At 55.6% G+C, this 459,188-nt stretch carries 418 protein-coding genes, 7 tRNA genes, 5 pseudogenes, 1 riboswitch and 1 other annotated feature (2 of these 432 cut by a window edge); of the genes and pseudogenes, 230 read left to right on the top strand and 200 right to left on the bottom strand.

The window, feature by feature from the left end:
- The 3 genes from efp to ecnB all read left to right on the top strand — a co-directional run.
- Positions 1 to 322: the 3' portion of an elongation factor P gene (efp, locus tag AC0TNG_RS15480; RefSeq protein WP_010427766.1), read on the top strand. The gene continues 245 nt to the left of window position 1, outside the view; 322 of the gene's 567 nt are visible here — the last part of the coding sequence; its start codon lies off the left edge, out of view; it ends in the stop codon at positions 320 to 322.
- A gap of 57 nt (positions 323 to 379) precedes the next feature.
- Positions 380 to 511: an entericidin A/B family lipoprotein gene (locus AC0TNG_RS15475; RefSeq protein WP_048990206.1), complete on the top strand. Its 132-nt coding sequence runs from the start codon at positions 380 to 382 to the stop codon at positions 509 to 511.
- 108 nt (positions 512 to 619) lie between these two features.
- Complete coding sequence (gene ecnB, locus AC0TNG_RS15470; RefSeq protein ID WP_003025482.1) at positions 620 to 766, top strand: lipoprotein toxin entericidin B; 147 nt, start codon at positions 620 to 622, stop codon at positions 764 to 766.
- Positions 767 to 803: 37 nt separating this feature from the next.
- Here ecnB and AC0TNG_RS15465 read toward each other — a convergent pair whose 3' ends face one another.
- Complete coding sequence (locus AC0TNG_RS15465) at positions 804 to 1,403, bottom strand: helix-turn-helix transcriptional regulator (protein WP_024907351.1); 600 nt, start codon at positions 1,401 to 1,403, stop codon at positions 804 to 806.
- A 261-nt stretch (positions 1,404 to 1,664) separates the two neighbouring features.
- Here AC0TNG_RS15465 and sugE point away from each other — a divergent pair, with 261 nt between their 5' ends.
- Positions 1,665 to 1,982, top strand: a complete 318-nt coding sequence (gene sugE, locus AC0TNG_RS15460) for a quaternary ammonium compound efflux SMR transporter SugE (protein ID WP_008502938.1) — start codon at positions 1,665 to 1,667, stop codon at positions 1,980 to 1,982.
- On the opposite strand, the gene AC0TNG_RS15455 is transcribed toward sugE, so the two are convergent.
- Together AC0TNG_RS15455 and blaACT are read right to left on the bottom strand one after the other, a co-directional pair.
- Positions 1,979 to 2,509 carry a lipocalin family protein gene (locus AC0TNG_RS15455; RefSeq protein ID WP_024907350.1) on the bottom strand — a complete coding sequence of 177 codons (531 nt, stop codon included), beginning with the start codon at positions 2,507 to 2,509 and terminating at the stop codon, positions 1,979 to 1,981. The two genes, sugE and AC0TNG_RS15455, sit on opposite strands and share 4 nt — an antisense overlap.
- Before the next feature lie 121 nt (positions 2,510 to 2,630).
- Entirely contained in the window at positions 2,631 to 3,776 is a 1,146-nt protein-coding gene (blaACT, locus tag AC0TNG_RS15450) for an ACT family cephalosporin-hydrolyzing class C beta-lactamase (protein ID WP_024907349.1), read from the bottom strand.
- Between the two features lie 132 nt (positions 3,777 to 3,908).
- Between blaACT and ampR the strand changes: the two genes are divergently transcribed.
- Positions 3,909 to 4,784: a LysR family transcriptional regulator AmpR gene (gene ampR / locus AC0TNG_RS15445; RefSeq protein WP_024907348.1), complete on the top strand. Its 876-nt coding sequence runs from the start codon at positions 3,909 to 3,911 to the stop codon at positions 4,782 to 4,784.
- Positions 4,785 to 4,813: 29 nt separating this feature from the next.
- On the opposite strand, the gene frdD is transcribed toward ampR, so the two are convergent.
- Genes frdD through frdA form a run of 4 tightly spaced genes read right to left on the bottom strand, consistent with a single transcriptional unit; the run spans position 4,814 to position 8,107 of the window.
- Positions 4,814 to 5,173: a fumarate reductase subunit FrdD gene (gene frdD, locus AC0TNG_RS15440; protein ID WP_013095272.1), complete on the bottom strand. Its 360-nt coding sequence runs from the start codon at positions 5,171 to 5,173 to the stop codon at positions 4,814 to 4,816.
- A gap of 10 nt (positions 5,174 to 5,183) precedes the next feature.
- Positions 5,184 to 5,579 (bottom strand): fumarate reductase subunit FrdC, encoded by a 396-nt coding sequence (gene frdC / locus AC0TNG_RS15435; RefSeq protein ID WP_024907347.1) that lies wholly within the window; start codon positions 5,577 to 5,579, stop codon positions 5,184 to 5,186.
- Positions 5,580 to 5,589: 10 nt separating this feature from the next.
- Positions 5,590 to 6,324, bottom strand: a complete 735-nt coding sequence (locus AC0TNG_RS15430) for a succinate dehydrogenase/fumarate reductase iron-sulfur subunit (RefSeq protein ID WP_023310124.1) — start codon at positions 6,322 to 6,324, stop codon at positions 5,590 to 5,592.
- On the bottom strand, positions 6,317 to 8,107 hold the full coding sequence (frdA, locus tag AC0TNG_RS15425) for a fumarate reductase (quinol) flavoprotein subunit (RefSeq protein ID WP_045909546.1): 1,791 nt from the start codon (positions 8,105 to 8,107) through the stop codon (positions 6,317 to 6,319). Before frdA ends, AC0TNG_RS15430 begins: the two co-directional genes overlap by 8 nt.
- Before the next feature lie 310 nt (positions 8,108 to 8,417).
- Between frdA and epmA the strand changes: the two genes are divergently transcribed.
- Positions 8,418 to 9,395, top strand: a complete 978-nt coding sequence (epmA, locus tag AC0TNG_RS15420; protein ID WP_473712553.1) for an elongation factor P--(R)-beta-lysine ligase — start codon at positions 8,418 to 8,420, stop codon at positions 9,393 to 9,395.
- Between the two features lie 195 nt (positions 9,396 to 9,590).
- Positions 9,591 to 11,090: a glutamate/gamma-aminobutyrate family transporter YjeM gene (gene yjeM / locus AC0TNG_RS15415; RefSeq protein WP_024907344.1), complete on the top strand. Its 1,500-nt coding sequence runs from the start codon at positions 9,591 to 9,593 to the stop codon at positions 11,088 to 11,090.
- Positions 11,091 to 11,127: 37 nt separating this feature from the next.
- On the opposite strand, the gene mscM is transcribed toward yjeM, so the two are convergent.
- From mscM to rsgA, 3 genes are all read right to left on the bottom strand, one after another.
- The gene (gene mscM, locus AC0TNG_RS15410; protein WP_473712554.1) at positions 11,128 to 14,451 is read right to left on the bottom strand and encodes a miniconductance mechanosensitive channel MscM; all 3,324 of its coding nucleotides are present in this window, start codon (positions 14,449 to 14,451) and stop codon (positions 11,128 to 11,130) included.
- A gap of 19 nt (positions 14,452 to 14,470) precedes the next feature.
- On the bottom strand, positions 14,471 to 15,439 hold the full coding sequence (gene asd, locus AC0TNG_RS15405; protein ID WP_024907342.1) for an archaetidylserine decarboxylase: 969 nt from the start codon (positions 15,437 to 15,439) through the stop codon (positions 14,471 to 14,473).
- 97 nt (positions 15,440 to 15,536) lie between these two features.
- The gene (gene rsgA / locus AC0TNG_RS15400; RefSeq protein WP_008502927.1) at positions 15,537 to 16,589 is read right to left on the bottom strand and encodes a small ribosomal subunit biogenesis GTPase RsgA; all 1,053 of its coding nucleotides are present in this window, start codon (positions 16,587 to 16,589) and stop codon (positions 15,537 to 15,539) included.
- 107 nt (positions 16,590 to 16,696) lie between these two features.
- Between rsgA and orn the strand changes: the two genes are divergently transcribed.
- The 4 genes from orn (at position 16,697) to AC0TNG_RS15380 (ending at position 17,738) form a co-directional block, all read left to right on the top strand.
- Complete coding sequence (gene orn, locus AC0TNG_RS15395) at positions 16,697 to 17,242, top strand: oligoribonuclease (RefSeq protein WP_008502926.1); 546 nt, start codon at positions 16,697 to 16,699, stop codon at positions 17,240 to 17,242.
- A 196-nt stretch (positions 17,243 to 17,438) separates the two neighbouring features.
- Positions 17,439 to 17,514, top strand: a tRNA-Gly gene (locus tag AC0TNG_RS15390).
- Between the two features lie 36 nt (positions 17,515 to 17,550).
- Positions 17,551 to 17,626: transfer RNA gene (locus AC0TNG_RS15385), tRNA-Gly, on the top strand.
- A gap of 36 nt (positions 17,627 to 17,662) precedes the next feature.
- Positions 17,663 to 17,738: transfer RNA gene (locus AC0TNG_RS15380), tRNA-Gly, on the top strand.
- Between the two features lie 270 nt (positions 17,739 to 18,008).
- Here the strand turns inward: AC0TNG_RS15380 and queG are convergent.
- Positions 18,009 to 19,148, bottom strand: coding sequence for a tRNA epoxyqueuosine(34) reductase QueG (gene queG / locus AC0TNG_RS15375; protein WP_473712555.1), 1,140 nt, complete (start codon positions 19,146 to 19,148; stop codon positions 18,009 to 18,011).
- Between queG and nnr the strand changes: the two genes are divergently transcribed.
- The 14 genes from nnr to rlmB all read left to right on the top strand — a co-directional run bounded on the left by nnr (position 19,147) and on the right by rlmB (position 34,928).
- A complete protein-coding gene (nnr, locus tag AC0TNG_RS15370; protein WP_407859352.1) occupies positions 19,147 to 20,670 on the top strand; it encodes a bifunctional ADP-dependent NAD(P)H-hydrate dehydratase/NAD(P)H-hydrate epimerase in 1,524 nt (507 codons plus the stop codon). The two genes, queG and nnr, sit on opposite strands and share 2 nt — an antisense overlap.
- Positions 20,663 to 21,124 carry a tRNA (adenosine(37)-N6)-threonylcarbamoyltransferase complex ATPase subunit type 1 TsaE gene (gene tsaE, locus AC0TNG_RS15365; protein WP_013095283.1) on the top strand — a complete coding sequence of 154 codons (462 nt, stop codon included), beginning with the start codon at positions 20,663 to 20,665 and terminating at the stop codon, positions 21,122 to 21,124. Before nnr ends, tsaE begins: the two co-directional genes overlap by 8 nt.
- A 16-nt stretch (positions 21,125 to 21,140) precedes the next feature.
- Positions 21,141 to 22,481, top strand: coding sequence for an N-acetylmuramoyl-L-alanine amidase AmiB (gene amiB, locus AC0TNG_RS15360; RefSeq protein WP_157188502.1), 1,341 nt, complete (start codon positions 21,141 to 21,143; stop codon positions 22,479 to 22,481).
- 9 nt (positions 22,482 to 22,490) lie between these two features.
- Entirely contained in the window at positions 22,491 to 24,335 is a 1,845-nt protein-coding gene (gene mutL / locus AC0TNG_RS15355; protein WP_473712556.1) for a DNA mismatch repair endonuclease MutL, read from the top strand.
- Positions 24,328 to 25,278 (top strand): tRNA (adenosine(37)-N6)-dimethylallyltransferase MiaA, encoded by a 951-nt coding sequence (gene miaA / locus AC0TNG_RS15350; protein ID WP_417927953.1) that lies wholly within the window; start codon positions 24,328 to 24,330, stop codon positions 25,276 to 25,278. The genes mutL and miaA overlap by 8 nt, the downstream gene beginning before the upstream one ends.
- Positions 25,279 to 25,363: 85 nt before the next feature.
- Positions 25,364 to 25,675 carry an RNA chaperone Hfq gene (gene hfq, locus AC0TNG_RS15345; protein ID WP_023334248.1) on the top strand — a complete coding sequence of 104 codons (312 nt, stop codon included), beginning with the start codon at positions 25,364 to 25,366 and terminating at the stop codon, positions 25,673 to 25,675.
- 74 nt (positions 25,676 to 25,749) lie between these two features.
- Positions 25,750 to 27,030 carry a ribosome rescue GTPase HflX gene (gene hflX, locus AC0TNG_RS15340; protein ID WP_023310136.1) on the top strand — a complete coding sequence of 427 codons (1,281 nt, stop codon included), beginning with the start codon at positions 25,750 to 25,752 and terminating at the stop codon, positions 27,028 to 27,030.
- Between the two features lie 56 nt (positions 27,031 to 27,086).
- Positions 27,087 to 28,346, top strand: a complete 1,260-nt coding sequence (hflK, locus tag AC0TNG_RS15335) for an FtsH protease activity modulator HflK (RefSeq protein WP_024907334.1) — start codon at positions 27,087 to 27,089, stop codon at positions 28,344 to 28,346.
- Positions 28,347 to 28,348: 2 nt separating this feature from the next.
- Entirely contained in the window at positions 28,349 to 29,353 is a 1,005-nt protein-coding gene (hflC, locus tag AC0TNG_RS15330; RefSeq protein WP_024907333.1) for a protease modulator HflC, read from the top strand.
- Between the two features lie 71 nt (positions 29,354 to 29,424).
- On the top strand, positions 29,425 to 29,622 hold the full coding sequence (locus AC0TNG_RS15325) for a DUF2065 domain-containing protein (protein WP_003855996.1): 198 nt from the start codon (positions 29,425 to 29,427) through the stop codon (positions 29,620 to 29,622).
- A gap of 104 nt (positions 29,623 to 29,726) precedes the next feature.
- The gene (locus AC0TNG_RS15320) at positions 29,727 to 31,025 is read left to right on the top strand and encodes an adenylosuccinate synthase (RefSeq protein ID WP_006178975.1); all 1,299 of its coding nucleotides are present in this window, start codon (positions 29,727 to 29,729) and stop codon (positions 31,023 to 31,025) included.
- A gap of 193 nt (positions 31,026 to 31,218) precedes the next feature.
- Entirely contained in the window at positions 31,219 to 31,644 is a 426-nt protein-coding gene (gene nsrR / locus AC0TNG_RS15315) for a nitric oxide-sensing transcriptional repressor NsrR (RefSeq protein WP_463726495.1), read from the top strand.
- Positions 31,645 to 31,682: 38 nt separating this feature from the next.
- Positions 31,683 to 34,127, top strand: a complete 2,445-nt coding sequence (gene rnr, locus AC0TNG_RS15310; protein WP_090419393.1) for a ribonuclease R — start codon at positions 31,683 to 31,685, stop codon at positions 34,125 to 34,127.
- Positions 34,128 to 34,193: 66 nt separating this feature from the next.
- Positions 34,194 to 34,928, top strand: a complete 735-nt coding sequence (rlmB, locus tag AC0TNG_RS15305; protein WP_048989501.1) for a 23S rRNA (guanosine(2251)-2'-O)-methyltransferase RlmB — start codon at positions 34,194 to 34,196, stop codon at positions 34,926 to 34,928.
- A gap of 90 nt (positions 34,929 to 35,018) precedes the next feature.
- Here the strand turns inward: rlmB and AC0TNG_RS15300 are convergent, their stop codons facing one another.
- Positions 35,019 to 36,293, bottom strand: coding sequence for an MFS transporter (locus AC0TNG_RS15300; protein ID WP_148770161.1), 1,275 nt, complete (start codon positions 36,291 to 36,293; stop codon positions 35,019 to 35,021).
- A gap of 193 nt (positions 36,294 to 36,486) precedes the next feature.
- Between AC0TNG_RS15300 and AC0TNG_RS15295 the strand changes: the two genes are divergently transcribed.
- Positions 36,487 to 38,109, top strand: coding sequence for an isovaleryl-CoA dehydrogenase (locus AC0TNG_RS15295; RefSeq protein WP_290094338.1), 1,623 nt, complete (start codon positions 36,487 to 36,489; stop codon positions 38,107 to 38,109).
- Here AC0TNG_RS15295 and AC0TNG_RS15290 read toward each other — a convergent pair.
- The 3 genes from AC0TNG_RS15290 to bsmA all read right to left on the bottom strand — a co-directional run bounded on the left by AC0TNG_RS15290 (position 38,106) and on the right by bsmA (position 40,963).
- Positions 38,106 to 40,037 (bottom strand): methyl-accepting chemotaxis protein, encoded by a 1,932-nt coding sequence (locus AC0TNG_RS15290; RefSeq protein ID WP_024907327.1) that lies wholly within the window; start codon positions 40,035 to 40,037, stop codon positions 38,106 to 38,108. The two genes, AC0TNG_RS15295 and AC0TNG_RS15290, sit on opposite strands and share 4 nt — an antisense overlap.
- Positions 40,038 to 40,209: 172 nt before the next feature.
- Positions 40,210 to 40,497: a DUF1471 family protease activator YjfN gene (yjfN, locus tag AC0TNG_RS15285; protein WP_032645202.1), complete on the bottom strand. Its 288-nt coding sequence runs from the start codon at positions 40,495 to 40,497 to the stop codon at positions 40,210 to 40,212.
- A gap of 136 nt (positions 40,498 to 40,633) precedes the next feature.
- A complete protein-coding gene (bsmA, locus tag AC0TNG_RS15280; protein WP_024907326.1) occupies positions 40,634 to 40,963 on the bottom strand; it encodes a biofilm peroxide resistance protein BsmA in 330 nt (109 codons plus the stop codon).
- Positions 40,964 to 41,100: 137 nt separating this feature from the next.
- Here bsmA and yjfP point away from each other — a divergent pair, with 137 nt between their 5' ends.
- Complete coding sequence (gene yjfP, locus AC0TNG_RS15275) at positions 41,101 to 41,823, top strand: esterase (protein WP_473712557.1); 723 nt, start codon at positions 41,101 to 41,103, stop codon at positions 41,821 to 41,823.
- Here the strand turns inward: yjfP and ulaR are convergent.
- Together ulaR and ulaG are read right to left on the bottom strand one after the other, a co-directional pair.
- Positions 41,820 to 42,575 carry an HTH-type transcriptional regulator UlaR gene (ulaR, locus tag AC0TNG_RS15270; RefSeq protein WP_024907324.1) on the bottom strand — a complete coding sequence of 252 codons (756 nt, stop codon included), beginning with the start codon at positions 42,573 to 42,575 and terminating at the stop codon, positions 41,820 to 41,822. The two genes, yjfP and ulaR, sit on opposite strands and share 4 nt — an antisense overlap.
- A gap of 110 nt (positions 42,576 to 42,685) precedes the next feature.
- A complete protein-coding gene (ulaG, locus tag AC0TNG_RS15265; RefSeq protein ID WP_473712558.1) occupies positions 42,686 to 43,750 on the bottom strand; it encodes an L-ascorbate 6-phosphate lactonase in 1,065 nt (354 codons plus the stop codon).
- Between the two features lie 358 nt (positions 43,751 to 44,108).
- Between ulaG and ulaA the strand changes: the two genes are divergently transcribed.
- From ulaA to AC0TNG_RS15235, 6 genes are read left to right on the top strand one after another with little or no spacing between them, the layout of a single operon-like run.
- Positions 44,109 to 45,509: a PTS ascorbate transporter subunit IIC gene (gene ulaA, locus AC0TNG_RS15260; RefSeq protein WP_126545637.1), complete on the top strand. Its 1,401-nt coding sequence runs from the start codon at positions 44,109 to 44,111 to the stop codon at positions 45,507 to 45,509.
- Between the two features lie 12 nt (positions 45,510 to 45,521).
- Positions 45,522 to 45,827 (top strand): PTS ascorbate transporter subunit IIB, encoded by a 306-nt coding sequence (gene ulaB, locus AC0TNG_RS15255; protein WP_126545636.1) that lies wholly within the window; start codon positions 45,522 to 45,524, stop codon positions 45,825 to 45,827.
- A 9-nt stretch (positions 45,828 to 45,836) separates the two neighbouring features.
- The gene (gene ulaC, locus AC0TNG_RS15250; RefSeq protein WP_013095304.1) at positions 45,837 to 46,304 is read left to right on the top strand and encodes a PTS ascorbate transporter subunit IIA; all 468 of its coding nucleotides are present in this window, start codon (positions 45,837 to 45,839) and stop codon (positions 46,302 to 46,304) included.
- A gap of 12 nt (positions 46,305 to 46,316) precedes the next feature.
- Positions 46,317 to 46,967, top strand: coding sequence for a 3-keto-L-gulonate-6-phosphate decarboxylase UlaD (gene ulaD, locus AC0TNG_RS15245; RefSeq protein ID WP_008502901.1), 651 nt, complete (start codon positions 46,317 to 46,319; stop codon positions 46,965 to 46,967).
- A gap of 9 nt (positions 46,968 to 46,976) precedes the next feature.
- The gene (locus AC0TNG_RS15240; protein ID WP_473712559.1) at positions 46,977 to 47,837 is read left to right on the top strand and encodes an L-ribulose-5-phosphate 3-epimerase; all 861 of its coding nucleotides are present in this window, start codon (positions 46,977 to 46,979) and stop codon (positions 47,835 to 47,837) included.
- Positions 47,830 to 48,516 carry an L-ribulose-5-phosphate 4-epimerase gene (locus tag AC0TNG_RS15235; RefSeq protein WP_473712560.1) on the top strand — a complete coding sequence of 229 codons (687 nt, stop codon included), beginning with the start codon at positions 47,830 to 47,832 and terminating at the stop codon, positions 48,514 to 48,516. Before AC0TNG_RS15240 ends, AC0TNG_RS15235 begins: the two co-directional genes overlap by 8 nt.
- Positions 48,517 to 48,655: 139 nt before the next feature.
- On the opposite strand, the gene yjfY is transcribed toward AC0TNG_RS15235, so the two are convergent.
- Positions 48,656 to 48,931, bottom strand: a complete 276-nt coding sequence (gene yjfY / locus AC0TNG_RS15230; RefSeq protein ID WP_126545633.1) for a DUF1471 family protein YjfY — start codon at positions 48,929 to 48,931, stop codon at positions 48,656 to 48,658.
- A 342-nt stretch (positions 48,932 to 49,273) separates the two neighbouring features.
- Between yjfY and rpsF the strand changes: the two genes are divergently transcribed.
- The 4 genes from rpsF to rplI are packed head-to-tail and all read left to right on the top strand — an operon-like array spanning position 49,274 to position 50,713.
- Positions 49,274 to 49,669 carry a 30S ribosomal protein S6 gene (rpsF, locus tag AC0TNG_RS15225; protein ID WP_014068637.1) on the top strand — a complete coding sequence of 132 codons (396 nt, stop codon included), beginning with the start codon at positions 49,274 to 49,276 and terminating at the stop codon, positions 49,667 to 49,669.
- 6 nt (positions 49,670 to 49,675) lie between these two features.
- Positions 49,676 to 49,990 carry a primosomal replication protein N gene (gene priB / locus AC0TNG_RS15220; RefSeq protein WP_008502895.1) on the top strand — a complete coding sequence of 105 codons (315 nt, stop codon included), beginning with the start codon at positions 49,676 to 49,678 and terminating at the stop codon, positions 49,988 to 49,990.
- 4 nt (positions 49,991 to 49,994) lie between these two features.
- On the top strand, positions 49,995 to 50,222 hold the full coding sequence (gene rpsR, locus AC0TNG_RS15215) for a 30S ribosomal protein S18 (RefSeq protein WP_000135199.1): 228 nt from the start codon (positions 49,995 to 49,997) through the stop codon (positions 50,220 to 50,222).
- Positions 50,223 to 50,263: 41 nt separating this feature from the next.
- A complete protein-coding gene (gene rplI / locus AC0TNG_RS15210) occupies positions 50,264 to 50,713 on the top strand; it encodes a 50S ribosomal protein L9 (protein WP_003856039.1) in 450 nt (149 codons plus the stop codon).
- Between the two features lie 68 nt (positions 50,714 to 50,781).
- Here rplI and AC0TNG_RS15205 read toward each other — a convergent pair whose 3' ends face one another.
- Positions 50,782 to 51,426 carry an OapA family protein gene (locus tag AC0TNG_RS15205; RefSeq protein WP_048989485.1) on the bottom strand — a complete coding sequence of 215 codons (645 nt, stop codon included), beginning with the start codon at positions 51,424 to 51,426 and terminating at the stop codon, positions 50,782 to 50,784.
- Positions 51,427 to 51,659: 233 nt separating this feature from the next.
- On the opposite strand from AC0TNG_RS15205, the gene fklB reads away from it, so the two are divergent.
- A complete protein-coding gene (fklB, locus tag AC0TNG_RS15200; protein WP_008502892.1) occupies positions 51,660 to 52,280 on the top strand; it encodes an FKBP-type peptidyl-prolyl cis-trans isomerase in 621 nt (206 codons plus the stop codon).
- A 312-nt stretch (positions 52,281 to 52,592) separates the two neighbouring features.
- The gene (gene cycA / locus AC0TNG_RS15195; RefSeq protein WP_024907315.1) at positions 52,593 to 54,002 is read left to right on the top strand and encodes a D-serine/D-alanine/glycine transporter; all 1,410 of its coding nucleotides are present in this window, start codon (positions 52,593 to 52,595) and stop codon (positions 54,000 to 54,002) included.
- A gap of 96 nt (positions 54,003 to 54,098) precedes the next feature.
- On the opposite strand, the gene ytfE is transcribed toward cycA, so the two are convergent.
- Positions 54,099 to 54,761 carry an iron-sulfur cluster repair protein YtfE gene (ytfE, locus tag AC0TNG_RS15190; protein ID WP_148770179.1) on the bottom strand — a complete coding sequence of 221 codons (663 nt, stop codon included), beginning with the start codon at positions 54,759 to 54,761 and terminating at the stop codon, positions 54,099 to 54,101.
- Between the two features lie 244 nt (positions 54,762 to 55,005).
- Between ytfE and AC0TNG_RS15185 the strand changes: the two genes are divergently transcribed.
- Positions 55,006 to 56,655 (top strand): methyl-accepting chemotaxis protein, encoded by a 1,650-nt coding sequence (locus AC0TNG_RS15185; RefSeq protein WP_024907313.1) that lies wholly within the window; start codon positions 55,006 to 55,008, stop codon positions 56,653 to 56,655.
- A gap of 37 nt (positions 56,656 to 56,692) precedes the next feature.
- Here the strand turns inward: AC0TNG_RS15185 and AC0TNG_RS15180 are convergent, their stop codons facing one another.
- The 3 genes from AC0TNG_RS15180 to AC0TNG_RS15170 all read right to left on the bottom strand — a co-directional run bounded on the left by AC0TNG_RS15180 (position 56,693) and on the right by AC0TNG_RS15170 (position 59,650).
- Positions 56,693 to 57,658, bottom strand: a complete 966-nt coding sequence (locus AC0TNG_RS15180; protein ID WP_024907312.1) for a DMT family transporter — start codon at positions 57,656 to 57,658, stop codon at positions 56,693 to 56,695.
- Between the two features lie 75 nt (positions 57,659 to 57,733).
- Positions 57,734 to 58,558 carry an AraC family transcriptional regulator gene (locus AC0TNG_RS15175; RefSeq protein ID WP_024907311.1) on the bottom strand — a complete coding sequence of 275 codons (825 nt, stop codon included), beginning with the start codon at positions 58,556 to 58,558 and terminating at the stop codon, positions 57,734 to 57,736.
- Positions 58,559 to 58,606: 48 nt separating this feature from the next.
- Positions 58,607 to 59,650 carry a GlxA family transcriptional regulator gene (locus tag AC0TNG_RS15170; RefSeq protein WP_407859364.1) on the bottom strand — a complete coding sequence of 348 codons (1,044 nt, stop codon included), beginning with the start codon at positions 59,648 to 59,650 and terminating at the stop codon, positions 58,607 to 58,609.
- Between the two features lie 596 nt (positions 59,651 to 60,246).
- Here AC0TNG_RS15170 and AC0TNG_RS15165 point away from each other — a divergent pair.
- From AC0TNG_RS15165 to AC0TNG_RS15130, 8 genes are all read left to right on the top strand, one after another.
- On the top strand, positions 60,247 to 61,725 hold the full coding sequence (locus tag AC0TNG_RS15165) for a beta-ketoacyl synthase (protein WP_417927947.1): 1,479 nt from the start codon (positions 60,247 to 60,249) through the stop codon (positions 61,723 to 61,725).
- Positions 61,726 to 61,816: 91 nt separating this feature from the next.
- Positions 61,817 to 62,227 (top strand): membrane protein, encoded by a 411-nt coding sequence (locus tag AC0TNG_RS15160; protein ID WP_024907308.1) that lies wholly within the window; start codon positions 61,817 to 61,819, stop codon positions 62,225 to 62,227.
- 25 nt (positions 62,228 to 62,252) lie between these two features.
- Positions 62,253 to 63,080 carry a hypothetical protein gene (locus tag AC0TNG_RS15155; RefSeq protein WP_032651384.1) on the top strand — a complete coding sequence of 276 codons (828 nt, stop codon included), beginning with the start codon at positions 62,253 to 62,255 and terminating at the stop codon, positions 63,078 to 63,080.
- Between the two features lie 43 nt (positions 63,081 to 63,123).
- Positions 63,124 to 70,860, top strand: coding sequence for an aminotransferase class III-fold pyridoxal phosphate-dependent enzyme (locus AC0TNG_RS15150; protein WP_473712611.1), 7,737 nt, complete (start codon positions 63,124 to 63,126; stop codon positions 70,858 to 70,860).
- The gene (locus AC0TNG_RS15145) at positions 70,857 to 71,873 is read left to right on the top strand and encodes an arylesterase (RefSeq protein WP_417927946.1); all 1,017 of its coding nucleotides are present in this window, start codon (positions 70,857 to 70,859) and stop codon (positions 71,871 to 71,873) included. The genes AC0TNG_RS15150 and AC0TNG_RS15145 overlap by 4 nt, the downstream gene beginning before the upstream one ends.
- A gap of 1 nt (position 71,874) precedes the next feature.
- Positions 71,875 to 72,930, top strand: a complete 1,056-nt coding sequence (locus tag AC0TNG_RS15140) for a 2Fe-2S iron-sulfur cluster binding domain-containing protein (protein WP_417927945.1) — start codon at positions 71,875 to 71,877, stop codon at positions 72,928 to 72,930.
- Positions 72,924 to 74,093: an alkane 1-monooxygenase gene (locus AC0TNG_RS15135; RefSeq protein ID WP_417927944.1), complete on the top strand. Its 1,170-nt coding sequence runs from the start codon at positions 72,924 to 72,926 to the stop codon at positions 74,091 to 74,093. Before AC0TNG_RS15140 ends, AC0TNG_RS15135 begins: the two co-directional genes overlap by 7 nt.
- Positions 74,086 to 75,033 carry an alpha/beta fold hydrolase gene (locus tag AC0TNG_RS15130; protein ID WP_090419361.1) on the top strand — a complete coding sequence of 316 codons (948 nt, stop codon included), beginning with the start codon at positions 74,086 to 74,088 and terminating at the stop codon, positions 75,031 to 75,033. Before AC0TNG_RS15135 ends, AC0TNG_RS15130 begins: the two co-directional genes overlap by 8 nt.
- Here AC0TNG_RS15130 and AC0TNG_RS15125 read toward each other — a convergent pair.
- Together AC0TNG_RS15125 and AC0TNG_RS15120 are read right to left on the bottom strand one after the other, a co-directional pair.
- Positions 75,001 to 75,714 carry a 4'-phosphopantetheinyl transferase family protein gene (locus AC0TNG_RS15125; protein ID WP_473712562.1) on the bottom strand — a complete coding sequence of 238 codons (714 nt, stop codon included), beginning with the start codon at positions 75,712 to 75,714 and terminating at the stop codon, positions 75,001 to 75,003. The genes AC0TNG_RS15130 and AC0TNG_RS15125 overlap by 33 nt on opposite strands.
- Before the next feature lie 96 nt (positions 75,715 to 75,810).
- The gene (locus AC0TNG_RS15120) at positions 75,811 to 76,659 is read right to left on the bottom strand and encodes an SDR family oxidoreductase (RefSeq protein ID WP_157188517.1); all 849 of its coding nucleotides are present in this window, start codon (positions 76,657 to 76,659) and stop codon (positions 75,811 to 75,813) included.
- An 84-nt stretch (positions 76,660 to 76,743) separates the two neighbouring features.
- On the opposite strand from AC0TNG_RS15120, the gene AC0TNG_RS15115 reads away from it, so the two are divergent.
- Positions 76,744 to 77,130, top strand: a complete 387-nt coding sequence (locus tag AC0TNG_RS15115; RefSeq protein ID WP_023334278.1) for a winged helix-turn-helix transcriptional regulator — start codon at positions 76,744 to 76,746, stop codon at positions 77,128 to 77,130.
- Between the two features lie 98 nt (positions 77,131 to 77,228).
- On the opposite strand, the gene AC0TNG_RS15110 is transcribed toward AC0TNG_RS15115, so the two are convergent.
- A complete protein-coding gene (locus AC0TNG_RS15110; RefSeq protein WP_473712563.1) occupies positions 77,229 to 79,172 on the bottom strand; it encodes a bifunctional 2',3'-cyclic-nucleotide 2'-phosphodiesterase/3'-nucleotidase in 1,944 nt (647 codons plus the stop codon).
- Between the two features lie 190 nt (positions 79,173 to 79,362).
- On the opposite strand from AC0TNG_RS15110, the gene cysQ reads away from it, so the two are divergent.
- Positions 79,363 to 80,103 (top strand): 3'(2'),5'-bisphosphate nucleotidase CysQ, encoded by a 741-nt coding sequence (gene cysQ / locus AC0TNG_RS15105; protein WP_024907298.1) that lies wholly within the window; start codon positions 79,363 to 79,365, stop codon positions 80,101 to 80,103.
- Here the strand turns inward: cysQ and AC0TNG_RS15100 are convergent.
- Positions 80,097 to 80,654 carry a YtfJ family protein gene (locus AC0TNG_RS15100; protein WP_473712564.1) on the bottom strand — a complete coding sequence of 186 codons (558 nt, stop codon included), beginning with the start codon at positions 80,652 to 80,654 and terminating at the stop codon, positions 80,097 to 80,099. The genes cysQ and AC0TNG_RS15100 overlap by 7 nt on opposite strands.
- A gap of 324 nt (positions 80,655 to 80,978) precedes the next feature.
- Between AC0TNG_RS15100 and AC0TNG_RS15095 the strand changes: the two genes are divergently transcribed.
- Entirely contained in the window at positions 80,979 to 81,185 is a 207-nt protein-coding gene (locus AC0TNG_RS15095) for a DUF1107 domain-containing protein (protein ID WP_008501430.1), read from the top strand.
- 71 nt (positions 81,186 to 81,256) lie between these two features.
- Here the strand turns inward: AC0TNG_RS15095 and paeA are convergent, their stop codons facing one another.
- The 6 genes from paeA to AC0TNG_RS15065 all read right to left on the bottom strand — a co-directional run bounded on the left by paeA (position 81,257) and on the right by AC0TNG_RS15065 (position 88,867).
- Complete coding sequence (gene paeA / locus AC0TNG_RS15090; RefSeq protein ID WP_023310162.1) at positions 81,257 to 82,594, bottom strand: polyamine export protein PaeA; 1,338 nt, start codon at positions 82,592 to 82,594, stop codon at positions 81,257 to 81,259.
- A 194-nt stretch (positions 82,595 to 82,788) separates the two neighbouring features.
- Complete coding sequence (locus AC0TNG_RS15085; protein ID WP_473701952.1) at positions 82,789 to 84,336, bottom strand: MFS transporter; 1,548 nt, start codon at positions 84,334 to 84,336, stop codon at positions 82,789 to 82,791.
- A gap of 79 nt (positions 84,337 to 84,415) precedes the next feature.
- Positions 84,416 to 85,438 (bottom strand): Gfo/Idh/MocA family protein, encoded by a 1,023-nt coding sequence (locus tag AC0TNG_RS15080; protein WP_473712565.1) that lies wholly within the window; start codon positions 85,436 to 85,438, stop codon positions 84,416 to 84,418.
- Between the two features lie 12 nt (positions 85,439 to 85,450).
- Positions 85,451 to 86,518 carry a Gfo/Idh/MocA family protein gene (locus tag AC0TNG_RS15075; protein WP_248272840.1) on the bottom strand — a complete coding sequence of 356 codons (1,068 nt, stop codon included), beginning with the start codon at positions 86,516 to 86,518 and terminating at the stop codon, positions 85,451 to 85,453.
- Positions 86,519 to 86,529: 11 nt separating this feature from the next.
- Complete coding sequence (locus tag AC0TNG_RS15070; RefSeq protein WP_473712566.1) at positions 86,530 to 87,699, bottom strand: Gfo/Idh/MocA family protein; 1,170 nt, start codon at positions 87,697 to 87,699, stop codon at positions 86,530 to 86,532.
- 16 nt (positions 87,700 to 87,715) lie between these two features.
- Positions 87,716 to 88,867, bottom strand: coding sequence for a Gfo/Idh/MocA family protein (locus AC0TNG_RS15065; protein WP_473712567.1), 1,152 nt, complete (start codon positions 88,865 to 88,867; stop codon positions 87,716 to 87,718).
- Between the two features lie 192 nt (positions 88,868 to 89,059).
- Here AC0TNG_RS15065 and AC0TNG_RS15060 point away from each other — a divergent pair, with 192 nt between their 5' ends.
- Positions 89,060 to 90,118 (top strand): LacI family DNA-binding transcriptional regulator, encoded by a 1,059-nt coding sequence (locus AC0TNG_RS15060; protein WP_024907292.1) that lies wholly within the window; start codon positions 89,060 to 89,062, stop codon positions 90,116 to 90,118.
- On the opposite strand, the gene msrA is transcribed toward AC0TNG_RS15060, so the two are convergent.
- Entirely contained in the window at positions 90,119 to 90,760 is a 642-nt protein-coding gene (gene msrA / locus AC0TNG_RS15055) for a peptide-methionine (S)-S-oxide reductase MsrA (protein ID WP_048989437.1), read from the bottom strand.
- 224 nt (positions 90,761 to 90,984) lie between these two features.
- On the opposite strand from msrA, the gene tamA reads away from it, so the two are divergent.
- From tamA to AC0TNG_RS15040, 3 genes are read left to right on the top strand one after another with little or no spacing between them, the layout of a single operon-like run.
- Positions 90,985 to 92,718 carry an autotransporter assembly complex protein TamA gene (gene tamA, locus AC0TNG_RS15050; RefSeq protein WP_417927935.1) on the top strand — a complete coding sequence of 578 codons (1,734 nt, stop codon included), beginning with the start codon at positions 90,985 to 90,987 and terminating at the stop codon, positions 92,716 to 92,718.
- Positions 92,715 to 96,491, top strand: a complete 3,777-nt coding sequence (gene tamB / locus AC0TNG_RS15045) for an autotransporter assembly complex protein TamB (RefSeq protein WP_473712568.1) — start codon at positions 92,715 to 92,717, stop codon at positions 96,489 to 96,491. The genes tamA and tamB overlap by 4 nt, the downstream gene beginning before the upstream one ends.
- A 2-nt stretch (positions 96,492 to 96,493) precedes the next feature.
- The gene (locus AC0TNG_RS15040; protein ID WP_024907288.1) at positions 96,494 to 96,838 is read left to right on the top strand and encodes a gamma-glutamylcyclotransferase family protein; all 345 of its coding nucleotides are present in this window, start codon (positions 96,494 to 96,496) and stop codon (positions 96,836 to 96,838) included.
- 466 nt (positions 96,839 to 97,304) lie between these two features.
- Here AC0TNG_RS15040 and ppa read toward each other — a convergent pair whose 3' ends face one another.
- Entirely contained in the window at positions 97,305 to 97,835 is a 531-nt protein-coding gene (gene ppa, locus AC0TNG_RS15035) for an inorganic diphosphatase (RefSeq protein WP_010427397.1), read from the bottom strand.
- A 309-nt stretch (positions 97,836 to 98,144) separates the two neighbouring features.
- Here ppa and ytfQ point away from each other — a divergent pair, with 309 nt between their 5' ends.
- From ytfQ to AC0TNG_RS15010, 5 genes are all read left to right on the top strand, one after another.
- A complete protein-coding gene (gene ytfQ, locus AC0TNG_RS15030; RefSeq protein ID WP_473712569.1) occupies positions 98,145 to 99,101 on the top strand; it encodes a galactofuranose ABC transporter substrate-binding protein YtfQ in 957 nt (318 codons plus the stop codon).
- Positions 99,102 to 99,233: 132 nt separating this feature from the next.
- On the top strand, positions 99,234 to 100,736 hold the full coding sequence (ytfR, locus tag AC0TNG_RS15025) for a galactofuranose ABC transporter, ATP-binding protein YtfR (protein ID WP_473712570.1): 1,503 nt from the start codon (positions 99,234 to 99,236) through the stop codon (positions 100,734 to 100,736).
- 10 nt (positions 100,737 to 100,746) lie between these two features.
- Positions 100,747 to 101,772, top strand: coding sequence for a galactofuranose ABC transporter, ATP-binding protein YtfT (gene ytfT / locus AC0TNG_RS15020; RefSeq protein WP_024907286.1), 1,026 nt, complete (start codon positions 100,747 to 100,749; stop codon positions 101,770 to 101,772).
- Entirely contained in the window at positions 101,759 to 102,760 is a 1,002-nt protein-coding gene (gene yjfF, locus AC0TNG_RS15015; protein ID WP_023334296.1) for a galactofuranose ABC transporter, permease protein YjfF, read from the top strand. The genes ytfT and yjfF overlap by 14 nt, the downstream gene beginning before the upstream one ends.
- 84 nt (positions 102,761 to 102,844) lie before the next feature.
- A complete protein-coding gene (locus tag AC0TNG_RS15010; protein ID WP_473712571.1) occupies positions 102,845 to 104,416 on the top strand; it encodes a methyl-accepting chemotaxis protein in 1,572 nt (523 codons plus the stop codon).
- Here AC0TNG_RS15010 and AC0TNG_RS15005 read toward each other — a convergent pair.
- Positions 104,388 to 104,744, bottom strand: a complete 357-nt coding sequence (locus tag AC0TNG_RS15005) for a helix-turn-helix domain-containing protein (RefSeq protein ID WP_024907284.1) — start codon at positions 104,742 to 104,744, stop codon at positions 104,388 to 104,390. The genes AC0TNG_RS15010 and AC0TNG_RS15005 overlap by 29 nt on opposite strands.
- Before the next feature lie 150 nt (positions 104,745 to 104,894).
- Positions 104,895 to 105,893 carry a class 1 fructose-bisphosphatase gene (gene fbp / locus AC0TNG_RS15000; protein ID WP_024907283.1) on the bottom strand — a complete coding sequence of 333 codons (999 nt, stop codon included), beginning with the start codon at positions 105,891 to 105,893 and terminating at the stop codon, positions 104,895 to 104,897.
- Positions 105,894 to 106,090: 197 nt separating this feature from the next.
- Here fbp and mpl point away from each other — a divergent pair, with 197 nt between their 5' ends.
- Positions 106,091 to 107,470, top strand: a complete 1,380-nt coding sequence (mpl, locus tag AC0TNG_RS14995) for a UDP-N-acetylmuramate:L-alanyl-gamma-D-glutamyl-meso-diaminopimelate ligase (protein ID WP_024907282.1) — start codon at positions 106,091 to 106,093, stop codon at positions 107,468 to 107,470.
- Between the two features lie 84 nt (positions 107,471 to 107,554).
- Here the strand turns inward: mpl and yjgA are convergent, their stop codons facing one another.
- Entirely contained in the window at positions 107,555 to 108,106 is a 552-nt protein-coding gene (gene yjgA / locus AC0TNG_RS14990; RefSeq protein ID WP_008501414.1) for a ribosome biogenesis factor YjgA, read from the bottom strand.
- A gap of 95 nt (positions 108,107 to 108,201) precedes the next feature.
- Between yjgA and pmbA the strand changes: the two genes are divergently transcribed.
- Positions 108,202 to 109,554 carry a metalloprotease PmbA gene (gene pmbA, locus AC0TNG_RS14985; RefSeq protein ID WP_048992995.1) on the top strand — a complete coding sequence of 451 codons (1,353 nt, stop codon included), beginning with the start codon at positions 108,202 to 108,204 and terminating at the stop codon, positions 109,552 to 109,554.
- A 41-nt stretch (positions 109,555 to 109,595) separates the two neighbouring features.
- Positions 109,596 to 109,982: a cytochrome b562 gene (gene cybC / locus AC0TNG_RS14980; protein ID WP_023334302.1), complete on the top strand. Its 387-nt coding sequence runs from the start codon at positions 109,596 to 109,598 to the stop codon at positions 109,980 to 109,982.
- Positions 109,983 to 110,120: 138 nt separating this feature from the next.
- Here cybC and AC0TNG_RS14975 read toward each other — a convergent pair.
- Positions 110,121 to 110,174 (bottom strand): annotated as a pseudogene (locus tag AC0TNG_RS14975) (Hok/Gef family protein); the annotation flags it as partial.
- 449 nt (positions 110,175 to 110,623) lie between these two features.
- On the opposite strand from AC0TNG_RS14975, the gene AC0TNG_RS14970 reads away from it, so the two are divergent.
- The 10 genes from AC0TNG_RS14970 to AC0TNG_RS14925 are packed head-to-tail and all read left to right on the top strand — an operon-like array spanning position 110,624 to position 119,198.
- Entirely contained in the window at positions 110,624 to 110,962 is a 339-nt protein-coding gene (locus tag AC0TNG_RS14970; RefSeq protein ID WP_024907278.1) for a glycine dehydrogenase, read from the top strand.
- A 10-nt stretch (positions 110,963 to 110,972) separates the two neighbouring features.
- On the top strand, positions 110,973 to 111,335 hold the full coding sequence (locus AC0TNG_RS14965; RefSeq protein WP_010427372.1) for an SFCGS family glycine-rich protein: 363 nt from the start codon (positions 110,973 to 110,975) through the stop codon (positions 111,333 to 111,335).
- 2 nt (positions 111,336 to 111,337) lie between these two features.
- Positions 111,338 to 111,637, top strand: coding sequence for a DUF4312 family protein (locus tag AC0TNG_RS14960; protein WP_006810338.1), 300 nt, complete (start codon positions 111,338 to 111,340; stop codon positions 111,635 to 111,637).
- Positions 111,638 to 111,659: 22 nt separating this feature from the next.
- Positions 111,660 to 112,436, top strand: a complete 777-nt coding sequence (locus AC0TNG_RS14955) for a DUF4311 domain-containing protein (RefSeq protein ID WP_008501408.1) — start codon at positions 111,660 to 111,662, stop codon at positions 112,434 to 112,436.
- Positions 112,437 to 112,449: 13 nt separating this feature from the next.
- On the top strand, positions 112,450 to 113,091 hold the full coding sequence (locus tag AC0TNG_RS14950; protein WP_024907276.1) for a DUF4310 family protein: 642 nt from the start codon (positions 112,450 to 112,452) through the stop codon (positions 113,089 to 113,091).
- A gap of 42 nt (positions 113,092 to 113,133) precedes the next feature.
- Entirely contained in the window at positions 113,134 to 114,267 is a 1,134-nt protein-coding gene (locus AC0TNG_RS14945; protein ID WP_473712572.1) for an amidohydrolase/deacetylase family metallohydrolase, read from the top strand.
- Positions 114,251 to 115,369 carry a DgaE family pyridoxal phosphate-dependent ammonia lyase gene (locus AC0TNG_RS14940; protein WP_248165847.1) on the top strand — a complete coding sequence of 373 codons (1,119 nt, stop codon included), beginning with the start codon at positions 114,251 to 114,253 and terminating at the stop codon, positions 115,367 to 115,369. Before AC0TNG_RS14945 ends, AC0TNG_RS14940 begins: the two co-directional genes overlap by 17 nt.
- Positions 115,366 to 116,106 carry a 2-dehydro-3-deoxy-phosphogluconate aldolase gene (gene dagF / locus AC0TNG_RS14935; RefSeq protein WP_024907273.1) on the top strand — a complete coding sequence of 247 codons (741 nt, stop codon included), beginning with the start codon at positions 115,366 to 115,368 and terminating at the stop codon, positions 116,104 to 116,106. Before AC0TNG_RS14940 ends, dagF begins: the two co-directional genes overlap by 4 nt.
- Positions 116,107 to 116,131: 25 nt before the next feature.
- Positions 116,132 to 117,268, top strand: coding sequence for a lactonase family protein (locus AC0TNG_RS14930; RefSeq protein WP_473712573.1), 1,137 nt, complete (start codon positions 116,132 to 116,134; stop codon positions 117,266 to 117,268).
- 19 nt (positions 117,269 to 117,287) lie between these two features.
- Positions 117,288 to 119,198 carry a BglG family transcription antiterminator gene (locus AC0TNG_RS14925; RefSeq protein WP_048992991.1) on the top strand — a complete coding sequence of 637 codons (1,911 nt, stop codon included), beginning with the start codon at positions 117,288 to 117,290 and terminating at the stop codon, positions 119,196 to 119,198.
- Between the two features lie 32 nt (positions 119,199 to 119,230).
- Here the strand turns inward: AC0TNG_RS14925 and nrdG are convergent, their stop codons facing one another.
- The 5 genes from nrdG to treR all read right to left on the bottom strand — a co-directional run bounded on the left by nrdG (position 119,231) and on the right by treR (position 126,540).
- Entirely contained in the window at positions 119,231 to 119,695 is a 465-nt protein-coding gene (nrdG, locus tag AC0TNG_RS14920; protein WP_417927931.1) for an anaerobic ribonucleoside-triphosphate reductase-activating protein, read from the bottom strand.
- 141 nt (positions 119,696 to 119,836) lie between these two features.
- Entirely contained in the window at positions 119,837 to 121,975 is a 2,139-nt protein-coding gene (gene nrdD / locus AC0TNG_RS14915) for an anaerobic ribonucleoside-triphosphate reductase (protein WP_248165854.1), read from the bottom strand.
- Positions 121,976 to 122,349: 374 nt separating this feature from the next.
- Positions 122,350 to 123,993, bottom strand: a complete 1,644-nt coding sequence (gene treC, locus AC0TNG_RS14910; protein ID WP_473712574.1) for an alpha,alpha-phosphotrehalase — start codon at positions 123,991 to 123,993, stop codon at positions 122,350 to 122,352.
- 51 nt (positions 123,994 to 124,044) lie between these two features.
- Positions 124,045 to 125,463: a PTS trehalose transporter subunit IIBC gene (gene treB, locus AC0TNG_RS14905; RefSeq protein ID WP_023310193.1), complete on the bottom strand. Its 1,419-nt coding sequence runs from the start codon at positions 125,461 to 125,463 to the stop codon at positions 124,045 to 124,047.
- Positions 125,464 to 125,592: 129 nt separating this feature from the next.
- On the bottom strand, positions 125,593 to 126,540 hold the full coding sequence (treR, locus tag AC0TNG_RS14900) for a trehalose operon repressor TreR (protein WP_473712575.1): 948 nt from the start codon (positions 126,538 to 126,540) through the stop codon (positions 125,593 to 125,595).
- Between the two features lie 391 nt (positions 126,541 to 126,931).
- Here treR and mgtA point away from each other — a divergent pair, with 391 nt between their 5' ends.
- Positions 126,932 to 129,640 (top strand): magnesium-translocating P-type ATPase, encoded by a 2,709-nt coding sequence (gene mgtA, locus AC0TNG_RS14895; protein WP_063622673.1) that lies wholly within the window; start codon positions 126,932 to 126,934, stop codon positions 129,638 to 129,640.
- Between the two features lie 202 nt (positions 129,641 to 129,842).
- Positions 129,843 to 132,227: a beta-N-acetylhexosaminidase gene (locus AC0TNG_RS14890; RefSeq protein WP_473712576.1), complete on the top strand. Its 2,385-nt coding sequence runs from the start codon at positions 129,843 to 129,845 to the stop codon at positions 132,225 to 132,227.
- Between the two features lie 51 nt (positions 132,228 to 132,278).
- Here AC0TNG_RS14890 and ridA read toward each other — a convergent pair whose 3' ends face one another.
- From ridA to AC0TNG_RS14870, 4 genes are all read right to left on the bottom strand, one after another.
- Positions 132,279 to 132,665 carry a 2-iminobutanoate/2-iminopropanoate deaminase gene (gene ridA / locus AC0TNG_RS14885; protein ID WP_024907263.1) on the bottom strand — a complete coding sequence of 129 codons (387 nt, stop codon included), beginning with the start codon at positions 132,663 to 132,665 and terminating at the stop codon, positions 132,279 to 132,281.
- 73 nt (positions 132,666 to 132,738) lie between these two features.
- Positions 132,739 to 133,200, bottom strand: coding sequence for an aspartate carbamoyltransferase regulatory subunit (gene pyrI, locus AC0TNG_RS14880; protein ID WP_023310197.1), 462 nt, complete (start codon positions 133,198 to 133,200; stop codon positions 132,739 to 132,741).
- A 12-nt stretch (positions 133,201 to 133,212) separates the two neighbouring features.
- A complete protein-coding gene (pyrB, locus tag AC0TNG_RS14875; RefSeq protein ID WP_024907262.1) occupies positions 133,213 to 134,145 on the bottom strand; it encodes an aspartate carbamoyltransferase in 933 nt (310 codons plus the stop codon).
- A 34-nt stretch (positions 134,146 to 134,179) separates the two neighbouring features.
- Positions 134,180 to 134,284 carry a pyrBI operon leader peptide gene (locus AC0TNG_RS14870; RefSeq protein WP_022646880.1) on the bottom strand — a complete coding sequence of 35 codons (105 nt, stop codon included), beginning with the start codon at positions 134,282 to 134,284 and terminating at the stop codon, positions 134,180 to 134,182.
- On the opposite strand from AC0TNG_RS14870, the pseudogene AC0TNG_RS14865 reads away from it, so the two are divergent.
- A pseudogene (locus AC0TNG_RS14865) lies at positions 134,264 to 134,381 on the top strand (hypothetical protein). The gene AC0TNG_RS14870 and the pseudogene AC0TNG_RS14865 sit on opposite strands and share 21 nt — an antisense overlap.
- Positions 134,382 to 134,384: 3 nt before the next feature.
- Here AC0TNG_RS14865 and AC0TNG_RS14860 read toward each other — a convergent pair.
- The 5 genes from AC0TNG_RS14860 to arcA (AC0TNG_RS14840) form a co-directional block, all read right to left on the bottom strand.
- On the bottom strand, positions 134,385 to 134,864 hold the full coding sequence (locus tag AC0TNG_RS14860) for an arginine repressor (RefSeq protein ID WP_024907261.1): 480 nt from the start codon (positions 134,862 to 134,864) through the stop codon (positions 134,385 to 134,387).
- 80 nt (positions 134,865 to 134,944) lie between these two features.
- The gene (locus tag AC0TNG_RS14855) at positions 134,945 to 136,348 is read right to left on the bottom strand and encodes a YfcC family protein (protein WP_248165859.1); all 1,404 of its coding nucleotides are present in this window, start codon (positions 136,346 to 136,348) and stop codon (positions 134,945 to 134,947) included.
- Positions 136,349 to 136,395: 47 nt separating this feature from the next.
- Positions 136,396 to 137,400, bottom strand: coding sequence for an ornithine carbamoyltransferase (gene argF, locus AC0TNG_RS14850; protein ID WP_032651476.1), 1,005 nt, complete (start codon positions 137,398 to 137,400; stop codon positions 136,396 to 136,398).
- 26 nt (positions 137,401 to 137,426) lie between these two features.
- Positions 137,427 to 138,338 (bottom strand): carbamate kinase, encoded by a 912-nt coding sequence (arcC, locus tag AC0TNG_RS14845; RefSeq protein ID WP_032661347.1) that lies wholly within the window; start codon positions 138,336 to 138,338, stop codon positions 137,427 to 137,429.
- A 10-nt stretch (positions 138,339 to 138,348) separates the two neighbouring features.
- Positions 138,349 to 139,569 carry an arginine deiminase gene (gene arcA / locus AC0TNG_RS14840; RefSeq protein WP_473712577.1) on the bottom strand — a complete coding sequence of 407 codons (1,221 nt, stop codon included), beginning with the start codon at positions 139,567 to 139,569 and terminating at the stop codon, positions 138,349 to 138,351.
- A gap of 675 nt (positions 139,570 to 140,244) precedes the next feature.
- On the opposite strand from arcA (AC0TNG_RS14840), the gene AC0TNG_RS14835 reads away from it, so the two are divergent.
- The 5 genes from AC0TNG_RS14835 to AC0TNG_RS14815 all read left to right on the top strand — a co-directional run bounded on the left by AC0TNG_RS14835 (position 140,245) and on the right by AC0TNG_RS14815 (position 147,064).
- Entirely contained in the window at positions 140,245 to 140,697 is a 453-nt protein-coding gene (locus AC0TNG_RS14835; protein WP_473712578.1) for a YhcH/YjgK/YiaL family protein, read from the top strand.
- A 245-nt stretch (positions 140,698 to 140,942) separates the two neighbouring features.
- Complete coding sequence (yagE, locus tag AC0TNG_RS14830) at positions 140,943 to 141,851, top strand: 2-keto-3-deoxygluconate aldolase (RefSeq protein ID WP_473712579.1); 909 nt, start codon at positions 140,943 to 140,945, stop codon at positions 141,849 to 141,851.
- Between the two features lie 14 nt (positions 141,852 to 141,865).
- Positions 141,866 to 143,833 carry a xylonate dehydratase YagF gene (gene yagF / locus AC0TNG_RS14825; protein WP_473712580.1) on the top strand — a complete coding sequence of 656 codons (1,968 nt, stop codon included), beginning with the start codon at positions 141,866 to 141,868 and terminating at the stop codon, positions 143,831 to 143,833.
- Positions 143,834 to 144,059: 226 nt separating this feature from the next.
- Positions 144,060 to 145,442 (top strand): MFS transporter, encoded by a 1,383-nt coding sequence (locus AC0TNG_RS14820; protein ID WP_023293405.1) that lies wholly within the window; start codon positions 144,060 to 144,062, stop codon positions 145,440 to 145,442.
- Positions 145,443 to 145,453: 11 nt separating this feature from the next.
- Positions 145,454 to 147,064 (top strand): glycoside hydrolase family 43 protein, encoded by a 1,611-nt coding sequence (locus tag AC0TNG_RS14815; RefSeq protein ID WP_473712581.1) that lies wholly within the window; start codon positions 145,454 to 145,456, stop codon positions 147,062 to 147,064.
- Positions 147,065 to 147,068: 4 nt separating this feature from the next.
- Here the strand turns inward: AC0TNG_RS14815 and xynR are convergent, their stop codons facing one another.
- From xynR to argL, 5 genes are all read right to left on the bottom strand, one after another.
- A complete protein-coding gene (gene xynR, locus AC0TNG_RS14810) occupies positions 147,069 to 147,827 on the bottom strand; it encodes a DNA-binding transcriptional repressor XynR (protein WP_063158682.1) in 759 nt (252 codons plus the stop codon).
- A gap of 175 nt (positions 147,828 to 148,002) precedes the next feature.
- Entirely contained in the window at positions 148,003 to 148,437 is a 435-nt protein-coding gene (locus tag AC0TNG_RS14805) for a DUF3828 domain-containing protein (RefSeq protein WP_248165868.1), read from the bottom strand.
- A gap of 1 nt (position 148,438) precedes the next feature.
- Positions 148,439 to 148,801, bottom strand: a complete 363-nt coding sequence (locus AC0TNG_RS14800) for a CHAP domain-containing protein (RefSeq protein WP_473712582.1) — start codon at positions 148,799 to 148,801, stop codon at positions 148,439 to 148,441.
- 277 nt (positions 148,802 to 149,078) lie between these two features.
- A complete protein-coding gene (argF, locus tag AC0TNG_RS14795; RefSeq protein ID WP_417927923.1) occupies positions 149,079 to 150,083 on the bottom strand; it encodes an ornithine carbamoyltransferase in 1,005 nt (334 codons plus the stop codon).
- Complete coding sequence (gene argL / locus AC0TNG_RS14790; protein ID WP_213014347.1) at positions 150,053 to 150,148, bottom strand: putative translational regulatory protein ArgL; 96 nt, start codon at positions 150,146 to 150,148, stop codon at positions 150,053 to 150,055. The genes argF (AC0TNG_RS14795) and argL overlap by 31 nt, the downstream gene beginning before the upstream one ends.
- Positions 150,149 to 150,247: 99 nt before the next feature.
- Between argL and rraB the strand changes: the two genes are divergently transcribed.
- The 5 genes from rraB to AC0TNG_RS14765 all read left to right on the top strand — a co-directional run bounded on the left by rraB (position 150,248) and on the right by AC0TNG_RS14765 (position 153,887).
- On the top strand, positions 150,248 to 150,673 hold the full coding sequence (gene rraB / locus AC0TNG_RS14785; protein ID WP_008501374.1) for a ribonuclease E inhibitor RraB: 426 nt from the start codon (positions 150,248 to 150,250) through the stop codon (positions 150,671 to 150,673).
- 46 nt (positions 150,674 to 150,719) lie between these two features.
- A complete protein-coding gene (miaE, locus tag AC0TNG_RS14780; RefSeq protein WP_473712583.1) occupies positions 150,720 to 151,478 on the top strand; it encodes a tRNA isopentenyl-2-thiomethyl-A-37 hydroxylase MiaE in 759 nt (252 codons plus the stop codon).
- A 30-nt stretch (positions 151,479 to 151,508) separates the two neighbouring features.
- A complete protein-coding gene (locus tag AC0TNG_RS14775) occupies positions 151,509 to 152,231 on the top strand; it encodes a hypothetical protein (protein ID WP_060579855.1) in 723 nt (240 codons plus the stop codon).
- A gap of 106 nt (positions 152,232 to 152,337) precedes the next feature.
- Positions 152,338 to 152,422 (top strand) — tRNA-Leu (locus tag AC0TNG_RS14770).
- A gap of 199 nt (positions 152,423 to 152,621) precedes the next feature.
- Positions 152,622 to 153,887, top strand: coding sequence for a tyrosine-type recombinase/integrase (locus tag AC0TNG_RS14765; protein WP_473712584.1), 1,266 nt, complete (start codon positions 152,622 to 152,624; stop codon positions 153,885 to 153,887).
- A gap of 112 nt (positions 153,888 to 153,999) precedes the next feature.
- Here AC0TNG_RS14765 and AC0TNG_RS14760 read toward each other — a convergent pair whose 3' ends face one another.
- The 4 genes from AC0TNG_RS14760 to hsdR all read right to left on the bottom strand — a co-directional run bounded on the left by AC0TNG_RS14760 (position 154,000) and on the right by hsdR (position 160,853).
- Positions 154,000 to 155,100 carry a PDDEXK family nuclease gene (locus tag AC0TNG_RS14760; protein ID WP_023305342.1) on the bottom strand — a complete coding sequence of 367 codons (1,101 nt, stop codon included), beginning with the start codon at positions 155,098 to 155,100 and terminating at the stop codon, positions 154,000 to 154,002.
- Positions 155,101 to 155,110: 10 nt separating this feature from the next.
- Positions 155,111 to 156,868 carry a restriction endonuclease subunit S gene (locus tag AC0TNG_RS14755; protein ID WP_473712585.1) on the bottom strand — a complete coding sequence of 586 codons (1,758 nt, stop codon included), beginning with the start codon at positions 156,866 to 156,868 and terminating at the stop codon, positions 155,111 to 155,113.
- Positions 156,868 to 158,340 (bottom strand): N-6 DNA methylase, encoded by a 1,473-nt coding sequence (locus AC0TNG_RS14750; RefSeq protein ID WP_473712586.1) that lies wholly within the window; start codon positions 158,338 to 158,340, stop codon positions 156,868 to 156,870. The genes AC0TNG_RS14755 and AC0TNG_RS14750 overlap by 1 nt, the downstream gene beginning before the upstream one ends.
- Positions 158,341 to 158,414: 74 nt before the next feature.
- On the bottom strand, positions 158,415 to 160,853 hold the full coding sequence (gene hsdR / locus AC0TNG_RS14745; RefSeq protein WP_473712587.1) for an EcoAI/FtnUII family type I restriction enzme subunit R: 2,439 nt from the start codon (positions 160,851 to 160,853) through the stop codon (positions 158,415 to 158,417).
- A gap of 438 nt (positions 160,854 to 161,291) precedes the next feature.
- Between hsdR and AC0TNG_RS14740 the strand changes: the two genes are divergently transcribed.
- The 3 genes and pseudogenes from AC0TNG_RS14740 (at position 161,292) to AC0TNG_RS14730 (ending at position 163,599) form a co-directional block, all read left to right on the top strand.
- Entirely contained in the window at positions 161,292 to 162,239 is a 948-nt protein-coding gene (locus AC0TNG_RS14740) for a hypothetical protein (protein ID WP_023305346.1), read from the top strand.
- Positions 162,240 to 162,282: 43 nt separating this feature from the next.
- A pseudogene (locus tag AC0TNG_RS14735) lies at positions 162,283 to 162,769 on the top strand (tyrosine-type recombinase/integrase); the annotation flags it as partial.
- A gap of 224 nt (positions 162,770 to 162,993) precedes the next feature.
- Positions 162,994 to 163,599 (top strand): sce7726 family protein, encoded by a 606-nt coding sequence (locus AC0TNG_RS14730; RefSeq protein WP_023305348.1) that lies wholly within the window; start codon positions 162,994 to 162,996, stop codon positions 163,597 to 163,599.
- Here AC0TNG_RS14730 and AC0TNG_RS14725 read toward each other — a convergent pair.
- The 5 genes from AC0TNG_RS14725 to AC0TNG_RS14705 all read right to left on the bottom strand — a co-directional run bounded on the left by AC0TNG_RS14725 (position 163,596) and on the right by AC0TNG_RS14705 (position 168,385).
- Positions 163,596 to 164,681: a beta family protein gene (locus tag AC0TNG_RS14725; protein WP_126546632.1), complete on the bottom strand. Its 1,086-nt coding sequence runs from the start codon at positions 164,679 to 164,681 to the stop codon at positions 163,596 to 163,598. The genes AC0TNG_RS14730 and AC0TNG_RS14725 overlap by 4 nt on opposite strands.
- On the bottom strand, positions 164,671 to 165,216 hold the full coding sequence (locus AC0TNG_RS14720; protein WP_473712588.1) for an ImmA/IrrE family metallo-endopeptidase: 546 nt from the start codon (positions 165,214 to 165,216) through the stop codon (positions 164,671 to 164,673). The genes AC0TNG_RS14725 and AC0TNG_RS14720 overlap by 11 nt, the downstream gene beginning before the upstream one ends.
- Positions 165,203 to 165,916, bottom strand: a complete 714-nt coding sequence (locus AC0TNG_RS14715) for a hypothetical protein (protein ID WP_047359890.1) — start codon at positions 165,914 to 165,916, stop codon at positions 165,203 to 165,205. Before AC0TNG_RS14715 ends, AC0TNG_RS14720 begins: the two co-directional genes overlap by 14 nt.
- Before the next feature lie 541 nt (positions 165,917 to 166,457).
- A complete protein-coding gene (locus tag AC0TNG_RS14710; protein WP_162781829.1) occupies positions 166,458 to 167,156 on the bottom strand; it encodes a nucleotidyl transferase AbiEii/AbiGii toxin family protein in 699 nt (232 codons plus the stop codon).
- Positions 167,157 to 167,320: 164 nt separating this feature from the next.
- Entirely contained in the window at positions 167,321 to 168,385 is a 1,065-nt protein-coding gene (locus AC0TNG_RS14705) for a type IV toxin-antitoxin system AbiEi family antitoxin (RefSeq protein ID WP_023305354.1), read from the bottom strand.
- 515 nt (positions 168,386 to 168,900) lie between these two features.
- Between AC0TNG_RS14705 and AC0TNG_RS14700 the strand changes: the two genes are divergently transcribed.
- Positions 168,901 to 169,956 carry an IS110 family RNA-guided transposase gene (locus AC0TNG_RS14700; protein WP_023305355.1) on the top strand — a complete coding sequence of 352 codons (1,056 nt, stop codon included), beginning with the start codon at positions 168,901 to 168,903 and terminating at the stop codon, positions 169,954 to 169,956.
- A 7-nt stretch (positions 169,957 to 169,963) separates the two neighbouring features.
- Positions 169,964 to 170,113: pseudogene (locus AC0TNG_RS14695) on the top strand (IS3 family transposase); the annotation flags it as partial.
- 159 nt (positions 170,114 to 170,272) lie between these two features.
- Here the strand turns inward: AC0TNG_RS14695 and AC0TNG_RS14690 are convergent.
- The 5 genes from AC0TNG_RS14690 to AC0TNG_RS14670 form a co-directional block, all read right to left on the bottom strand.
- Positions 170,273 to 172,054, bottom strand: a complete 1,782-nt coding sequence (locus AC0TNG_RS14690) for an ATP-dependent helicase (protein WP_023305356.1) — start codon at positions 172,052 to 172,054, stop codon at positions 170,273 to 170,275.
- Complete coding sequence (locus AC0TNG_RS14685; RefSeq protein ID WP_126507017.1) at positions 172,047 to 173,831, bottom strand: ATP-dependent nuclease; 1,785 nt, start codon at positions 173,829 to 173,831, stop codon at positions 172,047 to 172,049. The genes AC0TNG_RS14690 and AC0TNG_RS14685 overlap by 8 nt, the downstream gene beginning before the upstream one ends.
- A 216-nt stretch (positions 173,832 to 174,047) precedes the next feature.
- Positions 174,048 to 174,440, bottom strand: a complete 393-nt coding sequence (locus AC0TNG_RS14680; protein WP_080346851.1) for a putative zinc ribbon protein — start codon at positions 174,438 to 174,440, stop codon at positions 174,048 to 174,050.
- Between the two features lie 101 nt (positions 174,441 to 174,541).
- Entirely contained in the window at positions 174,542 to 175,186 is a 645-nt protein-coding gene (locus tag AC0TNG_RS14675) for an inovirus Gp2 family protein (protein ID WP_023305359.1), read from the bottom strand.
- A gap of 357 nt (positions 175,187 to 175,543) precedes the next feature.
- On the bottom strand, positions 175,544 to 175,780 hold the full coding sequence (locus AC0TNG_RS14670) for a helix-turn-helix transcriptional regulator (RefSeq protein ID WP_473712589.1): 237 nt from the start codon (positions 175,778 to 175,780) through the stop codon (positions 175,544 to 175,546).
- A gap of 473 nt (positions 175,781 to 176,253) precedes the next feature.
- On the opposite strand from AC0TNG_RS14670, the gene AC0TNG_RS14665 reads away from it, so the two are divergent.
- From AC0TNG_RS14665 to AC0TNG_RS14630, 8 genes are all read left to right on the top strand, one after another.
- The gene (locus AC0TNG_RS14665) at positions 176,254 to 177,474 is read left to right on the top strand and encodes a hypothetical protein (RefSeq protein WP_473712590.1); all 1,221 of its coding nucleotides are present in this window, start codon (positions 176,254 to 176,256) and stop codon (positions 177,472 to 177,474) included.
- A 308-nt stretch (positions 177,475 to 177,782) separates the two neighbouring features.
- Positions 177,783 to 178,217: a hypothetical protein gene (locus AC0TNG_RS14660; protein ID WP_023305362.1), complete on the top strand. Its 435-nt coding sequence runs from the start codon at positions 177,783 to 177,785 to the stop codon at positions 178,215 to 178,217.
- 57 nt (positions 178,218 to 178,274) lie between these two features.
- The gene (locus AC0TNG_RS14655; protein ID WP_473712591.1) at positions 178,275 to 179,114 is read left to right on the top strand and encodes a hypothetical protein; all 840 of its coding nucleotides are present in this window, start codon (positions 178,275 to 178,277) and stop codon (positions 179,112 to 179,114) included.
- 689 nt (positions 179,115 to 179,803) lie between these two features.
- Positions 179,804 to 180,625, top strand: a complete 822-nt coding sequence (locus AC0TNG_RS14650) for a DUF932 domain-containing protein (RefSeq protein ID WP_023305365.1) — start codon at positions 179,804 to 179,806, stop codon at positions 180,623 to 180,625.
- 65 nt (positions 180,626 to 180,690) lie between these two features.
- Positions 180,691 to 181,161, top strand: coding sequence for a RadC family protein (gene radC / locus AC0TNG_RS14645; protein WP_063411607.1), 471 nt, complete (start codon positions 180,691 to 180,693; stop codon positions 181,159 to 181,161).
- Positions 181,158 to 181,478: a type IV toxin-antitoxin system YeeU family antitoxin gene (locus tag AC0TNG_RS14640; RefSeq protein ID WP_063411606.1), complete on the top strand. Its 321-nt coding sequence runs from the start codon at positions 181,158 to 181,160 to the stop codon at positions 181,476 to 181,478. Before radC ends, AC0TNG_RS14640 begins: the two co-directional genes overlap by 4 nt.
- A gap of 35 nt (positions 181,479 to 181,513) precedes the next feature.
- Positions 181,514 to 181,834 (top strand): TA system toxin CbtA family protein, encoded by a 321-nt coding sequence (locus AC0TNG_RS14635; protein ID WP_023305367.1) that lies wholly within the window; start codon positions 181,514 to 181,516, stop codon positions 181,832 to 181,834.
- A gap of 113 nt (positions 181,835 to 181,947) precedes the next feature.
- On the top strand, positions 181,948 to 182,784 hold the full coding sequence (locus tag AC0TNG_RS14630; RefSeq protein ID WP_023305368.1) for a DUF4942 domain-containing protein: 837 nt from the start codon (positions 181,948 to 181,950) through the stop codon (positions 182,782 to 182,784).
- A 1,544-nt stretch (positions 182,785 to 184,328) separates the two neighbouring features.
- Here the strand turns inward: AC0TNG_RS14630 and AC0TNG_RS14625 are convergent.
- From AC0TNG_RS14625 to AC0TNG_RS14600, 6 genes are all read right to left on the bottom strand, one after another.
- Complete coding sequence (locus AC0TNG_RS14625; protein ID WP_417927920.1) at positions 184,329 to 185,075, bottom strand: hypothetical protein; 747 nt, start codon at positions 185,073 to 185,075, stop codon at positions 184,329 to 184,331.
- Positions 185,076 to 185,093: 18 nt separating this feature from the next.
- Positions 185,094 to 186,155, bottom strand: coding sequence for a hypothetical protein (locus tag AC0TNG_RS14620; RefSeq protein WP_417927919.1), 1,062 nt, complete (start codon positions 186,153 to 186,155; stop codon positions 185,094 to 185,096).
- 10 nt (positions 186,156 to 186,165) lie between these two features.
- Entirely contained in the window at positions 186,166 to 188,454 is a 2,289-nt protein-coding gene (locus AC0TNG_RS14615; protein WP_417927918.1) for an ATP-binding protein, read from the bottom strand.
- 5 nt (positions 188,455 to 188,459) lie between these two features.
- Positions 188,460 to 190,139: an N-6 DNA methylase gene (locus AC0TNG_RS14610; RefSeq protein WP_473712592.1), complete on the bottom strand. Its 1,680-nt coding sequence runs from the start codon at positions 190,137 to 190,139 to the stop codon at positions 188,460 to 188,462.
- A gap of 78 nt (positions 190,140 to 190,217) precedes the next feature.
- Entirely contained in the window at positions 190,218 to 190,643 is a 426-nt protein-coding gene (locus AC0TNG_RS14605) for a hypothetical protein (RefSeq protein WP_473712593.1), read from the bottom strand.
- Entirely contained in the window at positions 190,644 to 191,030 is a 387-nt protein-coding gene (locus AC0TNG_RS14600; protein ID WP_417927915.1) for a hypothetical protein, read from the bottom strand.
- A gap of 716 nt (positions 191,031 to 191,746) precedes the next feature.
- On the opposite strand from AC0TNG_RS14600, the gene AC0TNG_RS14595 reads away from it, so the two are divergent.
- Together AC0TNG_RS14595 and AC0TNG_RS14590 are read left to right on the top strand one after the other, a co-directional pair.
- Complete coding sequence (locus AC0TNG_RS14595; RefSeq protein ID WP_417927914.1) at positions 191,747 to 192,448, top strand: hypothetical protein; 702 nt, start codon at positions 191,747 to 191,749, stop codon at positions 192,446 to 192,448.
- Positions 192,445 to 192,879 carry a hypothetical protein gene (locus AC0TNG_RS14590; protein ID WP_417927913.1) on the top strand — a complete coding sequence of 145 codons (435 nt, stop codon included), beginning with the start codon at positions 192,445 to 192,447 and terminating at the stop codon, positions 192,877 to 192,879. The genes AC0TNG_RS14595 and AC0TNG_RS14590 overlap by 4 nt, the downstream gene beginning before the upstream one ends.
- Before the next feature lie 37 nt (positions 192,880 to 192,916).
- Here AC0TNG_RS14590 and AC0TNG_RS14585 read toward each other — a convergent pair whose 3' ends face one another.
- Both AC0TNG_RS14585 and AC0TNG_RS14580 read right to left on the bottom strand, forming a co-directional pair.
- Complete coding sequence (locus AC0TNG_RS14585; RefSeq protein ID WP_417927912.1) at positions 192,917 to 193,501, bottom strand: class I SAM-dependent methyltransferase; 585 nt, start codon at positions 193,499 to 193,501, stop codon at positions 192,917 to 192,919.
- Entirely contained in the window at positions 193,501 to 194,514 is a 1,014-nt protein-coding gene (locus tag AC0TNG_RS14580) for an HNH endonuclease family protein (protein WP_417927911.1), read from the bottom strand. The genes AC0TNG_RS14585 and AC0TNG_RS14580 overlap by 1 nt, the downstream gene beginning before the upstream one ends.
- A 456-nt stretch (positions 194,515 to 194,970) precedes the next feature.
- On the opposite strand from AC0TNG_RS14580, the gene AC0TNG_RS14575 reads away from it, so the two are divergent.
- Positions 194,971 to 195,444: a SymE family type I addiction module toxin gene (locus AC0TNG_RS14575; RefSeq protein ID WP_072202945.1), complete on the top strand. Its 474-nt coding sequence runs from the start codon at positions 194,971 to 194,973 to the stop codon at positions 195,442 to 195,444.
- A 74-nt stretch (positions 195,445 to 195,518) separates the two neighbouring features.
- On the opposite strand, the gene AC0TNG_RS14570 is transcribed toward AC0TNG_RS14575, so the two are convergent.
- The 5 genes from AC0TNG_RS14570 to trpS form a co-directional block, all read right to left on the bottom strand.
- Positions 195,519 to 195,890, bottom strand: a complete 372-nt coding sequence (locus tag AC0TNG_RS14570; RefSeq protein WP_045348371.1) for a hypothetical protein — start codon at positions 195,888 to 195,890, stop codon at positions 195,519 to 195,521.
- 115 nt (positions 195,891 to 196,005) lie between these two features.
- Entirely contained in the window at positions 196,006 to 196,485 is a 480-nt protein-coding gene (locus AC0TNG_RS14565) for an Hcp family type VI secretion system effector (RefSeq protein WP_262790711.1), read from the bottom strand.
- 2 nt (positions 196,486 to 196,487) lie between these two features.
- Entirely contained in the window at positions 196,488 to 196,835 is a 348-nt protein-coding gene (locus AC0TNG_RS14560; RefSeq protein WP_473712594.1) for a hypothetical protein, read from the bottom strand.
- Positions 196,828 to 197,511: a hypothetical protein gene (locus AC0TNG_RS14555; protein ID WP_473712595.1), complete on the bottom strand. Its 684-nt coding sequence runs from the start codon at positions 197,509 to 197,511 to the stop codon at positions 196,828 to 196,830. Before AC0TNG_RS14555 ends, AC0TNG_RS14560 begins: the two co-directional genes overlap by 8 nt.
- A gap of 179 nt (positions 197,512 to 197,690) precedes the next feature.
- On the bottom strand, positions 197,691 to 198,692 hold the full coding sequence (trpS, locus tag AC0TNG_RS14550) for a tryptophan--tRNA ligase (protein WP_473712596.1): 1,002 nt from the start codon (positions 198,690 to 198,692) through the stop codon (positions 197,691 to 197,693).
- A 199-nt stretch (positions 198,693 to 198,891) separates the two neighbouring features.
- Between trpS and fosA the strand changes: the two genes are divergently transcribed.
- Entirely contained in the window at positions 198,892 to 199,317 is a 426-nt protein-coding gene (fosA, locus tag AC0TNG_RS14545; RefSeq protein ID WP_262810433.1) for a FosA/FosA2 family fosfomycin resistance glutathione transferase, read from the top strand.
- Here fosA and AC0TNG_RS14540 read toward each other — a convergent pair.
- Positions 199,303 to 200,310, bottom strand: a complete 1,008-nt coding sequence (locus AC0TNG_RS14540) for a LacI family DNA-binding transcriptional regulator (RefSeq protein WP_473712597.1) — start codon at positions 200,308 to 200,310, stop codon at positions 199,303 to 199,305. The genes fosA and AC0TNG_RS14540 overlap by 15 nt on opposite strands.
- Positions 200,311 to 200,495: 185 nt before the next feature.
- Between AC0TNG_RS14540 and AC0TNG_RS14535 the strand changes: the two genes are divergently transcribed.
- A complete protein-coding gene (locus tag AC0TNG_RS14535; protein ID WP_473701973.1) occupies positions 200,496 to 201,584 on the top strand; it encodes a cellulase family glycosylhydrolase in 1,089 nt (362 codons plus the stop codon).
- 50 nt (positions 201,585 to 201,634) lie between these two features.
- A complete protein-coding gene (locus AC0TNG_RS14530; protein ID WP_473712598.1) occupies positions 201,635 to 203,056 on the top strand; it encodes an MFS transporter in 1,422 nt (473 codons plus the stop codon).
- Here the strand turns inward: AC0TNG_RS14530 and AC0TNG_RS14525 are convergent.
- The 4 genes from AC0TNG_RS14525 to AC0TNG_RS14510 are packed head-to-tail and all read right to left on the bottom strand — an operon-like array spanning position 203,019 to position 207,765.
- Positions 203,019 to 203,840, bottom strand: a complete 822-nt coding sequence (locus AC0TNG_RS14525; protein WP_262805707.1) for an alpha/beta fold hydrolase — start codon at positions 203,838 to 203,840, stop codon at positions 203,019 to 203,021. The genes AC0TNG_RS14530 and AC0TNG_RS14525 overlap by 38 nt on opposite strands.
- Before the next feature lie 30 nt (positions 203,841 to 203,870).
- A complete protein-coding gene (locus AC0TNG_RS14520) occupies positions 203,871 to 205,490 on the bottom strand; it encodes an MFS transporter (protein ID WP_473712599.1) in 1,620 nt (539 codons plus the stop codon).
- Positions 205,487 to 205,894 (bottom strand): DoxX family protein, encoded by a 408-nt coding sequence (locus AC0TNG_RS14515; RefSeq protein WP_348958401.1) that lies wholly within the window; start codon positions 205,892 to 205,894, stop codon positions 205,487 to 205,489. Before AC0TNG_RS14515 ends, AC0TNG_RS14520 begins: the two co-directional genes overlap by 4 nt.
- Positions 205,894 to 207,765 (bottom strand): amidohydrolase, encoded by a 1,872-nt coding sequence (locus AC0TNG_RS14510; RefSeq protein ID WP_473712600.1) that lies wholly within the window; start codon positions 207,763 to 207,765, stop codon positions 205,894 to 205,896. Before AC0TNG_RS14510 ends, AC0TNG_RS14515 begins: the two co-directional genes overlap by 1 nt.
- Positions 207,766 to 207,984: 219 nt before the next feature.
- Here AC0TNG_RS14510 and AC0TNG_RS14505 point away from each other — a divergent pair, with 219 nt between their 5' ends.
- From AC0TNG_RS14505 to AC0TNG_RS14485, 5 genes are all read left to right on the top strand, one after another.
- The gene (locus AC0TNG_RS14505; protein ID WP_008501349.1) at positions 207,985 to 208,671 is read left to right on the top strand and encodes a hydrolase; all 687 of its coding nucleotides are present in this window, start codon (positions 207,985 to 207,987) and stop codon (positions 208,669 to 208,671) included.
- A gap of 61 nt (positions 208,672 to 208,732) precedes the next feature.
- Positions 208,733 to 208,954: a DUF1427 family protein gene (locus AC0TNG_RS14500; RefSeq protein ID WP_024909508.1), complete on the top strand. Its 222-nt coding sequence runs from the start codon at positions 208,733 to 208,735 to the stop codon at positions 208,952 to 208,954.
- Positions 208,951 to 209,214, top strand: a complete 264-nt coding sequence (locus tag AC0TNG_RS14495; protein ID WP_024909507.1) for a XapX domain-containing protein — start codon at positions 208,951 to 208,953, stop codon at positions 209,212 to 209,214. The genes AC0TNG_RS14500 and AC0TNG_RS14495 overlap by 4 nt, the downstream gene beginning before the upstream one ends.
- Before the next feature lie 20 nt (positions 209,215 to 209,234).
- Positions 209,235 to 209,615 (top strand): response regulator transcription factor, encoded by a 381-nt coding sequence (locus tag AC0TNG_RS14490; protein WP_008501346.1) that lies wholly within the window; start codon positions 209,235 to 209,237, stop codon positions 209,613 to 209,615.
- Between the two features lie 9 nt (positions 209,616 to 209,624).
- Positions 209,625 to 215,207, top strand: coding sequence for a trifunctional serine/threonine-protein kinase/ATP-binding protein/sensor histidine kinase (locus AC0TNG_RS14485; protein ID WP_473712601.1), 5,583 nt, complete (start codon positions 209,625 to 209,627; stop codon positions 215,205 to 215,207).
- A 3-nt stretch (positions 215,208 to 215,210) separates the two neighbouring features.
- Here the strand turns inward: AC0TNG_RS14485 and AC0TNG_RS14480 are convergent, their stop codons facing one another.
- A complete protein-coding gene (locus AC0TNG_RS14480) occupies positions 215,211 to 215,828 on the bottom strand; it encodes a response regulator transcription factor (RefSeq protein ID WP_032649964.1) in 618 nt (205 codons plus the stop codon).
- A gap of 284 nt (positions 215,829 to 216,112) precedes the next feature.
- Between AC0TNG_RS14480 and AC0TNG_RS14475 the strand changes: the two genes are divergently transcribed.
- Both AC0TNG_RS14475 and AC0TNG_RS14470 read left to right on the top strand, forming a co-directional pair.
- Positions 216,113 to 216,715 (top strand): ATP-dependent Clp protease proteolytic subunit, encoded by a 603-nt coding sequence (locus AC0TNG_RS14475; RefSeq protein WP_024909504.1) that lies wholly within the window; start codon positions 216,113 to 216,115, stop codon positions 216,713 to 216,715.
- Between the two features lie 135 nt (positions 216,716 to 216,850).
- Entirely contained in the window at positions 216,851 to 217,972 is a 1,122-nt protein-coding gene (locus AC0TNG_RS14470) for a ribosomal protein uL16 3-hydroxylase (RefSeq protein ID WP_473712602.1), read from the top strand.
- Between the two features lie 61 nt (positions 217,973 to 218,033).
- Here the strand turns inward: AC0TNG_RS14470 and AC0TNG_RS14465 are convergent, their stop codons facing one another.
- Complete coding sequence (locus AC0TNG_RS14465; RefSeq protein WP_024909502.1) at positions 218,034 to 219,452, bottom strand: aminotransferase-like domain-containing protein; 1,419 nt, start codon at positions 219,450 to 219,452, stop codon at positions 218,034 to 218,036.
- Between the two features lie 176 nt (positions 219,453 to 219,628).
- Here AC0TNG_RS14465 and AC0TNG_RS14460 point away from each other — a divergent pair, with 176 nt between their 5' ends.
- Positions 219,629 to 219,790, top strand: coding sequence for a DUF1127 domain-containing protein (locus tag AC0TNG_RS14460; protein ID WP_032645487.1), 162 nt, complete (start codon positions 219,629 to 219,631; stop codon positions 219,788 to 219,790).
- 40 nt (positions 219,791 to 219,830) lie between these two features.
- Here AC0TNG_RS14460 and pdxR read toward each other — a convergent pair whose 3' ends face one another.
- Positions 219,831 to 221,219, bottom strand: a complete 1,389-nt coding sequence (pdxR, locus tag AC0TNG_RS14455) for a MocR-like pyridoxine biosynthesis transcription factor PdxR (protein WP_473712603.1) — start codon at positions 221,217 to 221,219, stop codon at positions 219,831 to 219,833.
- A gap of 101 nt (positions 221,220 to 221,320) precedes the next feature.
- Here pdxR and AC0TNG_RS14450 point away from each other — a divergent pair, with 101 nt between their 5' ends.
- Positions 221,321 to 221,800 (top strand): carboxymuconolactone decarboxylase family protein, encoded by a 480-nt coding sequence (locus tag AC0TNG_RS14450; RefSeq protein ID WP_024909883.1) that lies wholly within the window; start codon positions 221,321 to 221,323, stop codon positions 221,798 to 221,800.
- On the opposite strand, the gene AC0TNG_RS14445 is transcribed toward AC0TNG_RS14450, so the two are convergent.
- A complete protein-coding gene (locus AC0TNG_RS14445) occupies positions 221,787 to 222,689 on the bottom strand; it encodes a LysR family transcriptional regulator (RefSeq protein ID WP_463726543.1) in 903 nt (300 codons plus the stop codon). The genes AC0TNG_RS14450 and AC0TNG_RS14445 overlap by 14 nt on opposite strands.
- Positions 222,690 to 222,789: 100 nt before the next feature.
- Here AC0TNG_RS14445 and AC0TNG_RS14440 point away from each other — a divergent pair, with 100 nt between their 5' ends.
- From AC0TNG_RS14440 to AC0TNG_RS14410, 7 genes are all read left to right on the top strand, one after another.
- Complete coding sequence (locus AC0TNG_RS14440) at positions 222,790 to 224,205, top strand: aldehyde dehydrogenase family protein (RefSeq protein WP_463726544.1); 1,416 nt, start codon at positions 222,790 to 222,792, stop codon at positions 224,203 to 224,205.
- A 75-nt stretch (positions 224,206 to 224,280) separates the two neighbouring features.
- The gene (locus AC0TNG_RS14435; protein ID WP_023618387.1) at positions 224,281 to 224,604 is read left to right on the top strand and encodes an antibiotic biosynthesis monooxygenase family protein; all 324 of its coding nucleotides are present in this window, start codon (positions 224,281 to 224,283) and stop codon (positions 224,602 to 224,604) included.
- Entirely contained in the window at positions 224,597 to 224,974 is a 378-nt protein-coding gene (locus tag AC0TNG_RS14430; protein ID WP_148768996.1) for an amino acid-binding protein, read from the top strand. Before AC0TNG_RS14435 ends, AC0TNG_RS14430 begins: the two co-directional genes overlap by 8 nt.
- Positions 224,967 to 225,662: an ArsR/SmtB family transcription factor gene (locus AC0TNG_RS14425; protein ID WP_267217458.1), complete on the top strand. Its 696-nt coding sequence runs from the start codon at positions 224,967 to 224,969 to the stop codon at positions 225,660 to 225,662. Before AC0TNG_RS14430 ends, AC0TNG_RS14425 begins: the two co-directional genes overlap by 8 nt.
- A gap of 149 nt (positions 225,663 to 225,811) precedes the next feature.
- The gene (locus AC0TNG_RS14420; RefSeq protein ID WP_157188566.1) at positions 225,812 to 226,282 is read left to right on the top strand and encodes a MarR family winged helix-turn-helix transcriptional regulator; all 471 of its coding nucleotides are present in this window, start codon (positions 225,812 to 225,814) and stop codon (positions 226,280 to 226,282) included.
- A complete protein-coding gene (locus AC0TNG_RS14415; RefSeq protein ID WP_463726594.1) occupies positions 226,279 to 227,346 on the top strand; it encodes an HlyD family secretion protein in 1,068 nt (355 codons plus the stop codon). The genes AC0TNG_RS14420 and AC0TNG_RS14415 overlap by 4 nt, the downstream gene beginning before the upstream one ends.
- 4 nt (positions 227,347 to 227,350) lie before the next feature.
- On the top strand, positions 227,351 to 228,415 hold the full coding sequence (locus tag AC0TNG_RS14410) for a DUF2955 domain-containing protein (RefSeq protein WP_463726545.1): 1,065 nt from the start codon (positions 227,351 to 227,353) through the stop codon (positions 228,413 to 228,415).
- Here AC0TNG_RS14410 and AC0TNG_RS14405 read toward each other — a convergent pair.
- Positions 228,406 to 228,786, bottom strand: a complete 381-nt coding sequence (locus AC0TNG_RS14405) for a tautomerase family protein (protein WP_148768522.1) — start codon at positions 228,784 to 228,786, stop codon at positions 228,406 to 228,408. The genes AC0TNG_RS14410 and AC0TNG_RS14405 overlap by 10 nt on opposite strands.
- A complete protein-coding gene (locus tag AC0TNG_RS14400; RefSeq protein ID WP_148768523.1) occupies positions 228,786 to 229,094 on the bottom strand; it encodes a carboxymuconolactone decarboxylase family protein in 309 nt (102 codons plus the stop codon). The genes AC0TNG_RS14405 and AC0TNG_RS14400 overlap by 1 nt, the downstream gene beginning before the upstream one ends.
- Positions 229,095 to 229,191: 97 nt before the next feature.
- Between AC0TNG_RS14400 and AC0TNG_RS14395 the strand changes: the two genes are divergently transcribed.
- The gene (locus AC0TNG_RS14395; RefSeq protein WP_148768524.1) at positions 229,192 to 230,055 is read left to right on the top strand and encodes a LysR substrate-binding domain-containing protein; all 864 of its coding nucleotides are present in this window, start codon (positions 229,192 to 229,194) and stop codon (positions 230,053 to 230,055) included.
- Here the strand turns inward: AC0TNG_RS14395 and AC0TNG_RS14390 are convergent.
- Positions 230,045 to 231,313 (bottom strand): DUF445 domain-containing protein, encoded by a 1,269-nt coding sequence (locus tag AC0TNG_RS14390; protein WP_473701982.1) that lies wholly within the window; start codon positions 231,311 to 231,313, stop codon positions 230,045 to 230,047. The genes AC0TNG_RS14395 and AC0TNG_RS14390 overlap by 11 nt on opposite strands.
- Before the next feature lie 242 nt (positions 231,314 to 231,555).
- On the opposite strand from AC0TNG_RS14390, the gene AC0TNG_RS14385 reads away from it, so the two are divergent.
- From AC0TNG_RS14385 to tssD, 3 genes are read left to right on the top strand one after another with little or no spacing between them, the layout of a single operon-like run.
- Entirely contained in the window at positions 231,556 to 231,918 is a 363-nt protein-coding gene (locus tag AC0TNG_RS14385) for a tlde1 domain-containing protein (protein WP_021240619.1), read from the top strand.
- Complete coding sequence (locus AC0TNG_RS14380) at positions 231,918 to 232,430, top strand: hypothetical protein (RefSeq protein WP_473701983.1); 513 nt, start codon at positions 231,918 to 231,920, stop codon at positions 232,428 to 232,430. Before AC0TNG_RS14385 ends, AC0TNG_RS14380 begins: the two co-directional genes overlap by 1 nt.
- On the top strand, positions 232,431 to 232,922 hold the full coding sequence (gene tssD / locus AC0TNG_RS14375) for a type VI secretion system tube protein TssD (RefSeq protein WP_248165921.1): 492 nt from the start codon (positions 232,431 to 232,433) through the stop codon (positions 232,920 to 232,922).
- A 21-nt stretch (positions 232,923 to 232,943) separates the two neighbouring features.
- Here tssD and AC0TNG_RS14370 read toward each other — a convergent pair whose 3' ends face one another.
- Positions 232,944 to 233,570, bottom strand: a complete 627-nt coding sequence (locus tag AC0TNG_RS14370; RefSeq protein WP_473701984.1) for a LysE family translocator — start codon at positions 233,568 to 233,570, stop codon at positions 232,944 to 232,946.
- A 47-nt stretch (positions 233,571 to 233,617) separates the two neighbouring features.
- Positions 233,618 to 234,361, bottom strand: a complete 744-nt coding sequence (locus AC0TNG_RS14365) for a helix-turn-helix transcriptional regulator (protein WP_024908302.1) — start codon at positions 234,359 to 234,361, stop codon at positions 233,618 to 233,620.
- Positions 234,362 to 234,512: 151 nt separating this feature from the next.
- On the opposite strand from AC0TNG_RS14365, the gene AC0TNG_RS14360 reads away from it, so the two are divergent.
- On the top strand, positions 234,513 to 235,883 hold the full coding sequence (locus AC0TNG_RS14360) for an NAD-dependent succinate-semialdehyde dehydrogenase (RefSeq protein ID WP_248165927.1): 1,371 nt from the start codon (positions 234,513 to 234,515) through the stop codon (positions 235,881 to 235,883).
- A 175-nt stretch (positions 235,884 to 236,058) separates the two neighbouring features.
- Here AC0TNG_RS14360 and AC0TNG_RS14355 read toward each other — a convergent pair whose 3' ends face one another.
- Complete coding sequence (locus tag AC0TNG_RS14355; protein WP_024908300.1) at positions 236,059 to 236,604, bottom strand: YfaZ family outer membrane protein; 546 nt, start codon at positions 236,602 to 236,604, stop codon at positions 236,059 to 236,061.
- 411 nt (positions 236,605 to 237,015) lie between these two features.
- On the opposite strand from AC0TNG_RS14355, the gene AC0TNG_RS14350 reads away from it, so the two are divergent.
- Complete coding sequence (locus tag AC0TNG_RS14350) at positions 237,016 to 238,374, top strand: esterase-like activity of phytase family protein (RefSeq protein ID WP_473712604.1); 1,359 nt, start codon at positions 237,016 to 237,018, stop codon at positions 238,372 to 238,374.
- Between the two features lie 68 nt (positions 238,375 to 238,442).
- On the opposite strand, the gene yjiA is transcribed toward AC0TNG_RS14350, so the two are convergent.
- The 14 genes from yjiA to hpaG form a co-directional block, all read right to left on the bottom strand.
- Positions 238,443 to 239,396: a GTPase gene (yjiA, locus tag AC0TNG_RS14345; RefSeq protein ID WP_473712605.1), complete on the bottom strand. Its 954-nt coding sequence runs from the start codon at positions 239,394 to 239,396 to the stop codon at positions 238,443 to 238,445.
- A gap of 10 nt (positions 239,397 to 239,406) precedes the next feature.
- Positions 239,407 to 239,610, bottom strand: a complete 204-nt coding sequence (locus AC0TNG_RS14340; protein ID WP_003856610.1) for a YbdD/YjiX family protein — start codon at positions 239,608 to 239,610, stop codon at positions 239,407 to 239,409.
- Positions 239,611 to 239,675: 65 nt separating this feature from the next.
- Positions 239,676 to 241,829: a carbon starvation CstA family protein gene (locus AC0TNG_RS14335; RefSeq protein ID WP_032649928.1), complete on the bottom strand. Its 2,154-nt coding sequence runs from the start codon at positions 241,827 to 241,829 to the stop codon at positions 239,676 to 239,678.
- A gap of 191 nt (positions 241,830 to 242,020) precedes the next feature.
- Positions 242,021 to 242,938, bottom strand: coding sequence for a helix-turn-helix transcriptional regulator (locus tag AC0TNG_RS14330; RefSeq protein ID WP_024908296.1), 918 nt, complete (start codon positions 242,936 to 242,938; stop codon positions 242,021 to 242,023).
- A gap of 178 nt (positions 242,939 to 243,116) precedes the next feature.
- Positions 243,117 to 243,629 (bottom strand): 4-hydroxyphenylacetate 3-monooxygenase reductase subunit, encoded by a 513-nt coding sequence (locus AC0TNG_RS14325; protein ID WP_024908295.1) that lies wholly within the window; start codon positions 243,627 to 243,629, stop codon positions 243,117 to 243,119.
- Between the two features lie 17 nt (positions 243,630 to 243,646).
- Complete coding sequence (hpaB, locus tag AC0TNG_RS14320) at positions 243,647 to 245,209, bottom strand: 4-hydroxyphenylacetate 3-monooxygenase, oxygenase component (RefSeq protein WP_008501307.1); 1,563 nt, start codon at positions 245,207 to 245,209, stop codon at positions 243,647 to 243,649.
- Positions 245,210 to 245,405: 196 nt separating this feature from the next.
- Positions 245,406 to 246,296, bottom strand: a complete 891-nt coding sequence (hpaA, locus tag AC0TNG_RS14315; RefSeq protein ID WP_024908293.1) for a 4-hydroxyphenylacetate catabolism regulatory protein HpaA — start codon at positions 246,294 to 246,296, stop codon at positions 245,406 to 245,408.
- Entirely contained in the window at positions 246,268 to 247,620 is a 1,353-nt protein-coding gene (gene hpaX / locus AC0TNG_RS14310; RefSeq protein ID WP_473712606.1) for a 4-hydroxyphenylacetate permease, read from the bottom strand. The genes hpaA and hpaX overlap by 29 nt, the downstream gene beginning before the upstream one ends.
- Before the next feature lie 21 nt (positions 247,621 to 247,641).
- Positions 247,642 to 248,439: a 4-hydroxy-2-oxoheptanedioate aldolase gene (hpaI, locus tag AC0TNG_RS14305; RefSeq protein WP_061716009.1), complete on the bottom strand. Its 798-nt coding sequence runs from the start codon at positions 248,437 to 248,439 to the stop codon at positions 247,642 to 247,644.
- A gap of 9 nt (positions 248,440 to 248,448) precedes the next feature.
- Positions 248,449 to 249,252: a 2-oxo-hept-4-ene-1,7-dioate hydratase gene (hpaH, locus tag AC0TNG_RS14300; protein ID WP_024908290.1), complete on the bottom strand. Its 804-nt coding sequence runs from the start codon at positions 249,250 to 249,252 to the stop codon at positions 248,449 to 248,451.
- A gap of 216 nt (positions 249,253 to 249,468) precedes the next feature.
- Positions 249,469 to 249,849: a 5-carboxymethyl-2-hydroxymuconate Delta-isomerase gene (locus tag AC0TNG_RS14295; protein ID WP_473712607.1), complete on the bottom strand. Its 381-nt coding sequence runs from the start codon at positions 249,847 to 249,849 to the stop codon at positions 249,469 to 249,471.
- A 9-nt stretch (positions 249,850 to 249,858) separates the two neighbouring features.
- Complete coding sequence (gene hpaD, locus AC0TNG_RS14290) at positions 249,859 to 250,710, bottom strand: 3,4-dihydroxyphenylacetate 2,3-dioxygenase (protein ID WP_041911312.1); 852 nt, start codon at positions 250,708 to 250,710, stop codon at positions 249,859 to 249,861.
- Between the two features lie 2 nt (positions 250,711 to 250,712).
- Positions 250,713 to 252,179 (bottom strand): 5-carboxymethyl-2-hydroxymuconate semialdehyde dehydrogenase, encoded by a 1,467-nt coding sequence (hpaE, locus tag AC0TNG_RS14285; protein ID WP_032649920.1) that lies wholly within the window; start codon positions 252,177 to 252,179, stop codon positions 250,713 to 250,715.
- A complete protein-coding gene (gene hpaG / locus AC0TNG_RS14280) occupies positions 252,176 to 253,453 on the bottom strand; it encodes a 4-hydroxyphenylacetate degradation bifunctional isomerase/decarboxylase (RefSeq protein ID WP_473712608.1) in 1,278 nt (425 codons plus the stop codon). The genes hpaE and hpaG overlap by 4 nt, the downstream gene beginning before the upstream one ends.
- A gap of 270 nt (positions 253,454 to 253,723) precedes the next feature.
- Between hpaG and hpaR the strand changes: the two genes are divergently transcribed.
- Together hpaR and tsr are read left to right on the top strand one after the other, a co-directional pair.
- A complete protein-coding gene (gene hpaR, locus AC0TNG_RS14275) occupies positions 253,724 to 254,164 on the top strand; it encodes a homoprotocatechuate degradation operon regulator HpaR (RefSeq protein WP_023334396.1) in 441 nt (146 codons plus the stop codon).
- A gap of 83 nt (positions 254,165 to 254,247) precedes the next feature.
- Positions 254,248 to 255,912, top strand: a complete 1,665-nt coding sequence (gene tsr, locus AC0TNG_RS14270) for a methyl-accepting chemotaxis protein (protein WP_024908285.1) — start codon at positions 254,248 to 254,250, stop codon at positions 255,910 to 255,912.
- 138 nt (positions 255,913 to 256,050) lie between these two features.
- On the opposite strand, the gene AC0TNG_RS14265 is transcribed toward tsr, so the two are convergent.
- From AC0TNG_RS14265 to AC0TNG_RS14220, 10 genes are all read right to left on the bottom strand, one after another.
- Positions 256,051 to 256,566 (bottom strand): GNAT family N-acetyltransferase, encoded by a 516-nt coding sequence (locus AC0TNG_RS14265; RefSeq protein WP_473712609.1) that lies wholly within the window; start codon positions 256,564 to 256,566, stop codon positions 256,051 to 256,053.
- The gene (gene opgB / locus AC0TNG_RS14260; RefSeq protein ID WP_473701988.1) at positions 256,566 to 258,857 is read right to left on the bottom strand and encodes a phosphatidylglycerol--membrane-oligosaccharide glycerophosphotransferase; all 2,292 of its coding nucleotides are present in this window, start codon (positions 258,855 to 258,857) and stop codon (positions 256,566 to 256,568) included. The genes AC0TNG_RS14265 and opgB overlap by 1 nt, the downstream gene beginning before the upstream one ends.
- 270 nt (positions 258,858 to 259,127) lie before the next feature.
- Positions 259,128 to 259,610, bottom strand: a complete 483-nt coding sequence (locus AC0TNG_RS14255; protein ID WP_061716004.1) for a YjjA family protein — start codon at positions 259,608 to 259,610, stop codon at positions 259,128 to 259,130.
- Between the two features lie 83 nt (positions 259,611 to 259,693).
- Positions 259,694 to 260,431: a DNA replication protein DnaC gene (dnaC, locus tag AC0TNG_RS14250; RefSeq protein ID WP_013095461.1), complete on the bottom strand. Its 738-nt coding sequence runs from the start codon at positions 260,429 to 260,431 to the stop codon at positions 259,694 to 259,696.
- Entirely contained in the window at positions 260,428 to 260,973 is a 546-nt protein-coding gene (dnaT, locus tag AC0TNG_RS14245) for a primosomal protein DnaT (RefSeq protein WP_024908281.1), read from the bottom strand. Before dnaT ends, dnaC begins: the two co-directional genes overlap by 4 nt.
- A gap of 135 nt (positions 260,974 to 261,108) precedes the next feature.
- Positions 261,109 to 261,537, bottom strand: a complete 429-nt coding sequence (locus AC0TNG_RS14240; RefSeq protein WP_008502092.1) for an organic hydroperoxide resistance protein — start codon at positions 261,535 to 261,537, stop codon at positions 261,109 to 261,111.
- A gap of 82 nt (positions 261,538 to 261,619) precedes the next feature.
- The gene (locus tag AC0TNG_RS14235; RefSeq protein WP_023293337.1) at positions 261,620 to 262,072 is read right to left on the bottom strand and encodes a MarR family winged helix-turn-helix transcriptional regulator; all 453 of its coding nucleotides are present in this window, start codon (positions 262,070 to 262,072) and stop codon (positions 261,620 to 261,622) included.
- Between the two features lie 41 nt (positions 262,073 to 262,113).
- A complete protein-coding gene (locus AC0TNG_RS14230) occupies positions 262,114 to 262,755 on the bottom strand; it encodes a TetR/AcrR family transcriptional regulator (RefSeq protein ID WP_008502090.1) in 642 nt (213 codons plus the stop codon).
- Positions 262,756 to 262,822: 67 nt separating this feature from the next.
- A complete protein-coding gene (locus AC0TNG_RS14225; RefSeq protein WP_024908279.1) occupies positions 262,823 to 263,296 on the bottom strand; it encodes a threonine/serine exporter in 474 nt (157 codons plus the stop codon).
- Entirely contained in the window at positions 263,287 to 264,063 is a 777-nt protein-coding gene (locus AC0TNG_RS14220) for a threonine/serine exporter family protein (RefSeq protein ID WP_024908278.1), read from the bottom strand. Before AC0TNG_RS14220 ends, AC0TNG_RS14225 begins: the two co-directional genes overlap by 10 nt.
- Before the next feature lie 411 nt (positions 264,064 to 264,474).
- On the opposite strand from AC0TNG_RS14220, the gene AC0TNG_RS14215 reads away from it, so the two are divergent.
- Both AC0TNG_RS14215 and bglJ read left to right on the top strand, forming a co-directional pair.
- Positions 264,475 to 265,212, top strand: a complete 738-nt coding sequence (locus tag AC0TNG_RS14215) for a helix-turn-helix transcriptional regulator (RefSeq protein ID WP_024908277.1) — start codon at positions 264,475 to 264,477, stop codon at positions 265,210 to 265,212.
- Positions 265,209 to 265,844: a DNA-binding transcriptional activator BglJ gene (gene bglJ, locus AC0TNG_RS14210; RefSeq protein ID WP_157189904.1), complete on the top strand. Its 636-nt coding sequence runs from the start codon at positions 265,209 to 265,211 to the stop codon at positions 265,842 to 265,844. Before AC0TNG_RS14215 ends, bglJ begins: the two co-directional genes overlap by 4 nt.
- A 38-nt stretch (positions 265,845 to 265,882) precedes the next feature.
- Here the strand turns inward: bglJ and AC0TNG_RS14205 are convergent, their stop codons facing one another.
- On the bottom strand, positions 265,883 to 266,341 hold the full coding sequence (locus AC0TNG_RS14205; protein WP_473712610.1) for a YbaK/EbsC family protein: 459 nt from the start codon (positions 266,339 to 266,341) through the stop codon (positions 265,883 to 265,885).
- A gap of 328 nt (positions 266,342 to 266,669) precedes the next feature.
- On the opposite strand from AC0TNG_RS14205, the gene AC0TNG_RS14200 reads away from it, so the two are divergent.
- Positions 266,670 to 268,016 (top strand): PTS sugar transporter subunit IIC, encoded by a 1,347-nt coding sequence (locus tag AC0TNG_RS14200; protein ID WP_024908275.1) that lies wholly within the window; start codon positions 266,670 to 266,672, stop codon positions 268,014 to 268,016.
- A gap of 536 nt (positions 268,017 to 268,552) precedes the next feature.
- Here AC0TNG_RS14200 and fhuF read toward each other — a convergent pair.
- Positions 268,553 to 269,341 (bottom strand): siderophore-iron reductase FhuF, encoded by a 789-nt coding sequence (gene fhuF / locus AC0TNG_RS14195; protein WP_267217471.1) that lies wholly within the window; start codon positions 269,339 to 269,341, stop codon positions 268,553 to 268,555.
- Positions 269,342 to 269,436: 95 nt separating this feature from the next.
- Positions 269,437 to 270,501, bottom strand: a complete 1,065-nt coding sequence (locus tag AC0TNG_RS14190; protein ID WP_032649902.1) for a GGDEF domain-containing protein — start codon at positions 270,499 to 270,501, stop codon at positions 269,437 to 269,439.
- Positions 270,502 to 270,716: 215 nt separating this feature from the next.
- Between AC0TNG_RS14190 and AC0TNG_RS14185 the strand changes: the two genes are divergently transcribed.
- The gene (locus AC0TNG_RS14185) at positions 270,717 to 270,986 is read left to right on the top strand and encodes a DUF1435 domain-containing protein (protein WP_194266140.1); all 270 of its coding nucleotides are present in this window, start codon (positions 270,717 to 270,719) and stop codon (positions 270,984 to 270,986) included.
- A 38-nt stretch (positions 270,987 to 271,024) separates the two neighbouring features.
- Here the strand turns inward: AC0TNG_RS14185 and AC0TNG_RS14180 are convergent.
- From AC0TNG_RS14180 to rsmC, 4 genes are all read right to left on the bottom strand, one after another.
- Positions 271,025 to 271,110, bottom strand: a tRNA-Leu gene (locus AC0TNG_RS14180).
- 47 nt (positions 271,111 to 271,157) lie between these two features.
- A tRNA-Leu gene (locus tag AC0TNG_RS14175) sits at positions 271,158 to 271,244 on the bottom strand.
- A 28-nt stretch (positions 271,245 to 271,272) separates the two neighbouring features.
- A tRNA-Leu gene (locus tag AC0TNG_RS14170) sits at positions 271,273 to 271,359 on the bottom strand.
- Positions 271,360 to 271,530: 171 nt separating this feature from the next.
- Entirely contained in the window at positions 271,531 to 272,559 is a 1,029-nt protein-coding gene (gene rsmC / locus AC0TNG_RS14165; RefSeq protein ID WP_024908271.1) for a 16S rRNA (guanine(1207)-N(2))-methyltransferase RsmC, read from the bottom strand.
- Between the two features lie 102 nt (positions 272,560 to 272,661).
- Here rsmC and AC0TNG_RS14160 point away from each other — a divergent pair, with 102 nt between their 5' ends.
- The 8 genes from AC0TNG_RS14160 (at position 272,662) to AC0TNG_RS14125 (ending at position 279,024) form a co-directional block, all read left to right on the top strand.
- Complete coding sequence (locus AC0TNG_RS14160) at positions 272,662 to 273,075, top strand: DNA polymerase III subunit psi (protein WP_024908270.1); 414 nt, start codon at positions 272,662 to 272,664, stop codon at positions 273,073 to 273,075.
- Complete coding sequence (gene rimI, locus AC0TNG_RS14155) at positions 273,044 to 273,487, top strand: ribosomal protein S18-alanine N-acetyltransferase (protein ID WP_023334424.1); 444 nt, start codon at positions 273,044 to 273,046, stop codon at positions 273,485 to 273,487. Before AC0TNG_RS14160 ends, rimI begins: the two co-directional genes overlap by 32 nt.
- Before the next feature lie 20 nt (positions 273,488 to 273,507).
- A complete protein-coding gene (gene yjjG / locus AC0TNG_RS14150) occupies positions 273,508 to 274,185 on the top strand; it encodes a pyrimidine 5'-nucleotidase (protein ID WP_008502077.1) in 678 nt (225 codons plus the stop codon).
- Between the two features lie 91 nt (positions 274,186 to 274,276).
- Complete coding sequence (gene prfC / locus AC0TNG_RS14145; protein ID WP_024908269.1) at positions 274,277 to 275,866, top strand: peptide chain release factor 3; 1,590 nt, start codon at positions 274,277 to 274,279, stop codon at positions 275,864 to 275,866.
- 299 nt (positions 275,867 to 276,165) lie between these two features.
- On the top strand, positions 276,166 to 276,783 hold the full coding sequence (gene osmY, locus AC0TNG_RS14140; RefSeq protein WP_008502075.1) for a molecular chaperone OsmY: 618 nt from the start codon (positions 276,166 to 276,168) through the stop codon (positions 276,781 to 276,783).
- 127 nt (positions 276,784 to 276,910) lie between these two features.
- The gene (locus tag AC0TNG_RS14135; protein WP_003856556.1) at positions 276,911 to 277,072 is read left to right on the top strand and encodes a DUF1328 domain-containing protein; all 162 of its coding nucleotides are present in this window, start codon (positions 276,911 to 276,913) and stop codon (positions 277,070 to 277,072) included.
- A gap of 120 nt (positions 277,073 to 277,192) precedes the next feature.
- Positions 277,193 to 278,245 (top strand): patatin-like phospholipase family protein, encoded by a 1,053-nt coding sequence (locus tag AC0TNG_RS14130; RefSeq protein ID WP_024908268.1) that lies wholly within the window; start codon positions 277,193 to 277,195, stop codon positions 278,243 to 278,245.
- Positions 278,242 to 279,024, top strand: a complete 783-nt coding sequence (locus AC0TNG_RS14125; protein ID WP_417927881.1) for a TatD family hydrolase — start codon at positions 278,242 to 278,244, stop codon at positions 279,022 to 279,024. Before AC0TNG_RS14130 ends, AC0TNG_RS14125 begins: the two co-directional genes overlap by 4 nt.
- Here the strand turns inward: AC0TNG_RS14125 and AC0TNG_RS14120 are convergent.
- Both AC0TNG_RS14120 and AC0TNG_RS14115 read right to left on the bottom strand, forming a co-directional pair.
- Positions 279,019 to 279,879, bottom strand: a complete 861-nt coding sequence (locus AC0TNG_RS14120; protein WP_417927880.1) for a YjjW family glycine radical enzyme activase — start codon at positions 279,877 to 279,879, stop codon at positions 279,019 to 279,021. The two genes, AC0TNG_RS14125 and AC0TNG_RS14120, sit on opposite strands and share 6 nt — an antisense overlap.
- Positions 279,854 to 281,401 (bottom strand): YjjI family glycine radical enzyme, encoded by a 1,548-nt coding sequence (locus AC0TNG_RS14115; protein ID WP_417927879.1) that lies wholly within the window; start codon positions 281,399 to 281,401, stop codon positions 279,854 to 279,856. The genes AC0TNG_RS14120 and AC0TNG_RS14115 overlap by 26 nt, the downstream gene beginning before the upstream one ends.
- 262 nt (positions 281,402 to 281,663) lie before the next feature.
- On the opposite strand from AC0TNG_RS14115, the gene deoC reads away from it, so the two are divergent.
- From deoC to deoD, 4 genes are all read left to right on the top strand, one after another.
- Entirely contained in the window at positions 281,664 to 282,443 is a 780-nt protein-coding gene (gene deoC, locus AC0TNG_RS14110) for a deoxyribose-phosphate aldolase (RefSeq protein WP_003856543.1), read from the top strand.
- A gap of 109 nt (positions 282,444 to 282,552) precedes the next feature.
- A complete protein-coding gene (gene deoA / locus AC0TNG_RS14105) occupies positions 282,553 to 283,875 on the top strand; it encodes a thymidine phosphorylase (RefSeq protein ID WP_024908263.1) in 1,323 nt (440 codons plus the stop codon).
- Positions 283,876 to 283,928: 53 nt separating this feature from the next.
- On the top strand, positions 283,929 to 285,152 hold the full coding sequence (deoB, locus tag AC0TNG_RS14100) for a phosphopentomutase (protein WP_024908262.1): 1,224 nt from the start codon (positions 283,929 to 283,931) through the stop codon (positions 285,150 to 285,152).
- Positions 285,153 to 285,241: 89 nt separating this feature from the next.
- Positions 285,242 to 285,964 carry a purine-nucleoside phosphorylase gene (gene deoD / locus AC0TNG_RS14095; RefSeq protein WP_024908261.1) on the top strand — a complete coding sequence of 241 codons (723 nt, stop codon included), beginning with the start codon at positions 285,242 to 285,244 and terminating at the stop codon, positions 285,962 to 285,964.
- A gap of 61 nt (positions 285,965 to 286,025) precedes the next feature.
- On the opposite strand, the gene lplA is transcribed toward deoD, so the two are convergent.
- Together lplA and AC0TNG_RS14085 are read right to left on the bottom strand one after the other, a co-directional pair.
- Entirely contained in the window at positions 286,026 to 287,042 is a 1,017-nt protein-coding gene (gene lplA / locus AC0TNG_RS14090) for a lipoate--protein ligase LplA (protein WP_061715994.1), read from the bottom strand.
- 39 nt (positions 287,043 to 287,081) lie between these two features.
- Positions 287,082 to 287,726 carry a YtjB family periplasmic protein gene (locus AC0TNG_RS14085; RefSeq protein ID WP_061715993.1) on the bottom strand — a complete coding sequence of 215 codons (645 nt, stop codon included), beginning with the start codon at positions 287,724 to 287,726 and terminating at the stop codon, positions 287,082 to 287,084.
- A 117-nt stretch (positions 287,727 to 287,843) separates the two neighbouring features.
- Between AC0TNG_RS14085 and serB the strand changes: the two genes are divergently transcribed.
- From serB to nadR, 3 genes are all read left to right on the top strand, one after another.
- Positions 287,844 to 288,812, top strand: coding sequence for a phosphoserine phosphatase (gene serB, locus AC0TNG_RS14080; RefSeq protein ID WP_025757501.1), 969 nt, complete (start codon positions 287,844 to 287,846; stop codon positions 288,810 to 288,812).
- 74 nt (positions 288,813 to 288,886) lie between these two features.
- Entirely contained in the window at positions 288,887 to 290,272 is a 1,386-nt protein-coding gene (gene radA / locus AC0TNG_RS14075; RefSeq protein ID WP_014068810.1) for a DNA repair protein RadA, read from the top strand.
- Positions 290,273 to 290,307: 35 nt separating this feature from the next.
- A complete protein-coding gene (nadR, locus tag AC0TNG_RS14070) occupies positions 290,308 to 291,540 on the top strand; it encodes a multifunctional transcriptional regulator/nicotinamide-nucleotide adenylyltransferase/ribosylnicotinamide kinase NadR (RefSeq protein ID WP_024907400.1) in 1,233 nt (410 codons plus the stop codon).
- 54 nt (positions 291,541 to 291,594) lie between these two features.
- Here the strand turns inward: nadR and AC0TNG_RS14065 are convergent, their stop codons facing one another.
- On the bottom strand, positions 291,595 to 292,596 hold the full coding sequence (locus AC0TNG_RS14065; RefSeq protein WP_090419142.1) for a zinc-binding alcohol dehydrogenase family protein: 1,002 nt from the start codon (positions 292,594 to 292,596) through the stop codon (positions 291,595 to 291,597).
- Between the two features lie 108 nt (positions 292,597 to 292,704).
- On the opposite strand from AC0TNG_RS14065, the gene AC0TNG_RS14060 reads away from it, so the two are divergent.
- Positions 292,705 to 293,604, top strand: coding sequence for a LysR family transcriptional regulator (locus tag AC0TNG_RS14060; RefSeq protein WP_090419139.1), 900 nt, complete (start codon positions 292,705 to 292,707; stop codon positions 293,602 to 293,604).
- A 91-nt stretch (positions 293,605 to 293,695) separates the two neighbouring features.
- Here AC0TNG_RS14060 and ettA read toward each other — a convergent pair whose 3' ends face one another.
- A complete protein-coding gene (gene ettA, locus AC0TNG_RS14055; RefSeq protein ID WP_003856515.1) occupies positions 293,696 to 295,363 on the bottom strand; it encodes an energy-dependent translational throttle protein EttA in 1,668 nt (555 codons plus the stop codon).
- Positions 295,364 to 295,590: 227 nt separating this feature from the next.
- On the opposite strand from ettA, the gene sltY reads away from it, so the two are divergent.
- Together sltY and trpR are read left to right on the top strand one after the other, a co-directional pair.
- The gene (gene sltY, locus AC0TNG_RS14050) at positions 295,591 to 297,528 is read left to right on the top strand and encodes a murein transglycosylase (RefSeq protein ID WP_473702158.1); all 1,938 of its coding nucleotides are present in this window, start codon (positions 295,591 to 295,593) and stop codon (positions 297,526 to 297,528) included.
- A gap of 55 nt (positions 297,529 to 297,583) precedes the next feature.
- Positions 297,584 to 297,913 (top strand): trp operon repressor, encoded by a 330-nt coding sequence (gene trpR, locus AC0TNG_RS14045; protein WP_024907404.1) that lies wholly within the window; start codon positions 297,584 to 297,586, stop codon positions 297,911 to 297,913.
- Here the strand turns inward: trpR and yjjX are convergent.
- Positions 297,904 to 298,419 carry an inosine/xanthosine triphosphatase gene (yjjX, locus tag AC0TNG_RS14040; RefSeq protein WP_023334447.1) on the bottom strand — a complete coding sequence of 172 codons (516 nt, stop codon included), beginning with the start codon at positions 298,417 to 298,419 and terminating at the stop codon, positions 297,904 to 297,906. The genes trpR and yjjX overlap by 10 nt on opposite strands.
- A gap of 50 nt (positions 298,420 to 298,469) precedes the next feature.
- Between yjjX and gpmB the strand changes: the two genes are divergently transcribed.
- The gene (gpmB, locus tag AC0TNG_RS14035) at positions 298,470 to 299,117 is read left to right on the top strand and encodes a 2,3-diphosphoglycerate-dependent phosphoglycerate mutase GpmB (RefSeq protein ID WP_008502057.1); all 648 of its coding nucleotides are present in this window, start codon (positions 298,470 to 298,472) and stop codon (positions 299,115 to 299,117) included.
- Here gpmB and robA read toward each other — a convergent pair.
- The gene (robA, locus tag AC0TNG_RS14030; RefSeq protein WP_024907406.1) at positions 299,114 to 299,983 is read right to left on the bottom strand and encodes an MDR efflux pump AcrAB transcriptional activator RobA; all 870 of its coding nucleotides are present in this window, start codon (positions 299,981 to 299,983) and stop codon (positions 299,114 to 299,116) included. The genes gpmB and robA overlap by 4 nt on opposite strands.
- Before the next feature lie 211 nt (positions 299,984 to 300,194).
- On the opposite strand from robA, the gene creA reads away from it, so the two are divergent.
- The 4 genes from creA to creD are packed head-to-tail and all read left to right on the top strand — an operon-like array spanning position 300,195 to position 304,202.
- Positions 300,195 to 300,665: a protein CreA gene (gene creA, locus AC0TNG_RS14025; RefSeq protein ID WP_024907407.1), complete on the top strand. Its 471-nt coding sequence runs from the start codon at positions 300,195 to 300,197 to the stop codon at positions 300,663 to 300,665.
- Between the two features lie 14 nt (positions 300,666 to 300,679).
- Positions 300,680 to 301,369, top strand: coding sequence for a two-component system response regulator CreB (gene creB, locus AC0TNG_RS14020; protein WP_024907408.1), 690 nt, complete (start codon positions 300,680 to 300,682; stop codon positions 301,367 to 301,369).
- Positions 301,369 to 302,793, top strand: a complete 1,425-nt coding sequence (gene creC / locus AC0TNG_RS14015) for a two-component system sensor histidine kinase CreC (RefSeq protein WP_473712550.1) — start codon at positions 301,369 to 301,371, stop codon at positions 302,791 to 302,793. Before creB ends, creC begins: the two co-directional genes overlap by 1 nt.
- A 56-nt stretch (positions 302,794 to 302,849) precedes the next feature.
- Positions 302,850 to 304,202, top strand: coding sequence for a cell envelope integrity protein CreD (creD, locus tag AC0TNG_RS14010; protein WP_032649874.1), 1,353 nt, complete (start codon positions 302,850 to 302,852; stop codon positions 304,200 to 304,202).
- Positions 304,203 to 304,247: 45 nt separating this feature from the next.
- On the opposite strand, the gene arcA (AC0TNG_RS14005) is transcribed toward creD, so the two are convergent.
- A complete protein-coding gene (gene arcA / locus AC0TNG_RS14005; RefSeq protein WP_003856501.1) occupies positions 304,248 to 304,964 on the bottom strand; it encodes a two-component system response regulator ArcA in 717 nt (238 codons plus the stop codon).
- 95 nt (positions 304,965 to 305,059) lie between these two features.
- Between arcA (AC0TNG_RS14005) and yjjY the strand changes: the two genes are divergently transcribed.
- The 7 genes from yjjY to AC0TNG_RS13970 all read left to right on the top strand — a co-directional run bounded on the left by yjjY (position 305,060) and on the right by AC0TNG_RS13970 (position 311,863).
- Positions 305,060 to 305,200, top strand: coding sequence for a YjjY family protein (gene yjjY / locus AC0TNG_RS14000; protein ID WP_085928893.1), 141 nt, complete (start codon positions 305,060 to 305,062; stop codon positions 305,198 to 305,200).
- A gap of 399 nt (positions 305,201 to 305,599) precedes the next feature.
- Complete coding sequence (locus AC0TNG_RS13995; protein ID WP_024907411.1) at positions 305,600 to 306,286, top strand: tRNA/rRNA methyltransferase; 687 nt, start codon at positions 305,600 to 305,602, stop codon at positions 306,284 to 306,286.
- 211 nt (positions 306,287 to 306,497) lie between these two features.
- Positions 306,498 to 306,566 (top strand): thr operon leader peptide, encoded by a 69-nt coding sequence (gene thrL, locus AC0TNG_RS13990; RefSeq protein WP_015572623.1) that lies wholly within the window; start codon positions 306,498 to 306,500, stop codon positions 306,564 to 306,566.
- Positions 306,505 to 306,622 (top strand) — a sequence feature (Thr leader region). Its footprint overlaps the gene before it by 62 nt.
- A 24-nt stretch (positions 306,623 to 306,646) precedes the next feature.
- Positions 306,647 to 309,109 (top strand): bifunctional aspartate kinase/homoserine dehydrogenase I, encoded by a 2,463-nt coding sequence (gene thrA / locus AC0TNG_RS13985; RefSeq protein WP_157188589.1) that lies wholly within the window; start codon positions 306,647 to 306,649, stop codon positions 309,107 to 309,109.
- Position 309,110: 1 nt separating this feature from the next.
- Positions 309,111 to 310,040 (top strand): homoserine kinase, encoded by a 930-nt coding sequence (gene thrB / locus AC0TNG_RS13980; RefSeq protein ID WP_024907413.1) that lies wholly within the window; start codon positions 309,111 to 309,113, stop codon positions 310,038 to 310,040.
- A 3-nt stretch (positions 310,041 to 310,043) separates the two neighbouring features.
- A complete protein-coding gene (thrC, locus tag AC0TNG_RS13975) occupies positions 310,044 to 311,330 on the top strand; it encodes a threonine synthase (protein ID WP_024907414.1) in 1,287 nt (428 codons plus the stop codon).
- Positions 311,331 to 311,575: 245 nt separating this feature from the next.
- Positions 311,576 to 311,863 (top strand): DUF2502 domain-containing protein, encoded by a 288-nt coding sequence (locus AC0TNG_RS13970; RefSeq protein WP_024907415.1) that lies wholly within the window; start codon positions 311,576 to 311,578, stop codon positions 311,861 to 311,863.
- Positions 311,864 to 311,893: 30 nt separating this feature from the next.
- Here the strand turns inward: AC0TNG_RS13970 and yaaA are convergent, their stop codons facing one another.
- Both yaaA and AC0TNG_RS13960 read right to left on the bottom strand, forming a co-directional pair.
- Positions 311,894 to 312,667, bottom strand: coding sequence for a peroxide stress protein YaaA (gene yaaA, locus AC0TNG_RS13965; RefSeq protein WP_061715988.1), 774 nt, complete (start codon positions 312,665 to 312,667; stop codon positions 311,894 to 311,896).
- 66 nt (positions 312,668 to 312,733) lie between these two features.
- Entirely contained in the window at positions 312,734 to 314,164 is a 1,431-nt protein-coding gene (locus AC0TNG_RS13960; RefSeq protein WP_473712549.1) for an alanine/glycine:cation symporter family protein, read from the bottom strand.
- A gap of 262 nt (positions 314,165 to 314,426) precedes the next feature.
- Here AC0TNG_RS13960 and tal point away from each other — a divergent pair, with 262 nt between their 5' ends.
- The 3 genes from tal (at position 314,427) to AC0TNG_RS13945 (ending at position 317,523) form a co-directional block, all read left to right on the top strand.
- Entirely contained in the window at positions 314,427 to 315,380 is a 954-nt protein-coding gene (gene tal / locus AC0TNG_RS13955) for a transaldolase (protein WP_023334458.1), read from the top strand.
- A gap of 110 nt (positions 315,381 to 315,490) precedes the next feature.
- Positions 315,491 to 316,078 (top strand): molybdopterin adenylyltransferase, encoded by a 588-nt coding sequence (gene mog, locus AC0TNG_RS13950; RefSeq protein WP_023310343.1) that lies wholly within the window; start codon positions 315,491 to 315,493, stop codon positions 316,076 to 316,078.
- A 122-nt stretch (positions 316,079 to 316,200) separates the two neighbouring features.
- On the top strand, positions 316,201 to 317,523 hold the full coding sequence (locus AC0TNG_RS13945) for an MFS transporter (RefSeq protein ID WP_473712548.1): 1,323 nt from the start codon (positions 316,201 to 316,203) through the stop codon (positions 317,521 to 317,523).
- On the opposite strand, the gene satP is transcribed toward AC0TNG_RS13945, so the two are convergent.
- The gene (gene satP / locus AC0TNG_RS13940; protein ID WP_008502042.1) at positions 317,500 to 318,066 is read right to left on the bottom strand and encodes an acetate uptake transporter; all 567 of its coding nucleotides are present in this window, start codon (positions 318,064 to 318,066) and stop codon (positions 317,500 to 317,502) included. The two genes, AC0TNG_RS13945 and satP, sit on opposite strands and share 24 nt — an antisense overlap.
- 296 nt (positions 318,067 to 318,362) lie before the next feature.
- Between satP and dnaK the strand changes: the two genes are divergently transcribed.
- From dnaK to nhaR, 4 genes are all read left to right on the top strand, one after another.
- Entirely contained in the window at positions 318,363 to 320,276 is a 1,914-nt protein-coding gene (dnaK, locus tag AC0TNG_RS13935) for a molecular chaperone DnaK (protein WP_024907421.1), read from the top strand.
- Positions 320,277 to 320,363: 87 nt separating this feature from the next.
- Entirely contained in the window at positions 320,364 to 321,509 is a 1,146-nt protein-coding gene (gene dnaJ, locus AC0TNG_RS13930; protein ID WP_023310347.1) for a molecular chaperone DnaJ, read from the top strand.
- A 172-nt stretch (positions 321,510 to 321,681) separates the two neighbouring features.
- On the top strand, positions 321,682 to 322,857 hold the full coding sequence (gene nhaA, locus AC0TNG_RS13925; protein ID WP_407820844.1) for a Na+/H+ antiporter NhaA: 1,176 nt from the start codon (positions 321,682 to 321,684) through the stop codon (positions 322,855 to 322,857).
- Positions 322,858 to 322,915: 58 nt separating this feature from the next.
- Positions 322,916 to 323,815 carry a transcriptional activator NhaR gene (nhaR, locus tag AC0TNG_RS13920; protein WP_003856462.1) on the top strand — a complete coding sequence of 300 codons (900 nt, stop codon included), beginning with the start codon at positions 322,916 to 322,918 and terminating at the stop codon, positions 323,813 to 323,815.
- Between the two features lie 57 nt (positions 323,816 to 323,872).
- On the opposite strand, the gene rpsT is transcribed toward nhaR, so the two are convergent.
- Entirely contained in the window at positions 323,873 to 324,136 is a 264-nt protein-coding gene (gene rpsT, locus AC0TNG_RS13915) for a 30S ribosomal protein S20 (protein ID WP_003856458.1), read from the bottom strand.
- Between the two features lie 101 nt (positions 324,137 to 324,237).
- Between rpsT and AC0TNG_RS13910 the strand changes: the two are divergent.
- The 13 genes and pseudogenes from AC0TNG_RS13910 to folA all read left to right on the top strand — a co-directional run bounded on the left by AC0TNG_RS13910 (position 324,238) and on the right by folA (position 339,579).
- Positions 324,238 to 324,456: pseudogene (locus tag AC0TNG_RS13910) on the top strand (DUF2575 domain-containing protein).
- Positions 324,457 to 324,463: 7 nt separating this feature from the next.
- A complete protein-coding gene (gene ribF / locus AC0TNG_RS13905) occupies positions 324,464 to 325,390 on the top strand; it encodes a bifunctional riboflavin kinase/FAD synthetase (protein ID WP_024907423.1) in 927 nt (308 codons plus the stop codon).
- Between the two features lie 45 nt (positions 325,391 to 325,435).
- Positions 325,436 to 328,252 (top strand): isoleucine--tRNA ligase, encoded by a 2,817-nt coding sequence (ileS, locus tag AC0TNG_RS13900; protein WP_473712547.1) that lies wholly within the window; start codon positions 325,436 to 325,438, stop codon positions 328,250 to 328,252.
- Positions 328,252 to 328,752: a signal peptidase II gene (gene lspA / locus AC0TNG_RS13895; protein WP_008502034.1), complete on the top strand. Its 501-nt coding sequence runs from the start codon at positions 328,252 to 328,254 to the stop codon at positions 328,750 to 328,752. Before ileS ends, lspA begins: the two co-directional genes overlap by 1 nt.
- Positions 328,753 to 328,845: 93 nt before the next feature.
- Positions 328,846 to 329,295: an FKBP-type peptidyl-prolyl cis-trans isomerase gene (fkpB, locus tag AC0TNG_RS13890; RefSeq protein ID WP_003856450.1), complete on the top strand. Its 450-nt coding sequence runs from the start codon at positions 328,846 to 328,848 to the stop codon at positions 329,293 to 329,295.
- A gap of 1 nt (position 329,296) precedes the next feature.
- Positions 329,297 to 330,247 carry a 4-hydroxy-3-methylbut-2-enyl diphosphate reductase gene (gene ispH, locus AC0TNG_RS13885; RefSeq protein WP_024907425.1) on the top strand — a complete coding sequence of 317 codons (951 nt, stop codon included), beginning with the start codon at positions 329,297 to 329,299 and terminating at the stop codon, positions 330,245 to 330,247.
- Positions 330,248 to 330,452: 205 nt separating this feature from the next.
- Entirely contained in the window at positions 330,453 to 331,274 is an 822-nt protein-coding gene (gene dapB / locus AC0TNG_RS13880; RefSeq protein ID WP_473712546.1) for a 4-hydroxy-tetrahydrodipicolinate reductase, read from the top strand.
- A gap of 454 nt (positions 331,275 to 331,728) precedes the next feature.
- A complete protein-coding gene (gene carA / locus AC0TNG_RS13875; RefSeq protein ID WP_473712545.1) occupies positions 331,729 to 332,877 on the top strand; it encodes a glutamine-hydrolyzing carbamoyl-phosphate synthase small subunit in 1,149 nt (382 codons plus the stop codon).
- An 18-nt stretch (positions 332,878 to 332,895) separates the two neighbouring features.
- Positions 332,896 to 336,120, top strand: a complete 3,225-nt coding sequence (gene carB / locus AC0TNG_RS13870; protein ID WP_024907428.1) for a carbamoyl-phosphate synthase large subunit — start codon at positions 332,896 to 332,898, stop codon at positions 336,118 to 336,120.
- A 139-nt stretch (positions 336,121 to 336,259) separates the two neighbouring features.
- A complete protein-coding gene (locus AC0TNG_RS13865) occupies positions 336,260 to 336,493 on the top strand; it encodes a YgdI/YgdR family lipoprotein (RefSeq protein ID WP_023310357.1) in 234 nt (77 codons plus the stop codon).
- 103 nt (positions 336,494 to 336,596) lie between these two features.
- Positions 336,597 to 337,127: a glutathione-regulated potassium-efflux system oxidoreductase KefF gene (gene kefF / locus AC0TNG_RS13860; RefSeq protein ID WP_048989668.1), complete on the top strand. Its 531-nt coding sequence runs from the start codon at positions 336,597 to 336,599 to the stop codon at positions 337,125 to 337,127.
- The gene (gene kefC, locus AC0TNG_RS13855; RefSeq protein ID WP_157188593.1) at positions 337,120 to 338,985 is read left to right on the top strand and encodes a glutathione-regulated potassium-efflux system protein KefC; all 1,866 of its coding nucleotides are present in this window, start codon (positions 337,120 to 337,122) and stop codon (positions 338,983 to 338,985) included. The genes kefF and kefC overlap by 8 nt, the downstream gene beginning before the upstream one ends.
- 114 nt (positions 338,986 to 339,099) lie before the next feature.
- The gene (folA, locus tag AC0TNG_RS13850) at positions 339,100 to 339,579 is read left to right on the top strand and encodes a type 3 dihydrofolate reductase (RefSeq protein ID WP_008502023.1); all 480 of its coding nucleotides are present in this window, start codon (positions 339,100 to 339,102) and stop codon (positions 339,577 to 339,579) included.
- A gap of 38 nt (positions 339,580 to 339,617) precedes the next feature.
- On the opposite strand, the gene apaH is transcribed toward folA, so the two are convergent.
- Genes apaH through lptD form a run of 6 tightly spaced genes read right to left on the bottom strand, consistent with a single transcriptional unit; the run spans position 339,618 to position 346,371 of the window.
- The gene (apaH, locus tag AC0TNG_RS13845) at positions 339,618 to 340,466 is read right to left on the bottom strand and encodes a bis(5'-nucleosyl)-tetraphosphatase (symmetrical) ApaH (RefSeq protein ID WP_023310360.1); all 849 of its coding nucleotides are present in this window, start codon (positions 340,464 to 340,466) and stop codon (positions 339,618 to 339,620) included.
- Positions 340,467 to 340,470: 4 nt separating this feature from the next.
- Positions 340,471 to 340,848 (bottom strand): Co2+/Mg2+ efflux protein ApaG, encoded by a 378-nt coding sequence (gene apaG / locus AC0TNG_RS13840; protein ID WP_024907431.1) that lies wholly within the window; start codon positions 340,846 to 340,848, stop codon positions 340,471 to 340,473.
- 3 nt (positions 340,849 to 340,851) lie between these two features.
- Positions 340,852 to 341,673, bottom strand: coding sequence for a 16S rRNA (adenine(1518)-N(6)/adenine(1519)-N(6))-dimethyltransferase RsmA (gene rsmA, locus AC0TNG_RS13835; protein ID WP_023310362.1), 822 nt, complete (start codon positions 341,671 to 341,673; stop codon positions 340,852 to 340,854).
- Positions 341,670 to 342,656, bottom strand: a complete 987-nt coding sequence (gene pdxA, locus AC0TNG_RS13830; RefSeq protein ID WP_024907432.1) for a 4-hydroxythreonine-4-phosphate dehydrogenase PdxA — start codon at positions 342,654 to 342,656, stop codon at positions 341,670 to 341,672. Before pdxA ends, rsmA begins: the two co-directional genes overlap by 4 nt.
- The gene (surA, locus tag AC0TNG_RS13825; protein ID WP_473712544.1) at positions 342,656 to 343,942 is read right to left on the bottom strand and encodes a peptidylprolyl isomerase SurA; all 1,287 of its coding nucleotides are present in this window, start codon (positions 343,940 to 343,942) and stop codon (positions 342,656 to 342,658) included. Before surA ends, pdxA begins: the two co-directional genes overlap by 1 nt.
- 53 nt (positions 343,943 to 343,995) lie before the next feature.
- Positions 343,996 to 346,371 carry an LPS assembly protein LptD gene (gene lptD, locus AC0TNG_RS13820; protein ID WP_463726563.1) on the bottom strand — a complete coding sequence of 792 codons (2,376 nt, stop codon included), beginning with the start codon at positions 346,369 to 346,371 and terminating at the stop codon, positions 343,996 to 343,998.
- A 239-nt stretch (positions 346,372 to 346,610) separates the two neighbouring features.
- Between lptD and djlA the strand changes: the two genes are divergently transcribed.
- Positions 346,611 to 347,426 (top strand): co-chaperone DjlA, encoded by an 816-nt coding sequence (djlA, locus tag AC0TNG_RS13815; RefSeq protein ID WP_008502016.1) that lies wholly within the window; start codon positions 346,611 to 346,613, stop codon positions 347,424 to 347,426.
- Positions 347,427 to 347,455: 29 nt separating this feature from the next.
- Here the strand turns inward: djlA and rluA are convergent, their stop codons facing one another.
- The 6 genes from rluA to araB all read right to left on the bottom strand — a co-directional run bounded on the left by rluA (position 347,456) and on the right by araB (position 357,641).
- Complete coding sequence (gene rluA / locus AC0TNG_RS13810) at positions 347,456 to 348,115, bottom strand: bifunctional tRNA pseudouridine(32) synthase/23S rRNA pseudouridine(746) synthase RluA (protein WP_463726564.1); 660 nt, start codon at positions 348,113 to 348,115, stop codon at positions 347,456 to 347,458.
- Between the two features lie 12 nt (positions 348,116 to 348,127).
- A complete protein-coding gene (gene rapA / locus AC0TNG_RS13805; protein WP_473712543.1) occupies positions 348,128 to 351,034 on the bottom strand; it encodes an RNA polymerase-associated protein RapA in 2,907 nt (968 codons plus the stop codon).
- A 128-nt stretch (positions 351,035 to 351,162) separates the two neighbouring features.
- Complete coding sequence (gene polB / locus AC0TNG_RS13800; RefSeq protein ID WP_024907437.1) at positions 351,163 to 353,520, bottom strand: DNA polymerase II; 2,358 nt, start codon at positions 353,518 to 353,520, stop codon at positions 351,163 to 351,165.
- A gap of 116 nt (positions 353,521 to 353,636) precedes the next feature.
- Positions 353,637 to 354,332, bottom strand: coding sequence for an L-ribulose-5-phosphate 4-epimerase (araD, locus tag AC0TNG_RS13795; RefSeq protein ID WP_473712542.1), 696 nt, complete (start codon positions 354,330 to 354,332; stop codon positions 353,637 to 353,639).
- An 86-nt stretch (positions 354,333 to 354,418) separates the two neighbouring features.
- The gene (araA, locus tag AC0TNG_RS13790; protein ID WP_473712551.1) at positions 354,419 to 355,921 is read right to left on the bottom strand and encodes an L-arabinose isomerase; all 1,503 of its coding nucleotides are present in this window, start codon (positions 355,919 to 355,921) and stop codon (positions 354,419 to 354,421) included.
- A gap of 10 nt (positions 355,922 to 355,931) precedes the next feature.
- On the bottom strand, positions 355,932 to 357,641 hold the full coding sequence (gene araB / locus AC0TNG_RS13785; RefSeq protein WP_473712541.1) for a ribulokinase: 1,710 nt from the start codon (positions 357,639 to 357,641) through the stop codon (positions 355,932 to 355,934).
- Between the two features lie 337 nt (positions 357,642 to 357,978).
- Between araB and araC the strand changes: the two genes are divergently transcribed.
- A complete protein-coding gene (gene araC / locus AC0TNG_RS13780) occupies positions 357,979 to 358,824 on the top strand; it encodes an arabinose operon transcriptional regulator AraC (RefSeq protein WP_023310373.1) in 846 nt (281 codons plus the stop codon).
- Positions 358,825 to 358,952: 128 nt separating this feature from the next.
- On the top strand, positions 358,953 to 359,720 hold the full coding sequence (locus AC0TNG_RS13775) for a DedA family protein (RefSeq protein ID WP_032660723.1): 768 nt from the start codon (positions 358,953 to 358,955) through the stop codon (positions 359,718 to 359,720).
- 32 nt (positions 359,721 to 359,752) lie between these two features.
- On the opposite strand, the gene thiQ is transcribed toward AC0TNG_RS13775, so the two are convergent.
- The 4 genes from thiQ to sgrR form a co-directional block, all read right to left on the bottom strand.
- Positions 359,753 to 360,454: a thiamine ABC transporter ATP-binding protein ThiQ gene (gene thiQ, locus AC0TNG_RS13770; protein ID WP_048989662.1), complete on the bottom strand. Its 702-nt coding sequence runs from the start codon at positions 360,452 to 360,454 to the stop codon at positions 359,753 to 359,755.
- Entirely contained in the window at positions 360,438 to 362,048 is a 1,611-nt protein-coding gene (thiP, locus tag AC0TNG_RS13765; RefSeq protein ID WP_473712540.1) for a thiamine/thiamine pyrophosphate ABC transporter permease ThiP, read from the bottom strand. Before thiP ends, thiQ begins: the two co-directional genes overlap by 17 nt.
- On the bottom strand, positions 362,024 to 363,007 hold the full coding sequence (thiB, locus tag AC0TNG_RS13760) for a thiamine ABC transporter substrate binding subunit (protein WP_473712539.1): 984 nt from the start codon (positions 363,005 to 363,007) through the stop codon (positions 362,024 to 362,026). Before thiB ends, thiP begins: the two co-directional genes overlap by 25 nt.
- Before the next feature lie 31 nt (positions 363,008 to 363,038).
- A riboswitch (TPP riboswitch) is annotated at positions 363,039 to 363,139 on the bottom strand.
- Positions 363,140 to 363,175: 36 nt separating this feature from the next.
- Positions 363,176 to 364,831, bottom strand: coding sequence for an HTH-type transcriptional regulator SgrR (sgrR, locus tag AC0TNG_RS13755; protein ID WP_473712538.1), 1,656 nt, complete (start codon positions 364,829 to 364,831; stop codon positions 363,176 to 363,178).
- An 88-nt stretch (positions 364,832 to 364,919) separates the two neighbouring features.
- Here sgrR and sgrT point away from each other — a divergent pair, with 88 nt between their 5' ends.
- Both sgrT and AC0TNG_RS13745 read left to right on the top strand, forming a co-directional pair.
- The gene (sgrT, locus tag AC0TNG_RS13750; RefSeq protein ID WP_032644049.1) at positions 364,920 to 365,072 is read left to right on the top strand and encodes a glucose uptake inhibitor SgrT; all 153 of its coding nucleotides are present in this window, start codon (positions 364,920 to 364,922) and stop codon (positions 365,070 to 365,072) included.
- A 120-nt stretch (positions 365,073 to 365,192) separates the two neighbouring features.
- Positions 365,193 to 366,371 carry a sugar efflux transporter gene (locus AC0TNG_RS13745; RefSeq protein ID WP_024907446.1) on the top strand — a complete coding sequence of 393 codons (1,179 nt, stop codon included), beginning with the start codon at positions 365,193 to 365,195 and terminating at the stop codon, positions 366,369 to 366,371.
- 48 nt (positions 366,372 to 366,419) lie between these two features.
- On the opposite strand, the gene AC0TNG_RS13740 is transcribed toward AC0TNG_RS13745, so the two are convergent.
- The 7 genes from AC0TNG_RS13740 to leuL all read right to left on the bottom strand — a co-directional run bounded on the left by AC0TNG_RS13740 (position 366,420) and on the right by leuL (position 373,021).
- On the bottom strand, positions 366,420 to 367,001 hold the full coding sequence (locus AC0TNG_RS13740) for a cytochrome b/b6 domain-containing protein (RefSeq protein WP_048989658.1): 582 nt from the start codon (positions 366,999 to 367,001) through the stop codon (positions 366,420 to 366,422).
- Positions 367,002 to 367,107: 106 nt separating this feature from the next.
- Positions 367,108 to 367,998: a cation diffusion facilitator family transporter gene (locus AC0TNG_RS13735; protein ID WP_473712537.1), complete on the bottom strand. Its 891-nt coding sequence runs from the start codon at positions 367,996 to 367,998 to the stop codon at positions 367,108 to 367,110.
- 163 nt (positions 367,999 to 368,161) lie between these two features.
- On the bottom strand, positions 368,162 to 368,767 hold the full coding sequence (leuD, locus tag AC0TNG_RS13730) for a 3-isopropylmalate dehydratase small subunit (protein WP_048989656.1): 606 nt from the start codon (positions 368,765 to 368,767) through the stop codon (positions 368,162 to 368,164).
- Positions 368,768 to 368,777: 10 nt separating this feature from the next.
- Positions 368,778 to 370,178: a 3-isopropylmalate dehydratase large subunit gene (leuC, locus tag AC0TNG_RS13725; protein ID WP_024907449.1), complete on the bottom strand. Its 1,401-nt coding sequence runs from the start codon at positions 370,176 to 370,178 to the stop codon at positions 368,778 to 368,780.
- Positions 370,179 to 370,180: 2 nt separating this feature from the next.
- Entirely contained in the window at positions 370,181 to 371,272 is a 1,092-nt protein-coding gene (leuB, locus tag AC0TNG_RS13720; protein WP_024907450.1) for a 3-isopropylmalate dehydrogenase, read from the bottom strand.
- Positions 371,272 to 372,843, bottom strand: a complete 1,572-nt coding sequence (gene leuA / locus AC0TNG_RS13715) for a 2-isopropylmalate synthase (RefSeq protein WP_024907451.1) — start codon at positions 372,841 to 372,843, stop codon at positions 371,272 to 371,274. Before leuA ends, leuB begins: the two co-directional genes overlap by 1 nt.
- Positions 372,844 to 372,934: 91 nt before the next feature.
- Positions 372,935 to 373,021: a leu operon leader peptide gene (gene leuL / locus AC0TNG_RS13710; RefSeq protein WP_071787438.1), complete on the bottom strand. Its 87-nt coding sequence runs from the start codon at positions 373,019 to 373,021 to the stop codon at positions 372,935 to 372,937.
- 606 nt (positions 373,022 to 373,627) lie between these two features.
- On the opposite strand from leuL, the gene leuO reads away from it, so the two are divergent.
- The 23 genes from leuO to mutT all read left to right on the top strand — a co-directional run bounded on the left by leuO (position 373,628) and on the right by mutT (position 400,805).
- Positions 373,628 to 374,572: a transcriptional regulator LeuO gene (gene leuO / locus AC0TNG_RS13705; RefSeq protein ID WP_050597746.1), complete on the top strand. Its 945-nt coding sequence runs from the start codon at positions 373,628 to 373,630 to the stop codon at positions 374,570 to 374,572.
- A 380-nt stretch (positions 374,573 to 374,952) separates the two neighbouring features.
- Positions 374,953 to 376,677 (top strand): acetolactate synthase 3 large subunit, encoded by a 1,725-nt coding sequence (gene ilvI, locus AC0TNG_RS13700; RefSeq protein WP_473712536.1) that lies wholly within the window; start codon positions 374,953 to 374,955, stop codon positions 376,675 to 376,677.
- Position 376,678: 1 nt separating this feature from the next.
- Positions 376,679 to 377,170 carry an acetolactate synthase small subunit gene (gene ilvN / locus AC0TNG_RS13695; RefSeq protein WP_008501994.1) on the top strand — a complete coding sequence of 164 codons (492 nt, stop codon included), beginning with the start codon at positions 376,679 to 376,681 and terminating at the stop codon, positions 377,168 to 377,170.
- Positions 377,171 to 377,349: 179 nt separating this feature from the next.
- Positions 377,350 to 378,357 carry a catabolite repressor/activator gene (gene cra / locus AC0TNG_RS13690; protein ID WP_008501993.1) on the top strand — a complete coding sequence of 336 codons (1,008 nt, stop codon included), beginning with the start codon at positions 377,350 to 377,352 and terminating at the stop codon, positions 378,355 to 378,357.
- 599 nt (positions 378,358 to 378,956) lie between these two features.
- Positions 378,957 to 379,415, top strand: a complete 459-nt coding sequence (gene mraZ, locus AC0TNG_RS13685; RefSeq protein ID WP_021240528.1) for a division/cell wall cluster transcriptional repressor MraZ — start codon at positions 378,957 to 378,959, stop codon at positions 379,413 to 379,415.
- A gap of 2 nt (positions 379,416 to 379,417) precedes the next feature.
- Positions 379,418 to 380,359, top strand: a complete 942-nt coding sequence (rsmH, locus tag AC0TNG_RS13680) for a 16S rRNA (cytosine(1402)-N(4))-methyltransferase RsmH (RefSeq protein ID WP_021240527.1) — start codon at positions 379,418 to 379,420, stop codon at positions 380,357 to 380,359.
- Positions 380,356 to 380,721, top strand: coding sequence for a cell division protein FtsL (gene ftsL, locus AC0TNG_RS13675; RefSeq protein WP_008501989.1), 366 nt, complete (start codon positions 380,356 to 380,358; stop codon positions 380,719 to 380,721). The genes rsmH and ftsL overlap by 4 nt, the downstream gene beginning before the upstream one ends.
- Positions 380,722 to 380,736: 15 nt before the next feature.
- Positions 380,737 to 382,503, top strand: a complete 1,767-nt coding sequence (locus AC0TNG_RS13670; protein ID WP_024907454.1) for a peptidoglycan glycosyltransferase FtsI — start codon at positions 380,737 to 380,739, stop codon at positions 382,501 to 382,503.
- The gene (gene murE, locus AC0TNG_RS13665) at positions 382,490 to 383,977 is read left to right on the top strand and encodes a UDP-N-acetylmuramoyl-L-alanyl-D-glutamate--2,6-diaminopimelate ligase (protein WP_473712535.1); all 1,488 of its coding nucleotides are present in this window, start codon (positions 382,490 to 382,492) and stop codon (positions 383,975 to 383,977) included. Before AC0TNG_RS13670 ends, murE begins: the two co-directional genes overlap by 14 nt.
- Positions 383,974 to 385,332, top strand: coding sequence for a UDP-N-acetylmuramoyl-tripeptide--D-alanyl-D-alanine ligase (gene murF / locus AC0TNG_RS13660; RefSeq protein WP_473712534.1), 1,359 nt, complete (start codon positions 383,974 to 383,976; stop codon positions 385,330 to 385,332). Before murE ends, murF begins: the two co-directional genes overlap by 4 nt.
- On the top strand, positions 385,326 to 386,408 hold the full coding sequence (gene mraY / locus AC0TNG_RS13655) for a phospho-N-acetylmuramoyl-pentapeptide-transferase (RefSeq protein WP_008501985.1): 1,083 nt from the start codon (positions 385,326 to 385,328) through the stop codon (positions 386,406 to 386,408). Before murF ends, mraY begins: the two co-directional genes overlap by 7 nt.
- A 2-nt stretch (positions 386,409 to 386,410) precedes the next feature.
- The gene (gene murD / locus AC0TNG_RS13650) at positions 386,411 to 387,727 is read left to right on the top strand and encodes a UDP-N-acetylmuramoyl-L-alanine--D-glutamate ligase (protein WP_024907457.1); all 1,317 of its coding nucleotides are present in this window, start codon (positions 386,411 to 386,413) and stop codon (positions 387,725 to 387,727) included.
- On the top strand, positions 387,727 to 388,971 hold the full coding sequence (gene ftsW / locus AC0TNG_RS13645; RefSeq protein WP_024907458.1) for a cell division protein FtsW: 1,245 nt from the start codon (positions 387,727 to 387,729) through the stop codon (positions 388,969 to 388,971). The genes murD and ftsW overlap by 1 nt, the downstream gene beginning before the upstream one ends.
- A complete protein-coding gene (gene murG, locus AC0TNG_RS13640; protein WP_248165995.1) occupies positions 388,968 to 390,032 on the top strand; it encodes an undecaprenyldiphospho-muramoylpentapeptide beta-N-acetylglucosaminyltransferase in 1,065 nt (354 codons plus the stop codon). Before ftsW ends, murG begins: the two co-directional genes overlap by 4 nt.
- A 56-nt stretch (positions 390,033 to 390,088) precedes the next feature.
- Positions 390,089 to 391,564 carry a UDP-N-acetylmuramate--L-alanine ligase gene (gene murC, locus AC0TNG_RS13635; protein WP_473712533.1) on the top strand — a complete coding sequence of 492 codons (1,476 nt, stop codon included), beginning with the start codon at positions 390,089 to 390,091 and terminating at the stop codon, positions 391,562 to 391,564.
- The gene (locus AC0TNG_RS13630) at positions 391,557 to 392,477 is read left to right on the top strand and encodes a D-alanine--D-alanine ligase (protein ID WP_473712532.1); all 921 of its coding nucleotides are present in this window, start codon (positions 391,557 to 391,559) and stop codon (positions 392,475 to 392,477) included. The genes murC and AC0TNG_RS13630 overlap by 8 nt, the downstream gene beginning before the upstream one ends.
- Before the next feature lies 1 nt (position 392,478).
- Positions 392,479 to 393,321, top strand: a complete 843-nt coding sequence (gene ftsQ, locus AC0TNG_RS13625; protein ID WP_023293285.1) for a cell division protein FtsQ — start codon at positions 392,479 to 392,481, stop codon at positions 393,319 to 393,321.
- A complete protein-coding gene (gene ftsA / locus AC0TNG_RS13620; protein WP_023334508.1) occupies positions 393,318 to 394,574 on the top strand; it encodes a cell division protein FtsA in 1,257 nt (418 codons plus the stop codon). The genes ftsQ and ftsA overlap by 4 nt, the downstream gene beginning before the upstream one ends.
- Before the next feature lie 63 nt (positions 394,575 to 394,637).
- Positions 394,638 to 395,789, top strand: a complete 1,152-nt coding sequence (gene ftsZ / locus AC0TNG_RS13615; protein ID WP_008501978.1) for a cell division protein FtsZ — start codon at positions 394,638 to 394,640, stop codon at positions 395,787 to 395,789.
- Positions 395,790 to 395,890: 101 nt separating this feature from the next.
- On the top strand, positions 395,891 to 396,808 hold the full coding sequence (gene lpxC, locus AC0TNG_RS13610; RefSeq protein WP_008501977.1) for a UDP-3-O-acyl-N-acetylglucosamine deacetylase: 918 nt from the start codon (positions 395,891 to 395,893) through the stop codon (positions 396,806 to 396,808).
- Between the two features lie 279 nt (positions 396,809 to 397,087).
- On the top strand, positions 397,088 to 397,591 hold the full coding sequence (gene secM, locus AC0TNG_RS13605) for a secA translation cis-regulator SecM (protein WP_073961640.1): 504 nt from the start codon (positions 397,088 to 397,090) through the stop codon (positions 397,589 to 397,591).
- Between the two features lie 58 nt (positions 397,592 to 397,649).
- Positions 397,650 to 400,355, top strand: a complete 2,706-nt coding sequence (secA, locus tag AC0TNG_RS13600) for a preprotein translocase subunit SecA (protein WP_024907463.1) — start codon at positions 397,650 to 397,652, stop codon at positions 400,353 to 400,355.
- A gap of 57 nt (positions 400,356 to 400,412) precedes the next feature.
- Positions 400,413 to 400,805: an 8-oxo-dGTP diphosphatase MutT gene (gene mutT / locus AC0TNG_RS13595; RefSeq protein ID WP_473712531.1), complete on the top strand. Its 393-nt coding sequence runs from the start codon at positions 400,413 to 400,415 to the stop codon at positions 400,803 to 400,805.
- Positions 400,806 to 400,839: 34 nt separating this feature from the next.
- Here mutT and yacG read toward each other — a convergent pair whose 3' ends face one another.
- From yacG to coaE, 3 genes are read right to left on the bottom strand one after another with little or no spacing between them, the layout of a single operon-like run.
- Complete coding sequence (gene yacG / locus AC0TNG_RS13590) at positions 400,840 to 401,034, bottom strand: DNA gyrase inhibitor YacG (protein ID WP_024907465.1); 195 nt, start codon at positions 401,032 to 401,034, stop codon at positions 400,840 to 400,842.
- Positions 401,035 to 401,043: 9 nt separating this feature from the next.
- Positions 401,044 to 401,787: a cell division protein ZapD gene (gene zapD / locus AC0TNG_RS13585; protein ID WP_248165997.1), complete on the bottom strand. Its 744-nt coding sequence runs from the start codon at positions 401,785 to 401,787 to the stop codon at positions 401,044 to 401,046.
- Positions 401,787 to 402,407, bottom strand: a complete 621-nt coding sequence (gene coaE / locus AC0TNG_RS13580) for a dephospho-CoA kinase (protein ID WP_473712530.1) — start codon at positions 402,405 to 402,407, stop codon at positions 401,787 to 401,789. Before coaE ends, zapD begins: the two co-directional genes overlap by 1 nt.
- A gap of 228 nt (positions 402,408 to 402,635) precedes the next feature.
- Between coaE and AC0TNG_RS13575 the strand changes: the two genes are divergently transcribed.
- Complete coding sequence (locus AC0TNG_RS13575) at positions 402,636 to 403,679, top strand: GMP reductase (protein ID WP_023310407.1); 1,044 nt, start codon at positions 402,636 to 402,638, stop codon at positions 403,677 to 403,679.
- Between the two features lie 43 nt (positions 403,680 to 403,722).
- Here AC0TNG_RS13575 and hofC read toward each other — a convergent pair whose 3' ends face one another.
- The 4 genes from hofC to nadC form a co-directional block, all read right to left on the bottom strand.
- The gene (hofC, locus tag AC0TNG_RS13570) at positions 403,723 to 404,907 is read right to left on the bottom strand and encodes a protein transport protein HofC (RefSeq protein WP_473712529.1); all 1,185 of its coding nucleotides are present in this window, start codon (positions 404,905 to 404,907) and stop codon (positions 403,723 to 403,725) included.
- Entirely contained in the window at positions 404,897 to 406,279 is a 1,383-nt protein-coding gene (gene gspE / locus AC0TNG_RS13565; protein WP_473712528.1) for a type II secretion system protein GspE, read from the bottom strand. The genes hofC and gspE overlap by 11 nt, the downstream gene beginning before the upstream one ends.
- A gap of 10 nt (positions 406,280 to 406,289) precedes the next feature.
- Complete coding sequence (gene ppdD / locus AC0TNG_RS13560) at positions 406,290 to 406,727, bottom strand: prepilin peptidase-dependent pilin (RefSeq protein WP_024907471.1); 438 nt, start codon at positions 406,725 to 406,727, stop codon at positions 406,290 to 406,292.
- 174 nt (positions 406,728 to 406,901) lie between these two features.
- A complete protein-coding gene (gene nadC, locus AC0TNG_RS13555; RefSeq protein ID WP_248166007.1) occupies positions 406,902 to 407,795 on the bottom strand; it encodes a carboxylating nicotinate-nucleotide diphosphorylase in 894 nt (297 codons plus the stop codon).
- An 87-nt stretch (positions 407,796 to 407,882) separates the two neighbouring features.
- Here nadC and ampD point away from each other — a divergent pair, with 87 nt between their 5' ends.
- Both ampD and ampE read left to right on the top strand, forming a co-directional pair.
- Entirely contained in the window at positions 407,883 to 408,434 is a 552-nt protein-coding gene (gene ampD, locus AC0TNG_RS13550; RefSeq protein WP_417927864.1) for a 1,6-anhydro-N-acetylmuramyl-L-alanine amidase AmpD, read from the top strand.
- 9 nt (positions 408,435 to 408,443) lie between these two features.
- Entirely contained in the window at positions 408,444 to 409,298 is an 855-nt protein-coding gene (gene ampE / locus AC0TNG_RS13545) for a beta-lactamase regulator AmpE (RefSeq protein WP_090419051.1), read from the top strand.
- Positions 409,299 to 409,316: 18 nt separating this feature from the next.
- On the opposite strand, the gene AC0TNG_RS13540 is transcribed toward ampE, so the two are convergent.
- The 3 genes from AC0TNG_RS13540 to aroP form a co-directional block, all read right to left on the bottom strand.
- Positions 409,317 to 410,267, bottom strand: a complete 951-nt coding sequence (locus AC0TNG_RS13540) for a glycoside hydrolase family 43 protein (RefSeq protein ID WP_473712527.1) — start codon at positions 410,265 to 410,267, stop codon at positions 409,317 to 409,319.
- A gap of 10 nt (positions 410,268 to 410,277) precedes the next feature.
- The gene (locus tag AC0TNG_RS13535) at positions 410,278 to 411,675 is read right to left on the bottom strand and encodes a glycoside-pentoside-hexuronide (GPH):cation symporter (RefSeq protein WP_090419044.1); all 1,398 of its coding nucleotides are present in this window, start codon (positions 411,673 to 411,675) and stop codon (positions 410,278 to 410,280) included.
- A gap of 164 nt (positions 411,676 to 411,839) precedes the next feature.
- Complete coding sequence (gene aroP / locus AC0TNG_RS13530) at positions 411,840 to 413,210, bottom strand: aromatic amino acid transporter AroP (RefSeq protein ID WP_024907477.1); 1,371 nt, start codon at positions 413,208 to 413,210, stop codon at positions 411,840 to 411,842.
- Between the two features lie 537 nt (positions 413,211 to 413,747).
- On the opposite strand from aroP, the gene pdhR reads away from it, so the two are divergent.
- From pdhR to lpdA, 4 genes are all read left to right on the top strand, one after another.
- Complete coding sequence (gene pdhR, locus AC0TNG_RS13525) at positions 413,748 to 414,512, top strand: pyruvate dehydrogenase complex transcriptional repressor PdhR (protein ID WP_014882565.1); 765 nt, start codon at positions 413,748 to 413,750, stop codon at positions 414,510 to 414,512.
- Positions 414,513 to 414,635: 123 nt separating this feature from the next.
- Positions 414,636 to 417,299, top strand: coding sequence for a pyruvate dehydrogenase (acetyl-transferring), homodimeric type (gene aceE, locus AC0TNG_RS13520; RefSeq protein WP_061715959.1), 2,664 nt, complete (start codon positions 414,636 to 414,638; stop codon positions 417,297 to 417,299).
- 14 nt (positions 417,300 to 417,313) lie between these two features.
- On the top strand, positions 417,314 to 419,209 hold the full coding sequence (aceF, locus tag AC0TNG_RS13515; protein WP_473712526.1) for a pyruvate dehydrogenase complex dihydrolipoyllysine-residue acetyltransferase: 1,896 nt from the start codon (positions 417,314 to 417,316) through the stop codon (positions 419,207 to 419,209).
- Positions 419,210 to 419,384: 175 nt separating this feature from the next.
- The gene (lpdA, locus tag AC0TNG_RS13510) at positions 419,385 to 420,809 is read left to right on the top strand and encodes a dihydrolipoyl dehydrogenase (RefSeq protein ID WP_003856313.1); all 1,425 of its coding nucleotides are present in this window, start codon (positions 419,385 to 419,387) and stop codon (positions 420,807 to 420,809) included.
- A 52-nt stretch (positions 420,810 to 420,861) separates the two neighbouring features.
- Here the strand turns inward: lpdA and AC0TNG_RS13505 are convergent, their stop codons facing one another.
- Positions 420,862 to 421,653, bottom strand: coding sequence for a DUF2950 family protein (locus AC0TNG_RS13505; RefSeq protein ID WP_417927862.1), 792 nt, complete (start codon positions 421,651 to 421,653; stop codon positions 420,862 to 420,864).
- A gap of 10 nt (positions 421,654 to 421,663) precedes the next feature.
- The gene (locus AC0TNG_RS13500; RefSeq protein WP_048992896.1) at positions 421,664 to 423,226 is read right to left on the bottom strand and encodes a DUF3300 domain-containing protein; all 1,563 of its coding nucleotides are present in this window, start codon (positions 423,224 to 423,226) and stop codon (positions 421,664 to 421,666) included.
- A 399-nt stretch (positions 423,227 to 423,625) separates the two neighbouring features.
- Here AC0TNG_RS13500 and acnB point away from each other — a divergent pair, with 399 nt between their 5' ends.
- Positions 423,626 to 426,223, top strand: a complete 2,598-nt coding sequence (gene acnB, locus AC0TNG_RS13495) for a bifunctional aconitate hydratase 2/2-methylisocitrate dehydratase (protein ID WP_032645211.1) — start codon at positions 423,626 to 423,628, stop codon at positions 426,221 to 426,223.
- Between the two features lie 190 nt (positions 426,224 to 426,413).
- Positions 426,414 to 426,776 carry a protein YacL gene (gene yacL / locus AC0TNG_RS13490; protein WP_032649783.1) on the top strand — a complete coding sequence of 121 codons (363 nt, stop codon included), beginning with the start codon at positions 426,414 to 426,416 and terminating at the stop codon, positions 426,774 to 426,776.
- A 31-nt stretch (positions 426,777 to 426,807) separates the two neighbouring features.
- Here the strand turns inward: yacL and speD are convergent, their stop codons facing one another.
- The 3 genes from speD to AC0TNG_RS13475 all read right to left on the bottom strand — a co-directional run bounded on the left by speD (position 426,808) and on the right by AC0TNG_RS13475 (position 428,934).
- A complete protein-coding gene (gene speD, locus AC0TNG_RS13485; RefSeq protein WP_032649781.1) occupies positions 426,808 to 427,602 on the bottom strand; it encodes an adenosylmethionine decarboxylase in 795 nt (264 codons plus the stop codon).
- Entirely contained in the window at positions 427,603 to 428,472 is an 870-nt protein-coding gene (gene speE, locus AC0TNG_RS13480) for a polyamine aminopropyltransferase (protein WP_023310424.1), read from the bottom strand.
- Between the two features lie 114 nt (positions 428,473 to 428,586).
- Complete coding sequence (locus AC0TNG_RS13475; RefSeq protein WP_014882582.1) at positions 428,587 to 428,934, bottom strand: YacC family pilotin-like protein; 348 nt, start codon at positions 428,932 to 428,934, stop codon at positions 428,587 to 428,589.
- Positions 428,935 to 429,079: 145 nt separating this feature from the next.
- On the opposite strand from AC0TNG_RS13475, the gene cueO reads away from it, so the two are divergent.
- Positions 429,080 to 430,648, top strand: a complete 1,569-nt coding sequence (gene cueO / locus AC0TNG_RS13470; RefSeq protein ID WP_473712525.1) for a multicopper oxidase CueO — start codon at positions 429,080 to 429,082, stop codon at positions 430,646 to 430,648.
- 90 nt (positions 430,649 to 430,738) lie between these two features.
- On the opposite strand, the gene AC0TNG_RS13465 is transcribed toward cueO, so the two are convergent.
- Positions 430,739 to 433,129 (bottom strand): glucose/quinate/shikimate family membrane-bound PQQ-dependent dehydrogenase, encoded by a 2,391-nt coding sequence (locus tag AC0TNG_RS13465; protein ID WP_473712524.1) that lies wholly within the window; start codon positions 433,127 to 433,129, stop codon positions 430,739 to 430,741.
- 208 nt (positions 433,130 to 433,337) lie between these two features.
- Here AC0TNG_RS13465 and hpt point away from each other — a divergent pair, with 208 nt between their 5' ends.
- Positions 433,338 to 433,874 (top strand): hypoxanthine phosphoribosyltransferase, encoded by a 537-nt coding sequence (hpt, locus tag AC0TNG_RS13460; protein ID WP_008501948.1) that lies wholly within the window; start codon positions 433,338 to 433,340, stop codon positions 433,872 to 433,874.
- 61 nt (positions 433,875 to 433,935) lie between these two features.
- Here the strand turns inward: hpt and can are convergent, their stop codons facing one another.
- A complete protein-coding gene (can, locus tag AC0TNG_RS13455; protein ID WP_008501947.1) occupies positions 433,936 to 434,598 on the bottom strand; it encodes a carbonate dehydratase in 663 nt (220 codons plus the stop codon).
- Positions 434,599 to 434,705: 107 nt separating this feature from the next.
- On the opposite strand from can, the gene AC0TNG_RS13450 reads away from it, so the two are divergent.
- From AC0TNG_RS13450 to AC0TNG_RS13435, 4 genes are all read left to right on the top strand, one after another.
- Positions 434,706 to 435,632 (top strand): ABC transporter ATP-binding protein, encoded by a 927-nt coding sequence (locus AC0TNG_RS13450; RefSeq protein ID WP_008501946.1) that lies wholly within the window; start codon positions 434,706 to 434,708, stop codon positions 435,630 to 435,632.
- The gene (locus tag AC0TNG_RS13445; RefSeq protein WP_023334536.1) at positions 435,629 to 436,399 is read left to right on the top strand and encodes an ABC transporter permease; all 771 of its coding nucleotides are present in this window, start codon (positions 435,629 to 435,631) and stop codon (positions 436,397 to 436,399) included. Before AC0TNG_RS13450 ends, AC0TNG_RS13445 begins: the two co-directional genes overlap by 4 nt.
- Positions 436,400 to 436,503: 104 nt before the next feature.
- Positions 436,504 to 436,944: a PTS sugar transporter subunit IIA gene (locus tag AC0TNG_RS13440; protein WP_473712523.1), complete on the top strand. Its 441-nt coding sequence runs from the start codon at positions 436,504 to 436,506 to the stop codon at positions 436,942 to 436,944.
- Between the two features lie 64 nt (positions 436,945 to 437,008).
- The gene (locus tag AC0TNG_RS13435; protein ID WP_024907488.1) at positions 437,009 to 438,256 is read left to right on the top strand and encodes a polysaccharide deacetylase family protein; all 1,248 of its coding nucleotides are present in this window, start codon (positions 437,009 to 437,011) and stop codon (positions 438,254 to 438,256) included.
- Position 438,257: 1 nt separating this feature from the next.
- Here AC0TNG_RS13435 and AC0TNG_RS13430 read toward each other — a convergent pair whose 3' ends face one another.
- The 16 genes from AC0TNG_RS13430 to thpR all read right to left on the bottom strand — a co-directional run bounded on the left by AC0TNG_RS13430 (position 438,258) and on the right by thpR (position 452,467).
- Positions 438,258 to 439,319 (bottom strand): fimbrial protein StkG, encoded by a 1,062-nt coding sequence (locus AC0TNG_RS13430; RefSeq protein WP_024907489.1) that lies wholly within the window; start codon positions 439,317 to 439,319, stop codon positions 438,258 to 438,260.
- A 12-nt stretch (positions 439,320 to 439,331) separates the two neighbouring features.
- Positions 439,332 to 439,934 (bottom strand): fimbrial-like protein, encoded by a 603-nt coding sequence (locus AC0TNG_RS13425; protein WP_024907490.1) that lies wholly within the window; start codon positions 439,932 to 439,934, stop codon positions 439,332 to 439,334.
- Positions 439,935 to 439,948: 14 nt separating this feature from the next.
- The gene (locus AC0TNG_RS13420; RefSeq protein ID WP_024907491.1) at positions 439,949 to 440,491 is read right to left on the bottom strand and encodes a fimbrial protein; all 543 of its coding nucleotides are present in this window, start codon (positions 440,489 to 440,491) and stop codon (positions 439,949 to 439,951) included.
- 25 nt (positions 440,492 to 440,516) lie between these two features.
- Positions 440,517 to 441,092, bottom strand: coding sequence for a fimbrial protein (locus AC0TNG_RS13415; protein ID WP_024907492.1), 576 nt, complete (start codon positions 441,090 to 441,092; stop codon positions 440,517 to 440,519).
- Between the two features lie 22 nt (positions 441,093 to 441,114).
- Positions 441,115 to 443,709: an outer membrane usher protein gene (locus tag AC0TNG_RS13410; protein ID WP_473712522.1), complete on the bottom strand. Its 2,595-nt coding sequence runs from the start codon at positions 443,707 to 443,709 to the stop codon at positions 441,115 to 441,117.
- Between the two features lie 79 nt (positions 443,710 to 443,788).
- Complete coding sequence (locus AC0TNG_RS13405) at positions 443,789 to 444,532, bottom strand: fimbrial chaperone (RefSeq protein WP_473712521.1); 744 nt, start codon at positions 444,530 to 444,532, stop codon at positions 443,789 to 443,791.
- A gap of 79 nt (positions 444,533 to 444,611) precedes the next feature.
- Complete coding sequence (locus AC0TNG_RS13400; RefSeq protein ID WP_024907495.1) at positions 444,612 to 445,214, bottom strand: fimbrial protein; 603 nt, start codon at positions 445,212 to 445,214, stop codon at positions 444,612 to 444,614.
- A 316-nt stretch (positions 445,215 to 445,530) separates the two neighbouring features.
- Positions 445,531 to 445,911: an aspartate 1-decarboxylase gene (panD, locus tag AC0TNG_RS13395; RefSeq protein WP_003856284.1), complete on the bottom strand. Its 381-nt coding sequence runs from the start codon at positions 445,909 to 445,911 to the stop codon at positions 445,531 to 445,533.
- 31 nt (positions 445,912 to 445,942) lie between these two features.
- Entirely contained in the window at positions 445,943 to 446,794 is an 852-nt protein-coding gene (gene panC, locus AC0TNG_RS13390) for a pantoate--beta-alanine ligase (RefSeq protein WP_024907496.1), read from the bottom strand.
- 11 nt (positions 446,795 to 446,805) lie between these two features.
- On the bottom strand, positions 446,806 to 447,597 hold the full coding sequence (gene panB / locus AC0TNG_RS13385; RefSeq protein WP_473712520.1) for a 3-methyl-2-oxobutanoate hydroxymethyltransferase: 792 nt from the start codon (positions 447,595 to 447,597) through the stop codon (positions 446,806 to 446,808).
- 123 nt (positions 447,598 to 447,720) lie between these two features.
- Positions 447,721 to 448,200: a 2-amino-4-hydroxy-6-hydroxymethyldihydropteridine diphosphokinase gene (gene folK / locus AC0TNG_RS13380; RefSeq protein WP_473712519.1), complete on the bottom strand. Its 480-nt coding sequence runs from the start codon at positions 448,198 to 448,200 to the stop codon at positions 447,721 to 447,723.
- Entirely contained in the window at positions 448,197 to 449,594 is a 1,398-nt protein-coding gene (pcnB, locus tag AC0TNG_RS13375; RefSeq protein ID WP_073961632.1) for a polynucleotide adenylyltransferase PcnB, read from the bottom strand. Before pcnB ends, folK begins: the two co-directional genes overlap by 4 nt.
- A 42-nt stretch (positions 449,595 to 449,636) precedes the next feature.
- Positions 449,637 to 450,527 (bottom strand): tRNA glutamyl-Q(34) synthetase GluQRS, encoded by an 891-nt coding sequence (gene gluQRS, locus AC0TNG_RS13370; RefSeq protein ID WP_024907499.1) that lies wholly within the window; start codon positions 450,525 to 450,527, stop codon positions 449,637 to 449,639.
- Positions 450,528 to 450,586: 59 nt separating this feature from the next.
- Positions 450,587 to 451,042, bottom strand: coding sequence for an RNA polymerase-binding protein DksA (gene dksA, locus AC0TNG_RS13365; protein ID WP_001155232.1), 456 nt, complete (start codon positions 451,040 to 451,042; stop codon positions 450,587 to 450,589).
- Positions 451,043 to 451,218: 176 nt separating this feature from the next.
- The gene (gene sfsA / locus AC0TNG_RS13360; protein WP_032649756.1) at positions 451,219 to 451,923 is read right to left on the bottom strand and encodes a DNA/RNA nuclease SfsA; all 705 of its coding nucleotides are present in this window, start codon (positions 451,921 to 451,923) and stop codon (positions 451,219 to 451,221) included.
- Positions 451,913 to 452,467, bottom strand: a complete 555-nt coding sequence (thpR, locus tag AC0TNG_RS13355) for an RNA 2',3'-cyclic phosphodiesterase (RefSeq protein WP_032649754.1) — start codon at positions 452,465 to 452,467, stop codon at positions 451,913 to 451,915. Before thpR ends, sfsA begins: the two co-directional genes overlap by 11 nt.
- A 73-nt stretch (positions 452,468 to 452,540) precedes the next feature.
- Between thpR and hrpB the strand changes: the two genes are divergently transcribed.
- From hrpB to AC0TNG_RS13335, 4 genes are all read left to right on the top strand, one after another.
- Complete coding sequence (hrpB, locus tag AC0TNG_RS13350) at positions 452,541 to 454,970, top strand: ATP-dependent helicase HrpB (protein WP_417927857.1); 2,430 nt, start codon at positions 452,541 to 452,543, stop codon at positions 454,968 to 454,970.
- A 144-nt stretch (positions 454,971 to 455,114) separates the two neighbouring features.
- Positions 455,115 to 457,640 (top strand): bifunctional glycosyl transferase/transpeptidase, encoded by a 2,526-nt coding sequence (gene mrcB, locus AC0TNG_RS13345; RefSeq protein ID WP_024907503.1) that lies wholly within the window; start codon positions 455,115 to 455,117, stop codon positions 457,638 to 457,640.
- A 346-nt stretch (positions 457,641 to 457,986) separates the two neighbouring features.
- The gene (locus AC0TNG_RS13340) at positions 457,987 to 458,559 is read left to right on the top strand and encodes a fimbrial protein (RefSeq protein ID WP_024907504.1); all 573 of its coding nucleotides are present in this window, start codon (positions 457,987 to 457,989) and stop codon (positions 458,557 to 458,559) included.
- A gap of 42 nt (positions 458,560 to 458,601) precedes the next feature.
- A protein-coding gene (locus AC0TNG_RS13335; RefSeq protein ID WP_417927856.1) for a fimbrial biogenesis chaperone crosses the window boundary here: on the top strand, positions 458,602 to 459,188 show its 5' portion. 127 nt of this gene lie beyond the right edge of the window; the window shows 587 of its 714 coding nt (coding positions 1-587); the start codon lies at positions 458,602 to 458,604; the stop codon falls past the right edge of the window.

The raw sequence follows: 459,188 nt of genomic DNA, 5'->3' as shown, positions 1-459,188 counted from the left end.
TCATTTCATGAACAACTCCACTTTCGAACAGCTGTCTGCTGATGAGAAAGCGGTAGGTGACAGCGCTAAATGGCTGCTGGATCAGGCTGAGTGCATCGTGACCCTGTGGAACGGCCAGCCTATCGCTGTGACCCCACCAAACTTCGTAGAACTGGAAATCGTTGAAACCGATCCAGGTCTGAAAGGTGATACCGCAGGTACCGGCGGTAAACCAGCCAAACTGTCTACCGGCGCCGTGGTTAAAGTGCCACTGTTCGTACAGACTGGCGAAGTGATCAAAGTGGATACCCGCTCCGGCGAATACGTATCCCGCGTGAAGTAATTTACGTATGATTGAAGGCGCAGCGCCCGCTGCGCCTGATTCTTGCAGGCAGGGATGATGAAACGTACCGTTAAAATTCTGCTTCTGTTAGCGCTTTCCTGCGCATTGCTTTCCGGCTGTAACACCACGCGTGGAATGGGACAAGACATCCAGGATCTCGGTCATATCATTTCTCACGCCGCCAGCTAAGTTCGTCTAATTTTCCTAAAAATGCGTCCTTTTCCGTCAACCGGCGGGATCTTGTCTATTCTTAAGTTGCTATACACAAAACAACTTTGGCTATAAAAGGAAGATATTATGGTTAAGAAGACAATTGCAGCGATCTTTTCAGTCCTGGTACTTTCTTCAGTGTTAACGGCCTGTAATACCACGCGTGGCGTCGGTCAGGATATTTCTGAAGGTGGTAGCGCAATCTCTGGTGCAGCAACAAAAGCTCAGCAGTAATGAATAAACGGTACGGGACCAGTCGGGTTTCGTACCGTCAGCTTTCCGATTCCTGCAGGGATAAAAACGGAGAAAAACGCGTATCCATATGCAATTTCATGCGGATATTGCGTTTATAGGTATAGACCGTTTTTCCGTTGATACTCAGGTGAGCGGCAATTTTTTGATTGCTCGCGCCGTCCATCCACAATGTCAGCACCTTCTCTTCCTGCCGGGTCAGCAAGGGGGCGGCGGCCGCTGGCCTTTCAGCACATGAGCGCGAGATCAATGCGTCGTTGATAACCGTTGCCACTTCTTCGAGACTGGCGTTTTTCAACAACGACGACCACACCGGGAACTGTCCGAGCCAGTCTGTCATGCCGCTGTCCTCTCCCGATTGCAGCAAAATAAACGGTAATCGTTCACTGGCGTTAAGCAGGGACGAGAGCTGCTGAAAATGGTGAATGTCCTGCCTGAAGCCGTACAGGTCAGCAATAACCAACGTAGGTTTCCATTGCAGAATGTGTTCTCTGGCAAGAAACAGATTATTCAGCCCGGTCACAACGTAGTGTCCCGGGAACAAACCGGAATGATTGAGCCATGCTTCAAACCCCGTGCGGGTGAAGTGACAACGGTCAATCAAAAGAATTTTGAACATATTTTATTCGCAGTCGGCTAGTGGTTTGGCTTCCTGCCATCAGAAAGCACATCATCATAGAGAAGTCGGATGAGTGCTAAAAGCCGGAACTCCGCGCCATACTGCGGCTATTTCTTGCCTTAACGTGTTCAGCAAAAAATGATTGAAAAAAAATAGCACGCTAACCACAATAGGTGGCGTAATCTCTGCCTTACGGGACGACCCGTAAGCGTTTCTTTCACCGGGGACGGCCCCAACTTGTATTAAGTTAAGGAGCCTGACATGTCCTGGATCATTCTTTTTATTGCTGGCCTGCTCGAAGTGGTATGGGCGATTGGTCTCAAGTACACCCACGGATTTACCCGCCTGACGCCCAGCGTCATTACCGTTACCGCCATGATAGTCAGTATCGTTCTGTTATCCTGGGCGATGCGCTCTCTGCCTGTGGGAACGGCTTATGCCGTCTGGACGGGTATTGGCGCGGTGGGTGCCGCTATCACCGGCATTTTGCTGCTGGGAGAGTCAGCGAGTCTGGCGCGTATCGCCAGCCTCGCCTTGATTGTGGCCGGGATCGTTGGGCTGAAGCTCAGCACCCATTAATGGGGTTGTTTCACCCAGATAAGTTTTGACACATCAAACCCTTGCCGGGTCGCGACGTCCAGCATCTGCTGCTTCATTTCTGGTGAAAGTGTTGGCGTGCGGGAAAGTATCCATAGATAGTCGCGATCCGGCCCGCAGACCAGCGCGTGACGGTACTCTCTGTCGAGCGCGATCACGTTATAGCCGCCATAAAACGGGCCAAAGAACGAGACTTTAAGCGCGGCCCGCCGCGGGTCGCCCGTGAAGTACGCTTTCCCAATCGACTGTTGCCACATCTCCCGGTCGGGGTTATAGCCCCGGTTGATCACCTGAATACCGCCATCATCCATCGGGCTGTAATTCGCAGTGACCTTCTCTAAGCCCTGCTCAAACCGGTGGTCGAGGCGCGCGATTTCATACCATGTTCCAAGGAAGCGTTGTGCATCAAAAGGCGTGACGACGGTAACGCCAGGCGGTGGGGTAGGGGAACTGCAGGCAACCACTAAAAACGCGGCTGTCACCGCGGCGATAACAGGCAAAATGCGCATAGGAGTTTCCTTACTGTTTTTTGTTAAGTGTAGATGACGGCAAGGAAAATGTGGTTTTTGTACGGCGTCACACCGTGGATTTTGTAGGCCGGGTAAGGCGAAGCCGCCACCCGGCAATGTTTTACTGCAGCGCGTCGAGGATGCGGTATGCCGCATCAACGCGTGCAGGGTTCGGATAGCTTTTATTTGCCAGCATCACAATGCCGAGCTGCTTTTCAGGTATAAAGGCCACGTAGCTGCCAAATCCGCCGGTAGAGCCTGTTTTATGAACCCAGGAGGCCTTAACCGGCGGTGCCGGAGGATTTACTTCTCTCGCAGGCAACGGTGCCAGCGCCACCTTATTGTCGCTACCTTCAACTACGGTTTTGGCATCGACCGTCCAGTTAAGCATTTCCCAGCCTAACCCCTGATACATGGCCCCTACGCGCCAGTAGCGAGACTGCGCCAGGGCAATGCCTTGCCTGAGTGAAGTATCCTGAAGGGAGTCAGGCTTCATGTTCACCATTACCCAGCTTGCCATATCCTTCACGTTAGTTTTTACGCCATAGGCTTCCGCGTCGAGCATGCCTGGCGAAACGTGGACCGCTTTACCGTCACGGTATCCCCAGGCGTAATGCGCCTCTTCCGCTTTCGGAACGTTAATCCACGTATGGTCCAGCTTGAGCGGCTTAAAGACCCGCGCCGTTATGGCCTGCTCATAGCTCATGCCGGAAGGTTTGACCGCAAGCGCGCCAAAAAGACCAATGCTGGTATTGGCATAAAGACGCGTGGTGCCCGGCTTCCACTGCGGCTGCCAGTTTTGATAAAAGCGCAGCAGGGAGGCGGTATCCGTGACCTCATCCGGCACCTGCAACGGCAGACCGCCTGCGGTATAGGTTGCCAGATCCAGCATGCGAATCCCCTGCCACTGCTTGCCCGTCAGCTCAGGCCAGTACTTTGTCACCGGATCGCCGAGCGATATTTCACCGCGAGCAATGGCATCGCCACCCAGTACGCCGGTGAAGGTTTTACTTATAGAGCCCAGTTCGAACAAGGTTTGTGGGGTGACAGGTTTGTTTGCCGCGACATCGGCTTTACCGAAGGCAAAGTAGTGCGGCTGACCCTGATAAATCACCGCCACCGCCATACCCGGGATGGCCTGCGCTTTCATCAGCGGCGTAACGGTACGTTCCACCACCTCAGCCAGCTGTTTTTCTGACATCGGTGCAGCCAATACCGAGCAGGAGGTGCTGAGCAGCAGGGCACAGCTTAGGGATTTTTTCATCATCAGTTATCTTCCGTAATAGCGGTTCAAGGGAGTGTCCGGGCCCGTCAGACCGCTGTAGTCTGTTGGATTTGACTATGGCTGACAAACGGTTAAATTTAGCATTAGCTGTTAATTTTTCTAACGGACGAGACTATGACGCGCAGCTATCTTCCTCTTAATTCCCTGCGGGCGTTTGAAGCTGCTGCCAGGCACCTCAGTTTTACGCATGCCGCTATCGAGCTGAACGTCACCCATTCCGCGATTAGCCAGCACGTAAAGGCGCTGGAGCAGCACCTTAATTGCCAGCTGTTTGTCCGCGTTTCGCGCGGGCTGATGTTGACCACCGAAGGCGAGAATTTGCTGCCGGTGCTGAATGACTCGTTCGATCGTATTGCCGGGATGCTGGATCGCTTTGCCAGCCAGCGCGCTCAGGAGAAGCTCAAAATAGGTGTGGTAGGGACCTTTGCCACGGGTGTTTTATTCTCAGAGCTCGCGGACTTTCGCCGCTGCTATCCGCATATTGATCTTCAGCTTTCCACCCATAACAATCGCGTCGATCCGGCGGCTGAAGGACTTGATTACACCATTCGCTACGGTGGCGGCGCGTGGCATGGAACCGATGCTGAATTTCTTTGCGCCGCGCCGCTGTCTGCGCTCTGTACACCCGATATTGCCTCTTGCCTGAAAAGCCCGGCAGATATCCTGAAGTTTACCCTGCTTCGCTCCTACCGACGCGACGAGTGGGCTGCGTGGATGCAGGCAGCGGGTGAACATCCTCCCTCGCCGACGCACCGGGTGATGGTGTTTGACTCGTCCGTGACCATGCTGGAAGCGGCTCAGGCAGGCGTCGGGATTGCCATTGCGCCTGTCGACATGTTTACCCATTTACTCAGCAGCGAGCGCATCGTGCAGCCGTTTGCAACGCAGATTGACCTCGGCAGCTACTGGCTGACAAGACTACAGTCACGGACAGAAACGCCCGCAATGCGCGAGTTTGCCCAGTGGCTGGTGGGAAAGATGCAGAAATAAAAGGCCCGCCGGATGGCGGGCCAGAAGCGTCAGATGGTGACCACGGCAATCAGCGTCACCACGGTCAGGATGGTCGCCAGACCGTAGAACACCCATTTACCGCTCGGGACATGGATTTTCAGGTCATGCATCGCATGGTGAATACGGTGCAGACCACACCACAGCGGCAGGACGATCATCAGAAAGATGAACACGCGACCGATAAAGCTGCCCGCGAATGCCAGTACGCGCTCGTAGCTCAGCGCATCGCCCGGGAACAGCCCCAGCGGCAGCATAATGCCGACCAGCAGGATAATGACGGGGGCGATGATGGCACTCCACATGCCGCCTGCGCCAAACAGGCCCCAGAAGACCGGCTCGTCAGAACGTTTTGGATTTGGATTGATCACAGGTGTCTCCTTACCAGAACAGTGCGACAAACAGAATGACCACAGTGACCAGAATCGTCACCGCCCAGAGCCCTTTAATCACCGGCTCTGGCCCCATTTTTTCGTCTTTAACGATGATGTTCGCCGCTTTTGGCGCCAGTTCAAACCACGTTTTGGTATGAAGCAGCGCGGCCGCGAGCACGATCAGGTTCAGCACAACGATGATCGGGTTTTGCAGAAAACCGACAAAGTTGGCCCAGGTTTCCGGACCGTGCTTGAGGGCAAAAACGCCGTACATCAGCTCAAGGCTGAACCAGACTGCCGGTACCGCCGTGCCTTCACGCAGCATATAGAAGCGATAAAACGGCAGGTTTTTCCACCAGGTGGACGGCATTGGCCGCACATAGGCTTTGCGTTTAGTCGTCATCATGCACTCCTTAGCGTGGTTTCAGGGTAGCGATAAGAAAGTCTTTCGAGCTTTCCACTTTACCCTGCTGAATAGCGGCGGCCGGGTCGACGTGCTTCGGACAGACTTCGGAGCAGTAGCCCACAAAGGTACAGCTCCAGACGCCGTTCTGGCTGTTAAGCTGCGCCATACGTTCTTTTTTGCCGTGGTCGCGGCTGTCCTCGTTATAGCGGTGCGCCAGGGTAATGGCGGCCGGGCCGATGAACTCCTTGTTCAGGCCAAACTGTGGACAGGCGGCGTAGCAAAGACCGCAGTTGATGCAGCCGGAGAACTGATGATATTTCGCCATCTGCGCCGGGGTCTGGGTGTTTGGCCCCTGATCCGGCGTGCGTGGGTTACCAATGATGTACGGCTTAATGGCTTCCAGGCTTTCGATAAAGTGGGTCATATCGACCACCAGATCGCGTTCAATCGGGAAGTTGCCCAGCGCTTCGACCTTAATACCTTTAGTGTACTCGCGCAGGAAGGTCTTACAGGCCAGCTTCGGCACCTTGTTGACCATCATGCCGCAGGAGCCGCAGATCGCCATGCGGCAGGACCAGCGGTAGCTCAGGTCTGGCGCCAGGTTGTCTTTGATATAGCCGAGCGCGTCCAGCAGGGAGGTTTGCTCGTCATAAGGCACTTCATAGAAAGCGCTGTGCGGTGCGGCGTCCACTTCCGGATTGTAGCGCACCACTTCAACTTTCATTTTTTGCATCTCAGCCATTCGCCTTCTCCTTCTTCTCGGCGGCTTCTGCTTCTGCACCGTACACGCGTTTTGCCGGCGGCAGCGTGGTGATTTTCACGTCGCTGTAGTCCAGACGTGTGGTGCCATCCGCATCGCGCCAGGCGAGAGTGTGTTTCAGGAAATTGACGTCGTCACGTTCGGTACAGCCTTCGTCCAGACGCTGGTGGGCCCCACGCGACTCTTTGCGCGCCAGCGCAGAGTGCGCCATACATTCCGCAACGTTCAGACCGTGGCCCAGCTCGATGGTGTAGAGCAGGTCGGTGTTGAATACGCTGGAGGTGTCGGTGATGCGCACGCGCTTGAAGCGCTCCTGCAGTTCCGCCAGCTTGTCGACGGTTTTTTGCATCAGCTCAGGGGTACGGTAGATACCGCAGCCTTCTTCCATCGACAGGCCCATCTCGTCGCGGATCTTAGACCAGTTCTCGTTACCCTCCTGGTTCACCAGATCTTTCAGGCGTTTTTCAACGTCTGCGACCTGCGCATCCAGCGCGGCACCGTTGGCTTCACCTGCGGTTGCCGCACGCTCCATTGCGCGCTCGCCCGCCATGCGGCCAAAGACAACCAGCTCTGCCAGCGAGTTAGACCCGAGACGGTTAGCGCCGTGCAGGCCAACGGAAGAACATTCGCCGACGGCGAACAGCCCTTTAATGCGGGTTTCGCACTGCTGATCGGTTTCGATACCGCCCATGGTGTAGTGCGCGGTTGGACGCACCGGGATCGGCTCTTTAACCGGATCCACGCCAACGTAGGCTTTCGCCAGCTCGCAGATGAACGGCAGACGTTCCAGCAGTTTCTTCTCGCCCAGATGACGCAGGTCGAGATAGACCACATCGCCACGCGGCGTGGAGATGGTGTTGCCTTTGCGCCACTCGTGCCAGAAAGCCTGAGAGACTTTGTCACGCGGGCCGAGCTCCATGTATTTGTTCTTCGGCTCGCCGAGCGGGGTTTCCGGGCCCATGCCGTAATCCTGCAGATAGCGGTAGCCGTTTTTATTGACCAGAATACCGCCTTCACCGCGGCAGCCTTCCGTCATCAGAATGCCGGAGCCCGGCAGGCCGGTTGGGTGATACTGCACGAACTCCATATCGCGCAGCGGCACGCCGTGGCTGAGCGCCATGCCCATACCGTCGCCGGTAACGATGCCGCCGTTGGTGTTATAACGATAAACGCGACCCGCACCGCCCGTCGCCATTACTACCGCGTTGGCGCGGATCTGGACGAGCGTGCCTTCCATCATGTTCATCGCCACCAGGCCGCGCGCGTGGCCATCATCCACCAGAATGTCGAGGACGAAATGTTCATCGAAGCGCTGGATTTGTGGGAACTGAAGGGAGGTCTGGAACAGGGTGTGCAGCATATGGAAGCCGGTCTTATCGGCGGCGAACCAGGTGCGTTCGATCTTCATGCCGCCGAAGCGGCGAACGTTGACGCTGCCGTCCGGACGGCGGCTCCATGGACATCCCCACTGTTCAAGCTGGGTCATCTCCGTTGGACAATGGTGCACAAAGTAGTCGACGACATCCTGTTCGCAAAGCCAGTCGCCCCCTGCAACCGTGTCGTGGAAATGGTATTCAAAGCTGTCATGATCCTGCGCAACGGCGGCGGACCCTCCTTCTGCTGCCACTGTGTGACTACGCATTGGATAGACTTTTGAAATCAATGCGATTTTAGCGTTGGGATTAGCTTGTGCTGCAGCAATCGCAGCACGTAATCCAGCCCCGCCAGCGCCTATTACGGCAAGATCGGCTTGAAAAGTTTGCACGACATTCCTCCAGATTTTTGTTATTTCGCAACGCGACAAACTAAAGGTAGTTCACCCGTCCAAAAGGACGATTGCGAAAGCGTTTCCACTGCTCCTTTATGGGTAAAACAGTATAACCGTGTAGATGTCAGGGAAATTTGACGTGTTCGATTTTTTTGCTGTTCTGTCAGGCGATTTATCATGAAGATTGATGAAATACGTCACGCAATTGTTCACCTAAATGAAATGCGCTTTTTTACTGCACAAAATTTGTCTCTGCCCCGGCTAACGAGTAGACTTCGTGCCCTTGTCTGAAATCGGAGAACAACTCATGAGCGAAACGGCCACCTGGCAGCCGAGCGCATCCATCCCTAATCTGTTAAAACGCGCTGCAATTATGGCGGAGATCCGCCGTTTCTTTGTCGACCGCGGCGTCCTGGAGGTGGAAACCCCGTGCATGAGTCAGGCAACGGTAACGGATATTCATCTGGTCCCGTTTGAAACCCGTTTTGTTGGCCCCGGCCACTCTCAGGGCATGAATTTGTATCTGATGACCAGCCCGGAATACCACATGAAACGCCTGCTGGCAGCGGGGTGTGGTCCGGTCTATCAGCTGTGCCGCAGTTTCCGTAATGAAGAGATGGGTCGTCACCACAACCCGGAATTCACCATGCTGGAGTGGTACCGCCCGCATTATGATATGTACCGCCTGATGAATGAGGTGGACGATCTGCTGCAGCAGGTCCTGGACTGCTCGGAAGCCGAAACCCTTTCCTATCAGCAGGCTTTCCAGCGCCATCTGGAAATCGATCCGCTGTCGGCGGACAAAACCCAGCTGCGCGAAGTGGCGGCAAAACTGGATCTGAGCAACGTGGCGGATACCGAAGAGGATCGTGACACGCTGCTGCAGCTGCTGTTCACTTTTGGCGTTGAACCGCAGATTGGCAAAGATCGTCCGACGTTTGTTTATCACTTCCCGGCAAGCCAGGCCTCACTGGCGCAGATCAGTACCGAAGATCATCGTGTCGCAGAGCGTTTTGAGGTCTATTACAAAGGCATCGAGCTGGCGAACGGCTTCCATGAACTGACCGACGCCCGCGAGCAGCAGCAGCGCTTCGAGCAGGATAACCGCAAGCGCGCCGCGCGCGGTCTGCCGCAGCAGCCTATTGATGTTAATCTGCTTGAAGCATTAAAAGCAGGTCTGCCGGATTGCTCCGGCGTGGCGCTGGGTGTTGACCGTCTGGTGATGCTGGCCCTGGGCGCAGAGCAGCTTGGCGATGTGATTGCCTTTACGGTCGATCGCGCCTAATAAAATGCCGGGTGGCGCTGCGCTTACCCGGCCTACCATTCCTGTCAATTAACCTTTCCATTTCAGCACGACAACATTAAAAACTGCCACATTCCCTATACACGGGTCTTTTTCTTAATTTGCCCCGCATAGCCACAATATCTGTCTGGTCTTCTGCTACCATCCGCGCAGTTTAATTCCTTTTCGGATGGTTCTATGTCCCAGTCACTCAAAAAGATGACCCTCACCGGGCTCATCCTGATGATATTTACCTCAGTCTTTGGCTTTGCCAACAGCCCGTCAGCGTTCTATCTGATGGGCTACAGCGCGACGCCGTTTTATATCGTTTCTGCTCTGTTCTTCTTTATCCCGTTTGCGCTGATGATGGCGGAGATGGGCTCGGCTTACCGGAAAGAAGAGGGCGGGATCTACTCATGGATGAATAACAGCGTCGGGCCGCGCTATGCGTTTATCGGCACGTTTATGTGGTTTTCATCCTACGTCGTCTGGATGGTGAGTACGGCGGCCAAAGTCTGGGTGCCGTTCTCGACGTTTCTTTTCGGTGCCGATAAAACGCAGGTCTGGTCTTTGGCCGGGCTGAGCTCCACGCAGGTCGTCGGGATTCTGGCGGTATGCTGGATGGTTGTCGTGACGCTGGTGGCGTCTAAAGGTATCAATAAAATTGCCCGGATTACCGCCGTGGGCGGGATCTCGGTGATGGGATTGAACCTGGTGCTGCTGCTGGCGAGCATCGCTATCCTGTGCCTGAACGGTGGTCATTTTGCACAGGATGTTAACTTTTCCTCCTCGCCGAATCCGGGCTACCAGTCCGGGCTCGCGATGCTCTCCTTCGTGGTGTTTGCCATCTTCGCTTACGGCGGTATTGAAGCCGTAGGCGGCCTGGTCGATAAGACGGAAAACCCGGAAAAGAACTTTGCGAAAGGCATTATTTTTGCCGCCATCGTGATTTCCATCGGCTATTCGCTGGCGATTTTTCTCTGGGGCGTCAGCACCAACTGGCAGCAGGTGCTGAGCAACAACACCACTAACCTTGGCAACATCACCTATGTGCTGATGAAAAGCCTGGGGATGACGCTGGGGCAGGCGATGAACCTGAGTCCCGAGGCGGCATCGGTAATGGGGGTCTGGTTCGCGCGTATTACCGGCCTGTCGATGTTCCTGGCCTATACCGGCGCATTCTTCACGCTGATCTATTCGCCGCTGAAAGCGATTATTCAGGGTACGCCAAAAGCGCTGTGGCCAGCACGTATGACCCAGCTGAACACCGCAGGCATGCCTGCCAACGCCATGTGGATGCAGTGTGTGCTGGTGTGCGTGTTCATTCTGCTGGTGTCATTTGGCGGCGATACGGCGTCTGCGTTTTACAACAAGCTGACCCTGATGGCGAACGTGTCGATGACGCTGCCGTACCTGTTCCTGACCCTGGCGTTCCCGTTCTTTAAGGCGAAGCAGGATCTTGAACGTCCGTTTGTGATTTTTAAAAGCCGCGCGGCAACGCTGCTGGCCACCACGGTGGTGGTGCTGGTGGTGGCGTTTGCCAACATCTTCACCATTATCCAGCCGGTAATTGAGGCGAACGACTGGAACAGCGCGCTGTGGATGGTGGGCGGCCCAATCTTCTTCTCGCTGCTGGCGATGGGGATTTATGAGAATTACCGTCGACGCGCGATGGCATACGTCGCAGAAGTGGCGTAGCGGGAATATTCCCCTCCCGAAAGGGAGGGGAGACGCGTTATAAACTGCCCGCCGGGCGCGTACGCGCCGCTGACGTCAGCGTTCTTCCTGTTTTACGTCCGTCCAGGCTTTCCAGACGCATCTGGAAAGGTGGGAACGGCATATCAATACCGTGCTCGCGGAAGCCCGCCAGAATCAACTGGTGGATCTCATGGCGCAGCGGCATACGGTGTCCCATTTCGGCGGCGTAGATACGCAGCTCGAAAATCTGGATCCCCTGCTGTAAATCCACAAGGAAGACTTCCGGCGCCGGGTTGTCGATCACCAGCGAGCAGCGCTTAGCGGCGGTGTAGAGGATCTGGGTGACCTCTTCGCTGTTAGCGTCCGACGGCGCCGGTACCGTCAGCACCACACGGGTAACGGAGTCTGACAGCGACCAGTTGATGAACTGCTCGGTAATAAACGCCTTGTTTGGCACGATGATCTCTTTCCGATCCCAGTCGCTGATCGTCGTCGCACGGGTGTTGATCTTCGTGATGCTGCCGGTCAGATCGCGGATCGTGACGGTATCGCCAATACGGATCGGTTTTTCGAACAGAATGATCAGGCCGGAGATGAAGTTGGCGAAGATCTCCTGTAAACCAAAACCTAACCCGACGCCGAGCGCTGCCACCAGCCACTGGAGCTTCGACCACTCAATACCGATCATCGAGAAGCCAACCAGCCCGCCAAACAGCATGATCAGATATTTGGTAATGGTCGTGATCGCATAGCCCGTACCCGGCGTCAAATCCAGATGCTGCAGCAGCGCCAGCTCCAGCAGCGCCGGGAAGTTACGCACCAGCTGGGTGGTGATGATCAGCACCAGAATGGCAATCAGCACCGCCCCCAGGGTAATCGGCTCCAGGCTTTCAACGCCCTGCACCGTGGAGGTCACGTCCCACAGCGAGATGTTCTCCAGGAAGCCAAACGCGGAGTGGATCTCCGACCACAGGAAGATGACCGACAGGAGGGCAATCAGCATCAGAATAGAGCGAACCAGACGCAGGGACTGGGTACTGATGGCATCCAGATCCAGCTCGACCTCATCCGCCTCCGTCGTGCCTTCCGTACTGTTGACGTGGTTTGGCTCTTCCTCACCCCGCGCGCGCTGGGCGAGGATCTCCGCCCGGCGATGCTTGGCACGATCAAACGCCAGACGGCGGCGCTGAATCAGCATCCAGCGGCGGATCACGTGATACACCACCAGCAGCAGGAACCAGATGGCCACCGAGGTTTCCAGACGTGCCAACAGCGCCTGCGACGTCGCCAGGTAACCCACCGCGGCTGCCAACATCGCAATCAACGGTGCGCTGAGCAGCAGGTTCCAGAGCAGCCGGTTAAACATGTTGTCGCCGCTGCCGGTTTTATCCAGATAGAGCGGAATACCCGCGCGTTTCAGGCTGAGCGTGACGATGGCCAGCGCCCCGCATATCAGCATAAAGCAGAGGCGGCCCAGCGAGCCTGAGAATTCCCGGTCGTTGAGATTATCGAACATGATCAGCGCCATAATCAGCGGCACAATCAACCCGATGCTCATCAGGTAGTAACGCATGGCGCGCGCAACGCGATTACGCGGCCAGCCAAAGTGGGTGATGAACAGGCCATTGGGGCGCGCGAAGGTGGCGCAAATCATGACTACCCACAGCAGCGGCACCGTGGCGGTGACGCCATCGCCAATCGCTACTGCGAGCGGATAGGGCCAGGCTTCCCGCAGGCCATACCCCAGCGTCATCCACAGCACCGGCAGCGGAGAGGCGACAAGAATCGACCAGAATACGGTGCGTAGCGTCAGCCAGAAGTGATCCTGGGTGACTTTCCCGACCCTGGAGCTGGAACGCTCGAGGAAACGGGTGAAATGTCTGCGCGAGTAAATGCTGAAGCCCACCAGAATCAACGCCCCCAGCAGCGGGAAAATGGTCTCTTTGCTGGTGAACATCATCACGCTGGCCTGTCCCAACTGGCTGAAGGTATCCAGCGAAATCAGGCGGCGCAGGTCCTGGACAATCTCAATCGGCCACGAGAAGGTCATCGGACGCACGTCGGACGTCCAGAAGAGATAACGGTGCGTCGCCTCGTTCACCTCTTTCAGCGCATCTTCCAGCTGGCTGTTAGAAACCTTCAGCTTGGTCAGCTCCAGAATCAGCGTATCCCCGCCCTGCAGCAGAGAGTTCAGCAATTCACGCTGGGTACGCAACTGGGCTTCCAGAATACGGTTTTGCTCGCTGGTCAGCGGCTGTCCATCAGCCTGACGGATCTGGCGGATTTGCGGCTGCTTATTGAGGAGATCTTCAAAGTGCAGGCGCTGAACGCGTAGCTGGGCCATCTCGGTATCCAGCTGCTGCGGCTTTGGCATTTCCGGCAGGCGCGCGACCTGGGCGCGCAGCGCTTCGCCCAGCAGGTTTGATGACCCGAGCCACTGGGACTGCTCGCGCAGGGTGTTTAACGCCTGACGAACCTGCAAGGTTTGATTGGTCGCCTGACGCTGCTGCGAGGCAACCAGATCCATACGCTGCGCCTGCTGATTCAGCGCGGCAGAAAGCTCACGGTTGACCTTAAACTGCTGGACGATGCCGGAAGGCAGGTTATCGCTGTTTTCTGCCAGCAGTTCGGTACTTTCCAGCGCACGCTCCGCTTCACGCTGGCGCTGACTGTTGAGCTGATTGCGCAGAGCCTGAAGGTAAGCGTCCAGCTGCTCGCTCTGCTTCTGAGCGAGTTCAGAGCGCATTCGCGACAGCTCCTGGCGGTTATTGGCGGAAAGCTGCGCCAGCTCCAGCTCATCGACAAGGGCCTTCAGGCGAGCCGATTCTGCCTGCAGGCCCAGATTTTGGGCCTGCGCCTGTGGCGTGTTGCCGTTTTGCGTACCCACGCGGCGCTCAACTTCATTAAGCTGGCGACGGGCGTCGGTTTGCTGCTGCGGAAGCTGGCTGAGGGAGTCGGCAATTTCACGCGCTCGCTCCTGCTCCTGCTGAGCAAGGCGGCTCTTTTCCAGAAGCTGGCTGCTGACCTGCAGGATCTCCTGGTTCAGCGCGTCGGAGGTCATGCCTGCCGGCACATCGCGCGGTTCGTCACGCAGATTATTGAGCTGCGCGCGCAGCGTCTGGGAGAGTTTGGGGAAGTTGTCGATAACCTGCTGATACTGCTGAGCGCGCTCAAGCGAGCCTTTCCGCTCCTCAAGCGCGTTCAGGGCAGCCTGGAGCGACTCGACGGTCTCTGGCTGAGCGGGTTTGGCCGCTTTTGCCTGCTCCAGTTCCTGGGTTATCTGTTTGGCGTCGGGGGCTGTCGCTGCGTACGCCCCCATGCTGAGGCACCAGGCCATCAGTAGAACGATAATCGGGCGCACGTCAGCGATCCTTCTGTTGTTAGCCTTCGTCTTTTTTGTCGTCAACCAGCGGGCTGGCGTCGTGCTCGGCCTGGATCTCTTCCTGTGACAGCGGCGCAGGTTCTGCCTCTGGCGTCACGAAGGTTTCTGTCGAGACCGCCAGCGGCTGGCCCAGTTTGGTGACCGACAGGCTTTCGAGTTGTTCAGCCAGCTTCACTTTGCCTGGCGCAAACAGGTTGATCACGGTGGAGCCCAGCTTGAAGCGACCCATCTCCTGACCTTTCAGCAGGGCCACAGAGCCTTCCGCTTCACCGGCAGGCCAGGTCCAGCGTTTGATCACGCCTTCGCGCGGTGGGGTGATGGTGCCTGCCCAGACGGTTTCAATGCTGCCTACGATGGTTGCACCCACCAGAATCTGTGCCATAGGGCCAAATTCAGTATCAAACAGGCAGATGACGCGCTCGTTACGGGCAAACAGGTTCGGCACGTTCTGCGCGGTCAGGTGGTTCACGGAGAACAGATCGCCCGGGACGTAAATCATCTCGCGCAGGATACCGTTACACGGCATGTGCACGCGGTGGTAGTCGCGCGGTGACAGATAGGTGGTGGCAAAGGTACCGTTGCGGAACAGATCCGCCATCAGGTAGTTACCCGCCAGCAGCGCTTCCAGGCTGTAGTTATGGCCCTTCGCCTGCAGGATTTTGTCGTCTTCGATGTTACCCAACTGGCTAATGACGCCGTCTGCCGGCATCACCAGGACGTTAGGGTCGGTGTTCAGCGGGCGCACGTCGTCACGCAGCGGGCGCACGAAGAATTCGTTGAAGGTGCGGTAGCTGGCGGTGTCCGGCTTCTGCGCCTCTTTCATATCGACCTTGTAATATTTTACGAAAAGGTCGATGACCAGTTTGGTCAGCCAGCCCGCGCGTTTGCTTGCGCCCCAGCCCGCCAGGCGAGTGAGCCACAGTTTTGGCAGAATGTATTGAAGCGAAAGTTTAAATGCGTTTAACAAGGTAGCCTCCAGGCCATTGTTTTGTCGTTCCTGATCCGGCGTTAAGCCGCCGGAACCTGAAAAAAGGGGACGATTTTAGCGATGCTTAGCTTAGTTGTCAGTTATCAGAATCAGAAAAGTTTTTACGCGTTTTTACCTGATCCATGCTCTCAAGAATACGGTGGTAATTCTCGAAGCGGGTCTCCGCAATTTCGCCTTTCTCAACCGCTTCACGGATAGCGCAGCCTGGGTCGTTATCGTGTTTACAGTCGCGGTACTTGCAAGCGCCTAAATAATCATGGAATTCGACAAATCCGTTAAAGATTTGTTCCGGCTCCAGGTGCCATAAACCGAACTCTCGCACGCCCGGGGAGTCGATGACATCGCCCCCGTGCGGGAAGTGATACAGGCGTGACGCGGTGGTGGTGTGCTGGCCCAGGCCCGAGACATCAGAGACATCGTTGGTGAGGATTTCCTGCTGGAGGCCAAGCAGGTTGTTCAGCAGGCTCGATTTGCCCACGCCGGACTGGCCCGCAAAGATGCTGATGCGATCGGTAAGCGCCTCTTCCAGCGGTTTCAGGCCATCTTTGGTATAGCTGGAGACCATCAGAACGCGGTAGCCAATCTTGCGATAGATATCCATCTGCTCATTGACGAAGGCCATGCCGTCGTCGTCCAGCAGATCGATTTTGTTCAGCACGATAATCGGTTCAACCTGCAGCGTTTCGCAGGCGACGAGATATCGGTCGATAATATTGAGCGACAGTTCGGGCAAAATCGCCGATACGATAACAATCTGGTTAATGTTGGCGGCAATCGGTTTGACCCCGTCGTAGAAATCGGGACGGGTTAATACGGACGTGCGCTCATGGACCGCTTCAACGATGCCTTTTACCGTCACGCCTTCCGCCGCCTCTTTACCCGGCCGCCAGACGACGCGGTCGCCGGTCACCAGAGAACGAATGGTCCGGCGGATGTTGCAGCGGTGAATCGCACCATCGGCGGATTCCACGTCAGCGTGCATACCGAAACGGCTGATGACTACGCCTTCCGTTGGGTCGCCAAACAGGTTGTCGTCGTAATCGACCTTCTCCGCAGTGGTTTTAAGACGGCGCTGGTGATTGGCATTCACGCGGCGCTGCTGCCCTTTGGAGAGTTTATTTTTACTCAATCGCACTGGCTCCTGGTCGCCCGTAGGGGGCAAAACCTCTATGATACACTCTAATTAATACTAGTTAACCTGCTACTGCCGGTTATGCGAGAAGGGTGGAAAATAACATGAGCGCGGATGAAAACAACCTGATTTGGATCGATCTCGAAATGACCGGGCTGGATCCCGAGCGCGATCGCATTATTGAAATTGCAACCCTGGTGACGGACGCCAACCTGAATATCCTGGCGGAAGGGCCAACGATAGCGGTGCATCAGTCCGATGACCAGCTGGCGTTGATGGATGAGTGGAACGTCCGTACCCACACCGGCAGCGGTCTGGTGGAGCGGGTGAAGGCGAGCACTATGGGTGACCGTGAGGCGGAGCTGGCGACGCTTGAGTTCCTGAAACAGTGGGTTCCGGCAGGCAAATCGCCAATCTGTGGGAATAGCATCGGCCAGGATCGTCGTTTCCTGTTTAAGTACATGCCGGAGCTGGAGTCTTACTTCCACTACCGCTATCTGGACGTCAGCACGTTGAAAGAGCTGGCGCGTCGCTGGAAGCCTGAAATCCTCGACGGCTTTAAAAAACAGGGCACGCATCAGGCGATGGATGATATCCGAGAGTCCGTGGCGGAGCTTTCCTACTACCGCGAAAACTTTATTAAGCTGTGATTTTGCGATCCGGCGCCTTGCGTGGCCGGGTTTTTGTCGTTAAATTGTTCAGCTTGCCGATTAAATAAGCATTTGAACTTAATTTCGAAAAAATCGCTTTAAGGGGGGTTGCAGCTAAAAGGATTTCTCGTATAATGCGCCTCCCGTAACGACAGAGAATTACACGTTACGACAGCAACAAAAGCAGTGCAGATTTGCGGGAATAGCTCAGTTGGTAGAGCACGACCTTGCCAAGGTCGGGGTCGCGAGTTCGAGTCTCGTTTCCCGCTCCAAAATTTGAAAGTGCTTCCACAGCACAGACTGCCCAAGCGGGAATAGCTCAGTTGGTAGAGCACGACCTTGCCAAGGTCGGGGTCGCGAGTTCGAGTCTCGTTTCCCGCTCCAAAATTTGAAAGTGCTTCCACAGCACGGACCACCCAAGCGGGAATAGCTCAGTTGGTAGAGCACGACCTTGCCAAGGTCGGGGTCGCGAGTTCGAGTCTCGTTTCCCGCTCCAAATTCTTCTTCATCTCTAAAATATCCACAGCGAAAAGCATCGCTGGGGACGTTTTCTGTTGTCTCTGAAATACTCTTGTGAACAGAGTTATCCACAGAAACTGCGCTTAACCGAAACAGGGTTAAAACTTAGCATGGTGAATAATATCTTCGTAACGCACTGTATTTACAGTATAAAATTTGATTTCAAAATGTTATTGAGATCACTTGACCTCTTCTCCAGCCCAGATGGCGCTTGAGTTTGTAATTTTATTCACAGGCTGTGAATAGTTCAGGCATCCCGCGGAAGCCCTTTTTCAATCACCCTCACCAGACGCTGTTTCTTCGGTAGCTGCACCTCGACCACGCAGGCATTACGTTTCTCAATTTGCTGCGCAATCGCCCATTCTATGTGCTCATCAAGAAGTGGGTGCTCACCTCTACGGCTTTCAAGCGCCTGCACGTTCGCTTCATCCCACGGGGCATTACCCAGCGCGACGGCCACATTTCGCAGCCAGCGCAGATGCCCGATACGGCGAATGGCCGAACCTTCCGTCACCTTCAGGAACCAGGCCTCGGTCCAGGCGAACAGCTCGATGAGCGGCGGCGCATGGAGTGCCTTACGTGGGCTGAAATCCTCTTCGTCCGTAAGCTGTGAATAGCGGTTCCACGGGCAGATGAGCTGGCAATCGTCGCAGCCGTAGATGCGGTTGCCGATAAGCGGTCGGAACTCCTCTGGAATGGCCCCTTCCAGTTCGATAGTGAGGTAGGAGATACAGCGACGGGCATCAACAGTGTAAGGCTCAACGATGGCGCCGGTGGGGCAGATGGTCATACAGGCCACGCAGCGGCCACAGTCTTCCTCTACCGGGCCGTCTACCGGCAGCGGTAAATCAATCAGCAGTTCACCCAGAAAGAAGAACGATCCGGCGTCGCGGCTGAGGATTAGTGAGTGCTTACCTGTCCAGCCAAGCCCGGCTTTTTCGGCAATCGGGCGCTCAAGAATAGGCGCAGAATCGACAAAGGGTCTAAAATTCAGCGAAACACAGTGCTGCTGAATAGTTTCCCCGAGTTTTTTTAAACGGTTACGCAAAAGCTTATGGTAATCACGTCCCAGGGCGTACCGGCTGACGTAACCCAAAGAGGGATTTTTTAGCGTGCGCGCAAAGGCCGCGTTGGCGGGCAGATAGTTCATGCGCACGCTGATGACGCGTAATGTCCCCGGCAAAAGCTCGTGTGGACGGGCGCGCATCATGCCATGGCGCGCCATCCACTCCATTTCGCCGTGGTATTGTTTGTCCAGCCAGGCCTGCAGTTTCGGCTCGCTGGCGGAAAGGTCGGTATCGGTAATGCCCACCTTCTGGAAGCCAAGCTCAGCACCCCACTGTTTTATTTTTTGCGATAATTCATTGAGATCGAGGGGCTGTGACATGACGGACCATACGGTGAAGAAAAACCCCGCAAGTATACCACATTCCATCTGGCATGCGGATGACCTCCGGCGCGCCGAAAAAGAGGCCGCAGACAGTCTCGGGATTACCCTGTATGAACTGATGCTGCGCGCGGGTGAGGCGGCGTTTAACGTTGCCCGCAGCGCGTACCCGCAGGCCGCCCACTGGCTGATTCTGTGCGGTCACGGCAACAACGGCGGCGATGGCTACGTCGTCGCCCGTTTGGCGGTTGCTGCGGGTATCCGCGTGACCTTGCTGGCTCTCGAAAGTGATAAACCGCTGCCGGAAGAGGCCGGCGCGGCCCGGGAGGCGTGGCTTAACGCAGGCGGTGTGATCCATGCGCCTGATATCGTCTGGCCGGAAGAGGTGGATCTGATTGTTGACGGGCTGCTGGGCACGGGGCTGCGCAGCGCGCCTCGTGAGAACATTGCCGCACTCATTGAACACGCTAACAGACATTCCGCGCCGGTAGTCGCCCTGGATATTCCCTCTGGCCTGATTGCACAAACCGGCGCGACGCCGGGGGCGGTGATTCAGGCTGCACATACGGTGACCTTCATCGCCCTCAAGCCGGGGTTACTGACCGGCAAAGCGCGGGATGTCGTCGGCGTGCTGCACCACAGCGCGCTGGGGCTGGAGAGCTGGCTCGCCGGGCAGGAAATGCGCATCGCGCGTTTTGATGCATCGCAGCTTGCAGCGTGGCTCCCGCCTCGCCGGCCGACGTCCCATAAGGGCGATCACGGCAGGCTGGTGATTATTGGCGGCGACCATGGTACGGCAGGTGCGATTCGCATGACCGGCGAAGCGGCTTTGCGCAGCGGCGCCGGATTAGTGCGAGTACTCACTCGCATCGAAAATATTGCGCCGATCGTTACAGCCCGACCGGAGCTGATGGTGCACGAGCTTACGCCCCAGTCGCTTGAAGAGAGCCTTGAATGGGCGGATGTGGTGGTGATTGGCCCGGGGCTTGGGCAACAGGCATGGGGTAAACAGGCCCTGCAAAAGGTCGAGAATTTTCGTAAACCGATGCTGTGGGATGCTGACGCGCTTAACCTTCTGGCAATAAACCCGGATAAGCGTCACAATCGCATTCTGACGCCACACCCCGGCGAAGCCGCGCGGCTGCTTAACTGCAGCGTGGCAGAAATTGAAAGCGATCGCTTACTTTCTGCTCAGCGTCTGGTAAAACGTTACGGAGGTGTTGCTGTTTTGAAAGGGGCAGGAACCGTTGTCGCCAGTGAGGAGACGCAGGGCATTATTGATGCTGGAAATGCGGGCATGGCGAGCGGCGGCATGGGCGATGTGCTTTCCGGCATCATCGGCGCATTGCTTGGACAGAAACTTCCCCTTTATGATGCAGCCTGCGCGGGCTGCGTGGCTCACGGCGTTGCGGCGGATAAACTGGCTGCGCGTTACGGTACACGCGGTATGCTGGCCACCGATCTTTTTTGCACGCTGCGGCGTGTTGTTAACCCGGATGTGATTGACGTAGAAAATGACTAATCGAGCGATTCCTTTACCTGATGAACAAGCCACTTTAGAACTCGGCAAGCGCGTGGCGCAGGCCTGTCAGGGGGCAACCGTCATTTATCTGTATGGTGATTTAGGTGCGGGTAAAACCACCTTTAGCCGGGGTTTTTTGCAGGCGTTAGGGCATAACGGGAATGTCAAAAGCCCAACCTACACGCTGGTAGAACCGTACACCCTTGAAAATCTCATGGTGTACCACTTCGATTTATACCGCCTTGCGGATCCTGAGGAGCTGGAATTTATGGGGATCCGTGATTATTTTGCCAACGACGCCATTTGCCTGGTGGAGTGGCCGCAACAAGGTGCGGGTGTGCTGCCTGACCCGGATGTCGAAATTCACTTAGATTACCAGGCACAAGGGCGTGAGGCACGCATCAGTGCTGTTTCCTCATCAGGCAGTTCCTTACTGGCGCGACTGGCCGGTTAAGCGTAGGGATGACGGGATGATAAATCGCGTTAAAGGTTGGTTGTTGGCTGCCACCGTGCTGCTGTGCGCGCAGGCCGGGGCGGCAAACCTCTCAGATATTCAGGTATCGAACGGCGAAAGCCAGGCCCGGATCACGTTCAGCTTTATGGGCGATCCTGAATATGCGTTTTCACAGCCAGACAGCCACAGCGTGGCGCTGGATATCAAACAGACAGGCGTGATCCAGGGGCTGCCGCTGCGGTTCAGCGGCAACAACCTGGTGAAAAGTATCCGTTCGGGAACACCGCAGGATAGCCAGTCGTTACGCCTGGTGGTCGATCTGACCGAAAAGGGCATAACGAAGGCGGTGAAGCAGCAAAACGGGGCGAACTATACGGTGGTCTTTACCATCAATGCCGACGCACCGCCACCGCCTCCACCGCCGCCGGTCGTAGCGAAGCGCGTGGAAGAACCGATATATACGCCGCGTCCTTCTGAACCTGCGCGTAATCCGTTTAAATCGCAGAACGATCGCATTACTGCTGCAACCAGCAGCAATACGGTGACGCGTCCGGCGGCCAGCGCGCGACGCGCGACGGCCAGCGGTGACAAAGTGATTATCGCCATTGATGCGGGTCACGGCGGGGAAGATCCGGGGGCGATTGGCCCTGGCGGCACGCGAGAAAAAAACGTGACGATCGCTATCGCGCGTAAACTGCGTTCGCTACTCAATGACGACCCTATGTTTAAAGGCGTGTTGACCCGCGACGGGGATTACTTTATCTCCGTAATGGGACGCTCGGATGTGGCGCGTAAGCAAAACGCGAATTTCCTGGTCTCCATTCATGCGGACGCCGCACCGAATCGTAGCGCCACCGGCGCCTCGGTTTGGGTGCTGTCAAACCGTCGCGCCAACAGCGAAATGGCCAACTGGCTGGAAGAGCATGAGAAGCAGTCTGAACTGTTAGGCGGCGCGGGCGACGTGCTGGCGAACAGCCAGTCCGATCCGTACCTCAGCCAGGCGGTGCTGGATTTACAGTTCGGTCATTCTCAGCGCGTCGGGTATGATGTCGCCACTAACGTATTGAACCAGCTGCAAAGCGTTGGCGTGCTGCATAAGCGTCGTCCGGAACATGCCAGCCTCGGCGTTCTGCGCTCGCCGGATATTCCGTCCATCCTTGTAGAGACGGGCTTTATCAGTAACAACGGTGAAGAGCGTCTGCTGGGAAGCGACAGCTACCAGCAGCAAATTGCCGAAGCGATTTATAACGGTCTGCGTAAATACTTTGATGCCCATCCGCTGCAGTCTGCGCCACAGAGTGGTGCTGGCCAGACGGCCAGCGCAGCGCTGCCGGGTGAGATGACCGCGACCAACTAAGGAGAATTCATGCCGATTCAGGTTCTACCGCCGCAGCTCGCGAACCAAATCGCCGCCGGTGAGGTGGTGGAACGCCCTGCGTCGGTGGTGAAGGAGCTGGTGGAAAACAGCCTCGATGCGGGCGCAACCCGCATCGATATTGATATCGAACGCGGTGGCGCGAAGCTTATTCGCATTCGCGACAACGGCTGTGGCATTAAAAAAGACGAGCTCGCGCTGGCGCTGGCCCGTCACGCCACCAGTAAAATTGCCTCTCTGGATGACCTGGAGGCGATTATTAGCCTCGGTTTTCGCGGTGAAGCGCTGGCCAGTATCAGCTCGGTTTCGCGCTTAACGCTGACCTCCCGTACCGCCGAACAGCAGGAAGCCTGGCAGGCTTACGCCGAAGGGCGCGATATGGATGTGACGGTGAAACCCGCAGCGCACCCTGTCGGCACGACGCTTGAAGTATTAGATCTCTTCTACAACACCCCCGCCCGACGCAAGTTTATGCGTACCGAGAAGACCGAGTTCGGCCATATCGACGAGATCATCCGGCGTATCGCACTGGCGCGATTCGATGTCACCATCAACCTCAGCCACAACGGCAAGGTGATGCGCCAGTATCGCGCTGTGGCAGAAGGTGGACAGAAAGAGCGTCGTTTGGGGGCGATCTGCGGTACGCCGTTCCTGGAACAGGCTCTGGCCATTGAGTGGCAGCACGGCGATCTGGCTTTACGAGGCTGGGTTGCCGATCCAAACGCGAGCAGTGCTGCGTTTGCGGAGATCCAGTATTGCTACGTCAACGGCCGCATGATGCGCGACCGTCTCATCAATCACGCGATTCGCCAGGCTTGCGAAGACAAACTGGGTGCCGATCAGCAGCCTGCTTTCGTCCTTTATCTGGACATCGACCCCCATCAGGTGGATGTGAATGTCCATCCCGCCAAGCATGAGGTGCGGTTCCACCAGTCACGTCTGGTTCACGACTTCATTTATCAGGGCGTGGCCACCGTGTTGCAGCAGCAGGCAGAGCCAACGCTGCCGCTGGAGAACGACGCTCCTGTACCGCGTCCGCTGCCCGAAAACCGTGTGGCGGCAGGGCGCAACCATTTTGCGGAGCCTGCCGTCGCGCGTGAACCGGAAGCCTCGCGTTACTCCCCGGCTGGTAGCGCGCCGCGTCCAACGGGCGCGAACTATCCGAATGCCCAGCCTGGCTATCAGAAGCAGCAGGGCGCGTTGTACCGCAAGCTGCTGGAAACGCCAGCCGTGGAACGTAAAGAGCACATTCCGGCCGCTCAGCCTTCTCTGGACGGCCATAGCCAGAGTTTTGGCCGGGTGCTGACGATTATCGCGCCGGATATGGCACTGCTTGAGCGTGACGGCAAATTGATGCTTCTGGCACTGCCGGTCGCCGAACGCTGGCTTAAGCAGGTGCAGCTCACGCCTGGCGAAAATGCCGCCTGCGCGCAGCCGTTGTTAATTCCGGTTCGCCTGAAAATATCCCCTGATGAAACAAGGGTATTGCAGCGCGCCGAGTCGCAGCTGGCGCAGATGGGTATTGAAACTGTGCTCGAACCACAACATGTGACAATTCGTGCAGTGCCTTTACCCTTACGCCAACAAAATTTACAAAACTTGATTCCTGAACTGATAGGCTACCTGGCGCAGCAAACAGCGTTTAATGCCGCCAACACCGCGCAGTGGATCGCCCGCCATCTGGCAAGCGAACACACGCCGTGGAGTATGGCGCAGGCCATTAGCGTGCTGGCGGAGGTGGAACGCCTCTGTCCGCATCTGGTGAAAACGCCGCCGGGTGGGTTATTACAACCTGTTGATTTACAAACGGCGATGAACGCCCTGAAACATGATTGACGCAAGTAAGGCGAGCCTGCCTAAGGCAATTTTTTTAATGGGCCCAACGGCCTCCGGCAAAACGGCGCTCGCCATTGAGTTGCGTAAAGTTTTGCCTGTAGAGTTGATTAGCGTCGACTCCGCCCTCATCTACCGGGGGATGGACATCGGCACGGCGAAGCCTGACGCAGAAGAGCTGCGTGCGGCACCGCACCGTTTGCTGGATATTCTCGACCCGGCTCAGGCGTACTCCGCAGCGGATTTCCGCCGGGATGCCTTAGCCGAGATGGCCGAGATAACGGCGGCGGGACGTATACCGCTGTTGGTTGGCGGAACCATGCTCTATTTCAAGGCGTTGCTGGAGGGGTTGTCACCCCTGCCATCCGCGGATCCGGAAATAAGAGCGAAAATTGAGCAGCAGGCGGCAGAGCAGGGTTGGGACGTTTTGCATCAGCAACTGGCGGAAATTGACCCGGTTGCCGCAGCACGGATCCATCCAAATGATCCGCAAAGGCTTTCCCGGGCACTGGAAGTTTTTTTCATTTCGGGTAAAACTTTAACGGAACTGACGCAAACGTCAGGAGACGCTCTGCCGTATCAGGTGCATCAGTTCGCCATCGCCCCGGCGAGCCGTGAACTGCTCCATCAGCGAATTGAGCAGCGTTTTCATCAGATGTTAGCTTCAGATTTTGAAGCAGAAGTGCGGGCGTTATTTGCCCGTGGAGATTTGCATACGGACATGCCTTCCATTCGTTGTGTGGGATACCGCCAGATGTGGTCGTATCTTGAAGGTGAGATTTCATACGATGAAATGGTTTATAGAGGTGTTTGCGCCACGAGACAGTTAGCGAAGCGCCAGATCACCTGGTTGCGCGGTTGGGACGGCGTTCACTGGCTAGACAGTGAAAAACCGCAACAGGCGTTAAACGACGTGATTGAGGTTGTTGGTGATATCGCTCACTGAATGTGTACAATTGAGACGTATCGTGCGCAATTTTTCAGAATCGCAAGGTTCTAAGTACAAAACAAGCATATAAGGAAAAGATAGAATGGCTAAGGGGCAATCTTTACAAGATCCGTTCCTGAACGCATTGCGTCGGGAACGTGTTCCAGTTTCTATTTATTTGGTGAATGGTATTAAGCTGCAAGGTCAGATTGAGTCTTTCGATCAGTTTGTGATTCTGTTGAAAAACACGGTCAGTCAGATGGTCTACAAGCACGCTATTTCTACTGTTGTTCCGTCCCGTCCGGTATCTCATCACAGCAATAACGCTGGCGGCGGCACTGGTAGTAACTACCATCATGGCAGCAGCGCGCAGGGCTCTTCAACGCCGGCGCAGGACAGCGACGAAACCGAATAAGGTTTCGCACTGTTATCCACACGGGGAGCCAGGGATCCTGCGTTCCCCGCTGATCTTTTTAGAGAGGTTTACGCTTGTTTGACCGTTATGATGCCGGTGAGCAGGCGGTGCTGGTACACATCTATTTTTCGCAAGACAAAGATATGGAAGACCTCCAGGAGTTTGAATCTCTGGTCTCTTCCGCCGGTGTCGAAGCAATGCAGGTGATTACCGGTAGCCGTAAAGCGCCGCACCCAAAGTATTTTGTTGGTGAAGGTAAAGCAGTCGAAATTGCGGATGCCGTAAAAGCAACCGGCGCGTCAGTCGTGTTGTTTGATCATGCGCTGTCTCCAGCCCAGGAGCGCAACCTGGAAGCCCTTTGCGAATGCCGTGTTATCGATCGCACGGGTTTGATTTTAGATATTTTTGCTCAGCGTGCACGTACCCACGAAGGGAAACTGCAGGTTGAGCTGGCGCAGCTGCGCCATCTGGCAACGCGTCTGGTGCGTGGCTGGACACACCTTGAAAGACAAAAAGGCGGGATTGGTTTGCGCGGCCCGGGTGAAACCCAGCTCGAAACCGACCGTCGTTTGCTGCGTGGCCGAATTACCCAGATCCTCTCACGTCTGGAACGTGTAGAGAAACAGCGTGAACAGGGACGTCGGGCGCGAACGAAAGCCGACATCCCGACGGTGTCGCTGGTGGGCTATACCAACGCCGGTAAATCCACCCTGTTTAACCAGATAACCGAGGCCCAGGTGTATGCCGCAGACCAGCTGTTTGCGACCCTGGACCCTACGCTGCGCCGTATTGACGTTGCAGACGTCGGTGAAACGGTGCTGGCGGATACCGTAGGGTTTATCCGCCATCTGCCGCATGACCTGGTGGCGGCGTTTAAAGCCACCCTGCAGGAGACGCGACAGGCGACTCTGCTGCTGCACGTGATTGATGCGGCAGACGTGCGCGTGCAGGAGAACATCGACGCGGTAAACGTGGTGCTCGAAGAGATCGACGCCCATGAGATCCCAACGCTGTTGGTCATGAATAAGATCGATATGCTGGACGATTTCGAACCGCGTATCGACAGAGATGAAGAGAACAAACCGATTCGGGTCTGGCTTTCTGCCCAGACCGGTATTGGTGTGCCACTGCTTTTCCAGGCTTTGACAGAACGTCTTTCCGGTGAGGTAGCTCAGCACACGCTGCGACTGCCGCCACAGGAAGGCAGGCTGCGCAGCCGGTTTTATCAGCTTCAGGCGATAGAAAAAGAGTGGATGGAGGATGACGGCAGCGTGGGGATGCAGGTGCGTATGCCGATCGTTGACTGGCGTCGCCTCTGTAAACAAGAACCTGCGCTGGTCGACTATATCGTCTGATCAGAAAGGGGATGCCTGAATAATTCGCCCTTGCATAACAAATATGGAGCATATACATGGCGTGGAATCAGCCCGGTAATAACGGACAAGACCGCGACCCGTGGGGAAGCAGCAAACCTGGCGGCAACTCTGAGGGAAATGGCAACAAAGGTGGTCGCGAGCAGGGGCCGCCGGATCTGGATGATATCTTCCGCAAGCTGAGCAAGAAGCTTGGTGGCCTTGGCGGAGGAAAAGGTTCTGGCTCGGGTGGCAATTCCACTCAGAGTTCGCGCCCGCCAATGGGTGGCCGCGTAGTGGGCATCGTGGCCGCTGCGGTGGTCATCATCTGGGCAGCCAGCGGATTCTACACCATTAAAGAAGCAGAGCGCGGCGTGGTCACCCGTTTCGGCAAGTTCAGCCATCTGGTTGAGCCGGGTCTGAACTGGAAGCCGACCTTCATTGACGACGTGACCGCGGTAAACGTGGAATCCGTCCGTGAACTGGCCGCCTCTGGCGTGATGCTGACCTCTGACGAAAACGTGGTGCGCGTTGAGATGAACGTGCAGTACCGCGTGACCGATCCTGAGCGTTATCTGTTTAGCGTGACCAGCGCCGATGACAGCCTGCGTCAGGCGACCGACAGCGCCCTGCGCGGTGTGATCGGTAAATACACCATGGACCGTATCCTGACCGAAGGTCGTACCGTTATTCGTAGCGATACCCAGCGCGAGCTGGAAGAGACCATTCGTCCGTACAACATGGGTATCACCCTGCTGGACGTCAACTTCCAGGCTGCGCGTCCGCCGGAAGAGGTGAAAGCCGCATTTGACGATGCGATTGCTGCCCGTGAAAACGAACAGCAGTACATCCGTGAAGCAGAAGCGTACACCAACGAAGTTCAGCCACGCGCTAACGGTCAGGCGCAGCGTATTCTGGAAGAAGCGCGCGCGTATAAGACCCAGACCATCCTGGAAGCTCAGGGTGAAGTGGCTCGCTTTGCGAAGATCCTGCCGGAATATAAAGCGGCGCCGGAAATTACCCGTGAGCGTCTCTATATCGAGACCATGGAAAAAGTGCTGAGCCACACCCGCAAAGTGTTGGTTAACGACAATAAAGGCGGAAACCTGATGGTTCTGCCGCTGGATCAGATGCTGAAAGGCAGTTCTGCGCCAGCAGCGAAAGGCGACACCAGCGGCGCGAACAACCTGCTGCGTCTGCCGCCAGCCTCAACAGGCAGCGCCAGCACGAACACAACGCCTTCTTCGAACGATGGTGACATTATGGACCAACGCCGTGCTAACGCGCAGCGTAACGACTACCAGCGTCAGGGGGAATAAGGATGCGTAAGTCAGTTATTGCGATCATCGTCATCGTACTGGTCGTGCTTTATACCTCGATCTTTGTGGTGAAAGAAGGCGAGCGTGGGATCAAGTTCCAGTTCAGCAGCGTCGTGCGTGATGGCGACAAACGCCCGGTAATTTACGAGCCGGGCCTGCACTTCAAGGTGCCGTTCATTCAGTCAGTGAAAACGCTTGATGCGCGTATCCAGACCATGGATAACCAGGCTGACCGTTTCGTGACCAAAGAGAAGAAAGACCTGATCGTTGATTCCTATATCAAATGGCGTATCAGCGATTTCAGCCGTTACTTCCTGGCAACGGGCGGCGGTGACGTTTCTCAGGCAGAAGTGCTGCTGAAGCGTAAGTTCTCTGACCGTCTGCGTTCCGAGATTGGTCGTTTGGATGTGAAAGACATCGTGACCGACTCCCGTGGTCGTCTGACCCTGGAAGTTCGCGATGCCCTGAACTCCGGTACCGCGGGCACGGAAGACGAAGTTTCAACCCCGGCAGCAGATGATGCGATTGCCAAAGCGGCTGAACGCGTTCAGGCGGAGACCAACGGTAAAGTGCCGGTGATCAACCCGAACAGTATGGCTGCGCTGGGTATCGAAGTGGTTGACGTGCGTATCAAGCAGATCAACTTGCCAGCAGAAGTGTCTGAGGCGATTTACAACCGTATGCGCGCCGAGCGTGAAGCGGTAGCCCGTCGTCACCGTTCACAGGGCCAGGAAGAGGCTGAGAAGCTGCGTGCAGCAGCGGATTACGAAGTCACCAAGACGCTGGCGGAATCAGAGCGCCAGGGCCGTATCCTGCGCGGTGAAGGTGATGCCGAAGCGGCGAAGCTGTTCGCTGATGCTTTCAGCCAGGATCCTGACTTCTACGCCTTTATCCGTAGCCTGCGTGCTTACGAGAATAGCTTCCAGAGCAACCAGGATGTGATGGTGCTCAGCCCGGACAGCGATTTCTTCCGTTATATGAAGACGCCGACTAACGCAACGCGATAAACTCAGGCTCGTTTGAGTATTCAAACCACCGCTCTTAACGGAGCGGTGGTTTTCTTTTATAAGGAATAAAAATGAATTCAACGATCTGGCTCGCACTGGCTTTGGTCCTGGTGCTGGAAGGCCTTGGACCGATGCTCTATCCACGCGCCTGGCGTCGAATGATCGCCACGATGAGCCAACTGCCGGATAATATTTTGCGTCGTTTTGGCGGTGGTCTTGTGGTTGCGGGCATCGTGATCTACTACATGTTGAGGAAAACGATTGGCTGATCAAAAAGTAGGCGCAATCGGCGTATTTTGAGGTCAAAAAGTGCTGTATATCTGAAAAAGCGATGGTAGAATCCATTTTTAAGCAAACGGTGATTTTGAAAAAAATGGGTAACAACGTCGTCGTACTGGGCACCCAATGGGGTGACGAAGGTAAAGGGAAGATTGTTGATCTTCTGACTGAACGGGCTAAATATGTTGTACGCTACCAGGGCGGTCACAACGCAGGCCATACTCTCGTAATCAACGGTGAAAAAACCGTCCTCCATCTTATTCCATCAGGCATTCTTCGCGAAAACGTCACCAGCATCATCGGTAACGGCGTTGTGCTGTCTCCTGCTGCGCTGATGAAAGAGATGAAAGGTCTGGAAGACCGTGGTATCCCTGTTCGTGAGCGTCTGCTGCTCTCCGAAGCCTGCCCGCTGATCCTGGATTATCACGTGGCGCTGGACGTCGCGCGTGAGAAAGCGCGCGGTGCGAAAGCGATCGGTACCACCGGTCGTGGCATCGGCCCGGCTTACGAAGATAAAGTTGCGCGCCGCGGTCTGCGCGTAGGCGACCTCTTCGACAAAGCAACCTTCGCTGAAAAACTGAAAGAAGTGATGGAATATCACAACTTCCAGCTGGTGAACTTCTACAAAGCTGACGCTGTTGACTACCAGAAAGTGCTGGATGACGTCATGGCGATTGCTGACATTCTGACCGGTATGGTTGTTGATGTGTCCGATCTGCTGGACCAGGCGCGCAAGCGTGGCGATTTCGTCATGTTCGAAGGCGCGCAGGGTACGCTGCTGGACATCGACCACGGTACCTATCCGTACGTTACCTCCTCTAACACCACTGCAGGTGGCGTGGCGACCGGCTCTGGCCTGGGTCCACGTTATGTGGATTACGTTCTGGGCATCATCAAAGCGTACTCCACTCGCGTGGGTGCGGGTCCATTCCCGACCGAGCTGTTTGATGAAACCGGCGAGTTCCTGTGCAAGCAGGGTAACGAGTTTGGCGCGACCACCGGTCGTCGTCGTCGTACCGGCTGGCTGGATGCGGTTGCCGTGCGTCGTGCAGTGCAGATCAACTCCCTCTCTGGCTTCTGCCTGACCAAGCTGGACGTACTGGACGGCCTGAAAGAAGTGAAAATCTGCGTAGGCTACCGTATGCCAGACGGCCGCGAAGTGACCACCACTCCGCTGGCAGCTGACGACTGGGAAGGCATTGAGCCAATCTACGAAACCATGCCGGGCTGGTCTGAGACCACTTTCGGTGTGAAAGAGCGTAGCGGCCTGCCGCAGGCGGCGCTGGATTACATCAAGCGTATTGAAGAACTGACCGAAGTGCCGATCGATATTATTTCTACCGGCCCGGATCGTACTGAAACGATGATCCTGCGCGACCCGTTCGACGCATAATCTTCGTGAATGCTGGCCTGCGGGGTGACCCGTAGGCCGGATAAGCGTAGCGCCATCCGGCGAACGCTCCTGGATCTCCGCTTTTTCGCCCCGTCTGTCAAATAAATTAGCCGCTAACTATCTGGCTGGTTTATCATCATTAATGAATATCTCTGCGGTTTGACCGCGTTTTCCCTTTTTTCCTGAGGTTGATGTGCAGTTAACAAGTTTCACCGATTACGGCTTACGTGCGCTGATTTACATGGCGTCGTTACCCGAGGGGAAGATGACCAGTATCTCTGAAGTTACAGAGGTCTACGGCGTATCCCGTAATCATATGGTCAAAATAATCAATCAACTTAGTCGTGCCGGATACGTTGCTGCCGTCCGCGGGAAGAATGGTGGGATCCGTCTCGGTAAACCGGCACAGAGTATTCGTGTGGGCGACGTGGTACGTGAACTGGAGCCGCTGTCTCTGGTGAACTGCAGCAGCGAGTTCTGCCACATCACGCCCGCTTGCCGCCTGAAAAAGGCGCTTTCAAAGGCCGTGCAAAGTTTTCTCAAGGAACTGGATAACTACACGCTGGCCGATTTGGTTGAAGAGAATCAACCGCTTTATAAATTATTGCTGGTGGAATGAAGAAAATTTCCACCGGAGCTGACAACGGAGGAACCGACATGTCACAAGATCCTTTCCAGGAACGCGAAGCCGAAAAATACGCGAATCCTATCCCCAGCCGCGAGTTCATCATTGAACACTTAACAAAACGCGAAAAACCCGCCAATCGTGAAGAACTTGCCGTTGAACTGAACATTGAAGGTGAAGAGCAAATTGAAGCCCTTCGCCGCCGCCTGCGCGCAATGGAGCGTGACGGGCAGCTGGTCTTTACCCGCCGCCAGTGCTACGCGCTGCCAGAACGTCTCGATCTGCTGAAAGGGACCGTCATTGGTCACCGCGATGGCTTCGGCTTCCTGCGCGTGGAAGGCCGTAAGGACGATCTGTACCTCTCATCTGAACAGATGAAAATGTGCATTCACGGCGACCAGATCCTGGCGCAGCCGCTGGGCGCTGACCGTAAAGGTCGCCGCGAAGCGCGCGTGGTACGCGTTCTGGTGCCAAAAACCAGCCAGATCGTTGGCCGCTACTTTACCGACGCGGGCGTGGGCTTCGTGGTGCCGGACGACAGCCGTCTGAGCTTCGACATTCTGATCCCACCTGAAGAGGTGATGGGCGCCCGCATGGGCTTTGTTGTGGTGGTGGAACTCACCCAGCGCCCAACCCGTCGCACTAAAGCGGTAGGTAAAATCGTCGAAGTGCTTGGCGACAACATGGGCACCACAATGGCCGTTGATATGGCGCTGCGTACCCATGAAATTCCGTACATCTGGCCGAAAGCGGTTGAAGAGCAGATCGAAAGCCTGCGCGAAGAAGTGCCGGAAGAGTCCAAAGCGGGCCGCGTAGATCTGCGCTCCCTGCCGCTGGTCACTATCGACGGTGAAGACGCCCGCGACTTCGATGACGCCGTCTACTGCGAGAAAAAACGAGGCGGCGGCTGGCGTCTGTGGGTCGCTATTGCAGACGTAAGCTACTATGTTCGTCCGCACACTCCGCTGGATAACGAAGCGCGCAGCCGCGGTACCTCGGTCTACTTCCCGTCCCAGGTCGTGCCGATGCTGCCGGAAGTGCTGTCTAACGGCCTGTGCTCCCTGAACCCGCAGGTTGACCGCCTCTGTATGGTTTGCGAGATGACCATCTCCACCAAAGGGCGCTTAACCGGCTACAAGTTCTACGAAGCAGTGATGAGCTCGCACGCGCGTCTGACCTATACCAAGGTCTGGCATATGCTGCAGGGCGACCAGGATCTGCGCGAACAGTACGCGCCGCTGGTTAAACACATCGAAGAGCTGCATAACCTCTACAAAACGCTGGATCAGGCGCGCGAAGAGCGCGGCGGGATCTCCTTTGAGAGTGAAGAAGCGAAATTCATTTTCAACGCGGAACGCCGCATTGAGCGTATCGAGCAGACCCAGCGTAACGATGCGCACAAGCTGATCGAAGAGTGTATGATTCTGGCGAACATCTCAGCGGCACGATTCGTCGAGAAAGCCAAAGAGCCTGCGCTGTTCCGTATTCACGATAAACCGTCGACGGAAGCCATCACCGCGTTCCGCTCCGTGCTGGCCGAACTGGGTCTGGAGCTGCCTGGCGGTAACAAGCCAGAGCCGCGCGATTACGCCGAGCTGCTGGAGTCCATTGGCGATCGTCCTGACGCAGAAATGCTGCAGACGATGCTGCTGCGCTCAATGAAGCAGGCGATTTACGATCCGGAAAACCGCGGTCACTTCGGCCTGGCGCTGCAGTCTTACGCCCACTTTACCTCGCCGATCCGTCGCTATCCTGACCTCTCTCTGCACCGTGCGATCAAGTATCTGCTGGCGCAGGAGCAGGGCCATAAAGGGAACACCACCGAAACCGGTGGCTACCACTATTCGATGGAAGAGATGCTGCAGCTGGGTCAGCACTGCTCCATGACCGAACGTCGTGCTGATGAAGCAACACGTGACGTGGCGGACTGGCTGAAGTGTGACTTTATGCTCGATCAGGTGGGTAACGTCTTTAAAGGCGTGATTGCCAGCGTGACCGGCTTTGGTTTCTTCGTTCGTCTGGACGAGCTGTTCATCGACGGTCTGGTGCACGTCTCCAGCCTGGATAACGACTACTACCGCTTCGACCAGGTCGGTCAGCGACTGATTGGCGAATCTGGCGGCCAGACCTATCGTCTGGGCGACCGTGTGGAAGTGAAGGTTGAAGCCGTGAATATGGATGACCGTAAGATCGACTTCAGCCTGATCTCCAGCGAGCGTGCGCCGCGTAACGTCGGGAAAACCGAGCGTGAAAGGGCGAAAAAAACCGGTAACGGTAAACCGGGCGGCGGTAAACGTCGTCAGGCGGGCAAGAAGGTAAACTTCGAGCCGGACAGCGCGTTCCGCGGCGAGAAGAAACAGAAGCCGAAGGCGGCGAAGAAAGAAGCCCGTTCAGCGAAAAAACCGTCCGCGAAAACGCAGAAAATAGCGGCTGCCACCAAAGCGAAGCGCGCGGCCAAGAAAAAGCAGGCGGAGTAAAGTCTCCCCGCACCCTGACCCTCTCCCTAACCGGGAGAGGGGAAATACTTTTTACGAGAACCATCAATGAGTGAAATGATTTACGGCATCCACGCGGTGCAGGCCCTTCTCGAGCGCGCACCGGAGCGTTTTCAGGAAGTGTTTATTCTGAAAGGGCGTGAAGATAAGCGTCTGATGCCGCTGATCCACGCCCTGGAAGCGCAGGGCGTGGTGATCCAGCTGGCGAACCGCCAGTTTCTGGATGAGAAAAGTGACGGTGCGGTTCACCAGGGCATTATTGCCCGCGTGAAGCCGGGCCGTCAGTATCAGGAAAACGATCTGCCGGATCTGATTGCCGAGCTGGATAATCCGTTCTTCCTGATCCTCGATGGCGTTACCGATCCGCACAACCTCGGCGCGTGCCTGCGTAGCGCCGATGCGGCGGGCGTGCACGCGGTGATCGTGCCGAAAGATCGCTCCGCGCAGCTGAACGCGACGGCGAAGAAAGTGGCCTGCGGCGCGGCGGAAAACGTTCCGCTGATCCGCGTGACCAACCTGGCGCGCACCATGCGTCTGCTGCAGGAAGAGAACATCTGGATCGTCGGTACCGCCGGTGAAGCGGATCATACTCTGTACCAGAGCAAAATGACCGGCCGTCTGGCGTTGGTGATGGGGGCAGAAGGCGAAGGCATGCGTCGTCTGACCCGCGAGCACTGTGACGAGCTGATCAGCATCCCAATGGCGGGCAGCGTGTCGTCCCTGAACGTTTCTGTTGCGACGGGTATCTGCCTGTTTGAAGCGGTGCGTCAGCGGGGAGAATAAACAGCAAGGCCGTCCACAGGACGGCCTTTTGTGTTTTCTCCCTCTCCCCGTGGGAGAGGGCCGGGGTGAGGGCACCAGACGGTGACAAACTCACTCCTCTAACGACCGCAAATGGTCATCCTTCCTTAGCGTCATCAGCGCGAAAATACTCACTACCGCCGTCGCCATCACGTAATACGCCGGAATATCCAGGTTGCCCGTCTGCTTAATCAGCCCGGTAATAATCAGCCCTGCGCATCCCGAGAAAATCGCGTTCGATAACGAGTAGGCCAGCCCCAGCCCCGTATAGCGCACGCGCGTCGGGAACATCTCAGATAGCATTGCCGGGCCTGGCCCTGCCAGCATGCCGACCAGACCGCCCGCAATCAACACCACAACAGCCTTCACCGCCAGCGTACTCGACTCTGCCTGAAGAATTTTCAGCAGCGGCAGGGCGAGGATCAGCAGCAGCGCGGTGGCGATAATCATCACCGTGCGGCGCCCGATCCGGTCGCTCAGGATCCCCGACGGAATGATGGTGAGTGCAAAACCAATATTCGAAATCACCGCTATAAGCAGCGCCTGGTTAAACCCGGTATGCAGCGCCGACTGCAGATAGGTCGGCATAATCACCAGGTAAGTGTACCCCGCCGCAGACCAGACCATTACGCGCCCAATCCCCATCGCGATGGCCCGGAGCGTGGCGGCAGTATCTGCCTGAGCGACAACCGGTTTATCCTGCTGCTGCACAAAGCTGGGTGTCTCTTCCATACTGACACGAAGCCACAGCGCAACGACGCCCATGGGCAGCGCCAGGAAGAAAGGAATGCGCCAGCCCCAGTCGTGCAGGGCTTCCGGCGTGAGGAGGGCAGAGAGCAGCGCCACGATGCCTGCACCCGCTAACAGCCCCAGCGCCACGGTAAACGACTGCCACGCGCCATAGAGCCCACGCTTGCCGCGCGGGGCAAACTCCGTCATCAGCGAGACCGCACCGCCGTACTCACCGCCCGCGAACAGTCCCTGCAGGATGCGCAGCAGCGTAATAATGAGCGGCGCGGCAATCCCGATGCTGGCATAGACCGGCACAATGCCGATGGCGGCGGTAGCGAGCGTCATCAGCACCAGCACAATAATGAGCGTCGGCTTACGGCCAATCCGGTCGCCGATGCGGCCAAACACCACCGCACCCAGCGGGCGGAAGAAGAAGGCGATGGCAAACGAGGCGTAGGTGAGGATCAGGCTGGTGAGCCCCGCCTCCCCTTCAAGCTGGAAGAAGTTCTTCGCAATGACGGTCGCCAGAAAACCGTAGACCGCAAACTCATACCACTCGATAAAGTTACCAATGGAGCCGGCAATTAATGCTCGCTTGTGCGCATCCGGTTGCATAACGATCCTCACTGAAAAGGGTAAGAATAAATTATTCAACAAAAGCGAAGTCATGAAATAGTTTATTCTTATGTTCTGTGAGCTATTTCACGAATGATATCAGCGGGATCGTGAACGTGTGACTCCCCTCCCATGCAGCGTGTGCGCGGTCTGTCCATACTTATCGTCATTGCCACTGAAGGAGGGAGACAGCATGCACTGGCAGACCCATACCGTTTTCAATCAACCTGCACCGCTTTCCAACAGTAACCTTTTCCTCTCGGACTGCGCCCTGCGCGATGCGGTCGCGCGTGAAGGGGCCGAGTGGGATATCGAACTCCTCGCCAGCATTGGTCAGCAGCTGGGTACGGCGGAATCGCTGGAGCTGGGCAGGCTGGCGAACGTGAATCCGCCGGAGCTACTCCGCTATGACGCCACCGGAGAGCGGCTGGATGACGTCCGCTTTCACCCGGCATGGCACCTGCTGATGCAGGGCCTGTGTGCCAACCGCGTGCATAACCTGGCGTGGGAAGAGGAGGCGCGTAAAGGGGCGTTTGTCGCGCGGGCCGCACGCTTTGTGCTTCATGCTCAGGTGGAGGCGGGCACGCTGTGCCCTGTCACCATGACGTTTGCCGCGACACCGCTCCTGCAGCAGGCGCTCCCCAAACCCTTTCACGACTGGCTGACGCCGCTGCTCAGCGATCGCTACGATCCTCATCTTGCGCCCGGCGCGCAAAAGCGCGGCCTGCTGATCGGTATGGGGATGACGGAAAAGCAGGGCGGCTCGGACGTGCTGAGCAACACCACCAGGGCGGAAAAATGCAGCGACGGCAGTTATAGGCTGGTGGGACATAAATGGTTTTTCTCCGTCCCGCAAAGCGATGCGCATCTCGTGCTGGCGCAGGCGAAGGGCGGACTATCCTGCTTTTTTGTGCCGCGCTTTTTACCTGACGGGCAGCGCAACGCCGTCCGGCTGGAGCGCCTTAAGGACAAGCTCGGGAACCGCTCCAACGCCAGCAGCGAGGTGGAATTCCTTGATGCCTCCGGCTGGCTGCTGGGGGAAGAAGGCGAAGGGGTACGGCAGATCCTCAAAATGGGCGGCCTGACGCGCTTTGACTGCGCGCTGGGCAGCCACGGACTGATGCGTCGGGCGCTCTCGGTGGCGCTGTATCATGCGCATCAGCGTCAGACCTTCGGCAAAAATCTTATCGATCAGCCGCTCATGCGCGAAGTGTTAAGCCGGATGGCGCTGGTGCTGGAGGGACAAACGGCGCTGCTGTTCCGCCTGGCGCGGGCGTGGGATAAACGCGCGGATCCGCAGGAGGCGGCATGGGCACGGCTGTTTACCCCGGCCGCCAAATTTAGCGTGTGTAAAGCGGGCATCCCGTTTGTCGCTGAAGCGATGGAGGTGCTGGGGGGAGTCGGGTACTGCGAGGAGAGCGAACTTCCCCGCCTGTATCGCGAGATGCCGGTGAACAGCATCTGGGAAGGGTCCGGCAACATCATGTGCCTGGACGTGCTGCGCGTGCTGGCGAAGCAGCCGGGTATACACGATCGGCTTGCCGATGAGTTTGCACAGGTCAAAGGGCAGGACAGACACTTCGACCGCAGCTGGCGACAGCTTCAGCAAAAACTGCGTAAACCGCAGGAGGCGCAGGGGCGGGAGATCGCGCAGCAGCTTTTCTTGCTGAGTGCCGGGAGCGAAATGCTGCGGCACGCATCGCCTCCGGTGGCGCAGGCGTGGTGCCGCATGATGCTGGATACCCGTGGCGGAACGGTGATGAGCGAGCAGGTGCAAAGTGACCTGCTGCTGCGTGCGACGGGCAGAGTCGGCTAGCCTTTTAGCTGGAACAGGCTCACCAACTGAGCCAGGTGTGAACCCTTCTCGCGCAGCGTTTGAGCCGTTTGTTCGCTGCGTGAGATGCGATCGGCATTGATATGCGACGCTTCGCCAATGTGGGTCATGGCGAGGTTCACCTGACCGATTCCGGCGGACTGCTCGCGTGAGGCATGGTTAATCTCGGTGACCAGCTGGCTGATGTTATCGATATGAATGATGATGTCATCCATCGCCAGGCGCGTCTGTTCAGACAGCGCATGACCCTCACTGACTTTTCTGAGCGTATCGCCAATCAGCTGTTCAATCTCCTTCACCGCGTTAGCGCTGCGTCCCGCCAGGGCGCGAACTTCCTGCGCGACGACCGCAAACCCTTTACCGTGCTCGCCCGCGCGAGCCGCTTCCACGGCCGCATTCAGCGCCAGGATATTGGTCTGAAAAGCAATGGACTCGATCACGCGCGTGATGTCTGCGATGCGTTTTGACGCTTCGCGAATGTCGTCCATGGTCGACACCGCGTGGGTGACCGTCTCACCGCCCTGATGAACCGCGAGCGAGGTTTCACCCACCAGCTGCTGCGTTTGCTCCATGTTGGCGGCATTTTGCTGTACGGTGGCGGCCAGCTGCTCCATGCTGGCGGAGGTCTCTTCCACGCTGCTGGCCTGCTTGTTGATCTGCTCTGAAATTTCGCCCGTATCGGCGGCTAGCGCGTTGGTGCCTGAATGGATCTCACCTGCGGCCTCGCGGACCTGCAGGACAATTTTTTGCAGGCCGCCACCGATGCCGTTGATGGCGTCGATCAGCTGGCCGACTTCGTCCTGACGCGTCACGGGCAGGCTGGAACGGAGATCCCCTGCGGCATATTGCCGGGCAAGATGGATCACATTGCGCAGTGGTCGGGTCAGCACGCGGCGAATCAGGACCACGAACAGGCCAGCAAACAGGATGGACAATGCCGTACCGGCGAGGAGGAAACCGTCGCGCATGGCGGTGACGCTTGAGAGCAGCACCGATTTATCCACTTCACCCACGATAGTCCAGTTCCAGCCTGGCAGCGGGGTATAAGCCATTTTCAGCGTGCGGCCGTCGTCGCTTACGCGCTCCAGCGTGCCGGGTTTATCACTCAGAAGCTGTTGCTGCGTCGTGCCGTCCCACTTCGGCAGTTTTCCCTCTTCGCTGGCGTGGAAAAGGTATTGCCCGCGCGTTTTGCCGTTGCTGCGATCCAGCACGAAGAAGTGACCGCTCTCGCCCAGGCGGCGGTTGAGGATTTTCTCACGCATGACGTTCCAGGAGTGGGTGATGTCCACCCCGACAAAGACGATCGCAATGACCTGTCCTTCGGCGTCTTTAACCGGCTGGTACTGGGTGATGTAGCGTTTGCCAAACAGCAGCGCCAGGCCGCGGTAGACTTCACCTTTGTTGACGGCGGCAAAGGCCGGGCTGGCGTTATCCAGAACGGTACCCATTGCCCGCTCGCCGTTCTCTTTACGCAGGGAAGTGGCTACGCGAACAAAGTCGTTACCGCTGCGTACAAACAGCGTCGAAATGGCTCCCGTACGGTTCAGGAACGCGTCCGAAAGCGTGTTGTTTTCATGCAGCCCGGTATCTCCGCCTTTCAGAAGCGGAACGCTGAGCCCGTTAATTGTCTGGGTTTGGGAAGCATCAATGTTCAGGGGCTGCGGTAAAAAGGTGGTGAACAGACGGGTATAGCTCTCAACCTCTTCACTCAGGCTGGTGTTAAACATCTGCACCATGTCGACCATACCGGTGGACTGATTATGCAGATCTTCTACCGCAAGGGCTTCAAGCTGCTGGCTGGCTTTTTGGCTGAGCAGAAAAGTGAAAAGCAGAAACAGCGTGGCGACACTGACGCCCGTAAGCAGCGACAGCTTCGCACCCAGGCCTGCGCGGCGAAAAATGTTGATCATAAATTGCTCATCATTGAAAAGGTATGGTTCTTCAACGGCAGAGCGGGGATTACGTTTACTGAATTAATGTAACAAAATGTTATTTTATTGTTCTTGTTTTGTTTTTTATAAGATAAAAAATTTGCAAAAACGAAAAGCCACTAAAAATAAGTGGCTTTTATCAGGAGGGAGATTACACGTAGAGAATGGCCTGTACCCGCCAGTGGTCGATATGGTTATCTTCTTGCATCTGGATGATGCGATACCATGAAGCACCCTGCTCATCGGCCTTTAATGCCACGACACGTTCAACGTCTTGCGGGCTCCCCGAGATATTATTCACGGAGATCTGGCCAATCTCATTCAGGCCAGTCACACAATCAGCACTGGCGAATTCTGCTGACTGCGCGGTGGTGCTCAGCAGGCCTGCTGAGAGCAACAGTGAGGTCAAAGCAAGAGTTCGTTTCATCGTCAGCTCCATTTCACATATATCCGGTATCCGCCGGGCAATCCTTCGCAAATAAACTCCCTTCCATTGACGCGGGCATGGAGTTTATTGTGGACAGGAAAATGTCTATGGACGCAAAGCAGTGTAAATCTCGTTCAAAGGTAAACCATTATTTCCGGTACAAAATGGCCTGGGAATACCACTGTCCCGTTATGATGGTTTCGTCGATCATAATGATGACGTAATAATCTGCTTTGGCGGCGACGGCCTGTGCTTTTATTGCCGCTTCTGCGTCATCCGGAGAGCCGCGAACCAGCGCGGAGATGGTGCCCATTCGTTGTAATCCTTCCGTCTGATTACGACGAATCTCCTGCGGATGATCGGCGACCGGTGGAGCGGGTTGCGGCGTTCCCTGCAGCGCGCTACAGCCACTGAGCAGAAACACCAGCAATAAAGCAGCAAACCTGCGCATAACCATATCTCGTTTCCTGATAGCCATAGTGTAGTTGTCTGTGAATTTAGTTTTGGGGGAATGTTCCCGAAGTGTTATCTGGGACGTATATTTCGAATGAAAATGACGTGAAAGCGTAACCCAGTTCTCAACATTATGAATCATACATTCGCACAGGGTCGACAATGATTGAAATTGAAATACGCCACCTCGGCGACCATGAAATTTTACACGCGATGCCAGCGGGTAAACGTGATAAACCGCTGCCTGTTGTGTTTTTTTATCATGGGTTTACCTCATCCAAGCTGGTTTACAGTTATTTTGCCGTCGCGCTGGCGCAGGCGGGGTTTCGGGTAGTGATGCCGGATGCACCCGACCACGGTGCACGCTTTTTGGGTAACGAACAGGCGCGTCTTGGGCAGTTCTGGCACATTCTGCACGGGAGTCTGACCGAGTTTGCCGGGCTGCGTGATGCGCTGTATGAGGCAGGGCAGGTGGCCGACAATCGTCTGGCCGTGGCTGGGGCGTCGATGGGCGGTATGACGGCGCTGGGGATTATGACGCATCATCCTGAAGTGAAGTCTGTCGCCTGTCTGATGGGCTCGGGCTATTTTACGTCGCTGGCGAAGACGCTTTTTCCTCCCCAGGATTTAACGGAAATCACCGCGACGCTCGAAGAGTGGGACGTGACCCGGGCATTGCCGCGCGTGGCAGATCGCCCGCTGCTGCTGTGGCACGGTGACGCGGATGATGTGGTCCCGCCCGAGGGAACCTTCCGCCTGCAGCAGGCGTTAATGAATGCAGGACTGGACGGTAATCTGACCTGTCTGTGGGAACCGGGCGTCCGCCACCGCATCACGCCAACGGCGCTGGATGCCACGGTAGCGTTTTTCCGCCAGCACCTTTAAACGCGCAGCACTTTTACGCCCTGATCTTCCAGCTTCTGGAGGATCTCAGGGTTGGCGCCTTTGCCGGTGATCACCATGTCGATCTGTTCGGCACGGCTGAATAACATCCCTGCGCGCTCGCCCACTTTGCTGCTGTCGACCAGCACAACGAGCTTGCCCACAACGTTAAGCATGTTTTGCTCCGCCATCGCGGTCAGCATATCGGTTTTATACAGGCCATCTGCCGTCAGGCCTTTGCCACTGGTAAACATCCAGTGCCCGGCATAGAGACTGTTTTCGCTGTCCTGAGGGCTAAGGGTGATGGACTGGCTTTTGTTGTACTGCCCGCCCATGATCACCACGCTCTCATGCTCCTGGTCGATGAGATAGTTGGCGAGCGGTAAGTAGTTGGTGATGATTTGCACCGGCTTGCCGCACATTTCACGGCCCAGCAGAAACGCCGTGGAGCCGCAGTTGATGACCACGCTCTCGCCGGGATTCACCAGCTGCGATGCGGCTCTGGCAATCCGCACTTTTTCATCATGATTCTGCGCCTGATGAATATTCATCGGAGACCAGCGAGGGCGCTGCTGGCTGATCGCTTCCGCGCCGTTGCGGACCTTTTTCAGCTTGCCGCTTTCATCCAGCTTGTTGATATCCCGCCGCGCCGTTGCCGGGGAGATGCCTAAACGTTCGATCACTTTCTCGACGGTGATAAACCCGGTTTGCGCCAGGAGTTCCAGGAGAATTTGATGCCGTTGCGCTTCCGTCATGAGCTATTCCGATAAGAATTGATTTGAAAAGATGATATTTGAAATAGCGTGAAATTACTAAAAGAAATATGACATCGCCAGACATCATGTCTGGCGATGCGGCTGCACAATCAGAGGAAGGACTTGAACGGCAGGTCTGGCTCAATGGTGAAGCAATCATCGAAACCACGTGGGTAGTGATATTCGAAATTATCTTTGTCCAGTGGCCAGGTGAACTTGCCGCCGACCTGCCAGATGAACGGCTTGAAGCTATACTTCAGGCGGTCTTTTTTCATTTCCCACAGCACGCGGATCTCCTGCGGATCGGCCTGGAAGTTTGACCAGATATCGTGGTGGAACGGAATCACCACTTTGGTATTCAGCGCTTCCGCCATGCGCAGCATGTCGGCGCTGGTCATTTTGTCGGTAATACCGCGCGGGTTCTCGCCGTAGGAGCCCAGCGCCACGTCAATCTGATGCTCGTTACCGTGCTTCGCGTAGTAGTTGGAGTAGTGAGAGTCGCCGCTGTGGTACAGGGAGCCGCCAGGGGTTTTAAACAGATAGTTAACCGCGCGCTCATCCATACCGTCCGGCAGTACACCCGCGGCTTTCTGATCGGCAGGCAGGGTGATCAGTGCTGTACGGTCAAAGGCGTCCAGCGCGTGAATTTCAATATCTTTAATTTTCACCACGTCCCCAGGCTTCATCACGATGCAGCGCTCTTTCGGCACGCCCCAGCCGATCCACAGATCCACGCAGGTCTGTGGCCCGATAAACGGCACATCGTCAGCACAGTTTTGCATCACCGCAGCCGCCACGTTCACGTCGATATGATCGTTGTGATCGTGAGTAGAAAGGACGGCGTCGATCTGGCGAATGGCAAACGGATCGAGCACAAACGGTGTGGTACGCAGGTTCGGCTGCAGTTTTTCTACGCCCGCCATGCGCTGCATCTGATGGCCTTTTTTCATCAGCGGGTTGCCGTGGCTCTGCTTGCCGGTGCCGCACCAGAAATCGACGCAGATGTTGGCACCACCTTCTGATTTCAGCCAGATACCGGTACAGCCCAGCCACCACATTGCAAACGTGCCAGGAGCAACCTGTTCCTGCTCGATCTCTTCATTCAGCCAGCTGCCCCATTCCGGGAAGGTGCTCAGAATCCATGACTCACGGGTGATGGTGTTCACTTTACTCATCGTTTTGACTCCTGGTTTAATCAAAAGTAATCACATGGTGATTTGTTGTGATTTATGCTGGCACCATTTGACGCGCTTTGCAATGGCAAAAATGCGGAATTTTATCTGCGCAACTTCACGTACTCTGAACTTATTCCTTGTTAGACTATCCAGTATTAAACATTAATTGCATGAATTATAAAGATTAATTTATTTATCATGTACGGTAGTGAAAATCATTACTAACACCATGGAAATAAATTGCGTGATACGTCACAAATAATCAAATGCAATCTTGTGGTGATTATTTGTGATTAATAGAGTGATGACACCAACCACACAGGGATTGCCCCTCGTGTTCTCATTTCTGGAGAGAGTTATGGAGATCCTCTACAACGTCTTTACCGTGTTCTTTAATCAGGTAATGACCAACGCCCCGCTGCTGCTGGGTATCGTGACGTGTCTGGGTTATATCCTGCTGCGCAAAAGCGTCAGCGTGATTATTAAAGGCACCATCAAAACCATTATCGGTTTCATGCTGTTGCAGGCGGGGTCAGGCATTCTGACCAGCACCTTTAAGCCGGTCGTCGCCAAAATGTCCGAAGTGTATGGCATCAACGGTGCCATCTCTGACACTTACGCCTCAATGATGGCGACCATTGAACGCATGGGTGATGCCTATAGCTGGGTGGGGTATGCGGTACTGCTCGCCCTGGCCCTGAACATCATCTATGTTCTGCTACGCCGTATTACCGGCATTCGCACCATCATGCTCACCGGCCACATCATGTTCCAGCAGGCGGGGCTGATCGCGGTTTCTCTCTATATCTTCGGCTACCCAATGTGGACCACGATTATCTGCACCGCGGTGCTGGTCTCGCTCTACTGGGGTATCACCTCCAACATGATGTACAAGCCGACTCAGGAAGTGACTGACGGCTGCGGCTTCTCCATCGGCCATCAGCAGCAGTTTGCCTCCTGGATTGCCTATAAAGTTGCGCCGTACCTGGGCAAAAAAGAAGAGAGCGTTGAAGACCTCAAGCTGCCTGGCTGGCTGAATATCTTCCACGACAACATCGTTTCTACCGCGATTGTGATGACCATCTTCTTCGGCGCCATTTTGCTTTCCTTCGGCATTGACGTCGTTCAGGCGATGGCGGGTAAAACCCACTGGACGGTCTATATCCTGCAGACCGGCTTCTCCTTCGCGGTGGCCATTTTCATCATCACTCAGGGCGTGCGTATGTTTGTCGCCGAACTGTCGGAAGCCTTCAACGGTATTTCCCAGCGCCTGATCCCAGGCGCGGTGCTGGCGATTGACTGTGCGGCCATCTACAGCTTCGCGCCAAACGCGGTGGTCTGGGGCTTTATGTGGGGCACCATCGGCCAGCTGATTGCGGTAGGCATCCTGGTCGGCTGCGGCTCCTCAATCCTGATTATTCCTGGCTTTATCCCGATGTTCTTCTCCAACGCCACCATCGGCGTCTTCGCTAACCACTTCGGCGGCTGGCGCGCGGCGCTCAAGATCTGCCTGGTCATGGGCATGGTGGAAATCTTTGGCTGCGTGTGGGCGGTGAAGCTCACCGGTATGAGCGCCTGGATGGGCATGGCGGACTGGTCAATTCTGGCACCGCCGATGATGCAGGGCTTTGCCTCCGTCGGACTGGTCTTTATGGCCGTCATCATCCTGATTGCTCTGGCTTATATGTTCTTCGCTGGCCGTTCTCTGCGAGCTGAAGAAGATGCGGAAAAACAAACAGCAGAAGTCTCTGCTCATTAAGGAGTTTCGATTATGACCGTACGTATCCTGGCTGTGTGTGGTAATGGGCAAGGCAGCTCCATGATCATGAAGATGAAAGTGGACCAGTTTTTAACCCAGTCCAACATCGACCACACGGTGAACAGCTGCGCAGTGGGTGAATACAAAAGTGAGCTGAACGGCGCCGACATTATCATCGCCTCTACTCATATCGCCGGCGAAATCAGCGTGTCGGGCAATAAATTCGTGGTGGGCGTGCGCAACATGCTGTCGCCTGCGGATTTCGGACCAAAACTGCTGGAAGTGATCAAAGAGCACTTCCCACAAGACGTGAAGTAAGGACGCGATATGAAACTACGTGATTCGCTGGCAGAGAATAACTCCATCCTTTTACAGGCTGAGGCCAGCACCTGGCAGGAGGCGGTGAAGCTGAGCGTGGATCTGCTGGTTAAGGCTGACGTTGTCGAGCCGCGTTACTACCAGGCCATTCTTGATGGCGTGGCGCAGCACGGCCCTTACTTTGTGATTGCGCCAGGCCTGGCCATGCCGCACGGCCGCCCTGAAGAGGGCGTGAAAAAAACCGGCTTTGCCCTTGTGACGCTGAAAACGCCGCTGGTGTTTAACCATGAAGATAACGACCCGGTCGACATCCTGATCACCATGGCCGCCGTGGATGCCAACACCCACCAGGAGGTGGGCATCATGCAGATCGTCAATCTGTTTGATGATGAAGCAAATTTTGACCGTTTACGCGCCTGCCGTACCGAGCAGGAAGTGCTGGATTTAATTGATAACGCCACTGCGGCGGCAGTCTAAGAGGAATTGAAAATGTCATTACCCATGTTGCAGGTTGCGCTGGATAACCAAACGTTGTCCCACGCTTACGAAACTACCCGTCTGATCGCGGAAGAAGTGGACATCATCGAAGTGGGCACTATTCTGTGCGTGGGTGAGGGCGTTCGCGCCGTTCGCGACCTGAAGGCCCTATATCCGCATAAAATCGTGCTGGCGGATGCCAAGATCGCCGATGCAGGCAAAATTCTTTCCCGCATGTGCTTCGAAGCGAATGCTGACTGGGTCACCGTGATCTGCTGTGCAGATATCAACACCGCGAAAGGCGCGCTGGACGTGGCAAAAGAGTTTAACGGCGACGTGCAGATTGAACTGACCGGCTTCTGGACCTGGGAGCAGGCGCAGGAGTGGCGTGACGCGGGCATTCAGCAGGTGGTTTACCACCGCAGCCGTGATGCGCAGGCTGCAGGCGTGGCGTGGGGTGAAGCGGATATCAGCGCGATCAAACGTCTGGCGGATATGGGCTTCAAAGTCACCGTCACCGGCGGTCTGGCGCTGGAAGATCTGCCGCTGTTCAAGGGCATTCCGATTCACGTCTTTATTGCCGGTCGCAGCATTCGTGATGCGGCGTCTCCGGTGGAAGCGGCGCGTCAGTTCAAACGCTCAATCGCTCAGCTTTGGGGCTAAGGAGCGGGTATGTTGTCCAAACAGGTCCCGCTTGGCATCTATGAAAAGGCACTCCCTGTGGGGGAGTGCTGGCTGGAGCGGTTACAGCTGGCAAAACAGCTGGGCTTCGATTTTGTCGAAATGTCCGTGGATGAGACGGACGAACGCCTCTCTCGTCTCGACTGGAGCCGTGAACAGCGGCTCGCACTGGTGAGCGCCATCGCCGAAACGGGGGTACGCGTGCCGTCGATGTGCCTGAGTGCCCACCGGCGGTTCCCTCTCGGCAGTGAAGACGATGCTGTGCGCGCTCAGGGGCTGGAGATCATGCGTAAAGCCATTCGCTTTGCGCAGGACGTGGGTATCCGCGTGATCCAGCTGGCGGGTTATGACGTTTATTACCAGGAAGCCAATGACGAAACGCGCCGTCGTTTCCGTGACGGGCTGAAGGAGAGCGTTGAGATGGCCAGCCGTGCGCAGGTCACGCTGGCGATGGAGATCATGGACTACCCGTTGATGAACTCCATCAGCAAGGCGCTGGGCTACGCGCACTATCTGAATAACCCGTGGTTCCAGCTTTATCCTGATATCGGCAACCTGTCGGCATGGGATAACGATGTACAGATGGAGCTGCAGGCGGGCGTCGGTCATATCGTGGCGGTGCACGTCAAAGATACCCGTCCAGGCGTATTCAAAAATGTTCCGTTCGGCACCGGGGTGGTGGATTTCGAACGGTGCTTTGAAACGCTCAAACAGACGGGTTATTGCGGGCCTTACCTGATTGAGATGTGGAGCGAAACGTCAGCCGACCCGGCTGCCGAAGTCGTGAAAGCGCGGGACTGGGTGCGCGAACGTATGGCGCGGGCGGGATTGCTGGAGGCTGAACATGCTTAAGCTTAAACAGCAGGTCTTTGAAGCCAACATGGATCTGCCGCGCTATGGTCTGGTCACGTTTACCTGGGGCAACGTGAGCGCTATCGATCGCGAGCAAGGTCTGGTCGTGATCAAGCCGAGCGGTGTGGCGTATGACACCATGAAAGCAGACGATATGGTGGTGGTGGATCTCGACGGAAACGTCGTGGAGGGAAAATGGCGTCCCTCTTCTGATACGGCCACGCATCTGGCGCTGTACCGGCGTTATCCGTCCCTTGGCGGCGTGGTGCATACCCACTCCACTCACGCGACGGCCTGGGCACAGGCGGGGCTGCCCATACCGGCACTTGGGACGACGCATGCGGACTACTTCTTTGGCGATATTCCCTGCACGCGCGCATTGACGCAGGCTGAAGTGGAAGGCGAGTACGAGCTCAACACCGGGAAGGTGATTATCGACACGCTGGGCGAAAGTGAACCGCTGCATACGCCGGGGATTGTGGTGTATCAGCATGGTCCATTCGCCTGGGGTAAAGATGCTCACGACGCGGTACATAATGCTGTGGTGATGGAAGAGGTGGCCAAAATGGCGTGGATTGCCCGCGGCATCAACCCACAGCTACAGGGCATTGATGATTACCTGATGAACAAGCATTTTATGCGCAAGCACGGCCCGAATGCCTACTACGGGCAGAAGTGAATAAGTGCTCTGGAATACCAAAAACAGTTGTAACCGGTGGTATTCCGGAGCCATTCACAAAAAAAGCCCCCGGGCAGGGGGCAAGTCAAACTATGGCTATGTTCTCTTTGTTGGCTTTCCTGGTGCTAGCGTTAAAGCGTTATCGGTAAATATCTGCACTGGCGTGCATGTTGCCGTTGCTGCCGGGCTCACGGGTTAACATCACGTGATAATAGGTTGCACCCTGGGCATCGGTTTCTTCATTGAGTGCCTGATCTGCTTCACTTTCCGTGGCGAAATTATGATTGATATAGATTACGCCTAAGCTTTGCACATCATCCATATTTCTGGCCTGTCGGCCGTCTATCTTGATGGCTGCCATTGCGTTTGCACTGAGCAAAAGCGCAGCCAGTACGGTAATTGCGATTTTTTTCATGATATGCGCTCCACGACTGCGTGCTGTGTGACGGTTTGTCCTTCTCCTTCAGTGTTGGATGGGCTCTGATTAAAGTGTAATCGCTTATCGCTGCGCGATGAGTGACCATTTCTGATGGTGTTGTTCAAAAAAACAACGCTTCTCGGTGTGATGAATTTTAAATCACCGACTTAGACCCGCTTCGCGCTTTGTGCGAATTATTTGTGCAATCAGCTTGAGTTTCCAGGGGCGCGCAAGTATTATGACGCGTCAATTTTTCAGCCGACCTTTAACACGTTCCTTGCCTCCCCGGGCCTCGGCTGACCCAGACAGGAGGCTGAATAATCCGTAAGGAGCAATTCGATGCGTCATTACGAAATCGTTTTTATGGTCCATCCTGACCAGAGCGAACAGGTTCCGGGTATGATCGAGCGTTACTCTGCTGCCATCACTGGTGCAGAAGGTACGATCCACCGTCTGGAAGACTGGGGCCGCCGTCAGCTGGCTTACCCGATCAACAAACTGCACAAAGCACACTACGTTCTGATGAACGTTGAAGCGCCGCAGGAAGTGATCGATGAGCTGGAAACTACCTTCCGCTTCAACGATGCCGTTATCCGCAGCATGGTTATGCGTACCAAAAACGCAGTTACCGAAGCATCTCCGATGGTTAAAGCGAAAGACGAGCGCCGTGAGCGTCGCGATGATTTCGCAAACGAAACCGCAGATGATTCTGATGCTGGGGATTCTGAAGAGTAATTTCTGATGACCAACCGTCTGGCGTTGTCCGGCATCGTATGCAGGGCTCCCCTTCGAAAGGTCAGTCCATCAGGAATTCCGCATTGCCAGTTCGTGCTTGAGCATCGTTCTGTGCAAGAGGAAGCCGGGTTTCACCGGCAGGCGTGGTGCCAAATGCCCGTTATTATTAGCGGACACGAAAACCAGGCCATTACTCACAGTTTAACGGTCGGTAGCGCAGTAATCGTTCAGGGGTTCATCTCTTGCCACAAGGCAAAGAACGGCCTGAGCAAAATGGTTCTGCATGCCGAGCAGATTGATTTGATAGATTCTGGAGACTAGCCATATGGCACGTTATTTCCGTCGTCGCAAGTTCTGCCGTTTCACCGCGGAAGGCGTTCAAGAGATCGACTATAAAGATATCGCAACGCTGAAAAACTACATCACCGAAAGCGGTAAGATTGTCCCAAGCCGTATCACCGGTACTCGTGCAAAATACCAGCGTCAGCTGGCTCGCGCTATCAAACGCGCTCGCTACCTGTCCCTGCTGCCGTACACTGATCGTCATCAGTAATCGGGCACGGTCCATTAATACGACTTTAAGAGGATAAGGTAATGCAAGTTATTCTGCTTGATAAAGTAGCAAACCTGGGCAGCCTGGGTGATCAGGTTAACGTTAAAGCGGGTTACGCACGTAACTTCCTGGTTCCACAGGGTAAAGCTGTTCCAGCTACTAAGAAAAACGTTGAGTTTTTCGAAGCACGTCGCGCTGAACTGGAAGCCAAACTGGCTGACGTTCTGGCGGCTGCTAACGCTCGCGCTGAAGCAATCAACGCACTGGGCACTGTTACCATCGCGTCTAAAGCTGGCGACGAAGGTAAACTGTTCGGTTCCATCGGTACCCGCGATATCGCTGATGCAGTAACTGCTGCAGGCGTTAAAGTGGCTAAGAGCGAAGTTCGTCTGCCGAACGGCGTTCTGCGTACCACTGGTGAGCACGAAGTTGACTTCCAGGTTCACAGCGAAGTGTTCGCTAAACTGGTTGTTAACGTAGTAGCTGAGTAATTTTTTACTCTGCTCACGTTGAAACGCCGGCCTTGTGCCGGCGTTTTGCGTTTTAGAGATCCGGGCTCTTAACGCGCCCTGATAAAACTGCCGTCTGGCTGGCGGGTAAACAGTACCTGTTGTCCACTTCCCGTATCAATCGTTAACCCTGTCACCACCCCGCTGGCATTCTGGCGAATCTGTACCATCTGACCATTCTGCAGGTTACTGAGCGGTTTACCCGCACCTTCCACCTTCGCCATGGCATACACGTCGGTTGGCGGCAGGTTGTGGTCGCGGAACAGCTGTGCCAGGGTTTTGCCCGGCTCTACGCGATAGGAGCGCCACTGTTGCTCAATGCCGGTGGGCTGCTGCGTCTGAGGCTGAGACGGGGCGGCGGCTTGATCCTGCGGCTGTTCATCCTGAATGGGCTCTGGCTCAACCGGCGCAACCTGACCCGGATCGTTAGACGGGGAGACGAGCTGCGTCTGCATCGGCTGTGCGTCAGGCTGCGGCCGCGTCTGCGACTGAATGTCCAGTTGGGCATTGCGGGTGACGGGTGCGGTATCGACATCATCGCCCCCGGAAGGAAGCAGGAAGCCCACGATCACCATCAGTGCGCCAATGATGATCCCTCTGCGATGCAGAGGAGGCAGCGGGTCCATGATGCGAAAATTGTCCGGCGCCTGCCAGATTTTCGCCAGGGTAGGTTTCAGTTCAAATCGCCCGGGCATGGCACTCCTCCTGCTCCGCGTATTTTTTATCCTGTGCCCCGAAGTATAGTTTGCTAACTGCCTGAACGGCGTAGTAAACCCGACATCCGTGACATCAGTTCGGGATTAATCCTGGTTATCTCTATTGTTTCTGTTTCGTCGCGGTTTGTCACCTTAACTTCAGACAAAGTTTTACCCATAAGGGCATGGCTGATATGCTGCCCGCTACTTTAAATGTGATGGAAGGAAAACCCATGACCACCCCGACTTTTGACACTATCGAAGCGCAGGCAAGTTACGGTATCGGCTTGCAGGTAGGACAGCAGCTGAGCGAATCCGGCCTGGAAGGTCTGTTACCAGAAGCGCTGGTGGCGGGTATCGCTGACGCGCTGGAAGGCAAACAGCCTGCCGTTCCGGTTGACGTCGTGCACCGTGCGCTGCGTGAAATCCACGAACGTGCTGACGCCGTGCGTCGTGCGCGCTTTGAAGAGATGGCCGCCGAAGGTGTGAAATATCTGGAAGAGAACCGCGAACGTGAAGGCGTGAACAGCACCGAATCCGGTCTGCAGTTCCGCGTGATCAATCAGGGCGACGGCGCAATCCCGGCGCGTACCGACCACGTTCGCGTGCACTACACCGGTAAGCTGATCGACGGTACCGTCTTCGACAGCTCCGTGGCGCGCGGCGAACCGGCTGAGTTCCCGGTAAATGGCGTTATCGCAGGCTGGATCGAAGCCCTGACCCTGATGCCAGTGGGTTCCAAATGGGAACTGACTATCCCGCATAACCTGGCCTACGGCGAGCGCGGCGCTGGCGCGTCCATCCCGCCATTCAGCACCCTGGTCTTTGAAGTCGAGCTGCTGGAAATTCTGTAATCGAATTTTCTTATTTCCTCTCCCCGTTTGGGGAGAGGAAAATAGTGTAAAAACCTATAGTTATGGTGCTATCAACATTTTATCTTGCAAACGAAACTGTTGCGTGTATTTTTGTGAGCTGTTTCGCGCTGTATGAGTGATATGACACTCACTTTCAACATATTATTAACATAATATCTAAATCATAGTATTCATCCCGCCGATTCTTACCTAATATCGATTAGCCCTTACAAGGGAACGTCATTTTTTTGACGTATTTAAAGGCCAGAAGAGCCTTAACAACACAGACAGGCATAAACAGGAAAATATCACATGGTAGACCAGGTCAAAGTCGTCGCCGACGAAGAGGCGTCGTCCGAACAGTCGCTACGGCGCAATCTCACAAACCGTCATATTCAGCTCATTGCGATTGGGGGTGCCATCGGTACCGGGCTGTTTATGGGGTCAGGCAAAACCATCAGTCTCGCCGGACCGTCAATCATATTCGTTTATATGATTATCGGTTTTATGCTGTTCTTCGTGATGCGTGCAATGGGTGAACTGCTGCTCTCGAACCTTGAATACAAATCCTTCAGCGACTTCGCTTCAGACCTGCTCGGTCCATGGGCGGGCTATTTTACCGGCTGGACCTACTGGTTCTGCTGGGTCGTCACCGGTATGGCGGACGTCGTGGCGATTACCGCCTATGCGCAGTTCTGGTTCCCGGGGCTGTCGGACTGGGTGGCCTCGCTGGCGGTTATTGTGCTGTTGCTGAGCCTGAACCTCGCCACCGTCAAAATGTTCGGTGAGATGGAGTTCTGGTTTGCGATGATCAAAATCGTGGCCATTGTTGGGCTCATCGTGGTGGGCCTGGTAATGGTGCTTACCCACTTCCAGTCACCAACCGGCGTTCAGGCGTCGTTTACCCATCTGTGGAATGACGGCGGCTGGTTCCCGAAAGGCATCAGCGGCTTCTTTGCTGGTTTCCAGATTGCGGTGTTCGCGTTTGTGGGGATTGAGCTTGTCGGAACGACCGCTGCGGAAACCAAAGATCCGGAGAAGTCCCTGCCGCGCGCCATCAACTCCATTCCGGTGCGTATCATCATGTTCTACGTCTTCGCGCTGGTCATCATTATGTCCGTGACGCCGTGGAGCTCCGTGGTACCTACCAAGAGCCCGTTCGTCGAGCTGTTCGTGCTGGTAGGCCTGCCTGCTGCCGCGAGCCTGATTAACTTCGTGGTGCTGACCTCTGCTGCCTCGTCTGCCAACAGCGGCGTATTCTCCACCAGCCGTATGCTGTTTGGTCTGGCGCAGGAAGGCGTGGCGCCGAGCGCGTTCGCCAAGCTCTCTAAGCGTGCGGTACCGGCAAAAGGGTTGACCTTCTCCTGCATGTGCCTGCTGGGCGGTGTGGTGATGCTTTACGTGAACCCAAGCGTGATTGGCGCGTTCACCATGATCACCACGGTCTCTGCGATCCTGTTTATGTTCGTCTGGACCATCATCCTCTGTTCATACCTGGTGTACCGCAAGCAGCGTCCACACCTGCATGAAAAATCGATCTACAAGATGCCGCTGGGCAAGCTAATGTGCTGGGTGTGCATGGCGTTCTTCGTCTTCGTGCTGGTTCTGCTGACGCTGGAAGATGATACCCGCCAGGCACTTATCGTCACGCCGCTGTGGTTTATCGCGCTGGGGCTGGGCTGGGTGTTTATCGGTAAGAAACGGATGGCAGGCGTAAGGTAAAAGCAAAACGGCAACGTCAGTTGCCGTTTTTAGTTTTTGCACCCTCTCCCTGTGGGAGAGGGTCGGGGTGAGGGCATCAGGCCGCAGCGGCCTTTTTTATTCCCCCGCTAAAGCCCGCGGGAACAAAACGTTGTTCTCAAGACTGATGTGTTCCATCAGGTCGTCGATCGTTTCGTTAATGCCGTTGTACATCGCTTTCCACGTTGTGCACGCTTCTGGCGGCGGCGTGACGTTGTGGGTGGTGTGTTTGATCACTTCCAGCAGTTCACCCGCGTCATCGTGCTCGCTTTCCATCACGCTGATGGGTCCCATCGCCTGGCTTCCCATTCCCTGTTTAATCATCGGGAAGAGGATCTGCTCTTCTTTCATCATGTGGCTGGAAAGCTCTTCGTGCAGCAGGGTCAGGTACTTTGCCAGACCGCGCGGTACGGAAGGTTTGTCGGCATGGACGCGCTCGACTTTGGTCGCCTGCAGGATCAGCTCCGGCAGCTGTTCACGGTGACGGTCATGGTATCGCACGATGATATGGTCGATGATTTCCGCGAGCGGAGCGGTTCGCCAGTCTTTGTCGACGGGCTGCTCGGCCAGCTGCGCCAGTTCTGCTTCAATCACCTCAACGTCCAGCTCTTTGCGTGAAGCCGCACGCGCCAGGGTTTGCTTACCGCCGCAGCAGTAATCCATATCGTATTTACGGAACAGCGCAGAAGCGCGAGGAATGGAGAGCGCCAGCTCGCCAAGGGGTTGGTCGCGAAAGGCCATAGCAGTTACCTCGTCATCAATAATATAAGATGCATATTAAATGCATCTTTAAGCCGGCGCTATAACCCTTTAGAGGGACGGGAAAAAGTGAGATGCAGATCACAAAAAAATATCCGATTTAACTCTCTGAATGGGCTCAGGAAAGTGGTTTCGAAACTTTTTAAAGGTGGAGAAACAGTAAACAACCCGCTGCGCCTGCCGATATATCCACGTCAGACAAACCTGCATATAACAAAGGCAACGCATGTTTAAACGTATAAAAGTCATTACCCTTTTGATTTCGGTGCTGCTCGTGCTCGGCATCATGCAAGTGATTTCCGCCGGTATCTTTATCAACGCCCTGAACAACGATAAAGACAACTTCACCGTGGCGCAGCTCTCCAGCAAGAACGTGGCGGAGTTTACCGATGCGTGGATCAGTCTGAACCAGGCGCGCGTCACCCTGAACCGCGGGATGCTGCGCCTGCAAAGCAGCATGGCCTCTCAAATTAACGGCGGTCAGTTGAATGAGCTGGTGACCACGGCGAAAAATCTGCTGACTGAAGCGCAGGTTCATTACGATAAATACTATGCCTTGCCGAATACGCCAGGCCTGGATGAGAACCTGACGAATCGCCTTGAGGAGCAGTACCGTAATTACTCTACAACGCTGACGCAAATGAACGTTCTGCTGAGCCAGGGCAATCTGGAAGATATGTTCAAGCAGAATGCCGAACAAAAACAAAACGCGATGCAGGCGGTTTATCGTGAATGGCGTGAAGCGCAGGCCGCGCTCACCGATAAAGGCATTCAGGATAACGAAAGTGATTACAAGCACATCCTGTGGATCCTCTCTGCGGTCATGCTGCTGGTGATTGTGGTGATTATCTCCAGCTGGATTGCTATGCGCCGCGTGCTGCTGCTGCCGCTGGAAGAGGTGATTAACCATATTCGCGCCATTGCGGCAGGGGATTTAACCCAGCCGATTCAGGCTGACGGTAAAAATGAGATGGCCATCCTGGCGCGCAACGTTCAGGAGATGCAAACCTCGCTGGCGAACACGGTGGGCGTGGTGCGTGAAGGCGCAGATACGATTTACACCGGTGCAGGCGAAATCTCTGCGGGCAGTAACGATCTCTCTTCCCGTACCGAGCAGCAGGCCGCTTCTCTTGAAGAAACGGCAGCCAGCATGGAACAGCTGACAGCAACCGTGAAGCAGAACGCCGATAACGCGCGTCAGGCGTCCCGTCTGGCGCTGGACGCCTCCTCAACGGCGAAGAAGGGCGGTAACGTGGTTGAAGGCGTCGTACGTACGATGGATGAGATCGCCACCAGTTCCAGCAAAATCGCGCAAATTACTAACGTGATCGACGGTATTGCCTTCCAGACGAACATTCTGGCGTTGAACGCGGCGGTAGAAGCGGCGCGCGCGGGCGAGCAGGGGCGCGGGTTTGCGGTGGTGGCCGGGGAAGTGCGTACCCTTGCCCAGCGCAGCGCTCAGGCGGCGAAAGAGATCAAAGCGCTTATTGATGATTCCGGTGAGCGCGTGAACGCGGGCTCGCAGCTGGTTAACGAAGCCGGCGCCACGATGGCCGAGATCGTCAATGCGGTTACCCGCGTCACCGACATCATGGGCGAAATTGCCTCGGCCTCTGACGAGCAGAGCCGCGGTATCGACCAGGTGGGCCAGGCGGTAGCCGAGATGGACCGCGTGACCCAGCAGAACGCCTCGCTGGTGGAGGAGTCTGCGGCCGCGGCGGCGGCGCTGGAAGATCAGGCTGCACGCCTGAACGAAGCGGTAGCGGTATTCAAAATCACCCGCAATCAGGCGGTTAAAGCGGCACCGGTGAAAACCTATGTGCCAAAATCGCAGCCTGTAGCCGCGGCGTCAGAAGGGAACTGGGAAACGTTTTAAGGGTTTGCTGGGTGGCGGCTACGCCACCCGGCAAAAATTACATCTCCGACGCCGGAATAACCCGCGGTTTTTCCGGCTTCGCTCTCACCGCCATCACCACCCCTATGACCAACAGCGCGATCCCGCAGGCCGTGAATAACGGCGGCACGCTCTGGCGCATCAGGAAGGTATAAAGCAGTCCGGCCAGGGTTTCGAAGACAATCAGCGGCCCTAAGATCACCGTCGGCAGCTTCTGGCTGGCAATGTTCCAGCACAGCGCGCCCACCCATGAACACAGCACCGCAATCGCCACCATCAGGCCGATAAACACCCACGGTCTTGGCCCGAAGGGCTGGGTGAAGTCCGGCTGCTGATGGCCCAGCCAGAGGCATGCGCCGAGATATCCCACGATGGATACGGGCAGCGTGACCAGCGCCTGCGCCGTTGCCCACATCATCGGATGCTTGTCCGGATTCTCACGCAGCCAGCGCGCATTGCGCAGGGCATACCATGCCCAGCACGCCACGGAAATGAACGCCAGCAGAATGCCAGAACCGTAACGCCACAGGTCAACATCCGCCTGCCCATGACGCAGCTCGGCAATATTGACGCATATCAGCCCCAGGGCGGTGCAGATCAGCGCCGGTGCCATTTTTGACCACGCCAGTTTGCCATCGCGGTGGCTGTAGAGCAGGTTAGCAAAGACGGGGATGACGACCGGCAGTGTGCCGATAATCATGGTCGATACCGGCGCACCGGTACGCTGAATGGCACTCGCGAGGCAAACGTAATAGATGAGATTGCCCATCATGGTCAGCGCCAGCGCGGTCCCCCAGTCCTGACGGCTGAGCTGACGCAAGCGCGCCCGTCCCAGCCACGCCAGGGGCAGGGCAATCAGCCCCAGCGCCAGATAACGGCCGGTCGACTGCAGTATTGCCGGATACTCGGGTACGATCAGCGGGCCGACAAAAATTAGCCCCCACATCATCCCGGCCAGCAGGGCATACAACACTCCACTAATCATTTTTCCATCCACAGGTATTTACGCTGTTCTCAGTGTAGGTGGGGCAAATGCGCGCGTATTGTATGAGGTTGCGCATTAGCGCCGGGTGACCTGCTTCTGGTAGCGCACGGGGGTAATGCCGTAGCGGTGGGTAAACGCGCGGGTGAGATGCGACTGATCGGTCAGCCCGGTTGCGGCGGCGACCTCTGCCGCGGGCATGCCGTGCGTGAGGAACGCTTTGGCGCGCCAGAGGCGAATGGCCATCAGCATCTGATGTGGCGTCACGTGAAAATGAGCTTTGAACTGGCGCTGGAAATGATACGGGCTGAGTGAAACGACGCTGGCGAGCTCGTCCAGCGTCAGAGCGCGCATATAGTTGTCATGCAGATACTCGCGTACCCGTTCAAAGCGGTGCGCACCTTCCTGAACCCGCGGCGCGTGATGAGCAAACGGCTGGAAGGTCTCAATCAGATCCAGCAGTAATCCTTTTTGCGCAAGCGGATCGTCCGTGTGCCACAGGCCGTAAATGAGCCTGCCGATTTGCTGCGAGCGCAGCGGGTCATGACGCGTTACGTCGCTAAACCACCAGTGCCGGAGGCCGGTCACCTCTTCCAGCAGGTCGGGTTCGATATAGACCATCCGGTAGCGCCAGCCGCCCTCGGTGGCGGATTCACCGGTATGGATCTCGTCCGGGTTCATGGTAACGACGGACTTTTCCGCCGCGAGATGCTGGGTACCGCGATAGCGAAAGCGTTCGGCACCGGTTTCAATCGTGCCGATCCCGAAGGCTTCATGGGTGTGAGGCTCAAAGGCGTAGTCAGAAATGTGCGCGTGGTACAGCTCCAGGCCCGGCAGCTGCGCCAGATGGCGAAAGCGCGCGCTGTCTCTTTCATCATTAAACTGTTCCGGTACGCCTTGCACGGTGAGCCTCCTCGCGGTCATCTTTTCATTATCAGAGATGACCGGAGTTTATGCACTAAACATCTTTGCCCGGACCGTCTTACGATAATCCCCCGGTGACACCGTGGTTTTATGCTTAAACTGGCGGTTAAAGTGCGCAATATCCTGATATCCAACCGCATTGGCGATCTCCTGAATGCTCAGATTGGTGGATTGCAGCATCGTCATGGCGGATTCAATTCTGGCGGTTAATAAATACTGCAGGGGGGACATGTCGGTGGCATTTTTAAAGCGACGGTTGAAGTTGCGCAAACTCATGCCAGCCATATCGGCAAGATTTTGCATGGATATATCCGAGGCGCAGTTGGCTTTTATCCAGATTTGAATTTGAACAATATCTTCATCCGGATGCGGTTTGTTTTCTTCACTGTAACACTGGCGATCGAACTGACTTCGAATTTCATGGAAAAAGGTCCGCTGGGTATGGGTGGCTACACGTTTCCCGTATATCGTTTCGATGAAATGGATGGTCAGATCTGAGAGGGCTTTGACGCTGGCGGCACAGTAAATATTATCGGCCTGCGTGAGAAAATGTTTGGTTTGTAATTTTACGTTGGGGTAGTCGCGCGAGAACTGTTTGAAGTAGTGCCAGTGGGTGGTGGCAGGTTTCCCGTTGAGCAATCCCGACTCCGCCAGGAAACAGCAACCCGTTCCTACGGCCGCGATGCGGGTTCCTCGCGCCGCCTGCTCGGTCAGCCATGCCAGGAGTTCAGGCTGTTGTCTGACCACCGCGCGAGGATTGCGCCACAGGGCGGGAAGATAGATAACGTCATAGTGCCTGTCTGCGGCAAGGGTAGTATCGGCGGTAATGCTGAAGCCACTGTGCGTCAGGATGGGCTCGTTATTTATGCCAATAGTATGAACTTTCAGTATATTCTCCGGACGACAGAGCCTGAATGAAGACGTCTCCGGTTTGTGCGTGTCTGCGTGGGATGTTGTTTTTTGCTCGGCTAAATAGCTACTGGCTGCGGCTTTCCACATTTCAATCGGAAGACTGAGACCGGAACTTAGCATGCGTTCACATAACACAAATCCTATTTGTGTATTTGTCATTTTTGATTAATACCTGTTTTGACTATTATTTTTGGTAGCTCATCGTTGTCCTGGCCAAAAAAGTCAGCATTTTGGCTGGATTTTCATATTAGCTTTTGTTGGTAATTTGTAAACTAATATCTGAAATTATCGCACTTACTTAACAAAATAAATCCACGACCACTACAGGATGAATTATGGCGAAATTACCCGTAATAACGGCTTTTGGCGGCTATGGTCCAGCTGGTCGTAGTTCTTCACATCATGCATTTCGTCGAATGATTATTGAGTCATTATCGGAAGAGGAAAGGCAAGCGACGTTATTATCGTTAGCCATTCTGATGGGCGTGCTTAAATATGATGAGGGCGGATATTGCGACATTTCCGGTAAAAGATTTACACCTGCTCAGGCTGCCGCGAAGATAAAAGACGAGGCGCTTGAGGGAACCCTTATCCGAAAAATTACGCGCGACTATTTTGATGTCGATGCTATCGTCAGCCATGCAAAATTGAATATGGTTTCAGGCGAAGAAGGATTCAGTTTTAATATATCTTCCAGACAATTACCTCAACCCTTACCGGCGGGATGGCACGTTGAAGAATTAGCGGATCAGCGTGTGCGTATTACCGTTAAGGGAGAGATGGACTGTAAAATTGAGGCATTGTTGCGCACGGAGGTTCAGGCTGCAGGTTTACTGCCGCAGGGATTCCGCCCGGGTGACCATTACAATTCGCAGTTCCATCCGCGGGCGCTACAAATGGCGATTGTCGGAGCGTCAGACGCCATCAACGCCCTGGGGATCCCGTGGCGAGAGATACAGGCCAACATCACGCCGGATCAGCTCGGGGTCTATTCGGGCAATATCATGGGACAGCTCGACGATTATGGCTTTGGCGGTATGCTCCAGTCGCGCCTGAAAGGCCATCGCGTCAGCGCCAAACAGTGTCCGCTGGGCCTGAACAGCATGTGCGCCGATTTCCTCAATGCGTATGTGCTGGGTAGCGTCGGTCATACCAGCGCCACGCTGGGGGCATGCGCCACGTTTCTGTATAACCTGAATGCGGCAGTTGAAGATATTAAAGCGGGGCGCATTCGCGTTGCCGTTGTGGGCAGCGCCGAAGCGCCGGTCACCTCAGAGGTGATTGAAGGATTCGATGCCATGGGCGCCCTGGCAACGGAGAGCAAGCTTAAGCATATTGATGAAACGGATACGGCCGACTGGCGCAACAGCAGCCGCCCGTTTGGCAACAGCTGCGGTTTTGTGATCGCAGAATCCAGCCAGTACGTCGTGTTAATGGACGACGAGCTGGCGCTGCAGCTTGGGGCAGAGATCCACGGTTCGGTGGGGAATGTCTTCATCAACGCTGACGGCTTTAAGCGTTCTATCGCGTCACCGGGGCCGGGGAACTACATCACCATGGCGAAAGCGGTAGCCTCAGCGGTATCGATGGCGGGGATAGAGACGGTGCAGAAGGGATCGTTTATTCAGGCGCACGGTTCAAGCACGCCTAAGAATTGCGTCTCCGAGGCGGATATTTTTGACCGCGTTGCGCAAGCCTTTTCGATTCGCGACTGGCCGGTGACGGCAGTGAAATCGTATCTTGGTCACTCCCTGGGGCCCGCCAGCGGCGACCAGCTCATCAGCTGCCTCGGCGTCTTCCGCTATGGCATTTTGCCGGGAATTAAAAGCGTGTCGCACATTGCGCCACAGGTGAACAACGCACGCTTAACCATACCTGTTCAGGACTGCAAATTAGAGGAAGGCCAGGGGCAGATTGCCTTTATAAATTCAAAAGGCTTTGGCGGTAATAATGCCACGGGGGTGGTTTACTCGCCAAAGCTTACCCATCAATGGTTGCGCAAACGCTATGGGGAAGCGGTGTTTGCGGAGTATCAGCAGCGTAACCGCCAGGTGCGACGTCAGGCTAACGCGTATGATGAGGCGGCTTCGCAGGGTGAACTCAATGTCATTTATCTGTTTGGCCAGCAAGGGATTAATGAGGAAGATATTAAGATTGATATGAATGGCATCACCATTCCTGGATTTGAAAAACCGATTACATACGCGACGGATAAAGAATACCCGGATTTTTAATCGTTATATTTGATTTTATTTTTAATAAATAAAGGTGCTTGTATTTTCTCAGGCGCCTTACCTTTGTGCACCACTAAACAGGAGAAAGAAAGTGGCTAATCTCAGTGCAATACTGATTGCCTTTGGCTGGAGCGGTATTGTCGTCGGCATAATGATGGGTGGGTTAATGGGGATGTACGCTTTTAAGGGACCGTTTCGCGCCCCCAAAGGACATGAAAACTATACCGATTTAAATCGCAGAATGTTAAGGCTGGCACATATTGCCTTTATTATGCTGCCGTTAATATCCATGCTCTATGGCATGTGTATTGATGACCTCGCCGTGTCTTATACCTATAAATATTATGCCGTTATTTGCATGATGATACTTTCGGTGGGTATTCCGGTTCTGCTGATTGCATCGTGTTTTTATCTGCCATTTAAATATGTGCAGGTTATACCGTTTAGCTGTGGAATGTATGCGTTAGTTGTAATGGCAATTGGCAGGGTTTCCGCCCTGTAAACTATCACCTACCTGAGAAATAAAAATGAAAACGTTACTGAATACCCGCCAGCTGGGTCGGGACGCTATTGTCGCGACCGTAGATAAGCACGTTTATACCGAAAACCGCGCCTTTGCCAACAGGCTTATTGACCGGATTGAATCCCATCCGCTGATGCGCAGCCCTATTTTGGCAAAAATGAACAGCGGCGAAGTTGATATTCAACAGATGCGCGTATTCCATCTGGAATTTTATCACGCGTTTGCGCAAGTCTTTACCGATGCCGTTATTGAAGCGTTAAGCGCGGCGAAACAGCTGGAAGCGCCGCTGGGTGCGCAGGCGAAAATGGCGGCCCGTTTTCTGCTGCAAATCAACCTGCTGGATGAGCTGGGCTTCCATCCGGGCGAAGACGCCGAGGGCAATTACAACGGCCAGCCCGCGCTGGCGCACTACGTGCAGTTCTTTACGACCATCCAGCAGCTGGGGATGACGGAACACGAGGTGAAATCCTGGCTGCCGATGTCCAGCTCTCTGGCCTGCCGCGCAACCTTCGAGAATGCCTATGGCGACTATACCCAGCTGGTGGGTTTGCTGGCCGTGGCCGAGACCGTCTTCCATGACTTCGCCACGCCGTGGGCAAAAGGTGTTGATAAAGCAACGGATATTGACGTCACGAAGGGCTATCACAGCATCCATGTAGAAAGCGAAACGGGAGAGTCCATTGAAGATGGTCACTCCGAAGATGCATGGATCCTGTTCTGCCAGGCGCTGACGGAAGACCGCTACGCCGAGATGGAACAGCGCGTCGATCTGTGGCTGAAGGTCTGGAACGACTTCTGTAACGATCTGCTGGCTGGCCGCGCCGGAAAATAATCTTTTCACCCTCATTACATTTGAAAATATAGAGCGAATTATGATGCCGTCTCATCAGTTGTTTAACAGGGGATATCATTCCTTCAACCAGCTTTTGCCCGAACTTGCTGTTCAACAGACTACTCAGACGGCATTTGAATTCGTCCGCAGCGCCAGTGAAATTCACAGCCAAAGCTATGACCAGCTACACCAGCGCGCCGCGTCGCTTGCAGAGGCTTTAATGCAGTACGGGCAGCGGGGCGACAGGGTCATATTGCTTTATCCGGATGGTGAAGATTTTATTGGCGCTTTTTTTGGCTGTCTTTACGCCGGCAGGGTGGCGGTTCCCGTCCCGATGCCCGCAAAATCGTCAGGAAGCGCGTGGGAGCGTTTTGCTGGCGTATTACGTAATGCGCAAACGGACTGTATTGTTACGACAGCCAGGGGGGCAGAAACGCTAGGCCAGCTATCACTTCCGTTATCCCCGCTTATTTTTACCTTCGACAAACCCGACACGTCCGCGCTTCCTGCGGGTTATCGTCTGCATCATCTTGAACGCACCTTCTCCGGGGCATTTCACCCCGTTCCGGTAGCAGACAACGATCTGGCTTTTTTACAGTACACCTCGGGTTCGACGGGCTCCCCGAAAGGCGTGATGGTGACCCATGGCAACCTGTGGGCTAACTCACATGCCATTCATCGCTTTTTCGGCCACCACAGCGAAAGCCGGGGCACGATCTGGCTGCCGCATTTTCATGATATGGGGCTTATTGGCGGGCTACTGCAGCCCGTGTTTGGCGCATTCCCCTGTCGGGTGATGTCGCCCATGATGTTAATGAAAAACCCCCTTAACTGGCTCAAACAGATTTCCGACTATCAGGCGACGACCTCCGGCGGCCCTAATTTCGCCTACGAGCTGTGCGTGCGTAAGATTGGCCAAGAGCAGGTTGAGGCACTGGATCTTTCGCGCTGGGATGTGGCCTTTTGCGGCGCAGAGCCGATTCGGCCCGCCACGCTCAAGCAGTTTAGCGAACACTTTGCGCCTGCAGGGTTCCGGCCCGGCGCGTTCCTGCCCTGCTACGGCATGGCGGAAACCACGCTCATTGTCACCGGAATGGACAAAGGGCAGGGGCTCCGCGTTTCCGACGAGGCCGGTGCGGTGAGCTGCGGGCAGGCTCTGCCGGATACCGAGGTGTGCATCGTCGATCCTGACCACCATCAGCCGCTCGCTGACGGTGAGAGCGGAGAAATATGGCTGCGTGGTCCGAGCGTTGCCGCCGGATACTGGGCCAATGATGCCGCCACGCGCGAAACCTTCCGGGCGTCTCTGGCAGGCGATCCGCACCCGTGGCTGCGCAGCGGCGATATGGGTTTTCTCCAGTCCGGCCATTTGTACGTCACCGGACGGCTCAAAGAGCTGCTGATTATCAACGGCCAGAACCACTACCCGACGGATATTGAAGAGACGATCCGCCAGTCCGCTCCCGCGCTGGCGGAAGCGACGGTCTGCGTGTTTGCCAGTGAAGACGAGCGCCCGGTAGCGCTGCTTGAGCTGATGACGCGCCATAAAAATGATCTCGATATGGCGACGCTGGCACCGTCCGTGACCGCGGCGGTGGCGGAGCGTCACGGCATTACGCTGGATGAACTGCTCCTTGTCGAACGAAGGGCAATCCCCCGCACCACCAGCGGGAAATTACAGCGCACCCGCGCGAAGATGATGTATCAGCAGGGGACCCTGGACGTGGCCTGGCGCAGCCGCCAGGACGCGTCAAAACCGGTTGAACACGCGGGGGAAACCCCTCCCGCGCTGGCGGCGCTGATTGCCGGGATAATCGGCAACACGCTGAACACGACGATCGGCGAATCCCGGTGGGATGACGCGTTTACCGGCTTTGGCTTGAGCTCTTTGCAGGCGGTGGGCGTCATTGGCGAGCTTGAACAGCGGCTGGGCCGCGAGCTCTCTCCCGCGCTGATTTACGACTATCCCACCATCAATCAGCTGGCGGTCGCGCTGGGAGAACCGGCTGCGGTCCGGCCGGTCAGCGCCGCCGTCGCGGAAAGCGCCATTGCGGTGATTGGTATCGGCGTGGAGCTGCCGGGGCATAGCGGCGTGGAGGCGCTGTGGTCGCTGCTGCAGCAGGGCCACAGCACGACCGGCGAGATCCCGGCGCAGCGCTGGCGTACCTCGTCCCTTGACGGTTTTAACCGTAAAGGCAGTTTCTTTGACGAGGTCGACGCCTTCGACGCAGGCTACTTCGGCATCTCTCCCCGCGAAGCCGTCTATATCGATCCGCAGCATCGTCTGCTGTTAGAAACCGTTCAACAGGCGCTCACCGATGCCGGCCTTAAGGCATCCTCCCTGCGCGGTAGCGATACGGCGGTTTATGTCGGGATCAGCGCCAGCGACTATGCCCTGGCCTGCGGCGATAACGTCTCGGCCTACAGCGGCTTAGGCAACGCGCACAGCATCGCGGCCAACCGAATTTCTTATCTTTATGATTTAAAAGGGCCAAGCGTCGCCGTCGACACGGCATGCTCTTCCTCGCTGGTGGCGATAGAGGGGGCAATGCAAAGCCTGCGGGCCGGACGGAGTTCTCTGGCCATTGCCGGAGGCGTTAATCTGGCGCTGACGCCGCATTTGCAAAAAGTCTTCACCGACGCCCAGATGCTGGCCCCCGACGGCCGGTGTAAAACCTTTGACGCCCGCGCCGATGGCTACGTTCGTGGCGAAGGGTGTGGCGTCGTGGTGCTTAAGCCGCTTTCGCAGGCGCTGGCGGATGGCGATCGGGTTTATGCCACGCTGGTGGCGAGCGCCGTGAACCAGGACGGTCGCAGCAACGGCATTACCGCGCCAAATGGCCCATCGCAGCAGGCGGTCATCCGGCAGGCAATGGCGGATGCCGGAGTGGACAGCGACAGCATTGACTATATCGAAGCGCACGGAACGGGAACGGCGCTGGGCGATCTGATCGAATATCAGGCGCTGGAAGCGGTATTTGCGGACCGGAAAAAAAACGCACCTGTCCAGGTGGGGTCGATTAAAACCAACATTGGCCACCTGGAGGCGGCGGCGGGCGTGCTGGGCGTGGTGAAAACGTCTCTGATGTTGCACTACCGACAATACGTGCCGCACCTCAATTTCCAGCATAAAAACCCGCATATTGCGGCGATTAGCCGTCATGTTGAGGTAAGCGGTGCGCAGCCTGCCTCATGGCATGCCGATGGTGACGCACGCTACGCGGGCGTAAGCAGCTTTGGCTTCGGCGGCACCAACGGTCACGTGATTTTGCGCAGCGCGCCAGCGGTGGAAAAACGCCAGGAGCCCGCTGCGCCCCACGGCCTGCTTCTGATCGGTTCACATGATGAAGGGGCGTTTACCCTTCAGCGGGAGGCGGTCAAAAAAGGGTTATCGACATGTCAGGAGAGCGATATCGCCACCTGGTGTCGGCTGGTGAACACCCGCTACGACGCGGCCCGCTATCGCGGCGTGGCGTATGGCGCGGACCGCGCCCAGCTGGCGGACAGCCTTGCGCAGCTCACGGCCTGCAAAGTAGGTAAAGCCCAGCCTCAGGTCTGGCTCTTCCCGGGGCAGGGCACCCAGCAAATCGGCATGGGGGCCGAGCTGTATCACCATCTGCCGCACTATCGCGCCCAGTTTGACGCGCTGGCGACGACCATCCGGCAGCGTTATCAGATTGATATCACGCAGGCGCTGTTTGCCCGTGACGATAGCTGGCAGCGCTGCGCCAGAACCTGTCAGCTCTCCTTATTTGCCTGTAGCTACGCGCTTGCTCAGAGCGTGATGCAGTTTGGACCCCGTCCGGCTGCCGTGATGGGGCACAGCCTGGGAGAGTACTGCGCGGCGGTCATCGCAGGCTATCTCTCGCTCGACGACGGGCTGGCTATGGTTCATCAGCGCGCGCTGTTGATGTCAGCCCTGACGCAGGAAGGGGCGATGGCGGTTGTCTTCAGCGGTGAAGCCGAGGTGTGCCAGCTGATTTCACCCTGGGCGGGTGACATTGATATTGCCGCATTCAACACGCCGACGCTGACCACCATCGCAGGCAGCCAGACGGCGATTGACGCCTGTCTCCAGGCCATTTCTGCTCAGGGCGGCCACGCCAGAAAAATTAAAACCGCCAGCGCATTTCACTCTTCGATGATGGAGCCGATCCTGGGTGCCTGGCGCGAGTGGCTGGTCAACAACGTCACCTTCACCCGCGGGACGATCCCGTTTTACAGCAACCTGAACGGCGAGGCGTGCGACCAAACCGACGCCGACTACTGGACCCGGCAAATTCGCCAGCCCGTGCGTTTCCTTCAGGGCGTGCAAAACGTGCTTGCGCAGGTTGAGTTCACCTTTATCGATCTGAGCGCGGACAGTTCGCTGGGCAAATTTGTGACCGCCACCGACCGCCGTCACCGGGTGCTGGCCGCAGGCGATCGGCGACATGAGTACAAATCACTGCTGACGCTGCTGGGAACGCTGTGGCAGCAAGGGCACGACATCAACTGGAGCGGGCTGTACCACGCGACCACGCGGGAGGCGTTAAACCTGCCTGCCATCCAGTTCTGCCGCAAACGTTACTGGCTGGCGGATGAGACGCCAGCGCAGACCCCATCTGCAAAAGAGGACGCTATGTCAAATCAACACCATTTAGCCGCTGAAATAAAAGCGATTATTGCCGGTTTTCTTGAGGCGGATCCCGCCACGCTTGACGACGAACTGCCCTTCCTGGAAATGGGGGCGGACTCGCTGGTGCTGCTGGATGCCATCAATACCATTAAAGACCGCTACGGCGTGGCCATCCCGGTACGGGCGCTGTTTGAAGAGCTCAATACGCTGGACGCGGTGATCGGTTATGTGGTGGAGCACGCGCAGCCAGCGGCGGCTGCGGCTCCGCTCAGCACCCCGGAAACCGCCGGGCAGGCGGCGCAGCCTGTCGTGGCTATGCCGGAAACCAGCAAGCCGGTGCCTGGCGCGGTTCAGGATCTGATTGCCCGCCAGCTGGAGCTTATGTCCCAGCAGCTCACGCTGCTCAACGGCACGGCGCAGACTCTCCCGATGCCCGTCGCGCCAACGATGCCGGACGTCATCGCGCCAGCGCCTGTCGCCACCCCGGCCGCACCGGTGAAGGCCAGCGCGCACAGCAGCTGGTTTAAAAAAGAGACGAAAAAGGTCTCCCTGGGCGCCGAGCGCGACCAGCATCTGGCGCAGCTCACCCAGCGGTTTGTCGATAAAACAGGCGGGTCGAAACGCAATGCCCAGCAGTACCGCGCCGTGCTGGCGGATAACCGGGCCTCTGCGGGCTTTCGTTTATCCACCAAGGAGATGCTTTATCCCTTAGTGGGGGAACGCTCTCAGGGCTCGCGCATCTGGGACGTTGATGGCAACGAGTATATTGACTTTACGATGGGGTTTGGCGCCAACCTGCTGGGGCATGCACCGGACTGCGTGCAGCAGGCCGTTGCCGACCAGCTGGCGCGGGGCATGCAGATCGGGCCGCAAAGCGCGCTGGCGGGCGAGGTGGCAACGCTTATCAGCGAGCTGACCGGCCAGCAGCGGGTGGCATTTTGTAACTCCGGCTCTGAAGCGGTAATGAGCGCCGTGCGCCTGGCGCGCGCCGTTACGGGGAAAAATAAAGTCGCGCTGTTTAGCGGCTCATATCACGGCGTGTTTGACGGCATTCTGGGGCGGCAGCAGGGCGGAGAAACCCCCGAGCGCGCCACGCCGATTGCCGCCGGTACGCCGCCATCGCTGGTGGACGACCTGCTGGTGCTCGATTACGGCAGCGAAGAGAGCCTGGCGCTTATCGCCCGCTATGCCGCCGAGCTGGCGGTGGTGATCGTCGAACCGGTGCAGAGCCGTTATCCCGATCATCAGCCGCGCGAATACCTGCATACCCTCCGCGAGCTGACGACAACCCACAACATTGCGCTGATGTTTGACGAGGTGATCACCGGTTTCCGTCTGGCGGCCGGCGGCGCGCAGGCCTATTACGGCGTTCAGGCGGATATCGCCTCCTACGGTAAGATTGTCGGCGGCGGTATGCCGATCGGCGTGATTGCAGGCTCCAGCCGCTTTATGGACAGTATCGACGGCGGATTCTGGCAGTATGGCGATGACTCCTGGCCGCAGGCTGAACTGATCTTCTTTGCCGGTACCTTCTCCAAGCATCCGCTGACCATGGCGGCAAGCAAAGCCGTGCTGGAGTACATCAAAGCCCATCCGGCGCTGTATGACGACATCAACCAAAAAACCGCGCGTCTGACGATGTCGCTAAATACCTGGTTCTCTGCAACCGGTACGCCGATTGAGATCGTCTCTGCCGGCAGCCTGTTCCGTTTCAAATTCAACGGCAACTACGACATCCTCTTCCACCACCTGATGCTGCGCGGCATTTTCATCTGGGAAGGGCGTAACTGCTTTGTCTCGGTCGCACACGCGGACGAGGATATCGACCGCTTTATTGCGGCAGTGAAAGAGAGCGTTAACGCCATGCGCGTGGACGGCTTCTTTGGGCAGGCCGGATTGCGCCCCGACACGCGCTATGCCGTTGCAGACAGCCAGCAGCGTTTTCTGCAGCTGGCCGCGCGGGATGAAAGCGGGCGGTTGGCCGGGACGATCGGCGGCGTCATTGAAACGCCGCGCAACGTAGACAGCGAGATCATGCTTGCCGCCTGGCAACTGCTGTGCGAGCGCCATGACGCGCTGCGTATGCAGTTCACTGACGCAGGCGAACTTCAGGTGGCCCTGGCGCCCACCGTCGATATCAGCGAGGAATACGCGGCGCCTGCCGCCTGTCTCGCTGAGTTTGCCGCGCGTACCTTTGACCTGACCGCCGCGCCGCTGGCCCGACTGCTGCTGGTCCGCCATGAGGGGAAAACCACGCTCGCCATCGCGGCACATCATTCGGTGGCGGACGGCTGGTCGTTCATGGTGATGCTGCGCGAGCTGCTGCATCTTTACGATGCCCTGGCGTCGGGTAAACGCCCTGACCTGGCGGCTGCGGCAAGCTATCTGCAGGCTATCCGTGCGCAGAACATCGTCAGCGAGGCAGCGCTACCTGCGCGTCTTGCGGCGCTTCCTGCCCGCCGGGCAACGCCAGACGTCCTTACCGTAATGGCACCTTCCCGGACGTATCAGGGGCAGCGGGTGGTACAGCGCTTGTCGTATCCGGGCCTGACCGCGCAGCTGCGCAAAGCCTCCGCCGAGCTGCGGGTGACCCGCTTCGCGATGCTGAATGCGCTCTTTACCCTGACGCTTGAGAAGGCGGTCGGTCATTCCCCGGTGCCGGTCGGCGTGCCGGATGCCGGGCGGGATTTCGGGCAGGGCGATGCGCTTGTCGGCCAGTGCGTCCGGCTGTTGCCGCTATGTATCGACAGCGCCGCCTGTGCGTCGTTATCTGATGTCGCCAGGGCAATCCATGACGGCATCCTCGCGCAGCGCGACGAGCCCGCCCTGCCGTCACGCTGCTTCCACGGTCAGGATGCGCCGCTTCCGCTGCTGGCGACCTTTAACGTCGAGCCGCATGCTCCGCTGGCAGAGCTGCGGCAGTGGGAGGCCAGCCTGTCGCTCCTCCCGATCGGCGCCGTCGAATTCCCGCTGATGGTTAACATTCTCGAGACGAAAGAGGGGCTGTCCGTCGAGCTGGACTACCAGATACGCTATTTCACCGAGGCGAGCGCCCGTGCGTTGCTGGAGCACTTCCTGAAGGCGATCGCTGTGCTGGCCGAGCAGGGCGGAGAGGCTGTTGATGCATTGTTCTCGTCATCAGAGGCGCTGGCCGCATCATGAAAAAGCTGACGATTTTTGTCCTCGCGGGCGCCGTGCTGGCGTTCGTGGTTAATCTGCTGATCGATGCCGGACTGTTTTATCAGGTGCAGGAGCGCGGCGGTGAACAGTGCCAAAAAATCACCGGCATTGAGGGCGCGGAAGATATCGCGCCCTTATCGGATGGTGGGGCAATAGCCAGCAGCCTCAACCGACACGGCAGCGCGCCCGGCGCGCTCTATTATCTCAACGGCAGCGACAGGCCGCGGCGGTTGGCAGGTGACTATCCGGATGCCTTTTTCCCGCACGGTATCGATGTCTGGCAGCAGGAGGGCGAGACGTGGATCTACGTGGTGAACCACCGTCCCCAGGAGGACAGCATTGACGTGTTTCGCTTTAATCGCGCGCAGATGCGTCTTGAGTATCAACCCGCCCTGTCGCGCGCGGTCGGAAACAACATCAATGATATCAGCGTCATTGATAAAACCCGCTGGCTGCTGACGCGGGACCACCGGTGGACGGGCTTCGCGGGACGCGTGGAGGACTATCTGCGACTGCCGCTGTCCAGCGTCCTGCTGGCAGACGAGGCGGGGCTGCATATCCTGATCGATGACCTGCATTTTGCGAACGGCATTTATTACAACCGACAATTGGGGCGTCTGTACGTGGCGGAAACCACCCGCGGCGCGGTGAGCAGCTGGGCGTGGCAGCCGAACGAGGCTGCGCCCGTCCTGCTGGGGCGCTTCAGCGGCCTGCATGGCGTCGACAATATCCTGCCGGACGGGCAGGGAATGCTGGTGGCGGCGCACCCGCAGCTTCTGAAGCTGGCCGCCTATCAGAAAGATGCCCAGGCGCGTTCACCGTCCATGGTGTGGAGGCTGACAACCGGCGCACAGGGTGAAATCAGTCAGGCCACTATTTTCTATCAAAGCCACGGTGCGTCGCTGGCGGGAGTCAGCGTTGCCGCGCCCATGGGCGGAAAAGTGATGATGGGCAGTGTCTTTGACGACGGGCTGCTGCTGTGCGGGGAGCAATAAGATGCTGAAGAGATGGTTTTCCCGACGTGGTCATTTTCAGGGGACGCTTGAGGGACATGAATTCCCCCTGCCGTCCGGCCATACGCTTCTCGAAAGCGCGCTCAACGCCGGCGTTTCCCTGCCGTATAACTGCCAGGTCGGCTCGTGTAAATCCTGTCTTTGCCGGGTAACGAGCGGCAAGGTGCGTTCGCTTGTCGACCTGAGCTATTTGCTCAGCCAGGAGGAGATTGCCGCCGGCCACGTGCTGGCATGCCAGTGCCTGCCAGAATCGGATTTAACGCTGGCCGCGGCATCCGCGTCCTGGACGCCTGCGCGAGTTAAGCGGGCTGTTGCGCTCTCATCCACGGTATGGCGCGTGACGCTGCTGGCGGAGCAGGCGTTGCCCTTTCAGCCAGGACAATACGTTCAGGTCGGTCTCGAAAAGGATAAGGATATCCGGAGCTTCTCCGTGAGCTGGCCGAGCCAGGGGCGAGAGATTGTTCTGGATATCACGCGCCGTGAAGAGGGGCGGCTATCCCCACTGCTGTGTGATGAACAGGCGACTGGACGGAAGGTGTGGCTCTCAGACTGCCTGGGGCAGTTCGGCCAGCGGGATGACGGTAACGGTCCTCTGCTGGCTATCGCCAGTGGATCGGGACTGGGAACGACGCTGGGTCTGGTCCGCGCCGCGCTGGCGCGTCATCCCCACCGCGAGGTCATGCTGATCCACGCGGTTCGCAGGCGGCAGGACACATTCGACCTGCAGGAACTGCATCGTCTGCGTCAGCACTATCCCGGTTTTCACTATCTGCACGCGTTATCCCGGGAGCGTGAGGTTCAGGCGATGGAGCTGGCAGGACGCATTACCTGCTGGCTGGACGACTGGCGCGCCCTCTATCCCCGCCGGACGGCGGTAGCCGAATGGCGCGTCGTGATTTGCGGCAATCCCGCGCTGGCGCAGGCGTGCCGGCAGAGGCTGCTTGCCGGAGGGGTGATGAGCCACCTGCTTGAAATGGACTGCTTCTCCCCGCCGGTCGGTGCAAAAAACAGTCATAACAATAAGGAGCCCGTATGTTGAGTTACCTGAGATTTGCCCTTGTCCCCTGCATTTTTTTTCCGCTGACCGCGCTCACAACCGTGCTCGGCGGCGTGTGGATCGTCGTTTCCATCCTCTGCGTGACGCTGAGCTATCTCCTTTTCGATAACGCAACCACGCACGACACCGCCGATCGCCACTACCGGCTGCCGGCGCTGCTGGAAATCATCCCGTATTTACAGCTCCCGGCCGCGCTGCTGGCGTTGTTCGCCCTGATCTGGCAGGCCGCGCCGGGCGATCTGCTCGGGTTTGGCGCATGGCTTTCCGCCCTGACGGGTCACAACATCATGGCGCTGCATCACCTTACCGAGCCTGAGCTGCTGCTTGCGGCGGTCTCCACCGGCTATACCATGAGCACCAACACCGTGGTGGCCCATGAGCTTATCCACAAAACCCACAGCCTGGCGGCGATGATGGTCGGGCGCTGGCTTCTGGCGCTGGTCGGCGATGCGCAGTTTTCGATTTCACACGTCTATTCGCATCATCCTAACGTGGCGACCCCGGCGGACGGCGCGACGGCGCGTCGTGGGGAGAGTGTGTATCGCTTCTTTATCCGTTCTTCTCTGTCGCAGTATGTTGAATCCTGGCAGGTGGAAGCGCAGCGGCTGTCGCTTCAGAACCGAGGCGGCGCCATGCTGGTGAACCGGGTGGTGAGCGGGGTGCTGATGAGCCTGCTGATCGTGGCGATCTGCTTTACGGCGGCGGGCGTCCGGGGCGCGCTGGCGTGCCTGGTGACCATGCTGGTCTCTAAGTTCCTGTTTGAAACGGTGAATTACATCCAGCACTACGGTCTGGTCCGCCTTCCCGGCACGCGGGTGGAGCCGCGACACAGCTGGGATTGCAATAACCGGGCCTCGTCGGCCGGTCTGTTGAACCTGACGCGCCACTCCGATCATCACACCCATCCGCGTCGTGAATACTGGAATTTGCAGGCGCACAGCTACGCGGTGGGAATCGAAAAAGGGTATGTCGCCCATATTTTTTACGCGCTGATCCCGCCGCTGTGGTTTAAGCGAATGGAGGCAAAACTCGCGTACTGGGACGAACACGTTGCCAGTGACGCAGAGCGTGCCCTGATCCGTCAGTCTGAATCATCCGCGGTTAAGTCCACTGTTCCCTGTGTTTCCGGAGAGTCCCATGAGTGAGCAATTTGATCGTCTGATTGAGCAAGCCTACCAGCAGTATCGTGGCCCCGCCTACCTGCGCTCACCGATGGTGTCATGCGTGAAGGCCGGTATCCGCCTGATGGATCGGGTTGTGCCGGGGGCGACCGCCGACTGGCTGGGCAATCGGTTTTTTACGCCGCGCCGGGTGCCGACGCGTGCAGGCGATAAAGAGATGACGGCGCTGGCGAGCCGCATTGAGTCTCTCCCTTTGAGTAATGGTAAACATGCGGTGGTGTACCGCTGGGGCAGCGAGGGACCTACCGTGCTGTTAGCCCACGGCTGGGAGTCGAGGGCTTCCCACTTTGGCAGGCTGATCAAGACGCTGGTCGAAAAGGGCTTTCAGGTCATCGGGTTTGACGCCCCCGCACATGGCAACGCGGCTGGACGTCAGAGCAGCATCGTCGAGTTCATTGAAATCATTGAACAGCTGGCGCAGCAGGAAGGGGGTTTTGACGCGATTGTGGCGCACTCGTTTGGCGGGTTATCCGTTATTAATGCGGTAAAAGCGGGATTGCGGACCCGCGCGCTGGTTATCGTGGGGGCGCCGACGCACTTTAGCGGGCTGGTCACCAAATATGCCGCGATCCTGAATCTCCCGGGTCGTCAGCAGCAAAGGCTACGACGGTATATTGAAGGGTACTTTGGTATTGGCGAGGCGGTCTGGCAGCGCTTTAACGCCTATGAGGGGCTGCAGCAGGTCGATCAGCCTGCTCTGGTTATTCACGACAGCAGCGATGACATCGTATTGCGGGTCGAAGCGGAATGCCTGGTCAACGCCTGGCCTGGCGCGAGGCTGGCAGAGACCCACGGTCAGGGGCATAATCCGCTGCGCCGTCCGGGGGAGGGCATCGACATGGTGATGGCGTATCTGGCTCCCTTGCTGGCGTCAGGCAATGAGCGTGATAACCCTGTCGCCTGAGAGCTGATAATAGCCCTGGATCCGGCTGCCCTTTACGCGTTGAGGTGACAGCGTCTGGGTCAGCTCCAGGGTGATCCTCTGCTCTTCAGGCGCGATGTGGCACATGCGGGCCGCGTCAAAATCGAGGGCGCGGCCAACCTCAGGATAGAGCGCTTTATAAAGGCTCTCTTTCGCGGAAAAGGTGATGAGTAGCGCGCTGGCCTCGTCGAACGGGCTGGCGGCAAGACATTCCCGCTCCTGCGGTGTGGTAAACAGGTGCGCTGTCCGCTGCATCATCCCGGGGGCAAAAAACTCAATGTCGACGCCCGGCGTCAGGCCAGACGCCTCTGGCGCGATGACCGCCAGCGCCCACTCATGAGAATGTGACAGGCTTCCCCGCCAGCCGGAAGGCCACACCGGAGAACGATCCGGCGCGCTGCCCGGCGTAGCGTCACAGCCGAAGGATCTCAGCACCCGCTGCGCGGCATAGCGTGCCGCAAGATACTCCGCCCGGCGTTTTACCACGGCGCTGTTGAGCGGAACGGGAAAAGGGATGCCCCATTTATCAAAGAGCCCGTCATGGTACTCGTGCACGGTGAATGAGACCAGGCAGTAGCGCAGTGCGGGGAAAGGGGCGACGTTGCCCATCTCAACGGAGTGAATAAAAGGGGGCGCGGAATCCGTGTTTATCGCAGTAAACATAGCAGGGTTTCGGTATCTGTCGGGAGGACAGAATGCCATAGAAGTGCGGGCCGGGTAAGGGGAATCACCCGGCCGCGGGAGAAAACGGTCAGGCCGTTACAGAATGGCTTTGATGCTCTGCGCCAGCGGCGTCGTTGCGCGCCCGATCAGTTTGCTCAGCGTATGGCTATCGTCAAAAAGTCCCCCTTTGGAGGCACCGACATCGGAGTCCGCCAGCATATCCGCCAGCCCGGCAGGCAGGCCGACGCTTTTCAGCGCGGCGGCAAAATCCGCTTCACTGAGATTCTGATAGGTGACCGGCTTCCCGCTCTGTTTGCTGAGTTCAGCCGCCAGTTCGCTCAGCGTCCAGCCGTGGTCGCCCGCCAGTTCATACACCTTGCCCGCGTGGCCCTCTTCAGCAATCACTTTGGCTGCCGCCGCGGCATAGTCTGCGCGGGTGGCAGAGGCAATTTTGCCTTCGCCTGCCGCACCAATAAACACGCCGTGTTCCAGCGCAGGCGGCGCGCTCGCCAGATAGTTTTCGGTATACCAGCCGTTGCGCAGCAGGGCATAAGGAATGCCGGACGCCGCCAGCGCGTTTTCAGTGGCAACGTGTTCAACGTGCAGACCGAGCGGTGAGTTGTCCGCGTGCAGCAGGCTGGTGTAGGCGATAAATTTCACTCCTGCCGTTTTGGCGGCGTTAATCACGTTCTGGTGCTGGGTTGCGCGCTGGCCGACTTCACTGGAAGAGATCAGCAGCAGTTTATCCACGCCGCTCAGCGCGGCGGCGAAGGCGGCTTCGTCCGTGTAGTCTGCCTGACGCACCACTATCCCCTGCTGGCTTAAGGCCTGCGCTTTCGCCGGGTTACGTACGATGGCCACAATCTGGCTGGCCGGTACGGTTTTCAACAGCTGTTCGATAACGAGATGGCCAAGCTGGCCTGTAGCGCCGGTAATCGCGATCATGGTGAATCTCCTTCGTGTTTGTCTGATGTTGTGGCACACTAGCACCATAGCTAACTTTTAGTAAGTACGTACAAAAAGGTAAGTATGAAAACAACGATACCGACGCTCAGCGAACAAATGCGCGATGGCAATCTTTTCGCGGAGCAGTGCCCTTCACGCGAGGTGCTCAAACACGTGACCAGCCGCTGGGGTGTCCTGATTCTGCTGGCCCTGCGCCAGGGAACACATCGCTTTAGCGATCTGCGCCGTAAAATGGGCGGGGTGAGCGAAAAGATGCTGTCCCAGTCGCTCCAGGCGCTGGAGCTGGACGGGTTTGTCGATCGCGTGTCGTATCCGGTGGTGCCGCCGCACGTAGAGTATAGCCTGACGCCGCTGGGCGTTGAGGTGAGCGAGAAGGTCGCCGCGCTGGCGGACTGGATTGAGGTTAATACGCCGAAGGTGATGGCGAACAGGGACGATCGCGCGGCGTAAAAGCCGGGTATGTGCGGCCTGATGCCCTCACCCTGGCCCTCTCCCACAGGGAGAGGGAACAAACACCAAAAACGGCAACGTGCGTTGCCGTTTTGCTTTTACTTGCTCAAGTCCACCTGATAAATCGCGAACCCGATATCATCCGTCGCGACCTGTTTCATCGGATACTGCGCCTTCTGCTTAATAAACGCGGCTGCCTTATCGGACGGTGACGTTTCAAAACGGATATCCAGCGGCGTATCGCTGTGGATCGGCGCGAGACGCCAGTTGTTATCCACTGCCGGATGAATTTCTCCCGCTTTTTTCGACTCCGCGCTGATCCACGCCGCCAGCACCGAGCGGTTCTCATCTGGAGAAGCAAAGGCGATGTGGCTATCGCCCGTACCGGCAAACTTACCGCCGTAGGCACGGTAGTTATTGGTCACCACCAGGAAAGTGGCATTCGGGTCGATCGCCTTGCCGTTGAAGGTAAGGTTTTTGATGCGCTCCGCCTGCGGGTTGATCGCCTGACACTCGCCGTCATATTTCGCCGGCTGGGTGACGTCAATCTGGTAGTTCACGCCGTCGATCACGTCGAAGTTGTAGGTACGGAAGCCGTCCCAGTTAATCAGCGACTGCGGCTTGCTGCTGTGCGGATCAATCTGGTTAAACTGTCCGGCAGAGCACTCCAGCCACTCTTTCACCTCTTTCCCGGTGGCTTTAACCACCACCAAAGTATTCGGATAGAGGTAGAGATCGGCGGCGTTACGGAAGGTCAACTGGCCCTTTTCGACCTCCACATAGCTTGCCGGGTCATTCTTACGTCCCCCCACTTTGAATGGCGCTGCGGCCGACAGGACAGGCAGTTTTGCCAGATCCGGATCGCCCTGCACAAAGTGTTCGGCATAGGCTTTCTGCGCCATATTGACGACCTGAACGGTCGGGTCATCCTGCACCAGCGCCAGGAAGCTGTACATGTTGTCGGCGGAGTTGCCGATCGGCTTGCTGACGAATTCGCGCGTGGCGTCGTGATCGTGCTTCAGCACGTCGACCAGTTTTTTATCTTCAGCCGCCAGCGATTTTTTAGCCGCAGCGTCGTAAATCGGGCGCGCTTCAGCTTTTGACTGCGTCACCTTCCAGCTGCCGCTGTCGTTATTCAGCACCAGGTCCACCACGCCCAGATGGTCGCCCCACATGCCCGGCATCACCGACGGCACGCCGTTGAGCGTGCCTTTCTCAATGTCCGCCCCTTTGATGCCGGCAAAATCTTTGCCCGGGAAGACCGCGTGGGCGTGGCCGAAGAGGATTGCGTCAACGCCCGGGACCTCACTGAGGTAGTAAACGGAGTTTTCTGCCATGGCCTGGTACGGATCGGCGGAGAGACCCGAGTGGGCGACAACGACCACCAGATCGGCGCCTTTTTTACGCATTTCCGGCACGTATTTGCGAGCGGTTTCGGTGATGTCGTTCACGGTCACTTTACCGTCGAGGTTGGCTTTATCCCACGTCATGATCTGCGGTGGGACAAAACCGATATAGCCGATTTTTAGCGTCTGTTTTTTACCGTCCTTGTCGACGACGCTTGTCTCTTTAATCAGGTAAGGGGTAAAGAGCGGCTTTTGGGTCTTAACGTCGATGATATTGGCATTAACGTACGGGAATTTCGCGCCGGCCAGGGCGTCATGGAGGTATTTCAGACCGTAGTTGAATTCATGGTTGCCAAGGTTGCCGACGGTATAATCCAGAGTGTTCATCGCTTTATAAACAGGATGGATCTCGCCTTTTTTCAGCCCCTTGGTCGCCATGTAATCTCCGAGCGGACTGCCCTGAATGAGATCGCCATTGTCGACCAGCACGCTGTTTTTCACTTCGCCACGCGCCGCATTGATCAAACTTGCCGTACGTACCAGTCCGAATTTTTCCGTCGGGGTATCTTTGTAGTAATCGAAGTCCATCATGTTGCTGTGCAGATCGGTCGTTTCCAAAATACGCAGATCTACCGTCGCCGCCTGAACGCTCGCTGCAATCAGCGTCGCCAGAAGCGTTGCACTAAACTTAATCATCAGAGGAGTCCTTTTTTCGATGCAGACCACAAAAGAGTATGTATCTATAGCTTGTTGCTTACAGAAATGTGAATCCTGACAGAAAAATGTAACCTGAAACCGGAATTGCTTCACAGATAGCGGAATTGTTCACATTACGATATAACTAAAACAAAGAGTTAACCTCACTGCGTTAACAAAGAGGTGGAAAATGCTAGATAAAATTTGTCAGCTCGCACGGGATGCGGGAGATGCCATCATGCAGGTGTATGACGGTAGTAAACCTATGGAGGTGGTCAGCAAAGCCGACGACTCTCCGGTCACGGCGGCAGATATTGCGGCGCATAAGGTGATCCTGAAAGGGTTACAGGCCTTAACGCCGGACATCCCCGTCCTGTCAGAAGAAGCGCCGCAAAGCTGGGAGGAGCGTCAGCACTGGCAGCGCTACTGGCTGGTCGATCCGCTGGACGGGACAAAAGAGTTCATCAAGCGCAACGGTGAATTCACCGTCAATATCGCCCTGATTGAAAAGGGAAAAGCGGTGCTGGGCGTGGTCTATGCGCCGGTCATGAAAGTGATGTACAGCGCCGCAGAAGGGAAGGCGTGGAAGGAAGAGTGCGGCGTGCGCAAGCAGATCCAGGTGCGCGATGCGCGTCCACCGCTGGTGGTGATTAGCCGCTCGCACAGCGACAGCGAGCTGCAGGAGTATCTGCAACAGCTGGGTGAACACCAGACCACCTCGATTGGCTCATCGCTGAAATTCTGCCTGGTGGCGGAAGGTCATGCGCAGCTCTACCCCCGCTTCGGGCCAACCAACGTCTGGGATACCGCCGCCGGGCATGCCGTTGCCGCGGCAGCCGGGGCGCACGTTCATGACTGGCAGGGCAAGCCGCTGGACTATACCCCGCGCGAATCCTTCCTCAACCCCGGCTTCCGCGTCTCGATTTATTGAGCCAGCAGCTTATGCAGCAGGTCAACAACCTGCTGCACCTCTTCCTGGGTTAACGCACCGTCTTTCACCCATTGAACGCGACCTTCTTTATCCAGCACGATAATGGCGGAGCTCTCTTCTTCCAGTTGCCAGGCCTTACGGGTGACGCCGTTGCTGTCGACGATAAACTGCGACCACGGGTAGAGCTTTTTATTGCTCTCAAGGCTTGAGCGCACAAACATCCCGGAGCCCGGAATGGCGTCATCGGTATTCACGATCGTGGTGGTCTGGTAGCGGTCGTGAGGGAATTTTGCGGCCTTGATCGCTTCCACCAGGCTGGCATTTTTCTCTTTTGCGGATGTACGACCGGCAATATGTTGTACAACTCTCACTTTGCCCGCGAGCTGCGCGCTATTCCAGGCTTTGTAGCTAAACTTATCATTGTCGAGAATCAATTCTCCCCGGTCAGCAATGCCGACTGGCGGTACACGTTGTCCTTTTTCAATGCTGTGAGCGGAAGCCCACAGGGGCAGCAGCAGGCAGGCTGCTGCAAGGATATTACGTAGGGTCATGGCGTTTCCTTATTGTTTGCAGGTGATCCGACCACTTGGTCTTGCGCTTTTAATGATAAGTGCGATCAATGTGGTTTTCCCGCAATCCCGATGCCAGTTTGCGGGTGAACGCACATATCCATGAAAAAACGACGGCTTATACTGCTCTCAGTCACGCTTTGCAAAGATTATTCTGAATAATTGTAATCAAACGGTAAATAAACTTATGCACACTGGGTAACACCGTAGTTCTGGTCTATAGTCATTGGGCATTAAAATTTGCGCTCAGGACAGTCGGGCCGATTGTGGCACCGCAAGAGCGTATGATTCGCAGGAGATACAAGAATGAAAATTTTCCAACGCTACAACCCGCTTCAGGTGGCGAAGTACGTGAAGATCCTGTTCCGTGGACGGTTGTATATCAAGGATGTTGGCGCTTTTGAGTTTGATAAGGGCAAGATCCTTGTCCCAAAAGTGAAGGACAAACAGCATCTGTCTGTGATGTCCGAAGTCAACCGTCAGGTTATGCGTCTGCAGACTGAGATGGCTTAACCAACGTGCTATGCAGTAGTTAAAAAGACGGCTCCCGATGGGAGCCGTTGATGTTTGTAGGGGCTGGAACGTTACGCCGACACCTTCTCTTCCGCGTCCGGCAGCTTCGGCACCAGTACGGTCGGTTTGTTGTCGATGCGCGTCACCAGCAGCTGGTCGATGCGGTAGTTATCAATATCCACCACCTCAAACTTGTAGCCGGAGAACTTCACCGAGTCGGTACGTTTCGGGATCTTACGCAGCATAAACATCATAAAGCCGCCGATGGTCTCGTAGTTGCCGGACTGCGGGAACTCGTCGATATCCAGCACGCGCATCACGTCTTCAATCGGCGTGCCGCCATCAATCAGCCATGAATTATCGTCACGCTGAACAATCTGCTCTTCCAGCCCCTGGCCAACCAGGTCGCCCATCAGCGTGGTCATCACGTCGTTCAGGGTGATAATACCCACCACCAGCGCGTATTCGTTCATGATAACCGCGAAGTCTTCCCCGGCGGTTTTGAAACTTTCCAGCGCTTCGGAGAGCGTCAGGGTGTCCGGCACAATCAGGGTATTGCGGATCTGCACGCCGCTGTTGAGCGCCAGGCTCTGGTTTGCCAGCACGCGGTTCAGCAGGTCTTTGGAGTCGACGTAACCGATGATGTGGTCGATATCTTCATTACAGACCAGAAACTTGGAGTGCGGGTGCTGCGCCACTTTGTTCTTCAGGCTCTGCTCATCTTCATGTAAATCGAACCAGATAATGCTTTCACGGCCCGTCATGGAAGACGGCACGGTACGGGATTCCAGTTCAAATACGTTCTCAATTAGCTCGTGCTCCTGCTTGCGCAGTACCCCGGCCAGCGCGCCGGCTTCTACGACCGCATAGATGTCGTCAGAGGTGATGTCGTCTTTACGCACCATCGGCAGCTTAAAGATGCGGAAAATCACGTTCGCCAGGCCGTTGAAGAACCACACCAGCGGACGAAACACGTACAGACAGAAGCGCATCGGGTTGATGATACGCAAAGCCACAGCTTCTGGCGCAATCATACCGATGCGTTTCGGGGTCAGGTCGGCAAAGAGGATAAACAGGCCGGTGACCAGCGAGAAGGAGAGGATAAAGCTCAGCTGTTCGGCCAGCTCAACGGACATGTACTTAACAAAGAGGCTATAAAACGCCGGGGAAAACGCCGCATCGCCCACGATACCGCCGAGAATGGCGACCGCGTTGAGGCCGATCTGCACCACGGTGAAGAACATGCCGGGGTTTTCCTGCATTTTCAGAATGCGGGTGGCATTGATGTTGCCTTCATCGGCAAGCAGCTTCAGTTTGATTTTACGGGACGCGGCCAGCGAGATCTCAGATATCGAGAAAAATGCACTGACGGCAATCAGACAAAGTATTACTAAAATACTGTTTAACATAGTTTATCCGGCTTCTCGCCAGATCCTCAGAAGGGGAGTTGATACCATTTGTGTGAAAACACATTGAACACCAGCTCGTAGCGTTGAGCCGATTATTTCAGCGGGTAGTATAGCGTAAAGAGATGTAAATCTGCCAGAGGTCACATTTTTGGCATAAAACAGACCGGACAGCGGGCGCTGTCCGGTACATCGCGTTATTTCACGGTAGACAGGCGGACATCGCCCACCGCCCGACGGGTGGCATCGCCTCCCCATACCTGATCGTATTCATAGCCCGTGAGCTGCTTAATCACCACGCGGGTCCCGGCGTCGCAGTCGCGGTAATCGCCACCCAGCTTACGGCGCGCAATCTCCTTCAGAAGCAGCTTGTGCGTCTCACGGGTGAGCTTGAACCTGTAGGTGGTGAAGAAGCTGACCGCCAGCAGGGCTGCCGTTGCGAAGATCATCAGGCCGATAATTGCCCCCAGCGCGCTTTCAGGCTGCGCGCCGCTGCCCTTCACAAAGCCGGACTCCTGCAGCACCAGGCCAATGATCATGATGGCAATCGCCACCGTGCTCTTGCGGGTCAGGACCATCACGCCGGCAAAAATGCCTTCGCGGCGCTGCTGGGTCACCATCTCGTCAATATCCGGAATGAAGCTGTATATATTCCACGGAATATAGTAGAGGCCAGAGCGGGCGGCACCGAGCAGAATAAAGACCGCGGAGAACAGCAGCGTCGGTACCTGCGTTTTAGTGAGGTAGACCGTAAACAGGAAGGCCAGCACCAGGAAGATACAGCCGTAAGCGAGCCGCAGGGCGGCAGACGGCGTGACGTTCAGCCGGTTCAGCAACAGCATAAATCCATAGGTGCCGGGTACCGAGGCGAAGGCCGCAATGCTCAGCCAGCCGGAAACCGCCGAGGCATCCTGGCTCAGGCAATACACGACGTAATAGGTAAAGACCGAACCGAACACGTCCATCGCCGTGAACGAAAAGATGTAAATAATGATATGCAGGCGAAACGCGCGAATACGGAAGGAGGAAAAGAGATCCAGCACCAGATATTTCAGGTGATTGAGTATCCCGCTGCTGCGCTGGTTGTCCACTTTAAAATCTGACTCTTGATGCACATCCTTTGCTTCCCAGGTGGTGTACCAGGTAATAAACACCGCAAGGCAGAACACGCAGGAAAATATCAGCCCGGTGAGGGTATAGGTAAACGGATTATCTTTACCCGTAAACTGCATAATCACGCCGGGAACCGAAACCGCAAGAAAACCGCCCAGTTGGGAGCAGATCATCCGCACGCCTGAGAGGCGGCTACGCTCTTCATACCGGTTCGTCATCTCAGCCGCCAGGGTCTCCCAGGGGACCAGCACCATCGCCGACAGCAGCTCAATAGAGAGGTAAGTGCCCAGGTAGTACCAGTAACCCATGTCCGTCATCCACAGCAGGGCATACAAAAACATGAGCGGTGAGCTGAGTAATAAAAAGAAGCGGCGACGGCCAAATTTACGCCCGAGCCAGGTATCCCCGAAGTTATCGGTGATATAGCCCATAATCGGGCTTAATAGCGCATCAATCACGCGGGCAATGGCGAATATAGATCCCGCTTCAATGACTGAGAGTCCGCAATAGGTGGTGTAAAAAAATAACAGCCAGGTGCCGATAATGGTAAACGCACCCCCGCCAAAAAGATCGGTTACGCCGTAGCCGAGCGCCACGCCATAACCCACTCTACGTTCAGTTGGTTTGACCATAATAATATCCAGTGTAGGGTAATGATTAACCCGTTTTCCGGGTCGTTTTTTTATTGAGTGCTGGAATACAAATTACGTTCTAGTTATTGATATCTATCCATTGTCTTAACTGAGATGAGCGGTAAATAGCCTCCACAAGGGTGAGTGATTTTCCGGCTTCATGGATGTCGGTGTAATCCGTGTTTCCGGGATGAGAAATAGCATGATAAAAACGGCGGATCGCCTGCTCGTGCCCCAATCCCCAGTAGCTTTTGATCTGGCCGTCAGGGGAGTTATCGCTGGCCAGCCTGAGTCGCTCGCCAGGGGTAATACGCCAGAGCGCGTTGTCACTGAGCAGCAGTGAGCCCCGTTCGCAGTGGATTTCAAGCCAGAGGGGGGAATCCGTGGTATTGCAGTTGCTGGCGTAAAACAGGCCGCGTGCGCCGTTGGCAAAGTGCAGTGTGGCCATCGCGCTGTCTTCCCCTTCGGTCACGTCCGCCAGCTCGCCGCTGTCCACCACGCCTTTCACGCGCGTTACGCCGCCTGCGAACCACTGCATCAGGTCGAGGGTATGAATGGCCTGGTTGATCAGCAGGCTGCCCCCTTCCGTTGCCAGCCGCCCGCGCCACGGGCTTTCGGTGTAGTACGCGCCCGAGCGTGACCACGTCAGCACGGCCTTAATGCTGAGCATTTTTCCCAGCTCGCCGTCCTCCAGCATCTGGCGAATGCGCAGGCTGGTGGGGTTGAGGCGGTTCTGGTAGCACACGCCGAGCAGACCCGACGCCTGTTCGGCGGCACGGGTGATGTCCACGAGTTCGCTGCTGTTCATGCCCACCGGTTTTTCGCAGAAAACATGCTTCCCGGCGGCGAGCGCCGCCAGGATCATGTTCTTATGCTCGAAATGCGGCGTGCAGATGTGGACCACGTCGATGGCATCATCCAGCAGCATTTCCCGGTAATCCTGATAGAAGCGGCACTGATAGCGCATTGCCAGCTCCAGCCCTTTGACGCTGTCGATGTCCACCAGCGCGCATAGCGCGACGTTGGGGAGCAGGCGCAACGCATTCACATGGCAGCCGTGAATCGCTCCGGCACCGATAACCGCCGTGTTCAGGATCGTCATTGTCGCCTCCCGTTATTCCGTCGCGTTGGCCAGCATCTGGGCCTTTACGCAGAGCTCCGCCGCTTTGAAGGCGTGCGCCTGCGTCATGGCGTTTTCTGTACGATGCAGACAGTCGAGGATCAGTTCGCCAAAGAACGGGAACCCGACCTGTCCGGCGACCGGATAGCGGAATTCCCCCTCTTTATTGACGAGATAAACCACGTCCTGCTCGCCGCGGGTGAGATCGACATATTTGCGGATCTCGATATACCCGTCGGTGCCGAGCAGCGTCAGACGGCCGTCGCCCCAGGTTGAGAGCCCGTCCGGGGTGAACCAGTCGCAGCGGAAATAGCCGCTGGCGCCGTTTTCGCCCCTGATTGTTGCGTCACCGAAATCTTCAAATGCCGGATGCTGCGGATGGTTGAAATTGCGTGCCTGGCTGGCGACCACGGTGGCGTTACGGTTGCCCGTGTAAAACAGAAATTGCTCAATCTGGTGGCTGCCGATGTCGCACAGAATGCCGCCAAAATAGCGACGATCGTAGAACCAGTCCGGGCGGCCGGTCCCTTCCCGGTGCGGGCCGGTTCCCAGGGTTTGCACCACGCGGCCAATGGCCCCCTGCTGCACCAGCTGTCCGGCAAACACCGCGCTCTCCACGTGGAGACGTTCGCTGTAGTACACGGCGTATTTCCGCCCGGTTTTCTCAACCATCGCTTTGGCATCCGCCAGCTGTTCAAGAGTGGTGAGCGGCGCTTTATCCGTGAAGTAGTCCTTGCCTGCGGCCATGGCTTTCAGCCCCAGCGCACAGCGCTCGGAGGGGATGGCCGCACCGGCCACCAGGCGCACCTCGTCGTCGTTGAGTATCACCTCCAGCGACTCCGCCACTTTTGCCTGCGGGTACTGCTGGATGAATTTATCCACTTTGGCCGGATCGGGATCGTATACCCACTTCAGCGTGGCCCCGGCTTCAATCAGGCCGTTACTCATCCCGTAGATATGGCCGTGGTCGAGCGCGGCAGCGGCAAAAACAAATTCCCCTTCGCGGACAACCGGCTGGGGTTTACCCACCGGGGCGTAGTTCATTCCGTCATTTTTGTTCATGGTGTCACTCCTTAATCCAGATCTTTGCCAAGGGGGATGGCACCCACTTCGCTGAAGTTGGCGACGCTTGCGGATTTTTCATAAAAACGGGGAGCGAGGGTGCTCGTCCCGCCGGTACGGTAAAACGGGTCATCGCGCTGAATCGGCAGCGAGACCACGGTGCGGGTAATGGCGGATTTGTAGATCGCGGTAATCAGCTCCAGCGAGCGTTTGCCCTGCAGGCCATCCACTAACGGCGGCGTGCCGTGCTCGATGGCGGAAAGCAGGTCGTTAATCTGCCCGGTGTGCAGCGTCCACTCGAGCTTCGGCGTCTCCTGAAAAACGGCGTTGAGCTGCGCTTCTCGCGTCAGATCGTGAGTCTCCTGCGGGAAGCCGTTATCGGCGCTGACGCTGGCAAAGGCCTGCCACGGCGCAGAGATACGTGCCTTGTCACCCTGAATAATGATTTTCTGGTCTTCCCCGTGGTGCACGACCGAGGCGGTAAGCTGGGTGAGCGCGCCGCTGGGGTATTTGAAGATCGCGGCGCTGAGGTCTTCGACTTCAGCGTTGTTGTGCGCCACGTTGGTCATCATCGCCACCACCTCGGACGGGAAGCCGAGCATCCACTGAATGGCGTCGATGTGGTGAACCGCGTGGTTAAGGGTGCAGCCGCCGCCCTCTTTTTCCCAGGTGCCGCGCCACCACAGGTCGTAGTAGCAGTGTCCGCGCCACCAGAAGGAGTCCACCTGCGCGTGGCAAACCTTGCCCGCAAGCTCCGAATCCAGCGCTGCTTTTAAGCGCCAGAAGGCATCGGTAAAGCGGTTTTGGGCAATGATGGAGAGCGTTTTGCCGCTGGCCTTTTGTGCGGCGATCATCGCGTCGCACTCCTCCAGCGAGGCGGCCATCGGTTTTTCGCACAGCACGTGGCAGCCCGCGTTCAGGGCATCAATGCCGATCTCTGCGTGGACGTAGGGCGGCGTGCAGACGTCGACGACATCGATATCCGGCTCTGACGCCAGCATCTGCTGGTGGCTGTCATACACCCGGGCGTCCGTCAGGCCGTAGCGCGTTTTTTTCTCGTGGGCTTTTTCCGGGTAGATATCCACCAGCGCGACGATCCGGCAGCGCTGACCAAACTGCAAATAGCCCTGAATATGGTTGTGCGAGATATTCCCTGTTCCCACGATAGCGACATTTAACATCGTTTCTTCTCCGGAGTTACCAGGTGCCGGAGGCATCCAGCGTGACGCTGGCTGTCTCTTTAGCCACTGAGGTGCTGATGCGCTGCTGAAGCAGGCGCAAATACTGTTTTTCGTTGAGTGGGAGTTCGACCCAGTCGTCGGTCCAGGTAGAGAGGTGCATGGCATTGGAGAGCGTCAACCCGCGGATCCCTTCCAGACCCGGCGCAATGAGCGGTTCGCCGCGCAGGATGGCGGCACAAAAGTTGGCGGTAATGACGTGGTGTTCGCTGCATTCCGGGGCCACGGGAAGCGTGACCTCCCAGCATTCAGGCTCGCCAAAACCGTTTTGCCAGCGGGCGTTGAAGGCGGTTTCAGATTCCCGCAGCCGCCAGTAGCGCAGCTTGCCCTCTTCAACGACCACCTTGCCGCGATCGCCGACGATTTCCAGCCGGTTGGTTCCCGGCGTTTCCGCCACGGTGGTGATGAACACGCCCGTCGCACCGTTGGCATACTCGGCGTAGGCGGTGACGTCGTCTTCCACTTCGATATCGCGATGCTTGCCGAACTGGCAGAACGCGCGCAGACGGACCGGCATACCGACCAGCCACTGCCAGAGATCGAGCTGGTGCGGGTCCTGGTTGAGCAGCACGCCGCCGCCTTCTCCTTTCCAGGTGGCGCGCCAGCCGCCGGAGTTGTAATAGCTCTGCGAGCGATACCAGTTGGTGATGATCCAGTTGGAGCGGCGGATCTCACCCAGCTCGCCGCTGTCGATCAGATCTTTCACCTTCTGATAGAGCGGGTTCGGGCGCTGGTTGTACATGATGCCGAACACCACATCGCACGCCTGGGCGCAGGCGTTCATCTCCTGTACCTGGGCGGTATACACGCCCGCCGGTTTTTCACACAGGGTGTGGATGCCGTTGCGCATCGCCAGCATCGACAGGCGCGGATGCTCGTAATGCGGCGTAGCGACAATCACCGCGTCGATAAGCCCGCTCTGGAGCATCTCCTGCGCGTCGCTGAACACGGGGAGGGTGCCGACCAGCTGGCGAATGGCCGGATGCTTTTCCGGCGCATTATCACAAACTGCGGCAAGGCAGGCGTCGCTGACCGTACCCGCCAGTAAATAACGCGCGTGGACCGTACCGATATTCCCTATTCCAATAATGCCAAAACGTACCTTCTCCATGTCACACCTTAATTTCAGTTGAAATGAGTGATGACCGGAAAATAGGAAAGGGGAGCCGCAGCGACAATGTGTTTTTGTGAGAATACTCGCAAGGTGATTAAGTAATCTCCAGGCTTTCTGAAATTTAGTTTTAAAATCAACGGACTGTTTCTGCAAATATTTGCAAAAACTGAATGAGAGCGAGGTCACACTATGCCGGGCAAGTTAAAAATGGAGGAAATTGCGGCCCTGACGGGATATTCCGTCAGCACGGTTTCGCGGGTATTAAGCGGCAAGTCTTACACCAGTGATAAAGCCAGGGAGGCGATCGTTCGCACCGCGCGAGAATTAGGCGTGCTGGAGTCCATGGCGAGCGGAAGACTACTAATTAACGGAATCGCTGTTTTTGCGCCGGAAAGAACCTTTCAGGGACGCGGGGATATTTTTTATCTGGAAGTGACGAAAGGAATTGCGGAAGCCTGCGCGCGGCATAATGTGTGGGTCACGTGCTGTGGTTTAGAAGAACAGCACGCCGATGTGAAAGTCTTTATGGAAAAGGCCAGTCATAAGAATATCAACGCGATAATTATTATTGGCACTGATGATTCCACCATATTTAAACTGGCCAGCACGCTGAATAAGCCCTGCGTGTTGATTAATTCCGTCGATCGGGATCGGGTGCTGGATGCCGTGTCGCCCGATCACCGGGCGATTGGCTTCACCGCCATGCAGTACCTTTTCGAGCAGGGTCATCGCCGCGTGTTAACGCTCACCTGCCTGCGTCGGGATACGCTGTACGCGCGTCTGGACGGCATCAAAGAGGCGTATCGCCATTTTCACGTCGCCTTTGACCCGCAGCGCGATTTGCTCGTGACGGAGTGGTTTACCGCTGAAGAGGCCGAGCAGGCGCTGGATGCGTGGTTAGTGAGTCATGACCGATCCCAGTGGCCGGAGGTGATTTTCCCGAACAGTACCCGCATGGTGGAAGGGGTGGTGAGGGTGTTAACGCGCCACGGGCTGCGCATTCCGGAAGACATTTCGCTGATTACGACCGATTTTGCATGGAATTTAGCGCACCGTCTGGAAAAACCGGTCACCGGCGTCACGGTGCCCTGCCGCGAGCTGGGGATTGAGGCCGTTCACCTGCTGCAAACGCGGCTCAACCGACCGCAGGCAGCGGTCTTTAACCTGCTGTTACAGGGCAAAGTGATGGATTACGGTTCAGTCAGCAACGCCACGCGCCACGCGGCTCGCGTGGCGCTGGATGAGTAATCAGGCTAGCTGTGGCGGCAGGCAGACGCCGATGCCCCCGATGCCGCAGTAGCCGTACGGGTTTTTATGCAGGTACTGCTGGTGATCGTCCTCGGCGTAGTAGAACGGTTTCGCCGTCGCGATTTCCGTGGTCACCTCGCGCGTATCGCCCGCTTCACGCATGGCCTGCTGGAAACGCTCCAGGCTGGCGCGCGCGGCGGCATCCTGCTCAGGCGTGAGCGGATAGATAGCCGAACGGTACTGGGTGCCGTGGTCGTTGCCCTGACGCATGCCCTGCGCCGGGTCATGGTTTTCCCAGAAGACCTGCAGAAGCTGTTCGTAGCTGATTACCGCAGGGTCGTAGACCACGCGTACCGCTTCCGCATGCCCGGTTTCGCCGGAACAGACTTCGCGATAGGTAGGATTTGGCGTGTAGCCGCCCGTGTAGCCAGCCGCCGTGCTGTAAACGCCGGGCAACTGCCAGAAGAGGCGCTCAACGCCCCAGAAGCAGCCCATGGCGAACAGGGCGATTTCCATTCCCTCCGGCACGTTGGTCATGGAATGGCCATTGACGGCGTGTAAGGTCGCCACAGGCATAGGGGTGTTGCGTCCCGGTAATGCATCGGTTTGTGAAACCAGATGCTTTTTGTCGAATAAACTCACGATGGGGCCTCCCGGGGTGCGATGTTTCAGTTAAGGTTGTCACGAAGCGTTTAATTGAACACAATAAATGCGCTGAATGAGTCTAGATTTAATCATAAGAAATATTTGGGTGTTACACCCATTTTCAACCCGCGATTCGGGTTTTTGGCCAACAGGCCGTATTTTGCCGCGGAGCGGCACTTCATTTGCTTCCAGGGTGGAAACAGGGATATTCAGGAGAAAACGTGACAAAAATCCGCCAGTTATGTTTAGTCAGTGTGTTGCTGACAAGCGGGATTGCCAGCGCGGCGAATGTCCGTTTGCAGGTTGAGGGGTTATCCGGGGCGCTGGAAAAAAACGTGCGTGCGCAGCTATCGACCATCCAGAGTGATGAGGTGACGCCGGACCGGCGTTTTCGCGCGCGCGTCGATGATGCGATCCGCGAGGGGCTGAAAGCGCTGGGGTATTACGAACCCACCATTGATTTTGATCTTCGCCCGCCGCCAAAGAAGGGGCGCCAGGTCCTCATTGCCCGCGTTTCGCCGGGTGAGCCGGTACTGATTGGCGGCACGAACGTCATCCTGCGCGGCGGAGCCCGTACCGATCGGGACTACCTGGACCTGCTCAGCACGCGGCCAAAAGTCGGTACCGTGCTTAACCACGGTGACTACGACCATTTCAAAAAAGAGCTGACGAGCGTTTCCCTGCGCAAGGGCTACTTCGACAGCCAGTTCAATAAAAGCCAGCTGGGCATTGCGCTGGATCGACGTCAGGCCTTCTGGGATATCGACTACGACAGCGGAGAACGCTACCGCTTTGGCGACGTGACGTTCGAAGGTTCGCAAATTCGTGAAGAGTACCTGCAAAACCTCGTGCCGTTCAAAAAAGGGGATTACTACCAGTCGAGTGACCTCGGAGAGCTGAACCGACGCCTCTCAGCTACCGGCTGGTTTAACTCCGTGGTTGTCGCGCCGGAATTTGATAAGTCTCGCAAAACCAAGGTGTTGCCGCTGCATGGCGTTGTTTCGCCGCGCACCGAGAACACCATTGAGACCGGTGTTGGCTACTCGACGGATGTGGGACCACGCGTGAAAACCTCGTGGAAAAAACCGTGGATGAACTCGTACGGTCACAGCCTGACCACCAGCCTGAGCCTCTCTGCGCCCGAGCAGCAGCTGGACTTCAGCTACAAAATGCCGCTGCTGAAAAATCCGCTTGAGCAATATTACCTTGTGCAGGGCGGTTTTAAGCGCACCGATTTAAACGACACAAAGCAGGACTCTACGACGCTTGCCGTCTCCCGCTTCTGGGATCTCTCCAGCGGCTGGCAGCGCGCCATTAACCTGCGCTGGAGCCTGGACCACTTTACCCAGGCCAACGTCACCAATACCACTATGCTGCTTTATCCGGGCGTGATGATCAGCCGTACCCGCTCGCGTGGGGGCCTGATGCCGACCTGGGGCGACTCACAGCGCTACTCCATCGATTATTCCAACTCCGCCTGGGGCTCCGACGTGGACTTCTCCGTCATGCAGGCGCAAAACGTCTGGATCCGTACGCTGTACGACAAACATCGCTTTGTGATGCGCGGCAATCTCGGCTGGATTGAAACGGGAGATTTCGAGCGCGTTCCGCCGGACCTGCGCTTCTTCGCCGGGGGCGACCGCAGCATTCGCGGGTATAAGTACAAATCGATCTCACCTGAGAACGAAAAGGGCCAGCTGACCGGTGCGTCAAAACTGGCGACGGGCTCGCTGGAGTACCAGTACAACGTCAGCGGAAAGTGGTGGGGCGCGATGTTTGTTGACGGCGGTGAAGCGGTAAACGATATCCGCCGCAGCGACTTTAAAACCGGCGCGGGCGTCGGCGTGCGCTGGCAGTCACCCGTCGGGCCCATCAAGCTCGATTTTGCCGTGCCTGTCGGCGACAAAGATGAACACGGATTACAGTTTTACATCGGTCTGGGGCCTGAATTATGAGTTTATGGAAGAAAATAAGCCTCGGAGTGCTGATCTTTATCGTGCTGCTGCTCGGGACGGTGGCGTTTCTGGTAGGAACGACGACCGGGCTGCATCTGCTGTTTAACGCCGCGAACCGCTGGGTGCCGGGGCTGGAGATTGGTCAGGTGACGGGCGGCTGGCGCGACCTGCGCCTGAAGAACATCCGCTATGAGCAGCCGGGCGTGGCGGTCAACGCCGGGGAGTTCCATCTCGCGGTGAAGCTGGGCTGTCTGCGGGACAGCAAGCTCTGCGTCAACGATCTGTCGCTAAAAGATGTCAACGTGGCGATAGACTCGAAGAAAATGCCGAAGTCTGCGCCGGTTGAAGAAGAAGACAGCGGCCCGCTGAATCTCTCCACGCCATACCCGATCGCGCTTTATCGGGTGGCGCTCGATAACGTCAATATCAAAATCGACGACACCACCGTGTCCGTGATGGATTTCACCTCCGGCCTGCGCTGGCAGGAGAAAAACCTCACCCTGACGCCAACGTCCCTGCAGGGCTTGCTGATCGCGCTGCCGAAAGTGGCCGACGTGGCGCAGGAAGAGATCGTCGAGCCGAAGATCCAGAACCCGCAGCCAGAAGAGAAGCCGCTGGGCGAAACGCTGAAAGACCTCTTCTCGAAGCCAGTGCTGCCGGAAATGACCGACGTACATCTGCCGCTGAACCTTAACATTGAGGAATTCAAAGGCGAACAGCTGCGCCTGACCGGCGATACCGACCTGACGGTCTACACCATGCTGCTGAAGGTCAGCAGCATTGACGGCAACATGAAGCTCGACGCGCTGGATATCGACACCAACCAGGGCTCGGTGAATGCGTCAGGTAATGCCCTGCTGCGCGACAGCTGGCCGGTGGATATCACGCTGAATAGCACCCTGAACATCGACCCGCTGAAAGGCGAGAAAGTGAAGGTCAAGGTGGGCGGGGCGCTGCGCGATAAGCTCGATGTTGGCGTGAATCTCTCCGGCCCGGTGGATATGGCCCTGCGTGCGCAAACCCAGCTGGCGGAAGCCGGGCTGCCGCTCAATCTTGAGGTTGTCAGCAAGCAGCTTGCCTGGCCGTTCACCGGTGAAAAGCAGTTCCAGGCCGATGACCTGAAGCTAAAGCTGAGCGGCAAGATGACCGACTACACGCTCTCTTTCCGCACCGCGGTGAAGGGGCAGGGCGTGCCGCCCGCGAACATCACCCTGGATGCGAAGGGCAACGAACAGCAGGTCAACCTCGACAAGCTGACCGTCGCGGCGCTGGAGGGCAAAACCGAGCTGACCGCGCTGCTCGACTGGCAGCAGGCGATCAGCTGGCGCGGCGAGCTGAAGCTGACGGGCATTAACACCGCCAAAGAGGTGCCGGACTGGCCGTCGAAGCTTGATGGCCTGATTAAAACGCGCGGCAGCCTGTACGGCGGCACGTGGCAGATGGACGTGCCGGAGATCAAGCTCACCGGGAACGTGAAGCAGAACAAGGTAAACGTTGAAGGCTCGGTGAAAGGCAACAGCTATCTGCAGTGGGTTATCCCGGGCCTGCACGTGGCCCTGGGTCGCAACACGGCGGATATCAAAGGCGAGCTGGGGGTGAAAGATCTCAATCTGGATGCCACCATCGACGCGCCGAATCTGGATAACGCCCTGCCGGGGCTTGGCGGTACGGCGAAGGGGCTCGTGAAGGTGCGCGGCACGGTAGACGCGCCGCAGCTGCTGGCGGATATCACCGCCAATAACCTGCGCTGGCAGGAGCTGAGCGTTGCCCGCGTTCGCGTGGAGGGGGATGTGAAATCCACCGACCAGATCGGCGGTAACCTGAACCTGCGCGTGGAGCGTATTTCTCAGCCGGACGTGAACATTAGCCTGGTCACCCTGGACGCTAAAGGCAACGAGAAGCAGCACGACCTGCAGCTACGCGTGCAGGGCGAGCCGGTCTCCGGCCAGCTGCACCTGACCGGCAGCTTCGACCGCAAAGAGGAGCGCTGGAAAGGGACGCTGGATAACACCCGTTTCAACACCCCTGTTGGGCCGCTGGCGCTGTCTCGCTCGATTGCGCTGGACTACCGCAACGCCGAGCAGAAGATCAGCATTGGGCCGCACTGCTGGACCAACCCGAATGCGGAACTGTGCGTGCCGCAGACCATCGATGCGGGCGCGGAAGGGCTCGCGCAGATCAACCTCAACCGCTTCGATCTGGCGATGCTAAAACCGTTTATGCCGGATACCACGCAGGCGAGCGGCGTCTTCAGCGGGAAAGCCGATGTCGCCTGGGACACCACCAAAGAGGGGCTGCCGCAGGGCAGCGTGACGCTCTCCGGGCGTAACGTGAAGGTGACGCAGGAGGTCAACGACGCGCCGCTGCCGGTGGCGTTCGACACCCTGAACCTGAGTGCCGATCTGCATAACAATCGCGCACAGCTGGGGTGGACAATCCGCCTGACCAATAACGGTCAGTTGGATGGTCAGGTCCAGATTACCGACCCGCAGGGACGGCGTAATCTGGGCGGCAACGTTAACATCCGAAACTTCAACCTGGCGATGGTGAACCCGATTTTCGCGCGTGGGGAAAAAGCCGAAGGCATGTTGAACGCTAACCTGCGCCTGGCCGGCAACGCGCAAAGCCCTCAGCTGTTTGGCCAGCTGCGCCTCAGCGGCGTGGATATTGACGGCAACTTCATGCCGTTTGACATGCAGCCCAGCCAGATCGCGATGAACTTCAACGGCATGAGCTCGACGCTGAGCGGCTCGGTATTAACGCAGCAAGGGCAAATCAACCTGAGCGGCGACGCGGACTGGAGCCAGCTCGACAACTGGCGCGCCCGTATTGCCGCGAAGGGCAGTAAGGTGCGCATCACCGTACCGCCGATGGTGCGCCTGGACGTCTCGCCTGATGTGGTCTTTGAAGCCACGCCAAGCCTCTTCACGCTTGACGGTCGAGTCGACGTGCCGTGGGCGCGCATCGTGGTTCACGACGTGCCGGAAAGTGCGGTCGGCGTCTCAAGTGATGAAGTTATGCTCAATGAAAATCTGAAACCTGTCGAACAGAAGAGCGCTGGCATACCGATTAATAGTAACCTTACCGTGCACGTAGGGAATAACGTGCGGTTGAATGCGTTTGGGCTGAAGGCGAGGCTCACGGGCGACCTGAAAGTGGCGCAGGATAAACAAGGGCTTGGCCTGAACGGGCAGATCAACATTCCTGAAGGGCGTTTCCATGCCTATGGTCAGGATCTGATTGTTCGTAAAGGCGAGCTGCTGTTCTCCGGCCCACCGGATCAGCCCCTGTTGAACATTGAAGCGATTCGTAACCCGGAAGCGACGGAAAACGACGTTATTGCTGGCGTTCGCGTCACCGGTTCCGCCGACGAACCGAAGGCGGAGATCTTCTCTGACCCGGCGATGTCCCAGCAGGAAGCCCTCTCTTATCTGCTGCGTGGACAAGGTCTGGACAGTGGACAAAGCGACAGTGCGGCGATGACCTCGATGTTAGTGGGTCTGGGGGTTGCACAAAGTGGGCAGGTTGTGGGTAAAATCGGCGAGACGTTCGGCGTAAGCAATCTGGCGCTGGACACCCAGGGCGTGGGTGACTCCTCGCAGGTGGTGGTCAGCGGCTATGTACTGCCGGGTCTGCAGGTAAAATATGGTGTGGGGATCTTTGACTCACTGGCAACACTCACGCTACGCTATCGCCTGATGCCTAAGCTATATCTGGAAGCAGTGTCCGGCGTAGACCAGGCACTTGATCTGCTCTATCAGTTTGAGTTTTAGCAATGCGAATATTTGTCTACGGCAGTTTAAGAACCAGGCAAGGCAACAGTCACTGGATGACCAATGCCCTGCTGCTGGGGAATTACAATATCGAGAACTACCAGTTGTACAGCCTGGGCCACTATCCAGGCGCGGTTCCGGGCGAAGGAACAGTACAGGGTGAAGTCTATCGTATTGATAACGCGACGCTTGCCGAACTTGATGCCTTGCGCACCAGGGGCGGTGAATACGCGCGCCAGTTGATCCAGACGCCGTACGGAAGTGCGTGGATGTATGTCTACCAGCGTCCGGTCGAAGGGTTAACGCGGATTGTAAGCGGTAACTGGTTAGACAGAGACCAGTACTGAAAAAAGACAACGCCACCGTGAGGTGGCGTTGTTTTTTTGTTCCTTCAACTCTCTTCCGTATCCCGGCGCCGGGTTAAAAACAGAGGAACGAACAGCATGATGTAGGGGGCTATAAGCCATAACAAACACAGGGCGCGTGAACGGCCATAGTAGTTTATGCACCGCGTATTGCTTGAAATGACGGGCAGGAAAAACAGTAAAAACAGCAGAATCGCATAATCGCTTCGATAAGGGATCCATAAGTAAAACAAAAACCAGGCAAGCTGGAATGTCATGATACAGAGATACTGCCATTTGCTGTCTTTGCCGTAACAGTCAAACGCCTTTATGTAGCCCATCTTGATGCTTTGAAGAAAGAAACTTAGCATGTATAACGCTCACGATCTTGATGGTCAGGAGTGTATGTCTTTTTCAAAGGCAACAAAAAGCCCCGACATGCGGGGCTTTCATCAATCAGCAGTAAGAATTACTTCTTAGCAGCGCGTTCGAAAGAGGCGATGATTTCCGCTTTCGCTGCTTCTGCGTTGTCCCAGCCGTCAACTTTAACCCACTTGCCTTTTTCGAGGTCTTTGTAGTGCTCGAAGAAGTGAGTGATCTGCGCTTTCAGTAGCTCTGGCAGGTCGTTCACATCTTTGATGTGATCGTATTCTTTGCTCAGCTTGGTGTGCGGTACCGCAACCAGCTTCGCATCTTCACCGGATTCGTCGGTCATTTTCAGCACGCCAACTGGACGGCAGCGAATGACGGAGCCTGGCTCCAGTGGGTATGGCGTTGGGACCAGCACGTCAACCGGGTCACCGTCCAGAGACAGGGTGTGGTTGATGTAACCGTAGTTGCACGGATAGAACATCGCGGTAGACATGAAACGGTCTACGAACAGGGCGCCGCTCTCTTTGTCCACTTCGTATTTGATCGGATCTGCGTTAGCCGGGATTTCGATAACTACGTAGATGTCTTCTGGCAGTTCTTTACCCGCTGGGACGTTGAGTAAGCTCATGTCGGTGTCCTTTAAAATGGATGGTAAACAAGTGGCAGGTATTATAGCCAACTCGCGCTGAATGTCTCCGCCTGTTTTCGCTTTATCTCCCCGCTTTCTCCACTTTTCAGACCGATTCCATGACAGGAAAATCCATAAACTCAGCCGCATTTTTCATGGCGAAATGAAAGCGATTACAAACTTGTGATTAACGTTTTATTCACTTTTCTGAAGTGTGATGTAACGCAATTCGTTACATATTTCATGGGCTATAGTCATTCCGCAGAACATCTTTTAACCAACAATAACTCACCCTACGAGGACGTTCATATGTGGAAGCGCTTACTCCTGGTCACAGCAGTTTCGGCAGCCATGTCGTCTATGGCGATGGCCGCTCCCTTAACCGTAGGTTTTTCGCAAGTCGGCTCTGAATCTGGCTGGCGAGCGGCTGAAACCAACGTGGCGAAAAGCGAGGCTCAGAAACGCGGCATTACCCTGAAAATCGCCGATGGTCAGCAAAAACAAGAGAATCAGATCAAAGCCGTGCGCTCCTTTATCGCCCAGGGCGTGGATGCCATCTTTATTGCACCCGTCGTGGCGACCGGCTGGGAACCCGTCCTGAAGGAAGCGAAAGACGCTGAGATCCCGGTCTTCCTGCTCGACCGTTCCATCGACGTCAAAGACAAATCCCTCTATATGACCACCGTCACCGCCAACAACGTGCTTGAAGGGCAATTGATTGGCGACTGGCTGGTGAAGCAGGTCGACGGCAAGCCGTGTAACGTCGCTGAGCTGCAGGGTACCGTCGGGGCGAGCGTGGCCATCGACCGTAAAAAAGGCTTTGCTGAAGCCATCGCGAAAGCGCCAAACATTAAGATTATCCGCTCTCAGTCCGGCGACTTTACCCGTAGTAAAGGTAAAGAGGTTATGGAGAGCTTCATTAAGGCTGAAAACAACGGCAAGAACATCTGCATGGTTTACGCCCACAACGATGACATGGTGATCGGTGCGATTCAGGCAATTAAAGAAGCGGGCCTGAAGCCTGGCAAAGATATCCTCACCGGCTCTATCGACGGCGTGCCGGACATCTACAAAGCGATGATCGACGGCGAAGCCAACGCCAGCGTGGAGCTGACGCCAAACATGGCGGGTCCGGCATTCGACGCGCTGGAGAAATTCAAGAAAGACGGCACGATGCCGGAGAAAGTGACGGTCACCAAGTCCACCCTCTACCTGCCTGATACGGCGAAAGAGGAGTTAGAGAAGAAGAAAAATATGGGCTATTAAGACCCGCGCCCCTCACCCCAGCCCTCTCCCCGGAGGGGAGAGGGAGAAAGGCAGGGCGGAGCTGGATATTAACAATTGGCACGATCAATCCCCTCTCCCCTCCGGGGAGAGGGTCAGGGTGAGGGGGAAACCATGACCACTGAACAACACCAGGAAATCCTCCGCACAGAGGGCTTGAGTAAATTCTTCCCCGGCGTAAAAGCGCTGGATAGCGTTGATTTCAGCCTGCGGCGCGGGGAGATCATGGCGCTGCTGGGCGAGAACGGCGCGGGAAAATCGACGCTGATTAAATCCCTGACCGGTGTTTATCACGCTGACCGCGGCACCATCTGGCTGGAAGGCAACGCCATTTCACCCAAAAACACCGCCCATGCCCAGCAGCTGGGGATCGGGACGGTCTATCAGGAAGTGAACCTGCTGCCGAATATGTCGGTGGCGGATAACCTGTTTATTGGCCGCGAACCACGCCGTTTTGGCCTGCTGCGCCGTAAAGAGATGGAGGCGCGGGCGACAACGCTGATGGAATCGTACGGCTTCTCCCTCGACGTCCGCGAGCCGCTGAACCGCTTTTCCGTGGCGATGCAGCAGATCGTCGCCATTTGTCGCGCGATCGATCTCTCCGCAAAGGTGCTGATCCTCGACGAACCCACCGCCAGCCTCGATACCCAGGAGGTGGAGATGCTCTTTACCCTGATGCGCCAGCTGCGCGATCAGGGCGTCAGCCTGATCTTCGTCACCCACTTCCTCGATCAGGTGTATGAGGTGAGCGATCGCATTACGGTGCTGCGCAACGGCAGCTTTGTCGGCTGCCGCGAAACCCGCGAGCTGCCGCAGATCGAGCTGGTAAAAATGATGCTGGGCCGCGAGCTGGAGACCAACGCCCTTCAGCGCGCGGGGCGCACGCTGCTGAGTGAGAAACCGGTCGCCGCGTTCAGCGATTACGGCAAAAAAGGGGTGATCTCGCCGTTTAACCTTGAGGTGCGGCCAGGCGAAATTGTCGGCCTGGCGGGCCTGCTGGGCTCCGGCCGGACCGAAACCGCCGAGGTGATCTTCGGGATCAAGCCTGCCGACAGCGGCAGCGCGCTGATCAAGGGCATACCGCAGACCCTGCGATCGCCGCATCAGGCATCGTGTCTGGGCGTCGGCTTCTGCCCGGAGGACCGGAAAACGGACGGCATTATTGCCGCGGCCTCGGTGCGGGAAAATATCATTCTGGCGCTACAGGCGCAGCGCGGCTGGCTACGGCCGATCCCTAAGCGCGAGCAAAACGCCATTGCCGAGCGCTTTATCCGCCAGCTCGGCATCCGCACCCCGAGCGCGGAACAGCCCATTGAATTTCTCTCCGGCGGTAACCAGCAGAAAGTGCTGCTCTCCCGCTGGCTGCTGACCAAACCCCAGTTCCTGATCTTGGACGAACCGACCCGCGGCATTGACGTGGGGGCGCACGCTGAAATTATCCGGCTTATCGAAACCCTGTGCGCGGACGGTCTGGCGCTGCTGGTCATTTCCTCCGAGCTGGAAGAGCTGGTGGGCTATGCCGATCGCGTCATCATCATGCGCGATCGCAAGCAGGTGGCAGAGATCCCGCTGGATAAGCTGTCCGTTCCGGCGATCATGAATGCCATCGCGGCATAAGGAGTGAATCGTGATGCCCCGTTCGCTTTCGCAAACCGGTGAGTCAAAGCGCCGCTTCAGCTGGCCAACCGGCACGCCGCAAATCGCGGCGCTGCTGGTGGTTCTGCTGGTGGATAGCCTGGTCGCGCCGCATTTCTTCCAGATCATCGTGCAGGATGGCCGCCTGTTTGGCAGCCCGATAGACATTTTAAACCGTGCCGCGCCCGTGGCGCTGCTGGCCATCGGGATGACGCTGGTGATTGCCACCGGCGGGATTGACCTCTCCGTCGGCGCGGTGATGGCTATCGCCGGGGCTACGGCCGCCTCCATGACCGTGGCCGGACATAGCCTGCCGGTGATCCTGCTGGCAGCCTTGGGCACCGGCGTGCTGGCAGGATTATGGAACGGTATTCTGGTGGCGGTACTGAAAATCCAGCCCTTCGTCGCCACGCTGATTTTAATGGTGGCCGGGCGCGGCGTCGCGCAGCTGATAACCTCCGGCCAGATTGTCACCTTCAACTCCCCGAGCCTGGCGTGGCTCGGTAGCGGCAACCTTCTGTTCTTCCCGACGCCGGTGATTATTGCCCTGGTCACGCTCGTTGTCTTCTGGCTCTTCACCCGCAAAACGGCGCTGGGCATGTTCATTGAGGCCGTCGGGATCAACATCCGCGCCGCGCGCAACGCCGGCGTCAACACCCGGCTGATGGTAATGCTGACCTACGTGCTGAGCGGCGTCTGCGCCGCCATTGCCGGGGTCATCGTCGCGGCGGATATTCGCGGGGCCGATGCCAACAACGCGGGACTCTGGCTGGAGCTGGACGCGATCCTCGCGGTGGTGATCGGCGGCGGGTCGCTAATGGGCGGGCGCTTTAACCTGCTGCTCTCGGTGATCGGCGCCCTGATCATTCAGGGCATGAACACCGGGATCCTGCTGTCGGGATTCCAGCCGGAGCTTAACCAGGTGGTGAAGGCGGTGGTCGTGCTCTGCGTGCTGATCGTCCAGTCGCCGCGCTTTGTCAGCATCATTAAGGGGATCCGTGGCCATGATAAAACGTAATTTACCGTTAATGATCACGCTGGGCGTATTTGTGCTGGGGTACCTCTACTGTCTGACGCAGTTCCCCGGTTTTGCCTCGACGCGCGTGATCTGCAATATCCTGACCGATAACGCCTTTTTAGGCATCATCGCCGTCGGGATGACCTTTGTGATCCTCTCCGGCGGGATCGATCTCTCCGTTGGGTCGGTGATCGCGTTTACGGGCGTGTTCCTCGCGAAGGCAATCGGCTTCTGGGGCATCTCTCCGCTGGTGGCGTTTCCGCTGGTGCTGGCGATGGGCTGTGCGTTTGGCGCCTTTATGGGGCTGCTGATCGACGCGCTGAAAATCCCGGCGTTTATCATTACCCTCGCGGGAATGTTCTTCCTGCGCGGTGTGAGCTATCTGGTGTCGGAAGAGTCGATTCCAATTAACCACCCCATCTACGACACGCTCTCCAGCCTGGCGTGGAAAATTCCCGGCGGCGGCCGCCTGAGCGCGATGGGGCTGCTGATGCTGGGCGTGGTAGTGATTGGCATCTTCCTCGCCCATCGTACCCGTTTTGGCAATCAGGTTTACGCCATTGGCGGTAACGCCACGTCGGCCAACCTGATGGGCATTTCAACCCGCAGCACGACTATTCGCATCTATATGCTCTCGACCGGCCTGGCGACGCTGGCGGGTATCGTCTTCTCGGTGTATACCCAGGCGGGCTATGCCCTTGCAGGCGTGGGCGTCGAGCTGGATGCGATTGCTTCCGTGGTCATTGGCGGCACGCTGCTCAGCGGCGGGGTGGGCACGGTGCTGGGGACGCTGTTCGGCGTGGCGATTCAGGGGCTGATACAAACCTATATCAACTTTGACGGCACGCTCAGCTCCTGGTGGACGAAGATCGCCATCGGCATTCTGCTGTTTATTTTTATTGCCCTGCAGCGCGGCCTGACGGTGCTCTGGGAGAACCGTCAAAGCTCGCCTGTTACCCGCGTGAACACATCGGTAACAGAGCGATAACATGCTGAAAGTCTAAACATTTTCCGGTAGCGGCCGATACTCTTTTTTTATGCCCAGAAATATCTCGCTACCGGAAATAATATCATGCTGAAAACGCTATCGATTCGTACCGGCTTGCTCTCTTTACTGGCCGTTATGACCCTTCTGCTGCTGATTGTCAGCGGCATTGGCATTTATGCCCTCACACAGAGTTCTTCTTCGCTGCAGCGCATTAATCATCTTCAGGGTGAGCAGATGGTGCAGCTTAATTCAGGCTATACGCTGATCCTGCGCGCGCGCAATGAAGCGGGTCAGGCCGTCCGCATGATGGAAATCGGCATGCTGGACGATGCGGCCAGCGCGGTAAAAAACATTAATCAGGAAGTCGCCCTGGCCCAGAAAACGCTGAAGGGCGTGATCGACGGCGGCGTGGCTGACGAGCAGGGGCAGCAGCTGCTCGATAAAGTGGCAGCCAGCCTGGCGGCGTATAATCAGCAGGGGATCAACCCGATGCTGAAAACCCTCAATGACCAGAGCGCGGACGGGTATTACGACCTGCTGGAGAAGACGCTGATCCCGCTGGCGTCAGCGTTTGATAACGACATGCAGGCGTTTCAGAAATGGAGCGAAGCGCGAGGTCAGGCGGAAGTGAGTGCCGTGCAGGCGAGCAAAACCCGCGTCCTGATCCTGATTATCGTGGCGGCGCTGCTGACGGCGGGCATTATCGTGCTGGCCTGGCTGGCGCTGCGCCATATGCTGCTCAAGCCGCTCTCGGCGTCGATTGCTCAGCTGGAGAACGTGGCGGCGGGCGATTTAACCCATACGCTGGCCGCGCCCGCGAGCCAGGAGTTTAACCGCCTTAACGCGGTCATTGAGGAGATGCGTCAGTCGCTGATGAACTCGGTTCTGCGGGTACGCGATGCCAGCGCGCAGATTGACACCGGCAGCCGCGAGCTGACGCTGGGGAACCGGGATCTTGCCGAGCGTACGGAATCCACCGCCACGTCGCTGGAGCAGACGGCGGCCAGTATGGAACAGATCACCGCCACGGTGAAACTCAACGCCGATAACGCCGAGCAGGCACACCAGCTGGCAAAATCGGTGTCCGACACGGCCGATCACGGCAGCGAGATGGTCTGCTACGTGATTGAAAAAATGCGCGATATCTCCGGCAGCTCGGCGCGCATCGCCGACATCCTGAGCGTGATCGACGGCATTGCCTTCCAGACCAATATCCTGGCGCTTAACGCCTCCGTGGAAGCGGCGCGCGCGGGCGAGCAGGGGCGCGGGTTTGCCGTCGTCGCAGGCGAGGTGCGAAACCTTGCCAGCCGCAGCGCCGACGCGGCGAAAGAGATCCGAACGCTAATCAGTGATTCGCAGACCCACGTTAACGAGGGGAGCGAGCTGGCCCAGCAGGCTGGCGAAACGATGGATGAGATCGCCACCGAAGTGCTGCGCATGACCAAACTGATGCGAGAGATTGCGACCGCGTCTCAGGAGCAGAGCCGGGGAATTGAGCAGGTGAATATTGCGGTGAACCAGATGGACGAAACCGCGCAGCAGAATGCGGCGCTGGTGCAGCAATCCTCCGCCGCGACCCGCTCCCTTGAGGAGCAGTCGCGTCAGCTGATGGAAGCCATGTCATCATTCAAAGTGACGACTCAGAACGCGGCATAATATTACCCAGCCCCGGTACGTTCTGTGCCGGGGTTTTATTCCTTCCGGAATTAAGCGCCCCGATATTATCGTGAATTTCGCCCATTAATATTTCCAGCGAGCTGGTTAAGGCTAACGCTTTTTCAGTCGGTTCAAGGTATAAACCTTTACGGAAAAATAACGGCTCATCAAAGAGTTGATTAAAGCGCTTTAATGCCAGACTCACCGCAGGACGGGACATCTCCAGACGCAAAGAGGCCTTTGCCATGCTGCCGCAGCGGACGATTTCAATAAATACAGGGATAAGATTTAAATCAATACCGGTATTAGCACGGGAATAATTTTTCATTGCGATTCTGCTCCACGAAATATCTGTCAAACTGTTATGGAAATAATGCAGGAGCAGTGGTGAATATTAAAGCATGTTTTTTATAAACACTTATACGGTAAAATATATAAATGACAAGGGGAGCCGGACAGGCTCCCCTGAAGAGAGGGATTACGCGTCCGGGTACTCACGGATAAAACGTTCAACGTCTTCAACCATGTGGTTGTTGCCGACGAAGAATGAACGGCGCTGGTGAAGGCTTTCCGGCACGATGTCCAGAATACGCTCTTTACCGTCGCTCGCCTTGCCGCCCGCCTGTTCAGCAAGGAACGCCATCGGGTTGCATTCGTACAGCAGACGCAGTTTCCCGTCCGGGTGGCTGGCGGTGCTTGGGTAGAGGTAGATACCGCCTTTCAGCAGGTTACGATGGAAATCCGCGACCAGAGAGCCAATATAGCGGGACGTGTACGGGCGCTGGGTCGCTTTATCTTCTTCCTGGCAGAATTTAATGTACTTCTTCACGCCGTTCGGGAATCGGATGTAGTTGCCTTCGTTGATGGAGTAGGTGTTGCCCTTCTGCGGGAAGCGCATGCGTTCCTGGCTCAGACAGAAAACGCCCAGTGACGGATCGTACGTAAAGGCGTGAACCCCGCACCCGGTGGTATACACCAGCATGGTGGAGGAGCCATAAACGACGTAACCGGCAGCAACCTGATTAATGCCCGGCTGCAGGAAATCTTCTTCGGTCACCGGCGTGCCAACAGGCGTGACGCGGCGGTAGATGGAGAAAATGGTACCGACAGAAACGTTAACGTCGATGTTTGAGGAGCCGTCGAGCGGATCCATCAGAACAACGTATTTAGCGTGTTCACACCCTTCGAAAACAACAATTTCATCTTCTTCTTCAGAGGCGATACCCGCAACGATGTCGCGCGCGCGCAGTGCAGCTTTCAATTTTTCATTTGCGAACAGATCGAGCTTCTGTTGAACCTCGCCCTGAACGTTCTCGGCACCGCTGGCACCCAGGATATCGACCAGACCGGCCTTGTTGATATCACGGTGGATGATCTTAGCGCCCAGCTTTATTGCCGACAGCAAAGCAGTGAGTTCACCGGTAGCATGAGAGAACTCGTGCTGCTTTTCGACAATAAATTCACCTAACGTTTTCATAACACTTTCCCTGCATCTTTGTGAGTAGAGCGATTGTATGTTCACTAAAACGACTAAAGCCCAACAATCTTAACAAACATTCAAATATTAGCGCAGAGGTGAATCGCGCCAGCAACATACGGATTTACCTGAAATGCGTTTCACACCCGCTAACATGTGAGTAAAATGTGCGCCACATTGAAGAAGGATAGTGACGTATGCGCATTCATATATTGGGGATTTGTGGCACTTTCATGGGCGGACTGGCAATGCTGGCGCGCTCGCTGGGCCATGAAGTGACAGGTTCGGACGCCAATGTGTATCCGCCGATGAGCACACTTCTGGAGAAACAGGGCATCGCTTTAATTCAGGGCTACGATGCCAGCCAGCTGGATCCCGAGCCGGACCTGGTGATCATTGGCAACGCCATGACCCGCGGCAATCCGTGCGTCGAGGCGGTACTGGAACGCAATATTCCGTTCATGTCCGGCCCGCAGTGGCTGCATGACTTCGTCCTGCGCGACCGCTGGGTGGTTGCCGTTGCCGGTACCCACGGCAAAACCACGACCGCGGGCATGGCTACCTGGATCCTCGAAGCCTGCGGCTACAAACCGGGCTTCGTGATCGGCGGCGTACCGGGTAATTTCGACGTCTCTGCACGTCTGGGGGACAGCCCGTTCTTTGTGATCGAAGCCGACGAATACGACTGCGCGTTCTTCGACAAGCGTTCTAAGTTCGTGCATTACTGCCCGCGCACGCTGATCCTCAACAACCTTGAGTTCGACCACGCGGATATCTTTGACGACCTGAAAGCGATCCAGAAACAGTTCCACCACCTGGTGCGTATTGTTCCGGGCCAGGGCCGCATCATCCTGCCGGAGAACGACATCAACCTGAAACAGACGATGGCGATGGGCTGCTGGAGCGAGCAGGAGCTGGTGGGCGAGCAGGGCCACTGGCAGGCGAAGAAACTCAACGCCGATGCCTCCGAGTGGGAAGTGCTGCTCGACGGTGAAAAAGTGGGTGAGGTGAAGTGGGGCCTGGTGGGCGAACACAACATGCACAACGGCCTGATGGCGATTGCTGCGGCGCGTCACGTGGGCGTGCTGCCTGCGGATGCAGCCAATGCGCTGGGCTCGTTTATCAATGCCCGCCGCCGTCTGGAGCTGCGCGGTGAAGCCCACGGCGTTACCGTGTATGACGATTTCGCGCACCACCCAACGGCCATTCTGGCCACGCTTGCTGCCCTGCGTGGCAAGGTCGGCGGTACCGCGCGCATTCTGGCGGTGCTGGAACCGCGCTCGAACACCATGAAGATGGGCATCTGTAAAGACGATCTCGCGCCGTCATTAGGACGTGCCGATGAAGTCTTCCTGCTGCAGCCGCAGCATATTCCGTGGCAGGTGGCGGAAGTGGCCGATGCCTGCATTCAGCCTGCACACTGGAGCGCAGATGTGGATGCGCTCGCGGATATGGTGGTGAAAGCCGCTCAGCCTGGCGACCACATTCTGGTGATGAGCAATGGCGGTTTTGGTGGGATCCATCAGAAGCTGCTGGACGGTCTTACGAAGAAAGCGGAAGCGGCCGCCGACGCGTAAAAAAAAGCCCGGTGGCGCTTGCGCTTACCGGGCCTACGTTCTTTTCTCCCTCGCCCCTCTAGGGAGAGGGCGTGGTGAGGGGGATTACTCTTCGTTCTCAGACAGCTCGCGCAGATACTGGAAAATCAGGCGCGCAGATTTCGGCGGCTTATTCCCTTCTTTCTCTTTCTTCGCGTTGCGGATCAAGGAACGCAGCTGCTGGCGGTCGGCATCCGGCCACAGGTTCAGCACTTCCGGTACGGCATCATCACCCTGTTCAATCAGGCGATCGCGGATCTGCTCCAGCTTGTGGAACAGCGCAACCTGCTGGTTGTGGCGGTTTTTCAGCTTGTCCAGCGCCTGGCGGATCGGATCGACGTCGCGCTGACGCAGCATTTTCCCGATAAGCTGAAGCTGGCGACGACGGCCTTCTTTTTTGATTTTCTGTGCCAGTTCAATGGCATCACGCAGATCCTGGTCGAGCGGGATCTTGTCCAGCGCGTTTTTACCCAGTTCTACCATTTCCGCGCCAAGCTGTTTTAACTCTTCGGCGTCACGTTTAATTTCACTTTTACTGACCCAGATGATCTCATCATCTTCGTCTTCGATGTCATCACCGGGAACGTCGTCGAGCCAGTCTTCGGGCTGCTTAGTCATGTCAGGCTCCTTAAAAAAAGAGGCTAATGTTACCAGTTAAGACGCGCACTGAAAAACGGTTCTCTGTTAGACTTCAGATAACTCTCTCTTACAGTATGGCATTTGCGATGAAAGTAACCTCACAAGTTGAAGCGCAGCGTAAGATTCTTGAAGAAGCCGTCTCCACCGCGCTGATGCTTGCTTCAGAAAAATCAGATGGCGCCGAAGTGGCGGTCAGCAAAACCACCGGCATCAGCGTGAGTACCCGCTATGGCGAAGTGGAGAATGTCGAATTCAACAGCGACGGCGCGCTGGGGATCACGGTGTATCACCAGAATCGCAAAGGCAGCGCGTCATCCACCGATCTCAGTCCGGATGCCATTGCTCGTACGGTGCAGGCGGCGCTGGATATCGCCCGTTATACCTCCCCGGATCCTTACGCAGGCGTGGCGGATAAAGAGCTGCTGGCGTTTGATGCGCCGGATCTCGATCTTTTCCACCCGGCGGAAGTGACCCCGGACGAAGCGATCGAACTGGCCGCGCGCGCCGAGCAGGCTTCCCTGCAGGCGGATAAACGCATCACCAATACCGAAGGCGGCAGCTTCAACAGCCACTACGGCATCAAAGTCTTCGGCAACAGCCACGGCATGCTGCAGGGCTACTGCTCCACCCGTCATTCGCTCTCCAGCTGCGTCATCGCCGAAGAGAACGGTGACATGGAGCGTGACTACGCCTACACCATTGGCCGCGCGCTGGGGGACTTGCAGTCTCCTGAGTGGGTGGGAAAAGAGTGTGCCGAACGCACGCTGTCTCGCCTGTCGCCGCGTAAACTCTCCACCATGAAGGCCCCGGTTATTTTTGCCAACGAAGTGGCGACCGGTCTGTTTGGTCATCTGGTGGGCGCTATCGCGGGCGGCTCGGTTTACCGTAAATCGACCTTCCTGCTCGATTCGCTGGGCAAGCAGATCCTGCCGGAATGGTTGACCATCGAAGAGCATCCGCATCTGCTGAAAGGGCTGGCCTCCACGCCGTTCGACAGCGAAGGCGTGCGTACCGAGCGTCGTGACATCGTCAAAGACGGCGTGCTGACCCAGTGGCTGCTGACCAATTACTCCGCGCGCAAGCTGGGGCTGAAAAGCACCGGACACGCTGGCGGCATCCACAACTGGCGCATTGCCGGGCAGGGCCTGAACTTTGAGCAGATGCTGAAAGAGATGGGCACCGGCCTGGTCGTCACGGAACTGATGGGCCAGGGCGTAAGCGGCATCACCGGCGACTACTCTCGCGGCGCGGCGGGCTTCTGGGTGGAAAACGGCGAAATCCAGTATCCGGTAAGCGAAATCACTATCGCCGGCAACCTGAAGGACATGTGGCGCAATATCGTTACGGTCGGTAACGATATTGAAACACGTAGCAATATACAGTGTGGTTCTGTACTTCTGCCGGAAATGAAAATCGCCGGCCAGTAATATCCGTAAAGGCGTTTTAATAATAAAAAAGGAAGTGAGCAATGCGTAAACATCTGTTAGCGATCGTCGCGGCTTCAACGCTGGTTCTTGGCTCTTCTGCGTTTGCTGCCGATCTTGAAGACGACATGGGCATCCTCGGTCAAAACCTGAAGGTGGTGCAGAAAACCGACAATGCGGCTGAAATGAAAGACGCGCTGACCAAAATGCGTGAAGCGGCGCTGGATGCACAGAAAGCGACGCCGCCGAAGCTGGAAAGCAAAGCGGCAGACAGTGCAGAGATGAAAGACTATCGCCACGGCTTTGACGTGCTGGTCGGCCAGATCGACGGCGCGCTGAAGCTGGCTAACGAAGGCAAAGTGAAGGAAGCCCAGGCGGCGGCCGAGCAGTTTGTGACCACGCGCAACACGTACCACCAAAAGTATCGTTAATTGGGTGCCTGAGCTGTACGTCCTTCCCCGTATGCGGAGGCGCATGACGCGCCCCCGCATCCTTGCTCCTGACTTTCCGGAGCGACAATCCATCCTCGCTGTCACTGCAAAAGAATCGTTTCGAAAACTGATCTCGCACAGTGTTTTCCGCGTCACCAGCGTTAAGATGATTATTGTCAAAGCAATAATCATCAAAACTCCAATGCCTGGGTTTTGGCGTTTCATGGATGCCTCCTTGCTTTAAAGCGGGCGAGGTAGCGAACTCCACGGTCCGACGTGTCGTTTCGAGCCCCCGCCCTGATTTTCTATCAGGCGGGGCTTTCCACTTTCCGTCCCATGCCTGAGACGGTCAGTCTCAAGCACCCGTTGCCACTCTAGCGGATCCCCATAAGAAAACCTTATCCACGTCACATTTCTACGAGCCCGCTCGTAATCTTTTCCGCTTTGCTTGCCCCGTTTTGGCCGCGCAATAGCGTGATATTCATCACGTAAATGCAGCGGTTTATCCAGATTCACCGCATTTATGTGGCACAGATCACTGTCGCGGCTCGCCTTTCCACTTCGAAGTGGAAAACAACTCGCTACAAACAATTCCCCCCCAACGTTAGTTTTATTCCAGAGCCATTAACGGGGTAAGACCAGTGATTAACGGAGCGGTAATGAACGACGTTGGGGAACATGCGGAGCAAACAGAACAGCTCGCGAACACCATGCTGCAGCAGGTTTATGCCCTGCTGGCCCGAAACAACATCATCCCCAATGCGGTACAGGAGCAGATGCTCACCTCCCACGTGCGCGCCATGGCGCACCGGTCCGTGACCGGCGAGCCGCTGCCGGAGGTTGAAGCAGAGCTGTTTGACGAAATTTCACCGGATTCAATGCGGCTCGCCCGTGAAGTGGTCGCGCAGTTTGGCAATCTTCCTGATGAAGAAGCCTGGCTGCTCTCCGTTCACTTTGAAGTCGCGAAAGACAACCTTTAAGGAGCAACACATGGAACAGATTACAGTCGTGATTGGCGATCGCCTGGGTAAAGGTCAGAAAGTGGCTGCCGGTGTGGAAAAAGCAGGTGGACGCGCGGTGGTTGTGCCGGGCATGGCGGCGGACATGAAGCTCGGCGACATGATGAAAGCGGAAAACGCCACCTTCGGCATCTCCTTCTGCGGCAGCGGCGGCGCGGGAGCCATCACTGCCCAAACCAAATATGGCTACAAGGCCAAATACGGCATGCGTTCCGTGGAAGAGGGCGTGACCGCCATCAACGAAGGCTGCAACGTGCTGGGCTTCGGCTTTATGGATAAAGAAGAGCTGGGCGAGCGTCTGGTGCAGGCGTGGCAGAAAAAATACGGCGCATAAGCATGAAAGAACAGTTCACAACCACGGTGAGAGTGAAGGGAAAAGGCGACGCCAAAGCGCGCGCCTTTGCCGACGCGCTCAACCACGTTCAGGCCGCGGTGATGAAAGCTTCACCGCATATCTTACTGCGTATTGAGCCACAGGATGTGCAGGTCGTTCAGGCGCAAGAAGCGGTGCGTAAAGAAGCGTTTCTGTTCTTCTTTCTGCGCCGGGAAAGACGCACCTACAGCGTGGAGCTGGATGTGACCGTCAACGTGACAGCCATCAATCTCGACCAGGTGGATTTCGTCACGCAACGCTGATTATTCATAAAAGGGCAGACTGATGTTCTTAATTATATTAATAAAATCGCTCATCATTGGCGGCCTGGTTGGCGTCGGTGTCGGAGCCGGGGCTGCACGCATGTTTCATGCGCCTACCACACAGGGTATGGGCGCGTTTCGTACGTTGGGGGAACTGAACTCCTGTGAAGGGGATCCGGCGTCCCACTTCTCCTTTGGGTTAGGTTTCTTCTTTAACGCCTGGGCCTCTTCCGTGGCCGCAGGGGCTTTCACACAGGACGTTGACCACCGCATCATCCCGAACTGGGGTGCTGCTGCACTGATGATCAAAAACCGTAACGTCGGCGAAACGCTGCACGACCCGCGCAAAATGGCGATTGCCTGCGGCGTAATCGGCATGATCGTCGTGACCTTCCTGAACCTGACCGCCTCCTCCGTACCGGCTGCGCTTCAGGTCACCGCCGTCAAGGTGCTGGTGCCGGCGGCGAACCTGCTGGTGAACACCGTGATGCCGGTGATCTTCTGGCTGGCGGCCATCGACGCGGGTAAAAAATCGGGCTTCTGGGCCACCATCTTCGGCGGCGCGGCGCAGCTGATCATGGGCAACGCCGTACCGGGCCTGGTGCTGGGGATCCTGATCGGTAAAGGCGTGGAAGAGAGCGGCTGGAACCACGTCACCAAAGTGATGATGGCGGCTATCGTCCTGCTCTTCGTGCTGAGCGGCTTCTTCCGCGGCTTCGACATGAAGATGATCGAATCCTTCCATCTGACCGTGCCGAACTGGCTCGACATGATCCACAACTCGCTCAGCGGTAAATAACAGGAGCCTCTAAATGGAACAGAATAAAGGTTTTTGGTATGCCGACTGGTCGTTTCCGATCTTTGTTGGCCTGCTCTCCTCCGGCGTCTTCGCCGGGACGCACATGTACTACCTCTACGGCATCGGCGCGTTTAACGAAGTGGCCTTCGTGGCGATGCTGAAGGCGGGCATTGATACCGGCGTCTACGGCGCGGTGGCGGCGTTCGGCGCGAGCTTCCTGTTCGCCCGTATTATCGAAGGGTCGCTGGTCGGTATTCTCGACATCGGCGGTGCGATCCAGACCGGCGTGGGCCTCGGGGTACCGGCGCTGCTGCTGGGCGCGGGCATCATGTTCCCGGTGACCAACTTCATTGCTTCGCTGATCACCGGCCTGGTGATTGGCCTGGCAATTGGCTACGTCATCATCCTGGCGCGTAAGTTCACCATCAACCAGAGCAACTCCACCTACGGCGCAGACGTGATGATGGGCGCGGGCAACGCCTCCGGCCGCTTCCTCGGGCCGTTGATTATCCTCAGCGCCATGACCGCCTCCATTCCTATCGGCGTCGGTTCCCTGCTGGGAGCGCTGGTGTTCTACATCTGGCAGAAGCCGATCACCGGTGGCGCGATCCTCGGCGCAATGCTGTTGGGCTGGCTGTTCCCGGTCGCCCTTTAATACCCGCGGGCGCTCCGGCGCCCGCCTTATCAGGAGATCCTCATGTTTGATTTACTCCTGCGCCGTGCGCGCCTTGCCGACGATACCCTGACCGATATCGCCATTCAGGACGGGAAGATCGCGGCGCTGGGCGACATTGACGCCCCCGCGCATAAAACGGTTGAGCTGAACGGCGACGTGTTCGTCAGCGCAGGCTGGATTGACTCCCACGTTCACTGCTACCCGAACTCCCCGATTTACCACGACGAACCCGACAGCGTGGGCGTTGCCACCGGCGTCACCACCGTGGTGGACGCGGGCAGCACCGGTGCCGACGACGTGGACGATTTCTATGGCATCACCCGCAGGGCCTCCACCGAGGTGTTTGCCCTGCTGAACATCTCCCGCGTGGGGCTGATTGCCCAGAACGAGCTGGCCAATATGGCCAACATCGACACCGACGCGGTGAAGCAGGCGGTGAAGCGCCACCCTGATTTTATCGTCGGCCTGAAGGCGCGCATGAGCAGCAGCGTGGTCGGTGAAAACGGCATTACGCCGCTGGAGCGCGCCAAAGCCATTCAGAAAGAGAACGGCGACCTGCCGCTGATGGTGCACATCGGCAACAACCCGCCGAACCTCGACGAAATTGCCGAACTGCTGAGCTCGGGCGACATCATTACCCACTGCTATAACGGCAAACCCAACCGCATTCTGACGTCCTCCGGCGAGCTGCGCGCCTCCATCACCTCCGCCCTGAAGCGCGGCGTGCGTCTGGACGTCGGCCACGGTACGGCGAGCTTCAGCTTTGAGGTGGCGAAACGCGCCATCGCGATGGGCATTCTGCCGCACACCATCAGCTCGGATATCTACTGCCGCAACCGCATCAACGGCCCGGTGGGCTCGCTGGCGAGCGTGATGTCGAAATTCCTCGCCATCGGCATGTCGCTGCCGCAGGTGATTGACTGCGTGACCGCGAACGCCGCCGACGGCCTGCGTCTGGCGCGCAAAGGCCGCATTCAGCCGGGTCTCGACGCCGACCTGACGCTGTTCACGATTAAACGTCAGCCGACGGTGCTGACGGATGCCGAAAACGACAGCCTGCAGGCTGAACACATTCTGGTGCCGCTTGCCGCGATCCGCGCGGGCAAGGGCTACATGACCGAACAAGGGAGCACGGAAAATGCCTTCGATTTATGAGAAGTACCGCTTAAAGCAGGTTATCAACACCTCTGGCCGCATGACGGCGCTGGGCGTCTCCACGCCGCGCCCGGAAGTGGTGCAGGCGGCGATGGACGGCATGAATCACTATTTCGAGATGAAGGATCTGGTCAATAAAACCGGGGAATACATCGCGAAGCTGCTGGACGTGGAAGGGGCGACGGTCGTCTCCTGCGCGTCGGCGGGCATTGCCCAGTCCGTGGCGGCAGTGCTGGTCAAAGACAGCGACTGGCTGCTGGAAAACCTGCACGTGACCCCGATTGAGAACAACGAAATCGTCCTGCCGAAAGGCCACAACGTGAACTTTGGCGCGCCGGTGGGCACCATGGTGGCGCTGGGCGGCGGTAAGCTGGTGGAGGCGGGCTACGCCAACGAATGTTCCGCCGATCAGCTGGCGGCGGCGATCACCCCGCGCACGGCGGCGATCCTCTATATCAAATCGCACCACTGCGTGCAGAAAAGCATGCTCAGCGTCGAGCAGGCGGCGGTGGTCGCACGTAAACACGATCTCCCGCTGATCGTCGATGCCGCGGCGGAAGAAGATCTGCACGTGTACTACCGCTCGGGCGCGGATCTGGTGATCTACAGCGGCGCGAAGGCGATCGAAGGGCCAACCAGCGGGCTGGTGATCGGCAAAACCCAGTACGTAGAGTGGGTAAAACGCCAGACGGCGGGCATTGGCCGCGCCATGAAGGTGGGTAAAGAGGGCATTCTTGGCCTGACCTGCGCCATCGAACATTACCTGACGGCGACCAAAGAGAGCGGTGCCGAGATGGTGGCGAAGATGACGCCGTTTATCGACGCGCTCAACACCCTGAACGGCGTCACCGCGCGCGTGGTCTGGGACAGCGCCGGTCGCGATATCGCCCGCACCGAGATTAAGTTCGACGAAGCCGCAACGGGCGTCGGCACGGGGGACCTGGTGGCGAAGCTCAAGCAGGGTGAATACGCCATATACTTCCGTGGCTACAAGGCCAACGAAGGGATTATCGAGGCGGACGTGCGCAGCGTGAACGCTGACCAGCTGAACATCGTCTACCGCCGCATTAGCGAAGTATTAGGACAGGAGAAAAAAGCATGAAACTGACCCCCAACTTTTACCGTGACCGCGTCTGTCTGAACGTGCTGGCAGGCTCCAAAGCCAACGCCAGCGCCATTTACGAGGCGGCGGAAGGTCACGTGCTGGTGGGCGTGCTCTCCAAAAATTACCCGGACGTGGCCAGCGCCGTCGCCGATATGCGCGAATACGCCGCCCTGATTGATAACGCGCTCTCCGTTGGCCTGGGCGCGGGCGACCCGAACCAGTCGGCAATGGTGAGTGAAATCTCCCGCCAGGTGCAGCCGCAGCATGTTAACCAGGTCTTTACCGGCGTGGCTACTAGCCGCGCGCTGCTGGGGCAGAATGAATCCGTGGTTAACGGTCTGGTCTCTCCGACCGGCACCGTCGGGATGGTGAAAATCTCTACCGGACCGCTAAGCAGCGCGGCCCCGGACGGCATCGTACCGGTTGAAACCGCGATTGCCCTGCTGAAAGATTTCGGCGGCAGCTCCATCAAATACTTCCCGATGGGCGGCCTCAAGTGCCGTGACGAGTACAAGGCGGTGGCGGAAGCCTGCGCCCGTCACGACTTCTGGCTGGAGCCAACCGGAGGTATCGATCTGGAAAACTATGAGGAGATCCTGCAGATCGCCCTCGACGCGGGCGTGAGCAAAATCATCCCGCATATCTACAGCTCAATTATCGACAAAGCCAGCGGCGATACGCGTCCGGAAGATGTGCGTACCCTGCTGGCGATGACGAAGAAGCTGGTGAAGTAGAACTCACACATATACAGGAGCCACCATGCACACCCGTACCCTGCTTGTCGCTTCACTTTCTTTACTGACCACTGCCGCGATCGCCCAGACGCAATACGCCTGGGTGGGCACCTACAACCCCAACGGCGAAGGGCTGTACCGCTTTACCGTTGATCCGCAAACCGGCGCGCTGGCGAATAAAACGCTGGTGAGCAAACTGCCGAATGCGGCGCAGTTGACCCTTTCACAGGACGGCAAAACGCTGTATCTGGCAAGCGAAGTGGAGCAGGGCGTGGTGCAGGCGCTGCGCGTCGGCGATAACGGTGCGCTGAGCGAGCTCAATCAGGTGGCCTCCGTCGGAGCGGGGCCGGTTTACCTGTCGCTGACGCCGAACGGTCGCCATCTGCTGGTGGCCAACTACGTCAGCGGGTCGATTGCCGTTTTGCCGATCAAGGCAGACGGCAGCCTGGGGGACGCCACGGACACACATCAGGACAAGGGCGAACCGGGCGCGGCGAAGCCCGAAGCCGCTGTGGAGGGTAGTTTCGCGATCAGCGATCATAACGGCCCCCATGCGCATATGATCGCCGCCGATCCGAGCGGGAAATACGTATTTTCCACCGATCTGGGGCTGGATCGCCTCTACCAGTACCGTTTTGACGATCGAACCGGGAAGCTGACGCCGAACGATCCACCGTTTATCAGCGCCTCCTCGAAAGGCGCCGGGCCGCGCCACTTTGTCTTTACGCCAAAAGGCGATGCCCTGTGGCTGATTAACGAAGAGGCGTCTACGCTCACCCATTATACCGTGAGCGCCAACGGCACCTTGAAAGAGGGCAAAACGCTTTCAGCCCTGCCGGAAGGCTACAAAGGCACCAGCTTTGCTGCCGGGCTGGCATTAAGCGCTGATGGCAAACAGCTGTATGTGGCTAACCGTTTGCATAACAGCATCGGGCACTTTACCGTAACAGCGGAGGGTACGCTGACGCATCAGGACGATGTGTGGACGCGTGGTGATTATCCCCGCACCCTGACGCTCGATAAACAGGGGCGCTGGCTGTACGTCATGAACCAGCGGAGCGACAACATTACCCGTTTCCGCGTCGGTCAGGACGGCAAGCTAAGCTTCGAGCCAGACTATACCCCGGTCGGCAGCCCATCCCAGATGGTCATTTCACCTTAAGCCGTAAGAGGACAAACCCGTGCGATTTCCGAACCAACGTTTAGCGCAACTTTTCGATCTGTTGCAAAACGAGACGCTGCCGCAGGACGAGCTGGCGCAGCGGCTGTCGGTCTCCACGCGAACCGTCCGTGCGGACATTACCGCCCTTAACGCGCTGCTGGCCAGCCACGGCGCGCAGTTTATCCTGAGCCGGGGCAACGGCTATCAGCTCAAAATTGAGGATGCCGGGCGCTATCAGCAGCTTCAGGCATCCCACCCGCGCGCGCTGCGTATTCCCCGGACCGGGCCGGAGCGCGTGCATTATCTGGTGGTGCGTTTTCTCACCTCGGCGTTTTCGCTTAAGCTGGAGGATCTGGCGGACGAGTGGTTCGTCAGCCGCGCCACGCTGCAAAGCGACATGGCGGAGGTGCGCGAGTGGTTTCATCGTTACAACCTGACGCTGGAAACCCGTCCGCGCCACGGCATGAAGCTGTTTGGCAGCGAGATGTCGACCCGCGCCTGCCTGACCGATCTGCTCTGGGAGCTGGCGCAGCAGGACAGCCTGAACCCGCTGGTGACCGACGTGGCGCTGAATGCGGGCGTGGCGGAGCAGATGGTGCCGGTGCTGCACGACGCCCTGACGCGTCACCACATTCGCCTGACCGATGAAGGCGAGCTGTTCCTGCGCCTGTACTGTGCGGTGTCGGTGCGGCGCATCAGCGAGGGCTATCCGCTGCCGGAATTCCACGCCGAAGATGTGGAAGAGAACGTGCGCGAGGCGGCGAAGGATATCGCGGTGACCATCCAGCAACTGGCGGGCAAAACGCTTTCGCCGTCGGAGGAGAGCTGGCTGTGCGTGCACATTGCGGCGCGACAGATTCAGGAGATTGCCCCGAGCGCAATTAACGCCGACGACGACGAAGCGCTGGTCAACTACATCCTGCGCTATATCAACACTCACTATAACTACAACCTGCTTAGCGACGCGCAGCTGCACGCGGATCTGCTGACGCATATTAAAACCATGATTACCCGCGTGCGGTATCAAATCATGATCCCCAATCCGCTGCTGGATAACATCAAGCAGCACTACCCGATGGCGTGGGACATGACCCTCGCGGCGGTGTCGAGCTGGGGCAAATACACGCCGTATGTGATCAGCGAAAACGAGATTGGTTTCCTGGTGCTGCATATTGGCGTCGGGCTGGAGCGTCACTACAACATTGGCTACCAGCGTCAGCCGCGCGTGCTGCTGGTATGCGACGCCGGTAACGCGATGGTGCGCATGATTGAGGCGGTGCTGCAGCGTAAATACCCGCAGATTGAGGTGACGCGCACGCTCACCCTGCGCGAGTACGAGCTGGCGGAAACGATTGGCGAAGACTTTGTGATCGCCACCGCCCGCGTCAGCGAAAAGTCAAAACCGGTGGTGACGATCGCCCCGTTCCCGACCGACTATCAGTTAGAACAGATTGGTAAACTGGTGCTGGTGGACCGCACCCGCCCGTGGATGCTGGATAAATACTTCGACGCGGCCCACTTCCGCATTATCGACAAGCCGATCGATCAGCAGACGCTGTTCCGCGAGCTGTGTGAACAGCTTGAGGCCGAGGGCTTTGTTGGCGCGGAGTTTCTGGATTCGGTTGTTGAGCGTGAAGCTATCGTCAGCACCATGCTCGGCGACGGCATCGCGCTGCCGCACTCCCTCGGCCTGCTGGCGCAGAAAACGGTGGTCTACACCGTGCTGGCTCCGCACGGCGTGCAGTGGGGCGACGAAACCGCGCACGTCATCTTCCTGCTTGCCATCAGCAAAAGCGAATACGAAGAGGCGATGGCGATTTACGATATCTTCGTCACCTTCCTGCGCGAGCGGGCGATGTCACGTCTCTGTAGCTGCGAGGATTTTGCCGGGTTTAAGGCGGTGGCGATGGAGAGTTTGAGTCGTTTTTGAGATAAGGGCGGATGGATAACATCCGCCTTTGATCAACGCAAATGATGCACAACCTGGTTGCTGCTGCCGCGCCAGATAAGCGCCGGGTCTTTTAAATCCTGCATGAACTTGCCGTCGACCAGCACGTTAATCAGATCCACGACTTCCATTTGCTGCGCGTTCAGCTCATCCAGCCTGTAGCCTGTCCAGACCCAGATATCTTTTCCCGAGCACTCGCGGCGAATGCGCTTCACCAGCTTCAAAATATCCGGCACGTTTTGCGGATGCAGCGGATCGCCGCCGGAGAGCGAAATTCCCTGGCGGTGAATGCGCGTGTCGTTCAGGTCGCTGATGATTTTATCTTCCATCTCTGCGGTGAACGGCTTGCCGGAATTCAGGCGCCAGGTGCTTTTGTTGTAGCAGCCGGGGCATTCGTGGACGCAGCCAGAGACGAACAGGGTGCAGCGGGTGCCGGGGCCGTTGACGATGTCGACGGGGTAGTACTGGTGATAGTTCATAGCGTTAACCTGATACCCTCACCCCGGCCCTCTCCCACAGGGAGAGGGAGAAAACCGGAGTCAGGATTAGCAATGTGCTCGATCGGTTCCCTCTCCCTTGAGGGAGAGGGGTAGGGTGAGGGGGAGTACCCTGCGCAGAACTTACCCGATCTGCCCATTCCCCAAATGCTTCACGCGACGCTTCACCTCTTCCTGCTTGCCCGCGTTAAACGGACGCGCGTCCGGGCTGCCGAGGTAGCCGCACACGCGACGGGTTACGGAGACGCGGGCCGCATCGTGGTTGCCGCATTTCGGGCAGGTAAAGCCTTTACTCGTACACTCGAACTCACCGGTAAAGCCGCACTCGTAGCACTCGTCGATAGGCGTGTTGGTCCCGTAATACGGCACGTGCTGATAGCTGTAATCCCACACGTCCTCCAGCGCCTTCAGGTTGTGCTGAATGTTCGGGTACTCGCCGTAGCAGATGAAGCCGCCGCTGGCGATCGGCGGATAGGCAGCTTCGAAGTCGATCTTGTCGTACGGATTCACCTTCTTCTCCACGTCGAGGTGGAAGCTGTTGGTGTAGTACCCTTTGTCGGTCACGCCTTCCACAATCCCGAATTCGGCGGTGTCCAGACGGCAGAAGCGGTCGCACAGGTTTTCGCTCGGCGTGCTGTAGAGGCTAAATCCGTAGCCGGTTTCCTCTTTCCACTGGTCAACCGCGTCGCGCAGGCGCTGAACGATGGCGATGCCTTTTTCGCGCAGGGCCTCACTGTCGTACATGTGCGTGTCGCCAAACAGCGCGTTGATGGTTTCGTGGATGCCGATATAGCCCAGCGAAATCGACGCGCGACCGTTTTTGAAGATCTCAGACACGTCATCGTCCGCCTTCAGGCGCACGCCGCAGGCTCCTTCCATATAGAGGATCGGCGCGACGCGGGCTTTGACTCCTTCCAGACGGGCGATACGGGTCATCAGCGCTTTCCGCGCCAGCTGCAGACGTTCATCCAGCAGTGTCCAGAATTCAGCTTCATTGCCTTTCGCCTCCAGCGCGATGCGCGGCAGATTGAGGCTGATGACGCCCAGGTTGTTGCGCCCGTCGTGGATCTGCTCGCCGTTTTCATCTTCGTACACGCCGAGGAAGCTGCGGCAGCCCATAGGCGTTTTAAACGAACCGGTCACTTTGACGACCTGATCGTAGTTCAGGATGTCCGGGTACATGCGCTTGCTCGCGCACTCCAGCGCCAGCTGTTTGATATCGTAGTTTGGATCGCCAAACTTGTGGTTCAGGCCGTCGCGAATCGCGAACACCAGTTTCGGGAACACCGCAGTTTTTCGGTTTTTGCCAAGGCCGGAAATACGGTTGCGCAGGATGGACTGCTGGATCAGGCGTGATTCCCAGCTGGTGCCCAGGCCAAAGCCGAAGGTCACAAACGGCGTCTGGCCGTTGGCGGTGTGTAGCGTGTTTACCTCATATTCCAGCGACTGGAACGCGTCGTAGCACTCTTTTTCGGTGCGGGAGTGCGCGTAGCCGTCAGCGTCCGGAATGTGCCACTCGTCAGCCGTTTTACGGTGCTTGTTGAAGCTTGCCGTGACGAACGGAGCCAGCACTTCATCAATACGGTTAATGGTGGTGCCGCCGTAAATATGGCTGGCGACCTGGGCGATAATCTGAGCCGTGACCGCGGTGGCCGTGGAAATTGACTTAGGCGGTTCAATCTCGGCGTTACCCATTTTAAAACCGTGAGTCAGCATGCCTTTCAGGTCGATCAGCATGCAGTTGAACATCGGGAAGAAAGGCGAATAGTCGAGATCGTGGTAGTGAATTTCGCCGCGCTCGTGCGCAGACACCACGTCGCGCGGCAGCAGATGCTGGCGGGCATAGTGTTTGGCGACGATACCGGCCAGCAGGTCGCGCTGGGTCGGGATCACTTTACTGTCTTTGTTGGCGTTTTCATTGAGCAGGGCGGAGTTGGTCTGCTCGACCAGGCCACGGATCTCCTGGTTCAGACGACCGCGCTTTTCGCGCTGCACGTCACGATCGTGACGGTACTCAATGTAGGCGCGCGCCAGCTGCTTGTAGGGCCCCGCCATCAGCTGGTTCTCAACCGCGGTCTGGATCTCGTTGATATCGACCTGGCTGCGTTCGTTCATCTGGCTGCTAACGACTTCTGCGACGGTGGCGCAGTAATCTGCGTCATCGACTCCCGCTGCTTTAGCTGCACGCAGAATGGCTTCCTGGATGCGCTCTGATTTAAACGGCACTTTACAGCCATCACGTTTCATCACATGCGGTGTCATGATCACTCCATTTTTGAAAACAGGTTATCCACAGAGGTGGAGAAGTATTCACCGGACGCATTTCCCGCCAGGCCAAAGACTTCCCGCGTTCCCGGCTCGTGTTATCCACAATTCCGGCCAGCGTAAGCGCCGTCTTGTTGTTGGAATAGTAGACGATAAATACAAGATATTGGGTCGGCGTGCATTTTAAGTGCTACATATAGTGATTTGCATCAAACATGTTTGCGATTTATTTGATTCAGAACAAAGTAAAAAGGCGAGAGTACAAACGGCGGGCGCTACAGCATTTGTAAAGGCGAGCGAGAAAAATCTGATTAATTATTCAACAAAAACAGTAAAGTAAGCCGGGTGCAGGGCTGCACCCGGCAGGACGGTTACTGTTGCAACCACCAGACGGCTTCAAACGGACGCAGCGACGTCGTTGGTGGTGTCGGGTAGTTACTCATCATTACCTGCAACTTACCGCTGAGAAGGTCTGCCTGCCATTCCTGTGGCGTATTACTCAGGTTCGCCGCAACGATCAGGGTCTGTCCCTGCCACTGGCGACGGTAGCACCAAAGAGAAGGGTGTTCCGGCAGGAGATCCTCATAATCCCCCCACGTCAGCACCGGCAGGGTTTTGCGCAGGCTAATCAGCGACTGATAGGTATAGAAGACGGAACCCGCATCGTCGAGCGCCGCGCGGGCGTTCACGGTTTCGTAGTTATCGCAGACGCCAATCCACGGTTCACCCTCGCTAAAGCCCGCATTGTGCGACGCGTCCCACTGCATTGGCGTGCGGCCATTATCCCGGGACTTACTCGCCAGGATTGCCAGTAATTCATCCGGATCGCGGCCGTTGGCGCGCAGTTCGGCGAACATGTTCAGGCTTTCCACGTCGCGGTAATCGGTGATGCGGCTGAAGTGCGGGTTCGTCATCCCCAGCTCTTCGCCCTGATAGATATACGGCGTGCCCTGCATACCGTGCAGCACCATGCCGAGCATTTTCGCGGCGTGAACCCGGTATTCTCCTTCGTCACCGAAGCGCGACACGATGCGCGGCTGGTCGTGGTTACACCAGAACAGCGCGTTCCAGGCTTTGTTATGCATCCCCTGCTGCCAGTGGCGGAAGAGGGTTTTCAGCGCCACGAAGTCTGGCTTCGCCTTCGTCCACTTTTCGCCGCCGGGATAGTCCACCTTCAGGTGGTGGAAGTTAAAGGTCATCGACAGCTCGCGGCCATCGAGAGAAGCATACTGCTGGCAGTTTTCCAGCGAAGTCGAGGACATCTCGCCTACCGTCATCAGGTTGCGCGGGGTAAAGACGTCGCGGCTCATCTCCTGCAGATATTCATGGATGCGCGGCCCGTCAGTGTAGAAGCGGCGACCGTCACCCGTCTCGTCATTCGGGAAATCCTGATCTTTCGAAATCAGGTTAATGACATCGAGGCGCAAGCCGTCGACGCCGCGGTCGGCCCAGAACTCGCACACCTTTTTCAGCTCGGCGCGCACCGCCGGATTTTCCCAGTTGAGGTCCGCCTGCTCCGGCGCGAACAGGTGCAGGTAATACTGCTCGCTCTCCGCGTGCCAGCGCCAGGCGTTGCCGCCAAACTTGGAGCGCCAGTTGTTGGGCAACTGCTCAGGCGTGCCGTCGCGCCAGATGTAGAACTGGCGGTACGGGCTCGCTTTGTTCAGCGATTCCCGGAACCAGGGGTGCTGGGTTGAGGTGTGGTTGAACACCATATCCAGCACGATGCGAATGCCGCGCTGGTGCGCCTCGGCGACCAGTTCGTCGAAATCATCCAGCGTGCCGTACGCCGGGTCGATGGCGGTGTAATTCGCCACGTCGTAGCCATTATCCACCTGCGGGGAGATATAAAACGGCGTCAGCCAGATGGCGTCGATGCCGAGGGTTTTCAGGTAGTCCAGACGCTGCGTCACGCCGCGTAAATCGCCGGTGCCGCTGCCGGTGGTGTCCTGGAAACTCTTGGGGTAAATCTGGTAGATAACGCCGTTTTGCCACCAGTGAGGAAGGGTATTCATAGTGTGTTCCTGCAAATGCGAAGGGGCGCAACTGCGCCCCGAAAGAGAAAGTTAAACAATCTGCAGCGAGCCCTGACGGAACTTACGCTGATAAACCACGGTAGTCAGCGCCATTGGGACGATAATCGCGATGGCCATTGCCAGGGCGAACACCTGCCAGTAAGCGGGCTGGATGGAGAGGATGCCCGGCAGGCCGCCGACGCCAATCCCGTTTGCCATTACGCCGTTCAGTCCGCACACCAGGCCCGCCAGACCGGAACCGATCATCGCGCAGAGCATCGGGAAGCGGTATTTCAGGTTGATACCGTACATCGCCGGTTCGGTGACGCCGAGGTAGGCGGAGATGGCCGCCGGAACGGAGATCTCGCGTTCGTTGTGCTTGCGGCTGACGATAATGATGCCGGTCACCGCGGACGCCTGAGCAATGTTAGACAGGGCGATAATCGGCCAGACCGGCGTGCCGCCGAGGCTCTGGATCATCTGCATATCAATGGCCAGCGTGGTCTGGTGCACGCCGGTGATCACCAGCGGGGCGTACAGGAAGCCAAACAGCGCGGCGCCAATCGGGGCGAAGCTGCCGGTCATCAGGTGACGCACCGCGAAGGCCACGCCGTCGCCAATCATGCGGCCAAACGGACCGATAAAGGCATGCGCCAGGAAGACCGCCAGAATTAGCGAGCACACCGGCACCACCACCAGATAGAGGTAATCCGGCACAATGCGCTTCAGGCGGGTTTCGATAAAGCCCAGCGCCAGCCCCGCCAGCAGGGCCGGAATGACCTGCGCCTGATAGCCCACTTTGGCGATGGTAAACAGGCCGAAGTTCCACACCTCAGGCACCTGCTGACCAAGTAAGTAAGCGTTCATTAACTGCGGAGAGACCAGCGTGACGCCGAGTACGATACCGAGGATCGGCGTACCACCCATCTTGCGCACGGCGGACCAGCAGATCCCGACCGGCAGATAGAAGAAGATCGCCTCGCCAATCAGCCACAGGAAGTCGTACACGGTTTTCAGCGCCGGATACATCTGCGCCAGGGTTTTGCCGTCGCTCATCGGCACGTCGCCGATGACGTTACGGAAGCCTAAGATCAAGCCTCCGCTGATCAGCGCCGGGAGGAGCGGGAAGAAGATCTCCGCAAAGTGGGAAATCAACTGCTCGTGCCACTTCATGTTCTGGCGCGCGGCCTTCTTCGCCTGCTCTTTATCGGCGGAGGAGTGCCCGGTCGTTGCCAGCAGAGCCTGATAGTAATCGCCCACTTCGGTACCAATCACGACCTGGAACTGACCGGCGTTGGTGAAGCAGCCTTTAACCATGGAGAGTTCTTCAATGGCCTTCGGGTTAGCTTTGGCCGGATCGTTCAGCACGAAGCGCAGGCGGGTAATGCAATGGCTGACGGTAGCGATGTTTTCGCGGCCGCCGACCAGGACGATCAACTGATCGATATCTGCTTGTTTGACTTTACTCATCATGAAACCTCATGACAGATGGTGAGGGGTTGTAATGACCTGAGCGCAAGCCTACTCCTTCAGCGTGACGGCGAAAATGGGAACGTTCCCGAAATCGGGCGAAGATCACAATAAACCGTTGAGCGGGGGTTAAGAAAGGTGGGCAGGAATAACGATCTGACGCGGCTCAGCGCGCCCGTTGATCTGCTCGATCAGCTGCGCGGCGGCCTGTCTGCCGGACTCGGCATAACCCGGGTCGACGGTAATAATTTCCGGGTGCAAAAACTTCATCAATGGCGTGCTGCCGACGCTCGCCACCTGGAGGTTATCGATACGCTGCTCCTGAAGATATTTACTCGCGCCCAGCGCCAGCGTATCCGTGGCGCACACCAGCGCGGTAGTTTGCGGCGTCAGGACGCTGGCGACCTGCTCGTAGCCCTGCTTCATCCCCAGCCCCGGCAGGGAGGCCACGGCGGAGAGGTTGTGCTTTTTGCAAAAGGTCAGATAGGCCTCATGGCGGCGCTTGCCGGTGGTGACGTCCGCGTGCGGTACGCCGAGGAAGCTGATGTGGCGATGGCCTTCGTCAAACAGGCGCTGCATCAGGGTGATAATCGCGCCCTCGTCGTCATAACAGACGGAGGCGAAACCGTGGGCATCGCGCGCCAGCAGCACCAGCGACGGCTGCCAGGGTTTTAGCATCTCGTCTTTGATGCCGGTAAAGCCGAACAGCACCACGCCGTCAATGTTGCGCCGCTGGAGCATACCCAGATGTTCTTCCACCAGCTGTGGCGAGAACTGGCTCTCCATCATGATCGGGTCATATCCCTGCTCATAGAAGGCGGGCAGCATGGTCTGTACGGCAAGGTTTTCAGACAGAGAATCCAGGCGCGAGACAATGATGGCGACCACTTTGTCACTCTGTCCGCGCATGGCGCGCGCGGAGCGGGAAGGGGAAAAACCGTGCTGATTCATGACCGCCTCAACGCGCTCGCGGGTGCGTTCGCTGACGCCGCTTTCGTTGTTCAGCACGCGTGAGACGGTTGATTTCCCCACGCCGCTTAAACGCGCGATGTCTTTAATCGTAAGGCGGTTCTGCATGCTGTATTCCCTGTAACAACGACAAAATGGTCAATTGAGCCTAATGCTATAGCGCGATTTCGCTATGGGCAAAGTCTGGTTTACGTTCGGTTTATTTGCAGGGGGGTATAATACCGCCCGAATCGTCACAAAGGGTACGCTTAAATCCTTATACTGCGCGGCGACACCCTACTTTTTACTTACCGGAGGCTTCATGGATCCCGATCCCACACCTCTCCTGAACGGGAGAATGCGTTCTTTCCGGTAAGCCAGCCTGTTGCTGACTCACCGGTGATGTGAGGCAGCAACGTCCCAAACGTTCCTGCTTGAAAAATTGAGTGCCTCTCAGGTACGGCTTTGCCACGCCTGAAGGAAAAGCTGCGTCCGCGTTTGCGGATGTGGAGGAATGACTATGTTTAAAAATATCACCCGGCAGCTGCAGGCCCTGCTGAGCCGCCACCTGCCACACCGTCTTGTTCAGCGCGACCCGCTGCCCAATGCCAAAAACATGGCGGGGGCGGCGATCCCCGCGTCCCTGACCGAACGCTGCCTGAACGTGGCGGCGATGGATGAAAACGAAGTCTGGCGCGCCTTTGGCGGGCACCCGGAAGGGCTGAACGCGGCAGAAGTGGAAAAAATCCGTGCCGTGCATGGCGATAACCTCATTCCGGCGCAAAAGCCGTCTCCGTGGTGGGTGCATCTGTGGCTCTGCTACCGCAACCCGTTTAACCTGCTGCTGACCGTGCTCGGCCTCATCTCCTATGCGACGGAAGATCTGTTTGCCGCAGGGGTGATTGCCCTGATGGTGGGCATCTCCACGCTGCTGAACTTTATTCAGGAGGCCCGCTCCACCAAAGCGGCGGACGCCCTGAAGGCAATGGTCAGCAACACCGCGACCGTCTCGCGCGTGATCAACGATCTCGGCGAAAACGCCTGGGTGGAATTGCCTATCGACCAGCTGGTGCCAGGGGATCTGGTGAAGCTGGCCGCGGGGGACATGATCCCGGCGGATTTACGCATCATCCAGGCACGCGATCTGTTTGTGGCGCAGGCTTCCCTGACCGGCGAATCCCTGCCCGTTGAAAAGGTGGCGCGCAGCCGCGACCCGCAGCAGATGAACCCGCTCGAATGCGACACCCTGTGCTTTATGGGCACCACGGTCGTCAGCGGCACCGCGCAGGCGATAGTTACCGCCACCGGGGGCAACACCTGGTTTGGTCAGCTTGCCGGGCGCGTCAGCGAGCAGGAGAGCGAGCCGAATGCTTTCCAGAAGGGAATTGGCCGCGTCAGCATGCTGCTGATCCGCTTTATGATGGTGATGACGCCGATCGTGCTGCTGATCAACGGCTACACCAAAGGCGACTGGTGGGAAGCGGCGCTGTTTGCGCTCTCCGTGGCCGTCGGCTTAACGCCGGAAATGCTGCCGATGATTGTCACCTCTACGCTGGCGCGCGGGGCGGTGAAGCTCTCTAAACAGAAGGTGATCGTCAAACACCTCGACGCCATTCAAAACTTTGGCGCGATGGACATTCTCTGCACCGATAAAACCGGCACCCTGACGCAGGACAAAATCGTGCTGGAGAACCACACTGATATATCCGGCAAAACCAGCGAGCGCGTGCTGCACAGCGCGTGGCTGAACAGCCATTATCAGACCGGGCTGAAAAACCTGCTCGACGTCGCGGTGCTGGAAGGGGTAGATGAAGAGTCAGCCCGCACGCTCTCCGGCCGCTGGCAGAAGGTGGATGAGATCCCGTTCGACTTCGAGCGCCGCCGTATGTCGGTGGTGGTGAGCGAGCAGACGGATGTGCATCAGCTGATCTGCAAAGGGGCGCTGCAGGAGATCCTCAACGTGTCCACACAGGTGCGCTATAACGGCGACATCGTGCCGCTGGACGACACCATGCTGCGCCGCATCAAGCGCGTCACCGACAACCTGAACCGTCAGGGGCTGCGCGTGGTGGCGGTGGCGAGCAAGTTCCTGCCGGCGCGCGAGGGGGACTATCAGCGTATCGACGAATCCGATCTGATCCTCGAGGGTTACATCGCCTTCCTCGATCCGCCGAAAGAGACCACCGCACCGGCGCTGAAGGCGCTGAAGGCGAGCGGCATTACCGTCAAAATCCTCACCGGCGACAGCGAGCTGGTGGCGGCCAAAGTGTGCCACGAGGTGGGGCTGGACGCGGGTGATGTGGTGGTGGGGAGCGAGATTGAACATCTCTCTGATGACGAACTGGCAAAGCTTGCCCAGCGCACCACGCTGTTTGCCCGCCTGACGCCGATGCACAAAGAGCGCATTGTCACCCTGCTTAAGCGCGAAGGGCACGTGGTGGGCTTTATGGGCGACGGCATCAACGATGCACCCGCTCTGCGTGCGGCGGATATCGGTATCTCCGTAGACGGAGCGGTCGATATTGCCCGTGAAGCGGCGGACATCATTCTGCTGGAAAAAAGCCTGATGGTGCTGGAGGAGGGCGTCATCGAAGGGCGCCGTACCTTTGCCAATATGCTCAAGTACATCAAGATGACCGCCAGCTCCAACTTCGGTAACGTCTTCAGCGTGCTGGTGGCGAGCGCGTTTCTGCCGTTCCTGCCGATGCTGCCGCTGCACCTGCTGATCCAGAACCTGATGTACGATGTCTCTCAGGTGGCGATTCCGTTTGATAACGTCGACGACGAGCAGATCCAGAAGCCGCAGCACTGGAACCCGGCAGATCTTGGGCGCTTTATGCTGTTCTTTGGCCCGATCAGCTCCATCTTCGACATTCTGACCTTCTGCCTGATGTGGTTTGTGTTCCACGCCAACACCCCGGAACACCAGACGCTGTTCCAGTCCGGCTGGTTCGTGGTCGGTCTGCTGTCGCAGACGCTGATTGTGCATATGATCCGCACGCGCCGCATTCCGTTCATCCAGAGCCGTGCCGCATGGCCGCTGATTGTGATGACGGGGATTGTGATGGCGCTCGGCATCGCGCTGCCGTTCTCGCCGCTGGCGAGCTACCTGCAGCTGCAGGCGCTGCCGCTGAGCTACTTCCCGTGGCTGGTGGCGATCCTCGCGGGGTATATGGTGCTGACGCAGATGGTGAAAGGGTTCTATGCGCGTCGGTATGGGTGGCAGTAAGTTATGTTTGCCGGGTGGCGGCTTCGCCTTACCCGGCCTACTCCCGAAACGTAGGCCCGGTAAGCGCAGCGCCACCGGGCAATAGCTTTCCTCCCAAATTCAACAACCTGTGATCTCCGTCGGCGCATTCGCTTGACGACAAATTGAGCGCATGTTAACAGAATGTTTTGCCTTTATTTGGCCCGTCAGATAAGGAACATTCATGTTACGGTACAGTCTCTTAACCGCCGGGCTGATGCTCGGCGCCTCTGCCTTTGCCGCCCCGGCAGGGGATCTCCCTTTAATGCCCTGGCCTGCGAAGGTCGAACGCCCCACGACGCAGGGCGCACTGGTGCTCAGCAACAACGTATCCATTAGCGTCAGCGGGGACGATCTCGGTGACGCCGTCAACCGCCTGCGCCAGCGCATCGCCCTGCAAACCGGCTGGACGCTGCAGCCTCAGGCTGAAAAGCCAGACAAACCGACCATCCGCATCGCGATTGCCAAAAAGGTGAAGCCGCAGCCTCTGCCGGACAGCGATGAAAGCTATAAGCTCACGGTGGATGCCAACGGCGTGAACATCTCTGCCAACACCCGTTTCGGTGCCTTGCGCGCCATGGAAACCCTGCTCCAGCTGATGCAGAACGGGGCGGAAAATACCTCGCTGCCGTGGGTTACCATTGAAGATTCGCCGCGTTTCCCGTGGCGCGGGCTGCTGCTCGATTCGGCACGTCACTTTATTCCGCTGCCGGATATCAAACGCCAGATCGACGGCATGGCTGCGGCGAAGCTCAACGTGCTGCACTGGCATTTGACCGACGACCAGGGCTGGCGCTTCAGCTCGAAGCGCTACCCTAAGCTGACGCAGCTTGCCAGCGACGGGCTGTTCTACACGCCTGAACAGATGCGTGAGGTGGTGCGTTACGCCGCCGAGCGCGGCATTCGCGTGGTGCCGGAGATCGACATGCCGGGCCACGCCTCGGCGATTGCCGTGGCCTACCCGGAGCTGATGAGCGCCCCGGGGCCGTACGCCATGGAACGCCACTGGGGCGTGCTGAAGCCGGTTCTCGATCCCACCAAAGAGGCGACTTACGCCTTTGCTGACGCGATGGTCAGCGAACTGGCGGCGATCTTCCCCGATCCGTATCTGCACATCGGCGGCGACGAAGTGGACGACAGCCAGTGGAAAGCGAATCCGGCTATCCAGCAGTTTATGCGCGACACCAGGCTGGCGGACAGCCACGCGCTGCAGGCTTACTTCAACCGCAAGCTGGAAACGATCCTCGAGAAGCATCACCGCCAGATGGTCGGCTGGGATGAGATCTACCATCCTGACCTGCCGAAAAGCATTCTGATCCAGTCCTGGCAGGGGCAGGACGCGCTGGGGCAGGTGGCGCAGAGCGGTTACAAGGGCATTCTGTCGACCGGCTTTTATCTCGACCAGCCCCAGTCCACCGCCTATCACTACCGCAACGAGATCGTCCCGCAGGGCTTAAACGGCGTGGACGTCATAGCGGACACCGACAGCGCCCAGAGCTGGGTCTTCTCCATGCCGCGCCTGAAGGGCAAGCCGGTGGAGGGGAGCTTCACCCTGGTGAAAGGGGATGCCGGCTGGCGCGGGTTTATTGATTTTGCCGGGAAATCCCGCCGCGCGGTGCAGGATATTGAATGGCGCGACGACAGCCAGGTCACGTTTACCGTCGACACCTGGATGGGCGAAACGCGCCCGGTGGTCTCCGTTGATAACGACAAGCTTTCCGGCTATTTCCTGGTGGGGAATACGCGCTACCCAATCAGCGGCACGCGTCTGGACGACGTGCCGAAAGGCGTTCCGCCGGTCGTGCCGGACGTGGCGAACCAGGCCAACCTGCTCGGCGGTGAAGCGGCGCTGTGGGCGGAAAACGTGGTGGCGCCGGTGCTGGATATCCGCCTGTGGCCGCGCACCTTTGCGGTGGCGGAGCGGCTGTGGTCGGCGCAGGACGTCAACGACGTCGACAACATGTACACCCGCCTGCAGGCGATGGACAGCTGGTCGACGGTGTCGGTCGGGCTACAGCAGCATACCCAGCAGCAGGTGCAGTTCACGCGCCTCGCCGGTAATGCCGACACCCTGCCGCTGCAGATCCTCGCGCAGGCGGTAGAGCCCGCGCAGTATTACACCCGTCAGCACCTGAAGTTCCAGGCCGGAAACTATCATCAGTTCGAGCCCCTCAACCGCTTCGCCGATGCGCTAAACGCCGAAAGTGCCACCGTGCGCCAGATGCACAAATGGGCGGACCGTCTGGTGAGCGATGCGGAAGACACGGAAAGCGCCGACGCCCTGCGCCACGTCTTTAACCGCTGGCAGAGCAACACCAGCGACGCGCTGGCCTTAAGCGAAAACAGCTATCAGCTGAAGGCGATGAAGCCGGTGATCCGGGAGGTGGATAAGCTGGCCTCAATTGGCCTGCGGCTGACGGATCTGGTGGCGCGCCAGGGCACGCTGGATGATAAAGAGATTGCCTCGATTCAGAGCGAGCTGGATAACGCGGCAAAGGTGCAGGATGAAGTGGTGATTGCGGCGGTCTATCCGCTGGAGACGCTGCTTCGCGCCACGCGGAATCAGTAGCGGGCCATAAAAAAAGGCAGCCCCAGGCTGCCTTATCATCGACAAAGCGAATTAGCGACGTACGGCAATCGCTTCGATTTCAATTTTCACGTCTTTTGGCAGACGCGCCACTTCCACGCAGGAGCGCGCCGGGAAGGTGGCGTTGTGCTCGGTGAAGAACGCTTCGTAGGTGGCGTTAACGGTCGCGAAGTCGTTCAGATCTTTCACGAAAACGGTGGTTTTGACGATGTCGCCCACTTTCAGGCCCGCAGATTCAACGATAGCCTGCACGTTTTCCAGCGACTGACGCGCCTGTGCTGCCACGTCGGTCGGCACTTCACCGGTTTTTGGGTTTACGGGGATCTGACCTGAAGTGATGATCATGCTGCCCAGATCAACGCCCTGAACGTAAGGGCCGATAGCGGCTGGTGCATTTTCCGTCGCGAGTACTTTGCTCATGTTTTCTCCAGAATTACAGCGTTAAGAATGTTCCCGGCCATTATAACAGCCGGGATTTCATTACCAACCTCAATTAGTTGGCCAGCACCACATAATGAGAAAACTCTTTTTCGCAGTATTTGCATTTGAGCGCGATGTCATCGGCGCGTTTTTTCACTGCAAAGCTGGAGGAAACCGGCTCGGCATGACTGATGCAGTTGCTGTTCGGGCAGACCAGCACGCTTTCAATGCGATCCGGCAGGCTCGGGCGGGATTTACCGACCACTTCATACTCGTCGATGCGGTTGACGGTGGCGTCCGGCGCGTACAGCGACAGCTGGTTAACCTGCTCGTCGGTCAGGAAGGTATTCTCGATTTTAATCAGGTCCTTGCGGCCCATCTCGCCCGACGGCAGGTTCAGGCCGATGGTGATGCGCTGGTCGGTTTCGGTCAGTTTGAACAGCGTCAGCAGCTTAAAGCCCACCTGCGCAGGGATGTGGTCAATCACGGTGCCACGCTTGATGGCTTCAACCTGGAGTTTGTTATCGTGTGTCATGGTCGTTTCCCCTTACAGTGCCAATTCGCGATTCAGAACCAGTGCCAGTAACGCCTGGCGGGCGAAGATGCCGTTTCCGGCCTGCTGGAAGTACCAGGCGTGCGGCGTTTTATCCACGTCTGTGGTGATCTCATCGATGCGCGGCAGCGGATGCAGCACCTTCATGTTGTCGCGCGCGCCCTCGAGGTCGCTGGCGCGCAGCACGAACTGTGCCTTCACGTTGGCGTATTCGGACGGATCCAGACGCTCTTTCTGCACGCGGGTCATGTACAGAATATCCACGTGGCTCATCACCTCTTCGATGCTGGCATGCAGGCTCCACTGAATGCCTTTCTCATCCAGCATGTCGAGAATGTACTGCGGCATCGCCAGCGCGTCAGGCGCGATGAAGTAGAAGCGGTTGCCGTTAAATTTCGCCAGCGCCTGGGTCAGGGAGTGGACGGTGCGGCCATATTTCAGGTCGCCGACCATGGCGATATTCAGGTTCTCGAGCTTGCCCTGGGTCTCCTGAATGGTGAACAGATCCAGCAGGGTCTGCGTCGGATGCTGGTTGGCACCGTCACCGGCGTTCAGCACCGGAATGCCGCCGGAGAACTCGGTCGCCAGACGCGCCGCGCCCTCCTGCGGATGACGCATCACAATCGCGTCGACGTAGGTGCTAATCACTGAAATGGTATCCGCCAGGGTCTCGCCTTTTTTACCCAGCGACGTGTTGCTGCTGTCCGAGAAGCCCACCACGCTCGCCCCCAGGCGGTGCATGGAGGTCTCAAAGGAGAGGCGGGTGCGGGTCGAGGCTTCAAAGAAGCAGCTCGCAATCACCTTGTGCTTCAGCAGCTCCGGTTGCGGATTGGCCTTCAGTTTTGCCGCGGTTTCCAGAACCAGTTCCAGCTCTTCGCGGCTGAGGTCGTTTATGGAAATGATGTGTTTTTGATAAAGCGGATTCATGTTTATCTCCTGACGCCGGGCAAAAAAAAGCCCCTCAAATGAGGGGCTCTGGGAATAGGTTTAGCAACGGGAAGAAAAACGGCAGGCCAGCGTCTGATTTCAGACGCGGTAAGACGTTATGTCGTACACGCTTGACCATGCTTCCTCCCGGCAAATTGTCGGGCATTATACGCAGCTCGCTTTTCGGATCAAGCGATTTAATGCACGCTTTACTCAATGCAAACGGTTCTTTATGAATATTAATTCGTTCTGAGTAAATAATTAATTTGCTTATGCACCAGCGCGGTGCGCTTCACGACCCGGGGTGCGACCCAGACGATACTGCTGCCAGCCACCACGCCTAAAATTTCCGGCAGCTGGTGATAATCCAGAATACGCGCCACCGCGCGGCCATATCCGGCGACGGTATGCACAAGGATAAACTCGCTATTATGCTCGACGCTGACCACCATTTCGGACACGGTACGCGCGGCGTCGGGGGCAGGGCGCAGCTGGGGATTCAGCGAATAAATCTTTAGCCCTTTGGCATTTCGAATTTTTATGACACCGAGCAATTTAAGCAGACGTGAAACGGTGGACTGGCTGATGGTCTCAAAACCACGCTCCTGCAAATCCCGGCGGATCTCCTCCTGGGAGAGATAGCTCTTTTCTGCTATCAGACGCTGGCAGACCGTCAGCTGTAGTTGTTCTTTGGGAGAGTACTCTTCGTAATCCATCATAGTTCCCATATCAGTTCCCGAAATAACCGGTGGCACCGCACCGATCCGTAGGCCGGATAAGCGCAGCGCCATCCGGCAAATCACAACAAGGCACCCAGGCTCAACGCCACCATGATCACTACCGTTAATATCCCCAGCAGCGGTGCCACCCATTTCAGATAGCGCACGTAGGGCACGCGGGCGATCGCCAGCCCGCCCATCACGACGGCTGAGGTGGGAGTGACCAGGTTAACGATGCCGGACGCCGACTGGTAGGCCGTGACCACCAGGTCGCGGTTGACGTTAGCGAAATCGGCAAGGGGCGCCATGATCGGCATCGTCAGAACGGCCAGGCCGGACGAAGAAGGCACAAGAAACGACAGCACCACTTCCAGCCAGTACATCACGTTGATGAACGCCACCGTCGATAACCCGGTAACCATCCCCTCGGCGCTGTGCAAAATGGTGTGGGTAATCATGCCCTTATCCATGATCACTACGATACCGCGCGCGATGCCGATAATCAGCGCGACGCCCAGCAAATCTCGCGCGCCGTTGATAAACGTCGAGGTCAGCTCCTCTTCGCTCATGCGGGCGATCAGGCCGACGATAATCGCGCTGGCGAGAAACACCGCCGATATCTCCGCCATCCACCAGCCCAGTACCGCCACGCCGTAAATCATCACCGCGAAGGCGAGGGCGAAAATCACCAGGATGATTTTGCGCACCGGGGTGAACTCCAGCGACTGTTCGCCCTTATTGCCGAGGAAATGAGCGCGGTTCTCTTCCTGTTTGTCTGCGACGATCGACAGCGACGGATCCTTGCGCACCTTGCGGGCGTAACGCATTACCCACGCCACGCAGATGATCCAGCCGATGACCAGCAGCGCCACGCGCAGGGCGATGCCGTTAGTGAAGGGGATCCCGGCGGCGTTGGCGGCGATGACCGTGGCAAACGGGTTGATGGTGGAACCCAGCGTGCCGATCCCCGCCCCGAGCAGCACGGTGGAGGCGGCGACAACCGGATCGAACCGGGCGGCCAGCATCACCGGCACCAGCAGGGTGTAGAACGGCAGCGACTCTTCGGCCATGCCGTAAATGGTGCCGCCCGCGGCAAACAGCGCCATCAGGATCGGGATCATCCACTCCTCGCGTCCGCGCAGCCGGGTGGTGACGCGCTCGATCCCGGCGTCAATCGCCCCGGTTTTGGTGACGATCCCGAGAAATCCCCCGATGATCAGAATAAACAGCGCCACGTCGATCGCCCCGGCCTGGCCGGAGACCGGATCGTACAGCCCGGCGATGGGCGCCATCAGGACGGAAACCAGCCCTTGCGGATGCGCCGCCACGTGCGCGTACGTTCCGGCAATCGGGACTTCTTTACCGAGGGTCTCGTTCATCGCCATCTGGTACTGACCGGCGGGAACGACCCAGCTCAGCGCCGCTACAACGGCAATCAGGAAAAAGAGAATGGTGTAAGCGGAGGGAAACTTAAACTTGCCCATGATGTGCTCCTTAAACCCGGCGCACCCCGCGGCGCGCCGGGCGGTGATTAGTCGCCGAGTGTCGCCACCATGACCGCTTTAATGGTGTGCATGCGGTTCTCTGCTTCGTCGAAGACGATGGAGTTCGGCGATTCGAAGACCTCTTCCGTCACCTCCAGCCCCTTCAGGCCGTACGCCATCTCGATCTCGCGGCCCACTTTGGTGTGTTCGTTGTGGAACGCCGGCAGGCAGTGCATGAATTTGACGTTCGGGTTGCCGGTGGCCTTCATCACCTGGGCGTTAATCTGATACGGCTTCATCAGGCTGACGCGCTCGGCCCAGGCTTCCTTCGGCTCGCCCATGGAGACCCACACGTCGGTGTAGAGGAAATCGGTCCCCCGCACGCCTTCTTCCACGTCGTCGGTGAGGGTGATGCGCGCGCCCGTCTCTTTCGCAATGGCGCGGCACTGCTCAACCAGCCCCGCTTCCGGCCAGAAGGATTTCGGCGCGACGAGGCGGATATCCATCCCCATCTTGGCCGCGCCCACCATCAGGGAGTTGCCCATGTTGTTGCGCGCGTCGCCCAGATAGGCAAAGCTCAGTTCCGGCAGGGTTTTGCCCGGCGCGTGCTCCAGCATGGTCATCAGGTCGGCGAGGATTTGCGTTGGGTGGAACTCGTCGGTCAGGCCGTTCCACACCGGCACGCCCGCGTACTCGCCCAGCTCTTCGACGATGGCCTGACCATAGCCGCGGTATTCGATGCCGTCATACATGCGGCCCAGCACGCGGGCGGTGTCTTTCATCGACTCTTTATGGCCGATCTGCGATCCGCTTGGGCCGAGGTAGGTGACCTGCGCGCCCTGGTCGAACGCGCCCACTTCGAAGGCGCAGCGGGTGCGGGTGGAGGTTTTTTCAAAGATCAGGGCGATGTTTTTCCCGACCAGGGTTTGTTTCTCGCGCCCGGCTTTTTTGGCGGCCTTCAGCTCAATGGCGAGGTCGATCAGGTACTGGATCTCCGCCGGGGTGTAGTCCAGCAGTTTCAGGAAGTTGCGGTTTTTCAGGTTGATGGTCATGGCTAAATCCTTTTTAAAATGAGTTTTCAGTTACGAATCAACGTGCCTTTCTCGCCCGCGAGGATCTCCGCGCCGTCGGCCAGCGCGCCGATCCCGGCAATGCCGTTGCAGGCTTCAACAAACTCGCGGCAGGCGGCCACTTTCGGCCCCATCGATCCGGCGTCGAACTGCATGCCTCTGAGCAGCTCCGGCGTCACCTGTGCCAGCGGGCGCTGGGTCGGCTTGCCCCAGTCGAGGTACACCGCGTCGGCGTCGGTGAGGATCAGCAGGGCGTCGGCCTCGATCTGCCTCGCCAGCAGGGCGGCGGAGAGGTCTTTGTCGATCACCGCCTCAATCCCGCGATAGCCGTTGGCGTGTTCCACCACCGGCACGCCGCCGCCGCCGTTGCAGATCACCAGGTGGTCGCGCTGGATCAGCGCCGTGATGGCGTCGCTCTCGACGATGCGCTTCGGCTGCGGCGACGGCACCACGCGGCGGACGTAGCTGCCGTCGGCCTTAAACACCCAGCCTTTCTCCGCGGCCAGCGTTTTTGCCTGGGCTTCGCTGTAGACCGGGCCGATGTACTTGGTCGGGTTGCTGAAGGCCGGGTCGGCGGCGTCCACTTCCACCTGCGTGAGCAGAACGCTCACCTCCCGCTGCGGCAGGCTGTTTTTCAGCGCCTGCTGCAGCATGTAGCCGATCATTCCCTGGCTTTCGGCGCCGAGAACGTCCAGCGGGTAGGGCGTGACTTTGTCGTAGGCGCTGTTTTGCAGCGCCAGCAGCCCGACCTGCGGCCCGTTGCCGTGCACCAGCACCACGCGCCACTGCGCCGTCAGCCCGGCGATGGTGCGGGCGGCCTGCTCGATGTTCTGGCGCTGGATCTCCGCTTCCAGCGGCTCGCCGCGCTTGAGCAGCGCGTTGCCGCCCAGGGCCACAACCAGAGTGGGTTTTCGTTCCATGATGGCTCCTTTAAATTCCGTCGCGTTCCAGCGGGCAGCTCATGCAGCGTGCGCCGCCGCGGCCGCGTCCGAGTTCGTCGCCCGGGATGGGCAGCACGGTGATACCCGCTTTGTCGTACTTCTCGTTGGTCCAGACGTTGCGCTCGTAGCCGATCACCACGCCGGGGCGGATGGTCAGGACGTTATTGGCGTCGTTCCACTGCTCACGTTCGGCCTCAAAGGCGTCGCCGCCGGTGGTGATCAGACGTACCTGGTTAATGCCGAGCGCTTTCTCGATGGCGTGCAGCAGGTCGGTTTCCTGGGTGCGCAGCAGGCCGCCGCGTCCGTCCGGGGTGAGCGTCCAGCACTGGGCGTCTTTGCGCACCACTTCCGGGTAGACGGAGAAGATATCCACGTCGATGTGGGTCATGACGGTGTCGAGGTGCATGCAGGAGCGGTGTTTTGGCAGCTCAACGGCGATCACGCGCTCGGCCTGACGGTGTTTGAACAGGCTGTTGGCGAGGAACTCCACGCCCTGCGGCGTCGTGCGTTCGGACATGCCGATCAATACCGCGCCGCGGCCAATCACTAATACGTCACCGCCTTCCAGGGTGGCATGGTCGTAATTAATATTCTCGTCGCCGAAATACTTAATAAAATCGCCGTCGGCGAACGCCGGGTGCCAGCGATATATTGCCCTCAGGTTATTGGTTTCACGCTGACGGGCCGGTTTGGCCATTGGGTTAATAGAGACGCCGTTATAGATCCAGCAGGAGGTATCGCGGGTAAATAAATGGTTTGGCAGCGGCTTCATAATAAAATCATTCGCCGTGTGGGTATCCACCACCATATTTTTAATGGCCGCCGGAATTTCGCCGTAGGTTAATCCGCCGCTTAATCTGCGCGCCAGTTCACGGTGTGGCATATCCGCCAGCCAGCCGCGAACGTCGCCGGCAAAGGTGGGGCCGAGGCGATAATCAGAGATTTGCGTCTCCAGCAGCCAGGCTTTCGCCTCTGCAATATCAAGGGTTTGTGTCAGAAGGTCGGTCAACAGCAGGACTTCCACACCCTGCTCGCGCAGCGTGTTTGCGAAGATGTCATGCTCCTCACCCGCCCGCTCAACCGAGAGCACGTCATCGAAAAGCAGCTCCTGACAGTTTGATGGCGTGAGACGCTTCAGACTTAAATTAGGGCGGTGCAGCATAACGCTACGCAATTGACCAATTTCAGAACCGACGTAATGCTTTTCCATAATTATTCCTTTAACTGTTTTTCAGAATAAAAAGGGCATGCGCCATGTGATGCATTTAATTTCATGGCGGCTAAGCTCAATTGATTTCGTAATTCATACTAGGCAGTTAAATAATCCGTATTGTGATATTGCTCACGCGAAAATGGATATTAAGCGGTTTGTTTTCATTTGCATGATTCGCATCAGATAATGATTAATTTCATATTAGTGAGGGATGAATAGCTAAGCAGGAACCGGTGGCATTATTTGGGTTTGTTATTATTTTGTAGATTTTAATCTTTTGACATATATTGTTATGTGGCTGATTTTAAACGATAAGAGTCATGGATGAGAATGGCTATGCAATTAACGTAATTAACTATTTTTGACTTAAGGAAAATCAATAAATAATTATGGTTTTTTAGAGCAAATTATCAAAACAGTAAAGTGTGAGGCGGCAACAGGTTTTGTTAATTAGATAGCATGATCAAGAGGTTAGAGCAGCCGTGCGATAAGCGCCGATCGAGGTTATGCATAACCCCTGCATAAATGCCCGGGCAGGATTAACAGTGAATTAACACCTTTCCCGATAAACATGCGCTCGCGCAAACCTCGTCCAAAAAGGGCTGGTATGGCAGCCGGGATTCTCGTATAAAAGATAAAAATGAAACATTGTTTTATATTGAGGATTGAAACATGATTATCGGCAACATCCACCATCTGCAGTCCTGGCTGCCTGACGATCTGCGCCAGGCGATTGAGCACGTTAAAGCCCACGTCACCGACGCCACGCCGCTCGGTAAGCACGACATCAACGGCAACAGCCTGTTTTATCTGGTCTCTGAAGATACAACCCAGCCGTTCGCCGAGCGTCGCGCCGAGTACCACGCGCGCTATCTGGATATTCAGATCGTGATGAAGGGTCTGGAAGGGATGACCTTCAGCACCCTGCCGCCCGGCACGCCGGACACCGACTGGCTGGCGGACAAAGACATCGCGTTCCTGCCGGAAGGTGAGCAGGAGAAAACCGTGGTGCTGAGCGAAGGGGATTTTGTGGTGTTCTGGCCGGGTGAGGTGCACAAGCCGCTGTGCGCGGTGGGTGCGCCTGCTAAGGTCAGGAAAGTTGTTGTTAAAATTCAGGTAGAGTAATCCTTACCCCTCACCCTAACCCTCTCCCCACAGGGGAGAGGGGACTGCTCCGAGCCATCTTTTCCCCCTCGCCCTATTGGGGAGAGGGCCGGGGTGAGGGGGGACAATATGTGATCCAGCTTAAATTTCCCGCACTCCCTCTCCATCTCTCATTTACCTGCGCTTTTCCTGCGTCATAGTATGATCCTTAAATTAATGAACGCTGTTCTATAATGTAGAACAAATTGATTCAGCAAGGAGATCCTATGCCGCAGTCCGCGTTGTTTACGGGAATCATTCCCCCTGTCTCCACCATCTTTACCGCCGACGGCCAGCTCGATAAGCAGGGCACCGCCGCGCTGATCGACGATCTGATCAAAGCAGGCGTTGATGGCCTGTTCTTCCTGGGCAGCGGCGGCGAGTTCTCCCAGCTCGGCGCCGAAGAGCGTAAAACCATTGCCCAGTTTGCGATCGATCATGTCGATCGTCGCGTGCCGGTGCTGATCGGCACCGGCGGCACCAACGCCCGGGAAACCATTGCGCTGAGCCAGCACGCGCAGCAGGCGGGGGCGGACGGCATCGTGGTGATTAACCCCTACTACTGGAAAGTGTCGGAAGCGAACCTGATCCGCTATTTCGAGCAGGTGGCCGACAGCGTCACGCTGCCGGTGATGCTCTATAACTTCCCGGCGCTGACCGGGCAGGATCTGACCCCGGCGCTGGTGAAAACCCTGGCCGACTCGCGCAGCAACATCGTCGGCATCAAAGACACTATCGACTCCGTCGCCCACCTGCGCAGCATGATCCATACCGTCAAAGCCGCTCACCCGCACTTCACCGTGCTCTGCGGCTACGACGATCATCTGTTTAATACCCTGCTGCTCGGCGGTGACGGGTCGATCTCGGCGAGCGGCAACTTTGCTCCGCAGGTGTCGGTGAATCTTCTGAAAGCCTGGCGGGATAAAGACGTGGCGAAAGCGGCTGAGTATCATCAGACCCTGCTGCAAATACCGCAGTTGTATCAGCTGGATACGCCGTTTGTGAACGTGATTAAAGAGGCGATTGTGCTCTGCGGCCGCCCGATCTCCACGCACGTGCTGCCGCCCGCGTCACCACTGGACGCGCCGCGCAAGGCGCAGCTGAAAACCCTGCTGCAACAGCTCAAGCTCTGCTGAGCCGGACGATAACCATGACCATCGAGAAGATTTTCACCCCACAGGACGATGCGTTTTATGCGGTGATCACCCACGCGGCGGGGCCGCAGGGCGCGCTGCCGCTGACCCCGCAGATGCTGATGGAATCCCCCAGCGGCAACCTGTTCGGCATGACGCAGAACGCCGGGATGGGCTGGGACGCCAACAAGCTGACCGGCAAAGAGGTGCTGATTATTGGCACCCAGGGCGGCATCCGCGCCGGGGACGGACGCCCGGTCGCGCTGGGCTACCACACCGGGCACTGGGAGATTGGCATGCAGATGCAGGCGGCGGCGAAGGAGATCACCCGCAACGGCGGGATCCCGTTTGCGGCCTTCGTCAGCGATCCCTGCGACGGCCGTTCTCAGGGCACGCACGGCATGTTCGACTCCCTGCCGTACCGCAACGACGCGGCAATCGTGTTTCGCCGCCTGATCCGTTCCCTCCCGACGCGTCGGGCGGTGATTGGCGTCGCGACCTGTGATAAAGGGCTGCCCGCCACTATGATTGCCCTGGCCTCGATGCACGACCTGCCGACCATTCTGGTGCCGGGCGGGGCGACGCTGCCGCCAACCGTGGGGGAAGACGCGGGCAAGGTACAGACCATTGGCGCGCGCTTTGCCAACCACGAACTCTCCCTGCAGGAGGCCGCTGAGCTGGGCTGCCGCGCCTGCGCCTCGCCGGGCGGCGGGTGTCAGTTCCTCGGCACGGCGGGCACCTCGCAGGTGGTCGCGGAGGCGCTGGGTCTGGCGCTGCCGCACTCCGCGCTGGCCCCGTCCGGGCAGGCGGTGTGGCTGGAGATCGCCCGCCAGTCGGCACGCGCGGTGAGCGAGCTGGATAACCGGGGCATCACCACGCGCGATATCCTCACCGACAAAGCCATCGAAAACGCCATGGTGATCCACGCGGCGTTCGGCGGCTCGACCAATTTACTGCTGCACATTCCGGCCATCGCCCACGCGGCGGGCTGCACAATCCCGGACGTAGAGCACTGGACGCGCGTCAACCGCAGGGTGCCGCGCCTGGTGAGCGTGCTGCCCAACGGCCCGGACTATCACCCGACCGTGCGCGCCTTCCTCGCGGGCGGCGTGCCGGAGGTGATGCTCCACCTGCGCGATCTTGGCCTGCTGCATCTGGACGCCATGACCGTGACCGGCCAGACGGTCGGCGAGAACCTCGACTGGTGGCAGGCGTCCGAGCGACGTAAGCGCTTCCGCCAGTGCCTGCGCGAGCAGGATGGCGTGGATCCGGATGACGTGATCCTGCCGCCGGAGAAGGCAAAAGCGAAAGGGCTGACCTCAACGGTTTGCTTCCCGACGGGCAACATCGCGCCGGAAGGATCGGTGATCAAGGCCACGGCGATCGACCCGTCGGTCGTCGGTGAAGATGGCGTTTACCGCCACACCGGCCGGGCTCGGGTGTTTGTCTCGGAAGCGCAGGCGATCAAGGCCATCAAGCGGGAAGAAATTGCGCAGGGGGATATCATGGTGGTGATCGGCGGCGGGCCGTCCGGCACAGGCATGGAAGAGACCTATCAGCTCACCTCCGCGCTGAAGCATATCTCGTGGGGCAAGACGGTGTCGTTAATCACCGATGCGCGCTTCTCGGGCGTGTCGACGGGCGCCTGCTTCGGCCACGTGTCGCCGGAGGCGCTGGCGGGCGGGCCGATTGGCAAGCTGCGCGATAACGACATCATCGAGATAGCCGTCGATCGGCTGACATTAACAGGTAGCGTGAACTTTATCGGCACCGCGGACAACCCGCTGACGCCGGAGGAGGGCGCGCGCGAGCTGGCTCGGCGGCAGACGCACCCGGACCTGCACGCCCACGACTTTTTGCCGGACGACACCCGCCTGTGGGCAGCATTACAGTCGGTCAGCGGCGGCACCTGGAAAGGCTGTATTTATGACACCGATAAAATTATCGAGGTAATTAACGCCGGTAAAAAAGCACTCGGACTTTAATTATTTTTCATGCGATTGTCGTCTACGGAATATATTCTGTGGACGGCTTTTGCTTGTCTTTGTTATATTAATTTAATCAATAAGTTGTGATATATCGTTGGCGTCACAAAAGCAAAATAACGTAATTCAGAAATAAGATATGACCATTGCTGGTTAATTGAACAGCTCATTACACTCCATTAACACGATGTTGTAATTCAGCACACTACATAAGGGTGTAATTCTGATGACGCAATTAACCATGAAAGACAAAATTGGCTACGGGCTGGGTGACACCGCCTGTGGCTTCGTCTGGCAGGCTACCATGTTCCTGCTGGCCTATTTCTACACCGACGTCTTCGGCCTGTCGGCGGGCATTATGGGGACGCTGTTTTTAATCTCCCGCGTGCTCGACGCCGTGACCGACCCGCTGATGGGGCTGCTGGTCGACCGCACCCGCACGCGGCACGGCCAGTTCCGCCCGTTCCTGCTGTGGGGCGCCATCCCGTTTGGCATCGTCTGCGTGCTGACCTTCTACACGCCGGACTTCTCCGCGCAGGGCAAAATCATCTACGCCTGCGTGACCTACATTCTTCTGACCCTGGTCTACACCTTCGTTAACGTGCCGTACTGCGCCATGCCCGGCGTTATCACCGCCGACCCGAAAGAGCGTCATGCCCTGCAGTCCTGGCGCTTCTTCCTGGCGGCGGCGGGATCGCTCGCTATCAGCGGCATTGCCCTGCCGCTGGTGAGCATCATCGGCAAGGGGGACGAGCAGGTGGGCTATTTCGGCGCCATGTGCGTGCTGGGCCTGACCGGCGTGGTGCTGCTCTACGTCTGCTTCTTTACCACCAAAGAGCGCTACACCTTTGAGGTGCAGCCGGGCTCGTCGGTGGCGAAAGATCTCAAGCTGCTGCTCGGCAACGGCCAGTGGCGGATCATGTGCGCGTTCAAGATGATGGCGACCTGTTCCAACGTGGTGCGCGGCGGGGCGACGCTCTACTTCGTCAAATACGTGATGGATCACCCGGAGATGGCGACCCAGTTTTTACTCTACGGCAGTCTCGCCACCATGTTTGGCTCACTCTGCTCCTCCCGCCTGCTGGGGCGCTTCGACCGCGTCACCGCCTTCAAGTGGATCATCGTCGCCTATTCGCTTATCAGCCTGCTGATTTTCGTCACCCCGGCGGAACATATCGCGCTGATCTTCGCCCTCAACATCCTGTTCCTGTTCGTCTTTAACACCACCACGCCGCTGCAGTGGCTGATGGCCTCTGACGTGGTGGATTACGAGGAGAGTCGCAGCGGGCGCCGCCTCGACGGGCTGGTGTTCTCCACCTACCTGTTCAGCCTGAAGATTGGCCTGGCGATTGGCGGGGCGGTGGTGGGCTGGATCCTGGCGTACGTGAACTACTCCGCCAGCAGCAGCGTGCAGCCGGTAGAGGTGCTGACCACCATCAAAATCCTGTTCTGCGTGGTGCCGGTGGTGCTCTACGCGGGCATGTTCATCATGCTGTCGTTCTACAAGCTCACTGACGCCCGCGTGGAGGCCATCAGCCAGCAGCTGATCAAGCACCGCGCGGCGCAGGGCGAGGCCGTTCCCGACGCTGCGACAGCCGCATCCCATTAACCGGAGGCACTATGCAAATCACTAACCCTATTCTGACCGGCTTCAATCCGGATCCTTCCCTGTGCCGTCAGGGCGAGGACTACTACATCGCCACCTCGACCTTCGAGTGGTTCCCCGGCGTGCGCATCTACCACTCCCGCGACCTGAAAAACTGGTCGCTGGTCAGCACCCCGCTGGACCGCGTGTCGATGCTGGACATGAAGGGCAACCCGGACTCCGGCGGCATCTGGGCGCCGTGCCTGAGCTACGCCGACGGCAGGTTCTGGTTGCTCTACACCGACGTAAAGATTGTCGACTCGCCGTGGAAAAACGGCCGCAACTTCCTCGTCACCGCGCCGTCCATTGAGGGACCGTGGAGCGAGCCGATCCCGATGGGCAACGGCGGGTTCGATCCGTCCCTGTTCCATGACGACGACGGCCGCAAGTACTACCTCTACCGCCCGTGGGGGCCGCGCCACCACAGCAACCCGCACAACACCATCGTGATGCAGGAGTTTGATCCGCAGACCGGCACGCTCTCGCCCGAGCGCAAAACCCTGTTTACCGGCACGCCGCTCTGCTACACCGAAGGGGCGCATCTTTATCGCCGCGCGGGATGGTACTACCTGATGGTCGCCGAGGGCGGCACCAGCTACGAGCACGCCGTCGTGGTGCTGCGTTCCAAAAATATCGACGGGCCGTACGAGCTGCACCCGGACGTGACGATGATGACCAGCTGGCACCTGCCGGAGAACCCACTGCAGAAGAGCGGCCACGGCTCGCTGCTGCAGACCCACACCGGGGAGTGGTACATGGCCTACCTCACCAGCCGCCCGCTGCGCCTGCCCGGCGTGCCGCTGCTGGCCTCCGGCGGGCGCGGCTACTGCCCGCTGGGCCGCGAGACCGGCATCGCCCGCATTGAATGGCGCGACGGCTGGCCGTACGTGGAAGGCGGCAAGCACGCGCAGCTGACCGTGAAAGGCCCGCAGGTGGCGGAGCAGCCTGCAGCCGTTCAGGGCAGCTGGCGGGAGGATTTCGACGCCAGTTCGCTCGACCCGGAGTTGCAGACCCTGCGCATTCCGTTCGACGACACCCTCGGCTCGCTCACCGCGCGCCCGGGCTACTTACGGCTCTACGGCAACGACTCGCTTAATTCCACCTTTACCCAGTCAACCGTGGCGCGCCGCTGGCAGCACTTTGTCTTCCGGGCGGAGACGCGGATGCAGTTCTCGCCGATCCACTTCCAGCAGAGCGCGGGGCTGACCTGCTACTACAACAGCAAAAACTGGAGCTACTGCTTTGTGGACTACGAGGAGGGGCAGGGCAGAACGATTAAGGTGATCCAGCTCGACCACAACGTGCCGTCGTGGCCGCTGCACGAGCAGCCGATTCCGGTGCCGGAGAGTGCGGAGAGCGTCTGGCTGCGCGTGGACGTGGATACGCTGGTCTACCGCTACAGCTACTCGTTTGACGGCGAGACGTGGCACGCCGTGCCGGTAACGTATGAGGCGTGGAAGCTGTCGGACGACTACATCGGCGGGCGCGGCTTCTTCACCGGCGCGTTTGTGGGGCTGCACTGCGAGGACATCAGCGGCGACGGCTGCCACGCGGACTTCGACTACTTCACCTACGAGCCGGCCTAACGGCTCAGGCCGGGTAGCCCAGCGCGCGTGAGAGCTGGAGCCCGGCCTGCTGGAGCTGCTCGCGGAAATCAGCCAGCTCTGCGTCGTCCACGCGGGAGGTCAGCGTCGACAGGCTCAGGGCGGCGATGACGCGGGATTCGTGGTTCCACACCGGCACCGCCACGCAGCGCACGCCCTGCTCGTTCTCTTCGCTATCCAGGGCATAGCCCTGTGCGCGGGTCTGCGTCAGGGCGCTCATTAAGGCTTCGCGAGAGGCGAGGGTGGAAGGGGTATAGGTGGTGTACTGATAGCCCTCCAGCAGGGCGTTCAGCTCGGCCTCGCCCAGCCAGGCAATCAACACCTTGCCGATGGCGGTGGCGTGAACCGGCAGGCGGCGGCCGATGCGTGAATAGGCGATGGCGGCCAGCTTGCCTTCAATCTTCTCGATATAAACCCCTTCACGCCCGTCCAGGATCCCCAGATGAGTGGTCTGCCCGGTCCGCTGGGACAGCTCCGTCAGCCAGCCTTTCGCCTTCTGACGAATATCGATGGAGCCCACGACAAAATGGCCGCGCTCGACCAGCTTCATGCCGAGGCGATATTTGCCGTTCTCCGGGTTCTGATCGATATAGCCGTGAAGCTGCAGGGTTTTCAGCAGCGAGTGGAGGGTACTCTTGCTCAGCCCCATCAGTTTGCTGATGTCGGTGATCTTAAGCTCGGTGGCCTGCTCGTTGAACAGGTCGAGGATCTGCAACGCACGTTCAACAGACTGAATAATCGGCATAATGCTGGTATGTCCACGCTGGAATTAAGGCGAAAACGTACCTTTTTCGGGGTGAAAAATCAATGAAATGGAGCCGGTGTTCTCCCTCTCCCTGTGGGAGAGGGCCGGGGTGAGGGCATCAGGCCGCAGCGCCACCCGGCAACAAAGGCGGCTACATTATTGTTAGCGGGAGGCATCAATTATTATCCCGAGCGGCGACAGACTGAATTTTCCAGATCCCATCTTCTTTAACCATGCAATCAATGACTGTGTGCTGGGTCTTTTTGCCAAACGTGATATTCACGTTTACACAGACCGGGTCTGAATCATACGAATCAATAGCCACATTCTCAGCCCAGTCCTCGCCGATATATTGCGATTTCATAAAAAAATCAGCCTCGTAAAATTCAGCGTCGGCATAACGGGGATCGACTGCATGACGTAATTTTTTCATGGTGCTGGCCGTAACGAACTTATCGATTTCATTTCCCTGTTGGATGGGATAACGATCATTGTTCACTTGTTTGACGTACCAGCGATTGAATTCAAGGGCGCGCTGCATCGGTATCTGAAAATCTTCGGCCCCCAATGCTGCTGTGCTGAATAATAAAATTAAGATGAGCTTATTCATATTAATAATGCCTGTATAAGGTGACGACTGGCTGGAGTTGGCGATACGTTGGCCCCGGGTACATTGTTCTCTGTTTAAAATCTGAATACCAGGTTCCAGCGCCATCGTAAATACAGACATGACCGTACTGATTCGGGCCGGGCAAGGCATCAATCACCGCGATATCCCCCTCTATGGGAGTGCCATAGACTTTTGAGAACCCTGCTTTTTCAAGAGAACGCCAGAAGTCCTTAGCGTTTGCCCCTTCGATTTTAAGCCCTCCGGCTCGAATGGCGGCGGCGATTGCGCGAGCGCTATAGTGTCCAGTATGGGTTAGTGCGTGGCTACGGGCGTATGACACAGCTTCATGTTTATTCCATGACATAAACAATCCTTATTAACGAAATGCAGTAATAAGGAAACATTACACCGAATATATACAATGTTTTGTAATTGATAATGGCCTGATATTAACCATTATCTACTCAGTAAATAATGGTTAATAAAAACATAAATTCTTGTTATGGTTAATGCCTATCTGAGAAAGCGGCAGTAAAATGAATTTTTCTGCCTGACGATAACGCTGTTGTCGTTTTTAGGGTTTTCTCCCTCTCCCTGTGGGAGAGGGCCGGGGTGAGGGCACCAGACCGCAGAGGACACAATCACTCCCCAAGCGTCGCCACCATCACCGCCTTAATCGTATGCATCCGGTTTTCTGCCTGGTCGAACACGATGCTCGCCGCCGACTCAAACACCTCGTCCGTTACTTCCATCCCGCCGTGCAGATCGAACTCCGTCGCCATCTGCTTGCCGAGCGTAGTCTGGTCGTCATGGAACGCGGGCAGACAGTGCAGGAACTTCACGTCCGGGTTGCCGGTCAGCGCCATCATCTGCGCGTTCACCTGATACCCACGCAGCAGCGCAATCCGCTCCGCCCACTTCTCTTTGGCTTCGCCCATCGACACCCACACGTCGGTATAGATAAAGTCTGCGCCCTTCACGCCCGCCGCCACTTCTTCCGTCAGGGTAATTTTCCCGCCGTGTTTCTCCGCCAGCGCGCTGCACTCCGCTACCAGGCTCTCTTCCGGCCAGCAGGCCTTCGGGGCCACCAGGCGCAGATCCAGCCCGGTCAGCGCCGCCGCTTCCAGCATCGAGTTGCCCATGTTGTTGCGCGCGTCGCCCGCGTAAACCAGCGTCATCTCGTTAAACGCCTTGCCCGGCAGGTGCTCCTGCATGGTCAGCAGGTCCGCCAGCAGTTGGGTTGGATGGAACTCGTTGGTCAGCCCGTTCCACACCGGCACGCCCGCATACTGCGCCAGCGTTTCGACGACTTCCTGGCCGTGGCCGCGATACTGAATGCCGTCGTACATCCGCCCGAGCACGCGCGCGGTGTCCTTAATTGATTCTTTATGCCCAATCTGGCTGCCGCTCGGCCCTAAATAGGTAACGCGCGCACCCTGGTCAAATGCGGCAACTTCGAAAGAGCAACGGGTACGGGTCGAGTCTTTTTCGAAGATGAGCGCGATGTTTTTACCGGTAAGTTTCTGTACTTCCTTGCCATTTTTCTTATCGGCTTTGAGCTGTGCGGCAAGGGTCAGCAGAGAAGTGAACTGTGCAGGGGTAAAGTCGAGCAATTTCAGAAAGTGTTTCTTGTACAGATCAGACATTTTATCCTCACATGGCGAACGCCACTTATTGAATTAAAATTCACTTTATATGTGTAATTATTCATTTGCAACCCCGTTTCACAAATCTTTCCAACAAAGGTGGAGGCAAACCCGTCCGTGTGTGAAAATAGAAGTATCTGCCGCACTTTAAAGAGGATTGAGCCATGGCAAACCCGGAATTACTGGAAGAGCAACGCGAAGAGACGCGTCTGATTATTGAAGAGCTGCTGGAAGACGGTAGCGATCCGGACGCGCTGTACACCATCGAGCACCATTTCTCTGCGGATGATTTCGACGCGCTGGAAAAAATGGCCGTGGAAGCCTTCAAGCTGGGTTACGAAGTGACCGAGCCGGAAGAGCTGGAAGTGGAAGAGGGCGACACCGTCATCTGCTGCGACATCCTGAGCGAAGGCGCGCTGAAGGCGGAGCTGATCGACGCGCAGGTCGAACAGCTGATGAACCTGGCCGAGAAGTTTGACGTGGAATACGACGGCTGGGGAACCTACTTCGAAGATCCGAACGGTGAAGACGGCGAAGAAGGCGACGACGAAGATTACGTCGACGAAGACGACGACGGCGTGCGTCACTAAGCGTTTCAGGCGGTGGCGCGCGCCGCCGCTTTTTCAAGGCAGAACCATGGATTACCCGCAGATACTCGCCCCCGTACTCAACTTCCTCCAGTGCCCGACCCCGCAAGCATGGATTGATAAAGCCCGCGACCCGTCGAACCTGCCGCTGCTGCTCACCGATCACATGGTGTGCGAGCTCAAGGCCGCCCAGACCGCGCTGCTGCTGGTGCGTAAATACGTCGCCGATGAAAGCGGTGCCGACGCGCTGCTCGACTGGCTCAAACCCTACGAACAGTTCACCTTCCGCGACGGCCCGGAGCCGGACTTTATCGCCCTGCACAGGCAGATTGGCAAAAGCGTGATGCCCAAAACCGACGACCCGTGGGGCCAGGCGCTCATCGACAGCATGGTGCTGCTGATTAAAGAGGAGCTGCACCACTTCTGGCAGGTGCGCGAGGCGATGCTGGCGCGCGACATTCCGTACGTCAAAATCAGCGCCAGCCGCTACGCCAAAGGGATGCTGAAGGAAGTGCGCACCCACGAACCGCTGACGCTGATCGACAAGCTCATCTGCGGCGCCTACATCGAAGCCCGCTCCTGCGAACGTTTCGCCGCGCTGGCCCCGTTCCTCGACGACGACCTGCAGAAGTTCTATCTCTCGCTGCTGCGCTCGGAAGCGCGCCACTATCAGGACTACCTGACGCTGGCCCGGCAGGTGAGCGACGACGATATCTCACCGCGTATAAAGCTTTTTGGCGAAATTGAAGCCACACTTATCTCGACACCGGACAACGAGTTTCGCTTCCACAGCGGCGTGCCGGTGTAAACCGGCATAGCGAAAGGATAAGGATGCGAGATGAATAAAACGTGGACCCGTATTGTGATTGTCGTCGTTGCGGCCGCCGCCGTGGCGTTCTGGGTATTCTTCGATAAGCAGCGTGCTCCGGAACACCAGATTGATACCACCCTCAACGCGATGCCCGCCTGGCAGGTGATTAAGGAGCAGGAGCCCGCGCTGCATCAGCGCATCCTCGACCAGATGGCCGCCCTGCAAAAAGCGGGCGAGCCAGAGCAGCAGATTATCGACACCATCCAGCCGCAGATCCTGCATCTGCAGATGTCGCGCCTGCAGAACGCCCCGGACGCCAACGTGGTGAACTACATGACCATCAACATGGAGCAGACCGCCGCCATCCAGAAGGTGAGCGACGACGCCTGCTTCCGCTTCCTCTACCCGATGGTGAAGGGCGGCGTGAACCCGATGCGCATGCTGGATAAAGACCTGATGACGCGGCGCATGCAGGCCGACGCCGATATGATGCGCGCGGCCTACGGCAAAAACCGCCACACCGTGACCCCGGCCGAACGCGAGGCGGCTGTCGAAGACGTGCGGCCGATTATGAAGCAACTAGCCGATAAGTACGGCGAGGACATCCAGCTGCTGCAGATGCCGGAAAAGGCGGCGGGCAAAGAGAAGCTCTCCTGCGATATGGTGCAGGAGATGTGGGCGAAGGTGCTGGCGCTGCCGGAGCAGAAGGCGGCGAGGGTGATTCGGCTGGCGGTGTCTGAGCTGGAGTGACAAAGGGCGCTGGTTTTTTGGGCACTTAGCGTGGGTTTCGCGCGTCGTCGCTTGCATGGCGGCGCGCGACAGGTATAATCCACAACGTTTCCGCATCCCCTTCAGTGCCGAAGTGGCGAAATCGGTAGACGCAGTTGATTCAAAATCAACCGTAGAAATACGTGCCGGTTCGAGTCCGGCCTTCGGCACCATCGGAACATCAATAGACGTCAATGGACGTCTTTTTTTGTGCCTGAAATCCGCGCCACGCAAGGCTTTCCACGATTTTCCCTTCAACAGAAGTCAATCTGAGTCAACCCACATCAAGTCGCTTGTGAGTATAGAACCGAGTATATATGCTGGTTCGATAATGCTTATATACTCACGGCAGCATATGGAAGGAATACCATCATGGCCCTGACTGATACCAAGGTGCGTTCGGCAAAACCTGAAGCAAAGGAATACTCGCTTGTAGATGGCGATGGCATGTTTTTGCTGATACACCCTAACGGCTCCAAATACTGGCGCTTCCGTTTCCGCTTCGGTGGTAAGCAACATCTGATGGCTTTTGGAGTGTATCCTGAAACGTCATTAGCTGATGCTCGTCAAAAGAGGGAAGAGGCCAGAAAGCTTGTTGCTGCAGGAATCGATCCTCGCGAGCATAAGCGTGCAGTAAAAGAAGAACAGGCTAAAGAGGTTATTACTTTCGAGTCTGTTGCCAGAGATTGGCACGCAAGCAATCAAAAGTGGTCTAAGTCGCACAGTGCTCGGGTTCTTAAAAGTCTGGAAGATAATCTGTTCGATGCGATTGGTAAGCGGAATATCGCTGAGTTAAAAACCAGAGATTTACTTATTCCCATCAAAGCAGTAGAGATGTCTGGACGTCTTGAGGTGGCAGCGCGTCTGCAACAACGAACAACATCAATTATGCGATTTGCTGTGCAAAGCGGTTTAATCGACTACAACCCCGCGCAAGAGCTCGCTGGAGCGATTGCCACCGCTAAACGACAGCATCGTGCTTCGCTGGATTTTGATCGTATTCCAGAACTACTTCATCGAATTGATTCTTACACAGGCAGACCACTAACACGTTTAGCTGTGGAGTTGACGTTGTTGGTCTTTATTCGGTCTAGTGAACTACGATTTGCTCGTTGGTCGGAAGTTGATTTTGAAACTGCGATGTGGACGATTCCAGGGGAACGTGAACCACTTGAAGGTGTTAAGCATTCACACCGAGGATCAAAGATGAGGACTCCTCATCTTGTTCCTTTATCTCATCAAGCACTCGCTATTCTGGGAAAGATCAAAAGATTGAGTGGAAACCGTGAACTTATCTTCGTTGGTGATCACGACTCGCGCAAGCCGATGAGTGAGAACACAGTGAATAAAGCACTTCGAGTGATGGGCTACGATACGAAGGTTGAAGTATGTGGGCACGGTTTTAGAGCCATGGCTTGCAGTACATTAGTTGAGTCGGGGTTGTGGTCGAGGGATGCGGTAGAGCGACAGATGAGTCATCAGGAGCGTAACTCTGTGCGTGCGGCTTATATTCATAAAGCCGAGCATCTGGGAGAGCGAAAACTGATGATTCAGTGGTGGGCGGATTATCTGGATGAGAATCGTAAAGCAGTCGTATCTCCATTCGAATACGCAAAAATCAACAATCCATTGAGGTAAGAATAATAGCACCAAGATACGCCGCAGCGGATACTGCGGCGGTTATTCATTCTAAGATGGCTTCTAACATAATGATTTCATTAATATCGTGAAAATCATTACCAGCTAATTACTATTCGGCATTCCAGTTTCCGAAATATCGCTTCAATTTCTCAATGGTATGACGCCACCTCGGTGCTGTTGGCCTGCACACCGTGTTTTGATTACCGAAGAAGCCAACTTCGCTCACTGCTTCTTGTTCGCTGCGGGTTTCAAGCCATTTTATTGAGACAAAATATTCTGATTTATCGGGATCATCGGCGTTGTCGCGATACCAATCGCCAAATTTGAGCGCGTCCATTGCGAGCTTTTCGCCATCGTCAGTGTTAACCATAAAGCTGCTGGCTGGCTCAACGGCACTTTGCACCAGACCCACGCCTACATAACCTGTTTTAGGTATGTTGACCCAGACGCGGTCACCGGGTTGCAGCTGCTTTAATGTTTGGCTGTACCAGCTTCCGCCACCTGCACTGATAAAACCGTAGCGACGAGCCTCTTCCCAAACGCGGCTGTGTGGGTCGCCAAACGAGACGTAAAACTCACCGTTCCAGGGCTCTTTAGTGCTGCCGTTGACGTTTGTAATTGCCTGTGCGGCATTAGTTTGCGTTTCGCTTGGATCGATAAGCCAGGCGCGGCTTAAGAATTGGTCGCCACCGTGCTGAAACACTTTGAAGAACAAGACGTTAATCGAGATGCCATTTTTGCTTAGATAGTCGACGATGCGCTCGGTGGAAGGATCCAGTTCAGCTGCCACAATGATGATTTGGTGTGACTGGTTGAGCGACTCTTCCTCCAGCTCAGTGTTGAAGCGTTGTCTGAACGCATCACCCAGATTACCGCCTTTGGAAAATTTCTCGTAAATCTGCGACAGACGATCGGCGGTTAAGTCATCGACCCAGGAGGCGTAATCCAGCGCCTGTGCGACCACTTCACGTGGCGTGCGGTCTCGCTTAAGCTCAATCAGGATCAGAGAGGCATCCGGCGCAATCGCCAGCAGGTCGATACGTCCTTTATCGAACGTATATTCCTGATGCCCGATGATCATCCACTGGTCAGAAAGGATAGTAGGGTCGTTTAAAATCATCTTCTCCAGCAGTTGCTCGCTGGCTAGTTTGCTGATAGTGAGCGGCTGAGGATGCTCCCCTATCCGCCAGATAGCATGATGAACCGGCATCGTCTGTTCCTTAGCTTAGGGCTGCATCTGTGAGAGCGTCTGCAAGATGGAGTTGCAACTGCTGGGCAGATTGCAGACGGGATTTGAGGGTGTCGCAAACATTCAGAAGTGATATGTACTGATCTAAAATTCTATTTGTCTCACTAATTGGAGGTAATGCAATAAAACATCCACGAAGCTGAGTTTTATTTATTGACGCCAAGTTTGTTGTTTGCTTGCTAGCGCCCGCGAAATAATCTCGTGATACAGACGAATTCATAAATGTCTCAAGCCATTTAACGTTCAACTCATTAACGAGTGGTCTAGCCTTAAAAACATGATTTTGGTTAGCTACATAAAATGTAGCATCAGTCCAAACAGCAGTTCTGCCAACGGTATCCCAATCACCGCCTTCTGTTATTAATAAGTCACCTTTTTGAACATGATATTTATCTTTTTCCTCAACGGGAATTTCAATGCTTTTAATATCTGATAGTTGAAGATAACCTCTTTGTACATTTGCTACGCGGAGATATGGGACTGATATAAGCGTTCGCCCTGCAAGATTTCTACCCTTGGTTATTCCACTTTGAATATCTACAACATCTTCAAATCGACACCACTCCCACCCAACCGGCAATGCAAAAGGTTTTTCTTCATCACTCACTGGCGGCAAAGGTTTTTGCTTTTTAATTTTGCCTTCTTTTACCAGTTGTACTTTTTCTTGCTCAATACGTTTAAGCAGCTCAGAAGCAGGCTCGTCGCTTGGATCTTGCGGCACCAGTTTTCCCATCACGGCCAGTTGCAGAATGGTTTGCTTAAGCGCATCAATACTCGCTTCGGTGGTAAATAGCGTATCGAAATGCTGGCTGATTCGCGCCCAGTTTTCGGCGAGTTCTTCGGCATTTTGGCTATCGGTCAGCATTGTCAGCAGGGTTTCCACCAGTTGCTGATGGGCATCCAGATTGCTTAGAGATCGCTGTTCCAGTTGGTCACAGAGGGACATGAGTTCATTAACTTTAGATACGATTCGTAACTGTTCCTCTGCTGGAGGAATAGCAATAACGCCAGTAAAAAACTGTTTATCATTGATCGCAGGGTAAGCAATTCCTGTCTGACAGCTTTCTACATAGCTAACAAATATAGGTGAACGAAGATAGTGATAGATAAATGTTGAAGATATTCCTTTCCAAGGATGGATTATAGCGAAAGCTGTACTGGCTATAGGTTCTGGATTATAATCTTCATCTACTACCGCGATATTCAATAAATAAGGTCGGACAGTGGAATATAACACAGTATTTCTACAAACAATTTTTCTTGCTCGAGAGGGGGCATCTTTAGGGTTTATCACCCCTGGTTCTGAAATAGTCCCTAATTCTTTATTAATAGACCCCACATCTATATATGTAAAATCATTTTCAGGAGTTTTTTGCCCCCAATCATGACCTACACGGTCCATTCTCATCCATTCCCACCCCTCTGGCAGCTCAAACGGTTTCTCATCCTCGCTAATCTCAGGTAGCGGCTTCTGCTTTTTAATTTTCCCCTGTTTTACCAGCTCCGCTTTCTCTGCGGCAATACGCTTTAACAACTCAGATGCTGGTTCATCATTTGGATCCTGTTGCACCAGTTTGCCGCGCACCGCCAGTTCCAGAATCAGCTCGCGCAGTTTCTTAATGCCATAGAGGTCGATTTTGCCATTGCTACCACGCCCGGCCGAAGAACGGGTTTGCAGCGCAGAAGACCAGATATCGATATGGTCGGTGATCAGCTTCTCAACGGTCATCAGTTCGCCCCCTTATTGCCTGCCAGCGCGGCACCAAGAATATCGCGCAACTGGTAACGCAGCTCGCTGATTTCCGTCTGCTGCGTCTGGTACTGCGTCAGCAGCTCATCCGGATCGTGGCTGATGGTTTCGCCTTGGTACGGGTTCTTGATATCAAGGTTGAAGTTGCGGGTGATGATGTCACTGATGTTGACTTTCCACGCCTGATTGTTCTCTTCACGGCTGGCAAAACCGTCGGCTTCGTTACCCCACCAGTCGATTTCAGCCTGGAACTCTTCAAACTTCATCGGCTTGGTTTTACTGTAGTTCTTCACGCCATCCGGGTACGGGTGCTCGTAGAACCAGACCTCTTTGCTTGGTTGACCTTTGGTAAAGAACAGAATGTTGGTTTTGATGCCGGTGTACGGGTTAAACACGCCGTTCGGTAACCGCACGATGGTGTGCAGGTTGCACTCTTCGGTGAGCAGCTTTTTGATTTTGGTTTTTACACCTTCACCAAACAGCGTACCGTCCGGTAACACCACCGCCGCGCGGCCTTTGTCTGCCAGCACTTCGATAATCAGTTGCAGGAACAGGTCGGCGGTTTCACGGGTCTGCATTTCTGCCGGGAAGTTCTTCTCGATCCCATCTTCTTCGGTGCCGCCAAACGGTGGGTTGGTGATAATCACGTCCAGCTGCTCGTCCCAGGAAGAGAGCGGCTTGTTGAGCGTGTTGTCGTGGCGGATTTGCACCGGTACTTCAATGCCGTGCAGCAGCATATTAGTGGTGCACAGCAGATGCGGAAGCTGTTTTTTCTCGACGCCGTGGATCTGCTGTTGCAGCGTTTTGTGGTCTTCGGTGGTTTTAACGTAATGCTCTTTCACATGGTCGAACGCGCAGGCGAGGAAGCCGCCGGTCCCGCAGGCCGGGTCCATAATCGATTCGCCTAATTTCGGATCGATGCGGTTGACCATAAAGCGCGTGACGGCACGCGGGGTATAGAACTCACCCGCATTACCGGCGCTTTGCAAGTCGCGCAGGATTTGTTCGTAGATATCGCCGAACAGGTGGCGTTCAGAGCTGCTGCTGAAGTCGATTTCGTTAAGCTTGTTGATTACCTGGCGCAGCAAGGTGCCGTTTTTCATGTAGTTATAGGCGTCGCTGAACGCCTGCTTGACCACAAAACCGCGCGGGTTTTTATCGATTGGCGCGGTGAGGTTTTTCAGCGTGGGGAACAGGTCGTCGTTCACAAATTCCAGCAACGCATCACCAGTGATGCCCTCGCTGTTCGCCGCCCAAGTACGCCATAAATAGCGCTGCGGGATTGGAGACTGATAGTCATCTTGCTCCAGTTCCAGCTCTTCTTCCTGGGTATCAAATATCTTCAGGAACAGTAGCCACGAAAGCTGCCCTAAGCGCTGGGCATCGCCGTCTACGCCTGCGTCTTTGCGCATGATGTCCTGTAGGGATTTAATGACTGAGCTAATCGACATGTTTTCTTTCCATTCTTAAAAAAGGATGCCACCGGGGGCCAAAGCGCCAGGTGGCAGAATAGGGGGTTTGGTTATCAGGCTGAGCGTGGTGGCAACTGGTAAATTTCGCTTTCCAGTTCGTTCACGGCATCTTCATAGGCCTGTTTGCTACCAAAGCTACTTTTGATGATTTCCAGCGGGCGACCGAGCGAATCGAACGGTTTAAGCTTCAACACCTGGATGTCCTCGATTTCCTGCACGCCTTCATCTGCGTACTTGTCCAGCAACGTATTTAATACGTTCTGTGCAGGCTCGGAGTATTTCGTGAAGTAGTTACGCTTACGAACGTTGTCTGCACGCTCTTTCCGCGTCAGCGGCGGCTGGCCGTAAACCACATGGCATAATAGATCGAACGGGTCGAGATCTTTGCCCACTTCTTCTGCCAGCACATCCCAAAGCACACCGAGCTGCTCCAGCTCATCAATGATGAGCTGTTTGCGGTTTGCAGAGTGCCACTTACGGATGAAGTCATCAAGCGATGCGTACTCTTTATCTCTAAGCAGCGTTTTGCGGGTGTAATCCTGGAAAGATTCAGTGACCAGTTTGCCGTCGGCATCGTAATACTGTACGCGTTTAGCCAATACTTTTACGCTGACACCGTTGACGTGAAACTTACGGACTTTGTTTTCATCGTCTTCTTCAAAAGCCCCGTTCCCTTTGCCCGAGGTTGGGTCATAGGTTGCAGGTGTCTCTGCGACCCCATTAACCAAATCAGATGGCTCCAGCTCTGGGGCTTCGTCTTCAAGTTGGTCGTCGAAATCAGAATCAGGATCGGTAATCTCTTGCGGCGTCGTGCGGATCACTTTCTCTGGTAAGCCATCAAAGCGAGGGTCGGCAAACAGTTCGGTGGCTTTTTTAAAGTCGAGAATGGTGAACCACAGCTTGCCGTATTTTTCGTTGATACGCGTGCCGCGCCCGATGATTTGCTTAAATTTGGTCATCGACTGAATGTTCTGGTCCAGCACCACCAGTTTGCAGGTCTGCGCATCCACACCGGTACTCATCAATTCCGAGGTGGTCGCTATTACCGGATAGGCTTTCTTCGGATTGATGAAGTTATCCAGCTGTCCTTTGCCGATGTCGTCGTCACCGGTGATTTTCATCACGTACTTTTCGTTCTTTTTTGCCTGCTCTGGGTTGAGGTTGACCAGCGCCCGGCGCATACGATCGGCGTGATCGATGTCGTTACAGAAAACGATGGTTTTATCCATCGGATTGGTGCGCTTGAGATAATCAGTAATGGTTTGTGCCACCAGCCAAGTGCGCTCATCAATGACCATCGTGCGATCAAAATCTTTCTGGTTATAAATACGGTCCTCGATCAGTTCACCGTGTTTATCAACCTGTCCTTTGGTTGGTCGCCAACCCTGTAAGTCAACATCGATATCCACCCGCACCACTTTATACGGTGCGAGGAAACCATCTTCAATGCCTTCTTTGAGTGAGTAAGTGTAAACCGGTTCACCAAAGTAGTCGGTGCTGGAGACTTCTTCGGTTTCTTTCGGCGTGGCTGTCAGACCAATTTGCGTGGCACTGCTGAAATATTCGAGGATTTCGCGCCAGGCGCTGTCTTCTGACGCGCTGCCGCGATGGCATTCGTCGATAACAATCAGGTCGAAGAAATCAGGGGCAACCTGTTTAAACGCTTTTTGATGTTCTTCCGGACCGGTGATGGCCTGGTAGAGTGCAAGTTGAATCTCATAAGCAGGATCAATCGTCCTGCCTGTCACTTTTGACATCGCGCTTCCAAAAGGCTGGAAGTCGTTTGTTTTGGTTTGATCAACCAGAATATTGCGGTCAGCGAGGAACAGGATGCGTTTCTTACTTTTTGCTTTCCATAAGCGCCAGATTATCTGGAAAGCGGTATAGGTTTTCCCGGTTCCGGTTGCCATCACCAGCAATACTCGGTTTTGCCCGGCAGAAACGGCTTCAACGGTTTTATTTATCGCCTGAAGTTGGTAATAACGCGGGGATTTACCTAAGCCATCATCGTAATAATCCTGGCTTATGACGGGCATCTGTTCGGCGGTAAACCCTTTCCAGATACAGTATCTATTCCACAGGTGCTCAGGAGTTGGGAAATCTTCCAGCTTGATCTCAGATTCAAGCTGAAGAGCGTTGCTGGTTTTATCGTGAAGGACAAAGCCATCGCCGTTGGAGGCAAACACAAAAGGCACGTCGAGCAGGCGAGCGTAATCCAGACCCTGCTGCATACCCTTGCCTACCTCATGCTTATTGGCTTTAGCCTCTATGACTGCAAGCGGTAATCCCGGTTTGTGGTAAAGCACAATATCCGCAGATTTCACTGTCAGGCGTGCAGCCAGCTTGCCGCGTACAACCACTTTACCATCGCGGAGTTTCACTTCCTGGCGGATCTGCGACATTACATCCCAGCCTGCGTCTTTAACCGCTGGCAGGATGTATTTTGTGATGATGTCTGTTTCAGTCAGATGAGTTTTGTTTACGCCAGCCATAGCAGAACACTCCACGATATTGGGTTAGCTCTGATTTTACACAAAATAGTGCATCAGGTAATGACCTGAAACGACGTTTTGGGAGGCTATTGGTAAAATCATTGTTCGGCAGGAAAAACTCCGCGGTTTCAGTTCATTTCTTGGATAGCATGATCTGATCCTATGATTAACATATTGTGATGTTGACAGTATTAGACCTGCTTCTAACCGTTGCTATGGTGAAAAGTTTGCAATGTCCTTTGTTGGCTCGAACTAGCCAGGCTTACGGTCCCTAAGAGACGCCATGAGAGAACTGCGTGAGTTCATAATGTTCTGTAAGTGTATGGAAGAATTATTGATGTTGTCTTATTTTAGTCAACATGATGCAGATGGCTAATGGCTTTAAGTAGATATCATTGAAACAAGTAATTTAATGACATATGTAAGCTAAGGGGTTAGATGAAAAAGGTTTCGATTACTCAGGAAGAAATTAATCAAGGCGAGGGTAATTTTCACGATTACATGAGCTACGTGAGAGATCGCTTGTCCGCCAAGTTTGTTGAACCAAGTTATTCACTTTTTGCTGCAGCACACCTTATTTCTGCAGATGGATACAAAATAGTTTTAGGGTCTAATCCGGATGATGCTGGGCTATCAGTGACAAATTGGTTGGCAAATTTTTATGGAGATAGGCAGCATATTTCCTATTGTTTTCCTCCTATTGCCTATCAAATCAATGGGATTTTATATTGTGTCAGAATGCCTATTGAAAGAATAAAAGAAATTCCTTTACTGGAGGCCGTGGTCGGTCTGACTGAAGAAGCTGTAATGAGAATTACCAGTAGTAAACTAGAAAAACTTCAGGCTGACTATAACGAATTTTATACGATGTTCTATGACATTAGCCGTTTTGATGTCACTACTATAATTCATTTAGAATCAGCTGCAGATCGGCTACTCGCAGGAGCTGCCCATTATGCGCTTTCCCGATGGGAAAGCCTTCACTTCATCGAACGTGCAATGAAAGAGGTTTTGGAACAGAAAGGTGTAAGGTTGTCGGGTAGTAACGGTCATGACATTAGTGGCGCACTTCATCGTGAGTGGATTAAGGCTGGATTTCCTGCTCTCCCTATTGAATTACTTCAGAAGGTTATGTGCACTCCCGCTATTCGGTATCAGAGAACTCCGTATCCCTTTATTGCTTCTGTTGCTGCTCACCATGCTTCGATTCGCTTGGCCGCGATTATAGCAAGGGAAATACCTCAAGAGCCTAAATTAAAAGATAAAATGATTATTAACAGCTCAGTCTTGTTTCGTGAGGGGGCATTGGCTATCGCTCGCTTATATAAATCGATGGATCCTACATCAGAAACATGGGAACCCGTAAGGCTAATATCTCCCTCTTGATTAAATCAAAACAAATCATCATGTTCAATGTGGTTAAGCTTAGGAACTGTGTTTTTCTCTCTGGTCGAATATTAATTTTGAAAAGTGGCTCTGGAAGATACTTGCTGAAGTGATGAAGATGAAACGACCAAGCATCGTTCCGATGTCGGATCAGGTTGTCGAGCATCTTGAGTCATTTAAGCCTATTACCTGGCCATACCCGCTGGTGTTCGTCGGACGGAATGATCGAACGAAGCCGATCTCAAAGGAAAGCGTTAATCAGGTGATTGAGTTGTTGGGATATAAAGGAAGACTGACAGTGCAAGTTTTCCGCCACACGATGAGCACCATCCTGTACGAAGAAGGCTTTACTCAGCGTGGGTTGAAACGCAGCTTGCGCATGTGGATAAGAACGCGATAAGTGGGACATATAACCATGCGCAGTATCTGGAGGGGGGAGAGAGATGATGCAGTGGTATGGTGATTATATCTATGAGCTAGCTAGGTGTAGTAGCGAAATATATGCAGCAGGTAATTACAAGATTGCATGAAATAACATAAATTAATTTCAATAAGGATTTCCTTTAAAAATAAAACTTAACAAGTAACCAAGAAGGTTTTTTAAAAGATAGTCGATCTAATATTGCTCAGCATTTCATATTAAAATTCAAAGTCAAAAGTATCATTTTGGTAATCTATTGATTTTCAATAGAAAACCTAAAATCGTTTACCTGTGTTTTTATACATGATAGACTTGCTAGAGAGGTGGGCACATATGAATGAACTTGATTTTAAAATACCTTTAACTACTTATTTTGGGGAAGATAAATCTGCAGCCCTAAATTTTGAATTTCCGTTTGATTTCAATAGACGTAGATGCGATCTACTTGTTTCGACATGCGATTCACTTATAGGAGTCGAAATAAAAAGTGATTTAGACAATCTTGATAGATTAGAGGATCAACTGAATTCGTATTATAAATGTTTCAATCAAATTTATGTTGCATGTGGTACGAAACATTATCAGAAAATTAGACAGATGAAAGGACGATTCGGAATTATACTCATCTCTGATGGTACATTAACAGTTAAGAGAAAAGCTAAAATAATAAAATCTTTAGCATTGATGCCCATTTTAGATATGTGTGATAAAATATCTTTAGAAAAGTTAAGCAATTTAAAATATCAGAATAAATCTGATTTAATCATGTCTATAATCAATAATTTTAGTAAGGAGGAGATTTATAGAATTTATCACTTATCTATTCACGAAAAGGTATCGCGAGTATATAATGCATTTCTTTCAGAAAAAGGAGATGTAATAACCAGCGAAGATATCACTCTCCTGAGCCTGAAATCAATGAATCTAGGTGCATTTTAATTATTTTTCACAAGTTTTGCCATCCTAGAAATATGGATGTTAGAACGAACAGAAATCCAATATGACGGATTGAGTCCACCTGCTTTTGTTAAACTGGCTTGTGTGATCTCATTTTTCCCCCAGCAAACTAAGGTGTCATTTTGAAAAGCATTCAATGTGACAATATTCCTCGCACATTGATCATATCCACCAACATCACGACGAACTTTTGAAAAAAAGATAGAATCTCTTGTTGGAAAATCTATTCTAGGAATCCAGTTATAAGCTTTAACATCATTCCTAAATGGGTGAATGCATGCATAATCGCCATATAAAACATTTGGTATAGCTATTTTAGTTAGTTCCAAGTTAATATTTTCATATAATGAAAGATTACCATAGTAAACTTTATTTTCATATTGATTCTGACTTTTATCAAGGTATTCAGTTATATTTCCGGGATAATGCTCAGAGCAAAATATATATTTCCCGGTGTAGAATCCATTTATTTTTTGGAAAAAATAAGAAATAAACGCAACAATGTATTCGAATGGTTTTTGTTCGATTTTTTCCTTAATATATGATGCATCAAAGATGATACTGTGAATGAGATATGGTTTCTGCTGAACCAATTGCAATAACGTATTAAATAAAGAACTTAATCCTTGTTCGAAGATTGGTATACGGATAACTACATGGCGAGTATGCTTACACAAATTTTCAGCCTGAACAATCAATTCATTAATATTGGAGTCAGGATAAGCAAGCAATACAGGCAAAACACCCGGCATTTTGCCTTTTACATACTCTATAAAAGAGCACCAGTTTTCAAAGTAATTACTATCATCATAAAAACTTTCAATTTGTTCATTAGAAAGAGAGTCAATTGTCGTTAGATCAAGAATCAATTCTTCCGATTTAATTACTTGACACAACTCGTCTATTTTCTTGTAGACGCTAGCATCCTGGTTGTTTTTGCCTTTCCTCGACTTTGTAAGCTCAATGATTGGTGTCATACTCTGCCAAGTATTTTGATCAAGATTCTTTAAAGCTCTAATTTCAGCAATAGTGGTTTTTATAATAGGATAATATTTAATATTCATATAACTTCCTCTGTAAAGTCTCCACTCTTATTTTTGCAGCAAGGACAGAGACATCAAAGTAACCAGAAATTATTTCTGCATTAGCCCCTTTCATTTTAATAAACTCTAAGAGTATCTTTTTAGGCATTAGCAAAGCTCCAGCAAAATTGTTAGCTTCGTATTCCATTGAGTCCATCTGCGAACTACGATATAAAGCCTTATCAATAAACTCTATGGCTCTATTTCTATGTAAAAAATAATGGCCAAGCTCATGAGCCAAAGTAAAACGTTGCCTTTTTTGATGATGTAAAGAATTAACTGATATAACCCATTTTCCATTGTCATTCTTTTGAAGTTGGCCAGAAATATCATCAGCCATCACAACACGTCTTAACTCAATTCCAATTTTATTTATAAAATCATCAAGATCAAATGGTGTTGGTTTAACATTAAGTGTAATGGCATAATCAAGTACGTCTTGTGGATTATTTAAATCCATCATATCCACAGGCAAAAAGGCAGAGGTACTGCTTACTTTTCTTTTAAGGATTGCCATCGTTAACATCCTCTTTCTCACTAGTTACTATCTGCCCTTTATCTTGCAAAGTATCTATCATATTCTTAAAATAGTCATCGGTATTAACCTCTGACTCATCATCAGGAGCTAGCTTATTTTTTAGCTTATAAAAATCCATCTTAAGTAATTTAATCTCATGCCTGAGCTGGATAACAGTATCATTATCTTCATTTTTAGTTATCCCTGATAATTGTTCTCCTTCTTCTGCAAAGATATCAGAAACTTTAGATTTTACATCGCTGTCAAAACCTTTATCATTTGCAAAAAAATATCTAACTTTTTCAGCTATAGTGATATCAAATTTGTCATCCGCATTGATTTTTATCACCAATACAGCAAAAAATGCAGAGAACGTGCAAAAAAATATTAATATTGTTATTGTGTATGAATAAAAACTACCAATTTGAGAAAGCAAATCATTGGTACTTAATATATAATTTTTACTCATCAAATGAGCTAATTCCTTAGTTTCCTTAGCAGTCATATCCGAAACAGAACTAGCTGAAACATACCAACTAAAGGTATTAACAAATTCTTTGACAGGACCTTTAAAGAAATAAAAAAACAGAAAAGAAACAAACCCAACAAGTAAAACAAATAAGCATAATTGCAGAAACAACTTCAATACAGGTCGGAAAAAACTATCATAAACTCCTTTTTTCTTTGTATCTTCGGACATAATCAATCCTAATCGGAACTAAGAATCCTGTGTTTAAGTACAGTGTATCTCAAGTTGATATAGAAAGTTAATGATTTTGTTAAGTTGTCGCCATCGTACCGATACGATAGAGGTACGACTTCAGTTTATCAACGCCAATGTATCAAAAAGTCTATTTTAGTGTCCCCGGTAGGGCATGTCATGGCAAAATGAGGCTCTCCATTACAAGACAACTCCTTCATGCGAACCCGTCCTCCACGCTTTGCTAGATGTCTAACTTGCAATTGTCAGACTGATTGTCAAAGAGCTAGGTTCGTCAGCCCTACTCCGCAAACTGAGACATCTAGCTATCATAAACAAACCGCGGGAGAATCCTTTCAGACCTTGTTTCTAAGATCTGAAGGGGTAGAATGACATGGCGAACAAGGAATCCAAGGATACCGAAGAGATCATGAGCGGTGTGGTTGATTTGTCGCACTCAAATCAATATATGCCACCCTCCTTGAATAATTGTGGGCCAGCTAAGAGAGATCAGCTAACCCAGTGAATATTGAATACCTTTTTATCTCATTCCGAGCGCACGTAACCAGATATCTACCTGACCAAACGCATCCTGTTGCCACTGTTCTGGCGTTCGCTCCCCAAGCAAGTTTGTCTCTTCAATAAATTTTCTGACAGAAGTTGGTCCATAACCGTCAACATTATTGAATTTTTGTTCTATATATCCATAACCAGCGGCCCCGCTGCTTTCGTCCAGTATCGGGAGGCAGGCCTTGGCTAGCGCCTCTGGTCCATCCTCATAATTACGCACACAGTAATAAATATCATACGAATCTTTTTGCTTATGCCTGCCATTGAGTGCATACCCTTTCATGGCCAGCAACGCCGGTATTGAACAAACGGCAATCTCTACTGTGTTATTTCCACCTTCAGGCATGTCACCTGTGATAGCTACCATTTCGTAGAATTTTAGGGCAAGCTCAGCCCCATCTGCACGCTGCACCGCGAAATTACTAATGATGGGTGGGGCATTTTTTACGAGCTCAGCATCTTTGGGCCTAAGAAAATCGATAATGACATCAATTGCTGGGCCACCATCAGAAGCGGGAATAGTACGCACCAATTGAAATGCGCGAGTTACACCTTCCCGTTGTTCATACCCGCAGCCCTGCAAGCTTTCAACAAGAGTAGCGTATTCACCATCACCTAATGCAGCTGAATCCAAATCTAAATCAACATCCAACGTTCCTACGTGGGGCATGTCATCATTATTCAGAAGTAACCACGGAACTGCGCCTCCAATAACAGTAAACTTTCCTCTAAAACTCCCGAGAATCTGCCCTATCTCAACTAGAACAGATTTAACTGCGGCGGTTGTCCGGTCTTCGTAATCAGCAGCTGACTGCGGTTCTCTTGTCGTCATATTTACCAAGTCATCCATTCATTGCGGAGGTGTTCAGCAGCTTCCTGCCCTCTTTCCCCTTGGATTGAAAGGTCCAGGTAAGTCTGCACAACACCAGTGGTTAAAATTCCAGGTGCCGGTTCCATGGTATCAAGAAATATTCCCTGATCATTGGGAACAGTAATAGTAACATTGGCTCCTTTTGAAGTTGTGCTCAGTTTGAGGCCAGATATTAGTTTCTCTATACCTTTCTCATCAGCATAGAAAAAATTCATCCCGGTACGTCCATAGGGAGATATCCACTGAGCAGCAGAAAATGAGGCCAGAATTGCCACTCCTTGAACTTCATCACAACACAGTATTTTGCGCAATTGAGACTCTAGACCATTTCCATGCAGAGGTGTATAGAACATTCTCTTTGTACCCGAGATTTGTCGGTAGTTATCCCGCCACTCGTTCAACAGTGCACCTGGATTCTCTAGGGTAAGTCCCTCATCGTTACTGACAGCCCACTCCCTATCCAACAAATTTTTGCGCACATTACTCGCGTGACCAATACTAACTTTCCCTTCTTCAGAGAGCTCGGTAACCTTCCAAGAGCGCAAGGGATCATTGAGCATCATGCGCAGTACTTGAGCTGATTTAGGGCTAAATATAGAACGTAATCCTCGCTTCTCAGGAGCGGGCTTACCGGGCACGCGGTGATCAATGTAAACCCCCCCAAACTTGAGTAGGGCATTACCTTCCATATCCAGGAATGAAATATTATTTTCACTACAGAGCTCACGAGAATCTTGGCCAAGGTACGGGGCGAGAAGTACGGGTGTCATAACACTTTCTCTACCATACATGTAAGCAAGAAGGCTTTTTATTGCAGAACGTACATATCTAGGTTGTCCATTATCCTTTATCTCACAGGCAAGAATGTAACTCTCCTTACTTGTACGCACTTGAATAAGGTAGTCGATACCGGCATCCATACTGCCCCCTCCGCCAACGATTGAAACCTGTTCAAGAATAGGGATTTTATTCAGTATTAACAGTAGGTTATCGATAAATAAGTCGCTGGGACTTTCACTCTTTTTCATTATAGATGCCTCTTTCACCACGCGTTGAAATCATGATTTATACTGAAATCAGTATCTATTGATTACTGATCTCAACCCAATTCAGGGTTGTATTCATTGAATATGGCACTTTCAACATTCGTTGAAACTAGCATTTATAGTGAAAATTGGCAATTTAGTGGTTAGATTGGCATAAATGAAGGATAGAAAAGGGAACCTCTGACTCATCAACTAGCAGGCAGCATTGAGAAACCATTAATCTCAATACGATAGGTACATCTTCTGTTCATGAGATGATGAAAACGACCTAACGAATAGGAGCAGGCACTCATTCTAATATACTTTCAAATACCGGATTGGACTGACTCGTGCTGGGATTGGCTCTGATGCCTTTGTGTTGACCTGTCGTCTGATTCTGGTATTTCCCGGGCATAACCGGGCCCAGCGTTTGTGACCTGATAGGAGCTTTGTACTGCATCCCGAGTGTCCTGTCCTGCAATGGGGATGGTTGTGCTACCAATATCTGGGGGCAAACCATGCAAAACGACCACAAATCTTCTGAAAGCGTGATCCTGGGGGTTGATACACACCTTGATATTCATGTCGGTGCTGTTATCAGTCAGGCAGGTAAACTGCTTGGCACTCACATTATTCAAACAAATCAAACTGGTTATCTGGAACTACTTGATTGGGCTCGTTCTTTTGGGTGTCTCGAACGAGCTGGCATTGAAGGAACCGGAACGTATGGTGCCGCATTAACACGTTATCTCATTAAGAATGGCATTTATGTGGTTGAAGTTAATCGGCCAGATCGCTCAAAACGTCGCCTTGAAGGGAAGTCAGATCCCCTGGATGCAGAAAATGCAGCCCGGTCAGTTCTTTCAGGGAGCAGCAAGGCCATACCCAAAATGCAGTCCGGCGCGTGTGAAGCTCTCCGGATTATCAGTGTTGCCCGACGCAGTGCAGTAAAAGCCCGCACGCAGGCGATTAATCAGCTTCGTGCGCTGCTGGTTAGTGCCCCGCAGGATGTCCGCGACAAACTCTGGAAATCGAAACCACACGAATGCGTTACCGCCTGCATTAACAGCGAGGTATCAGAGTATTCTCCATTGCGGATAGCCCTGTGCAACACTCTTCGAAGCCTTGCGAAACGATGGATGGCCCTGACTGAAGAGCTGAATGAACTGGACGAATCACTGGATAAACTGACCCGTAAATATGCCAGTCATCTTCGTAGCCAGTTTGGGGTAGGACCACAGACGGCCGTTGCAGGTGATAACCCCGAACGTTTAAAAAATGAAGCGGCTCTGGCATCGCTCTGTGGCGTAAATCCGTTGCCAGCATCATCGGGAAAAACTGTCAGGCACAGATTAAACCGCGGCGGCTCACGCGAAGCTAATAACGCCCTGTGGACAATAGCCCTTGTGCGTATGCGTAGTGATCCGCGCACAAGAATCTATGTCGACAGAAGAACTGGTGAAGGGCTGTCGACCAAAGAGATCCTGAGATGCCTGAAGCGCTACATCGTCCGTGAACTCTATCCATTGATTTTATCAGATCTCGCCTATGCCAATCGCCCGCTCTTGACATAGGAGCGTCAATGCGGTGGCTGAATCGTTCTTCAGTTCGCTGAAAAAAGAACGGATCAGAAAACGCATATATAAAACCAGGGATTTGGCCCGGGCGGATATCTTCGATTACATTGAAGTGTTATACAACCGGGCCCGGCGTCAGTCCGGAGGCCTTTGAACAGGCCTCGTCGTGAGGACAGAATTTGTCTACGGGCGTGGGGTCAGTCCAGTCCGCTGTAAGCGAGAAGCAGAAATTCATAATGTTTTACAGCCAGATGGCGGTTTCTCTAACTTCGCCTTTATCAATAAAGTGGGAGCAGGTCAGATGCATAAGGTTCTATGTCTGCTGGCTGCGATAATACAGTTCGGCAATCCAAGGTGAATGTTTACCCTTTTCATAAACCATGTGCAGCTCTTTTCGGGGACGAGTAACGCCTACATAAAAGAGGCGACGGGCCTCGCGAAGGGCATTATCTGAAGTTAGATCTCGCTTACTCGGGAAGTCATATTTATTTACCCCAAACATTATGGCTACATCAAATTCTCGGCCTTTTGCACTATGAAGAGTGCTAAGGGTGATGCGTCCAGTTCCTTCTACTTTCCCAGCGAATATATCCAGAGCCACATCCAGTCCCCTGAGGGGATCGGTTCGTTTCAGTAACTCAGAGATGACATCCCATTCCTGCTGAGTGTTCTGTGAGATAGCCATCCAGCCGGTGATGAGCTCATCATTTAAACGTCTCAGCCACTCGTGAGCACTTTCCGCTTTATCAATTCCGTTTCGTAAAAAAGTGATGAGCTGTACGGTCAGTAATTGTTCTTCAGCACGGCTTGCGCGGCGGCCATAAACAAGAAAGAGCGCCTGACCCAGTAAGAGGTTAAATAGTGGAGAGGCTTCTTTCCATCCCCCAGTTACCCACTGACTGCAGGCTTCGATGAAACGGGCAAGACGAGAATTGCGCTTAATGAGAGCATTACTGTCAGCACGTATTATGGCAATATTTCTGGCCTTGAACTCATCCGCAACTTTATCGCCAAGCCAGGCTGCCCGGTAAAGAACCCCGATGCGTTCAGGGTGAAACCCTCTTTCAAACAACGAAGGAATTAGATCATGAGCGATAAAATGCGCCTGTGCGTCATAATCGCCATTAATCCCATGGAATCCTAACTCCCCCTCTGGATTACCATCGGGGCCAACATAATCGCGGTCTTCTCCCAGCGCCCCTAGTGATGCCCTGATAATTTTCGCGCCAGATCGATAGTTGAAGCGAAGACGGAACGGTCTTACATCTGCTCGTGAAACAAGACTATCCAGTAGCCCTGGATTTGCACCATTAAATCCGTAAATGGACTGATCTGCATCACCGACCGCAAATAATCGTATTCCACCGTTAAAGCACAGCAGCAGAACCAGCTCATGAAGAGCGTGCCCAAGATCCTGATATTCATCTACAAACAAAACAGGATAGCGCGATCGGATAGCATTACGTACCCATTCATGCTCGCTAATAATACGAAAAGCGATGAGTGGCATATCATCAAAGTCAATCAGTCCTAAGCGCCGAAGTTCTGCCTCATAACCTTCAATAAAATCTGCCAGCTCCGGATTGTTATTCCGCCAAGCCGGTAGGAGTCGGTTCACATCCCGGCGTCGTTTCTCTTCTGCAAATTTCCACCGTGCATGAGGATCTCCGACGGATCCGAATCTAGCTTGGTAAGCCACTTCAACAGCCGCGCGACTCTCATCTCTGGTCGCCACACGAAAATCATCCGGCAGCAAACCCGGTATACATCGTGAGTAGGGGATTAAAACCTGATTTAATGCAAAGCTATGCACGGTGCCAATAAAGTTCCGCTCATCGCCACTGACGTTAAAGCATGCCAGACGTCCTTCAAGTTCAGAAACGCATTCATTGTTGTAGGTAATACAGGCCACGCCTCGGGGGTCAGCGACCTCTTCAATCAGGGCACGTGCCATGGCAGTCGTAAGTGTTTTGGTTTTCCCGCTGCCTGGCCCAGCAATAACTACGCAGTGGCCGGGGTATGTGGCCGCAGCGTACTGCTCTCTGTTCGGCAATAGCTCATTCAGAGCCTCTGAAAGTGCGCGGCGGTCAGACATTCGACACCACATATTGAATAGCTGAAGCAATATACTCCGGCGGCGCAAGCCCAGGTGCTTTTTGCTTCAGCTTGGCAGCCAACCGTCCTTTACCTATGTCAGATATCATCGCGAGAAGTTGCGTCGGGTCTGGAGCTATACCGGCACGCCATGAAGCAATCCTTGATGAACGTAACACACCAAATCCCTGTTCATCGAGGATATCAAGCAGCGCTTCTTTGAGGCCTGTGGTATTGGCTACAGCGACTTCAAATGTCTGATCGTTTAAAAAAATGCCAATCCTTTCAAATACAGGCTTACAGACTTCATAAGAACTGTTATTGAACCAATTAATATTTTCTGGGGTTAGTTTTCCCAGTTTTTCCGATACATCACTATATGCTTGCCAGATACCAATTGAACGGGTTTTACCCATCGGTTGTTTCGTACCATCCAGTGGGTCCCAGTCGGTTACGACGGAAAAAGGTAGTCCGAGGCTGGCTGCCAGCTTCACGTATGGTTCAAAATTAACTCCCGCTACGTTACATACCGTGATCCCTAGCTGGTCGAGATTGATCCCCATGGCCTGTGCTAAACCTGGAAGTAAAACCTCCTCAGCATCGCCTTCAACAAATATTACCCCGTTAGCAAAAAGCAGCTCCGATCTGGTTGCTGTTAAATATCGTTCAATGTCGTCGAGTTCTTCACTGGTTACTGGCAGATCGGCTAGAGAAAAAGCTCGAGATCGCCCTTCAGGATCCCTGCAAATGCGAACAACAGAACGAAGAGGAGCAATGGTTGCCAGCGTGGGAGAATGGCTCGTTACAATCAAAGACTGATCTTTGTCGGCATTATTGAAGAGTTTATCAAAAACAGCGCGCTGAAGCTGTGGGTGAAGGTGTGCTTCGGGTTCTTCAATACAAAGCAGGGAGAAATTACGTTCATTCTTTTCACGTCGCCATGCAAACTCTGCTAGCTTGAGTGATATCAGAGCCACGTTCGCAGAACCTAGGCTCGCTTCAATAATGCCTCTCTTTCCATCATCAATGAACATAGAGATAGAACGCATCAATCTGAGCGGGTCAGCAGGCGCAAAACGGAGGCGGACATCTAAATCGTGAGCAGTTCCAGCCAGGTCAAGAATGCCACCACGAAGAGAATCTTCGAGATCCTTAATTGATGGGAACTTCTCCATGGTTTCCGTTGCTGCCTGAAGCTCAGTTGCTACGCGATCCAAATCGGCTCGGCTCAGTGAAGAGAATGCATTTTCCAATAAGGGGCGTAGCGGAGAGTTTCGCCAAGAAGCAAGTTGTGCTTCTGCATCGCGTAACGCGTCCAGCATATCAATGGAGATCCGCCGCCTGACGCGTCCAGGAATGGCTCGCGATTCCTGACCTCCGCCAAAAACAATAAACTCACAGTCCTCACCCGAACGTGGAGCCCCATCGACTTCTTCCTTTTTACGAAAAATGTAGCTCAACCTTGCTACGGTAGGATCCTCTGCGATGCGAAAATCGGTCAACAGAGCTGAGAGGGAAGGGTCACTGTCGAAATCGGCGAATTCAAGGTGCACCTCAATTTGAGGGTTTGATTCAAGGTCGCAGCCATCCCAGAAATCTGACAGCTTAAGCTGCCTGGCTGAATCAGGCAGAGTGGGATCAATAACCAGTCGAATTGCGAAAAGCAGATTACTTTTACCGACACGATTTTCCCCCAATAACACAACATTACCTGCTAGGGGAATATCAGCCGCCTCAAAATTTCTAAAGTTGCGGATTCCGAGTTTTGATAAATACATAAAACTCCCTCTAAATGCATTACATAGGCTTTGGAAAGACGTTCTTCTGGCAAAAAGCTCATAAAATTTAATAGCGAAGGTTCTGAGCGATTTTACTTTATTCTTTTCTTATCATCGGCCGTTAATTGCAAGAGTTCAACACTTGGATTTAAGACTTACTGTAGTGAGGGCAGCTCACTACGTCTGCTTCTGGTACAAAGCAGTCGGCACAGCCTTTTACGCATCAGTTGCATAAATCCAGTCAGCACATTGAGGACATCTCTTCTCCCCATGCCAGCTGACATGACACCAGCAACATCTCCATTGCCGTATAGCCGTGTTAGCCGGTGGAAGGCGCTTTTGTGGCAGCGGTATGATTAGTGATGAGGTTTGCTCCTGCACTGTCTGGTGCTTGTTGAATCGACATTTTTTAAGTCGAGCGACATTGTTGATATGCCCCGGCAGATGCACAAACGTCTTTGTCGTTGTCAGAGGGTCAAATTGAACACCGATCTGCAGTTTGCAGTAAATGCAATGTAATGAAGCAAAATCAACCTGTTGAACATATTCTGGTGTAACCCATTCACCCTTTGCGGTAACGGCATGAGTGGCTAAAACGAAGTAATTCATCATGAACTCCAGAGAAAATGAAAAAGCCAGCATGGTTAGCTGGCTTTGTGTGTGATTGAGAGATGTGGCTGGCGGTAACACCCTGACCAGCCCCTGTTCGATCAAGACTGGCTACAGCCAAATGACCGTTCCTCACTGCTGTATACTTTCGTACGTTCCTTTGCCAGGTAGCTAAGGCGGTACATTAAACTGTTATACGACTCAGAGTAGGCTGGAGGATTATTGATATTCAGGTGATAACAGGGTTTATCAGGGAAGTGAATCAGCGTTAAATATTCAGTAGCTAAAGGTAGCTTTAAGGCGCTCAACCATGCAGCCTGAATCATAGAGGCCACGTTATAATCATTCCCCGTATAATCTCCGAGACCGAGAAAGGCATCCTTATTGAGGAATAACACCACATGCCAGTGTGGTTTATCACTTTTATCTTTATCAATTTCTTTAACCCAGGCGTAGCGTAAATGGCACGGATAGATTCTCATGCCATTTTTACTTTTGTTCTTCAGGAATATCTGTATACGGGCATCAAGTGCTTCAATAAAACGGGACATGAGTCCTTTATTCATATCGACAATACAAGAAATACTATCACCGGTGTCTTTATAATCGGGCACATGAAGGTCAATACGAATGACTGTTGTTCTTGGATGTTCACGCACAGCGTTATGAATGACATTCGATAATCGATGTAAGTAATGAGTATTGAAAGGTGCATGACTCATATTGAGTGGGTAGATATTATTCATTGTTTCTTTTCTCAGAATGAAGAGCATCATTGCTGATGCCATAATGTTTTAAAGGATGTGAGTAATATCACTTCAGATTGTTAGAGTGTAGATGCCATGTTTAACTGATAAACGTATCTGACATATATCACTGATGTGATATTAATGAAGTTTATGTGGTAGTTATAATTGCTTATTTGAGTGTAATACTTGGTGTTGATGGGTATATTACGCATGTATAGCAGATATGTACTGACGAGTATATATTACCATACCAACGCAACTGATGTATTAAATGACCGCTGAATTCCAAGAGATATTCACATTCTATATTTAGAATTCACTCCGAAGTTAGCTGGTTTTTCATAAGGAAAGGACTCACTTGTTTTTCTCATTAAAGATTACAACAGAACCAGAACGCGATAATTTAATCCTCTCCTCGAACCACTCTTTTACTTCACTTTCAATCCAGCGGGAGCTACGACCAAACTTCACCGGCTTTGGAAACTTACCTTCATGCGCCAGCTTATAAAACCATTTATCAGATAACCCTGTCAGTTCAGTAATGAACTGCATGCTAACGAATTTATCTTCGTGAATATTAATAGTGCTCATGACATGTCTCCGTAATGTATCAGGAGGACACCGGTCGGCATCCTTTCATGTCATTGGTCGCGTATGTACGATTTTACATTCCCAGTGATCTGGGAAGCATTTGAAAGCTGCAACCTTTTACTGCAGATGCTCAGAAGTCACCCTGTCGTCACACTATGATAAACTGGAAGCAGAAAGTCATGCTGAAATAACACCCATAAATATGGTAAAACCCCTTATGCTACGAGGCTTACAGGGCAATTGTGTACTACATTTTTTACTACATAAAAAACTACGTTTTTTGCTATGAAGATAACTAGTTTTTGCTCTTCTTTTTTGACTATTTTTATACCTGACCTTATGATGATTGAAATTTAATCGAAGCGTATTACAGGACGTAACTAGTGGAGAATTCACTGCACAGTGCAATAATAAATAACAGGAGAGCCCTTAGATTATTCTTGTGGTATCTATCTGATCAGGATTTGGCCATATTGACCAATGAACTGGCATCAACTAAAAATATTTACAATGCAGATGACATATTTGGCGGTAATATTGAAATCGCTGAAGGTGCAATTAATCAGGCTGTACGACTGATAAAAGATAATGAGGTTAAGAGAAACTTCACAATAGATTTTAATGAGTTTAAATCACTCCAGATACCCGCATCTGAATTTTCCTGGATAAAAAAATCACCTGATGCTTGCTACTTCACATGGCTGTTTATCAAAAGCCAGATACACGATTCATTCAAAGTGCTTGAGTTGGACGTTTTTATAGTTGGTAGAATAAGGAACCAACGCTATCCCAATATACATGATTACCTTTACAATAAACTGGGACTGGATGCTTACCCTGTCGATAATAAAGAGCGTCTTTCAGTTATAGAGGATTTTTTTGACCGTGCACCTGCGACCCTCAAAGCCAGGCTCGATCTGATGCGCCGGATTCGTAACAAGTGGGAGGAAATTTATCCTTCAAGTATAAATTTCCCTCTTTCACCAAAAAACAAGAAAAAATGCGACTGGGCATGGAAATACATTCAGAAAGACAGAAGTCGAATGAATACCCGGAGAAAAGACCGTGAGGGGCATTATACTGGAGAAACCAATCCTGCACCTTTTACTAACAGCAGTATGCTGTCCATGCTGAGGCCGTCAGGCTCCTTTGAAAAATACATGGCTGTTAAGTTTTATTTTTTGTTCATTTATTTGTTTTTAAAAGATGAACTATTTATGCAACGTTTTAAAAAGGCATGGCAGGTACATCAGTACAGAGCAACTTCTGATACAAGAGAAAGAAAAGCATCTTTGCGTACCCGGATAAAGAATAAAACATCAGCACCCAATCCCGTTTCTGAACCATTGACAGTCACAACACTTACCGAACTTGCTACTATCAGTAACATGTCCTTCATATCGGAAATACAGTCCTATAGCCAATATGCTCCGGTCAATGAAATAACGGAAAAGGAAGAAAAGGACTGTCAGATTCATAATACAACGGTGCTGCGCGCCCCTCCTACTGATAATTCCAGCGATGGCCAAGTTACGCATATTTCCATTGGGGAAGCTCTGAAACGTATGGGGAAATTACCTCGCAGTGATGAACACTCTGCACCGACGCCAGATAAAAATCCGGGCTCAACCTCAAAAAGAATCTGGACGAGGTTGCAAAAAGCGATGATGGAAGGTGATAAGGACGAACACTGAGCATCCCCGCGTTCTGACGCATCCCATTTTTTTTCAGACCTGTATTACCACGGTGAGATCATTCCGGACAGTTTCTGGAATGTCTCACCGCATTGATCTGCAACACCGATCGATACTTCAAACAATGATAGTTAATTTCTATTGATAATTAATTATTGATCGCCATTTCCATAGATGATAACGATCAATTCCTGGTAACTGATCTGTAATAACGATTATCCCGCCCCAGACAAAATGCATACGATCGAATGGCCTTTTGTTGTACAAAAGGCCATTTTTCGTTTGTAAAACAATAGTAAGGAATCTCTATGTTGAAGATCACGTCTGTACTTCTTTTCGGTGCAACATTGTTTAGCTGCGTTGTGCACGCCATGGGTCAGGAGCAGCAATGGGGCAACTGGTTTGGCACTGTCAATGCGATGGAGTTTGAACTTAACGCCGACAATAGCGCCGGAGAACGTATGACGCTCACCTGCCGGGACAGCCATTTGATAGTGAGCTACAGCGGGTCTGATAAGGAACCAATGGATATACCAGATAATGGGCAAGAAGCCATGGGAATCAATATCAACGCTGTTCATTACCCGCCAGATGAGGCGGCTTTTATAGCGCTCAAAAACACAGACAGCCATGGGCAAATTGAAATCACCCGGATGAATAAACCCGTATCTCACCCGTTCAATACCGCAGGGCTCAGGGACGCTCTAGAGGATCTCAACTGGGAAGACTGCATCAGCCATTAACCATCCCATCCGGTAGCTCATGCTCCCACATCATTAATCATTAGTGAGGATATTTTTATGGCGACGTTCATTTCACGCCTAGTCTTACTCTGCACCCTTTCGCTCCCGGCATTCAGCTCTGCCATCACCATTCAGGGCAACATTCATCCTGAGCGCTATACCTTCTTTCTGACAGAAAAAGGCGGTGAAATGCTGCGGGACATGAACAACGAGGCCGTGAACGTAAAACATAGCGGAAAGGCCAGTGCTTCGGTTGATGCACAAAATAAGGCTGCGGCTGCAAACATATCGTCCCTGCTGTACCCGGGTGCACCGCTGGAGCAAAACTTTATCCGCTACGACGGTAAGCCAGTGAAAGCTCTGACCTGCCTTATTACCACCCGCACCATGCCGGGCCAGAATAAAGACTATGCATGGGAGGAAACCTACTGCCTAGATGAAACTGGTGCAGCCTACATTGGCACTAAAGGCTGGCCGTCTCGTACTATTTTCAGTAAGAGCTGTGCAGTGGGCGCTGCTGACTGCCCTGTTTACCTGAGCATGAACAACGACCCGCCAACCATGCGGAACGACTCTGTTCAATATGTTCCTTACAGCCGCGAGCGCGTAAGTGGGCAGACAGGACGTAACCCTGAGCCAAAACTAACGACGACTGAAACCGTCGCTGAGCAGGACGGTTATGTAGTGAGTTTTGTTAAAGCCAGCAACTGTGCAGACAATAAACTGATTGTGAAAAATAAAAACTCAGGGAAAACTGCTGCAATTGCAGGATTAAATGGTTGCACTTTTGATCCGAAGAATAATGCAGTAATTATCTTCCCTCTAAATGAATACGTCGGCGTTTACAGTGGCCCCACAAACGCTTCTGAGGAAATAGCCTCCGTCGATCTCCCCTAATTACTCACCCGGTCCGGTATACGCTACCTGCGATACCGGACGTATTATGGACAGTCCTATGAAATACCCGAAATTCCCTAACGATATAGATACACAATCACTGGATCTGACCTGGCCCGTTGTTTTTAGCGTTACAGGGCTCACTCTGCTAAGAAGTAAGTCGGTCGTATGCCAAACATTGGGAGCCAGCCTGATGACCCTTAGCCTGATAAGGCTCATAAAAAAACTCGCCACTCTTGCCTGAAAAAGCCCCTATCAGGCAACACGGTTTGTGTGCCAGCTCCTAGACCACACGTACTATCGCCTTCCTACGTTCACCTGAAAGCTAATTCTCGACAAAAGCTAAAGCGCTCCTTTATCAAAGGGCTGGCTACAATAGCAGAGGACAGAATTAATGATGATGCCTTTGTTTTATCGGTGTGCAGCAAAGCGTATGAACGCTTGCCTCTGCTCATAAGGCGAGTCGTGAAGTACGAATGGTGTCTTCGATACTTCCAGTACAGTAAGCCCTTTATTCTGCGGCGATTACAACATTACCAGATCGACAAGCTAACTCCGCCGACATTACCTGACAGTGAACTGTCGCCACAGCAAGACCAGCCACCAGCTTCTCCCTGAATATTTTATCTTCCATCCGAAGCCACTCCACTGGAGTGGCTTTTTTATGCCCATTTTTAAAGGAATTAACTATGACACGTTTAGTCAGCCGTTTTGGTGCGGTCAACTTTGTACGTCGTGACCGCCCATTAACCCGCGACGAACTGGCCCATTATGTGCCAAGCGTCTTCAGCGAAGAAAAGCATGAATCCCGCAGTGACCGATACACTTACATCCCGACCATTACTTTGCTTGCTAACCTGCAACGCGAAGGCTTCCAGCCATTCTTCGCGTGCCAGACCAGAGTCCGCGACCAGAGCAAACGAGAACATACGAAACACATGCTGCGCCTGCGTCGTGCCGGGCAACTGACCGGACAACAGGTACCGGAAATCATTCTGCTTAACAGCCATGACGGCTCATCGAGCTACCAGATGCTGCCGGGGCTGTTTCGTGGCGTCTGTACAAACGGACTGGTCTGCGGCCAGTCATTTGGGGAAGTGCGGGTGCCGCATAAAGGTAATGTCGTTGAGAAGGTGATTGAAGGCGCTTACGAAGTGCTCGGTGTGTTTGACCGGGTGGAGGAGAAGCGTGATGCCATGCAGTCACTTTTGTTACCACCACCTGCTCAGCAGGCGATGGCGAAAGCAGCATTAACCTATCGCTTTGGTGAAGAGCATCAACCGGTGACGGAATTGCAGATACTTACGCCGCGCCGCTGGCAGGACGAGAGTAATGACCTGTGGACCACTTACCAGCGTATTCAGGAAAACCTTATTAAAGGTGGTCTTTCTGGACGCACGACCAGCGGCAAGCGTGCTCATACCCGTGCGGTAAACGGTATCGACGGCGATGTGAAGCTCAATCGTGCTCTGTGGGTGATGGCCGAGAATATGTTGCATCTCGCTTCATGAAACTTTTTATCATTCTTCAGGCCCTGCTAGTAAACCAGCGGGGCCTTTTGTTTTAAGGAACCATTATGTCTGTGTCCAACTTATCTACGGTATTTCCGGCCAACGAGCAACGTGTTATTCGACGGGCATTACGAATTGTTGAGAAATATCAGCGTAAGCCCGGTGAGGCATTTACCTCTACAAGTTTCACCAAAACCTGGCTTCAGCTATATATGGCTCATCAGGAGCGTGAAGTGTTTATTGTGATGTATCTCGATAATCAACACTGCCTGCTGGGACGAGAAACACTGTTTACCGGCACGCTCAGCCATACTGAGGTGCATCCCCGCGAAGTGGTGAAATCGGCCCTGAAGCATAATGCCGCTGCGGTCATTCTGGCGCACAACCACCCGTCTGGTACGACAGAAATCAGTCAGCAGGATAAACACATCACTCAGCGGGTGATGAAAGCGCTGGCACTGGTTGAGGTGCGTGTGCTGGATCATCTTGTTGTGGGTAGCGAAGTAGTTTCTTTTGCAGAGTGTGGCTTATTATGAAATCAACACTCCATGAATGGGGGCTCCAACCCGATATTTCACCACGATTTGGCGCCAGGCTGGTTCAGGAAGGCAACAGGTTGCATTATCTGGCCGACAGAGCCGCTTTTGCCGGAAGTTTCACACCCGAGCAGTTACAAAAACTCGAACAGGTTTTCCCTCTACTACTAGAACACCTGGAAAATATGCTGTGTTCCGGCGAGCTCAATCCTCGTTGGCAACATCAGGTGAAGGTTCACCTTGCCGGATTAACATGTGTCGCTGATACCCGTGCCAGTTGCGGCTACGTTTACATTTCAATTTATCCAGCTCAGTAACACCTCTCTCCTCTTCTTTTACCAGGACTTCACTCATGCAAATTTCAACTGTACCGGCTACGGTGCCGGTTTCGCCACGCCTGTCGCCCGTCCAGGTATGGCAGCAATTGCTATCGTATCTGCTGGAACACCATTACGGTCTCACGCTTAACGACACCCCCTTTCATTACGATGCAGCAATCCTGGAGCATATCGAGGCGGGAATAACGCTGGCTGATGCGGTAAATTTCCTGGTGGATCGCTATGAACTGGTACGCATCGACCGCAAAGGATTTAGCTGGCAGGAACAGACACCGTTTCTTACCGCTACTGATATTCTCAGGGCAAAACGTGCTACCGGATTAATGAATAATTAAATTCCTCGAGCCTCTTTCCAGATTTTTACCTCTGCACTTTCCACTCATTTTATTCATTGCATAATGCGCCTGCCATTCCCGGCAGGCGTGTTTGCTTTTATGGAAGATTAACGATGCAAACAGAACCCGATGTGTTGACGGAACATAACGAACTCATCCTTTCGACCAGTATTGAGCGTATTGTTACTGGTCGCGATTCAGCACTTATGAAGATTCAACAGATTATCGACCAGCTGGATGCCATTTCACGGTTAACCTCAGAAGTCGGTGGGGGTACCGCACAAGACTGGGCGATGAAATCTGGACACCGCTACGATAGTTGGCTGACAGAAAAGGTTGATAAAGCGATGCCGGCTATCACGCGTAATATCGACCGCAGTATCTGGCGCGATTTGATGTTGAAATCCGGCATGATGGCATTGATGGATGCACAGGCTCGCGACCAGTGGCATAAGAACCTGGAGGAGGGGGATCTTCCTGCTATCAGCGAGGCAAATATCCTCAGCACCTTTGAACAGTTGCATCTGCACAAAATGGATGTTTTTGAACGCGGCATTATCAACGTTTTCAAAGGGCTCTCATGGGATTACAAAACCAATAGCCCCTGCAGCTTTGGTAAGAAGATCATCATTAATAATCTGGTGACGTATAACAGATGGGGATTTAGTCTGAACTGGGGCTGGCGACGGGATCAGTTGGCTGACCTGGAGCGGATGCTGTTTTTACTCGATGGCAAACCAGTACCTGACAACCGTGGTGATATCTCTGTCAGATTGATGGAACATATTCGGGATAACCCGGCTAAGGATGCTTACGAGGATGAGTTCTTCAGTATTCGTTACTTTCAAAAGGGAACCGCGCATCTGACGTTCAAGCGTTTGGAGTTGATAGAAAGGATGAATGACATTATTGCCAAATACTACCCAGGGATGTTAGCTAAGCCCAGGTGAAGTGGCGAGTTTCAGCTGCTTCCTGTTGGTAAAAACAGCTTAAAAATGGGACTATATACGTTCACATAACTCATTGATTTTCAATGATTGCTAACTAAAGTTGATTGAGTATACAAGTGAGTAGACAAATCAATATTAACTTATTAAATATTCATTTAATTCAGATTGTTAGGTTTGATTTGCGAGTCCGGCCTTCGGCACCATAAGATGCAAATCAAAGTCGCTTAAGGGCGGCTTTTTTTGTGTCTGGAATCCAGTATATGTAAGCTTTTCCTGGATTTTTTACTCAACCAAAACCAACCTGATTCAATCTACATCTATTTCATGATGCGAGTGTAACAGTGGGTAAATTTCTATTGTATCCACCCAAAAACCTTGTATGAATACTCATCATGGTTTTGGGTGATGTGTGGGTTTGTTCTGCAAAGCCAGATGCAAATGCCTAAAAACATACCGACGGCGAAGGCTTGTTATTACTGGTTTATGCAGACGGTCCCAAAGACGATAAAGCTTTAAGTTTTCACAAGAGGCTGGCACGCCAGCAATCAAAAATTGTCTAAGCTTTATAAAATTTGTGTAATGAAACACCTTGAGAATACTGACTTTGTCGCTATTAATAAACAGCGCTGAAGCTGCAGGATCAACTTGTTCCTATCAAAAAGGTTGACTCATTCAGGCGACTCGAAATCGGGGCTTACAGCAACGCTCAATAGAAATTATGCCTTTTTCTTTCTAGTACCGCTTTAATGACAAAAACCCTGGCAAGTTAGCGCCGGTACGGTTGCTACTGTGAAAAACATCATCGAGCTGCATCTGAAATCAATCATATTTCCGAATTGCTTTACTATAATGCTCAGTTTTATAGGAAATCGTTAACTTGATTAGCTGTGGAACTCATTTTATTTCATTTGCTCGAACGATCTGCATTTTTTCCGTTAGTTTTATATGGGTTTCGAAACAGCCTCGTGGACTATTCATCGAGGGTGTTAACTGTTAGAGGGAGGGGGAAACATAGAAATCGTGGCTCGCATATAAAGATACCTTCTCTTATTCTCTTGTAGCGACAAGCTCTCGCATTTAGGGACAGAATAAAAATCATAAGTAGGCATTATGTGCTGATTTTTTATGGGAGACATAACCCACACGAGTCGATGATTCAAAATACAGTGTGCTCGAGATGGGCTATGACAGGAAATGAAAGTCTACGAGCATAGATTCAAGAAAATGTGAAGTATCGCGCATTGATTGATTCTGGATTTGGTTGAAAGATGCGGTGGGGCCGCAGATGATCCATCAGAAACCAGAAATGTAGTATTATCAAGCAGTCTTTGATCGATGAGGCAGAAAATTTTGAAGAGAGAAAGCTAAAATAACAAAGGTGAGCAGCATAATTGACATAATTGGATGTTAAGACAACTAAAATATAAATTCATTTATCTTCTAAGGTAAGGGTTAATAAATTTATCGTTATTTCAATAAAGTCAAAGTGCGTTAAAATATTTTACAAAGGTGCACTTTGACTTTATTTTATTAAAATGTAATATTTAGCTAAAAACATTGTGTGAACAAAGTCTTTCGTATAATGTCTGTTTTTTGTTACGGGTTTGCATAGAAGCGAAATATATATCATCCCAGATCTTGTCGTTTTCGAGGACAATACTTCTCCAGCGAGGATCTTGAAATACAGATGCTAATTCTGTCTTTATTTGGCTAAATATTAAATTTAGCGTTTGTATCAAGTCTAATGGTAATGTTGGGATTCGTGGCAGATCAATACTACTAATCAATTCATATTGATGTTTGGATTTTTGTTGTTCATTGATATTACCGCCATATTGAAGATGAAATACGGGCCGATCTCCATTAATTTGCTTTGCATCAATATCAAAATGGAAACGTCGAATGATATATGTTTTCCCGTTATCCATTTTACATAAATCATAACCATATTCTGAGGATAAATCACAAATTGGCTCAGCAATTAAACATACAGAAAGTGCTTGGAAAAAATCACCATTACTGTTGAATCTGACTTCTCCGCCAATAGATAAATATGCGGAAGGAATATGCTTACAGTTAATCAAATCAAATGCAGTTAATTCAAATGGGCCGAAAGAGATATCAAAATTTTTAACATTTGAACTTGATGCTAATTGTTTTGTACTAGCTCTTATTTGTGATATTATTTTTAGATCAATTGATGAATATAATCGAGGTGTGTTTGTTATAAATTCTAAACATTTTCTTAAGTTATCACGATAACGTATATAAAAGGGAGAGTTGTTACTCATGCTTGTATGATCGTCTTATTATACATCAAGATATAGTTGAGGCTCAAATCCGACAATATCGTCGCTAAACTCACCTGCAGTACAGCATGCCCAATGACAAGGATAATCTTGTTCGCTATCCTTATCCTTAGCAACGGTTTCAGGGAAATATTCGTTACACACTGGACAGACAGACCAATGTTTTTTTGGAACTGACATTTTTAAAGGAAAAATTTTGCAGGGTTCAGAATTACCCTCCCCCTCCAATAGATTAATTGCTTCATTATAACACTGCTGCGCCCACCATTTTTCGGGAAAACTATTATGAAATAGGCCAGTATATTTTTTTTCTATAAATAGATTTTTTAAAGGGGTTTGATTAACAAAACCTGTATCAAAGAATTCCTTCGATACTCCTAAAAGTGTTGCTAACTCTAAAGAATTAATAAGAGGGCCTCGTTTTATTAAAAAGGTTGTATTGAGCCATTTAGTAAATTTTATGAAAATAGATTCACTATCAGTAATATTTTGAGGTTTTTTTAATGCAAGTTCATTCCAAAATTCTGTGGGGCAAGCTATTTTAAAATTATCTATCTCTTCTTCGGGAATGTTTAATGAGGTTACGATTAATTGCGCGTTTTGGTAGGTCTCAATTTGTTTTTTTAAAGTACGATATGATTCACAATCGCTTGCTAGAATGTCTTTACCTTTTTGCCTCGTTAAAAAGCCGTGAGATAATTTCTTGTCATAATGTTCACTAACTGACATTCCATCATCTATCAATTGACTTATCAAGTAACAAGGTACATCAGCGAATCTTTCTTTACAATAACTGGTCATTGAATATCCAGTTCCATTGTACCTTTCGCTTTCAATATTACTCCCTGCACCTAATTTGTAATCAATAATGATAAGGTCGGGAGACATTTTTATTTGATCCTCCCCGCTTTGTTTAATAAAATCAACAGGATGGAATGAAATGATATTAAATCTATTATCCTTATTTAATTGGTTCACTAATTCGACACGGACGTTAGCTCGCGTTTCATCCGAAGAGTTCAATTCATCATCAATAAAAAAAATTTGAAACTTCTTGGTCATGGATAATTCCTTATGGCAACTGTACTTTAACTGTTGTAGCCCAATTATTCTCAGGTTCTATAAAGTTTATCTTACCTTTACTTTGAGATACCATGCTTTTCACAATATTCAAACCTAGTCCTGTACCTTTACCTAATACTGCTAAATCATCAACATTTGTTGTGCTTTCTAATTGACGATATATCTCACCTGTAGGGTCAGTAACTAAAGGTTTAAAAACATCTTCCCATAACGATTTATCAAGACCAACACCATTATCCGAAACTGATATGATAAGACCTGAGTTGCGTTCTGCTGTGATTTCTATAGTTCTTTTGCCACTATTTTTACTGGCTAAGACAGCTTTTATCGCATTAGATAAAAGATTAACTAAAATAGAATAAAATGATGCTTCTGGCATTAATTCCGTCTTAATGAATTGGCTTTCAACTTTTTTAATTACTTGGATGCCATATGCTTTAGTTATAAAAGAAAAACCATCACATACGGAGTTGATAGCATCTAATACTCTAATTTGTTTTTGTTCGATCTTATGTGTAGAGGAAAATATACCGATTAATTTTTCAAGAGAAACAAAATCCTCTCTCGTTTGTCTCATTGAATCTGCTATTTCTTTTAACCAAGCAAAATCTACATTAATTATCTTATTATTTTCAATCCATTGCTCAATACTGCCTGCATTAGTATCCAATTTCGATACTAATCCTCTAAATTCATGAGCAAAAACAAAAAACAATGGGCCTGAGGAGGCGATAGAGCGAAGTAAGGCTAATTCTTTTTCATTTACACTAAACTCTGTTGACAAGAGTTTAGTTGCTTTTTCGAGCGTTTCATCTTGTGGTAAATTTGCTTGCTTGTCAGATTTTCGATCATGATTAACAGCATTACGTATTATTTTAAATGCTTCTGAAACTCTAGCTTCACGATTTATATTTTTTTCTAATGGCTGAATATCTGCAAGGATTTTATCAAAATCATTTCTTATTTTTTCAGCTTCTTCATCTGCGTAAAGTAATTTAAAGGACGAGAATTGTATGGTCATCCATTCAATTGCCGCTCTGAGGGCTTCTTTAAGATCCTCGAATGCTTGGTTTTCGACAAAACCTTCTCTATTTAACTTTGTTAGAAATTTCGTGCTATGGTTAGCATCTATTTTTACACTGCCAATTAACATTTTATTAGGGAAAAGGTCTAGCATAGTTCGTTTAGGATCTAAGCCATAACTTTCAGCTATGTAGCTTAATTCATCGCTATCAATTTTAGCTTTACGTCTACCAACATCTTTATCAAGGCTTAACCAGTCATCTCCTGCTTGTCCATAGGGATATACTCGAAAGCCTTCACTATAAATTTTAATTCCAGCATGAACTTCTCTGATAGGTCTAATTACTTTAAGAGGAACTATATCGGGTCTCCTTAAATAACTAGTTCTATCTGGAAAATAAGAAATATCAAAAGTTATTTTGGCTAGATTAGGGTAGTTTTTTGTTAGTTGATAAGTTCTTTTTCCTAGTATTTTTGCGTCTAACATCAACTCAATTTCACCGTTATCAGTTACTGTAGCATTAAGCCGGCCCCATGATCCATTAAGAATTTCATCGTTTAAATGTAGGTTTTCTCCAGTCCCGAATTCATTAGATATAACTTTTATTTCGAAACCTGGATCCTCTTCAAAACCTTCTCTTTTTATTGGGGTTGTTAAAGATAACGATGCTAATTCTTTTAATAGTCCTTTGTAAGAAAATTGGCTCCATTTCTCCTTGAGATCCAATAAAGTTATTTTAGTGCCAGTTTGTAACTTTTGATCTGTTACTAGATAATGAGAAGCTTTGAAAGATACATTAATCAGATCACTTTCGGCTTTAAAATCCCTCCACTTTACTGTTATGGATGTTATTTCAAAAATGTTAGGGGCGATTAATTTTGTAGTTTCAACATTGATGGTATCGGATAATTTTTGACAAGCGAATCGTCCAATGCCTTTGCTTCCTGTTTTGTTCCTAGCATATTTTTCTGTTACAGGATGTCTTTCTTTATTGGATGTAGATATTCTCATCCAGTTATTTTTGAAATCATCCCATGACATTCCTTCGCCTTCATCTCGTATTATAATTTTACTTTTAGACGTTATGTCCTTGACGTTTTCAAGTATAATTTCTACAAATGCTGAGTCAGCATCATAACTGTTTTTGATAAGTTCTGAGAGTGCAAGATAGTTTTTAGTAACTAATTTTTCACCCAATTCAGATAAGAGGCGTCCATCTATAGAAAAGCTAAGGTCTTCTTCAATTTTATTCATGATAGTTAAGCCCGATAAATTTTATTTTTATTTAATCCTGAATATCTTTCTTCCCTCAGCTGTTCAACCGCTACAGAGAATAAATTCATAGTGTGATTAGGGATTTCTAATGTCTTACTTATCAATTCGTCAATGATTTTTTGAGCATCATCGAATAAGTTCTGTGAAATTAATTTTTCAATAACAGCTGCATTTTCTGTAAAAACCACTTCTAATTCTGGTGTAATCAATATTTGTATTTTTTTTGCGGCACTAGGTTCAAGTTTTAGAACACCTGAACCATAAGCTCGACCTTCCATCTCTGCTGATAATTGTGAGAATGAAGATAACATTGATATGGCTATTGCTTTGCGTTTGCGTAGAGTTATCCCGTTATTGAAAAAAACTCTGTGTATAGAGTTTGTACAGGTTATCTTTGCTAAATTTATTACTAACCGAGGCATTCTATGAATCATATATGTAAGGAAAGCATCTGGATAACGTCGGTCGTCAGGATAATACCATTCAGCTCTTTTATGAAAAGTCTTGTTATTCCGCCTGTCTTTTTTACTTACTCTAGAAAGGTATTTTCGAATGTTTGTATTTCTTAATATTATATTTTCAGGGCAAACTAGATATGCTTTTTGATTCTCATTTTGAGCTTTCTTATGTCTTGCTTCTGTATGTATTAATCCCTGTAACATAGAAAATCGACCAACTACAGGTTTTAAATCTTCATCTTTAATACCGTTTTTTTGAACAGTATTTTTATCAATAATAAATGTTTTATTATCACCGGTGACCATACCTATAACAACTTTAGATATGCTGCCTAAAGGTACGGAAGCATCTGTTGCTTTAATTCTGTTGAATGCTAAACTGGCATCTTCCGAAATTACTGTGGATTTATAGTTAGTGCTTATAATTGAGCTAAGAGTTAAATCTCGGCAAAGCTCTTCTAACTCTTTTAGACCATATATAGAAGTAAATCCTATAGCGGTGGGGGGCTTTCTTTCTTTAACAAATCCATCCGCGAATAGTATTACCGAGATCTCATCGGCTTCTTCTTCTTGAAAAAAACGCTCATTAAGCTTAACTACTTTAACTAAAGAAAAATGTTGGCTAAAAATATTCAATACCGCATTAGCATAGTCTGCATGTAACAGGCTGCTTGGAAGAACCCAAGCTGAGCGTCCACCTTTTTTGATAAAGGATAAACTATGTAAAAGAAAAAAAGCCCATAAACTAGCATTTCTTCCTATGGTGTCATCCGCGAAATTAGTGTTTTTTAAAAGTTCAAAACAATTCTTTTTCTGTTCTTCAGTCATATTGTGCATTGAAACATATGGTGGATTACCAAGCACAATATCAAATTTTATCGCTCTAAAATCATCTGGAGAGACTTTCAAAAAATCCTTGTAAAGGAAGTGATCATTAATCCCTTCATAACTCTTTATTTTTTTTGAAAGAAAATCAAATGCTGCAGGATCGATGTCAGCGCCGAAAAGCTGCAGCTCCGCTCCTTTACAGCCCAGCGCTAATAATCTTTCTATGCTTGCTTCTAAAAATCCGCAACCACCGAAACTGGGTTCCAATATTTTATCATTTGATGTCCTCAGAGCCCATTCGCAAAGCACCTTACTCAAATTAAGGGGGGTATAATACGCACCAAGCGCTTTTTTGTGAGTTCTGGAATGTTTATTCATGATTACGCTTATGTTTTTGAAACTAACTATTGAACTTGGGTTGCATATACAGTGAGGAAGCTCTAAAACTTCAATTGATTATTTTTGATGTAATAAGTGCTTAGTTAGTAAATGAATTATCTCACCAGATATGGATTTATTCCTAAATAATGACTTTGTATATAATATGCTGTTGTTCATTTTCCCAAAATAGAGTTTTCCAGTTTCTTTTGAAAAACTCTCTTCTTTTAAATGAACATTAATAAGACCATTGGATACGATGTTGTCTTTGTCTCTTGCCCATAGCGGCTTTATTATTCCCTTATCAATGTCATCGATAACGAAATACATCCTCATTGATGTGAAAACTAACCAGCATTGCTGGATTTCGCTTTTAAATACTAATAGCGTGTCAACTTTTCTTTGTAATTCTTCATTTTGAAAACGTTCGAAATTTTTGATTGAATTAACTATTTTTGATTCTGAACTAAACTCGTCACGTCCTAGAAGAAATCCTAATCTCATTTAATTAACCTCTGGAATGTCTATTTTTTCTTTAGAAAGTTCTTGATTAGATGAAGATAATAGTCTAGGGATAACAGTTGGCCATATTGCGCCGACAAAGATACATGATATTCTTTTTATCTCAAAAATTCCAACGCCAGCACCAATTAATGCACCAATACCAGCTCCTGCACCCCACATTAGAATAACTAAAATTGCATTAAATCCATTATAAGAAAGTTTAAGGAAGCTCGTTTTGTTGGTCGTTTTTGAAGTTAAAAAATCTAAAAATACAATTAAAAAACCATATAACGACGCAGCAAGGGAAAAAATTATAATTGAAAAATCCCCTTGGATCGATTCACTCTTTCCAAATGCAAAAAGTAATACCGATTCGATTAAGCCCATTAAATTATGTATCCTTTTGCATGTGTAGTTGAATTTAGAAAATATAATAAATTGAGATGGATGTTATAATTTTACGCAAGAGATACTTAAAAGATAATAATATCATCTATCAAGGACTGGCTATGTTTTAAGTTCCCATGCTACCGCCCATCTCCGTTACCGAGGAGCATAAGGCATAAGGCTAAGCGAGATAAGTTGCACAACAAAGGCATCATACCCGTTATAGAAGACTTTGTGTCAGAAACCATTAAATAATGGCTCTATCCTATTGAAATGTCCACATATTGATTATAAGAATGGGGGAAGCCTCCAGGCTCAAGCAACCAGTAACTTGTTACAATATATTCTCTCCTATCTACATAAATTATTGATATATAATGATTTTTGTTCTCTGGGATTTGCAGTCTACAGTGTCATGAATTTCTAGACCTCTGAATCAAAAGACTACATATCCATTTTTTCGCATTTGTAATCAAATACCTAAACATCCCAGAGGTTCTTATGGAGCGAGAACGACTATTTAAAGATGCTTCGTTTATGCAGCCTGGTTCACATTTTTCCTCTTTTAACATCTTTATGACTAAAACATCCTGGAGCTACTAGGTTCTTTATAAAGTGAGAGCCAGCAAGCTTATGTTGTGCTAGAGGCTACAGTCTGGACTGGCCGAGAAATCGCCTATAACATAGTCAGTTAGACTACATATGGAGATGTAAGCATGAGCACCAGAAGAGAGATAAAGGATGGGGCACTCTTTGATGTTCTCGACAGAGGGAGCGTCTACACCGAGGCGTTAGGCTGGCTTGATATGGGGCATGCCCGTGGCAATGACGTAGCAACGCTCAAACGTCAATTCGTTGAGGGAGAGCGTAGCGGTAAGCCATCTTATTCCGTCATGTATCGGCAAGATATGGGCGTCTTAAAATTCAAATCACGGCTCGGCGTCGGGAAGTTCTCTCATTGGGAAATTAAGCGTGGCCGGAGTACCGAAGACATTAACAGAATCATGCTGGCGATGATGATGAACACCGCATCCAGATTCGAAGGTCTGCAAAGTCTGCGATCATTCTCGTGGTATACGGACAGCGGCTTTAGCGGTGAGGATTTGGTGTCTGACCTGTTCGGGTTCTATCGCGCAATTATTCCTGGCCGGTACGGCTACCGTCTCAAGCCCGTGAGTTATGAATCAGCCGTTCGCCGCTGGGATTACTACGGCGCTATCGGTTCTCATAAAAACCATGGCTTTCGCCCGATTCTCTTTCCTGATCCTGAGGATCAGTGTGTGCGGCACCAGCCGTATACGGTCAATCTTCCGCATTTTATGACATGGCTTCGGCCGTGGGACGATTTCGCATCCGGAGTGGTGAAGGTCATTACAAATGATGGAACATCGCTCTCGTTCATGGGAGCTAAGCTATGACAATCCTTTTAAAAATCCTGAAGTGGTGCGCACTTGCGGTTGTTACCGTCTTTATCCTTGGATGGCTGTTTGTCTGGCTCGTGGCATCGGGTTCTGATGAAACGACGGTTTACACCCAAAATGACTTTTTCCACTACCACACGCTGACTGACAAGGATATTGAAAACGCCCCGCGTGTAACGGACGACTACTATTTCGAGGCGCATCCCGGCGATGGCTATGCCCCTTCAAATAGCATCTTTTTTAAAGGGGCTACTGGGGCTGCACCGTTGCGCGCGTATCTCGAAATGCTGGGATACACCAAGGAAAAGCGCCGCTTGGGGGAAAAGGAGATCTGGTCTAAACCCGATCAGGTCAAAGGGGACATTTTCTATCTGTACTTTAACGCCGCCACGGGTGAGGTTGAGCTGACCAAAGTGATGAATTACTGAACTCACTTACTCCATGTCGATTAGCACCGCCTGATAATCAAGCGGCGTTTTTTCGTAATATCCCATTCAGCCATGTCTCATCTCTGTCCGGTCGGTTATCCTGCGTCGCCCACAGCGAAGCGCTCTCCATCCCCGGAACCGCCTTCAGCAACTCCCGCAATCCCTCTTCATCCAGATCCGTAAAACGTCTTTCACCCTGCACGCGTTCACCGTTGCCATACTTAAAAGATACGTACCAAACGCCGCCAGGCTTAAGCGCATCCGCAAGCTTCTGCATCACCGCAGGCAGCTCAGAAGAGGGGACATGCAACAAAGAGGCACAGCACCAGATCCCATCGTACTGCGCTTTACCGTCGATTTCTGAAAATGTCATCAACTGCACGGGTAACCCGGTATGTTGCCTTGCCAGCTCCACCATAGCGGAAGAGGCATCAAAAGCATCCACCTGATACCCCATCTCATGAAATGCTTTTGCGTCCCGGCCAGAACCGCAGCCCGCATCCAGAACACGGCCACCGTTAGGCAGATGTTGGGTGAAGGCCTCGTAAAGCGGGGTCATATCGACATTAACCGTGCCATCGAAGAATTCCTGCGCGTGGTTCTGATAGTAGTGAAGTGTCATTAAAACGTTGCCTCGCCTTCCGCGTTGGGTTTCCAGGTATGGATAAGCTTGTCCAGCGCGGCATGCCAGTTACGCTGAAGAAAGCTTCTCCGTGCTTCAGGACGTTGCCCTGTCTGTAGAACAATCGTCTCATGTAACGGCAGTTTGCTCTGAATAAAATACTCATTGCGGGTATGTAACCGCTGCAGGAGCCTAAGCTCGGGAATGCGTGCAGATTTGCCTTCAACGCCACGGTTACAGCACCGGCAGGCCAGCACTAAGTTCCATACGCCGTTAATATTGCTCACTTCATGGCGGGCAGCCCAGGGAATAAAGTGGTCGACATCCGCCAGTTCTGCGTCGCCCGGTACCAGGCTGATGGGTTTAAAGCAGTAAAAGCATCGTCCTTTCTGGTAACCATTCAGGCTGTCGCGGCAACTGGTGATGTCTACGCGCCGCGCATTCACCCTCGTGAACAACAGCTGATTATCTTCGTCGAACTCCACGCCCACAAGGTTACGTGAAATCCCCATTGACCAGGCTTGTTCTACCAGGTTCCAGCGGGCATTGGTTTCAAAAGCGAGGTTTTTATACTGCAGGCGTTCGCCCAGTAAATAGAAGTTATCCGTCAGGCGGATCCCGTTGTGGGTTTTGCGCTCATCAAGGAAAAAACGTTTATCGATCTCGCCCTGGTTCACGTAGTGAAAGGCATCAATCACGTTGTTAAAGCCAAGGCGGACCGTCGCTTCAATGAGTTGGGCATGGGTGATTTCACCTCTGTTAAACTTCAGGCAGGTTTCCAGAAATTGACTGCTGCGGGAGGTGATCTGTTTTGGCGCATGCTTCAGGTGCTCGCAAAGATAGCGGCTGAACGGCACGGCAAGCTGGTCGAGCGTAATCAAATCGCTGCCCGTTTTATCCACTTCATACAACGCTGACGCCAGCGCAAATTTGTAAGATGCGACGTTCCTTCCAAAGAGGATCACTCCACGCCAGTAGTTCTCAAGCGTCGGATCGGCCTGATAAAATTCCATCGATGAAGTCCTGTTACGGTTGGCTGGGCAGGGCGTTACTTAAGCCTGTAACAGGATCACATAACAAAATCAGGGTGATGTAAATCGTTAATCTATAGCTTTGATGAATTTTTGAGAGGTTTGAGAAAGGTGTGGCGGCAACCGATGCGGCATTAGCGCCAGGTTTGCGAACGAACTGATATCTGGAAGAGTTGAGTTGAAGTGATTTTCAGTCCGACGCTATGCCGTTTCTCGAATTAAAAAATACCTACTGTTATTTCCTGAATCCCCCTCGCATTTTTAAAATTTTCCACACACCAAACCGCTGTGTTTATATTCAGCCCTGTATAATGAGCACCAGAAATTACGCCGAACGGCAAAGGAAGTAACGAAGAGTATTTAAAGAAGAATTCGCGATATGAAGGTGCTGCAACACCCCCATACCGCTAACCACTAACAACTAATCAGGAGTTGAAAATGGCTGCGACGAATTTTAAGCCAGAGTTTACTGTTTGCAAAACAGAATCAGACGCTTTCACCGGCATGATTGAAAACCGCGAGCTGGTACGCAAAAACAGCGCCCGCCGTTTACACGGCAACCAGCTCAACGCGGCCCCCGTCCATCCCCGCGCGGAGACGCCGCAGGACAGTGCCGCTTGCTGTGAACTTTATTCCCGCATAGATATGAAATACCTTCTTCTGGGCGGCGAGTGGTTAACCCGAGCGGGCTTTATCGACGGCATGCCGGTAAAAATCCGCGCCATGAAAGACTGCATTGTGATTACGCCACAGCATACAAGAGAATTATGGGGATGCCTGGAAGGTATGAGCGTGGTGAATATAAATAAAAAGAAAGTGGCGCAGTGGTTGAAGACCTTTCCGGGAGCGCTGAATGATACAGGCGATATACCGGCTGTTAAGCGTGGAACAGGGCAGGCGATGTCGGAGTAACTGTGCTTCCCATCTAATGTAACGCTTGAAGCAATAAAACGGGCATGTCATCTCATGCCCGTTTTAAGTAAAAATCAATCACGCTTAACCTGCTCTTTCACAGCCTTAACCAGCGCAGCGTGAAGTTTGCCGACGGTTAAATCACATATAACAGGTTCGGGTATGCCACGTATCCAGCGGATAAACCGACAGATGCCAAAAAAGTCTATGCCTTCACCCGTAAACAGATACTCATTCTCTGCGAGAGAGAACGTTTTCCTGTAGCCATCTTCTTCCGTGGCAAGCTGAACGCCAAACGCTTCTTCGCAGTCTTCCAGTAGGTCTTCGCCGTCGATACCGCAAATATGCAAATCGGCCTCAATCAACGTATTGCTATCGATAGGTTTACGATGCTCACCTGAGGAGTTTCGAACAACCTCAATGACTTGAGAGAGTGTGGGTTCCATAATGATGCTCTCCTTTAAGGCGGTAGAAATAATCGCCAGCGCTTCCCGGCGGCGCTCCGCTTGGTCGGACCGACAAGCACAACGTTACCTCGGCCCGAGAAATGTTAAAGTCGGTTCAGGCTATCGCCATATGATTCCAGGCATCTCTGTAAACGATATTCCCGTCACAGTGTTTCCAGGTGATTGCCTCATATCTTAGCTCGATCGTCTCTGTATGCGTTCCTGTTCCAGAACCCGGGAACAGATTTGGCGTGATACCCGTGATTTTTACATTCTCCAGGATAATGTTGAAATATTCTCTCTCGATTCCTGCATCATCAATTTGGTACATTTTTATCGTAGCCGATTTCAGTGTTTGGTTTTCACACAGTGCCCTGATGAGAACCGGTGTCGTTTTATCAAACTCTTTCTGAACGGCAATCGGTGTATGTACGCGGGTACCTGTTAGTCGGCCTGTATTTTCACTCACAGGAATGGTGAGGTGATGAGCGACTGCCTTTAATTCAATAGCACCAAACCGGCAGGACACCATGGAACCTCCTACGACGGGTGAGCCATTAGCATCGGTTAACCAAAGATACGCTGGATTTGACATAATTATTCCTCATCTATATTTACAAAAGAAGGTAGGTGCAACATCGCCACGACCCATATGAATAAGCCAATAATTTTCAGCGGCCATGGTTCAAGGACAGCTATACAAGCAAATGCACCGATGATCAGTAAGGGACCTGATAACACATCCAGGATCCCGCCAAAAATATGTATCTTTCCTGGCAGTAATTTATTCATTACTAATGAAATAATGTAAGCGCTTAGGGTAATGATGCAAAAGGCGATTGTTTTATCATGCCAGGTTTCGAATTCAACCCAGCTAAGGATATATAATAAGACTAAATATGAACAAAGAAGTAGATTTATAATGGGAATAATAAACTTACTCATACGAGCCTACCGTACGTTTGGCATTAAGTTTTTCATTAAGTTTGTTTATGATCTGATTAAATACAGGTTTTCCTTCTGAGTAACCTGCATGGATAGCATCTACGAAAGGTTGGACGGCATCAGCAAAGAGAAAGTAGAGTAGGTCGTAGTCTCGGGGTCTGAGAAGTTCGTATATCTCCGGTGCTTCTGCTTTAAGCCGGGCAGATGTTCTGATTGAGCGTTCTGCCATGCCTCCAAACAAAAGGAGTGTACTCAGTCCTGTTATTGGATTTAATTTTCCTTTTAAAACCACGAAAATAAAAGACGTTCTTTCAATAACACGTTTTGCAATGGTTGCTGCTATAATATTTGTCGATACTCTACCCAGTATTGAAGAAACTGCTGTTCTATAAACCTTATCTTGCTCAGCCTCGGTTAAATATCTGTTGAATAGTTTAAATATTTGCTTGGCTGCATTGATGATATTATCGTAATTCAAAATGTCTTTTATGATTGCGGTAGCTATTCTAATTCTCTCCGTTTCGCGTTCATACCTTGTTTCTGTGTCAAAGATACCATAGATCAGATATCCATAATCTAGCGGGACGGATAAGCCTCCATTTATAAATGCTGTGACTGTATCTGGAGAATCGATTATGTTGAATAATCTCAAGGATATATTATCTACATCTGCCATGTTAATCCTTTAAGCGTGTCATAAAGGATTTATCAATGTAATATTAAAGTAACTAAAGCAATTTAAATGTTCTAAAAGGAAAATTAAGTATTTTTATAACAAATGATATTTTAAATCGAGAGGCAAAGCGGCTATGTGTCAATCACACTCCGCCGCCCAACCTCAATCAACTCACCTCATCAAAACACCGGCACCCCCAGCCCCACCTTCACCTCCCTCAACGTCTCCTGCGTCACCCCCTGCGCCCGTTCGGTCCCGCGCTTCAGCATCGCCATCAGCTCCCCCTTGTCCCGCATATACATCGCCCTCCGCTCCCGCATCGGCGCAATCAGCTCCTGCAAACACCCCTCCAGTTCGTTCTTGCAAACCCGATCCCCAAGCCCGCCCGTCTGATAATGCGCCTTCATCGCCGCCACCTTGTCCTTGTCCGGATGAAACGCGTCGAGATACGTAAACACCACGTTCCCCTCAATCTGCCCCGGGTCGCTCACCTTCAGGTGGTTCGGGTCGGTGTACATGGCGCTGACCGCACGGTGAATAGTCTCTTCGCTGGCCGAAAGGTGCAGCGTGTTGCCCAGCGATTTCGACATCTTGGCGCTGCCGTCGATGCCGGGCAGGCGGCTGGTGTCGCTCAGCATCGCCTTGCAGTGGCGCAGCACCGGGGCGGGCAGCAGGCTGTTCATCTTGTGGACGATCTCGTTGGTCTGCTCAATCATCGGCAGCTGGTCGTCGCCGACGGGCACGCACTCGGCCTTAAACGCGGTGATGTCCGCCGCCTGGCTGATGGGGTAGGCCATAAACCCGACCGGCAGCGAGCGGGCGAAGCTCTTCTGTGCAATCTCGTTTTTCACCGTCGGGTTACGCTCCACGCGGGCAACGGTGACGATGTTCATATACAGCATCGTCAGCTCGGCGAGGGCGGGCAGGGCAGACTGCAGGCAGATCGTGGTCAGGTTCGGGTCGATGCCGGCGGCGAGGTAGTCGGCCAGCACTTCGGGGATGTTGTCGCGGATCTTCTGCGGGTTGCTGCCGTTGTCGGTCAGCCCCTGCAGGTCGGCAATCAGCACAAACTGGTTGTGCGTCTGCTGGAGCGCAACGCGCTGGCGCAGCGATCCGACGTAGTGGCCGAGGTGCAGCGGGCCGGTTGGGCGGTCGCCGGTGAGGATGGTTTGCGGGTTCATAAAGACTCCTTAACGTTGTAATGCCGAAAGGGGTCTTAGATGTGAGAAAGCCGCCTTTCGGCGGCTATCTGAAAATGGGGAAAACTACTCCGTGCCGCCTTTAAGAAGGCAGCCACCAGCGGTTTACGGTGAGCACGGCGTGGTTTATGTTCATGCTTTTACCGTATCACGTCCGGCGCGAAAAACAAAAGGGCACGTCATGCTGCAATCACTCAACCACCTGACCCTCGCGGTCAGCGACCTGCAAAAAAGCGTCACCTTCTGGCACGAGCTGCTGGGGCTGACCCTGCACGCCCGCTGGAATACCGGGGCTTATCTTACCTGCGGCGATCTGTGGGTCTGCCTGTCGTACGATGAGGCGCGCAGGAACGTGCCGCCGCAGGAGAGCGACTACACCCACTACGCGTTTACCGTCGTGGAGGCGGATTTTGAACCGTTCTCGCAAAGGCTTGAGCAGGCGGGCGTCACCGTCTGGAAGCAGAACAAAAGCGAGGGGGCGTCGTTCTATTTTCTCGACCCGGACGGGCACAAGCTGGAGCTGCACGTGGGCAGCCTCGCCGCGCGGCTGGCGGCGTGTCGCGAGAAGCCCTATGCGGGCATGGTGTTTACCTCAGACGAGGCTTGAGGCGCGCACCTTCAGCCTGCCCGCCAGCGTCACGTGCGTGGCGGCATCTTCCTGATTGCACAGGTACTCCACCGCCAGCCGTCCCAGCTCGCTGTAGGGCAGCTGGATACTGGTCAGCGGCGGGGTGAGCTGCTCGGAAATCTTCTGGTCGTCGTAGCCCGCCAGCAGCATGTCCTGCGGGATGCGCACGCCGTTCACCGCCAGCGCCTGATAGCAGCCAATCGCCAGCCAGTCGCTGGCGCAGAAGATGGCGTCCGGGCGCTCGGCCAGCTCCAGCAGAGAAGTTGTGGCGGTAAAGGACTCGCTGAACTGCCAGTTGGTCTGGCGCACCAGGTCGTCGTCGCACGCGAGTCCGGCTTGCTGCAGCGCGGCCTGGTAGCCCGCCAGACGCTGGCGCGAGGCCTCCATCCAGCTCTCGCCGGTGATGTGAGCGATGCGCGTCGCCCCGCAGGCGATGAGGTGTTTAGTCACCTGGAAAGCGTTGGCGTAGTCGTCCGGGATAAACGACGGCAGCAGCGGCGAGCCGGGGTCACGCTGGTTGAGCAGCACCAGCGGGATGCGGGTGCAGTCCTGGAAGGCGGTCATGTCCACCAGCGTGGTGATCGGGGAGGCGAGGATAATCCCGATGCAGTTGCGCTTCTCCAGCTGGCGGATGATGTTCAGCGCCAGCTCGATATCGTCGCCGTAGTCGTAGACGGTGAGCAGGGTCTCGTTGCGCCACGCCGCTTCCCGCGCCTGGCTGATGGCGTCGATAAACGGGTCAAAGCTCTGCATGGAGCTCACCAGCAGGGCGATCTCTTCCTGGTTGCGCGGGGCGTGAACGGCGGGGAGGCGGTCGTAGCCGAGCTCGGTAGCCACATTAATCACCCGCTGGCGGGTGTCGTCGCTGAGCTTGATGTTGCGGGACTGGTTAAGCACCAGCGATACCGTCGCCTGCGACACCCCTGCCGCCCGCGCAATATCGTTCATCGTTACCTTCGTTTTTCGCTTCATCCGTCCTCTCCCTTTCGCGACTTCGCATCATACCCTAACCGCACGCTTTAGCGCCGTCGATCACGTTTCTCATTCATCGAAGCGTGAACTTTGTGAGGGGCATCGCTTTTCTTCGTGCGGAAAATTGCGCATTTATCCCACAGCTAATATTTATTAGCTAAATATTATCAGTAAGAGGACGCGTAATGAAAGAGCAGTGGAGCAGGGAGCAGGCACAGGCGTGGTATCAGCAGAAGGGCTGGCTGTGCGGGTTTAACTATCTGCCGTCGACGGCGGTGAACTGGACCGATATCTGGCAGGCAGAGACCTTCGATGCCGCCACCATTGAGCGCGAGCTGGGCTGGGCGGCGGAGGCGGGCTACAACACTCTGCGCATCAACCTGCCGTTTATCGTCTGGGAGCACGACCGCGACGGGCTGATGGCGCGCATCGACCGCTTTTTGACGATTGCTGACGGCCACGGGTTCAGCACCATGCTGACCCTGATGGACGACTGCGGCTTCTCCGGCGACGAGCCGTACCTCGGCCCGCAAAAGCCGCCGGTGCCGGGCAAGCACAACAGCCAGGCGGCGGCGAGCCCGGGGCGCGACAAGGTGTGCGATCCTGACTGCTGGGCAGACATTGAGCGCTATATCCGCGACGTTGTGCGCCAGTTCCGCGAGGATAAGCGCGTGCTGTTGTGGGATCTCTACAACGAGCCGGGCAACCGCGGCATTTTCGCGACGGGCACGCAGGAGGTGCAGTACGACGCGAAGCTGGAGACCTGCGCCCACGAGTTGATGAAGCTGGCGTTCCAGTGGGTGCGTGAAGAAGACCCAACCCAGCCGCTCACCGTCTGCGCCTGGCGCCTGCCGCCTGAAGAGGAGGGCGAGACGTTCTTCCAGCACCCGCTGGACCAGACCGCGCTGGCGCTCTCGGACGTGGTGAGCTTCCACGCCTACACCCACACCGGGCGCATGACGGCGATTATCCAGCAGCTGCAACAGCTCGGACGACCGCTGTTCTGTACCGAATGGCTGGCGCGCCACGTGGGCAGCACCATCGAAGAGCAGCTTCCGCTGATGTACGCGGCGAAGGTCGCGCCGTACCAGTGGGGTCTGGTGCGCGGCAAAACCCAGACCTGGCTGCCGTGGCCGGTGGTGATGAAGGAGTCCACGGACTACTGCCGCCTCTGGTTCCACGACGTGTTTGAGGAGAACGGCATTCCGTTCTCGCGCCGTGAAATCGCCCTGATGCAGCAGCTGCGCAAGATCGCCCCACAGGCGCAGGACTAATAATATCGACCCGGCGGTCCACCGCCGGGCAACCAGGCAGGCATATAACAATGGCAACGACAATGAAAATACCGTCTCGCGAGCTGTGGTCTTATTTTGGTTATGGTTTAGGTCAGTGTTTTAGTTTTGGTTTAGTGGGTTCGTTTATTAACTATTTTTACACCGACGTGCTGGGGATCTCGGCGCTGGCGGCGAGCACCATCTTCCTGATTGCCCGCGCGTGGGACGCGGTTCACGATCCGCTGTTTGCCAGCATTATGGACACCATTAACAGCCGGTTCGGCAAGTTTCGCCACTTTTTGCTGATCGCCCCGCTGCTGATCACCGGCGTCACGCTGCTGTCGTTCTATAAAATCGAAGCGGACATGACCACCAAAATCCTCTACGCCGGGGTGACCTACATCCTGTGGGGGACGCTGTACGCCATCTCCGATATCCCGTTCTGGTCGATGTCGTCGGTGATGACCAACGACTCCGGGCAGCGCACCCGCGCGGTGACGGCGGCGATGCTCGGGGTGAACGCCGGGATTGCCTGCGCCAACATCTTCTTCCCGAAGCTGGCGGCCTATTTCGCCCAGTACAGCAATGACAAAGGCTACTTTATGGCGGCGCTGGTGATGATGCTGGTGGGCCTGCCGCTGATGCTCAACGGCTTTATGCAGATCAAAGAGCGCGTGCCGCCGAGCCCGGAAAAGGTGACCATCCGCGACACCTTCCACAACCTGCGCCAGAACAAGCCGCTGTTTATCGTCCTGCTGTCGTTCTTTTTCTGCGTGTTCCACAACGTGGCGGGCGGGCTCTATATCTACTTCTTTATCAACAACATGGGCGACGGCAGCCTGCAGATGGCGATTGGCGTGATGGGGATTGTCGCGGCGGTGCTGTGCCTCGTCGCCCCGATGCTGACGCGCCGGATGCAGAAGCGGAAGCTGTTTATGATCCTCTGCGGGCTGGACGTGGCGGTACGCGTGGTGATGTGGTTTGTGGGCTATCAGCAGGTGACGATGCTGTTTATTCTGCTCGGCCTGAGCACGCTGTTCGTGATGATGACCAACATCCTCACCTCGTCGATGATTGCCGACACCATCGAGTACGCGGAATACCACACCCACAAGCGCTGCGCGGCGATCACCTTCTCCGGGCAGACCTTCACCGGCAAGATGTCGGTGGCGGTGGGCGGCGGGCTAATCGGCGTGTTTCTGACGATGATTGGCTACGTGCCGCAGGCGCAAATTCAGAGCGAGAGCGTGCTGTCGGGGCTGTTCTTCGGGATTTGCCTGCTGCCGGCAATAGGCTCGCTGATCCGAATGGGCTTTATGTCGCGCTTTACCTTTACCGAGGAGAAGCATGCGGAGATTTGTCGGCTGCTGGCGGAGCGGAACGCGTCTGCGAAAGCGCCGGGTGGCGGCTGCGCCTTACCCGGCCTACAGAAAATTACAGCGACTTCACAAACGCCAGCAGATCTTCGTTGAGCTGATCCTGGTGGGTCAGCGCGAAGCCGTGCGGCGCGTTGTCGTACACCTTCAGCGTGGCGTTTTTGATCATCTCTGCCGCCAGCTTGCCGGTGCTTTCAAACGGCACGATCTGGTCGTTGCTGCCGTGGATCACCAGCGTCGGCACGTCGATTTTCGCCATATCCGGGCGGAAGTCGGTTTCGCCGAAGGCGGTCACGCAGTCGATGGTGCCCTTCAGGGACGCCAGCAGGGCGATGTTCAGCGTCTGGGTCAGGGCACCGGCGGAGACGGTCTGCCCGGCGTTGGTGCCGTAGAACGGGGTGGCGAAGTCGCTGATGAACTGGGCGCGATCTTTACGCAGTCCGTCGCGAATGCCGTCGAACACGCTCTGCTCCACACCCTGCGGGAAGGTCTCAGATTTACCAAAGATTGGCGTCACCGCGCCCAGCAGCGCCAGACCGGCCACGCGCGCGCTGCCGTAGTTGTTGATGTAGCGAGTCACGTCGCCGCCGCCCATGGAGAAGCCCACCAGCGTCACGTCCTGGAGGTCCAGGGTGGTGATCAGGTCGTTGATGTCGGACGCAAAGGTGTCGTAGTCGTAGCCGTTCCACGGCTGATCCGAGCGGCCGAAGCCGCGACGGTCAAAGGCGATGGCGCGGAAGCCGCGCTCGGCCAGGTAGTTCAGCTGGCTGTCCCACATGTCGCCGTCCAGCGGCCAGCCGTGGCTGAAGAGAACCGGTTTGCCCGCGCCGCCTTCTTTGTAGTAAATCTGCGTGCCGTCTTTTGCCTTAAACGTTGCCATAGTGTGTTCCTGTGCAGGTGATGGTTATGGTTATACCGGCGCGACCAGATAGCGAATGGCCGGTGATGTTGTGCCCTGATGAAAAGCCAGAACGCGGCTCTGCAGCAGGAGGTCATTCATGGTGTGGCGCTCCTGCTGGCGCAGATGCTCAATCCACGAGCCCATCAGGAAGGTCTCGATAAACAGGCCGGGGCGCTCAATATCTTCGTATACCGCCCAGCTCATCGCCCCGGCGCGGCGTCGCACCCGGCGCAGCTCGTGTACTGCCTCCAGGAAGGCCTTCGCGTTGTGTGGGTCGATGATGTACTCGTGTGAGACCAGCACCGGGCCACGCTCGTTCGGCAGGTCGATCTCCACGCCGTCCAGCGGCTGACCGCTCAGGTCGAGGTTTAATTCCGGGTCTTTCTCCAGCTTCCAGCGGAACACGGTGGCGCTTGCCAGCACCATCCCCAGCGTGGCGACAACCAGCGCGGTCGGGGTGCCGAACCGGGAGGCAATCTGCCCCCAGATGGCGCTGCCCGTGGTCATCGAGCCGAAGAATACCGTCAGGTAGACCGCCAGCGCGCGGGCCTTCACCCAGCGGGCGGCGCTGCGCTGGGCGCCCAGGTTCAGCGTCGAGAGCACCGCAATCCACGCGAAGCCGGTGAAGAACTCAAACAGATTCAGCAGCCAGAAGTGGCGTACGAACGCCAGCGCCAGCATGGTGAGGGCGAAGGTCAGGCTGGCGGCCACCATCAGGCGGTCGGCGTTCAGCCGCTGGCGCAGGCGCGGCAGCAGGATGGCCCCGGCAATCGCCCCCAGGCCAATGCACGCCAGCATCACGCCGTAGCCCGCCGGGCCTAAGCCCAGCTCGCGGCGCGCCACCAGCGGCAGCAGCGCCCAGCCTGCGCTGCCGAAAACGAAGAACGCCACGGTGCGCACCAGCACGTTGCGCAGCACCGGGGCGGCGTGCACGTAGCGGATGCCGGTGCGCACCGCAGAGAAGAAGTGTTCCGGCGGCAGCCGCTGAATGGACGGGGCCGGGCGCCAGCGCCACAGCACCCACGCCACGCCCACCACGGACAGCGCGTTCAGGGCAAACACCATCCACGGCCCGGCGAGCGACAGCAGGAAACCACCCAGCGCGGGGCCAATCGCCCGGCTGATGTTCACCCCGAGCGAGTTCAGCGCCACGGCGGCGCCCAGCTCCGGCTTGCTCACCAGATCGGGCACCACGGCCTGGAACGGCGGCGAGCTCATCGCCGCCCCCACGCTCAGCAGAAACGTCGCCACCAGCAGCACGGTGGGGGTGACGTGTCCGGTGAAGGAGAGCACCGTCAGCCCGGCGGCGGCGATGAACACCCACAGCTGGGAGAAGAGCAGGTATTTACGTCGGTCAACGATGTCCGCCATCACCCCGGACGGCAGGGCGAAGAGGAACATCGGCAGGCTGCTGGCCGCCTGCACCAGCGCGATATCCAGCGGGTCGGCGCTCAGGGTCAGCATGCTCCAGTTGATGCCGACGTCGCTCATCCATGAGCCGACGTTAGAGACCACCGTGGCGATCCACAGCATGCGGAACACCGGCTGGCTCAGCGGCTGCCAGGGTGAAACCGTCGGTGCGGGCGTCGTCTCGACGTGTGCGTCGCGAACGTCGTTAACCTGGGTCATGCGAACCTCTCCGTTGCCTTACGCTGCAGCCGCCACTGGCCCGGCCCGGTGAGGGCGAGAGTGGTGAAGATAATCAGCAGCAGCCAGCCAAACTGCCCTTCGGCAATCGACCAGTTCGGGTGGACCGCCAGCATCGCCACCAGCAGCACGGCGATAATCGGTAGGCACGCCAGGCGGGTGTAGACGCCCGCAACGATCAACAGCGGGCAGATCACCTCGGCGACAATCGCCGGGATCAGGCTGGCGTAAGGCCCGAAGCCGAACGGATCTTCAATGCGCGTCAGCTCTTCGCTGAAGTGCAGCACCTTCGGCAGGCCGTGCACATAGAGCAGCAGCAGGCTGCCGGTCAGGCGCAGGAAGAACAGCCCCAGGTCGATCCGGGGCGGCATGGTGGTGTTTTTCATCAGAATGCAAAGCAGCTGCAGCCCAGCGCCCCCCAGAAAGCGTTATCGTCGGACACCGGCATCGCTGACGTGCGGGCGAAATCGTGCTGGTGGCTGTGAACCCCGCACGGGCCGCTGCAGTGGTGAGCCACACTCATACCCACGCGTGCGGCCTGCGGCGGCGCGCTGCGGTAGTGGCCCGGCACCTTGACCACCGGTGACCACTCGGGCAGGACCGGGATGGCCGGCGGCGCGAGCGGGCCAAAGCTGCCCGTGGCGTAAACGATATCGCCGTTGACCACCGTGAGAACGGACTCGATGCCCTTGATCTCCTCTTCCGGCACGCGGAAGTAGTCTTTGCTCAGCACCGCCAGGTCGGCAAGCTGGCCGACTTTAATCTGCCCCTTCTGGTTCTGCTCGCTGGAGAACCACGCGCTGCCCTGGGTCCAGAGCATCAGGGCGGTATCGCGATCCAGACGGGCACTGTGGTCGTACATCTGCATTCCGCCGACGGTGCGGCCGGAGACCAGCCAGTAGAGCGCGGTCCACGGGTTGTAGCTCGCCACGCGGGTGGCGTCCGTCCCTAAGCCCACCGGCACGCCGGTCTCGAGCATTTTCGCCACCGGCGGCGTGTGGCGGGTGGCTTCGATGCCGTAACGCTCGGCGAAGTACTCGCCCTGGAAGGCCATGCGGTGCTGGACGGCAATGCCGCCGCCGAGGGCTTTGATGCGGTCGATGTTGGCCTGTGACACGGTTTCCGCATGGTCGAAGAACCAGTGCAGGCCGTTGAACGGAATGTCGCGGTTCACCTTCTCGAACACGTCCAGCATGCGGCTGATGGATTCGTTATAGGTGGCGTGCAGGCGGAACGGCCAGCGGTGCTCCACCAGATGGCGCACTACGCGCTCCAGCTCGTCCTCCATGCCCGGCGCGAGGTCCGGGCGCGGCTCGAGGAAGTCTTCAAAATCGGCGGCGGAGAAGACCAGCATCTCGCCCGCGCCGTTGTGGCGGAAGAAGTCGCTGCCCTGGCCCGGCGTGAGCATGTCGGTCCATTTTTCAAAGTCTTCCAGCTCGTGGCCCGGACGCTGGGTAAAGAGGTTGTAGGCGATGCGGATGGTCATCTGCTTTTTCTCGTGCAGCTCGGCGATCACCTCGTAATCTTCCGGGTAGTTCTGGAAGCCGCCGCCCGCGTCGATGGCGCTGGTCAGCCCCAGACGGTTCAGCTCGCGCATAAACTGGCGGGTGGAGTTAACCTGCTGCTCCAGCGGCAGCTTCGGCCCTTTGGCCAGCGTGGCGTAGAGGATCATGGCGTTCGGACGGGCAATCAGCATCCCGGTCGGGTTGCCGTTGGCGTCGCGCTGGATCTCCCCGCCCGGCGGGTTTGGCGTGTCTTTGGTGTAGCCGACCACCTTCAGCGCGGCGCGGTTGAGCAGGGCGCGGTCGTACAGGTGCAGGATGAAGACCGGGGTATCCGGCGCGGCGTCGTTAATTTCGTCCAGGGTTGGCATGCGGCGCTCGGCAAACTGGAACTCGGTCCAGCCGCCGACCACGCGCACCCACTGCGGCGACGGGGTGCGCAGCGCCTGCTCTTTCAGCATCCGCAGGGCGTCGGCCAGGGAGGGCACGCCTTCCCAGCGCAGTTCAAGGTTGTAATTCAGCCCGCCGCGGATCAGGTGCAGGTGTGAGTCGTTCAGGCCGGGGATGGCGGTGTGGCCTTTCAAATCCACTACTTTGGTGCCGTCGCCGTGGTGCTGCATCACCTCGGCGACGGTACCCACTTCCAGAAATTTTCCGTCGCGCACGGCAACGGCTTCCGCGACGGGGTTTTCGCGATCGACGGTGTGAAACTGGCCGTTAACCAGAATGAGATCGGCTTTACCTGGGGTAACCATAAACTGCTCCTGACTGAGAGGGGAATGGTCAGGATTATGGGAACCGGTTTCGGCAAAGATCCAGTTATACAATAGGATAGGTATACCAAAGTATAACTATACCTAAGGTTAACTATACGAAGAGATAATTACGCGCGGAGAAGGAAAACCGCAGGATGAGGGTGACTTTATCGCCGTGGCGCTCGCGGCGATTTCTACCCTTAACCACTGGAAAATGCTATGACCTCTTCAAAGCTCGAAGTGTTAACCCCTGCGAACTGTCAGATCATCTTTATCGATCACCAGCCACAGATGGCGTTTGGCGTGCAGTCGATTGACCGCCAGGTGCTGAAAAACAACACCGTGGCGCTGGCGAAAGCGGCTAAGGTGTTCAACATCCCGACCATCATCACCACCGTAGAGACCGAAAGCTTCTCCGGCAATACCTATCCTGAGCTGCTGGACGTGTTCCCGGGCCAGGACATTCTGGAGCGTACCTCCATGAACTCCTGGGACGACCAGAAGGTGCGCGACGCGCTGAAGGCCAACGGCAAGAAGAAGGTCGTGGTTGCCGGTCTGTGGACCGAAGTGTGCAACAACAGCTTCGCCCTGTGCGCGATGCTGGAAGGCGACTACGAAATTTATATGGTGGCGGACGCGTCCGGCGGTACCTCCAAAGAAGCCCACGACTACGCGATGCAGCGCATGATCCAGGCGGGCGTGATCCCGGTGACCTGGCAGCAGGTGATGCTGGAGTGGCAGCGCGACTGGGCGCGTAAAGAGACCTACACCGCGGTGATGGACATCGTGCGCGAGCACTCCGGCGCGTACGGCATGGGCGTGGATTACGCCTACACCATGGTGCATAAAGCGCCGTCTCGCCAGAAGAGCGAGCACCGCACCTTAGCGCCGGTTCCGGCTCGCTAAGTCCCGTCGGCGGGCTGGTCCCTCATCCGGCTCGCCGCTGCCTCTTTCTCTGGAGTTCACGATGAGTACTGGGCTGATATCCCTTGCGGCAGGCGTGTTGATTGGCCTGATGTATGCCGTGCTGAAGGTGCGCTCCCCCGCGCCGCCCGCGCTGGCGCTGATTGGCCTGCTGGGGATGCTGGCGGGTGAACAGGCGACGCGCCATCTCTTATCCCGCGACGGCGCGCCTCCTCCTCAGGTGACCGTTCCGCAGGCGGCATCGCAGACGGGAGCGTCATCATGAAAGCATGGATAATTTCGCTGGTGTGCGGCGTGGTTGCTGGGGTAATTTACGCTCTGCTCGACGTCCATTCCCCGGCACCGCCGGTTGTCGCCCTGCTTGGCCTGTTTGGCATGCTGGTGGGCGAACAGCTCATCCCGGTGGGACGACGTTTACTGAGTCGCGAACCGCTCACCCTCGCCTGGTTTCGTCACGAATGCGTACCGAAAATCAGCGGCACGGCGCCCCCTGCGCCCGCGAAGGACCCTCGCGACGTTAAATGACTGGTTAGAGGAATAACAGCATGACGCTGCCGTGGCGCATTGCCATCATTGATGACGAACGTTCCGTCCGCAGCGGGTTGAGTAATCTCCTGGAGTCGGAAGGCTATTCAACCGACACGTTTGATTCGGCAGAGGTATTTCTGAGCCATCCGCTTGCCCTGTCCGGCGCGGCGCTGGTGATCACCGATATCAAGCTTCGGGGCATGAGCGGCCTTGAGCTGTTTGACAAGCTGCGGCTGCTGGCCGTACCGCCTCCGCCCGTGCTCTTTATCTCCGGTCATGCTGATGAAAATATGCAGCGGTACGCTCTCGGTCTGGGCGCCGCTGCTTTTTTGCGTAAGCCGATTAACATCGATATTCTGCTGGATCATATTCAGCGGGAGCTGGCCCGCCGACAATAAGGATCGCGGATGAACGAACACGAGCAGCCTGCATTCTGGCCCGCCCAGGGGAATCTTCACCAGGGGCGGGTTTTTGTCCTTAAAGAGGATGTGATTTTTACCGTGCTGGCGCAGGAGGGCGGAATTGCCTGGATGCATGCGCGACATCCTCATTCCGGCGGCTCGTTCATTATCGCCACCGCGGTCAGTGATGAAGAGGAAGAGCGGGCCACCCGGCTGCTGAAAAACGAGTTTGCGCTGCGTGACGCGCTGCAGGACAGCTGGGCCATTCGCGCCGTCGCGTCCACCCAGTACCGGGGGCGCTTCGCGCTGGTGTACGCCCCGTTTTCGTTTGAGCTGCTGGCGCGGCGCGCGGGCAGGGCGATCTCGGGGATCGCGCGCTTTATCGAGCTGGCGATCCAGATCTGCGCTCCTCTGCGCCAGATGCATCTGCAAAACCTGATCCACGGCGATATCAAACCCGGCAATATTTTTGTTCATCACGATGCCACCTGCCGTCTGGGCAGCTTTGGCCTTTCATGCAGCCTCTCCGGCGCCTTCGCGCAGACCCGGCTTGCCGTTTCAGGCGGCACGCCGGCGTATATGTCCCCGGAGCACACCTCCCGCACCCAGCGCCCCGTCGATGGTCGCAGCGATCTCTACAGCCTCGGCGTGGTGCTGTATGAACTGCTGACCGGACGCCTGCCGTTTGAACTGGGGGAGGACGATCGGACCAACTGGGCGCATTACCATATTGCCTCGGCGCCGCTGGCCCCGGAAGCGATCCGCCCGGACGTGCCGGGAATGCTGTCGACCATCATCCTGAAGCTGCTGGAGAAGCACCCGGATAACCGCTACCAGACGGTTGACGGGCTGATTGCCGACCTCCGCCGCTGCCAGGCGACGTTGACCGGCGAGGGCGAGATCGTTGCCTTTACCCCCGGCCAGCAGGACCGCACCCCGGCGATTCTTCTGGCGGACTCGCTGTTCGCGACGCATCCGCAGGCGAATGACGTCATTGCCGCGTTTGAGCGGGTGGGGCAGAACCGCGTGCCGGAGCTGGTGACCATCGGCGGGCCGTCGGGGATCGGCAAATCCTCCATCATTGCGACGGCGTTAAAAACGCTCCAGCAGCGTACGGTGCTGCTGGCGGTGGGCAAAGTGGATCAGTTTTCACCGTCATTGCCCTACGGCGTATTAAGCTCCGCATTCCGCCCCCTGACCCTGCACCTGCTGGGCCTGCCGGCAGACGAGGTGGCGAAGTGGAAAATCCGTCTTTCTCGCGCCCTGGAAGGACACGAGGCGCTGGCCGTCAGCCTCGTGCCCGAGCTGGGCCTGCTGCTTGAGCGCAAGCCGCGCTTCCCGGCGGATACGTTTTCCATTGATGCCCGGGCGCGCTTCAGCCATATGGTGCTGGCGCTGGTGAAAACCTTTGCCTCGCAGGGCTGCCCGCTGGTGCTGGTGCTCGACGATCTCCAGTGGAGCGACGCCGCCAGCCTGCATACGCTCAACTATCTGCTGGTGAACTGCGGCGCGATCCCGCTGCTGGTGGTGATCGCTCACCGCGATATCGGTTCGCTGTCCGAACCCACGCTGCAACAGCAGCTGGCGAGCCTGCCGGAGGCGGCGCAGCACGCGAGCGAAATTGTCCCGCAGGCGCTGTCGGTCAAAGCCGTCTCCCGCTGGCTGGGGACGGTATTTCGTACCCGCAGCACGGCGACGACCGACCTCGCCACGCTGATCCATGAAAAGACCGGGGGCAACCCGCTCTTTGTACACGAATTTTTCCGCCGCATCGTCGATGACGGGCTGGTGGTGCACAACAAATATCAGGACAAGTGGCACTACGATCTGCAGGCGATCCGTGCCCGGCATTACACCGAAAACGTCGTCACCCTGGTGCTCGAGAAGCTGGAAGAGTTGCCCGACGAGACGCGTCGCCTGCTGGGCAGCCTTGCCTGCCTCGGCGGCACGGGCGAAATGGAGATGATCTGCCGCGTGGTCGGTATATCGATGGCGGAAATGCGCTACGCGCTGCATCCGGCGGTCATGGCGCAGCTGATCGTGCTGACGGAGAAAGCGTACTCCTTCACCCACGACCGGGTGCAGGAGGCCGCCTTTGCGCTGCTGGATCGGCATGAGAAAAGCCATCTTCATCTGACCACAGCCAGCCTGCTGGCCGACGCCGCGCGGCAGGCGGCGGGGAACGAGCTGCTGTTTCGCGCCGTACATCACGTCACGGCCGCGCTGGACAGCATCCAGCCCGCCCCGCAGCGCCAGATGTTCCGCGAGCTGAGCCTGCTGGCCGCGCGACGCGCGAAACGCTCGGGGGATTATCTCTCGGCGCTGAGCTATATCCAGACTGCCCGAGCGCTGGGCAACGCCGGGACGGTGTCAGACTTTATGCTCGATATCGAAGAGGCGGGCTGCGAGTTTGCGCTGGGGCACCTGGAGCGCACCCGCGAGCTGTGTGACGCCATTCTCGGCTGCCCCGGCGGGCTGACCGAAAAGGCGCTGGCGGCCAATCTGCTGGTGGAAGTGTACATTCGCCAGTCGGATAGCCGTCTGGCGCTGGAGGCGGCGCTCTGCTGGCTGGGGGTATTTGGTATTCAGATCGGCCGCTATCCGGAAGATGCCGACTGCGACGAGGCCTGGGAACACTTCTGTAACCGCGCGGGCGACGCGCCGCAAACCCTGTTTGCCCCGCTCTCGCGGATGGATAACCCGGAAACCGAAGCGGTGATGAACCTGCTCTACAGCGCCAGCATTTGCGCCAGCTTCATCTGTCCGCGCCTGCACTTTTTACTGCTTTGCCGCATGATGCACCTGACGCTCGACCACGGTATTACCGGCGCCTCCACCACGGCGATGGCCTGGTTTGGCGTGCTGATGGGCCACCGCTACGCCGAGTATCGCCTCGGCTTTCAATACGGCACGCTGGCCCGCGAGCTGGTCAATCGCCACGGCTACGACGCGTTCGAAGCCAAAACCCTGCTGCCGCTTGACCAGCTCAGCGTCTGGACCCAGCCTTTATCGTTTACCATCGAGTGCGCGAAGGCCTGCTTTACCTCGGCGGTGACCCACGGGGATATGACGATGGCCTGCTTTGCGGCCTGCCACCAGGTCATTAACTTCCTCTCCCGGGGCGATCATCTGGACGGGGTGCTGACCAGCATCGATCGCGGCCTGGCGTTCGTGCGTAAAACCCACTTCCAGGACGTGGAGACCATTTTGATGGTCCAGCGCGGCTACGTTGAGTTCCTGCGCACGCCGGTTATCGGCACCTGGACCGCATCGCAGGTGCTGCCGGAGGCATTGCTGCCCGCGTCGCCGGAGCAGGCGCCGGAGCAGACCTCCATCATGCTGTTCTGGTACTGGCTCTACCGCGGCATGGCGCACTTTACCTGCGGCGAGTATGCCGACGCGCAGGCGGATCTCGAGATGGCGGGGTGGTACGCGTGGTCTGCGCCGGGGCACATCCATCTGCTGGATTACCATCTTTACAGCGCCCTGGCGCTTTCCCGTCAGCTGACGCCGGAGACCTTCTCGGCGAACCACCGCCGCAGCATTCACGCCCACTATGACAAAATCGCCCTCTGGGCGCGCATTAATCCCGGCACCTTCGCGGATAAAGAGGCGCTGATCTACGCCGAAATCGTGCGTCTGGACGGGATGAACAGCATCGCGCTTGAGCAGTATGAGAAGGCGGTCCGGCTCTCCCGCGAGGGCGGGTTTAATTCGATTAATGCCCTGGCCCACGAGCTGGCGGGCCGCTTTGCGCTGGCCTGCGGCTATCCAACCGCCTCTGACGCACACTTCCGTGGCGCAATTGCCGCCTGGGGCCGGGCGGGCGCGCAGGCCAAGGTGCGCCAGCTGGAGCAGGATTTCCCGCACCTGCTGGCCTCCGGGCAGACCAGCGCCTATGACACGGTGGCGTTCGCCCAGAACGAGACCATCCGCGATCTGCAGAGCGTCATCAAAGCCTCCCGCGCGCTGTCGGAAGAGATCAACCTCGAGCGCTTAATCGAAAACCTGATGACGATCCTCCTCGAACGCGCCGGGGCGCAGCGAGGCCTGCTGCTTCGCGTGAGCGATAGCCTGATCCCGGAGATCGAGGCCAGCGCCTGGACCAGCACCGAAGGCGTGCGGGTGCGGATCCAGAAAGACGTGCCGACGGCGACCGACATGCCCCTGTCGGTGCTGGCGGCGGTGATCCGCACCGGACAGGAGATCCGCACCGGTAAGCCGGAGGAGTTTCACCCCTTCAGTCAGGATCCCTATCTGGTGACCTCGGGGGCGGCCGTCATGTGCGTCCCGATGTTCAAGCAGGCGCGGCTGGTGGGCGTGCTCTACCTGGAAAACCGCCTGATGCCGGAAGTCTTCACCGCCGAGCATTCTCGCGTGGTGAGCCTGCTGGGGGCGCAGGCCGCGGTGTCCCTGGAGACGGCGCGGCTGTACGCCGAGCTGCTGGGGGAGAACATCCAGCGCCGTCGGGTGGAAAAAGAGCTGCGCGCCAGCCAGACCTCGCTGATGCTGGGCGAGCAGATCAGCCACACCGGCAGCTGGCGCTGGGAGCTGGAGCAGGATCTGATGTTTGTCTCGGAGGAGTACGCCCGCATCCTCGGCCTGCCCGAGCAGCAAAAGATGATCTCCATGGCGGAGTTTTTGACCTTCGTTCATGAAGACGACTACGCCCGCATCAGCGCCATCGTCACGCAGAGCGTGCGCGAAGGGCTCTCCATGCGCGCGGAGTTTCGGGTCAAGCGTACCGACGGTTCAACGCGCTATATCCTCGGGATTGGCGATCCGGTGGGCGTGGGCAGCGAGGTGAACGAGTATTACGGCATCATCACCGATATCACCAGCCAGCGCGCCGCGGAGGATGCCATGCGGGTGGCGCAGGCGGATCTGGCGAGGGTGTCCCGCGCCACCACCGTCGGGCAGCTGACCTCCTCCATCGCCCACGAGATCAACCAGCCGCTGATGTCGATCGTCTCTAACGCCGGAGCGAGCCTGCGCTGGCTCAGCCGGGAGCCGGCCCGGCTGGATAAAGTGCGGGAAGGGCTGGAAGAGATCGCCGCGGAAGGCGCGCGGGCGGGGGAGATCATTCGCAGCATCCAGTCCCTGACCCGCAAGCAGGATCCCACCTTCTCGCGCATCGATCTGCACTATCTGATCCACCATATCATCGCGCTCTCCCGCAGCGAGCTGGAGCAGCGACACATTAGCGTTGATTACCTGTTGAAGGCGCAGGACAGCTTTATCACCGGCGATAGCGTGCAGATCCAGCAGGTGCTGCTTAACCTGGTGATGAACGCCGTTGAGGCGATGGCCGAGGTGAAGGATCGGGCCTGCACCATCACCCTCAGCACCAGCAACGCGGACGGGAAAGCGATCGTTGAGATCGCCGATACCGGGAGCGGCATTGAGCCCGAGCGGCTGGAGCAGATTTTTGACTCGTTCTACTCCACCAAGCCACAGGGAATGGGGATGGGGCTGACCATCAGCGCCAGCATCATTGAGCGCCACTGCGGGAAGCTGAGCGCGCGCCGCCGGGAGCCTTACGGCACGGTATTTGCCTTTGCGCTGCCGCTGGCGGTACAGGAAGGGTAAACGTTACTCCGCAGGCTGGCTTTTGGTCAGGCGCTCAACGGCCCTGACCAGCTCTGCCACGGAGCGCACCTGCATTTTCTCCATTACGCGGCGGCGGTGCACTTTCACCGTGATCTCGCTGACGCCCAGCTCGGCGGCAATCTGCTTGTTCAGCATGCCGCTTATCGCCAGCGTGAGCACCTCGTGTTCGCGCGGCGTGAGGGAGAGATGGCGCTGCTTCAGGGCGTAGTGCTCTTTATTGCGCTCGGCGTTGTTTTCCGCCAGCTGCAGCGCGGACTCAATGGCGTCGATAAGCGCGGTGGATTCGACAGGCTTGGTGAGAAATTCGTAAGCGCCGCCTTTAATGGCGCGCACCGACATCGGGATGGTGCCGTGGCCGGTGAGAAAAATAATCGGGATCTCGCGCCCGCTGTCCTTGAGGGCATCTGCTACATCAAAACCGGAGATGGTGGGCATCTGCATATCGAGGACCACGCACGAAGGGAGCTCTTCAAAGCGGTGCTGAAGAAACGCTTCTGCCGATGAAAAGCCGATGGCGTTTAAGTCTGCGGATTCCAGCAGCCCGATCACGGACTGTCTGACTGCGTCATCGTCATCAACCACATACACAATGTGTTCCATTCACCGCCCCGGTGCTGTTTTACATGTCGAGGATGCAAACAGCCCCCAGGAGTGACGTAAGGGACTGTTTATGCTGACTTTCATCTTAACACATTAAATATGATTATCATTTAACAATATGATAATCATATGAAGTATAGCGATCCGGGCGGGGGCGGTGAAGGAACGAAACGCGTGCAACATGGGCAATGTGCATGAGCTCCCTCGTGATTTGCCGGTGAGGACTTTGATCGGTAAAACAGGCTACACTCTGGTTTTGAGCGCTAAATGCTGAGGACATAACAATGCACTACACACTGAAAGAAAGCGACAAGGAAAAGGCGGAAGGGTCAAACGGCGCGGGCGCTCTGCAGCAAAAACTGCTGGAGTCTCGTTCGATTGTGATTTCCGGTGAGATCAACCAGGAGCTGGCGCAGAAAGTGATCACCCAGATGATCCTGCTGCAAAGCGTCAGCAACGATCCGATCAAGCTGTACATCAACAGCCAGGGCGGCCACGTGGAAGCGGGCGACACCATCCACGACTTCATCAAATTCATCCGCCCGGAAGTCCACGTTATCGGCACCGGCTGGGTCGCGAGTGCCGGGATCACCATCTTCCTGGCCGCGAAAAAAGAGCACCGCTACTCGCTGCCAAATACCCGCTTCATGATCCACCAGCCGCTGGGCGGCGTGCGCGGTCAGGCGACGGATATTGAGATCGAAGCGCGCGAGATCATCCGCATGCTGGATCGTGTGAACAAGCTGATCGCCGACGCCACCGGCCAGCCGCTGGAAAAAGTGAAAAAAGACACCGACCGCAACTTCTGGATGTCGCCGGCGGAAGCGCTGGACTACGGTATCGTGGGTAAACTGATTACCCATTATGACGAACTGAAGCTGGATTAAGTTTTCGCGGCGTGTTTGTGTCGGGTGGCGGCTTCGCCTTACCCGACCTACACGTGCGGGTTTGACCCATGACAAGTTCCCCCTCTGCCTTCTTGCCTATAATCGCGCCTGTTTCCCTTCTCACTGGTGCTACCCATGGCGTATCAACTGAACCTGAACTGGCCGGAATTTCTTGAGAAATACTGGCAAAAACAACCCGTCGTGCTGAAAAATGCCTTCCCGAACTTTGTCGACCCGATTACCCCGGACGAGCTGGCGGGGCTGGCGATGGAGCCGGAGGTCGATAGCCGTCTGGTGAGCCATTTCAACGGCAAATGGCAGGCCAGCAACGGCCCATTCGAGCACTTTGACGATCTGGGCGAAACCGGCTGGTCGCTGCTGGCGCAGGCGGTGAACCACTGGCATATGCCCGCGGCGGAGCTGGTGCGTCCGTTCCGCGTTCTGCCGGACTGGCGTCTGGATGACCTGATGATCTCCTTCTCCGTGCCGGGCGGCGGCGTGGGTCCGCATATCGATCAGTACGACGTGTTTATCATTCAGGGGATGGGCAGCCGCCGCTGGCGCGTGGGTGACAAGCTGCCGATGCGTCAGTTCTGCCCGCATCCGGCGCTGCTGCATGTGGATCCGTTCGAGCCGATCATCGACGAAGATCTGGCCCCGGGCGATATTCTCTACATTCCGCCTGGATTCCCGCACGACGGTTTTACCCATGAAACGGCGCTCAACTACTCCGTCGGCTTCCGCGGGCCGAACGGTCGCGATCTGATCAGCAGCTTCGCCGATTATGCGCTGGAAAACGATCTGGGCGGTGAGCACTACAGCGATCCGGATCTGACCTGTCGTGAACACCCGGGCCGCGTCGAGCAGTACGAGCTGGATCGCATTCGTCAGATGATGATCGACATGATTGGCAAGCCGGATGATTTCACAAAATGGTTCGGCAGCTTTGTCTCCACGCCGCGCCACGAGCTGGATATCGCCGCCGCCGAGCCGCCGTACGCGCCGGAAGAGGTGCTGGACGCGCTGCAGGGCGGCGAAACGCTGTCTCGCCTGAGCGGCCTGCGCGTGCTGAACATCAACGGCAGCTTCTTCATCAACAGCGAACAGCTGGAGACGGTTGACGCGAAGGCGGCGGATGCGCTGTGCCGCTACACCGAACTCGGTCAGGCCGAGCTGGGCGATGCGCTGAAAAACCCGGCGTTTGTCGAGGAGCTCACCGGGATGATTAACCAGGGGTACTGGTACTTCGACGAGTAGTGCTGCACGGTTTTCTCCCTCTCCCTGTGGGAGAGGGTCGGGGTGAGGGCATCAGGCCGCACTAGCCCTCCTCCATCGCAATCACAATCGCTTCGCCCAGCTTCTTCAGCGCCTCGCGATTTTTGTCCGTCGGCGGCAGCGCCACGTTGATCCGCAGGCAGTTGCGGTACTTCCCGGAGGCGGAAAACAACGACCCGGCCGCGGCCTGGATCTTCAGCCGACATAGCTGCTTGCTGACGCATACCATGTCGACCTTCTCCGGCAGCTCAATCCACAGCAGGAAGCTCCCCTGCGGGCGCGTGACGCAAATCTCTGCCGGAAAATACTGCCGCACCCAGCAGGTGTAGGTTTCCATATTCTGCTGATAAATCTGGCGCATACGGCGCACGTGGCGATGGTAATGCCCGTCGCGAATAAACGCCGCCACCGCCATCTGCGTGCCCGGCACGTTAAACCCGCCCGCGGCGTATTTCATGTGCATCACCCGGTCGTAGTAGCGTCCCGGCACAATCCAGCCGACGCGCAGGCCTGGCGCCACGGTTTTGGTAAACGAGCTGCAGAGGATCACGCGGCCGTCGATATCCATCGAATGAATGGTGCGCGGGCGCGGGTACTCCGCCGCCAGCTCGCCGTAAATATCATCCTCGACAATCACGATATCGTGCCGCTGGGCGAGGGCCAGCACCTGCTTTTTCCGCGCCTCCGGCATGATAAATCCGAGCGGGTTATTGCAGTTGGGCACCAGGATCACCGCCTTGATCGGCCACTGCTCCATTGCCAGCTCTAACGCTTCGATACTGATCCCGGTCTCGGGATCGGTAGGAATTTCAATTGCCTTGATGTCAAACCCGCGCAGCATCTGCATGGTGCCGTGAAACGACGGCGATTCCACCGCCACGATATCCCCCGGTTTACACACCGAGAGCAGGGCGATAGACAGCGCGCCGTGGCAGCCGTTGGTAATGACAATGTCGCTTGCCGAGACGGTGGAGCCGCCGTCGAGCATCAGGCGGGCGATCTGCTCACGCAGCTCCAGGCGCCCGTCGAGCACGTCATAGCTCAGCATCTCGCCGGGATTATGCTGCGCGATGCGGCTCATCTCGCGCCACAGGGGCTTCAGGCTCGGCTGGTTAATGTCCGGCGAACCGCCGCCAAAGGAGATCATCTCTTTGTCGGCGCGGGCGTCCAGCAGCATCATCACCTCATCCCACTGGGTAACGTCCACGGGGCGCTGCACCGGGCGCGTCATCGCCGGGACGGGCGGCTGGGCTTTTCGCGGTGAGACAAAATAGCCGGAGCGCGGCTGAGGCGTGATCAGCTGGAGGTTTTCGAGGATCTGGTAGGCCTGCTGTATGGTGCTGATGCTCACGCCGTGCTCCTGACTCAGCGTGCGCACCGACGGCAGACGTTCGCCGCTGCGATACAGCCCTTGCTCAATGCGTTCAGCCAGAAGATTGGCCAGATGTTGGTAGCGTGTCATGCTGTATCCTTTGTTTTCACCATACAGATTATAAAACCAGTACAGATTGCTGCGAAAATTGCCATGCAGATACTGTTTTAGCGGATCTGTATGTTAAACAAAAGGTGTTTTTGCATCTGTATTGCACGGGTGTATTTCCGGGATGATAACCCCACTGACACAGTGAGGAGAGCATCATGGAATTCTACGAGAATCGTTCAAAACGTCCGTTTATTGTGTTCGTCTGGATCGGGAAAACGATCTGCAACTGGTATCGCATCAACCGTACCCGCCGCATATTGAGCCAGATGAGCGACGAGCAGCTCAAGGACGTTGGGTTGTCCCGCAATGATATTTAAACCGTAGGCCGGGTAAGGCGAAGCCGCCACCCGGCGATGTTCAGCGCAACAGCGCAAACGTCTGCCGCTTCGGCCTTTCCAGCAGCGCCACCGCCTCTTCGTACGACCGCACGTTGTTATAGCCCATCACCAGCCCGTAGCGCTTCCCGGAACCGCGATACCACTCCGAAAGCGCATTGACCTGCAGCTGCTGTTCCTGCCAGCAGCGCGCCACTTCCCGGTCACGGCTTCCTTTGGTCAGGAACGCCACTATATGCATCCCGCCGTCGTTTTGCTCGGTGAAAAACAGATCGCCATACACCTCCTGCAGGGCGGCAATCATCCAGTCGCGGCGGGTCTGATACAGCGCGCGCATCTTTTTCAGATGACGGAAAAAATGCCCTTCGTTGAGAAACGCGGTGAGGATCTTTTGCGTCAGCACCGGCTGGCCGCTGGTGGTGATGTCCGCGCAGTCGGTAAAGGCTCCGACGGTGCTGGCGGGCATCACCACGTAGCCCATGCGCAGCGACGGCATGATGGTTTTACTGAAGGTACCCATAAAAATCACCCGGTCGTGATGGTCGAGGCTTTTCAGCGACGGCAGCACCTTGCGGGTGTAGTGAAACTCCCCGTCGTAATCGTCTTCGATAATCCACGCCTCGTTCTGGCTGGCCCAGTCGAGCAGCTGCTGTTTACGCGGCAGGGAGAGCGTGACCGCCAGCGGGCTCTGGTGCGACGGGGTGACGATGGCAAAACGGGCGTCGCGATGGTGACGCAGCAGGTAGTCCGTGTCGATGCCGCAGCGATCGACCGGCACGGTGTGCAGGCGCGGCACGATCCGCTTGAGCAGCTGCTGGCCCATAAAATAGCCCGGATCTTCAAACACCACCTTGTCGCTGCGGCTGGCGAGGGTGTCGAGGATCAGCCGCAGGCTACCGCTGTAGCCGCTGGTGATCAGCACCTGTTCGGCGCTGCAGGACAGCCCGCGCGAGATGTTGAGGTAGCTGGCAATGGCCTGGCGCAGCGGATACCAGCCCAGAACGGGCGGGTTGAGCATCTCCTCCTGACGCATGGCCCGCGTCGCCTGGCCCGCCAGCAGCAGCCACTTTTTATACGGGAAGCTGTCGAGGGCGGGGATGCCGGGGCGCAGAAACCCGGCCCGCTCGCGCTGGCTGATGAGCGAGGCCGGAAGCGCCCCGGTGGGCTGCTCCGCAGGGGCAGTCTTATCCGGCAGCAGTAAGTCCGGGTTAACCCGCGTGCCGCGCGCGCCCTGGCTCACCAGATACCCTTCACCCGTCAGAATGGCGTACGCCGTTTCGACGGTTTTACGCGCCACCTTCAGCTCTTCCGCCAGCACGCGGATAGCAGGCACCCTGTCCCCCGGCTTCAGCACGCCGCGCGTGATGTTGTCGCGATAGCGGGAATAAATCTCGTGATAGCCCGGCTTCATGTCCTACCTCATTTCACGCTTTTTGTATCTTTTTACTATGTCATGAACGGCGTAGATTTGCCCCATCGCATGACACATGCCGCACAAAAAGAGGAAAGACAATGAGCACTCGCGTTAACCACCATAAAGTTACACCTGCCCTCGCCAACGCGCTGTCTGCCCTGAGCATGGAGGTGGCAAAAACCTCCATCGACCCGGCGCTGAAGCACCTGATCGACATTCGGGTGTCGCAGCTGAACGGCTGCACCTTCTGCCTGGATATGCACTCGAAAGAGGCCAAAATCGCCGGCGAGCGCGAGCTGCGCCTGTACCATCTGGCGGCCTGGCGCGAGTCCCCGCTGTTCAGCGCCCGTGAAAAAGCCGCGCTAGCGTTCACCGAAGCGCTGACCCAGATTGGCGTTCACGGCGTGAGCGATGCGCTCTACCGCAGCGTGGCGGAGCACTTCTCGGACGTGGAGATTTCAGAGCTAAACTTCGCCATCGTGGCGATCAACGCCTGGAACCGTCTGGGGATCACCTCCCGCATGGAACCCGGCGCGCTGGACGCGGCTTACGGGCTGAATAAGGCTAACCTGGAATAATCCCGCGCTCGCGAACCATCGCCACCAGCGCCCGCAGTCCCGGCGGGACGTGGCGATGGCCGGGGTAGTACAGGCGCAGCCCGGCAAACGGCTGCGCCCAGTCGTTTAGGACGCTCATCAGTTCTCCACGTTCAAGCTCTTCACGGATATACAGTTCCGGTAAAAATCCCACCCCTAACCCCGCTTTCACGGCGCGGATCGAGGCAAAAAGATCGGACGTCGCAAAACGCGGCGGTACGGCAAGGGCGTACGTTTCACCCCGACGCGCCAGCTCCCAGCGGTAGATCCCGCCGTGGGCCATCCGCATGCCGATCCCCTGATGTGAAAGCAGATCGTCCGGCGTCTGCGGAATGCCGTGACGTGCAAAATAGTCCGGCGTGGCGGTGACCAGTTGGCGGATCTCCCCGGTCAGCGGCACGGCGATCATGTCCTGCGGCACAGACTCCTCAAGGCGGATCCCCGCGTCATAGCCTTCCGCGACGATGTCGATCATTCGCGCTTCGCTGACGGTCTCTACGCGCATCTTCGGGTAGCGGATCATAAAGTCGATCAGCAGCTGGTCCAGAAACAGGGTGCCGATATGGTTCGGCACGTTCAGACGCAGCGTGCCGGCGGGTTCTCCGGTGTCGCTGTGGATCTCTTCCCCGGCGAGACGGATCTCCTGCAGGGCCGGGCCGATACGCGCCACGTAGCGCTGCCCGGCGTCGGTGAGCGCCACGCTGCGGGTGGTGCGGTTGAAAAGCCGCGTCTCAAGGCGGCTCTCCAGTCCGGCGATGGTGTTGCTGACCGCCGTGGCGGACATCCCCAGCTCCTGCGCCGCGGCGCGAAAGCTGCCGCGCCGCACCACCGCCATTACCACTTCCAGCTCTGTCAGACCTGAACGATGCATAGATTATCCTGAAAATCGAAACAACCCTTGCAGCATAGCGTGGATTATCGCAACGGAGAAGCCGTGCCAGACTGTGCTCACACAGCCTGAGGAGGTTTATATGCACACCATCGAACAGATCTTTATTAACGGCGAATTTGTTACCCCGCACGGCACCGAGTGGTTTGATTTGTACAACCCGGCGACGGCGCGGGTCATCGGCCAGGTTCGTCTGGCGGATGAGGTCGACGCAGCGCGCGCCATTGCGGCGGCAAAAGCGGCGTTTCCGGCGTGGTCGCAGACCACAAAGCAGGAACGCATCGCGGCGCTGAAGCGCATGCACGCCGCCGTGGCCGCTCGCCACGACGATCTGCTGGAAGCGGTCATTGAAGAGTACGGCGCGCCCGCCTCGCGCTCGGCGTGGATGGCCAGCTATCCGGCGGAGGTGATTGCTCAGGCCATTGAGGCGCTGGAGGCGTTTGAGTTTGTCACCCCCGCAGGTGCCGCAACGGTGCAGATGACGCCGCTCGGCGTGGCCGGGCTGATTACGCCGTGGAACAGCGATGCCGGGTTTATCTGCGGCAAGCTGGCGGCCGCGCTCGCCGCGGGCTGCACGGCGGTGATCAAGCCGAGTGAAATGAGCGCCCTGCAAACGCGGATTGTCACTGAAGCGCTGCGCGATGCCGCGCTGCCGCCGGGCGTGTTTAACATCGTCACCGGGCGCGGCGAGACGGTAGGTGAAACCATTAGCCGCCATCCGGACGTGGCAAAAATCTCGTTTACCGGCTCCACGAATACCGGCAAGGCGATCCTGCGCAACGCAGCGGAAAGCTTTAAGCGCGTGACCCTGGAGTTGGGCGGTAAATCGCCGACGATCCTGCTGGATGATGTGGATCTCTCGCAGGCGATCCCGCTGGTGATTCAGGCCGGGTTTATGAACAGCGGGCAGGCCTGCGTGGCCGGGACGCGCATTCTGGTGCCTTACTCGCGCAAGGCGGAGATCGAAACCGGGCTGGCGCAGGCCGTGGCGGCGGTGAACTCCGGCGACCCGCGCAACAGTGCGACTGACGTCGGCCCGATGGTCAGCGAAAGGCAGTGGCAGCGGGTGCAGGGCTATATCCGTAAAGGTCTCGAAGAGGGGGCACGCCTGCTGGCGGGCGGTGAAGGGCGGCCGGAAGGCACGCAGGACGGCTGGTTTGTGCGCCCGACGCTGTTCGCCGACGTGAACAACCGGATGACGGTAGCCCGCGACGAGATCTTCGGCCCGGTGCTGTGCGTAATCCCTTATCAGGACGAGGCGGAGGCGATCGCCATTGCCAACGACACCGACTACGGCCTGAGCGCGATGGTGCTGGGCGGCGATGTTGACCGCGCGCGACGCGTGGCGCAGCAGATTGTTTCCGGTCGCGTGCTGGTGAACACCCTCGCCCATGAACCGAAAGCGCCGTTCGGCGGGTTTAAGCACTCCGGTTTGGGGCGCGAGATGGGCGAGTGGGGAATTCGGGCGTTTATGGAGCCGAGGTCGATTGTGGGATAAAACTTCGCTATTTACCGAAGCATTGTGCTTTTCCCTCCTGCATTCTCTCCCCAACATCACAACGGAGAGAAAACCATGATCGCAGTCCTTTTCGAAGCCAAAGCCGCGCCTGCCCATCAGGCGCGCTATCTTCAGCTTGCCGCAGAGCTTAAGCCGCTGCTGGCGGACATCGACGGCTTTATTGATATCGAACGGTTCCAGAGCCTGACGACCGACGGCAAAATCCTCTCCCTTTCCTGGTGGCGGGATGAAGAGGCCGTCCGCCGCTGGAAGCAGAACGTCTTCCATCAGGCGGCGCAGGCCGAAGGACGGGAGTCAATTTTTGCGTACTACCGCATTCGGGTGGCGCAGGTCGTGCGGGAATATACCTCTGAAACCGGAGGGCATGCCGATGTATGACGTTCATGTCATTTTTCGCGATATCCCGGGTGAACTGGCGCGCTTTGGGCAGCTGCTGGGCCGCAACGGCGTGGGGCTGGAGGGCGGTGGCGTATTTGGTACACATGCCCATTTCCTGGTGGAAGACGGGGAAAAAGCGCGACGCGTGCTGCTCGACGCCGGGTTTACCGTACAGGCGGTGCGACAGCCGGTGATCAGAAAGCTTAAGCAGGAACGCCCTGGCGAGCTGGGCGAGATCGCAGCGGCGCTGGCGGCACGCGGTGTGTCAATCCTGACTCAGTACAGCGACCATGCGAATCACCTTATTCTGCTGACGGATGATGATAAACTGGCCGCAGAGATCACCGAACCCTGGGCGGCCCATGCTTAAGACGAGTTTACCCCCTGACAACAGCGCGTTGCTGGAAAAGGCGATTGCCGCGGTGGCGGCAGCAATGGCCGATCCGTCGCGCGTGAAGATGCTCTGTGCGCTAATGGACGGGCGGGCGTGGACGGCCACTGAACTGAGCGCGGCGGCTGACGTTGCGCCGTCGACCGCCAGCGGGCATCTCTCCCGGCTGGTTGAAGGGCAACTGATTACCTGCCTGTCGCAAGGGCGGCATCGCTATTATCGTCTTGCCGGGCACGACGTGGCGGCGCTGGTGGAGCAGATGATGGGGCTCTCCTGGAGCCGCATTACCCCGCCGGAAACCAGCGCGCCGAAAGCCATGCGTGAAGCCCGGACCTGCTATGACCATCTCGCAGGCGCGGTGGCGGTGCAGATTTATGATTTCATGCAGGCGGAAGGCTGGCTGGAGGCTGACGGTTCAGCGTTGACACTCTATGGCCGGGAGCAGTTCCTGACGCTCGGCATTTCGTTAAGCGCGCATCCGCGCCGGAAGGCCTGCTGCGCCTGCCTGGACTGGAGCGAGCGGCGGTTTCACCTGGGCGGAGAAGCCGGCGCGTTGCTGCTCGATCATCTGGAAAATAAAGGCTGGATCCAGCGGGTGGCGGGGTATCGGGAGGTGGTGGTGACGGCATCGGGGAAAAGTGCCGTCAGGAAGCATTTTAGCCGCTAAACGCCGCTGCGGGCTGATGCCCTCACCCCGACCCTCTCCCACAGGGAGAGGGAGAACACCCTTTCGCAATTCCTGCGCTTTCGCCTCTCGTTTCTTGATAGTTACCCTGATAACTATTATCTTGACCGCGTGTGACGAGAGGTTTCCCCATGAGTGAAGAAGAATTGTTCTGCCGCAGGCCGATGGGCATGCGGATGGCGATGATCGTGCGCCAGTGGCGTGCCGTCATCGACGAGGCCATTCTCGATACCGGGTTAACCCAGTCGAGCTGGACGGTGATGATGCAGCTGCATCAGCTCGGGGATAACGTCTCAATGAGTGAGCTGGCGGAGGTGCAGGGCATTGAACTGCCGCCGCTGATGCGCACCCTGACACAGCTGGAAAAGCAGGGATACCTGCTGCGCGCCGTATCGCCTTATGACAAGCGCATCCGGCTTCTGACGCTGACGCCTGAGGGAAAAGCCCTGTTACAAAGGCTCACTCAGGTGATTGAGACGTATCAGGCGCGCGTATCGCAAAACATCGTGCCGGAACATCTCGACATTTTCAGCGCCACGTTGAATCAAATCGCCTGCAATTTGCGGACAATCCGCGAAGAAGATAACAAGACCGAAAAATAATGACCCCTGAACAAAAGTTTGCCCGCTGGGTAAGGGTGAGTATTGCCTCTTTCCTGCTGATGTTTGTCTACTTTATCGTCGCGGATATCTGGATCCCGCTGACGCCGGACTCCACCGTGATGCGCGTGGTGACGCCGGTGTCTCCGCGTGTCTCCGGTTACGTGGCGGCGGTACATGTCCACAACAACAGCCAGGTGAAGCGAGGCGATCTGCTGTTTGAGCTCGACGACACGCCGTTTCGCAATAAGGTGGAGGCGGCGCAAATCGCGCTCGAGCAGGCACGCCTGTCCAACGAACAGCTGGATGCGCAGATCGTTGCCGCGCAGGCCAGCCTGAAAACCGCCGTGCTGACCGCGCGTAACGACAAAGTAACCTTTGACCGCTACCAGAAGCTGAGCACCCTGCAGAACGTCTCGCAGGCGGATCTGGATAAGGTTCGCACCACCTGGCAGAGCAGCGAACAGTCCGTCAGCTCAATTCAGGCCAACATCCATAACCTGCGCATCCAGCGCGGCGAGCGGGACGAGCACCGCAACGTGACGCTGCAAAAATACCGTAACGCGCTGGATGAAGCGGAACTCAATCTTGGCTGGACGAAGGTTTACGCCCAGGCGGACGGCACGGTCAGTAACCTGCAGTTAAGCCCGGGTTTTTACGCCTCCTCGGGCTCAGCCGCGCTGGCGCTGGTGAACAACCAGACCGACATCGTGGCCGATTTCCGCGAGAAGAGCCTGCGCCACACCCGTCAGGGCACCGACGCCGCCGTGGTGTTCGACGCCTTCCCGGGGCACGTTTTCCGCGCCCACGTCACCAGCAGCGACGCGGGGATCCTTGCTGGTCAGGAGGCGGTTAACGGCCAGCTCTCCGAGCCGGAAACCTCCAACCGCTGGGTGCGCGACGCTCAGCGCATGCGCATTCACGTGACGCTGGACGAGGCGCTGCCGAAGCATCTGCCGACCGGCGCCCGCGCGACCGTGCAGCTCTACAACAGCGAAGGACCGTTTGCGCGCTTCTTCTCCGGGATGCAGATCCACCTGGTGAGCCTGCTTCACTATGTTTATTAGTTCGATGTCTATTACTACCCTGGCGCGGGTGTTTACCCCGCACGGCAACATCGTCTATACGGCAAACGACTTTCGCCAGACCCTGCGCATCGTCTTTGCCGGGATGATTGCGCTCAGCATCTCCAGCTTCTACAACACCAGCTATGGCGTATTTTTCGTGGTCTACCCGATCATGCTGCTGTCGCTGGTGCCGGTGTTTAACCGCCACGTGGCGAAGCAGTTCATCTTCAGCGCCGCGCTAAACTGCGTTGAAATGGTGATTATCATCGGCTATCTGTCGCAATGGCCGGTCATCATGACGCTGGTGGTGTTTGCCCTGTACGTGATGCGCTTTCGCTTTATGAGTAAAGGCCCGCTGTTTCTGTTCGGTTCGATGGGCGTGGTGTGCCAGAGCGTGATGCTCAACTTTATGAGCTACCCCACCACCAACTGGCACACGCTTTTGTTCTCCAACATCGAAGCGAGCGTGATGGCGGTATGCCTGAGCGCGCTGATGAACTATCTCCTGCCGGACGTGGAGCCCCGCAAGCCGCCGCCGCTGATTGAGAAAGACGACGCCCGCGTGCGCCACGAGTCGCTGCTCTCCGGCACCGTCGCGACGCTGATATTCGTCGTTTTTCAGATCAGCGACTTAAGCGATTCGCTTTCGGCGCTGATGGCGGGGATTTTAATCCTGTTCCCGATGCACTATCGCGGTTCGGTGATGAGCTCCATCTGGCGCGTGGTCGGCGTGGTGCTGGGCTGCCTCTATATTCTGGTGGTGCAGCTGATCCTCTACGATCACAGCAGCCATATGCTATTGATGATGCCGCTGATCGGCCTCGGGCTGGCGTTTGGGGCGCGACTCCACGTGATGGAGAAGGTGGGCGCAGGCGTAGGGTTCTCCAGCATCACCACCATCGGGATAATGTTCGGGCAGAACATGCACCCGGACACTGACCTGGTGTTCAGCGATCTGTACCGCATCACCTCCGTCACTTTTTCGCTGGTGGCGACGCTGACGATGGTCTTTCTGGTGCACCTGATCCTGAACCGCTTCGAGGCGACGCGCTACGTCATTCAGGGCTGATAGCGTATGCCGCCGCTGAAGCTCCAGTCTTCAGCGGCAGTAAACTGGATAACGACCATCACGTCCCCACCATTGATGCCCATCTTCTCATTCAGCTGCGCAGCCAACTGGCGGTAGAGCGCCGCTTTTTGTTCTTCGCTCCTCGGCTTACCGGCCACGATATTGAACAGTATCGCCCCCTCCGTTCTGCCCGGGCTGAGATAGTGCCGATCAACGTATCGATCCCCGGCAGCGAAGCATTCAAAAAAATGAAACCGGTCCTGCGCGGGAACGGCGAAGGTTTCCGTCAGCGCCTGGTGCAGAATGTCCGAAATCTGTTTTTTCTGCATCTCGCTATAGCGGCCACCCGTCATGATGCGAACAAACGGCATTATTGTTTCTCCTCTGCCAGGCAGGTCAGGGCGCTGACGGCTGCCGGCCAGCCTGCGTAAAACGCCAGATGAGTAAACGCTTCGGCAATCTCGTCGTCCGTCACGCCGTTTTTTCGGGCAAAGTCGATATGCCAGGGAAGCTGCGCGGTACGCCCCAGGGCGGCCAGGGCGGCAAGCGTGATCAGGCTGCGATCCCGCGGGGCCAGCTGCGGACGCTGCCAGATATCGCCAAACAGCACCTGCTGGCTGAGTTCCGCCAGCTTAGGGGAGACCTGCGCAAGCGTGTCGCGATTCAGTGTTGTGCTCATTTTTATTCCTCCTGTGGTCTGGAAATCACTCTCGCAGGCTGCCACCATAAATAAAATTGCAATGTTCAGGACCAAATGTCCTGAAAATGAGGATGATATGGATAAACGCTTTTCAGCATTAGACCTGGACGCGCTGCGCAGCTTTGTGGAGGGTATTCAATCCACCAGCTTTGCCGAGGCGGCGGACAGGCTGTGTCGGTCCACCTCTGCGGTCAGCGCCCAGCTAAAAAAGCTGGAGCAGCAGTGCGGCGTGGCGCTCACCGTGAAGCAGGGGCGTACGCTGGCTCTGACCCGGGAGGGTGAAATTCTGCTGAGCTACGCCCGACGCATGCTGGCATTAAATGATGAAGCGCTCCGGGCTATCAGGGGGGAGTTGCTTCAGGGCGAGGTGCGTCTGGGTATGCAGGAGGACTTTGGGGAGTCCGTGATGCCGCAGGTTATCGGCGATTTTCACAGACAACACCCTGAGCTTCGCATGATCGCGCGCGTCGATCGCAACCCGCCGCTGCTGCGGGGCGTGGCGGCAAACGAACTCGATCTGGCGCTGGTCTGGCAGGAAGGACGAGAAGGCGACTATGTGCGAAGCGAGCCGCTAAAGTGGATTTGCCGGTCCAGCGAGGACATTGAGGCACTTCTGCAGCGAGGTGAGCCGCTGCCGCTGGTAATGTTTGACGCCCCCTGCCTCTTGCGAAGCCGGGCTATCGCATCGCTGGATGCCGCAGGTATTCCCTGGCGTATAGCTTTTACCAGCTATAGCCTGAGCGGACTGTGGGCGGGCGTCAGCGCGGGGCTGGGTATCACGCTCCGCACGCGTATTGGCCTGCCCGAGACGTTACAGGTCGACAGCCGCCAGCTGCCAGATACAGGAGAGTTGGGAATAGCGCTGCATCAGGGAAGCGCCTCCGCCAATGCCGCTATTTCCAGCATGAAGGCGCTGATCCTCAGGACGCTCAATGGATAAGCGTCGGGATTTGCGAGAGTAAAAACAGAATCAGGCCAATCGTCCCGCCCACCAGGGTGCCGTTGACGCGGATAAACTGCAGATCCTTGCCAATGTTCAGCTCAATCTGGCGGGACATGTCTTTGGCATCCCAGCTTTTCACCGTGTCGCTGATATGGCGTGTCAGGAACGCGGCAAAATCCGGCGCGAGGCGGTGCGCGGCCTGCTCCAGATGCTCGTTCATTGAGGCTTGCAGGTTCGCATCGTTCGTCAGCGTTTCACCAAACCAAAGCCCGGCGTTGGCGATGCGCTGCTTCACGCGCGAGTCCTCACTCTGCATGTCCGCCTTCAGCCACTGGCGCAGGTCGGCCCACATCTCACCCAGATAGCGGTTAAACGCCTCATCGTTTTTCAGATAGTGCTTGATGTTGTCGGCTTTGGCCGCCATGTCCGGATCGTTTTTCAGGTTGTCAATAAGCTTCAGCGTGGCGCGGTCAAATGCCTGGCGGATCTGGTGCGTGCGGTCATGGCTGATATCGTCCAGCAGCGTGTTCACCGCGTTTGACACCATCTCCGCGCTTTGATCGCCCAGCCACTCGGTGGGCAGCACCATCGCCTTGCGCGGATGCTCGGTCTTGAGCCAGTGGACGATCTGGTCGGCGATAAAGTCCCGCGTGCTTTCCCGCTGAATGAGGGTAATCAGGCGATTGATGATGGCGTCCAGCAGCACCTGATGGCGGTTGTTTTTGGTCATGCTCTCCAGCATCACGGCGCTGGTTTCAGTGAAGTCGACCTTGTCGATGGCCTTATGCACCGCGCGTTTGAGCAGGCGTTGAATGCGCCCGTCGTCGGTCAGCTCGAGAAAACCGCTCATCACCTGCATCAGATGCAGCCCGACGCGCTGGGCGTTGTCGGGCTTGCTGAACCAGGCACCAATCATCTGCGCGGGCTCATAGCGGCGGATCAACGCCACCAGCGACTGGGTATCGAGAAATTTCTCCTGCACAAACTGGCCGAGATTGTCGCCGATCCGGTCTTTATTGCGCGGGATGATCGCCGTATGGCGGGAGATAAAGGGAATCGGCACCCGGCGGAACAGCGCGACGACCGCAAACCAGTCAGCCAGCGCGCCGACCATTGCCGCCTCGGCAATGGCCTTGACGCCGCGCACCCAGAAGGTCTGCGGCAGGAACAGGGTGGTGATAAACGCCGCGGCGGCAACCAGCAGCAGCGCCAGCGCCAGCAGCTTGGCGCGTTTGAGTTCAGCTATTTTTTCCATGGGTTAAGGATAGAGGCAAGTGAACCAAAAGTGCAAAACTGGTGTAAGGGGAGAGACGCATTCTCTGCCTGACACACGGCTTTTATATAAAAATTATATAAATCAAAATTATCTATTATTAATTTTTCTATATTTTTTGTGCTTATTTATTTTCGGACGTAATGTTTTGTGACCGTCGTAGTCATTTTAACGCTCCTGTTAGCCATACGATAAAGGACTATTTATGAAAGGAGACGGTATCGATGACATGGGAGTATAAAGTTTCGACGGGGGTATTGAGCCATAATGGTGTGTTTGTCGCTAACTGCTACAGCGGTGCGGGTGAATCGAAAGATAAGCCAGAGTGTGAAAGTCAACGAAACAGAGGCCCCATTCCCAGAGGTATTTATTTTATTGCCGGGTGGAATAATCATAAAAGTGCTGAGGCCATTATTCTTGAGCCTATAGCGGGGACCAATACCTTTGGTAGGGATCATTTTCAAATTCATGGTGATAAAAAAGGTCAGCCACCAGGCTCTGCATCAGCAGGTTGTATCATTATGAATGGTCAGGACAAGCGTCATATGATTTATGATTCGGGTGATACAATACTGGTGGTGCGATAATGAAGTATATTATGGTGCTATTCTTCTTGTGCTTACCGATGGGTTTATTTGCCAAAAACCACACTCCTGAACAGATCCTGCAAATGATAAACGGCAAAGGCGCCATGTCTGTTGTAGCGGAGCTGGATTCAAATGATACGGGTGAGTCGGAATGGTGGAATCATGTCATACCAGAGATAAGTAAAGGAACTCAGGCATGGTTAGCCGTGGCGAGTGCCCTTGAACCCGGAGTGGACGCCAGTACGGCTGAAGACTTAAAAGCAGCGCTTTCTGAAGCTATCCCTCATAATCCTGCAGGCGTTTTAGCCATTTTAAAAGACGATAAGCCCTTACTCACTATTCAACAAATCTGTGCTTTTGCCAGTTATCCAGAAACGGAAGCAGAGGGTAATAAGCTCTTTGTGGATTCAATCAGGGAGATGTTCAAAATAAAAAGCCCGCAGGGTAAAAGATGTCTCGCCGTTATGATCTCAACTGTTGAACACTCTGTTCCATTCGATAAGGATATGTAAATGGCCATTCCGGGATATATGTCATTAACTGACGATGCGGGTAATAACATAAAAGGCAGCGTGAAAGTTAAAGACCGTGAAAACCAGATTGAGGTTTTAGGGCTCTATCATAACGTAAGCTATAATTCTGACCTGCATAATGGCAGAGCATTGAGCAAACGCCAGCATCGTCCCTTTCTTATTGAGAAAGAAATAGATGCCTCCAGTGTTTTTCTCTATAAAGCACTCAGCACGGGCGGTACGTTCAGGAAAGCGACTATCGACCTGTACAGAATCAATGATGCCGGTCAGGAAGAAATCTATTTCACGATAACGCTGGAAGCGGTGAAGGTCGTCACGGTGTTTTCATTAATGCATGACGTGAAAGAGACTTACCATGAAAAACAGGGTCATCTTGAGCTTGTTTTGCTTCGTTATAAAAAGATTACCTGGCATTACCGTGACGGTAACGTTATTCACTCGGATGACTGGGATTATCGGTTAGGGGCATAGAAAACGGCTGATAAGATTCTTTCATATCACCCGCCACAGCACCCACCCGCCAAACCCCATCAGCACCACACCCGCCGTGCGCTCAATCCACCACAGCGCACGGCTGAGCTTCTGTTGCACCGACGATAGCCCCATCAGCGACACCAGCGCCAGATCCCACACCAGCACCACCATCACCATCCAGACGCCGCAGGTCGCCTGCTGAAGCAGCGTCACGTTCGGCCCCAGTAGCGACGTCATCAGCGCCAGATAGAAAAGCGCGTTCTTCGGATTAAGCAGCGCCGAGCCGAGCCCCAGCAGGATCTGCTTGCGCAGCGAAGGGCAGCGCTGACGGGTTTCATTCAGCCTCAGCGCCTGCGGTTGGCTGCGTACCAGATGCGAGCCGATCCACAGCAGGTACAGCGCGCCGCAAAGTTCTATCAGCGTAAACAGCCAGGCAAACTGGCGCAGCGCGCTCCAGCCAATAATCACCAGTAAGATATACAGCCCATTGCCCGCGGCGATGCCGACGCACAATCCGGCGCTGCCGCGCAGTCGGTAGCGCGCCGCGTAGCCCACCAGCAGGAAGAAGTCCGGACCCGGGCTTAACAGGGCGACAAAATGCGCCAGCGCCAGGGCAAGAAAAGCAGAAGGGAAGAACAGTTCCATAGTAACCTCGGTTAACAATCTGAGGTCAGACTACGGTGATGCCAACGTTATTTATTGTCGGATATTGATCGGCCCGTGGCGTACTGGCGCGGCGTGGCGGCGGTATAGCTGACGAAGGTCTTATGAAAATGGCTCTGGTCGGCAAAGCCGCTCTGGTAGCCCACGTCGGCGATGTCGTCCCCGGCACGTAGCCGCGCTTTGGCGAACTCCACGCGGGAGATGTTGAGGAAGCTGCCCGGCGTCAGGCCGGTGTCCTGCCTGAAGGTGCGGATCAGCGTCTCTTTGCGCAGCGAGAATAGTTGGGCAAGTTCGTCAAGCGAAGGCGGTGCGGCCAGGTCGGCAAGAAACGCCTGCCGCACGTGCTGACTGGTTGAGCGAAGCGCATCTGCGTTTTCCAGGCGGCGGGGCAGGGCTGAAAGCAGCGTGTCCACGGAGGCAGGCGACATCGTCTCAACAATCTCAAGGTAGCGCTTAAAGAGCGTACGGTCGCGAATCACCTGGAGCGCCAGAGGAAGATCGGTGTCGATATAGAGCATATGGTAGCTGCGCGGTTGCCCGGCGACGGGGTTGCAGCTGTGCGGCGCAGAGGCCGGGATCACAATGAGGTCCCCGGGGTTAAGGATGTATTCTCTGTCATGACACACGCAGCAGGTCTGGCCTTCCACAATCGCGCCGATGGAGAGCTGCGGGTGACAATGACGTTTATACGCCTGCGTGCTCTGCCACGTGCTGCGCAGCTCAAGGCCTGAGGCGCGGTGAAAAGTCTGCCGGATATGTCGGGTATCGGTCATATGAACTCCTTCTGGACGTTTTTTATACCACGTCAGCGAACCGTCTGGCAGCGCTTCATTAAGAACCTTCCGGATATACCCAACTTTACGTCCACAGCCAGTCATGTTGACTACCCTTAATACCCTAAGCGGTAAAACAAGGAGATTCGACATGGCTTATCAGACAGTAAATCCTGCCACTAACCAGCTCATCAAAGAATACCCCTCACATACCGACGCGGATATTGAAGCGGCCCTGAAGGCGGCCGATGCGCTTTACCATTCGGACTGGGCTAAAGGCGACATCAGCCAGCGCCTGCCGGTGCTGCATAAGCTTGCCGACCTGATCGACGAGCGCACCGAGGATCTGGCGAAAATCGCCAGCCAGGAGATGGGCAAGCTTATCGAACAGAGCCGCGGCGAGGTGAAGCTGTGCGCGCAGATCGCCCGCTATTATGCCGACAACGCGAAGCAGTTCCTGGCTCCGGTGAAGTATCAATCCGAACTCGGGGAAGCGTGGGTGGAGCATCATCCCATCGGCGTGCTGATGGCCGTTGAGCCGTGGAACTTCCCGTATTACCAGCTGATGCGCGTTCTGGCGCCAAACCTGGCGGCAGGCAACCCGGTGCTCGCCAAGCATGCCAGCATCGTGCCGCACTGCGCCGAGACCTTTGCCCATCTGGTCCGCGAGGCGGGCGCGCCGGAAGGTGCATGGACCAACCTGTTTATCTCGTCCGAGCAGGTGGCAAACATCATTGCCGACGATCGCGTGCAGGGTGCCGCATTAACCGGCTCCGAAAAAGCCGGCAGCGTGGTGGCCGCGCAGGCGGCGAAGCACATCAAGAAATCCACGCTGGAGCTGGGCGGTAACGACGTCTTCGTGGTGCTGGACGACGCGGACCTGGGCAAAGCCGTCAAGACTGGCGTGAATGCGCGCCTCAACAACGCCGGGCAGGTCTGCACCGCGGCGAAGCGCTTTATCCTGCATGAAAAGATCGCGGATGCCTTCCTGAGCAAATTCACCGAGGCGTTTAAGCAGGTGAAGATTGGCGATCCGCTCGACGAAAGCACCACGCTGGGGCCGCTGTCGTCGAAAGATGCGCTGGAAACGCTGACCAAACAGGTCAACGAGGCGGTGAAAAACGGCGCGACGCTGCACTATGGCGGCAAGCCGGTGCAGCGTGAGGGGAGCTTCTTCGAACCGACGATCCTGACGAATATCTCGCGCGACAACCCGGCGTACTTCGAAGAGTTCTTCGGCCCGGTGGCGCAGATGTACGTGGTAAAAAACGACGACGAGGCGGTCGCGCTGGCGAACGACTCCCACTACGGCCTGGGTGGAGCAGTATTCAGCCAGGATATCGAGCGCGCGAAGAAAATGGCGTCCCGGATCGAGACCGGGATGGTGTATATCAACTGGCTTACCGATACCGCGCCAGAGCTGCCGTTCGGCGGCGTGAAGCGCTCCGGTTACGGACGCGAGCTGTCGGATCTGGGGATCAAAGAGTTTGTGAACCAGAAGCTGGTGGTGGTGCGTCAGTAAGAGGTCATAAAAAAACCTGCCAGCCGGCAGGTTTACTATGAACACTGTCATCGCCTTTCTTGCCGGGTGGCGCTGCGCTTACCCGGCCTACAATGTGCAACAATTTTAATATATTGCCCCTTTGATTGTAGGCCCGCGCAAGCGTAGCGCCGCCGGGCGAAACGCACACACAGGCTTAGAAGGACACTCCACCGCCTACATATGCGCCGTCAATCAGCGTGTGGTTCGGACGACCGTCTTTACCATCAACGCTCACGTGGCGGTAGCCCACTTTCAGGGTCACCGGCGCGATCGGCGTCCAGCTTACGCCACCATTGGCTTCCACGTAGTTTTTCACGCTGTTGTTCAGCCCTTCTGGCGCCACGTAGCCTTCACCGTACACGTGGATGCTGTCGGTCAGGGCAACGTTTACGCCACCACCGATGGGGAACGCCACGCCGTTATCGCCTTTTTTCGGGCCGATGTAGATGGCTTTGGCACCCGCATTCAGCATTACCGGGCCCACTTCCAGGTTGTAGCCTGCGCCTACGCCGCCGGTCTGGGTACCGTCATCGGTGTTTTTAAGCCAGTTGCTTTCGGCATACAGGCCGGATGAGGATTTCCCCATTTCGAGGTTGAGGTTGGTAAAGTTTTTACCCTGCTCAATGCTGCCACCCATTGCCAGAGCGGAACCCGAGAGGGCGGTCAGAGCAGAAAGAAGAAGGATATTCAGTTTTTTCATGTTTTATGCCTCGTCATTAAATTCATCTGGGGGCACCTTAACAAGCGATGTTTATGACTGCAAATGTGATGAAGGTCGCTGTTTTATGCTGATATTGTTAACTTTTTTATTTGAAATGTTGCATCGATGTTTGATTGTCGAGGTGTCAACGCGTGATGTTCGGACGTTTAGGCACCGTTTAATTTTTTGACTAAACATAAACTGAACGAAGAAGGGATAGTGATTAGAGGTGAATTAATTGAGTTTCTAATAATTTCCAAAAGTATTTCAGTTGTCACACAATACAACACAACCTTACATTTCCGGGCATTGAATATACGTTCACTCGCCCATGCCGGTTGCCTTTCCATGTCATTTTTCTGACACGTTTATTCTTTACGTTGTTGGCTTCACTAACTGGATGCTAACAATATGAAAAGAAAAATTATTCCTGTGCTTATCGGTTGTGCGCTCTCTTTCTCTGGCCTGGCGGCACAGCCTACCGCTGAGCGCTATGTCGTCAGCTTCCCTGACGGCTCGCATGTGAAATACAGCGGAGCGTTTGCCGATGCGTTCCCGAACGGGCTCCCGGTAGGGATTGGCTCTGGCCTGCTGTTTACGGGCAAGCAGGGCGACGCCCTGACGTTTGCGACCGTGACCGATCGCGGTCCCAACGCCGATGCGCCAAAAATGGGTAAAAACGAAGCCAAAATATTTGTCACGCCAGATTTCGCGCCGCTGCTGATGACCATCCGCGTTCAGAACGGCAAAGCAGAGGCAACGGATGCCCGCCCGCTGCATGACGATAAAGGCGAGATTAACGGTCTGCCGCTGCAAAGCGGCGTGATTGGTTCCACCAATGAAGTGGCGTTCAGCGATACCTTAAAGACGCTCAAGGGTGACAACCGCGGACTGGATACGGAAGGCATCACGCCGGACGGCAAAGGCGGCTACTGGCTGTGCGACGAGTACGGCCCGTTCCTGATTAACGTCGACAGCAAAGGCAAGATCCTCGCGATCCACGGGCCGCAGGCCGCGGAAGGGGAAAAATCCATCGCGGGCGGTCTGCCAAACATCATCAAATGGCGCCAGCCCAACCGGGGCTTTGAAGGCCTGACCCGAATGCCGGACGGGCGGATTATCGCCGCCGTGCAAAGCACGCTGGACATCGACGGTAAAAGCAAAAAGCAGGCGCTGTTCACCCGACTGGTGAGCTTCGACCCGGCGACCGGCAAAACCGCGATGTACGGTTACCCCATCGACAGCGCGGCCTACGATAAAAACAGCGACGCCAAAATCGGCGACATCGTGGCGCTCGATAATCAGCACATCCTGCTGATTGAGCAGGGAAGCGATAAAAACGACGGGATGCGTAACCTGATTTACAAGGTGGATCTCAGCAAGGCGAGCGATCTTTCCGCCTTTGACAAGCCGGGCGAGTACCCGGAATTTGATGATGAGAAAACCCTGGCGCAGCGCGGGATTACCCTCGCGGCAAAAATGCAGGTGGTCGATCTCCGCGCGCTGGGCTGGCAGCAGGAGAAGGCTGAAGGGCTGGCGCTTATCGACAGCAAAACGCTTGCGGTGGCGAACGATAACGACTTTGGCGTGAAGGTGGCGATGCAAAACCCGGTCGAGGGCAAGAAGCTCAAGGATTATCGGGTGAACGCGGAAGGCAAGTTGACGCTGGATGATAAGCCGGTGGAAACCACGCTCAGCGTGAAGCCGCTGAAGAAGCCGGAGTCCGACAGCGAGCTGTGGATTGTGACGCTGCCGGAGGCGGTGAAATAAGTTTACCGCTCACCCCTCTCCCCACAGGGGAGAGGGGATTGTTCGGAGCGCATAGTTAAGCGGGGAGGCTATTTCTTCAGACCCGCAAACGCCGCACGAATCTCCTCTTCCGGCAGTTGGATGCCTATAAACACCATCACGCTGTGCGGCGGTTCATCGCCCCACGGTCGGTCCCAGTCGGCGCTGTACAGGCGCTGCACGCCCTGGAACAGCAGGCGGTTGGGCTCGCCGTCAATCCACAGCATCCCTTTGTAGCGCAGCAGCTTGTCGGCAAACGACAGCAGCAGGTTCTCCATTACGCGGGAGACTTCGCTGATATCCACCGGATAATCCAGCTCCACCACAATTGACGCCACGTCGTTTTGCTTGTCTCCCATAAAGTGGAAGCGCGGTTTTGCGGTGACATTCTCCTCCAGCATAAAGCCGTTGGTGTTGAACAGCTGGGACAGGTCGATATCGGCGTGCGTCACCGTGTAAATTGGCGCGCGGGAGTTGATGCGCGTCAGGCGCTCGCGAAGCTTAACGCTTTCGCCCGCCACGTCGGTTTTGGTCAGCAGGATGCGGTCGGCGTAGCCCACCTGAGACTGGGCGATGGTGAACTGATTCATCTGCTCATCGGCGTGGACCGCATCGACCAGGGCAATGACGCCGTCCAGCAGATAGCGCTGGCAAAGGATCTCATGAGAGAAAAAGGTCTGAATAATCGGGCCGGGGTCGGCCATGCCGGTGCACTCGATCACCAGGCGGTCAAAGTCGATTTCACCGCGATCGCGGCTGTCGAGCAGGTCCAGCAGGGCGTCTTCCAGCTCGTTAGAGCGGGTGCAGCAGATACAGCCGTTGGTCAGGGTTTTGATCTGCGTGGCGCGATCGCCAATCAGCTGGTCGTCTACGGAGACTTCGCCAAATTCGTTTTCGATGACGGCGATTTTAAAACCGTGCTGTTCATTCAGGATGTGGCGCAGCAGGGTGGTTTTACCGGTGCCGAGGAAACCGGTCAGCAGGGTAACGGCAATCGGGGTCATGGTCTCTCCTTTAGCAGCAGCGGACGCCGCCTTCTCCACTTCCGCCGTAGCGCGCTTCCTGACGCTCGCGGAAGAATTCGGTGTAGGTCATGTACGGCTTATCCGGATGGTTGGTCTTCATATGCTCAACGTAGTTGTCATAGTCCGGAATGCCAATCAGCATTTTCGCCGCCTGACCGAGGTATTTTTTTGCTTCGCCTAAGTTACCAAACATAACGGGTCCTGATAAGAAAAAGCCCGGTGGCGCGCAGCGATCCGGGCCTACAGTTACATGCTGGATTAATGGTGTGAAGAGGTCTTCACGCCGCCTTCCGGCACCGGCACGTACGGGGTTTCTTTGTCCGTACGGCCTTCAGCGTTACGCACTTTCAACCAGGTTTTGATGCCGTAGAAGATAATGCTGTACACCACCACCAGGAACAGAATGCTCAGACCCGCGTTGGTGTAGTTGTTCACCACGATATGGTTCATGTTGGCAATCTGCTGCGCGGTCAGATCCGCGCCGCCTGCGGCAATCTTCTCTTTGTACTGGTTAGCCATGAAGAAGAAGCCTTCCAGCTGCGGGTTGGCGCTGAACAGCTTCAGGCCAAGCGCCCAGGTGGTGCAGAGCAGCAGCCACAGCGCAGGAACAACCGTTACCCAGATGTATTTGGTGCGTTTCATCTTCACGAGGACCACGGTGCCGAGCACCAGCGCCACGGCAGCCAGCATCTGGTTAGAGATACCGAACAGCGGCCACAGGCTCTTCACGCCGCCCAGTGGGTCGACAACGCCCTGATACAGCAGGTAGCCCCACAGGCCGACGCAGCCCGCCGTACCCAGAATGCCCGCTACCAGAGAGTCGGTTTTCTTCAGGAACGGCACGAAGTTACCGAGCAAATCCTGCAGCATGAAGCGGCCCGCACGGGTACCGGCGTCCAGCGCGGTCAGGATGAACAGCGCTTCGAACAGAATACCGAAGTGGTACCAGAAGCCCATGTCCGCCCACGGCAGCACTTTGTGGAACACGTGTGCGATACCGACAGCCAGTGTAGGAGCGCCACCGGCGCGGTTCAGCACGGACGGTTCGCCGATGTCTTTCGCGGTCTGCATGATCTGCTCAGGCGAAATCACGAAGCCCCAGGAGCTGACGGTCGCCGCCGCGTGTGCGCTGGCGTCTTTCAGCTGCGCCATAATCAGCGCCGCGTTGTCACCGCCCATCTCGTGCAGGTTTGGCATGGTGATGCCGAGACCCGCCGGCGGGGTGTTCATCGCGAAGTACAGACCCGGTTCGATGATGGACGCTGCAACCAGCGCCATGATCGCCACGAAGGACTCCATCAGCATCGCGCCGTAGCCGATCAGACGCGCGTCTTTCTCGTTCGCCAGCAGCTTAGGCGTAGTACCGGAGGAGATCAGGGCGTGGAAGCCGGAGACCGCACCGCAGGCAATGGTGATGAACAGGAACGGGAACAGGGCGCCTTTCCACAGCGGGCCGGTACCGTCGATGTACTGCGTCACTGCCGGCATTTTCAGATCCGGGTTAATCACCAGGATACCGATCGCCAGACCGACGATAACGCCGATTTTCAGGAAGGTCGCCAGGTAGTCGCGCGGGGCCAGAATCAGCCAGACCGGCAGCAGCGCGGAGATAAACGCATAGCCAATCAGCGCGAAGGTAATGGTGGTGTCCTTGAAGGTCAGCGCCGGACCCCAGTACGGGTCGTGCGCAATCACGCCGCCGAAGTAGATGGAGGCCACCAGCAGCACGATACCGATCACTGACACCTCACCTACGCGTCCCGGTCTCAGGAAGCGCATGTAGATACCCATGAACAGCGCAATCGGCACGGTTGAGCAGACGGTGAAGACACCCCACGGGCTTTCAGCCAGCGCTTTCACCACGATCAGGGCCAGCACCGCGAGGATGATGATCATAATCAGGAAGCAGCCGAACAGGGCGATAGTCCCCGGCACGCGGCCCATCTCCTCTTTAACCATCTCACCCAGAGAGGCGCCGTTACGGCGAGAAGAGATAAACAGCACCATAAAGTCCTGCACCGCACCCGCCAGCACCACGCCAGCGAGCAGCCACAGGGTACCCGGCAGGTAGCCCATCTGCGCGGCCAGCACCGGGCCCACCAGCGGGCCTGCACCGGCGATAGCGGCAAAGTGGTGACCAAACAGCACGTAGCGGTTGGTTGGCACGTAGTTCAGGCCGTCATTGTTAATGACCGCTGGAGTGGCGCGCGTCGGGTCGAGCTTCATAACCTTCTGCGCGATGTACAAGCTGTAGTAGCGATAAGCAACAAGATAGACGGAAACGGACGCGACCACGATCCACAGGGCGCTTACGTGTTCGCCCCGGCGTAATGCGACAACCGCCAGACAAAAAGCGCCGAGGATCCCGAGTAAGGCCCAGGGCACGTGCTTCAGTAGTTTTTTAGTATCCATAGTAAGACCTGGTTTTTTATGTAAAGAAAAAAGGGTCAGGGTTCGTTGTGAGGAGGTATTGATTAATGCTGGAGCGATCGTGCCAGATCCTCGCGCGTGTAAAGGACGGTAAATGAATGAGTGGTTGAAAGTGCCAGGTGAGCGGTCAAAGGCGGCGACGAGCGGTTTCGGCTCGCCGCCAGGGGGCGAAATTATGTGATTGAGATCACTTGATTATTCGGGTTGCGCTCCACCGCCAGATAGTGCTCCAGCGTTCCGAGCAGTTTTTCCTTCAGCCAGTTCGGCTCCAGAATCTGAATATGAGGCAGCCAGTAGAACAGCAGCGGCAGGATCTGGTTCTCGTGGGCCGCCTGGCAGCGCAGCGTGACGCCGCCCTGTTGCTCCGCCAGCAGCTCTTGTTCTGGCAGAAGATCGCGACGCAGGAAGTAATGTGAAATATTATCTTTGATGAATATTTTCACCGCGAAAGTATTTTCAGAGACCCAGGGGTCGAGGCTTTTTTCCAGCAGCGCAAGGACATTTTCTTCCGGGGTGAAGGTCGTTTTCTGAATATCAAACCAGCTAATCTGACTCAATGAGAAGGATTTCAGGCGGCTATTTTCGGTGGCTTGTAAATACCATATATTTTTTTTGTTAATGAGTTTATAGGGATTAATCAGACGGGTTTTCCCCTTATAAACAATCTGACAAACATTATGGTTTTTAATCGATCTCTCGATTTTCGTTAAATGACGGCGAATATCACGTTGTACCGTGTGTTCGGCTTCATTCGCAAGAATAAGAATATGGTTTTCGTCAACGCGCGTTTCAAGATTCTGCCAGAATTCCGTATTTCTTTCAGGGAAAAAGCTATCAGCATTCAGGAAGTTAGCAAGAGTGTGATGTAAGCCCTGTCCGCCAGGCGATTGTGCCGAATGGATCAGTCGATATAGCCCGTTACCGGTATGTTCAACAATGGGAGAGAGGGCATTTAAATCCCGGTAGACGGTACGCTCGGTAATTTTGAATTTCTCCATTAGCGCACTGCGGTTTACCACACCGTTTAAATGTAGCTCAACCAGAATATCGACCAGACGTTCAGCCGAGCGGCTCCGCGTCGTTTTAGCCATAAGGTCATCCTGTATATTTAGGTATGCGCTGAATGATGCGGGTGCACTGACACAGAATGTCAGTATTCAGGCACAGAAAATTTCTCTTATGGTTATATAACGGCGTGATTTAGCGGAAACCTTAGGAGTTTTTGTAGAAAGCGGCGCTGGCCGGAAAAAAAGGCCAGCGCGAGGGGGATTACAAGGCGGCTTCCGCCTCCAGCATAACCGGGTGGAAACGGCGCCTGAAGTAGATCAGGCCGTGTCCTGCGTCACTCAGGATGATGTTTTTAATTTCAACAAGGTAGACAAGATGCGTGCCGATGGTTTGCACCTGGCTAATCTCGCCTTCAAGGCTGGCCAGCGCGCCCTTGAGTACCGGCTGCGCCAGCGGGCCTTTTTGCCAGCAGGAGAGGGCAAAGCGCTCCTCCATCGTTATTCCGGTCATCCCGGCGAAATGGCGAGCCATGATCTCCTGCTCGTGGTTCAGCACGTTAACGCACAGCCTGCCGTTACCCTGAAATACCGGATTCATGGCGCTGTTGGCGTTGATACACACCATCACTGACGGCGGCGTGTCCGTGACCGAGCAGACGGCGGTAGCGGTGATGCCGCAGCGTCCGGCCTCACCCTCGGTGGTGATCACATTGACCGCCGCCGACAGGCTACTCATTGCGTCGCGAAAACGCAGGCGTTGTTCATCTGAATGCATTGCAACCTCCCGCTGCGCTATTTCAGCAGCTTGTCGAGCATGTTGATATCGCTGTTGTTGTGCAGGTGCGGTACGGTCCAGCCGTGCTGATCGTATTCGGACATGCAGCGGTCGACCATCGCCATCATCTTGTCCATGTTGCCGGAGCTCTGCGCCTGGCGCAGACACTGCAGGCGAATCTCATCCTGGCTACCGGAGTAGTTAATTTCGTACAGCTCGTGACGACCGCCAAACTCGCTGCCGATGGCGTCCCACATCAGCTTCAAAATCTTGATGCGTTCGACGTGATCCATGCCGTTGGAGCCGCGCACATATTTCGCCAGATACTGGTCGATCTGCGGGTTGTTCAGATCCCGGGCGCTGGACGGCAGGTAGATCAGCCCGGAGGTGACGTTACGCTCGATGATGTTCTTGATCTTGGCGTAGGCCATCGGCGCCATCACGCGGTAGGTCTGCAGCGCGGCGTGATCCGGCAGGTAAGCGCCGTTGACCCACGGGGTGGCTTCAGAACACATGGAGTCGCTCAGCGCCCAGAACATGTTGCGCCAGGCCACCACTTCGCCGAGATCCGCCTGCACGCCGCGGAACTCCAGGGTACCGGTGCATTCCAGGGATTTTTTCAGCAGGGCGGTGATGAAGTCGAGCTTCACCGCCAGACGCACGCATGCCTGCAGCGGGTACATGCGGGCGAAACCGCCCTCCATCGTCCAGCGACGGCAGCGGTCGAAATCGCGGTAGATCAGCACGTTTTCCCACGGGATCAGCACGTGATCCATCACCAGGATGGCGTCGTTCTCGTCGAAGCGGCTGGAGAGCGGGTAGTCGTACGGGGATCCGGTTGCGCCTGCCACCATCTCGTAGGAGGCGCGGGAGATCAGCTTCACGCCCTCGGCATCCATCGGCGCGACGAACATCAGCGCGAAGTCCGGGTTTTCGCCCATCACCTGCGCGGAGCCGAAGCCGATCATGTTGTAGTGGGTCAGCGCCGAGTTGGTCGCCACCACTTTCGCACCGCTGACGATAATCCCGGCGTCGGTCTCCTTCTCCAGCTTGATGTAGACGTCTTTTACCTCGTCCGCTGGCTTGTGGCGGTCGATCGGCGGGTTAACGATGGCGTGGTTAAAGTACAGGCCGGTTTCCTGAATGCGGGTGTACCAGTTCCGGGCGTTCTGCTCGAACTGGCCGTAGAAGGCCGGGTTGGCGCCCAGCGCGCAGCCGAACGCGGCTTTGTAGTCCGGCGTGCGGCCCATCCAGCCGTAGCTCAGGCGCGACCACTCGGCGATGGCGTCGCGCTGCTGGCGCAGGTCGTCGGCGCTTTTCGCCACGCGGAAGAACTTGTGGGTATAGCCGCCGCTTCCGGTGTCGGTGCCCCAGCAGAGCGTGTCCTGCATGTCCGGCTTGTGCAGCGCGTCGTACATCTGTGCGATGGAGGCTGCCGCATTGCGAAACGCCGGATGGGTGGTGACGTCTTTGACGCGCTCGCCGTAGATATAAATCTCACGACCGTCCTGCAGGCTTTTTAAATACTCTTCGCCGGTTAACGGGCGTTTGGCATCAGCGCGGAACTCTTCAGGCTTCATAGGGGACCTCGTATCGGAATAGGGTTGTTAAATTTATGTTTTGTTTTTGTTGTTTAATTGAAGCCTGAGAGGGACGTAACGTGAAGGGACGATTGGGACAACGACGGGTACTTTTCGGGTGGGATGTGGTTTTGTGATCTGTGCGGCTTTTCGGCGGGTGGCGCTGCGCTTACCCGCCCTACGAACCGTGATGCGTTCAGGAAACCGGTACTTTCTGCGCCCGATACGCGCTCGGCGAGCACCCCACTAAGCGGTTAAAAAATCGGGCGAAATAGGCCGGATCTTTGAACCCCAGCTGCCAGGCAATCTCGCTGACGGTGCTGTCGGAGAAGAGCAGCAAGCGCCTGGCCTCCCGCAGCTGGCGGTCGAAGATCAGGCGTTTTGGCGGGCGGTTGGCGAAGCGGCGGCAGATATCGGTCAGGCGAGATTCGGTCAGGTGCAGCTCGCTGGCGTATTCCGGCACCGTCCAGTGCTGGTGGTAGTGGGTGTCGATCAGCTGGGTAAAGCGCTGGAACAGCTTCAGCTCGCCGCGCATGCCGCCTGAGGCGTGGTCGTCGAGCTTCGCGTTGCGCAGCAGCAGGGTAAACACCGCCTGCGCCAGCAGGACCAGGGTATGCTCGCGCCCGGGCAGCTGCTCCGTGGATTCCCGGGCAATCAGCTGCCAGTAGTGCTTCAGCGCCGCCAGCTCGTCCGGCCTGTCGGAAAGCGAAAGACAGATCCCCGGCAGGCCGAACGCCTCCCGCGTGCCGGGGTAAAGCACCTCCAGCAGCGGCCAGATCAGATCCTCACGCACCGTCAGCACGTGCCCGTCGCTGTCGGATTCGGTGATAAACGCGTGCGGCACCGACGGCGGCGTGAGGACGAACAGCGGGGCCTGCACCGAGTAGCGGTGATCGTCGAGCTGGAGCTCAATCTGCCCGGTATCGAGAAAGTGCATCTGAAAGTACTGGTCGTGACGATGCGCCTGCATGTCGCGGCCAAAAAAGGCCGCCATGCGGGCGAACGACTGGTAGTGCACATCGTCGGTGCCCAGACTTTCGTCGTACTCCTTGCTGATATCAATGTTGGCGATAGGGCTCTGGCACATGAGCGTTCCTCTGTTGATCCCGCTGCGTCATCGGAATGCGCGTCAGCACCAGCGCGCCGACCACCAGCAGCCCGGCCACGAACCACAGCCCCGAGCTGAAGCTGCCGGTCGCGTCGCGCAGGATCCCAATCAGCAATGGGCTGACGGCGGATCCGACGTTGCCGATGGCGTTGATCACCGCCAGCGCCACCGCGCGGGACTGCAGGCTAATAACCCGATCCGGCGTGGTCCAGAATATCGCCATGGCGGTAAACGATCCGGTTGAGGCCATGATGATGCCAAGCAGCTGGATCAGGCTGTGATCCGTCGCGGAGGCCAGCATCCATCCCGCCGCCGCGAACAGATACGGCAGGATGGTGTGCTTTTTTCGCTCTTTCAGCCTGTCGGAACGGCGGCTCCACCAGATCATCCCGAGGATGGTGCAGAACTGCGGGATCGCCGCCAGCAGGCCGATGACGATGTTGCTGCTTCCCGTGTTGAAGCTTTGCAGGATCTGCGGCGTCCAGATGTTGATCGCGCTCAGCGTGTTGGTCAGGCAGAAGTAGGCCAGCGTGTAGAGCAGCACCGCCGGGGTCAGCACTTCGCGCAGGGTAGAGCGTGCCGAGGCAGGCTGCGTTACGGCCAGCTCCTGCTCGCGGGCGATCATCGTTTTCAGCGCCTGTTTTTCGTCGTCATCCAGCCAGGTGGCCTGGTCCGGCGTGTCGTTGAGGTAAAACCAGGTCACCACGCCGAGCACCACCGACGGCAGCCCTTCCAGCAGGAACAGCCACTGCCATCCCTTGAGGTTCCACAGCCCGTCCATCGCCAGAATGTACCCGGAGAGGATCGAGCCGAGCATCATGGTGACCGGCATAGCAATCATAAACAGCGCGTTGGCGCGGGCGCGGTGATAGGCCGGGAACCACCAGGTGAGATAGACCAGGATCCCCGGCAGGAAGCCGGCTTCGGCAATGCCCACCAGCATGCGCAGGACATAGAGCGTTTCAGGGCTGGTGGCGAACATGGTGCAGGTGGAGGCGATGCCCCACACCACCATGATCCCGGCGATCCAGCGCCGCGCGCCGATCTTCGCCAGCATGATGTTGCTCGGGATGCCGCACAGCACGTAGGTGACGTAAAACAGCGTCGCGGCCAGGCCAAACATGGTTGACGTGAGGCCCAGATCTTTACCCATCGTCAGCCCGGCGAAGCCGATGTTGATGCGATCGAGGAACGAGAAGACAAACAGGATAAAGAGAAAGACGATCAGACGCCGGAACAGCTTGTGAATTACGCGGTGTTCAACAGCTTTATTATCATGGGCTTGCAGGGTAGAGGTCGTCATGGTGCGCTCCAGATCTTACGTTTAGTAGACGGATTTATTGTTATTAACTGACGTAACCGGTTGTTCGATAAAACGTGCCGCCAGCGCTTCCGCGCCGCGGGCGAGCAGGGTGGTGTCGACGCCGACGGCGACAAACCGCGCGCCGAGTTCAAGGTAGCGTTTAGCCAGCTGCTCGTTCGCCATCAGGATGCCGGGGGCTTTACCGGCGGCGCGTATCTGCGCGATCGCCTGCTCGATGGCGGCCTGCACCTCCGGGTGCTGCGGATTGCCGGCAAAGCCCATGTCGGCGCTCAGATCCGCCGGGCCGATAAACACGCCGTCAACGCCTTCCACGTCCAGGATCTGCGGCAGGTTTTTCAGCGCCTCGCGGGTTTCAATCTGCACCAGCACGCACATGGCTTCGTTGGCCTGCTGCAGGTAGTCCGGGATGCGGTTCCAGCGCGACGCCCGCGCCAGGGCGCTGCCGACGCCGCGAATGCCCGCAGGCGGGTAGCGGGTGGCACGTACTGCCAGCCGCGCTTCGTCGGCGTTTTGCACCATCGGTACCAGCAGGGTTTGCGCACCCACGTCCAGCAGCTGTTTGATTTGCACCGGGTCGTTCCACGACGGGCGGACCACCGGCTGGCTGGGATAAGGGGCGATAGCCTGCAGCTGGGTTAAGACGGTCTGCACGCTGTTCGGCGCGTGTTCGCCGTCGATCAGCAGCCAGTCGAAGCCTGCTCCGGCCAGCAGCTCGGCGCTGTAGCTGCTGGTCAGCCCCAGCCATAACCCAATTTGCGGACGGCCTGCTTTCAGCGCCGCTTTAAATGCGTTTTGCATCGTGCTCTCCTAGACAAAGCGGCAGCTGATGGAGCCCATGTTGCCGTAATCGACGTGGAAGGTGTCGCCTCTGCTGGCGGGCACCGGGCGGGTAAACGAGCCGCCGAGAATGATCTGGCCAGGCTCAAGCTGCACGTCGTACGGCGCAAGCTTGTTGGCCAGCCACGCCACGCCGTTGGCCGGGTGGTTCAGGACGCCTGCGGCCACGCCGGTCTCTTCGATGACGCCGTTGCGGTAGAGCAGGGCGGAGATCCAGCGCAGATCCAGCTCGTCGGGCTTAATCGGACGGCCGCCGAGGATCACCCCCGCGTTGGCGGCGTTATCGGAGATGGTGTCGAAGACCTTGCGCGGACGCTGGGTCTCCGGGTCGACGTTGTGGCAGCGGGCGTCGATCAGCTCCAGCGCGGGGATGACGTAATCCGTGGCGTTGTAGACGTCGAAGATCGTGCAGTTCGGGCCGCGCAGCGGTTTTGCCAGTACGAAGGCCAGCTCCACTTCAATGCGCGGGACGATGAAGCGATCGACGGGAATGTCGCTGCCGTCATGGAAGAACATGTCGTCCAGCAGCGCACCGTAGTCCGGCTCGCTGATTTGCGAGCTGGCCTGCATTGCTTTGGAGGTGAGGCCGATCTTGTGGCCCTTCAGCACGCGGCCTTCGGCGATCTTCAGGCTCACCCATTCGCGCTGGACGGCGTAGGCGTCTTCAATCGTAATCTCCGGATAGTCCAGCGAGATCGCGCGGATCTGCTCCCGGGACTGTTCCGCCTGATGCAGACGATGGGCGATCAGGGTATGGGTATGTTTGTCGAGCATGGCGATATCCTGTTGTATTGTTTTCTCCCTCTCCCCGTGGGAGAGGGTCGGGGTGAGGGCATCAGGCCGCAGCGATTTCCCCTCACCCTAACCCTCTCCCCATAGGGGCGAGGGGACTGGGCGTGCTGTTGTCGCCGGGTGGCGCTGCGCTTACCCGGCCTACGTTCGAGCCGTTGTAGGCCCGGTAAGCGCAGCGCCACCGGGCGGAAAAGATGTCTACTTAAACAACGCGTGCACGTTGTTCTGTTTGTAATTAAGCGTCGGGTGCAGTTCGTCGAGCTCAAACGACAGCGCCAGATAGCGGCTCGCCATCAGTTCCGCAAAGTGCGCTTTGATCAGCCCAAACAGCATCTCCCCCACGGCTTCCCGGCTCTCCAGACTGCGCCCCGCGCCAATCTTCAGCGTCATATGGACAAAGGCGTAATCGTGCTTGCCGTCGGCCATCTGCCAGGTGTCCAGCCAGTGGGCGCGGCTGCGGATACCGCCGAGCGGGAAGATGCTCGTGGCGGCGAGCGCCTCGTTCACTTTGGCGAACAGCGCCGGCAGGTCGGCCTGCTGGCGGATGTTGTCGGTACATTCAGCAATAAAGTGCGGCATGGTGGCTCCTTACGCGGGCAGAGGGAAAACGGCGTTGACCTGGCCGGTGCCGGAGCTGGCGAACAGCTCGGTGAGAAACTCCACCTTGCCGTCGTATTTGTCCCAGCCGAGCATGCCCAGCAGCATCACCGTGTCGTGCATGTTGCCCTCGCCGTAGCAGTAGTCGGCGTACTCCGGCAGCATGCTGCAAAACTCCTTAAACTGACCCTCGCGCCACAGCTTCACCACGCGCTCGTCCATCTGGCGGTCGAACTCGCGGGTATAGCTGTTCATCCCTTCTTCCGCGCGCTGGTCGTCGATAAAGCGATGCGACAGCGAGCCGCTGGCGAGCACCGCCACGGTGCCGTCGTATTTTTCTATAGCGCTGACGATGGCCTCGCCTAGCCTGCGGCTGTCGGCGAAGTCGTGAACCGTGCAGAACGCCGAGATGGAGATCACTTTGAAGTGCTTATCCGCGTTCATGTAGCGCATCGGCACCAGCGTGCCGTACTCGAGCTTCAGGCTCGGAATGTTGTGCGCTTTGGCGCGCACACCAAGCTTCACCGCCTCGTCGGCAATCAGCTGGCCGAGTTCCGGGTTGCCGTCGTAGTCGTAAGTCATGTCGCGGATAAAGTGCGGCAGCTCGTTGCTGGTGTAGACGCCCGAAAAATGGTCCGCACAGTTGATGTGGTAGGCGCTGTTCACCAGCCAGTGGGTGTCGAAGACGATAATGGTATCGACGCCCAGCTCCCGGCAGCGCTTGCTGATCTCTTTGTGTCCGTCGATGGCCGACTGGCGGCAGCCGTGGTTTTTGCCCGGCAGCTCGGAAAGGTACATCGACGGCACGTGGGTGATTTTCGCTGCTAACGCTAATTTACCCATTTTCAGATCCCCCACTTTGGAATCGGATGGTCGCCCATGGAGATGCAGACGTTCTTCATCTCCGCGAACACCTCGAAGCTGTACTCGCCCCCCTCGCGGCCGGTGCCGGAGGCCTTCACGCCGCCAAACGGCTGGCGAAGGTCGCGCACGTTCTGGGTGTTGACGAACACCATGCCTGCTTCGATATTGCGCGCCAGGCGCAGCACCTTGCTGACGTCCTGGGTCCAGATGTACGACGCCAGGCCGTACTCCACGTCGTTGGCCAGGCGCAGCCCTTCCGCTTCGTCCTTGAACGGCAGCAGGCAGGCCACCGGCCCGAAGATCTCCTCCTGCGCCACGCGCATGCGGTTATCAACATCCGCCAGCACGGTCGGGCGCAGGAAGTTGCCGCCTTTCAGGTATGCAGGCAGGTCGGTCGGTTTGTCCGGGCCGCCCGCCAGCAGGGTTGCGCCTTCCTCGATGCCGAGGCGGATATAGCCGGAGACTTTCTCCCAGTGCTGCTGGCTAATCAGCGCGCCAATCTGGGTATTTGGATCGGTCGGGTCGCCCACGCGCAGGCGGTTGGCTCGCTCGGCAAAGCGCTTCACGAATTCCGGGTAGATGCTCTGCTGGATAAAGATGCGGGAGCCCGCGGTGCAGCGCTCGCCGTTTATGGAGAAGATGGTGAACAGGGCGGCGTCCAGCGCGCGCTCGATATCCGCGTCTTCAAAAATCAGCACCGGGGATTTGCCGCCCAGCTCCATGGAGTATTTCTTCAGCCCGGCATTTTTCATGATGTTGCGCCCGGTGGCGGTGCCGCCGGTGAAGGAGACCGCGCGCACGTCGTGATGACGCACCAGCGCGTCGCCTGCCGTCGCGCCGTAGCCCTGCACCACGTTCAGCACGCCCGCCGGAATCCCCGCTTCGAGGGCCAGCTCGCCCAGACGGTCGGCGGTCAGCGGGGAGAGTTCGGACATCTTCAGCACGGCGGTATTACCTAAGGCCAGACAGGGCGCGACCTTCCAGGTGGCGGTCATAAACGGCACGTTCCACGGCGACACCAGCGCGCAGACGCCCACCGGCTGCACCAGGGTGTAGTTGAGCATCTTGTCGTCAACCGGGTAGGTCTTGCCGTTCATTTGCTGGCACACCTCGGCGAAGAACTCGAAGTTGTGCGAGGCGCGTGGAATGAGCACGTTTTTGGTCTGGTGGATCGGCAGGCCGGTGTCGGCGGTTTCCATGGCGGCGATCTCGGGCACGTTCTGGTCGATCAGATCGCCCAGACGACGCATCAGGCGCGCGCGCTCCTTCATCGGCAGGTTGGCCCACTTCGGGAACGCCTCTTTGGCGGCGGCAACGGCCTGGTGAATTTCAGCTTCACCGCCGGAGGCAACTTCTGCCAGGAGCTCGCCGGAGGCCGGGTTAGTAGTGTGGAAGTAGTCGCTGCCCGCGACGTTTTTACCGTTGATCCAATGGTTTATCTTTTTCATTTTGCCGTCTCCTCACTCACAATTCGGTTCACCAGGCGTCCAACGCCTTCCACTTCCACCACCACCTCATCGCCCGGCACCACGTCGGAGAGCCCCTTCGGCGTGCCGGTGGCAATCATGTCGCCCGGCTGCAGGGTCATAAAGTCGCTCAGGTACGCAATCAGGTACGGGATGCTGAAGATCAGATCCGCCGTGGTGCCTTCCTGACGCAGCTCGCCGTTAACGAAGGTGCGCAGGGCGAGGTTGTGCGGGTCGGGAATGGCTGCTTTTGGCACGATGTTTGGGGAAATGGGGGTCAGCCCGTCGCGGCTTTTCACCCGCAGGTTCGGGCGGTAGTAGTTTTCCAGGTAGTCGCGGATGGCGTAGTCGTTGCAGACCGTGTAGCCCGCAACATAGTCCATCGCATCGGCTTCACTGACCTTACGCGCGGTTTTACCGATGACCACCACCAGCTCCGCTTCGTAATGCATGTATTCGATATTGTTCGGACGCACCGACGTCTGGTTGTCACCGTTGAAGGTGTTTGGCGCTTTGATAAAGACCAGCGGCTCGGTGGGCGGCTTGAAGTCCAGCTCGCTGGCGTGGTCGGCATAGTTCAGACCGAGGGCAAACAGCGTGGCGTGCGGCGGCGTGCTGTGCGCAATAGTGACATTGCGCTCATCCACCACCGGGTTTTCCAGCGGCGGAAAGCCCTCCGCCAGAATACGCACGCGATCGCCCGGGCGGATCTCAACGCGGCTGTGAGGGGTACCGAGCAGGATCGCATCGCCGGGATTGAGGGTGGCGAACTCGCTCAGGGCGCTCAGCAGTTCGGCAGCGTTACGCTGAAGATCGGTGGTGTTCCAGTGGTCCGCTTCGCGGCCGTTGATCTCGGTGATGATGGTCAGGTTATCTACGTTATCAACGGCGACCATTTCGCCGAGCGGGCAGAATCCATCACGACATTTGGCCTTGATGGCCGGGCGATAGAAGCTCTCTTCCGGCAGGCTCACCTCGTTGGCGAGCGCGTATCCCGCAATATATTCCGCAGCGTCCTCCACGCGTACCTTGCTGGCGGTTTTACCCACGACCAGCGCCACCGTGGCGCCGCTGAGCACCTTTTCCCCCTGCGGGAACGGAATGGGTTCGCCCGCACGAATCACGGTGTTATGGGGTTTGATAAACCACACGGCTGTTTTCGGCGGCGTGTTGTAGGGGGCTTTTTCAAATGCCTCACGCCAGGCTTCACGCTGGCTTTGATGGTTGAGGGCGACGGCAAAAACGGTACCTTTCATTCACATACTCCTCAGGCCGGATGTCCTGTTTGGATTTCATTAATATGTTAATGATCTGGTTTTATGCTTTTGCTGCTCATTTCGCAATCAGAAGTGAAAAATTTGTGATATGAATAACAATAAATTTACATATTGAGTTTTATGTGCATTAAAATCAGTGAGTTAACAAAATCGATGGGTTTCTGTTAGACTTTTTGATGGAAAACGTGTTGTTTATAAAAACATCTTTTAGTGATTGTTTACTTGTTAATGATGAGAAGGGAAGAGGCTATGCATGATTCATTAACCATCGCGCTGCTGCAGGCGCGGGAAGCAGCGATGTCCTACTTCCGCCCGATCGTGAAGCGCCATAATCTGACCGAGCAGCAGTGGCGCATTGTGCGCGTGCTGGCTGAACATCCGTCGATGGATTTTCACGATCTGGCGTTTCGCACCTGCATCCTGCGCCCGAGCCTGACCGGTATTCTGACGCGCATGGAACGTGACGGCCTGGTGCTGCGCCTAAAGCCGGTGAACGACCAGCGCAAGCTGTACGTGTCGCTGACCAAAGAGGGGAATGCGCTGTATGAACACGCTCAGGCGCAGGTCGAAGAGGCGTATCAGCAGATTGAGGCGGAATATACGCCGGAGAAGATGAAACAGCTGACGGCGCTGCTGGAAGAGTTTATTGAACTCGGAAACCGGCATAACGCAGCGCGGGAAGAAGAGTAAAAACCCCAAATTCCAGGATGATTTTCGTAAAGTTTTCCCTTTCCAGGCCGAAAATTCTGTATCTGCCTGAGGAAAGAGAAAACATGTTAAACCGTATCAAGATTGTCACCAGCTTAATGCTGGTTTTAGCGATATTTGGCCTTTTACAACTCACATCCGGTGGTCTTTTCTTTAATGCTCTGAAGAATGACAAAGAGAATTTCACCGTCCTGCAAACCATTCGCCAGCAACAGTCCACGCTGAACGCCAGCTGGGTAGCGTTGCTGCAAACCCGTAATACCCTGAACCGCGCGGGTATCCGCTACATGATGGATCAGAGCAATATCGGCAGCGGCGCGACCGTTAACGATTTGATGCAAATCGCGTCTACGTCTCTGAAACAGGCGGAAAAAAACTGGGCTGCCTACGAAGCCCTGCCGCGCGATCCGCGTCAAAGTGATGCGGATGCCATGGAGATCAAGCGTAACTATGATATTTACCACGGTGCGCTGGCGGAGCTGATCCAGCTGCTTGGCGCGGGCAAAATTAACGCCTTCTTCGACCAGCCGACCCAGAGCTATCAGGACGGTTTTGAGAAGCAGTACGTGAGCTACCTGCAGCAGAACGACAAGCTGTACCAGATGGCGGTCGAAGACAGCAACAGCTCCTTCAGCCAGGCTATCTGGGTGCTGATTAGCGTCCTGATTGCCGTGCTGGTGGTGATCGTGGCCGTCTGGCTCAACATCAAGCAGACGCTGATCTCCCCGCTGAATCGTCTGATCGACAACATTCGCCATATCGCCAGCGGCGACCTGGTGAAGCGTATTGAGGTTCAGGGCACCAACGAAATGGGTGAACTGGCCGACTCGCTGCGTCATATGCAGGGTGAGCTGGTGCGTACCGTCGGCGACGTGCGTAACGGCGCGAACGCGATCTACAGCGGCGCGAGCGAAATTGCGATGGGCAATAACGACCTCTCCTCCCGTACTGAACAGCAGGCCGCTTCCCTGGAAGAGACCGCTGCCAGCATGGAGCAGCTGACGGCGACCGTTAAGCAGAACGCCGAGAACGCCCGTCAGGCGAGCCATCTTGCCCTGAGCGCCTCTGAAACCGCGCAGAAAGGCGGCAAAGTGGTGGATAACGTGGTGCAGACCATGCGCGATATCGCGGGCAGTTCGCAGAAAATTGCCGACATTATCAGCGTGATCGACGGCATTGCTTTCCAGACCAACATCCTGGCACTGAACGCGGCGGTAGAAGCGGCGCGTGCGGGCGAGCAGGGCCGTGGCTTTGCGGTGGTGGCCGGTGAAGTGCGTAACCTGGCCCAGCGCAGTGCCCAGGCGGCTCGTGAAATCAAGAGCCTGATTGAAGACTCCGTGGGTCGCGTGGAAGTGGGTTCAACCCTGGTAGAAAGCGCCGGTGAAACCATGGGTGAGATCGTGAACGCGGTGACCCGCGTAACGGACATCATGGGTGAAATCGCCTCTGCGTCTGACGAGCAGAGCCGCGGTATCGACCAGGTGGGTCTGGCGGTAGCTGAGATGGATCGCGTGACCCAGCAGAACGCCTCGCTGGTTGAAGAGTCTGCCGCGGCTGCGGCCGCACTGGAAGAGCAGGCGAGCCGCCTGACTCAGGCCGTGGCGGTGTTCCGCATTCAGCAGGAGCAGATGAAAGCGCGCGAATTCGCTGCGGCTAAAGCGGTTTCCACGCCGGTGATGGCGCGTAAAACCGCGACGGTCGATTCAGGCGATAACTGGGAAACGTTCTAACTCTGTGCGTTGTGCCGGGTGACGGCTGCGCCTTACCCGGCCTACGGAGCGTGGTTTTTGCCGGGTGGCGGCTACGCCTTACCCGGCCTACGGTTCAGGGTTTTGTAGGCCCGGTAAGCGCAGCGCCACCGGGCGATATTACAGAGGCAGGCGCATAGCGCAGCGCGTTTCATACGCGAAACCGTGCGCTGTCTCTTCTTCCCTTTTCTGACGCAGTTCAGGCGTCAGCGTCGTCATTTTTTCAAACCCCAGCCGCGCATAGAACGGCGCGTTCCACGGTACGTCCCGGAACGTCGTCAACGTCAGCGACGCCAGCCCCAGCGTGCGGGCATGGTCAGCCGCACAGGCGATAAGCTGCCGGCCAATCCCTTTTCCCTGCCAGTTCAGATCGACCGAAAGCTCCACGATAAACAGCGACGAAGAGTGCGCTTCGGTGAGGATAAACCCCACGGGGCGGTCGTTCACCCTCGCCAGCCAGCTTAGCCCACGTTCGACATACTCAAGGTGCTGCTCAGCAGAAATGACTTCACCGTCGGCAAGCCAGGCGAGCGCCGGGACTTCACGAAAGCGCTCGCCCGCCGCGCGTTCAATGGCGGGCAGGGCGGTAACGTCGCCGGGGCGCGTGGGTCGAAGGGTGATGTTAAGGTCGACCATTAGCCTGCTCGACTCACAATTTTAATTTCGACCATGCCAATTCCGAGCTCGCGCGGTGAATGGCCAAGAATATTCCCTTCATTGGTGGACTGCGGATCCGGCGGGACGATCACCAGGGTATTGCTGCGCGAAGGATTCTCAAAATGCAGCGTATGCGTGCTCACGTCGTTCCCGAGCGTCAGCGTCTGCTCCCGATCGCCCACGCGCACCGGTACGGGCTTGTTAGCGTTAGGGCCATACGCTCTGGCGGTGATCACCAGGTCGAACTGTTCCGGCAGCGGATGGGTGTACTCAATTTTCACCTCATTGCCCAGCTGCGCGTTTGACCAGCGTCCCCAGGACTCCGGCCGCGAGATGCCGCTAAACTGCTTCACTTCTTCCGGCGCGCCGGCCACGTTAAAGATAAAGCTGTCCGCTTTGTAGCGAATATCGTTGTCGCTGATTTTCAGCATGTCGATGTTGTGCTGATAGCGCGCCGTATCAATTACCGTATCTTTAAACGCGGTTTTGCCTTTCCACTGGGCTTTATCCACGTGCTGTACGGTTTGCTCCCCGCCAAGCTGACCCTGAGAGACGCACCAGTCGGTAGAGAGCGCCAGCGGCTGCGACCAGAGCTGGCCCATCTTGTAACATCTGTCGACCCAGACGAAATTATCGCGTGGCGCAAAATCGGCCAGCTGATAGCGCAGCGGCGCGGAATATTCGCTTTCCGGCAGGGGCTCAACGCGTCCCTCCGACACGCGCACCAGCAGCGGCAGACGGAAGTTGCTGCCCGAGAAGGCAATGGTGTTTTTATCCCGATCGACGGTGAAGTCCTTCATCTCTTTCGGGAAGTTCCACAGGCGGATGATGTCGGGCTTCCAGGCGAGGATTTTTTCCTTCATGTTGAGGAACACTTCCGACAGGGATTGCCCCGACAGCGTGCTGCGGCCCAGGCCAATAAAGTTGTCGCCGCCCAGGATGTCCAGCACGGTGGCGCCGTTATCCATGGAGTTGCGTTTGGTGGCAATCTCCTCCTGCTGCGGCTGGTCGCCGCGCAGGACGAAGAACAGATTGCTGCGATCCTGCTTGTTGAGCTGATCCCAGGCACTGTTTTTCATCGCCAGATGGTCAGACGAAACGACGATGACGGTGTTTTTAAACCAGGGTGAGGCTTTGATTTTCTCGACCAGCGCGGCAATGTGCTCCTGACTACAGGTGACGGCGCTGAAAGACTTGTTGTTTTTGCCATCAACGTTATAGCTTTTGCGTTTACAGCTGCGCGAGACGAACCCGTCAGGATGGTGAGTGTCCACCGTCAGCGCAAAGAGAGAGAAACGCTTGCCCGCGCGGGACAGCTCCTCGAATTTCTTCCAGGTTTCGTCGAGTACCGTATCGTCATAGAAGCCCCAGTCGTTGCGGTAGTTTGGGTCGGCAACCGTCGTTTTTAACTCTTCTGAGCCATACAGGTGATCAAAACCGTGGGATTTCAGGAACACATCTTTTCCGGCGAAGCGCAGGTTTGCCCCCTGCACAAAATAGTTTTCGTAACCGGAGTTTTTCAGGATATCGCCGAGGCAAATATTCTGTGGGAAGAAGGTCGACATGGAGGCTGAGGCGTTACCTTCAAAAGGCGCGAACAGCGGGATACCGCACTGGGAGGCAACCATCCCGGCAATCGTGTAATCCGTACCGGGCAGCTGCATGGTGTGGCTGAAATCGAGACCTTCATTTTTCAGCGCACCCAGATCTGGCGTCAGGTCCGGGAAGGCATCGTTATCAAAGTACGTGCGCTCCAGACTTTCTCCGTAGATATAGACCAGATTGAGCCTCGGGTTGGCGATCGTTTTCGACGGCTCTTTGTAGTACGCCGTGAAATCCGGATCGCCGTCGCGCGACTGGGATTTCACCAGTTCGGTGATCTGATGGAACGCCGGGCTGGCGTCGACGGAGGCCAGCGCCAGGAATAACGCCAGCAGGCTGTAGCCATGATGGTGTGGATGATGGCGACGTCGACGCAGCACCCAGGCCAGCGCGCCAAAAATGGTGACCAGCGCGACGACAAGGCCGAGCCCCGGAAGAATGTACTTGCTGACCCCCGCGCCCGTCAGGCTGTTTGTCAGCGTGTAGAGCACCGCATCGTTAATGCCGTCACCGGTAAAGTAATCGCTGGCGTATAAGGTAATGTTTAAAATAATAAAAATGCCGAGCACAACCAGCGTGGCGATAAACCACCAGGTGTGACGGCCGGCTTTGCAGGCGTAAACGCCGACAGAAGCCAGAAAAAGGATAAGAGACATGAATTCAGACAACAGCATATCCTCGTGACGCCAGATGCTTCGCTGGCTAACTGTTTATTTTTTGGGTCATACAATGTAATTGCGATGTCGTTAAGCTGCAATTTTAGTGTCACGAAAGTGTGCTGTTGTTAGGATTTGGTTTAGAAAATCGTTTTTATGAAGGTGTGCACATCCTGACAAACGGACGCTGAGACGGTGGCAGGTGGGAAAAACGCTCATTTAGCGCCGCGCTGCAAGACTATCGCATTAAACGCGGCGTGTTGTGGCAGAAAATGGGGTGGATCAGGAGATGAAATTAACGCCTTGTTTCAGCACCAGATCGCAGGCTTTGGTTTTCACCTGTTTGGCCAGAGAGGAGTTGCCGAGGGTGCTCAGGTTAAGCTGCTGACCGTTCTGCGCGTTAAGCAGGCCCTGAATGCCGTCCATATAGTTGGTGTCCGCTTTTTGCTCCTGGGTATCCAGACCCAGTTTACCCAGCACCTGGTTTTTCACGTTTTGCGCGTCGGTCACGGAGGCCAGTTTTTGCTTCGCGCAATATTCCAGAATCCCCGCCGCGTTGTTCATCGTGCCCGCGCTCAGGCTCTGACCGCTGTTGCCCAGCAGGCTGGTGAGGGAAGAGGCGGAGAGTCCGCCCTGCGTGCTGCTGCTCTCTTTGGTCAGCTCGTTTGCTGCGCTTGACAGGGACTCCTGCCAGGACGCCGCTTGCGCTGCGCCGGTCACCAGCAGCGCGCCTAAAAGGGTGCTGACAATCATCTGTTTTTTCATCATGGCTCTCTCAAAAAGGTCCGTTTTGGGCCGAAGGGGTTCCAGTATATACCTGCGACCTGTCGGCGATTCCTGGAACTGTCTTAATACTCTTTGCCGGTGACGCGGCTGCGGTAACTTTCCCAGTCGAAGATGACATACAGGCTGTTACCCAGCTTCATGCGGTCCATGACGCGTTCCCCCAGCAGGCGGGTCATCTCGTCAATATTGTGGTTCGTCAGCATGCCGGTGGGGCGCTTGGACGAGGAGCGGCGATCGACAATCTGGTTGATGATCACTTTTTCATAGCGCGATTCCGTCTGAACGCCAATCTCGTCGATGACCAGCAGGTCGACATTACTCAGATCGTTAAGCAGCTGTTCTTCGCTGGTTTCGCGGTTGCTGAAGGTGTCTTTCATCGCAGACATGATATCGGCCACGGTGATGATAAGAACCGATTTACCGCGCAGAAGCAGCTCGTTGCAGATGGCGGCAGCAAGGTGGTTTTTTCCGGTGCCCGGCTTGCCGCTAAAGATGAAGCTGGCGATATTGCCGTCGAATTCATCCACGTACTGCCGTGCGGCGGCCAGCGCGTTCATCTGCCCGTTGGTCTCGATTTTATAGTTATCGAACGAGCAGTTCTGGTGCAGGGGACGGATACCGGAACGGTTAAAGGTGCGCTGCATTTTCATCGCCCGGTTTTCGCGGGCGAGCGCGGCGGCGCGGATCTCACCTTGCTCTTTTTGCCATGCCAGCAGCTCTTCACCGGTGGTGAAAGCGGGCTTCACGTTGGCAGGCATCATTTTTTGCAGACGTTTCATCAGGTCGCCGACGTTCTTCATTTCGCACCTCGGAATCCGCTGGGGATCTGTTTATCCGGTTCTGAAAACGCATTGATATCACGTTTTGGCTGGCCGTTGTTGCCGGCGCGGGTAATCTGGAGATGACGCGCGAGCTTTTGCTGCCACTGAATGTGGGTGAACACTTTCCCTTCTGCCTGCCACCAGGCGGTAAACGCGGCGAGCTCTTCCGCGGTGGCGGGTTGGGTTAACGCAATGCCCCACAGCGCGGCCTGCCGCTGGAAATCCGCATCCGGTTGCCAGCCCGCATAGAGGGCAAATTTGCCCATCGGAACGGTCACGGGAACGTTAACCGGTTCATCAAAGAACTGGCTATCCAGCGTGACATCGCTCGCCGGGCGTGACACTTGTGCTTCGATCTCCAGAAGCTGTGCCAGACGTTCCGGTGTGATTGCGTAAAACGCCGGCGCGTTGTCGGCAAAAACCGCAACCGTGCCGCCTTCGGCGTGAGTCAACACACCGCGTGGGTCGCGCATAAAGGCATCAATGCCAGCAATGCTGGTGGTCAGAAGTCTGGAGGACATAACGCTTACTCTACTGATTACTACGGGCGTGATATGGACTTATGGTAGCACAGAGAGGGGAAAGGAAAGGAGGGGTAAAGTGCGGGCTGATGCCTCACCCTGACCCTCTCCCACAGGGAGAGGGAACAGAAGGGATTACGCGATGATGTTCAGCGTCACGTCAATGTTGCCGCGGGTCGCGTTAGAGTACGGGCAAACAATGTGCGCCGCATCGACCAGCTTTTTGGCTTCCGCAGGATCCATACCTTCAACGTGGATGTTCAGTTTTGCTTCAATACCAAAACCGGTTGGCAGGGGGCCAATACCCACTTCGCCTTCAATAAAAGCATCTTTAGGCAGGGTAAATTTGTCGCGTGCGGCCACGAATTTCATCGCGCCCAGGAAGCAGGCAGAGTAGCCGGCAGCAAACAGCTGCTCAGGGTTCGTCACGTCTCCCCCCATGCCGCCCATCTCTTTTGGCACACCCAGTTTGACGTCCAGAACCCCATCGGAAGAGGTGGCTCGGCCGTCACGGCCTCCGGTGGCTTTGGCTTTGGCGGTATAAACGACTTTTTCTAAAGACATGGCAGGTTCCTCATCTTGTCTAATGTTCGCTATTAAATAGCGTGCGATATATATGGGTAATAATCACGCGTAAAGTATAGCTTTACGCGCGGTGTAGCTGTTGTCGCAAAAGTTCGAGCTGCTGTTTGAGCGCTAGCAGGGTGTCGGTATCACACTGCGCTGCGCACCCCACCGCATGGGGGATACCCAATGCCTGCTGCTGGAGTTCACGTCCCGCTTCGCTCAGGGTGACGGCGACCTGGCGTTCGTCTTTGCGTGAACGGTGGCGGTTGATGAGCCCGGCGCTTTCCAGCCGCTTCAACAGCGGCGTCAGGGTCGCAGAGTCAAGAAACAGCCGTTCACCGATGTCCGACACCGTCATATCATCCTGCTCCCACAGCACCAGCATCACCAGATATTGCGGGTAGGTCAGGTTCAGCGGTGCCAGCAGCTGCCGGTACAGCTTATTTAGCGCCAGGTTTGCCGAATAGAGGGCAAAGCAGAGCTGGTTATCCAGCTTGAGCGCAGCGGTTGCGTCGTTCGTTTTCGCGTTCATGAAATGAATATAGATAGTGCACGATTTAATTGCAAGCAATTTTATGGGCAAGTATAGCGGAGCGCCACCTGAACGGCCATTTTGCGGTAGTGCTGACGCTGAGCCTGCTCGTCTGCGCCTTCTTCAAACAACAGCGTAAAGGTGTAGCTGTTGGCAACGTAGTGAAAGCTGAAGCTGCTTATCAGACGATGAAGATCGCGGGCGTCTACCGTCTCACTGAAGAGCTGTTTTTCTTTGCCCCGGCGCAGGATCTCCTCCAGCAGGTCGAGCGCGCTTCGGTTGACCTGGCGGAGATAGCTCGACTGCTGCATAAAGCGGCCGCGCTGCATGTTTTCCATGCAGATAATCCGGATGTAGTCAGGGTGGTCGGCATGGTAGTCAAAGGTGGCTTCAACCAGATTGACCAGCGCTTCGACCGGGGGCATTCCCGTCAGGCTTAGCGCTTTTTCACTGGCGCGAATCTGGGTGTAAACATGTTCCAGAACCAGGAGATAGAGGTTCTCTTTATTCTTGAAATGGTAAACCACCATGCGTTTGGTGGTGCCCGCTTTCTCTGCAATCTGCTCCATCCGTGCACCGTTCAATCCATACTCGGCAAAAAGCGCGATGGCGCTCTGAAAGATTTTCTCTTTCAGGCTGGATTCTTCACTGTGCTCGGGGTGTTCGCTGCCAGGGTTAGCCACATCCTTTCCTTATTTTCACCAAACGGACCAGAAGAATTATCTCCACGGCAGCGAAATAATACAAATATCAAACGCGTGGGCGTTTGCGGTACAGCCACAGTCCGGGGATCGACAGCCCGATAGAGAGCGCGCCGACGATGGATGACGCCTTAAGGAAGTTGCTCAGGAGGAGGATCATCTGAGGCTCGGTATAACCGAAATGACTGATTTTCACTGCGGAAATCATCGCCGTATACGCAGATATGCCTGGGAACATCGGGATCACCGCGGCAACAGTGAACACTTTGGGATGCGCCAGATACCAGCGCGACCACTGGATGCCGATACTGCCGACCAGCATGGAAGCGATGAACGTTGACCATTCGATGTTAAAACCCGCCGTCATCATCACCATTCGCGAGCCATGGCCAATCGCACCCAGCAGCGCGCACCACGGCAGCGCGCGTTGCGGTACGTTAAATACCATCGCGAAGCCGACGGCAGGGATGGCGGCCAGAAGCATGTCCTGTGCCAGCGCCAGCAGAAAATCTATCACGCCCATCCGCGTAACCCCCAGAGAGTCATGGCCATGACCACGCCGATGCAGGTCGCCAGCGTCAGCAGGCTGGCGATAGCCCAGCGTGCCAGACCGGTATTGATATGCCCTTTAAACATGTCGGCGACGGCGTTGATCAGCGGAAAGCCCGGGACCAGCAGAAGCACGCTGGCGGCCATGGCAACGGTTGGGGTGTTGGCAAACTGCGGCAGGCGCAGAAGCAGGCCGGAAACCGTGGTGGCGACAAACGCGGTAATGCAGAAGTTAATTTGCGGGTGCAGCTGCCGGTGCGTGAGCAGCTGGCGAACATACATGGCGATACTGCTGGCAAAAAAGGTGACGAGCGCGCCGTCCCAGCCGCCTTTATTGAGCTTACAAAAGCAGGCGCAAGAGAGCCCTACCATTAACACGACGAGCCAGCGCGGATAACGTAATGGCTTGATCTGGTTGAACCGTTTTTCAATTTCATGAAGATCGAGAAGCTTGTGTTCAGCAAGGATGACGATGTGCTGCACTTCGGTCACGACGTGCATGTTAATGCCGCGGTCATGGTTTTTGCGGGTGGAGGTCAGGCACTGACCGTCTTTGATCGTGGTCAGCACAATGGCGTTAGATGAGATCGCGCTTTCAACGCTATCCATACCCAGCGCCACTCCCAGCCGGGTGGAGAGCTCCTCAACCAGCGCGCTTTCCGCGCCGTGCTGGAGCAGAAAAAGACCGCACTTTATACATAGCCGCGTGATAGCACGCTGCGTTGACCGATCTGCCTGCATGTATTGTCCTGAAAAAGATGGATAGGTTGCCGGTTAGCCCGTAGTGAGTACTTTTAGCACAAAGTGCAGTCCCTCTTGCTGTGGGCCAGATCAAGGTTTATGCAAACAGTTTCAGCCCGTATCACGAAAGGGGAGTTGGATTAAATTATCAATGCGGTGAATTATAAATATAAAAATATAGAATATTTGTATTTAGTTATTCTAATTTTATATTGTCGTTATTTTAATGGCTCCGCAATTAAATTTATTTGCGCTTTATGAGATATTACCGTTGTTTTAGGCATTTCTTATACTAAGAACATATCTCATCTTCTGCTTGTATTAATCAGTTTTACACTCAGGGACGAAAATACTCATACATTGGTGCGTTTTAACGTTACTCATCAAATGAAGAATGGACACGGAGGGTCTATGTTGTCATTGCATGGTAAGTATGGCGTTGTCATTAGCCGGATGCCCGTGATGCAAAACGGGTTAGGGGGCGTGATGGCACGCCATTTCCCGGATTTTGAATTGACCTATTGTCGCTCATTGCAGGAGTTAACACTGCTCCAGCTTCGCCGCGCAGATGTCATTATTGCCGATATTTCAGGTGAATACAGAAATCCTCGGGGAACCCTCGAAGAGTATTACGGTTTATTGAACCAATACCGGGACATTCACTGGATCTTTTTAGTCTCGCGGCCGCTTTACCCTATTGCGGTTGAGTTGCTTATGCGCCCGGAAAGCACGTTGCTGTCTGATATGGAGCCCATTGAAGGCGTGGTTAACGCGATTCGGGCAGGTAGCGAGCGGGCAGAGCGGATAAGCCAGACGTTATTAACCCCGGAGCCTCAAAGTACGGAGGATGAAGACGAACACGTTATCGCACTCACGCACTCCGAACGCAAGGTACTGCGTCTGTTAGGTAAAGGATGGGGGATTAACCAAATCGCCACATTGCTGAAGAAGAGCAATAAAACCATCAGTGCGCAGAAAAACAGTGCGATGCGGCGGCTATCTTTACGTAGTAATGCCGATATGTACGCCTGGATCAACAGTACGCAGGGAATGAGAGAGCTGAATTTGATGTCAGCCTATGGAGAGTTTGAGGAATGGAAAAAACCGATTCAACACGACATATCGCCATCGTCGAAAATTGCACGATGAGTGCTGTTGGGCTACAGCATTTTTTTGCGATGCCCGGCCTGAATCACTATCAGCTGCATCTGTTTAGCGAATTTGACAGCTTCAAGAAAGCACTTCAGCACGTCAATTTTTTCTCGCTAATCTATTCACTTTCCGATGCACGAGAGGAGCGCCGTAACTGTCTGGCGCACCTGCGGGAGCTCGCGTTTACGCATGGTCATATCCAGCGCATTATCCTGGTCGCTGATGAGACGGAAGCACGGTTAGTTAGCCATCTTTCACCGTCACGCCTTCACGGTGTGGTCAGTAAATCGCTGACGCTTGAGCACCTGCAGCAGGAACTTATGGTGTTGTTGAGTGAAACGCTGCGCATCAATGACAATATGATGAATCACTGGTACCGGAGTCAAAACAGAATGTTAAGCCCAACGGAACGGGCAATACTGCGTTATATGTCTTGCGGCTATTCTATTCCTCAAATCGCGGCACAGCTTGAACGCAATATTAAGACCATCCGGGCGCATAAGTTTAATGCGATGGTGAAGCTGGGGGTGAGCTCTGACGTCGGGTTGCTCGATGCGGCGGATATTATTACTCACCTTCCGGCAAGAGAACCGCGAAGTTCGGCACTCAGCAAGCCGACCTTTTTATAGCCAGCCCGCTGCGCGCCAGACAGGCTCTGGCGCATCAATCAGATGCAAACGTCAACCCACCTTGCGGAAGTTAGCTCTACCATTCTGTCAGGTGAAATACGCACGGCACTATGAATTGCGCCTGCGGCGGGCAGGACTTCGGCGTACTGCTTTAATGAAATATCGCAGTAAACCGCGAGCGGATTTTCCAGCCCGAACGGGCACACGCCGCCAACGGGATGACCGGTGATGGTCACCACTTCATCACTGCTGAGCATGCGCGCTTTCGCACCAAACGTGTCTTTCAGCTTTTTGTTATCCAGGCGCGCATCGCCTTTCGCCACCACCAGAATCACCTCATTTTTCACCTTGAGTGACAAGGTCTTGGCGATTTGTCCCGGTTCAACACGATGGGCGGCAGCAGCCAACGCAACGGTAGCGGTACTCTGGCTAAGTTCAATTACGTCTATATCCGGCGCGTTGTCGGCAAAAAACTGCTGTACAGACTGCAAACTCATTGTTTCCTCCTGACAAATATCCTGCGTAATCTGTCATAAGAATTTATGCTCTGTAAATATCTCTTAAGTAACAAATATCCCGAACGGCTGATTTCTGGATCCTCTTCACATTCACAGAAACCGGTTACAGTAACCGGTTGCAGAGCGTGATGCGTCGATTAATACTGAGTACGTAACGTCCCCTGTATCCAATAATAAGAGCCAAATATGAAACCATTTCGTCTGAGCAGTACCACTGGTACACAAGCCAGCAAGGTTGTGAAGCTGATTTATGGAACAACGTGCGGCGCGAAAGTGCCCGTAACAAACGTCTGACAGGAGATCTGCCATGTCTGCCAACCATGCTGCGTTTAACCTGATATTCCGTTTCGTTGAAAATTACGTGAGCCCGATTGCCGGGCGGATCTCTTCCCAGCGTCATGTCATGGCTATTCGTGATGGGTTCATCTCCGCGATGCCATTTATGATTGTGGGTTCATTTTTGTTAGTGTTCGCTTACCCACCTTTTTCGCCTGATACCACGTGGGGTTTCGCCCGCGCCTGGCTGGATATGGCGAAGCAGTTTGAAGGCCAAATCCTGACGCCGTTTGATATGACGATGGGCATTATGTCCATTTATATCTGTGCGGCCATTGCCTATAACCTTGGCAAACACTATGTCAAATCGCACCAGTTAGACCCGTTCATGTGCGCCATGCTGTCGCTGATGGCGTTTCTGCTGGTCGCGGCACCGAAAACCAAAGGCACGCTTCCTGTCGACAGCCTGGGGGGAACGGGGATTTTTACCGCGATTCTGGTGGCGATCTACTGCGTTGAGATGATGCGTTTCCTCAAGGCGCATAACATCGGTATTCGCCTGCCAGACCAGGTTCCTCCGATGATCAAAAACTCTTTTGATCTGCTGATCCCGGTGCTGGTGGTGGTGTTAACGCTCTATCCTCTGAGCCTGGTCATTCAGTCTCAGTTTGGCATGCTGATCCCGCAGGCCATTATGTCGGTCTTTAAACCGCTGGTTTCCGCGGCGGATTCACTGCCTGCGATCCTGCTGGCGGTGTTGATTGGTCATCTGCTGTGGTTCGCCGGGATCCACGGCGCAGCCATCGTATCCGGAATGTTGCAGATGTTCTGGCTGACTAACCTGGGCGCTAACCAGACCGCACTGGCCGCCAGCCAGCCTCTGCCGCATATTTTTATGGAGGCGTTCTGGACGTTCTTTATCGTGATTGGCGGATCGGGCGCGACGATGGGGCTGGTGATTTGCTATCTGCGTAGCCGTTCAGCGCATTTACGCTCTATCGGGCGTTTGAGTGTGGTGCCCAGCTTCTTTAACATCAACGAACCTGTCATTTTCGGTACACCAATCGTGATGAACCCGGTGTTCTTTATTCCGTTCCTGCTGGCACCGATGGTTAACGCCGTGCTGGCGTGGGCGGCGATGACGTTTGATTTGATTGGGCGCGTCATCTCGGTCGTTCCCTGGACGGCACCGGCGCCGATAGGGGCAGCATGGGCTCTGGGCTGGGACTTCCGCGCGGCTATTCTGGTTGTGGTTCTGGCCTGCGTATCGGCGATCATCTACTTCCCGTTCTTCAAAGTGTATGAGAAGCAGCTGCTGGAGCAGGAAGCGGAAGAAGCGCAGCGTAATGCTGAAGAGGACAATCAGCAGGTGGCTTAGGTAAAAGCAAAACGGCAACGTAGGTTGCCGTTTTTTGTGTTTGTTCCCTCTCCCCGTGGGCTGAGGAATCCCCACAAAATAATGCCTGCACGGACGACCCCCTCTCCCTTGAGGGAGAGGGCTGGGGTGAGGGGGAACATACGGCTGTGGTGGTCATTCCGTTCACTTTATGTTTCTTGCTACTCTGTAAGGACATGACCGGTGAACGTGCCATGGCGGCTCAATCGCCGCCGCCCTGGCGACCCGGGCTCCCGGCGGTAAATCGCCGCTTCGCGGTACCCTCAGCTTATTCCTTCAGGCTATCGGGTCGGGCATGAGCCTGCATCCCTGCAGGCCACGCCCTCTCGGCGCATCCCTGCGCCTCGCCCCGGCCTTACGGAAACGCTTCGGCGATTTACAGCCGGACCAGGGCGTCGCTGTAAGTTATTAATTTTTTTGAAGCAACGTTCATCGCTTCAGGTAAAAAATTACTGGGGATTCCTCAGTCCTATGGGAGAGGGTCAGGGCGAGGGCATCAGGCCGGGCAATTCACTGCTCTACTTCAGCGTGCAATCCCCGCATTGCTTAACGTCCGGCAGGCGATAGCGCTGGCAGCAGGTGCGGCGAACCAGAAGCCCGTCACGGAGTACAACGGTGCGGAATAGCGGGTTGTCACGGCCATCGGAAAGCTGTTTTGCAAAGAAACAGGACTGACGCAGGGCGTCAACGTTCTCATCACCGAGAAGCGGCTTCATTTCCGTTAAATACCAGTGGATTAAATAGCCCGTATTGCTCCAGATAAGCTTCCCGTTAATCTCTCCCGTCGCTTCCAGCGCTTCCACCACCGGGATCAGGGCCTGAGTGATAAGCTGCTCAATACGCTCCTGAGCAGTCAGGCGTTCCGCGCTCTGGTCTTCATGTAGATCAATCCAGAAGCAGGCAGCACGTCCGGTTTCGTGAAACTCGACGTGGAAATTATCCGGCGAGAGTTCCAGCATGCTCTTCTGTGTTAAGAGCGCCAGCATGAGGGGAGGCACCATCAGCCCGATATACCACTGTGCCCAGAGTGAGAGCAGGGGTTTATTTTCCCGCGTAAGGGTGGGCTGATTGCGATAGATATGGTCGGAATAGGTGGCCAGCAGCGATTGCAGTTTTGCCGGTTGGCGCCACTCTGAGAGCGTCATGGCGTGGTTCGGGGGTGCTTCATCAAGCCGGATAAAGTCCAGCAGGTGGGCGCGCGTTTCTGCAATCTTGTCCCGTATGGCATCCGCAAGCGAAGCATTCCCGCTGGTGAGGGGCGCTCGCCAGAGGAGGGGTTCGACGATGTGTGCGGTATGCGTGGCCATAGTATAGATAGAAATCTAAATGATAATGATTGCCAATCCTAACTATTGCTCATACCAATGGCAAGACTTTTGTCCTGGTGACATCGCCGTGATGTTTACGCCGTCTGAATCTCTTCACTCAACAGAATGTTGTTGCGCCCCATATGCTTTGCTTCGTAGAGGGCTTTATCCGCTTTTTCCAGCGCGCCTTCCACGTCTTCATCCTCGAAAATGGCAATACCAATGCTGATGGTGACGTTTGTCGCGACGCTTTCGTTAAACAGATGCGGGATTTTCAAATCGTAAACTTTCTGACGGATCCGCTCGGCCGTCTGGCGGGCATGTTCGAGTGAAATGTTGGTCAGCAGCACCATAAACTCTTCCCCACCAAAACGCGCCACAATATCGCGAGAACGCACGGCATCGCGAATTGCCGCAGAGACGCGCTTCAGCGCCTGGTCGCCCATCATATGGCCGTAATGGTCGTTATAGGCTTTGAAGTGGTCGATATCCATCAGCAGGACAAAGTGCTCGCCATTCTCTACCGTGGGCAAATTCTCCAGACGGCTTTGCAGACCGCGACGATTATAGAGCCCGGTAAGCGGGTCCATCATGCTGAGATCGGTAAGGGTTTCCCGTTCCTCCAGAAGGCGAGAAAGGAGCTCCTGAGCAAAACGGTCATTGCGTCTTTGCAAAATGTTATGAATAGCAATTGCCACCACAGGAAGTGCGAAAGAATAGGTCATTCGCAGCCATATATCGTGATCGCTTAACCACAGGCAGACAATAAAGGTGGGCAGTGAATGCAGCGTAAAGGCTTTGATATTACTGGCGAACGCCAGCGTGCCGATAAAAAGCACCGTTAAAAGGGCGATTAACAAATACGTCGCATGATCGTGGGTAATTAAGGCGAATTTGGAGACAATTTGCCAGGCCCACAAAATACCGAAGATCCCTGAAACGACAGGAATATTTATCTTCCGCGCGCGCTTTCTCCAGTGCCAGACGAACAGGCCGGTACTGATGGAGAATATAGCAATCAGAGGGGCGGAAAACAGTCGTACAGAATTGAGCGGGTTTGTTACCGAGAACACTGCCGATGTTGCGTTCAGAAATAAAAATAAACGTAACGATAATTGATATTTTCTGTGAACCAAAGACCGCCAGGATTGTGATGTCATAGTCGTGTATTTTTATTAAAATTTAATTAAAACAAATAAATAGATGTCGTTTCGCAATTAAATATGCAAAAAGCTCAAAGAGTAATTATCAGAAAATCTTTAGACGTTGTTAACAGGTGCGCAATTTATCACCTTAGGCAATTCCTGTCATTACGGGAAAGGTAAAGGTCGATGGATTTTGATTCATTCAGCTGACAAATGATAATCTCTGTCATATGATATTGGTTATCATTATCGTTGAAAGAGGACAGATCATGTTGAACAGGGCGCTGGGCAGCGGTTGGGGGGTATTGCTACCGGGAGCCATTCTCGGCGGTTTGACGTTTGCCGATCTCTCTCTTGATACCTGGAAAGCCATCATTGTGTCAGGACTGTTAGTCACGTCAGGCATGATCTGGCATAAGCAACTACGTCACTTTGTTTTACTGCCATCGTGTGTCGCGCTGGTCAGCGGAATTCTGGTGATACTGATGAATTTGAAATAACAGGGAAAAGAAGATATTCAGAGGGGTTGTAAGATAATTGGTGCGAGGGGGGGGACTCGAACCCCCACATCCTAAGGACACTAACACCTGAAGCTAGCGCGTCTACCAATTCCGCCACCTTCGCACAGTCATCTTACTATTTACATCATTACTATGTTGATATCGCCTCGTTGGTGCGAGGGGGGGGACTCGAACCCCCACATCCGTAAGGACACTAACACCTGAAGCTAGCGCGTCTACCAATTCCGCCACCTTCGCCCAGTGCGAGCAATATCATCGTGATTTATGGTGCGAGGGGGGGGACTCGAACCCCCACATCCGTAAGGACACTAACACCTGAAGCTAGCGCGTCTACCAATTCCGCCACCTTCGCATACCATCGATACTGTAAAAGTATCGTAACCACGGAGGCGCATTCTAGATGTTTTCAGCTTTACGTCAACTGAAAAGTGCTCACCTTTTATTGATTGCTGCAAAAATGGCCGGAACTGAGACGCCTGCTTGCCGGATAGTGATTGCGCTTATCCGGCCTGCAGGATTGAGATTACTTTTTGGCCTGGCGCGTCATCACGGTACGATAGACCTTAAAGCGGCCGGTCTGGGCGATCACTTCGTGGAAGCCAAAGGTTTCGTCCAGCACTTTCGGGTACGCCAGGAAGGCGTTCGCAACGATACGCAGCTCGCCGCCGCTGTTAAGGTGACGGGTTGCGCCACGGATCAGCGTTTGTGCCGCTTCAAGGCTGGTTTCCATACCGTCGTGGAACGGCGGGTTGGAGATGATCATGTCGAAGCGACCGGTGACGTCAGAGAAGACGTTGCTGGCAATCACCTCGCCTTCAATGCCGTTTGCGGCAAGCGTTGCGCGGCTGGCTTCAACCGCCGGGGCGCTAACGTCACACAGGGTTAAGCGCACCTTTGGCGAATGGCTGGCGAGCACGGTAGAGAGCACGCCCGCGCCGCAGCCCACGTCCAGCACTTTGCCTTTGGTGTGCGGCGTCAGAGTGGAGAGCAGCAGCTTGCTGCCCGTATCCAGCGCGTCACGGCTGAACACGCCCGGCAGGGTTTTGATGGTCAGGCCGTCAAGCTGGTATTCATCCCAGTAAGCCTGCGCATCAAACGTTGTCTGTTTTTCCAGTCGTCCGTGGTACAGACCACAGCGGCGAGCGCTGTCGACTTTATTCAGCGGCGCGTAGTCTTCCAGCATCTGTTCAGCGCTACGCACGCCGCTGCGGTTCTCTCCTACCACGAAAATATCGCAGCCGACCGGAAGCAGGGAGAGCAGGTTCATCAGCTGGAACTGGGCTTCCGGTTTATTCTTCGGCCAGTAGTAAATCAGCGTATCGCAGTCGGCGATATCGCTCTGCTCCGCCACCAGGCTAAAGCGCGCGCGCTCGCCCATCTGACGGCTCAGCACCTGCCAGTGGTGGTAATATTGGGTGTGGGCACGGCTTTCAGCACAGTCGAAACGCGCGGGCAGGTCATCCTGCATATCTCCGGCAAACAGAATACGGCTTTCTTCGAAATCATCACTGTGACGCAGCAAGACTTCACTTGCCGGGGTAAATGCAGACATGAATTGTTCCTCAATAAACTCAGGCGGGGATTATAGTAGGTAGATGGCGCACTTTCGACACATTTGCTATATTTGCGCGCCTGAGAGACAGGAGTTTTCCCTATGACATCCCGACGAGACTGGCAGTTGCAGCAGCTGGGCATCACCCAGTGGGCTTTGCGTCGCCCGACGGCGTTGCAGGGCGAAATCGCTATCTCCATCCCGGCGCACGTTCGGCTGGTGATGGTGGCGGAAGAACTGCCTGCCCTGAATGAACCCCTGATCGATGATGTCCTTCGCAGCCTGAAGCTGACGGCCGACCAGGTTTTACCGCTGACGCCAGAGCGTGTCGCGATGCTGCCTCCTGATAGCCGCTGTAACAGCTGGCGTATCGGAGAGACAAACGAGATCCCCCTCCAGGGGAGCCAGATCTGCTCGCCAGCGCTGGACGAACTTAAAGCCAACCCAAAAGCGCGCAGCGCGCTATGGCAACAAATCTGCGAATATGAACACGATTTCTTCCCTCACGACGCCTGACTTGACCACAGCGTTTGCGATTGAAACACGCGCCCACGCGTTTCCGTGGAGCGAAAAAACCTTCGCCAGCAATCAGGGCGAACGGTATCTGAACTACCGCCTGGACGTTGACGGCACCATGGCCGCTTTCGCGATCACGCAGGTTGTTCTTGATGAGGCGACGCTGTTTAATATCGCGGTTGATCCCGCGTTTCAGCGTCGTGGGCTGGGAAGAGAACTGCTTGAGCACCTCATCCGTGAGCTCGAAACCCGTGACGTTTTCACCCTGTGGCTGGAGGTGCGCGCGTCGAATGTCGCCGCCATCGCGCTCTATGAAAGCTTAGGCTTTAACGAGGCGACAATCCGCCGTAACTACTACCCCACCGCAGAGGGACGTGAAGACGCCATCATAATGGCTCTGCCGATTGGATAATAAAAAATAAGGTTGTAACGATGAAATGGGACTGGATTTTCTTTGATGCCGACGAAACGCTATTTACGTTCGATTCGTTCGGCGGCCTGCAGCGGATGTTTCTCGACTATAGCGTGACCTTCACCGCTGAAGATTTTCAGGACTATCAGGCGGTCAACAAGCCGCTGTGGGTGGATTACCAGAACGGTGCCATCACCGCGTTACAGCTTCAGCACCAGCGCTTTGACGTCTGGGCGGAACGTTTAAAGGTCAGTCCGGGGACGCTGAACGAGGCGTTTCTGAACGCGATGGCGGATATCTGCGCGCCACTGCCGGGCGCGGTTTCCCTGCTGAACGCGTTGAAAGGCAAGGTGAAACTGGGGATCATCACCAACGGCTTTACCGCCCTGCAGCAGATCCGCCTCGAGCGCACCGGCCTGCGCGATCATTTCGACGCGCTGGTGATCTCGGAAGAGGTGGGTGTACCTAAACCGGATCCGCGAATTTTCGATTATGCGCTGGCGCAGGCCGGTAATCCTGACCGCGATCGCGTCCTGATGGTGGGGGATACGGCAGAGTCAGATATTCTGGGCGGCATGAAGGCCGGTCTGTCGACCGTCTGGCTTAACGCGCATGGCCGCGTGAAGCCTGAAGGCATCGAGCCGACCTGGACCGTGACGTCGTTGAACGAACTGGAGCAACTCCTGTGTAAACAATGATTGCCTGCCCCCCGTTGATGGGTAAAATAGCCGCAATTTTGTATTCCATGATGCGTGGCGTGCTGCCGCGCTTATAAAAGAAGATTTAATTATGACGTTGTCTCCTTATCTGCAAGAGGTGGCCAAGCGCCGCACTTTTGCCATTATCTCGCACCCGGATGCCGGTAAAACGACCATCACTGAGAAGGTGTTGCTGTTCGGACAGGCGATCCAGACTGCGGGTACCGTTAAAGGCCGTGGCTCCAGCCAGCATGCAAAATCTGACTGGATGGAGATGGAAAAGCAGCGTGGTATTTCGATTACCACCTCCGTGATGCAGTTCCCGTATCACGACTGCCTGGTGAACCTGCTGGACACCCCGGGTCACGAAGACTTCTCCGAAGATACCTACCGTACCCTGACGGCGGTGGACTGCTGTCTGATGGTGATCGACGCCGCGAAAGGTGTAGAAGACCGTACCCGTAAGCTGATGGAAGTCACCCGTCTGCGCGATACGCCGATCCTCACCTTTATGAACAAACTCGACCGTGACATCCGCGATCCGATGGAAGTGATGGATGAAGTGGAAAACGAGCTGAAGATCGCCTGTGCGCCAATCACCTGGCCAATCGGCTGCGGTAAGCTGTTCAAAGGGGTTTATCACCTCTATAAAGACGAAACTTACCTGTATCAGACCGGTAAAGGCCACACCATTCAGGAAGTGCGCATTGTTAAAGGTCTGGACAACCCGGATCTGGACGCGGCGGTTGGCGAAGAACTGGCCGCGCAGCTGCGCGACGAGCTGGAGCTGGTGAAGGGCGCGTCTCACGAGTTCGACAAAGAGCTGTTCCTGAGCGGTGAAATCACCCCGGTCTTCTTCGGTACCGCACTGGGTAACTTCGGCGTTGACCACATGCTGGACGGTCTGGTGGAGTGGGCGCCGCGTCCGATGCCGCGTAAAACCGATACCCGTGAAGTGGAAGCGCAGGAAGAGAAATTTACCGGCTTCGTGTTCAAAATTCAGGCCAACATGGACCCGAAACACCGCGACCGCGTGGCCTTTATGCGCGTGGTGTCCGGTAAGTATGAAAAGGGCATGAAGCTGCGCCAGGTGCGTACCGGGAAAGATGTGGTGATCTCCGACGCCCTGACCTTTATGGCGGGCGACCGTTCGCACGTTGAAGAAGCCTATCCGGGTGACATTATCGGTCTGCACAACCACGGCACTATTCAGATCGGCGATACCTTCACCCAGGGCGAAATGATGAAGTTCACCGGCATTCCGAACTTCGCACCAGAGCTGTTCCGTCGTATCCGTCTGCGCGATCCGCTGAAGCAGAAACAGCTGCTGAAAGGCCTGGTGCAGCTCTCCGAGGAGGGCGCCGTGCAGGTCTTCCGCCCAATCGCGAACAACGATCTGATCGTTGGCGCGGTCGGCGTGCTGCAGTTTGACGTGGTTGTCGCGCGTCTGAAGAGCGAATACAACGTGGAAGCGATTTACGAGTCGGTGAACGTCGCGACCGCGCGCTGGGTCGAGTGTTCTGACGTGAAGAAATTCGAAGAGTTTAAGCGTAAGAATGAAGTTCAGCTGGCGCTGGATGGTGGCGATAACCTGACCTATATCGCGCCAACCATGGTGAACCTGAACCTGACGCAGGAACGTTATCCCGACGTTCAGTTCCGTAAAACCCGCGAGCACTAATCCCCTCTCAGAGCACGGCTGCCGCCGTGCTCTTCTTTAATTCCTGTCTTATTAATCCCTTGCGGAATGTTCTTAATTCAACGCAATTTCACGCTATTCGCGCGTTTTTTACCCAATTCTGAAAGCGGCTCTGTGAGAGTGATCTATATTTAACTCAGTGTTTAACACCGGTTGTGGATAAATTAACTGTTCAATGCATGGCTTTAGGTTATCCATTTTGCCCGCGTGTTTATTCGCAATATATATCACTACTAAGGAAGTACGTAGCCCGAATAACGGGTCAACACAGGAATAGATCGATGAATATGACAAGACTGAAGATTTCTAAAACTCTGCTGGCTGTAACACTGGGTAGCGTTCTGGTGAGCGGCTCCGCCTTGGCGGAAAGCAGCACCATGGATAAAGCACAATCCACGGCTGACAGCGCAGGGCAAAAAATCGATAGCTCTATGAATAAAGTCGGCAATTTCATGGATGACAGCTCTATCACAGCAAAAGTGAAAGCCGCACTGGTGGATGATGAAGCCATCAAGAGCACCGATATTTCCGTTAAGACCGACAAAAAAGTGGTCACGCTGAGCGGCTTTGTTGAAAGCCAGGCTCAGGCAGAACAGGCGGTGAAAGTGGCGAAAGGCGTCGAAGGCGTTGCCTCCGTCAGCGATAAGCTGCACGTCCGTGACGGCAAAAACGCGTCGGTGAAAGGTTATGCCGGTGATGCAGCCACCACCAGCGAAATCAAAGCTAAACTTTTAGCAGATGACATCGTGCCGTCCCGTAAGGTGAAAGTGGAAACCACCGATGGTGTGGTTCAGCTTTCCGGTACGGTAGATTCGCAGGCGCAAAGTGAACGTGCCGAGTCCATTGCGAAAGCGATTGATGGTGTGAAAAGCGTTAAAAACGATCTGAAAACGAAGTAAATCTGGACCATTCGCCCGCCTGGCTAACACCTGCGGGCGATATAAGAACGACTCTGGAAAAACGCCGGTGAGTGACCTGAGCGCTCACGTTTAGCGGCCGACATTAACTATGGTAAAGGAGAAGCTTATGTTTCGTTGGGGCATTATATTTCTGGTTATCGCGTTAATTGCCGCCGCATTGGGCTTTGGTGGACTGGCAGGTACAGCGGCATGGGCAGCTAAAATTGTCTTCGTTGTGGGTATTATTCTGTTCCTGGTTAGCCTGTTTACGGGTCGTAGACGTCCGTAGCAAACGCAATATTCCTTCAACAAAAAAAAGCCAGTCGCTGTGACTGGCTTTTTCTTATTTGCGTAACAGGTCGGGTGCGTTACTGTGGTGTTATAAAATAATCAAAACAGGAAAGCAGAGGTGGGGCAACGAATTCCCGTTACGCTCGGCAATATTGCGCCGCTGACGTTAAAACCGTTTCGCGCAGGTCAACTCGCGCTGGTCTGCGAAGGTGGAGGACAGCGCGGCATTTTCACCGCCGGCGTGCTGGACGAATTTATGCGCGCGCAGTTCAACCCGTTTGACCTCTACTTCGGCACGTCTGCCGGGGCGCAGAACCTTTCTGCCTATGTCTGCAACCAGCCCGGCTACGCGCGAAAGGTCATCATGCGCTACACCACGGCGAAAGAGTTTTTTAATCCGGTGCGCTTTGTGCGCGGCGGTAACCTGATCGATCTCGACTGGCTGCTGGAGTCGACCTCCAGCCAGATGCCGCTGGCCATGGATACTGCGGCCCGTCTGTTTGATAGCGGCAAAGAATTCTGGATGTGCGCCAGCCGGGGGGATGACTATTCGCCGGGCTATTTTTCGCCTCAGAAAGAGAACTGGCTGGACATCATCCGTGCCTCCAGCGCGATCCCCGGTTTTTATCGTACCGGTGCGCTGCTGGACGGCATTAGCTATCTGGACGGGGGGATCAGTGACGCGGTACCGGTGCAGGAAGCCGCCCGTCGCGGGGCGAAAACCATTGTGGTGATCCGTACCGTACCGTCGCAAATGTATTACACGCCGCAGTGGTTTAAACGGATGGAGCGCTGGTTGGGCGACAGCAGCCTGCAGCCGCTGGTGAACATCGCGAAGCAGCATGAAACCACCTACGGCGCGATGCAGCGCTTCATTGAAAAACCGCCGGGTAAGCTGCGTATTTTTGAAATCTATCCGCCTAAGCCGCTGCTGAGCATGGCCCTGGGCAGCCGCGTCCCTGCGCTGCGCATGGATTACAAAACGGGGCGGCTGTGCGGGCGCTACTTCCTGGCAACGGTGGGGAAAATGCTGGCGGAGCAACCGCCGCTTCATCGCCATAAACGCATTATTACGCCGCCTGCGATTGTCGCCAACGATGCCCTGACGATGCCGCTGGTGGACATCCCGCAGGCGAATGACGCTTTACTGGATAACGAGGATCTGGCGTGACGCACCGCTTTGTCGATACCCACTGCCACTTTGATTTCCCGCCGTTTACGGGGGAGGAAGCGCAAAGCATTGCGAAAGCGGCTGACGCAGGCGTTCAGGCCATCATTGTGCCGTCAGTGGAAGCGGCGTACTTTTCCCGCGTGCTGGATCTTTCTGCGCGGCACCCCGCGCTCTATGCGGCGCTCGGCCTGCATCCGATCGTGATTGAGCGGCATCGTGATGAGCACATAGAGAGACTTGATGAGATAGTGCAGACCGCAGGCGACAAGCTTGTCGCCATCGGGGAGATCGGCCTCGATCTTTATCGCGAGAACCCGCAGTTTGAGCGCCAGCAGACGATCCTCGACGCGCAGCTCAGGCTGGCGAAGCGTCACGATCTGCCGGTGATCCTCCATTCAAGACGCACGCACGATAAGCTGGCGATGCACCTGAAGCGCATCGATCTGCCGCGCAGGGGCGTCGTGCACGGTTTCTCCGGCAGCCTGCAGCAGGCGCAGCGTTTTATTGAGCTGGGCTATAAAATCGGCGTCGGTGGCACCATCACCTATCCGCGCGCCAGTAAAACCCGGGACGTGATGGCACAGCTGCCGCTGTCGGCGCTGCTGCTGGAAACCGACGCGCCGGATATGCCGCTGAATGGTTTTCAGGGTCAGCCGAATCGCCCGGAACAGGCGGCGCGCGTGTTCACCACCCTGTGTGAACTGCGACAGGAGCCGGAAGAGGTGATTGCCGATGCGCTGCTGGAAAATACGCGTTCGGTATTTGGTATCACGCTATAGGTAAAGCGCCGGGCGGATCACCGTTATCTTCTGTTTTTCCAGCGCCCGCGCCAGCGGTTCAACGTCCTCGGGCGTGGCGCTGCGCCATGATCCCGCCTCACCGTACACGCCATGCGCTTGAAACGCGTTAATACGCACCGGAATATTCCCCAGCCCGTGGATAAACGTTGTCAGCGGTTTCAGATGTTCCAGATAATCACATTGCTCTGGGATCACCAGGAGCCTCAATTCAGTCAGCCGTTGATGCTGTGCCAGCCAGCGAATACTCTGTTTAATCTGCGGGTTTTCGCGCCCGGTCAGAAAACGGTGATGCTCATTGTCCCACGCCTTCAGATCCAGCATCGCGCCATCCAGTACCGGCAGCAGCTTTTGCCAGCCGGTTTCGCTTAACAGACCGTTGCTGTCGACCAGACAGGTGAGGTGGCGCAGGGCAGGATCGGCTTTGATCGCGGTGAACAGGGCGATCAAAAACGGTAATTGCGTTGTGGCTTCACCGCCGCTGACGGTGATCCCTTCGATAAACGGTGCGGATTTGCGGACCTGAGCGAGGATCTCTTCCACGCTGAAGCGGTGCGCCATAGGCGTTGCCTGATGCTGACACAAATGCAGACAGGTGTCGCACTGCTGGCAGTCGCTCTCCTGCCACCAGACGCGCCCGGCCTGAATGGTCAGCGCATCGTGCGGACAGTGGGGCACACAGTCCCCGCAGTCGTTGCAGCGGCCAATCGTCCACGAGTTGTGGCAGGTTTTACAGCGCAGGTTGCAGCCCTGCAGGAACAGGGCCAGGCGGCTGCCCGGCCCGTCCACGCAGGAAAAAGGAATGACCTGACTAACTAAAGCGCATCTGCTGTTCATGGCTAATTACGCGCGGCTGACGTTCCAGAATGCGGGTATTGCGTGCGGCTTCTTCCCCCAGCCACGTGGTGTTCGTTCTCGACCCTGCTTCCCGGTATTTCTCCAGATCCGATAGCCGCACCATATACCCGGTGACGCGCACCAGATCGTTACCCGCCACGTTGGCGGTAAACTCGCGCATACCCGCCCTGAACGCGCCCAGGCACAGCTGAACCACCGCCTGCGGGTTGCGTTTTACCGTCTCATCCAGCGTCAGGATATCGCTTATCCCGGAAGAGTAGTGCTTGTGATGGGGAGCTACCGCCAGCAGGTGGCTGATGGGATCCGGCTCGTCGCCGTAGGGCAGGCGCGCGCCCGGCGTGGTGCCGGAGTCGGAGCTGATCCCCGACTGCGCGTGAAGCATCGCGCGCTGCTTCCAGCCGTGCTTCACCGGCGTGTTTTCGACAAACGCCGCAAGCTGTTCGCTGATGCGATAGCCCAGCGCGTTGGCCTGCTCATCTTTGCCGTAACGTCCCGCGATGCCAGCTTTCTCACAGAGCACGTTTACCGCTTCCGCCAGTCCGTACATGCCAAACATCGGCACAAACCGATCGGCATCAATCAGCCCCTCTTTTACCAGGAAGCTATTCTCAAAGAAGCCAGATTGCTCGTACAGGAAACCACAGCGTGCATCGATGATGGCCATTTGCTGCTGGCAATAGTGCGGGAGCGTGCGGGTGAAGAAGTCTTCAATGGACGTGCTGCATTCAGCAATGGCTTTGAGGTTAAGGCGCACCAGGGTGCTGCCACCGCCAGCCAGAGGCAGGGAGTTGTAACAGCTCACCACGCCATAACGACCTTTTGTGAAAATTTTATCATTCACCGGGCCATTAGAAATGTGCGGTTTACTGCATTCACATATGTTTTTTGCCACCTCAAGCAGCAAATCGTCCGGGGTGATCTCTGGATCATAAATAAAGGTCAGGTTCGGCGCGACCTGCTGCAGCTCTGCGTCGGCACGCAGAATGGCACGGGTGATGGGCGTATCTTCCGGTCCGATATTGGCATGCATAAAGGCATCCGGCAGCGTACGGTCAAGATAGCGCCAGAAACGTTTTATTCGGCTATTGATTTCTTCTTGTGTTAGAATTCTAACATATGGTTGCAGCAGCGCATCAAGCTGGCCGAGATAGACCGGCATCGATGTGACGGACGGAACATGGTGGTAAAGGATGGTTAGCAGCGAGAGGGCATCGTCGAGATCTTTTGCCCCTTCCAGCTCCAGCCATTCTGAACCGTTAGCCAGAAATTTTGCGTAATCCGGCAGAACGTAACGGGGTTTGTAAGGCGCATGGCCTTCGAACATGTCGCAGATAAACCCCTCGTCCAGCGCGGCGCGCGCAGCTTCAGGAAGTGCCGGATACGGCAGGTTGTTTTCCGCTTCCAGCGCCAGAAAATGACGTTTTTGTTCCGGGGATAACACCGGGCTTGTCACAATCTGCTGGCAACGTTGCTGCAGGGCGTCGGGGCTGGAGTGGGGCATATTCGCTTCCTTGAATGTTCTGCGGATGATGAACGGATTGTAGAAAGCCTGCCTGTTGGCGCTTTTGATCCCACAGGGGGTATTGCTGCTTTAGTCGGCAATTTGCGCACTAAAGTTTGAAGAAGATCTCATTACAGTAATGCAAATTTGTACGCAGTTTTCATTAACTGTGATGAATGTCGAAGTGTGGATGCGGGTGGATGTTAGAATACTCACAGACCCGCAAGGTAAAATTTATACGGCACTGCCGTTGGAGATTGTTATGACCGATTTAACTGCAAGCAGCCTGCGCGCGTTGAAACTGATGGACCTGACTACCCTGAACGATGACGACACCAATGAGAAAGTCATCGCCCTGTGCCATCAGGCGAAAACGCCAGTGGGTAACACCGCAGCCGTTTGTATCTACCCGCGCTTTATCCCGATTGCCCGTAAGACGCTGAAAGAGCAGGGCACGCCGGACGTGCGCATTGCAACCGTGACTAACTTCCCGCACGGCAACGACGATATCGAGATTGCGCTGGCAGAAACCCGCGCGGCGATTGCTTACGGTGCAGACGAAGTTGACGTGGTGTTCCCATACCGCGCGCTGATCGCCGGCAACGAGCAGGTCGGTTTTGACCTGGTGAAGGCCTGTAAAGACGCGTGTGCGGCGGCAAACGTGCTGCTTAAAGTGATCATCGAAACCGGCGAGCTGAAAGAAGAGGCGCTGATTCGTAAGGCATCTGAAATCTCCATCAAAGCCGGTGCGGATTTCATTAAAACCTCTACCGGTAAAGTGCCGGTTAACGCCACCCCGGAAAGCGCGCGCATCATGATGGAAGTGATCCGCGACATGGGCGTGTCCAAAACCGTTGGTTTCAAACCTGCGGGCGGCGTGCGTACCGCCGAAGACGCGCAGCAGTTCCTGGCGATTGCTGACGAACTGTTCGGCGCCGACTGGGCCGATTCCCGTCACTACCGTTTCGGTGCGTCCAGCCTGCTGGCTAGCCTGCTGAAGGCGCTGGGTCACGGCGACGGTAAGAGCGCAAGCAGCTACTGATTGCCAGACAACGCCGGATGACGCTTCGCTTATCCGGCCTACAGGATCGTAGGGCGGGTAAGCGTAGCGCCACCCGCCACAACTCCCCCGATTCCGCATGGAGGTTACCGTGTTTCTCGCACAAGAAATTATTCGTAAAAAACGTGATGGTCATGCATTAAGCGACGAAGAGATCCGCTTCTTCATTAACGGCATTCGTGATAACACCGTCTCAGAAGGGCAGATTGCGGCTCTGGCGATGACCATTTTCTTCCACGATATGTCGATGCCTGAGCGCGTGTCGCTGACCATGGCGATGCGAGATTCAGGAACCGTTCTGGACTGGAAAAGCCTCAACCTTAACGGCCCGATTGTGGATAAACACTCCACCGGCGGCGTGGGCGACGTAACGTCTCTGATGCTCGGCCCAATGGTGGCAGCCTGTGGCGGTTACATCCCGATGATCTCCGGACGCGGCCTGGGCCACACTGGCGGTACGCTCGACAAACTGGAAGCCATTCCGGGCTTCGATATCTTCCCGGATGACAACCGCTTCCGCGACATTATTAAAGACGTTGGTGTGGCGATTATCGGCCAGACCAGCTCTCTTGCTCCGGCAGACAAGCGTTTCTACGCTACCCGCGACATCACCGCCACCGTTGACTCCATCCCGCTGATCACCGCCTCTATCCTGGCGAAGAAGCTGGCAGAAGGGCTGGACGCGCTGGTGATGGACGTGAAGGTGGGCAGCGGCGCGTTTATGCCAACCTATGAACTCTCTGAGGCGCTGGCCGAAGCGATCGTTGGCGTCTCCAACGGCGCGGGCGTGCGCACCACCGCACTGCTCACCGACATGAACCAGGTGCTGGCTTCCAGCGCCGGTAACGCCGTCGAAGTGCGTGAGGCGGTACAGTTCCTCACCGGCGAATACCGTAACCCGCGCCTGTTCGACGTCACCATGGCGCTGTGCGTTGAGATGTTAATCTCCGGCAAGCTCGCCAAAGACGACGCCGACGCCCGCGCGAAGCTGCAGGCGGTGCTGGACAACGGCAAAGCGGCGGAGATCTTCGGCCGCATGGTCGCGGCGCAGAAAGGCCCGACCGACTTCGTCGAAAACTACGCGAAATACCTGCCAACCGCGACGCTCAGCAAAGCGGTGTATGCCGATAGCGAAGGGTTTGTTTCTGCGATGGACACCCGTGCCCTCGGTATGGCGGTGGTCTCGATGGGCGGCGGCCGCCGTCAGGCGTCAGACACCATTGATTACAGCGTCGGCTTTACCGATATGGCCCGTCTGGGCGACAGCGTTGACGGCCAACGTCCGCTGGCGGTGATCCACGCCAAAGACGAAGCCAGCTGGCAGGAAGCGGCGAAAGCGGTGAAAGCGGCCATCACGCTTGACGATAAAGCACCGGAAACCACACCGACTGTCTATCGCCGTATCACCGAATAGCGGTATACTGATCTGATCGATAATTTTTGAAGCACTACGTACGGAGAACAATTATGAAACGTGCATTTATTATGGTGCTGGACTCATTCGGCATCGGCGCAACCGAAGATGCAGAACGTTTTGGTGACGTGGGTTCCGATACCATGGGTCACATCGCGGAAGCCTGTGCGAAAGGCGAAGCGGACAACGGTCGTAAAGGCCCTCTGACTCTACCCAACCTGACCCGCCTTGGTCTGGTAAAAGCGCATGAAGGCTCTACCGGTAAAATCGCAGCCGGTATGGACGGCAACGCGGAAGTCGTGGGTGCCTACGGCTGGGCGCACGAGCTCTCCTCCGGTAAAGACACTCCGTCAGGCCACTGGGAAATCGCCGGTGTGCCGGTGCTGTTCGACTGGGGCTACTTCTCCGATCACGAGAACAGCTTCCCGCAGGAGCTGCTCGATAAGCTGGTGAAGCGTGCCAACCTGCCGGGCTACCTCGGTAACTGCCACTCTTCCGGTACCGTGATTCTGGACCAGCTCGGCGAAGAGCATATGAAAACCGGCAAGCCGATTTTCTACACCTCTGCTGACTCCGTGTTCCAGATTGCCTGCCACGAAGAGACGTTTGGCCTGGATAAACTCTACGAGCTGTGCGAAATCGCCCGCGAAGAGCTGACCGAAGGCGGCTACAACATTGGCCGCGTGATCGCGCGTCCGTTTATCGGCGACAAAGCGGGTAACTTCCAGCGTACCGGTAACCGTCACGACCTGGCCGTTGAGCCGCCAGCGCCAACCGTGCTGCAGAAGCTGGTCGATGAGAAAGACGGTCACGTGGTGTCCGTGGGTAAAATCGCGGACATCTACGCCAACTGCGGCATCACCAAAAAAGTGAAAGCCACCGGTCTGGATGCGCTGTTCGATGCCACCATCAAAGAGATGAAAGAAGCGGGCGACAAGACCATTGTCTTCACCAACTTCGTGGACTTCGACTCCTCCTGGGGTCACCGTCGCGACGTCGCGGGTTATGCTGCGGGTCTTGAACTGTTCGACCGCCGTCTGCCGGAGCTGATGGAGCTGGTGGGTGAAGATGACATTCTGATCCTGACCGCGGACCACGGCTGTGACCCAACCTGGACCGGTACCGACCACACCCGTGAGCACATTCCGGTGCTGGTGTACGGCCCGAAAGTGAAGCCGGGCTCGCTCGGTCACCGTGAAACCTTTGCGGACATCGGCCAGACTATTGCGAAATACTTTGGTACGTCTGACATGGAATATGGCAAGGCCATGTTCTGAATCATGTAGGGTGCGGTCTGATGCCCTCACCCCGGCCCTCTCCCACAGGGAGAGGGTGAAAAGAATAAACAATGTAAAAGGAACTGAAGATGGCAACTCCTCACATTAATGCAGAAATGGGTGATTTCGCTGACGTCGTATTGATGCCGGGCGACCCGCTGCGCGCGAAGCACATTGCAGAAACTTTCCTGGAAGACGTGCGTGAAGTGAACAACGTTCGCGGCATGCTGGGCTTCACCGGTACCTATAAAGGCCGCAAAATCTCCGTCATGGGCCACGGTATGGGTATCCCATCCTGCTCTATCTACACCAAAGAGCTGATCACCGACTTCGGCGTGAAGAAAATCATCCGCGTGGGCTCCTGTGGCGCGGTGCGTATGGACGTTAAGCTGCGCGACGTGGTTATCGGCATGGGTGCCTGCACCGATTCCAAAGTAAACCGCATGCGTTTCAAAGACCATGACTTCGCGGCAATCGCTGACTTCGGCATGGTGCGTGACGCGGTTGACGCGGCAAAAGCGCTGGGCGTTGACGCGCGCGTGGGTAACCTCTTCTCTGCTGACCTGTTCTATGCACCGGACGGCGGTGAGATGTTCGACGTGATGGAAAAATACGGCATTCTGGGCGTGGAAATGGAAGCGGCGGGCATCTACGGCGTTGCGGCGGAGTTTGGTGCGAAAGCGCTCACCATCTGCACCGTATCCGACCATATCCGTACCCACGAGCAGACCACCGCTGCCGAGCGTCAGACGACCTTCAACGACATGATCAAAATCGCGCTGGAATCCGTTCTGCTGGGCGATAAAGAGTAATTCTGTCTCTTCCCTCCCTCTCCCTGTGGGAGAGGGCCGGGGTGAGGGCACCAAACCGCACTTAACGTACGGCCTGCGCAATCCATGCTGACAAATCCCTCAACTCTTTTTCCTGCTCCGGGAAATCCCCAATCAACGCGTCGCATTCTTGCTGCAGCATATCCGCCCGGTATAAACAGCCCTGCAAACGTGCCGCCAGCGCCTCTAACGGTGCCGGATTCAGGCTATCGGTAAACACCTGCGTGCGGGTGATATGGCCTTTCTCCACGTCAAAATGCAGCTCCACGCCGCCCCAGGTAAAACGCTCATCCAGCAGATGGGAAAACGCAGGAGCCTGGCCGAAGTTCCACTCCCAGCTGCTCTGGCGGGCGAAGGTTTCCGCAAAGTTGGGCAGGTCCGGGGTTTTGTCAGGAGAGATCACTTCGGCTTTCACGCGCTCGCCGTAATGTTCAAAGAACGCGTCACGGATCGCATCGCAAATCTGCTCGTGCGTAATCCCCGGCAGCAGCTCCACCAGATTCGCCACGCGCCCGCGCACGGAGGTAATCCCCTTAGCCTGGAGCTTTTTCTTGTCCGGATTCAGGTAGTTCGCCAGACGGCTCAGATCGGCATTCAGCAACAGGGTGCCGTGGTGGAACCCGCGATCCATCGTTTCGCGGTAGGCGGAGCCGGAGACCTTCCGGTCGCCCTCGGGGGTTTTGACCACCAGATCGTTACGTCCGGAAGCTTCAGCCTTCACGCCGAGTGAATTCAGCGCATTGAGGACAATGGAAGTAGAGATGGTTTTGTCGTACTCCGGTTTTCCTGCCATAAAGGTAAAGCAGGTATTGCCCAGATCGTGGAACACCGCGCCGCCGCCGCTGCTCCGGCGCGCCAGGCGGACGTTGTCCTCTTCCATACGCCGGGTGTTGCACTCTTTCCATGGGTTTTGCGCACGACCAATGACCACCGTATCGGCGTTACGCCAGAGAAACAGTACGCGCTGGGTGGCGGGCATCTGGCGGAAGATGCACTCTTCTACCGCGAGATTAAACCAGGGATCGTAAGAGTCAGAGATAAGCAGGCGTAACGTCGTCATGGCAAAGTTCCTTTTCCGAATCGTTCGCCTACTTTATCACTATTCTTTCTTCTCGCTCTCTTCGTCTTCAGGGACGGATTTGCTGGCGGTCAGCAGGAACGGGGATTGCTGCCAGCGCGAGCGCTTGCCCCGAAGCAGGGTGCGCGCCAGCACAACGCCGATGGCGAGTGAAAGCAGCAGCATCAGGCGCAGAATATTGGTGGTATTATCGACCTGTTTGGCTTCAGTGGGCAGGGTGTGGGTATCGAGAGTCAGGCGCAGATAGCCCAGCGGACCATTCTTTCCCTGAATAGGTTCGACGATCTGCTGGTTAAAATAGCCCCCGGCTTTTTTACCGTCCAGCGCCAGCCTGTCGCGCACGTCGACGTGCTCGCCCGCGCGGGCAATCAGGTTGCCTTGCTCATCATAGACGCCGGCATCAAGAATGCGGCTGTTCTCCGTGAGCTGGCGTAAAACCTGGCCTATCCGCTTATCGTCCGGCGTTTCAGTACGCATGGATGGCGCGACGTTGAGCGTCACCTGGCGTGCCAGCGTGCGGGCCAGCTCTTCAAACTGCGGGTTGCGTTGCCGTTGATGGTTCTGGCTAAACCAGGATGCCCCTTGCATCAGCACCACTAACAGTGCGAGACAGGAGAGGACAATCACGGCGCGATGGAGCCGGAATTTCAGTTTTGCGCGAGCCATATTCCACCTGCTGAAAATTTACGGCTTAATGTTGCCAGAAGTGATGGTTACAGGGTAGCCTCATGCGTTATTTTCCCTCTGCAACCTTCCGGCGCGAACGAAACTACAGGAGCTTTAATGCCGAACATTACCTGGTGTGACCTGCCAACGGATGTCTCTTTATGGCCAGGATTGCCGCTATCTTTAAGTGGCGATGAGGTGATGCCTCTGGATTACCACGCCGGTCGTAGCGGCTGGCTCCTCTACGGACGCGGTCTGGATAAGCAACGCCTGACCCAGTATCAAAGCAAGCTGGGGGCGGCGATGGTGATCGTCGCCGCCTGGTGCGTGGAAGACTACCAGGTTATACGCCTGGCGGGCTCTCTGACGCAGCGCGCAACGCGTCTGGCGCATGACGCCGGGCTGGACGTCGCGCCGCTGGGTAAAATTCCGCATCTGAAAACGCCGGGCCTGCTGGTGATGGACATGGACTCTACCGCCATTCAGATCGAGTGTATCGACGAAATTGCGAAGCTGGCGGGCAGCGGCGAGCTGGTGGCGGAAGTGACCGAGCGTGCGATGCGCGGCGAGCTGGACTTCACCGCCAGCCTGAGACAGCGAGTGGCGACCCTGAAAGGGGCCGATGCCAACATTCTGCGCCAGGTGCGCGACGTGCTGCCGCTGATGCCAGGGCTGACGCAGCTGGTGCTGAAGCTGCAGTCGCTGGGCTGGAAAGTGGCGATCGCCTCCGGTGGCTTCACCTTCTTCGCGGATTATCTGCGGGAAAAACTGCATCTGACCACCGTGGTGGCCAACGAGCTGGAGATCATGGACGGCAAGCTGACCGGCCAGGTGATCGGCGATATCGTGGATGCCCAGTACAAAGCCAATACGCTGACGCGTCTGGCGGAAAAATATGAAATTCCGGTTGTCCAGACCGTCGCGATCGGGGACGGCGCGAACGACCTGCCGATGATCAAAGCGGCCGGCCTGGGCATTGCCTACCATGCCAAGCCAAAAGTGAATGAAAAGACGGAAGTGACTATCCGTCACGCTGACCTGATGGGGGTGTTCTGCATTCTCTCCGGCAGCCTTAATCAGAAATAACGGCCTGCTTTGTAGGCCGGGTAAGCGTAAGCGCCACCCGGCTCGCAGGCCGCACAGAAATAACGAGGTAAACCGTGGCGAAAGCTCCAAAACGCGCATTTGTCTGTAATGAATGTGGTGCGGATTATCCGCGCTGGCAGGGGCAATGCAGCGCCTGCCATGCCTGGAACACCATCACCGAAGTGCGTGGTGTGGCGGCTTCGCCGAGCGTGGCGCGCAATGAACGCCTGAGCGGCTACGCGGGCAATGCGGGCGTAGCGAAAGTCCAGAAACTCTCGGACATCAGCCTCGAAGAGCTGCCGCGCTTCTCTACCGGGTTCAAAGAGTTTGACCGCGTGCTCGGCGGCGGCGTAGTGCCGGGCAGCGCGATTCTTATCGGCGGTAACCCGGGCGCGGGCAAGTCAACCCTGCTGCTGCAAACGCTCTGCAAGCTCGCCGAACAGATGAAAACCCTGTACGTCACGGGGGAAGAGTCCCTGCAGCAGGTGGCGATGCGCGCGCACCGTCTGGGCCTGCCGACCGGTAATCTGAACATGCTGTCGGAAACCAGCATCGAGCAGATCTGCATGATCGCCGAAGAAGAGCAGCCGAAGCTGATGGTGATCGACTCCATCCAGGTGATGCACATGGCGGACATCCAGTCCTCGCCGGGCAGCGTCGCGCAGGTGCGTGAAACCGCGGCCTACCTGACGCGCTTTGCCAAAACGCGCGGCGTGGCGATTGTGATGGTCGGCCACGTGACCAAAGACGGCTCGCTGGCCGGGCCGAAGGTGCTTGAACACTGTATCGACTGCTCCGTGATGCTCGACGGCGACGCGGACTCCCGCTTCCGTACCCTGCGCAGCCATAAAAACCGCTTTGGGGCGGTGAACGAACTGGGCGTGTTTGCCATGACCGAGCAGGGGCTGCGCGAAGTCAGCAACCCGTCGGCCATCTTCCTGAGCCGTGGCGATGAGATCACCTCCGGCAGCTCGGTGATGGTGCTATGGGAAGGGACGCGCCCGCTGCTTGTCGAAATTCAGGCGCTGGTGGACGTGTCGATGATGGGCAACCCGCGGCGCGTGGCGGTCGGTCTGGAACAGAACCGTCTGGCGATCCTGCTGGCGGTGCTGCACCGTCACGGCGGGCTGCAGATGGCGGATCAGGACGTCTTCGTGAACGTGGTCGGCGGCGTCAAAGTCACTGAGACCAGCGCAGACCTGGCGCTGCTGCTGGCGATGGTCTCCAGCCTGCGCGACAGACCGCTGCCGCAGGATCTGGTGGTGTTTGGTGAAGTGGGGCTGGCCGGGGAAATCCGCCCGGTGCCCAGCGGCCAGGAGCGTATCTCCGAGGCGGCAAAACACGGTTTCCGTCGCGCGATCGTTCCCGCCGCCAACGTGCCGAAAAAAATCCCGGAAGGGATGCAGGTTTTTGGCGTGAAGAAACTCGCAGATGCGTTAAATGTCTTTGACGACTTATAATTACGTATTCGATTTTGCAGGAGGCACCGTAATTTATGTCATCATTTGACTACATCAAGACCGCTATCCGCCAGAAGGGCTGCACGCTGCAGCAGGTGGCAGACGCCAGCGGCATGACCAAAGGCTACCTGAGCCAACTGCTGAACGCCAAAATCAAAAGCCCCAGCGCGCAGAAGCTCGAAGCGCTACACCGCTTTCTGGGGCTGGAATTCCCGCGTATGCAAAAGAACATCGGCGTGGTGTTCGGCAAGTTTTACCCGCTGCATACCGGGCATATCTATCTGATCCAGCGCGCCTGTAGTCAGGTAGACGAGCTGCACATCATCATGGGCTATGACGAAACCCGCGACCGTCAGCTGTTTGAAGAGAGCGCCATGTCGCAGCAGCCGACCGTGCCGGACCGCCTGCGCTGGCTGCTTCAGACCTTCAAGTATCAGAAAAATATTCGTATTCATGCCTTTAACGAAGAGGGTATGGAGCCGTACCCGCACGGCTGGGACGTGTGGAGCAACGGCATCAAAGCGTTTATGGAAGAGAAGGGCATTGCGCCGAACTGGATCTACACCTCTGAAGAGTCCGATGCGCCGCAGTTCCGCGAGCATTTGGGCATCGAGACGGTGCTGATCGATCCGAAGCGCACCTTCATGAACATCAGTGGGGCGCAGATCCGCGAAAACCCGTTCCGCTACTGGGATTACATTCCGACCGAGGTGAAGCCGTTCTTTGTGCGCACCGTCGCGATCCTGGGCGGCGAGTCGAGCGGGAAATCAACGCTGGTCAACAAGCTGGCGAACATCTTCAATACCACCAGCGCGTGGGAGTACGGACGCGACTATGTCTTCTCCCATCTGGGCGGTGATGAGATGGCGCTGCAGTATTCCGACTACGATAAAATCGCGCTCGGTCATGCCCAGTACATTGATTTCGCGGTGAAATACGCCAACAAGGTGGCGTTTATCGATACCGATTTCGTCACCACCCAGGCGTTCTGTAAAAAATACGAAGGGCGCGAGCACCCGTTCGTGCAGGCGCTGATTGACGAATACCGCTTTGACCTGGTGATCCTGCTGGAGAACAACACCCCGTGGGTCGCTGACGGCATGCGCAGCCTCGGCAGCTCCGTGGACCGGCGGGAGTTCCAGTCCATGCTGGTGGAGATGCTCAATGAAAACAACGTTGAGTTTGTGCACGTGGAAGAGTCGGACTACGACTCCCGTTTCCTGCGCTGCGTCGAGCTGGTGAAGGAGATGATGGGAGAGCAGGGGTAAGCGTTAACCTCCCTCTCCCTGTGGGAGAGGGCCGGGGTGAGGGCATCAGGCCACTCAATACTCAATCACCACTTTCCCGCGCATATGCCCGTCCAGCACCTTACGGTGCGCCTCGGTAATGCTTTCCACGCTCAGCCCGTGCAGCGTTTCACTCAGCGAGCTTTCCACCACGCCGTTATCCACCAGCTTCGCCACCTCATTGAGGATCTCACCCTGACGCGCCATATCAGTGGTCTGGTACATGCTGCGGGTGTACATAAATTCCCAGTGCAGCGCGGCGGATTTCGACTTCAGCTTGTCCTGGTTCAGCGGACGTTCATTCTCGACGATAGAACAGATATGCCCCTGAGGCGCAATCAGGTCGCTGACCGCATCCCAGTGCCCGTCGGTATCGTTGAGGATGAAAATATAATCCACAAAGGTCAGCCCGTGTTTCGCCAGTTCGCCTTTCAGATCGCGGTAGTTCACCACCACATCTGCACCGCGATCGCGGCACCACTGGGCTGAATCTTCGCGCGACGCGGTTGCGATGATTTTCACCTTGCTGTTGTGCTTCGCGAACGGGATCGCCAGCGATCCCACCCCGCCCGCACCGCCGATGATCAGCAGGGTTTTGTCCGTACCGGCATCCTGAGTGTTCAGCCGTTCAAACAGGCCTTCCCACGCGGTGAGTGCGGTCAACGGTAGCGCAGCGGCAGCCGCCCAGCCGAGGCTTGCCGGTTTATGCCCGACAATGCGCGCATCGATCAGCTGGTGTGTGGTGTTGCTGCCCGGACGGGTGATGTCGCCCGCGTACCACACTTCATCTCCCGGCTTGAATCCGGTCACGCCCGTCCCAACGGCTTTGACGATCCCGCTGGCATCCCACCCGAGAATGCGCGGCGCGTTCAGCCCGTTCCTGGCAATGCCCGCGTGGACTTTGGTATCGACCGGGTTAACGGAGACGGCCTTCACCTCCACCAGCAGATCGTGCTCGCCGGGCTGCGGCATCGGCGGGGTGATTTCAATGAAGGTAGAGGGATTTTCAGGGTTAACGGCAATGGCTTTCACTGACATGGTGTGCTCCTCAATGGCATGCGTTTTGTTGAGGCTAGTCTATTAAGTGGCCAGCTGCATGATAAGATGGACAATCAAGAACTCAGCGTTCGTACAGGATGAACAATCATGTTTAAGCAGCTGCAGGATATGGCGCTTTTCGCGCTGGTGGCGGAGATGGGCAGCTTTACCGCGGCGGCGCAGAAGGCGGAACTGCCGAAATCCAGCGTCAGCCAGCGAATTAGCCAGCTGGAGCAGCAGGTGGGTATCCGCCTGCTCAACCGCACCACGCGCAGGATCAGCCTCACGTTTGCGGGCGAGCACTATCTGGTGCACTGCCGCGAAATGCTGGCAGCCAGCGAGCGGGCGGAGTACGCCATTCAGCGCCTGCGCGAAAACCCGAGCGGGCGGCTGCGCATCACCTGTCCGGCTGGGATTGGGGCGACGCTGCTGGCACATATGAATGCCGAGTTCCAGCTTCGCTATCCTGAGGTTTCGCTGGACGTGTCGATCTCTGATGACGTGGTGGACCTGGTCGAGGCCGGGTTTGACGTGGCGCTGCGTACCGGCAAGCCGCAGGACTCCTCCCTGATTGGCCGCATGATCGGGCACTGCCCGCGCTACATGCTGGCTTCGCCGGACTATCTGGCGCGCCGGGCGCCGCTGACGCATCCCCGTCAGCTTGTGGAGCACCGCAGCATTACGCATCGGGCGTGGTCAGAGTGGCTTCTGCGAAGCGAGAGCGAGGATTACCGCTACCTGCCGGATAACGCGCACATGACCGATAACCTGGTATACGCCCGCGAATGTGCGATTGCCGGTACGGGGATTACGCTCCTTCCGGCTTTTTTGCTGGAAGATAAGGTCGAGAAAGGGGCGCTGGTGCAGGTACTGCCGGAGTGGAACGTTGAAGGAAACGACCTGTGGCTGGCCTATCCGAGCCGTAAGCTCAACTCACCCGCGCTGATGAGCTATATCGACTTTGCAATGCAGTTTGATGAGGTGAAGCGGTATTACGTGGGTGGGTGATTTTGTGCGGCCTGATGCCCTCACCCTGGCCCTCTCCCACGGGGAGAGGGTACAAACATAAAAAACGGCAACCGAAGTTGCCGTTTTGCTTTTATTTCGCAATACGCTTGTACTTAATACGCTTCGGCTCCAGCGCGTCGGCGCCCAGCGTGCGTTTCTTGTACTCTTCGTATTCGGTGAAGTTACCTTCGAAGAACTCCACTTTACCTTCGTCCTGGTAGTCCAGGATGTGGGTCGCGATACGGTCCAGGAACCAGCGGTCGTGCGAGATAACCATCGCGCAGCCCGGGAACTCCAGCAGGGCGTTTTCCAGCGCGCGCAGGGTTTCGATATCCAGGTCGTTGGTTGGTTCATCGAGCAGCAGAACGTTACCGCCCACCTGCAGCAGCTTCGCCAGGTGCAGACGACCGCGCTCACCGCCGGACAGCTCGCCCACGCGTTTGCCCTGATCGGTGCCTTTAAAGTTAAAGCGACCAACGTAGGCGCGGCTTGGCATCTCGGTGTTGCCGATACGCATGATATCCAGACCGCCGGAGACTTCTTCCCACACGGTTTTGCTGTTATCCATCGCGTCACGGAACTGGTCAACGGAGGCCAGCTTCACGGTTTCACCCAGGGTGATTGAGCCGCTATCAGGCTGTTCCTGACCGGACATCATGCGGAACAGGGTTGATTTACCCGCGCCGTTCGGACCGATGATGCCGACGATAGCGCCTTTCGGAACGGAGAAGGTCAGGTCGTCGATCAGCACACGGTCGCCGTAAGACTTACGCAGGTTGGTCACTTCAACCACTTTATCTCCCAGACGTGCTCCAGGTGGAATAAACAGTTCGTTGGTTTCGTTACGTTTCTGGTATTCGGTGTTGTTCAGCTCTTCGAAGCGCGCCAGACGGGCTTTGCCCTTAGACTGACGGCCTTTCGCGCCCTGACGCACCCACTCCAGCTCTTTCTCGATAGACTTACGACGGGCCGCTTCCTGAGACGCTTCCTGAGCCAGACGCTGATCTTTCTGCTCCAGCCAGGAGGAGTAGTTGCCTTCCCACGGAATACCTTCACCGCGGTCCAGCTCCAGGATCCAGCCGGCGACGTTGTCGAGGAAGTAACGGTCGTGGGTAATCGCCACAACGGTGCCTTCGAAGTCGTGCAGGAAGCGCTCCAGCCACGCCACGGATTCCGCATCCAGGTGGTTAGTTGGTTCGTCGAGCAGCAGCATGTCTGGTTTTTCCAGCAGCAGGCGGCACAGCGCCACGCGGCGGCGTTCACCACCGGAAAGGTTCGCGATTTTCGCATCCCAGTCCGGCAGACGCAGGGCATCAGCCGCGCGCTCCAGCTGCACGTTCAGGTTGTGACCGTCGTGCGCCTGGATAATCTCTTCATACTTGCCCTGCTGCGCGGCCAGCTTGTCGAAGTCCGCATCCGGTTCGGCGTATTTGGCATACACTTCATCCAGACCTTTCAGGGCGTTAACCACTTCGGAAACCGCTTCTTCAACGGACTCACGCACGGTGTGTTCCGGATTCAGCTGAGGTTCCTGCGGCAGGTAGCCGATCTTGATGCCAGGCTGCGGACGGGCTTCACCTTCGATGTCTGTATCAATGCCGGCCATGATGCGCAGCAGGGTGGACTTACCGGCACCGTTGAGACCCAGAACACCGATTTTTGCGCCCGGGAAGAAGCTCAGCGAGATATTTTTAAGAATATGACGTTTCGGCGGGACAACTTTGCCGACACGATGCATGGTATAAACGAATTGAGCCACGTTGGACTTCGCCTCTTTTATCGTAATGAGAAGGAATTTCAGCCTCGAAGTGTAGCCTTTTTCACGGCCTAATCCCAGCCAGGAACGTCGGGAGTGTTAAAACGCGCAAGAAAGGTAAAAAAGTGTCCATGACGTGGCGCGTTGAAGGATGCCTGGTTAGCATAAGTTAATTAGACTTTGACGTGGCAAGACGCTGCAATTGACGAAAAAACAATGAGGAAGAGCTTGTGGAAAAAGCCAAACGGGTGGTCTGGCGTCTGCTGGCTGCCAGCGTATGCGTAATGGCGGTAAGCCAGGCGGTGCATGCCGATTCACTGGATGAACAACGTAGTCGCTACGCCCAGATTAAACAGGCGTGGGACAACAAGCAGATGGATACCGTGCAGGCGCTGATGCCGACGCTAAAGGATTATCCGCTGTATCCGTATCTGGAGTATCGCCAGATTACTGACGATCTGATGAACCAGCCTACCGTCACCGTGAATAACTTCATTCAGGCGAACCCGACCCTGCCGCCAGCCCGAAATCTCCAGTCTCGTTTTGTGAATGAGCTGGCGCGTCGCGAAGACTGGCGTGGACTGCTGGCGTTTAGTCCTGAAAAGCCGAACGCCACCGAAGCCCAGTGTAACTACTACTACGCGAAATGGGCGACCGGCCAGCAGGAAGAGGCCTGGGCCGGGGCGAAAGAGCTCTGGCTGACCGGGAAAAACCAGCCGAACGCCTGTGATTCCCTGTTTGGCGCATGGCGCGCTTCCGGCAAGCAGGATCCGCTGTCCTACCTTGAGCGCATCCGTCTGGCGATGAAAGCCGGTAACACGCGTCTGGTGACCACGCTGGCGGGGCAGATGCCGTCCGATTACCAGACGATCTCCACCGCGGTTATCTCGCTGGCTAACGATCCGAACAGCGTGCTGACCTTTGCCCGCACTACGGGCGCGACCGATTTTACCCGCCAGATGGCAGCGGTGGCCTTTGCCAGCGTGGCGCGTGACGACGTGGAAAACGCGCGGCTGATGATCCCGCAGCTGGTGCAGGCGCAGCAGCTTAATGAGGAGCAAACCCAGGAGCTGCGCGACATCGTGGCGTGGCGACTGATGGGCACCGATGTGACCGATGAACAGGCGCGCTGGCGTGACGATGCCATTATGCGTTCGAACTCCACGTCGCTGGTGGAACGCCGCGTGCGGATGGCGCTGGGCACGGGCGATCACCGTGGGCTGAATACCTGGCTCGCGCGGTTGCCAATGGAGGCTAAAGAGAAAGACGAATGGCGCTACTGGCAGGCCGATCTGCTGTTGGAGCGCGGTCGTGATGATGAAGCTAAAGATATCCTCCATACGCTGATGCAGCAGCGCGGGTTCTACCCGATGGCGGCCGCGCAGCGCCTGGGCGAGGAGTACACCTTCCGCATTGATAAAGCGCCCGCTAACGCGAACCCGGCGCTGACGCAGGGGCCAGAAATGGCGCGCGTTCGCGAGCTGATGTACTGGAATATGGATAACACCGCGCGCAGCGAGTGGGCGAATCTGGTGACCAGCCGCACCACCGACGAAAAAGCCCAGCTTGCCCGCTATGCGTTTGATAATCACTGGTGGGATCTCAGCGTGCAGGCGACGATCGCCGGCAAGCTCTGGGATCATCTGGAAGAGCGTTTCCCGCTGGCGTACAAAGATCTCTTCGATCGCTATACCAGCGGCAAAGATATCCCGCAAAGCTACGCGATGGCGATTGCCCGTCAGGAGAGCGCATGGAACCCGAAAGTCCGTTCCCCGGTGGGCGCCAGCGGCCTGATGCAGATTATGCCGGGCACGGCGACGCACACGGTGAAGATGTTTAATATCCCTGGGTACAGCAGCCCGTCACAGCTTCTCGATCCGGATACCAACATCAACATCGGTACCAGCTACCTGCAGTATGTGTACCAGCAGTTCGGCAATAACCGCATCTTCTCGTCGGCGGCTTATAACGCGGGGCCTGGACGCGTGCGCACCTGGCTCGGCAACAGCGCCGGGCGCATCGACGCCGTGGCGTTTGTCGAGAGCATCCCGTTCTCGGAAACGCGCGGCTACGTGAAGAACGTGCTGGCCTATGACGCCTACTATCGCTACTTCATGGGGCAGAAAGATACCCTGATGAGCGATGCCGAGTGGCAGAGACGTTACTGATCGGCGTGGGTTGTGTTATGCTGTACTCGCTAATGAGTACAAGAGGCAGCATAACATGACCCAGCATTCCCCGTATTCCTCGGCAATGGCCGAACAACGTCATCAGGAGTGGCTTCGTTTTGTGGAGCTGCTTCGCCAGTCTTACGAACAGGATCTGCATTTACCCCTGATGCAGCTGATGCTCACGCCGGACGAGCGCGAGGCGCTGGGCACGCGCGTGCGGATCATTGAAGAGCTGCTGCGCGGCGAGATGAGCCAGCGCGAGCTGAAGAATGAGCTCGGCGCGGGCATTGCAACGATCACCCGCGGCTCGAACAGCCTGAAGTCGGCGCCGGTTGAGCTGCGCCAGTGGCTCGAGTCAGTCTTATTAAGCGATCAGCGATAAATCGCGTTATGGAACGGGCTTAACGCCAGGATCACCGCCTGGTGGTAAACGCCTGAACGCGTCAGCGCGCCTGCGGTGAAGACGCCAATCGCCCCTTCTTTACGACCAATCTCATCGATGCCGGTGTACTGCGACATCACCGGCCCGAGCGCTTCACCCGCACGGACTTTTTCCAGAATGATCTCCGGCAGCGGCAGGGTGGCCGAACGCGCTTCACCGCGCTGTTCACGGCTTTCGATCACCACCCAGCTAAAAGTTGCGCCTTCGTCGATACCGGCTTCAATCGCCACCCAAAAGTCTGCATTCGGTGCCGCGGCCTTAGCGTTTGCCACGCGATTTCGTGCGCCAGCGCGCGTTTCCTCGCTGCCAAACGGCTGTTCAGGCACGCCACTCTCGACGCCGATGGCCTCAATATGGCAGGATCCTGCGCCGAAGATCTCGTCAAATGCCCTTAGAATTGCCTGAATTTTGGCAGGATTAGTGGTAGCAGAGACAACATGGTGCATAATTAAGCTCGATTCAAAAAAAACTCATCGCAGTATAACGGAAAAAAAGCATGTTACAGGTATACCTTGTTCGCCACGGTGAAACGCAGTGGAACGCCGAGCGACGTATTCAAGGCCAGTCAGACAGTCCTCTCACTGAGAAGGGTGTGCAGCAAGCGTGGCAGGTGGCGGAACGCGCCAGAACGCTGGGCATAACCCACGTGATTACCAGCGATTTAGGTCGCACACAGCAGACGGCGCGCATCATCGCGGACGCTTGCGGCTGTGACGTCATGCTTGAGCCGCGCCTGCGCGAGCTGGATATGGGCGTGCTGGAAAAACGCCATATCGATACGCTGACGGAAACGGAAGAGGGCTGGCGCCGCACGCTGGTGAACGGTACCGAAGATGGCCGTATTCCTGAGGGCGAATCCATGCAGGAGCTCAGCGTACGTATGCATGCCGCACTGGCGGAATGCCTGAAGCTCCCGGCAGGAAGCCGTCCGCTGCTGGTGAGTCACGGGATTGCGTTGGGTTGCCTGGTGAGCACCATTCTGGGGTTACCGGCTTACGCCGAGCGCCGCCTGCGTCTGCGCAACTGCTCCATTTCCCGGATTGATTATCAGGAAAGCGCGTGGCTGGCGTCAGGTTGGGTAGTGGAGATGGCAGGGGACATTTCGCATCTCGATGCCCCTGCGCTTGACGAACTGCAGCGTTAACGGCGTATCGGAATCAAGAATTCCATACGCAGATTGATTGGGCCTTCTTCCGGTTTGGCATCCTGCGCCGGGTAGTAGCGCTCAATGTCCTGACCTTTACGGCGATTCAGATTCAGCATCGGCATGCAGGTTCCGTAAACGGTCAGGATGAACTCCTGAACTCCCGTTCCCAGCCCTTCATAGGCGAACATCACGTATTCACCGCCTTCCAGCACGACAGGCTTCGAACCCTGAATGTAGCCATTGGCCATATCCGGCGTCAGCGCGGTGGTGTAGAACACCTCCTGCTCGTCGTCTTTTTCCTGGCTCGGGTGCGTTTCGTTGAGACCATACAGAATTGGCGGGATCGCCGGCGCGTGGCTCAGGAAGTCGCGCCAGAACTGGACGCGCATCTGATGACGGAACTCGGAAATCTGCTCCAGTGAACAGGAGTAGCTCTGCGTTGTGCCGATCAGATGGGTTTCCGGCAGGGTAATAATTTCATATTTCGGCATCGCGAATTCGCCCAGACGCAGCGGCGGACGCATGCCAAACGAGCTCCAGTCAGGCGAGCGACGATAAAGCGCTGGCGTCAACGAGAACTGTTTTTTAAAGGCGCGGGTGAAGGTCTGCTGCGAATCGAAACGATATTGCAGGGCAATATCCAGAATCGGCCGCGCCGTCAGGCGCAGTGCCACAGCAGATTTTGATAAACGACGCGCGCGAATATAGGCCCCGATAGCATGACCGGTGACATCCTTGAACATCCTTTGCAGATGCCACTTGGAATAGCCTGCTTTAGCCGCCACATTATCCAGTGACAAAGGCTGGTCGAGATGACCTTCCAGCCAGGTGAGCAGGTCGCGAATAATTCCAGCCTGATCCATATACTATCCTCATCCTTAAAACAGCAGGTGCCTGATAACAGGTTAGCGGATAATAGCATTTTTTGATGTTTTAGCATTCAGTGTTTTTTTTGCGCATTCATGCTTTTTAGAGCACATTACAGGCAGATATATTCTAATCCTGTGATCTTGCTACATTTTTATCTAAAGTGTTGAATAATTGCTCAATGTAATTTTAAAGAATGGTAACAATATGAAATACAAGACTTTGATCTTCACCGCGTTGATGCTGATGGTCGGGCGCGCGGCGCAGGCTGAGCAGATTGGCTCCGTCGATACCGTGTTCAAAATGTTTGGCCCGGACCACAAAATCGTGGTGGAGGCGTTTGACGATCCGGACGTGAAAAACGTCACCTGCTACGTCAGCCGCGCGAAAACGGGCGGTATCAAAGGCGGGCTGGGACTGGCGGAAGACACCTCCGATGCGGCGATTTCGTGTCAGCAGGTGGGGCCGGTTGAGCTAAGCGATAAAATTAAAAACGGCAAAGCGCAGGGCGACGTGGTATTCCAGAAACGGACCTCGCTGGTGTTTAAAAAGCTGCAGGTGGTGCGTTTTTATGATGCCAAACGCAATACGCTGGCTTACCTCGCCTATTCCGATAAAGTGGTGGAAGGCTCACCGAAAAACGCGATCAGCGCGGTGCCAATTATGCCTTGGCAGTAATTCAGGGACGAATCATGCAACAACCTGTGGTCTGGCTGGTTGAAGACGAAACCAGTATCGCCGATACGCTGATCTACATGCTTCAGCAGGAAGGATTCGCGGTAAAGGCGTTTGAACGCGGTTTACCCGTGCTGGAGGAGGCTCGGCGGCAGGTTCCGGCGCTTGCCATTCTGGACGTCGGGCTGCCGGACATCAGTGGATTTGAGCTTTGTCGCCAGCTACTGGCGCAGCATCCCTCACTGCCCGTGCTGTTTCTGACGGCGCGCAGTGATGAGGTAGACAAGCTGCTTGGTCTGGAAATGGGCGCTGATGACTACGTTGCGAAACCTTTCTCCCCTCGTGAAGTCTGCGCCCGGGTGCGGACGATTTTGAGGCGCATGCAAAAATCCGCCGCACCGTCAGAAACGTTGCGTATCGGGCAGTTTGAACTGAACGAACCTGCCGCGCGGATCAGCTGGTGCGGGGAAGCACTGCCCCTGACCCGCTACGAATTCTTGCTGCTCAAAACCTTGTTACAGGCACCCGGGCGGGTCTTTTCGCGTCAGCAGCTCATGGACAAGGTATGGGGTGAAGACGGCGACAGCTTCGATCGTACCGTGGACACCCACATCAAAACCCTGCGCGCCAAGCTGCGTGCGGTGAACGAAGAACTATCACCCATCAGCACCCATCGCGGTATGGGCTACAGTCTGGGCCTTTACTGATGCGCATTGGGATGCGGCTATTGCTGGGATACTTCCTGATCGTGGCCATCGCCGCGTGGTTTGTGCTGTCGATCTTTGTTCAGGAAGTAAAGCCCGGCGTGCGTAGGGCAACCGAGGGCACGCTAATCGATACCGCGACCCTGTTGGCCGAAATCGGACGTGATGATTTGCTTTCGGGTCACGCGCAGCAGGGCAAGCTGGCACAGGCCTTTTCCCAGCTTCATCAGCGCCCTTTCCGCGCCAATATCGGCGGGATCCATAAAGTGCGTAACGAGTATCACGTCTACATGACCGATGCGCAGGGCCGCGTCGTGTTTGATTCCGCCGGTCTGGCCGTGGGGCAAGATTACTCGCGCTGGAACGATGTCTGGCTGACGCTTCGCGGCGAATACGGCGCGCGCAGTACCCAGAGCCATCCCGACGATCCGGAGAGCACGGTGATGTATGTTGCCGCGCCGGTTGTGGATCAGGGCAAGATTATCGGCGTGCTGTCGGTGGGGAAACCGAACAGCGCGATGGCGCCGGTGATTCACCGCAGCGAGCGAAGGATCCTGTGGGCTGGCGGGGCGCTGCTCGGCATTGCCCTGCTGATTGGCCTCGTTGTGGCATGGTGGATCAATCGATCTATCGGTACGTTATCGCGCTATGCCGACTCGGTGACCACGGATACGCCTCTCCCGCTGCCTAATCCTGGCAGCAGCGAACTGCACAAGCTGGCCCAGGCGCTGGAGAATATGCGCATTCGCCTTGAAGGGAAAAACTACATTGAACGCTATGTCCATGCGCTGACCCACGAGCTGAAAAGCCCCATCGCCGCCATACGCGGCGCGGCAGAAATTCTCTCCGAGCAGCCACCGCCGCAGGTGGCCGCGCGGTTTATCGATAATATTCTGGTGCAAAACGCGCGTATGCAGTCGCTGGTTGAAAAACTGCTCACTCAGGCGCGGCTTGAAAATCGGGTCGAGATTACACCTCAGACCGTCCGCGTCGATCTGCTGTTTACGCGGCTTGCCGATGCGCGCTCGGCGGTGCTGGCGGCAAAAGAGATTACGCTGACCCTCCAGCCCGCTTCGCTTCATGTTGAAGGCGATCCCGACCTGCTCGAGCAGGCGCTCGGCAATTTGCTGGATAACGCTATCGATTTTACCCCGCAGGGCGGTGCCATTGAACTGGCGGCCCGGGAGGAGCACGGGCAGATACAGCTTTTCGTCACCGACAGCGGAAGCGGGATCCCGGATTACGCGCTGGAGCGTATTTTTGAGCGTTTTTATTCCCTGCCGCGCGAGAACGGGTTGAAGAGCAGCGGGCTCGGTCTGGCGTTTGTTCAGGAGGTGGCGCGTCTGCATCAGGGAGAGATTACATTGCGTAATCGTGATGAAGGCGGCGTGATGGCCACGCTGACACTTCACCGTCCCTTCACATAACTTCAAACTGACCCCACACAGCCTGGTTACGCTCTCCTCATCACAAAGGAGACGTAATGATGAAATCCCCCCTGTTCTGGAAAGTCAGCACCCTGCTGGGGTGCATCCTGCTGCTGTTAGTCCCGCTTTTTATGGTCAGTAACCTGATATCAGAGCGGGAGAGCTACCGCAACGATGTCGAAAATACGCTTCGTCAGAGTACCAGCGGACCGCAAAAGCTGGTCGGTCCGATGATTGCGATTCCGATGACGGAGATCTTTTACAAGATAGAGGATGAGAAGAAGGTCGAGTACAAGAAAAGCTATATGCACTTCATTCTGCCGGAATCTCTGGTTGTGGAAGGGAACCAGCGCGTGGAGTCCCGCAATATTGGCATCTATGACGGGCAAATCTGGAACACTGACCTGAAGATCAAAGCGCAGTTTAATACCGACGAGCTGAAGCAGCTGAAAGGGGAAACGATCGCGACAGGGCAGCCGTTTATCGTGACGGGCGTTGGCGACGCGCGGGGCATTGGCACGGTCAGTATCTCTAAAATCAATGGTGAGACGCTAAGCGTGGAACCCGGTTCAGGCGTCTACGGGGCGCTTGCGGGGATCCACATCCCGCTGACCGACAAAGCGCTGGAAGCCAAAACGTTTACGCTTGAGATGTCCCTCAGTCTGGCGGGAACCGGCAGTTTTGCGGTGGTACCGGTAGGGCGTAATAGCGAAATGATGCTCACCAGCAACTGGCCGCATCCGGGTTTTATGGGCGATTATCTCCCTGTTAAGCATCAGATTGGCGAGTCTGGTTTCCAGGCGAACTGGCAGAGCAGCTGGTTTGCAAATAACCTTGAGAGCTGGTTCTACGACAAGGAGTCGCCGGAGTGGGAGGCGCTCCCGGCCTTTAGCGTCACGGTAGCCACGCCCGCCGATCAGTATCAGCTGACTGACCGTGCGATCAAGTACGCTATTTTGCTGATTGCGCTGACGTTTATGGCCTTCTTTGTCTTCGAAACCTTAACCGGATTACGCCTTCACCCGATGCAGTATCTGCTGGTGGGGCTGTCGCTGGTCCTGTTCTATCTGGTGCTGCTGGCGCTGTCTGAACACGTCGGGTTTACGCCAGCCTGGGTTGTTGCAAGCCTGGTTGGCGCAGCGATGAACGGAATGTACCTGCAGGCCGTGCTGAAAAGCTGGAAACGCAGCGGGCTGTTTGTACTGGCACTGCTCGGGCTGGATGTCGTGATGTGGTTCCTGCTGCGCTCGGAGGACAGCGCGCTGCTGTTGGGGTCAGCGGTTCTCGCGCTGGCGCTGTTCGCCGTGATGTACCTGACCCGGCATTTCGACTGGTACTCGCTCTCTCAGCCGAAGCGACCTGAGCCACCCGCAGAGCCTGATAACGACACGATGCGGATCTGGAAATAAAAAAAACGGCGCAAATGCGCCGTTTTTTAATGCGTTAACTGCGGATTACTCCTGCAGATCGCCGCAGAAACGGTACCCTTCGCCGTGGATCGTGGCGATGATTTCCGGCGTATCTGGCGTAGATTCGAAGTGCTTACGAATACGACGGATGGTCACGTCTACGGTACGGTCGTGCGGTTTCAGCTCACGGCCGGTCATTTTCTTCAGCAGCTCTGCACGGGACTGAATTTTGCCCGGGTTTTCGCAGAAGTGCAGCATCGCGCGGAATTCACTGCGCGGCAGTTTATACTGCTCACCGTTCGGGCTAATCAGCGAACGGCTATTGATATCAAGTTCCCAGCCGTTGAATTTGTAGCTATCGACGCTACGACGCTCTTCGCTGACCGTACCCAGGTTCATGGTGCGGGACAGCAGGTTGCGTGCACGAATGGTTAACTCGCGAGGATTGAACGGCTTGGTGATGTAGTCATCCGCACCGATTTCCAGGCCAAGAATTTTATCAACTTCGTTATCACGGCCCGTCAGGAACATTAACGCGACGTTCGCCTGCTCGCGCAGTTCGCGCGCCAGAAGAAGACCGTTTTTGCCCGGCAGGTTAATATCCATGATCACCAGGTTGATATCATTTTCAGAAAGGATCTGATGCATCTCTGCGCCATCGGTCGCTTCAAAGACATCGTAGCCTTCTGCTTCGAAAATGCTCTTTAACGTGTTGCGTGTTACCAACTCGTCTTCAACGATAAGAATGTGCGGGGTCTGCATGTTTGCTACCTAAATTGCCAACTAAATCGAAACAGGAAGTACAAAAGTCCCTGACCTGCCTGATGCATGTCGCAAATTAACATGATCGGCTTAACGTGACTAAAGTACGTAATTGCGTTCTTGATGCACTTTCCATCAACGTCAACAACATCATTAGCTTGGTCTTGGGTACTTTCCCTTTGGACCCGACAGTGTCAAAAACGGCTGTCATCCTAACCATTTTAACAGCAACATAACAGGCTAAGTGACACCAGACACCCAATAAAACTACGCTTCGTTGACATATATCAAGTTCAATTGTAGCACGTTAACAGTTTGATGAAATCATCGTAGCCGAATGCTAGCCTTTGTCACAATTTTTCAATAAACCAACTAGTTGCGGACATTGATTTATAAACGAAGCGAATCCAATCAGAATAGGGTATTCATGTTGCTATTATCATTATAAAACATAAGGATAATAGTGTTCTGTTAACATTCTAACTGATTGTTCAGACACAGAATAGTTTAGCGTTTTTAATTTGTTATGAAACGCTATTTCGGTGATTTGTGTTGCAATTTTGTAAATTCGCGCTGCGTAATATGTTGAAGTGCATCACATTTTTACCGGCTAACTGATTAAAAAGAGAGCATAAATGCATCTGTCGATTGTACTGGTTGCCCCAGCCAGAGCAGAAAATATAGGCGCAGCGGCGCGTGCTATGAAGACCATGGGTTTTACCGATTTGCGTATCGTGGACAGCACGGCGCACCTGGAGCCAGCCGCCCGTTGGGTGGCGCACGGATCGGGAGATATTCTCGATAATATAACCACTTACGCTACGCTTGCCGACGCGCTGCATGATATTTCGTTTACCGTCGCAACCACGGCGCGCAGCCGGGCGAAGTTTCACTACTATGCCACGCCAGCGGAGCTGGTGCCGATGCTGAGCGAGAAAAGCCAGTGGCTGGAGAAAGCGGCGCTGGTGTTTGGGCGTGAAGATTCTGGGCTGACCAATGAAGAACTGGAACTGGCGGATGTGCTGACAGGCGCGCCGATGGTTGCAGATTACCCTTCTCTCAATTTAGGCCAGGCGGTGATGGTCTATTGCTATCAATTAGCATCCTTAATACAAATTCCGCAGTCGCCTGTTACAGGTACCGATGAAAACCAGCTGGCTGCACTTCGCGCGCGCGTGGAAAACCTGCTCATGCAGCTGGGTGTGGCTGACGATCAAAAAATGGTCGACTGGTTACAGCAGCGTTTGGGCCGTCTTGAGCAACGCGACACGGCAATGCTGCACCGTTTGCTGCACGATATTGAAAAAAAATTGGCCGAATAAAGTGCTGTCATACATTTTTATTATGGTGTAATCATCTGATGCTAAGGGTTGCTTTTGGGGTATTCGGATGAAAATAAATCCGACGGCAGCGGGACGTGAGAGTCTCCCGAATTGTGATCAAATTAAAAATTCGTTGACTTAAGGTGCCCGATCCTTTAACCCTAAAAGAATACAGCACAGACAGATAATAATGACAGAGTACACAACATCCATGAAACGCATCAGCATCACCACCATTACCACAACCATCATCATTACCACAGGTAACGATGCGGGCTGACGCGTACAGGAAAAACAAAAAAAAGCCCGCACCTAGACAGTGCGGGCTTTTTTTTCGGCTAAAGGAAACGAGGTAGAACCATGCGAGTGTTGAAGTTCGGCGGTACATCAGTGGCAAATGCAGAGCGTTTTCTGCGTGTTGCCGATATCCTGGAAAGCAACGCCAGGCAGGGGCAGGTTGCGACCGTGCTCTCTGCCCCGGCAAAAATCACGAACCATCTGGTGGCGATGATTGAAAAAACCATCGGTGGCCAGGATGCACTCCCGAACATCAGCGACGCAGAGCGTATCTTCGCTGACCTGCTGCAAGGGCTGGCAGAGGCGCTGCCTGGCTTCCCGCACGCTCAGCTGAAGTCTTTCGTTGAGCAGGAATTTGCGCAAATCAAACACGTCCTGCACGGCATCAGCCTTCTCGGCCAGTGTCCGGACAGCATCAACGCGGCGCTGATCTGCCGGGGCGAAAAACTCTCTATCGCCATCATGGCCGGCGTGCTGGAAGCGCGCGGCCATAGCGTGACCGTGATCGATCCCGTTGAAAAACTGCTGGCGGTGGGCCACTACCTCGAATCCACCGTTGATATTGCCGAATCAACCCGCCGTATCGCCGCCAGCAAAATTCCCGCTGACCACATGATCCTGATGGCAGGCTTTACCGCCGGTAATGAGAAGGGCGAGCTGGTGGTGCTGGGCCGTAACGGCTCCGACTATTCCGCCGCCGTGCTGGCCGCCTGTTTACGCGCGGACTGTTGTGAGATCTGGACTGACGTCGACGGCGTTTATACCTGCGACCCGCGCCAGGTACCGGACGCCAGGCTGCTGAAGTCGATGTCGTACCAGGAAGCAATGGAGCTTTCCTACTTCGGCGCCAAAGTGCTTCACCCGCGTACCATCTCCCCGATTGCCCAGTTCCAGATCCCTTGCCTGATTAAAAATACCGGTAACCCGCAGGCGCCGGGTACGCTGATTGGCGCGAGCACCGATGAGGACGGTCTGCCGGTGAAAGGCATCTCCAACCTCAACAACATGGCGATGTTCAGCGTCTCCGGTCCGGGGATGAAAGGGATGGTCGGCATGGCGGCGCGCGTGTTTGCGGCCATGTCCCGCAACGGTATCTCTGTTGTGCTGATCACCCAGTCCTCTTCCGAATACAGCATCAGCTTCTGCGTGCCGCAGGCTGACTGCCTGCGCGCCCGCCGCGCGCTGGAGGAAGAGTTCTATCTGGAGCTTAAAGAAGAGCTGCTGGAGCCGCTCGCGATTCAGGAGCGTCTGGCGATCATCTCCGTGGTGGGCGACGGTATGCGTACCCTGCGCGGTATCTCCGCCAAGTTCTTTGCCGCACTGGCGCGCGCCAATATCAATATCGTGGCGATTGCCCAGGGCTCGTCTGAGCGTTCAATTTCTGTTGTCGTGGACAACGATGACGCGACCACCGGCGTACGCGTGGTTCACCAGATGCTGTTCAATACCGATCAGGTTATCGAGCTGTTCCTGATTGGCGTGGGCGGCGTCGGCGGCGCGCTGCTGGAGCAGGTTAAGCGTCAGCAGGAATGGCTGAAGAAGAAACACATCGACCTGCGCGTCTGCGGGATCGCGAATTCCAAAGCGCTGCTGACCAACGTCCACGGCCTGAACCTGGAAAACTGGCAGGCCGAGATGAAGGAGGCGAAAGAGCCGTTCAACCTGGGCCGCCTGATCCGTCTGGTAAAAGAGTATCACCTGCTTAATCCGGTTATCGTCGACTGCACCTCGAACCAGGCGGTGGCCGACCAGTACGCGGACTTCCTGCGCGAAGGTTTCCACGTGGTGACGCCGAACAAAAAGGCCAACACCTCGTCGATGGATTACTATCACCAGCTGCGTCTGGCGGCGAGCAAGTCGCGTCGCAAGTTCCTGTACGACACCAACGTTGGGGCAGGCCTGCCGGTTATCGAGAACCTGCAGAACCTGCTTAACGCGGGCGACGAACTGCAGCGTTTCTCCGGTATTCTCTCCGGCTCGCTGTCGTTTATCTTCGGCAAGCTGGATGAGGGGATGAGCCTCTCGGAAGCCACCCGCGCCGCGCGCGAGCTGGGCTATACCGAGCCGGATCCGCGTGATGACCTTTCCGGTATGGACGTGGCGCGCAAGCTGCTGATCCTCGCCCGCGAAACGGGCCGCGAGCTTGAGCTTTCGGATATCGTGATTGAGCCTGTCCTGCCGGCAGAATTTGACAGCAGCGGTGATGTCGCTGCCTTTATGGCCAGTTTGCCGCAGCTTGACGACGCGTTTGCCGCGCGCGTTGCAAAAGCCCGTGATGAAGGTAAGGTATTGCGCTATGTTGGCAACATTGAAGAAGATGGCGTGTGCCGGGTGAAGATTGCCGAAGTGGATGGCAACGACCCGCTGTACAAAGTCAAAAACGGCGAAAACGCCCTCGCGTTTTACAGCCACTATTATCAGCCACTGCCGCTGGTGCTTCGCGGCTATGGCGCAGGGAACGATGTTACGGCGGCGGGTGTGTTTGCCGATCTGCTGCGTACCCTGTCATGGAAGTTAGGAGTTTAACATGGTCAAAGTTTATGCCCCGGCTTCCAGCGCGAATATGAGCGTCGGATTTGACGTGCTGGGTGCGGCGGTGACGCCGGTGGATGGTTCGCTGCTGGGCGATACGGTTACGGTGGAAGCGGCAGACAGCTTCAGCCTGAACAACGTGGGCCGCAACGCCTGCAAACTGCCGTCTGAGCCGCGCGAAAATATCGTCTATCAGTGCTGGGAACGCTTCTGTCAGGAGATCGGCAAAAACGTGCCGGTCGCCATGACGCTGGAAAAAAGTATGCCGATCGGCTCGGGCCTGGGCTCCAGCGCCTGCTCGGTGGTCGCCGCGCTGGTGGCGATGAACGAGCACTGCGGCAAGCCGCTGAACAACAACCGCCTGCTGGGGCTGATGGGCGAGCTGGAAGGGCGCATCTCCGGCAGCATTCACTATGACAACGTGGCGCCGTGCTTCCTCGGCGGCATGCAGCTGATGATCGAAGAAAATGGCATCATCAGCCAGCAGGTGCCAGGGTTTGATGAGTGGCTGTGGGTGCTGGCCTATCCGGGTATCAAGGTTTCAACCGCGGAAGCGCGTGCGATCCTGCCCGCGCAGTATCGTCGTCAGGACTGTATTGCCCACGGGCGTCATCTGGCGGGCTTTATCCACGCCTGCTACACCCGCCAGCCGCAGCTGGCGGCCAAACTGATGAAGGACGTCATTGCCGAGCCGTACCGCACGAAGCTGCTGCCCGGCTTTAACGAGGCGCGACAGGCATCGATGGATATCGGCGCGCAGGCGTGCGGCATCTCCGGCTCCGGGCCGACGCTGTTCGCCCTGTGCGACAAGCCTGATACCGCGCAGCGCGTGGCGGACTGGCTCTCTAAACACTACCTGCAAAATCAGGAAGGCTTTGTTCATATTTGCCGTCTGGACACGGCTGGCGCACGAGTACTGGGATAATCAATGAAACTCTATAACCTTAAAGATCATAACGAGCAGGTCAGCTTCGCGCAGGCGGTCACTCAGGGGCTGGGCAAAAATCAGGGGCTGTTCTTCCCGCATGACCTGCCGGAATTCCACCTGACCGACATCGACGAACTGCTGAAGCAGGACTTTGTCACCCGCAGCACTAAAATTCTTTCGGCGTTTATCGGCGACGAAATCCCGCAGGAGCTGCTGGAAGAGCGCGTGCGTGCGGCGTTCGCTTTCCCGGCACCGGTGAAGCAGGTGGAGCCTGACGTTGGCTGCCTGGAGCTGTTCCACGGCCCGACCCTGGCGTTCAAAGACTTCGGCGGCCGCTTTATGGCGCAGATGCTGACCCACATCAGCGGCGACAAGCCGGTGACCATCCTGACCGCGACCTCCGGGGATACCGGTGCGGCGGTGGCGCACGCGTTCTACGGCCTGAAAAACGTCCGCGTGGTGATCCTCTATCCGAAAGGCAAAATCAGCCCGCTGCAGGAAAAACTGTTCTGTACGCTCGGCGGCAACATTGAAACCGTGGCAATTGACGGTGATTTCGATGCCTGTCAGGCGCTGGTCAAGCAGGCCTTCGACGACGAAGAGCTGAAGGTGGCCCTGGGTCTGAACTCTGCCAACTCTATCAACATCAGCCGTCTGCTGGCGCAGATCTGCTACTACTTCGAAGCGGTGGCGCAGCTGCCGCAGGAAGCGCGTAACCAGCTGGTGATCTCCGTGCCGAGCGGTAACTTTGGTGACCTGACGGCTGGCCTGCTGGCGAAATCCCTGGGTCTGCCGGTGAAACGCTTTATCGCCGCCACCAACGCTAACGACACCGTGCCGCGCTTCCTGAAAGACGGGAAGTGGGCGCCGAACGCCACGCAGGCGACGCTCTCTAACGCAATGGATGTATCACAGCCAAACAACTGGCCGCGCGTGGAAGAGCTGTTCCGCCGTAAGATCTGGCGTCTGGGCGATCTGGGCTACGCCGCGGTGACGGATGAAACCACCAAAGCGACCATGCGCGAGCTGAAGGCGGTGGGGTATACCTCTGAACCGCATGCGGCGATTGCTTACCGCGCGCTGCGCGACCAGCTTAACCCGGGTGAATATGGCCTGTTCCTGGGCACCGCGCATCCGGCGAAGTTTAAAGAGAGCGTGGAAGCGATCCTGGGCGAAACGCTGCCGCTGCCGAAAGAGCTGGCCGAGCGTGCCGATCTGCCGCTGCTGTCACATGAGCTGCCGGCAGACTTTGCCGCGCTGCGTAAGCTGATGATGACCCGAGCATAATTTTTGTCGGGTGCGGCTACGCCTTACCCGACCTACAACGGCTCATAAAGTAGGCCGGGTAAGGCGAAGCCGCCACCCGGCTTTTTTGTGAAGAAATTAAGGAGAAAAATAGCAGGGAAAAAGCAGAAATTCCCAATAAATGCGGTCACTTAGCGTTTAGGATTGCAGAGAATAACATCCCCCGTTCCCCTCGCGTACTCTCCTTACATCGGCCCACGTTGGGCAAAGATAATAAGGAGTCACCGATGTCTACACTGAAACCTGTGCTGATTGCGCTTTCACTGATGCTGGTCGCTCCCATGGCGGTACAGGCATCCGAAATCACCCTTGTGCCTGCGGTCAAACTGCAGATTGGCGACCAGGATAATAACGGGCACTACTGGGACGGCGGCCGCTGGCGCGACCACGACTGGTGGAAGGCGCATTATGACTGGCGCGATAACCACTGGCGTCCGCATGATGAGCATCGTAAACATGACGATCGCCATGATGACCACCGCGACGATCGCGGCCCTGACTGGAAACACCATTAATGCAAAACCCCGCCAGCTGGCGGGGTTTTTTTACTGCTCGTGGCGCTTAAACACCAGCTCGCCTTTCCCTGACGACGCCTCGTCAAAGAAATAGCCTTCGCTGTTGAAGGCGGTCAACTGCTCCGGCTTCGTCAGACGGTTCTGGATGATGTAGCGGCTCATCAGGCCACGCGCTTTCTTGGCGTAGAAGCTGATCACCTTGAACTTACCGTTCTTCTCGTCGAGGAACACCGGTTTGATAATCTCTGCATCCAGCTTTTTCGGTTTCACCGACTTGTAGTATTCATCGGATGCCAGGTTAATCACCACGTTATCGCCCTGAGCGCGCAGTGCCGCGTTCAGCTTATCGGTGATGATATCGCCCCAGAAATGGTACAGATCTTTGCCTTTGGCATTCTCCAGACGAATCCCCATCTCCAGACGATAGGGCTGCATCAGATCCAGCGGGCGCAGTACGCCGTACAGACCCGACAGCATGCGCAGATGCTGCTGGGCAAAATCGAAATCGGCTTCGCTAAAATCTTCCGCCTGCAGGCCGGTATAGACATCGCCTTTAAACGCCAGAATCGCCTGGCGAGCGTTAGAGGGGGTGAAATCCGGGTGCCACTCGTGAAAGCGGGTCGCGTTCAGATCGGCCAGCTTGTCGCTGATGCTCATCAGCGAGGCGATTTGCGGTGCAGAGAGCTTGCGCGCTTCGCGGATCAGCTGTTGCGAGTAGTCCAGCAGTTCAGGCTGAGTATAGCGCTCGGTGGCGAGTGGGCTCTGGTAGTCGAGCGTTTTTGCAGGTGAAATCAGAATCAGCATATCCAGTCCTTGCAGGAAATTTAGAGCGACTTTAGCAAAAAATCGCCCCGAATTGATCGATAGCTGTTATTGCCGCGGCAAATCATCCCACGTGCCGGGGGCAAGCTGCGCCTTAATATCGGGATAGCGGGCGGGATCAAATACCGGCGGAACACCCAGTTTGCGCTGACGAAGATAGTCTCTGGCAATCAGGGTCACCACGGGCGAGAGCAGCAGGATTGCCGTGAGGTTAGTGATCGCCATCAGCGCCATAATGATATCGGCCAGCTGCCAGACCAGCGGCATACTGAGCAGGGAGCCTGCTATCACCATCAGGACGACTCCGAGACGCAGGGTTCCGATTGCAGCGCGGGAGTCGAGCTTCAGGAAAATAAGGTTATTTTCGGCGTAGAGGTAATTCACCACTATTGAGCTGAAGGCAAACAAGATCAGGATGAGCGAGACAAACCCTGCACCCCAGCCGCCGGTCAGGTTCACCAGCGCCTGCTGGAGAAGCTGTATCCCGGCGGTTCCTGAGGAATGTGGGACGGGGCCTGCCAGCAGCAAAATCATGGCGCTGGCGGAACAGATGATAATGGTATCGGTAAAGACGCCAATCATCTGCACAATGCCTTGTGCGGCCGGGTGCGGCGGCCAGGAAGAGGCGGCGGCGGCCGCGTTGGGGGTTGACCCCATACCGGCTTCATTGGAGAACATGCCTCGCTGAAAGCCCGCCATCAGCGCCTGGCTGAAGGTGTAGCCCAGCGCCCCGGAGGCCACTTCGCGCCAGCCAAAGGCGCTTTTGACGATGGTCGCAATCACGCCCGGCACCTGGTCGAGATGCAGTGCGGCAACGAACAGGCTCGCGGCAACCCAGAGCAACGCCATAATGGGCACCAGCCACTGCATCAGGCGGGCGATGCCCTTAAGACCGGCAGAAATGGTGAGCAGAACGATGAGGGCTAAAGCAATACCGGCGACCCACTCCGGGCAGGAGAAGGCGTAGCTCAGGGCATTGGCGACAGAATTTGCCTGGACGGTATTAAAAATGAGGCCGTACGCGAGCAGCAAAAAAACCGAGAACAGGACGCCCATCCAGCGCATCCCCAGGCCACGCGCCATGTACCAGGCAGGACCACCGCGAAACTGGCCGTGTTTATCTTTCTCTTTATAGAGTTGTGCAAGCGAACTTTCGGCAAAGGAGGTGGCCATTCCGAGAAGCGCCGTCACCCACATCCAGAAGACCGCGCCTGGCCCACCGGCGCTGATGGCCAGCGCAACGCCCGCCAGATTGCCGCTGCCGAGACGCGCCGCCAGGCTGGTACAGAGCGCCTGGAACGACGTTAATCCACCCGGCTGCGGCGTAACGCTGTTTTTCAGACTTCTGCCAAACTTGCGAATATAGCGAAACTGGATAAACCCACTGCGTAGCGTAAACCAAATACCTGCTCCCAGAAGCAGGTAAATCATTATCGAACCCCAGAGGACTTCGTTAATAAAGAAAAAGAAATCAGGCATTAACGTCCCTCTTGTTGATGCCAATGTGAATATGTAAGCGCTACCACTGATTGGGCATGCTGTTGCTTAGCAGCCTGTTAATCTTCCGAGTTTACCATACTCTGCCTAAGCGCACTGTCTGCGGTTGCGCTACCCCTCCGTCGTGTTATCATCAGGGCAGACCGGTTACATCCCCCTAACAAGTAAACCTGTCATTTTTCCGCTGCAGGCATGCTGTCGGTAGCGTGAATTATCCAGGGCACGTTAAAAGAGAAACACTATCATGACGGATAAATTGACCTCCCTTCGTCAGTTCACCACTGTCGTAGCTGACACCGGAGATATCGCGGCAATGAAGCTGTACCAGCCGCAGGATGCCACAACCAACCCTTCTCTGATCCTTAACGCCGCACAGATCCCTGAGTATCGCAAACTGATTGACGACGCAGTGACCTGGGCGAAAGCGCAGAGCAACGACCGCGCGCAGCAGGTTGTGGATGCCACCGACAAACTGGCAGTGAACATCGGTCTGGAAATCCTGAAACTGGTTCCTGGCCGTATCTCTACCGAAGTGGATGCGCGTCTCTCCTACGACACTGAAGCGTCTATCGCCAAAGCGAAACGTCTGATCAAAATGTACAACGACGCGGGCATCAGCAACGACCGTATCCTGATCAAACTGGCTTCTACCTGGCAGGGTATTCGCGCGGCAGAGCAGCTGGAAAAAGACGGTATCAACTGTAACCTGACCCTGCTGTTCTCCTTCGCTCAGGCGCGTGCATGTGCAGAAGCAGGCGTATACCTGATTTCTCCGTTCGTGGGCCGTATTCTGGACTGGTACAAAGCCAACACCGATAAGAAAGAGTACGCACCGGCTGAAGATCCAGGCGTGGTTTCTGTTACTGAAATCTACGAATACTACAAACAGCACGGCTATGAGACCGTGGTTATGGGCGCAAGCTTCCGTAACGTCGGTGAAATCATCGAGCTGGCTGGCTGTGACCGCCTGACCATCGCGCCTGCACTGCTGAAAGAGCTGGCTGAAAGCGAAGGTACCCTGGAGCGTAAACTGTCCTACACCGGTGAAGTGAAAGCACGCCCAGAGCGCATCACTGAATCCGAGTTCCTGTGGCAGCACAACCAGGATCCAATGGCGGTAGACAAACTGGCGGACGGTATCCGTAAGTTTGCTGTTGACCAGGGCAAACTGGAAAAAATGATCGGCGACCTGCTGTAATCATTCTGCGTGACCGGGCTTCCGGTCACGCGTCTTACCCCCGCCTCTGTCTGAATTTCCTCTCTGCGTGTATCATTCCCTTTAATCAGTACTTTTTGAATGGAATGGATATGAATACCTTACGCATCGGCTTAGTGTCGATTTCTGACCGCGCCTCCAGCGGTGTTTACCAGGATAAAGGCATCCCCGCTCTGGAAGAGTGGTTGGGCAGCGCGCTGACCACCCCCTTTGACATTCAGACCCGCCTGATCCCTGACGAACAGCCGATCATCGAGCAGACGCTTTGCGAACTGGTGGATGAGATGAGCTGCCACCTTGTTCTGACGACGGGCGGAACCGGCCCCGCGCGCCGCGACGTGACGCCGGACGCGACGCTGGCGATTGCCGATCGTGAAATGCCTGGCTTCGGCGAACAGATGCGCCAGATCAGTCTACACTTTGTTCCGACGGCCATTCTTTCCCGCCAGGTGGGGGTGATCCGCAAGCAGGCGTTGATCCTGAACCTGCCGGGCCAGCCGAAGTCGATTAAAGAGACGCTGGAAGGGCTGAAAGCAGAAGATGGCAGCGTCCTCGTTCATGGCATCTTTGCAAGTGTACCGTATTGTATACAGCTGCTTGACGGTCCCTATGTGGAAACCGATGAGAAAGTGGTAGCAGCTTTTCGCCCGAAAAACGCACGTCGCGAAACAATCTCCTGAAATTAACCAATATGTGACATTAGCTGAAGCGGCGATAGCGTGGTGAAGCTTTTACGGTATAGTAATTTTTTCTTTACGAATGCTGTAAAAATAAATCCACAACACACGCACAATGGTTCGCTATGTCACATAACACCCGACCTCTGAATCGACAGGACTACAAAACCCTCACGCTCGCGGCCTTAGGCGGCGCGCTGGAGTTTTACGACTTTATCATCTTCGTCTTCTTCGCCGCCGTGGTGGGAGAACTCTTCTTCCCGGCGGATATCCCGGAATGGCTGCGTCAGGTGCAAACCTTCGGCATATTTGCCGCCGGGTATCTGGCGCGTCCGCTGGGCGGCATTATCATGGCCCACTTTGGCGATCTGGTCGGGCGCAAGAAGATGTTTACCCTTAGCATCCTGCTGATGGCCGTGCCGACGCTGGCCATTGGTTTGCTACCTACCTATGCCTCGATGGGCATTCTCGCGCCGTTGCTGCTGTTGCTGATGCGCGTCCTGCAGGGGGCGGCGATTGGCGGTGAAGTGCCGGGCGCGTGGGTGTTTGTCGCGGAACATGTTCCCGTGCGCCGCATTGGTATCGCCTGCGGAACCTTAACGGCGGGGCTGACGGTCGGGATCCTGCTCGGCTCGGTGGTCGCAACAATTGTGAATACCAGCATGACGCAGCAGGCCGTGCACGACTGGGGCTGGCGTATTCCGTTCCTGCTGGGTGGGGCGTTTGGTCTGGTCGCGATGTACCTGCGCCGCTGGCTGCAGGAGACGCCGATTTTCCTCGAGATGCAGCAGCGCAAAGCGCTGGCGCAGGAGCTGCCGGTGAAGGCGGTTGTGGTACGCCATAAAAGAGCGGTGGTGGTATCGATGCTGCTGACCTGGCTGCTCTCGGCGGGCATTGTGGTGGTGATATTGATGTCTCCGGTCTGGCTGCAAAAGCAGTACGGCTTCGCCCCTGCCGTGACGCTACAGGCGAACAGTATCGCGACAATCATGCTCTGCTTTGGCTGTCTGGCCGCCGGGCTGGCGGCGGATCGTTTTGGTGCCAGCGTTACCTTTATCATCGGTAGCCTGCTACTGGCCGCATCAAGCTGGGCGTTTTACCATCTGGCGGGCAGCCATCCTGAACAGCTGTTCCTGCTGTACGGCGTGGTAGGGCTGTGCGTGGGCGTAGTGGGGGCTGTGCCTTACGTCATGGTGCGAGCATTCCCACCGGAAGTTCGTTTCACCGGGATCTCGTTCTCTTACAACGTGTCGTATGCCATTTTCGGCGGGCTGACGCCGATTGCGGTCACCGTGCTGATGGGCGTGTCTCCCCTGGCTCCGGCCTGGTACGTGCTGGCGCTGTCGGTGATGGGGCTGGTATTAGGATTTTGGCTTCGTCAGGCGGGGGAATGTCGTGCCCGCGAGGCGGGCACGACAGAGGGATCAGTGTTTTTCACCAATCGGTAAAACGGTGCGGTCAAACTGCTCGTTCAGCACTTCACCCATTGCCAGGTAGATAGCGCTTGCGCCGCAAACCAGACCAATCCAGCCTGCAACATGAACGATGCCTTCGTTATCCACCAGGTGACCAATCGCCAGCAGGGCGAACAGGACGGTCAGGCTCAGGAAGACGAACTGCAGCATGCGGTTGCCTTTCAGGGTACCGAAGAACATGAACAGGGTGAAGACGCCCCACAGGCCCAGGTAAACGCCCAGGAAGTGGGCGTTTGCCGCGTCAGCCATGCCCATTTTAGGCAGTAGCAGAATGGCAACCAGGGTCAGCCAGAAAGAACCGTAAGAGGTGAATGCGGTTAAGCCGAAGGTATTGCCTTTCTTATATTCCAGCAGGCCCGCGAAGATTTGCGCGATACCGCCGTAAAAAATGCCCATCGCCAGGATGATGCCATCCATCGGGAACATCCCGATATTGTGCAGGTTCAGCAGGATAGTGGTCATGCCAAAACCCATCAGGCCCAGCGGAGCCGGATTAGCCAACTTAGTGTTGCCCATAAGTCCTCAAAAAAATCATCATTAATATGGTGAAATGGTTAAACCCGCGTCAGTTCTCCCTGACTGGGCGCGGCATCATAATGGGCGCAATCGATGGCGTCTATGATCTCATCAGGGTGAAATTAAAATTTTTTTTATCATTCCCCCTTGATGGATGCCGTCGCGACCCCATCTTGTAGTCAACCGCAGTGTGTGGACCTGAAAAAAATCAAATCTGGGCAGTTGAAAAAGCACGTTCTGCCCTTATTACAGGTACACAACCACATGTTGACTGAATTTTTAGTGGAGACGTTTAGATGGGTAAAATTATTGGTATCGACCTGGGTACTACCAACTCTTGTGTAGCGATTATGGATGGCACTACTGCACGCGTGCTGGAGAACGCCGAGGGCGATCGCACCACGCCTTCTATCATTGCTTATACCCAGGATGGTGAAACTCTGGTTGGTCAGCCGGCTAAACGTCAGGCAGTGACAAACCCGCAAAACACCCTGTTTGCGATTAAACGCCTGATCGGTCGCCGCTTCCAGGACGAAGAAGTTCAGCGTGACGTTTCCATCATGCCTTACAAAATCATCGCGGCAGATAACGGCGATGCATGGCTTGATGTGAAAGGCGCTAAAACTGCACCACCGCAGATTTCTGCTGAAGTGCTGAAGAAAATGAAGAAAACCGCTGAAGATTACCTGGGTGAGCCGGTAACTGAAGCTGTTATTACCGTACCTGCCTACTTCAACGATGCTCAGCGTCAGGCAACCAAAGATGCTGGCCGTATCGCAGGTCTGGAAGTAAAACGTATCATCAACGAACCAACCGCGGCTGCACTGGCTTACGGTCTGGATAAAGAAGTTGGCAACCGCACTATCGCGGTTTACGACCTGGGTGGTGGTACCTTCGATATCTCTATTATCGAAATCGACGAAGTTGACGGCGAAAAAACCTTCGAAGTTCTGGCAACCAACGGTGATACCCACCTGGGTGGTGAAGACTTCGATACCCGTCTGATCAACTACCTCGTTGACGAGTTCAAGAAAGATCAGGGCATTGACCTGCGTAACGACCCGCTGGCTATGCAGCGCCTGAAAGAAGCCGCTGAGAAAGCGAAGATCGAGCTGTCTTCCGCTCAGCAGACCGACGTGAACCTGCCATACATCACTGCAGACGCGACCGGTCCTAAACACATGAACATCAAAGTGACCCGTGCGAAACTGGAAAGCCTGGTAGAAGACCTGGTGAACCGTTCTATCGAGCCGCTGAAAGTTGCTCTGCAGGATGCGGGCCTGTCCGTATCCGATATCCAGGACGTTATCCTGGTCGGTGGTCAGACCCGTATGCCAATGGTTCAGAAGAAAGTGGCTGAGTTCTTTGGTAAAGAGCCACGTAAAGACGTTAACCCGGACGAAGCAGTTGCAATCGGTGCTGCGGTTCAGGGTGGCGTACTGACCGGTGAAGTTAAAGACGTACTGCTGCTGGACGTTACCCCGCTGTCTCTGGGTATCGAAACCATGGGCGGTGTGATGACTGCGCTCATCAACAAAAACACCACCATCCCGACGAAACACAGCCAGGTGTTCTCTACCGCTGAAGACAACCAGTCTGCGGTAACCATCCATGTGATTCAGGGTGAGCGTAAGCGTGCGGCGGATAACAAATCTCTGGGTCAGTTCAACCTGGACGGTATTAACCCGGCACCGCGCGGCATGCCGCAGATCGAAGTGACCTTCGACATCGATGCTGACGGTATCCTGCACGTGTCTGCGAAAGACAAAAACAGCGGTAAAGAGCAGAAGATCACCATCAAGGCATCTTCTGGCCTGAACGAAGCGGAAATCGAAAAAATGGTTCGCGATGCCGAAGCTAACGCGGAATCCGACCGTAAGTTCGAAGAGCTGGTTCAGACCCGTAACCAGGGTGACCATCTGCTGCACAGCACCCGTAAGCAGGTTGAAGAAGCAGGCGATAAACTGCCAGCGGAAGACAAGACTGCTATCGAAGCTGCACTGAGTGCGCTGGAATCCTCACTGAAAGGTGAAGACAAAGCGGACATCGAAGCGAAGATGCAGGAACTGGCGCAGGCTTCTCAGAAGCTGATGGAAATCGCTCAGCAGCAGCACGCTCAACAGCAGGCGGGCGCTGACGCTTCAGCGAACAACGCGAAAGACGACGACGTTGTCGACGCTGAGTTCGAAGAAGTTAAAGATAAAAAATAATCGCCCTGATGCAGGGTAATTAATCGGCACGGGCGTAGGAGAACTCTCCACGCCCGTGCTCGCATGTTAAGGGGCTTAAAAAAACCAATGGCAAAGCAAGACTATTACGAGATTTTAGGCGTTCCGAAAACTGCGGAAGAGCGTGAAATCAAAAAGGCGTATAAGCGCCTGGCCATGAAATTCCACCCGGACCGTAACCAGGGTGATAAAGAGGCTGAAGCCAAATTTAAAGAGATCAAAGAAGCCTACGAAGTCCTGACCGATGCACAAAAACGTGCGGCCTATGACCAGTACGGTCACGCAGCCTTTGAACAGGGCGGCATGGGCGGCGGTGGATTCGGTGGCGGCGGCTTTGGCGGCGGCGCTGACTTCAGCGATATCTTTGGCGATGTGTTTGGCGACATCTTCGGCGGTGGCCGTGGTCGTCAGCGCGCGGCGCGCGGCGCGGACCTGCGCTACAACATGGAGCTGACGCTGGAAGAGGCCGTCCGCGGTGTCACCAAAGAGATCCGTATTCCGACGCTGGAAGAGTGTGACGTTTGCCACGGCAGCGGCGCGAAAGCAGGTACACAGCCTCAGACCTGTCCAACCTGTCACGGCTCTGGTCAGGTGCAGATGCGTCAGGGCTTCTTCGCGGTACAGCAGGCCTGTCCGCACTGTCACGGTCGCGGTACGCTGATTAAAGATCCGTGCACCAAATGCCACGGCCACGGTCGCGTTGAGAAAACCAAGACCCTCTCCGTTAAAATCCCGGCTGGCGTCGATACGGGCGACCGCATTCGTCTGGCGGGTGAAGGTGAAGCAGGTGAACACGGCGCACCGGCAGGCGATCTGTACGTTCAGGTGCAGGTGAAGCAGCACGCCATCTTCGAGCGCGAAGGTAATAACCTGTACTGCGAAGTGCCGATCAACTTCGCGATGGCGGCACTGGGCGGTGAAATCGAAGTACCGACGCTGGATGGTCGCGTGAACCTGAAAGTGCCTGGTGAAACCCAGACAGGTAAGCTGTTCCGCATGCGCGGGAAAGGCGTTAAGTCCGTTCGCGGTGGTGCGCAGGGCGACCTGCTGTGCCGCGTCGTCGTTGAAACGCCGGTTGGCCTGAACGACAAGCAGAAACAGCTGCTGAAAGAGCTGCAGGAGAGCTTTGGTGGCCCAACGGGTGAGAAAAACAGCCCGCGTTCCAAAAGCTTCTTCGATGGCGTCAAAAAATTCTTCGATGATTTGACCCGTTAATCTGTTCTCAGATTTTCATCCGCAAAAGCCCGGGAGCGATTCCGGGCTTTTTCTATTTACGGGTATTGATCGGTAAAACTGAATCTATACTCAATATTAATCTGTTTTTGCCGAGCTATTTGGCTTGGTATTATGGTTTTATCGAGGTATTGTTGTAACAGAGAGAATTAAAGTGAAATTACTACACCGTTTTTTTAGCAGTGAGGCGTCCGGCGGCGTCATCCTGATTATTGCCGCTGCGGCCGCGATGGTGCTGGCTAACCTTGGCATCACGCAGGAACTCTACCATGCATTTCTGGAAACGCCCGTTGAGCTGAAGGTCGGGGCGCTCGAAATTAACAAGAACATGCTGCTGTGGATCAACGATGCGCTGATGGCGGTGTTCTTCCTGCTCGTCGGGCTTGAGGTTAAGCGTGAGCTGGTACTGGGCTCGCTTGCCAGCCGCCAGCGCGCGGCGTTCCCGGTGATTGCCGCGCTCGGCGGGATGGTGGTGCCGGCGCTGCTCTTCCTGGCGTTCACCTGGCAGGATCCGATTGCACGTCACGGCTGGGCGATCCCGGCTGCGACGGATATCGCCTTTGCGCTCGGGGTGCTGGCATTGCTGGGAAGCCGCGTGCCGGTGGCCCTGAAAATCTTCCTGATGGCGCTGGCGATAATCGATGACCTGGGTGCCATTGTGATTATCGCACTGTTCTACACCAGCGATCTGTCGATCCTGTCCCTGAGCGTGGCCGCCGGGGCGATTGCGGTGCTGGCGCTGCTGAACATCTTCAATGTTCGCCGTATCGGTATCTATATCCTGGTGGGGATGGTGCTGTGGACGGCGGTGCTGAAATCAGGCGTGCACGCCACGCTGGCGGGCGTGATCGTCGGCTTCTTCGTACCGCTGAAGCCGCAGGACGGCAAGTCGCCTGCCAAACAGCTGGAGCATGTGCTGCACCCGTGGGTCGCCTTTATGATCCTGCCGCTGTTTGCGTTTGCCAACGCGGGCGTTTCCCTCGGCGGCGTGACGCTGGACGGGCTAACGTCCGTGCTGCCGCTGGGCATTATTGCCGGGCTGTTTATCGGCAAGCCGCTGGGTATTAGCCTCTTCTGCTGGCTGGCGACAAAGCTGAAGCTGGCGTCTTTGCCGCACGGCACCACCTTTAAGCAGATTATGGCCGTCGGCGTGCTGTGTGGTATAGGGTTTACGATGTCGATCTTTATCTCGACGCTGGCGTTTGGGACGCATGCGCCTGAGCTTATCGTCTGGGCAAAACTCGGCATTCTCATCGGGTCATTACTGGCTGCGGTAATCGGTTATACCTTGCTGAAGGTAAAATTGTCCGGACAGGCCGTCCAGGCATAACGGAACACCGGGAGGAGGCGAGCCTTCTCCCGATACACACTCAGGGAGAGAAGACGCGATGTCTCATTTGAATTACAACCATCTTTACTACTTCTGGCACGTCTATAAACAGGGATCGGTGGTCGGGGCAGCAGAGGCGCTCTACCTGACGCCGCAAACCATCACCGGGCAAATCAAGGCGCTGGAAGAGCGTTTGCAGGGCAAGCTGTTCAAGCGTAAGGGGCGCGGGATTGAACCCAGCGAACTGGGTGAACTGGTTTTCCGCTACGCGGACAAGATGTTCACCCTGAGCCAGGAGATGCTGGATATCGTTAACTATCGCAAAGAGTCGAACCTGCTCTTTGATGTTGGCGTGGCGGATGCGCTGTCCAAACGGCTGGTGAGCGGCGTGCTGGATGCGGCGGTGGTGGAAGATGAGCAAATCCATCTGCGCTGCTTTGAATCCACCCATGAGATGCTGCTGGAACAGCTCAGCCAGCACAAGCTGGATATGATTATCTCGGACTGCCCGATTGACTCCACCCAGCAGGAAGGGCTGTTCTCGGTGAAGATTGGCGAATGCGGCGTCAGCTTCTGGTGTATTAATCCGCCGCCGGAAAAACCGTTCCCCGCGTGCCTGGAAGAGCGTCGCCTGCTGGTGCCGGGAAGGCGCTCCATGCTTGGGCGCAAGTTGCTGAACTGGTTTAACTCGCAGGGGCTGAACGTGGAGATACTCGGTGAGTTCGACGATGCGGCGCTGATGAAAGCCTTTGGCGAAGCGCATAACGCGATCTTCGTTGCGCCGACGCTGTACGCGCACGATCTCTATTCGGACGATAAGATTACGGAGATAGGCAGAGTGGATAACGTGATGGAGGAGTATCACGCCATATTTGCCGAAAGAATGATTCAGCACCCGGCGGTACAGCGAATCTGTAACCGCGACTATTCAGCGCTGTTTACGCCACCGGCAATCTGAAGACATAAAAAAACCCGCGTTAAGCGGGTTCTTTAAACAAGCAACAACAAGTAGCGATTAAGCCAGTTTGTTGATCTGCGCAGTCAGGTTTGCTTTATGACGCGCTGCTTTGTTTTTGTGGATCAGACCTTTAGCAGCCTGACGATCCACGATTGGTTGCATTTCGTTAAATGCGTTCTGCGCTGCAGCTTTGTCGCCTGCTTCGATTGCTGCGTATACTTTCTTGATGAAAGTACGCATCATAGAGCGACGGCTTGCGTTGTGCTTACGAGCCTTTTCAGACTGAACGGCACGTTTCTTAGCTGATTTGATATTAGCCAAGTCCAACTCCCAAATATGATCTATGTGGACAATTCAAAGGCCGAGGAATATGCCCTCTTTGCCTTCTTTTGTCAATGGATTTGTGCAAATAAGCGCCGTTAATTAGCGACGCTACGTTACGTAGTGATGGCGCAGGATTCTACCAGCTTGTCTTCCCTGAATACAGCCTTTCGGCATAAAAATCGCAGTTCACGAGCAGATTTTTTCGCTGCGAAAGGTCAGCCTGATGAAATCATTACGGCTTTCTGTTTTGCACGAACAATCGCCGGTTAACCTTAACCGTTGTACAAGGTATACTTTGGCGATTTTCACTGTTTTGAGCCAGACATGAAGCTGATACGCGGCATACATAATCTCAGTAGTGCGCCACACGGGTGCGTGCTGACCATTGGTAATTTCGACGGCGTGCATCGTGGTCATCAGGCGCTGTTGCAGGGATTGCGTAAAGAAGGGGAGGCCCGTGGCCTGCCCGTTGTGGTGATGATTTTCGAACCGCAGCCGCTGGAGCTGTTCGCGGGTGATAAATCTCCCGCCCGTCTCACTCGCCTGCGCGAGAAGTTGCGCTACCTGGCAGAGTCCGGTGTGGACTACGTATTGTGTGTACGTTTCGATCGCCGCTTTGCCGCGCTGACAGCACAAAATTTTGTCAGCGACCTGCTGGTTAAGCGTCTTGGCGTACAGTTTCTCGCCGTGGGCGATGATTTCCGCTTTGGCGCTGGTCGTCAGGGCGATTTCTTGCTATTACAGAAGGCTGGTCTGGAGTACGGGTTTGACGTCACCAGCGCGATGACCTTCTGTGAGGGCGGCGTGCGCGTCAGCAGCACGGCGGTTCGCCGGGCACTGGCCGATGACGAGCTGGAGACGGCGGAAACCCTGCTGGGGCATCCGTTCACCATCTCTGGCCGCGTGGTACATGGCGATGCGCTGGGCCGCACGATAGGCTTCCCGACGGCGAATATACCGCTGCGTCGTCAGGTTTCCCCGGTTAAAGGGGTGTATGCGGTGGAAGTGGCAGGACTGGGCGATAAGCCGTTTTACGGCGTCGCCAATATTGGCACGCGTCCGACCGTCGCCGGTGTGCGTCAACAGCTGGAAGTGCACCTGCTGGATGTTGTAATGGACCTGTATGGTCGCCATATAGATGTGATACTGCGTAAAAAAATACGCAACGAGCAGCGATTTGGTTCGCTGGATGAACTCAAAGCGCAAATTGCGCGAGATGAATTGACGGCCCGCGAGTTTTTTGGGCTTTGAACCCGGCTTAACTGCCTACGTGATAAATACGGAACCGAGAATCTGATGAGTGACTATAAATCAACCCTGAATTTGCCGGAAACAGGGTTCCCGATGCGCGGCGATCTCGCCAAGCGCGAACCGGGAATGCTGGCGCGTTGGACCGATGATGACCTGTACGGCATCATTCGTGCAGCCAAAAAAGGCAAAAAATCCTTCATTCTGCATGATGGCCCTCCATATGCGAATGGCAGCATTCATATTGGTCACTCGGTTAACAAGATTCTGAAAGACATTATCGTGAAGTCCAAAGGCCTCGCGGGATATGACTCGCCTTACGTTCCGGGCTGGGACTGCCACGGTCTGCCAATCGAGCTGAAAGTTGAGCAGGAGTTTGGCAAGCCGGGTGAGAAGTTCACCGCCGCCGAGTTCCGTGCGAAGTGCCGCGAATACGCCGCTACGCAGGTTGACGGTCAGCGCGCTGACTTCATCCGTCTGGGCGTGCTGGGCGACTGGTCGCACCCGTACCTGACCATGGACTTCAAAACCGAAGCCAACATCATCCGTGCGCTGGGTAAAATCATCGGTAACGGCCACCTGCACAAAGGCGCTAAGCCGGTGCACTGGTGCGTGGACTGCCGCTCTGCGCTGGCAGAAGCGGAAGTTGAGTATTACGACAAAACCTCTCCATCTATCGACGTGGCCTTCCAGGCCGTCGATCAGGATGCGGTGAAGGCCAAATTTGGCGTCTCCTCGGTAAACGGCCCAATCTCGCTGGTGATCTGGACCACCACCCCGTGGACCCTGCCTGCGAACCGCGCGATCTCACTGTCCGGTGAGTTCGAATACGCGCTGGTTCAGGTTGAAGGTCAGGCGGTTATCCTGGCGAAAGATCTGGTTGAGAGCGTGCTGAAGCGTGCGCATATCACCGACTACACCGTGCTGGGCACCGTGAAGGGTGACGCCCTGGAGCTGATGCGCTTCAAGCACCCGTTCCTGGACTTCGACGTTCCGGCGATTCTGGGCGACCACGTGACGCTGGAAGCGGGTACCGGTGCGGTGCATACCGCCGGTGGCCACGGTCCTGACGACTACAACATCAGCCTGAAGTACGGTCTGGAAATCGCTAACCCGGTGGGCCCGGATGGTTCTTACCTGCCTGGCACCTACCCGGCTCTGGACGGCATCAACGTCTTCAAAGCGAACGACATCATCGTCGACATGCTGCGCACCAGCGGCGCGCTGCTGCACGTTGAAAAAATGCAGCACAGCTATCCGTGCTGCTGGCGTCACAAGACCCCGATCATCTTCCGTGCGACCCCGCAGTGGTTCGTCAGCATGGATCAGAAGGGCCTGCGCGAGCAGTCTCTGAAAGAGATCAAAGGCGTGCAGTGGATCCCTGACTGGGGCCAGGCGCGTATCGAATCCATGGTGGCTAACCGTCCTGACTGGTGTATCTCCCGTCAGCGTACCTGGGGCGTGCCGATGTCTCTGTTCGTGCATAAAGAGACGCAGGAGCTGCACCCGAACACCCTGGAACTGATGGAAGAAGTGGCGAAGCGCGTCGAAGTTGACGGCATTCAGGCGTGGTGGGATCTCGACGCCCGCGATATCCTGGGCGCTGACGCAGACAATTACGAGAAAGTGCCGGATACCCTGGACGTGTGGTTTGACTCCGGATCGACCCACTCCTCCGTGGTTGACGTGCGTCCGGAGTTTGCTGGCCACGCTGCCGATATGTATCTGGAAGGCTCTGACCAACACCGCGGCTGGTTCATGTCATCTCTGATGATCTCTACCGCCATGAAGGGTAAAGCGCCTTACCGTCAGGTACTGACTCACGGCTTCACCGTGGATGGTCAGGGCCGTAAGATGTCCAAATCTATCGGTAACACCGTTTCTCCGCAGGACGTGATGAACAAGCTGGGCGCAGACATTCTGCGTCTGTGGGTGGCGTCGACCGACTACACCGGCGAAATGGCGGTATCTGACGAGATCCTGAAACGTGCTGCCGACAGCTATCGTCGTATCCGTAACACCGCGCGCTTCCTGCTGGCGAACCTGAACGGGTTCGATCCGGCAAAAGACATGGTGAAACCGGAAGAGATGGTCGTGCTGGACCGCTGGGCGGTAGGCTGCGCGAAAGCGGCGCAGGAAGATATCCTGAAGGCCTATGAGTCTTATGACTTCCACGAAGTGGTGCAGCGCCTGATGCGCTTCTGCTCCATTGAGATGGGCTCGTTCTACCTCGACATCATCAAAGACCGCCAGTACACCGCGAAAGCGGATAGCGTGGCGCGTCGTAGCTGCCAGACCGCGCTGTTCCATATCGCAGAAGCGCTGGTACGCTGGATGGCGCCGATCATGTCCTTCACCGCGGATGAAATCTGGGGTTACCTGCCGGGCGATCGTGAGAAGTATGTCTTCACCGGCGAGTGGTACGAAGATCTGTTCGACCTCTCCAGCACCGAAGCGATGAACGATGCCTTCTGGGACGAGCTGCTGAAAGTGCGTGGCGAAGTGAACAAGGTTATCGAGCAGGCGCGTGCAGACAAGAAAGTCGGCGGCTCTCTGGAAGCAGCAGTCACGCTGTACGCTGAACCGGAGCTGGCGGCGAAGCTGACGGCGCTGGGCGATGAATTACGATTTGTCCTGTTGACCTCCGGTGCGAAAGTTGCGGATTATGCCGAGGCTTCTGCTGATGCTCAGCAGAGCGAACTGCTCAAAGGACTGAAAGTCGCGCTGAGCAAAGCCGACGGTGAGAAATGCCCGCGTTGCTGGCATTACACCACCGATGTTGGCCAGGTGGCGGAACACGCAGACATCTGCGGACGCTGTGTAAGCAACGTCGCCGGTGACGGCGAAAAACGTAAGTTTGCCTGATGAGTAAAACTCTCTGTTCAACAGGACTGCGCTGGCTGTGGCTGGTTGTGGTGGTGCTGATTATCGATCTGGGCAGCAAGTTCCTGATCCTCCAGAATTTTGCTCTGGGGGAGACGGTCCCGCTGTTCCCGTCACTTAACCTGCACTACGCACGTAACTACGGCGCAGCGTTCAGTTTCCTTGCCGACAGCGGTGGCTGGCAGCGCTGGTTCTTTGCGGGTATCGCTCTCGGTATCTGCGTGATCCTGGCTGTGCTGATGTACCGCTCGAAGGCGACGCAAAAGCTGAATAACATCGCCTACGCGCTGATCATTGGCGGCGCGCTGGGCAACCTGTTTGACCGCCTGTGGCACGGCTTTGTGGTCGATATGATCGACTTCTACGTCGGCGACTGGCACTTCGCGACCTTTAACCTCGCCGATAGCGCTATTTGCATCGGTGCGGCGTTAATCGTGCTGGAAGGCTTCTTGCCTAAACCGGCCGCGAAAGAGCAGGCGTAAAAACCATCCGGGTGGCGCTGCGCTTACCCGGCCTACGGTTAATGTAGGCCCGGCAAGCGCAGCGCCACCGGGCAAAACAAGCGAGCAATTTGCATGTCTAAATCCGTACAGAGCAACAGCGCGGTTCTCGTTCACTTCACGCTGAAGCTGGATGACGGCTCCACGGCCGAATCCACCCGCAATAACGGCAAACCGGCCCTGTTTCGTCTTGGCGATACTTCCCTGTCTGAAGGTCTTGAGCAGCAGCTTCTCGGTCTGAAAGAGGGTGAGAAAAAAGCCTTTTCGCTGGAGCCGGATGCCGCGTTTGGCGTGCCAAGTCCCGATCTGATCCAGTATTTCTCGCGTCGTGAGTTCATGGACGCGGGCGAACCGGAAATCGGGGCGATTATGCTCTTTACCGCTATGGACGGCAGCGAAATGCCTGGCGTGATCCGCGAAATCAACGGCGACTCGATTACCGTTGATTTCAACCATCCGCTTGCCGGGCGTACCGTTCATTTTGATGTTGAAGTGCTGGAAATCGATCCTGCACTGGAGGCCTGAAATGCAGATCCTGTTGGCTAACCCGCGCGGCTTTTGCGCCGGTGTAGACCGCGCTATCAGCATTGTTGAAAACGCGCTGGAGATTTACGGCGCGCCGATTTATGTACGTCACGAAGTGGTGCATAACCGCTACGTGGTTGACAGCCTGCGCGAGCGCGGCGCCATATTTATCGAGCAGATCAGCGAAGTGCCGGACGGTGCGATCCTGATCTTCTCCGCGCACGGCGTCTCCCAGGCGGTACGTAACGAAGCGAAAAGCCGCGATCTGACCGTATTCGATGCCACCTGTCCACTGGTGACCAAGGTGCATATGGAAGTGGCGCGCGCCAGCCGTCGTGGTGAAGAGTCGATTCTGATTGGCCATGCCGGTCATCCGGAAGTTGAAGGCACCATGGGCCAGTACAGCAACCCGGAAGGGGGGATGTATCTGGTCGAGTCGCCGGAAGATGTCCTGACGCTGAACGTGAAAAATGAAGCCCGTCTGTCGTTTATGACCCAGACGACGCTCTCCGTAGACGATACCTCAGACGTGATTGACGCCCTGCGTCAGCGCTTCCCGAAAATCGTCGGTCCGCGTAAAGATGATATCTGCTATGCGACCACTAACCGTCAGGAAGCGGTGCGCGCACTGGCTGAACAGGCGGATGTGGTGCTGGTGGTCGGCTCCAAAAACTCGTCTAACTCCAATCGCCTGGCCGAACTGGCGCAGCGCATGGGGAAGGCAGCGTTCCTGATTGATGATGCGTCGGATATTCAGGAAGCGTGGGTTAAGCATGCGGCCTGTGTCGGCGTGACGGCCGGGGCGTCTGCGCCAGATATTCTGGTTCAGAACGTCATTTCCCGTCTGCAGGAGCTGGGCGGTGGCGAAGCGGTGCCGCTGGAAGGACGTGAAGAGAATATCGTTTTCGAAGTCCCGAAAGAACTGCGCATCGACGCCCGCGAAGTCGAATAGTCCCTTTTCTGATGAAAGGCCAGCACCTCCTGTGCTGGCCTTTTTTTTAACCGTTACTTTATCGTGACGACAAAATCATGTCTTTTACTGATATTTAAGTCGGTTTCACGTTAAATTCTAATTATCGGTGTTTTCAGTTGGCAGTGCTTCTCAAGGCTGGTTAATCTGAAAACGGTTTACATCATTTTAACGTAAGAGAATAACTATGCATGATGCACAGATCCGTGTCGCCATTGCGGGCGCGGGTGGACGTATGGGCCGTCAGCTTATTCAGGCGGCACTTCAGATGGATGGCGTCGCGCTTGGCGCGGCCCTGGAGCGTGAAGGTTCTTCACTTCTGGGGACCGATGCCGGTGAGCTGGCGGGCGCAGGCCACACGGGCGTTACCGTGCAAAGCAGCCTGGAGGCGGTAAAAGAGGACTTCGATGTCTTCATCGATTTTACCCGCCCGGAAGGGACGCTCACGCATCTGGCGTTTTGCCGTCAGCACGCCAAGGGGATGGTGATCGGCACCACCGGTTTTGACAACGCGGGTAAGCAGGCTATCCAGGATGCATCAAAAGAGATTGCGATTGTCTTCGCCGCAAACTTCAGCGTGGGCGTTAACGTCATGCTGAAGCTGCTGGAGAAGGCCGCGAAGGTGATGGGCAACTATACCGATATTGAGATTGTCGAAGCTCACCACCGCTATAAGGTTGATGCGCCATCAGGCACGGCGCTGGCAATGGGCGAAGCGATTGCTCATGCACTTGATAAAGATTTAAAAGACTGCGCGGTCTATGCCCGTGAAGGCCACACCGGGGAGCGCGTGCCGGGCACCATTGGTTTCGCAACCGTCCGGGCGGGTGACATCGTCGGCGAACATACCGCGATGTTCGCCGATATTGGCGAGCGCGTCGAGATTACGCATAAAGCGTCCAGCCGAATGACGTTTGCCAATGGTGCCGTTCGGTCCGCCTTGTGGCTGAAAGAGAAGAAAAATGGTCTTTTTGATATGAGAGATGTGCTTGATCTCAACAATCTGTAAGCATTATTACCCATCGTGATGTGGTTATTGCAGTCGTAATTCTTTGATTGCATAGGGCAATAATTTATTGCCCTTTTATTTTATCTGTTTCGTGCTAATTTTGTTCATTTAGCCTTGAAAGTATAGCTATTCCACTTAATTCTCGTTACTGAAATGTAAATTTTGACCATTTGGTCCACTTTTTGATGCTGCGTCGACTCATTTTTCATTAAACCCGGCGCGCAAGCGTTTTCCGCAGTGATTTACCTGATCTTTTTGTCGCTTAAGCTTCACTCACCTCGTCAGATACGCAAAAGACTAAACAAAATATCGGTTTTAAGTTGACTTTTACCCACCAAATCTCCAGAATGCCGCCGTTTGCCAAAAATCCGCTGGCAACACATTTGCATTGATCCATGACATGGTTATGAATTAATATGCAAATAAAGTGAGTGAATATTCTCTGGAGGGTGTTTTGATTAAGTCAGCGCTATTGGTTCTGGAAGACGGAACCCAGTTTATCGGTCGGGCCATAGGGGCAACGGGTTCGGCGGTTGGGGAAGTCGTTTTCAATACTTCAATGACCGGTTATCAAGAAATCCTCACTGATCCTTCCTATTCTCGCCAAATCGTTACTCTTACTTATCCTCATATCGGCAATGTCGGCTCCAATGCGGCTGACGAAGAATCCTCTCAGGTACATGCGCAAGGCCTTGTCATTCGTGACCTGCCGCTGATTGCCAGCAACTTCCGCAATACCGAAGACCTCTCTTCTTACCTGAAGCGCCATAACATCGTGGCGATTGCCGATATCGATACCCGTAAGTTAACGCGTCTGCTGCGCGAGAAGGGTGCACAGAACGGCTGCATCATCGCGGGTGATAACCTCGATGCGACGCTGGCGCTGGAAAAAGCGAAAGCCTTCCCGGGCCTGAACGGCATGGACCTGGCGAAAGAAGTAACTACCGCAGAAGCCTACAGCTGGACTCAGGGTAGCTGGACGCTGGAAGGCGACCTGCCGGAAGCGAAAAAAGAGAGCGAGCTGCCGTTCCACGTGGTGGCCTACGATTTCGGCGCCAAGCGCAACATCCTGCGCATGCTGGTTGACCGCGGCTGCCGCCTGACGGTGGTGCCGGCACAAACGTCTGCTGAAGACGTACTGAAGATGAATCCGGACGGTATTTTCCTGTCCAACGGCCCTGGCGACCCGGCGCCGTGCGATTACGCCATCGCTGCCATCAAGTCCTTCCTGGAAACCGACATCCCGGTATTCGGCATTTGCCTCGGACATCAGCTGCTGGCGCTGGCGAGCGGTGCGAACACCGTTAAGATGAAGTTCGGCCACCACGGTGGTAACCACCCGGTGAAAGACACCGATAACAACACGGTGATGATCACCGCGCAGAACCACGGCTTTGCCGTCGATGAAGCCTCAATGCCGGCTAACCTGCGCGTGACCCACAAGTCGCTGTTCGATGGCACCCTGCAGGGCATCCACCGTACCGATAAGCCAGCGTTCAGCTTCCAGGGCCACCCGGAAGCCAGCCCGGGCCCACACGACGCCGCGCCGCTGTTCGATCACTTCATCGAACTTATCGAGCAATACCGTAAGACCGCTAAATAATCAGGAGCCGAGAAGACAATGCCAAAACGTACAGACATAAAAAGCATCCTGATCCTTGGCGCTGGCCCAATCGTGATCGGCCAGGCCTGTGAATTCGACTACTCCGGCGCGCAGGCGTGTAAAGCCCTGCGCGAAGAGGGTTACCGCGTTATCCTGGTGAACTCTAACCCGGCGACCATCATGACCGACCCGGAAATGGCTGATGCAACCTACATCGAGCCGATTCACTGGGAAGTGGTGCGTAAAATCATCGAGAAAGAGCGTCCGGACGCAGTGCTGCCAACCATGGGCGGCCAGACGGCGCTGAACTGTGCGCTGGAGCTGGAGCGTCAGGGCGTGCTGGCCGAGTTCGGCGTGACCATGATTGGTGCGACCGCCGACGCGATTGATAAAGCAGAAGACCGTCGCCGCTTCGACGTGGCGATGAAGAAAATCGGCCTCGACACCGCGCGCTCCGGTATCGCACACAACATGGAAGAAGCGCTGGCCGTTGCGGCTGACGTGGGCTATCCGTGCATCATCCGTCCATCGTTCACCATGGGCGGCACCGGCGGCGGCATCGCCTACAACCGCGAAGAGTTCGAAGAGATTTGCGAACGCGGTCTGGATCTCTCCCCAACCAAAGAGCTGCTGATTGATGAATCGCTGATTGGCTGGAAAGAGTACGAGATGGAAGTGGTGCGTGATAAAAACGACAACTGCATCATCGTCTGCTCTATCGAAAACTTCGATGCGATGGGTATCCACACCGGTGACTCCATCACCGTTGCGCCAGCTCAGACCCTGACCGACAAAGAGTATCAAATCATGCGTAACGCCTCGATGGCGGTACTGCGTGAAATCGGCGTGGAAACCGGCGGTTCTAACGTGCAGTTCTCCGTTAACCCGAAAACCGGTCGCCTGATTGTTATCGAAATGAACCCGCGCGTGTCCCGTTCCTCCGCACTGGCCTCTAAAGCGACCGGCTTCCCGATTGCGAAAGTGGCGGCGAAGCTGGCGGTGGGCTACACCCTCGACGAGTTGATGAACGACATCACCGGTGGCCGCACGCCTGCGTCCTTCGAGCCGTCCATCGACTACGTTGTCACCAAAATTCCACGCTTCAACTTCGAGAAATTTGCAGGCGCGAACGACCGTCTGACCACCCAGATGAAATCTGTCGGTGAAGTGATGGCGATTGGCCGCACGCAGCAGGAATCCCTGCAGAAAGCGCTGCGCGGTCTCGAAGTGGGCGCGACCGGCTTCGACCCGAAAGTGAGCCTGGACGACCCGGAAGCGCTGACGAAAATCCGCCGCGAGCTGAAGGACGCGGGCGCAGAGCGTATCTGGTACATCGCCGATGCCTTCCGTGCGGGCCTGTCCGTCGACGGCGTGTTCAACCTGACCAACATCGACCGCTGGTTCCTGGTGCAGATTGAAGAGCTGGTGCGTCTGGAAGAGCAGGTGGCTGAGCTGGGCATCACCGGCCTGGACGCTGACTTCCTGCGCGTGCTGAAGCGTAAAGGCTTCGCCGATGCGCGTCTGGCTAAGCTGGCGGGCGTGCGTGAAGCGGAAATCCGCAAGCTGCGCGACCAGTATGACCTGCACCCGGTCTACAAGCGCGTGGACACCTGCGCGGCAGAATTCTCGACCGACACCGCCTACATGTACTCCACCTATGAAGACGAGTGCGAAGCGAACCCGTCCGTCGACCGCGACAAGATTATGGTGCTGGGCGGCGGTCCAAACCGTATCGGCCAGGGTATTGAGTTCGACTACTGCTGCGTGCACGCCTCCCTGGCGCTGCGTGAAGACGGTTACGAGACCATCATGGTCAACTGTAACCCGGAAACCGTATCGACCGACTACGACACCTCTGACCGCCTCTACTTCGAGCCGGTAACCCTGGAAGACGTGCTGGAAATCGTGCGCATCGAGAAGCCAAAAGGCGTTATCGTGCAGTACGGCGGCCAGACCCCGCTGAAGCTGGCGCGCGCGCTGGAAGCTGCAGGCGTGCCGGTTATTGGTACCAGCCCGGATGCGATTGACCGTGCGGAAGACCGTGAGCGTTTCCAGCAGGCGGTTGACCGTCTGAAGCTGAAACAGCCGGCGAACGCCACCGTCACCGCCATTGAGATGGCCGTTGAGAAGGCGAAAGAGATTGGCTACCCGCTGGTGGTGCGTCCTTCGTACGTACTGGGCGGCCGCGCGATGGAAATCGTGTATGACGAAGCCGACCTGCGCCGCTACTTCCAGACCGCGGTAAGCGTGTCCAACGATGCGCCAGTGCTGCTCGACCGCTTCCTCGACGACGCGGTTGAAGTGGACGTGGACGCCATCTGCGACGGCGAAATGGTGCTGATTGGCGGCATCATGGAGCACATCGAGCAGGCAGGCGTACACTCCGGTGACTCAGCCTGTTCTCTGCCCGCGTACACCCTGAGCCAGGAAATCCAGGACGTGATGCGCCAGCAGGTGCAGAAGCTGGCCTTCGAGCTGCAGGTTCGCGGTCTGATGAACGTCCAGTTCGCGGTGAAAGACAACGAAGTCTACCTGATTGAAGTGAACCCGCGTGCGGCACGTACCGTCCCGTTCGTCTCCAAAGCCACCGGTGTTCCGCTGGCGAAAGTGGCGGCGCGCGTGATGGCGGGCCAGACGCTGGCGCAGCAGGGCGTGACCAAAGAGATCATCCCACCGTACTACTCGGTGAAAGAAGTGGTGCTGCCGTTCAACAAATTCCCGGGCGTTGACCCGCTGTTAGGGCCTGAAATGCGCTCTACCGGGGAAGTGATGGGCGTAGGCCGCACCTTCGCAGAAGCGTTCGCTAAGGCACAGCTGGGCAGTAGCTCCACCATGAGAAAATCCGGCCGTGCGCTGCTCTCCGTTCGTGAAGGCGACAAAGAGCGCGTGGTTGACCTGGCCGCCAAGCTGCTGAAGCAGGGCTTCGAGCTGGATGCAACCCACGGTACGGCGATTGTGCTGGGCGAAGCCGGCATCAACCCGCGTCTGGTGAACAAGGTGCATGAAGGCCGTCCGCACATTCAGGATCGTATCAAGAATGGCGAATACACCTACATCATCAACACCACCGCAGGCCGCCAGGCGATCGAAGACTCCAAGCTGATTCGCCGCAGCGCGCTGCAGTACAAAGTGCACTACGACACCACCCTGAACGGCGGTTTCGCAACGGCCATGGCGCTGAACGCGGATGCTACCGAGAAGGTGATTTCAGTGCAGGAAATGCACGCGCAGATTAGCAAGTAAGTAAAAATGCCCGGTGCCGTTCGGCTGCCGGGCATTCTCCCCATCTTCAGAACCTTCTGGTTTTTCATCCGCTTTCAGTCAGTTAGCCTAAAATCATTAGGTCGATAACGAAATTCAACTGAGAGCAGGGGAAAACACCATGCAAAATAAATTACTGATCGCTTCCGTTCTGGCTGCCACGACAATGTTTACCGTTGCGGGCTGTTCGTCCAATCAGGCCGTAAAAACCACCGATGGCAAAACCATTGTTACCGACGGAAAACCGCAGGTAGATGACGATACCGGTCTGGTGTCGTACAAAAACGCCGAAACCGGTCAAACCGAGCAGATCAACCGTGACCAGGTGAAATCGATGGGCGAGCTGGATAACTAATTCAGAATTCTGACGTAAGCCCGTCAATAATATTCACTATTAGCCTGTTGAATTACTGACTACACTCTTTTGTTAAAAGAAAGCAGTAACAACAGGCTAATCAATGATTCTGATAATTTATGCCCATCCTTATCCGCAGCACTCGCATGCGAATAAGCGGATGCTTGAGCAGGTAAGGACGCTTGATAACGTAGAGATACGTTCCCTCTATCAACTCTATCCCGATTTTAATATCGATATCGCCGCCGAACAGGAGGCGCTTTCCCGTGCCGATCTGATTATCTGGCAGCATCCCATGCAGTGGTATAGCACGCCCCCGCTCCTGAAACTGTGGATTGATAAAGTCTTCTCCCACGGCTGGGCGTATGGCCACAACGGCAATGCGCTAAAAGGGAAAAGCCTGATGTGGGCGGTCACCACCGGCGGCGGGGAAAGCCACTTTGATATCGGTTCCTTCCCGGGTTTTGACGTCCTGGCACAGCCGCTGCAGGCGACTGCGCTGTATTGCGGTCTGAACTGGCTCCCGCCGTTTGCGATGCACTGCACGTTTGTCTGCGACGATGAAACGCTGCAGGCGCAGGCTCGCCATTATAAACAACGCTTACTTGAGTGGCAGGAGGCGTACCATGGATAGCCATACGCTGATACAGGCGCTGATTTACCTCGGCGCGGCGGCGCTGATTGTGCCCGTGGCGGTACGCCTGGGGTTGGGCTCTGTTCTCGGCTACCTGATTGCGGGCTGCGTCATTGGGCCGTGGGGTTTTCGACTGGTGACGGATGCAGAGGCGATTCTCCATTTCGCTGAAATCGGCGTTGTGCTGATGCTCTTTGTGATTGGCCTGGAGCTCGATCCGCAGCGGTTGTGGAAGCTTCGCGCATCGGTATTTGGCGGTGGGGCACTGCAGATGGTGGCCTGCGGCCTGCTGCTGGGCGGGTTCTGCATCCTGCTGGGCATGGACTGGAAAGTGGCAGAGCTCATCGGCATGACCCTGGCGCTCTCCTCAACGGCCATTGCCATGCAGGCGATGAACGAACGAAATCTGACGGTATCCCAGATGGGACGTAGCGCGTTCTCGGTGCTGCTGTTCCAGGATATTGCCGCTATCCCGCTGGTGGCGATGATCCCGCTGCTGGCGGCCAGCGGTTCCTCTACCACGCTGGGCGCTTTCGCGCTGTCGGCACTGAAGGTGGCGGGCGCACTGGCGCTGGTGGTGCTGCTTGGTCGCTACGTCACCCGTCCGCTGCTGCGGTTCGTTGCCCGCTCGGGCCTGCGCGAAGTGTTCAGCGCCGTGGCGCTGTTCCTGGTGTTCGGCTTCGGTCTGCTGCTGGAAGAGGCCGGGCTGTCGATGGCGATGGGGGCGTTCCTCGCAGGCGTTCTGCTGGCGAGTTCTGAATATCGTCACGCGCTGGAAAGCGATATCGAGCCGTTCAAAGGGTTACTGCTGGGGCTGTTTTTCATTGGTGTGGGGATGTCCGTCGACTTCGGCACGCTGGTGACGCACCCGCTGCGGATCGTCATCCTGCTCGTCGGTTTCCTGATCATTAAAATGGTGATGCTGTGGCTGATTGCGCGTCCATTAAACGTGCCGACCAGGCAGCGCCGCTGGTTTGCCGTGCTGCTGGGGCAGGGGAGTGAATTTGCGTTCGTGGTCTTTGGCGCCGCGCAGATGGCAAACGTGCTCGATCCCGAGTGGGCGAAAGCGCTGACGCTGGCGGTCGCACTGTCGATGGCGGCGACGCCTGTGCTGCTGGTGGTGCTGACGCGTCTGGAAAAATCGGACAGCGAGCAGGAGCGCGAAGCCGATGAGATTGACGAGGAGCAGCCGCGCGTCATCATCGCCGGATTTGGTCGCTACGGGCAGATCGTCGGGCGTTTATTACTCTCCAGCGGCGTGAAGATGGTCATCCTCGATCACGATCCCGACCATGTCGATACTCTGCGTAAATTTGATATGAAGGTGTTTTACGGGGATGCCACCCGCGTCGATCTGCTGGAATCCGCCGGGGCGGCAAAAGCCGAGGTATTGATTAACGCCATTGACGATCCGGAGACCAGCATGCAGATGGTGGAGCTGGTTAAAGAGCATTTCCCGGCACTGACCATTATCTCTCGCGCGCGCGATGTGGATCACTATATCCGGCTGCGACAGGCGGGCGTAGACGCACCGGAGCGTGAAACGTTCGAAGGCGCGCTGAAGTCTGGCCGTATGGCGCTGGAAAACCTGGGGCTTGGCGCGTACGAAGCGCGCGAACGGGCGGACCTGTTCCGTCGCTTTAATACCGAGATGGTTGAAGAGATGGCGGCGATGGCGGGCAGTACGGCTACCGAGCGCGCGGCGGTGTTTAAACGCACCAGCGCGATGCTGACGGAAATCATTAACGAGGACCGTAACCACCTGTCGCTGATCCAGCGCCATGGCTGGCAGGGCACGGAAGAGGGCAAGCATACCGGCGATCCGGCTGACGAGCCCGAGAGTAAACCTTCCGCGTGAAGTGGAGTTGCCAGCAATATTAAAAAATTTCTTTATCTTTACCCTGCCGCCAGTCGACGAAAGATTAAGCTTTCCGTATAGTGGCGGCAATTTTTTGCATCCGGGAAATTTTCAATGATCAGTCTGATTGCAGCGCTGGCGGTGGACCGCGTTATCGGTATGGAAAATGCCATGCCGTGGAACCTGCCTGCCGATCTCGCATGGTTTAAACGTACTACGTTAAACAAGCCGGTAGTGATGGGCCGCCTGACCTGGGAGTCGATTGGTCGTCCATTGCCGGGCCGTAAGAATATCGTTATCAGCAGCCAGCCAGGCACTGACGATCGCGTCGAATGGGTAAAATCAGTAGACGAGGCGATTGCTGCATGCGGCAATGCCGAAGAGATTATGGTGATTGGCGGTGGGCGTGTGTACGAGCAGTTCCTGCCAAAAGCGCAGAAGCTGTATCTGACCCACATTGATGCAGAAGTGGAAGGGGATACCCATTTCCCGGACTACGATCCGGACGAGTGGGAATCGGTATTCAGCGAATTCCACGACGCGGATGCACAGAACTCCCACAGCTACTGCTTCGAGATTCTGGAACGTCGTTAAGTAATTTTCCCTCTCCCGGCCGGGAGAGGGAATCATTATCAGGAGGCAACGGCCTCACTTTCTCCTAAGTCCAGCTGTCGGTTGGACGGCTGCACAAAGTAAGCTTTATCTTCCCAGCGTAAGCAGGTTAACTCCCCACCCCAGCAGCATCCGGTATCCAGACCGTAAATCCCTTCCGGCGTTCCTTTTCCTTCAAGTGCTGCCCAGTGACCAAATACCACGCTGTACTCGCTGGTCACCGGTCCCGGAATGGCAAACCACGGTTTCAGCGGGGCGGGCGCGCTTTCCGGCGTCTCTTTGGAATACATATCCAGCTGCCCGTTCGGGAAGCAGAAACGCATGCGGGTGAACGCGTTGGTGATAAAGCGCAGGCGGGCCAGACCGCTGAGATCCTCGCTCCAGTGGTTCGGCATATCGCCGTACATGGCATCAAGGAAGAAAGGATACGAGTCGCTCGCCAGCACCGCCTCAACGTCACGCGCGCAGGTTTTCGCCGTCTCAAGATCCCATTGTGGCGTGATCCCGGCATGCGCCATGACCAGCTTTTTCTCTTCGTCGATCTGCAGCAGAGGCTGACGGCGCAGCCAGTTAATCAGATCGTCAGCGTCCGGCGCATCCAGCAGTGGGGTGAGGCGATCTTTAGGCTTGTTGCGGCTGATCCCGGCGAAAACCGCCAGCAGATGCAGATCGTGATTACCCAGCACCATGCGCACGCTGTCGCCCAGCGATTTGACGAAACGTAATACTTCAAGGGAGCCGGGGCCACGCGCAACTAAATCGCCCGTCAGCCAGAGCGTGTCCTGTCCTGGCGTAAAGTCGACCTGTTTTAACAATGCGATCAGTTCATCGTAGCAACCGTGAACGTCGCCAATCAGATATGTAGACATTAGATTAATGAATGAGTGTAGTAACGGCGAGACGGAACACAGGAATGGCAACGCGGAATCCGTTGCCATCGACGTCGACCATTTCATAATGGCCTTGCATGGTACCCATCGGCGTTTCAATTACCGCGCCGCTGGTGTACTGGTACTCTTCGCCAGGGGCGATGTGGGGCTGTTCACCGACCACACCTTCGCCCTGAACTTCAATTTCGCGGCCATTGCCGTTAGTGATAAGCCAGTAGCGCCCGCGCAGCTGCACGGGCATCCGCCCCAGATTGCGAATGGTCACGGTATAAGCGAAAACAAAACGATCTTCGTCCGGAGAGGACTGTGATTCAACATAGACGCTTTGTACATGGACACATACGCGGGGCGAATCAATCATGGCTTAACTCTCCTTCGGCGGCGCATTATCGCTGATGTAATTAGCCAGCTTGCAGTACTGCTCTACGGAAATATTCTCCGCACGCATTGCCGGGTCGATCCCCAGCTCGGCTAACACCTCTACGGTAAACGAATTGCTCAGGCTGTTACGGATCGTTTTACGGCGCTGGTTAAAGGCTTCTGTGGTAATGCGGCTCAGTACGCGCAGATCTTTAACCGGATACGGTTTCGTCTTGTGCGGCACAAGGCGCACAACCGCTGAATCCACTTTCGGTGGTGGTGTGAACGCTGACGGCGGTACTTCGAGTACCGGGATCACGTTGCAGTAATATTGTGCCATCACGCTTAAACGACCATACGCTTTACTGTTCGGGCCTGCAACCAGACGGTTAACAACCTCTTTTTGCAACATGAAGTGCATGTCGGCAATGGCATCAGTATAGCTAAAGAGGTGGAACATGAGCGGCGTGGAGATGTTGTACGGCAGGTTGCCGAAAACGCGCAGCGGCTGGCCCATTTTTTCCGACAGTTCGCCAAAGTTCATGGTCATGGCATCCTGCTGATAGATGGTCAGCTTCGGCCCGAGGAACGGGTGCGTTTGCAGGCGTGCGGCCAGATCGCGGTCCAGTTCGATGACGGTCAGTTCGTCGAGGCGTTCGCCTACCGGTTCGGTCAGTGCAGCAAGGCCTGGGCCGATTTCGACCATCGCCTGGCCTTTTTGCGGATTAATAGCCGAGACAATGCTTTCGATCACGAACTGATCGTTAAGGAAGTTTTGCCCGAAACGTTTACGGGCTAAGTGGCCCTGATGGACTCGATTAGTCATTGAGTATTAACAATCATTTTGATGGCGAGATTAAGCGCCGTAATAAAACTGCCGACATCCGCCTTCCCCTGGCCTGCCAGATCAAGCGCAGTACCGTGGTCAACGGACGTTCGAATAAAAGGTAAACCGAGGGTGATATTCACCCCGCGGCCAAAGCCCTGGTATTTTAGCACGGGCAGGCCCTGATCGTGGTACATCGCGAGCACGGCGTCGGCATTATCCAGGTATTTCGGCTGGAAAAGGGTATCAGCAGGCAGCGGACCGCTGAGGTTCATTCCCTTCGCCCGCATTTCGTTGAGTACCGGAATGATGGTATCGATCTCTTCGGTGCCCATGTGCCCGCCTTCGCCCGCGTGCGGATTCAGGCCGCAAACCAGCACATGCGGCTGCGGGATCCCAAATTTTGTCTGCAGATCGTGATGCAAAATCCCGATGATCTCACGCAGGAGATCGGGGGTGATCGCATCCGGAATCGCTTTGATCGGCAGATGGGTAGTCACCAGGGCAACGCGCATCGCTTCGGTCGCCAGCATCATCACCACTTTCGGACTGTGCGAGCGCTCTTCGAAGAACTCCGTATGCCCGGTAAATGGTATGCCCGCTTCGTTGATCACGCCTTTGTGAACGGGGCCGGTAATCAGAGCGGCAAATTCGCCCTTCAGGCAACCGTCGCAGGCGCGCGCAAGGGTTTCAACGACATAGTGGCCGTTTTCCGTGCTGAGCTGACCCGGAATGACCGGCGTTCGAAGGGGAACAGAGAGAAGGGTAAGCGTACCGGCTTGCTGTGGTGCAGGCTGTTGGCCTTCAACGTAAGGGATGAGCGTTAAAGGCAGACCGAGCAGTGTTGCCCGGTCTTGTAACAGTGTTGCATCGGCGCAGACAACCAGTTCTACCGGCCAGCTGAGCTGGGCGAGCTGGACAACGAGGTCAGGCCCAATCCCGGCGGGTTCGCCGGGCGTGATAACAACACGATGCTGTTTCATTAGTTGCTCAGCACTTTCACGTAAGCACTGGCGCGTTGTTCCTGCATCCAGGTGGCTGCTTCTTCAGAGAACTTACGGTTAAACAGCATACGGTAGGCTCTGTCTTTCTGTGCCGCATCCGTTTTATCAACGTTACGGGTGTCCATCAGCTCGATCAGATGCCAGCCAAACGAAGAGTGGACCGGCGTGCTGATCTGGCCTTTGTTCAGCTTCATCAACGCGTCACGGAAGGCAGGATCGTAAATATCCGCAGCCGCCCAGCCCAGATCGCCGCCCTGGTTAGCAGAGCCAGGATCCTGAGAGAACTCTTTTGCGGCCTTCGCAAACGAGGTTTTACCGCTCTTAATGTCTGCAGCGATCTGTTCCAGCTTCGCACGCGCCTGATCGTCAGTCATGACCGGTGACGGTTTCAGCAGAATGTGGCGAGCGTGAACTTCGGTGACGGAGATATTTTGGCTCTGGCCGCGCAGATCGTTCACCTTCAGAATGTGGAAGCCCACGCCTGAACGGATAGGACCGACGATATCCCCTTTCTTCGCCGTGCTCAGCGCCTGGGCAAAGATGGATGGCAGCTCCTGAATACGTCCCCAGCCCATCTGGCCGCCTTTCAGCGCCTGTTGGTCAGCGGAGTAGGTGATGGCCAGCTTGCCAAAGTCGCCGCCGTTACGCGCCTGTTCAACAATAGAACGCGCCTGGCTTTCTGCTTCCGCAGCCTGATCGGACGTTGGGTTCTCTGGCAGTGGAATCAAAATGTGGCTCAGATTCAGCTCTGTGCTCGCATCGTTCTGGTTACCCACCTGTTTTGCCAGCGCGTCCACTTCCTGAGGCAGGATAGTGACGCGGCGACGCACTTCGTTGTTACGTACTTCTGAAATCAGCATCTCTTTACGGATCTGATTACGGTAGGTGGCGTAGCTGATGCCGTCATAGGCCAGACGGCTGCGCATCTGATCTAAAGACATATTGTTCTGCTTCGCGATGTTAGCGATCGCCTGATCGAGCTGCTCGTCAGTGACCTTCACACCCATTTTCTGCCCCATCTGCAGAACGATCTGATCCATGATCAGACGCTCCAGGATCTGGTGGCGCAGCGTGGCGTCATCCGGAAGCTGTTGACCGGCTTCGCCCGAATTGAGCTTCACCGATTTCATCAGACCGTCAACGTCACTTTCAAGCACGACGCCGTTGTTAACCACAGCAGCGACTTTATCAACAACCTGGGGGGCCGCGAAGCTGGTATTCGCAACCATAGCGACACCGAGCAGCAGCGTTTTCCAGTTCTTCATACTTTTTCCATTTCAATTAACCGCAAAGCGGATTACGTTGCAAATCAAGCACATTACAAGGAAGTACGGTATGGCAGAATATTCGAGCGCAGCATTTTCTGCGTACCCAGACCGTAGTTGGAACTCAGGCCGCGTAGCTCGAAGTTAAAGCCAATCACGTTATCGTATTTGCTCTGATTGTTTTCCCAGCCGTTAAGCTTACGTTCGTAACCGACACGCAGCGCGTAGCAGCAGGAGTTATATTGCAGACCCACCATCTGGTCAGCTGCTTTATGAGTGTTGGTGTCAAAGTAATAAGCGCCAACGACTGACCAGCGATCGGCGATTGGCCAGCTTGCTGCTGCACCGACCTGAGAAATACCATCCGAATATTGTGGCGATTTCCAGTAGTTGATGCTGTTCTGATCATTGCTTTTCGGTAGCGTTGCCTGAATATATTCTGGGCTAGCGTAACGATAGCTTACCTGAATCATACGATCTTCATCGCGACGATACTCTATGGCCGCACTACTGTTAGCAACATTGTCGAGACGCGTGTCATACTGCACACCGCCACGCAGGCCCCAACGGTCAGTCATACGCCAGTAGGTATCTCCCGCCCACACTATCGATCCCGTTTTGTTGTCTTTCTCCCACTGAATATTGTCATCGCCCGTGCGAGACTCGGTGAAATAGTAGATTTGACCAACAGAAACGTTAAAACGTTCAACGGCGGCATCATCATAAACACGTGTTGTGACGCCGGTCGTTAACTGGTTCGCTGAGGCGATGCGGTCCAGACCGCCGTAAGTACGGTCGCGGAACAGACCGCTGTAGTCAGACTGCAGTAAAGAGGAGTCGTAGTTCTGAATGTTGCTCTGATCGCGGTATGGCACGTACAAATACTGCATACGCGGTTCAAGCGTCTGGGTATACCCATCCGCCAGCAGGGCCATATCACGCTCGAAGATCAGCTTGCCGTCCATTTTAAACTGAGGGAGCGTTCGGTTAACCGACTCTTCCAGATGCGCACTGTTAGTTGCGTTGTAATTGTCGATATTTTTTTGCTGATAGTGAGTTGCCATCAGCTTGGCTTCGGTATTCAGGCTTGCCCAGTCGTTAGACCATGGCAGATTGATCGTCGGTTCCAGGTGAACACGCGTGGCTTCAGGCATGTTCGAATCCGTGTTCACGAAATGCACCGCCTGAGCGTAAACCCGTGTGTCGAATGGACCTACATCATTCTGGTACCAGTTGACGTCCAGCTGTGGCTCAGCGCCATAGGTAGGCGTGGACTGGTCAGAAAACACCTGGAATTTCTTGGTCGAGACGGTTGCATCAAAGTTCTGCACCGCATAGCCTACGCTGAATTTCTGCGTGGCATAGCCATCGGTACTCGAGCCGTATTTGGACGAGAAGTCATTAAAATAAGCCGAATCGCTGACTTTGGTGTAGTCAACATTAAAGCGCCACACCTGATCCATTACCCCGGAATGCTGCCAGTAGAACAGCCAACGGTGACGGTTATCACCCGAGACGTTTCTGGCGTCGTCCTTGTAAACGTTATCCGACGGCAGATAATCCAGCTCCATAAGACCCGCACCGGCGTGTGTCAGATAGCGGAACTCGTTCTCCCACATGATGTTGCCGCGCTTGTGGATATAGTGCGGCGTGATCGTCGCATCCATGTTTGGCGCGATGTTCCAGTAATACGGCAGGTAGAACTCAAAGTAGTTCGTGGTGCTGTATTTGGCATTTGGGATCAGGAAGCCGGAGCGACGTTTGTCACCCACGGGAAGCTGCAGATAAGGGCTGTAGAATATGGGCACTGGACCCAGTTTGAAGCGGGCGTTCCAGATCTCTGCGACCTGTTCTTCGCGGTCATGGATAACCTCGCTTCCGACCACGCTCCAGGTATTTGAACCCGGCAGACACGACGTGAATGTACCATTTTCCAGGATCGTATAGCGGTTTTCGCCGCGCTGTTTCATCAGGTCTGCGTCACCGCGCCCCTGGCGACCCACCATCTGGTAATCACCTTCCCAGACGTTAGTATCTTTAGTATTCAGGTTTGACCAGGCTTTCGGACCTTTCAGGATGACCTGATTGTCGTCATAGTGCACATTACCCAGCGCATCCACCGTTCGTACCGGCTCGGCCGCACCTTCCGGCTGCTTCTGGTGCAATTGCACTTCATCTGCCTGCAGGCGGCTATTACCCTGGTTAATATCCACATTGCCCGTAAACGTGGCATTGTCAGGGTAAGTCCCTTTCGAACTGTCGGCAGTAATGGTTACCGGCAAGCTATTTGTATCGCCACTCACCAGTGGGCGATTATAACTTGGGACGCCAAGCATACACTGCGAGGCGAGATCGGCCGCCAGCCCCTGTTGACTATACAGGGCGGAGCCAATCATTGTGGCCAGAAGGGTGGGGATACGTTTTTTCATACGTTGTATTTTATTGTTCCGTCATCAGTGGCTACGGCTTACAAACGCTCAGAGACTATCTTACTCATCTGCGCAGTACCAGCGTTAATCCTGCCCGTTTGCGTGCCAGAGTGTTAGGCTCGCTATCGAATGACGAGTATGATAAAGCAAATTATAGGCGATGTCCTTCAATTGACCGTGACTTGAACACAGTGATGATGACGTTGCGTCGGCCAGGAATATGACTATCCGGGGAGTATATGCAGTATTGGGGTAAAATAATCGGCGTTGCGTTCGCCATCATCATGGGTGCCGGGTTCTGGGGGATTGTGCTTGGGCTTATTATCGGCCATATGTTTGATAAGGCGCGCAGCCGCAAAATGGCCTGGTTTGCCAATCAGCGCGAGCGTCAGTCACTCTTTTTCTCCACCACCTTTGAGGTAATGGGGCACTTAACCAAATCCAAAGGGCGTGTCACAGAAGCCGATATTCAGATTGCCAGCGTTTTTATGGATCGTATGAACCTGCATGGCGATTCCCGTCTGGAAGCGCAAAATGCGTTTCGCATCGGTAAATCGGATAACTATCCGCTTCGCGAAAAAATGCGTCAGTTCCGCAGCATCTGTTTTGGACGTTTTGATTTAATTCGGATGTTTCTGGAAATTCAAATCCAGGCGGCCTTCGCCGACGGTTCACTTCACCCTAATGAACGTGATGTGCTGTACGTCATTGCGGAAGAGCTGGGCATCTCCCGTATGCAGTTCGACCAGTTCCTGCGCATGATGCAGGGCGGGGCGCAGTTTGGCGGCGGCTATCACCAGCAGTCGTCCGGCGGTGCCTGGCAGCAGGCGCAGCGTGGACCGACGCTGGAAGATGCCTGCAACGTGCTTGGCGTAAAGCCCTCTGACGATCAGACCACGATTAAACGTGCCTACCGTAAGCTCATGAGCGAGCATCATCCGGACAAACTGGTCGCGAAAGGCCTGCCGCCAGAAATGATGGAGATGGCGAAGCAAAAAGCGCAGGAAATCCAGAAGGCGTACGAGCTCATTAAAGAGAAGAAAGGTTTCAAATAAGAAAAAGCCCGACGGTGTCGGGCTTTTTTTTAGAAGTCCACTGGGGCTTTAAACGTCATCGCGTTACCGAAGGCCGGATGGGTGATGGTGAGCGTCTGCGCGTGCAGCTGCAGACGTGGCGCTAAGGCCAGCGCTTCAGGCGGCGCGTAGAAGCGGTCGCCCAGAATCGGATGACCCAGAGCGAGCATATGCACGCGCAGCTGGTGTGAACGTCCGGTAATCGGTTTAAGCAGGACGCGCGCGGTATTATCCGGCGCATACTCCAGCACTTCATACTCGGTCTGCGCGGCCTTGCCGGTTTCGTTGCACACCTTCTGCTTTGGCCGGTTCGGCCAGTCGCAGATCAGCGGTAAATCCACCAGCCCTTCCGCCTGCGCGGGGTGGCCCCAGACGCGGGCGACATACTGCTTTTTCGGCTCGCGCTCGCGGAACTGGCGTTTTAACTCGCGTTCCGCCGCCTTATTTAACGCCACCACAATCACGCCGCTGGTGGCCATGTCCAGGCGATGGACAGACTCCGCCTGCGGATAATCGCGCTGAATGCGCGTCATCACGCTGTCTTTGTGCTCGTCCAGACGCCCCGGCACGGACAACAGGCCGCTGGGCTTGTTGACCACCATAATGTGTTCATCCTGATACAGAATGACCAGCCAGGGATCCTGCGGCGGATTGTAAGGCTCCATCACCATCTTGCGCTCCGTTTACTGATGCGTCACAACGATAAGACGCAGGGCATCCAGACGCCAGCTCGCCTGATTCAGGCTTTCCAGCACCTGCTGACGGTTACTTTCAATCGCCGCCAGCTCGTCGTCACGAATGTTCGGGTTGACGGCTTTTAACGCTTCCAGACGCGACAGCTCCGCAGACAGTTTCTCATCGGCTTCACTACGCGCAGCGTCAATCAGCGCTCTGGCCGCTTTCTCAATCTGGGTTTCGCCCAGTTGCAGAATAGCGTGCACGTCCTGCTGGACCGCGTTAACCAGCTTGCTGCCGGTATGGCGGTTCACCGCGCTCAGCTGTCGGTTGAAGCTTTCGAACTCGACCTGTCCGGCCAGGTTCGTGCCGTTTTTGTCCAACAGCAGGCGGACCGGCGTTGGCGGCAGGAAGCGGGTGAGCTGCAGCTGTTTCGGCGCCTGCGCTTCCACAACGTAGATCAGCTCTACCAGCAGGGTGCCGACAGGCAGCGCCTTGTTTTTCAACAGGGAGATGGTGCTGCTGCCGGTATCGCCGGAGAGGATCAGGTCCAGACCGTTACGGATCAGCGGGTGTTCCCAGGTGATAAACTGGGCATCTTCGCGGGACAGCGCCACGTCACGCTCGAAGGTGATGGTACAGCCATCTTCCGGCAGGCCCGGGAAATCCGGTACCAGCATGTGATCGGACGGGGTCAGGACTATCAGGTTCTCACCACGATCGTCCTGGTTGATGCCAACGATATCGAACAGGTTCATCGAGAAGCTAATCAGGCTGGTGTCGTCATCCTGCTCTTCGATGCTTTCTGCCAGCGCCTGCGCTTTCTCGCCACCGTTGGAATGGATCTCCAGCAGGCGATCGCGACCCTGTTCCAGCTGCGCTTTCAGCGCGTCGTGCTTCTCACGACAGGATTTAATCAGATCGTCAAAGCCGTCGGTGTTTTCCGGCGCGGCCAGGTAGCCGATCAGATCGCCATGCACCTGATCGTAAATGGTGCGGCCCGTCGGGCAGGTATGTTCAAACGCATCCAGACCTTCGTGGAACCAGCGCACCAGCACGGACTGAGCCGTTTTTTCCAGATACGGCACGTGGATCTGAATATCATGGGCCTGACCGATACGGTCCAGACGGCCGATACGCTGCTCGAGCAGATCCGGGTTGAACGGCAGATCGAACATCACCAGGTTGCTGGCGAACTGGAAGTTACGGCCTTCGGAGCCGATTTCCGAGCACAGCAGAACCTGCGCGCCGCTGTCCTCTTCGCCAAACCACGCCGCGGCACGGTCGCGTTCAACGATGGACATGCCTTCGTGGAACACGGCGGCGCGAATACCTTCACGCTCGCGCAGGACCTGCTCCAGCTGCAGCGCGGTGGCTGCTTTGGCGCAGATCACCAGCACTTTCTGGGAGCGGTGTGCAGTCAGGTAGCCCATCAGCCACTCCACGCGCGGATCGAAGTTCCACCAGGTGCCGGTATCGCCTTCGAACTCCTGGTAGATTTGCTCCGGATAAAGCATGTCGCGGGCGCGCTCTTCCTGAGTTTTGCGCGCGCCCATAATGCCGGAGACTTTAATCGCCGTCTGATACTGCGTCGGCAGCGGCAGTTTAATGGTGTGCAGTTCGCGTTTCGGGAACCCTTTCACGCCGTTACGGGTGTTACGGAACAGCACGCGGCTGGTGCCGTGGCGATCCATCAACATGTCGATCAGCTCTTTACGCGCGGATTCCGCGTTGTCGCTCTCGCTGTTCGCGGCCTGCAAAAGCGGCTCGATATCCTGCTCGCCGATCAGATCGCTCAGGGTGTTGAGTTCGTCATTAGAAAGACGCTTGCCCGCCAGCAGCAGGGCGACGGCATCCGCCACCGGACGGTAGTTATTCTGTTCTTCCACGAACTGCGCAAAGTCGTGGAAACGGTTTGGATCGAGCAGGCGCAGACGGGCAAAGTGGCTTTCCAGCCCCAGTTGCTCCGGCGTTGCGGTCAGCAGCAGGACACCTGGCACGCGTTCGGCAAGCTGCTCGATAGCCATATATTCGCGGCTCGGCGCATCTTCGCTCCAGACCAGGTGGTGAGCTTCGTCGACCACCATCAGGTCCCATTCAGCATCGCACAGATGCTCAAGGCGCTGCTTGCTGCGGCGCACGAAGTCCAGGGAGCAAATCACCAGCTGTTCGGTTTCAAACGGGTTGTCCGCATCGTGCTGCGCTTCGGCATAGCGCTCATCGTCAAACAGGGAGAAGCGCAGGTTAAAACGACGCAGCATTTCGACCAGCCACTGGTGCTGCAGGGTTTCAGGAACCACAATCAGCACGCGCTCGGCAGCGCCGGAAAGCAGCTGTTGATGCAGGATCATGCCCGCTTCGATGGTTTTACCCAGACCCACTTCATCTGCCAGCAGCACGCGCGGCGCGTGGCGACGGCCCACGTCATGGGCGATGTTCAGCTGGTGGGGGATCAGGCTGGTGCGCTGGCCGCGCAGGCCGCTCCACGGCATGCGGTACTGTTCACTCTGGAACTTACGCGCGCGATAGCGCAGCGAGAAGCGATCCATACGGTCGATTTGCCCGGCAAACAGGCGGTCCTGCGGCTTGCTGAACACCAGCTTGCTGTCGAGCAGCACTTCACGCAGGATGACATTGGCCTCGTCGGTGTCCAGACGAGTCCCGATGTAGGCGAGCAGTCCATTCTCTTCTTTTACGTCTTCAATCTTGAGCTGCCAGCCGTCATGGCTGGTCACGGTGTCACCAGGATTAAACATCACGCGGGTAACAGGGGAGTCATTGCGAGCGTACAGGCGGTTTTCACCAGTGGCAGGGAAGAGGAGGGTAACCATGCGCGCATCAACGGCAACGACGGTTCCTAATCCAAGTTCGCTTTCTGTATCGCTGATCCAGCGTTGACCAAGTGTAAAAGGCATAGTTGTTCGGCTCTAATCTTTAATTGCAGGCAATAGTTCGACCACCGTCAAAAAAGACGGTCATCGAAAAATGGGTCCGGGAATGGAAAGGGCGCTATGGTACTGGATGGCAGCCATTTCGTCACGTGTCAAAATAGGCCAAGTTGCCCTGTAACCAGTGTAGCAAAATCATCGTCGATGAAGGGCAAAATTCCGTCGGCAACCGGCTGAAGCTGACGCGTCAGATAGTGTTCGTAATCCAGCGGAGAATGCTGATAATCCACGGGTTCCGGGCCGCTAATGGTCCAGACGTATTTGATGGTCCCCCGGTTTTGATACTGCGGCGCGCGGCCGCGGCGTACGTTTTCTTCATCCGCGAGACGCGCGGCGCGTACGTGCGGAGGAACGTTACGCTGGTACTCCGCCAGCGGGCGGCGCAGGCGCTTGCGGTACACCAGCTGCGCGTCAAGTTCGCCCGCCATCAGGCTGGCTATCGTCTCGCGCACGTAGTCCTGATAGGGCTCATTGCGGAACACCCGAAGATAGAGCGTCTGCTGGAACTGCTGCGCCAGCGGCGTCCAGTCGGTACGCACTGTCTCGAGCCCTTTAAATACCATCCGCTGCGCGTCGCCTTCCTGAATCAGCCCGGCGTAGCGCTTCTTGCTGCCCTGATCGGTACCGCGAATGGTGGGCATTAAAAAGCGGGCGAAATGGATTTCAAATTCCAGCTCCAGCGCGCTGGTTAACCGCGCTTTCTGCAGATGTTCCTGCCACCAGTCGTTCACGAAGGCGACCAGCGCTTTACCTATTTGCGCGGCGTCTTCTTCCGAATGCGCGCCCTTAAGCCATACAAAGGTGGAGTCGGTGTCGCCGTAGATGACGTCATAGCCCCGGGATTCAATCAGCGCTTTGGTCTGGCGCATGATCTCGTGCCCGCGCATGGTGATCGACGACGCCAGGCGCGGGTCAAAGAAGCGGCAGGCGCTGGTGCCCAGCACGCCGTAAAAGGCGTTCATGATGATTTTCAGCGCCTGTGATAGCGGCTTGTTACCGTGGCGCTTGGCCTCGTCGCGGCCGTTCCAGATGTTTCCCACAATGTCAGGCAGACAGTGTTTTTCCCGCGAGAAGCGTGCGCCGAGGAAGCCTTCGGTGCTGTGTTCATCATCCGGCTGGGCCAGGCCCTCAACCAGCCCGACGGGATCGATCAGGAAGGTACGGATGATCGACGGGTACAGACTTTTGTAGTCCAGGACCAGAACGGAGTCATACAATCCTGGCCGGGAATCCATGACGTAGCCGCCGGGGCTGGCCTGCGGCGGCACGTCCCCGAGGTTAGGGGCGACATATCCTGCCCGGTGCATTCGGGGAAAATAGAGGTGGCTAAAGGCGGCAACCGAGCCTCCGTGCCTGTCGACCGCGAGGCCGTTCACCGTCGCGCGCTCCAGCAGGAAGGGCATAATCTCGGTTTTGTGGAATATCTGCGTGACCAGCTCGCAGTCTTTCAGGTTATAGGTGGCGAGCGCGGGCTTGTCTTCGTTAAAACGTCGGTCGATTTCGTCCATTCTGTCCCAGGGGTTATCGATGGATTTACCTTCGCCAAGCAGCTCCTGCGCGACGGCTTCAAGGGAGAAGGAAGAGAAGCTCCAGAAGGCGGATTTGAGCGCCTCGATGCCGTCAACAATCAGGCGGCCGTTAGCCTGTGCGAAGAAAACACCATTCTTAAAACCGTGTTCGCGCCATTCCAGCTCGCTGTTGCCGCGCCCGAGCGTCAGCGGGATGCGGTAGCGCTCGGCGTGTTTTTGCAGCACGCGCAGGTCAAACTGCACCACGTTCCAGCCGATCAGAACATCGGGATCGTAGTCGGCAAACCACTGGTTAAGCTTCTCCAGCAGCTGCGGGCGGCTGTTGACGTACTCAAGCCGGAAATCCAGCGCGGACGCATCGCCATTCGGCGGCCCGAGCATATAGACAACCCGATCGCCGCAGCCTTCCAGGCCAATGCAGTACAGTTCGCCGTGACGGGTGGTTTCGATATCCAGGGAGACCCACTTCAGCGGTGGGCGATAGTGCGGATTCGGCTTCAGGCGCGCGTTAACGACGCCGCCGTTTTGTTCGATGCCATCAACCCAGACGGGGGCGGTAATGAACCGCTCCATCAGAAAGCGTTCCGGCGGGCGGATATCGGCTTCGTAGAGCGTCACGCCCGCCTCGCGGAGCAGTTTTTCATAGCGCATCAGCTGGCGATGGGCGCGACAGTAGAGGCCGTAAACCGGCTGGCGGTGGAAATCCTTCAGTTCAAGCGGGGTAATGCGCCAGCCGTTTTCGCCGCGCAGCAGCTGTTTCACCTTCTCGACGTGGACTTCAGGAATAAAGGCCACGGATTCCTGCGGCGGGGGCGTAACGTGCAGCGGACCGTTATCGGTTGCCAGCCAGAACGCGACCTCGGTGCCCTGAGGGGTATCCCGCCAGTGTCGGGTCAGTAAAAAACCTTCTTGCGCCTGCGCCACGCCGTTATCCCAGAAAACAAAACCAGGCCTGATTATAGCCTGGTTAAGGTGGGTTTGCTGGGGTTTTATACAGTATCTGTTTTGCCGGATGACGCTGCGCTTATCCGGCCGACAAACTACTGCCCGTAATACGCTTTCGCACCGTGCTTGCGCAGGTAATGCTTATCCAGCAGGGTTTGCTGCATATCCGGCAGCTGCGGTGCCAGCTGGCGACAGAAGATCCCCATATAGGCGATCTCTTCGAGCACGATGGCGTTATGCACCGCGTCCTCCGCGTTTTTCCCCCAGGCAAACGGGCCGTGGGAGTGCACCAGCACGCCGGGCATCTGCGCCGCGTCGATCCCCTGTTTTTCAAAGGTTTCGACAATCACGTTGCCGGTTTCCCACTCATACTCGCCGTTGATTTCCGCATCGGTCATCAGACGCGTGCAGGGAATGGTGCCGTAAAAGTAGTCCGCGTGGGTGGTACCGGTCGCCGGGATGGACTGGCCCGCCTGCGCCCAGATGGTCGCATGGCGCGAATGGGTATGCACGATGCCGCCGATGGTCGGGAATGACCGATAGAGCATGCGGTGAGTGGGCGTATCGGAGGACGGTTTTTTGTTGCCTTCCACCACTTCGCCGGTCTCGAGGCTGACAACCACCATATCGTCTGCGGTCATCACCGTGTAATCCACGCCGGAAGGCTTAATCACGAACACGCCTTTTTCCCGATCAACGGCGCTGACGTTGCCCCAGGTCAGGGTCACCAGATTATGTTTCGGCAGCGCCAGGTTGGCTTCGAGCACCTGACGTTTGAGATCGTCTAACATAGTTGTCTCCTGCCGGATGGCGCTTCGCTTATCCGGCCTACGAAACCGTAGGCCCGGTAAACGCAGTGCCTCCGGGCATTCAGGGCTTAGCGTTTTGAACCGTAATAGACTTCATTCCAGCGCAGCGCGTCTTTGAAGGCGGGCAGGCGGGTATCGTTATCAATCACGGTAAGCTCGATGTCGTGCAGCTCGGCGAACTGACGCATATCGTTCAGATCCAGCGCGTGGCTGAACACCGTATGGTGCGCGCCGCCGGCCAGGATCCAGGTCTCTGAGGCGGTTGGCAGGTCAGGCTGCGCTTTCCACAGGGCGTTGGCGACCGGCAGTTTCGGCAGAGAATGTGGGGTTTCAACCGCATCGACGCAGTTCACCAGCAGGCGGAAACGATCGCCGAGGTCGATCAGGCTGGCGTTGATGGCCGGGCCCGTGCGGGTGTTGAAGATCAGACGCGCCGGATCGGCTTTACCGCCGATGCCGAGGTACTGCACGTCGAGGATCGGTTTTTCCTCTACCGCGATGGAAGGACACACTTCCAGCATGTGCGAGCCGAGCACCAGGTCATTGCCGTTTTCGAAGTGGTAGGTGTAGTCCTCCATAAAGGAGGTGCCGCCCTGCAGACCGGTCGACATCACCTTCATGATGCGAAGCAGAGCGGCAGTTTTCCAGTCGCCTTCGCCCGCAAAGCCGTAGCCCTGCTGCATCAGACGCTGTACCGCCAGACCCGGCAGCTGTTTCAGGCCGTGGAGATCTTCAAAGGTGGTGGTAAAAGCGTGGAAGCCGCCCTGTTCCAGGAAGCGCTTCATGCCCAGCTCGATGCGCGCCGCGTCCAGCACGTTCTGGCGCTTGTCGCCGTTAATTTGTGCCGCAGGCGTCAGGCGGTAGCTGCTTTCGTATTCGTCCACCAGCGCGCTCACGTCGCCGTCGCTGATTTCATTCACCACCTGCACCAGGTCGCCCACGGCCCAGGTATTCACGGAGAAGCCGAACTTGATCTGCGCGGCCACTTTGTCGCCGTCGGTGACCGCCACTTCACGCATGTTGTCCCCGAAACGTACCACTTTCAGGTGGCGGGTGTCCTGTTTAGAGACCGCCTGACGCATCCAGGAGCCGATACGCTGTTGCGCCTTGCCATCCTGCCAGTGGCCGGTGACCACCGCGTGCTGCTGACGCATACGCGCGCCGATGAAGCCGAACTCGCGGCCGCCGTGCGCGGTCTGGTTCAGGTTCATAAAGTCCATGTCGATGCTGTCCCACGGCAGGGAGGCGTTGAACTGGGTATGGAACTGCAGCAGCGGTTTGTTGAGGATAGACAGGCCGTTGATCCACATTTTTGCGGGTGAGAAGGTGTGCAGCCACACCACCAGGCCGGCGCATTTATCGTCGTAGTTGGCGTCGCGGCAGATGTGGGTAATTTCATCCGGCGTCGTGCCCAGCGGTTTCAGCACCAGTTTGCACGGCAGTTTGGCTTCCGCGTTCAGCGCGTTAACGACGTGCTCCGCATGTTTCGTCACCTGCTGCAGCGCTTCCGGTCCGTACAGATGCTGGCTGCCAATTACAAACCACACTTCATAATTATTAAAAATGGTCATCATCGTGTCCTTAATGGGTCAGGGTTGCCGTAGTGTCCGCGGTGCTTTTGGCCGGGGCGGCGACAGGGAGATAGTGAAGTTCGGCGCTTTTTGCCCACTGCTGGTAGCGCTGATAAAGCTGTTCAAAGCGTTGTGCCTGCTGGGCTCGCGGCTGAAGGGTGTTTTCGACGGCGCTCGCCATATGCTGCTGCGCGGTCGGAATGTCGGCGTGGACACCAGCGGCTACGGCGGCGAAAATCGCCGCGCCCAGCGCGCAGCACTGATCGGAGGCCACAATCTGCAGCGGACGGTTCAGCACGTCGCAGCAGGCCTGCATGATCACCGGGTTTTTACGGGCGATGCCGCCCAGCGCCATCACGTTGTTCACGTCGATGCCCTGCTCGGTGAAGCACTCCATAATGGCGCGGGCACCAAAGGCGGTGGCGGCAATCAGTCCGCCGAACAGCGCAGGCGCGTCGGTCGCCAGGTTGAGATCCGCGATCACCCCTTTCAGACGCTGGTTGGCAAACGGCGTGCGGCGGCCGTTAAACCAGTCCAGCACCACCGGCAAATGTTCGAGAGACGGATTTTTGGCCCAGGCTTCGGTGAGCTGCGGCAGAAGCTGCTTTTTGCTCTCTGCTATCTGGGTTTTCAGTTCAGGATGCACCGCCGCCAGCCGATCCAGCGGCCAGCCCAGCACGCGGCCAAACCAGGCGTAGATATCGCCAAACGCGGACTGACCGGCCTCCAGACCGATGAAGTCCGGCACCACGCTGCCGTCAACCTGGCCGCAGATGCCTTTCACCGCGCGGTCGCCGACGGTGGCTTTATCCGCCGTCAGGATGTCGCAGGTGGAGGTCCCGATGACTTTGACCAGCGTGTTTGGCTGCGCGCCCGCGCCCACGGCGCCCATATGGCAGTCAAACGCGCCGCCGGAGATCGCCACCTTTTGCGGCAGACCGAGACGCGTCGCCCACTCCTCACAGAGGGTGCCGACGGGAATATCGGCGGTAAAGGTGTCGGTAAACAGCGGGTATGTCAGGCTCTTGTTGATGATCGGGTCGAGCTCATCGAAGAACGCGGCCGGAGGCAGGCCGCCCCAGCTTTCATGCCACAGGGATTTATGCCCGGCGCTGCAGCGACCGCGGCGGATATCCTGTGGACGCGTGGTGCCGGAGAGCAGGGCAGGCACCCAGTCGCATAGCTCAACCCATGACGCTGCAGCCTGCGCAACGGTTGCGTCGGCACGGGTGACGTGGAGGATCTTGGCCCAGAACCATTCGCTGGAATAAATTCCGCCGATGTAGCGCGAGTAGTCCGTTTTGCCCGGCTGATGGCACAGGCGGGTAATGGCTTCGGCCTCTTCCACGGCGGTATGGTCTTTCCACAGCACGAACATGGCGTTCGGGTTGTCGGCAAACTCAGGACGCAGCGCCAGCACGCGGCCTTCGGCATCCACAGGGGCCGGCGTGGAGCCGGTGCTGTCGACGCCAATGCCGACAATCTCAGCCCGCTGGGTGTCCGACAGTTCAGCCAGGACGGTTTTGATCGCCGCTTCCATCGACTCAATGTAGTCACGCGGGTGGTGGCGGAACTGGTTGTTTGGCGCATCGCAGTAGCGCCCCTCTTGCCAGCGCGGGTACCACTCAACGCTGGTTGCTATCTCCTGGCCGGACGTACAGTCCACTGCCAGCGCGCGAACCGAATCGCTGCCAAAATCGAGGCCAATCGCAATTGCCATGGTGTTGCTCCATCGAAAAAAGAGGTATGGAAGAACATTAGAGACTGGGGACAAAAGTCGTCAGGCAGGATCCGCTAATCTTATGGACTAAATTGCTGTTACAACGGAAAGTGTGACGCCGTGCAAATATTCAATGTGGACATTTCTGCCGCACTTATAGACACTTTTGTTACTGCTTATCTGCCTGCTCAGGCGGAGAAATCAGGGGGAAAGGCTGAAACATGGCGGACGTAAAAGCGGCGTGATGCTTTTTGGATCTTTTCGCGGGCCATTTTTAAGCTGCTTTTAATGATATGGACAATTGGTTTCCTTCAGGACCCTTGGGAGAACTGAATCTATGGCCGAAACGCAAAACGATCCCCTGCTGCCGGGATACTCGTTTAACGCGCACCTTGTGGCGGGACTGACCCCTATCGAGGCTGAGGGATATCTCGACTTTTACGTCGACCGACCGCTTGGGATGAAAGGATATATCCTCAACCTGACCGTGCGAGGGGAAGGGATCATCAAGAACGGTGACCAGCAGTTTGTCTGCCGTCCCGGCGATATCCTGCTGTTCCCGCCGGGGGAGATCCACCACTATGGCCGTCATCCGGATGCCAAAGAGTGGTATCACCAGTGGGTCTATTTCCGTCCGCGCGCCTACTGGCAGGAGTGGCTTTCCTGGCCGGCTATTTTTGCGCACACCGGTTTTTATCGCCCGGATGAGGTTCATCTGGCGCAGTTTCGCGAGCTTTTTGCGCAGATTATCGAGGCGGGACAGGCCGGTGGTCGTTACGCTGAACTGCTGGCGATTAACCTGCTCGAACAGCTGCTGCTACGCCGCATGGAAGCGATTAACGAGTCGCTTAATCCCCCGCTGGATAACCGCGTGCGCGACGCCTGCCAGTACATCAGCGACCACCTTGCTGACAGCCAGTTTGATATCGCCAGCGTTGCCCAGCACGTCTGCCTTTCGCCGTCGCGTCTGTCGCATCTGTTTCGCCAGCAGCTGGGCGTCAGCGTGTTGAGCTGGCGCGAGGACCAGCGGATCAGCCAGGCGAAGCTGCTGCTCAGCACCACCCGGATGCCCATCGCCACCGTGGGGCGCAACGTGGGCTTTGAGGATCAGCTCTATTTCTCCCGGGTATTTAAAAAATGTACCGGTGCCAGCCCGAGTGAATTCCGCGCGGGATGTGAATAAACGGTAAAAAAAGATAAACAAACAGGTGAATGCGGGAAGCAACCTGTAAACTATTCAGACAATTGTTGCCTTGACGCGGTGCGGGGCGCTAAGCAGAATCGCTGATTCGTTTTCTGACCGGAATAGTTATGCAGGCATTGCTGGAACATTTTATTACCCAGTCCGTTATGTACTCACTCATCGCCGTGGCGCTGGTGGCGTTTCTGGAGTCGCTGGCGCTGGTTGGGCTGATCCTGCCCGGCACCGTGATGATGGCGGGGCTTGGCGCGCTGATCGGCAGCGGTGAGGTCAATTTCTGGCAGGCGTGGCTGGCCGGGATTATCGGCTGCCTGCTGGGCGACTGGATCTCCTTCTGGCTGGGCTGGCGCTTTAAGAAGCCGCTGCACCGCTGGTCGTTTATGAAAAAGAACAAAGCCTTGTTGGATAAGACCGAGCATGCGCTGCACCAGCACAGCATGTTCACCATCCTCGTCGGCCGCTTCGTTGGGCCAACGCGTCCGCTGGTGCCGATGGTGGCGGGGATGCTGGATCTGCCCGTCGCGAAATTCGTGGTGCCGAACATTATCGGCTGTGTCTTCTGGCCGCCGTTCTACTTCCTGCCGGGGATCCTCGCGGGTGCTGCCATTGATATTCCTGACGGTATGCAAAGCGGTGAGTTTAAGTGGCTGCTGCTGGGCACGGCTGTGCTACTGTGGCTGGCGGCATGGCTCTGCTGGCGGCTGTGGCGCAGCGGGAAAGCGAATATCGATCGCCTGACGCGCTACCTCCCGCGTACTCGCCTGCTCTGGCTTGCCCCACTGACGCTGGGCGTGGCGGTGGTGGCCCTGGTGGCGCTGATTCGTCACCCGCTGATGCCGGTGTACGGTGAGATTTTATTGAAAGTGGTCAGTCGTTAAGGACTATTTCCCTCTCCCTGTGGGAGAGGGCATCAGACCGCGCGAATGCCCAACAGTGAAGACGCCCCCGCTTGACCACTGAGCAGCTCTTCCGTCTTCCCATCCCACGCAATTCGCCCTTCAGCAACGACCACCGATCGCGGCGCAATCCGTGCGGCATCCTCAATACTGTGCGAAACCATCAGCATCGTCAGCCGCTGGCGCTGACAGACCTCCTGCACCAGGGCCAGCATCTCCTGACGCAGCGCGGGATCGAGCGCCGAGAACGGCTCATCCAGCAGCAGTATCGGCTGTTCGCGCACCAGACAACGTGCCAGCGCCACGCGCTGACGCTGGCCGCCGGAGAGCTCGCCCGGCAGCCTGTCGATAAAACCGGTGATCCCCATCTGTGCGGCAATGATCTCCAGCTTATGGCGCTGGTCATCGTTCAGCCTTAGTCCTGGGTGCATTCCCAGCGCGATGTTTTGCCGCACCGTCAGGTGGGTAAAAAGGTTGTTTTCCTGAAACAGCATTGAGACAGGACGTTTTGCGGGCGGCGTGTGGGTATGATCCCGGTTATCTATGACGATCGAGCCGCTTGCCGGCTGCAGAAAACCCGCAACCAGATTAAGCAGCGTGCTTTTTCCTGCGCCGCTTGGGCCAAGCACGGCGATCATCTCTCCCTGGCGCACGGAGAGCGTGAAGCGCATCGGCAGATGCTGATAAAGCCAGGTTACATCAGTCAGTTTTAACATCACGCCCCGGAAGTTTCTCGATAACGGTAAATAAGGCAAAGCACAGCAGCAGCAGTAACAGCGCGGTGACCGCGCCGTCCTGACTGCGGTAAGAGCCGATTTGCTGATAGAGCCAGTAGGGCAGCGTGCGGAAATCGTCATTGCCGAACAGCGCCACGACCCCAAAGTCTCCAATAGAGAGCACGCAGGCAAACGCCAGCGCCTGTGCCAGCGGACGTTTTAGCGCGCGCAGTTCGACCACCTTCAGCCGCTGCCAGCCCTGCATGCCCAGCGACTGGCACAGCAAACTGTAGCGGCTGTTGACGTCGCGCATCGGGTTTTCCAGCACCTTGAGCGCATAAGGGATGGCCATTAAGGCGTTGGTAAAGATCACGATGCCGTCGGCGCTTTCCGGCAGGCCGATGGTGCTGTTGAACAGCAAAAAGAAGCCCGTCGCCAGCACGATCCCCGGCATCGCCAGAATCAGCATGCCCGTCAGCTCCAGCATTTGTCCGGCTTTTTGCGCCTGGCGGGCGTAAAGCTCACGGCTGCTCCACAGCAGCATCATGGTCAGGATGACGCACAGTAATCCGGCAGCCAGCGCGATACGCAGCGAGGTCCAGGTGGCTTGCCAGAGGACGGGCTGTTGCAGGACAGACAGGAGATTGAGGTTCAGTCCGTCAACGATAACGGCCAGCAGCGGCGGCAACAGAAGCAGGAGTGCCAGCCCGATCAGGATAAAATCGCTGACGCGGCTGTGCAGGCTGTCCTGCGGATCGCGCCAGCCGGTTATTTGGTGACTGCCTGCAGGAATGGCTTTACTCAGCCGCTGGCTCAACAGGACCAGGGCAAGGCAGCATGTCATCTGGACTATCGCCAGCAGCGCGGCGCGACCGGGATCGTAGTCGTAACTCAGCGCCTGGTAAATCGCCAGCTCAATGGTGGTGGCCTGCGGCCCGCCGCCGAGCGACAGCACGGTGGCAAAGCTGGCAAAGCAGAGCATGAAGATTAATGCCGCCACGGGCGGGATCTGGCGGCGCAGCCACGGCCATTCGACAAAGCGGAAGAACGACGCGCCGCGCATGCCGAGCTGGGCGGCAACCTGACGCTGTTCGCCGGGAATGTTCTCCAGCGCCTGCAAGAAGAGGCGCGTTGCCATCGGCATATTGAAAAAGACGTGCGCGAGCAGAATGCCCTTCAGCCCGTAGGGGGAGAAGGTCCACTCCAGCCCTGAAAGCGCAAAGAGCGAGGCCAGCCAGCCCTGGCGACCGTAAACGCTCAAAATGCCGAATACCGCCACCAGCACGGGCAGGATCAGCGTCATGGCGCACAGGCGCAGCAGGGCCTGCCTGCCGGGGAAACGCCGCCGATACAGGGCGCGCGCCAGAAAAATGGCCGGGATCACCGACAGCAGGGCAGAAAGAAACGCCTGCCAGAAGGAGAACTGGATCACGTGCCAGAGGTAACTGTCGTGCCAGAGGGCGAGCAGATCGCTCTCTGGCGCGTTGAACCACAGTGCAAGAAAAGCCCCCAGGCTGACCGCCACCATCAGCAGGGCGGCGAGCAGACCGGGGATTAACCAGCCGGGAATCAACGGCTGACGGCGCGTTGCCATTCACTTACCCATGCGGCACGCTGCGCGGCGACCTGCTGCGGCGTAAACTCCAGCGAGGTTGTTGGTTTGGTCAGCTGCTCAAAACCTGCTGGCAGCGCAACGCCAGTGACCGGATACATCCAGTTGCCTGCGGGAATCGCATTCTGGAATGCCGGTGAAACCATAAATTTCAGGAACTTCTCGGCCAGCTCCGGCTGTTTGCTGGCGGCGGTACGCGCGGCCACTTCCACCTGCAGGTAGTGCCCTTCAGCGAAATTAGCCGCAGCGTAGTTGTCTTTCTTCTCGGCGATAATGTGGTATGCCGGGGAGGTGGTGTAGCTCAGCACCAGGTCGCTTTCGCCTTTCAGGAACAGGCCATAGGCTTCGCTCCAGCCTTTGGTCACGGTGACGGTTTTGGCGGCCAGCTTCTGCCACGCTTCCGGTGCTTTATCCCCGTAGACCTTTTGCATCCACAGCAGCAGGCCCAGCCCCGGCGTGCTGGTACGCGGATCTTCATAAATCACGCGCCATTTCTGGTCACTTTCCACCAGTTCTTTCAGGCTCTTCGGCGGGTTTTTCAGCTTATTTTTGTCATAAACAAAAGCAAAGTAGCCGTAATCGAACGGCACAAAGGTGTCGTTCTTCCAGCCGCCAGGCACGTTAACGGCATCGGCCGCGACGCCGCTTTTGGCAAACAGTTTGGTTTGCGAGGCGGCGTCCAGCAGGTTGTTATCCAGCCCGAGCACCACGTCGGCCTTGCTGTTTTTCCCTTCCATGCGCAGGCGATTGAGCAGCGAAACGCCATCTTCCAGCGCGACGAACTTCAGCTCGCAGTTGCAGTCGGCTTCAAAGGCTTTTTTGACTACCGGGCCAGGGCCCCAGTCGGCAGAGAAGGAGTCATAGGTGTAGACCGTCAGGACGGGCTTCGCAAAAGCAGGCAGCGCAAACAGCGCCAGCAGGGGGAGAACTTTTTTTAACACTTTGCACCTCAAAGTTGAGTGGCAAAGGATTTTGAGCGACAGCCTCAAATCCCTTCGCCGGCGTTATCCGGATCAGGTTCGACGGGTATTATCTCAGCGCACATCAGTGATGCAGCACCCCGTTGAGAACGGCGCTATTGTAATGATTTGGTGAATATTACGAAAGCGTTATGGCTCCGGCGGTGCAAACCAGGCGGATTTAAAATCAAACCAGCCCAGGGTATTCATCCGCAGGCCGCGCATGCTGCGCTGGCCCTGGATCATCAGCCAGTGGTGGATCAACGGGACGATGGTCTGTTCGGCCAGTAGCTGCTGGCACCACACGGCAAGATTCATCTCGCCCGCGCGCCACTGGGCGGCATCCTGCTGCCAGTCACGGTCGATGCAGTGCTGGATCAGCGGGACTTCATACAGGTGCGAGAAGAGCGAGAAATCGAGCGGCAGGGTGAAGTTGGCGCTGTTAAGCCAGATATCACTGGTGATATCCCCCTGGTGCCATTCGTCATAGTCAACTTCCCTGACCTCCAGCGTTACTCCTTCGGCTGCCAGTAGTCGGGTCATGATCCTCGCGATAAAACGATGCTCCACGTGCTCGCGGTAGTAGGTCAAGGTGATGGACTCCAGCCCTGCGGGCTTGTCGCAGTGCGACGGGCGGGCGTGGTGCCAGCGCGGAAGCAGGCCGTACGCCGGGAACCAGTATGTCTGGTACTGCGCTTCCGCATGGTAGATCAGATTGGCAGGGGACAACACGTGGCTGATCCACTTGCGGACGGCCTGGTTTGCCCCGCGGTGGGTGCGGCGATCAAAGAGGAGATAGTAGCATCCCTCCTCCAGGCGACTCTCCACGGCTTTTTCTCCCGTGGTGGGGCCTTCAAGCGTCAGCCCGCAGCTCAGGTCTTCATTGAGATCCGGCAATACCCACACGTTGACTTCGTCGATCAGCGCCCGATAGCCAAAGTAGTCATCGAACGCGCGGATTTTCAGCTGGTTGCTGTTATTGCGGGACACGGAGTAGGGCCCGGTGCCAATCGGCAGGCTGGCAAAATTGTTCATCGATTCCCACTCGCCGGGCAAAATCATCGACGGCACGTAGCCCAGCAGCCAGGGAAGCCACTTATCCTGCTGCGACAGCTCGATGTCCAGCGTCCAGGCCGTGGGGGAGTGGATACGCGAAATATGCGAGTAGAGCGGCAGCCTTCGGACGCGTTCCAGAGAGGCGATGACGTCGTGCATCTCCAGCTCGCGACCATGGTGAAAGTGAATGCCGGGGCGTAAAAAGAAGCGCCAGTGAAGCGGAGAAAGTTGCTGCCAGTGGTGCGCGATATCCGCTTCCAGTTCCCCGTTTTCCTCATTTATCCGCGTCAGACCGCTGAAAATTTGCCGGGCCATATGGGTTTCTGAGCGACGTAAGGCCGTGCCGGGCAGCAGATTTTTCATTGGGCGATAGTAGAGCACCCGCAGGATGTGTCGTCCCTGACGAAAACTGCGTCCGAGATGGGAAACCAGCATCTGGCGCACGGCGGTTTTGTCGCCCACCAGCTGGACCAGCTGATCGATGCGGTCCTGCTCGAGCAGGTCTTCCGCGCGCTGCTGCTGTAGCGCCAGCCCGGTATAGAGAAAGGTCAACCGCGAACGTTTGCCGCGTCCTGCTTCTGCTTCCCAGCTTAACCATCCCTGCTGCTGCATGGTGTTGAGCAGCGTACGCATATGACGGCGGGAACAGCTAAGCAGGTCAGCCAGCTCGTTGAGCGTGGTCTCCTGCGATTGCCCCTCGCAGCACTGCCAGAGGCGGATAAACTGTTGTTGCAGACGACCGGAAGGCATAAAAGGGGAACTCCTGACAAAAAACCAGCAATTTATTTATCCCTATATTAGGCCAATAATTCTCCTCGATGAAGTGAGGAGGTAAATTATGAAGAGGTCTACCGCACGTCAGTTTTATCAGCAGTACTTTTCAGCGACAAAAGGATCGTCCTGGCTGGCCCGCCAGTGTGCAGAGCAACGGCTGAAAACGTTAGAAGAATTGATGCAGTGGGACGTTACAACACCGACCTCTTCCCGCTAACTCGCCTCGATCATGTGTGACTGAGTATTGGTGCTTATCACCCGCCAGCAAAATGTTTTTGCTGGCTTTTTTCGTTTATTCTTTCACCCGATTTTGATTCGCTTTCACAAGGACTTGCGCATGCTGTGGTTGATGACGATGGGGCGACGCCTGAACGGCGTGTATGCCGCTTTTATGCTGGTGGCCTTTATGATGGGCGTGGCGGGGGCGCTGCAGGCGCCGACGCTGAGCCTGTTTCTCAGCCGCGAGGTGGGGGCACAGCCGTTTTGGGTCGGCCTGTTTTATACCGTTAACGCCATTGCCGGGATCCTGGTCAGCCTCGCGCTGGCGAAACGATCGGACAGCCAGGGCGATCGCCGCAGGCTGATCCTCTTTTGCTGCACCATGGCGGTGGGCAACGCGCTGCTCTTCGCCTTTAACCGTCATTATCTGACGCTCATTACCTGCGGCGTGCTGCTGGCGTCACTGGCGAACACCGCCATGCCGCAGCTGTTCGCGCTGGCCCGTGAATATGCGGATAACTCGGCGCGGGAAGTGGTGATGTTCAGCTCGGTGATGCGTGCCCAGCTCTCGCTGGCGTGGGTCATTGGCCCGCCGCTGGCCTTCATGCTGGCGTTGAACTACGGCTTTACCACCATGTTCTCCATCGCCGCCGGGATTTTTGTCATCAGCCTGGCATTGATTGCCTTCGCGCTGCCGTCCGTGGCGCGCGTTGAACAGGCAACGGATAAACCTGTCACCGAGGTGAGCGGCTGGCAGGATAAAAACGTTCGCATGCTGTTTATTGCCTCCACGCTGATGTGGACCTGCAACACGATGTACATTATCGATATGCCGCTGTGGATCAGCAGCGATCTGGGTTTACCGGACAAACTCGCGGGGATCTTAATGGGAACCGCTGCCGGGCTGGAGATTCCGGCGATGATTCTGGCGGGTTACTACGTTAAGCGCTTTGGAAAGCGTCGGATGATGATCGTTGCCGTGGCGGCCGGGGTGCTGTTCTACGCGGGGCTGATCCTTTTCCATTCGCGTGAAGCGTTGCTGGCGCTGCAGCTGTTTAACGCCGTGTTTATCGGGATTGTTGCCGGGATCGGCATGCTCTGGTTTCAGGATCTCATGCCCGGTCGTGCCGGCTCGGCGACCACGCTTTTTACCAACAGTATTTCAACCGGGGTGATTCTGGCAGGCGTGATTCAGGGGGCGCTGGCGCAAAGCTATGGGCATGCGTCTGTCTACTGGATGATTGCGGCGCTTTCTGTCGTGACGCTTCTGCTGACCTGCCGCGTAAAAGACGTGTGATCGGATGAATGAAACGGAGCCCGGGAACGCCGGGCTCTGCGAACCGTATTATTCTGAACACTGATACTTACGCTGCGCGCGTAGCGTCAGGTACATATGAACGAGGCCCATGAAACCGTGTGCCCAGAAATATGTCTCAACAAAGACCGTCAGAAATTTATGCAAATTTAAGGCGGATTCTGTGACGGACGAAACGGGTCCGAGCGTGGCGTTCAGCACGAACCAGGCCGCGCCACAGAGTGCAACGCCCAGCAGCGCCAGCACGCCCAAACCTTGCACCGTTGCCGCCATACCGCCGGCATGCGCGTCAGGAAGCTGGCGCTGCGTGAGGGTGCGAATATCGTCAACGATTCCGCGAAAATCCAGCGCCAGCCAGGCGAAGTAATATTTAAATCCGCGCTGGGTTAACATCCATGCCATCATGGCAATGCCACAAAAAATTAAACCAAACCCGGAAATAATATGCATCCAGGTGACAATTCCGTTCAGCCCGGAGTCGTGGAGGGCTTCACTTTCGGTGAAATTAGAATTGATGATCTGGACCAGCACCAGTACGGCCACAAGAATGTGCAGTACGCGAAGAAAGGGTGTTTCTTTATGGGGGAGCGTATTGCGTAGCGTTGGGTTCATCGCTTTTTACCTCAATAATGAGAGAGCTGATGCGATGCAGTGTGACGCAGATTAATTAACGAAACCTTAACGGTGGGTTGCGTCACACTGTATTTATGCGTTCCGATTAGCGAGCAGGATCAATATGCGTCATCACATTCAGCACATTGAATTTTTGCATCACGTTGTTTCTGGCATTGACGGCAATCTGATGCCCTTCTTTTACGCTTAATTCGCCGTTAACTTCCAGATGGACATCGACAAGGGCTAAATCGCCCATCTTGCGGGTTTTTAAATCATGGAGTCCGGTGACACCCTCGGTGGAGAGAAGACAGTTTTTGATATCATGCTCCAGCTCGGGTTCAAGCGAACGGTCCATCAGGTCGTGCAGGGCATCGGCAGAGAATTTGTAACCCATATGGGCGATAAATATCCCAACAATCAGGGCCGCAATCAGGTCCATCGCGTGAAAACCCACTAAATTCCCGGCAATACCGATGGCGACAACCACTGACGAGGCTGCGTCAGAGCGGGCATGCCAGGCATTGGCTATCAGCAGCGAGGACTGAATACGTTTTCCCGCGGCATACATGTATCTGAACAGGCTTTCCTTCACCACCAGCGCCAGTATCGCCACCCACAGAGCGGCCCCTTTCACCAGCTGATGCGTCTCGGGGTGAAGCAGTTTATTCCCTGCGGACCAGAGCATCCCGATTCCCACAAGCAGCAGAATAGCGCCAATAATGAGCTTTGCACCGTTTTCGAAACGCAGATGACCGTAATGATGATCGATATCAGAGGCTTTCTGACTCTTTTTATTTGCAATCAGAACGACAAAGTCAGAGGATAAATCGGAAAGAGAATGAATCCCATCAGCAATTAATCCCTGTGAGCCTGAGAATATTCCTGCAACTATCTGAAAGCCGGTGAGTAAACTATTTGTTATCACGCTCACTATTGTGCATTTTTGTATTTCATGAGAACGGAGATGAGACTCATTGCTATTTTTCTTTTTCATGATAATTTCCGCTGCCAGCTGATTGAACGATTATTCTGCGCAGGGAACATTAAATTGACATTAAATATAACGTCATTATTGGCTGGGTTTGCGAAGTATTTACAGAAGGAAGATGGGCATTGGGATAAAACACAGCCTGCAGAGTACACTGCAGGCCGGAGGATTATTTCATAAATGCGGGTTGTTTTTGTTCGTAAGTGGCAATCGCCGCTTCGTGCTGGAGAGTTAAACCAATGCTGTCCAGACCGTTCAGCATGCAGTGACGGCGGAAGGCATCAATGCTGAAGCTGTAGGTCTTATCCCCGGCTTTCACCACTTCGGCTTCCAGATCCACTTCAAACGAAATGCCCGGATTCGCCTTAACCAGCGCGAACAATTCGTCGACCTGTTCATCGCTCAGCGTCACCGGCAGAAGCTGGTTGTTGAAGCTGTTGCCGTAGAAGATATCCGCGAAGCTTGGGGCAATGACCACCTTAAAGCCGTAGTCGGTGAGCGCCCACGGCGCGTGTTCACGGGATGAGCCGCAGCCAAAGTTTTCCCGCGCCAGCAAAATGGAGGCGCCTTTGTATTCCGGGAAGTTCAGAACGAATTCCGGGTTAGGCACTTCGCCTTTGTCGTCCAGGAAACGCCAGTCGTTAAACAGGTGCGCGCCGAAACCGGTACGCGTCACCTTCTGCAGAAATTGTTTTGGAATAATAGCGTCAGTATCGACGTTAGCGGCGTCCAGCGGGACAACCCGGCCCGTATGTTGGGTAAATTTCTCTGCCATGATTGTCTCCTTATTTCAGGCTGCGAATATCGGCGAAATGGCCGGTGACTGCCGCAGCGGCGGCCATTGCCGGGCTGACCAGATGGGTGCGACCACCGCGGCCCTGACGACCTTCAAAGTTACGGTTACTGGTGGAGGCGCAGCGCTCACCCGGATTCAGGCGGTCATTGTTCATCGCCAGACACATGGAGCAGCCAGGCAGACGCCACTCGAAGCCCGCTTCGATAAAGATCTTATCCAGACCTTCGGCTTCCGCCTGGGCCTTCACCGGACCGGAGCCTGGAACGACCAGCGCCTGCACGCCCGGCGCGACTTTACGGCCTTTGGCAATTTCGGCGGCGGCACGCAAATCTTCGATACGGGAGTTGGTGCAGGAGCCGATAAACACTTTATCAATGGCGACATCGGTCAACGGCACGCCGGGCTTCAGCCCCATATAGGCCAGCGCTTTTTCCGCACTGGCGCGCTCGACCGGATCGGCGAAGGAGGCCGGGTCAGGGATGCTGTCGTTGACGGAAATCACCTGACCCGGGTTGGTGCCCCAGGTCACCTGAGGCGCAATTTCTTCTGCCTGCAGCGTGACAACGGTATCAAACGTTGCCCCATCGTCGGTTGTCAGGGTTTTCCAGTAGGCTACCGCGTCGTCAAAATCCTGACCTTTCGGCGCGTGCAGACGGCCCTTCACATAGTTGAAGGTGGTTTCGTCCGGCGCGACCAGCCCGGCTTTTGCGCCCATCTCAATGGCCATATTGCACAGGGTCATGCGACCTTCCATGCTCAGTGCCTGGATGGCTTCACCGCAGAACTCAACAACGTGGCCGGTACCGCCTGCGCTGCCGGTTTTACCGATGATGGCCAGGACGATGTCTTTCGCGGTAATGCCCGGTGCCGCTTTGCCCTTCACTTCAATCTTCATGGTTTTGGCGCGGCCCTGCTTCAGGGTCTGCGTTGCCAGCACATGTTCCACTTCGGACGTGCCAATCCCGAATGCCAGAGCGCCAAACGCGCCGTGGGTCGCGGTATGGGAGTCACCGCAGACGATGGTCATGCCCGGCAGGGTGATCCCTTGCTCAGGCCCCATCACGTGGACGATGCCCTGATACGGATGGTTCAGGTCATACAGCTCAACGCCAAATTCATTGCAGTTCTTAATCAGCTCCTGCATCTGGATACGGGCCATCTCACCCGAGGCGTTAATGTCTTTGGTCTGGGTGGAAACGTTGTGATCCATCGTCGCGAAGGTTTTACCCGGCTGACGTACCGGACGCTTGTGCGCACGCAGGCCGTCAAATGCCTGAGGTGAGGTCACTTCGTGTACCAGATGACGGTCAATGTACAGCAGCGGGGTTTCGTTTGGTGCCTCGTAAACAACGTGCGCATCGAACAACTTTTCATATAACGTCTTAGCCATGATTACACCCCTTCAGCGACATAGCGGGCAATGATGTCGCCCATTTCATCGGTACTGACTGCCGCCGTGCCGCGTGCTAAATCGCCGGTACGGACGCCTTCTTCTAACGCCCGGTTAATGGCGTTCTCAATTGCGGTTGCTGCATCGCCAGCATCCAGGCTATAGCGCAGCAGCAGGGCCAGGGAGAGGATCTGCGCAATCGGGTTAGCAATGTTTTTGCCTGCGATATCCGGCGCGGAACCGCCCGCAGGTTCGTACAGGCCAAAGCCTTCTTCATTCAGGCTTGCGGATGGCAGCATGCCCATCGAGCCGGTGATCATCGCGCACTCGTCAGAGAGAATATCGCCGAACAGGTTGGAGCACAGCAGCACGTCAAACTGGGACGGATCCTTAATCAGCTGCATGGTCGCGTTGTCGATGTACATGTGCGACAGCGCAACGTCCGGGTACTGCTTAGCGACTTCACTCACAATCTCGCGCCACAAAATGGAGGACTGCAGCACGTTCGCTTTATCAATGGAGGTCACCTTATGGCGGCGTTTGCGCGCCGACTCGAACGCAATGTGGGCGATACGTTCGATTTCGAAACGGTGATACACCTCGGTGTCGAACGCTTTCTCGTGTTGTCCGCTGCCTTCGCGCCCTTTTGGCTGACCAAAGTAGATCCCGCCGGTCAGTTCACGCACGCAGAGAATGTCGAAACCGTTGGCGGCGATATCCGCGCGCAGCGGGCAGAACTCTTCCAGGCCCTGATACAGCTTCGCCGGACGCAGGTTGCTGAACAGCTTGAAATGTTTACGCAGCGGCAGCAGCGCGCCGCGCTCTGGCTGCTCTGCTGGCGGCAGGTGTTCCCATTTTGGGCCACCGACGGAACCAAACAGCACGGCATCGGCATTTTCGCAGCCTTCCACGGTCGCTTTCGGCAGCGGCGTACCGTGGTTATCAATCGCAATACCGCCCACGTCGTAGTGGCTGGTGGTGATTTTCATCGCAAAACGCGTACGAACGGCTTCCAGTACTTTCAGCGCCTGTGCCATCACTTCCGGACCAATACCGTCGCCCGGTAACACAGCAATATGGTAATTCTTCGACATTACACGGTTTCCTTGTTGTTCTCTTTATTCTGAGCTTTGCGTTGCAACTCTTTTTCGACTTCGGCGGCGCGCCAGATGTTGTTCAGAACATGCACCATCGCTTTCGCGGAGGATTCAACGATATCGGTCGCCAGGCCCACGCCATGGAAGCGGCGGCCATTGTGGGTCACAACAATGTCGACCTGACCCAGAGCATCTTTGCCGTGGCCCTTGGCCGTCAGGTCATACTTCACCAGCTCCACGTCGTACTCGGTGACGCGGTTAATCGCCTGGTAGATGGCATCGACAGGGCCGTTACCGTTCGCGGCCTCTGCTTTAATTTCATCACCGCAGGCCAGCTTGACCGAGGCGGTGGCGATGTTGCTGGAGCCGGACTGCACGTTGAAGTAATCCAGACGGAAGTGCTCTGGCTCTTCCTGCTGCTTGTTAATAAAGGCCAGCGCTTCCAGGTCGTAGTCGAACACCTGACCTTTTTTGTCGGCCAGCTTCAGGAACGCGTCGTACAGCTGATCCATGTTGTAATCGCTGTCCTTATAGCCCATCTCTTCCATACGGTGTTTAACCGCCGCGCGACCGGAACGGGAGGTCAGGTTCAGCTGCACCTGGTTCAGGCCGATGGATTCCGGGGTCATGATTTCGTAGTTTTCGCGGTTCTTCAGGACGCCATCCTGGTGAATACCGGAGGAGTGCGCGAAGGCGCCAGTGCCGACAATCGCTTTGTTAGCCGGAATGGGCATGTTGCAAATCTGGCTGACGGTCTGGCTGGTGCGCCAGATTTCGTTGTGATTGATGCGGGTATGCACGTCCATGATGTCTTTGCGCACTTTGATCGCCATGATCACTTCTTCCAGCGAACAGTTGCCCGCGCGTTCGCCGATACCGTTCATCGCACCTTCTACCTGACGCGCACCGGCGTGGACGGCGGCGATGGCATTACCCACGGCCAGACCCAAATCATCGTGGGTGTGGACGGAGATAATTGCCTTATCAATATTGGGTACGCGGTCGTACAGTCCGGTAATGATGTTGGAGAACTCAAACGGCATGGTGTAGCCGACGGTGTCAGGGATGTTGATGGTTTTCGCACCCGCGTTGATGGCGGCTTCCACGACGCGCGCCAGGTCTTCGATTGGCGTACGGCCCGCATCTTCACAGGAGAATTCAACGTCATCGGTGTAGTTGCGTGCGCGTTTCACCATATACACCGCGCGCTCAATCACTTCATCCAGCGTGCTGCGCAGCTTGGTGGCGATGTGCATAGGTGAGGTTGCAATAAAGGTGTGGATACGGAACGCTTCGGCCACTTTCAATGACTCGGCAGCAACGTCGATGTCTTTCTCTACGCAGCGCGCCAGGGCGCAAACGCGGCTGTTTTTAATGGTGCGGGCGATAGTCTGGACGGATTCGAAATCACCCGGAGACGAGACCGGGAAACCGACCTCCATCACGTCGACACCCATACGTTCGAGAGCCAGCGCGATCTGCAGTTTCTCTTTTACACTCAGGCTTGCCTGCAATGCCTGTTCACCGTCACGTAAAGTAGTATCGAAAATAATGACTTGCTGGCTCATGGGTTAGGTCCTTGTCAGTCTTAGGGCGCCTTGCTACGAGCATAAAAAAACCCGCGCAGTGGCGCGGGTTTTTAGTCTTACTGGTGACGATTCAACGCTGAATTTCGCCCGCCAGTCTACCGCGCACAGTGAATGCGTTTAGTAGTAGTAGACCGGTGAAACGAATGGTGCGAATCATGAATCGTGCCCCGTTAAATTCAATATGCTTTTAGTGGTACTGGATACGGCCGTTCATGTCAACCCCTGACGATGAAAACGGGCCCGACAGACGGAATCAGCAGGGTATTCACTTTAGCTAATTGTGCTGGTTTTAGCTTTCGCGACCCGACTAATTGTCTAATTTTGGACTTGAGAAAAGAGTTGCAGAAACAAATAAATATAATTGTTTAAAAATGAGTGAAATGTCCTGAAGAGAATGCGTTGTGATTAAAAGGTTTTAATATCATTAAGTTATAAATGCAGTGAATCTGTTCCATAATGCTGAAAAGCGAACAGATATAACAGGTTGTTAACTAACTGTATGGCGATAGCAATAACAGTTTAATAATACTTAAGTCATCATTAACCTGATGGCAATTGTATATTTGTTTGGTTTATGGTTTCATTCAAATCCTAAAGTCAAACATATCATTTGCGCTCATTAATTTTCGTTATTATAGAGTCTTTATATATTCCGAATTTTAAATAATTCTCTTTTGCTGATCGTATTTGCATGGTAAATCATATTTTCGAGATGATTACCGTACGTGAGCAAAGGGAGTGTAGCGTGACAGTGGAGTCAGAAGTGTCAGAAAATAATATTAAACAACCTCAAGCTACTGATGGGATTAAACCGCAGTTACGCACGGTGGATCTTAATCTTCTGACGGTGTTTGATGCTGTCATGCAGGAACAGAATATTACCCGCGCGGCCCAGGCCTTGGGGATGTCACAACCTGCTGTGAGTAATGCCGTTGCCAGGCTTAAGGTCATGTTTAACGACGAATTGTTTGTTCGTTACGGAAGAGGGATCCAGCCTACGGCGCGCGCATTCCAGCTGTTCGGCTCCATCCGCCAGGCGTTGCAGTTGGTACAAAACGAGCTGCCGGGCTCGGGCTTTGAACCCTTAAGCAGCGAGCGCGTATTCCATCTTTGCGTCTGTAGCCCATTAGATAATTATTTAACGTCGATTATTTATAATAAAGTTGAAGAGATCGCACCAAATATCAACCTGGTTTTTAAATCATCCCTGAATCAAAACACGGAACATCAGTTACGCTATCAGGAGATTGAATTCGTTCTGGGGTATGAAGAGTTCCGTCGTCCAGAATTTTCCTGTGTGCCGCTGTTTAAAGATGAAATGGTTCTCGTCGCCAGTAAAAAACATCCGCGCCTGAATTCTCCGCTGCTAGAAAGCGATGTTTATAACGAGCAGCACGCCGTTGTTGCACTCGACAGATATGCTTCCTTTAGCCTGCCGTGGTATGACACTGCGGATAAACAGGCGAGCGTGGCGTATCAGGGCATGGCCATGGTTAGCGTATTAAACGTGGTCTCCCAGACGCAACTGGTGGCGATTGCGCCGCGCTGGCTGGCAGAAGAGTTTTCTGACCCGTTAAACCTGCAAATTTTACCTCTGCCGCTCAAGCTAAATAGCCGTACCTGTTATCTTTCCTGGCATGAAGCGGCGGGTCGGGATAAAGGGCATCAGTGGATGGAAGAGTTGCTGGTTGGCATCTGTCGCCGGTAAGCGCATCAGGATAAATCGCATCGGTTTATGTGATTTATCCTGAGTTCTTTTAGATAATTGCTATTTTATTCTGTGGTGCTTTTTTTCGGGCTGCTCTCCGGCACGCAAAAATAGATGATTTCCTGCATTGTCGCGCTTTTCAGCGATGATTTATCACCCCATCCTCTATTCCCAGAGGAATTAACCATATCTCCTGTTAACGCCTGCTTTTTCTGCTTTACGCGCCGTTTATCTACCCGGGTTTGCTAATTGCCTGCCTCATAACGAGCGGTTAAGGTAAAGAACACTCTGCAAAATATAAGATTGGTTTATCCCAATCGTAAGACGGTGCGGAAATGAATTCGGCAGTCCGTCTATAACAAAATGCCTGGAGGCAAAGCATGGAGATGTTGTCTGGCGCGGAAATGGTCGTTCGGTCGCTGATCGATCAGGGCGTAAAGCAAGTGTTCGGCTACCCTGGCGGTGCGGTCCTCGATATTTATGATGCGCTGCATACGGTAGGGGGCATTGACCATGTTCTGGTACGTCACGAGCAGGCGGCGGTGCACATGGCTGACGGCCTGGCGCGTGCGACGGGTGAAGTGGGCGTGGTGTTAGTCACGTCCGGCCCCGGCGCGACAAATGCCATTACCGGCATTGCGACGGCCTATATGGACTCTATCCCGCTGGTGATCCTCTCCGGGCAGGTGGCAACCTCACTGATTGGCTACGATGCTTTTCAGGAGTGCGACATGGTCGGGATTTCGCGTCCCGTTGTGAAGCACAGCTTCCTGGTCAAGCAAACAGAAGACATTCCCGGCGTACTGAAAAAAGCCTTCTGGCTGGCGGCGAGCGGACGTCCAGGACCGGTGGTGGTCGATCTGCCTAAAGATATCCTGAACCCGGCAAACAAGCTGCCTTATGTCTGGCCGGAATCGGTCAGCATGCGCTCTTATAACCCAACAACGCAGGGGCATAAAGGACAGATCAAGCGGGCGTTGCAAACGCTTCTGGCAGCCAAAAAACCGGTCGTCTATGTCGGCGGCGGGGCGATCAACGCTGCCTGTGAAACCCAGCTTCGTGAGCTGGTCGAAAAACTCAACCTTCCTGTGGCGTCGTCGCTGATGGGGCTGGGGGCGTTTCCCGCCACTCACCGCCAGGCGCTCGGCATGCTGGGTATGCACGGTACCTATGAAGCCAACATGACGATGCATCACTCCGATGTGATCTTTGCCGTCGGCGTGCGCTTTGACGATCGCACCACCAACAACCTGGCAAAGTATTGCCCGAACGCCACCGTGCTGCACATTGATATCGATCCTACGTCAATTTCAAAAACAGTGGCGGCTGATGTGCCGATCGTCGGTGATGCTCGTCAGGTTCTGGAGCAAATGCTGGACCTGCTGACCCAGGAGAGTGCAACCCAGCCGCTGGATGAGATCCGCGACTGGTGGCAGCAGATTGAACAGTGGCGCGCGCGTCAGTGCCTGAAATATGACACGCAAAGCGAAAACATTAAGCCGCAGGCGGTCATCGAAGCGGTGTGGCGACTGACGAAAGGTGAGGCGTACGTAACCTCAGACGTGGGACAGCACCAGATGTTTGCCGCCCTGTATTACCCGTTTGATAAACCGCGACACTGGATCAACTCCGGTGGTTTAGGAACCATGGGCTTTGGTCTGCCTGCCGCGCTGGGCGTGAAGCTGGCGTTGCCGAATGAAACCGTCGTCTGCGTGACCGGTGATGGCAGTATTCAGATGAACATTCAGGAACTGTCTACCGCGCTGCAATATGAACTGCCGGTACTGGTGCTGAACCTGAATAACGGGTATCTCGGTATGGTGAAGCAGTGGCAGGATATGATCTACTCTGGCCGTCATTCTCAGTCATACATGAAATCGCTGCCGGACTTTGTTCGTCTTGCTGAAGCTTACGGCCATGTAGGCATGCGGGTAACCGATCCGGCTGAGCTGGAAGCGAAGCTCGCGCAAGCGCTTGAGCACGTTAAAAACAACCGCCTCGTCTTTATGGATGTGATTGTTGATGGGACCGAACACGTTTATCCGATGCATATTCGTGGTGGTGGTATGGATGAAATGTGGTTAAGCAAAACGGAGAGAACCTGATATGCGCCGGATATTATCTGTTTTACTGGAAAACGAGTCTGGCGCACTGTCGCGCGTCATTGGTCTTTTTGCACAGCGCGGCTATAACATTGAAAGCCTGACCGTTGCCCCGACGGAAGACCCTACGCTATCGCGCATGACGATCCAAACCGTCGGCGATGCCAAAGTGCTTGAGCAGATTGAGAAACAGCTGCATAAGCTGGTTGATGTGCTGCGCGTGAGCGAGCTGGGGCAGGGGGCCTACGTTGAACGAGAGGTCATGCTGGTGAAAATCCAGGCCAGCGGCTACGGGCGTGAAGAAGTTAAACGCAATGCGGATATTTTCCGCGGACAGATTATTGACGTCACCCCTTCTCTTTATACGGTTCAGCTGGTTGGGACAAGCGACAAGCTGGATGCTTTCCTGGCGTCAGTGCGGGATGTCGCAAAAATTGTTGAGGTCGCGAGATCGGGTGTAGTCGGTCTGTCACGCGGCGAGAAAATCATGCGTTAGTTGTCAAAAAGGTTCGCCTCTTTCTGCCCGGTCACCAAAGCCGGGCTTTTTTTTGCGTAATCAGCCGACAACGCAGATAAAAGCGGTTGCCGCGAAGGCTTTTCTGCGTTTAGATGTTAAAAGATTTAACCATAACCTTGACAGGGCCATGGACTCTTTTCTTTTTTTAAGGGGCAATTGTGAAACTGGATGAAATCGCCCGGCTAGCCGGCGTGTCACGGACAACGGCCAGCTATGTGATTAACGGTAAAGCAAAGCAGTACCGTGTCAGCGACAAGACCGTTGAAAAAGTTATGGCGGTGGTTCGTGAGCATAACTACCATCCGAATGCTGTCGCAGCCGGTCTGCGTGCCGGGCGTACCCGCTCTATTGGTCTGGTGATCCCTGACCTGGAAAACACCAGCTATACCCGTATCGCCAACTATCTTGAACGTCAGGCGCGTCAGCGCGGCTATCAGTTGCTGATTGCCTGCTCAGAAGACCAGCCTGATAACGAGATGCGCTGTATTGAGCATCTGCTCCAGCGTCAGGTGGATGCCATTATCGTGTCGACCTCCTTGCCGCCAGAGCATCCGTTCTACCAGCGCTGGGCGAATGACCCGTTCCCAATTGTGGCGCTGGATCGCGCGCTCGATCGCGAGCATTTCACCAGCGTCGTGGGTGCGGATCAGGATGATGCAGAAATGCTGGCCGCAGAGTTGAGAACGTTCCCCGCGGAAACGGTGCTGTATCTTGGCGCGTTGCCCGAGCTTTCCGTGAGCTTCCTGCGCGAGCAGGGATTCAGAACCGCCTGGAAAGACGATCCGCGCGAGGTTCACTACCTCTATGCCAACAGCTACGAGCGTGAAGCCGCCGCGCAGCTGTTCGAGAAATGGCTGGAAACGCATCCGATGCCTCAGGCGCTGTTCACCACGTCGTTTGCGCTGTTGCAGGGCGTCATGGACGTGACCTTACGCCGGGAAGGTAAACTGCCCTCCGACCTGGCGATTGCCACGTTCGGGGATAACGAGCTGCTCGACTTCCTCCAGTGCCCGGTGCTGGCGGTAGCACAGCGTCACCGCGATGTGGCTGAACGCGTGCTGGAGATTGTGCTGGCAAGCCTGGATGAGCCGCGCAAGCCGAAACCGGGCCTGACGCGTATCAAACGTAATCTCTACCATCGCGGAATTTTAAGCCGCCAAAAATGAAATGACCGGGGCGGCGAAATCTGCCCCCTTTTGTTGCGATAATTCGTGCAGATAATTCCCGGAGAGAAATTAGGATAATTCTTGAGGGATCCTAATCACCTATTTTTCTTAATTCATTCTGGCTTTTAAATTGTCTTTTTAAGAACGTCCGGTCGATTTTAAACGGCATTGTTTGTATTATTTTGTTACAAACCCTTTTCGGTCGATGAATAATCAGACGTTTTTCCTCCTCCTTTGCCAGCTTACGTGGCAACCGCTGCGCTTACCGGGTGCCTGGGTGAATCTGGCGCTGTTATCCCCTGAGAATCTGTCATAAAATGCTGCCCGCGTCGCAAACTGACACTTTATATTTATCTGCGATGATATTGAGTGAGCTTTAACGCTAGTGTGCATATTCGGTTTTTTTCTTACAAATATTCATAACGTTAATTTTGCCTCGCCAGTTGTGCAGTTATTAACCAGGACTGTTTATCTCTGTAAATAGAGGGCTTCCGAGTCCTTATATGGAGAGTCCTGGCTTGACAAGCTTTTCCCTCGCTCCGTAAACTCCTTTAGGTGGGAATTTGTGGGTTAAAGTGGTGAGGAGGGGTGAGACTGGCATGTTCCGTGGAGCTACGTTAGTCAATCTCGACAGCAAAGGGCGTTTATCGGTACCAACCCGATACCGCGACCAGCTGATTGAGAACGCTGCGGGTCAAATGGTTTGCACCATTGACATTAACTCCCCCTGCCTGCTGCTTTACCCCTTGCCTGAATGGGAAATTATTGAGCAAAAGCTGTCGCGACTGTCGAGCATGAACCCGCAGGAACGCCGCGTACAGCGGCTGTTATTGGGACATGCCAGTGAATGTCAGATGGATAACGCAGGGCGATTACTGATTGCCCCTGTGTTGCGGCAACATGCCGGTCTGACCAAAGAAGTGATGCTGGTCGGGCAGTTCAACAAGTTTGAACTGTGGGATGAAACGACCTGGTATCAACAGGTCAAGGAAGATATCGACGCTGAGCAGTCTGATTCCGCGACATTATCGGAACGGCTGCAGGACTTGTCTCTATAAATATGATGGAAAATTATAAACATAAAACGGTGTTACTGGACGAGGCCGTAAACGGCCTGAATATTCGTCCGGATGGCATCTACATTGATGGCACTTTTGGTCGCGGTGGTCACTCACGTTTGATTCTCTCCCAGCTTGGAGAGGAAGGACGTCTGCTGGCAATCGATCGCGATCCGCAGGCTATTGCCGTTGCACAGACCATCAATGACCCACGCTTTTCCATCGTGCATGGACCTTTCTCTGCGCTCGCGGATTATGTCGCTGAGCGCGGCCTGACGGGCAAGATCGACGGGATTCTTCTCGATCTTGGCGTCTCTTCACCCCAACTTGATGATGCTGAACGTGGTTTCTCCTTTATGCGTGATGGTCCGCTGGACATGCGGATGGACCCGACGCGCGGTCAGTCTGCCGCTGAGTGGTTACAGACCGCTGACGAAGCCGATATTGCATGGGTCATCAAAACGTTCGGCGAAGAGCGCTTTGGCAAACGTATTGCGCGCGCCATCGTTGAGCGCAATCGCATTGAGCCAATGACCCGCACCAAAGAGTTGGCCGAAGTGATCGCGGCGGCGACACCGGTGAAGGATAAGCACAAACATCCCGCGACCCGTACCTTCCAGGCGGTTCGCATCTGGGTAAACAGTGAACTGGAGGAAATAGAGCTGGCGCTAAAAAGCTCGCTCGACGTGCTGGCCCCGGGTGGGCGGTTATCCATCATCAGCTTCCATTCGCTGGAAGACCGTATTGTGAAACGCTTCATGCGTGAACAAAGCCGCGGTCCGCAGGTGCCAGCGGGGCTGCCGATGACGGAAGAACAACTCAGGAAGCTGGGGGGCCGTCAGTTGCGAGCATTAGGCAAGTTGATGCCGGGCGAAGAAGAAGTGGCAGAGAATCCACGCGCCCGTAGTTCAGTGCTGCGTGTTGCAGAGAGGACGAACGCATGATCGGCAGAGTGACAGAGACCCTAAGCAAAGTTAAGGATTCGTTAGGAAGCAACGAGCGCCATGCCTTGCCTGGCGTGATCGGCGACGATCTTTTGCGGTTTGGGAAACTGCCACTCTGTCTGTTCATTTGCATCATTGTCACGGCAGTTACGGTGGTGACCACCGCCCACCATACACGTTTATTGACTGCGCAACGCGAGCAGATGGTACTGGAACGCGATGCGCTGGATATTGAATGGCGAAATCTGATCCTTGAAGAAAACGCGCTCGGCGATCATAGCCGGGTTGAACGGATCGCAACGGAAAAGCTGCAGCTGCAGCATGTTGATCCTTCGCAGGAAAATATCGTAGTACAAAAATAAGGGAAAACGCGACGCATGAAAGCAGCGGCAAAAACGCTAAAACCAAAACGTCAGGAAGAACAGGCCAACTTTGTCAGTTGGCGTTTTGCGTTGCTTTGCGGCTGCATTTTACTGGCGCTGGGTTTCCTGCTCGGACGCGTGGCCTGGCTACAAATCGTCGCCCCTGACATGCTGGTACGCCAGGGCGATATGCGCTCTCTGCGCGTCCAGGAAGTGTCGACATCCCGTGGGATGATCACCGACCGCTCGGGTCGTCCGCTGGCGGTGAGCGTGCCGGTGAAGGCTATCTGGGCCGATCCGAAAGAACTGCATGATGCTGGCGGCATCACGCTTGATAACCGGTGGAAGGCCCTTGCGGATGCGCTGAAGATGCCGCTGGACCAGTTATCTTCACGCGTGAATACCAACCCGAGAGGGCGCTTTATCTATCTGGCGCGTCAGGTGAATCCTGACATGGCGGACTACATCAAAAAATTGAAGCTGCCGGGGATCCATCTGCGTGAAGAATCCCGCCGGTACTATCCATCCGGCGAAGTGACTGCTCACCTCATTGGCTTTACTAACGTTGATAGCCAGGGGATTGAGGGCGTTGAAAAAAGCTTTGATAAATGGCTGACCGGCCAGCCCGGTGAGCGCATTGTGCGTAAAGACCGCTATGGTCGCGTGATCGAGGATATTTCCTCAACGGACAGCCAGGCAGCACACAACCTTGCGCTGAGTATCGATGAGCGGTTACAGGCGCTGGTTTACCGCGAGCTGAACAACGCCGTGGCTTTTAACAAAGCGGAATCGGGCAGTGCCGTGTTAGTTGATGTCAACACGGGTGAAGTGCTGGCGATGGCCAATAGCCCGTCCTACAACCCTAACAATCTTACCGGTACGCAAAAGGATATTATGCGTAACCGTACCATCACCGACGTGTTCGAACCGGGTTCGACCGTTAAGCCGATGGTCGTCATGACTGCACTTCAGCGCGGTATCGTTAATGAAAATACCGTACTGAATACCATTCCTTACCGAATTAACGGTCACGAAATCAAAGACGTGGCGCGCTACAGCGAATTGACCCTGACCGGGGTGTTACAGAAGTCGAGTAACGTCGGTGTTTCAAAGCTGGCGTTAGCGATGCCGTCCTCAGCGTTAGTAGAGACTTACTCACGTTTTGGGCTTGGAAAGGCGACCAATTTGGGGTTGGTCGGAGAACGCAGTGGCTTATATCCTCAAAAACAACGGTGGTCTGACATAGAGAGGGCCACCTTCTCTTTCGGCTACGGGCTAATGGTAACCCCGTTACAGTTAGCGCGAGTCTACGCAACGATCGGCAGCTATGGCGTTTATCGTCCGCTGTCGATTACCAAAGTTGATCCACCGGTTCCCGGTGAGCGTATCTTCCCGGAATCGACCGTCCGTACTGTTGTTCATATGATGGAAAGCGTGGCGCTGCCCGGCGGCGGCGGCGTGAAGGCGGCAATCAAAGGTTATCGCATCGCTATCAAGACCGGTACGGCGAAAAAAGTGGGGCCGGATGGCCGCTATATCAACAAATACATTGCCTATACCGCAGGCGTTGCGCCTGCAAGCAATCCGCGTTTTGCGCTGGTGGTCGTGATTAACGATCCACAGGCGGGTAAATACTACGGCGGCGCCGTCTCCGCGCCTGTGTTCGGGGCTATCATGGGCGGCGTGTTACGTACCATGAACATTGAACCGGATGCGCTGGCGACGGGCGAAAAAAGTGAATTTGTAATTAATCAAGGCGAGGGTACAGGTGGCAGATCGTAATTTGCGCGACCTTCTCGCTCCGTGGGTGCCAAATGCACCGGAGCGAGCACTGCGAGAGATGATACTGGACAGCCGCGTGGCTGCTTCTGGCGATCTTTTTGTGGCGGTGGTCGGTCATCAGGCGGACGGGCGTCGTTATATCCCGCAGGCGATTGCGCAAGGTGTGGCTGCCATTATTGCTGAGGCTAAAGATGAGGCAACCGACGGTGAGATCCGTGAAATGCACGGCGTACCGGTCATCTATCTCAGCCAGTTAAACGAACGTCTTTCCGCACTGGCGGGGCGTTTTTATCACGAACCTTCCGACCAGCTGCGCCTGGTTGGCGTGACGGGTACCAACGGTAAAACCACCACCACGCAGCTGATGGCGCAGTGGGCCCAGCTGCTGGGTGAAACCGGTGCGGTGATGGGGACCGTAGGTAACGGCCTGCTGGGCAAAGTGAGCCCAACGGAAAACACCACCGGCTCCGCGGTAGACGTACAGCATGTGCTTGCCGGTCTGGCAGGGCAGGGGGCAACCTTTGCTGCGATGGAAGTCTCTTCGCACGGTCTGGTACAGCACCGCGTCGCGGCGCTGAAATTTGCCGCTTCCGTGTTTACCAATCTGAGCCGCGATCATCTTGATTATCATGGTGATATGGAGCATTACGAAGCCGCGAAATGGCTGCTGTTCTCTACTCACCATTACGGACAAGCCATCATCAACGCCGACGACGAAGTGGGCCGCCGCTGGCTGGCAAAGCTGCCGGATGCGGTTGCAGTGTCGATGGAAGACCATATCAATCCAAACTGCCACGGCCGCTGGCTGAAGGCGGTTGAGGTGAAATATCACGACAGCGGGGCGACCATCCGCTTTGCCTCTTCCTGGGGTGAAGGCGAAATTGAAAGCCGCCTGATGGGGGCGTTTAACGTCAGCAACCTGCTGCTGGCGCTGGCAACGCTGCTGGCGCTGGGTTACCCGATGGCTGAGCTGCTGAAAACCGCCGCGCGTCTGCAGCCAGTTTGTGGCCGTATGGAAGTGTTTAGCGCGCCGGGTAAACCGACCGTTGTGGTTGATTATGCCCACACGCCGGATGCGCTGGAAAAAGCGCTGGAAGCGGCGCGCCTGCACTGTACCGGTAAGCTCTGGTGCGTGTTTGGCTGCGGCGGCGATCGTGACAAAGGCAAACGCCCGCTGATGGGGGCTATTGCCGAGCAGTTTGCAGATATTCCGGTAGTCACCGATGACAACCCGCGTACGGAAGAGCCGCGCGCCATCATCAATGACATTCTGGCGGGCATGCTGGACGCGGGCCGCGCTCGCGTGGTGGAAGGCCGTGCGGAAGCCGTGACTAACACCATCATGCAGGCGCGGGAGAATGATGTTGTCCTGCTGGCGGGTAAAGGCCATGAAGATTATCAGATCGTTGGCAATCGCCGTCTGGACTACTCGGACCGCGTAACGGCAGCACGTCTGCTGGGAGTCGTGGCATGATTAGCATCACGTTAAGCCAGGCCGCTGCCATTCTGCAGGGCGACCTGCACGGGCAAGACCTGACGATTGATGCCGTCACGACGGACACCCGCAAAATCACCGCAGGCTGTCTGTTTGTGGCGCTGAAAGGCGAGCGTTTTGACGCGCATGATTTTGCTGAACAGGCCAAAGAGAACGGCGCCGGTGCGCTGCTGGTCAGCCGCAAGCTGGATATCGAACTGCCGCAAATTGTGGTGAAAGATACGCGTCTCGCGTTCGGTGAGCTGGCCGCCTGGGTCCGTCAGCAGGTCCCTGCGCGCGTTGTCGCCCTGACCGGATCATCAGGCAAGACGTCGGTGAAAGAGATGACGGCGGCGATCCTCAGCCAGTGCGGGAATACGCTTTATACCGCGGGCAACCTCAATAATGACATTGGCGTGCCGATGACATTACTCCGCCTGACCAAAGAACATGAATTTGCGGTGATCGAGTTAGGGGCAAACCACCAGGGCGAAATCGCCTGGACCGTGAGCCTGACTCGCCCGGAAGCCGCGCTGGTGAATAACCTCGCGGCTGCGCATCTGGAAGGCTTTGGCTCGCTGGAAGGCGTAGCAAAAGCCAAAGGTGAGATTTACACCGGCCTGCCGGATGACGGTATCGCCATCCTGAACGCCGATAACAACGACTGGCTGAACTGGCAGAGCATTATTGGTTCGCGTAAAACCTGGCGCTTCTCGCCGAATGCGGTCAACAGTGATTTTACCGCGACCAATATCCACGTGACGTCGCACGGCACAGAATTCACCCTCACCACCCCAACGGGTGGTGTCGATGTGCTGCTGCCGCTGCCGGGTCGCCATAACATCGCCAATGCGCTTGCGGCGGCGGCGTTGTCGACGGCGGTGGGCGCGTCGCATGAAGCGATTAAAACCGGGCTGGCGAACCTGAAAGCCGTGCCGGGACGTCTGTTCCCGATTCAGCTTTCGGAAAATAAGCTGCTGCTGGATGACTCCTACAACGCGAACGTTGGCTCGATGACGGCGGCGGTGCAGGTGTTATCTGAAATGCCGGGCTATCGCATCATGGTAGTTGGCGATATGGCAGAGCTGGGCGACGAAAGCGAAGCCTGTCATATCCAGGTCGGTGAAGCGGCGAAAGCGGCGGGGCTGGACCGTGTGCTGAGCGCAGGAAAACTGAGCCAGGCGATTAGCTATGCCAGCGGCGTTGGCGAGCATTTTGCTGACAAAGCCGCGTTGATAGAGCGCCTCAAAGCGTTGATTGCAGAAAAACAAATTGTGACTGTGTTAGTGAAAGGTTCACGTAGTGCCGCCATGGAAGAGGTTGTGCACGCATTACAGGAGAACGGGACATGTTAGTTTGGCTGGCCGAACATTTGGTCAAATATTATTCAGGCTTTAACGTCTTTTCATATCTGACGTTTCGCGCCATCGTCAGCCTGCTGACTGCGCTGTTCATCTCGTTGTGGATGGGCCCGCGCATGATTGCCCGTCTGCAAAAACTCTCTTTCGGTCAGGTTGTACGTAACGACGGTCCGGAATCGCACTTCAGCAAACGCGGCACGCCGACCATGGGCGGGATCATGATCCTGACCGCCATCGTCGTTTCCGTGCTGCTGTGGGCCTATCCCTCCAACCCGTACGTCTGGTGCGTTCTGACGGTACTGGTGGGTTACGGGATCATCGGTTTTGTTGATGATTACCGCAAAGTTGTTCGTAAAGACACCAAAGGCCTGATTGCCCGCTGGAAATATTTCTGGATGTCGGTGATTGCGCTGGGCGTGGCCTTCGCGCTGTATCTGGCCGGGAAAGATACGCCAGCCACCGAGCTGGTCGTGCCGTTCTTTAAGGACGTGATGCCACAGCTGGGGCTGTTCTACATCCTGCTGGCCTACTTTGTGATTGTCGGTACCGGCAACGCCGTAAACCTGACCGACGGTCTGGATGGCCTGGCCATTATGCCAACCGTCTTTGTCGCCGCCGGTTTTGCGCTGGTGGCATGGGCGACCGGTAACATGAACTTTGCGAACTACCTGCACATCCCTTATCTGCGCCACGCGGGTGAGCTGGTGATCGTCTGTACGGCGATTGTCGGCGCGGGGCTGGGCTTCCTGTGGTTCAACACTTATCCGGCGCAGGTCTTTATGGGGGACGTCGGTTCTCTGGCTTTGGGCGGTGCGCTCGGCATTATCGCCGTACTGCTGCGTCAGGAGTTCCTGCTGGTGATCATGGGCGGTGTGTTTGTGGTTGAAACCCTGTCGGTGATTTTGCAGGTCGGTTCCTTCAAGCTGCGCGGTCAGCGCATCTTCCGTATGGCGCCGATTCACCACCACTATGAACTGAAAGGCTGGCCGGAGCCGCGCGTGATTGTGCGCTTCTGGATTATTTCGCTGATGCTGGTGCTGATTGGCCTGGCAACGCTGAAGGTACGTTAATCATGGCAGATTACCAGGGCAAAAAAGTCGTTATCATCGGGTTGGGTCTTACGGGACTCTCCTGCGTGGACTTTTTCCTCGCGCGTGGCGTGACGCCGCGCGTGATGGATACGCGTGTCTCTCCGCCGGGTCTGGACAAACTGCCTGAACAGGTTGAACGCCACCTTGGTGGTCTGAATGATGACTGGCTGCTGGCAGCCGATCTGATTGTCGCCAGCCCGGGAATGGCGCTGGCGCATCCTTCACTGAGCGCTGCCGCGGATGCGGGCGTTGAGATTATCGGCGATATTGAGCTGTTCTGCCGCGAAGCGCAGGCGCCCGTTATCGCCATTACCGGTTCTAACGGTAAAAGCACCGTCACTACCCTGGTGGGTGAAATGGCGAAAGCGGCGGGCATGAACGTCGGCGTTGGCGGTAACATTGGTTTACCCGCTCTGATGCTGCTGGACAAAGGCTGTGAGCTGTATGTTCTCGAGCTTTCCAGCTTCCAGCTGGAAACAACCTCCAGCCTGCACGCTGCGGCTGCGACAATCCTCAACGTGACTGAAGATCACATGGACAGATATCCATTTGGTCTGCAGCAGTACCGTGCCGCCAAGCTGCGCGTTTATGAGAATGCCAAAGTCTGCGTAGTGAATGCCGATGATGCGCTGACCATGCCGGTGCGTGGCGCAGACGATCGCTGCATCAGCTTCGGTATTACGATGGGGGATTACCACCTGAACCGCCAGCTGGGCGAAACCTGGCTGCGCGTGAAGGGTGAGAAAGTGCTGAACGTGAAAGAGATGAAGCTCACTGGTCAGCACAACTATACCAATGCCCTGGCGGCGCTGGCGCTGGCAGATGCAGTAGGGTTGCCACGCTCCTCCAGCCTGAAAGCATTAACCACGTTTTCTGGGCTGGCACACCGTTTCCAGCTGGCGCTGGAGCACAACGGCGTACGCTGGATCAACGACTCTAAAGCCACCAACGTGGGCAGCACGGAGGCCGCGCTGAACGGCCTGCACGTTGACGGCACGCTGCATTTGCTGCTGGGCGGCGACGGTAAATCAGCGGATTTCTCCTCCCTGAAACCGTATCTTTCCGGTGATAACGTCCGTCTGTACTGCTTCGGCCGTGACGGCAGCGAGCTGGCTGCACTGCGCCCTGAGGTCGCCGAGCAAACCGAAACCATGGAACAGGCGATGCGGCTGATTGCTCCTCGCGTGAAGCCAGGCGATATGGTGCTGCTCTCTCCGGCCTGCGCCAGCCTCGATCAATTCAAGAATTTCGAACAGCGTGGTGATGTCTTTACCCGCCTGGCGAAGGAGTTAGGCTGATGCGTTTATCTCTCCCTCGCCTGAAAATGCCGCGCCTGCCAGGATTTGGGATCCTGGCATGGCTGTTTGCGGCGCTCAAAGGCTGGGTGATGGGCTCTCGTCAAAAAGATAACGATAGTCTGGTCATGTACGATCGCACGCTGTTCTGGCTCACGATGGGGCTGGCAGCGGTCGGCTTTATTATGGTGACGTCAGCCTCAATGCCCGTCGGGCAGCGTCTGGCGAACGATCCTTTCCTGTTTGCCAAGCGTGATGGTCTGTACATCATCCTGGCGTTTTGCCTGGCGCTGGTGACCTTGCGTCTGCCAATGGAGTTCTGGCAGCGGCACAGTACGGCGATGCTGATCGCCTCGATTATTATGCTGCTGATCGTACTGGTGGTGGGGAGCTCTGTTAATGGGGCATCGCGCTGGATCGCCTTTGGCCCGCTGCGTATTCAACCTGCGGAATTTACCAAGCTCTCCCTATTCTGCTACCTGGCTAACTACCTGGTGCGTAAGGTAGATGAAGTGCGTAATAACCTGCGCGGCTTCTTAAAACCGATGGGCGTGATTCTGGTGCTGGCGGTATTACTGCTGGCGCAGCCTGACCTCGGTACCGTTGTCGTGCTGTTCGTTACCACCCTGGCGATGCTGTTCCTGGCGGGCGCGAAGCTGTGGCAGTTCATCGCTATCATCGGAATGGGGATTTCGGCGGTTGTGCTGCTGATCCTCGCCGAGCCTTACCGTATTCGCCGTGTAACCTCGTTCTGGAACCCGTGGGAAGATCCGTTCGGCAGCGGTTATCAGCTGACTCAGTCGCTGATGGCCTTTGGTCGCGGCGAAGTCTGGGGACAGGGTCTGGGTAACTCGGTACAGAAACTGGAGTATTTACCGGAAGCGCACACTGACTTCATCTTCTCCATTATTGCGGAAGAACTGGGTTATATCGGTGTGGTATTAGCGCTATTAATGGTATTCTTCGTCGCTTTCCGCGCCATGTCCATCGGCCGGAAAGCGCTGGAGATCGATCACCGCTTCTCAGGATTCTTAGCCTGTTCAATTGGTATCTGGTTTAGCTTCCAGGCATTGGTTAACGTCGGGGCCGCAGCGGGTATGCTGCCGACCAAAGGTCTGACGTTGCCGTTGATCAGTTATGGTGGTTCCAGTCTGTTGATTATGTCGACGGCCATCATGTTTTTGTTGCGTATAGATTATGAGACGCGTCTGGAAAAAGCCCAGGCGTTTACACGAGGTTCACGATGAATCAACCGAAGCGGTTAATGGTGATGGCAGGCGGTACCGGCGGACACGTGTTCCCGGGACTGGCGGTTGCGCACCATTTAATGGATCAGGGCTGGCAGGTACGCTGGCTGGGAACCGCAGACCGCATGGAAGCCGATCTGGTACCGAAGCACGGTATCGAGATCGACTTTATTCGTATTTCCGGCCTTCGGGGCAAAGGCCTCAAGGCAATGCTGCTGGCACCGGTGCGTATTTTTAACGCCTGGCGTCAGGCGCGCACCATCATGAAGCGCTTTAAGCCGGATGTGGTGCTGGGCATGGGCGGCTATGTCTCGGGTCCTGGCGGGCTGGCGGCGTGGTCGTTAGGTATTCCCGTTGTGCTGCATGAGCAGAACGGTATTGCCGGTCTGACCAACAAGTGGCTGGCGAAAATCGCCACCAAAGTTATGCAGGCGTTTCCCGGCGCGTTCCCGAAAGCGGACGTCGTAGGTAACCCGGTGCGTGTGGACGTGCTGGCGCTGCCGCTGCCGGACGCTCGTCTGACGGGCCGTGAAGGGCCGGTGCGTGTACTGGTCGTCGGCGGCTCTCAGGGCGCGCGTATCTTAAACCAGACGATGCCGCAGGTTGCCGCAAAGCTGGGGAATGCCGTGACGATCTGGCACCAGAGCGGAAAAGGCGCTCAGCAGACCGTTGAGCAGGCTTACGCAGACGAAGGTCAGCCGCAGCATAAAGTCACAGAGTTTATCGACGACATGGCGGCAGCGTATGCCTGGGCCGATGTCGTGGTCTGTCGTTCAGGCGCGCTGACGGTGAGCGAGATCGCCGCCGCCGGTCTGCCTGCCCTGTTTGTGCCGTTCCAGCACAAAGACCGACAGCAGTACTGGAATGCGCTGCCGCTTGAGAAAGCCGGTGCCGCGAAGATATTTGAGCAGCCACAATTTACCGCCGACGCGGTCGCCACCACCCTGGCGGGCTGGAACAGAGACGCACTGCTGGAGATGGCGCAACGCGCGCGCGCGGCCGCTATCCCTGATGCGACGGAACGGGTGGCAAAAGAAGTGAGCCTGGCAGCCCAGGCTTAACCCTCGCAGCGCGTGAAGCGCGGCACGAATTTTAAGTAGTCGATGGCGTTTAGAGAATGAATACACAACAACTGGCAAAACTGCGTTCAATCGTGCCCGAGATGCGTCGCGTCCGGCACATTCACTTTGTTGGCATCGGTGGTGCTGGCATGGGCGGTATTGCCGAAGTGTTAGCTAACGAAGGCTATCAGATCAGCGGGTCTGACCTGGCGCCAAACCCTGTTACGCAGCAGCTGGCATCGCTTGGGGCGACTATCTATTTCAACCATCGTCCGGAAAACGTGCGCGATGCGAGCGTGGTGGTGGTCTCAAGCGCCATTTCCTCTGACAACCCGGAAATCGTTGCCGCGCATGAAGCGCGCATTCCGGTGATCCGCCGTGCTGAAATGCTGGCGGAACTGATGCGTTTCCGTCACGGCATCGCTATTGCCGGGACCCACGGTAAAACCACGACCACGGCGATGGTCTCCAGTATTTATGCGGAAGCGGGTCTCGATCCGACCTTCGTCAACGGCGGTCTGGTCAAAGCCGCAGGCGTACATGCGCGTCTGGGCCACAGCCGTTATCTGATTGCCGAAGCGGATGAGAGCGACGCGTCGTTCCTGCACCTGCAGCCAATGGTGGCGATTGTCACCAACATCGAAGCTGACCATATGGATACCTACCAGGGCGACTTCGAGAACCTAAAGCAGACCTTCATCAACTTCCTGCACAACCTGCCGTTCTATGGACGCGCGGTGATGTGCGTAGACGATCCGGTGATCCGTGAGCTGCTGCCGCGCGTGGGTCGTCAAATCACCACTTACGGCTTCAGCGAAGACGCTGACGTTCGCGTGGAAGAGTACAAACAGATTGGTGCGCAGGGGCATTTCACGCTGGCGCGTCAGGACAAAGAACTGCTGCACGTCACGCTGAATGCGCCAGGTCGTCATAACGCCCTCAATGCCGCAGCGGCAGTGGCCGTCGCGACGGAAGAAGGCATTGATGATGATGCGATTCTGCGCGCGCTGGAAAGCTTCCAGGGCACCGGCCGTCGCTTCGACTTCCTCGGTGAATTCCCGCTGGACGCCGTGAACGGTAAAGCCGGCACAGCGATGCTGGTGGACGACTACGGCCACCATCCGACCGAAGTGGACGCCACCATCAAAGCCGCACGTGCAGGCTGGCCTGACAAGAATCTGGTGATGATCTTCCAGCCGCACCGCTTCACGCGTACGCGCGATCTGTACGACGATTTCTCCAGCGTCCTTTCACAGGTCGATACACTGTTAATGCTGGATGTTTATTCAGCGGGCGAAACTCCGATTCCGGGCGCAGACAGTCGTTCTTTATGTCGCACCATCCGTGGACGCGGTAAAGTTGACCCTATTCTGGTTTCTGACCCTGCACAGGTGGCGGAAATTCTGGCACCGGTCCTGACAGGTAACGATCTGATTCTGATTCAGGGGGCGGGAAATATCGGCAAAATCGCCCGTACCTTAGCTGAAATCAAACTGAAGCCGCAAACTCAGGAGGATGAGCATCATGGCTGATAAGATTGCTGTCCTGTCTGGCGGCACCTCAGCAGAGCGTGAGGTTTCCCTGAATTCCGGCGCGGCTGTGCTCGCGGGCCTGCGTGAAGGGGGCGTCAATGCGCACCTGGTCGACCCAAAAGAGGTCGACGTGACGCAATTAAAAGCCATGGGTTTCGATAAAGTCTTTATCGCTTTACACGGTCGTGGCGGTGAAGATGGCACCCTGCAGGGGCTTCTGGATTTGATCGGCATGCCGTACACCGGCAGTGGCGTGATGGCCTCCGCTATCTCTATGGATAAACTGCGCAGCAAACTCCTGTGGCAGGGCGCGGGGTTACCCGTTGCGCCATGGGTTGCACTGACGCGTCGCGAATTTGAATTGGGCCTGCCGGATAGCGTTAATACACGCATTGCTGAACTGGGCTTACCGGTTATTGTAAAGCCCAGCCGGGAAGGCTCCAGTGTGGGAATGTCCAAAGTCGACAAAGCTGAAGATTTTTCGTCCGCTTTAGCACTGGCATTTCAACATGATGAAGAAGTTCTGATTGAAAAATGGCTCAGCGGGCCAGAATTTACCGTCGCGATGCTTGGCGAAGAAATTTTACCGTCAATCCGTATCCAACCCGCTGGAGTCTTCTATGATTATGAGGCGAAGTATCTCTCTGATGAGACGCAATATTTCTGCCCAAGTGGTCTTGAAGCTGAGCGTGAAGCCGATTTACAGTCCCTGGTGCTTAAAGCCTGGCATGTTCTGGGTTGCCAGGGCTGGGGGCGCATCGACGTGATGCAGGACCGGGATGGACAATTTTATCTGCTGGAAGCCAATACCTCTCCGGGAATGACCAGCCACAGCCTTGTGCCGATGGCCGCGCGTCAGGCGGGGATGAGCTTCTCGCAGTTAGTCGTACGCATTCTGGACCAGGCGGGCTGATATGTCTCAGGCTGCATTGAACACGCGCAACCGCGATGACGAGGAAGAATACACCTCTTCACGCCGCAGTAATGGAACGCGTCTTGCAGGCATCATTTTCCTGCTCGGGGTGCTGTGCACCGTGTTTATCAGCGGCTGGATGGTCCTGGGCTGGATGGAAGATGCGCAGCGGTTGCCACTTTCTAAGCTGGTGGTCACCGGTGAGCGTCACTACACGCGTAACGACGATATTCGCCAGTCAATACTGGCACTGGGCTCGCCTGGCACCTTTATGACGCAGGACGTCAATATTATCCAGAGCCAGATTGAACGTCTGCCATGGATAAAACAGGCGAGCGTAAGAAAGCAATGGCCTGATGAATTGAAGATTCATCTGGTTGAATATGTGCCCATTGCGCGTTGGAATGATCAGCACATGGTTGACGTCGACGGAAATTCCTTCAGCGTCCCGGCCGATCGTGTCAACAAGCAAAATTTACCGATGTTGTATGGCCCTGAAGGCAGCGAAAACGAAGTGTTACAGGGTTTTCGCGAGATGGGTCAGGTGCTGGCGAAGGACAGGTTTACGTTAAAAGATGCTGCCATGACGGCGCGCCGTTCCTGGCAGCTTACGTTAACGAACGGCATTAAGCTCAACCTGGGGCGCGGGGACACCATGAAACGTCTGGCGCGTTTTGTCGAACTTTACCCGGTTTTACAGCAGCAGGCACAGACTGACGGCAAACGGATAAGCTACGTTGATTTGCGCTATGACTCAGGCGCAGCAGTCGGTTGGGTACCGGCTCCGGTCGAGGAACCTAATCAGCAACAGAATCAGGCACAGGTACAGGCAGAACAACAATGATCAAGGCGACGGACAGAAAACTGGTAGTTGGACTGGAGATTGGCACCGCGAAGGTTGCCGCTTTAGTAGGGGAAGTTCTGCCCGACGGTATGGTCAATATCATTGGCGTGGGCAGTTGCCCGTCCCGTGGTATGGATAAAGGTGGGGTAAACGATCTTGAATCGGTGGTGAAGTGCGTCCAGCGCGCCATCGATCAGGCTGAATTGATGGCAGATTGCCAGATTTCTTCTGTCTATCTGGCCCTTTCTGGTAAGCACATTAGCTGCCAGAACGAAATCGGTATGGTGCCGATTTCTGAGGAAGAAGTCACGCAGGAAGACGTTGAAAACGTCGTGCACACGGCGAAGTCCGTGCGCGTCCGCGATGAGCATCGCGTGCTGCATGTCATCCCGCAGGAATATGCGATTGACTACCAGGAAGGGATCAAGAACCCGGTCGGTCTTTCTGGCGTACGTATGCAGGCAAAAGTGCACCTGATCACATGTCACAACGATATGGCGAAGAACATTGTAAAAGCCGTTGAACGTTGTGGCCTGAAAGTTGACCAACTTATTTTCGCGGGTCTGGCGGCAAGTTATTCCGTGCTGACCGAAGATGAACGTGAACTGGGTGTCTGTGTGGTCGATATTGGTGGTGGTACAATGGATATTGCCGTATATACCGGCGGTGCGTTGCGCCACACCAAAGTGATCCCGTACGCAGGGAACGTCGTGACCAGCGATATTGCTTACGCTTTTGGTACGCCGCCGAGCGATGCAGAAGCGATTAAAGTGCGCCACGGCTGTGCGCTGGGGTCTATTGTTGGCAAAGATGAGAGCGTTGAAGTGCCGAGCGTTGGTGGTCGTCCACCGCGCAGCCTGCAGCGCCAGACGTTGGCAGAGGTGATTGAGCCGCGCTATACCGAGCTGCTCAACCTGGTCAACGAAGAGATTTTACAGTTACAGGAACAGCTTCGTCAGCAGGGCGTTAAACATCATCTTGCGGCGGGGATTGTATTAACCGGCGGCGCAGCGCAAATTGAAGGTCTTGCGGCCTGTGCACAGCGCGTGTTCCATACGCAGGTGCGTATTGGTGCGCCGCTGAATATCACCGGTTTAACGGATTATGCTCAGGAGCCGTATTATTCAACGGCCGTGGGCCTGCTCCACTACGGGAAGGAATCTCATCTCAGTGGTGAAGCAGAAGTGGAAAAACGCGTCTCAGTGGGGTCGTGGGTCAAACGACTGAACAACTGGTTGCGAAAAGAGTTTTAATTTTTTTAAGAGACCGGAGAGAATTAGCGGTCTCGGGCGACAGGCACAACGGAGAGAGAAATTATGTTTGAACCTATGGAACTGACCAACGACGCGGTGATTAAAGTCATCGGCGTCGGTGGCGGCGGCGGTAACGCCGTAGAGCATATGGTGCGTGAACGCATTGAGGGTGTTGAGTTCTTCGCAGTTAACACCGATGCACAGGCACTGCGTAAAACGGCTGTAGGCCAGACTATCCAGATCGGCGGTGGTATCACCAAAGGGCTGGGAGCAGGGGCTAACCCGGAAGTGGGTCGCAATGCGGCTGAAGAAGATCGTGAAGCCCTGCGCGCTGCACTGGAAGGTGCGGACATGGTCTTCATCGCAGCAGGTATGGGTGGCGGTACCGGTACCGGCGCAGCACCTGTTGTGGCTGAAGTGGCAAAAGATTTAGGTATCCTGACCGTTGCTGTCGTGACCAAGCCTTTCAACTTTGAAGGCAAGAAGCGTATGGCGTTCGCGGAGCAGGGTATCACCGAGCTGTCCAAGCATGTGGACTCGCTGATCACCATCCCGAACGATAAGCTGTTGAAAGTTCTGGGTCGCGGTATCTCCCTGCTGGACGCATTCGGTGCAGCAAACGACGTGCTGAAAGGTGCGGTTCAGGGTATCGCTGAACTGATTACCCGTCCTGGCCTGATGAACGTTGACTTTGCAGACGTTCGCACCGTGATGTCCGAAATGGGCTACGCGATGATGGGCTCTGGCGTGGCGAGCGGTGAAGACCGTGCAGAAGAAGCGGCTGAAATGGCTATCTCTTCTCCACTGCTGGAAGATATCGATCTGTCTGGTGCGCGCGGCGTGCTGGTCAACATTACCGCTGGCTTCGACCTGCGTCTGGATGAGTTCGAAACCGTGGGTAACACTATCCGTGCGTTCGCCTCTGACAACGCTACCGTGGTAATCGGTACTTCCCTTGACCCTGAAATGAACGACGAGCTGCGTGTTACCGTTGTTGCGACCGGTATCGGTATGGACAAACGTCCTGAGATCACCTTAGTGACCAACAAGCAGACTCAGCAACCGGTAATGGATCGTTACCAGCAGCACGGTATGTCTCCTCTGACTCAGGAGCAGAAACCGGCCGCGAAAGTGGTGAATGACCCAACGCCGCAAACGGCGAAAGAGCCAGATTATCTGGATATCCCGGCGTTCCTGCGTAAGCAAGCTGACTAAGAATTGGCTGGAATTAGGGGATTTGCGCTCTTTGTGCTAAACTGGCCCACCGTTAGTGATATACACTCTCGGTTGGATAGTTAATTTGGCGAGATTATACGATGATCAAACAAAGGACACTTAAACGTATCGTTCAGGCGACTGGTGTCGGTTTACATACCGGCAAGAAAGTCACGCTGACGTTACGCCCTGCGCCGGCCAATACCGGGGTCATCTATCGTCGCACCGACTTGAATCCACCGGTAGATTTTCCGGCCGATGCCAAATCTGTGCGTGATACTATGCTCTGTACTTGTCTGGTGAACGAGCATGACGTGCGGATTTCTACCGTAGAGCACCTGAACGCCGCCCTGGCGGGTCTGGGTATCGACAACATTATTGTTGAAGTCGATGCGCCAGAAATCCCGATTATGGATGGCAGTGCTGCACCGTTCGTCTATCTGTTGCTGGATGCCGGCATCGAAGAACTGAACTGCGCGAAGAAATTTGTACGCATCAAAGAGACCGTTCGCGTCGAAGATGGCGACAAGTGGGCTGAATTCAAACCGTACAATGGTTTCTCGTTGGACTTTACCATCGACTTTAACCATCCGGCGATTGACTCCAGCACCCAACGCTATGCGATGAACTTCTCTGCTGATGCGTTTATGCGCCAGATCAGCCGAGCCCGTACATTTGGCTTCATGCGTGATATCGAATATCTGCAGTCCCGCGGCCTGTGCCTGGGCGGCAGCTTCGATTGTGCCATCGTTGTTGACGATTATCGCGTACTGAACGAAGACGGCCTGCGTTTCGAAGATGAATTCGTTCGTCACAAAATGCTGGATGCTATCGGCGACCTGTTCATGTGTGGTCACAACATCATTGGTGCATTTACCGCGTTCAAATCCGGTCATGCGCTGAACAACAAACTGTTGCAGGCCGTCCTGGCAAAACAGGAAGCCTGGGAATATGTGACCTTCGAAGACGAAGCTGAACTGCCGCTGGCTTTCAAAGCACCAAGCATGGTTCTGGCGTAACGGTTCAAACCGTTTCGTAAAAAAATCGACTGGTTAACCTGGTACTCTCTCCGACCAGGAAGACCAGTCGTTTTTATTTTTACCCTTCTTCGTTTGCCCCGGCGTTATCTCTCGTTTGTCTTACGCAGAAAATGTGTGCGTTAGCTGCATTCTTGACCGTTTTTCCCCGCGGCGGCACCTCATTCCTGCTGATGTACATTAGCTTTAGTGGTACTATCTGGGCGCTAAAAAGAATAACTGAACTCAGCCTCTGCAAGGCTGGCTTATTGGGTGGAGCAGGTGAGCGGAATACTGACGCGCTGGCGACAATTTGGCAGACGTTACTTCTGGCCGCATCTCTTATTAGGGATGGTCGCGGCGAGTTTCGGCTTGCCTGCGCTCAGCAACAGTGCAGAAGCGGCGACGCCCGCGAAAACCTCTACCACCAAACACGATCTCAACACGCGGGTTAACTTTACAAACCTCGCGTGGCTTGAAGCCAGCCGCCGCCCGAATTTCTCCGTTGATTACTGGCACCAGCACGCTATCCGCACGGTTATCCGTCATCTCTCCTTCGCGATGGCACCACAGGCCATGCCTGTTGCGGAAGAGACGCTTCCGGTGCAGGCACAGCATCTTGCGCTGCTGGACACGCTCAACGCGCTGCTCACGCAGGACAGCCAGCCGCCGGTTATGGTTCGCCAGACGACGCAGCTCGCGCTCGTTCCGCCTGTCTCATTCTCTGTTTCAACCTGGATTAGCCAGACTCACGGCATTCGTGCCGGGCCGCAACGCCTCAGCTAAATTAACTTTTTCAATACCTTAATTTATCTGCCCACGATGGGGCGTTTGAGAATTTATTATGCTAATCAAATTGTTAACTAAAGTTTTTGGTAGTCGTAACGATCGTACCCTGCGCCGTATGCGCAAAGCTGTTGCCGTCATCAACGGGATGGAACCGGCGATGGAGAAGCTCTCTGATGATGAGCTGAAAGCGAAAACGGCGGAATTCCGTGCGCGTCTGGAAAAAGGCGAAACCTTAGAAAGCCTGATCCCGGAAGCGTTTGCAGTTGTGCGTGAAGCAAGTAAGCGCGTATTCGGCATGCGTCACTTCGACGTTCAGCTGCTGGGCGGTATGGTGCTTAACGAGCGCTGCATCGCGGAAATGCGTACCGGTGAAGGTAAAACCCTGACCGCAACGCTGCCGGCTTACCTGAACGCGCTGACCGGTAAAGGCGTTCACGTCGTTACCGTCAACGACTATCTGGCGCAGCGTGACGCCGAAAACAACCGTCCACTGTTCGAATTCCTCGGTATGACCGTCGGCATCAACATGTCCGGCCTGCCTGCGCCAGCCAAGCGTGAAGCGTATAACGCGGACATTACCTACGGTACCAACAACGAATACGGCTTCGACTACCTGCGTGACAACATGGCGTTCAGTCCGGAAGAGCGCGTCCAGCGTAAGCTGCACTACGCGCTGGTGGATGAGGTGGACTCCATCCTGATCGATGAAGCGCGTACTCCGCTTATCATCTCCGGCCCGGCTGAAGACAGCTCCGAGATGTACCGTAAGGTCGACAAAATCATTCCACACCTGCTGCGTCAGGAGAAAGAGGACTCGGATACCTTCCAGGGTGAAGGCCACTTCTCCGTTGATGAAAAAGCGCGCCAGGTGAACCTGACCGAACGCGGTCTGGTGAAAATTGAAGAGCTGCTGGTTGCTGAAGGCATTATGGAAGAAGGCGAGTCTCTGTACTCCCCGAGCAACATCATGCTGATGCACCACGTGACCGCCGCGCTGCGCGCCCACGCGCTGTTCACCCGCGACGTCGACTACATCGTAAAAGACGGCGAAGTGATCATCGTCGATGAGCACACCGGCCGTACCATGCAGGGACGTCGCTGGTCTGACGGTCTGCACCAGGCTGTGGAAGCCAAAGAAGGTGTGGATATTCAGAATGAAAACCAGACGCTGGCGTCTATCACCTTCCAGAACTACTTCCGTCTGTACGAAAAGCTGGCGGGGATGACCGGTACTGCTGATACCGAAGCGTTTGAATTCAGCTCTATCTACAAGCTGGATACCGTGGTCGTTCCAACCAACCGTCCGATGATCCGTAAGGATATGCCGGACCTGGTGTACATGACCGAAGCGGAAAAAATTCAGGCGATCATCGAAGATATTCGCGACCGTACTGCCAATGGCCAGCCGGTTCTGGTGGGGACCATCTCCATCGAGAAATCCGAAGTGGTTTCGCACGAGCTGACGAAAGCGGGTATCCAACACAACGTTCTTAACGCCAAATTCCACGCCAAAGAAGCGGACATCGTTGCGCAGGCGGGTTATCCGGCTGCCGTAACCATCGCCACCAACATGGCGGGTCGTGGTACCGACATTATGCTGGGCGGTAGCTGGCAGGCTGAAGTGGCGGAGCTGGAAAACCCAACGCCAGAACAGATTGCCCAGATCAAAGCCGACTGGCAGGTTCGTCATGACGCCGTTCTGGCTTCCGGCGGTCTGCATATCATCGGTACAGAGCGTCATGAATCCCGTCGTATCGATAACCAGCTGCGTGGTCGTGCGGGTCGTCAGGGTGATGCCGGTTCATCCCGTTTCTACCTGTCTATGGAAGATGCGCTGATGCGTATTTTTGCCTCCGACCGCGTGTCCGGCATGATGCGTAAGCTGGGGATGAAACCTGGCGAAGCTATTGAGCACCCGTGGGTCACCAAAGCGATCGCTAACGCACAGCGTAAAGTGGAAAGCCGCAACTTTGATATCCGTAAGCAGCTGCTGGAATATGATGACGTGGCTAACGATCAGCGCCGTGCGATCTACACCCAGCGTAACGAACTGCTGGACGTGTCCGACGTGAGCGAAACCATCAACAGCATTCGTGAAGATGTGTTCAAAGCCACCATCGACGCGCATATTCCACCGCAGTCTCTGGAAGAGATGTGGGATATTGAAGGCCTGCAGGAACGTCTGAAAAATGACTTTGACCTCGAACTGCCAATCAAAGAGTGGCTGGACAAAGAGCCTGAGCTGCACGAAGAGACCCTGCGTGAACGTATCTTTGAAACCGCGCTGGACGTTTACAAGCGTAAGGAAGAGGTTGTTGGCGCTGAAATGATGCGTCACTTCGAAAAAGGCGTGATGCTGCAGACTCTGGACTCCCTGTGGAAAGAACACCTGGCGGCGATGGACTACCTGCGTCAGGGTATCCACCTGCGTGGCTATGCGCAGAAAGATCCGAAGCAGGAATACAAGCGTGAATCCTTCTCCATGTTTGCGTCTATGCTGGAGTCACTGAAGTATGAAGTGATCAGCACCCTGAGCAAGGTTCAGGTGCGTATGCCGGAAGAAGTGGAAGCGATGGAGCAGCAGCGTCGTGAAGAAGCCGAGCGTCTGGCGCAAATGCAACAGCTGAGTCATCAGACCGACGACAGCGAAGCCGCAGCGGCGATCGCCGCGCAGACCGGCGATCGTAAAGTGGGCCGTAACGATCCGTGCCCGTGTGGTTCCGGTAAAAAGTACAAGGCGTGCCACGGCCGTCTGAGCTAAGTTCATAAAAAAACAAAAAGGCGCAGACATCTGCGCCTTTTTTATGGAAGTAACAATATGAAAATACTGCAAATTGCCGTCGGGATTATTCGCAACCCGCAAAACCAAATCTTCATCACCCAGCGCGCTGCCGACGCCCATATGGCGAACAAGTGGGAGTTTCCGGGCGGTAAAATCGAGTCAGGTGAAACGCCGGAAGAGGCGCTGGTTCGGGAACTTCAGGAAGAGGTGGGGATCACTCCGCTTGGTGCAACGCTGTTTGATAAGCTTGAGTACCAGTTTCCGGACAGGCACATCACGCTGTGGTTCTGGCTGGTGGAAAACTGGGAAGGTGAACCCTGGGGAAAAGAGGGACAGCCGGGTAACTGGGTAGAGCTTCAGGCAAGTGATGCCGAAAAATTCCCGCCAGCTAATGAACCTGTGATCCTGCGGTTAGTCGCACAAACGTAGGCCTGCTGAGCGACGCGCCAGCAGGCTTTACAGATTACTGCTGGGTTTCACTCCAGTCGTCGCTGTCCGAGAGATCGCCTTTACTCGGAATGCGTTTCTCTTCCGCCGCCCATTCGCCCAGGTCAATAAGCTGGCAGCGTTTGCAGCAGAATGGGCGGAACGGACTCACTTCGCCCCAGACAACGGTTTTGCCACAGGTAGGGCAGTTTACGGTGGTGACATCAGACATCGGCACTCCTTAACAACAGGCCAGTTCAAAATCGAGACGTTCCGGCACGGTGCCATTTTCACTGTCCAGCGGCATAAAGCGAATCGCAAAGCGGCTCTTATGCCCGGAAATCTGTGGGTAAAGCTGTTCGCCAAGAGACAGATTCAGACGCAGAAGATCGGCATCATCACCGTTATCCTGGAAGAAACCATTCAGGCTGGTTTGCTTGCGGAACGGTGCAGAGTTACGAATCAGATCGAGGATCAGCGACAGCGTCTGGTGCATCGGCTCCAGGCTTGCCAGCCAGCTGTTCACCTGCGCGTCACGCTGCGGCTGTGGCATATGTAGCCACATATGCAGCGTCGGCAGGTCGAAGCTACAGCAGCCGCCAGGGATGCTCAGACGTTGGCGCACCAGGCCAATCAGGCGGTCTTCACGCAAAAACTGCCCGACGCGCGGCGCGGCCATCAGGATGCTGCTGCTGGTTTTAAGCTGCTGACGAAGGGAATCGATACGGCTTACATCCACCCCGGGGACCTCAGCCCATGCCTGTAATTTACGCTGCTGGCGCTCCAGCTCTTTGAGTAATTCTGTGCGGACATCGCCGCGTTCAATCACATCCAGCAGATCGCCTACGTTGCGGAAGAAGTGCAGCGCCGTAGCGTGATCGTTAACCGGCAGATGTTGTGAAAGCTGCTGAATGAGGAATTCGATGCGCAGCCAGGTGCGCATTTTTTCGTTGAGCGGATGCTCAAAAAGGATGTGTGTCGACATTATGGTTTTTCCTGTGCAACGGCCTGCGCGGCAAACGTCAGATACTGCGCGTGCAGACGGGCAACATCCGATGCAATGGCATCTGGTGCGCCGTTATTATCAATGACATCATCCGCCACGGCAAGGCGCTGAGCGCGCGTAGCCTGAGCGGCAAGAATGTGTTCAGCATGCTCCCGCGAGACATGGTCGCGCGTCATGGTTCTCTGGATTTGCGTTTCGGGAGAGACATCAATCACCAGCACCCGATCGGCTTTCTTCTGCAGCTGATTTTCAACCAGTAGCGGAACCACCCATAAGACATAGGGCGAGCGGGCCGCAGCGATCTGACGCTGAGTTTCCAGGTGGATGATGGGGTGGAGAAGGCTATTAAGCCAGGCTTTTTCCGCGGAATCGGAAAAAATGCATTCGCGAAGCTGACGGCGATTCAGTGTGCCATCGGCATTGATGATGGCCTGACCAAAATGTTCTGCGATGGCCTTTAGCACGGGTGTATTGGGCTCTACCACCTGGCGGGCAATGATATCGGCATCGATAATCGTGATACCCAAACGAGAGAAAGCGTCAGCAACGGTACTTTTGCCACTACCGATGCCGCCGGTTAATGCGACGATATACCCCATTAAATCAAATCCTGGGAATTATTCATTTTTAAAATCAGTTGATTAAAATTCTTACGTGCGCCAGCCACTGTTTAGCCCCGTTTACCGGCTTTTTACCAGGTAAATTTATAGGATTGTAGCGTAAAAAAAGAGAATTTCGCAGTCTTGCGGAGCAGGTATTAGTGCGTATGATAACGTCACTGGAGTTGTGCTTTTAACATATTTGCCTCTAACCCCAGGAATCCGCACATGCGTATCGAAGAAGATCTGAAGTTAGGTTTCAAAGACGTTCTTATCCGCCCTAAACGCTCTACACTGAAAAGTCGCTCAGACGTTGAACTCGAACGTCAATTCACCTTTAAGCATTCCGGTCAGACCTGGTCTGGCGTGCCGATCATCGCTGCCAACATGGATACTGTGGGAACCTTTGAGATGGCAACCGCCCTGGCACAGTTCGACATTCTCACCGCCGTGCACAAACATTACAGCCCTGAAGAGTGGAATGCGTTCGTTGCGTCCGCGTCTGCTGACGTGGTGAAGCATGTGATGGTCTCTACCGGCACCTCCGATGCGGATTTCGAGAAGACTAAACAGATCCTGAATGCTAACCCGGCGCTGAACTTCGTTTGTATTGATGTGGCGAATGGTTACTCCGAGCACTTCGTGCAGTTCGTCAGCAAGGCGCGCGAGGCCTGGCCGACGAAAACCATCATCGCGGGCAACGTGGTGACCGGTGAAATGTGTGAAGAGCTGATCCTCTCCGGTGCAGATATCGTGAAAGTAGGTATTGGCCCGGGCTCCGTATGCACCACACGCGTCAAAACCGGCGTCGGTTATCCGCAGCTCTCCGCCGTCATTGAATGTGCCGACGCGGCGCACGGGCTCGGCGGCCAGATCATCAGCGACGGCGGTTGCACCATGCCGGGTGATGTTGCGAAAGCCTTCGGTGGCGGTGCGGACTTCGTGATGCTCGGCGGTATGCTGGCAGGCCATGAAGAGAGCGGTGGTACCGTGGTTGAAGAGAACGGCGAGAAATTTATGCTGTTCTACGGCATGAGCTCTGAATCCGCGATGACCCGTCACGTCGGTGGCGTGGCAAAATACCGTGCGGCAGAAGGCAAAACCGTGAAGCTGCCTCTGCGCGGACCGGTTGAATACACCGCGCGCGATATCCTCGGCGGCCTGCGCTCGGCCTGCACCTACGTTGGGGCATCCCGCCTGAAAGAGCTGACAAAACGTACAACGTTTATTCGCGTTCAGGAACAGGAAAACCGCGTATTCAATAGCCTGTAATGGTTTTCGCTGGCGCATGCCCATGCGCCAGCACTGTTCTGCACTAGCCCGCACTCATCGCATCTCCCAGATGGAAAATCGGCAGGTACATTGCCACCACCAGCGTGCCGATGATGACCCCAGTCACAATCAGAAGCACCGGCTCGAGAAGCGCCGCCAGGTTATCTGCTCGTTGAAAGGTCTGTTCCGTGTGGTGTCGGGCGAGGTTTGCCAGCATGATGTCCAGCGCACCTGACATTTCGCCGGTTCGTAAAAGCTGAATACACAGCGGGGTAAACAATGCCGCCTTCTGAAAGGATGACCAGACGGGCAGACCTTTTTCAATGTCCTCCCGCACGCTGCGAAGTATCCCTTGCCAGTACCGGTTCTCAACAGTTTCTTCTGCACTCTCCAGGCCCTGTAAAAAGGGGATGCCCGCCTGTTGCGTGAGTGACAGCACGGTAAAGATATGTCCCAGTTTTTGACCTTTTGCCAGTGCGCCGAACACGGGAGTGAGCATCAGGATGCGCTGCCAGCGAGGGTTCTGCCGCAGAATCCAGGCGGTGGCTAAGGGCGCGAGTAACGCGGCGAACAGCGCAAGGGCATATGACCGCATAAATGCGGCCATCCCCATGACCATTTGCGTCAGCAGCGGAAGCGGAGTGTTAAACGTTTTGTAGATCGCGGCAAACTCGGGCAAGACCAGGATGACCATCGCCAGCACCACGAGTACGGCCAGGGTCAGGACGATCGCCGGGTAGCGCAGCGCCTTTTTCACTTTCGCACTGAGCTGCTGCTGCGCTTTTTGCTGCTGCGCGAGCTGGCGACAGCACTCCTCCAGCTTCCCTGTGAGCTCACCGGTTTTCACCATCGAGACATGCAGCGGGCTAAAAACGGCTGGCCACTTTTTTAGCGACTCAGAAAAGGGGGCTCCCTCACTAAGCTCATCGGCAATGTTTTGCAGCAGCGCCTGCCACGGTTTTAACGGATGTTGCTCTGCCAGCATCTGCAGGCTGTGGGACAATGTCAGCCCGGCATGCAGAAGCGTTGCGAGCTGGCGAAACATCTCGTAGCAGTGATGTGGCCGCCAGCGGTGTCGCTGAGCGCATCGGGTCAGCGTCAGAGGATGGAGGCCGCTGTGCATCAGCCTGGTGAAGGCGGCATTGCGGTCTGTGGCCCAGAGTGTCCCGCTTCGGGGTTCTCCTTCCTGGGTGAGCGCTCGCCAGCGCCAGAGCTGATTAGCAGCCATCCGGCATGCCCAGGACGCGCACCAGCTCTTCGATCGTGGTCATCCCCTGTTCGACGGCCATGCAGCCGTGCTCAAAAAGAGAAATCATTCCCGCCTGCCGGGCGCTCGCCTCTATCACTTCTGTTCCCGCCCCGCTGGTAATGGCCTTCCGCAGGGCATTGTCGATCGCGAGTACCTCAAAAATGGCCACGCGGCCATAAAAACCGTGATAACAACGCTCACAGCCGATGGGCTGCCAGCGTGGAAGCGGTCTGGACCATACGGCGTGCGGTAATTCAGCATGCTCGCTGGCTTCCCGGCGACAGTGCGGGCACAGACGCCGGACCAGCCGCTGGGCAATCACCATCGACAGCGCGGAAGATATCATCCAGCGCGCCACGCCCATCTGCTCCAGGCGAGTCAGGGCTTCCGTCGTCGAGTTGGTGTGCAGCGTTGATAGCACCAGGTGCCCGGTCTGGGCAGCATTAATGGCAATCCCGGCCGTTTCACCGTCACGAATTTCGCCGACCATAATGATGTCTGGATCCTGGCGTAGCAGCGCCCGCAGCACGCTCTGGAATGTTAAACCCGCCCGGGGATTAATCTGCGTCTGGTTTAATCCCGCAAGGGGGATTTCAATGGGATCCTCCACGCTACAGATGTTGACGTCAGGGGTGTTACGCGCCTGCAGCGCGCTATACAGCGTCACGGTTTTGCCGCTGCCGGTAGGGCCGGTAACCAGAATTAGCCCCTGCGGCTGGTGGAGGGCCTCATTAAAACAGGCCAGTTGTTCAGCACTCATGCCAAGCGCTTTTGGCTCAAGGGCCTGCTGAACCTGATGCAGGAGACGCAGCACAATTTTCTCGCCGCCGCTGCAGGGAAGCGTCGCGATCCGAAACGAGACCGGCGCGTTCGCCAGCTCAATCGTAAACTGACCGTCCTGTGGCAAACGACGCTCTGCAATATCCAGGTTACCCAGCACTTTTAAACGCGCGCTGAACTGGCTTGCCAGCGAGGCGGAAAGCGGAGGCTGGGGGCAAAGAACCCCGTCGATGCGTAAACGGATCTGGCACGCGTGCTCCATCGGTTCGATATGAATATCAGAGGCGCGCTGGTTGATTGCCTGCTGCAGCGTGTGGTTGAGGATATCTACCGTTGAGTGCGTTAGCGAAACAACGGGCAGATGGGATTGTGACGTTAGCTGTCGCTGTTTTTCCATGCGCTCAGCGCTCCAGCACTCAATATCAATTCGTTTCTGGGTGGCGAAACGCAGCGCCTCCATCAGTTCAGCCGCGGGGTTGCCTACAACGGCGATGCTGACCATGTCACTGTCGCTGTCGAGCAGCAGAGCGTGATGGCGCAGGCAAAGCGCCACGAGTTGATCGGTGTTCATTTTCCGCTCCTCAGTTATTGTCGAAGCGGAAAACGTCTTCGCAGGCCTGCTTCAGGGCGCTGTCAGCACTGATGCTGCAGTCACGCGTCCAGCCCGTCATACCGTTGCCGTCGCTCCACCGTGGCGTCATGGTTACCGTCAGCCCGTTAAGACTCTCCTGTCCTGTTAAGGTCACGACCCCTTTCGCTACGCTCATTCCTGAAACGTAGCGTGTCGTGGTGGGGGAAGGGATGCCGTTGCTGCCGGCATCGCAGCTTTCCACACCACCGTGATCCAGCGCGCAAAGCTCGATGGCGGTGCGGTAGGGAACGAAGGTTTGCAGCATATCGGTCAGCGCCGCCTTGCGCAGGTAATTCTGATAGGCGGGGACGCCGATGGCGCTCAGAATCGCAATAATGCCAATGACCACCATCAGCTCAATGAGTGTGAAGCCTTGTTGTCTGTCCATATCTGCTCCTTATGCAAAGTGGCGCTACTTTGTCAGCGGGAAAGAACAGAAACGAGGGGCAAAAAAGGGAACGGGAAGGGGGCTTCAGAGAATTTATTCAGTATTGCAGGGAAGAACAGCGGATCTGCGAGCGGGGCAGAAATTCCCCTCTCCGGGTGGAGAGGGGAGAATGCGTTATTTAAAGCGCATTGAGAGGTCGAGAGCGCGAACGTGTTTGGTTAGCGCACCGACGGAGATGTAATCCACGCCGGTTTCGGCGAATTCACGGATCGTTTCGAAAGTGACGTTCCCGGACACTTCAAGCTGAGCCCGGCCGTTTGTCAGTTTTACCGCCTCGCGCATCTGCTCTGTTTCGAAGTTATCGAGCATGATGATATCGGCCCCGGCCTTAATCGCCTGCTCCAGCTCGTCCAGGTTTTCCACTTCCACTTCAACCGGCACATCCGGGTGCAGCCAGAAGGCTTTCTCCACCGCCTGACGCACGGAGCCAGAGGCAATAATGTGGTTCTCTTTAATCAGGAAGGCGTCGGACAGGCCCAGACGATGGTTTGCGCCCCCGCCGCAGAGCACCGCATATTTCAGCGCGGTGCGCAGGCCCGGCAGCGTTTTGCGGGTATCCAGCAGCTGAGTGCGGGTACCGGCCAGCAGGTCAACGTAGCGACGCACTTCGCTGGCCACGCCTGAGAGCGTTTGTACAAAATTGAGCGCGGTACGTTCGCCGGTCAGCAAGACGCGGGAAGGTCCGTCCAGTTCGAACAGCGGCTGGTTGGCCTTGACTGCATCGCCGTCTTCCACGTGCCATGTTACCTGCACATCGTCGCCCGCCAGTTGAGTAAAGACCTCTTCAACCCAACGCTTGCCGCAAAAAACACCGTCTTCACGGGTGATGATGACCGCGTGGGAGCGCGTCTCTTTTGGCAATAATTGTGCGGTAATATCCTTATCAGCATTAACGTCACCGCCCAGATCTTCTTTCAAAGCATGGGAGACGCTTGCCGGAATATCCATATTAATACGTTCCAGAAGCGCTTCACGTCGGTGGTCGGGGTTATAGCGGCGAGGCGGCATGATAAAACTCCAAATTGGTAACGAATCATAATATTGAAACATGCTACTCTGAACCGAGTCATTGCACCATACAGAAGGAGTTCCAGCATGTTGTTAGAAGACGGATGGCTGGTGGATGCGCGGCATGTGCCCTCGCCGCACCACGATTGCCGCCCGGAGGATGAAAAGCCCACACTGCTGGTGGTTCATAATATTAGTCTCCCGCCGGGTGAATTTGGCGGCCCGTGGATCGATGCGTTATTCACGGGAACGATTGATCCCGCTGCTCATCCCTTTTTTGCTGAAATTGCACATCTGCGCGTATCGGCTCACTGCCTGATTCGTCGCGATGGTGAAGTGGTTCAGTATGTTCCCTTTGATAAGCGCGCCTGGCATGCCGGGGTGTCGATGTATCACGGGCGCGAACGGTGCAACGATTTTTCTATCGGGATCGAACTGGAAGGCACGGATACCACGCCCTATACCGATTCACAGTATCAACAGCTAGCGGCCGTGACCCGCACGCTTATCGGACTCTACCCGGCTATCGCCGACAATATCACGGGGCACAGTGATATTGCCCCGGAGAGAAAAACCGATCCCGGCCCGGCCTTTGACTGGTCCCGGTTTCGCGCCATGCTCACCGCGTCGTCAGAATAAGGAGATACCATGACGTTGTTTACCATGCTGCTGGTTATCATCGCTGAACGCCTGTTCAAGCTCGGCGAGCACTGGCATCTGGATCACCGGCTGGAGGTGTTTTTCCGCCGGATTAAGCACTTTTCCATGCTGCGCACGCTGCTGATGATGGCGGGCGTGATGGTCATTACGTTCCTGCTCCTGCGCTCGCTGCACGGACTGTTTTTCAACGTGCCGCTGCTGGTGGTGTGGATCCTGCTTGGGGTGCTGTGCATTGGTGCGGGCAAGGTGCGTTTGCACTATCACGCCTACCTGAAAGCCGCCTCCCGTGACGATGCCCATGCGCGCAATGCTATGGCGAGCGAACTGACCATGATCCACGGCGTGCCGCCGGACTGCGACGAGCGCGAATTTCTGCGCGAACTGCAGAACGCGCTGCTGTGGATTAACTTCCGCTACTACCTGGCGCCGCTGTTCTGGTTCGTGGTGGGCGGCCCGTGGGGGCCGGTACTGCTGATGGGGTATGCGTTCCTGCGCGCCTGGCAGACCTGGCTTGCCCGCTATCTGACGCCGCATGAACGTTTGCTGTCCGGCATCGATGCCATCCTGCACGTGCTCGACTGGCTCCCGGTGCGCCTGGTGGGCGTGGTGTATGCGTTAATTGGTCATGGTGAGAAAGCGCTGCCCGCGTGGTTTGCTTCGCTGGCTGACCGCCATACTTCGCAGTATCAGGTGTTAACGCGTCTGGCGCAGTTCTCGCTGGCGCGTGAGCCGCATACCGACAAGATTGAAACACCAAAAGCCGCTGTCTCCATGGCGAAGAAAACGTCGTTTGTGGTGGTGGTGATCGTGGCACTGCTGACGATTTACGGCACGCTGGTGTAAGCCAGCGCGCCGCAAAGACTACAGCGTATCCGCGGGCGGGATGCCGAAATCAGGCATCCCGTTTTCATTCCAGCGGACGAGCTTCAGGCGGGTATGCCGGTTCGGATCGTACAGCGGGTCGCCCTCAATTTCGGTGTAGTTACGCGCGTGATACACCAGCACGTCTTCCCCTTCCGGCGTTTGCGTAAAGCTGTTGTGTCCCGGGCCGAACTGGCGGTTTTCATAGCTGGTAACGAACACTGGACGCGGGGATTTGTGCCAGTTTGCCGGGTTTTGCGGATCGGCATTCAGGTCTATCCACAGTAGCCCCATACAGTAGTTCTCGTCGGTGGCGCTGGCGGAATAGCTGATAAACAGCTTATCGCCGTGAATCAGTACCGCCGGGCCTTCGTTAACCCAGAACCCGCGACATTCCCAGTCATACTCCGGCTTGCTGAGCATCACCGGCTCGCCTTTTAGCGTCCACGGGTTCGCCATTTCGCACAGGTAAAGGTTGGAGTTCCCGGTGATATCCGGCGCTTTTTGCGCCCACAGATACCAGCGTTTTCCCTGATGCACAAAGGTGGTGGCGTCCAGGGCGAAGGTGTCGAAAGGCGTTTTAATCCGCCCTTTTTCCACCCACGCGCCGGTGAGCGGATCGTCGTCAGCACATTCAATGGCGAACATCCGGTGCTGGAACATCCCGAGCGCGTCGAGCGCTTGGGTGTGCGTCGCGGCAAAGTAGATGTACCACTTGCCGTCAATGTGGTGCAGTTCCGGCGCCCAGATCAGCTGGCTCATGGGGCCGGTCTCGGGTTTGCGCCAGACCACAACTTCTTCAGCATGGCGTAAGCCTTCCAGCGACGCTGCGCGGCGTATCGCCAGCCTGTCGTACTGCGGCACGGAGGCGATAAAATAGTACTCCCCCTCATGGTGTAAAATGTACGGGTCGGCGCGTTGTTCGATAAACGGGTTTGGCCACTGATGCATTTGGCTCTCCTTATTTTGTCTCTGCGGCTTTCAGTTCCTGATAGTCGCTCAGTTCACGGTAATTGGTGCGACGTTTTTCCAGATCTTCCTGAATGCGTTTCATCGTTTCACGGTCAACCTTCAGCAGCCGTACTACGCCCGCGGTGATTAAGTATCCAATGCCGGGAATGACGGTAAACAGCAGGACGATCCCGTTGATGGCGTCCGCGCTCTGCGCTTTTGCGCCCGCGTCATAGCCGTACCAGGAGAGCAGGAAGCCGACCATCGCACCGGCAATCGCCAGCCCTAATTTCAGGAAGAAGATGTTGCCGGAGAAGCTGATGCCCGTGATGCGCTTCCCGGTCTTCCACTCGCCGTAGTCGTCCACGTCGGCCATCAGCGACCAGTGCAGCGGAGACGGGATCTGGTGCAGGATGTTCAGCAGGACGTAGAGCACCACAATGGTGACGGTGGCTTTCGGGTCGAAGAAGTAGAAGGCGCAGGAGAAAATCGCCAGCACGATGTTGGTCCAGAAGAAGACCTTCAGCTTACACCAGCGGTCGGTCAGCACTTTTGCCAGCACGCTGCCGAGCATCATGCCGACCACGCCCAGGCTGATAAACAGCGTAGCGAAGTGGGTGCTCTGGCCCATCACCCAGGTGACGTAATACATGGTGGCCGCCATACGGATAAAGCCCGGGCAGACGTTGCAGAGCGTCAGCAGCAGAATGCGTACCCACTGGTCGTTCTTCCACACGTCTTTCAAATCGTTTTTCAACTCGTCGTTGGTCTGTACCGCCGGGCGCACGCGCTCGCGCACGGTGGCGAAGCAGAACAGGAACATGCAGGTGCCAATCAGCGCCAGCACGGTCATCGCCATCTGGTAGCCTTTGGCTTTGTTATCCCCGCCAAACCAGTCGGCCATTGGCAGCAGCGTTAATGAGAGCAGCAGCGTGGCGATGCCGACCAGCACGAAGCGATACGACTGGCAGGCCACGCGTTCTTTTGGATCGTTGGTGATTACCCCTCCTAAGGAGCAGTAGGGGATGTTGATTGCCGTATAGGTCAAAGAGAGCAGGAAGTAGGTGACAAACGCATAGATAACTTTGCTGTTATAGCTCCACTCCGGCGTGGTGAACATCAGGATGCTGAACAGCGCGTAGGGGAAGGCGATCCACAGCAGCCATGGACGAAACCGGCCATATTTACTGCGGGTACGGTCGGCAATCGCGCCCATGATCGGGTCCGTTACGGCGTCAATTACGCGGACGGACAGCAGCAGCACGCCGACCAGCGCAGGCGCGAGGCCAAAAATATCCGTATAAAAATAGTTAACAAACAGCATGATGGCGCCAAAGATAATGTTGCATCCGGCGTCGCCCATCCCATAGCCGATCTTTTCTTTTACTGACAGTGTGTTGTTATCCATCGACAGCTCTCCGGTTTACGGTATGGAGAGAATTATTCGCTGGCGAAGGGATATATGCGTTGCAGTATCAGGGCGGTGATATGGATAAATGCGCTGTGGGCGCGAAAGTGTGAGGGAGGTAACAACGCGCGGTACCCGTAAAAGCAGGTACCGCGGAGGGAGGCTTAGTGCGCCTTCATGGCATTACGGCTTTTCTGACTGAAGAGATAGCCCACGCCCAGGATCGCAATCCAGACCGGGATCAGGTAGACGGAAATCGCCATACCCGGCGTGATCAGCATGATCACCAGCACGGCCGCCATAAACAGCAGGCAGATCCAGTTACCCAGCGGATAGAGCAGGGCAGGGAAGCGCGTGGTGACGCCCTGCTGCTGTTTCGCGCGGCGGAACTTGATGTGTGCCAGGCTGATCATCGCCCAGTTGATGACCAGGGCAGAGACCACCAGCGCCATCAGCAGGCCAAACGCCGACTCGGGGGCCATGTAGTTAATCAGCACGCACAGGGCAGTCACGATGGCGGAAACAATGATGGTATTCACCGGTACGCCGCGTTTATCAACGTTAAGCAGCATCTTCGGCGCGTTGCCCTGCTGGGCGAGGCCGAACAGCATACGGCTGTTGCAGTATACGCAGCTGTTGTATACGGAGAGCGCTGCGGTCAGCACCACGATGTTCAGGGCGTTGGCGACAAAGGTGTCGCCCAGCTCGTGGAAGATCAGCACAAACGGGCTGGTGTCGGCGGTGACGCGCGTCCACGGCAGCAGGGAGAGCAGCACGGCCAGCGAGCCCACATAGAAGATCAGAATACGGTAGATAACCTGGTTAGTGGCTTTTGGAATGCTCTGCTCCGGGTTGTCGGCTTCAGCGGCGGTGATACCCACCAGCTCCAGACCGCCAAAGGAGAACATAATGATGGCCATCATCATCACCAGACCGGTCATGCCGTGAGGCAGGAAGCCACCCTGTTCCCAGAGGTTGCGCACGGTGGCCTGCGGTCCGCCGTTGCCGCTGAACAGCAGCCAGCCGCCAAAGATAATCATCGCCACCACGGCAATGACTTTGATGATGGCGAACCAGAACTCCATCTCACCGAACACTTTAACGTTGGTCAGGTTAATGGCGTTGATAATGACGAAGAAGGCCGCAGCAGAAGCCCAGGTTGGGATTTCGGGATACCAGAACTGAATGTATTTCCCGACGGCGGTAAGCTCAGCCATGGCAACCAGAACGTACAGCACCCAGTAGTTCCAGCCTGAGGCGAAACCGGCAAAGCTGCCCCAGTATTTATAGGCAAAGTGGCTGAAGGAGCCTGCGACCGGCTCTTCAACGACCATTTCGCCCAGCTGGCGCATGATCAGAAAAGCAATGAAACCCGCAATCGCGTAACCCAAAATAATACCCGGACCGGCAGACTGGATAACGGATGCGCTGCCCAGAAACAGGCCGGTACCTATCGCACCGCCCAGTGCGATGAGCTGAATATGGCGGTTTTTAAGCCCGCGCTTTAGCTGATCGCCGTGCTGTTGAGCTTCCATTTGAAACCTCGTGTGTGGTTGTTATGTTCACGCTGTGCGTGTGTAATTATGAAAATCCATATTCTGTATTTATTTCTTTACGGTTAACGAGACCGAAAAAAGCGGAGATGACTTCCGTAAGCGCAAGAATAGTGGTAAGCGCCTGCGAATGCACCTGCTTTATGAAGGGGTGATGACGACTTGAATAAAAAGAAAGCATTTGTAAATCGGTCCGCTCGTTGTTCCTAACCCAACCTATAGAATAGAAATGCGCCGTAAGTGGGCGAATTTTCATTATTTGCCTTGTTGAATCGCTTCAGATTGCAAAAACCCTCGTTTCATTATGGTTAAAACTCCCTCTTTAGGAGTAATCAACTCATTTGTGCAAAGTTACATTTCTGAAACGTTATTTCTGTAAGGTTGTTAAAATGTGCAGGGTTTACTGATTTCAATCAAAACCAATATGGACAGAAGGTGAATACTTTGTTACTTTAGCGATACGAAATAGAAATTGGTAAGACCAATTGACTCCGGGCAAAAAGGCGTAAGACAGGGAATATGGCCTACAGCAAAATTCGCCAACCAAAACTATCTGATGTGATTGAGCAGCAGCTGGAGTTTTTAATCCTCGAAGGGACTCTGCGCCCGGGTGAGAAACTTCCACCAGAACGCGAGCTGGCAAAACAGTTCGACGTTTCACGTCCCTCTCTGCGTGAGGCGATTCAACGTCTCGAAGCAAAGGGCTTGCTGCTTCGTCGCCAGGGCGGCGGAACCTTTGTGCAAAACAGCCTGTGGCAGAGCTTCAGCGATCCGCTGGTAGAACTTCTCTCTGACCACCCAGAATCCCAGTTTGACCTGCTTGAGACCCGTCACGCGCTTGAAGGGATTGCGGCCTATTACGCCGCCCTTCGCAGCACTGATGAAGATCGCGTGCGTATCCGCGAACTGCATCAGGCCATTGAACGGGCACAGCAGTCCGGCGATTTAGACGCCGAGTCCAGCGCCGTCGTCCAGTATCAAATCGCCGTCACCGAAGCGGCACACAATGTGGTGCTCCTCCATCTGCTACGCTGCATGGAGCCGATGCTGGCCCAGAACGTTCGTCAGAATTTTGAATTGTTGTATGCCCGTCGGGAGATGCTCCCACTGGTAAGCAACCATCGCACCCGAATATTCGAGGCGATAATGGCCGGGGAACCGGAGCAGGCGCGTGAAGCGTCGCACCGCCATCTGGCTTTCATTGAGGAAATCTTGCTGGACCGCAGCCGTGAACAATCGCGACGCGAACGTTCATTACGCCGCATACAGCAACGAAAGGATTAAGCGCCAGGTACTTTTAGAGCGCGGCAACTAAACGCAGAACCTGTCTTATTGTGTTCTTGCCCAAGAGCACAATGGGACAGGTTCCAGACAAATCAACGTATTAGATAGATAAGGAATACCCCCATGTCAGAACGTCTCCAAAATGACGTGGATCCGATCGAAACTCGCGACTGGCTACAGGCGATCGAATCGGTCATCCGTGAAGAAGGTGTTGAGCGCGCTCAGTATCTGATTGATCAGCTGCTTTCTGAAGCCCGCAAAGGCGGTGTGAAGGTTGCTTCAGGTGCAGGGGCTAGCAACTACGTAAACACGATTGCCGTCGAAGACGAACCGGAATACCCGGGCAATCTGGATCTGGAACGTCGTATCCGTTCTGCAATCCGCTGGAACGCCATCATGACCGTTCTGCGCGCCTCCAAGAAAGACCTGGAGCTGGGTGGCCACATGGCGTCCTTCCAGTCTTCTGCGACCGTTTACGAAGTGTGCTTCAACCACTTCTTCCGTGCAGCGAACGAGAAAGACGGCGGCGACCTGGTGTACTTCCAGGGCCACATCTCTCCGGGCATCTATGCACGTGCCTTCCTGGAAGGTCGTCTGACTGAAGAGCAGATGAACAACTTCCGTCAGGAAGTTCACGGTAAAGGTCTGTCTTCTTACCCGCACCCTAAACTGATGCCTGAATTCTGGCAGTTCCCGACCGTATCCATGGGTCTGGGCCCAATCGGTGCGATCTACCAGGCTAAATTCCTGAAATACCTGGAACACCGTGGTCTGAAAGACACCTCTGAGCAGACCGTTTACGCCTTCCTGGGCGACGGCGAAATGGATGAGCCAGAATCTAAAGGTGCGATCACCATCGCTACCCGTGAGAAGCTGGACAACCTGTGCTTCATCATCAACTGTAACCTGCAGCGTCTGGATGGTCCGGTAACCGGCAACGGCAAGATCATCAACGAACTGGAAGGCATCTTCGCAGGTGCTGGCTGGAACGTGATCAAAGTCATGTGGGGCGGTCGTTGGGATGAGCTGCTGCGTAAAGACACCAGCGGTAAACTGATCCAGCTGATGAACGAAACCGTTGACGGTGACTACCAGACCTTCAAATCCAAAGACGGTGCCTACGTTCGTGAGCACTTCTTCGGCAAATACCCTGAAACCGCAGCCCTGGTTGCAGACTGGACTGATGAGCAGATCTGGGCCCTGAACCGCGGTGGTCACGATCCGAAGAAAGTCTACGCTGCACTGAAAAAAGCGCAGGAAACCAAAGGTAAAGCGACTGTAATCCTGGCCCACACCATCAAAGGTTACGGCATGGGTGATACCGCAGAAGGTAAAAACATCGCTCACCAGGTTAAGAAAATGAACATGGACGGCGTGCGTTATATCCGCGACCGTTTCAACGTTCCAGTGACCGATGAGCAGGTAGAAAACCTGTCTTACATCACCTTCCCGGAAGGTTCTGAAGAGCATAAGTACCTGCACGAACGTCGTCAGGCGCTGAAAGGCTACCTGCCAGCTCGTCAGCCTAACTTCACCGAGAAGCTGGAACTGCCAGCGCTGGAAGACTTCTCTCAGCTGCTGGAAGAGCAGAACAAAGAGATCTCTACCACTATCGCTTTCGTTCGTGCCCTGAACGTGATGCTGAAGAACAAGTCGATCAAAGATCGTCTGGTTCCAATCATCGCCGACGAAGCGCGTACTTTCGGTATGGAAGGTCTGTTCCGTCAGATCGGTATCTACAGCCCGAACGGCCAGCAGTACACCCCGCAGGACCGTGAGCAGGTTGCATACTACAAAGAAGACGAGAAAGGTCAGATCCTGCAGGAAGGTATCAACGAGCTGGGCGCAGGCGCATCCTGGCTTGCTGCTGCGACTTCTTACAGCACCAACAACCTGCCGATGATCCCGTTCTACATTTACTACTCCATGTTCGGGTTCCAGCGTATCGGTGACCTGTGCTGGCAGGCAGGCGACCAGCAGGCTCGCGGCTTCCTGGTAGGTGGTACTTCCGGTCGTACGACCCTGAACGGTGAAGGTCTGCAGCACGAAGATGGCCACAGCCACATTCAGTCTCTGACTATCCCTAACTGTATCTCTTACGACCCGTCTTACGCGTACGAAGTGGCAGTCATCATGCATGACGGTCTGCAGCGCATGTACGGTGAAGCGCAAGAGAACATTTACTACTACATCACCACCCTGAACGAAAACTACCACATGCCGGCAATGCCAGCAGGTGCCGAGGAAGGTATCCGTAAAGGTATCTACAAACTCGAAACCATTGAAGGTAGCAAAGGTAAAGTTCAGCTGCTGGGCTCCGGTTCTATCCTGCGTCACGTACGTGAAGCAGCGCAGATCCTGGCGAAAGACTACGGTGTCGGTTCCGATGTGTACTCTGTGACCTCCTTCACTGAGCTGGCGCGTGATGGCCAGGATTGTGAGCGCTGGAACATGCTGCACCCAATGGAAACCCCACGCGTTCCGTACATCGCTCAGGTGATGAACGATGCACCAGCGGTGGCGTCTACTGACTATATGAAACTGTTCGCTGAGCAGGTTCGTACTTACGTTCCAGCTGATGATTATCGCGTTCTGGGTACTGACGGCTTCGGTCGTTCTGACAGCCGCGAAAACCTGCGTCACCACTTCGAAGTTGATGCTTCTTACGTGGTTGTAGCAGCACTGGGCGAACTGGCTAAACGTGGCGAAATCGATAAGAAAGTGGTTGCAGACGCAATCACCAAATTCAACATCGATGCAGAAAAAGTTAACCCGCGTCTGGCGTAAGAGGTAAAAGAATAATGGCTATCGAAATCAATGTACCGGACATCGGGGCTGATGAAGTTGAAATCACCGAGATCCTGGTCAAAGTAGGCGACAAAGTTGAAGCTGAACAGTCGCTGATCACCGTAGAAGGCGACAAAGCCTCTATGGAAGTCCCGTCTCCTCAGGCTGGCATCGTTAAAGAGATCAAAGTCTCTGTTGGCGATAAAACCGAGACTGGCAAACTGATCATGATTTTCGATTCCGCCGACGGTGCAGCAGCAGCTGCACCTGCGCAGGAAGAGAAGAAAGCCGCTCCGGCCGCCGCTGCTCCAGCCGCTGCCGCGAGCGCGAAAGAAGTGAACGTGCCTGACATCGGCGGTGACGAAGTTGAAGTCACTGAAATCCTGGTGAAAGTGGGCGACACCGTTGCGGCCGAGCAGTCACTGATCACCGTAGAAGGCGACAAAGCCTCTATGGAAGTGCCAGCGCCGTTCGCCGGTACCGTTAAAGAGATCAAGATCAACACCGGTGACAAAGTGTCTACCGGCTCTCTGATCATGGTCTTCGAAGTGGCAGGTGCAGAAGGCGCTGCCGCGCCTGCACAGGCCGCTGCTCCGGCTCCAGCCGCAGCACCAGCCGCTGCTGGCGGCGCGAAAGACGTTAACGTACCGGACATCGGCGGTGACGAAGTTGAAGTCACCGAAGTGATGGTGAAAGTGGGCGACAAAGTTGCCGCTGAACAGTCACTGATCACCGTTGAAGGCGACAAGGCTTCTATGGAAGTCCCTGCGCCGTTCGCGGGTACGGTTAAAGAGATCAAAATCAGCACCGGCGACAAAGTGTCTACCGGCTCTCTGATCATGGTCTTCGAAGTGGAAGGCGCTGCGCCTGCCGCAGCTCCGGCTGCCGCGGCTGCTCCTGCACCTGCTGCTGCGCCGGCTCAGGCTGCTAAACCAGCCGCTGCCCCTGCTGCTAAAGCAGAAAAATCTGAGTTCGCTGAAAACGACGCTTACGTCCACGCTACCCCGCTGATTCGTCGCCTGGCGCGCGAATTCGGTGTGAACCTGGCGAAAGTGAAAGGGACCGGCCGTAAGGGTCGTATCCTGCGCGAAGACGTTCAGACCTATGTGAAAGACGCGGTGAAACGCGCCGAAGCTGCACCAGCTGCAGCCGCTGGCGGCGGTATCCCGGGCATGCTGCCATGGCCGAAAGTGGACTTCAGCAAGTTCGGCGAAATCGAAGAAGTGGAGCTGGGCCGTATCCAGAAAATCTCTGGTGCGAACCTGAGCCGTAACTGGGTGATGATCCCGCACGTTACGCACTTCGATAAGACCGATATCACCGATCTGGAAGCGTTCCGTAAACAGCAGAACGCCGAAGCCGAGAAGCGCAAACTGGACGTGAAATTCACCCCAGTGGTCTTCATCATGAAAGCGGTTGCTGCGGCTCTGGAACAGATGCCACGCTTCAACAGCTCCCTGTCCGAAGACGCTCAGAAGCTGACGCTGAAGAAATACATCAACATCGGTGTTGCGGTTGATACGCCAAATGGTCTGGTTGTTCCGGTCTTCAAAGACGTGAACAAGAAGAGCATTACCGAGCTGTCCCGTGAACTGACCGTGATCTCCAAGAAAGCGCGTGATGGTAAGCTGACTGCCGGCGAAATGCAGGGCGGCTGCTTCACTATCTCCAGCATCGGCGGCCTGGGTACTACCCACTTCGCGCCGATTGTGAACGCGCCGGAAGTGGCTATCCTCGGTGTGTCCAAGTCCGCGATGGAGCCGGTGTGGAATGGCAAAGAGTTCGTACCGCGTCTGATGATGCCAATCTCTCTGTCCTTCGACCACCGCGTGATCGACGGTGCTGATGGTGCGCGTTTCATCACCATCATCAACAACATGCTGAGCGACATTCGCCGCCTGGTGATGTAATCGAAAAGCCGGCCAGTCGGCCGGCTTTTTTCTGATAATCTCATGGGGTTTGTGAGGTTATTGGCGAAAGCGACAATTCGTGAGCCGTTTGTTGTTTCAAAATTGTTAACAATTTTGTAAACTGCGGGCGGATAGAACGACCCGGTGGACGACGGGTATAAATTAAGAGGTCATGATGAGCACAGAAATCAAAACTCAGGTCGTAGTACTTGGGGCAGGCCCGGCAGGTTACTCCGCAGCATTCCGCGCCGCGGATTTAGGTCTGGAAACCGTCATCGTAGAGCGTTACAGCACCCTCGGCGGTGTTTGTCTGAACGTCGGCTGTATCCCTTCTAAAGCGCTGCTGCACGTAGCGAAAGTTATCGAAGAAGCCAAAGCGCTGGCTGAACACGGTATCGTCTTCGGCGAGCCGAAAACCGATATCGACAAAATTCGTACCTGGAAAGAGAAAGTTATCACTCAGCTGACCGGCGGTCTGGCGGGTATGGCCAAAGGCCGTAAAGTGAAAGTGGTAAACGGTCTGGGTAAATTCACCGGTGCGAACACCCTGGAAGTGGAAGGCGAAAACGGCAAAACCGTGATCAACTTCGACAACGCGATCATCGCGGCAGGCTCTCGCCCAATCGAACTGCCATTCATTCCGCATGAAGATCCACGCGTGTGGGATTCCACCGATGCGCTGGAGCTGAAAACCGTTCCTAAGCGTCTGCTGGTTATGGGCGGCGGTATCATCGGTCTGGAAATGGGTACCGTGTACCATGCGCTGGGTTCAGAGATCGACGTGGTTGAAATGTTCGACCAGGTTATCCCGGCTGCCGACAAAGACATCGTTAAGGTCTTCACCAAACGCATCAGCAAGAAATTTAACCTGATGCTGGAAACCAAAGTGACTGCCGTTGAAGCGAAAGAAGACGGTATTTACGTTTCCATGGAAGGCAAAAAAGCCCCATCCGAACCACAGCGTTACGACGCCGTGCTGGTGGCTATCGGCCGTGTGCCGAACGGTAAAAACCTCGACGCGGGCAAAGCCGGTGTGGAAGTGGACGACCGTGGCTTTATCCGCGTTGACAAACAGCTGCGCACTAACGTGCCGCACATCTTTGCAATCGGCGATATCGTCGGTCAGCCAATGCTGGCGCACAAAGGTGTTCACGAAGGCCACGTTGCCGCTGAAGTTATCGCCGGCATGAAGCACTACTTCGATCCGAAAGTCATCCCATCTATCGCGTACACCGAGCCAGAAGTAGCATGGGTGGGTCTGACCGAGAAAGAAGCGAAAGAGAAAGGCATCAGCTACGAAACCGCCACCTTCCCGTGGGCTGCTTCTGGCCGTGCTATCGCTTCCGACTGCGCAGACGGTATGACCAAACTGATCTTCGACAAAGAGACTCACCGTGTAATCGGTGGTGCGATTGTCGGTACCAACGGCGGCGAGCTGCTTGGTGAAATCGGTCTGGCTATCGAAATGGGCTGTGACGCTGAAGACATCGCGCTGACCATCCACGCTCACCCGACTCTGCACGAGTCCGTGGGCCTGGCGGCAGAAGTGTTTGAAGGTAGCATCACCGACCTGCCAAACGCGAAAGCGAAGAAGAAATAAGTTTCTTCAGATGAAAAAAGCGGCCTCAGGCCGCTTTTTTTATGCGCTGCGTTCAGGGGGCCACAGGCTGCCAGGTTTTATCAGGACTATAGGTGGTTAACGCCCGGGCTTTCTGCTCAGAATCGCTGCCGAGATCGGTCTGATACACCTTATCATCCTGATTTATCACAAAACTCATGACGCCCGTCTGACCATAGCTGACTGGCCAGGCCACCATCGCGAAACCGTTATTATCCGGCAGGATGCGGAAACGATAGCCGTGATAACCGGTACCCGGCTCTTTTGGGCTAAATGCCGGTCCGAGCGGACTGGGCGCTTCGCCGGGAGAGGCGGGCCAGTACAAACCGTCTTTTTTCCCTTTCGAGCTGACAATCTTCTGCGCGAATTTCTGGTTCATCGCAAAGTAGCTTTGCTGCGCATCAACATAGGCATGTAAGGCTTCAATGGCGGCAAGTTCGTTACGCCCGATTTCGCGGGTCAGGATCTCTTCCGCCCCTTCTTTGATATCGAACTGCCAACCGGCAGCGGTTTTGATCACCGGGATAGGAAGCTGCCAGCTGTTGTCACCGACAACCAGATGCGCCGTATCCCCTTCGACAACCGTGTTATGACGGACTTTCCAGTCGCGAAGGAAACGATCGACGGCATCCGGGTCAACGCCTTCAGGGGGCAGAAAATCGCGCCAGTTTTCTCCAAGCAGATTGCTCATAGCGCTCTCATTATGCTCACTAATGGCTTTGGTCAGCGCATCGGTTGCCTGATCGGGGGTGCTAAAGGATTGCTGCGCCATCACCGAAGCCGAAAGCATGAACAACACCATGCCACTGAGTAGTTTACTTTTCATGTCGGTTCCCTTAGCGATGTCGAATTTCACGGCGTTCAGCGCGTCCACCAGACGCCTGACGTGGCTGCTGCTGGCGAGCCGCAAGCTGTCTGCTTTGCGCACCGCGCTGCTGCTGCGCCTGCCAGTTCGCGGAGCGGCTGTCGTTGCCGCTCAGCGCATTGGCCCGGGGCTGGCTGTTTCGCTGCTGGAGAGCGCGTTGCTGCGCCGGCTGCGAACCCCGTTTCTCTTGTCTCTGCGCGGTGGTCTGGCGATTTTCTCGCTGCTGCGTGGTGGTTCGCTTCGTCGTCTGCGGTTTGGTGTCGTAGCCACGGTAGTTATTGCGCTGGGAAATCTGCTTCAGCTGTTCACTTGAGGCCTGACGCTGCACATCTTTCGTTCCGGGACGCGCCGTTTGGGGGAAAGTTTTGCCCGTGGATTTCTCCATCTGGCTCAGGGCAGCCTGACGCTGGCTATCGCGGTTAACCGGTTTTTGCTGCGTTGAACTGAGCCCGGTAGCCGTGCTGGTGGAGTGGAAACGGGTGTTGAGCTGGTTAGTCGGATAGGGCACACCTTCCCGATAGGCCGGGTTATGCTGCCAGGTACGGTTGGCGTCCGTCAGACGCTGCCCGCTGATTTTATTGAAGTTCTCAACGTTGATATTGATGTTGTTATCACCGTTGCGGTTATAGCCGCCGTGATTATCCCAGTCGTCATGGTGATGATCCCAGTCATCGTCATCATCCCAGTCGATGTTGCTGAAGATGGCATAGGTTGTGGCGACGCCCAGGCTGAAGCCTAAGCCGTTGACGAAGCTGTTGCCAAACTGCTCCCCGGGTGTAGGCGGGAGATAGGTAGGTGGATAGGCGGTGTTTGGCCAGGTCCCGTAAACCGTATTGGGGTTATAGGTGGGGACGTAAACAACCTGCGGATCGGCAGATTCAATTTTGATTACCGTTGGGGCCGGCGCGGGCGTTGCTGCTGTGGTTGTCGTTGTCTCGGTGGTGCTGGTTTTCGCTGGTGCCGGTTTTGTCACGGTGGTGACCGTCTGCTGAGGCGTGGATTGTAAAGCGCCGGTCTTCTGTGCCAGCGCGCGCAGGCGTTGAACGGAATCCATTACGTCCTTCGGCTGCGCGAGAAACGCATCGCCCAGATTTTGTACCCACGGCGGATTTTCACCCATCAGGGACATGAGCTGAGGAAACGCGACCAGAGATTTTACGCTGGGATCCCAGGGCTGGCTGGCAACGGCCTGAATCGCGGCGTCCCCTTCCATTTTAGGGTTGTCTTTTGACCACTGTGCGGCCTGGATCACGTTGGCCGGGTAAGTCGAGGCCATCAGAATTTGCGACAGCAGGGCATCCGGGTAGAGCGCGATGGGAGCAACCCACTGATCGATTTGCGCGGCAGTGTAGGTTGGCGCGACAACAGGAGCGGGCTGGGTTGCGGCAGGCGCAGGTGCCGCCGGTTGTTGAGCGACGGGGGCCGGCGCAACGGGTTCCGTTGCACGACTTTTGACAAACATGACGCCTGAGGCGGCAAGCAGCCCGGCACTGCACAGAAGGACGAGCAGATGTGGCTTAAAGGGCAACTTCATAAAATGACTCCAACGAGACAAGCGCTGTGCCGTGAGGCGTTACGGTTGGCGTGAGTATTATTCACCCGTCTTTTACTGTTTTGACTTTTATTGGGAAGCGTCCGGTACGTCCGGATAAAGATTGTGAGTATTTATTACACAATTATATCTGATGGAAAAAAAACTGATGCGTCACGGTGCATAAGAAACCGTATAACGATGCCCAAAATCGTCGCTACACCATGCTTAACGATTCAGCAAATTTTTTAATGTTGCTTTTTTGTAAACGGATTAACACTGTGCAGAAATCCTGCTATGCTGCCCGACGCGGTATCGGGCATTTACCCTACAAACTGCTGTCTCACAGGAGCGTGAAGAGAACGCCCGCCGCATATGACAATGAGAGCGAGGAGAACCGTCGTGCTAGAAGAATACCGTAAGCACGTAGCAGAACGTGCCGCCGAGGGAATTGTACCCAAACCTTTAGATGCAACCCAAATGGCCGCGCTCGTCGAGCTGCTGAAGAACCCGCCTAAGGGCGAAGAAGAATTCCTGTTAGATCTGCTGATCAACCGCGTACCGCCTGGCGTAGATGAAGCTGCCTACGTAAAAGCCGGATTCCTTGCTGCTATCGCCAAAGGCGAAGCCACCTCCCCACTGGTTACTCCTGAAAAAGCCATTGAACTGCTCGGCACCATGCAGGGTGGTTACAACATTCATCCGCTGATTGACGCGCTGGATAACGACAAGCTGGCACCGATTGCCGCTAAAGCGCTCTCTTCCACGCTGCTGATGTTCGATAACTTCTACGATGTAGAAGAAAAAGCCAAAGCAGGCAACGTCTATGCGAAGCAGGTGATGCAGTCCTGGGCGGATGCCGAATGGTTCCTGAACCGTCCTGCGCTGGCTGAAAAAATCACCGTTACCGTCTTCAAAGTGACCGGTGAAACCAACACCGATGACCTCTCTCCGGCACCGGACGCGTGGTCTCGCCCGGATATTCCTCTGCACGCCCTGGCAATGCTGAAAAACGCCCGTGAAGGCATTGAGCCGGATCAGCCTGGCAGCGTTGGCCCGATCAAACAGATCGAAGCCCTGCAGAAAAAAGGGTTCCCGCTGGCCTATGTGGGTGACGTTGTAGGTACCGGTTCTTCCCGTAAGTCCGCCACCAACTCCGTGCTGTGGTTCATGGGTGATGACATCCCTCATGTGCCAAACAAGCGCGGTGGCGGCCTGTGCCTCGGCGGTAAAATTGCACCGATCTTCTTCAACACCATGGAAGATGCGGGCGCCCTGCCGATCGAAGTGGATGTTTCTAACCTGAATATGGGCGACGTGATTGACGTTTACCCGTACAAAGGTGAAGTGCGTAACCACGAAACTAACGAGCTGTTGGCGAGCTTTGAGCTGAAAACCGACGTGCTGATCGACGAAGTGCGTGCCGGTGGCCGTATTCCGCTGATCATCGGCCGTGGCCTGACCACCAAAGCGCGTGAAGCGCTGGGTCTGCCGCACAGTGACGTATTCCGTCACGCGAAAGACGTGGCGGAAAGCAATCGCGGTTACTCTCTGGCGCAGAAAATGGTCGGTCGCGCCTGCGGCGTCGCCGGTGTTCGTCCTGGCGCATACTGTGAGCCGAAGATGACCTCCGTAGGCTCTCAGGACACCACTGGCCCAATGACCCGTGACGAACTGAAGGACCTGGCGTGCCTGGGCTTCTCTTCTGACCTGGTGATGCAGTCCTTCTGCCACACGGCGGCGTATCCGAAGCCGGTTGACGTGACCACGCACCACACGCTGCCAGACTTCATCATGAACCGCGGCGGCGTTTCCCTGCGTCCGGGCGACGGCGTAATTCACTCCTGGCTGAACCGCATGCTGCTGCCGGATACCGTGGGTACCGGCGGTGACTCCCATACCCGTTTCCCAATCGGTATCTCTTTCCCGGCGGGCTCCGGTCTGGTGGCGTTTGCTGCGGCGACGGGCGTGATGCCGCTGGATATGCCGGAATCGGTGCTGGTGCGCTTCAAAGGTAAAATGCAGCCGGGTATCACCCTGCGCGACCTGGTTCACGCGATCCCGCTGTATGCGATTAAACAGGGTCTGCTGACCGTTGAGAAGAAAGGGAAGAAAAACATCTTCTCTGGCCGTATCCTGGAAATCGAAGGTCTGCCGGATCTGAAGGTTGAGCAGGCGTTCGAGCTGACCGATGCCTCCGCTGAGCGTTCTGCTGCGGGCTGTACCATCAAGCTGAACAAAGAGCCGATTATTGAGTATCTTAACTCTAACATCGTGCTGCTGAAGTGGATGATTGCAGAAGGCTACGGCGACCGTCGTACGCTGGAGCGTCGTATCCAGGGCATGGAGAAATGGCTGGCCGATCCGCAGCTGCTGGAAGCCGATGCTGACGCAGAGTACGCGGCGGTGATCGACATCGATCTGGCGGATATCAAAGAGCCAATCCTGTGTGCACCGAACGATCCGGACGACGCGCGTCCGCTGTCCGAAGTTCAGGGCGAGAAGATCGACGAAGTGTTCATCGGATCCTGCATGACCAACATCGGCCACTTCCGTGCGGCTGGCAAGCTGCTGGATACCCACAAAGGCCAGCTGCCAACCCGTCTGTGGGTGGCGCCGCCAACCCGTATGGACGCGGCTCAGTTGACCGAAGAGGGCTACTACAGCGTGTTTGGTAAGAGCGGGGCGCGTATTGAAATTCCTGGCTGTTCCCTGTGTATGGGCAACCAGGCGCGCGTCGCCGACGGCGCGACGGTGGTTTCCACCTCGACCCGTAACTTCCCGAACCGTTTAGGTACCGGTGCGAACGTCTTCCTGGCCTCTGCGGAGCTGGCGGCGGTTGCGGCGCTGATTGGCAAACTGCCAACGCCGGAAGAGTACCAGACCTTTGTGGCTCAGGTGGATAAGACCGCGGTGGATACCTATCGCTATCTGAACTTCGACCAGCTCTCTCAGTACACCGAGAAGGCTGACGGGGTTATCTTCCAGACGGCGGTATAAACAGCAAAACCGTCTCTACGAGACGGTTTTTAGTGTTTGCACCCTCTCCCGTGGGAGAGGGACGGGGTGGGGGCATCAGGCCGCAGGGTCTTGCTCTCACCTTTTTATTTTCATTCCTCCCACCTCTCACGCTTTTTTTCTTCCTCGCTGCTGCGATAATTACCTTAATGGCTTTGCAGAGGAAAACACTATGGATTACGAATTTCTGCGCGACATCACCGGAGTGGTGAAAGTGCGTATGTCGATGGGCCACGAAGCCGTTGGACACTGGTTTAACGAAGAGGTGAAAGAAAATCTCGCACTTCTTGATGAGGTTGAACAGGCGGCAAATACGGTGAAAGGCAGTGAACGCTCCTGGCAGCGCGCCGGTCATGAATACACGCTGTGGATGGACGGTGAAGAGGTCATGGTGCGCGCCAACCAGCTCGAGTTTTCAGGTGACGAGATGGAAGAGGGGATGAGCTACTACGACGAAGAGAGCCTGTCGATGTGCGGCGTAGAAGACTTCCTTCAGGTGGTGAATGCCTACCGCGAGTTTATGAAACAGCGGTAACTTCCCGAAGCGTCCCTGCTCCGGGCAACACTTACACGGCCGGAATATTACGGCCGTAGTAGATCTCGCGCATTTCTTTCCAGAGCAGGTCGGTAATCGCCTTACGCTCTTCTTCGCTCAAATCTTCCGGCTTCGTGTGGAACATATAGTGCTTAAGGTCGAATTCCTTAAGTAACATCTTGGTATGGAAGATGTTTTCCTGGTACACGTTCACGTCCATCATGTCATACAGCGATTTCATGTCTTCGGACATGAAGTTCTGAATAGAGTTGATTTCGTGGTCGATGAAGTGCTTCATGCCGTTGATATCACGAGTAAAACCGCGCACGCGGTAATCAATCGTGACGATATCCGATTCCAGCTGATGGATGAGATAGTTCAGCGCGTTGAGCGGGGAAATCACGCCGCAGGTCGACACTTCAATATCGGCGCGGAACGTACACAGCCCACCTTCCGGGTGACTCTCCGGGTAGGTATGGACGCAGATATGGCTTTTATCCAGGTGGGCAACAACCACTTCCGGCAGCGGGCCCGGGTGTTCCGTTTTGTCGATAAGCTTGGGATCGACCGGCTCTTCGCTGACCAGGATGGTCACGCTGGCGCCCTGGGGTTCATAATCCTGTCGGGCGATGTTCAGGATGTTGGCGCCGATAATGGAACAGGTTTCTGACAGGATCTCGGTCAGACGGTTGGCGTTGTAGAGTTCGTCGATATAGGCGATGTAACCATCGCGTTCTTCCGCTGTTTTGGCATAGCAGATATCGTAAATACAAAAACTCAGGCTTTTGGTCAGGTTGTTAAAGCCATGCAGTTTAAGCTTTTTCAATTAGCTCACCCCCTTAGTGGATAATGCGTCTTGCAGGTACTGCGGCAGAGCAAACGCTGCGGTATGAATAGCCGGATTGTAGTATCGGCACTGAAGACCGGCCTGATGGAAGCGGGCCTGAATAATTTCGGTGGAAAGATGACGTAATACGTCGTTATCCGTCGCCCAGGCAAAGGTCATGATCCCGCCGTAGTACGTCGGAATAGCGGCCTGATAGAAGCTGACATCATCGAAATAGGTGCTGAGCTTACGATGGCTATCCAGCGCTTCATCCTGCTGCAGGAAGCAGACGCCATTTTGGGCGACGAAGATCCCGCCCGGGTTCAGGCAGCGCTTGCAGCCCTCGTAGAAGGAGGAGGTAAACAGTGACGCGCCGGGGCCGATAGGGTCGGTGCAGTCGGAGATGATCACGTCAAAGGTCTGCGAGGTCTGGTTAACGAAGTTAACGCCGTCGTCAATCACCAGGCTAAAGCGCGGATCGTCGTAGCTGCCGGCATTGTGGTTGGGCAGGTACTGGCGGCAGAAAGAGACGACGCCCGCATCGATTTCCACCATGGTGATGGTTTCAATGGAACGATGGCGGGAAACTTCACGCAGCATTGCGCCGTCGCCACCGCCGATAATCAGAACATGCTTCGCGTGGCCGTGCGCCAGCAGCGGGACGTGGGTCATCATCTCATGATAGATAAACTCATCTCGCTCGGTAGTTTGCACGACGCCGTCCAGCGCCATCACGCGGCCAAAGGCAGCATTCTCGAAGATGATCAGATCCTGGTGATCGGTTTTCTCATGATAGAGCACGTTATCAACGGCAAAGTACTGACCAAACTGGTCATGCAAGGTTTCATGCCACAACGTGTGGTCGGCCATAGCGAACTCCTCCTGTGTAAACATCCGTTACGCCCACAAAAAATGAGCGAAACATGATAGCTAACTCTAACCGCGGTTGCACGGTCAGAGGTTCAACAGGGGGCGTCGGGAAGGTTATTTGACGTAGGCGAGCAGGCTGAGTGAGTCGCGAGCCAGCGCTTTGCATTTTTTGGCAGTGGGGATACCAATACCGCTTAGGTCGCGGTAGCTGTCTTCGCCGAGCGCCTTCATGTCGAAGCTGTCGTAGTTGCTGAGATCCCACTGGTTCTGCTGGGCAAAAAAGACCAGCGCGCGGCGAATTTGCCCGTTGGGTAAATTCTGGTAGCCGCAATCATTTTTCAGGAATACAAAAACCGCCGTTAAATCGGCCATATCTTCCGCTTCATTTTCACTTAGCGCATAGCTGTTCGCACACATTGCCATCAGGCTACCGAACAAAATTGTCCTGAAAAACGTCTTCATTGCTTCTACCACTTCTTCACGGAAAATTAACGTTAGCATACTTGATGCCAGTGCGACGATCTTTATTATTGCCGCTTGACTTGACCTTCCGGTAAGGGGAGGGTTTATGCTCAAAAGATCGCCTGCTGGAAATAAGGAAATGAACATGCAACGTCGTGATTTTTTAAAATATTCCGTTGCGCTGGGTGCTGCCAGCGCATTACCCCTCTGGAGCCGCGCGGTTTTCGCGGCTGACAGGCCTGCCTTACCCATCCCTGACTTGCTGACCGCGGATGCCCGTAGCCGTATCAAGCTTGTTGTTCAGTCCGGCAACACGCTGTTCGGTGCGGACAACGCGACGACCTGGGGCTATAACGGCAATCTGCTCGGCCCGGCGCTACAGCTGCGCAAAGGGAAAGCGGTGACGGTGGATATCCACAACACGCTTGCCGAAGAGACGACGCTGCACTGGCACGGGCTGGAAGTGCCGGGTGAGGTAGACGGCGGGCCGCAGGGCGTCATCAAAGCGGGCGGCACGCGCAGCGTCACCTTTACGCCCGACCAGCGCGCGGCAACCTGCTGGTTCCATCCGCATCAGCATGGCAAAACGGGCCATCAGGTGGCGATGGGGCTGGCGGGACTGGTGCTGATTGAAGACGACGAGAGTCGCCTGCTGCGCCTGCCGAAACAGTGGGGCATCGACGACGTGCCGGTGATTGTGCAGGACAAGAAATTCACCGCGGACGGGCAAATTGACTACCAGCTGGACGTGATGAGCGCGGCGGTAGGCTGGTTTGGCGACACGCTGTTGACCAACGGCGCCATTTATCCTCAGCATGCCGCGCCGAAAGGCTGGCTGCGCCTGCGTCTGCTGAACGGCTGTAACGCGCGTTCACTCAACTTCGCCACCAGCGATAAGCGTCCGCTGTACGTAGTGGCAAGCGACGGTGGACTTCTGCCGGAGCCGGAAAAAGTAAGCGAACTGCCGATGCTGATGGGCGAGCGCTTCGAGGTGCTGGTGGATATCAGCGACGGCAAGGCGTTTGATCTTGTGACCCTGCCGGTTAGCCAGATGGGGATGGCGGTCGCACCGTTTGACAAGCCGCATCCGGTGCTGCGTATTCAGCCGTTACTGGTGACCGCTTCCGGCACGCTGCCTGATACGTTAACCACTCTGCCAGCACTCCCGTCGCTTGATGGTCTTACGCAGCGTAAGCTGCAGCTCTCCATGAACCCGATGCTCGATATGATGGGCATGCAGGCGCTGATGGCGAAATATGGCGATAAGGCGATGGCGGGGATGCATCACGGGCAGATGATGGGTCATATGAATATGGACCACGGCAAAATGGGCGGCATGGGGAACATGGATCACGGCGACCATGGCTTTGATTTCCACAACGCCAATATGATCAACGGTAAAGCGTTTGACATGAACACGCCGATGTTTGCTGCGACAAAAAGGCAGTTTGAGCGCTGGGTGATTTCAGGTGAAGGGGACATGATGCTGCATCCGTTCCATATCCACGGTACCCAGTTCCGCATTCTTTCTGAGAACGGCAAAGCGCCGGATGCGCATCGCGCGGGCTGGAAAGATACGGTGAGAGTGGAAGGCGGCGTCAGCGAGGTGCTGGTGAAGTTTGACCACGACGCGCCGAAGGAGTTTGCCTATATGGCGCACTGCCATCTGCTGGAGCATGAAGATACGGGGATGATGCTCGGGTTCACTGTTTAAAACAGTGCGGCCTGATGCCCTCACCCTGGCCCTCTCCCACAGGGAGAGGGAACAAACACAAAAACGGCAACCGAGGTTGCCGTTTTGCTTTTATTTGCCTTCGTCAGGCAACGCATACGCGACAATATAGTCGCCCATCTTCGTGCCAAACGAACCGTGACCGCCCGCAGAGATGACAACGTACTGCTTGCCATTCACTTCATAGGTCATCGGCGTAGCCTGTCCGCCAGCCGGCAGACGGCCTTGCCACAGTTTTTCACCGTTGGTCATGTTGTACGCGCGCAGGTAGTTATCTGCGGTTGCCGCGATGAACAGCACGTTACCGGCGGTGGAAATTGGGCCACCCAGCATCGGCATACCCATATTAAACGGCACAGGAACCGGCATCGGGAACGGCATGCTGTCCTGCGGGGTGCCAATACGTTTTTTCCACACGATCTGGTTGGTTTTCAGATCCAGACCGGAGATGTAACCCCAGGCAGGCTGTTTACACGGCAGACCAAACGGCGACAGGAACGGGTTCAGCGTTACGCCGAACGGTACGCCATACTGCGGCTGAATACCGGCTTCGGTACCGCTGCCTTTCGCGTCTTTCGGCTGCTCCATTGGGTTGCCTGGACCGCGTGGGATCAGACGGGAAACGAACGGCAGCGCCATTGGGTTGGCGATCGCTACCTGACGGTTAGGGTCAACGGAGATCCCGCCCCACTCGAACATCCCCAGGTTACCCGGGAAGACCAGCGTGCCCTGCTCAGAAGGCGGCGTGAAGATGCCTTCATAGCGCAGCTGATGGAACATCACGCGGCACACCAGCTGGTCAAACATCGTGGCACCCCACATGTCTGCCCCGCTGAGGTCTTTCTTCGGACGGAAGCTCAGGTCAGAGAACGGCTGGGTTTTGCTGACGTAATCGCCTTTCGCCGCACCCTGCGGAACCGGTTTTTCCGGTGCCGGCACAACCAGCTTGCCGTTGCTGCGATCCAGAACGAAGATGTTGCCGGTCTTGGCCGGGGCGTAAATCACCGGAACGGTTTTGCCGTCAACGGTAATGTCCGCCAGCGTCGGCTGGGACGGCATATCCATATCCCACAGATCGTGGTGTACGGTCTGATAGCTCCACGCCAGCTTACCGGTGGTCGCGTTCAGCGCCACGATAGCACTCGCATAACGTTCCTGCTCCGGCGTGCGGTTACCGCCCCAGATATCTGGCGTAGTAACGCCCATCGGCAGGTAGACCAGGTCCAGCTTCGCGTCATACGCAGCCGGGGCCCAGGAGTTTGGCGAGTTAAAGGTAAAGGTGTGCTCGTCCGACGGGATCGCATTCGGATCTTTCGCGCCCGGGTCGAAGGCCCACAGCAGTTTACCGGTATTCACGTCGAAACCGCGGATAACGCCGGAGGTTTCACGCGTGGAGAAGTTATCCGTTACCGAACCGGCAATCACGATGGTTTTATCGGTGATGATCGGCGGCGAGGTTGGCTCATACAGACCCGGCGTGGTGTCCGGCATGTTGGTCTGCAGATTCAGGATACCTTTGTTGGCAAAGGTTTCGCACAGCTTGCCCGTTTCGGCATTGATGGCGAACAGACGGCCATCGTTCACCGGCAGCATGATGCGGCGCGGACAGTCGGCAACCACTTCCGGGCTCGCGTTATCGGCGCGCGCTTCGTGATAAGAGACGCCACGGCAGGTCACGTGCTGGAAGGACGGGTTGGAGTTTAGCTGCGGATCGAAGTGCCATTTCTCTTTACCGGTGGCCGCGTCGAGCGCGAACAGACGCTGGTGCGCCGTACACAGATAAAGCATGTTGCCCACTTTGATCGGGGTGACTTCGTTGGTCAGCTCGCCCGGATCGTTCGGCATCTTCAGGTCGCCGGTACGGAATACCCAGGCTTCTTTCAGGTTCTTAACGTTGTCCGCGTTGATCTGCTTCAGCGGAGAGTAGCGTTGACCTTCCTGATTACGACCATACGCAGGCCAGTCGCCGTCCGCCACCTGCGAGATAGCCGCCGCAGGCGTCGATTCTGCGTTCAGCGTACCGTTGATCTCCTGCGGGTCGTTAAAACCGGCCCAGGTCAGAATGCCGCCGGTAATCAGCAGGGCAACAACCAGGCCCGCCACAGCACCGCTGGAAGGCACAATCAGGCGACGCCACACGAACGGCAGGATCAGCCAGATACCGAAGAAGACCAGGATGTCGCTGCGCGGCGTCAGCGCCCAGAAGTCAAAGCCGACTTCCCAGACGCCCCAGATCATGGTGGCAAGAAGGAGTGCGGCATACAGCCACAGTGCAGATTGTTTTCTACGCCAGAGCAGGACGGTTACGCCAAGCATAACCAGGCCCGCAATCGGGTAGTACCAGGAGCCGCCGATCGCGACCAGCCAGACGCCACCGATTAACAGATACAGCGCGCAGAAGGCTGCGAACGCCGCTGTTAATGTCACCAGTAGACGCGGCTGTTTAGAGTTTGTTTCAGCCATAGAAAGTGTACTCGTCAGTTTTTGTTAATAATTTGCTAGCAACTAATTATAGGTATTAACAAGTGTGATCGGAATCACAATATTTGCTTTTTATAACTCATACGCCAGGGTTATCCATTTGCTGATATAATGGCTGGCTTGCGTATCAGTGCTGGATATTAACTCATCCGTATTGAGAGATTTTCATCAAAATCATTTGGTTAGTAATATGAAACATACTGTTGAAGTGATGATCCCGGAAGCCGAGATCAAAGCGCGTATCGCCGAACTGGGTCGTCAAATCACCGAACATTACAAGGACAGCGGCAGTGAAATGGTGCTGGTCGGTCTGTTGCGCGGCTCTTTCATGTTCATGGCGGACCTGTGCCGTGAAGTGCATGTGCCCCATGAGGTCGATTTTATGACCGCCTCCAGCTACGGCAGCGGCATGTCCACCACCCGTGATGTGAAAATCCTGAAAGATCTGGATGAAGATATTCGTGGTAAAGATGTGTTGATCGTGGAAGACATCATCGACTCCGGCAACACGCTGTCAAAAGTGCGCGAGATCCTGAGCCTGCGTGAGCCAAAATCGCTGGCGATTTGCACCCTGCTGGATAAGCCTGACCGCCGTGAAGTGCAGGTGCCGGTAGAGTTTGTCGGTTTCTCTATCCCGGACGAGTTCGTCGTCGGTTACGGTATTGACTACGCGCAGCGCTATCGCCATCTGCCGTATGTTGGGAAAGTGGTATTGCTGGACGAGTAATTGCGGGCTGATGCCCTCACCCCGGCCCTCTCCCACAGGGAGAGGGAGAAAATCCCCGGCTTTATTTATGGTTCACATGCTTAAGCTGAAGGTTGGCAATTCCCGAACGGTAACGTTGCTCCAGCGTTTCCCGGTTGGTGGCAGTCACTTCCAGATTGCGCAGCAGACCGTCGTGAATGCCGTACGCCCAGCCGTGGATCGAGACCTTCTGCCCGCGTTTCCACGCCGATTGCATGATCGTTGAGTGGCCCAGGTTATACACCTGCTCCATCACGTTGAGTTCGCACAGGGTATCCATGCGACGCTCCTGCGGCATTTCGCCCAGCAGTGAGCTATGTTTGAACCAGATGTCGCGGATGTGCAGCAGCCAGTTATCAATGAGCCCCAGTTCCGTGTTTTCAACCGCCGCCTGCACGCCGCCGCAGCCGTAGTGGCCGCAAATGATGATGTGCTCGACTTGCAGAACATCCACGGCATACTGAACAACAGAAAGACAGTTGAGATCGGTGTGAATCACCAGGTTAGCCACGTTGCGGTGAACAAACAGTTCGCCGGGCTCGAGGCCGGTCAGGCGCTCCGCCGGTACGCGGCTGTCGGAGCATCCAATCCAGAGAAAGCGTGGGTTTTGCGCCTGCGCGAGTTTTCCAAAAAATCCGGGGTCTTCCTCCACCAGCATTTTTGACCATAGTGCATTGTTGCTGATGAGTGTATCTATGTTGTTCATGGAGGTTAGCGACCTGTAACCGAGTAATTGCGTTGCGCTACTATAGGGTAACCCGACTTTTAATGAAACCACACAACGTGTGTCAGAACGGAAGGTAAGTTAATTTCATGGCAATTGCACTGGAGCTTGAGCAGCTTAAAAAAACCTATCCGGGCGGCGTTCAGGCGCTGCGCGGAATAGATCTAAAAGTAGAGGCCGGTGATTTTTATGCGCTTCTGGGGCCGAACGGGGCGGGGAAATCGACCACCATTGGGATCATCAGTTCGCTGGTCAATAAAACCTCCGGCCGGGTGAGCGTCTTTGGTTATGACCTGCAAAAAGATGTGGTGAACGCCAAGCGCCAGCTGGGTCTGGTGCCGCAGGAGTTCAACTTCAATCCGTTTGAAACGGTGCAGCAGATCGTCGTTAACCAGGCGGGTTATTACGGCGTCGAGCGTAAAGAGGCCCTGGAGCGGAGCGAAAAATACCTCAAGCAGCTCGATCTGTGGGAAAAGCGTAACGAACGCGCGCGGATGTTGTCCGGCGGGATGAAGCGCCGCCTGATGATTGCCCGCGCGCTGATGCACGAGCCAAAGCTGCTGATCCTTGATGAGCCGACGGCGGGTGTCGATATCGAACTTCGTCGTTCCATGTGGGGCTTCCTGAAAGATCTCAACGACAAAGGCACCACCATTATTCTGACCACCCACTACCTTGAAGAGGCTGAAATGCTGTGCCGCAACATCGGCATCATTCAGCACGGCGAGCTGGTGGAAAACACCTCGATGAAGAACCTGCTCTCCAAGCTGAAATCAGAAACCTTCATTCTCGATCTGGCGGCAAAGAGCCCGCTGCCGAAGCTGGAAGGGTATCAGTATCGTCTTGTCGATACCTCGACGCTGGAAGTGGAAGTGCTGCGCGAGCAGGGCATCAACAGCGTGTTCTCGCAGCTGAGCGCGCAGGGGATTCAGGTCTTAAGTATGCGTAACAAAGCGAACCGACTGGAAGAGCTGTTTGTCTCTCTGGTGCAGGATAAACAAGGAGACAAGGCATGACGCATCTTTACTGGGTCGCGCTGAAAAGCATCTGGGCGAAAGAGATTAACCGCTTTATGCGCATCTGGGTGCAAACCCTGGTGCCGCCAGTCATTACGATGACTCTGTACTTCATTATTTTCGGTAACCTGATAGGTTCCCGGATTGGTGAGATGCACGGCTTTACCTATATGCAGTTTATCGTGCCGGGCCTGATTATGATGGCGGTGATCACCAACGCCTATGCCAACGTGGCGTCGTCATTCTTCAGCGCCAAGTTCCAGCGCAACATCGAAGAGCTGCTGGTCGCGCCGGTACCGACGCACGTTATTATCGCCGGCTATGTCGGCGGCGGCGTGGCGCGCGGGCTGTGCGTGGGGATCCTGGTCACGGCGATTTCGCTGTTCTTCGTGCCGTTCCAGGTGCACTCGTGGCTGTTTGTGGCGCTGACGCTGCTCCTGACGGCGATCCTGTTCTCGCTGGCCGGTCTGCTGAACGCCGTGTTCGCCAAAACGTTTGACGACATCAGCCTGATCCCGACCTTCGTGCTGACGCCGTTGACCTATCTCGGCGGGGTGTTCTACTCCCTGACGCTGCTGCCACCGTTCTGGCAGGCGCTGTCGCACCTGAATCCGATTGTCTACATGATCAGCGGCTTCCGTTTTGGCTTCCTCGGTATCACTGACGTGCCGCTGTTTACCACGGTGGCGGTGCTGGTGGTGTTCATCATCGCCTTCTACCTGCTGTGCTGGTATCTGATCCAGCGCGGGCGCGGTCTGCGCAGCTAATCTTTTGCCCGGCGACATTCTGTCTGCCGGGCACTTTCTTTGACAGTTATCACCGAAAGCTAACCTTCACTCCGCTAAACTACTTCCCTGCTAAGGAGAGAGTTATGCTGGGATGGGTTATCACCTGCCACGATGAACGGGCGCAGGACATGCTGGACAAGCTTGAAGCCAGATTTGGCCCGCTGGCACAGTGCCGGGCGGTAAATTACTGGCGCGGGTTGAGCACCAATATGCTGAGCCGCATGATGTGCGATGCCCTGCATGAAACGGACACCGGTGATGGCGTCATTTTTTTGACCGATAAATCGGGCGCGGCGCCTTACCGCGCAGCCGCTTTGCTGAGCCATAAGCATGATTGCTGTGAGGTGATCTCGGGCATCAGCCTTCCATTACTTGAAGCGATGTATCCGCAGCGTGAAACGTTAACCAGCGCCGGGTTCCGGAACGCTATCGTCGCGCAGGGCGCGCCGGACGTCAGCAGCTTATGGCATCAGCAGCAAAAAAATCCTCCTTTCGTCCTGCTCCATGATCTGTATAAGAATTAAACGTTGGTATTGATGTCGCTTTTGCTACAATGGCATAAGTATTTCCGCTTCGAATAAGACCCTCATGTTCACGCGTATTGTTTTCCTGTTATTGATGTTCGTGTCCGGCACGTCTTCTGCCAGTTTATTAAGTCAGCAAAGAATGCCTGCTCAATATATGCAAACCACCGAAGATGCGGCGATTTGGGCGCAGGTCGGCAACAGCGTCATTAACGTCGGCAACGTGCGGGCAGGGCAGATCCTTGCGGTGGTACCTGCGGCGGCGGACTACTATGAATTCCGCTTCGGATTTGGCACGGGATTTATCGACAAGGGACACCTGGAGCCGGTGCAGGGTAAACAGCGCGTCGAGGATGGGCTGGGAGATCTAAATAAACCGCTGAGCAATCAAAACCTGATAACGTGGAAAGACACGCCCGTTTATAACGCCCCGAACAACGGTAGCGCACCCTTCGGCACCCTGAGCAGCAATCTGCGCTATCCGATCCTGAACAAGCTTAAAGACCGACTGAATCAGACCTGGTTCCAGATCCGCATCGGCAACCGCCTGGCGTGGATCAGCAGCCTGGACGCGCAGGAAGATAATGGCATTCCGGTCATTACCTATCACCATATTTTGCGCGACGAGGAGAACACCCGTTTCCGCCATACCTCCACGACCACCAGCGTGCGGGCATTCAGCAACCAGATGACCTGGCTGCGCGATCAGGGCTATACCACCCTGACGATGTACCAGCTGGAAGGGTATGTGCGTAACAAAATGAATCTGCCGGCGAAATCGGTGGTGATTACCTTCGACGACGGCCTGAAGTCCGTTAACCGCTATGCTTACCCGATCCTCAAAGCGTATGGCTTTAAGGCGACGGCGTTTATTATCTCCTCGCGCATCAAGCGCCATCCGCAAAAATGGGCGCCGAAATCCCTGCAGTTTATGAGCGTGTCGGAGCTGGAGCAGATGCATGACGTGTTCGACTATCAGTCCCACACGCACTTCCTGCACCGCGTCGACGACAACCATCAGCCCATTTTACTGAGCCGCAGCTATCACAATATTTTGTTTGATTTTAAGCGCTCGCGCAGGGACCTGGCGCAGTTTAACCCGCACGTGCTTTACCTCTCGTATCCGTTCGGCGGCTACGACGATAAAGCGATTAAAGCCGCAAATGATGCCGGGTTTCATCTGGCGGTGACGACGGTACGCGGGAAGGTCAAGCCGGGGGATAATCCGTTCTTGCTGAAGCGCCTGTATATTTTAAGAACGGATTCGCTGGAGACCATGTCGCGGCTGGTCAGCAACCAGCCGCAGGGGTAGGTTATTTGTAGGTCACCTGGAAGGTGATGGTTGTACCGAAAACGCCCGCGGTGACGGCTTCCGTGTTGGTTTTCACCAGTTTGGCTTTATAGGTGGCGTTAACCTGGTACACCGGAGTCCCTATCGGGTTACCTGCTGCGATAGTTTCTGACTGGTTATTATGGATCTGCGAGTAGGCGGGTGAGTGCAGTTTTACCCCCACACCTTTGGCGGGGGTGACGCCGGTAGAACCGTTGACCGCGTTGGTAAAGAGAGCCCCATCCGCCGTGGTATGTTCTGAGACCACTTTGGCATCCACCTCAATGACGTTTGCGCATGAGCCTTCGATTTTAAACGGAACCTCTGTTGTGCGGTCGCTTTCCAGATCGGAACGATACCAGTTACCCAGATCAACTGTCGTTGGCGCGCGAAGCACGCAGGTGGGTGCGTGAAACGGCAGCTGGAACGACATCTCATTGATATTGATCGGGACGCGGGGATGATCGCTCTCGGTTCCGGTATGAGGATCGCCAATTACCGCGTGCCCTAGCGGGCCGCCCGCTGCCGTTAAAAACTCCACGTCTGTGGGAAGACCTTTAAACGTGGGATCCTGGTAAATATCCATTCTGGCATGCCAGTACCTGGCGTTGACGGCGCCCTCATTGTTATTCGCGTCTCCGGTTTCATAGTAATCCCCCGATTGTGGGGGAAACCACGCGGTAACGGTATTTCCGTCCGGATAAATCGCCAGGGTATAGTAAATGCCTTCCACGTTGGTGCGAAACGTCGCGTGACCGTTTACGTCTCCCCACAGCAATGCGTTGTCGGTCATTTGCCAGACGCTTTCACCATCGTTACCGACGTTGCAGGAGGACTGTAACGGTGTGTTAAACTCCAGGAGGATCGTGGGGCTGATCTGCGTGGGCACCGCAATGGTTCCTGGCGGGAGCGGGACGATCATCGTTGACATGCCTGGCATAATCGTCCGGGCGTTGCCGTCATTAAATTTACACTCCATGGCGGCCTGCGCTGCGCCAGAGGCGCTAAGCGCAATCAGCGTGAGCCAAAAGCGTTTCAGTCTCATCAATAATTCCTTTTATTCGTAGTTCACGTCTACCAGCACGTTGCTGGTGACAAGCCCGCCGGTCACTTCCCCGGTGTTCTGGTAGCGTGCGGAGAACTGATAATCCGTTAAGTAATCAGCGCCAACGTTGTAAACCACCTTTGAACTGCCATCGCTGTTTAACACGTTGGTTTTAAAGGCGGAGGAAAACACGACAATGCCCACGTTTTGCGCCGCGCCTGAGGTGGCATCGTCGTTTTTAAAGACCTGTTTCTGATTACCGGCAAAACCCGATTGCGGTGAAAATGAAAACTGTAGCTGCTTTATCCCCGTCCCGCCGCCGCTGCTTTGGTGGCAATCATCCACATGAATGGTAAACGGTGTGCCTTCGGCGTAGTCCGTCGGTGAAAAACGGGGGCTGCTGTCGCCGTTGTAAAACCAGTTGCGCATCACTACGGGCAGATAGATGTCGCCACCGTTTTCCACCGTGAGTTTACAGGTGCTGTTGATGATGTTTGCCGTCAGATTAACATCCATGCCGCCATCTGCACGGGCAATGCCAGGCAGATGGCCGGTAGCCAGCCCAATAAGCAACACAAGACCGGGCTGGCGTAAAAAAAACGGTAATTGTTGCATCATAAGAACCTGTTTTACTCGTATCCAACCGTGAAGGTCACTGGCGCGCTTATTGCGCCTGGCACCGGTGTCTTGCCACTGGCGGCGACAATACGGGAAGTCATCGGGAATTCAGCGACACCACCGGATACAGTCACCTTCTGCGCAGCAGGAGGGGTTGTGCAGCTCATTTGATTACCGGCCACATCCGCAGCATCACCTTTCCACACTTCAAAACCGGTATTTGTTGTATCTGCAGGTGTGGTATAAGCCTCTCCCGTACATACGCCACCCGAACCTACTGCTGCTGCTACTGATGCTTCGGTAACACCATTGCAGGCAGTGAATTTGATGGTCAGTGGTTTGGTCAGTTTACCAACGTCTGATGTGTAGATATCGCCAAAAGCAATGGTTGATGTTTGTGTTGCTCCGTCATACACCTTAGCGGTACAGGTACCGGTTGTTATGGTTGTTACAAATGTCATCTCGGCGCTACTGGTGCCCTCGATGGCGGCTGCCATTCCGGAGAACAAAATAGCAGAGACGGACAGAGCAATAATAGACAAGTTAGATTTCATTGTGGTGCTCCATATTCTTCTCAACTCATTGATATTCGAAATTAAAAGTTGCTTTGGCGCTAAAATTACCAGCGGTGATACCAGGTGAGGTGGTGGTTTCACGTATGGCGGCGACGAGCTTAAGTTCTCCAGCGCTCCTTTCCGCAGCAGTCCAGGTCAGATTACCGTCCTCGCCGGGTTTGATTAGGGTTTCGCTGGCATCTTCCTCACGGGCTATTCCGACACCTGATTGGCCACTGGCTCCGCTGCCCGAAAGCCCGTTTTTGATGAGAGAGGCGTTATACCCAGAGACATCGCCAGTCAGTGTCGTTTTTAATTGCGTTAATGATTGCGGGCATTCCACCATCTTTATCTGGAATGCTGCTTGAGCGTTGCTGGATTTATTCTTGATATCCTCAATATGCAGATTGTTATTACCAATCGTTAGCGTCTGTGAGGTATCTGAACCTGTACCGCCGACCAGTTTCATCTGACAGGTGGTTTCCAGTACGTTGGCCGTAAAGTTAACGTCAAGGTTTTGCGCCATTGCCGTTCCCGCGCCTGCTGTCAGCACTGTGGCCATGGACAGCCGGAGGATATTGTTTCTCATACTCAGTTCCATAGGTTTTTCCCTAAACAAATCATCACATTTGGCACACTTGATTACTTAAAACCGCGGTGAGCCCCGCTTTCTTCGCTGATGGCGTAAACTGGTAATGCACCGTACAGGCGCTATCCGCGCCGTTACCCCACACCACCCGTAGCACCCCCTGCTCCTCGACCCCGCGAACATAGGTTTGACCCGCCTGGCCAACCGTTCCGACAGGTTCATTTTTGTCGTTAAAGACATCCGCGCCTAAAGGGATAAAACCCTTATCGCTGCGCTGAAGTTCCAGAATGAGTGAGCGACCTTCATCAGTTTCAAAATTCACCAGCACCACGGAGCCGTTGCGCGGCACCGCCACCGTGCTGGTATTCTTCACTTCCACGTCATTTTCCAGCGTGCTGATATCCAGCGAGACCCGGTTCTCACGGTATGGCGACATATAGGGCAGAATGGCGAAGCCGGATCTGCCGATTTCGCTATTGCCATAGTTCAGACGAGCACCTTTGGCGCCGCTGGCTTTCACCAGCGCCAGCGCGTCGTTTTCGCCAATGCTACCTGGCGCGAAGGCGACGCCGCCGGTGTGCAGCACCATCCCGCCGCTGTAGGTGGCGGCATACTGCTTGCTGTTGTCATCGCCAAATGATGCAGAAACGCCCAACGGACCATAGCCGCTGTTCCAGGAGGTATAACCGCTAATCTGGTTAAGGTTGCCGTAATTACCGCTGTTCGAGGAGGCGCTGACGGAATAGCTCACCGCATTGTTCTGGGTATTGCCGCTGGCGGAAGAGTTAAAGCTGGTGCCGCCTTTCAGGTCGGAGCGCAGGCCCATATTGATATTGGAGAAACCGCCAGACTTCCCGTCTTTGTTCGAAAAGACGCTGAGCGGAATGCTTAAGCTCAGATAAACGCTGTCGTCTTTTGCGCCCATCTGGTCATAGGTGCGCTGTAGCGACAGGCTGTAGCTACCGTAGGTAAAGCTGTTGTTGTAGCCGATGTTGTAGTTCGACGTGGAGCTATCGCCGTTCCAGTAGTCCTGCCAGGTGCCGCTGACGAACAGCGAACCATATTGCGCGTCGCCCGCCTGGAGCGGTTGGTTAATGCTGACCTGTATCTGGTTACGGATGCGCTGGTAGTCGTTATAAAGCGCTGCGCCGGAGTCATAGCTCTGGTTTTCATATTTCCGGCGATTTACGCTGTCCTGAAGCGTTGCGGCATCATCCAGACTTAAATAGTCCTCCGTGGAAAAGCGGTATGCCGCCACGTTAAACGATGTGTCAGTGGCTTCGACCACTTTGCTGTACGTTAAGCGGTAACTCTGCCCGCTGAGGGTATCGAGCCCGTCGATATTCGCATGTGAGTGCGTAACATCAAGGGCAAATGCGCCAATACGGGTGTTCATTGCTACACCTAATAGCCCGGCGTAGAAATCCGTATCCGTGAATTGCGCGCCCGCATAGCCGGTAAACGTGTTATTCAGGCCATAGAACAGCGTGGCGTAACCCACTTTGGGCCGTTCAGATAATGAATCATCATTGAGTTCACCGACGCCGACATCCCAACTCATAGCGCCAGGGCGTAGCATTTGCGTCACGGAAGAGAACGGTACGGTAAATGAACGCTTGCTTCCGTCAGCCTCTTCAATAGTGACCAGCAGGTCGTTGCCATAACCTGTGGTGCTCAGATCGTTAATTTCAAACGGGCCCGGCGGCACCGTCGTTTCGTAGATCTTGTTGCCACTCTGGGTGACGCTGATTTTCGCGTTGCTGTTAGCCGTGCCGCGAATCAGGGGGGCGTAGCTGCTGGAGCCCATCGGCAACATTCGGTCGTCGCTGTACATTCGCGCGCCACGCAGGCTGACGGCATCAAAGGCGTCGCCCCGGGTGTAGGAATCGCCGAACACCATCTGTGCGCTTAAGGGGGTAATGTCGCGCTGAAGATAGACATCCTGGCTGCTATATTCTGTGCCGTTGTCTTTATCCCAGTTCAGCGTGCCGCGTGAACGGAGTCGCCAGGGCCCCATATTAAGGCCGTAGCGTAAACCAACGTAACCGGTCTCGGATGTGCTGCCATTGTTTTCGCTGTGCCAGGCGTTCATGTCATAAGAGAGTAGTGCCGCGGGCACGCCGTTATCCCAGAGTGACGGGTCAACGTAGCCGGTAGGGCGCTTCAGGACATAAATTTGTGGAAATTGCAGATCCATCGCCTGCTTTCCGCTATCAAACACGGCGGAAGCGCCAGGATAGAACTTTTTGATATCGACGCAAGTCGTATTATCGTCATCAGGAATATCTTCCAGCATTTGTGTATCAACGCCAGCCTGTGCAAGGACGAGTCTGGTGATACATGCCGTTGCCCGCGGTGTACCATTCTCTTTGAAGGTCATTTCTACCGTTGATTTCAGTGAACCATTCAAATTCACTTTGACGCGATACGTCCCTGGTAATACCGGGTTACCATGCGCAAAACGGCTGACATCAATATTACCGCCACCATTCAGTAAAAACTGATCGTTAAACTCCACGGCATCATCACTCTCCGGCATATTTTCTACCGGCGGGGTGTCAGCGGCGTAAGCGCATAAAGGTAAAGCGGTACTGACCGCAAGGCATAATAATGAGCGTCGAAACTGCATGGTCTATCCATTTATAAATGCGGGTAATCATTGCCCGCAATGTTAAAATCGACTAACGAAGTAATAACGGGGCGTCTGTTTATTTGACGGCTGTTTCATGGTTATTGTTGCCGCCATTGTCATTAATTGTGGTGTACTGAACCGTGCCGCCAGTGGTCGTCGTCAATCCATTAACAGGCATTGCTGATTCGCTAAAAGGAAGAATGGATTTATTCGTTACCTCATATGTTTTTGCGGCGGTTTTAAATTTCACAGCGGCGATAGACACGTTATAAGGCGAATTATTGTGGGCAATCAGCGAAATACCATTTCTCTCTTGTTTCTGCGACCAGGTGACATTGACCGCTGCGTCTCCAGGGGTGCCTTTAAGCCCATCCGGACGATAGAAGAGTTTGATACGTGTACGAAATGCCAGCTGAAGCTGGTTCAGGCTTTCACCCTCTTTCGCTTTTGATTTTGGCGGAATCTCCAGAACATTAAACCAGAACAAGGATTCGCGATCCTGAGGGAGAGTCGTACCAAGATAGGTAATACGCACTGACTGACCTTTCTGAGGATCTATACGCGAGACAGGCGGCGTGATAACAAATGGCAGTTTCAGTTCCTGCGGGTTCGTGTCATCGCGGCCATCGTCGAGCCATGACTGAACCAGTAACGGTTTATTTCCACGGTTATCGAGGTTAACAATGACGTCTTTTGAGGACTGCGGGTAGATGATGCGAGTACCGGAGATCACGATATCTGCGCTTGCCTGAAATGCCGCGAGGCATACGGCAGCCAGACAGGTGATTTTGATTCCCTTGAACAATGATGCTGTAAACATTTTCCACTTCCGTTTGGAATGATGAACAACACCCCCAGCCAGCGCCGGGGGAGCATAACAGTGATGAAAACGAAATAAATTATTCGTAGATCATCGTGAAGGCGACCTGTGCCTGTACTGTACCGGCAGTGACAGGGTTGGTCGTTGCGTCCCAACCCTGACCCTGGGTGTAGGCTACGCGGTAGTAGAGATTGGCTGCATTGTTGGTAATAGTTGCTTTCTGAGTGTTGTTGGTCTGGTCGACGACGACCTGGGAGGTATCAGAGTTACCGTCGTTTGACAGTACCAGGTTTACGTTTTTAGCGGCACCCTGTGCATTTGAAGGTGGAACCAGCATACCGCCGCTAGTAGCGGTGGTTCCTGCCCATGACTTAAATTGAGCGGAGGCGGTCGTGGAAGCTGTTGTACATTCAGTCAAACTCAGCGTGAACTTCTTCTGACCCAGCGTACTGGCGGCACCCTGCGTTGCGGCGGTGAAATCTTTGACGAAAACAGTGTCCAGGTTAACGTCGAAATCGTTACCGCTCTGATCGATTTTCTGATCAAGCGAAACTTTACAGGTGTTGTTAGAGACCAGCCCGTGGAAGGTAATGGTTCCGGTATCGCCAGTTGCAGCCATTACAGAGCCAGCACTTAAAAATAGAGCCACAGCACCTGCCATTTTATATTTTTCAAAAGACATCTTTAATATCCATATTTTTAGGTTGAGTAGTAACGGAACACAGTCATTGCTTTCTGTGAACTGTTCATCATTGAAATATTAAATTTCGGCGAGAGTATAGCCAAGGGAGGTAAGGAATGGAATGCTGTGAGTTATTAGAAAAACTGTTGTGCGTTTTTAGAGGAACTAATTGGTGGTCTTAAATAATAATTACGGTGAATGATATTTAAGATTAAATGTTTTTTTCTTTATGTGTATGGAGGCGATTTATAACTTTAAAATGATCTCGATTAAATTCATCCGGAAATTATTCCGGATGAATTTTCCAAATTATTGATCAAGCAACCTGAACCGGAATCGCCTTTGCGGTGCGCTTCATTTCATTGTCGCCTTCGAAGTAGGCCACTTTAGGCTGCCAGCGACGGGCTTCTTCGTCAGACATCATCACGAAGCTGGCGATAATCACAATGTCGCCCACGTCTGCGCAGTGCGCGGCTGCGCCGTTAACGGAGATGATTTTAGAACCGCGCTCTGCGGCAATCGCGTAGGTAGAGAAGCGTTTACCGTTATTCACGTTCCAGATATCAATGGCTTCGTTTTCAAGGATGCCCGCAGCATCGAGGAAATCCTGGTCAATGGCGCAGGAGCCTTCATAGTGCAGGTCGGCCTGGGTGACTTTCACACGGTGAAGCTTACCTTGCAGCATTTTGCGAATCATTACGTTTACCTTTAATTATCAAGGGCGAGAACTACGCCAGCTCAACCACTTTATTATCAATCAGACGAGCCTGGCCAAGCCATGCCGCTACCAGGATCACCGCACGTTTGCTGGTTTCCGTAAATTCCAGCAGCGTATCAGCATCACGAATTTGTACGTCGTCAGCGCGAAGACCTTTATCGTTCAGCGCTTGTTCGGCGAGGGCGACGATCTCTTCGACGGTCAACTCTTTTGCCAGAACCTGCTCCGCCATGGTGTTCATGACCTTGCTGAGACCCGGCGCGATTTTACGCTGTTCGGCGGTCAGGTAGCCATTACGCGAGCTGAGCGCCAGGCCGTCTTTTGCGCGTACGATCGGTACGCCGACAATCTCGATATCGTAACCCATATCCGCGACCATTTTGCGGATCAGCGCCAGCTGCTGGAAGTCTTTCTCGCCAAAGCAGGCAACGTCCGGCTGTACCAGGTTGAACAGCTTGCTGACGATGGTGGAAACGCCGCGGAAATGGCCCGGGCGGCTCGCGCCTTCGAGCATGGTGGAAATGCCCGGGACGTCAACGTAGGTTGCCTCTTCGGTACCCTGCGGGTAAACATCCGCCGGTGCAGGTGAGAAGACGATATCCGCATGGCGTTTTTTGAGCTTCTCGCAGTCTTCCTGCAGGGTGCGCGGATAGCGCGCCAGATCGTCTGCGCGGTCAAACTGCATGGGGTTCACGAAGATACTGACCACCACGATATCTGCCCGCGCGCGGGCTTCGTCGACGAGCTTCATGTGGCCGTCATGCAGATTGCCCATGGTAGGGACCAGTGCGATACGTTTACCTTCCTGTCGCGCGCGGCGGATATGCTGGCGCAGCAGCGGCAGGGTTTCAATGATTAGCACAACGAGACTCCTTAATGGAAACTGTGTTCTTCACCCGGGTAAACACCGGATTCAACGTCGGCAATATACTGCCTGACCGCAGCGCGCATGTCGCCCGCTTCGGCGAGGAAATTTTTGGCAAATTTCGGGATGTGTCCGCCGGTGATACCGAAGGCGTCGTGCATCACCAGAATCTGACCGTCGGTGACGTTGCCTGCACCAATACCAATCACCGGAATGGACAGCGCGTCGGTGATGCGTTTCGCCAGCTCAACCGGCACGCACTCCAGCACCAGCAGCTGGGCACCTGCGGCTTCCAGCGCCAGGGCATCATCCAGCAGCATCTGGGCGGCATCGCCACGGCCCTGCACCTTATAGCCGCCAAAGATATTGACGGACTGCGGCGTCAGGCCTAAATGCCCGCACACCGGCACGGCGCGCTCGGTGAGCATCTTCACCGTATCCACAAGCCAGGCGCCGCCTTCAATTTTGACCATATTGGCACCGGCGCGCATCACTGCCGCCGCGTTTTCGAATGCCTGTTCCGGCGTGGCATAGGCCATAAACGGCAGATCGGAAAGCAGCAGGCACGCTGGGGCGCCACGGCGCACGGCGCGGGTATGGTAAGCGATATCCTCAACCGTTACCGGCAGGGTGGAATCATGTCCTTGTACCGTCATCCCTAACGAATCTCCGACCAGCATGACGTTGATCCCCTCTTCGGCAAACAGTTTGGCGAAGCTGTAGTCATACGCGGTGATGGTGGCGAAGCGTTTTTTTTCCTGTTTGCATTTCTGCAGTAAGGAGATGGTGGTTGGTTTCATACTGTTTCCTGATAGCCCAAAAGCGAATCTTTGCGCATTCTAACAGTAACATTCGAGGGAACAATGATTTTAGGTAAACGATTAGCCACAATTATTTTGAGGCTAACTGACAGGGGAACCCGATCACCAGCGAGCGGGTTTTTCCGCGTTGAGGTTGTCCAGAATGGACTTAAGTGAGGTGCCATCCGGGAAGATGAGATCGGGGGCGACTTCATAGAGCGGCCAGAGCATAAACCCGCGATTTTTCATATCGTAATGCGGAACGGTGAGACGTTCAGTGTTAATCGTCTCGTGACCAAACAGCATAATGTCGAGGTCCAGCGTGCGCGGTCCCCAGCGTTCGGCTTTGCGTACGCGGCCCTGCTGCAGTTCGATGCGCTGGGTATTGTCCAGCAGTGTTTCGGCATCAAGGGCAGTTTCCAGCACCACGGCGGCGTTGAGGTAATCGGGCTGATCCTGCGGCCCCAGCGGCGGCGTGCGGTAGAACGAGGAGACTGCCACGATCTTGCTTTGCGGAATCTCGCCCAGCGCCTGTACGGCAGCATTCACCTGCTCCAGCGGAGAGGCTAAATTGCTGCCGATGGCGATATACGCGAGGGTCATGCTGTCCCTTCACGACGCGGCGCGCGTTTGCGCGGACGACGATGACGGCGACGCGGTTCCGGCTCTTCATCCAGCCCGGTAAGCATATCTTTCTGCTCCGGCGGGGCGGAGACCTGGAATTCAGCCCACCACTGCGCCAGACGCTGCAGCTCCTGGTTGCGTTCAATTTCAGCACGCAGCGACAGGAGATCGAAGGCAGCGCGGAATTTAGGATGCTCCATCAGCTTCCAGGCGCGTTTGCCCTGACGACGGGACATGCGCAGCTGAAGCTGCCAGATGTCGCGCACCAGGGTGGTAATACGTTTCGGAATGGCGAGTGTGCGGCAGCCTTCGTCCAGCACGTCGTTGGCGGCCAGCGCGAACGCATCGTAATAGGCGAGCCCGCTCTCCTGGGTAATACGCTGTGCCGTTTCCAGCAGCGGATACCAGAACATCGCGGCAAACAGGAACGCCGGGTTCACGCGCATGTCGTTGCGAATGCGGGTATCGGTATTTTTCAGCACCTGCGCAATCATCCGCTCCATTGGGCTGTCACCGTTTTCGGTGAAGTAGCGGGTAATGGTCGGGAACAGCGGCTGGAACAGGTTGTATTCGCGCAGCAGATTATAGGTTTCAAAGCCGTGGCCGGCCTGCAGCAGCTTCAGCGCCTCTTCAAACAGGCGAGCAGGCGGCACGTCGTTAATCAGCGTTGCCAGACGCGGGATCGGCTCTGCCGTTTCCGGGCTGATGCGCATATCCAGCTTGGCGGCGAAACGCACGGCGCGCAGCATACGCACGGGATCTTCACGGTAGCGCGTTTCCGGCGTGCCGATCAGACGGATCAGACCTTCTTTCAGGTCCTGCATGCCGCCGACGTAATCGCGCACGGTGAAATCCGCCACGCTGTAATAAAGGCTATTGATGGTGAAGTCGCGACGCTGGGCATCTTCTTCGATTGATCCGAAGATATTGTCGCGCAGCAGCATACCGTTCTGGCCGCGCTGTGACGTCGTGCGATCGGACGCGCCCGCTTCGTGGTGCCCGCGGAAGGTCGCCACTTCGATAATTTCTGGCCCAAACATCACGTGAGCCAGACGGAAACGGCGGCCAACGAGACGACAGTTACGGAATAATTTGCGCACCTGCTCAGGCGTGGCGCTGGTCGTCACGTCGAAATCTTTTGGTTTTTTGCCCAGCAGTAAATCACGCACCCCACCGCCCACGAGATAGGCCTCGTAGCCCGCTTTATTCAGACGATAGAGCACCTTGAGGGCATTTTCACTGATATCTTTGCGGGAAATAGTGTGCTGCTCACGCGGAATAACCGACATGTGTGGCTGTGCAATAGCATCGTTCGCCATGCTCTCTTCGCGGCTTAGCACTTTACGGCAAAAATTAGCGACTCGGGTAAAAATGGTACACCTCGTAGTGTGTTTTGTTATGAAAAAAGCGGCTAATCATAGCTCAGCGCAACGCATTTGAGAATGCTGGATTTTTGGCACTGCCGCGAGCGTCCAGTTGGCAACGGCCATTTTCAGCAGTTCGTCAATACGCAGATCCTGCCATTCGTTGGTTACATTCTGGTTGAGAAATCGCAGCGCGTCGATCAAAACAGGACGCGGATCGCCGTCTGGCAGGGCCGGGGCGTGGTTCTGCTTTGACAATTTAAAGCCTTGCGCATTGACCGCCAGCGGCAGATGAATGTAGTCCGGCGCCGTCCAGCCAAACTGGTGATACAGCGAGATTTGTCGCACGGTCGGCTCGACCAGATCCGCCCCGCGCACAATTTCCGTCACGCCCTGGAAATGATCGTCCACCACCACGGCCAGGTTATAGGCGAACAGGCCATCGCGACGGTGAATAATAAAATCCTCACGCGCCAGACGTTCATCGGCATGAATCTCACCGGAGAGTAAATCGGTAAAGCGCGTCACCGGGGAGCGCTGACTGATACGCACGGCGGCATTTTCCGGAGGAAGATTAAGCGTGCGGCAGTGGCCGTCATAGACGCCGCCTGCGCTCTGGATACGCGCGCGGGTGCAGGTGCAGTTATAGGAAAGTCCCTGTGCGCGAAGCCAGGCCAGACGTTCCCGATACGCCTCGTGACGTTTTGACTGCCACAGAACCTCATCATCCCAGTGAAGACCGTAATGTTCCAGCTGACGCAGAATCGTCTCTGCAGCACCGGGAACTTCACGCGGAGGGTCAATATCTTCAATGCGGACGAGCCATTTTCCCTGGCGGGCGTGAGCCTGCAGGTAGCTGCCGAGCGCGGCAATTAATGAGCCGAAGTGTAATTCACCGGAAGGAGATGGCGCGAAGCGCCCAATATAGTGTGATTCAGACATATCAACAGTAACAAGGCGGGAGAGACTCCCGCCTTTAGAGTGTGTAAACAGCGCTGGTATTAACCGGCCATCTGTTTTTCGCGGATTTCGGCCAGCGTTTTACAGTCGATGCATAGATCGGCGGTTGGACGCGCTTCCAGGCGACGAATACCGATTTCAACACCGCAGGATTCGCAGTAGCCAAAATCTTCGTCTTCGACTTTTTTCAGCGTTTTCTCGATCTTTTTGATCAGTTTGCGTTCGCGGTCACGGTTACGCAGTTCGAGGCTGAACTCTTCTTCCTGAGCGGCACGGTCTACCGGATCCGGGAAGTTAGCAGCTTCATCCTGCATATGAGTAACGGTGCGATCGACTTCATCCCTGAGTTGATTACGCCATGCTTCAAGAATACGCTTGAAGTGCGACAGCTGGGCTTCGTTCATATACTCTTCGCCCGGCTTCTCTTGATACGGCTCCACCCCAGCGATGGCGAGAATACTCAGGGACGATGTTTTACGGTTTTGCCCTTCTTGCATGTTGCTTCTCCTTAACACGCACTATCGATCCCCGTGTTGGGGGAAAAATCAGGTCGCTATAAATAGCAGATGCTTTTCCGGATGGCAATTATCTAAACGTAACACTTGACAAGCCTGTGAGGAAAAGCGTATTTGCGCACGCGGCCAGAACACTTAATCGTCAATCGTCTAATCCCTTATAAGACAATGGGAAGAGAGGATCTCAGAGTCATATTATCGGCAGAAAGTTCCGCTTTATAAGCGAAAACCTCTACCCCCTGCTTTTGTGCCTCATTCAACAATTGCGCGTATTTAGGATCAATATGGCGGGCAGGGGAGAAACGCTCAATGGCTGAATGCAACACCGCAAACAGCAATACGGCGCGTTTGCCCGCCGCCGCAACACTCATTAGCTCTCGCAGATGCTTCTGGCCACGTAGCGTTACCGCATCCGGGAAGTAGCCATTTTCCTGCTCCGCTAACGTCACTGATTTCACTTCAATATAGCACTCCGGCCTGTCTTCCGCCTGTAACATGAAGTCAATTCTGCTGCTTTCATCGCCATATTTCACTTCACTTTTATGCGTGCCATAACCGACCAGTTCAGGAATGGTGCCATGGGTCAGCGCTTCCTTAACCAGTTGATTTGCGCGCAGGGTGTTAACGCAAATAAATGCCCCATTTTGGGTTTCGGTCATTTCCCAGGTATGGGCATATTTGCGTTTAGTATTTTCTGATGTGGAATACCAGACCCTGTCACCCGGCGTCGCACAGCCCGTCATGGCACCGGTATTGGGACAGTGCAGGGTGAGCTGTACCCCTTCGGGGGTGATCACGTCGGCGAGGAAGCGTTTGTAGCGTTGGATAAGCGTAGCGTGCTGCAGGGGAGGACTAAACTTCATCAGAATTCCTTTCGGTGTTGCCCAGCGTCCAGCGCTGTAGCGGCGTATAGCGGGTGCGTCCCTGTGCAAAGACGGATTCGTAAAGCGCGAATCCGTTGACCGGAAAAGCCCAGTGAAAACCCGGCGGCGGGATGGCAACGGCCTGACCGGCATCGCGCAGCAGCGTGATATGTGGATGAAACGGCTGCGGGCTCTGATAACAGCCGCTGCGCGCCGCCTGCGCGCGCAGCATGTTCGCAAGCTGCAATAATCCGCGCGGTGGCTGGCGCGTGCCCAGCCAGACCACGCGCGAACGCAGCCACTGACCCGCATCGTCGAGGTGCAGCGTAAATTCCGGCTGGGCAATACGCCCGGCCATTGCGGCTAACGCCCGCTGCTTTTCGGCACTGACGTCGCCCAAAAAGGCCAGCGTCAGGTGCAGGTTAGCCGCCGCGACAGGGCGACCGGCTTCCGGCGGGAAGCGATCGGCGCGCCAGCGAACAATTTGACGCTGTATCGCGGTGGGCAATTCAATGGCAAAAAACAGCCGTTTCGACTCAGGCATACGGAGGACTCGGTAATGATATGCGCCGATGCTACAATGTACGCCGACTAATGTTAACCCTCTGGAGCTGTTAGTGTCCTCATTGCCGGTTGCCGTCGTTCTTCCTGACCTTCTCGCTGCCTTACATCATGCCCCGCAGGTTTTGCTGAATGCCCCGACGGGTGCGGGGAAGTCCACCTGGCTGCCGCTGCAGATTCTGAAAGACGGGAACATCAGCGGAAAAATTATCCTGCTGGAGCCGCGCAGGCTTGCCGCGCGCAACGTGGCGCAGCGTCTGGCGGAACTGCTGAATGAAAAACCGGGCGAAACGGTAGGTTACCGGATGCGCGCCGAGACCTGCGTGGGGCCGAGCACGCGCCTCGAAGTGGTCACCGAGGGTATTCTCACCCGCATGCTGCAAAACGATCCGGAGCTCACCGGCGTCGGGCTGGTGATCCTGGATGAATTCCACGAGCGTAGCCTGCAGGCGGATCTGGCCCTCGCGCTGTTGCTGGACGTTCAGCAAGGACTGCGTGACGATCTCCGGCTGCTGATTATGTCGGCCACGCTGGATAACGAGCGGCTACGGCAGGCGCTACCCGATGCACCGGTCATCAGCTCTGAAGGGCGGGCGTTTCCGGTAGAACGCCGCTATCAACAGCTTCCCTCCCACCAGCGTTTTGACGAGGCGGTCGCCATTGCCACCGCTGAGCTGCTGCGCCAGGAGCCCGGTTCCCTGCTGCTGTTTTTGCCGGGTGTCGGTGAAATCCAGCGCGTGCAGGAGCAGCTTTCTACCCGCGTAGGCGGTGATGTGCTGCTTTGTCCGCTCTACGGCGCGCTGTCGCTCCAGGATCAGCGTAAAGCCATCCTTCCGGCCCCGGTGGGGCAGCGCAAGGTGGTGCTGGCAACCAACATTGCTGAAACCAGTTTGACCATTGAAGGGATTCGCCTGGTGGTGGATAGCGCCCAGGAGAGGGTGGCAAGCTTTGACCCGCGCACCGGGCTGACTAAACTTCTGACGCAGCGCATTAGCCAGGCGTCGATGGTGCAGCGCGCGGGCCGCGCGGGGCGTCTTGAGCCGGGTATCTGCCTGCATTTGACCAGCGCGGAACAGGCTGAACGCGCTGCACAGCAAAGCACGCCGGAAATTTTACAAAGTGATTTGTCGGGCCTGGTGATGGATCTGCTTCAGTGGGGCTGCCCGGATCCTGGACAGCTTACCTGGCTTGATTCTCCGCCTGCCGTGAATCTCGCCGCTGCGCGCAATCTGCTGACCCAGCTTGGCGCGCTGGAAGGCGAGCGTCTGACGGCGCGCGGCCAGAAAATGGCGGCGCTGGGCAACGATCCGCGTCTGGCCGCAATGCTGGTGGCCGCGCTGGGGGACGATGAAATTGCCACGGCGGCAAAACTGGCGGCTATTCTTGAGGAGCCTCCTCGCGGTGGCAGCAGCGATCTGGGGCAGGCGTTTTCGCGCAGTCAGGGGAACTGGCAGCAGCGGGTGCAGCAGCTCGGTAAACGGCTTAACAGCCGCGGCGGCGTACCAGACAGTGAGCGTATTCCCCGGCTGCTGGCGCAGACCTTCCCGGACAGGATTGCGCGTCGGCGCGGGCTGGACGGTCGCTACCAGCTGGCAAACGGCATGGGGGCGATGCTGGACAGCGATGATGCGCTGACGCGTCACGAGTGGCTGATTGCGCCGCTCCTGCTGCAGGGGAGTCACTCCCCGGATGCGCGTATCCTGCAGGCGATTGCCATAGATATTGACGCCCTGACCCGTACCTGTCCGCATCTGCTTCAGCAATCGGACATCGTCGAGTGGGATGATGCCCAGGGCACGCTGAAGGCGTTTCGGCGTAGCCAGATTGGTAAACTGACCCTCGGGACGAAGCCGCTGGCGAAGCCGTCGGAAGAAGAGCTTCATCAGGCTATGCTGAACGGCATTCGGGAAAAAGGATTAGGCGTGCTGAACTGGTCACCAGAGGCTGAACAGTATCGTCTTCGCCTGCATTGTGCCGCACGTTGGCTACCGGAGTATGCCTGGCCCGCAGTCGATGATGAGACATTGCTGGGCTCTCTGGAGCGCTGGCTGCTGCCGCAAATGCACGGTGTTCACTCGCTTCGGGCGCTGAAAGCCCTTGATGTTAAGGTCGCGTTACAGAATTTACTGGACTGGTCATTACGTCAACGTCTGGATAGTGAACTGCCAGGGCATTACACTGTGCCCACCGGAAGCCGGATTGCCATCCGTTATCATGAGGATAATCCGCCGGCGCTGGCGGTTCGGATGCAGGAGATGTTTGGTGTGGCCACCACGCCGTCCATTGCGGAAGGGCGTGTGCCGTTAGTGCTTGAGCTGCTGTCGCCTGCGCATCGTCCATTACAAATCACCCGAGATTTGGGGGCGTTCTGGGCGGGAAGCTACCGTGAAGTGCAAAAAGAGATGAAGGGGCGATACCCCAAACATGTCTGGCCGGACGATCCGGCGAATACGGCGCCGACGAGGCGGACGAAGAAATATTCCTGAAAGGGATGTGCGGCCTGATGCCCTCACCCCAGCCCTCTCCCACAGGGAGAGGGAGAAAACAAATTTTGAGAGATTTCTTCTTTCACAGGCCTGTGAAAGAAAAGAAAATCTGGCCTTTGCGCCTGAAAGTTGCGGAGAAAAAGCATGGCGGGGAATGACCGCGAGCCAATAGGACGTAAGGGAAAACCAACGCGTCCGGCGAAAGAAAAGGTAAGCCGTCGTCGCCTCAGAGATGAGGACTATGACGATGACTATGAAGACGATTATGAGGATGAAGAACCGATGCCGCGTAATGGAAAAGGCAAAGGGCGTAAGCCTCGGGGCAAGCGCGGCTGGTTCTGGCTGCTGCTGAAGCTGTTCATTGTTTTTGTCGTGCTGATGGCGATTTACGGCGTGTATCTGGATCAGAAGATCCGCAGCCGTATCGACGGTAAAGTCTGGCAGTTGCCTGCGGCAGTATATGGCCGTATGGTGAACCTTGAGCCAGATATGTCCATCACGAAGAACGAGATGGTTAAACTGCTCGAAGCCACCCAGTATCGTCAGGTGTCAAAAATGACGCGGCCTGGCGAATTTACCGTGCAGTCCAACAGCATTGAGATGATCCGTCGTCCGTTTGATTTCCCGGACAGCAAAGAGGGGCAGGTGCGCGCGCGTCTGACCTTTGATGGCGATCGTCTGGATACCATCGAGAACATGGATAACAACCGTCAGTTCGGTTTCTTCCGTCTCGATCCGCGTCTGATCACCATGCTTTCGTCAGCAAACGGCGAGCAGCGCCTGTTCGTGGCGCGTAACGGCTTCCCGGATCTGCTGGTCGATACCCTGCTGGCAACCGAAGACCGCCACTTCTACGAGCACGATGGCATTAGCCTCTACTCGATTGGTCGTGCGGTGCTGGCTAACCTGACTGCCGGCCGTACCGTACAGGGCGCGAGTACGCTGACCCAGCAGCTGGTGAAGAACCTGTTCCTCTCCAGCGAACGTTCTTACTGGCGTAAAGCGAACGAAGCCTACATGGCCGTGCTGATGGATGCGCGCTACAGCAAGGATCGCATCCTTGAACTGTACATGAACGAGGTGTATCTCGGTCAGAGCGGCGATAACGAAATCCGCGGCTTCCCGCTGGCGAGCCTGTACTACTTTGGTCGTCCGGTGGAGGAGCTGAGCCTGGATCAGCAGGCGCTGCTGGTGGGCATGGTGAAAGGGGCGTCCATTTATAACCCGTGGCGTAACCCGAAACTGGCGCTGGAGCGTCGTAACCTGGTGCTGCGTCTGCTGCAACAACAGCAGGTGATTGACCAGGAGCTGTACGACATGCTGAGCGCACGTCCGCTTGGCGTTCAGCCGCGCGGCGGTGTGATTTCGCCTCAGCCTGCGTTTATGCAGCTGGTGCGTCAGGAGCTGCAAAGCAAGCTTGGCGATAAGGTCAAAGATCTCTCCGGCGTGAAGATCTTCACCACCTTTGACTCCGTGGCGCAGGATGCGGCAGAAAAAGCGGCGGTGGAAGGCATTCCGGCGCTGAAGAAACAGCGTAAGCTCTCCGATCTTGAAACCGCGATGGTGGTGGTTGACCGTAACTCCGGCGAAGTTCGCGCGATGGTGGGCGGTGCCGAGCCGCAGTTTGCAGGCTACAACCGTGCCATGCAGGCGCGTCGATCGATCGGTTCTCTGGCAAAACCGGCGACCTATCTCACTGCCCTGAGCCAGCCAAACCAGTATCGTCTGAATACCTGGATTGCGGATGCGCCGATCTCCCTGCGCCAGCCTAACGGCCAGGTGTGGTCACCGCAGAACGATGATAAACAGTTCAGCGGTCAGGTGATGCTGGTGGATGCGTTAACGCGTTCCATGAACGTACCAACCGTTAACCTGGGCATGTCGCTGGGACTGCCAGCGATTGTCGACACCTGGCAAAAACTGGGCGTATCGAAAGATCAGCTGCACCCGGTGCCGGCAATGATCCTCGGCGCGCTTAACCTGACGCCGATCGAAGTCGCCCAGGCTTTCCAGACCATTGCCAGCGGGGGTAACCGCGCACCGCTGTCTGCCCTGCGTTCGGTGATTGCCGAAGATGGCTCCGTGCTGTATCAGAGCTTCCCGCAGGCAGAGCGTGCCGTTCCTGCTCAGGCCGCCTACATGACGCTGTGGACCATGCAGCAGGTGGTGCAGCGTGGTACCGGGCGTCAGCTGGGGGCGAAGTATCCGGGTCTGCATCTGGCGGGTAAAACCGGGACCACCAACAACAACGTTGATACCTGGTTTGCCGGTATTGATGGCCGCGAAGTGGTGATCACCTGGGTAGGCCGCGATAACAACCAGCCGACCAAACTGTACGGGGCGAGCGGGGCGATGTCGATTTACCAGCGCTACCTGGCCAATCAGTCACCGGTGCCGCTGAACCTCGTTGCGCCGGAAGATATCGTGGATATGGGCGTGGACAGCTCCGGTAACTTTGTCTGCGGTGGCGGAATGCGTACCCTGCCGGTCTGGACAACCAACCCGGATTCCCTGTGTCAGCAGAGCCAGCCTGAACAGCCGACGGGCAACCCGTTCGATCAGTCTTCTCAGCCACAGCAGCCGCAGCAGCAACAGCCGCAGCAGCAGAATGAGAAGAAAGACAGCGATGGCGTAGCCGGCTGGATTAAGGACATGTTTGGCGGAAACTGATTAGTTTCCTGAATAAAAAAGCCGCTTAGTGATAAGCGGCTTTTTTTGTCTTAACATTTATTCTTATTTTAATTTTAGTAAATGTCTAATTAAGAATTACTAATGCGTAATTTTTATTATTTTAATCAGTGCGTTGGTATCACTTTAAACTATTTTATTTGCCAGCCTGCTGGACAAGGTAAAGATTAATCTGATGTAATTAAGTTCGTGAATCTCACTTTCCTCATGGGATGTTCTTATTAATGGTTTTTTGGGGCTAAGTGACGTCAAATTTTAAATGGCATTCTGGCGAAAAGTATTTTTCCCAGGAATGGATTCCATTATAAACATATATAAGGATGTTGTTATGAATAAGATAATTGTTTCTTCTTTATTGGCCGGAAGCATTATGGCGGCTTTGTCGCTGCCGGTCTTTGCAGCGAATGATTCAGGTACGGTAAATTTCGCCGGAAAAATTGTGGCGGATACCTGCGAGATCAATGTTGATGGTACGGGGACCAATGAATCCACCGTCACATTCGCAGATACTTATCCTTCAGATTTTGGCATCGACGGTCAGGTCGGGACGTCTAAAGCTTTTAAGATTGAAGTAAAAAAATGTGACCCGCTGGTCGCCAAACTGAACCTCAAGTTCAGCGGCACAACGACAGACGCGGCGTACAAGCGTTTGAAGAACGATCTCTCCGGCGCAGGCAACGCCACTAACGTTGGCATCATTGTCAGCAACGACAACGGCTCCAAAGGCGATGTGGTCTTCGACGGTTCAGTACCGGATGCGGGCACCGACGTGGCTAACGATCCGACCGGCGCAGCGGCTTCTGTCTTTAACTACACCGCGAAAGTGATTCAGGTCGGTGATGCCGCGCCAACCGCGGGTCATTACTCCTCCTCAGCCACATTTGAGGTTGTCTATCGCTAAGCAATTATTGGCAGCCTGAACGGCTGCCTCCTGGAACGCTGTATGAAGACGTTATTTAAATTGTTATGTGGTTGTTTAATTATCTCTTGCTTTTCAGTGCAGGCAAGCGTTGTTCTCGGTGGTACGCGAATTATTTATCCATCGAATAAATCTGAAGTGCAAATCGCACTTAAAAATAAAGATCCTCATACGCGTTATCTGGTGCAAAGCTGGGTCAGTTATCCCAATGATGCAAAGGCTCCCTTTATTATTACGCCGCCTGTCTATAAGTTGCAGGAAAATCGTCAGACGCTATTACACGTTATTTTTACCGGCGATAAAAACAGCCTGCCGGCAGACCGCGAATCACTTTTTCTGGCGAATGTGAAATCCGTCTCTGCTCTGTCGCCCGATCTGAAAGAGAAAAACACGCTGCAGTTCGCGATGAAAACGCGCCTGAAGCTTTTCTGGCGTCCTACTCAACTGAAGGAAACCGATGCCCTGGGAGCCTATGAAAAAATCACGTTCCATCGTCAGGGTGAGACGCTAATTGCAAACAACCCCACCCCTTTTTACGTCTCTTTTGGCGAACTGGCCGTTGGCGGGAAAAGTGTACCGGTGAAAGAGACCAAAACCACGCCGGGTGCCAT

The sequence above is a fragment of the Enterobacter sp. PL_is514 genome (genome assembly GCF_055816715.1).
The sequence above is the reverse complement of the archived record's forward strand: the minus strand, read 5'-3'. Positions and strand labels throughout refer to the sequence as shown.

Coding starts and splice junctions, on each gene's coding strand:
- AC0TNG_RS15475 (WP_048990206.1), top strand. CDS start 380: ATGAAACGTACCGTTAAAATTCTGCTTCTGTTAGCGCTTTCCTGCGCA.
- ecnB (WP_003025482.1), top strand. CDS start 620: ATGGTTAAGAAGACAATTGCAGCGATCTTTTCAGTCCTGGTACTTTCT.
- AC0TNG_RS15465 (WP_024907351.1), bottom strand. CDS start 1,403: ATGTTCAAAATTCTTTTGATTGACCGTTGTCACTTCACCCGCACGGGG.
- sugE (WP_008502938.1), top strand. CDS start 1,665: ATGTCCTGGATCATTCTTTTTATTGCTGGCCTGCTCGAAGTGGTATGG.
- AC0TNG_RS15455 (WP_024907350.1), bottom strand. CDS start 2,509: ATGCGCATTTTGCCTGTTATCGCCGCGGTGACAGCCGCGTTTTTAGTG.
- blaACT (WP_024907349.1), bottom strand. CDS start 3,776: ATGATGAAAAAATCCCTAAGCTGTGCCCTGCTGCTCAGCACCTCCTGC.
- ampR (WP_024907348.1), top strand. CDS start 3,909: ATGACGCGCAGCTATCTTCCTCTTAATTCCCTGCGGGCGTTTGAAGCT.
- frdC (WP_024907347.1), bottom strand. CDS start 5,579: ATGACGACTAAACGCAAAGCCTATGTGCGGCCAATGCCGTCCACCTGG.
- AC0TNG_RS15430 (WP_023310124.1), bottom strand. CDS start 6,324: ATGGCTGAGATGCAAAAAATGAAAGTTGAAGTGGTGCGCTACAATCCG.
- epmA (WP_473712553.1), top strand. CDS start 8,418: ATGAGCGAAACGGCCACCTGGCAGCCGAGCGCATCCATCCCTAATCTG.
- yjeM (WP_024907344.1), top strand. CDS start 9,591: ATGTCCCAGTCACTCAAAAAGATGACCCTCACCGGGCTCATCCTGATG.
- orn (WP_008502926.1), top strand. CDS start 16,697: ATGAGCGCGGATGAAAACAACCTGATTTGGATCGATCTCGAAATGACC.
- nnr (WP_407859352.1), top strand. CDS start 19,147: ATGACGGACCATACGGTGAAGAAAAACCCCGCAAGTATACCACATTCC.
- queG (WP_473712555.1), bottom strand. CDS start 19,148: ATGTCACAGCCCCTCGATCTCAATGAATTATCGCAAAAAATAAAACAG.
- tsaE (WP_013095283.1), top strand. CDS start 20,663: ATGACTAATCGAGCGATTCCTTTACCTGATGAACAAGCCACTTTAGAA.
- amiB (WP_157188502.1), top strand. CDS start 21,141: ATGATAAATCGCGTTAAAGGTTGGTTGTTGGCTGCCACCGTGCTGCTG.
- mutL (WP_473712556.1), top strand. CDS start 22,491: ATGCCGATTCAGGTTCTACCGCCGCAGCTCGCGAACCAAATCGCCGCC.
- miaA (WP_417927953.1), top strand. CDS start 24,328: ATGATTGACGCAAGTAAGGCGAGCCTGCCTAAGGCAATTTTTTTAATG.
- hfq (WP_023334248.1), top strand. CDS start 25,364: ATGGCTAAGGGGCAATCTTTACAAGATCCGTTCCTGAACGCATTGCGT.
- hflK (WP_024907334.1), top strand. CDS start 27,087: ATGGCGTGGAATCAGCCCGGTAATAACGGACAAGACCGCGACCCGTGG.
- hflC (WP_024907333.1), top strand. CDS start 28,349: ATGCGTAAGTCAGTTATTGCGATCATCGTCATCGTACTGGTCGTGCTT.
- AC0TNG_RS15325 (WP_003855996.1), top strand. CDS start 29,425: ATGAATTCAACGATCTGGCTCGCACTGGCTTTGGTCCTGGTGCTGGAA.
- AC0TNG_RS15320 (WP_006178975.1), top strand. CDS start 29,727: ATGGGTAACAACGTCGTCGTACTGGGCACCCAATGGGGTGACGAAGGT.
- rnr (WP_090419393.1), top strand. CDS start 31,683: ATGTCACAAGATCCTTTCCAGGAACGCGAAGCCGAAAAATACGCGAAT.
- rlmB (WP_048989501.1), top strand. CDS start 34,194: ATGAGTGAAATGATTTACGGCATCCACGCGGTGCAGGCCCTTCTCGAG.
- AC0TNG_RS15300 (WP_148770161.1), bottom strand. CDS start 36,293: ATGCAACCGGATGCGCACAAGCGAGCATTAATTGCCGGCTCCATTGGT.
- AC0TNG_RS15295 (WP_290094338.1), top strand. CDS start 36,487: ATGCACTGGCAGACCCATACCGTTTTCAATCAACCTGCACCGCTTTCC.
- AC0TNG_RS15290 (WP_024907327.1), bottom strand. CDS start 40,037: ATGATCAACATTTTTCGCCGCGCAGGCCTGGGTGCGAAGCTGTCGCTG.
- yjfN (WP_032645202.1), bottom strand. CDS start 40,497: ATGGAGCTGACGATGAAACGAACTCTTGCTTTGACCTCACTGTTGCTC.
- bsmA (WP_024907326.1), bottom strand. CDS start 40,963: ATGGCTATCAGGAAACGAGATATGGTTATGCGCAGGTTTGCTGCTTTA.
- yjfP (WP_473712557.1), top strand. CDS start 41,101: ATGATTGAAATTGAAATACGCCACCTCGGCGACCATGAAATTTTACAC.
- ulaR (WP_024907324.1), bottom strand. CDS start 42,575: ATGACGGAAGCGCAACGGCATCAAATTCTCCTGGAACTCCTGGCGCAA.
- ulaG (WP_473712558.1), bottom strand. CDS start 43,750: ATGAGTAAAGTGAACACCATCACCCGTGAGTCATGGATTCTGAGCACC.
- ulaA (WP_126545637.1), top strand. CDS start 44,109: ATGGAGATCCTCTACAACGTCTTTACCGTGTTCTTTAATCAGGTAATG.
- ulaB (WP_126545636.1), top strand. CDS start 45,522: ATGACCGTACGTATCCTGGCTGTGTGTGGTAATGGGCAAGGCAGCTCC.
- ulaC (WP_013095304.1), top strand. CDS start 45,837: ATGAAACTACGTGATTCGCTGGCAGAGAATAACTCCATCCTTTTACAG.
- ulaD (WP_008502901.1), top strand. CDS start 46,317: ATGTCATTACCCATGTTGCAGGTTGCGCTGGATAACCAAACGTTGTCC.
- AC0TNG_RS15240 (WP_473712559.1), top strand. CDS start 46,977: ATGTTGTCCAAACAGGTCCCGCTTGGCATCTATGAAAAGGCACTCCCT.
- AC0TNG_RS15235 (WP_473712560.1), top strand. CDS start 47,830: ATGCTTAAGCTTAAACAGCAGGTCTTTGAAGCCAACATGGATCTGCCG.
- yjfY (WP_126545633.1), bottom strand. CDS start 48,931: ATGAAAAAAATCGCAATTACCGTACTGGCTGCGCTTTTGCTCAGTGCA.
- rpsF (WP_014068637.1), top strand. CDS start 49,274: ATGCGTCATTACGAAATCGTTTTTATGGTCCATCCTGACCAGAGCGAA.
- priB (WP_008502895.1), top strand. CDS start 49,676: ATGACCAACCGTCTGGCGTTGTCCGGCATCGTATGCAGGGCTCCCCTT.
- rpsR (WP_000135199.1), top strand. CDS start 49,995: ATGGCACGTTATTTCCGTCGTCGCAAGTTCTGCCGTTTCACCGCGGAA.
- rplI (WP_003856039.1), top strand. CDS start 50,264: ATGCAAGTTATTCTGCTTGATAAAGTAGCAAACCTGGGCAGCCTGGGT.
- AC0TNG_RS15205 (WP_048989485.1), bottom strand. CDS start 51,426: ATGCCCGGGCGATTTGAACTGAAACCTACCCTGGCGAAAATCTGGCAG.
- fklB (WP_008502892.1), top strand. CDS start 51,660: ATGACCACCCCGACTTTTGACACTATCGAAGCGCAGGCAAGTTACGGT.
- cycA (WP_024907315.1), top strand. CDS start 52,593: ATGGTAGACCAGGTCAAAGTCGTCGCCGACGAAGAGGCGTCGTCCGAA.
- ytfE (WP_148770179.1), bottom strand. CDS start 54,761: ATGGCCTTTCGCGACCAACCCCTTGGCGAGCTGGCGCTCTCCATTCCT.
- AC0TNG_RS15185 (WP_024907313.1), top strand. CDS start 55,006: ATGTTTAAACGTATAAAAGTCATTACCCTTTTGATTTCGGTGCTGCTC.
- AC0TNG_RS15180 (WP_024907312.1), bottom strand. CDS start 57,658: ATGATTAGTGGAGTGTTGTATGCCCTGCTGGCCGGGATGATGTGGGGG.
- AC0TNG_RS15170 (WP_407859364.1), bottom strand. CDS start 59,650: ATGACAAATACACAAATAGGATTTGTGTTATGTGAACGCATGCTAAGT.
- AC0TNG_RS15155 (WP_032651384.1), top strand. CDS start 62,253: ATGAAAACGTTACTGAATACCCGCCAGCTGGGTCGGGACGCTATTGTC.
- AC0TNG_RS15150 (WP_473712611.1), top strand. CDS start 63,124: ATGCCGTCTCATCAGTTGTTTAACAGGGGATATCATTCCTTCAACCAG.
- AC0TNG_RS15145 (WP_417927946.1), top strand. CDS start 70,857: ATGAAAAAGCTGACGATTTTTGTCCTCGCGGGCGCCGTGCTGGCGTTC.
- AC0TNG_RS15140 (WP_417927945.1), top strand. CDS start 71,875: ATGCTGAAGAGATGGTTTTCCCGACGTGGTCATTTTCAGGGGACGCTT.
- AC0TNG_RS15135 (WP_417927944.1), top strand. CDS start 72,924: ATGTTGAGTTACCTGAGATTTGCCCTTGTCCCCTGCATTTTTTTTCCG.
- AC0TNG_RS15130 (WP_090419361.1), top strand. CDS start 74,086: ATGAGTGAGCAATTTGATCGTCTGATTGAGCAAGCCTACCAGCAGTAT.
- AC0TNG_RS15125 (WP_473712562.1), bottom strand. CDS start 75,714: ATGTTTACTGCGATAAACACGGATTCCGCGCCCCCTTTTATTCACTCC.
- AC0TNG_RS15120 (WP_157188517.1), bottom strand. CDS start 76,659: ATGATCGCGATTACCGGCGCTACAGGCCAGCTTGGCCATCTCGTTATC.
- AC0TNG_RS15115 (WP_023334278.1), top strand. CDS start 76,744: ATGAAAACAACGATACCGACGCTCAGCGAACAAATGCGCGATGGCAAT.
- AC0TNG_RS15110 (WP_473712563.1), bottom strand. CDS start 79,172: ATGATTAAGTTTAGTGCAACGCTTCTGGCGACGCTGATTGCAGCGAGC.
- cysQ (WP_024907298.1), top strand. CDS start 79,363: ATGCTAGATAAAATTTGTCAGCTCGCACGGGATGCGGGAGATGCCATC.
- AC0TNG_RS15100 (WP_473712564.1), bottom strand. CDS start 80,654: ATGACCCTACGTAATATCCTTGCAGCAGCCTGCCTGCTGCTGCCCCTG.
- AC0TNG_RS15095 (WP_008501430.1), top strand. CDS start 80,979: ATGAAAATTTTCCAACGCTACAACCCGCTTCAGGTGGCGAAGTACGTG.
- paeA (WP_023310162.1), bottom strand. CDS start 82,594: ATGTTAAACAGTATTTTAGTAATACTTTGTCTGATTGCCGTCAGTGCA.
- AC0TNG_RS15085 (WP_473701952.1), bottom strand. CDS start 84,336: ATGGTCAAACCAACTGAACGTAGAGTGGGTTATGGCGTGGCGCTCGGC.
- AC0TNG_RS15080 (WP_473712565.1), bottom strand. CDS start 85,438: ATGACGATCCTGAACACGGCGGTTATCGGTGCCGGAGCGATTCACGGC.
- AC0TNG_RS15075 (WP_248272840.1), bottom strand. CDS start 86,518: ATGAACAAAAATGACGGAATGAACTACGCCCCGGTGGGTAAACCCCAG.
- AC0TNG_RS15070 (WP_473712566.1), bottom strand. CDS start 87,699: ATGTTAAATGTCGCTATCGTGGGAACAGGGAATATCTCGCACAACCAT.
- AC0TNG_RS15065 (WP_473712567.1), bottom strand. CDS start 88,867: ATGGAGAAGGTACGTTTTGGCATTATTGGAATAGGGAATATCGGTACG.
- AC0TNG_RS15060 (WP_024907292.1), top strand. CDS start 89,060: ATGCCGGGCAAGTTAAAAATGGAGGAAATTGCGGCCCTGACGGGATAT.
- tamB (WP_473712568.1), top strand. CDS start 92,715: ATGAGTTTATGGAAGAAAATAAGCCTCGGAGTGCTGATCTTTATCGTG.
- AC0TNG_RS15040 (WP_024907288.1), top strand. CDS start 96,494: ATGCGAATATTTGTCTACGGCAGTTTAAGAACCAGGCAAGGCAACAGT.
- ppa (WP_010427397.1), bottom strand. CDS start 97,835: ATGAGCTTACTCAACGTCCCAGCGGGTAAAGAACTGCCAGAAGACATC.
- ytfQ (WP_473712569.1), top strand. CDS start 98,145: ATGTGGAAGCGCTTACTCCTGGTCACAGCAGTTTCGGCAGCCATGTCG.
- ytfR (WP_473712570.1), top strand. CDS start 99,234: ATGACCACTGAACAACACCAGGAAATCCTCCGCACAGAGGGCTTGAGT.
- yjfF (WP_023334296.1), top strand. CDS start 101,759: ATGATAAAACGTAATTTACCGTTAATGATCACGCTGGGCGTATTTGTG.
- AC0TNG_RS15010 (WP_473712571.1), top strand. CDS start 102,845: ATGCTGAAAACGCTATCGATTCGTACCGGCTTGCTCTCTTTACTGGCC.
- AC0TNG_RS15005 (WP_024907284.1), bottom strand. CDS start 104,744: ATGAAAAATTATTCCCGTGCTAATACCGGTATTGATTTAAATCTTATC.
- fbp (WP_024907283.1), bottom strand. CDS start 105,893: ATGAAAACGTTAGGTGAATTTATTGTCGAAAAGCAGCACGAGTTCTCT.
- mpl (WP_024907282.1), top strand. CDS start 106,091: ATGCGCATTCATATATTGGGGATTTGTGGCACTTTCATGGGCGGACTG.
- yjgA (WP_008501414.1), bottom strand. CDS start 108,106: ATGACTAAGCAGCCCGAAGACTGGCTCGACGACGTTCCCGGTGATGAC.
- pmbA (WP_048992995.1), top strand. CDS start 108,202: ATGGCATTTGCGATGAAAGTAACCTCACAAGTTGAAGCGCAGCGTAAG.
- cybC (WP_023334302.1), top strand. CDS start 109,596: ATGCGTAAACATCTGTTAGCGATCGTCGCGGCTTCAACGCTGGTTCTT.
- AC0TNG_RS14965 (WP_010427372.1), top strand. CDS start 110,973: ATGGAACAGATTACAGTCGTGATTGGCGATCGCCTGGGTAAAGGTCAG.
- AC0TNG_RS14960 (WP_006810338.1), top strand. CDS start 111,338: ATGAAAGAACAGTTCACAACCACGGTGAGAGTGAAGGGAAAAGGCGAC.
- AC0TNG_RS14955 (WP_008501408.1), top strand. CDS start 111,660: ATGTTCTTAATTATATTAATAAAATCGCTCATCATTGGCGGCCTGGTT.
- AC0TNG_RS14950 (WP_024907276.1), top strand. CDS start 112,450: ATGGAACAGAATAAAGGTTTTTGGTATGCCGACTGGTCGTTTCCGATC.
- AC0TNG_RS14945 (WP_473712572.1), top strand. CDS start 113,134: ATGTTTGATTTACTCCTGCGCCGTGCGCGCCTTGCCGACGATACCCTG.
- AC0TNG_RS14940 (WP_248165847.1), top strand. CDS start 114,251: ATGCCTTCGATTTATGAGAAGTACCGCTTAAAGCAGGTTATCAACACC.
- dagF (WP_024907273.1), top strand. CDS start 115,366: ATGAAACTGACCCCCAACTTTTACCGTGACCGCGTCTGTCTGAACGTG.
- AC0TNG_RS14930 (WP_473712573.1), top strand. CDS start 116,132: ATGCACACCCGTACCCTGCTTGTCGCTTCACTTTCTTTACTGACCACT.
- nrdG (WP_417927931.1), bottom strand. CDS start 119,695: ATGAACTATCACCAGTACTACCCCGTCGACATCGTCAACGGCCCCGGC.
- nrdD (WP_248165854.1), bottom strand. CDS start 121,975: ATGACACCGCATGTGATGAAACGTGATGGCTGTAAAGTGCCGTTTAAA.
- treC (WP_473712574.1), bottom strand. CDS start 123,993: ATGAATACCCTTCCTCACTGGTGGCAAAACGGCGTTATCTACCAGATT.
- treB (WP_023310193.1), bottom strand. CDS start 125,463: ATGAGTAAAGTCAAACAAGCAGATATCGATCAGTTGATCGTCCTGGTC.
- treR (WP_473712575.1), bottom strand. CDS start 126,540: ATGCAGAACCGCCTTACGATTAAAGACATCGCGCGTTTAAGCGGCGTG.
- mgtA (WP_063622673.1), top strand. CDS start 126,932: ATGTTTAAAAATATCACCCGGCAGCTGCAGGCCCTGCTGAGCCGCCAC.
- AC0TNG_RS14890 (WP_473712576.1), top strand. CDS start 129,843: ATGTTACGGTACAGTCTCTTAACCGCCGGGCTGATGCTCGGCGCCTCT.
- ridA (WP_024907263.1), bottom strand. CDS start 132,665: ATGAGCAAAGTACTCGCGACGGAAAATGCACCAGCCGCTATCGGCCCT.
- pyrI (WP_023310197.1), bottom strand. CDS start 133,200: ATGACACACGATAACAAACTCCAGGTTGAAGCCATCAAGCGTGGCACC.
- pyrB (WP_024907262.1), bottom strand. CDS start 134,145: ATGAATCCGCTTTATCAAAAACACATCATTTCCATAAACGACCTCAGC.
- AC0TNG_RS14870 (WP_022646880.1), bottom strand. CDS start 134,284: ATGGTCAAGCGTGTACGACATAACGTCTTACCGCGTCTGAAATCAGAC.
- AC0TNG_RS14860 (WP_024907261.1), bottom strand. CDS start 134,864: ATGATGGATTACGAAGAGTACTCTCCCAAAGAACAACTACAGCTGACG.
- AC0TNG_RS14855 (WP_248165859.1), bottom strand. CDS start 136,348: ATGGGCAAGTTTAAGTTTCCCTCCGCTTACACCATTCTCTTTTTCCTG.
- argF (WP_032651476.1), bottom strand. CDS start 137,400: ATGACCATCAACCTGAAAAACCGCAACTTCCTGAAACTGCTGGACTAC.
- arcC (WP_032661347.1), bottom strand. CDS start 138,338: ATGGAACGAAAACCCACTCTGGTTGTGGCCCTGGGCGGCAACGCGCTG.
- arcA (WP_473712577.1), bottom strand. CDS start 139,569: ATGGAAAAGCATTACGTCGGTTCTGAAATTGGTCAATTGCGTAGCGTT.
- AC0TNG_RS14835 (WP_473712578.1), top strand. CDS start 140,245: ATGATTATCGGCAACATCCACCATCTGCAGTCCTGGCTGCCTGACGAT.
- yagE (WP_473712579.1), top strand. CDS start 140,943: ATGCCGCAGTCCGCGTTGTTTACGGGAATCATTCCCCCTGTCTCCACC.
- yagF (WP_473712580.1), top strand. CDS start 141,866: ATGACCATCGAGAAGATTTTCACCCCACAGGACGATGCGTTTTATGCG.
- AC0TNG_RS14820 (WP_023293405.1), top strand. CDS start 144,060: ATGACGCAATTAACCATGAAAGACAAAATTGGCTACGGGCTGGGTGAC.
- AC0TNG_RS14815 (WP_473712581.1), top strand. CDS start 145,454: ATGCAAATCACTAACCCTATTCTGACCGGCTTCAATCCGGATCCTTCC.
- xynR (WP_063158682.1), bottom strand. CDS start 147,827: ATGCCGATTATTCAGTCTGTTGAACGTGCGTTGCAGATCCTCGACCTG.
- AC0TNG_RS14805 (WP_248165868.1), bottom strand. CDS start 148,437: ATGAATAAGCTCATCTTAATTTTATTATTCAGCACAGCAGCATTGGGG.
- AC0TNG_RS14800 (WP_473712582.1), bottom strand. CDS start 148,801: ATGTCATGGAATAAACATGAAGCTGTGTCATACGCCCGTAGCCACGCA.
- argF (WP_417927923.1), bottom strand. CDS start 150,083: ATGTCTGATCTGTACAAGAAACACTTTCTGAAATTGCTCGACTTTACC.
- argL (WP_213014347.1), bottom strand. CDS start 150,148: ATGAATAATTACACATATAAAGTGAATTTTAATTCAATAAGTGGCGTT.
- rraB (WP_008501374.1), top strand. CDS start 150,248: ATGGCAAACCCGGAATTACTGGAAGAGCAACGCGAAGAGACGCGTCTG.
- miaE (WP_473712583.1), top strand. CDS start 150,720: ATGGATTACCCGCAGATACTCGCCCCCGTACTCAACTTCCTCCAGTGC.
- AC0TNG_RS14775 (WP_060579855.1), top strand. CDS start 151,509: ATGAATAAAACGTGGACCCGTATTGTGATTGTCGTCGTTGCGGCCGCC.
- AC0TNG_RS14765 (WP_473712584.1), top strand. CDS start 152,622: ATGGCCCTGACTGATACCAAGGTGCGTTCGGCAAAACCTGAAGCAAAG.
- AC0TNG_RS14760 (WP_023305342.1), bottom strand. CDS start 155,100: ATGCCGGTTCATCATGCTATCTGGCGGATAGGGGAGCATCCTCAGCCG.
- AC0TNG_RS14755 (WP_473712585.1), bottom strand. CDS start 156,868: ATGACCGTTGAGAAGCTGATCACCGACCATATCGATATCTGGTCTTCT.
- AC0TNG_RS14750 (WP_473712586.1), bottom strand. CDS start 158,340: ATGTCGATTAGCTCAGTCATTAAATCCCTACAGGACATCATGCGCAAA.
- hsdR (WP_473712587.1), bottom strand. CDS start 160,853: ATGGCTGGCGTAAACAAAACTCATCTGACTGAAACAGACATCATCACA.
- AC0TNG_RS14740 (WP_023305346.1), top strand. CDS start 161,292: ATGAAAAAGGTTTCGATTACTCAGGAAGAAATTAATCAAGGCGAGGGT.
- AC0TNG_RS14730 (WP_023305348.1), top strand. CDS start 162,994: ATGAATGAACTTGATTTTAAAATACCTTTAACTACTTATTTTGGGGAA.
- AC0TNG_RS14725 (WP_126546632.1), bottom strand. CDS start 164,681: ATGAATATTAAATATTATCCTATTATAAAAACCACTATTGCTGAAATT.
- AC0TNG_RS14720 (WP_473712588.1), bottom strand. CDS start 165,216: ATGGCAATCCTTAAAAGAAAAGTAAGCAGTACCTCTGCCTTTTTGCCT.
- AC0TNG_RS14715 (WP_047359890.1), bottom strand. CDS start 165,916: ATGTCCGAAGATACAAAGAAAAAAGGAGTTTATGATAGTTTTTTCCGA.
- AC0TNG_RS14710 (WP_162781829.1), bottom strand. CDS start 167,156: ATGCCCCACGTAGGAACGTTGGATGTTGATTTAGATTTGGATTCAGCT.
- AC0TNG_RS14705 (WP_023305354.1), bottom strand. CDS start 168,385: ATGAAAAAGAGTGAAAGTCCCAGCGACTTATTTATCGATAACCTACTG.
- AC0TNG_RS14700 (WP_023305355.1), top strand. CDS start 168,901: ATGCAAAACGACCACAAATCTTCTGAAAGCGTGATCCTGGGGGTTGAT.
- AC0TNG_RS14690 (WP_023305356.1), bottom strand. CDS start 172,054: ATGTCTGACCGCCGCGCACTTTCAGAGGCTCTGAATGAGCTATTGCCG.
- AC0TNG_RS14685 (WP_126507017.1), bottom strand. CDS start 173,831: ATGTATTTATCAAAACTCGGAATCCGCAACTTTAGAAATTTTGAGGCG.
- AC0TNG_RS14680 (WP_080346851.1), bottom strand. CDS start 174,440: ATGAATTACTTCGTTTTAGCCACTCATGCCGTTACCGCAAAGGGTGAA.
- AC0TNG_RS14675 (WP_023305359.1), bottom strand. CDS start 175,186: ATGAATAATATCTACCCACTCAATATGAGTCATGCACCTTTCAATACT.
- AC0TNG_RS14670 (WP_473712589.1), bottom strand. CDS start 175,780: ATGAGCACTATTAATATTCACGAAGATAAATTCGTTAGCATGCAGTTC.
- AC0TNG_RS14660 (WP_023305362.1), top strand. CDS start 177,783: ATGTTGAAGATCACGTCTGTACTTCTTTTCGGTGCAACATTGTTTAGC.
- AC0TNG_RS14655 (WP_473712591.1), top strand. CDS start 178,275: ATGGCGACGTTCATTTCACGCCTAGTCTTACTCTGCACCCTTTCGCTC.
- AC0TNG_RS14650 (WP_023305365.1), top strand. CDS start 179,804: ATGACACGTTTAGTCAGCCGTTTTGGTGCGGTCAACTTTGTACGTCGT.
- radC (WP_063411607.1), top strand. CDS start 180,691: ATGTCTGTGTCCAACTTATCTACGGTATTTCCGGCCAACGAGCAACGT.
- AC0TNG_RS14640 (WP_063411606.1), top strand. CDS start 181,158: ATGAAATCAACACTCCATGAATGGGGGCTCCAACCCGATATTTCACCA.
- AC0TNG_RS14635 (WP_023305367.1), top strand. CDS start 181,514: ATGCAAATTTCAACTGTACCGGCTACGGTGCCGGTTTCGCCACGCCTG.
- AC0TNG_RS14630 (WP_023305368.1), top strand. CDS start 181,948: ATGCAAACAGAACCCGATGTGTTGACGGAACATAACGAACTCATCCTT.
- AC0TNG_RS14625 (WP_417927920.1), bottom strand. CDS start 185,075: ATGAGTAACAACTCTCCCTTTTATATACGTTATCGTGATAACTTAAGA.
- AC0TNG_RS14620 (WP_417927919.1), bottom strand. CDS start 186,155: ATGACCAAGAAGTTTCAAATTTTTTTTATTGATGATGAATTGAACTCT.
- AC0TNG_RS14615 (WP_417927918.1), bottom strand. CDS start 188,454: ATGAATAAAATTGAAGAAGACCTTAGCTTTTCTATAGATGGACGCCTC.
- AC0TNG_RS14610 (WP_473712592.1), bottom strand. CDS start 190,139: ATGAATAAACATTCCAGAACTCACAAAAAAGCGCTTGGTGCGTATTAT.
- AC0TNG_RS14605 (WP_473712593.1), bottom strand. CDS start 190,643: ATGAGATTAGGATTTCTTCTAGGACGTGACGAGTTTAGTTCAGAATCA.
- AC0TNG_RS14600 (WP_417927915.1), bottom strand. CDS start 191,030: ATGGGCTTAATCGAATCGGTATTACTTTTTGCATTTGGAAAGAGTGAA.
- AC0TNG_RS14595 (WP_417927914.1), top strand. CDS start 191,747: ATGAGCACCAGAAGAGAGATAAAGGATGGGGCACTCTTTGATGTTCTC.
- AC0TNG_RS14590 (WP_417927913.1), top strand. CDS start 192,445: ATGACAATCCTTTTAAAAATCCTGAAGTGGTGCGCACTTGCGGTTGTT.
- AC0TNG_RS14585 (WP_417927912.1), bottom strand. CDS start 193,501: ATGACACTTCACTACTATCAGAACCACGCGCAGGAATTCTTCGATGGC.
- AC0TNG_RS14580 (WP_417927911.1), bottom strand. CDS start 194,514: ATGGAATTTTATCAGGCCGATCCGACGCTTGAGAACTACTGGCGTGGA.
- AC0TNG_RS14575 (WP_072202945.1), top strand. CDS start 194,971: ATGGCTGCGACGAATTTTAAGCCAGAGTTTACTGTTTGCAAAACAGAA.
- AC0TNG_RS14570 (WP_045348371.1), bottom strand. CDS start 195,890: ATGGAACCCACACTCTCTCAAGTCATTGAGGTTGTTCGAAACTCCTCA.
- AC0TNG_RS14565 (WP_262790711.1), bottom strand. CDS start 196,485: ATGTCAAATCCAGCGTATCTTTGGTTAACCGATGCTAATGGCTCACCC.
- AC0TNG_RS14560 (WP_473712594.1), bottom strand. CDS start 196,835: ATGAGTAAGTTTATTATTCCCATTATAAATCTACTTCTTTGTTCATAT.
- AC0TNG_RS14555 (WP_473712595.1), bottom strand. CDS start 197,511: ATGGCAGATGTAGATAATATATCCTTGAGATTATTCAACATAATCGAT.
- trpS (WP_473712596.1), bottom strand. CDS start 198,692: ATGAACCCGCAAACCATCCTCACCGGCGACCGCCCAACCGGCCCGCTG.
- fosA (WP_262810433.1), top strand. CDS start 198,892: ATGCTGCAATCACTCAACCACCTGACCCTCGCGGTCAGCGACCTGCAA.
- AC0TNG_RS14540 (WP_473712597.1), bottom strand. CDS start 200,310: ATGAAGCGAAAAACGAAGGTAACGATGAACGATATTGCGCGGGCGGCA.
- AC0TNG_RS14535 (WP_473701973.1), top strand. CDS start 200,496: ATGAAAGAGCAGTGGAGCAGGGAGCAGGCACAGGCGTGGTATCAGCAG.
- AC0TNG_RS14530 (WP_473712598.1), top strand. CDS start 201,635: ATGGCAACGACAATGAAAATACCGTCTCGCGAGCTGTGGTCTTATTTT.
- AC0TNG_RS14525 (WP_262805707.1), bottom strand. CDS start 203,840: ATGGCAACGTTTAAGGCAAAAGACGGCACGCAGATTTACTACAAAGAA.
- AC0TNG_RS14520 (WP_473712599.1), bottom strand. CDS start 205,490: ATGACCCAGGTTAACGACGTTCGCGACGCACACGTCGAGACGACGCCC.
- AC0TNG_RS14515 (WP_348958401.1), bottom strand. CDS start 205,894: ATGAAAAACACCACCATGCCGCCCCGGATCGACCTGGGGCTGTTCTTC.
- AC0TNG_RS14510 (WP_473712600.1), bottom strand. CDS start 207,765: ATGGTTACCCCAGGTAAAGCCGATCTCATTCTGGTTAACGGCCAGTTT.
- AC0TNG_RS14505 (WP_008501349.1), top strand. CDS start 207,985: ATGACCTCTTCAAAGCTCGAAGTGTTAACCCCTGCGAACTGTCAGATC.
- AC0TNG_RS14500 (WP_024909508.1), top strand. CDS start 208,733: ATGAGTACTGGGCTGATATCCCTTGCGGCAGGCGTGTTGATTGGCCTG.
- AC0TNG_RS14495 (WP_024909507.1), top strand. CDS start 208,951: ATGAAAGCATGGATAATTTCGCTGGTGTGCGGCGTGGTTGCTGGGGTA.
- AC0TNG_RS14490 (WP_008501346.1), top strand. CDS start 209,235: ATGACGCTGCCGTGGCGCATTGCCATCATTGATGACGAACGTTCCGTC.
- AC0TNG_RS14485 (WP_473712601.1), top strand. CDS start 209,625: ATGAACGAACACGAGCAGCCTGCATTCTGGCCCGCCCAGGGGAATCTT.
- AC0TNG_RS14480 (WP_032649964.1), bottom strand. CDS start 215,828: ATGGAACACATTGTGTATGTGGTTGATGACGATGACGCAGTCAGACAG.
- AC0TNG_RS14475 (WP_024909504.1), top strand. CDS start 216,113: ATGCACTACACACTGAAAGAAAGCGACAAGGAAAAGGCGGAAGGGTCA.
- AC0TNG_RS14470 (WP_473712602.1), top strand. CDS start 216,851: ATGGCGTATCAACTGAACCTGAACTGGCCGGAATTTCTTGAGAAATAC.
- AC0TNG_RS14465 (WP_024909502.1), bottom strand. CDS start 219,452: ATGACACGCTACCAACATCTGGCCAATCTTCTGGCTGAACGCATTGAG.
- AC0TNG_RS14460 (WP_032645487.1), top strand. CDS start 219,629: ATGGAATTCTACGAGAATCGTTCAAAACGTCCGTTTATTGTGTTCGTC.
- pdxR (WP_473712603.1), bottom strand. CDS start 221,219: ATGAAGCCGGGCTATCACGAGATTTATTCCCGCTATCGCGACAACATC.
- AC0TNG_RS14450 (WP_024909883.1), top strand. CDS start 221,321: ATGAGCACTCGCGTTAACCACCATAAAGTTACACCTGCCCTCGCCAAC.
- AC0TNG_RS14445 (WP_463726543.1), bottom strand. CDS start 222,689: ATGCATCGTTCAGGTCTGACAGAGCTGGAAGTGGTAATGGCGGTGGTG.
- AC0TNG_RS14440 (WP_463726544.1), top strand. CDS start 222,790: ATGCACACCATCGAACAGATCTTTATTAACGGCGAATTTGTTACCCCG.
- AC0TNG_RS14435 (WP_023618387.1), top strand. CDS start 224,281: ATGATCGCAGTCCTTTTCGAAGCCAAAGCCGCGCCTGCCCATCAGGCG.
- AC0TNG_RS14430 (WP_148768996.1), top strand. CDS start 224,597: ATGTATGACGTTCATGTCATTTTTCGCGATATCCCGGGTGAACTGGCG.
- AC0TNG_RS14425 (WP_267217458.1), top strand. CDS start 224,967: ATGCTTAAGACGAGTTTACCCCCTGACAACAGCGCGTTGCTGGAAAAG.
- AC0TNG_RS14420 (WP_157188566.1), top strand. CDS start 225,812: ATGAGTGAAGAAGAATTGTTCTGCCGCAGGCCGATGGGCATGCGGATG.
- AC0TNG_RS14410 (WP_463726545.1), top strand. CDS start 227,351: ATGTCTATTACTACCCTGGCGCGGGTGTTTACCCCGCACGGCAACATC.
- AC0TNG_RS14405 (WP_148768522.1), bottom strand. CDS start 228,786: ATGCCGTTTGTTCGCATCATGACGGGTGGCCGCTATAGCGAGATGCAG.
- AC0TNG_RS14400 (WP_148768523.1), bottom strand. CDS start 229,094: ATGAGCACAACACTGAATCGCGACACGCTTGCGCAGGTCTCCCCTAAG.
- AC0TNG_RS14395 (WP_148768524.1), top strand. CDS start 229,192: ATGGATAAACGCTTTTCAGCATTAGACCTGGACGCGCTGCGCAGCTTT.
- AC0TNG_RS14390 (WP_473701982.1), bottom strand. CDS start 231,313: ATGGAAAAAATAGCTGAACTCAAACGCGCCAAGCTGCTGGCGCTGGCG.
- AC0TNG_RS14385 (WP_021240619.1), top strand. CDS start 231,556: ATGACATGGGAGTATAAAGTTTCGACGGGGGTATTGAGCCATAATGGT.
- AC0TNG_RS14380 (WP_473701983.1), top strand. CDS start 231,918: ATGAAGTATATTATGGTGCTATTCTTCTTGTGCTTACCGATGGGTTTA.
- tssD (WP_248165921.1), top strand. CDS start 232,431: ATGGCCATTCCGGGATATATGTCATTAACTGACGATGCGGGTAATAAC.
- AC0TNG_RS14370 (WP_473701984.1), bottom strand. CDS start 233,570: ATGGAACTGTTCTTCCCTTCTGCTTTTCTTGCCCTGGCGCTGGCGCAT.
- AC0TNG_RS14365 (WP_024908302.1), bottom strand. CDS start 234,361: ATGACCGATACCCGACATATCCGGCAGACTTTTCACCGCGCCTCAGGC.
- AC0TNG_RS14360 (WP_248165927.1), top strand. CDS start 234,513: ATGGCTTATCAGACAGTAAATCCTGCCACTAACCAGCTCATCAAAGAA.
- AC0TNG_RS14355 (WP_024908300.1), bottom strand. CDS start 236,604: ATGAAAAAACTGAATATCCTTCTTCTTTCTGCTCTGACCGCCCTCTCG.
- AC0TNG_RS14350 (WP_473712604.1), top strand. CDS start 237,016: ATGAAAAGAAAAATTATTCCTGTGCTTATCGGTTGTGCGCTCTCTTTC.
- yjiA (WP_473712605.1), bottom strand. CDS start 239,396: ATGACCCCGATTGCCGTTACCCTGCTGACCGGTTTCCTCGGCACCGGT.
- AC0TNG_RS14340 (WP_003856610.1), bottom strand. CDS start 239,610: ATGTTTGGTAACTTAGGCGAAGCAAAAAAATACCTCGGTCAGGCGGCG.
- AC0TNG_RS14335 (WP_032649928.1), bottom strand. CDS start 241,829: ATGGATACTAAAAAACTACTGAAGCACGTGCCCTGGGCCTTACTCGGG.
- AC0TNG_RS14330 (WP_024908296.1), bottom strand. CDS start 242,938: ATGGCTAAAACGACGCGGAGCCGCTCGGCTGAACGTCTGGTCGATATT.
- AC0TNG_RS14325 (WP_024908295.1), bottom strand. CDS start 243,629: ATGCATTCAGATGAACAACGCCTGCGTTTTCGCGACGCAATGAGTAGC.
- hpaB (WP_008501307.1), bottom strand. CDS start 245,209: ATGAAGCCTGAAGAGTTCCGCGCTGATGCCAAACGCCCGTTAACCGGC.
- hpaA (WP_024908293.1), bottom strand. CDS start 246,296: ATGTGCCAGAGCCCTATCGCCAACATTGATATCAGCAAGGAGTACGAC.
- hpaX (WP_473712606.1), bottom strand. CDS start 247,620: ATGACGACCTCTACCCTGCAAGCCCATGATAATAAAGCTGTTGAACAC.
- hpaI (WP_061716009.1), bottom strand. CDS start 248,439: ATGCAAAACGCATTTAAAGCGGCGCTGAAAGCAGGCCGTCCGCAAATT.
- hpaH (WP_024908290.1), bottom strand. CDS start 249,252: ATGCTCGACAAACATACCCATACCCTGATCGCCCATCGTCTGCATCAG.
- AC0TNG_RS14295 (WP_473712607.1), bottom strand. CDS start 249,849: ATGCCGCACTTTATTGCTGAATGTACCGACAACATCCGCCAGCAGGCC.
- hpaD (WP_041911312.1), bottom strand. CDS start 250,710: ATGGGTAAATTAGCGTTAGCAGCGAAAATCACCCACGTGCCGTCGATG.
- hpaE (WP_032649920.1), bottom strand. CDS start 252,179: ATGAAAAAGATAAACCATTGGATCAACGGTAAAAACGTCGCGGGCAGC.
- hpaG (WP_473712608.1), bottom strand. CDS start 253,453: ATGAAAGGTACCGTTTTTGCCGTCGCCCTCAACCATCAAAGCCAGCGT.
- hpaR (WP_023334396.1), top strand. CDS start 253,724: ATGCATGATTCATTAACCATCGCGCTGCTGCAGGCGCGGGAAGCAGCG.
- tsr (WP_024908285.1), top strand. CDS start 254,248: ATGTTAAACCGTATCAAGATTGTCACCAGCTTAATGCTGGTTTTAGCG.
- AC0TNG_RS14265 (WP_473712609.1), bottom strand. CDS start 256,566: ATGGTCGACCTTAACATCACCCTTCGACCCACGCGCCCCGGCGACGTT.
- AC0TNG_RS14255 (WP_061716004.1), bottom strand. CDS start 259,610: ATGAAAAAACAGATGATTGTCAGCACCCTTTTAGGCGCGCTGCTGGTG.
- dnaC (WP_013095461.1), bottom strand. CDS start 260,431: ATGAAGAACGTCGGCGACCTGATGAAACGTCTGCAAAAAATGATGCCT.
- dnaT (WP_024908281.1), bottom strand. CDS start 260,973: ATGTCCTCCAGACTTCTGACCACCAGCATTGCTGGCATTGATGCCTTT.
- AC0TNG_RS14240 (WP_008502092.1), bottom strand. CDS start 261,537: ATGTCTTTAGAAAAAGTCGTTTATACCGCCAAAGCCAAAGCCACCGGA.
- AC0TNG_RS14235 (WP_023293337.1), bottom strand. CDS start 262,072: ATGAACGCGAAAACGAACGACGCAACCGCTGCGCTCAAGCTGGATAAC.
- AC0TNG_RS14225 (WP_024908279.1), bottom strand. CDS start 263,296: ATGGGCGTGATAGATTTTCTGCTGGCGCTGGCACAGGACATGCTTCTG.
- AC0TNG_RS14220 (WP_024908278.1), bottom strand. CDS start 264,063: ATGCAGGCAGATCGGTCAACGCAGCGTGCTATCACGCGGCTATGTATA.
- AC0TNG_RS14215 (WP_024908277.1), top strand. CDS start 264,475: ATGTTGTCATTGCATGGTAAGTATGGCGTTGTCATTAGCCGGATGCCC.
- bglJ (WP_157189904.1), top strand. CDS start 265,209: ATGAGTGCTGTTGGGCTACAGCATTTTTTTGCGATGCCCGGCCTGAAT.
- AC0TNG_RS14205 (WP_473712610.1), bottom strand. CDS start 266,341: ATGAGTTTGCAGTCTGTACAGCAGTTTTTTGCCGACAACGCGCCGGAT.
- AC0TNG_RS14200 (WP_024908275.1), top strand. CDS start 266,670: ATGTCTGCCAACCATGCTGCGTTTAACCTGATATTCCGTTTCGTTGAA.
- fhuF (WP_267217471.1), bottom strand. CDS start 269,341: ATGGCCACGCATACCGCACACATCGTCGAACCCCTCCTCTGGCGAGCG.
- AC0TNG_RS14190 (WP_032649902.1), bottom strand. CDS start 270,501: ATGACATCACAATCCTGGCGGTCTTTGGTTCACAGAAAATATCAATTA.
- AC0TNG_RS14185 (WP_194266140.1), top strand. CDS start 270,717: ATGATATTGGTTATCATTATCGTTGAAAGAGGACAGATCATGTTGAAC.
- rsmC (WP_024908271.1), bottom strand. CDS start 272,559: ATGTCTGCATTTACCCCGGCAAGTGAAGTCTTGCTGCGTCACAGTGAT.
- AC0TNG_RS14160 (WP_024908270.1), top strand. CDS start 272,662: ATGACATCCCGACGAGACTGGCAGTTGCAGCAGCTGGGCATCACCCAG.
- rimI (WP_023334424.1), top strand. CDS start 273,044: ATGAACACGATTTCTTCCCTCACGACGCCTGACTTGACCACAGCGTTT.
- yjjG (WP_008502077.1), top strand. CDS start 273,508: ATGAAATGGGACTGGATTTTCTTTGATGCCGACGAAACGCTATTTACG.
- prfC (WP_024908269.1), top strand. CDS start 274,277: ATGACGTTGTCTCCTTATCTGCAAGAGGTGGCCAAGCGCCGCACTTTT.
- osmY (WP_008502075.1), top strand. CDS start 276,166: ATGAATATGACAAGACTGAAGATTTCTAAAACTCTGCTGGCTGTAACA.
- AC0TNG_RS14135 (WP_003856556.1), top strand. CDS start 276,911: ATGTTTCGTTGGGGCATTATATTTCTGGTTATCGCGTTAATTGCCGCC.
- AC0TNG_RS14120 (WP_417927880.1), bottom strand. CDS start 279,879: ATGAACAGCAGATGCGCTTTAGTTAGTCAGGTCATTCCTTTTTCCTGC.
- AC0TNG_RS14115 (WP_417927879.1), bottom strand. CDS start 281,401: ATGCCCCACTCCAGCCCCGACGCCCTGCAGCAACGTTGCCAGCAGATT.
- deoC (WP_003856543.1), top strand. CDS start 281,664: ATGACCGATTTAACTGCAAGCAGCCTGCGCGCGTTGAAACTGATGGAC.
- deoB (WP_024908262.1), top strand. CDS start 283,929: ATGAAACGTGCATTTATTATGGTGCTGGACTCATTCGGCATCGGCGCA.
- deoD (WP_024908261.1), top strand. CDS start 285,242: ATGGCAACTCCTCACATTAATGCAGAAATGGGTGATTTCGCTGACGTC.
- lplA (WP_061715994.1), bottom strand. CDS start 287,042: ATGACGACGTTACGCCTGCTTATCTCTGACTCTTACGATCCCTGGTTT.
- AC0TNG_RS14085 (WP_061715993.1), bottom strand. CDS start 287,726: ATGGCTCGCGCAAAACTGAAATTCCGGCTCCATCGCGCCGTGATTGTC.
- serB (WP_025757501.1), top strand. CDS start 287,844: ATGCCGAACATTACCTGGTGTGACCTGCCAACGGATGTCTCTTTATGG.
- nadR (WP_024907400.1), top strand. CDS start 290,308: ATGTCATCATTTGACTACATCAAGACCGCTATCCGCCAGAAGGGCTGC.
- AC0TNG_RS14065 (WP_090419142.1), bottom strand. CDS start 292,596: ATGTCAGTGAAAGCCATTGCCGTTAACCCTGAAAATCCCTCTACCTTC.
- AC0TNG_RS14060 (WP_090419139.1), top strand. CDS start 292,705: ATGTTTAAGCAGCTGCAGGATATGGCGCTTTTCGCGCTGGTGGCGGAG.
- trpR (WP_024907404.1), top strand. CDS start 297,584: ATGACCCAGCATTCCCCGTATTCCTCGGCAATGGCCGAACAACGTCAT.
- yjjX (WP_023334447.1), bottom strand. CDS start 298,419: ATGCACCATGTTGTCTCTGCTACCACTAATCCTGCCAAAATTCAGGCA.
- gpmB (WP_008502057.1), top strand. CDS start 298,470: ATGTTACAGGTATACCTTGTTCGCCACGGTGAAACGCAGTGGAACGCC.
- robA (WP_024907406.1), bottom strand. CDS start 299,983: ATGGATCAGGCTGGAATTATTCGCGACCTGCTCACCTGGCTGGAAGGT.
- creA (WP_024907407.1), top strand. CDS start 300,195: ATGAAATACAAGACTTTGATCTTCACCGCGTTGATGCTGATGGTCGGG.
- creB (WP_024907408.1), top strand. CDS start 300,680: ATGCAACAACCTGTGGTCTGGCTGGTTGAAGACGAAACCAGTATCGCC.
- creC (WP_473712550.1), top strand. CDS start 301,369: ATGCGCATTGGGATGCGGCTATTGCTGGGATACTTCCTGATCGTGGCC.
- creD (WP_032649874.1), top strand. CDS start 302,850: ATGATGAAATCCCCCCTGTTCTGGAAAGTCAGCACCCTGCTGGGGTGC.
- arcA (WP_003856501.1), bottom strand. CDS start 304,964: ATGCAGACCCCGCACATTCTTATCGTTGAAGACGAGTTGGTAACACGC.
- AC0TNG_RS13995 (WP_024907411.1), top strand. CDS start 305,600: ATGCATCTGTCGATTGTACTGGTTGCCCCAGCCAGAGCAGAAAATATA.
- thrA (WP_157188589.1), top strand. CDS start 306,647: ATGCGAGTGTTGAAGTTCGGCGGTACATCAGTGGCAAATGCAGAGCGT.
- thrB (WP_024907413.1), top strand. CDS start 309,111: ATGGTCAAAGTTTATGCCCCGGCTTCCAGCGCGAATATGAGCGTCGGA.
- thrC (WP_024907414.1), top strand. CDS start 310,044: ATGAAACTCTATAACCTTAAAGATCATAACGAGCAGGTCAGCTTCGCG.
- AC0TNG_RS13970 (WP_024907415.1), top strand. CDS start 311,576: ATGTCTACACTGAAACCTGTGCTGATTGCGCTTTCACTGATGCTGGTC.
- yaaA (WP_061715988.1), bottom strand. CDS start 312,667: ATGCTGATTCTGATTTCACCTGCAAAAACGCTCGACTACCAGAGCCCA.
- AC0TNG_RS13960 (WP_473712549.1), bottom strand. CDS start 314,164: ATGCCTGATTTCTTTTTCTTTATTAACGAAGTCCTCTGGGGTTCGATA.
- tal (WP_023334458.1), top strand. CDS start 314,427: ATGACGGATAAATTGACCTCCCTTCGTCAGTTCACCACTGTCGTAGCT.
- mog (WP_023310343.1), top strand. CDS start 315,491: ATGAATACCTTACGCATCGGCTTAGTGTCGATTTCTGACCGCGCCTCC.
- AC0TNG_RS13945 (WP_473712548.1), top strand. CDS start 316,201: ATGTCACATAACACCCGACCTCTGAATCGACAGGACTACAAAACCCTC.
- satP (WP_008502042.1), bottom strand. CDS start 318,066: ATGGGCAACACTAAGTTGGCTAATCCGGCTCCGCTGGGCCTGATGGGT.
- dnaK (WP_024907421.1), top strand. CDS start 318,363: ATGGGTAAAATTATTGGTATCGACCTGGGTACTACCAACTCTTGTGTA.
- dnaJ (WP_023310347.1), top strand. CDS start 320,364: ATGGCAAAGCAAGACTATTACGAGATTTTAGGCGTTCCGAAAACTGCG.
- nhaR (WP_003856462.1), top strand. CDS start 322,916: ATGTCTCATTTGAATTACAACCATCTTTACTACTTCTGGCACGTCTAT.
- ribF (WP_024907423.1), top strand. CDS start 324,464: ATGAAGCTGATACGCGGCATACATAATCTCAGTAGTGCGCCACACGGG.
- ileS (WP_473712547.1), top strand. CDS start 325,436: ATGAGTGACTATAAATCAACCCTGAATTTGCCGGAAACAGGGTTCCCG.
- lspA (WP_008502034.1), top strand. CDS start 328,252: ATGAGTAAAACTCTCTGTTCAACAGGACTGCGCTGGCTGTGGCTGGTT.
- fkpB (WP_003856450.1), top strand. CDS start 328,846: ATGTCTAAATCCGTACAGAGCAACAGCGCGGTTCTCGTTCACTTCACG.
- ispH (WP_024907425.1), top strand. CDS start 329,297: ATGCAGATCCTGTTGGCTAACCCGCGCGGCTTTTGCGCCGGTGTAGAC.
- dapB (WP_473712546.1), top strand. CDS start 330,453: ATGCATGATGCACAGATCCGTGTCGCCATTGCGGGCGCGGGTGGACGT.
- carB (WP_024907428.1), top strand. CDS start 332,896: ATGCCAAAACGTACAGACATAAAAAGCATCCTGATCCTTGGCGCTGGC.
- AC0TNG_RS13865 (WP_023310357.1), top strand. CDS start 336,260: ATGCAAAATAAATTACTGATCGCTTCCGTTCTGGCTGCCACGACAATG.
- kefF (WP_048989668.1), top strand. CDS start 336,597: ATGATTCTGATAATTTATGCCCATCCTTATCCGCAGCACTCGCATGCG.
- kefC (WP_157188593.1), top strand. CDS start 337,120: ATGGATAGCCATACGCTGATACAGGCGCTGATTTACCTCGGCGCGGCG.
- folA (WP_008502023.1), top strand. CDS start 339,100: ATGATCAGTCTGATTGCAGCGCTGGCGGTGGACCGCGTTATCGGTATG.
- apaH (WP_023310360.1), bottom strand. CDS start 340,466: ATGTCTACATATCTGATTGGCGACGTTCACGGTTGCTACGATGAACTG.
- apaG (WP_024907431.1), bottom strand. CDS start 340,848: ATGATTGATTCGCCCCGCGTATGTGTCCATGTACAAAGCGTCTATGTT.
- rsmA (WP_023310362.1), bottom strand. CDS start 341,673: ATGACTAATCGAGTCCATCAGGGCCACTTAGCCCGTAAACGTTTCGGG.
- pdxA (WP_024907432.1), bottom strand. CDS start 342,656: ATGAAACAGCATCGTGTTGTTATCACGCCCGGCGAACCCGCCGGGATT.
- surA (WP_473712544.1), bottom strand. CDS start 343,942: ATGAAGAACTGGAAAACGCTGCTGCTCGGTGTCGCTATGGTTGCGAAT.
- lptD (WP_463726563.1), bottom strand. CDS start 346,371: ATGAAAAAACGTATCCCCACCCTTCTGGCCACAATGATTGGCTCCGCC.
- djlA (WP_008502016.1), top strand. CDS start 346,611: ATGCAGTATTGGGGTAAAATAATCGGCGTTGCGTTCGCCATCATCATG.
- rluA (WP_463726564.1), bottom strand. CDS start 348,115: ATGGTGATGGAGCCTTACAATCCGCCGCAGGATCCCTGGCTGGTCATT.
- rapA (WP_473712543.1), bottom strand. CDS start 351,034: ATGCCTTTTACACTTGGTCAACGCTGGATCAGCGATACAGAAAGCGAA.
- araD (WP_473712542.1), bottom strand. CDS start 354,332: ATGTTAGACGATCTCAAACGTCAGGTGCTCGAAGCCAACCTGGCGCTG.
- araA (WP_473712551.1), bottom strand. CDS start 355,921: ATGACCATTTTTAATAATTATGAAGTGTGGTTTGTAATTGGCAGCCAG.
- araB (WP_473712541.1), bottom strand. CDS start 357,641: ATGGCAATTGCGATTGGCCTCGATTTTGGCAGCGATTCGGTTCGCGCG.
- araC (WP_023310373.1), top strand. CDS start 357,979: ATGGCCGAAACGCAAAACGATCCCCTGCTGCCGGGATACTCGTTTAAC.
- AC0TNG_RS13775 (WP_032660723.1), top strand. CDS start 358,953: ATGCAGGCATTGCTGGAACATTTTATTACCCAGTCCGTTATGTACTCA.
- thiQ (WP_048989662.1), bottom strand. CDS start 360,454: ATGTTAAAACTGACTGATGTAACCTGGCTTTATCAGCATCTGCCGATG.
- thiP (WP_473712540.1), bottom strand. CDS start 362,048: ATGGCAACGCGCCGTCAGCCGTTGATTCCCGGCTGGTTAATCCCCGGT.
- sgrR (WP_473712538.1), bottom strand. CDS start 364,831: ATGCCTTCCGGTCGTCTGCAACAACAGTTTATCCGCCTCTGGCAGTGC.
- sgrT (WP_032644049.1), top strand. CDS start 364,920: ATGAAGAGGTCTACCGCACGTCAGTTTTATCAGCAGTACTTTTCAGCG.
- AC0TNG_RS13745 (WP_024907446.1), top strand. CDS start 365,193: ATGCTGTGGTTGATGACGATGGGGCGACGCCTGAACGGCGTGTATGCC.
- AC0TNG_RS13740 (WP_048989658.1), bottom strand. CDS start 367,001: ATGAACCCAACGCTACGCAATACGCTCCCCCATAAAGAAACACCCTTT.
- AC0TNG_RS13735 (WP_473712537.1), bottom strand. CDS start 367,998: ATGAAAAAGAAAAATAGCAATGAGTCTCATCTCCGTTCTCATGAAATA.
- leuD (WP_048989656.1), bottom strand. CDS start 368,767: ATGGCAGAGAAATTTACCCAACATACGGGCCGGGTTGTCCCGCTGGAC.
- leuC (WP_024907449.1), bottom strand. CDS start 370,178: ATGGCTAAGACGTTATATGAAAAGTTGTTCGATGCGCACGTTGTTTAC.
- leuB (WP_024907450.1), bottom strand. CDS start 371,272: ATGTCGAAGAATTACCATATTGCTGTGTTACCGGGCGACGGTATTGGT.
- leuA (WP_024907451.1), bottom strand. CDS start 372,843: ATGAGCCAGCAAGTCATTATTTTCGATACTACTTTACGTGACGGTGAA.
- leuL (WP_071787438.1), bottom strand. CDS start 373,021: ATGATTCGCACCATTCGTTTCACCGGTCTACTACTACTAAACGCATTC.
- ilvI (WP_473712536.1), top strand. CDS start 374,953: ATGGAGATGTTGTCTGGCGCGGAAATGGTCGTTCGGTCGCTGATCGAT.
- ilvN (WP_008501994.1), top strand. CDS start 376,679: ATGCGCCGGATATTATCTGTTTTACTGGAAAACGAGTCTGGCGCACTG.
- mraZ (WP_021240528.1), top strand. CDS start 378,957: ATGTTCCGTGGAGCTACGTTAGTCAATCTCGACAGCAAAGGGCGTTTA.
- rsmH (WP_021240527.1), top strand. CDS start 379,418: ATGATGGAAAATTATAAACATAAAACGGTGTTACTGGACGAGGCCGTA.
- ftsL (WP_008501989.1), top strand. CDS start 380,356: ATGATCGGCAGAGTGACAGAGACCCTAAGCAAAGTTAAGGATTCGTTA.
- AC0TNG_RS13670 (WP_024907454.1), top strand. CDS start 380,737: ATGAAAGCAGCGGCAAAAACGCTAAAACCAAAACGTCAGGAAGAACAG.
- murF (WP_473712534.1), top strand. CDS start 383,974: ATGATTAGCATCACGTTAAGCCAGGCCGCTGCCATTCTGCAGGGCGAC.
- mraY (WP_008501985.1), top strand. CDS start 385,326: ATGTTAGTTTGGCTGGCCGAACATTTGGTCAAATATTATTCAGGCTTT.
- murD (WP_024907457.1), top strand. CDS start 386,411: ATGGCAGATTACCAGGGCAAAAAAGTCGTTATCATCGGGTTGGGTCTT.
- ftsW (WP_024907458.1), top strand. CDS start 387,727: ATGCGTTTATCTCTCCCTCGCCTGAAAATGCCGCGCCTGCCAGGATTT.
- murG (WP_248165995.1), top strand. CDS start 388,968: ATGAATCAACCGAAGCGGTTAATGGTGATGGCAGGCGGTACCGGCGGA.
- murC (WP_473712533.1), top strand. CDS start 390,089: ATGAATACACAACAACTGGCAAAACTGCGTTCAATCGTGCCCGAGATG.
- AC0TNG_RS13630 (WP_473712532.1), top strand. CDS start 391,557: ATGGCTGATAAGATTGCTGTCCTGTCTGGCGGCACCTCAGCAGAGCGT.
- ftsQ (WP_023293285.1), top strand. CDS start 392,479: ATGTCTCAGGCTGCATTGAACACGCGCAACCGCGATGACGAGGAAGAA.
- ftsA (WP_023334508.1), top strand. CDS start 393,318: ATGATCAAGGCGACGGACAGAAAACTGGTAGTTGGACTGGAGATTGGC.
- ftsZ (WP_008501978.1), top strand. CDS start 394,638: ATGTTTGAACCTATGGAACTGACCAACGACGCGGTGATTAAAGTCATC.
- lpxC (WP_008501977.1), top strand. CDS start 395,891: ATGATCAAACAAAGGACACTTAAACGTATCGTTCAGGCGACTGGTGTC.
- secA (WP_024907463.1), top strand. CDS start 397,650: ATGCTAATCAAATTGTTAACTAAAGTTTTTGGTAGTCGTAACGATCGT.
- mutT (WP_473712531.1), top strand. CDS start 400,413: ATGAAAATACTGCAAATTGCCGTCGGGATTATTCGCAACCCGCAAAAC.
- yacG (WP_024907465.1), bottom strand. CDS start 401,034: ATGTCTGATGTCACCACCGTAAACTGCCCTACCTGTGGCAAAACCGTT.
- zapD (WP_248165997.1), bottom strand. CDS start 401,787: ATGTCGACACACATCCTTTTTGAGCATCCGCTCAACGAAAAAATGCGC.
- coaE (WP_473712530.1), bottom strand. CDS start 402,407: ATGGGGTATATCGTCGCATTAACCGGCGGCATCGGTAGTGGCAAAAGT.
- AC0TNG_RS13575 (WP_023310407.1), top strand. CDS start 402,636: ATGCGTATCGAAGAAGATCTGAAGTTAGGTTTCAAAGACGTTCTTATC.
- hofC (WP_473712529.1), bottom strand. CDS start 404,907: ATGGCTGCTAATCAGCTCTGGCGCTGGCGAGCGCTCACCCAGGAAGGA.
- gspE (WP_473712528.1), bottom strand. CDS start 406,279: ATGAACACCGATCAACTCGTGGCGCTTTGCCTGCGCCATCACGCTCTG.
- ppdD (WP_024907471.1), bottom strand. CDS start 406,727: ATGGACAGACAACAAGGCTTCACACTCATTGAGCTGATGGTGGTCATT.
- nadC (WP_248166007.1), bottom strand. CDS start 407,795: ATGCCGCCTCGCCGCTATAACCCCGACCACCGACGTGAAGCGCTTCTG.
- ampD (WP_417927864.1), top strand. CDS start 407,883: ATGTTGTTAGAAGACGGATGGCTGGTGGATGCGCGGCATGTGCCCTCG.
- ampE (WP_090419051.1), top strand. CDS start 408,444: ATGACGTTGTTTACCATGCTGCTGGTTATCATCGCTGAACGCCTGTTC.
- AC0TNG_RS13540 (WP_473712527.1), bottom strand. CDS start 410,267: ATGCATCAGTGGCCAAACCCGTTTATCGAACAACGCGCCGACCCGTAC.
- AC0TNG_RS13535 (WP_090419044.1), bottom strand. CDS start 411,675: ATGGATAACAACACACTGTCAGTAAAAGAAAAGATCGGCTATGGGATG.
- aroP (WP_024907477.1), bottom strand. CDS start 413,210: ATGGAAGCTCAACAGCACGGCGATCAGCTAAAGCGCGGGCTTAAAAAC.
- pdhR (WP_014882565.1), top strand. CDS start 413,748: ATGGCCTACAGCAAAATTCGCCAACCAAAACTATCTGATGTGATTGAG.
- aceE (WP_061715959.1), top strand. CDS start 414,636: ATGTCAGAACGTCTCCAAAATGACGTGGATCCGATCGAAACTCGCGAC.
- aceF (WP_473712526.1), top strand. CDS start 417,314: ATGGCTATCGAAATCAATGTACCGGACATCGGGGCTGATGAAGTTGAA.
- lpdA (WP_003856313.1), top strand. CDS start 419,385: ATGAGCACAGAAATCAAAACTCAGGTCGTAGTACTTGGGGCAGGCCCG.
- AC0TNG_RS13505 (WP_417927862.1), bottom strand. CDS start 421,653: ATGAAAAGTAAACTACTCAGTGGCATGGTGTTGTTCATGCTTTCGGCT.
- AC0TNG_RS13500 (WP_048992896.1), bottom strand. CDS start 423,226: ATGAAGTTGCCCTTTAAGCCACATCTGCTCGTCCTTCTGTGCAGTGCC.
- yacL (WP_032649783.1), top strand. CDS start 426,414: ATGGATTACGAATTTCTGCGCGACATCACCGGAGTGGTGAAAGTGCGT.
- speE (WP_023310424.1), bottom strand. CDS start 428,472: ATGGCCGACCACACGTTGTGGCATGAAACCTTGCATGACCAGTTTGGT.
- AC0TNG_RS13475 (WP_014882582.1), bottom strand. CDS start 428,934: ATGAAGACGTTTTTCAGGACAATTTTGTTCGGTAGCCTGATGGCAATG.
- cueO (WP_473712525.1), top strand. CDS start 429,080: ATGCAACGTCGTGATTTTTTAAAATATTCCGTTGCGCTGGGTGCTGCC.
- AC0TNG_RS13465 (WP_473712524.1), bottom strand. CDS start 433,129: ATGGCTGAAACAAACTCTAAACAGCCGCGTCTACTGGTGACATTAACA.
- hpt (WP_008501948.1), top strand. CDS start 433,338: ATGAAACATACTGTTGAAGTGATGATCCCGGAAGCCGAGATCAAAGCG.
- can (WP_008501947.1), bottom strand. CDS start 434,598: ATGAACAACATAGATACACTCATCAGCAACAATGCACTATGGTCAAAA.
- AC0TNG_RS13450 (WP_008501946.1), top strand. CDS start 434,706: ATGGCAATTGCACTGGAGCTTGAGCAGCTTAAAAAAACCTATCCGGGC.
- AC0TNG_RS13445 (WP_023334536.1), top strand. CDS start 435,629: ATGACGCATCTTTACTGGGTCGCGCTGAAAAGCATCTGGGCGAAAGAG.
- AC0TNG_RS13440 (WP_473712523.1), top strand. CDS start 436,504: ATGCTGGGATGGGTTATCACCTGCCACGATGAACGGGCGCAGGACATG.
- AC0TNG_RS13435 (WP_024907488.1), top strand. CDS start 437,009: ATGTTCACGCGTATTGTTTTCCTGTTATTGATGTTCGTGTCCGGCACG.
- AC0TNG_RS13430 (WP_024907489.1), bottom strand. CDS start 439,319: ATGAGACTGAAACGCTTTTGGCTCACGCTGATTGCGCTTAGCGCCTCT.
- AC0TNG_RS13425 (WP_024907490.1), bottom strand. CDS start 439,934: ATGCAACAATTACCGTTTTTTTTACGCCAGCCCGGTCTTGTGTTGCTT.
- AC0TNG_RS13420 (WP_024907491.1), bottom strand. CDS start 440,491: ATGAAATCTAACTTGTCTATTATTGCTCTGTCCGTCTCTGCTATTTTG.
- AC0TNG_RS13415 (WP_024907492.1), bottom strand. CDS start 441,092: ATGGAACTGAGTATGAGAAACAATATCCTCCGGCTGTCCATGGCCACA.
- AC0TNG_RS13410 (WP_473712522.1), bottom strand. CDS start 443,709: ATGCAGTTTCGACGCTCATTATTATGCCTTGCGGTCAGTACCGCTTTA.
- AC0TNG_RS13405 (WP_473712521.1), bottom strand. CDS start 444,532: ATGTTTACAGCATCATTGTTCAAGGGAATCAAAATCACCTGTCTGGCT.
- AC0TNG_RS13400 (WP_024907495.1), bottom strand. CDS start 445,214: ATGTCTTTTGAAAAATATAAAATGGCAGGTGCTGTGGCTCTATTTTTA.
- panD (WP_003856284.1), bottom strand. CDS start 445,911: ATGATTCGCAAAATGCTGCAAGGTAAGCTTCACCGTGTGAAAGTCACC.
- panB (WP_473712520.1), bottom strand. CDS start 447,597: ATGAAACCAACCACCATCTCCTTACTGCAGAAATGCAAACAGGAAAAA.
- folK (WP_473712519.1), bottom strand. CDS start 448,200: ATGACCCTCGCGTATATCGCCATCGGCAGCAATTTAGCCTCTCCGCTG.
- gluQRS (WP_024907499.1), bottom strand. CDS start 450,527: ATGTCTGAATCACACTATATTGGGCGCTTCGCGCCATCTCCTTCCGGT.
- dksA (WP_001155232.1), bottom strand. CDS start 451,042: ATGCAAGAAGGGCAAAACCGTAAAACATCGTCCCTGAGTATTCTCGCC.
- sfsA (WP_032649756.1), bottom strand. CDS start 451,923: ATGAAGTTTAGTCCTCCCCTGCAGCACGCTACGCTTATCCAACGCTAC.
- thpR (WP_032649754.1), bottom strand. CDS start 452,467: ATGCCTGAGTCGAAACGGCTGTTTTTTGCCATTGAATTGCCCACCGCG.
- mrcB (WP_024907503.1), top strand. CDS start 455,115: ATGGCGGGGAATGACCGCGAGCCAATAGGACGTAAGGGAAAACCAACG.
- AC0TNG_RS13340 (WP_024907504.1), top strand. CDS start 457,987: ATGAATAAGATAATTGTTTCTTCTTTATTGGCCGGAAGCATTATGGCG.